Source organism: Aeoliella sp., assembly GCF_965227375.1.
GTDB lineage: Bacteria > Planctomycetota > Planctomycetia > Pirellulales > Lacipirellulaceae > Aeoliella.
Window position 1 is genome coordinate 4375682 of sequence record NZ_CBDDFX010000002.1, and the last position, 461373, is coordinate 4837054.

Sequence of the window (461373 nt, forward strand, 5' to 3'; positions counted from 1 at the left end):
ACCTGCTGGCCCTGGTGGACGCGTTGCTCTTGGCCAGCGCACCGAGCATCGTGCTCGACGAAATGGAGCAGGTGCTCCTTCGCCAGGCCGACCTCAACAACAGCGGCTCGACTGATCTCGCCGACCTGGCCCTGCTACATGCCAACTTGGGTGCTGGCGCCGGGCCGTTCGATTTGAACGTCGACGGAGTCACCGATCTGGCGGACGTCGAGACATTCATCGAACAGATGGTTCGCACCGTGGCCGCCGACATGAATCTCGACGGCGTGGTAAACATCGCCGATTACACCCTGTGGCGCAACTCGCGGGGTAGCACAACCGGCATTGGCGATGCGAACCTCGACGGCGTAGTCGACTCGGCTGACTACAGTTTGTGGCGAAGCCAGTTTGGCTTCATGCGTCAAAGCCTCGCTAGCACTCCGCCAGCCGCCGTTGCCGCAGTGCCCGAGGCGGGCAGTTTGGTAGTGATGCTGATGGGTTGCGCAGCGTTGGTATGGGGCAAACGTTTCAACGATTTCATTAACAGCTTGTGATATTCGCAGTTCTCGACGAGAGGAAAATGAGATGAAGTACACGCGACTATTGGGTTTGTTTGCAGCACTCGCCGCCTGCCAGGCTTACGCGCAACCGGTGATGGACGGCAGTATTGTGGGTGATGAGGCGTTCTATGGGGCGGCCCTTTCGACTCAGAATACACGCACTCATTTTGGTGACAACAACAGTGACGATCCGGTTGTTACTGCCAACGGTGGATCGGAGATCAACCAGGTGTTTGGCCGGGTGGATAACGGACGGTTGTACATCATGATTACGGGCAACCTCGAACCGAACTTCAACAAGCTTGAAGTCTTCATCGACTCGGTTGCAGGCGGAGTCAATCAGCTCGACGGCGCCAACCTGCCCGCCAGCGTCGATGGATGGTGCTGTGGGCAAACCAATCCCAACAACCCAATTACTGGTGGAGCGCTTCAGTCGATGAACGGACTCTCGTTCGACGATGGGTTCGAGGCCGATCGCTACTTCACTTTCAGCAATGGCACCGAAGACGTTAACAACGACGATCCGGACGAGGAAACGTTGACCTTCTGGGCGGTTAATGCTCACTACGCCGACCTCACCCAGGGTGCCGCTGGCGACAGCCAAGCACTCGGTGTTCAATATGCACCGCGCGGATTGCCTCAAGTCTTGCGGAACCCCATGGATTACAACCGAGATGGCACCGTCAACCTCGCCGACTACCCTGTGTGGCGGAACAGCCTGGGAGCAGCCGGCGATGGGCTAGCGGCCGACGGTAACGGCGATGGAGTCGTGGACGGCGGAGACTACGACCACTGGAAGGCAAACTTCGGCACAGATGCATCCCTCGCTGGTGCTTCCTTCGTGCCTTCTTTCGACTTCCAATCAACCGAGCAACAACTGGCGAAAAACAACCTGTTGCCTGGGCTATCGCAGGGCCAACTTGTCGACCGCACCTACGCCATGGGAAGTGGCGGATGCACCGACGATGATGGAAATGGCTGCGTTGCCGAGGAGTTGGAATTCGTTCTCGACGTCGCTAGCGATGAAACCGACAACGGAAGCGACCATCGCAACTTCCTTAACACGATCGGTCTCGAGTTAGGAATCGACAATAGCAATACCCAGGGTGTCTGGGGCGCAGGGGAACCATCCTTTGCGCTCGTGGAAGGCGAAGACAATCCCGAAGCGGCGACCACTGGCATCGAGTTCAGTGTTCCCCTGTCTGCTCTTGGCAACCCAACGGGCGACATCAAGCTCGCGGCTTTCGTTAACAATGGCAGCCACAACTTCGCCTCAAACCAGTTCGCTGGCGACGGACTAGAAACCGATATCGAGATGTTCGGCAATGCAGGAGACCTTGAAGGCGATGCTTCGAACCTCGGCGGAACTCTATTCGGCAATCCACCGATATTCGACCTTGCTTTCATCGGCGGCGATCAATTTGTTACCATCCCCAACGCCAGCATGGCAATCGGTGCAGCGAATGTACCCGAGCCATCGTCCGTGTTGCTGATCGCGTTTGGTGGTCTGATCGGCGCAGCTTGCTTGCGTCGTCGTTCGTAGGATTTTTAGGAGGAACCTTGGGGTATGGGTGGCATTGTGCGAAATAGTTGCAAACCACGACAGCAATCGACAGCTGCGGCGCGGACTGAGAGATGCGGTCTGCTCGTGGTGCTCATGATCTCGCTGGCTGGTGGTTGCAACGGGCAGCCGCGCAATGATTCACCCAGCCCCGGTTCCTCCGACGACAAAACGCAAATTGCCAGCCGCACTCCTTCGCCGGAACAGTTACCTTCCAACGAGAAGTCGGCCACCATGCCCGATTGGGCACGCGGCGCGGTCTTCTATCAACTGTTCCCCGAGCGTTTCCGTAACGGCGACCCGTCGAACGATCCGACACGCGAGTCGCTTGAATTCCCCGAAAACGTGACCGACAAATGGGAAATTTCTCCCTGGACGGGGGATTGGTACGCGCGGGCCGAATGGGAAAAAGAGCGGGGCGAGGATTTCTACGAACAGGGCGTGTTCGATCGCCGTTACGGTGGCGACCTGGCGGGTGTACTCGACAAGCTGGAGTATCTCAAGCAACTGGGCGTCGAAGTCATCTACTTCAACCCCGTGTTCTACGCCAAGTCGCTGCACAAGTACGACGGCAACACCTACCACCACATCGATCCGTACTTCGGTCCCGATCCCGAAGGCGACCTGAAGATCATGAACCAGGAGACGTCCGATCCCACCACCTGGCATTGGACCGCCGCCGACAAGTTGATGCTCAAGCTGATCGAGGAAGCCCACGCCTTGGACATGCGGATCGTGGTCGATGGGGTGTTCAACCACACCGGGCGGGACTTCTTTGCGTTTGCCGACCTACGCAAAAACCAGGCCGACTCGCCTTACCGCGATTGGTACATCGTGCAATCATTCGACGACCCGGCTACGCCGCAGAACGAGTTCTCCTACAAAGGTTGGTGGGGTGTCGACACGTTGCCGGAATTCGCCGACAACCAGGCACGCGACAACCTGCATCCTGGCCCCAAGAAGTACATCTTCGATGCAACCCGTCGATGGATGGACCCCAACGGCGATGGCGACCCGCGAGACGGCATCGATGGCTGGCGTCTTGATGTTGCGGTCGAAGTGCCCAACGGCTTCTGGCGCGAATGGCACAAGGTGGTTCGCGACATCAACCCCGAAGCCTACACGGTGGCCGAGCACTGGCAGGACGCAGCCGAGTATCTGGCCGACTGTGGATTCTCGTCCACCATGAACTACCATGGCTTCGCTTACCCCGTGAAGGGCTACCTGATCGACGGCACCCTCTCGCCGTCCGATTTCGCGTCGATGGTAACAGAGCGAGGTGCGTCGTTTGACCGCCCGACCCAGGAAGGTCTGCTCTCGCTGATCGACTCTCACGACACGGATCGCGTCGCTTCGATGATCGTCAACCGCCCAGACGGACGGCCCTACGTGAACCCCGATCGCTTCGACTACGACATCGGCGAACGCGCCTCGGCGCGTCACTGGGACCAGTACGACGTACGCAAGCCCAACGACGAAGAGCGTCGCATTCAACGCATGGTAGCCTTGATGCAGATCACTTATCCCGGCGCGCCGATGTTCTACTACGGCACCGAATGCGGCATGTGGGGCGGCGACGATCCCGACGACCGCATGCCAATGTACTGGCAAGACCTAGCGCCCTACGATCCGCAGGCGGCCGATCCGCTCGGCCGTGAGCGCACGCCGGACCCAGTGGAACTCGACGAGCAACTGTGGAAGTTCTACCAATCGACCATGTGGCTGCGTCACCAGCTCGAGGAGCTGAAGACTGGCTCGTTCGAGGTCGTTGAGACCGACGACCAGGCGCAAGCTTTGGTGTTCAAGCGAAGTGGCGATCGGCGCGACGTGTACGTCTTCTTCAACCGTGGCTCGGAACCCTACCAGTTCGAGCACAAGTTGGGCGTCGGGCAGGTGTTCGAGACGTTCACCGCCTCGGGCGAGCCCGACAAAGTGAAGGTCCGCCACGAAGATGGTGTGCTCAAGGTGGAAATGCCGGCACTCGAAGCGGTGGTGGTACTGCATCGCCGCGATTTGCAGTGAGGACGCCATGACCGCCCGCGGGTTGTTGCTACTGCTGGCCGTGCTGGGCTGCTGGGGGTGCGGACGTTCGGACAAGTCGGTCGTCACCCTGTGGCATCAAATGCGCCCCGAAGACCGCGCGGTGCTCGACTCACAGATCGAGGAATTCGAACTCGAGCACGATGTCGAAGTCCGTGCGGTCTACAAAGAAACCGAAGAACTGCGCAGCGGACTTGAGTCGGCCGTGTTGGTAGGCGAGGGACCCGACATCGTGTATGGGCCCAGCGATCCGTTGGGCGTGTATCAGGCGATCGGTGCGCTGCAGGACCTATCGGATACTTACTCCGATGACCAGCTCGACGAGTTCGATCCCCAAGCCCTGGTGCGACTACCAGCTGCTGATGGCTCCGGCGAGCAACTCGTGATGATTGGCGATCGCTTCGGCAATCACCTGGCGTTGGTCTACAACCGCAACCAGGTCCCCACCCCCCCGCGCACCACTGACGAGCTCGTGGCTGCGGCCGTGGCCAACACGGTGGACGAAAACGGCGACGGACGCCCCGATCGCTACGGGCTGGTGTGGAACTACACCGAGCCCTTCTTCGTGGTGCCATTTATCACGGGCTACGGCGGTTGGGTATTCGAGGAAAACTCCGACCCCACGGCCACGCCCGTACCCGCGCTCGACACTCCAGAGGTGGTCGCGGGACTCGACTTCGTTTCTTCGCTGCGATCCAAGTACAAAGTGCTACCCAAGTCGGCCGATTACAACGCCGCGGACGAACTGTTCAAGGCGGGCAAGGCGGCCATGATCATCAATGGCGACTGGAGCTGGAACGGCTACCTGGAAACCGAAGGCATCGATGCGGCCGTGGCCCCGCTTCCCATCGTCAGTAGCACCGGCAAGCCAATGGCCCCGATGGTCGCACCGAAAGGCTACAGCATCAGCGTCGCTGCACGTGACGAGCGTTTGCAACTCGCCAAACAGCTGGTGAAGTTTCTCACCAGTGAGCAAACCCAAGAGCGATTCCTTACCGAACAGAAGATTTTGCCCTCGAGACTCGCCCTCCGCGACTCGCCGGAGGTGCGCGACGACCCGACACTAGTTGCCTCGCTCCAGCAGGTGGAAAATGGCCGACCCATGCCCACCACCACCGCCATCAGGGCGGTTTGGGACGGAATGCGGCCGGCGTACCAAGAGCTGATGGCCGGCAACATCGATGCGGCGGACGCAGCGCGGAAGATGCAGCGCGACTCGGTAGCAAACATCGCCACGCTCACTCAGCGGGTCGAGCCCGACGCCACGGCACCGCTTGTGTCGATCGCAGGCGTGGCGATCCTGATTGGTCTGGCTGTCTGGCAGTGGAGAGGTCTCGTGGCGTTGGTGGGCGACTTCAAGCACAACCGCTTAGCTTACCTGCTCGTGCTGCCGTCAGTGGGGCTGATCTTTCTCACCGTGTTGTTCCCGCTGGCATACAACGTGGTTCTGTCGTTCAGCAACATGTCGCTGTCGAAGTTTCGCGACTGGCAAATCGTCGGCCTTCACAACTACACGTCGCTATTGGGCGGCGAGCAAGCAGCCAAATTCTGGGGGGTATTCTTCAAGACGCTGGTGTGGACCGTCGTGAACGTCGTATGCCACGTGGTAATTGGGGTATTCCTGGCCGTGGTACTCAACGGACCCGTGCGCGGCAAAGCCTTGTACCGCGTGGCGCTAATCATCCCCTGGGCGGTACCGGCCTACATCACAGCCCTCACTTGGCGCGGCATGTTCGATCCTGAGTTCGGCGCGGTAAACCACGTGTTGCGGTTGGCGTACATTCCGCCGGTTAACTGGCTTTCCGACGCCCACGCGGCGTTCGCCGCTTGCATCATCACCAACGTGTGGCTGGGCTTTCCATTCATGATGGTGGTCGCCTTGGGCGGCCTGCAGGGCATACCCAAAGACCTGTACGAGGCAGCCCAGGTCGATCGTGCCTCACGGTGGCAACAGTTCTGGCACATTACCGTGCCGATGCTCCGCCCCGTGATGCTACCGGCCATCACGCTCGGCACCGTCTGGACGTTCAACAACTTGAATGTCATCTGGCTGGTGTCCAACGGCGGCGAACCGGCCGACCAGACGCACATCCTGGTGTCGTACGTTTACAAGGCAGTATTCAACCTCTACCAGTATGGCTACGGCGCGGCGCTCTCGATGGTGATTTTCCTCATGCTGCTCGTGTTCAGCGTGCTATTCCTGCAGCGCACCAAAGCCGCGGAGGCAGTTGCATAAATGGCCAGCCCATCCGCCCAATCCGGACTACGCGAACCGCTGCCGCTGACCGCCGCGCGCCACGCGGTGCTGTTGTTCTTCGTGGCAATCTCGCTCTGGCCGGTGATGGACGTCGTGGCCATCTCGCTGCGCCCGGGCGATCGGCTCCGAACAACTGAGTTCGAACTGCTGCCGTCCAATCCCACACTCGATTCGTACTACGAACTGTTGTTCGAGCAACCATTCCTGCTGTGGATGAGAAACTCGCTGATCGTGTCAGCCGCGGTCACGCTCACCGGCGTCGCGGTGGCTTCGATTGGCGGGTACGCCTTCAGTCGCTTTCGATTTGTCGGTCGGCAAGGGCTTATGATCTCGATCCTCACCACGCAGATGTTTCCCGCGACGATGCTGCTGTTGCCGCTGTACTTGATGATCGCCAAGCTTGGGCTAATCAACACGTTCTTGGGGCTCACGGTGTTCTATGTTTCCACCGCGCTGCCGTTCTGCGTGTGGCAGATGAAGGGCTTCTACGACACGATCCCCGCGTCGCTCGAAGAAGCCGCCCGCATCGATGGTTGCTCTCGCTGGCAGGCGTTCACGCGCGTGGTGTTGCCGCTAGCCGTGCCGGGGCTGGTGATCACGGCGCTGTTCAGCTTCATGACCGCCTGGAGCGAGTACATCGTCGCTGCCCAGGTGCTACAGGACACCGACATGTTTACGCTGCCGCTGGGGCTCAAGAGCTTCCAGGCGAGCATGTCGACCCAATGGGGCCTGTATGCCGCGGCCGCCATTTTGGTTAGCGTACCGGTGGTGGTTGTGTTTATCCTGTTGAGCAACTACCTGGTCGGCGGCCTAACCGTTGGCGGCGTGAAGGAATAGAAACACCTAAATACCCAAACACCTACTCACCTACCAAAACTCTCGTGGCTAGCGTTACCCTCCAAAACGTCAACAAGATCTACCCCAGCGGGTTCCACGCGGTGCACGACGTGGATCTCGACGTCGCCGACGGCGAATTCGTTGTCCTGGTCGGGCCGAGTGGTTGTGGCAAAAGCACCACGCTCCGCATGATTGCCGGACTGGAGGAAGTCTCGTCGGGCGATATCCATATCGGCGAGCGGTGCGTCAATCAGGTGCAGCCGGGCGATCGCGACATTGCCATGGTGTTTCAGAGCTACGCCCTGTATCCGCACATGACCGTGCGACAGAACATGGCGTTCGGCCTCAAAATGCGGGGCACAGCCAAGGACGAGATCGAGCGCCGTGTGATCGAAGCCGCCAAGTTGCTCGGCATCGAACAAATGCTCGAACGCCGCCCCCGAGAACTTTCCGGCGGCCAGCGGCAACGCGTCGCCGTGGGCCGAGCCATCGTCCGCGATCCGGCGGTGTTTCTGTTCGATGAACCGCTCTCGAACCTCGACGCCAAGCTTCGTGGGCAGATGCGTACCGAGTTGGCTGGACTGCACGAGCGACTCAAGGCCACCATGATTTACGTGACGCACGACCAGGTCGAGGCCATGACCCTAGGCGACCGGCTGGTGTTGATGAAGGATGGCGTCGTGCAGCAAATCGGCGCCCCACTCGAAGTGTACCAGCATCCAGCGAATCAATTCGTAGCCACGTTCATCGGCAGCCCGCCCATGAACCTCTTGCAAGGCAACCTCGCCAGCGGGCAGTTCCACTCCGCCGACCAACAGGCGACCTGGAAGCTGAATGGTCAGCCCGATGGCCCACTGGTGCTTGGCGTTCGTCCCGAAGACTTGCTCCCAGCTAGCAGCGACGAACCCGTCCTGGCAACCATCACGCCCGAACTGGTGGAGAATCTTGGGCACGAGGCCTTGGTTCACTTTTCGCTCGCTGGCGAGTCGCTGGTCGCCCGCATTCCCATCAATCGCGCTGTTGGTCTCGGCCATCAACTGCCGCTCACGATCCGCCCTGGTGCGGTTCGTCTGTTCGCCGACGACGAAGCGGGCCAGGCGATCGACTACTCCTCTGATTGATCGACCATGAAAGCCCACCTGTTCCGCCTGCAGTTGCTCTTGCTGATCACGCCGAGTGCGCTGCTGGCCCAGGAACCGATCAACATCGGCTTCCGATGCCGCTGCTGGACGAACGCGACATTCGCATGCAGATCAAGCTGCATAAACTGGCGCACAAGCAAACCTTCGGGCCGAATGTTCCTTACTCGACGGGCATCTTCCCGACCGAAACCGCGTTCAGCACGCGGATCATCCCCGTCCTGGTGGCCGAAGAACTCGAGTGGGCCATCGTCGACAACATCCACTTCGACTCCGCTATCAACAACGCAGGCGACGCAGTCCCCGGAGTCACCGCATCGGACTTCCAGGTGTGGAAGAGTCAGTTCGAGGCGAGCCTTGCCCAAGCCGCCTCGACAAGCAACGATTCGGTGCCCGCACCAGCTACCTGGATGCTCTTCGTCTTGGCCGCTGCTTGCTACCATTGCCGCCAGTAGCCGCGAATTTCGGGGAGTGAGTCTTTGCGCCATGGCGAATGACTACTGCGCAAATCTCCAGAGGACCGTTGGACGCTCCAAGGGGAACCTTAGTTCCCAACGAGTGCAATAATCTTCGAAGCTTCTCGGAAAGCAGAGTAGATTGCATCATCACGTCGAACCCGAGGACCTCACTCGGCGTATGAACCGCGGTCGTTGGCCCGGGGGCACCTCTGGAATTCGTTGTGACGGGCCACCGCATCGTTTAGAATCGAATTGTAGCGGCGTCTACCGGGGCATGAAAATTCTGCCCGCCGGCAGGGCCAGAGGACGTTGAAGTTCCGTTTTTGAAAAACCAGAAAGAGGCAGTGCATGTCGACGGTTGCCTGCGAAACGCAGACAGAATCCTTGGACGACACCATCGCATTCATCGACGCGATTCGCAAGCGAGTGGGCCAAGTGGTGGTTGGGCAAGACGTGGTGGTCGAGCGATTACTGATCGCCTTGTTCACCAGCGGTCACATCCTGCTGCAAGGCGTGCCCGGTATTGCCAAGACACTGCTGGCATCGACGCTCTCGAAGGCCATTCATCTGCAGTTCAGCCGCATTCAGTTCACCATCGACCTGTTACCTTCCGACATCCTGGGCTCGGAGATCCTCGATCAACAGACCGGCACCTTCCGCACGCACCAAGGGCCGATCTTCACCAACCTGCTGTTGGCCGATGAAATCAACCGCGCCGCCCCCAAGGTGCAAAGCGCGATGCTCGAGGCCATGCAGGAACGCAAGGTAACGATCGGCAACACCGCCTATCCGCTGCCTACTCCGTTCCTGGTAATCGCCACACAGAACCCGGTGGAGCAATCTGGAACGTTCGAACTGCCTGAAGCGCAGCTCGACCGCTTCATGCTGCTGCATCGACTGAGTTATCCCGATCCGGAACACGAGCGTGAGATCCTGCGCCGCAACATGGCGCTCGGCATTCGCCGCGAAGGCGACGGAGCCGTGGCGCGGAGCGAGTTCGACGCCATTGGCGACGAGCCGGTCGGCGACGCCAACATGCTGGTCGACGCCATGCACGCGGTGCACGCGGTTCACGTGAGCGGCACGTTCCTCGAGCATGTGATCGAAATCGTCGATCGCACGCGGCACCATCCCGATCTGGAACTCGGCTGCAGCCCCCGCGCCGGCATCGCAATGGTCAAGGCCGCCAGAGCCAGGGCGCTCATACACGGTCGCACCTACGTAACGCCCGAAGATCTATACAACCTGGCTGAGGATGTCATCCTGCACCGCATCCGACCCAACTACGAAGCACTGGCCGAAGGCCGTACCGCTTCTACCGCGTTGGAAGAGATCCTCAGCGAAGTCTCCGCTTAGCACTTCATTCGGCTCCGACTACTAACGAATCATTCCACGGCAAGGAACCGCACTTGGAATCCACGCTGATAGATATCGAACCACTGGATTCACGGCAGTTCGTGATTGCAGTGAAGCGACTGGCCACGAGCCTAAGCTACGGCAACGACCGCTCGCCGTTTCTGGGTTCCGGGCTCGAATACGCCCAAAGTCGGCCTTATCAGTATGGCGATCCGATTCGCAGCATCGACTGGCGCGTCACCGCCCGGGCGGGAAAGGTGTTCGTCAAGGAGTACGAAGCGCCGAAGCGGCTGCCGTGCTACTTGATGGTCGACACGTCGGCCTCGATGACCGTCAGCAGCCACTCGCCGAGCAAGTATTGGATGGCCGTTCACATCGCCGGCGGAATCGCCTTCGCCTGCCTCGATCGGGCGAGCCCCGTGGGCGTGGTGGGTGTCGGCGGTCGCAAGCTTCGCATCGAACCAAGTCTATCGAAGACACAAGTCATGCAGTGGTTCCACCACCTGCGGCACTATCGCTATGACGAACCCACCACGTTGGGACTCCGCATCGCGCAGTTGGTTCCCAGACTCTCCGGAACGTCGCTCGTGATCGTCCTGAGCGACCTGCACGACCCATGGGCGGTGCCGGCGCTAAAGCAACTTTCCGAGAAACACGATGTCGCCGTCTTACAGCTACAAGACCCCGCAGAGCGCGGTGTCCGCCGCGCCGGGTTCGTGCGTGCAGGCGAAGCGGAGACCGGCAAGCAGTTCGCCACTCGCTCAGGCCGCCACTGGGTTTCGCACAACGACGCAGCCGAGCAACTCAAACGCAGCGGCATCGATCACCTGGTGCTGCCCACCGATCGCCCGTTCGTGCATCATCTGCGGAATTTTTTCCGCGCACGCGACCTGCTGGGAAGGGGTGCACGATGAACAAACTCTGTTACCCGTTGATGTTGGTGATGCTCGCAGCGCTGCCTTCGTACGCGGCCGAAGAGGAGCCGACGCCCGCAACGTCGGTCGGCATGCCGGCGACGATCGAAGAGCAAGTGCTGCCCGGCCCCGAACTCGAAGTCAAACCGCTGGAAGATCGCGACGCGCCGTTTGTGCTGCGAATTGTTGAGTTGTTCCCGCACGGCAGTTCGCACCGCTACACGTTCGAGTACTATGCCCTGGAGCCGGGCGAATACAACCTGACCGACTATCTGCAGCCGATCGGCGGAGCCGAGCCGGCGGAGCTGCCCGACTTTCTCGTCACAGTCAAACCAATCCTGCCGCCAGGGCAGGTTGAGCCCAACGCACTCGAGCCGGCCGGGCTACCACACTTGGGATGGTATTGGTTGTGGGTGGTGCTGGGCGCGATCCTGTGGCTGGCGGCCGGTTATGCCATCCTGTTCGTAGGGCGCAAGAAGCCTGTCGACGCCCAAGCGGCGGAACAGGCCCAGCCCAAGACGCTGGCCGACCGACTGCGACCAGCCATCGAGGCCGCGGTAGCCGGCAGACTCTCGGAACCCGAACTGGCCCAACTGGAACGTGGGCTGTTCGCGTTTTGGCGTGACCGCTTGGGCCTTAACGACCTGACCGCCGCCGAAGCAATGCGCAGAGTGCTCGACCACCCCGAGGGTGGGCAACTCGTCCGGCAACTCGAGGCCTGGCTGCACCAACCGGAATCCAACGGCGACGTGGACGTAGCCAGTCTGCTCGCCCCGTATCGCAATATGCCGGCCGACGCGATGACCGAGGAAATTGGCTCGCAGGAGGCCGTTGGCGCATGAGTTTCCGCCTCTACTGGCCGCTGATTGTGCTGTTGCTGGTGATTCCAGTCATTATTCTGGTGTGGCAGTGGCGCCGCCGTGGCCGCAATGTGGTGATGCCGTTCGACCATGGCCAGGAAGGCACCGGTTTTTGGCTGCGACTGCTGTTGAACTCGGCCGCCTCGCTACCGGCGTTGGTTCTGGCCGTGGTGATCCTGATCCTTTCCGGGCCGACACGACTGAAAGAGCCCGAGGTAAAACGCAAACTGACGAACATCGAGTTTTGCGTCGATGTCTCTGGCAGCATGACGGCCACCATGGGAGAAGGAGATCGCTACGACGCTTCCATGCAAGCAATCGACGAATTCCTCGAAGCGCGTCAGGGCGATGCGTTCGGACTCACGTTCTTCGGCAACTCGGTCATGCACTGGGTGCCGATCACCACCGACGCCTCGGCAATCCGCCAGTCTCCCCCGTTCATGCGTCCTGGGCGGCTTCCCAGCCAGTCATTCGGTGGCACCGAGATCGGACGGGCGCTGCTCGCCTGTCGGAAACGCTTGATAGATACCGAGAGCGGCGATCGGATGATCCTGCTGGTCTCCGATGGTATGAGCGCCGACCTGGGCGGGGGAAGGGACATCGAAGTTGCCAACAAACTCAAGGGCGATAACATCATCGTCTACGCAATACACATATCTACCGGCGAGGTGCCGGACGCCATCATCAACATTACATCGCTAACCGGCGGCGAAGCGTTTGCGGCCGGCGATGTGGAAGGACTGAAGTCCATCTTCGCCAGTATCGATGGAATGCAGCAGGCCGAAATGGAACGCACTGCCGCCGACGCAGTGGACTACTACCAGCCGTTTGCGATTGTTGGCCTGTCGTTAGTTGGATTGAGCCTCGTTTGTTCTTTGGGACTACGCTATACGCCATGGTAGCTGAGCTTGCAGCACTGATCGCCCTGATGGTCGCCCTGGCGGCCGAGGCGTTGCATTGGCAACGCACGCGGCGGATTGCGCGGTTGGCGTTCGGTCCTTACACGACTCCTCGCTTATGGGCGCGGTGGGTACCGCTGCTCGCCGCAATGTCGGTGGCTGCGGTGGTGTGGGGACTCACCACGCTGATGACCATCGAGCCCAAGACACACACTACGCACACCATCGCCGATGGCGAACTGAAGCACTTGGTGCTAGTGCTCGACGTCTCTCCGAGCATGCTGTTGGTCGATGCTGGCCCCGATGGCAAGCAAAGCCGCCGGCAGCGGGTCGACTCGCTGATGAAGTCGTTCTTCGAGCGGGTGCAACTTCCCAACTATCGAACGTCGGTCGTGGCGGTTTACAACGGCGCGAAACCAGTGGTGATCGACACCAAGGATCGTGAAGTGATCAGCAACATCCTGGAAGACCTGCCGCTGCACTTTGCGTTCAACATCGGAAAAACCGATTTGTTTTCGGGTCTCGGCGAAGCGGCCGAAATCGTCAAGAACTTCGAACCCAAGTCGACGACGCTAATGCTGCTGAGCGATGGCGACAGCGTGCCATCCACCGGCATGCCGGAGATGCCCGCCTCGGTGGAGCACGTGATCGTCGTCGGAGTGGGTGACCCGGTGAGCGGGAAGTTCATCGCAGGAAGTCAAAGCAGGCAAGATGCGTCCACCTTGCGGCAGATTGCCCTGCGACTGGGTGGTGTCTACCACGACGGCAACGAAAAACACCTGAGCACCGACCTGATTCGCACTATTGCTTCCAGCGACTCCGAAAGCGTCCTGAAAAAGCTGACTCGCCGCGAGTTTGCCCTGATTGCCTGCGGAGTGGGAGCCACGCTGTGTGCGGTGCTGCCGCTGTTGCTGCACTATTTCGGCACCGCGTGGCGGCCTGGTGTGCTGCAAACGACTGCTGCGAGCGCAAATTCGACTCCGCGGGTTCGTCGGAAAGTTCATCGACGCGCGCCGGCTACTCCCCTATAATCACGAAGTCTCGCCCGAACGCCCTCGAAAAGGAGATCACTCATGCGAATCGCAATGCTGCTTGCCTGGATCGCTGTGCCCGTGGCTTTCGCCTTCTACCACTTTGGGCCCGGGCAGGAAGCCGCGGAGAATGCTCAAGCTGGCGCCAACCTTCGCTTGGCATCCTTTCAATCAACTCAGGAAGACTGGGCGGCGGTCGACGCGCACTGTAGCGAAGCGCTTGCGTTGCTGAAGTCCGAGGATCCAACGGTTGAACAACGCATTCGTCTTGAGCGAGCCAAGGCACGCTTGTTGTCGAAACAACTCCCGGCCGCCTACAACGACTTGACAGCATTGCTCGAAGAACTGGAGTCCGACGACAAGGCCGATGCTCAGGTGTTGGAACAGACTCGCGCGGCAATGGCTTCGGCCGAGTACTACCTGACGTGGCTGCTGCGATTGGAAGGCGCGCCCCGCGATATGTGGGAACTTGAAATCGAGGCCGCGCGTCAAAAGTACCGCCTGCTCGCTGAGCAAGCCACCGAAGCGGGCGACCAAGAAGCTGCCGACCAGTACACCGAAGACCTGGAGGCGGCCATTCGCCTGGCTCGCATGGATCTGAGCGAACTGGAAGCGCTCGACCTGCCTTGCCAGTGCAAAGGATGCTGTGGTGGAAACTGCAACTGCAAGGGCAAGAAGCCAGGCAAAGGGAAAGGAAAGGGCAAGGGAAATGGCAAGAAGAAGCCGCAGGACGCCCGAGGCGCTAGCTCCGGCCCACCCGCCGATGGCATTGGCTCCTAATGGAGTCGAAGTGCGACAACCTACCTAGATGACACGCAACGCCAAGGTCGAGTTCGAGCAACCGCCCTTGGCGTTGCAATTACCCGTGTTTTGCATGGCCAAGAAGAGTAACCCGATGAATCAACGCGTCGCTGGTTTAACGATCGCCTTGACACTGCTCCTGACAGCCTCGCAGTGCGAGCTTGCATGGGGGCAACCGACTCCCGTCCTTGCGCCTCGGGCGCGCGTGATGCAAGTGCAAGTGAACGGTTCGCCGGCTGTAATTCAGGTGGTGGAAGAGGATCCTTTTGGCATGCCATCTGAACCCGCAGCGGTAGAGCCTGCTGCAGAAGGTTCGGAGGACGCTCAGAAGGCCGCCCAAGAGCAGCAGGAAAAACAGCAGCGACTGCAGAAGATTCAACAACTGCAATTCGATCGCCGGCCCTCCACTATGTTGATCGTGTGGAAGCAGTTCGAGTTGGAAAAACTCAAGCCGGCGGAAGAGGAAGAGACGGAGGAAGGGGCGACCGAAGCGGACGACGCCGAAGAATCTGAGGAAGACTCCAATCCAACCAAAGACAAGGAAGCGGAGCCCGCTAGCGAAGCCGAGAAAGCAACCAAGGCCGAGGAGGGGTCAGCCGGCGATAAGGAAGCTACTGCGGAGGCGGGGGAAGAGCCCACAGCCGCATCCACGGATGAGCAGATGACCAAGCAGACTGCGACCAAGGACAAAGATGGGGCGGCCGACGAGGCAGCGACCGAGGCGTCGGATAGCTCGACCGACGAATCAGGTGAAGCAGATCAAGAAGACAAGGCGGAAGAGAAAAACGCCGCAAAAGATGATGAGTCAGAGAAAGAGGCATCTGGCGAAGGCGAAACGGCAGACAACGAGGGAGAAAAAAAGTCGGAAGAAGGTAAAGAGGAAGAAGAGAAAAAGGAAGAGAAAGAAGACAAAGGCCCCGACTTCGACAAACAGCTCGCCGACTTGCGTCGGAACGTGACGCTGGGGCGTTGGCCGCAGGTCAATCAGTTCATCGAGAGCCTCTCAGAAGATGAAGCAAAGGCTGTCTTCAAGCAAATCGTCCGTTCGCTGGCCAGTCCGCCTAACCAACCTGCGATGGTCGTTTCTCCGGACGGCCAGAATATGGTGCCGGTACCTAATCAGCGGGGCGCACAACCCGAGCTGAACGTGATGACCTCCGACGACCTACTGGCCATCGCGCGGCTTGCGCCGGCGGAGCTGGAAGACGACGACATCAGCATGCTGGCGCAGTTGGTCAATGTATACAAGCAGAATGGCTACATGGTCGAAGCGCTGATCGAGCGACTCGCGGAAGAAGTGAAGCTGCCGGAGGAACAACGTGCGCTCAACAGCTCGCAGGTAGCCGGACTGCTCATCCAAACGGGCCTCACTTTGAAGGCCAAAGACTTTCTGCCATCGGTGGAGGAGGCGGTCGAGAATAAGCAGCACAAGGAACTAATCCAACTCTCCAAGTACTACTACGCGTTGTATCGCGAAGACCACCGCATCGAAGACCTGGAGAAGGCGTGGCAAACGGTGCAGGAAATCCTCTCCGCCGAGGAAGTGGAGGAGGCACAGCAGAACCAGGCGCTGATGCGGGCGGTGGACCTGGCCCCACAGGTTCGCGACACGCTGGGCCAACAGTGGCTCGCCGACGCGTTCAAAAACGCCAACGAGCGTGGTATCGAGATCCTCTCAACCATCGGCAACCAGGCCGCTACTGGATTGCAGGCCAGGGTGCACGACCCCACGAAGCGACTAGAGATACTCCGGCTGCAGTCCACGGCCGTCGAAGCCCTGGTTGAAGCATCGCCCGAGGTGGCCAAGAGTTGGCAGGACAAGCTAACCTTACTGGCAGCAGTCTGGTTGCGGGAAGCGCAGGTGTCCTACCAATACGACACCTCGGTGTCTCTCGGCCCTGCCCTGCAGCGCGACATGTACGGCAACTTCTTCTATTTCGATATGAACGGCATGTCGCGTCCACGCAACAACAACCAACCGAACCCGATTCCGGTTGGCGAGGTGCTGAAGGTCAAACCGAGCGACGTTTGGCTGGAGTACGTCGCCGAAGGCCTAAAGCCGCAAATGGAAAAGCAAGTCGCGCAGCTCTTGCTAAAAGTGAACGAAGAGGACGCGGCATTCCCGTACATCGAGCGCCTGGCAAACTCGCACCCCAAGGTGGCGGACAGTCTGGTCAGCGAGTTCCTTCGCATTTGGACCGATAACCACGACCCGAACTCCTCCCGCAATCGCACAAACAGCTACATGTTCATGTACGGCTACGAGCGTCGTGCGGAGAGCATCCCTCTCACTCGTTCGAAGCAAGAGCGGAATCTCGAAGAACTATCGGCACTGGTAAAGCGGCTAAACGACCTGCCGCTGGAAGACGTGGACGAACAGCAACTGGTGCGGGCGTTTACGACGTGCCATAGTTCGGCCGAGGTGTATCAACTGGACGCCATTGCCAAGGTATTCGGCCCGCTGGAGTCGTTGGAGCCAAAGACACTCGCGGCGCTCGGCCAGCAGATGCGGAGCAACCTGGTAGGTATGTGGCGGATGCCAACCACGCAGAAGGACGCCAAAACCAAGCGCAAGCAGAAAGACATCGCTGCGGAAGTGGAGCGAGGCTACCAAGTGGCCTTGGCCGTGGTGGACGGTGGCTTGGCGACCCACCCAGAGGATTGGTCGCTGGTGCTGGCCAAAGCGTCCATTCTGCACGACGCGAACGACTATCGCCGCACCATCGCGCCCGACTCGAAGTTCGTCGCCCGCCAGGAGAACGCTTTCGGCGGCTTCCAACGCGCGGCCGAATTGTACTCGGGCACCGTGGGCGACATTCGCGAAGACGAGGAAACCACTAGACCGTTCGAAGTGTGGTACTACGCCAGCATGGGGGCCTGCGATCCGCAGCGATTGGATCAGAACAAACCGAAGGACCCCAAGCAACTCGCGCTGATTCGCGAGGCCATCCTGGCATTACCGGGCGAGGCCGCCCAGCGGCACATGGACAGCTTCGCCAATTCGCTGTTCACCCGCATGAGTTCGATCAAACCCGCCCTGAAGTACCGTTACCTGGAAAGCGGGTTGTCGATTGTCGGCGACAACGAGCGAGCCGGTGAAGCCCGCAAGATATTCGACTACTATTCCGATCTGGTGACCGAGATTTCGCTCGAAACGAAGATCGATGGCGACGACGTGGTGGGTCACGAGAAGCCATTTGGCGTGTTTGTGAATCTCGTCCACACTCGCGAGATCGAGCGCGAGTCGGGTGGGTTCTCTCGATACTTGCAGAACCAGAATAACGGCAGTCGCTACTACTACAACTATGGCCGCCCGCTGGAGAACTACCGCGACAAGTTCGAAGAGCAAGTCGTATCGACAGTCGGCGACAACTTCGAGGTGCTCTCGGTAACGTTCCAGACCGAGGACGTCAATTCGAGGTCGCTACCGGAGTACGGGTGGCGTTACACGCCGTACGCGTACGTGCTGCTGAAAGCGAAGGGGCCGGAGGTCGACAAACTACCGGCGTTGCAGTTGGACCTCGACTTTCTCGACACGTCGGGCTACGTGGTGATACCGATCGCATCGTCGCCGCTACCCGTCGACGCCAGCGCCACGCAGCGTCAACCACGCCCGGCCGATCACATTGCGATCACGCAGACACTGGACGAGCGAGAAGCCGCCGACGGCAAGCTAATCCTCGAGGTGAAGGCCTCCTCGCAAGGCTTGGTGCCCGAACTGGACGAGTTGCTGGCCGTGGAGCCAGAGCAGTTCCACGTGGTGGAGGTGGAGGATGAAGGACTCTCCGTTTCGCGATTCGATCCCGACAGCCCCAAGAACCTTATCCTCTCGGAGCGAACGTGGTTGGTGTCGATGCAAGCGAAGGAAGGCCTGTCGGCGCCGCCCGAGAAGTTTGAATTTGCCGAACCGAAGGTGGAAGTTACCGAATCGCTATACCAGCGCTACGACGATGCGGACCTCTTGGCCGTCGAACCGGTGATCGACCTGGAAGCGACCTACGCGTCGGAGGGACCCTCGAAGTGGTGGTGGATCGGGGGCGTGGGCCTGCTAGTGCTATTGGCCATTGGTGCAATCGTTGCTCTAGCGCAAGGTCAGCCTGAGGTGGCAGCGAATAACGAGTTCGCTGTGCCCGACCGCATCACACCGTTTACGGTGCTCGGCCTGCTGGATCGCATCGAGTCGCGCAATGGCATCGACGACAAGAAGCGGCAGGAACTGCGGCAATCGAGGTCGCTGATCGAGCAATTCTACTTTGAGGAGGGCGACGCACCCGAGCCCAATTTGGAGGAGATCGCGCAAAGTTGGTCGCGCCAGGCCAAACCTCGCCTTGGCAACAACGGTCGCTAGCGGCTGCTCATCGAGCTGAGTAACGGATTTCGATGCGGCTGAGTTGCACCTCGTCGGGGCAAGAGATGCGAATACGTCGCGTCCCGGCAGGCATATCTGCAGCGGTGACCAGCACCGGCGTAAGGTAGCCGTAGTCGCCCGCTTCGGCACGACCACGCTGGATGTCCAACTTCAGCTCTGCACTCGAGCCCGATGCGTCCACCGCAACGATGTTGGGCGTTGCAGTGGGAACGGCCGAGAACAACAAGAGCCGAACCTGCTCAATGTCGCCCGACAGTTCATACTCGACAGTCGAGCCGGGCACCAAGCGGAGACGATGAATGTCTTCTTGCACCTTGCGAGCGTCGTTGCTACAGAAGGTGTGCTCGCCATCGATACGAGCGGCCTGCGATGCGTCGGCAAATTCGTCGACCAACGTCTTGCAGTTTACCGGCACGGGGCCGACGACATTCGAAGGGGGAGAAGTTCCACTCGCGTTGCGTGCGATCACTCGGTACCAATACGAGTTGCCCGGAATCGCCGAGGTGTCGTTGAACAGCGGTCGGTACTGCACCGCAGCGTCGCTGACGTTGTGGGCGATCGTCTGCCACTCACCGGAGGCTGACTCCGCGCGCTGAATGTCGTACCCGCTAGCTCCGGCCGCTCCTTGCCACGAAATGCGGGCTGCGTCGTCGATGGGCAACAACTGCGGGGCGTTGGGCGCAGCAATAGGTGGAGGTTCCTGGCCACGGATGCCGAACGCGGCGTTGCGGATCATCGGCAGCACCAAGTGCTCGCGATAGGGCTCGCCCGATGCAAAACCGGGCCAGTGGTAGGCTTTGAACAGGTCGCCGCCGCTGGGCTCATGATGCCAGTAGAAGCCGCCGTCGCGTCGGTGGAATCGCAAACTCCAATACAATGCACCCGACACGCTGTGTTCCGCCACTGCGTCGAGCATCCGTTGCGACTCTTCGACGCCGACAAAGCCAAACTCGCCCACGAAATACGCCTTCTTACCCGCCACTTCTCTAGTGGCGGCAATCACCGACGCTGCGTTGTTGTTACCCACGTTGGGATAGTGATGCGTGGTCACGACGTCGATGTTCGGATCGTCGAGCGATGCGTGAGGAATCCCATGCAGCGATCGCCCGTCGATCACCAGATGATTCGGGTCGAGGCTCTTGATTAGCGCAGCGGTCTTGGCGGTCCACTCGGGCGGTGCGTCGAGTTCGTTGCCGGTTTCCCAGCCGAGGATTGTGGGATCGTCCCGGTAGAGTACTCCAGTAACGGTGTTGCGGCGGTTGATAATGTAGCGGACCGTCTGACTGTAGTCGTCGAACAACTGCGGATCGGTCCAAAACTCCTTCGGCTGTTTGCCACGAAACGCCGCGTACTGTTCGATGCCACCCTGCCACCGCCAGTTGTCGACCAAGGGAATGATGAGCCGCACCTGCTTTTCGCGGGCGATAGCTAGCGCCAGATCGAGTGTGCGGAACGCCTCCTCGTTGAACTTGCCAGGCGCGAGCACGTGGACATGCTGACCCATGTCGCCATCGTCGCGACGGACCGTAATCACGTAGGGTCGAACCACCGTGCCGCCCATCTGCCGCACCGACTCCAACGCGTCGGTCAATTCGAACTTGTCGGGCCACCGCCACGGAGCGTCGCCCAGGAACTCGAAGGCGTCTTCAATCACCAGCAGATTGGGAATGTTCCACGAAACAAATCGAAACTCACCCTGGTGGTCGTAGAGCTTGCCACCTTCGTGCCTGATGAAGTCGAACGGTTCATCAGCGGCAGCAACAGGGGCCGTCGTCGCCACGAAGAGCGACAGGAACAAGCCGATGAGAATGCTTGGATGAACGAACATGTTTGCTAGCTTTCTCCGGCAGGAGACAGATTCACTTCGTCAGGATAGTCGACGATGCGATTGTACCAATTCTGCTTCAAGAATATCGAAGTCGCGATAACGACCACTACCGAATAGGTCAGCGCGGTGTATTGTTGAAGCACCAGAAAGATGCCGGTCACGGTGAGCGCAGTTTGCCAGGCAATGCCAACGACTACGTTCACCGCATCCCGGGCGAATGAGCGATTCGCGTTGAGATCGGGATACTCGCTCAGCAGCTGGTCATGAATCGGGCGCCACCAGCCCCAGGGACGTACTCGGAGGTAGAACTGCTTCAGCACCTGCTCTTCGTCTGGATCCGTGGTGAGGCTTCCCGCTACGCTGCCCACAAGTGAGATCAACAGGATCACCGGGAACAGGTAGATGGTGGGAACGCTCTCAATCCACCCCTGGTCGGCCATCCACGCAGCACCGCCCGGCACCAATGCCGAGGCAAGGATGCCGGTGATCATTCCCCAGAAGTAACCCCAACTGTTAAACCGCCACCAGTGCCACTTCAGCACGTTAGCAGCGATGTAACCACCATACAGAGCGCCGACGATCCACTGTACGATGTCGTTGAGATTCTGAACCAGGAAGCCAAACAGTGTGCCCAGCACCACGACGATCAACGAAACCACGTAGCTCAACCGGACATAGGTCTTCTCCGGCGCGTCGGCTTTGATGTAACGCTTGTAGACGTCGTTGACGATGTACGCCGGCGCCGCGTTTACCGTGGCGGCATAAGTCGACATAAAGGCCGCCAGCAGGGCCGAGAACAACAGGCCAAACAGCCCCACCGGAACACGCTCCATGGCCATGGGCAGGATCAGCTCAAAATCCACGTCGCTGCCCATTTCGCGAAGTTCGCCCATGAATAACGCCAGCGCCAGCACAGTGAGTCCTGTGATCAGCATATAGCGAGGCACAAGCAGCACGAGACTCACTAAGCCGCTCATCAGCGCGGCTTCGCGCGGGGTGCGCGCCGAGAGAACCCGCTGCATGTCGTAGTTGGGCGCGGGCCCCGCCATGCTGTTCAACACGCCCTTGAACAGCATCATCATGAAGAACGCCCCGAACATGGTCCAACCATCGGAGGCGATCTTCTCATTGGCCGCCAACATCCGCCCCGACCAGTCGAGGTCCAAGTTCCAGCCAAACCACAGGCTGTGCCACCCCTCCGGCACGGCTGCTGAAATTACATCGGGCGAGACTTGCTGCATCGCGATCACGCCCACCCAGATGCAGGCAATCGTCATGATCACGAACTGCAGCACTTCGGTGAACACGACGCTGAACATACCCCCCTTGACCACATAGATCGTGGTGAGCGCGGTGATTGCCAATCCGTACAGGTTCGCGTTCGTCGTGGGATCGGTGGCCAACTGCCAAGGCAGGAACGTGGCGGCGAACTTGCCAATGCCAATGAACCCGTAGGCCAAGAAACCGATGACGTTAATCAGCGCGAAGGCAACCACGACCAGATGCGCCAGTTGGGCTCCGCGACTATCGCCAAACCGAAAGCGAATCCACTCCGCCCCGGTCATCACTCCGGAACGGCGCAACCAGATCGACAGATAGACCATCATGAATATCTGGTTGAACACCGGCCACAACCAGGGAATCCAAGCGCTCTTCACGCCGTAGACGAACAGCAGATAAACCATCCACATGGTCCCGCTGATGTCGAACATGCCCGAAGCGTTGGACAGCCCCAGCATGTACCAGGGAATCTGGTTGCCACCCAAGAAGTAGTTGCCCATGCTCTTCGACGCGCGGCGGGAAATCCACACACCGATGGCCACCGTCGAGAGCAAGTAAACAACGAGAATCCCGAGATCGATGGGATGAAAGCCCATAACAATCCTCTAAAGATTCTCGTAGTCGAGGTTCGAGGCCGGTTGAATTCAGTCAGTTCTGGTAAGACGCGCGGGTACGCTTAGAAAACCGTCGAGTTTGCTTTCGTGTACTCTACCAGTTCCTTGATGTGTGCGTAGGCCACACACGTGCAAGTATCCGCGGCCCCGTAGTAGATGGCCAATTTACCAGACAACGGTTCGTGCAGCGCGGCGCAGGGGAAAACCACATTCGGCACGTGGCCGGTAGTCTCATAGGATGCCTCTGGCGTGAGCAGGTGCCGGTTCGTTCGGTAAAGCACTTTCCAAGGCTGCTCGAGGTCCAAAATGGCAGCACCCATGCTGTACACGAAGCCGTTGCAGGTATCGATCACGCCGTGGTAAATCATCAACCAGCCGTCGGGTGTTTCAATGGGGATAGGCCCCGCGCCGATCTTGGTGCGCTGCCACCACTGGCCCACCTCATCTCCACCTCGGCCCATCACCTTCTCATGCATTCCCCAATGCACCAAATCGGGACTCTGGCTGACATAGATGTCGCCAAAGGGGGTGTGCCCATCATCGCTGGGGCGGCTGAGCATGAAGAACTTGCCGCCGATCCTGCGGGGAAACAAGACTCCATTGCGATTGAACGGCAGGAACGCATTGGTCATGCGCTCAAACTGCCGAAAGTCTTTGGTGCGCGCCATGGAGATGGTCGGTCCATTATGCCCGCCGCACCATGACACGTAGTACCAGTCTTCGATGCGGACCACGCGAGGGTCGTAGGCGTAGTCGCTCGGATCGATTTCGGCGTTGGCGAACGTCAGCGGCGAGTTCTCGATTTGCCAATCGAGTCCATCTTCGCTCCATCCGACGTGCAATCGTGGAAACCGCGTGTAGTCTTCGGTGCGGAATACGCCCGCGTATCCGTCGCCAAAGGGAACCACGGCGCTGTTGTAAATGCCATGGATTTCCGGTAGCGGATTTCGATCGATGATAGGATTGCCGCGATGCCGCCACACAACCGACTTGTCACCGGCTGGTCGTTCCTGCCAAGGAAATGTCGCCTGGGAAACGCCCTGAGCCGCGCTCTTTTCGGCGGCTGTGGTCTGACGGCCATCGGTTCCCACCGAGGCTGCCTCGACTGGGTTCATCTAGATTTCTCCAAAACTCAGTTCAAACTCACCCTCACAATAACCTGCCGCCGCCCAAGCAAGGCGCCGCCAACGCAGGTGCGGGGATAGCCGCAACCTTCTAAGTTACCTTAAGCCGTCGCCCTGTTCAAGTATTTGACCATAGCGGATTGCCTTTAGTTTATGCGGTTCTAGGCTCCTCGCCTAGCATATCCACCATGGATCAGTCTATAAGAAAGGGATGGAAGAGCCACGAGTACCCCGATTGAAGGACGTCGCCGAAGCTGCCAATGTGTCGGTGAGTGCCGCATCGAAGATCCTCCGCGGCGATGTCAGCCGATTTGGAGAAGCCACCTGCCAGAGGGTGTTGGAGGCGGCCGAACGGCTTGGATGGCGGCGGAATCTGCTGGTTAGCAGCATTCAAACGGGGCGTACCCAAACCGTCGGCGTGATGATCCCGCCCTACGATTCCTTTTGGGTAAACGTGCTTTCCGGCATCCACAAGCGACTGGCCGAAGCCGACTACCTGCCCATTACCGTATGGCAGGGCGACCTGGAGCACATGCCTCATTTCGAGGCGGACGAGCAGGAAGGGCTCAAGCAAATCAATCGTCTGTTGGATCGACGCGTGGATGCCTTGATCATGTGGCCCACGTTTGCCGTGGCTTATCGGCAGCACATCGCGGAGTTGGCCGAGCGGAAAGTACCCGTCGTGGTGATCGACTACCAGCCCGACGAACCGTTCTGCGACACGGTGGGCACGAACGAGGCCTTGGCGGCCAAGACCATCGCCAAGCACCTGCTCGACTTGGGTCACCGCCGGATCGCTTGTATCTCCAGCCGCGAAAGTAAGTCCCAAACTTGGGCGTTGGAACGCCGACAGCAGTTTGAGCGCGCCGTGACGTTTCATCCGGAAGCGAAAGTAAAAAGCTGGCGATTGAATAGCGAAGGCAGCAATGGTGTGGAGGTTGCCACTGAGATTCTGACGTGCGACTTCCGCCCAACGGCCGTTTTTGCGGTCTCCGACCACGAAGCGCGCGATGTGTACGAGGCGGCGATTACCCTCGGCCTGTCCATTCCCTCCGACCTTTCGGTCGTGGGCTTTGCCGACCTCGACTTTGCGGCCCACCTGACCCCACCTCTCTCGACCCTTCGACAACGCCCGCGTGAAATTGGCGCCGAGGCGGCGTCGATTGTGCTCCGCCGCCTTGATAAGTCGCTCTCCGATTCGAACGTGGAGTCGAAGATCGAAGCCGACTTCATCCTCCGCGAATCGACCGGCCCCGCGCCCTGAGAAAGCGCTACGGCAACCCGGTTGATCGCTGGGGTTTGCGTACTTTCCAATCGCGACGAACACTCGCACTCTGCTACCAGGCTTGCTCGTTGCCGGGAGCATTCCGTCGATCATCCAGCAAAAGTCGCCCACGCGTAGATCGCGGTAAAGCTCACAAACATCACGCTCAGCAGGTGGTATCCCGCGCGGAGCCACCACTTCGTCAGGTGCGGCCGAACGTCCAGCACCGCTTGCAACGCGAGGCGGATCCCCCAGAATGCCGTGGCGTAACCGCAAACTGAACGGGCGAGCAAGTTGCCGCTCGCCAGTTGTTCGTGGCACACAATGCTGATCAGCCCCAGAGACACGATGCCCAACACCACGTAACCGCCGTACACCCAGTACATCTGGCGATGGAGTTTTGGCAGGCTGGCGAACTGGTTCTTCCAGTCAAGCTGCATCGGAACCAGTGCACTTGCCACCAGCACACAAAGCTGACCAACACCTGCCAGCAAGATAAAGCTCGAGAGAGTGGGCATACTAATGGGCTCCAAGTGCGGACATGAACGGGAGAACGATGTTGCGCACAAACGGCGGATGAAACAACAACCCCGCTGGCAGGGTCAGCACCAACGCGGTGACAAGCCAACCGGACCAGCCCCGAGCAAGTCCGATCGCTCGACCGGTTGGCGAGCGTTGCAGCAACATACCCAATGGCTGAATAACAAAGTACAGGGTCGGCCCACCGAATCCCCCGCCAGCCGGGAGTGAAATCACCGCGTCGTGCACCAGTCCGCTGAACAAGAAACCAGCCAACAATCCCCAACGAGGTCCCAGGGCGTGAGCAAATGGTAAGAACAGGAAACGGTGAGCCAGGTCGCGAAACGCTGTGTTCCAGCGGCGTCCCCAAAACTCGGTAAGTGATCTGCTGGCGATGGGCCAATCCATGAGCGGAGCAGCGGCAACGCCGCGTGAGCGCCAGAAGCAGGAGAGTAAATGGAATAACCCGAAGTGCAGCGCAAACACAACGCCGATCATACCGGTCCAACCCAACAGCAGGTCGTAACCGCTGGGAATAATCCGGTGAGCCAGGTAGAAGCAAACCAGGCCTGCCAACAACTTGCCGGCAGCAAACACCCACTCGCCCAGGGAAGGGCGGACGACTGCATCGCTAGTTTCAGCAAGAAACGCCCGGGCATCGAGGCCCGGCCACGCCAGCAAGTAGGCCATGTGGCGCGCGATGGAGGTTCCTGGAGATGGAGTGCGGCGCCAGGTGAGCCACTTCAGTCCCGCGTAGATCGACACCGCCAACAGCCACATCAAGGCCCACTGCGGGAGACCTCTGGCCGCAAGGCAGGTGAGCGGCGGCAGCACCAACACCGGCAACCAACCTTGCCAAACGGGCATCGATGTTGCCGTGCGGTGCACTATGCCTACGAGCGGTAAGAAACTGCGATGCGCTTCGCGAACCCGTTATCGCTTAGCTCTCCTGATCGCTATCGGTTTCGTCTGCTTCATCCGTGTCGGGGCGTTTCCAATCCAACTCGACATTGTCCAACAGAGCATCGAGAGCGGCCCGACGATTTCGCTCGACATTACCTCTGAAGAAGTAGCTTCGACCGGGCCAGAAGTTGGCGGTTTCCAGGAAGTCGCTACGCAACTGCTCGATCGACTCTTCCTGATCGGCCATGCGAACAATGTAGATGATCGACTTGTCGAAATTCGGTAGCGCGGTCACCTCACCTTCCTGGAGCTTGAATACGTCCTCCAGGAACTTGGGCCCCACATCTTTCAGTCCTTCTGGCTGCGACAGTCGGTAGTTAGGCATCGTGTCAGTAGGTGCGATGTCGCCGAGAGTCAGCCGAGCAAAGGCCGGCGTCATGGTAATTTTCACGTCGGGCTGATCCACATAGTACTCAGCCAATGTCAGACCGGATTCCTGAGCTTTCTTGGCATCTTCCTTGGCGCGCTCCAAGGCAATCTCGGCGGCTTTTTCGTGCTTCCATGCGGCAGCCACTCGATCCTTGATCTCCTCGAACTTCGGCTGACGCGTCTTTTCTTCGCCAGTCTTCATCACCAGATAACGGTCGCCAAAACGACCGACCTCCGCTGTGAGGATCGGCTCATACAAATCGGCCTCTCCGCGAGACATCAGCGCCACCACCATTCTGTCCTGCGGATTGATCGTCTGACCGACTTCCGTATCACGAAGCTGGAAGAGGTTCAGATCGCCCGTCTTCTCAAACTCCAGGTTGAACTCTTCGGCCAAGGGCGTCAAATCACGAAGTTCCACTGGCGGCTCGGGAGGATCCTTCTCCAGGGCTTCGGCGTCGAGTTTGTCGCTCAGGTACTTGCTGTATGCAGGATACAGCCTCGTTGCGATCTGCTGCATCGTAGAGTCGACTTCGTCGAAGAACTTCTCCCGAGCCAGCAACTGGCGAATATCGTCTGCCACCTCCTCCAGAGGTTGATATTTAACTTCTTCTTCGGTCTCTTCGACCGACTCGGTTGTTTCTTCACCGGATTCGGCTGCGCTCGATTCCGCTTCGGCCGATTCCTCGCTCGCTACACTTTCTTCAGCGGCGGACTCTTCGGCGCCCGACTCCGGCTGGTAGGAAGCCAGTCGGAACGGGCTGGTACGCAGCGCGGCCGATGGCTCTTCTGCAGCGCCAGGCTCTTCGCTGCTTGGTTCTTCGGTAGTCGGTTCGACGGGAGCTTCTTCCGACGACTCGGCGGCCTCCTCAGCAGGCTTGGTCGCTTCGGGAGACTCCTCAGCGGGCTGCTCCGTGCTCTCAGGTGCTGGTTCTTCCGAGGTGGCTTCTTCGGCAGCGGGTTCTTCGGCGGGCGATTCCTCGCTCATCGACTCTTCCGTTGTTTCTTCTACCGCTTCTTCGCCAGATGGCTGCTCTTCGGACGACTCCTCGCCCTCAGGTGCGGTTTCCTCTTCGGTCATGTCTTCGAAGTCGGCGGCCTCAACGAATAGCAGGCCCTTGTTCTCTTCGTAGAACTTGGCGATCTCTTCGTCGGAGATTTCCTTCTTGTACTTCTCGACGAACTCGTCATAGTTAGCGCGCAAGTACTGCAGCGAAACCTTGGGTGGCTCCATGAAACCGGGCGTCGGCGAGGGCAATTCGACATTCATCACCGAGCGAGGTACCGCGTAGTAGTCCTTGTGCTCTTCATAGTACTTGCGCAACTCATCGTCGGTGGGCTCTGGCACATCAAGCATTACGGACTTCGGATCGATGGCGGCCGCTTCCACCTTCGCCCGATCGTTGGTCTGCTTCCACTCCTCCCAGCGATTCACCGGCAACTCGGCCGAGAACATGCCAGCGCTGCCAGCGCCATAGCTTCTCAGCGCGGCCTCGGCTAGCAACTCTTGCCGCAGCGCGGAGTAGATCATCTGTTCGGGAACTGGAGAGCCGGCCGGGTTTATCGAGGCCAGCACCTCGTACATCTCATCGCTCCCCAGCAGGCCCATGCCGAGTTCGTTAATGTACTCGAGTATCGCATTGTCCGAGATCACGACGCCCATATCCCGCGCCCGATCGGCCAGGATGTGCCTTAGCACCACGTCGTTCTCCAGCATCTCCAAATTCCAGTTTTCGCCAATCAATCCGATCGGTTGCACACGCTGCCGGACGGGAACCTCCGAGGTTTGGGCTTTTATATAACCGTACTGGCTGACCCCGCGGACGAATGAGCTTACCAGTTGGCGATTTCTGACCAGCCTGTCGAGTTCGCCTTCGGTCAGTTTGCCGCCATCCCAAGTGACGGCCGTAGCGTTGGGGCTAGTTCGTCCGGAGGCGTTGCCCCTGCTCTGCATCCATTGCGACAAGGGATCGGCGACGGTGAAGACAAACATCAAGATAACGCCGCCCACCACAATTAAGGTCTTCTGGTAGCGACGGAAGAACCGAAACATTGCGAATATCCTGTATCTTAAGCTGGCTCCCTCGGCCGCGAGGGGCGAGAACCCTTGACAGTTTGGCAGGCCAGTCCTAATGGTTGGACAAGGCCATGCCGCAAAAAGCAAGCTATCGATTCTATGGCAGATTGACGTAAATGCAATCCCAGTCAGCAGTAGGGGTGACGAAGCGAGCGTTTGCCGGCGGATTCGATCGCCTGGCCAGCGACCAACTGGCGAATTGCCCCAAGGGCCGGAAATTGGCCATTCCCGGCTCGACCCCCAATCGCCGCACGACCCCTAATCGCCGCAAACTACTCGAACGACACCTCCCGCATACAGTGGCACCCGATCGAATGACGAACAAGCGACAATACCACCAATTGGCAGGCAGAATGCGGATAAGCGAAATAGCGTAGTGCTTTGTCGCATTTTCCATTAGCTTTGGCATTTCGACTTCGCACCATAGGCAATCCACCCCTGCGGGAGAGTGGTAGCCGGGAAGAAACGACGGACCAGAGAAGAATTCAATAGGCATCGAGCATCCTATGGGAAAAAAGAAGGCAGCCGGCAAGAACGCCCTGGTGATCGTCGAATCGCCGGCCAAGGCAAAGACCATTGGCAAGTACCTGGGGCCAGGCTTCACGGTCGAGGCCAGTATTGGACACGTCCGCGATTTGCCCCAGGGCGCGAAGCAGATTCCCGCCAAATTCAAAGGCGAGTCTTGGGCCAACTTGGGGGTGAACGTAGAAAAGGACTTCGAGCCCATCTACGTCGTCCCGCCCGGCAAGAGCAAGCACATCAAGATGCTGAAGGACAAGCTCAAGGACTCCACTGAGCTGTACCTGGCGACAGACGAAGACCGCGAAGGAGAGGCCATTAGCTGGCACCTGCTGGAGCTATTGAAGCCCAAGGTGCCGGTTCATCGGCTGGTATTCCACGAAATCACTAAAGACGCCATCCAAGCGGCCTTGGCGTCGCCCCGCGATGTGGACGACGGTTTGGTCCGCGCGCAGGAAACGCGGCGGATTCTCGACCGCCTGTACGGGTATGAAGTATCGCCCCTGTTGTGGCGCAAGGTCCGCCCCAAACTTTCCGCCGGGCGTGTGCAGAGCGTGGCGGTGCGGTTGATCGTCGAACGCGAGCGGGAACGAATGGCGTTCGTTTCCAGCAACTGGTGGGACTTGTTGGGCAAGTTCGCCAACGGCAAGCAGGAGACGCTCGAAGCCACTTTGGTAACGGTTGATGGCCAGAAGATTCCGGCGGGCAAGGATTTTGATCCGGCCACCGGCAAGCTCAAGAATGCCGAGCTAAAGCTGCTGAATGAAAAAGAGGCCAAAGATCTGGCCGACCGCATTCGCAGCGGCGAGTTCACCGTTACCAAGGTGGAAGACAAACCTTACACCACCAAGCCATACGCCCCGTTCACCACCAGTACGCTGCAGCAGGAAGCCAACCGCAAATTGGGCTTCACCGCTCGACGCACGATGGGCGCCGCACAGAGCCTGTACGAAAACGGTCACATCACCTACATGCGTACCGACAGCACCAATCTGGCGTCGGTTGCTGTGGAGGACGCTCGTAAACTGATTGTCGACGAGTACGGCAAAGACTACCTGCCCGACAGCCCGCGAACCTACGCCGGCAAAGTGAAAAACGCCCAAGAGGCACACGAAGCGATCCGCCCGGCTGGTCACCCGTTTGAGCTGCCTGGCAACATCAAGAGTCAATTGAACGCGGACGAGGCAAAAATATTTGACCTGATCTGGAAGCGAACCATCGCTAGCCAGATGGAAGACGCCCGCGGCCGACGCATTGCGATCACCATCGAGGGAGGTGGGTGCACGTTCCAGGTGAGCGGCAAGACGATCGACTTCCCCGGGTACCTGCGAGCTTACGTTGAAGGCTCCGACGACCCCAGCGCCGAACTGGCCGACCAGGAGAAGCTGCTGCCTTCGGTGGAAGTCGGCGAGAAGCTGAACTGCTTGGAACTATCGGCCAAGGAGCATAACACGCTGCCGCCCAGCCGGTTCAGCGAAGCGGCCCTGACCAAAGCGCTCGAAGAACGCGGCATCGGCCGCCCGAGTACGTACGCGTCGATCATCGAAACGATTCAGTACCGCAGTTACGTGTTCAAGAAGGGCAATGCGCTGGTGCCGACGTGGATTGCGTTCTCGGTGACCAAGTTGCTGGAGGATCACCTTTCGCGGCTAGTCGATTACCAGTTCACCGCCCAAATGGAAGACGACCTCGACGCAATCAGCCGCGGCGAGCGAAAGTACATTGAGTACCTGGATTCGTTCTATTTTGGCGACGGTACGCCTGGGCTTAAGAAGCAGCTCGAGCACAAGGTCGACGAGATCGACGCGCGGGGTATTAGTCGCATCCTGATCGGCAAGGCCGACGATGGCGAGGAAGTGTACGTCCGGGTGGGGCGTTACTCGCCGTTTGTCGAAAAGGGCGAGACCACCGCGTCGCTGCCCGAGGACCTGCCGCCGGACGAAGTGACGATGGAGAGGTCGCTCGAATTGCTCGCACAAGCCGAAAAGGCCGACGAGCCGCTCGGCACCTGCCCCGAGACCGGCAAGCCCGTGTATTTGAAGATCGGTCGGTTCGGCCCCTACATCATGCTGGGCCATCCCGATGACGAAGAGAAGCCAAAGAATGCCGGCCTACTGAAGGGCATGAACCCCGACGAAATCGACCTGGAAACCGCGCTCAAGCTCTTGTCGTTGCCTCGCGAGCTAGGCGAATACCACCCTCCCGCCCCAGCGGCGACCGAGAAGAAAGAAATCGACGAAAAGAAAGAAGGCGAGGAGAAGGACGCGAAGAAGGAAGCCAAGGGCGGCAAGGTCATGGCTTACAACGGTCGCTACGGGCCGTACATCAAATGCGGCAGCGAAACCCGCTCGCTGCCAGCGGACATCTCGCCGCTGGACGTCACGCTGGAGCAAGCTATCGAACTGCTGAAGACGCCCAAGACCCGCGGCCGAGGCGCAGCCAAGAAAGAACCGATCAAGGTCTTCGATGGCGAATCGCCCGTCACCGGCATGAAGGTGCAACTGTTGGACGGACGCTACGGTCCTTACGTGACCGATGGCGAGACGAATGCTTCGTTGCCCAAGGGCACGAGCCCCGAGGAACTCGATTTCAACGAAGCGTTGAACTTGCTCGCCGCCCGCGCCGCCGCTGGTGGATCGAAGAAAAAGAAGACCACCAAAAAGAAAGCGGCCAAGAAGAAGCCAACCAAGAAGAAAACGACCAAGGCTGCCAAGAAGGGCACTACGAAGCGGAAGACGAAAAAGACCTAGGTCTACCCGGTTGGATTCAGTTGTGGCAAGTCGTCGCTGGTTGGTTGAAGGTGGCTCGTAGAACGCGCTTGCTGGAGCGCTGCGGCCATTTCATGGCCATCCCAGGTCGACTTTGGGTCAGCTCCGTATAACCGCCAATGCAAGTCGGTGGCGGCACGCTGCAATCTGGCTGGAATTGGCTTCTCGCGCGGTCGCGTTAGTTCCCACTCCATCCACGCGGCTTCTGCCGCTGCCGCATCCCCCGCTCGGCAAGCCCTCAGCATCCTGTGGGCGATGCGTCGCTCGGGTGGATTGATTGAGTTCCAGACGGCTGCAAGAAAATCAACCAACCGCCGCCACTGCCAATAGCACAGCCCGCCGAGCACCAGGACCACCGCAGTCCACACCAGCCAGCGATAGGTGCGCTGCCCGATAGGCTCTGGCTTTTCCTGAGCAATGACTGCGGCAACTTCGAACGTTGCCGATGGCAAGGTTTTGGATCCGTACTGTTCGCGATCAGGATTCCACCACACGTACTGGATGGCCGGCAGGGTGACTTTGCCTGGCTGCTCCAGCACGTAGGTAATCCGATCGGTCCGGGTGCCGGTGAAGTCTCCTCGCTCTGTATTGTCGGTGATCACCGGGTCGTCGAAATGCACTCGCACCCCCTTGGGCACGGTCTCCGGTGGCGGAGCCAGCGCCATGCCGGTGATCTGGTCGGCCTGTTGGGTGATCGTGCGATGAAACACGGCCCCTTGCCTGGCCTTGCCTGGCTGCGGATCCCACTCTTCCTCGACGGTCAGCGAATCGGTCGTCACCAGATACGTCGAGGGACTGCTGCCTTCGGGCCGCTCGATTTGGAAATGGGTCGCGGGTGTCTGCTCGTCGTGGTCCTCCGCGGGACCAGTGAATCCATCACGGTTGGCAAAACGCACGTCGAACGCCGGCAGCTCCAAGTCGCCATCGGCTTGAGAAAACAAAGCGAACTCGTGCGTTTGCACAAACCACGTATCGTCCTCGATTTCCTCCGATGACACCACTGGATTGCCGATCTTGACGATCACCGTGCGCGGGATCTGCGGGAGCGAAAACGAAGCGGCTCCAACAAACGGGCCTTTGCCACGCAGCTTGACGAAGAACGAGGCTTTCTGCCCTACCCAGACTTTGTCCTGCGGAACGTCGATGGCAACAAGATCGACGTCGGCGCTCGCCGGGTGAACGATCGCTGCGAGAAGCAGCAAAGCTGCGACTGTACGTGGCGTGTGTGTCATGGCTCGCCACTCCCGGCATCCAGTGCATCCTGGTAGGCGAACTTGGCCTTCAGAAAGTCGGATGGCTTGGTCTGCACATTGCGAAGCCACATCGCTTGAATGGTAGAATCCGACGCCGCTTGCTCACCCGCAATCTCGGTATCCTGTCCACCCTTGGGCTTGTTCGGGTCGAACACCACTTCGTCGGCGCCCTCCTGCTGATCGCCAATATCTCCACCGTGAGTGTCGAGTCGCTTCGCTCGCAGTTCTGCGATCTCGCGATTCTCTTTGGCGTCCTTCCAACCGGGTCGAGCGTTCAACGCCTCGTCGTAGCGATCGACGGCTTGCTCGTACTTGCCAAGCATCACCCATGCATTGCCCTCGTTGAATCGAGCTTCAGGCGTATCGACACGGGCAAAGGCCTGCACGGCCTTCTCGAACTCGCCCGCCCGATACCAGGCCGCTCCCTGACGTAGCGGATCGTCGAACGTCTCCGCAGCTTCAGCGTACTCCTTTCGATCCACCAGGCGCTGAGCCTGTTGGTCCGGAGTGAACCACAGCCCCACCCAACTCACCGCGAGCAGCAAGTAGATTCCTCTCATGGCTGTCCCTCCTCGCTACTCAGTTTTTGCCGTCGGAAAGAGAGTGCAACGATCAATGCGAGTACCGGAGTCAGCCAGTATCCCGCTTCCTGCCAACGGCTGCTCTCACCTGCGATGCCACTCGACGCACGGCGTTCGGCGAAGTCGACTATCGCATTGATGTCGTCATCGTTCACCGCCAGCTGCTCCACCGAGGCATGCAGCGAGCGAGCCAACTTTTGGACGCTCGTGGTCTCGGGACTGCCCTCGTCGACTAGCGCGAGGAACTGGATCGGGAACGACTGATCCAGTTCATTCAACCGCGTAACGGTTTGACTATCCAGTTCCGCCGAGTCGGCAACCACCAGAATCGACCCGCCTTGCTGCTGGTCGGTCAGCAGCTTGGCGGCCTGCTCAATCGCCAGGTCCAGGCGGTCGCCTGGCTTTGGCATGATCTCGGGGGTAACCTCCGAGGCCATCTTCGCCACCACGTCGGTGTCGCGAGTGGGGGGCAGCACCAAGTGCGCCGAACCGGCGTAGGCAATCAGCCCCAGCGGCTGGCCTTTTCGCAGCTCGGCCAGGTCCGCAATCTTCAGGTGGGCGCGCTCCATCCGCGAGGGCTCCGGCGGCGCTAGCTCCATGCTTTGGTCGGCCTTCAGCAAGATCATCAGTGGCTGCGCGTCGGCCGCGAACGGATTCGGCTCCAGTCGCCACGCAGGACCAGCAATGGCAATCACTGCAATTATCCAACCCGCCAGCAACCAGTAGAGTCGCCAGTTCGCGCGAGCGTCGCGGCCCACGACCAGCGGCTCCAGCAGTTCAGGGGCAATCTGCCCACGCCAGCCCCGCAAGCCATCGGAATGACGTTGCCATAGCCACCAAACGGCGACCACCACCGGCAGCAGCGCCAGCCAAGCGGGGCGGAGGAAATGGAGATTGCTAAACAGCGCGTTCATGTGACCAACTCCAACTTGCCGGTGGCGGGGTTCACATGAATCGTATGGCCGTTGGGCCTGGCCGGCGTTATCCGTCGCTGCTGAAGCAGCAAGTACACGTGTTGCAACAAGGATAGCAGCAGCGCAGCCGCTATCGGCCAGTAGAACAGATCGTGACGGGGGCGATGGCTGACCGTTTTCACCTTGCGAGTTTCGATCTTGTCGAGTTCGTCGTAAATGCCCTCCAGGCTTTGCCGGTCGGCGGCAAAGAAGTACTTCCCATCTGCCGCGTTGGCGACGTCGCGTAGCGCCTGTTCGTCGAGCTTGTCTTCGCCCACCGTCGTGGCGTCGCCAATGGCCACGGTGTGAATATGAATACCCCGCTGCGCGGCTACTCGAGCCGCTTCGACCGGCGGCACCAAGCTCTTGGTGTCGTTGCCATCGGTGAGCGCGATGATCGTCTTGGCCGTGGCGTCGCTTTCGTCGAACAAGTTCACCCCCAGACCAATGGCATCGCCCAGCGCGGTGCGTGGCCCGGCCATCCCCACCTGGCACTCGTCGAGCAAGCGTCGCACCAGGTCCAAGTCGGTTGAGAACGGTGCTTGCAGATAAGGAGCGTCGCCAAACACCACTAGCCCTACACGATCTCCATCGCGCCGCTCGAGAAAGTCGCCCAGCACCTGCTTCACCGCCGCGAGTCGGTCGACTTTCTCACCCGCTTCGCTCTCAAAGTCCTCCTGCTGCATCGATGCCGATAGGTCCACTAGCAGCAACAAGTCGCGCGTTGGGCGTTCCTGCGTAACGGGTGGCTCAATCCACTGCGGTCGAGCGAGGGCGGCGAGCACCAGCAACCACAGCAAGCTGGGAACGACCAGTCGTTGAGGCTGGCGATCGGTGGAGTCGCCCGCTTGCTTCAAGGTTTGCGCCAATCGATCGCCGAACGGAACGCGAACCGAAACTCGCTGCGCGCGACTCGCCGGCAGGAGCGCACGCAGCCCCCATGGCAGCGGAAGCAGCAGGAAGATCCAAAGGTAGTTGAACGTCAACATCGCGAATCGCTCTCGGACAGTTGGTGACGTTGGATCCAAGTCTCGGCGTAGTCTCGCAGCGTGGTGATGTCCGCGCCCTCGCTTGCCGGGTCGTATATGGCGGCTGCCATTTGCTCCTTCACCTTGGGCGGCATGCTTTCGCGCACGGTGCCGGCCAACCACTCTGGCCACCTTTCTCCCGTGAGCGAAGCCACTTCCGATCGAGGTGCAACCGCAAGCGCGGTGCGTCGGAGCAGCTCGGAGATTTCCGCTGGCGTCTTGGCGGACTTAAGTTCACCAAGGGCCGCGCGCCGGTAGGCGTTGGCACGCCACTGCCGCCAGCGCCGGATCCCCCACCACGCGACTAGCACCGCGGCAATCGCCAGCAGACCATACCACCCCGGCGCCAGGGGCCACCAGCTCACGGGTGGAGGCTCCACGATGTCGTGCAGGCGATCGAGGCTGGCAGGGTCGTTGCTCATGCTTTCCGGGGTCGATGGCCAAACAGGGCTCTCACTTGTTCAGGCACAGGTCGCGCGGCTGAAATGGGGAGCAGGGGCACTCGCAACGCGTGAAAGATGTCCCGCCACTCGTCCAACCGCTGTTGGAAACTAGCCTGAAAGTCCTCTGAAAAGCTCGCGCTGTTCCCCATCTCCCACATCCGCCCCCGGTCGCTGGCCAACATCCCGGGCGAGCCAATGAGCGAAGCTCCCAGAGGATCGTAAACGGCGGCCACCAGCACATCGTTGTGCGAAGCCAGCCGCGCGGCGAGCCGCGCTGTGCTGTCGTCGGCGCCGTCCAGATCGCTAATCAGCACCACGAGATGATCGTGTTTGGCAATCTGCAAAGCACGTTCCAGCGTTTGGTTAAGCGTCACGCTGACGCTCGGCGGATGAGCCACCGTCAATTCTTGATTCAGCCGCACGACTTCATGCAAGAGTTGAAGCACACGCGTTTGGCTTCGGTGCGGCCGGACCTCGACGACTTCGTTATCGTTAAACACCAGCCCGCCCACGCGGTCGCCTGCATCCAGTGCCTTCCAAGCACCGAGCGCCGCAAGTTCGGCCGCGGCAACCGACTTCATGGTGAGCTGGCTTCCAAAGAACATCGTCTGGCGCTGGTCGACCACGAGTAGCACGGGACGTTCGCGCTCTTCTGCGTAGACGCGCACCTGCGGTGAGCGAAGTCGAGCGGTCGCCTTCCAGTCCATCGTGCGGATGTCGTCCCCCGGACGGTATTGCCGCAGTTCCTCGAACGAAAGACCTCGGCCGCGCAACCTGGAAGCGTGACGCCCAGCCAGTAGTGAGCCGACCGGTTGGCGAGGCAATAGCGAAAAACCGCGCGCATCGGCCTTTAGCATCATCAACTCTTCGAGCGATACGGCGACGCGAGCACCCACGGCTGCACCTCAGACGGGGACGACATTCTTCAGTAGTTCTTCGATCACTTCACTGCGCGTCACACCTGCGGCTTCGGCTTCGTACGTCAAATGCACACGGTGCGCCAGGCAAGCGGGGGCCACAGCCCGAATGTTGTCGGGCGAGACAAAGTACTGCCCCGCCAGCCAGGCGTGCGCCCGGGCGGCAGCATCCAGGGCCAAAGTACCGCGAGGGCTCGCGCCCAACCGGATCCATTTGGGAAGATTGCCTTCGTACTTCTCCGGCGCCCGGGTGGCGAGCACGAGGTCGACAATGTACTTCTCGGCGGCCTCGGCCACGTGAACCGCGTTGACTTGCTGACGAGCTGCGAACACCACTTGCTGATCGATCTTCGTTGGCGGTGCCGACGATTCGCCCGATTTCTCCCCGCGCACAAGTCGCAGGATTTCGGCTTCGTTCTCGCCAGCCGGATAGTCGACCCGCACGTAAAGCAGGAAGCGGTCCATCTGAGCTTCGGGAAGGGGATAGGTTCCTTCCTGCTCGATGGGATTCTGCGTGGCGAGCACCAGAAACAACTCGGGCAGCTTATGCGTCTGCCCCGACACAGTGACCTGTCGTTCTTCCATCGCTTCGAGCAACGCCGCCTGCACCTTGGCAGGCGCGCGATTGATCTCGTCGGCCAAGATCAGATTGCCAAAGATGGGCCCTTGCTGAAAATCGAACGTCGCGGACTGCTCGCGATAAATCTCCGATCCGGTCACATCCGACGGCAAGAGGTCCGGTGTGAACTGGATTCGACTGAACTCGCTATCGACCAGGTGCGAAAGCGTCTTCACGCTACGCGTCTTCGCGGTGCCCGGTAGCCCTTCCATCAGCACATGGCCGTTGGCCAGAAGGGCGACAAGCATCCGCTCGACCACGTCCTGCTGTCCAATCACAGCAGCGTTCATGGCCTTAGAAATATTGAGAATCGACTCGCGTGGTTCCATGTAAATCCTCGTCGTGTCGTTACTTCGTTGTCGTAAGAGAGCGAATCGAGTGGACGCCTGATGCTCTTAATTCATTGTCAAGCCAAACGTTACGTCTCGCTAGATTCGTGGGGGTACAGCGACTTGCTCGCATACAACTGAGAAACTCCACGAGTTCTCTTTTCTCCTGTCCACTTCGCTTGGCTAAAGCCTTTCCCACGTAGGAATTATGACTTATCCGGCTTAGCGACATAAGCCACACTTGTATTTGGCTCGCCGGCCTCGCTTTGTGGTGCGGCCGGCGGGCATTCGTATGGGATCTAGAACATTTCTGGAGCAAGCTCATGAGATCGACACTTGGTTTTGACCTGATTCCGATAGCGACAGATCGGGACATGTTGCCCTGTTCGGTGTCGTCGAGGCGTTCCCCGCTGGGTTTCCTGGCGATTGCAACAACGGCACAGTGAACCTTGTGGCGAAACAACCTGGGTGACGACGAAGAGGCCCTCAACGGCAACAGGTCGGGGAACGTGTTCGTGGGCTCTGAGCTGGGCGATCTTCGGCTTGCTCGCCCGTTGTCATGGGCATGTAGCTGGCTCGGTTTGAATGTATTCACAAGAGCCAATGCGCCGGGATACATCCCCTGCAACCGCTTGCGGGTTTCCGTCTGCAGCGGTTTTTTTTCATGAATCTGAAGATTCCTGGTATCAATTCTCGCCCCCACTGCCCGTTACTTCTGCTGGGGGAGATTGGCGCGCTGACGCACGTCTGCGCGCCGCCAGTAGATGTCCCTTTTCACTGACTCAGGTCGTTGTCTCGCCATTGCGAGGCCATAGGGGGATGGGCACAGCGATGGCTGTGCCTGGGTGCCTCTTCGCGACAACTCGATTCGACAACAGGAGTGCTACTGCTATGAGCCGGACCGTTCTCTTCCTTGGGATATTGGGTGTTCTTTGTTTCGCTTCTTCTAGCTCAGCAACCATCATTGCCTACGATGGATTCGACTACGATAGCGATGGCCTGGGGGTCGACATTGCCGGCCGCGCAGGCGGGGTAGGTTTCTCCGGGGAGTGGTCGGATGGCGATGGCGACTTTGACGCCGTGTTCGACTACACCAGCGGCAGCCTAATGTACCCCTCTGGGTCACCGGGCGCTGGTTCCGAGAAAGGTGGCCGACTCTCTGGCCTGTTGCCTGGTGAAGACGGTACCGCCACTTCCGGCAGCGGTGAGGTCATCCGCGATATCAACGAGTCTGACGACCAGGACATGATTGGCTGGAACCGTGATGCCGTGACCTACATGAGCGCACTGGTTCGGAAAACAGGCACCGCCTCTTCCGCTTCTGAACATATCACCGTCAGCATCGACAACGGCGGCAGTGGCGTTGGGGCTCGTTTCGGCCTCGGCAGCAACGAGAAGTTCTTTGTGGGCATCTCCACTGCAGCCACAGAATACGGCACCAGGGACGTCGTACCGGGCGAGACTTACTTGCTGGTCGCAAAGATGGAAGCCAGCAACTCGGTCGACGACGTATTGAGCCTGTGGGTGTACGGCGAAGGCGATGTCGTCCCTAACGCGGACCCGATCACTGGCTTTGATGTCTCTCAAACGGTCGGCTCTGGCCGCAGCCTGGAAAGAGTGCGTATTACTTTCGGCAACTTCAACATGGGCATGGATGTCGACGAAGTGCGAATTGCCACGACGTGGAGAGAAGTCGTCAACCCGGCCGTACCGGAACCGGCGACCGTGACCCTCTGCTTACTGGGCATTGCTGCAGCAGCAGGGTTTCGCATGCGACGCAAATAGGTTGCGTGATCCTGTACGCATCACCGATCAAGGGATGAGCGAAGGCGCCCAGTTTCCGGGGCGCACTTCAGGGGTCTTTCCCGATGGGGGGAAGGTCGTCTTGATTGCTTGATGGAGTGTGCCGGAGAGTTGCGCGACCGTATCGGAGTATTCAGGATCGCTCGCCAGGTTGTTCTGCTCCCTGGGATCCTGCTGATGGTCATAAAGTTCGCGACCCTCGTTGCCGTCGATCCACTCGGTGTAGCGCCAACGCTGCGTCCGGAGTGAGTAACCAAATCTTGTTTTACTTCCGTTAGGACGATTCACACACGTGAGCGCCCATCCCCGGCCTTCCGCGTTGGGGTCGCCCAGGATCGGGGCCAGATCCTGCCCCTGCAAATTGTCTGGCGTCGAGACGCCGCACAGTTGGGCCAAAGTGGGGTAGAGGTCTATTAGGCCTACGGGTGTGTTGGCGACCGAGCCGGCTTTCGCGATGCCGGGCGCGGAGATGATCAGTGGCACTCCGGCACTCTCTTCAAACAGACTCCGTTTCTGCCATAGCCGATGCTCGCCAAGATGATAACCATGGTCGCTGGTGAACACCACAATCGTATTCTCCGTCAATCCATGGCGGTCGAGTGAATCCAACACGTGCCCGACCTGTGCGTCCATGAACGACACGCTCGCGTAGTAGGCCCGTGTTGCTTCGCGCTTCAAATCATCGGACATCGCTAGCTCTTCCTTGTGGCGGCACTGCAGCGCAATAGGAGGGATGTCCGACTCATCCTCGTTGGGATCCTGTCGCAGTTCGACGGACGACAGCGGATACTGATCGAAATACGACTGCGGTGAGATGTACGGAGTGTGAGGACGAAAGAAACCTACCGCAAGGAAGAACGGGCGTTCCGGACGTTGGGCGCACCGCTCGAAGACCCAGTCGGCCTGGTCGGCAATCATTCCGTCGGTCAGGTGCTCGTCGCTGCGCGGGGATGCGTACCAGCTTAGCGTCGCCCCAAACTTGCCGGGTCGGAGCGAGAAGATCTCGTCGGGGTCGACCGTGCGGTCGTACCCGATCGGGTTGAGTTCCAGCTCCCACGAAGCCGGGTCGTCGTGACCATCGGTGCCAATCGAGTTGGGAACGTTGTAGTGGTAGAGTTTGCCGATCCGCCCCACGAAATAGCCCGACAATCGAAACGCCTGTGGCAAGCTATGGTGACGGGGAATGGTCTGGCGGAAGATCTGGCTGTTCTGCAATATCCCTGTGCTCGCCGGATAAAGCCCCGTTAGCATCGAATTGCGACTTGGGCCGCACAGCGGGTACTGACAATACGCGTGAGCGAAACGCACTCCACGCTCGGCAAGTTGATCCAGATTGGGCGTTTCGACCTCCGCATGCCCGTAACAACCAAGCGACGTGTTCAAGTCGTCAGAAATGATGAACAACACGTTGGGTCGATCCGCAGCCAGGCAGTGACATTCTGCCGCCAAGCCAACCAATATCACTACTAGCGCAACGCCCAGCAAGAAGTTTGCGCGACGTCGCAGTTCACTTCGACCTCGCCCCGCTGTTTGAGCACCTGCATCTCGCCAATTGACAGCCATGGCTACCTTTCCCAAGAGCAAGGACCAAGAGAGGACACCGACGCCCTAGCCAGATGTCGAGGACCTTGCAGAGTACCAATTCAGGCGGCATGGAGTCGGTGCCGCCTTTCGTCATTCTGATTCTAATGCAAGGGTTACCTGATTGCTACTTTGGTCCTTGACCGTAATGGTTAGACCACTCGTAGAGGTCCTGCTGTACTCTGGCGCAGCTTACAACCGCGGATCGACCGGTTCGCTTTCCAAAGCCAGCACTCCGAACACGCATTCGTGCACGCGACGGAGTGGCTCGCGACGCACGAATCGCTCTAACGCTTCGATGCCGAGGGCGAACTCGCGCAGCGCGAGCGAACGCTTCGCGCCCAGACCCCGCTTTCGCAATCGCGTGAGGTTCCTATCGCTCGTATAGTCGGGTCCATAGATGATGCGCAGGTACTCCCGCCCGCGGCACTTCACAGCGGGCTGCAATAGCCCCTTCTTCCCCTTCGCGATGAAGTCGAGCGGCTTGACGACCATCCCTTCCCCGCCCCGCTCCGTGAGTTCGATCCACCACTCCGTCGCCGCGGCGACTTGGTCCGGATCTGTCACATCGACCGAGCGATAAGGCGTCGCGAGCAGCACCTGCGCGTCCTGATCGCAGACCTTAGAGAGTGTCTGCATGTGCCATTCGTGGTTCTGCTGCACGTGCACGCGGCCTTCGGTGGCCAGCACGTGGAACGGTGCCAGCTTGAAATCGTCAATCGACTCGACCGACCAACAATACTGCCGGTAGGCGTCCACAAACTTCTGTGCCGCTCGCCCGCGTTGGGCAAAGTCTTCCTGGAGTCCCTCGACAAGGTCCGACTCCTCTCCACTCAGGCGCGCAGCGGCAGTACCAAGCGACTCGAGTACCGCCGGCAGAGCTCCGCGCGCCGCGGATCCAACCGCAGCATATTGCAACTTCAGCAATTCCTGGGCCTTGGCCGACCAGGGCATCAGTTCGCAGTCGAGAACCACCCACTCAGTGGCAAAGTCCTCCCAGAAGCCACTCGCAGTGAGCGCGTCGCGCACACGCCGGAGCATTGCGACTTCGAGCGCTGCTTGGTTGAAGAAGCGTCGCCCGGTGCGTGTGGTGATGACGCCCGCTTCACCATCCACACCAAAACGCTTTGCCGCGGCCTTCTCGTCGCGGCACACCACGACCACCGCCCGCGATCCCATGTGCTTCTCTTCGCACACCACGCCGGGCACGCCCTGGCTGCGGAAGTAAGCGAACGCTTCTTCCGGGTGTTCGAGAAACCCCTCTTTGGTGCTAGTTTCCGATGGCGACATCGTCGGCGGCAGGTACACCAACCACTTCGGATTCGCAGCGAAGCGGCTCATTACCTCCAGCGCCGCCGTGGCGTTCTCTTCGCGAATAGTCACGTTCTGCCGCAACCGCGTCGAAACGATGCGTTTACCGGTCACGTCGGCCAAGTCCAACAGGTCGTCGTGCTCGTGTTGCGTGGAGAGCGACGGCGACTTCTGATCCTCATCGAGGAACGGGCGTGCAGGCTCGCAGTAGGTTTGCTTCGCCTTGACCGAAACGGTTTCCAGTTCCGGATACCGCAATGCCGTGAGTGCGCCGCCGAACACACAGCCGGTGTCGATGTTGATCGTCTTGTTCAGCCAGTCGGGCTCGGGCACCGGCGTGTGGCCGTACACCACCATGGCGTCGCCGCGGTACTCGGCTGCCCACGGGTAACGGACCGGCAGGCCAAACTCGTCGGTCTCCCCGGTCGTTTCACCGTACAGCGCAAAGTCGCGAACCTTGCCCGACCCACGTCCCTGCATCGACTCCTTCATGCCGGCGTGGGCGACAACGATTTTGCCATCGTCGAGCACATAGTGACTCACGAGCCCGTCGAGAAAGTCAGCCAGCTGCTTCGTAAACGCTTCCCGATGCTTGTCCGGCACCGCGTCGATCTCGGCAAGCGTCTCGGCCAAGCCATGCGTGACTTGCACGTTGCGTCCGCGGAGTTTCCGAAGCAACTTCATGTCGTGGTTTCCAGGCACGCAGAGGGCCGATCCCTGCCACACCATGTTTCGCACAATGCTCACCGTGTCGAGAACTCGCGGCCCTCGATCCACCAGGTCACCAACAAACACCGCCTTGCGGCCCTCGAGGTGAGTGTAGCTCTTCTCGCCCCAGACGAACTGCCCAGCTGAGATGATGCTCTCTTGATAGCCGAGTTGGTCCAGCAACTCCTCCAACTCGTCGCAGCAGCCATGCACGTCGCCAATGAAGTCGAACGGGCCGTGCTCGTCGCGCTTGTCGTTCCACAGTGGAGTCCGCTCGATGGTTGCCGCGTCGACGTCTGCCGGCGAGTCGAGCACGAAAATGTGCCGGAATCCCTCACGCCGCAGCCCATTGATCGAGCGTCGCAGTTGCGATCGCTGACTGCGGATCACATGAGGCCCGAAGTCGCGGTCGGTCCGATCACGGTTTCGCTCCTGGCAGATGTCCTCGTGTAGGTTGAACACGATCGCCACCGGCAGCGTGTGGTACTTTTTGGCCAGCGACACCAACGGCGCCCGAGCCTCCCGCTGGACGTTGGTCGCATCGACCACGGTAAGCCGCCTTGCCGCCAACCGCTTCGCGGCAATGTAGTGCAGCACCTCGAATGCATCGTTGGTGGCCGCCTGGCTGTTTTCGTCGTCGCTCACCAGCCCCCGGCAATAGTCGCTCGACAGCACTTCGGTCGGCAAGAAATGCCGGCGCGCGAAAGTGCTCTTGCCGGAGCCGCTGGGGCCGATCAGGACGACGAGGGACAGGTTGGGGATCGACAGTTCAGGCAACTTGCTTCCCCTCCTCGATCAAACTGGCGACGAAATCGCTGTACTCATCCCGCATCGGCAGATCGAACACCGGCTTCAGCCGCCGGCGCGTGGTTGTGACGGGTTGCCCGGTCTTTTGGTTCACCGCTTCCTTCTCGTGTCTTTCCCAGACGACACCGATGCCTCGTTTTCGCCAGCTTGGCAAATCGTTGAAGTTGACGCCCCGCTGGAAGAGCAGCTCGTTCTTGTCGGCAACCGAGAGCTTCATCAACGCCTCGTTTGCGTGGTGCGCGTCCTGTCCTTCCTTGCGGAGCGCCCAATAGCAGTGGGCGTTTAGCGCGTTGCGGTGGGCATCTTCGCTACGCCAGCGGAAGTAGTCTACCACGTCACCCTTGGTGGGCAACTGAGAGAATCGGCAGTCGAAGCAAGCCACTCCGCCGAGCAACAGCGAGAACTTGGCGCTGGCCTCGCCGGCGAGCACGGAGTTCATCTTGCGCGTCTTCCGACCAAACGTGTTTTCGTTGCGGTCGAGCAGCAGCGAGATTTCGTCGCTCTGGGTGTAGCCATAGGTCACCCTGAACCCACAGTTCATCAAGTGCTCGACCGCTTGGACCATGGCGTTGCGAAACCGCTCGTCGAACGGGGATTCGAAATCGTGTACCTCTTTGGTCAATCGCGTGAAGCTCCTCCCATCAAGCCGGGCGACCATGTAGATACCTGGCAACACGCAATAGTCGTGGGCTGTCTCGAAGACGCGTATCTTGCTGTCGAGTTCGTCAAACTTCATTCGCCCACTCGCTTACTACAAACTCGCCGGTGTCGCCAATCGACACGTAGTACAACTCGTCGAACCCCTCTTCCCACTCTGGCAATTGGAGTCTTCCATAGGTTCCTAGCAGGCCTTTCAGAGGGATCACCTGCTGCGGGGAACGTTGACTATTCCGCGTCGTACAGTCTTCCAGCTTCGATGCAAAGTAGTAGCCGACCACGCGAAAACCAGCCGCCTTCGCCCCCTGGATGGTTCGGACACGATCTTCCCGTGTGGGGTTCGTGTTATCGACGACATAGGCCTGCTTCGCGTCGTGGCACGCGGCGATGAGCAGCATCTCGCGATGCCGAGTCCGCAACATGTCGAGGTTAATCCGGACATGCGTGTCGAACAGGCGCTGCCGGCAGAAGGTGGACTTTCCGGACGCTTGAAGGCCGATGAGGATGATGGCTTCCATGCGTCACTCTAACCCGCCGTTACTCGCAGCCGCACCAGCAGATCATTTAGCGCCGCCTTGCCAGTCGCCTGGTCCGGCAACGTCGACTTTTTCATCGCGGTTTCCAGCTCTTTGACCAGCCGCTGGTACTCCCGCTGGTGGAACTCAACGTCCGCTGCATCCAGCGTTCCCTTCTCGGGGCCCGCGAGCTTCCGCTCCACCAGTTCGTGAATGTACGGCAGTTTGACCGACTCGTTGAGCGTTAGCAAGTTTGCTTCTATCTCTCCGGTGCGCATCAGGTGGATGCCGGTCAGCAGGACGCGGTAGACGTACAACAGCGGCTTGACGCGTGGGGGACTGTCTTTGCCAAACAGCTTCCATTGGGTCGCCGCAAAGCCGAGGTAATGATGGGCGTGGTGCCGAGTGATGCACTTCGGCGCGATCGCCTTCAGTTCCTCATGCTCCGGCGTGGTATGCACGACCAGCGGCGAGAGCAACTGCTCCAGCACGTAGCCATTCTTCTTGAGCATCAGCGTGAAGAACTTTTTCGCGTCGTGCGTCACGAGGTCGATCTCCAACCCGTCGTGCACGCCCTCTCTTTCGACGGTCTCTTCACCAAGATCTAGTGCCACTACTTGCTTAAGCGGCAGCAGATGCACGCCTCGCAGGTCGAAGTCGGAGTCGGCCGACGGGAAACCATACAGGTGCGCACCGCTGATCGTGGCGAACAGCAACGGGTAGGCATGGGATCGAGTCTGTTCCATCAGCAATCCCATTGGGACATGACTTGAACTGCACTCGACAAAAGTCGTGTCAATTCCAATGCGGACCAGATCTTCCTCCGAGTATCGCTTTGACACTTCCTTGCCGCCTGCGCTCAAATAGTAGTTGTACTTTTGATCTTTGTAGTGCCAAACAATGTCACGGATTCGACCACGGTGAGGCGTTCGATTACGTTCATTGACGACCACCTCTACTGCTTCGCCGAACGCGAACGATGGCTTCGGTTTGTCATTCACGGCAATTCCTCCCCTACGGCCAGCCGCCGCGCCCGCACCAAGAACTCGTTCGCCCGCTCATAGTCCGGCCGCTCCGGCAGTTTCGATTCGTCGAGTGATCGATCGAACTGCTTGTGCAGCTCCTTTCGCCACGACTCGATCTCGTCCCAAGGCATCTCTTCGTTCTTGATCGCAAACAGTCGCTCGCGGTGCTCGCCCACGTCGACCGGCACGAAGCCTTCGCGCAGCACGTGGATGCCCGACAACAGCAGCCGGATCAAGTGCATCACGTGTTTGGGTTTGATACGGCCCTGATTGCGGAGGTCGGCTTGCATGCGTTTGAACTGGCTCATCACGTAGCCGTTGTACGTTTGGTACACCAGCCGCGAGAGGAACGCGTCGCGCATGGCGAGCAGCTCGTCGGCCAACGGCGTCGCGTACTCCACCAATGGCGTGTATAAGCACTCCAGGATGTTCGGGTTGCCCTTCAAGGCCATGACCAGAAACTTCTGCAACTCCCAATAGCACTCTTCGGAGCCTTCGTTCTCCAGTTGCTCCGGCACACCGTACAGCGACCAGTGCAACTCGGCAGGCGGCAGGTAAATGCCGCGGCGGTCGGTGTCGGACTCCTCGGTATCGAGCCCGAACGCCCGCGAACCCACCACACAGCGATAGATCACGCGGTCGAACAGCCCATACGTCGAGAGAGCGGGATTGGAATCGCCGCTAGAGCCCTGGCCTGCTGGCATCTCTTTCCATTGGGCAAGCAGCATCAACTGGTGATGATGCAATGGCGCCTCGAACCCGTCGGGAAAGCGAATCCGGTACGAGTGATTCCGATCCCGCGGCGAGCGCACCACCACCCCCACCGCGCCGGCCGGGTGCACGGCCTTCCCATCGGACGCCTGCACCGCCTTGAGGGCAACGACCTGGGTACCTACGGAGTAGATGAGGCTCGGGCTGTTGTGGGTGGATGTCATTCTCTATTCGGCAACGTGGCTTCGCCATCCACGCTTCTCCAACTTTCTGAAATCGGTTTTGTCCGCGAGTGACCGCAAGTACTTTAGCAATATCGACAACTCTTTGTCTTGGTCATTGCCCTCGAACGGTTGAATATAGACCGCGTTACCGTAGTTGCGCGCCAGCTTGGCAGGAGTGTCGTCGACGAACAGGACTCGATCGAGCGAGAATCCGAGCCGCTTCACTTTCTTGAGGTCCTTGATAAACACCGTCTCCATTGTCTCGTGATCCATCCGCGGAGTGCAGCGTCGGCAGGACCACACGAAGTTCCAGTCGATCCCAACCGGGCGGATCTCTGCCGCGATTCGCTCGACGTAGCCGCTCGAAGCCGAAGACCACACGGCTAGCTCAAACGAATCCGCAACACCAGCCAAAAACTCCGCCAGCCCTGGTCGTTGATAAACATGGTAAGGCCCAACTTGGAAATCCGGCTTCCGGTGCAAAACAGTCTCCGATCCGTGGATGAGGCACTCATCGAGATCGAGGATCAATAGCGCACGTTGTTCGGATTCACACATCTAGCTTTGAGTTGTCCACTGCGAGCAGCTGAGTTCCAGTATTCGAGTCTACTGCGATTTATCGTCACGGACCTCTGTGACAATGCCAAGGACGTCGTCAATTGGAGCCCACCCATTGATTTTGCCCAAGTTGTTTCCGATGAGCACTTGGCCTTCTGCGATGTCTTTGACGATGTGCACCAGGTAGTTTCCCTTCCATCGGAGAAACACGATGTCGTCAACTTGAACTATCCGTTCCCTCACTGGGGCTATCGTCACAAGTTGGCCACTCTCAATCCTGCCACGCATAGAGCCACCTTGCGGCCGCACGTCGGCGACGTCGCCCTTCTCCAATGCAGCTAGTGCGTCTCTTACCCAGCTCATTCTGCAACGTCCCGAATCACGTTTTCTGACAGTTCTCTTGCCTAGCACCAAGTAGTTGCGATCGATGGGCGGTTGTGACCAAAGATCACGTTTCACACGACCGTCCGAAGAAAGTGACGTTGTACGGTTCGAGCACGGCAATGGTGGCGTCATTCTCTGAAAAAGAGGCGAACGCCCAATCACCCGAGAAGGCCTCAAATGCTAGCTCGCTGACCTTCTCGCCGGTGGAAGTTCTCTGCACCAACAGCATCGCATCCTCAACACTGACCCTTAGCTCTTGGTCTAGGATGGTCGATTGCGTTCTGGGGTGGTTGTACTCCAAGCCAAAGATGTGATACCGACCAGCTGCAGGCCCTCCCTCAATTTCTACTACTCCGTTTGAATCCATCCAATCCTGCAAGGCAGCGAGCGGCGAATTGCCATCGGTCCCATCGTCTGTCCAAACTACATCGCCATGCTGGATGTCCCAAACACTGTAAATATTGTCGTCATACTCAGCGATGAGGCATTTGGCGCCGTCCTCAGACAATCCGGCGTGCCAGAAACGTTCACCGCATCGCCAATCGTCGCAATGTCCAATTCGCTGCCACATCGTCTCAGCGTCCCAATTCTCGCTCACCCATTCTGCAACTCAAACACCGCCATCTGCGACGGCGCTCCCACCTCCGCTTCCTCTGGCCCCACCGGCAGGTACCGCACACGATACCCAAACCGCTCGGCCACTCCGCCCGCCCATTCTTCGAACTCCGCTCGCGTCCACTCGAAGCGGTGGTCGCTGTGGCGCATTTCGCCGACGGGGAGTGATTCCCAAACCACGTTGTACTCGCGATTCGGAGTGGTGAGCACCACGGTCCGCGGCTTAGCGTGCTGGAACACCACACGCTCGAAGGCCGCCAGGCGGGGCGGGTCGAGGTGCTCAATGACTTCGACAACCGCGGCCGCGTCGAAGTTCGCCAGTCGCTCGTCGCGGTAGGTCAGCGCACCGTGCACCAGTCGGATTCGCTCCCGCTGCCGCTCAGGCAGACGGTCGAGTTTCAGCCGTCGATGGGCGATCTCGAGCGAGCGGACCGACACATCCATGCCGAGAATTTCAGTGAACTGACTATCAGCCAGCAATTCACGGAGCAGTTTGCCTTCGCCACAGCCGAGGTCGACCACGCGTTTCGCGCCCGAGGAGCGAATAGCGGCCATCACGGCCCCCAACCGCTGTTCGTGCAGGCTCAGTTCGCGTTCGGCCTGTGGAGTGGATGCCTCGTCTGTCGCCTGCTCGTCGTCCGGTGCGGTTGCTTCCTCCTCCACCAGTCGCGCGAGGGCTTGCCGGACCAGGCTCTGGCGTTTCGAGAGGTATCGTCGGGTGATGGTCGCGCGCTCGGGGTGGTCGCCAAGCCACGACTCCCCTTTGGAGAGCAATTTCTCCACTTCGTCCGCCCCGAAGTAGTAGTGCTTCTTACCGTCGAACACGGGAATCAACACATAGAGGTGCTGCAACAGCCGGGCGATGGTCGTCGACTGCTCTAACTCGACCGAGTAGTACGGACTCTCACCCCACTCGGGGAATTCTTCGTCCAGCGGATGACGCTTGGCGTTGATCGTGTAGCCGAGCGGGCCGAACATCCGCTCCAACATCTCCGTGGCCGACGAGTTGGGGCCACCGCGCACAGGTAGCACGTCGATGCGGGCGGTGAGCGGAATCTCGACATCAACCAGCTCCGCCCGGTCTTTCGACTTGCCCGAAAGCGCCGACCCAAACACCTGCGAGATGGCCACGCTCAACAGCGACGACGCCACGAACGGCCGGTCGTTGACGTACTGGTCGAGCAGCCCATCCTTCCAGTTGCCCTTGCCGCGCACCAGCCCAACGGGATCGACGTCGAGCAGCAAACAACAGGCGCACGCCTGTTCGTTCGCCTCCGGATAGAACACGTGAGCCTTGCCGAACGACAGGGGGAACGTCTGGCACCGGTCGGGGTGCTTATGCAGCAAGTACCCGAGGTCGGTCGCCGACTGGTGAGTCGTGGAGATGGTCAGGAGCATTGGGCTTACCACGATGTCGTACGAGAAAAGGCCCAACACCTGGCGTGGTGCGGGCCTCGCAAAGGTCTTTTGCTTGATGCTGAGAATACTGGCCTCAACGCACAAAAGACAGCACCCTGGGGGTGAGGTTCGCGGTTGGAACACCGGCAACAGGGAGCTGGAAATGGCGATAGGGAACTACAGGAAAACACCTGCGGATAATACTATCGGATCAGATTCTGGCCAATTGCGGCTCAATTCTGTTTTTTGTGGTATGACCGTGTACCGTGAGCATATTGAGCCGCCGCCTCACGAGTCGTTCCGTTTGCTGCGATGGCAGGGAAGCTTGAACGACGTGGAGGTCTGCTTGGCCGACGCCACGCATGTGCCGTTTGTTGGTTCTGGCAAGCATTGGCACGCCCATACCGTGGCCGAGTTGACGTTCATCGGCGAAGGCACCGGCTCTCGGTTCATTGGAGATCACATCGGCAATATTCGGGCGCCGGAATTGGTGTTGGTAGGGGCGAACGTGCCGCACTATTGGAGTGGCCTGGAAGAGTCGCGCGGCTACTCGGTGCAGGTCGATCTCGAGTCGCACGAAGCGCGGCGGGTGTTTCCGGAACTGCGGCAGTTGGATGAACTCTTGGCGGTCTCCACGCGCGGAATTCTATTCGATCCGGAATTGGCCATTCGGGTCGGCGAGCAGATGCAGCGGATGGAAAAGAGCACTGGTCTGGCACGGCTGACGATGTTGCTGGAGCTGTTTTGCGATCTCAACGCGCTCGATCCTTCGAGCTACCAACTACTGTGCGAGAAGCCATTCACGCTTCATAGCGAGACGCCTCATTCGCATGCGGTGTCCAAGGCCATCGGCCTGGTAATCGAGCACTTTCACGAAGACCTGACGATTGAGGACCTGTGCGAAGCGGTCAATATCAGCCGAGCAACGCTGTGCCGCCACTTCAAACAGTACACGGGCCACACGCCAGTCGGCTTTCTCAACGGAGTCCGCATCGACCACGCGCGGCGGATGCTGGTGGAGGAATCGTGGCCCATCAGCGAGATAGCGATACGCTGTGGCTTCAACAACCTATCGCACTTCAACCGGCTGTTCCTCCGGCAAACCGGGGCGACGCCTTCGCAGTATCGCAACGAGCACACCTAAGGACGCGTGCTGATATTGATCTGCGTCGATACGTCGAGGGCGTCCCTCGAAGTGTCTTCGCCAATGGCCGCACCGCTGCGGACGTCGGCGGGCAGTTTGCTGCTGGGATGCTCGACCTTCACCCGGTAAGCGCCGACGTAGACGCCTTTCAAATTTAAGCCTCTTTCCTTGACTTCGGCAGGCAAATCTTCAGGCGCTACGCTCATTTTCGCCATCCCCGACTTTCCGGTAGTGCCAGTAGCTGGTTTGACCCAATCGGTCATATAAACTTCGGGCTCAAAGGTAATCGTGGCATTCGGCAACGGCCGTCCATCGACGGTGAGTTTAACGTCAAGTCGCCGGAACGCGGCGTCGGCGTTCTCCCAAGCTGCAAAGCGGGCTTGGAGCTCATCCTCGCTCACAGCGCCGTCGCTGTCGGTGTCGTATAGCTGGACATTCTTCTTGATGGCCGGCACGGCATCCAGTTCGCTCCCGTCCAGTTTACCGTCGGAGTTGGCGTCGTAGGCTTCGAGTGCGTCGCTCGCCATTTGTGAAGGCGCCAAGTCGATCTGCAGCGAGGATGGACGCCCGGAGCAGCCGATGACCGCGAGCAACAGCATGGACGCGAAGAGTCTCTTCATCAACTAGTCACACAGAAAATAGGTCAAGCGAAACATTCGACACCGTCTAAAGTGTCAGAACAACGACGAGTGGCGGCAGGAGCCAAGGAGCGTCGACTGACAACCAATCAGGAGCCAGCCACGGGATACAGATCTTCATTCGTATCTCGATCGGAACCACCATCCCAACGGTGCCCGTTGCGACGGTGAACCTCTGGATCGACGTCGTAGCCGATGAGGGACACGGAGCCATCGACAAACGACATGATACAACCTCCCGCGTGAGGGCTGCCAAATCGATCTTCCACACCATCCAGGTTGGGCGTGTCTTGCAATGGGACACGGTCTTCGTTGTCTGGACGGTAGTGATAAGTGGAACGGGCTATATCGTTTTGGAAGCCGGTCCACATCGACCAGTCATTGCCATGTTCGAGTCCGTTCATATAGCTGTTGGCGTTGATATATCGTTCCCCCAGAGCGTACGTATTGGACAACCCGTCGGTGATCGACCGAAGTGGCACCGAGGTTCCCGTGGAGACAATACCGCTGGTCAAATTGAGCTTGGGGGGCCAGCCGGGAGTCGCCAGCACGTCTTCTGGCGTACCTTTGTAAGCGATAGGATCAATACCGCCTTCGAGAAAACGAACGTCACCCGCATTGGCTGCGTAGTCCGAGCGGGCGTGCAACGACGATCGCCGCGAGTTGATGGGTTTGTGGCCTGCGTCGTTCGGATAGGGTATCGCGGGGCGACGGGAGGGACAGTTCATCATATCGAGTGTGAGCGTGTCTCGCTCTTGGTATACGGGCCACTTTCCACGGTCGGTGAGGCCCGATCCCATGTCACGGATGGCCTGCTGCTCGATGTAGGGCAGGATGTTGTAGATCCACCCACCGGGTTGTTTGAGACCATACCCGGCGTCGGGATCGCCCAGCCAACTGCCCACCCATCCTCCGCTCGGCAAGTGGCCATGCGTGTCTTCATGGTTCAGCATTGCTAGCGTCAACTGTTTCAAGTTGTTCGTGCATTGAGTTCTCCGCGCGGCTTCGCGCGCGGCCTGCACCGCTGGTAGGAGTAGCGCTACGAGGATCCCAATAATGGCGATCACCACAAGTAGCTCAACGAGAGTGAAACCAGTTGAGATACGCCTGGACATCTAAACTAGATCCTTCGATGGTTTTGAAGAAGAGCGCGACCTAACGTGAACGACGCGAAAGCGAACAGCGACTGCATAGCATGGTGTGACAAGTTCGAGAGAACTCTCTCAACATACCAGACTACCACCCCCGCGTCGAAGTCTTTAGCTAACGATATTGGCTCAACGCAATGTACTTTTCGGCCAGGCGGGCCGCACAGTCTCGGCGGCGATACAATCCTGTCTCGCGACGATACAAACGTATCACCGCAAAACCGCTGAGAAAATAGGTGGCAAACGTCGTTATCGTGATTTAAAATAGCGTCCACGTGTATAAGCGTTAGGCGACGTCGCTACCTCTGTGAGGCATCCACCTATCACAGCGACCAGCAGCCGCCCTTTTCACAGTTTGCTCGCTTCGCGTACTGCTTGTGTATCTCCTGTTGTCTGCGATGAGGATGAAGTGGATGAATGCTACTGGTAGCAAGCACCTGGCTTGGATTTGCTTCAGCGTTGCGAGCTTTGTACTGGCCGCCCCATGTGCTGATGCCACGGTAACCTCGTCGTCGCTGCATGGCGCGAACGCCGTGGACTTTGATGGACTGCTGCTGGACGACGATGTGATTCAAGGCTTGTCCGAAGAACCACCATCGTTCGGAGAAGCGGGCGTCTACGTCAACGATCAGTTTCCAATATCGGGATGGCACCCCGCCAACAACCAAGACCCCTTGGATCAACTGCCAGCCTTGACGGATGGCACGGGTGTGCGACAAACGGGACTCACTGGCCTGCTGAACGACAACCTGCCGGGCGGGGAACCTATCTCCGGCGCGCCGGTCAAGATCGTCGAGTACGTGATGGCTGAGCCGACGGACATCGGTCGGATCAACATCCTGACCGGCAATAGAAACAACGCCGATGGACGCATCTTCCTGGCAACTTCCATTCTCTACTCGACCGATGGCGGAAACATCTTCCAGAGCCTTGGTTATTTTGAATCCGACCCTTCGGGCGTGTTCAACAACGAGGTGGCGCCCGAGGCACCGTTTGATCCGCCTCAGAAGTCTACCTACACCAGCATCTTCGACGACACTTCGACGACGCTGCTCTCCGGCGTAACCAACCTGGAGCTGTCGTTCTATTCTGTTTCGATATTCGGCGGCGCCGGAAGCGACGTCAGCGGCGTACGCGCCGACCCCTTCGACGGAGTCAATCCCTTCACTAATGTCGACGATGGACTCGGCCCCGCCTACATATCGCCGCTGGTGTGGGAAATCGACGTCGTTGAGCCATCAACCACCGCCGTAGGCGACTACAACAATGACGGCGCGGTGAACATCGCCGACTACACCGTCTGGCGAAACAACCTCGGCGCGACGGTCACTCCGGGCAGCGGCGCCGATGGTAGTGCCAACGGTGTGGTTGACGCAGACGACTACGCGGTATGGAGACTGTATTTTGGAGCAACAAACGGTTCGCTCGGCGCACTGTCGGGCGTTGCGGTTCCCGAGTGCTCCAGCCTGCTGCTACTCACCTTGGGTTCAGCAGGAGCAACCTTGTGGCGACGTAAGTAATACTTAGTTGATCTCTCATGCTTTGATTCTCTGCCTTTTCACCATCGAGGAGAAGTCCAATGAAGCGATTGCTGTTTGCAACTCTATTCCTAGCGTCGGCGTCTGTTGCCAATGCAACAATTACGTCCAGCACGACGCACGCACCAGGAGGAAATGATCTTAATGGCGAGATTGCAGTGGGTGATGCTATCTCCGGTTTGGTGGCGACGGAATTGGCCCCATCTAATGGATGGCATCCTGCAACCCCCGGTGAGCCGGAACGACTAGAAGCCTTTACCGACGACGCTGGCCCCATTTCAGGTTTGACTGGTCTGCTGAACGACTTCCCCCCCAATGTTGGCGACCCGACCAAGACACTGCAATACGACTTGGCGAGCCCGACAAAGATCGGCGAGATCCAGATCCTGGCAGGCAACTTCGGTACCGATGGTCGAGTATTCCTTAACACTCGGATTCTGTATTCCACCGACAACGGTGCGAATTTCTTGCCTTTGGGAGGATACGTTCCTGGTATCGGCTTCAACACCGAAGGATACTATCAGTCGGATGCATCAGGTGTTGTTAACAACGCCACCACCAACATGTGGCAAGCCACGCTGTTGGAGGTGTTTAACGACACCGGGGAGGCGTTAGCCTCCGATGTCACCAATCTGCAGATCGAAATCTATCCAGCCGACAACACCCAAGGTCAAAACCGAGATCCTTTCGACGGGATTAATCCCTACACCGGTGTTGACGACACTCTGACTGCCGCAGCAGTCTCGCCTTTGATTTGGGAAATCGACGTTATTGCCGTACCCGAACCTTCGAGCATCGCGCTGGTCGGCTTGGCGGTCGTGGGACTCGGCTTCGCGGCCCGCAGGCGGCGCTAAGCTCGGGTACCTCCACAGTATCTAAACAACACGCGGGCGGCGGGGTCTTCGATCCGCCGCCCGCTTTACTTAGGCACTCCCCATGTTACGGCCACACTGCAACTTCATACGAACTGGTGGACTCTCCCTCGTGGCTTTGTCCATCATTACTTCGGCAGCCATGGCCGATACGTTTCACGGCCTCAACGCTGGCGCGCCGGTGTGGAACGGCAGTGTGCTGCTGAGTCCCCAGGCGGCTAACGCGTTCGCCGCTACGGGAACCGAGTCGATTCGCGTGAACTTCCGACTCGACGCGGGTGCCACCTCATGGAACGCCAACCAACTGGCAATGTACGACCAGGTGGTGGCCAACGCGCGCAATGCGGGACTGGAAATCCTGGGGCTGTTCTCCAACGAAACGGTCGCCGGAGGCCAAGTGGCTTGGAACGACGACCTCGATGGCGACGGACTGAACAGCTACGTTGCCAACTTCGCCAGCACCGCGGAGCTTCTGGTCGATCGCTACCAGACGGACATACGCACCTTCGAAATCTGGAACGAACCCAACGCCTGGTCGAATCCCAACTACGCATCGGATCCTCAGAACGCCGGCGGCACCTACATCCTTCCGCGGGTGTACGCCAATGTGCTTTCGGAAACTTATCGAGCGCTGGCCGATAGCTCGCTGGTTGGACCAGGTGGAGTGCAGCTCGCCACGGGAGGACTGCTCGCCCACGACATCGGCGGCAGCTTCTCCACGGCCATGCCGTACATGCAGCAAGTCTACGATCAGTCTTCGGTCTGGAGCAGTTTTCAGAACGACTACGGCCGTGAGTACCCTTGGGACAAGTTCGGTTACCACTTCTACATCAGCCAGGGGACGCCGCTCGCCACATCACAGATCGACAGCTACTTCAACGCGGTACGCAGCGGTCAGGCGGCCAACAACGACTCGTCGGACGTGATTGTCACGGAGTTCAGCTGGCAAACCGTGAGTACGAATACACAGGAGTTCCAGCGAGACAACATGGCCATCGCCTACGACTACATGGAGGCGCAACCCTACATCACGCGAACTTACTGGTATGCGTGGACCGACGATGTGACCGGCGCGTGGGGACTGGTCGACGGGAATGGACAGCCCAAACTCTCCTACGACGAGTTCGTGGCCCGAAACGGGGGACAAGCACCTAGGCTGGTTGCCACGACCGAGCACGCCATGGACGATAGTGGGCTGAGCGTGGGCTATAGCACGACGGACTTGCTTGCCGGGCTCATTCCCACCGAACTTGCCGGTGATAACGGCTGGCACCCGGCGAACCCGGCGGCTGGCGATCCAGGTGACCCCAACGGGCTGGCTGCGTTCACCGACGGGGCGGGCGACCTTGGCTCGGGCCTTACGGGCCTACTCAACGACTTCCCACCGATCGGCGCACCGACGAAGACCGTGCTCTACGACCTCGAAGCGCCGCACGACATCGACGAGATTCGCATCTTCACCGGCAACAACGGCAAGGATGGGCGTATCTTCTCGGCCACCGCCATCTACACGTCCGCCGACGGGGAAACGTTCGACCTGTTGGGCTACTTCCAGTCGGATCCTTCGGGCACGGTCAATTCGGCCTCCACGCCCGGTGGACCACTTGGTTCGACGCTGGTGACCATCACGCAAAACGACCTGCAATCGATGGCCACCGGCGTGGAGTTCCTGCGGTTCGACATGTACGCAGCATCGGACGTCAATGGGCTGGCGCGTGATCCGTTCGACGGGGTAAATCCCTTTACGGGTATCGATGACGTGCTTACCGAAGCATACGTCTCGCCGCTGGTTCGCGAGATCGACGTCTTCGGCTCGCTCTCGACACTCCTGGCAGGCGACTTCAATGGCGACGGAGTGGTTAACCTCGGCGACTACACCGTGTGGCGCAACAATCTGGGCGCGGCGACCGACGAGGCGATCAACAACAGCGGCGACGGCAGCCCTGGCGTCACGGCCGGCGACTACCAAGTGTGGAAGGACCACTTTGGCCAGAGCAACGGCCAAGCACAGAGCTTCGCTGGCAGCCAGGTACCGGAACCTGCAACTCTCCTGTTGCTGGCCACCGCGGTGGCGATTTGCTTTCGCCGGGCGCGATAGCCACAGAGAGAGTCTACTCTCCCTCGGCAATCGCGTAGGCGATTGCATGCGATCTGGCGTGGGAGATACTGATGTGGATGCGGCGAATGCCCTGGGCTTCGGCCACTTCGCGCGCCCCCGCGTGCAGTTCGATCGTCGGTGCGCCGCTGGTGAGAGTGACTACCTCCACATCGCGCCAACCGATTCCCCGCCGCCAACCGGTGCCAAGTGCCTTGAGCACCGCTTCCTTGGCCGCCCACCGGCCTGCGTAATGCTGCGTGGCCGCTTTGCGGGTGCTGCAGTAGTTGATTTCACGCTCGGTATAAACCCGGCTGATAAACAACTCCCCATGCCGCTCGATCATGTTTGCAATACGCAAACACTCCGTGATGTCGGTTCCAATTCCGATGATCTGCATCGCAAGGCACAAGGGTTAAGAGCTTTGTTCGTGGGCAACGGTGATGCGCCATCGACTACTAAGTTCGACGATAACCACCGCCGCCAGGGCCAACAAGCAGGCGTCGAGCGCCCACAGCAGCATGGCCGAGGTGGTGGCCTCGGACTGCATGTACTCGAAGAAGCCTTGCTCGGTCCAACCGGGGCGGAACATCTCGACGGCTGGCTCTCGAGCCGCCGCATCCTGGCGGCGCGCCATGGCCAGGCGATAAAGCCAAACGTGCTGGGCTACCACCGCCACCGCGGCCGCCAATAGCGCAACTGGCCAGCGCGGGCGACTCGCACCAAACATCGCGGTGCCACCCACCAACAGCACGCTCAGCAAAGCCCCAGCAGCCAACGATTGCAGGCCAACCAGGAACATTCCACTCGACTGCGGAAGCGCCGCGATCACACCGGTACTCAACCCCGCGGCAATGGCCGCGGCGAAGTTCGTCCAATGGTGCATCGAGGGCGAAGGCTGATCGCTTTCCATCCCTCGATTGTGAGCCGGTTACACGGTGCTGTCGAGCGCCTGAGCCAGATCAGCGATCAGATCTTCCGCATCCTCGATGCCGCACGACATGCGAATCATGTTGTCGGGAATGCCGAATTGCTTCCGCTGTTCGGGGGCATAATTGAAGTAGCTCATCACCATCGGCTGCTCGATGAGCGACTCGACACCGCCCAGGCTGGGAGCGATGCGGGGGATGGTCACCGAGTCGATCACATCGGCTGTGGTACGCCAATCGGCGTCCTTCAGCAGGAAGGTAACCAAACCACCACAACCGCGCATCGTTCGCTTCGCCACCTCGTAGTCGCGGTGCGACTCGAGTCCAGGGTAGTAGACCTTCTCGACACGGGAATGTCCTTCGAGGAACTCGGCTACCTTCTGGCCGTTCTCGTTGTGCCGCGCCATGCGAAGTTCGAACGTCTTGAGCCCGCGGAGCAGGAGGTAAACGTTCTGCGGGCCATTGACCGCGCCCATGATGCCACGCAGGTTGCGGACCGGCTCCATCTTCTCCTTGCTGCCAGCCACCACGCCGGCCAATAAGTCGTTGTGCCCACCCAGGTACTTGGTGGCCGAGTGCAGCACGTAGTCGACACCCGTCTCGATAGGTCGCAGGTTGTAGGGCGTGGCGAGCGTGGCGTCGATCAACGTCTCCACTCCGCTGCGGTGACCCAGGTCGGCGAAGCGATCGAGGTCCACTACGCTCATGTGCGGGTTGGTGGGCGACTCGCTGATCAGCATCCGCGTGTTGGGCGTGATAGCCGCTTCCATCGCGTCGTAGTCGCATGCCGGAACCTGAACGGTCTTCACGCCGAACCGCGCCATGTGCTTCGAGCAGAACTCGCGACTGCGGTGGTAGCACTCATCGAAGAAGATCACCTCGTCGCCGGAGCTGAGTTTGGCCATCAGCAATCCTACGAGCGCCGCCATGCCGCTGGAGTACAACACCGCGTCCTCGGCCCCTTCCAGCGCAGCCAGCTTTCGCTCGGCGACTCGCTCGCCCGGGTTGCCGTAGCGACCGTACTCCTCGCGTGGCTGTTCTTGCTCGATGAAGTCGATTACCGACTGCGTATCGCGAAACGTGTAAGTCGACGCGCAGAAAATCGGATCGGTGATAGAGTCTCCCGGCTTCTGTCGCTGCTCGCCGGCGTGGACGGCGACCGTCGACATGCGACGGCCATCTTGCGACGGTTTGCGCGCGCTACCCTCCAGCGAGTTGGAACAGGGGTCGGAAGCAGATTCGGGGATTTCCAAGCTACTACTCATCACAGGCCTCGAGAACGGCTGGGCATGGCCTGCGAGTGGCGGCACTGCCGCGCACGAAAAAACCGCAGACCAATTTATCACTTGGTATCTGCGGCATAATGCTCGTCGTGTTGGCACGCGAACCGACATGGCGGGAAGCCAAGCTGTCGCGTGGGCACTTTAGCAGTTTCGGCTGCAAGCGGCCACAAATCCCAGTGTGTTACAAGGTTACCTCGTCCCATGTCGAAAATCAAGCACTTCGAACCGCGAAATTCGAGCCATGCGATAGCACTCCCGGTAAACCGTACCGGCAACGCCAAGGTTAACGGCCATGGCCAGCGCTGGAGTCGGTTTTTCGTCCTAGGCTTCCTACTTCTCGTCACTGCGTGTGGTTGCCAAAGTCCGCAGTACACCAACCGAGGGGCTGCTGCCGGTAGTCTCATCGGCAGGGGACGTTCGAAACCGGCACTACCGTTGCAACCTGCCCTCGGTGGAATTCAGCCAATTGAAATCCAGGGATCGGCTGGTGGTTTCCAATGTTCCGATAACCTAGGGTTACTTCAAAAGCCAGTCCTGCGCGCTCGCGCCAACCCAGCAAGAACATAAGCATCCACGAAGAGAATCCACATCATGCAGTTCGGAATGTACCTCTACCGAAACGGCATCGTCTCGGCCGAGCAGTTCGTCGAAGCCATAGCACTGCAGGACGAGTGCCGCATCCCTCTAGGCGTGCTGGCCATGGAGTCGGGTAAGCTGGCGGTGCGCGACGTACTCAGCATCCTCCGCGTGCAAAGCGACCTGCCGAACGATCGGTTTGGCGATATCGCTATTGATCTCGGCTTACTCACCAAGCAGGACGTAGCTGAACTATTGACGCTGCAATCCGATCGGCGCATGCCCATGGGCCTGTGCATGGTCGAATTGGGTTACATGACCGAAGAGCAAGCCGCCGAAGAGCTATCGAGCTACCGTCGCGAGCGCGAGCGAGGCGGAGCCTCGAAAAGCCAAGGCTGCCGACCAAGCACGGTGATACCGGCACCTTAGGCCGCTTCTTCCTCAACGGGGTTGGTGAGTTGACCAATCCCGTCGATCTCGATGGTTACCGTATCGCCGGGCTGTAAATAGACCGGCGGTTGGCGGGCAAACCCCACGCCGTGCGGCGTGCCGGTAAAGATCAACGTGCCGGGCAGTAGCCGTGTGCTGGAGCTGAGGAACTCGATCAGCGTCGGCACGTCGAAGATCATGTCGTCGGTGTTCCAATCCTGCATCACCTGATCGTTGAGCACCGTGCGAATCGCCAGGGCGTTGGGATTCGCGATCTCATCGGCGGTCACCAGCACCGGCCCCAACGGAGCGAACGTGTCGAACGTCTTACCGCGAACCCACTGCCCTCCACCACCATTGCGTTGCCAATCGCGAGCGCTCACGTCGTTTCCGCACGTGTATCCCAACACGTAATCGAGCGCTGAGTCGCGCGAGACGTTCTTGCACTCGCGACCGATCACCACAACGAGTTCGCACTCGTAGTCGACGCGATCGCTACGCAGCGTGCGAGGCAAGAGAATGGGATCGCCAGGATTCTGCACCGCGGCGGTCGACTTCATGAACACCACGGGATTGTCTGGAATACCCTTGCCACCTTCCTCGGCGTGCTTGGCGTAGTTGAGCCCGATGCAAAAGATGTCGCGCGGCACCAGCGGCGCCAGCCGCTTCGCCACGTCGGCCACTTCACGGGTGTCACGGAGCTCGCCAAGCAGTTGGCCATCCAACCGCGTCACCTTGCCATCGGAATGCTCGCACCCCAGCTGAACTTCGCCGGCGGGGTTGCTGTATCGCAGGATTCTCATCGTTGGTTGTCCTCTAGTGAAGCTCTATTGCCCTGTGCCATACACACTAGCAGCCCGATCCGGCGAGATCAGCCCCTCGGCGACTTCGGCTGCCAGGAGTTCTCGGTCGCGCTGTGCTGGGTCGCCCCAACCGCCGCCGCCTGGTGTTTCGATGCGGAGTCGTTCGCCGCGCTGGAGCGTGGTAACCACCTTGGTTGGCAACAGCTCGCGCGAGCCGTCCAAGCGGAGGATGTAGCACATCGCGCCAGCTGCGTGATGGTCGTTCTCGAGGCCCCAGGGCGTGAATCGGCGGCGGTCGGCGCCGATCGACACGGTGAGTCGCTCGGCGCAGCAACGCAGCTCGCGCACCAGCCCGCAGCCACCGCGATATCGGCCGGCCCCTTCGGTGTCGGGCAGCAGGGCGTACTCGGTTACGTCCAGCGGGTAAGTCTGCTCGATTACCTCGATCGGCGTGTTGAGCGTGTTCGTCAGGTGCGTGTGCACCGCGTCGCCGCCGTCGGCGTCGAACAGTGCGCCCTGCCCGCCAGCGAGCGTCTCGACGTAGTTGAAGTACTCGCCAGTGCGCAGGTCGATGCCGCCCAGGTTCACCAAGTTCATCTCGCCACTGCACGCCGCGCAAACTCGCTCGGGCGCGACTTGATAGAACGCGCCGAACAGCGCGTCGACCACGCGTTGGTCGGTCAGGATGTTGGCGTTGCCCACCGCCGCAGGGAACTTGGCCTGCAGGACCGAACCTTCGCGGACCTTCACCTTGAGCGGCCGATAAGCCCCCGCGGAGGTCGGCAGGTCGGGGTCGATCACCGCCTTGGCCGCGTAGTACAAGCAAGACGCGGCCGCCGACGCCCGGCAGTTGAGCGGTCCGCGAACCTGAGGACTGGATCGCGAGAAGTCGGCCACCAGTTCGTCGCCTTGAACCGTCAAGTCGACCGCAATGCGAACCGGCTCCTCGCTGAAGCCGTCGTCGTCAAGGAAGTCGTCGAACGAGTACACACCATCGGCCAGATGAGCGATGCCGTCGCGCATTACGCGTTCGGCGTGGTCGAGCACGTGCCGAGCGTACTGGAGGGCGACGTCGGTCGAGCTTAGCGCGCACAACTCGGCAACGCGCCGTTCGGCGGTTCGCCCGGCCGCGTACTGTGCTAACAGGTCGCCCCGCACTTCGTGCCGGGTGCGAGCGTTCTGGTCGATGATCCGCAAGATCACTTCGTCCGGCTGTCCGCTATGGAACACTGGCGTGGGCGGAATCTGCAGGCCTTCCTGGTAGATCTCTTCAACGCCCAGCGGCATACTGCCCGGCGCGTAGCCGCCCAGGTCGATGTGGTGCGCGGTGGTCGCCGCCACAGCCACGGGCCGACCATCGACGTAAACCGGCGACACCATCGAAACGTCGGGCAGGTGCCCTGGGCCTTCCGGGTAGGGCAGGTTCGTAATCACCGCGTCGCCTGGCTCGAGCGACTCCAGCGGGTACTCCGCCAGCACCGCGCGGATCACGGCCGGCAGGATGCCCAAGTGCAGCGGTGTGCCGACCTCGGCCTGGGCGACAATCTCGCCCGACGGCAAGGCCACCGCGGCCGAGCAGTCGCGGCGGTCCTTGATATTGGGTGAGTATGCGGTGCGGACCATCGCGGCGCACGCCTCTTCGGCAATGCTTCGCCAGCGATGACGCATCACTTCGAGTAGTACGGGATCATACATGCGAATGACCAGTTGGGATGAATCGTCGTCTCACGCTTGCGCCTTCACAGCGAGCACCATCTCGCCCGTCGGCAGTACCTCGCCCGACCAATTCGGCGGAACCACGGTCGTTGTATCGTCCTGCTCCACCACGGCAGGTCCTTCGACCGTGCTGCCGGCAAGCAAGTCTTCGCGGCTGTAGATCGCCGTGTCCATGGCCTTGCCGCCGAAGGCCACTTCGCGCGTTGCGCTGGGTTCAGGTAGCTGCATGCCCGTGGGCAGTTCGCCGCGCTCGATGTGCGGTGCACTGGCGCTGACGCTCAACCACAGACTGGCCAGCTGCACGGCGTGGCCGTCGCGGGCGAAGCCATAGAGCCGCTCGTGGGCAGCGGCAAAGCTCTGTGCGAGTTGCTCCTGGTTGTCGCTCTCCGGATCGAACTCCACGGTGATCTCTTCCGTTTGCCCCAGGTAGCGCAAGCCGAGCGACCAGGCGGCGCTGTGCTCGGTGTCGCAACCCAGGCTCGCGGCCGCGTCGCGCTGCATGTCGCGAAGCTGCGCGGCAACGTCGTTCAGGTCTGCTTCGGCCAGCAACTCGATCCTCGACTGCATGCGATCCTCGCGCAGGTCGCACGACAACAGTCCTCGGCCGAGAACACGCCAGGCGCGCGCGGCACCACCACGGTGCGGACTCCAAGCTCGTCGGCCAGCTCGGCCGCGTGCAGCGGACCGGCGCCGCCGTAGGCGCAGATGGCGTAGACGCGTGGGTCGATGCCCCGCTCGACGGTAATCTTGCGGATGGCGGCCGTCATCGACGCGTTCACCACACGCAGCACGCCGGCGGCCGCTTCGTCGATCGTCAAACCAAGTGGCTTAGCCAGGTGGGTTTCGAACGCGGTGCGCGACGCGGCCAAGTCGAGTTGCATTCCGCCCGCCAGGCGCGAGTCGCTCGTGAGCCTGCCAAGCACCAGGTTGGCGTCGGTCACCGTGGGAAGCTTGCCACCGCGACCATAACACGCGGGACCCGGCACCGCGCCGGCCGATTGCGGTCCGACGCGAAGCGCCCCTCCGGCGTCGACCCAAGCGATGCTGCCTCCGCCAGCGCCGATGGTCGCCAGATCGAGCATCGGCGTACGCAACGGATGGCCCGCGATCTCGGTGTCGCGCGCGTGGCTCTCCCGCCCGGCGGTCACCACGGCCACGTCGAAGCTGGTGCCACCCATGTCGGCGGCGATCAGGTTCTGGTGCGGCGTGCGGGTTGCCAAATCGACGCAGGCCATCACTCCGCCCGCCGGACCCGACAGCACGGTCTCCACGCACTTCTCGGCCACCGTCGCCGCCGGGCCGACGCCGCCAGAGGACTTCATCACCATCACGTCGGTGTGGACACCGCCGGCGTCGAGCCGCTGGGAGAGCCGCGTCAGGTACTCGTGCATCACCGGCTGCACGAAGGCGTTCACCACCGTGGTCGAAAGCCGCTCGAACTCACCTGGCACCGCTGCCATGGCGTGCGACATCGACACCCCGACGTTCGGCAGTCGCTCGGCGATGCGACGAGCGATCGCCAGTTCGTGCGCGGGATTCACGTGGCTGAACAACAAGCCCACCGCGACCGACTCGACACCGAGTTGCTCCAGTTGGTCGATCACCTGCTCGAGTTCTGCTACTTCGAGCGGAGTGCGGATCGCTCCCTCCGCATCGATTCGCTCGGTGACTTCCAGTCGCAGCTCCCGGGGGATGAGCGGCGTGGGCCGGCGGGCGCGGAGATCGTATAGTCGGGGGCGGTTCTGCCGGGCGATGGCCAAGAGGTCGCGAAAGCCGGCCGTGGTGACCAATGCGGTCCGCGCGCCGCGACGTTCCAATAGGGCATTGGTGGCCACGGTGGTGCCGTGTACCAGCCGCTCGACCGCCGTAACGCCGAGTTGCTCTAGCGCCTGCGCCACGCCGGTGGCGATGGCCTCTGAGGGATCCTCTCGCGTGCTGGGCACCTTCAGCCGCACCGACCGCCCCGTGGCGCAGTCGTCCGCCACCACGTCGGTGAACGTGCCTCCTGTGTCGACGCCAATGCGAACTGTCATAAGCTACCGAGATTCCCGCTGCCGTTGCGCTTTGCCTCACAACACGATACAATGCAGGGCCTTGATCCTCCAACCGCCCCTTGCCGCCGAGCCGATGATCGCCACCCCCGAAAGCTGCCAGGAACTGCTCGCCAAGATGGTGAGCTTCAACACTGTGGTGGCGTACCACTCGGGCATCGCGGAGGCGGAACGAGATCTATCCGACTACCTCACGGCTCTGGCGGCCGCCTGGGGCTATTCGACTCGCGAGCTTCCCATCGAGGGCGCCTGTGGCAACCTGCTCGTCGAGCACTTCGTCGACCCGAAGCTGCCCTGGCTGATGTTCGACGCCCACATGGACACCGTCGGGGTCGAGGGAATGACCATCGATCCCTTTGGCGGCGAGGTGCGAGATGGTCGGTTGTACGGCCGTGGTGCTTGCGACACCAAGGGCACCGGAGCCGCCATGCTATGGGCGCTGCGCGACTACGCGGCCGGCGGCGAGCAGCCCAACAACATTGCGATCTTGTTCTCGGTGGGCGAAGAGCACGTACAAACCGGCGCCAGGGCGTTTGTCGAGCAGCACTTGTCAATGCTCGAGTGGAAACCTGCAGGCGTGGTGGTGGGCGAGCCGACGCAGATGAACGTGCTGGGCGCGACCGGTGGCTTTGTCCGCTGGAAGATGTCCACGCACGGCCAGGCGTGCCACTCCAGCAAGCCCGACCGTGGTCACAACGCCATCTACGACATGGCCCGGCTGATCACCGTGCTCGAAGACCAGTACATCAGCGGTGTTCAGGCGACGCACCCGCTGGTTGGCAAGGCGTCGGCCGCGATTACCGTGATCACCGGTGGCAAGCAGGTGAACGTGGTGCCGGCCGAGGCGACCATCACGTTCGATCGCCGACTGGTGCCCGGCGAAGAAGGCCAGCGGGAACTCACCGCCGTGCAAACGCTTGCCGAGCAGGTGGCCAGCGCCCGGCCCGGCATGACCGTGACGCACCATCAGTTCGAGTCGGCCCCGCCCATGGATACCATCGACGACGGAGCACTGGCCGATCGTGCTCTGGCGGCGATTGCCAGCGTGGGCATCGAAAGCCACATCGCCGGCGAGCCGTTCACCACCAACGGAAATCACTTCGCAGGCGCCGGTCTGCCGACCATCGTGGTGGGCCCGGGCGACATCGCCCAGGCGCACACGCCCGACGAATGGATCGACCTCGAGCAACTAGCCCGCGGCGTCGAAGGCTACGCAGCCATCATGCGTAGCACTTGAGGGAACTACCTTCCTCAGTAGATCAAACGAATCTTTTCGCCTGGCGATCTCGATGCCATCCAGAAGTTCTGGTTGACCCTTGAGGATCGCCAGGCGAAAAGTTCGGCTTGACCAGATATGAGTACCGCCGAGAGGAGTCGAACCTCCACCCTCTTGCGAGGACATGGACCTGAACCATGCGCGTCTGCCAATTCCGCCACGGCGGTGTACTTCAAGCTCTACACCTTGCCAAATCGCCGGCGGATTGGCAAGGGGACCCAACTAGTACCGCGCCAACTCCGGGTCGATTTCCACGGCCCATTGGTCGATGCCGCCGGCCATGCTTTGGGTGCTGGTGAAACCCTGCCCACGGAGCCAGTTGGCCACTTGAGCGCTGCGGCCGCCGTGGTGGCAGTAGACCACCATGTGCTGCTGCTCGCGGCCTGTGAGTTCGCCGACGCGCGTTGTCAGTTCGCTCATCGGCAGCAGGGTCGCGCCGTCGATTCGCACCAGGTCCCACTCGTGTTGTTCGCGACAGTCCACCAACAGCGGAAGTTCGCCTGCGTCGAGCATCCGCTTAGTATCGGCCACCGAGATTTCGAGATTCATCGATTCCCCACTAACAAGAAAACCGCCGCAGCGCCTAGTGAGCGCTACGGCGGTGTGAACTACTTGATAATTGTTCCGTGAGAATCAGTTCTCAGGAATCACCTCACGACCAGCACGGGTCACTTGGTACAAGAGCGCATCGCCTTCGATGCCCTCTTCCACTGGAGTAGCATGGCCATCCAGATAACCACAGATCACCACACCCGAGTGGTTCGAGCTGGGGCCCCAATAGCGATACCCAGGCCCACCATGAGGGAACTTACCCGTGGGAATGTAATGTAGCGTTTGATCCGCGGCCTTATCGCTACCCCTATTCAGTGCGTGTGTTCCGCTGCCAGAACTGAGGGTCGAGACGTTATAGTACCACTTGCCGTTATTGGCGCCAGCAACATTGCTCCTGGTGGGGAGTAGATTATCTGGGTCAAACGGCCAGTCAGCCACAACGTAGCTGGCCACACCGCTGTACCACGCCGTGGCGTTTTGCTCGCGCGACTCGCAAATACCAATGGTGTTCGACAAACCATCGGAAACCGAGGCAAAGTTCAGGCCCTTCTTGGTCACATTGTTCGTGCCGATCGAACCGGGAAACACAAGCGAGCCGTTACCACAATACGCCTTGCTGTTGCAGTCGGTCGAGGTAACGCTGCCCGGAGCGCTAGTGGCCAGATGAACCGGACTGCTGGACGCTGGCTGCACTGCATAGTGCGTGGCCGCCATGGCGACGTAGTTACCGATTGCAGTATCCGAACCAATCAAATCAGAGGTCTCTTCGCCTGGGTAGCTGGGGCACATGGCCGTAGGAAGTGGGATCTTGTGGAAATTGGGAGCCGGGTTAACGGTTCCGCCTGGCGATTGCTGGCCCCCTCTAAACGCTGCCAACTGCAACTTGTTGGTAGCCTGGCCGAGCTGGTTGTAGATAGTGGTGCCTTCCATAAACGGCAAGCACTGCACCATCCAGCTGTAACCATCACCAGTCTGGCTTGGCAGCAACGTCCCGTTGACCTGAGTTGCACCTGCAGCACCGGCCAGTACCGAAGTCTGGTGAACCGGCGCGGTCGACGCCAGCGGCAGGTAGAGCTTGGTGTCGTGGTGGTTCTGCAGTGCCAGCAGAAGTTGCTTGTTGTTGTTCAAGCACGAGTTACGACGGGCCGCTTCGCGGGCGGCCTGCACAGCGGGTAGCAACAGGGCTACCAAGATGCCGATGATGGCAATCACCACCAGCAGCTCAACGAGCGTGAAACCACGCTCGCGTCGCACAACGAGTTGCGACTTCATAGTGAACCTCCTCATCTGAAATAAAAAAATAAATGAGAGATATAAGATCCAGCACCATCCGGGAGCTGGGTCCCTCACATGATTCGCACCCAGTGGGCACGATAATTCCGCCAAAATAAGGCTCGCCTGCCCGTTCCGGTCTTGCAGCGAGATTTCGATTCAGAAAAGAGGACGCCAATCAGAATCGAAACTGCTCCATGATAAGGACTTAGAGCCCATGCTGTCAATTAGTTGGATGCGCAAAGAATTGGCTGTTTTCCGTCATTTGCGGCAATTACACGCGTCGTACCGCATCGGCGAGCTCGGAGCTTGAACGACCGGATTGTTTGGTCGCTGGGTGACGAATTTTTGGTGGTTCACTCCGGTCGCTGACGCTCCCGGCTCGCCGGTTTTGGGCCAGTTTTGAGCATAAACGGACCATTGGCCCAAAACCCCAGCCGGATTGTCCCTCTTGGATTGCAGGAAAGCCTTGTTTTTACGAGTTGTTTTCAATTGCATTGGTCCAAAACCAACCACGTTGTTCCCCGCATGTTCAGCAGTTGGCCCAAAACTCACCCAGTCGGCCCAAAACCCAAGACTCCGATACAACCGCGCCGGCGAGCCGGAAGCGTCAGCGCCCGGAGCAAATCCGCGAAGGGCAAGCCAATGGATCACCTACTCACTTAACTCACCTACTCACCAAGGTTAGGGGCCCAACGTGACGCTGATTCACCGCCTCTCACCCCATATTTTCCCGCATCCGGTGTAAGATTCCTACCACCGCCGGCGCGAATATTGGAAACTTCGCACCTGCCGAGTGCATTGACTCGCAACACCTTACGGCGAGAATGGCGACAATCGGGCGATGGGTCGCCCGCGCCGCGAGTCGCCGCTTCGAGGCAAATGCATTGGACGCTCCCCAGCCTTCTCAATCGTTACTAACCGCCCTGGTTGGCCCGGCCGACTCAGGCAAGACGGCGCTCCTCGCCCAGCGGTTTGCCGAAGTCCTCAGCGAGTCGCGCCGCGACGGCGGAGTGCCGCGCGTGCTGTGGCTCTCGCCCCACCGCCTGGCGGCCGAGGCCACGCGCCGGCTGCTGGTCACCCACGGAGTCGACGCGGCGCTGGAGCCAGGCGTCCGCACGATGGGCCGCTTTGCCGAGTCGCTTGTTTCGCTCGACCACAAGTGTCCTGCCATCTTGCCTCCCACGGCAACGCGGTGGCTGCTCGAGCAGTCGCTTGCCCAACTGTCCGCCGACCGGAAGCTCTCCGTCATGGCGCAAGTGGCCGACCGGCCGGGCCTGGCCGACGCGATCGAGCAGATGATCGCGCAGCTCAAGACGCGCGGAATCACCTCCGAGCGATTTGCCACCTGGGCCACCCGACGCACCCAGCGCGACCGCGAGTTGGCGACGGTCTACACGCGGTACCAAGAGTTGCTCGACCAGCGCACGTCGGCCGACCACTTCGACGTCACCCGCTTGGCGGTCGAAAGCCTCACCCGCGACGCCAACTCGCACGGCTGGGACCTGGTGGTGGTCGATGGCTTTGCGAGCCTGGCGTACTACGAGCGGCAACTCGTGCTAGAGGTCACCCGTCGGTCGCGCGAAACGTGGTTTGCCCTGGCGACCGAAGATCCGTGCGGGCGCAGCGAACTCACCAGCGCTGCGCGACGAACCTTCGATTGGCTGCGGGCCGAGTGGGCCGAATTGAAGATCGAACACGTCCAGCCCCAACCACCCCAGCGGGCGGCGAGCATCACGCATCTGGCGAGCAAGGTTTTCACCCTGCCCGACGCGGAGAGCGCCGAGGAGGTCGACTCCGATGGCGTGGAGATCATCGCCGCGGCCGACGTGTACGACGAGACCGTGTCGCTCGCCCGGCGGGTGAAGTCGCTGCTGGTAGCCGGCGTGCCGGCCGCCGAAGTGGTGGTGGCCACCGCGTCGCTCGGCACGCATCGCCATCGCATCGAGGAGGTCTTCGCCACGTACGGCGTGCCCACATCGATCGCCTTGCCAACCCTGGTTGGCGACGAACCCGCCATGTGGACCCTGCTGAGCCTGCTGGAACTGGTGCACGAAGATTGGCCCTTCCGCGGAGTCGTGGCAACGCTCGGTACGCAAGGACTCACCGCACTCGAAGGCGAGCTGACCAGCGAGCGGTGGCGCACTTCGCGGGCGGCAACCGAGTGGCTGGTGCGCGAGCTGCAAGTCGCTGATGGCCGAGCAGATCTGCTGCGCGACGTCGAGCGGCTAGCAACCGCCGAACAGCAAGCCTTCGACCGCAACAAGGCAGCCCATTTGGCCCTGCCGATTCTTACCACGATTTCGGCCGCCACCGAAACGGTCCCCCGCCAGTCGTCGCCCAGCGGCTGGGTAGCCGCTTGCGAAACGATCGCCGAACAGCTTGGGCTGGAACTGGAGCCCCGAGACTCGGCCGCATGGCAGCAAATTCGCGAAGCGACCGCGTGGGTCGAGCGGACCGCCAAGCAATCTGACAAGGACAACACGCGGTGGTCGCTCGCCGAGTGGATCGCCCAACTGCGGCAGTGGATGGCTACGGTACCCAGCAGCACCGCGGTGCGCGACGAAGGCTGCGTGCGGGTGATGAGCGCCGCTGCGGTGCGTCACCTGGAGGTGCCGCATTTGTTCGTGATGGGCCTCGACGAAAGCTCGTTCTCGTCGGTATCGGGCTCCGGAGGACTTTACACCGAACAAGAATACGAAACCCTTGCAGCAGCCGACTCGCATGGCAACGCGGCCGAAGCCACGCCCACTTACGAACGGACGATGCAACTGTTCTACGACACGGTCCGCTCGGCCCGTCGTTCGTTGGTGTTCAGCTTCGCGGCGCTCGATGGTTCCGGCCAGTCGACGCCGCCCAGCCCGATGCTCACCGAAGCCTGCCGCCCGTTTGGTGCGACCATGCTGGCCAGGCTGGAGACCACTCCCACGATCACCGCGTTGCCGCCATCGGATCAGTTGCCCACGTCGCTGCGCGACTGGCGACTGCTGGGCGTGCACGAGGCCGCCGAGAAGAAGGCCGCCCTGCTGGGCAACTTCCTGCGGAGCCCGATGGCTGCCCCGGCGGGTGCGGCGCTGGCTGCGTCGCTGGCCGCGGCCCACCACCGAGCGCGGGGCGATTCGTTCGGCCCGATGGAAGGCATCCTCGCCAGCCCCCCCGCTCGCCGATGGCTGTCCGACCGCTTCGGCGACGACCACCAGTGGAGCACCAGCCAACTGGAAACCTACGCCACGTGCCCTTACAAATTCCTGCTGAATAACGTGCTGAAGGTCGCCCCTTTGGGCGACGTGGCGCTGGAGATCGACTACAGCCGCCGCGGCAGTTTATTGCATCAGGTGTTTGGCGAGTTGCACCAGCGGCTCGGCAAGCTGTCGGCCGAACGGCTTCCTTCGCAGCACGACGATGCGTCGTTCGAGACCGCTGTTAACGAGGCGGTGGAGGCAGCTCGATCGCAACTGGCCAGCTACGGCATCGATGGTGTGCTGGACGAGCTGTTGGCCACCGAGGTGGCCAAGTGGGCCACCAAGTACCACGACCAACATCGCAAGTACGATGAGCAGTCGCTACAGTTCGACGAGCCGCTCCGCCCAGCCCACTTCGAGCTTCGCTTTGGCAAGGCCAGCCGCCACGCGGACGACGAGGAGTCGCCCGACTCCACCGATCAGCCCTACGTGTTGGAGTTGGGCAACGGACTGGCCATCAAGCTTGGCGGGCGGATCGACCGCGTCGACACCGGGCTGGAGGCCGGCAAGCTGGTATTCCAGGTGATCGACTACAAGTCGGCCTCAAAGTTCACGATGCACGACGACGAGGTCCGCGACGGGCGCAAGCTGCAGCCGCCGCTCTACGCCCTGGCGGCCGCCCAACTGCTCAGCACCCCGGACCGCCCCGCCCTGCCGTTGCGGGTGGGCTACTGGGTGCTCCGCGCGGCTGGATTCTCCGACAACACCTCTCGCGAGCTGTACGAGATCGAAGCTGGCGACGTGCAGCCCACCGCCGACTGGAAGGAGCTGGAGCCGGTGCTCCGCGCTCGCGTGCGAGAGATCGTCGAGGGAGTCCGCCACGGCGACTTCCCCATGGTGAGCCCCGACGAGCATTGCACCAGCCACTGCGACTTCAGCCACGTCTGCCGCGTGCATCAGGCGAGGAGCTTGAACAAAGAGTGGCCACCGCCGGAAGAAGCCCAGGAAGCGGAACCGAGTCCTCCAGAAGAGCAAGAAAGTAGCTACCGTCGCCAGACGGTGGACGCGTAGTTAGCAACGTCACCAACATCCAATCGCCGGCGTAGTTCCTCCACGCTCTGGCGAGCGTAGCTACCTAGAATTCAACATGCCCACCGAGATCCAATACACCGACCAGCAACGCCCGGCGATTGAGGCACGGCAGACCTCCCTTGCGCTCGATGCCGGGGCTGGCTGTGGCAAGACGTTCGTGCTGACCGAGCGGTATCTCCAGGAACTGGAGGAGCACAATCCCGAGCGGCCCGAGGCGCGGCTCAGCGAGCTGGTCGCCATCACGTTCACCGACGCCGCGGCACGGGAACTTCGCACGCGGATTCGTCGATTGGTGTACGACCGCATCGCCCAGACGTCTGGCGACGACCGCCAGCGATGGCTCCAACTACAACGTGCGATCGACGGTTGTCGCATCAGCACCATTCACTCGCTGTGCGGCAACCTGCTGCGGAAGCACGCTTTCGACGTGGGCCTCGACCCGCTGTTCACCACGCTCGACGGCCCAGCGGCTGCGGTGCTCCAAACCGAGGCCATCGAAGACACGCTGCGTGGGCTGCTGACGCACCGCGACGACGACGCCATGGCCATCGGCCGCGCCTGGAACATCGACGGCGCGAAGGACCGCGTACGTCGCATGACGGCTTACTGCCGCAAGCCAGGATTCCGCGAGTGGCTGGAGCGTTCGCCCGATGAAATGATGGCGGCGTGGGAGTCGTACTTCAAAGACGTGGTTTGGCCCGCCGCGGTCGAGGAGCTGCAATCCTACGCCCAACCGCTGCTCGAGTTGCTTGGAGAGTTCAGCCCCCGGGATGGCTCCGCCGCCGATACCAAGGCCGAGTTGGTAGCCGCGCTGCAGTCGCTTGGCAAAGCGGCGCCCAGCCCTGCGCAGTTGGCGACCATCACGGACTTGGCACGCGTCGTGAAGGGAGCCCGCCCCGTCCCGTTTACCCGAAAGGCATGGCGCGATGACGTTCTATATGGGCACTTTCGCGATGCCGCCAAGGACATGCGGGACGCCATCCGAGAACTACCGACGCTCGATCAGGGCAACCCTGCGGTTCGTGAAGCGGCCGAGTTGGGCCTCTCGCTGGCGCGGGTGGCGGACAAAGCGGCCGAGTCGTACGAACAGCTCAAACGGGATCTCGGGGCGGTCGACTTCGACGACCTGATGGCGCTCACGCATCAGCTGCTCACCGACCCCAAGCACCGCGAGGTGCAACAACAGCTTCAAGATGGCATCTCGGTGCTGTTCGTCGACGAGTTCCAGGACACCGACCGCGTACAGGTCGACATGGTCCGCGCTCTGGTGGGCGACATCGCCGGCAGTGGCAAGCTGTTCTTCGTGGGCGACGACAAGCAGTCGATCTACCGTTTCCGCGGCGCAGAGCCCCAGGTGTTCCACGACCTGAAGGGCGAAATCGACAAGGGTTGGCGCCTACCGCTCTCGCAAAACTTCCGTAGCCAGCCGGCGATCCTCCACTTCGTAAACGCCCTGTTTTCCGGGATCTTCGCGGACTACCAGCCCCTGGAGCCGAGCCGGCAACAAACCACGCCGGAACCAGCGATCGAGTTTCTCTGGACCCACTACCCCAAACCAGAGTCGGGCAAGAAAGCCGGCTATGCGACCAACTCGCGAAAGGCCGAGGCGCGCACCGTGGCGGCGAAGCTGCGAACGCTGGTCGACTCGCAAGCTCCCATCATCGGCGACAAGGCTTCACCCGGCGGACGCCGCGCGGCCAAGTACGGCGACATGGCCATCCTGTTCCGCGCGCTGGGCGACATCGCGGCCTACGAGGAGGCTCTGCGGGCGGAGAACATCCCCTACTACCTGGTCGGCGGCCACGCGTTCTACACGCAGCAAGAAATCTACGACGTGCTGCACCTGCTGCGCGTGGTGCAGAGCGAGTGCGACGAGCTGAGCCTAGCGGGCGTGCTCCGCAGCCCGTTTTTCGCGCTGGCCGACGAAACGCTGTTCTGGCTGACGATTCAAAACAAGAGCCTCGAACGGGGACTGAATTCCAGCCTGCTGCCGGCGCAAATCGATAACGAGGATGGCGACAAGGTTCAACGCGCGGCCGAGACGATTACGTTCTTGCGATCCAAACGCGACGAATGGACCGTGCCGCAAATCCTGGCCGAAGCGATGGAGCGGACCGGGTACGACGCCGCGCTGTTGGCCGACTTCATGGGCGAGCGCAAGCTGGCGAACGTCAACAAATTGCTCGAACAAGCACGCACCGCCGTGGCGAGCGGAGTTGGTTCGCTCGCCGATTTCGTGACGCAACTGGCCGAATTCACCACGGCCACGCCCAAGGAAGCCCTGGCCACCACCAGCCCGGGCAACGCCAACGTGGTGCGGCTGATGTCCGTTCACAAGTCGAAGGGGCTCGAATTCCCGGTAGTCGTCGTGCCCGACGTCGATCGCAAGGCGCACAACGGCGGCGATCAGGTAGCGTTCCACGAGAAGCTCGGTCCGGTGGTGGGCCCGTCGGGGCAGTCGGACGAAGACAAAAAAGCCTCCACCGGCCTTAAGTTGTTCCAACACGTCGATCGCCGCGAGGACACGGCCGAGACCGATCGGCTGTTCTACGTCGCCTGCACCCGGGCGGCGGATTACCTGATCCTGTCCAGCTCAGTCGACGACATCACCACGCCGATTGGTCCCTGGCTCAAGCGGCTCAGCGAGGTGTTCGACCTTTCGACTGGCGAATTGCTCGATCCCGGCTTGGTCGACGAAACGAAGCGGCCGCAAGTGCTCGCTACGCTTGAGAAAGCCCCTGCGGCGCGGCCATTCGCTTCGGGCAGCTCGCCCGACTGGCTGAAGATCCTGGAGAAGGCCAAGCGGCAGAAACGCAACGCAACGATCGAGCAGTCCGCCCGCAAACTCCGCGTCGATCCGGCCGCCCGACGGCGATTCTCGGTCACGCGACTGTCGGGACAGATCATTCCCAGCGGCGGCGAGTGGTGGCGCGACGAAGACGACGAGGCGGACGACATCGCGGTAACCGATTACGATCCGCTCGGCTTCGGTACGCTAGCGCACGCGGTGCTCGAACGCTGCGACCTGGCCGACGATTCGACCATCGCCCGCTGGTGCAAACAGCTCGCTCCGCACCACGACGTCCTGCACGAAGAGACCGTCGCCACGATGGCCGACGACCTGGTGCGACGCTTCGCCGCCTCGCCCCGCGCCAGCGAGCTGCTCAAGGCACCGCAGGTGCATCACGAAGTGGAGTTCACGCTCACCTGGCCGCTAAGCTCGGAGGACCCCGACGCCCGGTATCTGCAGGGCTATCTCGACTGCATGTACCAGGCCGAAGACGGCTCCTGGCGGGTGATCGATTACAAGACGAACCAGGTTTCCGCCGACGGCGTAGCAGAATTGGTCGAGAAGTACGAACTGCAGATGCTTGTCTACGGGCTGGCGGTCGAGCAAACCTGGGGCACCGCGCCCGACGAGCTGGTGCTGCACTTCCTCCGTCCCGGCGTCGAGCACGTGTTCAAATGGGACGCGGCCGCCCGGCGTCGCGCGATCGACCTGGTGGAACTGGCCCTGGCGAAGCTAGAAGCTGCGGCCGCCCGAGGTCGAGTTTAACGGCCAGGCAAACTTGGCACGCTCGCCTGCCGCGCAGCGGATGTCACTCGCCCGATGAGATTCCTCGCGCGAACCTCCACAAGTGACCGCGCGTCGTAGGTAGGCAACACAGCGGGTTGTTTCCGCAGCAAGATTTTCGGCCGCTATTTCCGGGTGTTTTTCGCAAAACGGCAAACAGTTTTGGAAAAATGGTTGGGGGCCGTTGACAGACTGCAGTTGGTCCGTAAGATTGACCGATCTGTGGTGAGTTGGTTGTCGCAAGCACTGCGAGCGACAGTCGGCCGCCAAAGCGGTTCGCCCCCTGGGCGATTCGATAAAAAGCTCTTTGACAATTTGGTGAGTATTCCATTCCTTGTCAGTCTGAAGACTGTAAATACTTCAGATGGCTAAGATGGCGAGATGGCTTGTTGTGCCGGAAGCTTCGGCGACCGATGTAGCAAGTTGTCGTTAAGTCATCTTTAACTTTTAAGAAGCCATCAAACACTTCGAATGGCTCGTATCCTCTGGCAGCTTGCTGCTGGTGGTTATGCATACATTAAATTGAAGGGTTTGATCCTGGCTCAGAATGAACGTTGGCGGCATGGATTAGGCATGCAAGTCGAGCGAGAAGCTCTAGATTGAAACTTCGGTCGATTTCTAGAGTGGACAGCGGCGCAAGGGTGAGTAACGCGTAGTTACCTGCCCCAGGGTCCAGAATAGCCTCGGGAAACTGAGGGTAATGCTGGATAATATCTCCGGATCAAAGGTGAGATTCCGCCCTGGGAGGGGACTGCGTCCTACTAGCTTGTTGGTGGGGTAACGGCCTACCAAGGCTACGATGGGTAGCGGGCGTGAGAGCGTGGCCCGTCACACTGGGACTGAGACACTGCCCAGACACCTACGGGTGGCTGCAGTCGAGAATCTTCCTCAATGGGCGAAAGCCTGAAGGAGCAATGCCGCGTGCGGGATGAAGGCCCTCGGGTTGTAAACCGTGAAAGTAAGGAGGAAGGCTCTGTGAAGAGCAGAGTTTGACCAATTTACAGTAAGGACGGGCTAAGTTCGTGCCAGCAGCCGCGGTAAGACGAACCGTCCAAACGTTATTCGGAATTATTGGGCTTAAAGGGTGCGTAGGCGGCGCTATAAGTCAGGTGTGAAATCCCACGGCTCAACCGTGGAACTGCGCTTGATACTGTGGTGCTTGAGGGAGACAGAGGTAAGCGGAACTGATGGTGGAGCGGTGAAATGCGTTGATATCATCAGGAACACCAGTGGCGAAAGCGGCTTACTGGGTCTCTTCTGACGCTGAGGCACGAAAGCTAGGGTAGCGAACGGGATTAGATACCCCGGTAGTCCTAGCCGTAAACGTTGAGCACTTGATTGAGGACCCTCCCATAAGTTCTTGGTCGAAGCGAAAGTGATAAGTGCTCCGCCTGGGGAGTATGGTCGCAAGGCTGAAACTCAAAGGAATTGACGGGGGCTCACACAAGCGGTGGAGGATGTGGCTTAATTCGAGGCTACGCGAAGAACCTTATCCAGGGTTTGACATGCATGGATTAACTCTCTGAAAGGAGAGCCACAGTTTCGGCTGGAACATGCACAGGTGCTGCATGGCTGTCGTCAGCTCGTGTCGTGAGATGTCGGGTTAAGTCCCTTAACGAGCGAAACCCTTATCTTTAGTTGCCAGCGAGTAATGTCGGGGACTCTAGAGAGACTGCCGGTGTTAAACCGGAGGAAGGCGGGGATGACGTCAAGTCCTCATGGCCTTTATGCCCTGGGCTGCACACGTCCTACAATGCCGCGTACAGAGGGAAGCGAACTCGTGAGAGCAAGCAAATCCCAAAAAGCGCGGCCCAGTTCGGATTGCAGGCTGCAACTCGCCTGCATGAAGCCGGAATCGCTAGTAATCGTGGGTCAGCATACCACGGTGAATGTGTTCCTGAGCCTTGTACACACCGCCCGTCAAGCCACGAAAGTGGGGGGGGCTTAAAGTCGCTGAGCTAACCGTAAGGAGGCAGGCGCCTAGAGTCAACTCCGCGATTGGGACTAAGTCGTAACAAGGTAGCCGTAGGGGAACCTGCGGCTGGATCACCTCCTTTCTAAGGATTTCTTAGAACCTTACATCGGGTGACCGATGTTCGGAATAAAATGGGACGGTCTTTTGTTACTGACAAAGATTGGAGGCAGCTTCGGCTGCCGCTCACCAAATTGATATTGAGAAACCCGGCCTGGGGAATTAGCCATCCCCACGGCCGGGTTTTTTAATGCGCCTGCCGAACTTTCTGGTGTCTGAGCGGTCACTGATGAGGATCATACAACCAATGTGAACTCCAAAGCGGGGAGGACGATCTACGTGGTTGATAGCAAGCCCCCACCACGGCTGCATGTGATGTTGGCTCGCGATGCACCGATTGGGGTTGTGGTCCGCCGTGGGCCCTCGAGGATGGTTTGCTCCCTACGGTGGGATCTTCGGACTGACGAAATCCAAATGGGGCAATGGCTCAAAGGGCGCATCTACGAGCGTCGCGGCGACATCTCGCCTAACGGACAGTTCTGGCTCTACATGGCCATGAAAGCGGGCAAGGCCTACTCGGCAATTGCGGTTGTTCCTTTCCTGAAGGCCAAGGTCTTTTGTTCGCATGGCACTACCTATGAAGGAGGCGGAGTCTTCACGGACAACAGTTCTTACCTGCCCTGCGGGTGGTGCGATCCGATCGAAGAGTACAACTCGGGTTTCCAACGTAGTACCGAGTTACCCAAGAGCGGTGGCTCCCTCTGTGCCAGTAGCTGGACTGCAGATACCCTTCGACTCAGTCGGTCAGAGTGGACCGCGGCGGACGCAGCGCCAAACCGAGGCAAGTGTCTCCAGAAACCCTTGGTTAACGGCTGGACACTCCAGAAGTGGATTAGTGAGCACGAAGAATATCGCCTCGTTAGTGAACGTGGCACTGAACTTGACGGAACAACCTGGGAGTGGGCCGATTGGGACTCCTATGGGAATCGATTGGTGTGGGCGCAGGAAGGCAAACTCTACGGAGCTCGACTAAAGGCTGGAGGTTTGACTTCGCCCACTTTGATTTACGATTTTGCCCCGCTTCAATTCACATCTATTGAGGCACCCTACTAGATTTGCCGCCGTCCGTGTCGTCAGGTGCCACCGTTTGCAAGTTAGCTCGTCCTGGCATGATAATTCGATTATGCCCCGTCCCCTCGTCATCGCGCACCACCTCATCTGGACCGTCTATGGCACTTGGCTGCCCAACGATCCACGTGGCAGCGGTTCAAAAACGATTGAGTCGGACTTGCTGAGCGAGCTTGGCGAACTGCACTATGGGCGCAAGCAGATTCAGCCGCCATACCGCGAGGTTCGCGAGTTCTACCACAAAGCTACTCCACGACTTTCCCACCCCGTGATCCGCTTTTCAGCATCTGCCATCCATTCCGCCGCTTGCGGCTTAGCCGAAACGATCGCCGAGCACAAATACACTTGCTACGCTTGCGCGGTGATGCCCGACCATGTGCACATGGTAATTCGCAAACACAAGCACCAAGCGGAGGAGATGCTTGCCAATCTAAAAAGGCTAAGCCGCGAGCGGCTCGTTAGCGAGGGATACTTCGAAAACGATCATCCCGTGTGGACCGCCGGCGATGGTTGGAAAGTGTTCCTGGAGCATCCCGACGATATTCGCAGGACGATTTCGTACGTCCAGCGAAACCCGACCAAGAGCGGACTACCAATACAGCGATGGGACTTCACCACAGACTACGACGGCTGGCCGCTGCATCCAGGGCACAGCCCAAACTCACCCTATGCCAGAGCGTTACGTGGTGCTGGCAAATATCCAGGCTAACTAATCATGCTCCCCCTCTACCAACAAATCATCACCAACCAATACCAAGCCACGCTGCGGATGCTCTCCGACGCGGTGGTGCAGTGTCCCGATGAGTTGTGGAACGAGCCGATCGTCGAACTCAAATTCTGCCAGGTGGCATTTCATACGCTCTTCTTCACCGATCTCTATCTCGGCCGAGAGGAAGCCGGGTTTCGTGAGCAGGAGTTTCACCGCCAGCACGCCGAGACGTTTGCCGACTATGAAGAACTCGAGCCGGTGCCGCAGCAGCACACCTACGAGAAGTCGTTCGTCGAGCTCTATCTACAATTCTGTCGCGAAAAGGCCAATTGCGTAGCCGCCGCCGAGACCGAAGAGTCTCTCCAGCAAACACTCGGCTTCGACTGGCTCGAATTCTCCCGCGCTGAAGTGCACTTTTACAACATCCGCCACGTCCACCACCACGCCGCGCAGTTGAGCCTTTTTCTGCGGATGCGCGGCTACGACGGAGTCCGCTGGCGGGGTTCCGGCTGGCCAACCGACTGAGCGCGATCGACGCTTACCAGCGTTATCGAACTCCTCGTTTCCTTCTAATGCGAACACTGTGGACACGACCAAAGGGTTTGCACCACCCGGGTGTGGTTTCCTTTGCTTGCACGCTGGCCCGCGCACCCTTAGACTTGGGAAATTCCGCATTTGCCGCGCACCACAATCCAGGGGGTAGTCTAATGAAATCGATCCAGCGCCCGGCTTCTACTTCGCCACGGTCCAGGTTTTCTTTCGCTACCCTGCTGGCCCTGTTGGTTACCCCCACGCTCGCCTGGGGCTTGGACGTGCCGGTGTACGATCACCGCGTCGATGGCGTCGATCTCTACTTGGTTGCCGATACCGAAATCAGTCGCCCCGTTGTGCCGGTTGCGACCGAATTCGATGGAGTTAACAACGCCTCGATCAACAATCGCGGGCAAGTCTTGTTCTCAGGTTACTTTGGGTCCAGTTCGGGAGAGTTCCTCGCAGAGCGCGGAAAGCCGCTCAATAGGATTATCGCCGTTGGCGACGTGGTTCCTGGCACGCCTCAACCGGTTGACTGGGTTCCCGATCGGAGTATCGATGACTCGGGGAAAGTGCTCGCCACCTTTGCGCCGGACCCTGGATTTGATCCACCTGGTCCAGGTTACGAACAGGGAATCTGGCGTTTCGACGGCACGAGTTGGGGTACTCCCATAGCAACGGTACCGGGGCCGGCAGTCGGCGTGGGAACCGGTGGGACCTACATCGATTTTCTCGTCGCAACTCCTCATACAACGCAGTCGGGGCAAGTACTCATAAAGGGGTATGTCGACGCCGAGTACCTGGGATTCGGTTCCGAAGCGGGCATCTGGGTGGCAGATCCCAACGACAACATTCGTTTTGTGATTCGTGGCGGGATGGAGGTTCCCACCAACGCGGGACAGGCGGTCATCTACGGTGAGCCCTTTATTGGTTCGCGACTGGACAACAACGGGCGGGTGATGTTTATGTCCGAAATCGAGGGAGCCAACATTGACCAAAGCAATAACCATGGAGTGTGGACATCGCTTCCCAATGGCGAACTGCAGTTGATTTCGCAGCGCGGCCAAATGGCGCCCGGCACCGAGCCTAGCACGGTGTTCGACTTCTTCGAGATTGTCGAAATAGACAGTAATGGGAATACGCTGCTTTATGCTTCGCTGGATGGCCCTGATGTCGACTCCTCCAACAGAAATGGTTTGTGGATGCACCGCGAAGACGGCCAATTGGAGAAATTGCTTCGCAGTGGCGACGTATTCCCTGGTTCGACAGACTTGTATCTGAGGAGCGTCGGCCTTGGCTCGCTCAGCGAGTCGGGAACCGTGGTGACTCTCGCACGATTCGAAGACAACCTGGGTCAAGCGGCTGGGTTCTCGCTGCTCTCCATTGATCAAAATGGCAACACGATGCCGATTGTCGACTCCAGCATGGACGTACCCGGTGGCACAACCGGGGCAAGCTTCAGGAATATCGCTAACACCACAGTTAATCGATTTGATCAAGTTGCTTTTGAGGCCAGCCTGGCGGGTCCCGGCATTACCACTGCCAATGACGGAGGTGTCTGGGCGACGGATCGGCAAGGCAACCTGGTGCCCATCTTGAGGGAGGGGGACGAAGTCTGGTTCTCCGATACCGACGTGCGGACCATCCAGAGCATCGGCATCAACCTGGGCTTCGAAACCTCTCGCGCAAGTGGTTTCAATGATCGAGGGGAATTGGTTATGGAAGCCCGATTCACCGATGGTTCCCGCTCGATCCTCGTCTCCTACGCGGCCGTGCCAGAACCCTCTGCGTGCTTGATCGCCATGGTTGGAGTCGCTGCGGCGGGTATTGGCAGGTACCGCCGGAGAAGGGCATAGTCGCCTTTAAGTGGTAGGTGCATGCAAACTCCATTCCCGTTCGCAGGTTGCGACACCAGTTTTTACGGGATCCAGGCCGGAAAACCGCCAGACCGACTTTGCGCAATAAGAAGGAATTACTGCGTTTTCGAGCACAGAACTCCTTGTCGACTTTGGTTAGGTTGTGTGAAGTGACCTGCTATTGTCGCCTCGGCACCAATCTCTTCTCCCGAAGCGCGGTGACCGGGCCGTTATCCGTCGACTGTTGAACCGAGTTGTAGGCTTGTGTGGCCGGGTGTTCAAAGGAAATCAAATGATCAAACAACTAGTAGCATGTGTAGGTGTTCTGGCGTGCACACTCTCGATCGCTTCGGCACAAGGCACGCTGTACTGGGACATCAATGGGGCTGATCCCGGGGCGGGCAATGTCGGTGGGTTCACCGACGGCAACTGGGGGATCGATAGCTTTTGGAGCACGGATCCCAGCGGCGAGGTTGCCACCGGGGCGTGGGTAGTGGGCGACAACGCAGTCTTCTCAGCCGGCGACGACGCCGTGGATCACTTTATCAACATTGACGGAACGCAAATCGCGAATTCCGTCACCATCCAGGATGGGTTGGTAACGATTGCTACGGGGTCGATGGACGTCGGCACCGGCGATCTCATTATCGAAAATGGTGCAACTCTGAAGTTTGAGAATCGAGAGATTCTGGCCACCGGTGCCAGGGTCGTACTTCGAGACGGCACTGTCGAGCACGATTTTACTGGAAACTACTTCGGCATGTTTCGAAATGGCACCGAAATCACGATCGACGGAACGGGAACAATCAACCGCACCAACGCGCTGGTTACCTATTCCTCGGGAAGTGTAATCACGGGTGTCGGTGGCACGACGGAGAATGGCGGTGCCGGTACCCTCATCAAAGAAGGTCCGGGAGAATTCCGATACCAAGGTTCTGGCCTGCCATTGACTACTTATGCCAAGCTGGTGGTCAACGAAGGCCTATTCCGTCTAGGGTTTGCGAACGATACGCAAGACACCCGTGGCTTCGGAGCAGATCCGCTGGCGCTCGATACCGAGGGCATTACGCTTAACGGTGGAGCAATCGGAACAAGTTTGTTTCTCTCGCAGGCTCAAATCCACGAGAATCGTGGTATCACCATTGGACCGAATGGTGGAACATTCAATATGACTGCTGGTCATTTTGGCATTAACGGTCCGGTGACCGCAGCTCCTGGGACAACCCTTACGCTCATCGGTGGCGGTGGCGACGTTGAATTCAAGAGCACCATGAACTTGTCGACTTTCCAAGGCGACATCGTTCAGGACGGTGGCGACCTGCTGGTCGTCGAGTCGCTGGCTACGCCGAACCACAGCGGAACCGGCGGGCGGGTCGACATCTCCGAAGGCAAGGAGTTCACCGTTGGGTCGAGCAATACCGATCAAACTTACTCTGGCAGCCTCATCGGAATAGGGACCTTCGTGAAGGCCGGCACGGGTACGCAGACACTCTCGGGCGCCGCAACCACCTCCACGGCAACGCTGGAAGTAGAAGATGGAATCCTTAATCTGACGGATCTCATCCTTGCCGACACTGCCAACGTCTCCTTGCTCAACGGTGGAGGCACGCTGAATTTGGGTTTCGCTGGCACCAACATCATTAACGCGTTGTTCATCGACGACGTTAGCCAGGCCATTGGCACTTGGGGTGCAGTGGGGTCCGGAGCCGATAACGAATCGGGCCTGATCACCGGCACCGGATTGCTGCAAGTCAGCACGATGGTGTCCGACCTCCTCATCGGCGACTACAACGAGGACGGTACCGTGAATATCGCCGACTACACGCTGTGGCGCAATAACCTGGGTGCCGATGGATCCGTGCTGGCGAACCGCGACCCCGCCAACATGGGGGTGATCGCTACGGCCGACTTCGACTCCTGGAAAGCAAATTTCGGCGAGACGTCGACCGCAGCGGCGGTGGCTTCGCTAAGTAATGTCCCCGAACCAACGAGTTACCTGCTGCTTACCATCGGCCTGCTGGGCCTATGGAAAACCCGCAAGGCGATTGCTGCTGCGTGAAACGAATAGTTTGTTGCGCGGAGATTGCTATCCAATTCCTTCTACACCGATCAGTCTGACAAATGGTCGGGTAGGCCTTTTCACATCCTATGACCTGCTTAAACTCGGAGTAATGCTCATGAATGGCTCACCAACGATGCGTTATTCGCTATTTCTTCTCGCTTGCGCCGCGCTAATCCCTGTCGCGACCGCTAACGCCGCAACGATTCTTGTCGACGAAGACTTTGAAAGTTACGCCGACACCGCAGCGATGCAAGTCAACTGGGGAGCCACAGGCGCGGGATCCCTGGATACGACTACTGGCAATCCCGGCCAATCGGCACTGCACCCTGGAGGCACGGTCAATTCCTGGGTCGGAAGTGCGCTTTCCCTTATTCCCAGCGATACGGACAAGCTGGTACTTACCGCCGACATCTACGACGACGGAACCCCGTCGCGCAACACCGTTGGCCTACGTAATGGTGCCACACCTCTCTTCGAGATGGGACATTACAACAGCACGCTCGAACGCTATCACGTGCGAATTCTCAACATGTACGGTGGTGAAAACTGGATTCCAATCGAACCAGGTCTAGCAGCCGACGCCGGTGCTCCCGCTGGCTGGAATCGTTATCAAGCGACGTTCACCGGTACGAGCCTTGAGATCACCATCGACCTGGGGGCCGACGGAACCATAGACGGTTCCTACACGTCCGTCGGGGCTCCATCGGCAAGTCCTTTTGTCGACCTGCGATTTGGCGGACCTTCGAATCTCTCGTCGGCCGGTCCCATCCACGTCGACAACATTCGACTGGAGATCGTCCCCGAGCCCTCGACGTTCGCTCTGGCCGGACTGGCGCTCGTTGGACTAGTGGGCTTCGCCCGTCGTAAGTAGAATAACTTTGCCAAACTTGATTCTTGCAGCGGGGTTCAGCCTAGTTGAACCCCGCTGTTTTTGTGCGCAGACTTGGTTGAAGGACGGGATTCTCGGAGTTCATGATGCCAAACCGATTGCTGGATATCGCCACGGTTGCAGTTGCTCTGCTATTGGCAAGCAGTAGTGCAAGCGCCGTCGAGTTGCGGGTGCTCAGCTACAACATTCACCACGGGCGGGGCACCGATGGCGAGGTCGACCTCGCGCGGATCGCCAAGGTGATCCAGTCGGCCAAGCCCGATCTGGTGGCGCTTAACGAGGTGGACAAAGGGGTCAACCGCTCGGGCAAGATCGACGAGCCGGCGGAGTTGGCTCGGCTTACCGGAATGCACGCCGCGTTTGAGAAGAACATCGACCACGACGGCGGAGAGTACGGCAACGCCATCCTGTCGCGGTGGCCAATCGAGAAGATCGAAAACGTCCGCTTGCCTTCGTTGTACGATGGGGAACGACGAGGGATGCTGATGGTGCAAGTCGAGCCCAAGGAGGGCGAGACGTTTTGGTTTGCCGCGACGCATCTCGACTATCGCCCCAACGACGCCGAGCGGCTCGAGTCGGCCGAAGCGATCGAAAAGCTCATGGCAGGTCGCTTCGCCAAGCAACGTTTTGTACTAGCCGGCGACTTCAACGCCCTGCCGGAGAGTCGCGTGATCGAGCGGTTCGCCAAGACCTGGAAGATCGCGGAGTCGGGACACACGTTTCCCGCCGAGAAGCCGACCAAGCGGATCGACTACGTCATGATGCGGCCGAAACCCGCCTGGCGGGTACGCTCGGCCAAGGTTCTGAAGGCACCGGTCGAGTCCGACCACCGCCCCGTACTGGTCGTACTCGATGTGGTAGACTGAAAGCCTCCGGGCGCCAGGCGTGTGCTGCCCGTCGATTCAGTCTCCTCGAACCGGTGTTAGCATGCATCTAAAGACGCCCCTGTTGTTGATTGTCGCACTCATGTTCATTCTCCCCAGTGCGTCGTCGGGCGAGGAGCCGTCCAGCGCTGAGACGTGGCGACCCGACCCGGCGAAGGTCGAGCGGTACATGAAGAGCCGTCGTGGCGTGCAGGCGCGCGAAGAAGCCGTACCCGAATACACGCTCCCTGTGATTCTCTCTTCCGATGGCGACTGGCACACCCGCCGTGCCGAGTTGGTCGAGCTATTCGAAAAGCACGTCTACGGTCGAGCAATCCCCAAGCCAGAGTCGCTCAAGACTGAGACCGTGGAGAAAACGCAACTCAGCACCATCCCGCGCGGCGTCTGCCAACGGCAGCGAGTCACGGCAACCATGGAGAATGGTCCGTTCTCTTTTGAGTACCTTCTCTTCGCGGTCGAAGGCGAACAGTGGCCGGTGTTCGTGATGATCAACAATCGAGATCCCGAACTAGCCATGCCGGACGGAGAGAACTTCTCGGGCTTTGTGCCGGTGAAGCAGATTCTCGACGCTGGCTTCGCGCTGGCCGTGCTTCAGCACAACGATGTCGCGCCAGACAATCAGGAAAACTTCCGCGAAGGCATACTGGACGTCGTGCTACCGGCAGGTCCGCGCCAGCCAGACGCTCCCGGCACGATCGCCGCCTGGTCGTGGGGGGCGAGTCGCGTGCTCGATTCGCTAGAGGGGAACCAACTGGTCGATGCCAGCAAGGCGGCCATTATCGGTCACTCGCGAGGAGGCAAAACCGCACTGTGGACCGGCGCCCTGGACCCGCGGTTCTCGCTGGTGATCTCCAACAACTCGGGGTGCATGGGCGCGGCGATTTCTCGGCGACGATTCGGCGAAACGGTCGGCGTGATAGGCCAACGATTCGAACGCTGGTTCTGCCCCGAGTTTCAACAGTACGCCAATCGAGAGGACGAGTTGCCCGTTGAGCAGCACCAGTTGATCGCCCTCGCAGCGCCGCGGCACGTCTACGTGGCGAGCGCCGACGAGGACTTGTGGGCGGATCCGCGTGGCGAGTGGCTGGGGCTGGCCAACGCTCACCCCGTGTTCGAGTCACTCGGCGCCAAGTCGATCACGCCCACCATGACGATGCCGGCGCTCAATCAGCCCCGAAACGTCGGCGCCACAAGCTACCATATCCGCACCGGTGGCCACGATCTTACGGAGTGGGACTGGCAGCAGTACCTGGCGGTGGCCACAAGACTCTGGAACAGCAATTAGCGCCGGGTTGCCAGCGCGCTGTTGTCACTCACCTTTTGCTCTTCGCCACCAGGACGCGAGAGCACGAACCCGCGATGCGGATTCTTCTCCCCTGCCCCGGCGGCAGCCAAGGCTTGCAGTACGTCGGTCTTGGAGACCGTATCGCGTAGCACGATCACTTCGTCTGGTCGATCGGCCGGATAGATCGCCAGCAGGGGAATGCTTCGGCTTTCAAGTTGGGCGAGCGCCTCTTCGATGGCCGGGTCTTCATCGGTCCAGTCGGCTTTGAGCGCTTCGACCTTGTTGGCCTCCACCACATCTTTCACGGCGGCTACGTCAATTGCAGTCGCGAGATTCCATTGACACGTGAGGCACCAGTCGGCGGTAAAGTCGACAAGCACGGTCTTGCCTTTCTCCTTCGCAGCCACGAGCTGGGCGGGTGAGAAATCCTTCCAAGCGAGGGCCCCCTCGCGTTCGGGCGCAAAGCCAACCATGCCGACGCCAATTGCCGTGGTGAGGCCAAGCATCCAGGCCACGCTCCGACGCGCAAGTGGCGCGGTGATGGGTTGCCGACCCCCAAGCCAACAGGCGAACCACAAAGCAACCAGCAATGCGAGCGTCGCAATCACTTTCTCGGTATTGATGGTAGACAGCAGGTAGACCACGGTGCCAAGCAACACGAATGCCATGAGTTGCTTGAAGGTATCCATCCACGCACCTGGCTTGGGAATCCATCGAATCAGTTCAGGGAACGCGCCAATCAGCAAGTAGGGCAGCGACATCCCTAACCCTACGCAGAAGAATATCAAATACGTTGTGCTTGCCGGTTGGCTGATGGTGTACCCGAATACGGGTCCCAAGAACGGTCCGCTACAGGGCGTTGCCAGAATGGTAGTCAATACGCCCTTGAAGAACGCGCCGCCGTACCCTTCGCGCGAGGCAAGCTCCGCCGCGGCGCTGGATCCAGCGAAACCAGGGAGAGGGATCTCCCAGACGCCCAGGAAGCTTAGAGCCATGACAAACACCAGGGCGGTCAATGAGACCTTAAACCAAGTCTGAGTGTTCAGTTCGCCCCATTCGTAGGCATTGGTACCCAGGCCTAGCTGGGGCAGTGCGGCCAGCGTGGCCAGCAACATAAACACAGCCATCAAACCAGCAACGTAGGTCAAATTGAGGGTGAACACCCGGGCACGGCTTTCGCCACCTTGCTTGGCGAAAGCCATGATCTTCAGGCCGATCACTGGCAGTACACATGGCATAAGGTTCAGGATCAAACCGCCAACCAGCGCGGCGCCCAACATGCCGGCGAGTCCCAGATTGCTCTGCGCCTGGGAACTCGTGAATTCAATGATAGTCGGTCGCCCTGCACTAGGAGCAGCCTGCAGCTGATTGGCGATCTCCTTTGCCTGCGTGGTGACCAAGTTGTATTGTGCAGGAGTGAAAGTCACCGCAGCCGGCGGTCCACCAGCGGTTTCGCGGACGTTCAGCTTGACGTTGAACTCCGCGGCTCTGGATACCTCGCAGCTCCCCAGTCCATTCTCGTTGGCTTCGCAAGCCTGGTAACCGATGGCGCCACGCAGCTCGTAGGTTCCAGGTTCCAAGTCGGCATCCACGTCGATCGGCACACGCCACGCCACCTCATTCTCGTGGTAACGCAGATTGCCAAACTCCGGCAGTGGGGCTTCTTGTTCCGTCACTTCGCCGAACATCTCAGGCAAGTAGGCAACCAGATACTCCGATGGCTGCACGACAATAAGGGTTGGGCGATTCGGTCCGTCGCCAACCTGCTTCGCGTAGGTATTGAGGTGCCACGACTCGGGAAGTTCCGCACGCAGGTACAAATAGGTTCTCCCGCCAGGCTCGACGGTGCTCTGTTCCAGCCAGCCGTACCAGGTGACCACCGAATCGTCGGCGCGAAACACCCCCGCCTCCGAGGGTGGCTGGGGAACGATGGTCGAGTCATCGACGGCTGGTTCACCGGACTGGGTCGCTACGTTCCCTGACTCGCTCGTTTCAATTGGCCCGATCGGCACACCGGCGCCCCGCCTGGCCTCGAAGTCCAGGTTGTACAGTTCGCAGCCTTCACGGCAGGCTTGCAGATTGACGGTCCCGCCAATGGTCAGTGAGCCGACGTCGACACCCTCGTTTACCTCAATTGGCAAATACCAAGTCACCTCATCCGTGTGCTCTTCAATCGTCTGCCCTTTCCAAGCCTGTAGCTCTCGCTCCACGTGTGTGTGGGGTTCAGGGAAGGCTCGCCAATCGCCAATCGGCTTGTAGTCACTCGACTTGTTCAAGCGGATCGTCGTCGGCTTTGGACCTGGCATCTCCTGCGTAAGGGAGTAAATGTGATACCCCTTGTCGATGAATGCGGAGACCATGAGCACCGCGGGGCGATCATCAGTGGCGGGAGTGAACTGCGCCTCGATCTGCACGGGTTTGCCGGTCGATGGTCCACCGCTAAAGCCGCCCAGGTCGAAACCATCGAGATCAAACTCTTGCCCGCGCGCAACAGTCGCTGCCAGAAGCATGAGGCTCGTAGCCAGAAGCCATGCCAGCGATTGGACTTGGCACTTGAACGATTCCGGCCGACATAGCACGTGGCGCCTGATGCTCATAAGAATCCTGCTCGAGGACGAAGGGGGGAGGGAAGGGGAGGCGGGGTGAGCTTGTCAATTCTACCCAGCCGAACCGGTCAGGAAAACATCGTCTGCCGGGGGGTTTACGGGCTTTTGCGCCCGCGCAGCAAGTGGGTTAGCCGCAACGCGAAGTGCGACATTCGGTCGCACACCGCCTGTGGCGAGGCGAAACTACGTCGCTCGACGCCCAGCCACTCGAGCCAGTTGGCGAGCGACAGCACCGTACCGCTTGCGCTGAGGGCCCCTGTGGCCTGCAAATCCGCTTCTGAGAGCGTTTGGACGTCTGCGTAGGCAGCGACGCCGGCGGGCCACCACTCGGCGTTCTCGGCGGTCGTGCTGCCCAATAGGCGAGCCAGGTCGGCCATGGGAGTGTCCACCCGCACTGTGGCGAAATCCACCAGCCCGGTCACTTCATCGGCCACCAGCAGGAAGTTGTTGTGCCACGCGTCGCCCCACGTCCACTGCCCGTTGAGCCGCACTGCTTGCAGCGCTGCGAGTTGCCGAGTCGCCACCTCGGCTGCCTGACCAACCGCCACCGACCACGTCATGCCAGCAGGCGAGGGTACCGGCAACGCGCTCGGGTCGAGCCCTGCAAACCGGCCAGCGTCGATGCCGCTCTGCAATGCGGTGAGTGCCTGAAGGTGCCGCTGGACAGCTAGCGGCTCGTCGGGCGTCGTTAGGTCGGCCGTTTCCTCGTGCAACACAGCCAGTTGTCGGCACATCGCCTCGAGCCGCGCGAGCGTGGGGCGCTGTGCGAAGTCGGCCTCGCCTGGAAGCCAAGGAGCGAGTTCCCAATGCCAGTCGCCCTGAGGATGCAGGGCCGCGCCGCAGTGGGTCTCGATCGCCACCGGCAACTGCACGCGGCCGCCACTGGCTGCTTGAGCTGTGAACCGCAGAGCGGCTCGGGCGCGGTGAAGTTCCGACGTCGGCCAGCCGCGTAGCGCGTAGCGGTGTCCATTGGCTTCGATCCGCCACAACGGCCAATCACTGAGTCGCCCATCCACAATCCGTACGGCCGTGGATGCTGGCAGAACCAAGTGGGGCCAACCACTTCGGGCGATGTTCAAGGCTTGGGCAGATTCCACGTTCGGTATCTTCGCGGTGACGGTTATTTCGGATGCGAGCGATTCGCCAAGTGGCTGAAGTGGCAAATATAGCGATCTGAGCGGAATCCTTCGACAAAGGCCCAGCTGTGGGGTATATTCTGGGGGTTCTTCCGCGCCTCTCCATTTTACCCACCCGGTAAAGTCCCACCTTGCAGGGCGCACCCCTAACCAATTTACCGAAGGCCATAGTCGTGTCTCACCTGCGTTATTCGGCGTTCTTGCTCGCTTTGTCGCTATCGACAATTTGTTGTTGGACCTCTGCTGGCGCGGATGATGAGAAGCAGGAGCCAGAGGCCAGCGAGCCCAAGACGGAGGCCTCCACCAGCGAGGTCGCCGCCGAAAGCGAAGCGGGCAGCAAAGGGAATTCCAGCTCGGCGGCATCCAAGAGCGAGGCCGCTAAGCCGAAGTTCCCGCCTTACGACAAGGTACTCAAGGACACCACCTCGAAGAGTGGCCTGTTGAAGCTGCACCAAGGCGAGGAGAAGCTGTTTGTCGAGTTGAAGCCGGGCGACTTCGATCAGGACTTCTTCGTCCTGATTACCATCGCCAAGGGCATCGGACAGCGGCCGCTGCTGGGTGGCTTTAGCTGGGGCTTCGGCGACGACTGGGTATGGCAATTCCGCCGCGTGGGCGACCGCGTGCAAGTGGTGCGTCGTAACGTTCGCTTCACTGCCCAGGGTGGCAGCCCCGCCGAGCGTGCGGTGAAGCTGGCCTACACCGACAGCGTGCTGTTCAGTCTGCCCATCGCCACCACCGGCCCTGGCGGCACCGTGGTGCTCGACATGACCCCCGTGCTGATGAGCGACCTGCCACAGATCAGCCAAGTGCTGTCGGGCTTTGCGTTCTCGCCGTCCAAGAGCAACTGGGCCGGCATCGAGGCCTATCCCAAGAACGTCGAAGTCCAAGTGGCCGCTACGTACGCCTCGAACGGTTCGTCCGACATCGAGTCGGTGCCCGACACCCGCGGCGTGACGATCAACGTACATTACTCGATCAGCCGTTTGCCGAAGACCAGCTACAAGCCTCGTTTGGCCGACGACCGCATTGGTTACTTCCTGACCGTGGTGAAGGACTTCTCCAAAGCCGAGAACGAAGACCGCTTTGTGCGGTACATCAATCGCTGGCACCTGGAGAAGTCGGACCCCAAGGCCGACAAGTCGCCTCCCAAGGAGCCGATCGTGTTCTGGCTGGAGAAGACCATTCCGTTCAAGTACCGCAAGCCAATCCGCGACGGCATCGAGGAGTGGAACAAGGCGTTTGAGAAGGCTGGCTACTACAACGCGGTGGAAGTCCGCCAGCAGCCCGACGACGCGACCTGGGAGCCAGGCGACGTTCGCTACAACACTTTCCGCTGGATCACCTCGAGCGCCGGCTTCGCGATGGGACCGTCTCGCGTGAACCCGACCTCGGGACAGATTCTCGACGCCGACATCATCTTCGACGCCGACTTCCTGCAATTCTGGAAGCAGGAGTACGAGACCTTCACGCCTGAGAGCATTGCCGCCATGACCGGCGGGCCGCTCGACATCCAGTCGTACAAGCTCCAGCAGGCCATGCGGCCACGGCACCTGCACGACGGGCATCACGCGGGCTGCGCCTGCAACCTGCTGCACGGCATGTCGCGGCAGTTGGCCATGGGCGCCACGATCACGGCCACTCGCAAGCGTAGCACGGCCGACATGGATAAGATGATCATGCAAGGCCTCAAGGAGGTGACCATGCACGAAGTAGGCCACACGCTCGGCCTGCGGCATAACTTCAAGGCCAGCACGCTGTACTCGATGGACGAGATGAACGACGTCGAAAAGACCAGCAAGACCGGCCTCACCTCCTCGGTGATGGATTACGCTCCCGTGAACATCGTTCCCAGCGACATGAAGCAGGGCGATTACTACTCCACGACCATCGGCCCTTACGACTTCTGGGCCATCGAGTACGGCTACACACCGATCAAAAGCTCCAAGCCGGAAGACGAGCTGAAGGAACTTGGCAAGATCGCCGCACGTAGTGGCGAGCCAGAGTTGGCCTACGCCACCGACGAGGACACTCGCGGCATCGACCCCGATCCACATAGCAACCGCTTCGATTTCTCCAACGACCTGGTCGACTACGCCAAGCGCGAAGCGAAGTTGGTGTCCGAAACGCTGCCCACGATTGTCGACGCACTGGTCGAAGAAGGCGACGGCTACGAACGAGCCCGGCAGGGCTTTGGCGTGATGTTGTCCACGCATGGTAAGGCGATGTTCATGGCCTCGCGATACGTGGGCGGCATTCATGTGAGCCGCAGCCACAAGGGCGACGAAAACGCCGCCGAGCCATTCGAGGTGGTGCCCGCCGACAAGCAGCGCGAAGCTCTCGAGCTGTTGTGCGACGAAATGTTTTCGACCAAGCCGTTCAACTTCCCGCCCGAGCTGTACAGCAAGTTGGCGGCCTCGCACTGGAGCCACTGGGGCGTCGATGATACTTACCGTTACGACTACCCGGCTCACGAAGCGATCTTGATGTGGCAGGAGCGGGTGCTCTCGCAACTGCTCTCGACGCTCACGCTGACGCGGATCCACGATTCGGAGTTGAAAGAGTCTCCCGACGTCGACATGCTAACCGTCGCTGAGCTCATGACCACGCTGACCGACGCGATGTTCGCGGAGCTCGACGCGGAAGGCGATGCGGAGTACACGGTCCGCAAGCCGGCCATTTCGAGCATCCGTCGCAACATTCAGCGAACCTACCTCGACCGCTTGAGCCAACTGGCGCTGGGCACCTCGGCCCCCGAGGATTGCCAGTCGATGGCTTACAGCGAGCTGGGCCGCCTAAAGAAGGAAATCGACGGGTACCTGGAAGCCTCGGGCGACTCGCTCGACCGCTACACCCAGGCCCACCTGGAGGAGACGTCGGCCCGCATCGAGAAGGTCATGGACGCCCGCTTCACCGCCCGCCCGTAAGGGTGCCGGGCATGCGGCCCAAGCGGACTACGATAGCCCGCGACAATTCGTTATCATCCACAGTGTTGGAACCGCACCTGCGGTAGGCACCTGGCGGAGGATGAACGGATGAAACTCATTTGGGCGGTCATACAGCCCACCAAGCTGGCATCGGTCGAAAAGGCGTTGGCCAACGTCGGCGTTACGCGCATGACCGTGCTCGATGCGATGGGTTACGCGCGGCAACGCGGGCATATCGAAACGTATCGCGGGCACGAGTACGAGACGAACCTGTTGCGCAAGGTGCAACTCGAAGTGGCCGTGAACGACGACTTCGTCGACCGCACCATCGCCTGCCTGGAAGAGCACGCCCGCAGCAGCGTCGAGGGACACATCGGCGACGGCAAGGTGTTCGTGGTACCGCTGGAGCGATCGATTCAAATCAGCGACGGCCAGGAAGGCCCGGGAGCGGTCTAGGCAAATGTTGCTCGCCGTAACGAACGACTTGATGGCCACCGCGCCGATCGAACACGCCGCCCGACAGTTGGGCGCGTCGTGCCGCACCGCCTCGACCTCGCAGCTCACTGGGCTCCAACTGCCCGAAGCTCCGCAACTGGTGGTGCTGGACCTGAACGCCACGAGCGACATCCCAGGCACAGTAGCTGCCATTCGCCAAGCCGCCGGCGAGGCACCCATCGTCGCCTTCGGCCCGCACGTGCACGAGGCCACGCTGCAAGCAGCCGCTGAAGCAGGCTGCGCCCAAGTGCTCACCCGCGGGCAGTTCCACCGCGATATGGTCGCGGTGTTGGGCGAGTTCCTTCGCGCGAACTAACCGAACGATGGCCGCAGCAGCCCTTAAGCCGCGTCGGACTGATCGTCAAACTCCGGCACGCCAGTCGGCCCCTCGCGCAGTTGGGGAATGCCGCCGTCGTATTCGTTGGGGTCGATGAACACCTCGTCGGTGTGCACTCCGTCGACATCCTGCCGGCGTAGCAGGTAGATGCCGGTCGCCGAAGTCCAGATCAGGGCGGTGAGGTAGACGCCGATCAGTCCCAGCGCGATCGAATTCCACCCGGCGATGACGCTCTGAGCCCACTGGTTGTCGGGCGTTCCCGTGGCGAAGTCGCAAGCCGCCGCTGCTACGATGGCGAACGCGGAAGCCGCGCCGCTACAGCCCACCGCCATGGCCAACACGAGCGCCGCGTAGCCCAACAGCCGCAGCGGTTTCTGATAAGCATAGGCGAACATCCGGCTCACCGCGTCGAACGAGTCGCTCCCGTCAACGGCCGTAGCGGCCCACAACAGTGGCCAACCAATCGCAGCCGCGATGGCGTACAGCGCGACCAGCACCGCGACGACGATCACCACAGGCCAAATGACCGCCACGACGGCCGACAGCCAAGAGATTTCCATTGCCAAACGAACTACCACCAGCGGCAGCAGCATGAACGCCAGCCCCGCCAACAGTAGCAGCGGTCCTCCCAGGAACCCCGAACGTTGCCGCCAGGCGAACAGTACGGCCGCATCGACATCGGGACTTTCGTCACGCGTCAACGCCAGCGCCGTGATGCGCACGATGGCCCCACCCAACAGCGCCCACACCACCAATCGCACCGCACAGCGGAGCAAATTGACCAGGATCGGTTCACCTTGCGTCAGACCGATGAAGGGATCGGCGAGGCTCAGGAGGGTGAACTGTAACGTATGGAGTGTGGAGGCTGCAAAGCCAGCCAAACCAGTGGCTTCCGCCGATGGCTGTGAGGTGGTGGTTCCCAGCATTTGATCGCAAGCCCAAACCAACACGACCCCTGCGGCGGCCAACGCAACAACGCGTCCGCGCAAAGCGATGGCGGGAGTTTTGAGCAGTAGCAGCCACGACCATGCGGCCGTGGAACGTTTGACAGCATCAGGCGTATTGAGAGACATGCGGGTCCTTCGCGTACTCTTCGCTTCTAGCATCCATGCGGTAGAAAAGGCACCGCAAAGTATAGCCCGCCAGCACTGATACGCCTACGCCGATACGGCGTGCTAGCACTTGCCCCTCAGTGGCCATTCCATGGGCAATCCTGCGGCGATTTACACGAAACCGTTTGCCACGATGCGTCCGGATTCAATTAGGGTCTTGCGAGAACACGGCTATCCCCGGTCCTTCTTTCCACCCCTCCACCATTTCATCGCCCAAAGGTTCCACGGTGAGCAAGCCATCCTGAAACGTAGCCATGCAGAGCGTGTGTATGGCGCCACTTTGTTGCTGTCCTTCGGCTTCGATCAGCGACATTTCGAGCAGGCACATATCCGGCTGACCCTTGACCGGAGCCGCGTCCAGCCGGAAGACTTCGTTGCCGGTGTGTAGCAGCAACTGTCCGTGAGTGTCTTTCGAGATGTTCCAACTTGGCTGTTGTTCTTCGCCTTCGGTCAGCTCATCGCTCGGAATCCACTCACCCACCAACCACTGTGGCAAGGGCCCACGTTCGAGCTGCACCACATGGCTGGGCAGTGAAAAGAACAGCGGCGAGCATCCCGCGCACAGCGAGGCTACAATGGACGCAATGCACAACTGGTGCGAGGGCTTCATGGCAGAGTCCCTTCTGACCATTTAGTGGAGAACAAGAACGTCCTTTTAGCCCTTCCGTCGCGAACCGCCTACGCCGATACGAGTGCTAGCAGTGCGTGCCGATCGGGCATGCAGCTTATATGGCCGCCGAATCGCCAGATTCTCGGAGCCAGATCACGCTACGCCCACCTGGAGTGCCCGCTTAGAGTTTCTCGGGCACCTCGTCGTCTTCGGGGTCCGGCACCGAGGGCAATCCGTGTTCCTCGTCCAGCCAGCGGCCCAGGTCGATCGTCCGGCAGCGTTCCGAGCAGAACGGCAGTGCGTCGGAGCTGTCGCGGGCGAACACTTTCTTGCAGGTGGGACAGACCATGGGTCAGCCCTTCTTCTTCGACTTCGACTTGGTGGAGTTGGTGCTGCCGGACGACTTGGCGTCCGATTTCTTTTCCTTCTTTCCTTCGCCCGACTGCGACTTTTTGTCTTTCTCGGCGGCCTTCTTGTACGAGTCGCTGCGATAATCGGTCTCGTAGAAGCCCGAGCCCTTGAACATCACAGCCGCGCCGGTGCCAAACAGCCGGCGGAGCTTCAGCTTGCCGCACTCGGGGCACTTACGCTTCACCGGCTCGGAGATCTGCTGAAACAACTCGAACTCGTAATCACACGAATCGCACTGATAGTCGTATGTCGGCATCGTTTGGGTTATCTCACCAAGGATCGCTTAGTTGGTAATGGTACGTTGCTAGTTAAACGAACTATGCAGTCGGGTCACCCGGTCCGCGGGCGTCGGCGATGTTTCCGGCGCCTTCGGGTCCGGCAGAGACGATCACTTGCGCAGCTCGCACGACGCGGTCATGCAGTTGGTAGCCGGTTTGGGTGACCATCATCACCACGCCCGCGGGTACGTCGACCGATGGTTGCTGCAGGATCGCATGGTGCAGGTCGGGGTCGAACACTTCGCCTTCGGCGGCGATTTCATTGCAGCCATACTGGGCAAGCGTGGTGACAAGTTGTTGCCGCACCAGCTTGAAACCTTCCACCAGGCTGGCCGCGTCCGGCGCGTCGCCGGCGGCTTCGATCGCCCGATCGATGTTGTCCACGGCCGGTAGGATGTCGCGCATCAGATCGATGCTGGCGTACTGCCGGGCATCGGCCAGCTCGCGAGCCTGGCGGCCACGAAGGTTCTGAATCTCCGCTTGCAACCGCAGATTCTGGTCCGCCTTGGCGGCAAGTTCCTCTTCGAGGTGCACCACCGTCGGCTCTTCGGTTTCTTCGATCGCTTCTTCAATCGCATCGTCGATCAGGTCTTCTTCTTTGGCCATTTCTCAGTCCTCATCTGAATTGTCGTCGCTGGCCGTGAAGTAATCGGCCAGGTGCTTGAAGAACGATTTTCGCTTCGGCGCGACATTCTTATGTTCTAACTCCGCCAACTGACGAAGCAACTCTTCCTCTTCGTTCGACAGCTTGGTCGGCACTTCGATGGTCACTTGCACCAGCAGGTCGCCCAGCCCGTGCGTACGCGGGTCAGGCATGCCGCGGCCGCCGAGGCGGAAGACGTCGCCGCTCTGCGTGCCGGCCGGCACGGTCACTTCGCCACGGCCGCCGAGCGTGGGCACTTCCAGCGTGCAGCCCAGCGCCGCCTGGGCGTAGGTGATCGGCACACGACATACCAAGTGCTGCCCCTGCCGCTCGAACAGCGGGTGGCTGAGCACCGAGATGAAACAGTAGCAATCGCCCGGTGGTCCGCCGCTCGCGCTCGGCTCGCCTTCGCCAGGAATGCGAACACGCATCCCGTCGTCGACGCCGGCGGGGATTTTCACTTCGGTCACGACCTTGCGCAGCCGCTGTCCTTTGCCGCGACAACTGCGGCACGGGTCTTTCACCTTCGAGCCTTCGCCGCCGCACGCAGGGCAAGTGGTTTGCACGCGAACGATGCCCGCCGACTGAATCACGCGGCCGTGGCCGCCGCAGTAGGAGCAAACCTCGCGGGCACTGCCCGCCGCCGCGCCGGAGCCTTTGCAATCGCCGCACGGCTCGTGGCGTTGGAACTCGACCTCTTTGGTGCAACCATCGGCCGCTTCATGCAGCGTGAGTGTTGCATCGCAGCGGACGTCGCGGCCCTTGCGAACTCTCGATCCACCTCCGCCACCGAAGATGTCGCCGAAGATATCGCCGAACGCGCTGAAGATGTCGCCCACGTCGTGAAAGTGGGATCCGCCGCCCGGCCCGCCGTTCACGCCGGCGTGGCCGTACTGGTCGTATCGCGCGCGTTTGTCCTTGTCGTGCAGCACCTCAAAGGCTTCGCTGCACTCCTTGAAGCGAGCAATGGCCTCTTCGTCGCCTGGGTTCTTGTCCGGATGGTACTGAATCGCCAGCTTGCGATAAGCCGTAGCGATCTCGCCCTCGGACGCGGTGCGCTCGATGCCCAGGACTTCGTAATAGCAAGTTTGGGAGGTCATGCTGGCTTATCAGCCTCTCTCAAAACACCGGGCCACTCGCGCGTATTCACGAGTGGCCCGGCGGTAATTTGCGAACGACTCACTCGAACTAACGAATCGATCCGACAACGGCTTTCTTATCGTCGTCCTTTGAGTCGAAGTTCGTGACCAAAGCCTCGGTTGTGAGGATTAGGCCGGCAATGCTGGCGGCGTTCGACAGGGCAGTCTTCACCACCTTGGTGGGGTCGATCACACCAGCCTTCAACATGTCGACGTACTCGCCAGCGTTGGCGTCGTAGCCCTGGTTGAACGACTTCTGCGATACCTCGTCGGCCACCACACTGCCAGGCAGGCCGCCGTTGTCGGCGATCTGCTTCAGCGGGGCATCCAGCACGCCGAGCACGATGTCGACGCCGATCTTCTCGTCGCCCTTCGCACCGCTGCGAGCCGCTTCCACCGCCTCGCGGCAGCGAATCAAGGCCACGCCACCGCCGGGCAGGATGCCTTCTTCCACTGCAGCACGCGTGGCGTGCAGGGCGTCTTCGACGCGGGCCTTCTTCTGCTTCATGTCGGCTTCGCTGTTGGCGCCAACCGACACGATGGCTACGCCGCCGGTCAGCTTGGCAAGCCGCTCTTGCAGCTTTTCGCGATCGTAATCGCTGGTGCTGGCCTCGATGCTCTTGCGAATCTGATCGATCCGCTTCTGCACGTCGGCGTTCGAACCAGCGCCCTGCACCAAGGTCGTCGAGTCCTTGGTGATGGTGATCTTCTTGGCGCGGCCCAACTGCTCCAGCGTGATGCTCTCGAGCTTCTGACCCAGGTCCTCGGAAATCATGGTGCCGCCGGTCAGCGTGGCGATGTCGCCCAGCATGGCCTTGCGGCGATCGCCGAAGCCAGGAGCCTTCACGGCGGCCACATTCAGGATGCCACGCAGCTTGTTCACAACCAACGCGGCCAGGGCTTCGCCCTCGACGTCTTCGGCGATGATCACCAGCGGCTTGCCCTTCTGGCTGACCTGCTCGAGGATCGGCAAAAGCTCGCGCAAGTTGCTGATCTTCTTCTCATGGATCAGGATGTAGGCGTCTTCGATCGAAGCCGACATAGTGGCCGGCTCGTTGATGAAGTAAGGCGACAGGTAACCCTTGTCGAACTGCATGCCCTCGACGAACTCGAGTGTCGTCTCGGTGGTCTTGCCTTCTTCGACAGTGATCACGCCGTCTTTGCCGACCTTCTCCATCGCTTCGGAGAGCAAGTCGCCGATCTCGCGATCGTTGTTGGCGCTGATGGCGCCAACCTGGGCGATCTCTTCCTTGCTGGAGACCTTCTTGCTCTTGGAGTCGAGAAACTCGCAAGCGGCATTCACGGCACGCTCGATACCACGACGCACGGCCGTGGGGTTGCTGCCGGCCACGATGTTGCGAGCACCTTCCTTCAGGATGGCCCGCGCCAGCACGGTGGCGGTAGTGGTGCCGTCGCCGGCGAGCGAGGAAGTCTTGTCGGCCACTTCGTGAACGAGCTTCGCGCCCATGTTCTCGAAGGGGTCTTCCAGCTCGACTTCCTTACTGACGGTGACGCCGTCCTTGGTGACGGTCGGGCCGCCGAACGACTTGTTGATAATCACGTTGCGGCCGGTCGGGCCCATCGTCACGGCCACGGCGTCGGCCAGTTTGTCGACACCTTTGAGCATCTTGGCTCGTGCGGCGTCGTCGAACATGAGTTGTTTAGCCACGGGAATAGTCCTTTGCGGGTTTTGATTTCGTGAGATTGATTGCGAGCGTCGACCAGCGTTAGCCGGTCACTTTGGCGAGGATGTCGCTCTCCCGCAGAATCTTGTACTCTTCGCCGTTCACTTCGACGTCCGATCCGCCGTACTTGCCGTAGATCACTTCGTCGCCAACGGCCACGGACAGTTCGCCGCGGTTGCCGCTATCGAGCAGCTTGCCACCGCCGACAGCCACCACCTTGCCACGCTGAGGCTTCTCGCGTGCCGCATCCGGCAGCACGATACCGCCAGCGGTCATCTCCTCGGCCTCCAGCGGATGCACTACCACACGATCGTCCAAAGGACGCAGATTGATTTTTGCCATGATGATTTCCTTTTACTTGAATTGGTTTTGAATGTCGGTGCCGAGCGTTTGGCCGGCTATGGGCTATTAGCTGTATGCCGTTGGCCAGACCTTGTGATCTCAGAGCTTAAAGCCCACAGCCAACGACCTTTTCGATTACATCATTCCGGGCATGCCACCCATGCCGCCCATGCCTCCCATGCCAGGCATGCCGCCCATGCCGCCCATTCCTCCCATGCCACCCATGCCGTGGTCATGGTGATCGTGGCCGCCGGTCTCTTCTTCTTCGACGGGAATCTCGGTCACGAGCGAGTCGGTCGTGAGTAGCAGTGCCGCGACGCTCGCAGCGTTTTGCAGAGCGGTCTTCACCACGCGGGCTGGGTCGATTACGCCGGCCGCGACCAGATCGGTGTACTCGTCCTTGTCGGCGTTGTACCCCTCGGTCTTGCCTTTCATGCGGCGAACGCGGTTCACCACCACGGCGCCGTCGGTGCCGGCGTTCTCGGCGATGTAACGCAGCGGATACTCGAGCACGGCTTTCACGATCTCGACGCCGTGTTGCTCATCGCCTTCGAGCTTGAGTTTGTCGAGCGCCTTCTCGGCACGCAGCAGGGCCACGCCGCCGCCGGGCACGATGCCTTCCTGCAGCGCGGCGTGCGTTGCAGCGCGGGCGTCGTCGAACAGGGCCTTGCGCTCCTTCATTTCGCTCTCAGTCGCGGCACCACACTTGATCTCGGCCACTCCGCCGGCCAGCTTGGCTAGACGTTCTTGCAGCTTCTCGCGATCGTAATCGCTGTCGGTGGTTTCGATCTCGCGACGAATCTGATCGGCACGGCCTTCGATGGCGTCCTTCGTACCGCCGCCACTCACAATCGTGGTGTTGTCGCCATTGATGATGACCTTCTTGGCCTTGCCCAGATCAGTCAATTGCACCGCTTCGAGCTTGATGCCCAGGTCCTTGAAGATGGCGTTTGCACCGGTCAGCGTGGCGATGTCGCCCAGCATGGCCTTGCGGCGGTCGCCGTACCCGGGAGCCTTCACGGCACACACGTTTACGATGCCTCGCATCTTGTTGACCACCAAGGTGGCCAGGGCCTCGCCCTCGACGTCCTCGGCGATGATCAAGAGCGGCTTGTTGGCTTTGCTTACTGCTTCGAGCAGCGGCACCATGTTCTTGGCGTTGGAGATCTTCTCTTCGAATACCAGGATCTGGCAGTTGTCTAGCTCCGCCACCATCTCATCTTCGTTGGTCACGAAGTGCGGAGACAGGTATCCGCGATCGAACTGCATGCCTTCGACCACCTCGACGGTGGTCTCGTTGCCGCGGCCTTCGTCGACGGTGATCACGCCGTTCTTGCCCACCTTGGCGAACGCGTCGGCCAGCACCGAACCGATCGAAGGATCGTTATTGCCAGCGATCGTGGCGATCTGCTGCAGACGCTTCTTGTCTTTCACGTCCAGCGGCTCGGCCATCTTCACGACCGACTCGCTCACGGCCTCTACGGCCTTGGCGATGCCACGGCCCAGGGCCATGGCGTCGGCGCCAGCGGCAATCATTTTCAGGCCCTCGCGGAAGATGCCCTCGGCCAGCACGGTGGCCGTGGTGGTGCCGTCGCCGGCGACGTCGTTGGTCTTGCTGGCGGCTTCCTTCACCAGTTGGGCGCCAAGGTTCTCGTACGGGTCGTCCAGTTCGATGTCCTCGGCGACGGTCACGCCGTCCTTGGTCACTTTGGGCGAGCCCCAGCCCTTGTCGAGCACCGCGTTGCGGCCGCGGGGGCCAAGCGTGCTGCGTACTGCACGGGCCAGCTTCGAGACGCCAGCCGCCAGCGGCCGGCGGGCTTCGTCGTCAAAAACCATTTGCTTTGCCACTGTCGAAACTCCTTTGTTTGGTCAGTTGTCGGTGGACGGTTGTTAGTTGTTCGGTGTGTTGTTCGGAGTGCGCTCGGGGAGCAAAACAGCTTCCAAATCGCTCCGTTAATAGCCAATGAGCTACGTCTCGCCGGAATCTACCGGGATGGATTGGCAGACCGTAGGCGTCGGCCCCACCTTTATGCAAGCAGCGTGCCAACGCTGAAAAAGGCCGAAAAATGCAAGATTCGCGGCCATTTTAGAGTGTGGAGGACCGCGACGGATAGGGGCGGGTGCCAATTTGGCAGAGGGGCCCTGCAAGCCGAGCCAAGCGGGCCATGGCGGCTACCGAGCGGATTCTTCGGCGTACTCAGCCTCCCGCACCAGCGGCCAGGTGAAGCAGACCTTGGTGCCGCGTGACTGGGCTGGCTCGATCCACACCCTACCACCGGCCGTTTCCACAAGGCGTTTCACCAAAGTGAGCCCCATGCCGCTCCCCTCGACCTGATCTCTGGGTTGCAGGGTCTGGAACAAACCGAACACACGATCGAAGTACTCCGCGGGAATGCCGGGCCCATCGTCCTGGATGGCGAACACGACTTTGGACTCATCGTCGTTCGCAAGTTCCGCAGTGATCACCAGACGTCCTGCCTCCAGGTCGTGATGCTTGATCGAATTCCCGATCAGGTTGCGCAAGACAATCTCCAGCGGTGTTTTCGGACCCACGATGCTGGTTACGGCCAACCGCTTCTCCACTTCAAAACTCTCTGGCATCCCGCTCAAGGCAACGACATCGTCGACAAGGCCAGTGAGGTCGATCGACTCGGCACTCCCATCGGGCCTGCCGGCCCGCGAATAGGCCAGCAGGTCATTGAGCAGTTGCTGCATGCGGCCAGCTCGTTCCATTAACTGCCCGAGGTGCCTTGCTGACTCGTCGGACAGTTTGTCGGCCGCGTCCTCGTTCAGCCAAGAAGCCAATTGGCTGATGCTACGCAGCGGGCCCTTCAGGTCATGCGAGGCGATATAGGCGAACTCTTCCAAGTCGCGATTCGCGCGAGCCAGATCTTCGGCTTGCAGCCTAAGCTGTTGCTCGCTTCGTTCGCGTCGCGCGATCTCGGCTTCGAGCTTTGCATTGACTTCTGCTAACCCCGGCCACGCGAGCATCTTGGGAATCTCTGGTATCAAGATGATCAACGTGCCCCACGACGCTACGGCAGTGGCGATCTTCAGCAGTGCAGCGAAACGATACCATGGATACCAGAAGATAATGGCTTCGGACAAATGAACCAGCCCGCAAGTCAAGATGAACGCAGCGAACCAGTAGAAGATGGGTCGGAACGGCGTATCCTTGCGCTTCTTCGTAAAGTAAATGAGCAGCGCTGGGATAGTGAAGTAGGCGAGGAATATCAAAGCATCCGACACGATGTGAGTCCAACCGTGGGCATCGGACCACACTCCGCAATACCACCGTGCGGGGAAGTCGTCGGTATCGAATGTGCGTGTGAACAGCTCGTCCATCACGTTACTCCAGAGCAGATGATGAGGGGGCAGCATGCTCAAGGCCTGGTACCCTCGCGGGGCTCCAAGCTGGGGCAAAGTATAGCCCTTGTGCGGAGGCCGTTATAGCCGCGTTTCGAGTGCGTGAGGCTGCGAAAGAGTTCGCTACGAACGGCCAGATACCCAATTTCATCCGGGCCCAAAGGATGGTGACTCTCAGACGTGCGCGGGGTGCTGCTCCTTTTGGCCGGGGACGCAGCAATCAGCACCCACTGGGTGCCATTTTCTTCCATCTTTGCGATTTGTCGTGGAATTGCCCTTGCTGTTCGGCTAAAGCTCTCCTATCATATTGACGACATACATTTCGTGTATTAAAATTCGCGTAACGAGAGTCGCCTTACCGCCAATCCCGCCGTATTCGCGAGGCCTTCCGTGAAAAACTCCGTAAAAAGCAGTGGAGCGGGTACCGAACTCGCCGGGCAGCGGTGGACGTTCCTGACCAATCACGCCCACGTTCTGATCCAACTAACCGCCGAGCCCGACATGGTGCTCAGGAAAGTGGCTGAGCGGGTTGGAATTACCGAACGGGCGGTGCAGCGGATTGTGCACGAGTTGGAGGAAGAAGGGTTTTTGGAGCGGCAGCGTATCGGCAGGCGGAATCACTATCGGGTGCTGGAGGATCAGCATCTTCGTCACCCCATCGAGGCGCATTGCAGCATTGGCGATCTGTTGCGATTGGTGGTTGATAAGACCATCAAGCAGCGCGCACGAAAGTAGCTCTGTTGCCCGGCTGTACGTATCTGCGGAAGACGATTCATGCTCAAGCTAGCCGACTCACCACCTAAAACAACGCTTGCCGCTGTAGTGGTGCGCCTCTGCCGAGAGTGCGGAGTCGATGTCGAACTGCTGCGCGCCGAACAGGTGCTGGGCGAAGTACAGGAGGCATGGCCCGGCGACGATGAACAACTCTGGAAGAAGTGGCTCGTGGAGAGTTGTGAAAGCCTGCACCTCAGGGCGAGACAAGTCGAGCTTTCCTGGGAAGAAGTGGAGGAGCTTGCCAAAGATGGCGCCATACTAGCTGGAGGCTACGGTACGCCCGATGGTGTACAGGTCATTGTTGGCTGCAACTCTCGCGGCTTGCTCGCCGCGGAGGGTCCGTTCGACGCAACACGTTTGTTCGTGTCGCAACAACAAGCCACCGAGTCAGACGGATCGAAGTCAGACTGGGTGGTAGTCGAACACCCCGAACTTACGAACGTCGATAGTGTTCAAAACCTGCACGATCGTCCAGTTGAACGACTGCTCCGGATTGTGCGACCAGAGTGGTCTGATATCTGGATGATTCTGGTGTTTGCGCTGTTTGCGGGCGTGCTGAATCTTGCCACGCCGATTGCTGTGGAAGCCCTCGTGAACACCGTAGCTTTCGGGCAACTAATGCAACCTCTGGTTGTCCTTGCGCTATTGTTGTTCATCTGCTTGGCATTCGCAGCCTTGATGCGAGGATTCCAAACGTACGTTGCCGAAATCATCCAACGTCGGCTATTCGCGCGCGTCGCGGCCGACTTGGCGTACCGACTACCGCGTGTCCAGGCGAGTTCGCTCGCTGGCAGCTACGGCCCCGAACTAGTCAACCGCTTTCTTGACGTTGCGACGCTACAGAAGGTCGTTGCTAACTTGCTTCTCGACGGAGTGAGTATCCTTCTGGCGACGCTCATCGGAATGACCGTTCTGGCCTTCTATCACCCTTGGTTGCTTGGATTCGACTTGCTGCTGGTGCTGGTTGTCGGCGTGGGCCTTGTGGTGTTGGGCCGGGGAGCTATCGCAGCAGGGATCGACGAGTCGAAGTTTAAGTACAAGCTCACCGCGTGGTTTCAAGAAGTCATACGCTGTCAGCGAGGGTTCAAGGCAGATGGTGGTCCTGAATTCGCTTTCGACAGAGCAAACCAACTGTCCGCCAAGTACCTCAAATTGAGGCAATCGCATTTCCGAATTCTGTTCCGGCAGATCGCGTTCACACTAGGTCTGCAAGCGGTGGCTGGCACAGTGCTCCTAGGCGTGGGCGGCTGGCTGGTAATCCAAGGCCAGTTGTCGCTTGGCCAACTCGTCGCTGCCGAACTGATCGTCACGGTGATCTTGGCCTCGCTGGCGAAATTGGGAAAGCACCTCGAAGGCTTCTACGACCTCGTGGCTGCGGTCGATAAGCTTGGATACCTGTTCGATCTGGACGTGGAGCAACCTTCGGGCCTGACTGGCAGCCTCAAGACCCGTGAAGGTCTGCCGGTAAAGCTAACCGACTTGAAAGCGAATTCCGGCGACTGCCTGGTGCGGCATGGCTTTTCGGCTGCGATCGGTGCAGGCGAGCGCGTCGCGGTGATTGGAGCTGCCGGCAGCGGAAAGTCGACCCTAGCGCGTTTGATGTACGGTATGGAACAGCCTGCGGCCGGTCGCCTTGAAATCGGCGGCTACGATCCAAGCGATCTGCGAACCGATGTTCTGAGGTCGGTCGTAGCGGTCGTGGGCGAGACCGAGATCTTCGACGGCACTGTTACGGAAAACGTCCGTCTCGGACGCCCCTCGATTACCGGCAGCCATGTACGCAATACCCTGGAACAAACTGGCCTGCTGGACACGGTGCTGGAACTACCCGACGGGATGGACCAGAAGCTACTACCCACTGGTGCCCCGCTTTCCTCGAACCAGCAGCGACTGCTGATGATTGCCCGAGCGATCGCTGGCGAGCCGGAGCTGGTGGTGATCGATGGTGTGCTCGACTGCCTGCCCGACGAATTGGTCGATTTGGTGCTCGCCACTTTGTTGTCATCGGAACACAGCTGGACCTTGATCGTGCTGACCTCCAAGCGATCGATTGCCGATCGTCTGGACCGGCACTTCACGCTCCGCAAACGCCAAGCCGCATAATTCCTACACGATTCTGCCATGAGCAACCTCGCAAAAAATGTCTCGAATTCTCACGTTCTGGGCGATATGGCCTACAGTGAGGAGATGTTCCCGGCGCTGCGGCTCGCCCGCGCCGCTCGGTTCGTCCGCCGACTGGGGAGGGTTCTACTGGTGGTGTTGTTCGCCATCATCGCGGCCATGCTGTTTGCCCCTTGGCAACAGTCCATACGAGGTCGCGGAGACGTAATCGCCTTCGATCCATGGGAACGCCCGCAAGCAGTCCAAGCACCCGTGAAAGGACGTATTGCCGAACGCGGCCCCGGGGTGCAAGAAAATGCCTACGTCAAGAAAGGCCAACTACTGTTTAGGATCGAGGATCAAGATTCCCAGTATCTACCACGACTAGAGCAGCAGTTAGCCAATGCCGAAGCAGAACTCCGTGTGGCGAAAGAAAGGCTGGACCGCGCCCGCGACCTGAAGAACAACAATCTTCGCATCGTCGACGTCACCACAGAAGAACTCGATGCGATGCGATCGGCGCAGGATCAATTGGTCCAGGCGTACGACCGCTTCGTCAGTCAGGCAGAGAACAAAGTAGCGGCGGAGCAAAACAAGCTGATCGCCGCCAAGGCGAAGCTTGCCCAGGCCGAAGCCGACTTCCAGCGAAAGAACGCGCTGTTCAACGAAGGCATCGAGTCACAACTCAAACAACAGGAAGCCGAGCAGAAGTATCGCGACGCCGATGCCTATGTGAACGTCGCCGAGCAGGAAGTCGAGAATGCCACGAATGGAGTCGAAGGCAAAAAGAACGAGCGGGAAGCAATACGCCAGGAGTGGGGTGCCAAAGTCAACAAGGTGCTGTCCCAACTCGAGAAAGCGCGCGCCGAAGTGGCGAAAGCGGATATCGACATCAACAAGACCACCGAGGAGATCAATCAAAAGCAGTCGAAGCTGCTCGACCAGCAGCGGAAGGTTGCGGTACAAAGAACACAGGAGGTCGTCGCGCCCAGAGACGGCTACATCATGAACCTGGCGGTGTTCGATTCTTCGTCGATCGTCAAGCCAGGCGACCAGCTCTGTCGTATTGTCCCGAAGACCGAGCAGCCAGCCGTGCAAATCTGGGTGGCGGGGAACGATGCGCCGCTCATCACGCCGGGCCGAAAGGTTCGGCTGCAGTTCGAGGGCTGGCCGGCGGTGCAGTTCTCCGGTTGGCCTTCGGTGGCCGTCGGCACCTTTGGCGGGGAGGTCGCGCTGGTCGATCCCACCGACAACGGCATGGGTAAGTTCCGCGTGGTCGTGGTGCCCGATCCAGAGGACCAGCCTTGGCCCGAATACCCTTACCTGCGCCAGGGCGTGCAGGCCAACGGCTGGGTGCTGCTCGACCAGGTTCCGCTGGGTTACGAGATTTGGCGGCGGATGAACGGGTTCCCGCCCGCGCTGAAATCGAAAGAGGAAGCCGAGAAGCCCAAGGCTCCAAAGATCAAGATCTAGAACGATTTCAGCTCTCGAGCGCCGCGCCCATCCGCAGATTGTTAGAGTTTGCGGGTTATGACGCTCATCATGGCCCTCGCTGTAGGGTTATGCCGATAACGCAAGTCGTACGGCGTCCTGGGGGAGAACACCGCGTTCTGCGCGCGGTTTGGGGGTAAACACGTTGAGTCGCGTGGCAAAGCAACTTCTGCTGATGATAGCACTCGGCGTCGCAGCCGGCGGGTGTCGAAGTCCGCGCCAGCAGTTTGCCTGCAACCCTGCGCCGATTCACGCTGCTAGCAATCCACCGGTGGAAGAGACGGAAGAAGCAGAAGTGACGCAGGCGTCCTACGAGGACGAACCGGCCGCGGCGTCTGCTGGCGAGAAAGCTGGTCCCAAACTGCAGCAGCCGCGAGAGTTGTCCACCGAGATCATCGAGACACCGCCACCGGAGCCGCAAGCCAACAGCGACCCCTCGGTGCTGGCGATCATCACCTCGGTCCGCAACCACTTCCCCGCCGTGCGACAAGCCGAAGCAAGCCGGATCATCGCGTCGGGCGAGCAGCTCTCGGCCTGGGGGGCGTTCGATCGCAAGCTCGACGGCTACAGCAATGCTCAGCCGCTGGACTACTACGAAAACAACTGGCACAAGTACACCATCAAGCGCGACACGATGTGGGGCGGTCAGGTCGGCGCTGGCTACAAGATTGGGCGCGGATCGTTCGAACCGTGGTACAAGGAACGCGAAACCAACGACGGAGGCGAGTTTCAACTCTCGTTGTTCGCGCCGATCGGCCGCGATTGGGCCATCGACGCGAACCGCGCCGCGCTGTGGCGGGCGCAGCTCGAACAGAACCGCGTGGAACCGTTCATTCGCTCGCAACTCATCCTGTCGGTCCGCGATGGCCTCCAGGCCTACTGGATGTGGGTCGCTGCAGGAGAAAATCTGAAGATCGCCGAAGGCTTGCTAAAACTCGGCGTCGACCGCGCGACCTACCTCAAGCGGCAAGTCGAATTGGGCGAAAAGGCAGAGATCGACATCGTCGACAATCGCCGGATCATCGTGTCGCGGGAGGCCAAGTTAACGGCCGCCAAACAGAAGCTCACCCAGGCTGCCGCAAAACTGTCGCTCTACTTCCGCGACGATTCCGGCATGCCGCTGCTGGTAGACGATCGCTTGGAGAGCAGCTTCCCCGAGATCCGCGTTCCGGAGGAAGCCACCTTGGGGCAAGACTTGGAGTTGGCCATATCGAACCGCCCAGAGTTGGCCGAGTTGGAGATCGTCCGCCGCCAACTCGCGGTCGACTCTCGCCAGGCAGTGAACGAAACCCGCGCGGATGTCGACGCGGGCATCTTCGTCGCGCAAGACGTCGGCGCTCCCACCAAGGACGACGACAAGTCGGAGCTGGAACTGAACGCCATCGCCACCTTGTCCGTTCCGCTCGAACGTCGCAAAGCCCTTGGCAAGGTGCGGCAAGTCCGCGGCAAGCAGGCGCAGCTTCGCGCCAAGACTCAGTTTGCGGAAGACAAGATCGTGGTCGAAGTGCAGGTCGCCCGCGCCGCCGTGATCGCTGCCGCAGAGCGAGTCGAGCAGAACCGGGAGAGTGTCGAACTCGCCCAGCGCATGCAAGAGGCGGAGAATCGGCTGTACGAGGAAGGCCAAAGCACGCTGTTCCAACTCAACCTGCGCGAACAACAACGCGCCGAGGCGGCCGCCGACCTGGTGGCCGCGAAGCGCGACTTCTTCACGGCCCTGGCCGAGTACACAGCCGCCTTGGGCCTGGACGGAGGCGACCTGGTGAGCATCTACCAGGGCATCGCCGACCAGTTGTAGGGACCGCGAAGGTAGTCACCCGAGAACGGTTGCCTGACTAATCGCGTTCCGCAAAGTAGGCGTGCGCTTTCACGATCGCCGCGATATAGAACCCGATCAACACGGCGCGTATGAGGGCTGTGAAAGCCAATCCGCCGTAACCGCCCATCTGCTGAGCCGGATCCACGATTTGAGATACCAGGATCAGGCCTTGCCAAATACCAACGCCGATGTTGAGAACCACCATGACGACCATCAACTTGCAGAAGATGAGCGAGATCGGCTTCTTCATCAGCAGTAGGATGTTACCTATCAGTCCAAAGATTGCAAATCCAGCGTTGGAAGCCACCTCGAATGCCACGGTGGGGTAGAGCGGGTTATCTGGTTTGACGACCAAGGCTCCAAAGGCGGAGAGCGCTGTCATAATCACCCGCAGACTCGAGAAGACGAGCGCAACGATGGCCCAAGCTTTCACATAGCCAGGCAGCGCGGATGATTGCCGATCCTCAAAGTGATTGCCAACCGGAGACACCGAAGCTGCAAACGGATTCGACGCATCGATATGATCGTCCACCAGTACTCCCCTAGATAAGACAAGTCAATGCAACGCCTGTTACAAGGGTCTTCGCGCGGGTGCATGGCTTTGCTGTAGAGACTCTGCCACCCTCCCACGCTACACGCCCGGGTTGGATTGTAGCACGAATGGGATGCGGTGTGTCCCCTCTATTTGCCAACATCCACTTCCGAAAAAAGACGCATCGCTCCGCAATCGACCTGGTTGTATTACAATCCCAGGATGAAATTCTCCCTCCGCACGCTGCTGTTGGTCGTTCTAGCGATTGCGGTCGCGTGTGCGCTGCTAGGCAGTCGTACAGAGTTTGCCCGCGTGGTTGCAGCGTCGGTGTATAACTTGAGCCTGCTGGGCGCGGTGGTCGCGATGATCTACCGCCAGCGAGCTCAGCGGGCGTTTTGGATTGGCTACGCTGTGTTTGGCTGGGGAGCCAAGTGGCTCAAATTCTCCGCCATCAGCCGAGCCGGGTTTGTGATCCACGAGTTCTTGTTCGGTCCAGCTCCCACGAACACCATCGCCTTAGATCGCTACCACGAGCAGTCGGCGAACTTCTACAACATAATCGACGGACTCGAGGCCATCGTCGTTGCGCTGCTCGGTGGCTATCTGGCAAAGTTTCTCTACCAGCGGCGGGAACTCGAGCGCCGCGAGAAAGCTAAGAACAAGTCTGCAGGTGGTGCCAATTGATCCATCCGGGGCCGGGGACGACCCGGCCCGCGGATGGAGGAAACCGGTGACTGGAAGCTCAGCCTTCACCCAGCGTCATTTTCACGTTCTGCTCGGTGCCATCGCGGACGATGGTAAGCGTGACGGATTGGCCTGGGTTGTAGCCGTCCATGATGGCCAGGAAGTCGCTGGCGGTTTCGACCTTCTTTCCGTCGACGGCCACCAGCCAGTCGCCGCGCGCGGCGTCGGAGGTTCGCGAGCGGTACACGGCGTTGCCTTGGCGGAAGGTCTCGATCTGCACGATGGCTTTCAGGCCTGCCTTGTCGGCGGGACCGCCGGGGCGGATGGCTTCGATCTTCACGCCGCCGTCGGTGTACTCGCGGAGACCGATGATGCCGTGATCGGGGCGGACGATGCGGCCGTGCTCGATCAGCTCGGGCACGATCGTGGCGATGCGGTTTACGGGAATGGCGAAGCCGACGCCGGTGTTCTGTCCGGTGCGGCTGGCGATGGCTACGTTCATGCCGACCATCCGGGCGTGGGTGTCGAGCAGCGGTCCGCCGGAGTTCCCGGGGTTCATGGCCGCGTCGGTTTGCACCAGCGACTTCATCTCCCGCCCGGTGCGACCTTCGATCGAGCGATTCAAGCTGGAGATGATGCCCTTGGTGAGCGAGCCTTCGAGCCCGAAGGGATTGCCCAAGGCGTAGACTTGCTGTCCGACGCGCAGCCCGTCGCTGCGACCGAGTTCCAGCGGATGCAACTCATCGGCCGGAGCGTTGATCTTGAGTACCGCGACGTCATGCTCGCGATCCTGCCCCACCAGGTCCGCCGGGTAGGATTGCCCGCTGGCAAGCGTGACCTCAATCGCCCGGGCGTTCTCGATCACGTGGGCGTTGGTCAGGATGTGCCCTCGCTTGTCGATCACCGAACCCGAACCGGAACCGGCTCCCTGCAAACGGCGCATGAAGAAGGGATCGACCTGCTCGGTCTGCGTGTCGATGTTCACCACGCTGCGATTTGCGACTTCGTACACGCGAACGTTAGCCAGTTCCTCGGGCGTGAGGTCGACGGGGGCCTGGGATCGAGCAGGAAACGCGGCTTGCTTGGTGGTCGCCGCGGCCACGGCCTGCGCCTGGACTTCGGTTTCCAGCGCGTTGCGGTTCAGGTACGCGAGCGTGGCCATTGCGCCGGCCAGCATCCACACGGCGGGCAGCAAGTATCGTTTGGTCATCGTAATATCCGTATGTCTTGAGTGTTGGTACTAGCTATGCAGGCAGTTTATACAACCTGGCACTTTGGTAGTACGCCGCGACATGGCGAATCGTTCGTTGAACCCCGATATGGGGGGCGAGCGGGAAGTTGTCGCCCGAGAAGCACGGTGCCCCGAAAACCTTGCCCAAGTTGGTTATTCTTCGCCCTTGGGCGGAGCCGGCTCTGCAGGCTTCGGCGGCGCGTCGACCTCAAGCTGTTCGGCTTTGAGCTTCGCCTTGGGTATGAAGTCGAGCGACACGCTGTTGATACAGAATCGCTGGCCGGTCGGCTGACCGGGAGCATCGTCGAACACGTGACCGAGGTGGCCGCCACAGCGAGCGCAAGTGACTTCGACACGAACCATGCCAAACGAGTGGTCGGCAGTCTCTACAACTCGATCCCCCGCCTTGGCGGCATAGAACGCAGGCCAGCCACAGCGGCTGTCGAACTTGGTCTCCGACTCAAACAACACCAACCCACAACCGGCACAAGCATAGGCCCCATGCTCGAAATGCTTGTCGTACTCTCCGGTGTAGGCGCGCTCGGTGCCTTTCTCACGGAGTACGTGGTACTCGTGTTCCGAGAGATGCTTCTTCCACTCCTCCTCGGTCTTCTCGATCTTCTCAAACAGCTTCTTGGCGGAGGAATTCGACTCAGGCATGGCAGCTTCGGTGACAACGGGAGGAACGGCGGTGGGAACTTCGGCGATGGGAAGCGTGGCCTCGCAGCCGATCAGGGCAACCAGTGGCAGGCAGACGACGTAGTTTCTCATGGCTTGGCAAGCTTAACACTGGGAAAAACGGAGGGGCAGGTCCCTATGAACGCTACGCTCCGGCTCGTTGCGTGGCAACCCCAACGCGGAAACCGCCCCAGCAATGCCTCATTTTTCGGGATTTTCCGCCCCAGATGCGGCCGCTGCGCAGCAGCGGGGTGCCGTTTGTGGAATAATCGGGGACACTACAGGCGAACCGGCTGCCGAACTGGTCTCTTGCCAAAGGTCGTCTTACCCAGCCAAGGAGTGAGCTATGTCTCGCATTCGTGCTGCCGCCCAGGTGTTGTCGCTGTTGATCGTTACCGCGCTTTCGGTTTCCGCAGCGAACGCCCAACCCAACGCATTCATCCCCCGGCCCAACGACCCGAACGGAGCTGGCGGACTCTTCGGGCGACTGGGAGGGCAGCAGAACGGGCTCTTCAACGGCGCTGGGCAAGGACAGCAGAACCAGGGCAATGGCTTCCCCGGTGGAGCGGCCAATGCCGACTTCGATTCGCTGATCGACTTGATCATCTCCACGGTGGCCTCCGATTCGTGGGTCGAAAACGGCGGGCCCGAGGCAGAAATTCGTCCGTTCCCGGGCGGCGTGTGGGTCGATGCGGCCGGGTTGTTGCGCGAGTACGAGGAACGAGGCGAGGTGAAACTCACGTCGCTCGAAGTGCCCAACGTGCCGGACAAGGTCGAGTCGGCCAACCCCCGCGAGTCGGCCAAGCTGCGGTGCGTCTCGTTGCCGCGGCTGGAAGCGGCAATCTACTTTGCCCTGCGCGACGGGAAGCCACTCGACGAGTCGATGCTGGTGCTCGCCGGATTGAAGCGAGTGGAGTACGTCTTCATCTATCCCGAGATCGGCGACGTGGTGCTCGCCGGCCCAGCGGGCGACTGGCGACTCGACGCGGAGCACCGCTTGGTGTCGACCGACGATGGCACGCCCGTGGTGCGGCTCGACGATTTGCTCACCTTGCTGCGCCGCGAACGATCGGCCGACAACAAAGCGTTCGGGTGTTCGATCACTCCGCGCCAGGACAATTTGGCGGCGACGCAAGACTACCTGCAGCAATCGGCCGCCAAGCCACTGCCGCCGGGCCGACGGGCACGCGAGAAGTGGCTGGAAGAGATCCGCAAGACGATGGGCCGCCAGGACATCGAAGTGTTCGGGCTCGATCCCGGCACCCACGCCGCCCACGTGCTGGTGAAGGCCGATCATCACATGAAGCGAGTTGGCATCGGCCTGGAAGACGGTGTGCCTGGCGTGGATAGCTACCTCGACACGGTGGTTCGCGAGAAGCAAGGCGAGCAACCGCTGAGCGTGCTGCGCTGGTGGTTCTCGGCCAATTACAATGGCATCGCACGCAACTCCGAGGGCACCGGCTACGAGCTGGTCGGTCAGGGCGTGGAAGTGCTGAGCGAAAACGAGATGCTCACCAAGCGGGGCGAGCGCGTTCACACGGGCAAGGCCGACGAAGCGACGCAGCAGTTCGCTCACCAGTTCACCAGCGAGTTTGGCAAGCTGGCCCAGAAGTATCCCGTGTACGGCGAGCTTCGCAATCTGTTCGACCTGGCGATCGTCGCGGCGATGCTCGACGCCCAGGACCTGTATGCCACAGCGGGCTGGCAACCCGTGCTGTTTTTGAACGACGAGCATCTGCCGCTGCCCAATTACTTCGCGCCGCGCGAGGTCGATACCATCGCGAACCATCGCGTGGTAAAGAAAACCAAGATTCTCGCCGCGGTGAGCGGCGGCGTGTGGGTCGACAGCCACGGCGTGCTGGCCAAGCATACAACGCCTTCAGAAAAGCTGGACTATCATCGCAACCAGGCGCCGCCCGAACTGGCCGCCGGTGAGTGGTGGTGGGATTTGGAGTAACAACAACCGAATGAGGAAGCATGTTCGAGCACGAAACGCACCTGAACCAGTTCTTGATGGGGTACTTCGATCAGATCGTGGCCGACATTCCGGCTGATCGCATCGCCGAGCGGGGCCCCGGTGGTGGGCATCCGCCAGTGTGGATTCTCGGTCACTTGGCCATCGTCGGCGAGATGGGGCAGATGCTTTTGGGCGGGGCGCTCGAGCACCCCGAGTGGATGCCGATTTTCGGACCTGGCTCCAGCGACGAAGTGGCCGACGCCGGGCGGTTCGCCAAGGACGAGCTGGTCGAGATAATTCACACCGCCTATCCCAAGGTGTGCGAGCTGGCGGCCGCCACGCCAGCGGAGCGACTCGCGCAACCACATGGATTCGAACTCTTAAGCGATACGCCCATCAGCACCGTGGGCGACCTCACCTCGCACGGTCTGACTTCGCACTTTGCGTTCCACCTCGCGCAGCTCTCGTCATGGCGACGCGCGGATGGGAAAGGGCCGATCATCTAGCGGTCGACTCTTCGCCCAGGTTGAATGTCCGCAGGCGGACTTCGCCTCGTTCGGCCGGCAGCACCAATACCGCTTGGACTTCCGGGTGGGCCTCGCAGTACGCGGCCACTTGCTCCTCGCCCATCACGTAGAAGGCGGTGGAAAGCGCGTCGGCCAGCGCGGCGGTGGGCGCGGTCACGGTGGCCGAGTGCATCGCTTCGGCGGGCCAACCAGTGCGAGGATCGATCAAGTGGCCGTAACGCCGGCCGCCGAGCACAAACGACTGGGTCGCCGATCCCGAAGTTGAGAGCGCCTGATCGACCAGCACAAACTCGGCGACCACTTGCTGCGGTCGCAGCGGATGGCGCAAGCGGACAGTCCAGCCACGTTCGCCGGTTCGGTGGCCGCGCGCGATCAACGAACTCCGCCCGCCATGCATCGAGAAGTTCTCAACCTGGTCGTCCAGTAGCAACTCGGCGGCGCGATCGAGCGCGTAACCTTTGCCAATGCTGTTGAGGTTGATCTCGACGCCCGGCTTGTCGAACCGAATCGCGTGTCGCTCTGTGTCGAGCTTCACGTGCTGCCAACCCACCAGCGCGCGAGCCGCTTCGATCTCCTCCTCGCTTGGCAGTCGACCCTGCCGGCGATCGAATCCCCACACGCGGGAAAGCGGTCCGCCGGTGATATCCAGCGCCCCGTCGGTTTCCTGGAACAGCCGATCCGCCACCTGCAGCACTTCGAACAAACGTGGCTCCACTTCCACCCAGTCGCTGGCCGCCTGGTGGTTGATGTCGATGACCTCGCTCGACTCGCGGTAAACGGTCATCTGCGTTTCCAACTCGTCCACCAGGTCGAGCGCTCGCATGGCGGTTGCCGACTGGGTCGACTGGCTGGCGCGGTTGGCGTTCAGCCGGACTTCGAAGTCGCAGGCCATGGCCCGGCGCTTGAGCGTCACCACGTATGCAGCTGGCTGCGAGGCTTCGGTCGAGAGTTCCGCGGGCAAGAGGGCGTCGGCAAACTCGGCAATGTGGCCCGCCGCGCGGACCAGGGCGTCGCCCGCCACTTGGCCTGCGGAGCGTCCCGTGAGAAAATCACGTCGATGGCTGGAGCGTTTTTCACTCATTCCCCCATTATAGGCACCCACAAGCGGTTCGCGGCAACGCTCCTCCTTCTGCTTCGGTGTCCGAACTCGAACGAACAAGCGGTCGCATGTCTCAGCTCATCATCAGTGTTTCCGGACTCCGTGGCATCGTAGGCGAGACGCTTACGCCCGACGTGGCGGCCCGCTACCTGGCAGCGTTCGCCACGGGCCTGCCCCGCGGCCCGGTGATGCTGTCGTACGACGGCCGGTCAACCGGGCCGATGCTTATCGAGACGGCCCGTGCGGCCCTGGTGGCCACCGGGCACATGGTGATCGACGCCGGCCCGTGCGCCACGCCGACCACCGGCATACTGGTGCGTCACTACCACTGCGTGGGCGGCGTGCAGATCTCGGCCAGCCACAACCCGGCCGAGTACAACGGCATCAAGCTGTTCGGCCCCGACGGCCGCGTGATCCCCGCCGATGAAGGCGAGCACGTGCGGCGCCGATTCGAAACCAACGAGATTCGCTGGGCTCCCTATGATCAGATCGGCGAAACCGAAGACCTGGCCAACTCCACCAGCGCCCGAGCCCACTGGGATTTGATCGAGCCGCTGGTCGATGTAGAACGCATTCGCTCCCACCGCTTCCGGGTGCTGTTGGATTCCAACCACGGCGCTGGTGGTGTCGCCGGCAGTCACTTGCTGCAGAAACTCGGCTGCGAGACGATTCACCTCGGCGCCGAACCGACCGGCACGTTCATCCACACACCCGAGCCAACGGCCGGCAACCTGCAGCAGATCTGCGAGCGTGTCGCCAAAGAGAAAGTCGCTATCGGCTTCTGCCAGGACCCCGACGCGGATCGCCTGGCGATTATCGACGAAGCCGGACGGTACGTGGGCGAGGAGTACACCCTGGGCCTGGCCGTCGATCACGTGCTGCGCCACACGCCGGGTCCGGTGGTCACCAATTGCTCGACCAGCCGCATGACGCAAGACCTCGCAGAGAAGTACGGCGTCGCTTACCATCGCTCGGCCGTCGGCGAGGCGAACGTGGTCGACAAGATGCTGCACGAAGAAGCTGTGATCGGCGGCGAAGGCAACGGCGGCGTCATCCATCCCAAGGTCATTGGTGTTCGCGACAGCATGGTGGGCATGGCCCTGGTGCTCGACGCGATGGCCGAGCGGGAGCAACCGATCAGCAAGATGGTCGACGAGTTGCCTCACTATGCGATCCACAAATCCAAAGTCGCCATGCCCGCCGAGGCGGTGGCCACGGCCACGTTCAAGCTCGAAGCCCACTTCCACGCAGCCAAGCCCGACATGATGGACGGTTTGCGACTCGACTGGAACGACCGCTGGCTGCTGGTGCGAGCCAGCAACACCGAGCCGATCGTCCGCATCTTCGCCGAAGCCCCCACCGCCCACGAAGCCAAGCAACTTTGCGATGAAGCGGAAGACGTCATGAAGCAGGTACTATGAGTCGCCGATGCGATTTACGTTGAATTCACTACTAATCCTGACCTTCTTGGTTGCCGTGTTCATGGCCTTGGCAACCGGCACTTACTCGCGATGGCCTCGGGAGACGATTGCGGCTGGCTGTGGAATAGGGATCGCCCTGGCCATGCTGGTGGCGGCAGCCCTTGGATCACGGCCTTCCACCCACCCAGATCACTCAGTCGTCTTTCCAGCCATCACATTTATGATTCTGTTCATGCTCTGTGGCATGCTGGGAATATCGGACGATTGGTTGACTCTTGGATTGCTTGGTGCTGGCTTCGCCATCGTTTTGACAGCATCGCCTCTGCTATCGTTGGCAAAGTGGAGTGGCATCGAAGTAACTTGGTTTCGGAGGACTCCGCGCAAGTCGTCAAACCAACAGCTTGTAGATCAAGTAGCCGAGACCGCCCACCGAGATCAGAATTCCCAACAATCCCAATAGCCCGTCTCTCGCGGTAATCGCCAGGCCCAGGAACAAGATCGCGGCGGCCGGCACGGCGGCCAGACCTGGGAGCAGTTCGGCCACCGGCATAGTGAGCGCCAACAAAATGCACAGTCCTGCGACCACGTGCTCCATTGGCCCTTCAACCAGTACCTGCAACCGCTTGCCGATAAAACCATCGACCCACTTGGCCCATGGTCGACTCTTACTGGCAGCCTTGAGCACCTTGTCGCGATTGACGCTCCGCTCGCCGATGAACGCGGGCACCCACGGGTGGGTGCGGCCAGCGAGATACTGTCCCGCGATCAGGATGACAATCACCCCCATGGTCGTCGGGACACCAGGAATCATGCCCAAAGGTGGTGCGAGGGCGACCAGCGCGGGCAGGATCAACAAAGGACCAAACGTACGGCCTTCGAAAGCATCGAGCGCCTCGCGCACGGTGACCGTTTCGTCCTCGTCTTTGGCCTTCTCTTCAAACTGATCGACGACCTCGGCGAGGCCTTCTGGCGATCCGTCGGCTGCTGGCATGTTCGACCCCTTGGTGGATGTAACGCGTCATCACTTCAGGAGCAAGTGGCATGCCAAGCGGTTACTTGGCCGCCAGCCGCAGCGCCACCAGGTACGGCACTGGCTCGCTGCCCAAAGCGTTGAGCACGGTACCGCCGGCGGTGAACGTGTGGGTCACCCAGTCGGGCTGGCCGTACTTCTCGAGGGCCTTGCCGCCCTCGCCGCCGCCGACGTACACCTCGACGCCTGCTTCCTTCATCCGCCGCAGTTCGGGGATCCACTCCTTGGTGCCGGTCTCGAAGCGGGGATCTTCGAACACGCCGAACACGCCGTTGTGGAACGCCACGGCACCGGCGCCGTGCTTCTCGATGAAAGCTCCCACGGCATTGTGGAAGTGTTCAATCGACTTCGGCCCGATGTCGAGCGCCTGGTCGTTGGGCGCCAACGTGTCCTTGGCCTCTCCGTTCTCCGTGATCGAGTCGCACGGCACGGTGAACGTGATTCCCTTGCCGCGTCCGTCGGAGACGATCTCCCGAGCTTGGGCGATGCGGTCGTCGGGAATGAACCACGGTTCGCCGCTGTTGGCCGGATCTTCCGCCGCACCGAGCGAAACTGGTACGTCGTCCAATTGGCCAATCGCCTTGCGAATGGCCATCGCCAGGCTGCCCGAGGCAAAAATCTGCTTGATCGAACCGCGGGCGATCATCGCTTCCATGTCGTCCAGCTTGTCGATCTTGATACCGCTGAACACGGCCAGCGTCGCTTGCAGGCACTTCTGCATGGGGCCGTCGAACTCGCCGGCCGCGTACTTGCCGAGCGCCACGCGATCCATCGCGGCGGGCACGGCGACGCTCGAAGCGTCGAGCGAGCCGGCGCTGAATGCTTCGTGCACGTACACGCTGCCGATCTTCTCGGCGCACTCGTTGGCGAACTTCGCCAACTTGGGCGCCAGTCCGGGAACATCATCCTTTTTGGCTTTCCACAACACGCGCTCGATGCCGTACTTGCGAGTGTTCTCCAGCACGAGCACCCCGCCCGGCTCCATCGCCTCGATGGCCTGAGTTGCCTCGGGCTTAATCGAGAGCGTCTCTTCGTCCAGCCAGTCGCCCACCAGCGGCACTTCGCAACCCAGCAGCTCGCCGATGCGCTTCGCCACCTTGTCGAGGCTCTTCTCGGGGTCGCGGCCGATGTGCCCGAAGATCACCTGCTTCCAGCCCCGCTCCTGGCCGAACTTCAGCGTGTCGACCATCGAACGCAAGCGGATGTCGCCTTTGCCGATCGCATCGCCCGGCTTGGCGTCCACGTCGCCGCGCACCAGCACCACGGTGCCGCTGGGCACGTCGGACAGAGTGTCCATCCGCGGAACGGCCTTCAGGTAGTCTTGCAGCGTCAAGTCAGGGGCGGCCGCACGGCCTTCTACCACGGTTTCGCACCACGATTGCATATCGGCGGGGCTAATGGACATCGAGGGCTCCTTTGTTGTCTCGGGCAATGTATGAAGGGCGGGCAAACGGGTGCCCGCAGTGATGGCGCTCTTGGTAGCGCCGATTGTATCGCGCTAGAGCCAAATGCGCGAAGGTGCCCGAAAACGCGCTCGATTCCGCCGGTACATAGCACGAGCCGCGACCTCCGCCCGGAATGTCGCGGCTCGGCTCGATTGTCGAGTTGCAGCGAAGCCTAGCGTTGCTGCGCCGAGGCAGGTTGCACGGCCGTGTCGCGACGCGGCGCGGTACCCGCACGCTGCTGCTGCGGCGTGCCCTTGGGAGTCGGCGCTTGCGTGGTGCCCGCCAGGTAGTTGTCGATGCGGGCGTTGCGGTAGATCTCGTCATACCGAGTGCCCATCGCCACGCGGAGCTTCTTCTCCATGATGTCCTGCATCAGGATCTTGCGGACCGCTTCGGGCTCGATCTTCTCCGGTTGGGTTCGTTCTTCGAACTTGAGAACCACGAACTTGTCGCCGAGTTGCACAATGCGAGGCGGATCGTTCTCGGTGAGTTCGAATGCCACCTTTTCGAGCTGTGGCTGGCCGCCGTGCAGGCGGATAGGCGGCACCTCGCCACGCAGCGCTTTGCTGGTCGGCTCAATGGAGTACTCGGTCGCCAGGTCGCCGAAGTAGTCGAGCGACGGGTTGGCCCGAGCCTTCTCCCACACTTCCTGAGCGCGACGCATGTTGGCCAGCACGATTGCACGGCAACGAACCCGCACGCCATAGTTGGCTTCGTAGCTCTTCTGCATGTCTTCCTGTGTGACCTTCACCTGGCCGGCGGTCAGCTTCTTCAGCGCCGCGCTAGGCCAGACCGAGTCGCGGATATAGAGCTTGTAGCTGACGTTCTGCTCTTCGGTGGTTAGTTTGATCCACTTCTGAATGTCGGGCTGGCCTTGCTCGTCCACCACGCCAGCGAGCTTCGCCGCGTGGGCGACCTCGGCGTTCAGGTCCTGTTGAGTAACCGTCTTGCCGGCCCTCTTCAAAGCTTGCTCCAGCAGCTTATGCCCAATCTCCAGGTTGAGCACCTCCTGACCGTGACGCAGGAAGGCCTCTTTGCTTAGTTCGTCGAGCGTCACCTTGTCGCCGTTCACCAACGCTACAACGCCTGGCATCCGCTGACTAAGTTCGGCGTCATTGAATACGTTTTGCACCGTCGCGGCGTCTTGGAATTCCTTGAACTTCTCGCTGGCTGCATCGCGAAGCTTGCCATCGCGAATGCCTTCTTCCAGCTGGGTCCTTACCGAGGCAAAGCTTACAGGGCGTGCCTCATTCCGACCTTCGCACTTGAGGATCGCGAACTGGTCGCCGATGGGAATGATCTGCGAGATCTGACCCGCCGAGAGCGAAAACGCCGCCTGCTCGATGCCAGGGTCGCCGACGTGCCGGCGGATGGGCTGAATCAAGCCGCCGATCGGGGCGCTGTTCACGTCGATCGACTCACTCATCGCCACGGCGGCGAAGTCGTTGGGATTGGCCAGCAGTTGTTGATGCAGCTTTTGGGCCTTGGGACCGTTCTGCACCACGATGATTCGCACCCGCACGCTCTCGCCATACAGGCTTTCGTACTCCTTGCGTAGCTCCTCATCGGTCACCACCAGTTCCGCCGCGGCCAGCTTACGCAGGGCGATGGTCGGCCACAGGATGTCGCGTTTGTATTCCTGCTCTTTCACGCCACGCTCGTTCTGCAGCAACTCCAGGTAGTGCTGGCGGCTGAGCTTGAAGCGTTTGGCGATGCGGTCGAGCTCCTCATCAACGTCCTGCTCGGTGATCGTAATGCCCCGCTTCTTGCAGTGGTGCATGATCAATCGCTTGTTGACCATTGCCTCGAGCACGTCCTCGCCGAATCGCTCGGCACAAGCCTTCTCCAAGTCGGGGCGGCTGATGTCTTCGCCGTTGACGATGGCCATCACATCGTGCTTAGGTGGTTGGTACGGACGCGCCGTGGCCGAAGTCGGTTGGACGTTGGAATCGACCTGCGCGGTAGTTTGGGCTTCCGCTTCGCTCGCGCCCATGAACTGCCGGCACATCACGGCGATGCTCAGCACCACGCTGGCGCTGGCAATCATCCACATCCAACGGCGAGGGCTGTGGTAGGTCGGGGTTTTCTCTGCATTCCGGCGGGCCATGATGGTTTCTCCGTAAACCAATAGTAACGGCAGGCTGTGCGACGCAATTCGAGCGGTCCTTTGCTCGACGACTCGCGCGCACGTTGATTTCTGGGGGCGCGGAAAGTAGCAGCCCACCCAAGCACCAGCAAGAGGAGTTCTGCGCCAGTGCTAGCACATTCATTCATCTTCGATATAGGCACGCTCGACCAACTGGATCGAGTCATAGCTCATACTCGGGTCCATCTGCAGATCCTGCCGCTCGACGGCCCTGGATAAGTCGTAACAACTCGCAATGAGCGCTTCGATCTCGCCCTGACGCAGCTGCATCTCAACCGCTTTCTCCACCGAATCGCCCTCCCGGCGTTTCAGCTCTTCCAGTTCGGCCATCTTTTCCCGCAGTCCATCCATGGCTCTGGCACGGGTAACCCTCAAGGCATCTCGCACCTTCATTCGCTCAATTCGGTCCGATCTCACGCATACTTCCGAGTAGGCGTCGCAAACCGAATCGACGATCACGATGAGATCCGTTTCGAATTCTTGACGGCCCTCCAGCCGGACATCCAGTATGTCGCTGTCGCTGTCGAACTCGGCAGTTAGGTGATCGATTAACCACTGCTCCGGATCGTCGACGTTCTTCAAGAACGTCTTTGCGTTGCTGAGCTTGCCCAGCGCCGCGCGAATCACCATGGGGCTGATCACCATCACCCTGGCCGTCTCGCGTTTGGTGGTGATTTGGCGTTCGGTAAGCGGCGGGGCGTCGGGCGCGAGCAGGGACTCGATGTAGGTCCGTCCACTGGGAATCAAGAAGCTCGCCTTGGCAGTCACCATCTTGGGCTGCACCAACCACGCCAAAACCCCGGCCGCCAAAGCCATCAATACCAGCAGGCTGATGATCCGAAATCGAAAGAAACGCATGATCCCCCCCTTAGGCGAACGTCGTGTATCCAGCGTTACTCCTCAGACTCTATGTAGGCATCTTCAACAAGCATGACCCGCGGCTCGGCTTGCAAATCGAACTCACGCTCTTTGATTCCTTTGCTTAATTGGTCGAGCAATTCAAACTGGGTCTGCAACTGGTGCTCGCGCACTTCAGTTTCCACATAGTCCGAACTCCCTTCGCCACTATTTGTGCGGTACTTTTCAAGTTCAGCCAACTCGACCCTGATTTCTTTGAGTACTCGACCTCGTTCGGATTCCAACTTGTCGATGTCTTTGCTTAAGTGGATTCTCTCTGTTTCCTCCAGTCGGTCCGTGAATGCATCAGAGACGAGTCGCACCACGGTTTCCAACTGCTCCGCTTCAGACTCGTTGCCCTCCAGACGCAACACAAGAATATCTGAGTCGTTTTCGAACTCGGCCTCCAAGTGATCACACAACCATTCGTACGGATCGTCAACGGCCCTTAGGAACGCAACCTTTTGCATTTCGGGGTGATTTATGGCACTACGAATCACCTGGCCACCCGTCAGCCTTTCGACGAGTGTGGCGTGATAGCGACGGATCTGCAGTTCGTTCGGATAGTCCGAGTCGGTGTAGGCGTCCGCGCGAGAAAAAAGCGTTGGGCGCTTGTCGTAGACAAAGAACCTGGCTACCGCAGTAACCTTGGACGGCTGGACCGCCCAATAAACCGCGAAACCAATCACTACCAAAGCGATTGCCCCTGCGATACACAGAATCCACTTGAGCATCGAATCCCCCCTTTAAAAAATCAGTCCTCCATCACCTCCGACTCCTTGGCCTTTGCGGCGGCTTCCACTTCGCCTTCGTACTTCTTGGTGAGTTCCTGCACTTCTTCCTTCACCGAATCGCGAATGTCTTCGCCGATTTCTTTGTCTTTCGCGCCCTGGTCGAGCGCCTTGTTGGCGTCGCGGCGGACGTTGCGGATGGCGATCTTTGCATCTTCGGCCAGTTCCTTCGTGCGCGAGACCATCTTCTTCCGCACGTCGCCCGAGAGCGGGGGAATGTTCAGGCGGATCACCTTGCCGTCGTTCTGCGGAGCGAGGCCCAGGTCGCTGGCGATGATGCCCTTTTCGATGTCCTTCATTACCGAGGGATCGAACGGACGGATCACCAGTTGCTGCGGCTCCGGCGCGCTGACGCTCGCGATCTGCTTGAGCGGCGTGGGCGAACCATAGGCGTCGATCCGCAGCGAGTCGACCAAGCCGGGCGTCGCCCGACCGGTGCGAATGCCCGTCAGGTCGTTCTTCAACTTGGCCACGGCCTTTTCCATCCGCTCTTCGGCGTCCATGGTGACTTCGTCGACATCCATAACGGGCTCCTTGTGAGTATCGGGGCGTGGCGGACAGAATTCGACGCGGATGGTCGCGGATCAGTGCTGATCGACGCGGATCCGGAAAGCACTAACGCCAGACATCGTCTCATCTGGCTCTCGTACCGCCTAACCTCTTTTCAATGCTGAAGGTCAAAACTGAGTGGAAAAAGTGAACAATCCGCGAATATCCGCTTCCATCAGCGCAAATCCGCGACTGATTCATATAAGCCGCTATTAGCACCCAACGCGTGTACCCAAGGTTTCGCCGCGCACCGCACGTTCGATGTTGCCATCGGTGCGGTAGTTGAAAACCAGGATGGGCAAATTGTGTTCCATGCAATGGGCGATGGCCGTGGGGTCCATCACGCGGAGGCCCTGCTCTTGCACTTCGCTGTAGGTCAGCTCGTGATACAGCTCGGCGTCGGGGTCCTTCTCGGGGTCGGCCGTGTAGACACCATCGACGCGGGTGGCTTTCATCAGGATGTCGGCGTCCAGCTCCAAGGCCTTTTGCGCGGCGGCCGTGTCGGTCGTGACGAACGGTGCCCCCGTGCCGGCCGCGAGGATCACGATCCGCCCTTTCTCCAAGTGGCGCTTCGCGCGGCGGCGGATGAACGGCTCGGCCACGCCATCCATCTTGATGGCGCTCATCAACCGCGTCTCGCAGCCCAGCGACTCCAGCGCGTCTTGCAGCGCCAGGCCGTTGATCACGGTGGCCAACATGCCCATGTAGTGGGCGGTCGCTTCGTGGATGGTGTTGTTGCCAGCAGTGAACTGGGCGCCGCGGAGGATGTTGCCACCGCCGATCACGATGGCGATCTCCACGCCCTGCTCTTTGGCCTTGATCGTCTGTCGGGCGATGTGCACCACTTCGTTCATGCTGATGCCGCGCTCGCCAGAGGGAGCGAAGCTCTCGCCCGAGAGCTTGAGGATCAGCCGCTTGTATTTTGGTTCGGACATTGGCTCGTACTGCAAAGCGTTATGGTAATCTCACCCCCCATAAAAAAGCCCCCGCCGTTTCTTGGCGGGGGCTTCGTGTTGCTTGGCTTAGCTGGCGGCTGCCGGTTCGGCCTCGGCTGCTGAGGTCTCGCCCACTTTCCAGAGCGTGAAACTCTTGACCTTCATGCCGGCCGCTTTGGCCACCGCAGACACCGTTTGTTTGTCGTCCTTCACGAACGGTTGCTCTTCCAGCACGTGCTCGGCGTAGAAGTTGCGCATGCGGCCTTCGATCATCTTTTCGATGATGTTCTCCGGCTTGCCTTCGCTGCGGGCCCGTTCGATCTGGATCTGCTTCTCGGCATCGATCATTGCAGGATCGAGTTCGTCCTTTGTCGCCGCCTTCGGCTTCATCGCCGCGACGTGCATGCTGATGTCCTTGGCGATGTCGGCGTCGCCGCCTTCGACCTGCAGCAGTACACCGGTCTTGGCGTCGTGATGCACGTAGCCGCCACAAGGCGTGTCGATGCGCAGGATCCGCGGCAGGCGGAACACTTCGCGAATCTTGTTCACGATCTCGTCACGCACCTGCTTAAGCGACTGGCCTGGCTTGCTCGGTGAAGGTTGTTCCCACAGTTCGTCGGGCGTCGCGGCACCGGGGCCAGTTGCGAGTTGCTTGGCCAGGTCGTTCGCCAGGGCGATGACCTCTTCGTTGCCAGCCACAGGGGCCGACTCCACCTGCAACTCAATTATCGCGCAGGGGCCCTTCTCCACATCGGTGTAGATGGCGATGCGACCCTCTTCGGTGGTGCGGTCGCCGCGACCATCGATGAACTTCTCGCCCTCTTTACGCAGGGCATCCTTGGCAGCCTCCATGTCGCCGTTGGCGTCCTGCAGGGCCTTTTTGCACTTCATCATCGGAAGCTGCGTCTGCTCACGCAGTTCCTTTACCATGGCGGCAGTAATATCGGCCATTGGTCTGGTTGCCTCCTGGGTTAACTCGCACAAACGCGAGGTTTCTTGCTTCGGTGTAATAGCGGAGGCACACCTGCCTCCGTAAAATTCGATATCTCTAGGGACGCTCGCTGAATTAAGCGTCTGCAGCGGCCTTCTCGGCGGCTTCCTCTTCCGCGCTGGGCGATGCCGGAGCGTCGCTACCTTCGCGTTGCTGCTGCGAATCGATCGCGGCTTGAGCCTTACCAGCGGCCACGGCGTCGGCCAGCAGCTTGGTGATCAATTCGATCGAACGCATGCTGTCGTCGTTGCCGGGAATCGGCAGGTCGACCTTGTCGGGATCGCAGTCGGTGTCGATCAATGAAACCGTTGCAATGCCGAGAGCACCCGCTTCGCGAACTGCGTTCTTTTCCTTCTTCGGGTCGACCACCACCAGGCACTCCGGCAACCGGCTCATGGATCGCATGCCGTTCAGGTTGCGGTACATCTTGCGGTACTCGCGGTTCAGCGACGACTGCATCTTCTTCGAGTAAGCGTTGAACTCGTCGCTGTTCTTCAGCCCTTCGAGTTCTTCCAGACGCGTCATGCGATTGCGAATGGTGCGGAAGTTGGTGAGCGTGCCACCCAACCAGCGGTCGTTCACGTAAGGCATGCCGCAACGCGATGCTTCGCGCTCGATGGCCTCGGCCGCTTGCCGCTTGGTGCCGACGAACAGGATCAAACCGTTGCGGCTGGAAACCTGTTGCAGGTACTTCTTCGCCCGCAGCAGTCCGCGAATGGTCTCGCGAACATCGATAATGTGGATCAGGTTCTTGCGGGCGTAGATGTACGGCCGCATCTTGGGGTTCCAGCGGCTGGCACGGTGGCCGTAATGAACGCCGGCTTCCACCAATTCGGTAACGAGGGTCGACACGTGTTGTCTCCAAACAAAGGGCACACCGGCTAAGTCCCCGCGGCGTGACGCCCCCCACACAGAGGGGATTCGTGCTGCCAGCTGGGCGTCCGACGTTAGGTCGTTATTCGGCCAGGATTTACGTACACTCCCCACGCGGGCCGATCGTCGTGGCGAGCCCTGTAAGCTATCCGAGCGGGCGGCCAAGGTCAATTGGCGAACCACGCCTGGAGTTTTGGTCCAGTTTTGACCCACCTGGCCCAAAACCCATTGCTGTAACTCGTTACTTCCCAACACCTTGGAGTTTTGCCCCAACTGGGCGTGACGAGTTATCGAACCATTGGCCCAAAACCCTCGCCGTGCGGGATCGAGGCGAATTCGTAAGTCCTTACCAATTGGTTAGTTGCGACGGGGTGCGTTTCCAACGCTCAGGGGGTTTTGGGCCCCGGTTAACCGCAGGTGGGGCAAAACCCCTGAGGGGTTGGTGACGCGCCGGATGGCGACCCGTATTCGCCCTACTCCGCAACGCGCCCCTTCATCCCCATTAGACCAAATCCATGGGCGGTTTCTACGGCGATTTTTGGACACCGACTGCTAAACTGGCACCATGTTCTTCCAATGCATGCACCTCATCCTGCGCATCCTCGCAACCACCGTTCTACTAGCCTTCGGCGATGCCAGCCACGCCGCCGACGCCAAACCGAACGTCCTCTTTCTCATCTGCGACGACCTGAACTGCGACCTCGGCTGCTACGGCCATCGCTTGGTCCAGTCGCCGAATATCGACCGGCTGGCCAGCCGAGGTGTGCGGTTCGATCGGGCGTATTGCCAGTTCCCGCTCTGCGGGCCGAGTCGAGCGTCGTTCATGACGGGGCTCTACCCCGATCAGACGCTCGTGCGCGGCAACCGCATTCGCATTCGCGAGCATCTTCCCGACGTGGTCGCGATGCCGCAGCTGTTTCGCCGCAGCGGCTACTTCGCGACTCGCATTGGAAAAGTCTATCACTACAACGTGCCCACCCACATCGGCACCGCCGGGCATGACGATCCCGACTCGTGGGACTACACCATTAACCCACGCGGGTGCGACGTCGACGAGGGGCTTACCAGCGCGCTGGTGCGGCCGCAAGAATTGGGCGGCAAGGTAAGCTGGATTGTCTCTCAGGGATCGGCCGAAGAGCAAACCGACGGTATCGCGGCGACCGAAGCCATCGAGCAGATCAAACGCTACGCCAAGTCGAAACGTCCGTTCTTCCTGGCGGTCGGTCTGTTCCGCCCCCATACTCCCTACGCCGCGCCGGAAAGCTACTTCGACAAGTACGACGTGGAAGAAATCGAAGTGCCCGAGGTGCCCCAAGGATACCTCAAGACATTACCACGGGGTGCGCGGCGATCGGTATCGTTCACTCCCAAAAACCTTCCACCCACATCAGTCGCCCGCGAGGCAATTCGAGCTTATTACGCATCGGTGTCGCTGGCCGATACTCAAGTCGGCCGCATCCTCACCGCATTGAAGTCCAACGGCCTCGAAGAGAACACGATCGTCGTGTTCACTTCTGACCACGGTTACCACCTCGGCGAGCACGGGCACTACAAGAAGTCGACGCTGTTCGAGAATGCAGCGCGCGTGCCACTGATCATCGCCGGCCCCGGCATCTCGCCCACCGCGACCGCAGCGCCCGCCGAAATGGTCGACCTCTACCCAACGCTGGCCGAGCTGTGCGGCCTGGACCCACCCGACTTTCTGTCGGGCGTCAGCCTGCTGGCGGCCATCGACGACCCCCACGCTCGACCGCGGCAGGCTTGTCTTACCCAGAAAGGCAACGCCTACAGCATCCGCACAGCCCGCTACCGGTACACGGAGTGGGGAGGTGACCCAGCGAATGCCGAATTGTACGACCACCAGACCGATCCCGAAGAGATGATCAACCTCGCCAACCGGGACGACCACACGGAAACCGTCGCGAAGCTATCCGACTTGCTCCAAGAGCGAATCGACCTGGCCCGTACACCGCCGGTGGGGATAAAGCAGGTTCCTTAGCCAGCGAATGGGAAGTCTGCGGAAAACTCCAATACAACTTGCACCTGCAAGCAACTTCTATCGCGAAAAACAGGCCGACCGGTCGGTATACGAAGGGTAAGTATGCCAAGCTAAGTACACGCCGCGTCTCATTGAGCCCCCCGCGAAAGGTTGAATTGTCGATGTCCTCAACGACTCTATTCACGCCCGTCTTACTTGCGGCAGCCGTTTGCTGTGGGACGGCGCATGCCACGGAGAAGGCCGAGTCCAACGGCCAGCCGAGCGATGCGGTTGCGCGTTGGCTGAAGCCGCAGCACTGGATACGGGACACAACCGGGCCGATCCTCGGGCTGGGAGCCGAAGGGCAGTTCGACGACACGCATTTGCTCACCCCGTGCGTTGCGCTAGAGAACAACCGGTTCACCATGTGGTACACCGGTTCGCGGCAAGAGGGTGGGCGAATGTATCAACTGGGCATGGCGACCAGCCGCAAGGGCAAGGAATTTGAAAAGACCGGCACGAAGCCCATCTTCTCCTTCGGCGACAATCGCCACTCGATCCTCACGCCGACCTTGCTGCGCGATCCCAGTGGCAACGTGCTGCGGGAAGATGGCAAGCTGCGCATGTGGTACGCGGCGGCCGACTTCAAAGGGGCCGGGGTGCATCGGCTGCACACTTCCACCAGCACCGATGGTGTGAAGTGGTCGAAACCGTCCGCCCCGTTGGTCGAGAACCTCTACGCGCCCACCATCATCAAAGAGGGCGATGTCTACCGGATGTGGTTCATCGACGTCGGTAACTCCCCATGGGTCGTTCGCCACGCAACAAGTCCCGACGGGCTCGACTGGCAGATCGATGAGCAGGTGTGCCTCACGGTCGATCAAGACTGGGAACACAAGAACCTGTTCTACCCAACCGTTGTGAAGTGCGACGGCGTGTACTTGATGTGGTACGGCTCGTATTGGAAGAACTATGTGGAGAGCGAAACGGACACAACTGGCAAGACAAAGTGGCCGCCGAAGACGGCGCTTGGGTGCGCGGTGAGTGAAGATGGCCTAAGCTGGATCAAGAACCCTCACAACCCGGTGTTTCGGCCCGACGAGACGCGCCCGTGGGAATCGCACTACACCACCAGCCAATCGGTGATGCGACTACCCGATGGGACGTGGCGAATCTGGTACAGCAGCCGCAAGAAGCCGCCCCACGTGAACAAGTACTTCTCGATGGGCACCGCCCGCTGGGTAGGTCCGACAGTGAAGCCGGAATCCGAAGAGCGCGATGCGGCGGAAGAAACCTCCGACACGAAGCAAGCGCTCCGAGGCGAGATCACGCAGATGCTCGGCATCCCCGGACAGCGTGTGCCATTGGCGGCCAACAAGCGGGGCGAGTTGCAACACGACGGGCTGGTGATCGAAAAGTGGGTGTTCACCAGTGAACCCGGCTCGCGGATCCCCGCCCTGCTCTACCGCCCTGCGTCGCACGGGGCACCAATGCCTGCGGTCGTGCTGACCTACGGCCATGGCGGCAGCAAGTCGGCGCCGGCGTATCAGTACATCGCCCAACTTTACGCCAAGTGCGGCATGGCCGTGCTGGCCATGGACCCCCTGGGCGAGGAGGAACGCAACGCCCACGGCAAACTATACACCCGCGAGCACGACGGCGCCAAAGCGGACGCCGAAGCCTGGCGGCTGCAGCGGTCGGTGTTTGGCAAGCTGCTGTGGGACGCGATGCGCGGTGTCGACTTCCTGGAAGAGCGCACCGACATCGACAAGACCCGCATCGGCGTGGCGGGCAACTCACTTGGCGGAGCGCTCGCACTATGGATGGCAGCCTTGGAGCCGCGTCTCAGTGCATCGGTCGTGAGCGGCTGGGCCATTGACGACCGGATGATGGTATTTGGCAAGCGCTGCACCTGCGCACCCACACAGCGATTGCGGAAGATATGCACTTGGGAGGGTTTTATGGCACTGCCCGCGCCGCATTGTTCGGTGCTGATTCTCAACGGCGACGCCGACGTGATCATCGATCAGTCGAACGACGGCGGCACCTGGCGCGGCACTCGGCACTTTGCCGCGCGTTCGAATCTGGACTACCAATCGCTGGGCAGCGACCGCGGAGTATCGGTTTGGTTCGAGCCCAGCGGCGGGCATCGCCCCTACCCGGCCCACAAACACGCGCTCGCTTGGCTCGCAGAGAGCTGGCAACTTGATGGTATAGACGCAGAAAGCGTCGCCGCTCTGCCCGACGTAAATTTCGGCCACTGGGCCCACCAGTACGGATTCCGATTCGACCGGCTCTACGATACCGACCTGCACCTGCTCGGCGCCACCGTCGCCGGCATGGACATCCGCCCCTTCCAGCCGGAAGAACTGGCCTGTTTGCGCCCCGATGAGGTTGGGACTGCTGACTTTACGATCAGCGGTTGGCTCGAGCGGTGTAAGCAGAAAGCATCGACGCGGGAATCGAAGTGACTCTTGGCGCTAGAGGAGCCGCGTACTGCTTCGAAGTGTCACGCTTGGGCAAGCTATCTATCGCGCCCGCTGACGGGGGCATATATTGGAAAGCTTCTGAATACAGGCTGCTCAAGAGCGCGTTCCCGCGCAACAACAAGGACTGTCCACGGAGTTCACACACATGGAGTCACTAAACGACTTTGTGAGAGCTAACGAACGGTGGTTCGTGGGCCATCTGCCGGAGACGGACACGACTCTTGATGCTGCCGAGAACGAGTTAGGATTGAAGATACCGACATGTATTCGATGGATACTTCGCGATTACGGATACTGGCACGCAACCGGTATTGAGTCGCTGGAAGATTCCATCAAGAACACCATCGCGGGTCGAAAGCATGCAGACATGCCTCATCAATACCTAGTCTTGTACGATCATCAAGACGGTGGTGTCGTGGTGGTCGACTCGAACGTGGACGACCGGATCTTTGGACCTCCGGTATCTCACCTTGGGTGGGAGGACATACCGGAAGGGTTGGATGCCGAGCCCGAGTTTCCATCGTACCTCGCATACGTTAAAGACGTGCTTGAGGACCGGCGAGGCTTTATCGACGAATCTGACATCGATTACGACCCGACGCGATACGGCAGAGTGTAGTAACCACCAAAACGTGATGTGTAAAACCTGCGCCCCGCGACAAGCCACCGCGCGCGGCGCACTTCAATACTCCCCGATCACTTCTTCCCCGTTGCGACTCCCCAGAGCAGCAAGGGCTCGCTGGTCCATGTCGTCGATCAGGGCGTGGACCGATCCGTCGGCGTAGACGAATTGGGCGATGGCAGAGTGCCAGCTGCCGAAGGCGATCTCTATTTGCCAGCCGGAGTATTCCCGGTAGTACCAGCTATTCAGACTCACTCCGGTGCCCCCCACGAATTCCGACCACTCGTTGCCCCCGTCGATCTGTGGCGATCCGATCGACCAGTAATCCATCGTGTTGCCTTGGATGCTCAGGTCGGGGTCGGTGTGCCGTTCGCCCACCATGATGGTCTGCGACTGGCCGTCGGTAATCTGCCGGAACCGGGTATCGCTGTGGCCGTAGAAGATGCCATCGTGCTGGTAGCGGGCGTCGTCGAAACTGGGCGTGAAGGGTACCGCGGACCAGGTCGAGTCGGACGTTACTTCCGACGACGCGCAGGCACCGTAACTGGCTGGCACCCGACGAGCCACCGCTCTCGAACCGCTGCCGTCCTGCATCCACTCGGCCAGCGCCATCGATGGACAGCGAAACTGGCTGATCACCACTCCCAGCACCCGTTCGTTCGGACCGTCATCCGACCAGTTGATCGGGCCTCGGGGAGTATTGATCTGATCGTATTCGATCTCACGTTCCATAAACGGCAGGATCTCGGCCGACCACCCGAGCCCTTCATCGTTCCAACCGGCGGGAAGGTAACCTCGCGACTCATGATGCGAGTGCAAGGCGATGCCAATTTGCTTCAGGTTATTCTTGCACTGCGCGACACGGGCCGACTCGCGAGCTGCTTGAACCGCCGGTAGCAGCAGGGCGACGAGCACTCCGATGATGGCGATCACCACTAGCAACTCAACAAGCGTGAACGCGGTGCTGTGGCCGATGGTGGTTCGCTTCGATTGCATGGGAGGCGAAGTACAGATCACTCCAAGGTCGACCGAGCAGGCAACCGAACCGGGACAAATCGCCGGTTGGTAAAAGACGAGGGGCGCTAAAACCAATCTATCGATCGCGACCGACGCCCAGCAAGTCAAGTTGCGGAGTTTGCAACCATTGGCATGGGACGCTGCGTATTTAGACCTACACAATAGCCCAAGGGGCGAGGGAACCTCCGGAAGGTCCCACTCGCCCCATGGCGCCTCTTCGTATTGATGATAGTCCTCTCGCAAACTCTGCCCCCACCCTAACCCTCCCCCAAACGATTTCGCGGAGGAGCGGCTGGGTAGGCAAGTGGGCAGACGAGCGAAATCGCCCGGGGGAGGGGACTAGACTCCCGTTGCTTCCAACTCTTCGTGCGGGGCAACCACGGACGACTCGACGCCTTCCTTCATGCGGTAGCCGTGCGGGGCGTCGGGGTCGACGACGAACGTCTTGGGGTAGACGAACTGCTCTTTCTCCTTGCCGGCGAACTTGCCCGCCACGCGGAATGCCCGGGCGAGCGTCTGCTTGGTGTGGGCTGCGAATCCCTCGACGTCGATGCTCTTGCACGCGACGCCGAAGCGGGTTCGCATCAGATGGTTCGCCGTGTGAACGTTGATGCGTCGCTTGGCACGCGGGTTCTTGTGCTCGGTCGACAGCGACACGTTCAGTCCGTCCAAGTTACGCACGCGGTGAGGGGCGAGTTGCGGCCAGGTAATCAGTTGGCCGGGCTGGGCGTCGTACACCAACGCGTAGCGGTCGAAGCTTGGGTCGTACGGCACGTCTTCCGACCATTCGCCACTGCACACTTTCTCGAGCACCTCGCCCGACGCGAAACGCTTGTCGAAGTGCGGGTAGACCCACACGCGCTTAGTGCCGCGGATGTGCCACAGCATGTTCACCGGCATGTCGACGTGGTAAGGAACCCAAGCCGTGGGCGAGCTGATCAGCAGGTTGGCGGTCCGCTGCTGGGCCTGGAAGCCGGGCTTGCCCGCTTCGATCTCGTCGTACAGCTGGTTGAACACGCGGGCGTAATCGGGGTTGTTGTCCAGCATCTTGCGGCAATTGATCCACAGTTGGCCGTCGCGCACCAGTTGCACCAGTTCGCGCCCGCTGACGCCGTTGCGTTCGCCTTCGCGCCAGTCGAACACGTTGGGGTCGACGCCCATCGTGTTGATGCTCAGGTCCTCGGCCGGGTGCGTGTCGATGATGTCGGCCAAGGCGTCATCGGTGAACAGCCCGGTATCGACCAGGTTATGACGGGCGACGAGCACGCCCTCTTCCACGGTATCGAAGTCTTGTTGCGTCCAGTTGTCGAGTAGCGGCTGGGTCATCGTGGGTCCTAGCGAGTGGTACGAAGAGGGCGAAGAGGCACTTGCCGACGTGTCATTGCAACCGGCGGGCCAATGCCGCTCAGGCGGGCAAAAGGGGGCAAGAACCGCTGCAACCGGCAAGACTCGAACCCCGCACTGTGCGTTTGGGACGCACCATGTTGCGTCGCGGCAACATGCGGCCTCCGTGGTGCTGCTGGCCCGGGATCGCGAAATGGCGTGTCCGGAGGGCGGACGATCAGGCCGGGTGCCGCTGCTTTCGCTGCTGGGGGTCGTGGGTTATACTGCGGGATTCGCCCAGGCTGCATTTCGCCAAGTAGGGAGTCCCCGCCCTCCATGCCCCGCTCTGTTGATAGTCCGAACGGCCACATTCGCATTCGCGGGGCGCGAACGCACAACCTGGCCAACGTCGACGTCGACATCCCTCGCAACCAGTTGGTCGTCATCACCGGCGTGAGCGGCAGCGGCAAGAGTTCGCTGGCGTTCGATACATTGCTTGCCGAAGGACAGCGGCAGTATATCGACTCGCTGAGCGTCTACACGCGGCAGTTCTTCGATCAGATGGAGCGGCCCGACGTCGAGTCGATCGAAGGCCTGCAGCCGGCCGTGGCCGTCGACCAGAACACCGGCAGCCACAACGCCCGCAGCACCGTTGGCACCGTGACCGAAGTGTACGACCACTTGCGGGTGCTGTTCAGCCGCGCGGGCTCGCTCGCCTGTCCCGATTGCGACACGGTGATCGAGCAGCAAAGTCCCGCGGAGATCGAACAGGCGATTGCCGCGATGCCGCTCGAGTCGCGGGTGATGATCGTCTCGCCGCTGGTGCGCGGCCGGAAGGGCAAGCACACCGACATATTGGACTCGGCCCGCAAGGCGGGCTTCGCGCGGGTGCGGATCGACGGCGAAACCTATCCCATCGACGAAGTCCCCGAACTGGCCGCCCGCAAGACGCACGACATCTCGGCGGTGGTCGATCGCATCGTGATTCGCGACGGCATCGAGAAGCGCCTGGCCGAGTCGGTCCGCCTGGCGCTCAAGCATGGCGACGGCGTGATGGAGATTGTCTACCAGATTCGCGAGGATGGACAGAAGTCAGACGAGTGGCTCGAGCGGGTGTTCAGCACGCAATTCGCCTGCCCTCGTTGCGGTGCCAGCGTGGCGGAGGTCGAACCGCGCACGTTCAGCTTCAACAGCCCCTACGGCGCGTGCCCCGAGTGCAGCGGGTTGGGCATCAGCGAAGGGTTCGATCCCGAACTGGTGCTGCCCGACTTGTCGAAGTCGATCAGCGGCGGTGCGATCGCCCCCTGGCGCGGCGAGTCGAAGACCCGCGCGGAGAAGCATCGCAAGCTGTTGTCCGGCTTCGACAGCGAGACACCGCTGGAGACGTGGACCGAAAAGCGATTGCAGGAACTGCTGACCGGCGACGGCAAGAAGTTCCACGGCCTGTTGTTGGAACTCGAAATCGAATACGCCGGCGCGAAGCGGGAGAAACTCCGCGAGCAACTCGCCACGTTCCGCGGCGAAGTAACCTGCGCCGACTGTGGTGGATCGCGGCTCGGCCGCGCGGCGCGGACCAGCCGAGTCGGCGGAATGACGATCGACCAGGTGACCGCGCTCACGATCGCCGCCGCGCGGGAGTTCTTCTCCACCGCTGAGTTCGACGCCGAGCGGAAGCCGATCGCGGGGCCGCTGGTGCGCGAGATTCAGCATCGGCTCGCGTATTTGGAGAAAGCCGGCGTGGGATACCTGGCGCTCAACCGCCGGGCCGACACCTTGAGCGGCGGCGAGCTGCAACGAGTGCGGCTGGCCACGGCCATCGGCTCGGGCTTGGTGGGCGTGATGTACCTTCTGGACGAACCCTCCATCGGACTGCACCCGCGGGACAACGGCCGCTTGATCGAAACCTTGCGCGAGTTGCAACAGCAAGGCAACTCGGTGATTGTCGTGGAGCACGAAGAAGCGTTCATGCGCGCGGCCGACCATCTGATCGATTGCGGCCCCGGCGCGGGGCGGAACGGCGGGCACGTCGTCGCGACCGGCACGCCCGACGAAGTGGCCGCCTGCGAGCAATCCCTCACCGGGCGGTACCTGGCGAATCACGCGGGCAACGGATACCGCGAACCGCGCAAGCCGCGGAAGACCAAACGATTGGTGCTCGAAGGCGCCACGCTGCACAACCTGAAAGACGCCACGCTCGATATCCCGTTGGGGCTGCTCACCTGCGTGACCGGCGTGAGCGGCAGCGGCAAGAGTTCGCTGGTGATTGAGACCCTCGCCCGGCAACTCGCCCGGCAGTTGCACGGCGCCATCGCCAAGCCCGGCCCGTTCCGTTCGCTGCGTGGCACCGCGGCGCTCGATCGGGCGGTGCTGGTCGATCAATCGCCCATCGGCCGCACGCCGCGCAGCAACGCGGCGACGTACACCGGCATCTTCGACGACATCCGCAAGATTTTCGCAGGCACCAAACTTGCGCGGCAGCGCGGCTGGAAGATCGGCCGCTTTAGTTTCAATGTGAGCGGGGGGCGTTGCGAAGAATGCCAGGGGCAAGGGCTCAAGAAGATCGAGATGAACTTCCTGCCCGACCTGTTCATCGAGTGCCCAACCTGCCACAGCGCGCGGTTCAATCGCGAGACGCTCCGCGTCACGTATCGCGGCAAGTCGATCGCCGACGTACTCGACTTGTCGATCGCCGATGCGGTGGAGTTCTTCGAGAACTTTGCCAACGTCAAACGCCTGTTGCAAGCGCTGGTGGACGTGGGACTCGGCTACCTGCCGCTGGGGCAACCCAGCACCACGCTATCGGGCGGCGAGGCGCAGCGGATCAAGCTGGCCACCGAACTTGGCCGCCCGGCCAACGGGCATACGCTCTACATTCTGGACGAACCCACCACGGGGCTGCACCCACACAATGTCGAGCAGTTGCTCTCGGTGCTGCATCAACTGGTCGACGCGGGTAACACGGTGGTGGTGATCGAACACCAGACGTCGGTCATGCGATCGGCCGATTGGCTGGTCGACCTGGGCCCCGAAGGCGGGTCCGATGGCGGCCATGTGGTGTACGCCGGCCCGCCGGCCGGCATCGCCGATTGCCAGGATAGCCATACCGGTAGCTGGCTGCGCGAACACCTGTAACGCGCCGAAGTGAATTGGAAGCTGCAGCAGCGGCCTACTAGAATTCGAATCCGCCGCCTCGGTCGCCACCACGCCCACCACCGCGGCCTTCTCGACCACCGCCCGGGAAGAAGCCGCCGCCGGTACCTGGCTCGGTCTCCGCGAATACTGCGCGATGGATGGCAACTTCCATTTCGTCGTCCAATTCGTCACGCAGGTACATGCGGCCCGACGAGTCCATCATCAAGGCGTGGGTCGGTTCGGGCTTATCGCGTGTGAAGCCATCATTCGTTCGGCCTCCGGCCAGATCGAGAACCATCACCCCGGTGTCGATGGTAAAGTCGTCCACAGCTTCGATGAACCGGCCCTGTTCGACCAGCATTTCGACTTTGCCTTGGTAGTTCATCACCGAGCCGCGGGTCACGGTTTCCAGTTCCTTGTAAACCTGCATGGCGTTTTGCCGTTCGTCCAGCCCGAACGATTCGACCAGCATCGTGGCGGTCGGCTCGCTATAGGCGCCGCCCCGAGGCTGATTCGACTCGGCCACGCGGATGATACCGGCTTGCGGAACCACCACAGTGGGACTTGGCTCGCTCCAATCGCTCGTGACATCGGGTCGGCTGCGATCGCGGGCGATGACCTCCGCATCCAGTATGGTGGTCGGCTTCTTGTAGTTCGGATCCTGGAGAATCAGCTTCACGCGGTACTTGTAGCGTTTGCCAGGTTGGACCGTCAGGTCGAAGAAGCGAAGCATGAGGAACGGAACGTCGACGACCAAATTGCCGTTTTCGTCGACGCGAGTCGCTCCGCCGCCACCCATGCCGCCACGCATCCCACCTCGCATGCCGCCGCCAAACTCCCCTTCGCCACCTCGTCCCATCGGCGAGCGCGGACGCATGCCACCACGCATTCCGGGGCCCATGCCGCCACGACCGCCAGGACGTCGTCCACCGCGCCCGAATTCGCCATCCATCACGCCGCCGCCTCTACCGGGGCGACCTACCGCGTCGGTGAAGTCGAGGCCATCACCTGCTTCTTCTTCGGGCGGGGCGTCCGATCCTTCTTCCGTGAAACCCTCCTCTAGCATTTCTTCCATCTCCGACGCCAACGGCACTTCGGACATGTAGGCCATCTCATCCCAGTTGCGTCCCACCAGCGGCGCCAGCGGCACGGTGAGCGACGGGTCGTCGTAGCGGGGATCGTGAAGCTCTTCCATACCTTGCGGCCAGTTGTAGGTCATCTTATCGATGAACTCCAAACCGGGGGCATTGGTGATCGCGGGCAGCGTTCGTCGGTTGTCGCCTTCGACACGGTAGTGGCCATTCGGGAAGTTGAGCCGCTTCCAATCGAGCTTGTCGCTGCCTTCGGTCACAATCGCCCGTTCGACCATGTAGCCAAGGTACTGCGGGAAGTCCAAGCTTGGATCGTAGCCCTTGGCGCTCTCCAGGGCAGCCTTGTACTCCTGCAGTTGCTCGGGCAGCGGCACTTTGGCCATGACTACCGCACATGAGGCTCGGCGAATTCGCTCTTCACCAGACAATTCGACACCGGCACGCGGCAGCGACACGGCCACCGGTCGGCGGTTCTCGTTTTCACCCATGAGGCCACCATTTTCGAAACCCATGTCGAAGCCGCCACGACCGCGCCCGCGCCCACGAGCGCCGTCTTCGCCTTCGCGAGCTCGTCGTTCGGCTTCGCGCTCTTGCTCCAGTCGTCTCTCTTCATCTTCCCTGGCGTACTTCAGTGCAAGTTCCTTGACCCGTTCTGGGTCGATAAGGGCAATCAGCCCTGTCACCGCGTGGACTTCGAAGTCGGCGACCGGCAGCACCTTGGGGTCGGTCCGCAGCATGCTGGGCGGCACGACCGGCCGGTCCATAGCGCTCAATGTGTACGGATCGGAAGGCACCTCCAGCGAAGCCGACTTCACTGGCTTGAATTCGCGAATCGACTCCTTGGCGAGTTCTTCCTTCGCGGCGTCTTCCCACGTGTACTGCTGAAGGGCCTGATCGACGTTGTCGGCCGAAGACTTTAGCAGCCGAGGCTGATGCTTATCGGGGAGCGATTCATGGCTTATCGTGGCTTTCACAAGCCACACGGCTGCCAACACCACCAGCAGCATCACGAGCTTTTCGCCGTGCTTGAGAGCCAGGTCCTTGATGGCCGCCAGTCCCTTGCCTTTGCCTTTCATCGCGAATCTCCTCGGAGGTTTCCGATTGTTGGATGTTTGATCGGTTCTTGTTTTGTGCCTGAACGGCTGGTCGCTAGTAGGTGGGCAATCGCGTCACCTACTCATGTATTCACTTACTCAATTCAACGCGAGCGAGGGGTCTGCTGGTAGTTCGCCCTCGCCGCCATTCAGGATTGCGTCGTTGGGGGAATTGAAGATGAGCACCACGCCTTGGATGACGACATCCTTCATGTAAGGCTTGCGATTGAACACCTGGATCTCGGTGCTGTTCGCACCGCCGCCAAACCCGCCGCCGAACTCACCACCACGGCTACCGCCACTAAAACCGCCGCGGCCGCCCCCGTACTCACCGCCTCCGCCGGTCGACTCCGGGTCGACGCCCACGCGCACTTCGGTCACCTTGATCTGCAGATCGGCGTTGGCGAGTTCCGAGATCAACGTCGACAGCCACCGCTCGTCCATCTTCACCGCCAGTCGCACGGGCAGGCGTTTCATTTCCTGGCCAAAGGCAGCCGGGTCGAGTGGTAAGTCGTCCGGGGGTACTTGAATCGGCTGGCCTTGGTCGTCGATGTAGCGGCGCGATAGCCAGCGGGCCTTCTCTTCGGCGGGGTTCAATTGGACATCGTCGCCACCGTCGAGACCTCCCGAACGCCCCGACATATCCATGTCGCCCTCGAATGCATCCTCGCCGGCCGGACCACCTGCCGACTCGTCATACATTGCTTCGCCGCTCATTAACGAGCTGGCCCCTTGCAGGCGCTTGATGCGGCCCTTGGTGCGGCTCTCTTTCGCGGCGTCGCGGCCAACCTGCAGAGCATGGATCTCGCTCACCGCGGCGTTACTGTACCGCGTGGCGCCCCTCTTCTTGTTGGTCTCGGCGATGGCTCGCAGCATGGTTTCGTACACCCACAGGTCTTCCTGCGTAACCCAGATCCGCCAGTGCGACTGTCGCTTGGGCCAGTCGAGATCGGCCTGGATTCGCCCTTGATCGTCCTCAGACCAATAGACGGTGAAGTCGGGCTCGATCGGATTGCCATCTTCGTCGTATTCAATCGCGTCGCTCGAACCGCCCGCGAACCCGCGCGCGCCTCCGCCACGGCCGCCTTCGAATCCACCGCTAAACCCGCCACGGCCACCATACGCGCCGCCAGTGGCCGAATCTTCTTCAATTTCGTTAGCGTCGATTAGCTTCGGCAGGTCGGCGAACCGTCCGCGGATGTAGTCGCCGTACTGGTCGCGCTTGAGCGGTCCGACTTCGTCGCCGAACTGCTTGTCCTCAATCTCGCGCAAGAAAGCCGGTGGCAGTTGTGGGGGCCACTTGAGTACGTCCTGGCGTTGTCGATCGTACAACTCTTGCCAAATGGCCTTGGTCTCCTCGGTGAGCAAGACGATCTGCGATTGTTGATTGGTTATGACGTCTTCGCTTGGCATGGGTGCCGACCTGGCGAGTTGTTCCTGTTGACCAAACGCGTTCTTGATGGTCTCTAGGTTCTCGCCTTTGCGGTCCTTCAGGTCGCTGGCAGCCAGGTACCACACAGCAAAGCTTAGCAGCACCGCCAAGCCCGACAGCAACCAGAAGTGGTGCTTCGACATCCACGCCAGTACGGTTCGTAGTTGTTCCATAACGTTTATCTCTTCAACTCAGTTCTTGTAGTTCGCACGTGATCGACGTTGGGGATCTACACGCCGCCAGTGTCGTCGATTCCTTGGGGAGCTTGTTCGGGATCATCGCGGATCGTACGAGGCTTCGGTTGCCAGATGAACTGCACCTGGAACTCGTACCGCCGAAGGTTCCAGACTTCCGGCTTCGGCACCTCGGGACCATCAGCTGTTTGGCGGTTGGAAGCGCCTCCCCAGGCTGGACCTCCACCTTCGTCGGTCAGCGAATTACGGTACTCGCTCTGCCTTCGCGAGGCTTCCTCGGCCGTGGTGGCTTCGGGATCGAACGCCACTTCGACAGGACGGAAGTTGCTCACCATCACAGGCTTGGAGATGCCCAGTTCCTCCATGCTGTACTCTTTCAACGGATTGCCTGGTTCGCTGCTGGGAAGCATGATGGTTCCGTTCCTCAGGCTTTCGATCAGCGTGCGATAAACAAATCTGCCCGCTTCGTCTTCGCGATCGAAGTCGCCCGGATTGTTCCGGTCGCTGTTGTGATAGTGGTAACCGGTGATTTGAATGATCCAACCTTCGCCACTGGGAGGAACAGGTTCCGCTTCGCCCTCCAGGCCGGCAAACTCATCGAGCGCCTGATCGAACACCTCCTCGTCCACCACAGCATCTTCGGGCGCGGGTTCGGCGGCGGCCACCCCGTCGGCTGCTTCGGTGCCGTCGGCAGCCGCTTCGCCTTCTTCACCCTCTGCGGTAGCGTCGGCCGCTGGTTCTTCCGCCGCGACAACCACGCCCGCGGCTTCTTTGAGTGCTTGCTCCACTTCGGTGTACCAGATCGAAACGTCGGGGAAGAACTCGCAGTCGATCGACTCAATGTGCAGTTCCTCACGGTTCCGTACCGCATCCTCACTCAGTTCGCGTTCGGCGATCGGCGTGGGGTCTTGCGGCAGTGCGCTGTCGATGGCCTTGAGCAACTCGAGCCACATCAATCGGCCATCGTCGTTGCTCCGCAAGTTGGTGCGAATGGTTTGCAGCTGGTCGAACTGGGACACCAGCCCTTGCAGCCGGCCCACCTCGCCGTTGAAACTGGTGGCCTTGCTGCTGGCATTTTGCAAGGCAGTTGCCATCTCGCCATTTTCGACGTCCGCACTCTTGTAGGTGTTGGAGTGGCTGAAGTAATTCACCGTCAGCCCCAGCATCAACACGGCCGCAGCAGCCACGGTCCAAGGCTTCTTGCTCTGCACTAGCCGCTCGGTAACGATCTCCTGCGGCAGCAGGTTGGTTTCGAGTTGGCCCAGACCAAGCCCCTGCACACACAAACCGTATGCTTCGGCGAAGCTCAGGTGGTTCGCCTGGAACTGCGGGGCGGCAGTAACGCTGCCACCCACCAGACCAGGGAACTCCTCCAGCAGCACCACCTTTTGATCCAAGTTCTGCGACAGGTAGCGTTGCAAACCGGGCAGTCGCATTGGATTGCCCAGGGCGACGATGTCGCCGATTTCGGCCTTCTTGTTGTTGTTCATGAAGAAGCCGATCGACCGCTGAATTTCGGCCACCAGGTCGCTGAACACCGGCCGCATCGCCTGGAACAACGCCTTGGGATCCTCGGCCTTCGTGGCGTTCCGCTTCAAGTGCTCGGCCTTGGTGAAAGTGAGCTGCATCTCCTTGGTGAGCGCTCGCGTGAAGTGGCTACCACCAATGGGGATGTTGCGCTGCCACACGCGATAGCCGTTAGTGATTACCAGGTCGGTGGTCTCGGTGCCGAACGAAAGCACCAACAGGCTCTTGGCCGGATTGTCCGGATCGAACGGCGGGGCGTCCTCCAGGTTGTTCATCCGGTCGAAGCACGCGTAGTTGTAGATCGCCAGCGGTGCGAGCTGGATGTAGTCGACCTCCAAGCCTGCGTCGGTCAGCGGACGAATCGCGCGGTGCACCTGGTCGCGCTTCATGGCGAACAGACCCACTTCGGGGTCGATCGCGTAGCCTTCTTCCTGGTTGCCGCCGGCGAGTTGCTGGTAGTCCCAGACCACGTCTTCCAGGGCGAAGGGAATCTGCTGTTTCGCTTCGTACTTGACGATGTCGGGAATCTTCTTTGCTTCGACTGGCGGCAGCTTGATGAATCGCGACAAGCCACTCTGACCAGGAACCGACACCGCGACGCGGTCGCCCTTCAGCTCGTTGCGCGACACGAACGTGGCCACCGCTTCGGCGATGAGCGCTTCGCGGTCGGCTTCGGGCTGGGTGAGAATCTTGGAGTACTCGACGAAGTCGAACGCTTCGACAACGATGCGATTGGTGTCTTTCTCGTGACGACGACACTGCAGTGCTTTGAGCGCACAGTTGCCGATGTCGATACCCCAAACAGCGCCACTCTTGGCCATGTGATTAGTTCCTCTGTTCCGACGTTCCGTTCCCTAGCAGACCTGGCGAGCAACAATGCGTTGCCCCGGCAGTATCGCGGGGGCAACCACTTCGCCAACTCGACTTCTCCGGCTCGACGTTGCGTGGTCTGCGTGTGTACAACTGGGGGGAGGAGAGCCTGGGCGCACGACCCGCGTGCGACCAGCCGCTAGACCATCGGTCCGGCGGCTGCCCTCGGCTGTAACCTCCATTGTAATCGATCCTTACGAACTGTGTACCTAGTTTTCGAGGGCGATGCCCCGGGCGGCCCCGGCTTCGATTCGCCCGCCGTTCCGGATATACCGAGTTTTCCGCTTCCTTGGTCGTTTTGCCCGCTATGCACCTCAGTCAGACCACTCTGGCCCTGCCGGGCGACACGTTTGGCGATCTCTCGCCCAACTGGCATACGGCCCCAAGTGCCAATTTCCTGGCCCTCTGGACCTCGCTGTGGCATCCCTGGCTGCTGGTTTCCACAGGCCGCCTGCCCGACACCACGCCGGTGGACACTCTCTCGCACCAGGCGCTCGCGCCGGGCCAGCTGCTGCTGGTGCCCGAGATCGCCGAGTCGCACGTAGGCGAGCCGGTGCTGGCCGAGGAGGCGATGGCGCCTCGCGTCCAACAATTCGCTACGCGCCGGCAGGTTATTTCGCACCTCGCGGAGCTTCTGGAGCTGCCGCTGGAGCAGAATCCCGAGCTGACGGCTGACTTTTACGCCTTGGGGTTCGCTTTCCTGAAAGTCGAACTGCTCACGCGCAGCATGCGGTACGACCGCGAAGTCACCCAAGAGTCGTTCCGCGCCGCGGTGGTTGGTGCGGCCGAGGCCGCACTGGCCGGCGATACGGTATCGCTTGAGTCGCACGTAAGCGACGCCTACGACCAGTTGCTGCAGAGCCGCAATCACTACTACCCGATCGACTTCTACCTGATCGATCTATCGCTCACCGCCACCACGACCATCGGCCAGGCGTTCCGCCAGGAATGCCGCGCAGCTCAGCACCTGAACGTGTTGGTTGCGAGCGACGTGCTGGAGCACATGGCAACCCAGCAGCCCGAGTCGCTCGCAGCGCTGCGCGAAGCGGTGGAAGAGAACCGCGTCACCGTGTGCGGTGGCACTACTAGCGGCGCGGCGCTCAAGGACCTGGATGCCGAGTCGCTGCTGGCCGAGTTGAAAACCGCTCGGCAAGTGACCGAACAGCATTTGGGGCAGCCGCCGGGAGTGTTCGCCAACCACGCCGGGCCGCTCGCACCGCTGGTGCCGGGGGTGCTGTATCGATTGGGCTACCACGCGGCGGTGATGAGCAACTTCGCCGGGCTGGCTATGCCCAGCGGCCTGAGCTGTCGCACCACCTGGACTGGCCTCGATAACATGCCGGTCGAAGCCCTGGCCGCCGAACCGATCGACGTGGGCGACGCGGCGGCGATGCTCCGCCTGTCGCAACAGATGCAGCACACGATGAACTACGACCTGGCCGCTTCGCTGCTGCTGGTCGGCTGGCCCGGCCATCGCAGCGAGTGGCACGCCGACCTGATGCAGGTCACACGGCGCTCCGCTCTGCTGGGCCGCCCGATCACGCTCGACGACTACTTCGAGCAAACCACCTCGCACGACTACGCCGGCGTCACCCCCGCGAGCGACTACCCCAGCCCGCGGCAAGTGCACACCAGCGAGACTACCTCCTTGTGCAGCATGGCAACGCTCGCTCAACTCGCCGGCGCCAGCGGCGACAGTGCCGACTCGCTCGCCGAGTTACTCGGCGCCGGCGGCGAACCATCGGGCACGCTGTGGCTCAACGCCTCGTCGCTCGATCGTCCCTTGCCGGGCGGCTCGCTCCCGGCGTTCGGATGGCGGTGGCTGCCGAGCGCCACGTCGGAGGACAGCCCGCGGTGCGAACCCGGCGTGCTGCGTAACGAACAACTGGAAGTGGTGTTCGACCCTACGACCGGCGGCATCTCCGCCACGCGGTTTCACGACCGCCGCGGCAACTTCCTGTCGCAGCAGTTAGCCGTCGCCCCGCTCGGGCCGCAAGGCATTGCCGCCGGACTGCAACTCGCCCCCGACGGCTGGGAAGTCGCCGAGTCGAGCGACACCCGCGGCACGCTGCTCAGCCGCTACCGCGTGGTCGATCGCGACGGCAAAACCCTGGCCAACGTTCAGCAGCGGAGCACGTTAGTCGAGCACTCGCAGTCGATCGATTTGGAAGTCGAGTTCGATCCGCTCACCGATCGGGCGAAGCACTGCGCCATCGCCAGCCGCATTGCGGTGCGAGACGAGGACTTTGCCCTCACGCGCGGCGTACAGGGACTCGACCTGCCGACTCGGTCGCCCCGCGTGCGGTCGGCCTGGGTAGGGCTGGTGAGCGAAACCTCGCCGGTGGCCGTGCTCACCGACCAAGTGCGACAACACTATCGCCATTCGGGTCGGATGCTCGATACCACGCTCATCGAGGCGGCTGGCGAAAACAGGACCGCTGCGCTAAGCTACGTGCTCGATGGTCGCTATCCGGCTCAGGCGTATTCGGCTCGCCGGCGCTCCGATTCGCTGGTCGCGGTGCCTACGGGCCAGCCCCGCCAAGCGAGCGGTTGGTGGCTGCGAGTGGCGGCCGGCAATGTGATGGTCACCCACTTGGCCGTGGAAAGCGCTGGCGCGGATGGCCGACTGCTGCGAGTGCGACTGCTGGAAACGGCCGGCCGCCCGACGCGCACCACGCTTGCCACCTGGCAGACCATCGAAGAAGTCCAGCAAGTGAACTTCCTGGGCGAACCGGATCAACTGTTGAGCGTCGAGGATGGCCGGGTTCGACTGAGCCTGGCGGCGTACGAGTTCGTTGAGCTGCTGCTAGCCGTTCGATAAGACCCCAGCCCCGAAACCCGCCATGATCGTCACCATCGATGGACCCGCCGGTGCCGGCAAGAGCAGCGCGGCCCGCCAGCTGGCCAAACGGCTGGGATTTCATTTCCTCGACACCGGCGCCATGTACCGCGCAGTGGTTTACACCGCGATCGAGCGGGGCATCGACCTCACCGACGCCGACGCGCTGGAGCAAGTGGCCGCGAGTATCGACATCCAGTTGACCGACGACTCCGTGCTGGTCGACGGACAAGACGTCACCCGCGCCATCCGCACGCAGGCCATCACCACCGCGACGCGCTACGCGGCCGATCACCCGGGCATTCGCGCGCGGCTAGTGGAACTGCAACGGGCTGCGGCCGAGGGTCAGGACTTCGTGACCGAGGGCCGCGACCAAGGCTCGATCGTTTTTCCCAACGCCGAGTGCAAGGTGTTCCTCACCGCCAGCGAACGTGTGCGGGCCGAGCGGCGTTATCACGACCTGATCTCGCGCGGCGAGGACCTCACGTTCGACGACGTACTCGAGAAGCAGCAACAGCGCGACGAGCGCGACGCCACCCGCCCAGTGGGCGCGTTGATTCAAGCCGACGATGCGGTGGTACTCGTCACCGATGGCATGTCGGCCGAAGAAGTCGTCGACCGGCTGCACGACATCGTCATGCAACACCGGTGACGCAGTTCCACGACAGTCACTCCGGGCGCTGACGCTTCCGGCTCGCCTTATCGACATTCGCTCAATTACCTCGCATGTATCGTCGCTCGCTCCCCAAGCTCCTCTGGTATCGGCTCACGCAGTGGGTGGTGGGTGGCGTGTCGCGGGTGTACTTTCGCGTGAGGCGGCGCGGCATGAAACATATGCCTGCCGAAGGTCCAGTCGTCCTGCTGGCGAATCACCAGAGCCATCTCGATCCGCCGCTCATCGGATGTTTCATGCCTCGACCGCTCGGATATTTGGCTCGCGATACGCTGTTCTCGGGCTTCCTGGGTCCATTGATTCGCTCCTACGACGCGATACCCATCGACCGCGACGGCAGCGGGTTGGCGGGCATTCGGGCGACGCTCAAACGCATCAAACAGGGCGACGCAGTGCTGATGTTCCCCGAAGGAACGCGCTCGGAGGATGGCAAGCTCCAGCCGCTCAAGCCGGGTTTCATCGCCCTGGTGCGGCGGGGCAAGGCGAGCATCGTACCGCTGGGAATCGCCGGCACGTACGAGGCCTATCCCCGCGGGAAGACCTTGCCTGCCCCCCGGCCCGTAGCTTTGGTCTGCGGCAAGGCGATTCCGCCTGAGGAGCTGGCGAAACTCGACGACGAGGCCCTGCTCGACCTGGTGGCCGAGCGAATCGCCGACTGCTACGCCCAAGCTCGGCACGTGGCAGGCTACGGGCTCACCTAGCCCCCTTGCTTGCCGAGGCGGTTTGGTTGACACCCCCCTCAGGCGACATTAGTCTAGGTGACATAGGGAGTTAGCGTCGAAGACCGGGCCTTCTACGCAAACATCTCAAGCTCCCCATCAGGTGGCCACTCGATCGGGAGCAATACGCTTTCTCCCGGCTGACGAATGTCAGAAGGCGGGTGATATACTCAACTCGCTGCAGAATGCCCCTTACCTACTCGCACACTCGATCCCCATAAGCAATATCCATGGACCTGGGCCAGTATCTCGTTCAGCAGGGCCTCATCAGCCAAGAGCAGTGGGCGGAGGCCAAGCAGTTGGCCGCCGCGCAGCACATCAAACCCCAAGACGCCCTGGTGCAGTCGGGGTACGCGTCCAGCGAACAGATCATGCAGGCGCTGGCCGCCCGCGACGGGTTCGAGTACTACGACCTCCGCGACGTGGCCATCCCGCCCGCCGTGGTGGAACTCGTGCCCGAGTCGGTGGCCCGCGAAAACGCCGTGATTCCGCTGTCCGAAGAGGACGGCGTGTTGCGTGTGCTGGTGAGCGATCCGCAGGACTTCGACACGATCGACAAGCTGCAGTTCATCCTGAATCGCAAGATCGAAATCGCCCTGGCCACTCGTGAAAGCATCCTGGAGGCTATTAACCGCAACTACGGTCAGATTGGCGACGAATCGGCCGACTCGATGCTGCAGGAATTCACCGATACGGCCATCGACTTCACCGAAACCGAGGAGGGCGACGGAGCCGACGAGGACGACACCGTCGATGAAGCCAGCGCCCCGATCGTTCGGCTCGTGCAACTGATGATCAGCGAGGCGGTGCAGCTGCGGGCGAGCGATATTCACGTCGAGCCGTTCGAAGACCGCGTTCGCATCCGATACCGCATCGATGGCGTCCTGGTGGAGCGCGACAGCCCCCCGCGGCGTTTGCTGGGTGCCCTGCTCTCCCGCATCAAGATTCTGTCCCGCATGGACATTGCGGAACGCCGCAGGACGCAGGACGGCCGGATCAAGATCACCGCGGGCGGCAAGGAATTGGACCTACGGGTCAGCATGCTGCCGACCAACCACGGCCAGTCGTGCGTGATGCGGCTGCTGGACAAGGACAACATCAAAGTGGGCGTCCGGCAGCTGGGCCTGTCGGAGCGCGACTTCAAGATCTTCCGCAACCTGATCCGCCGCCCGAATGGAATCCTTTTGGTGACAGGTCCCACGGGGTCGGGAAAGACGACCACCTTGTACGCGGCGATGAACGAGCTAAACCGGCCAGACCGCAAAATCATCACCGCCGAGGACCCGGTGGAGTACTACCTGCCGGGCATCAATCAGGTGGAGGTGCGGCACTCCATCGGGCTCGACTTCGCCATGATCATCCGGTCGATGCTGCGTCAGGCACCCAATGTGATCCTGGTGGGCGAGATGCGAGACTACGAAACCGCTAGCATGGGAATACAAGCGAGTTTAACTGGACACTTGGTATTCAGTACTCTACACACGAACGATGCGCCCGGCGCCGTAACACGTATGGTCGATATGGGCGTGCCCTCATATCTGGTGGCTGGCAGCGTTATTGGAATTCTCGCACAACGTTTGGTGCGCGTGATTTGCAATAAATGTAAACAACCGTACACCCCAAGAGAGAGCGAATTACAGGCCGCTGGCATCTCGCCGGAGATGGTTGCTGAGGCCAATTTCATGAAGGGTCGCGGCTGTAGTCACTGCGGCAACAGCGGATATCGTGGCCGCTTAGGTGTATTCGAATTGATGACAATGAACTCCCGCATCCGCGAGCTGACCTTCCAAGGCGCATCGACCCAGGAGCTCCGCAAGGAAGCCGTAAACCTCGGCATGACAACGCTTTATGATGACGCGCTTCTGAAGGTCTGCAAAGGCATCACCACGCTCGACGAGGTGTTCCGAGTCGCAAAGAAGGTCCAGTAGTAAAACGCTCAACGTTAGACGTTCAGGCGGCGACCGATCACCGCAGCCAACAGGCGCTCCAACGCCAAATTGCCGATCCACTTATCCTCAGCTCAGACCGCCACGGCCAAACCAACCACCAGCTAATCGCCCAGCGTGGCGCTAACTAGAAGTAAAATCGAGACTTGAGTCGTCCCGCGCGGGGGCGAATAATCCTGTACCGGCCGCTCGTCACCTTACGCGATTGGCGGCTGCCAGCATGCTGAAGATTCACCTCCGGGCCAGGAAGCGAATTACGGCAACCAGCATGCCAGCAGACGTGGTTCGCCAGGTCGGAAACTTCGCTGCCAGGCTAGGTGCGCTACAGGGGCGCGACCGGCACATGTGGCGAGAGAGATCGGAACAGGGAATCTTCCTCGCGCAATCAATGCTCGACCGCTTGCCGGTCGCTGCACCGCTATAACCCGCGCGCTAGGAAGTGATCGTTATGGGCACTATTCTTATCGACAAACTGCTGTCCGCTGCCATCAAGCAGGGTGCCAGCGACTTGCACATCACCTGCGGCCAGCCGCCGGTGCTGCGGTTGCATGGCCGGATGCAGAAGCTCAAAACCAAGGTGCTCGAGCCCGAGGACACCATGGGCCTGATGAAGAGCATCACGCCCGACCGCTGCCAGCAGGAGTTCCAGGAGACCGGCAGCACTGACTTTGGTTTTGCCTTCGGCGAGCAGGCGCGATTCCGCGTGTCGGTGTTTCGCCAGCGGGGCAAGGTGGCCATGGTGCTGCGGCAGATTCCGGTCGAGCTGTGGACCATGGATCAACTGAACCTGCCGCAGGTGTTCAAGAAAATGATCCTGCGGCCACGCGGACTGGTGCTGGTCACCGGGCCGACGGGTTCGGGTAAGAGTACCTCGCTCGCGGCGATGGTCGACTACATTAACGAGAACGTCGACCATCACATCATCACGATCGAAGACCCGATCGAGTTCCAACACAACCACAAGAAGTCGACGATCAACCAGCGCGAAGTTGGCGTGGACGTCACCAGCTTCGCCGAGGCCATTCGCCGGGCGTTGCGTCAGGACCCCGACGTCATCCTGGTGGGTGAGCTTCGCGACCTGGAAACCATCGAGGCGGCGATCACCGCGGCCGAAACCGGCCACGTGGTGTTCGGCACGCTGCACACCTCCAGCGCGGCCGGCACGATCAACCGTATCATCGACGTGTTCCCCACCAATCAGCAGGACCAAATTCGCACGCAGTTGGCCTCCAGTATCATTGGCATCCTGTCGCAGCAGCTATTGAAGAAGGTTGGCGGCGGTCGCGTCGCAGCGCACGAGGTGCTGGTGGTGAACTCCGGCATCGCCAACCTGATTCGCGAGAACAAGATTTTCCGTATCACTTCGCAGATTCAAACCGGTTCGAAGTACGGCATGCAGCTCCTGGACGATCACATCCTGAAGCTGTGGCAGGAAGGCCTCGTCACCAAGGAAGACGCCTTGGCCAAGTGCAACACGCCGGACGACCTGGCCGCCCGCTTCGCCGCCGCCGAGCGTGGCATGTTCGACGACGAACCTGGCGAGGACGACGCGGCATAAACCGTTAGCAGCCAACCCAACGACCTAACAAATCACCAGACCACAACTAACGGAATGAACTCCGTTCAACGAACATGGCAATGCGTCGCATAGGACAGATTCTGGTCGACATGGGCTTCCTGTCGGACGAGCAGCTCGAGCTTTTGATCGACGAGCAAAAGCAGCAGCCTGGGCAGCTGTTTGGCCGTGTCGCCATGGACATGGGCCTGGTAAACGAAGACCAGGTGGCCCACGCGTTGGGCGAGCAGATGGGGCTGAAGGTGGTGACGGTCTCCGACCTTACCATCGAGAAGGACGTGCTGGCGATGGTCACCGAGCCGATGGCTCAGATGTACCGCATCATCCCCACGGAGTTCGACGGCAACACGCTCACCGTGGCAATGAGCGATCCGCAGAACTTGGCGGTACAGGACGAGCTGCGAACCTTCCTGGGCTACAACATCCGCGTGGCGGTCACCACCGCCAGCAGCATGAACGCGGCGCTCGAGCGTTACTACGGCGAGAACACCGAGAGCGTCGAGAGCCTGGTTGGCGATCTGGAAAACGATCAAGAACTGGCCAAGGCGGCTGCCGAGGTGTCGAGCGATGGACCGATCGACCTGACCAGTGTCGAAGCGTTGGCCGATAGCGCGCCGGTGCGGAAACTGCTGAACATGGTGCTGCTGCTGGCGATCAAGGACCACGCCAGCGACTTGCACTTCGAACCGTTCGAGGACGAGTTCCGCATCCGCATCAAGGCCGACGGCGTGCTGTACGAAATGGTGCCGCCGCCCCGCCACCTGGCGTTTGCCATTACCACGCGCATCAAAGTGATGGCCAACCTCGACATCGCCGAGCGAAGAATGCCGCAGGACGGGCGTATCGAACTCACCGTGGGTGGCCACCCGGTCGACTTGCGCGTGAGCGTGCTGCCCACCATGTTCGGCGAGAGCGTGGTGATGCGAGTGCTTGATCGCTCGGTCGTGTCGCTCGACTTGAACAACGTCGGCATGAACGACGAGACGATGACCGAATTCCGCAGTGCCATCAAGAGGCCCAACGGAATTGTGTTGGTGACCGGTCCCACGGGCTCGGGCAAGACCACCACGCTGTACTCGGCGCTCAACGAACTAAACAGCGTCGAAGACAAGCTGATCACCACCGAGGAACCAGTAGAGTACGACATGGACGGCATCGTTCAGGTGCCGATCGATCCTTCGATTGGCAACACGTTTGCCCAGTGCCTGCGCGCGATCCTGCGACAGGACCCCGACAAGATCCTGGTGGGCGAGATTCGCGACTTGGAGACGGCCGAGATCGCCGTGCAGGCGTCGCTGACCGGTCACTTGGTGTTCAGCACGCTGCATACCAACGACGCGCCGAGCACAATCACGCGCCTAAAGGACATGGGCGTGCCGACGTTTATGATCACCGCCACGGTCGAAGCGATTCTCGCCCAGCGATTGGTGCGGCGAGTGTGCAAGAACTGCCGCGAGGAGTACCACCCCACGCAGGAAGTACTCGACGACCTGGAGATCACGCCCGAGATGATGAAAGGTCACAAGTTTTACCGCGGCAGCGGCTGCGAGCTGTGTAACAACACCGGCTACAAAGGCCGCGTTGGTCTGTTCGAGTTGATGATTATGAACAACGACCTCCGCGACATGATCATGGAGAACTGCCAAACGGAAGAACTCCGCAGGGCGGCCGAGAAGCACGGAATGGTAACCCTTCGCACCGCCGGCATGAATGCCGCACTCGAAGGCATCACCACGCCCGAAGAAGTCATCCGCGAAACGATTTTGGAAGCGTAACGTAGAACGGAATTCATTCCGTTAGAAGAATGCAACGTGTCATCCTGAGGAAGCCTAAGCGACTGAAGGAACTACTTAGACCAGCAGAAGTGACAACGTCTCCGAGCAACGCAAACCAGATTCCTCAGTTGGCGAGCCTCCATTCGGAATGACACGGCAAGCCGAGTAGCAACAAATCACTACCACAACCCTTTTTGAACGAACGGAATGAATTCCGTTCCACGAAGCCATGCCTACTTTCCAGTTTGAAGCGATGGACGCCACCGGCGCCGAGATCAAAGACGTGATCGAGGCGACCACCGAGGAAGAAGCGCAAGCTACCATCCGCCAGATGGGCTACTTCGTGACGAAGATTTCCGTCAAGAAGAGCCGCAAGAAGGAAGAGACCGGCGCGGCGGCCAAGAAGAAGCGGGGCTTCGTGTTTGGCGGCGTCAAGAGTAAGGACCTCACCACCTTTACTCGCCAGCTCTCCATTTTGCAGGACGCGGGCTTGCCGATTCTGCGTTCGCTTCGCATTCTGGCCACCCAGGCCAAGCCGGGCCGACTGAAGTACTCGCTGGAAGACACCTGCGACGAGATCGAAGCTGGCGCCACGCTCAGCGAAGCGATGGCCAAGAGCCCCAAGTGCTTCAACCGCTTGTACGTCAACATGATCAAGGCGGGCGAAGCGGGTGGTGCGTTGGAACTGATTCTCCAACGTCTGGCCGACTTCCAGGAGCGGGCCGAATCGCTCAAGCGAAAAGTCAAAGGCGCGATGGTCTACCCGGTGTTCGTGGTGGGCATTGCGGTGATCATTCTGACGTTGATCATGATCTTCATCGTGCCGCAGTTTAATCAGATCTTCGACGAGTTCGACCTTCCGCTCCCGACCATGACGCAGGTTCTGGTCACCATGTCGGAGAAGACCGTGCAGTTCTGGTACCTCATCCCGCTCATCCCCACCAGCATCTGGCTGTTCATCAAGCTGGTGCGGAAATTCAAAGAGGGCCGCATGGGCTGGGACCAGTACATCATCAAGGTTCCGATCTTCGGCCAACTGTTCGAGAAGAACACCATGGCCCGCACCGCCCGAACCCTCGGCACGCTGGTGGCCAGTGGTGTGCCGATTCTCGAAGCGCTCACGATCACTCGCGACACCGCGGGCAACGCGGTGTTCGAGCGGATGTACAGCCGCATTTCCGAAGCGATTCGCGAGGGCGAATCGATTGCCAAACCGATGAAAGAAAACAGCGTACCCGGCTTCCACCCGGTGGCGTTGTTCTTTTGGATTACCTCGATACCGGTGATTGGCGGGCTGATCTATCTGCTGAAATACAACCAACGCGTGGTGGACGACATCGTGGTGAACATGGTGGACGTCGGCGAGGAGACCGGTGAGCTCGACACGATGCTCTACAAGGTGGCCGACGTGTACGACGAAGAAGTGGCCGTGTTGACCGACAGTTTGACAAAGCTGATGGAGCCCATCTTGATTATCGTGCTCGGCGGCATGGTCGGCTTTATCGTGGTCGCGCTGTTCATCCCGCTCGTGAAGCTGATCGAAGGCTTGAGCGGCTAAGTGCGAACGAACCCTAATCGAAATACAAACCAACTCAAACACAGCTCATCGAGGAGCGCTGAGATGAAACCTTCCCCAGTCCGCAATTCGCATTCCGCGTTCACGCTTGTCGAACTTCTCGTCGTGATCGGCATCATCGCGGCGCTAGCGTCGCTGCTCTTGGTCGCCGGCGGCGCGGCCATGCGGGCTTCACGCGAAGCGGCCATTAAGGTCGGGTGTACGCAGCTTGCCGATGGATTTCAGGCATACACCAACGACGTATCAGGTGGTGCGTATCCGCCGAATATGTGCATCCCGGCCGCTGCCAATCCCTTCGACCAGTTCAAACGCCACTTTAACAAGGCATTTCCCAAGCAACGCGAACCCGATGCACTGCTCGCAGCGATCGCCACGGGCGTATCGAACGGCAACTACCAGATGAACGGCACCACGGGCATTGGCTTGAGTCCCTACGAAGCGCCTGTCTTCTGGCTCGGTGGCTTTAGCGACGATCCGAAGTATCCCATCAGTGGACCGGGCGGGCCATCGTTCCGTACCACGGAGATCGAAGATCTTGGTGCTCGTACTGGGTTTGACTTCGCACAAGAGCAATTGGCGCCGAAGGCCGCCGACAACACCTTTGATACTTCATTGGGCCGCTACATCACGTACCCAGACCCGCGTGACAACACGGTAACACGCCGCATCAACCTGTGGTGGTACAGGCCAAGGAATCTAACCATTCCCTACGCCTACTTCGACACGTCGGCCAAGCCAAAAGGCATCGTGGCCTACGACGGCATTGGTCCCATCGTCGCACTCAAGACCGGCGGAGGGAACAACTACGTGGTGGGCAACCTGCGGTGGGCAAACGAGGGGCAATGCCAGATTCTCTCGGCGGGGCTGGACGACGCTTGGGGCGACTTTGCAAACGAGCAGATGATCGTCGACTGGACGGATCCCACGGCCACTTACTACGGCCTCATCTATCCCGACGGCCCCTGGACCGGCGACCTCGCCGACACGATTACCAACTTCTCGACGAACCGAACGCTTGAGGATTCGCAACCATGATGTTGAATTCGGAAGGCAGAATTCAGACCGCCGAGTCACGCGCCAGCGTACGCGGTGCGGTGCGCGCATTCACGCTCATCGAGTTGCTCGTGGCCATCGCCATCATCGCCATCCTGGCGGGCTTGCTGCTGGGCGTGGCGGCTCGTGCGGCAGAAAGCGGCCGCGAAGCCCGCACCAAGTCGATGATCACCCGCATCCACACGTTGGTGATGCAGCAGTACGACACATACAAGGACCGCAGGGCGCCGGTTCGCGATGCGTTGAAGGGCAATCGCAGCGTCCAACAGGCCGAGTTTCGGCTCAGCGCGATGCGCGAACTGATGCTGATGGAGATGCCCGACCGGTGGAGCGACGTGCTGCTCGCCTCGCCTGACAACGTCAGCAATGTTAGCGACCTGATTGGTGTCGAGCCGCGGTACCTTCAACCGCCAACAGCAGCGGCATCGTCCTTCTATCGCGGCGTCACCCCGCTCAATGAAGCCTACCGCCGGCAGTACTTTGCCATGCTCGACGCCGGTGTCTCCAAAGAAGCCATCAAAGCCAACCAAGGCGCGGAGTGCCTGTACATGGTCGTGATGTTGGCTACCGCGGACGGCGAAGCACGCTCGCTATTCAACGAAAGCAGCATCGGTGATACCGATGGCGACGGCGCTTATGAGTTTTTGGACGGCTGGGGCAACCCGATTAGCTGGATTCGTTGGCCGGCTGGCTACGAGTCGGACGTGCAACTCAACGCCCGCCAGTTGGGCGGCGATCCGACAACGCAAGCGTGGATCGAAGCGGCAGCTTCGGACCACGATCCGTTTGATCTCTTCCGAGTCGACAAGGCTGCGTTCCGCATGGTGCCACTAATCTTCTCCGCTGGTGGAGATGAGCGATTCGATCTGCACAGCGCTCGCGAGACCAACGTTTGGCAGCCAGTGGTGCCGCCGAACCCCTCGATAGTGCCATACGCACCCGTCACTTCAAGCGAAGGCACTTTCTTCCTCGGCTCGCCGATGACCGAAGACGGATCGGCCGTCGACCTCAACGGCGGCGCTGACAACATCACTAACCACAACATCGCAGCCGAATAACGTATGCAACGCACAAGGCAAAACGTGAGAGGCAACGCAGCGTACTCTGTCGCTCCGCGCGCGGCGATGACGCTGATCGAGCTGCTGATCGTGATTGTGATCCTGGCCACACTCACCGCGGCGGCGCTTCCGCTGCTCACGCCGACCACCGCCGAGCGGCGAATTCGCGAAACCTCGCGGAGCTTTAACACGTTTCTCACTCAGCAGCAGTCGAAGGCCATCGTCTCGAACCGCGCGACTGGCGTGGCACTCAAGCGGCTTTCGGCCGAAACCGGCAACGCAGCCGACCGCGGCGTCTGCCTGGAAGTGGTGCCGGTGGAAGTGCCAGTGCCTTACGCCGGTTTCGACGAGAACTCGCGGATGCGCGTGGCGCTGAACCCCAATATCCCCGGACAAGTACTGCTCGATTTTATCACCAGAAACGCATCCGGATCCGCCACCAGCGGTCTGCCGGCAGGCTGGCGTGCGGACCTGGTTCCTCAAGCGCTAATCCGTATCAACGATGTGGTCGAACTGAAGGGCACCCAGTATCGAATCCTCCTGGGCCCAGATACCTCGAACATGGCGATTGATCCCGTCAACGGTTACTTGGGAGGCAATGCGGGTAATCTCTCGCAGGTGGTTCGATTGAATGCCGTGCCTGTCAACAACACCGGCCAGGTGATTGAACCGGAGTACGCTGGCGATGGCAGCCGGCTGACATCAGCCGCGCTGCGAGCTGCGGTGGCCTCGAACAACACAGGTAACGGCCCATTCTGGACCGAGCCCGCACCGTACAAGATTCATCGCCAGCCGGTGCCGACTTCGGCCGATCCATTCCAACTGCCCGAAGGCGCGGCGATCGACCTCGAAGCCTCAGGCATCGTGGGCGCGGTGCCGTTTCACTACTCGGATGGAGACGATGTCTCTGCACCGGTGTTGTACGAGACGATCACCAATGCTCCCGTGTACATCCTGTTCAGCCCCGAAGGCAATGTCGAACGCGTGCAATACGAACGCGTGCAGGTCGTGGACAACAACGGCAGCCGGGCCTCCGTTCCGGTGATCGGCATCCCCTCGGCGAACGTCGCCCTGTTGGTGGGTCGCCGCGAGTTGATTCCGGCGGACACCAGTTTGGACCTCGTCAGCGGCACCGAGACCGAACGCGAAGCCGAAAAGGCCAAGCTCAACTGGCTGAACCTCGAGAGCCGCTGGGTCACCATTGGCACTCAAAGCGGCAGCATTGTGACCACCGAGAATGCGTTTGTCACACCGACGGTCCCCACTGTTGACTATGACCGCAACGGAACCGTTGATGCGGCTCCAGATAGCCTAGACACACGAATGGGGCAAATCCAAGCCGCCCAAGAGTTCGCCCGCGAGATGCGGCGGACCACGGGTGGATAGCCTACAGCGAACACTTTTCTCAGGGGCAAACTGAGAAACGAGCACGAACCATGTTACGAAAACCTTCCCCCACCCAACTTCTGTCTCCGCACATGCGTGGCGGCGTGACGCTCACCGAGGTGCTGATCTCCATCGGCATCCTGTCGGTTGGCCTGTTGGGCGCGGCGGCCATGTTCCCCGTTGGTGGTTACTTCATGCAAAAAGGTGAGATCGCCGACCGCGGAGCAGCCATCGCCCAAGCGGCCTTCGCCGATCTGGTCGCCCGCGGCGACCTCGACCCGTCGAACTGGGGAGTGTGGAACGGCGGCGCGTACAATCCTATGGACAAACACATGCGTGACTGGATGGGATCCTACACGGATGATTCAGTCGATTTCCAATCGAACATGAACAGCGCAGTGGGCTTCGTTTATGTCATCGACCCTCTGGGCACGGCGGCCGGCTTCCGTCAGGGCGTGAATCCAGCACGGCTGTCGCGGGCGCCCATCGACGCGGATCCAACCGACCCGACCGACGCCGCTGGGTTTACACCGTCGGTAATTCCCGGCAACGCCGCTCGCTGGAATTCGTTTTCACAATGGCCGGTTCGACGTCTCTGCACCAGGTCGATGGTGATGGGTAATTCAAGTCCCAGCGAGCCCATGGCTCGGAACCTCTATTCCAGTAGTGACGACCTGTCGATAGTAGTGGTGGACGACGACGAGTCGCAGCCTCGGCGGCAGCGGATGGTCGGCGTCGATACCAATAACGACAAGGTGGTCGACGTTCCCTTCCGACGCGAGTCGCAGGGCAACTTCTCCTGGATGGCGATGGTCACGCCCACGCAAAGCGAAGCACGCCAGGCGCTGGCGCTCGATCCGTCGGCCTTCTACTTTGATGTATCGGTGGTCGTGTTTTACAAGCGCCCCGTCAACAACATCGAAACCAGCGAGCGTTTAGTACACGGCACCGTCGTGTCGACCGGCACCGGTGGCGGTGAGATCTTGCTTACCAAGCTACAAAATGATCCAGGCGACCCCTTCGAGGAACTCAAGCAGGGACAATGGGTCATGGTCACTGGCCCGCACCCCTCGAGCACCCGCGCCCAACCGCTGTTCTTCGCCCAATGGTACCGCGTACTGGCCATCGACGAGCAGCTCCGCAGTCCCATCACCGATACCGACAAACAGCGCCTGGTTGGCTTGCGTGGCCCCGATTGGCCATGGAAGACCGCCGGCACGCAGGTGCGTGTGGGGCTGTTCCCCGGCGCAGTGGCGGTGCACACCAAGACCATGCGCCTGAACGCGTCCGGCGCGTACGAACTGTAAACCAATCCAGCGAGCCGGAACGATTGCCCCGATACTACTCCGGGCGCTGACGCTTTCGGCTCGCCAAAGACGGCAAGAAACAACTACTCTTCATCGCGCCGTCGCTGGCAAGTCGACGATTGCGAAAACCTACGGAACCGAGAGATGAGTCAGTCGAAACAACGCCTGCTACAAGTCCGTCGCGCGAACCTCCGCCGTCGCACTCGCCGCCGCGATCGTCGCGGGGTGCTGTTGATGGTAGTGCTCAGCATGCTCGCCCTGTTCCTGCTGCTGGGTACGGCCTTTCTGATGACCAGCCAGTTCTACCGGACCTCGTCGGAAGCAGCCGCCAAGGAGAACCGCACCGAGAACAACCCGTACGACCTGATGGAACGGGCGATGCTGCAGGTGCTGCGCGACACGAACAACCCCTCGAGCTCCATCCGCCACCACAGCCTGCTCCGCGACATGTACGGCGCGGATGGCTTCGTCGCGCGGGTCTACCCCGATGTGGCGACTTACTTTTGCGAGTACTCCGGAAACAACCAATTCGGCTCGGCGACCCCAGCAGCGCTGGGTCCGACCAACGGCCAGTTCATCGATCTGTACGTAGGGGACTTTCCTCTGACTATTCCACTGGCCGAGGCGGCAAATGTGGTCAAGCTCGATCGCAATCCTGATGGTACGCCGGTCGACCATGTGTTGCCGGCCGCGACGGGTTACTACAACGGCTGCCTGCTGACCATGCTCGAAGGCGCCGCGGCAGGACAATCGACGCGTATTCTCGACTACCGGTTGATGAGCTTCGATGGCAACGGCGTGCCGGTCTTCCGTCTGCGCGTCATGTCGTTTCCCCGCGCCGATGGGGCCTTGCTCAGCGCGACGGACCTGGCCGCACTGGCCGGCAATGCGTTCATGGTGAACGGCCGCCCCCACAATGGCACCGGAGCGGGCTTGAATCGCCTGGCCACGCGAGGCAAGCCGAAGCTCAGCGCTGTGGAGTTGATGCCGCTCGATGGGCAGTTCGTTGGCACCGAAATCGCCCTCACGCCCAACGGCCGTTACGTCGACTACACCCAGGCGGCTCACTATCTGGGCACCAACTTTACCCCGGGCGGCGATCCTTTCCGTGGGACGAACGGCGGTGGCTACCCGTTGACCGACTTTGTATCGCTGAACTCAAACAGAGACACCTTGCTGTACCCCACGGCCGATGGCCCCGGCGGCAGCGACGAGTCGTACGACGCGGTCGACTACCAGAACATGTTCCTGGCGCATATGCCTCTCTCGCCGCGGGCCACCGCTGGGCTGCTGGGAGTGGACGCGGGACTGGTCGACCTTGGCAACACAAGGGTGGCTAGGGGACTGCTCAACGACACCAACCAGGGGATACGGCTCGACTTGGAGAACACCATCGTTCCGTCGTACCACCGCCCCGCGCTGGTGAACTACTGGTTCCACCGACTGCACACGGCGCCCTGGCTGGTGAACGCCATTTCGGACGAGAACCAGCGGGCAGCAGCGATTATCTCGCCGTACGACGCCTACAAAGCGCCAGGCGACCCGGTTGCCGATGCGATCGTGGCGATTAAGCGTAAGATCTCGTTGCGGCCGATTCCCGAGGACCATCCCAACTTCGATGGCAGCAATCCAGCATCGCGGTATCGCGGAACAGCGTTGGTGCCCGATCCCAATAGTCGCAGCCTCCTGCTGGCAGCCAACGGGCAAATCCGCTTTCCGTTCTGGGAAGCCGTGGGTCCCTGGGACGTCGACAACGACAACGACGGCATCAACGACAGCGTGTGGCTCGACCTGGGCGATCCCGTGCAAGAACGCGAGGACGGCACGCTGTTCAAGGCCATGTACGCCTTCCTAGTGGTCGACCTCGACAACCGCCTGAACGTCAACGCAATCGGCTCGTCCGATCACTTTGCCAACACAAATTTCGATCCACTCCACGCCCTGACCAGTCGCGATGACATTGTTGGCAACGATCGCACGGAACGCGGCAACTTGGCTGGCGGCGACCAATGGTTCCGCGGCATGTCGAACGTGGTGTGGACCTCCAACCTGATGCCCGTCGGCATGGGCTGGGGACCGGGCGATGGTTCGTTGCGGTCGATCCTCTCTCCGCTCACGCAACCCTACAACGCGAACTACCTGAGCAACTTCAATCCCTACAACGGCGATCCCACGGCCGACGACTACGCGCGACTGCTGTACGGTCGCATGCCGGCCGATCCGAACTCCGATGCAATCTGGGGACGGTTGGGAAGCACCTACTTGCTGGCCGCTACTGGGGCACCCATTACTCCTGGCCGAGCGCTCAATCCCAGCGACCTGAACACCGTCGCCGCTACCCGGGAACCCCTCGTACCATTCGAGTTCTTTGATTACCCCATGGCCGATCGCATGCGGTCGGAGCGACTGGGCGTTCCCCTGCTGGCGCAGCCATCCGCCTTCGCCATCTCGCCCGACCTGCGTGGTCGGTATGCCACGGGAATCGACTACACCGGACAGCCTGTGTACGAGCCAACGTACGATGCTGGTGGTCCGGGTGGTAATCTTCTGGGAGTCCAGATAGCCGCCCTGCTCGACGACTCCCCCTACGAAACCGACCTAACCAGCGACGGCCGTCGCGGCCTGCCAGGTGCGGTTACTCCGCAGGACGATGCCCTGTTTGCAACCAGCGAGATGGAACGCATCTTGCGCGCTTACGATCCGGAAACCGGCACCGCGCCGAGTCGTTTGTGGGACATCGTCGACACGTTCGATCCCAGCAAGTACGTGCTGACGATCGCGTCGGACACGTCGAACATCACGCCGGAGGAGTGGGCCCTCGCCCAAACCGAAACGGCGATCAAGCGGCAAGAGGTCACCACCGAGAGCCTCGAAGCCCCCGTACCGGCCGACGTGGTGCCGAGCTACATCACCGAACTCGGCCCCGACGGCGCGCCGGGTAACGCCGGTGTGGACGATGATGGAATCGACTCGGACAACAATGGCAACAACGATGACGACCCTGTGCTATTCAACGTTCGAAGCGGACAGGGCGAAATCGGCTGGTACGCCGTACAAGACTCCAGTAATCCGTCGCTGGGGCTGTATCTACTTGGCTGGTCCGACGACTTCTCATCGCTCACCGGGAAGAGCGTGGCGGAAGCTCGGTTGGTCGACGTGTTGTGGTATCGCATCCAACGGCATCGCGCGAAGCTGTTCCTGACCGATGGACAGACGCGACCCTACAACTGGAACAACCCTCAGGCGGTCGCCATCCTGAGCAACATCTCCAACCAACTGCTGCCGCCAGAAGTTCTGGCGGGCTACAAGATGGACCTCAACCGGCCGTTTGGCAATGGTGCGGACGATAACGGCAACGGCATTGTCGACGAGCCGATTGAGGCGGGCGAGCCGTACGACTCGGCGAGTGGAAAGTTCATCGACCTCAATGGCAACCGAGTCTACGATCCTCCCACCGACCGACTGTGGTCCGTGCAACTAGGCGGCGCCGGTGTTCCCGTCGACGCGGTGATGAGCCAAGACGTGGCTCAAGCTCCGTTTACGGACTCGAATGGCAATGGACAACTCGACATAGCCGGGGGTGAATTACAAGTCGACGTAGATGCCGACGGCAACCCCGACGTAGCCCAACCTGTAACGGTTCGCAACGATGCCCATCTGGCGCGACAGCTCTACGCGCGACATCTTTACATGCTGATGCTCGTGCTGATGGACGAGGATTATGTGATGCCGTACGACCCGTCGGATCCTTCGGCGCGGGCGTATCTACGCGTCAAGGCGATTCAACTCAAGGCCTCGTCCGGCATGACCGACTACCAGGCGAAGCTCGAAGCCCAGCGGCGGTACACCTGCCGGCAAATTGCCCAGTGGGCGGTGAACTGTGTCGACTTCCGTGACTCGGATGTCTCGAACACTCCGTTTGAGTTCGATGAGAATCCCTGGGATGGCTGGGGCAACATCAACGACAACGGCACCAAGGACGACCCCACCGACGACATCTACTTCCCGCTCGATGGCGATCCCACTACCAACGAGAACTTCCAGCAAGTAATCGATTGGCAGAACATGGGTGCCAATGGAGTGAAGGTCATCACCAATCCGGTTCCCTCCTACGGACCGGGCAGCAATCAACAAAGCGACGAGCAAGCCACCCGCAGCATCGTATGGGGCGTGGAGAAGCCCGAGTTGTTGATTAGCGAAACGGCCGCCTTCCACGACTTGCGGCTCGAGGATCGAGCCAGCACCCGCAAGCCCGGCGATAACACCACCCAGGACGACGACCCCCAACTGAAGCAAGACAACGATCTCGACCAACGCTTGCGACCGCGGGGCTCGTTGTTTGTGGAGATCTACAATCCCAACTCGGGCGACAGCCCAAAGGCCGTGGAACTTTATCGCCACGGGTTTACCCAGCATCCACAAGAGGCCAATGGGGATTTCCTAGCGACCTTCGATCAAAACCAAGACGGCAATCTTGACGTCAACGACACCTACCACTGGTTCGATGCCGATGGCGATGGAACCTTGGACACCCGGCTGGACATCGACGGCGTCTTGCTGAATCGACTCTCGAACGTCGGGCGCTTTGACCCGGAGAGTGGCAAAGTGCAGCGCTCGCCAGTTTGGCGTTTGGTCGTGGTGGAAGAGCATCCCGGCTATCACAGTGCTACTGGAGCCGTTAGCGACGAGACCATTGACCCGAACATGTCGAGCGCCGATCCGCTGAACGGCACCAAGGCCGACAGCCCCAAGTCGGTGTATGACTACTCGCTGGCGCTGGATCGTGTTTTCAAGGAGCGTGAGCAGATTCCTTATCTGTCGCCCATGAACATGGACTGGGAAGAGATGTGGTTCATCCCGCCGCTGCTCACCGGCGGATTCACGCCGGGAGCAGCGCAACCGCGGTGGCCACTGTCCAGTTGGCAGCAAGCCCGCACCGACGACCGGGTGGTGACCAACGAAATGACGCCCGACAACATGCCGGGCAGGTACAACCGCCAGTTGTTCGCCAAGCCGTACCCGTACATCGAACGGGAGTTCTATTTCACGTCGAACAATTCGAAGTTCCACTGCAAGTACTTCGACGCAACTGGTAGCAACCCCAGGAGCTTCCGCGGCGCCACGGCCCGCGGCTACACCGATCTAGACACGACACAACGGGGAACCATCTACAACGATTTGAAGGTCCGGATTCCCGTCAACCCGATTCGGGTCGACCGAAACCTCGTTTCGTACCCGTTCCGGTTTGTGTCGACCGAGACGGACGATCCGCGTCCCGATGTACGAATCGCCCCCGTGATGCCAGGACGTTACGCGGTGATCGGCTCGGCCGGCACATTGTACGACGACAAGCAACGTGTCGATCCGGACGACGGCAATTCACCCTTGCGGTTCATCACGACACTCGGTCGCAACTTCCAGGGCGCGGGCACCGAGGCGGAAACCGATGACATGCAGCACACCAGCCAACTGCGCGGCACCCGGCGGTTCGAAATGCATCCCTCCGCCAACCCCTACCAGCAGCAATGGGTAGTGGGTTCGAACGGCGCCACTTTCCACGGCGGCACCGGTGCGGCCGTTCGCTCGAACGAGTTGATGTACGTCAATGATGCCGATCCTCCACTGAACATGACGGGCGACGGCGGGGCCGTCCTGCAAGGCGCTTCTCGTGTTGCTGCTCCCACGATCGTGGTGCCGGTGGACGACATGAACATCAGCGAACCAGTCTACGGCTACGGAGTGCGAGAGCGCGAACTTTACCAGTTGCAAGATGGCAAGGGCGACACGGGACAGCGTTGGAATCCACATACCGCCAATGGCGAAGGCTCGTACACCAACAATCAGGGCGACGCTCACTTCGATTCCCCGTTCGACGTTGCCGCGTTCAAATCAGCCCAGAATTCGCCTGTTTCGTTCAAGAAGTTCCGCGTAGTCCACTTGCAGCGACTAGCCGATCCCACGATGCCGTGGAACCCGGCTCCGGACTACAAGGTTCACTCCAAAGCGCTCGTGGTGAACTACGGTGTGCACGACCCCGCATTGCCGGTGAACCCGTACCTGACGGTCGACTCGGCTTCGGTCGACCTCACCGTGTTCAACGGCACCAGCAGTGTGAACGTGGGCATGGGCGCTAATTCGGCCAACAAGGGATTTGGCTCCACAGAGCGAATGTTCGAATCGCGCCGCACCGTGGAAGAACTGAATGGCACTTTTGCCGTTCAGCAGCGTGCGATGATGAACCAGGATTACTTCCTGGCCTCCGACAGGTTGCTGCCTCCGGAGGAAAACTCGATGCTGATCCCCGCCACCGGCGCCTTCCTGATGTCGCAAGCGGTTAAGGACGAGCACGAGATCGCTAAGAACCACTCCGACTACTTCTTCAAACACTCGCTCGGCCTGCCGAACGAGGCGATGGGCGACTTCTACGTCCGGCCCGAGTCCGGAGTAGGGGCTAGTTTGCCTGCGGCCGTCGATCCAACCGATCTGAATGGCGACGATGGCAATTTGCTGACCATGGGCAGCGCCCTCGGTGCACCGCGACCCGATGCGGCCGCGGGTGGCTCGACCTATCCATGGCTCAACTGGACCAACCGGCCGTTCGTGAGCGAAAGCGAACTGCTGCAAGTGCCTGCGTGGAGTTCGATGGAACTGTTGCGCAAGTTCACGACCATGAATCCCATTGAGCAGATCGATCCCTACGTGAACGAAGGGGCGAAGGATGCTTCGGGCAACGACATTTCGGCCGTGAGTATCGAGACCGGATCATTTGCCAATGTCGACGCGGAGCAGACCAACGTGGCCCGTTACAAGGCCCACGTGGCGGGCTTCGGCGCGCTGTTGAACATGATGCAGTCGTCGCGCTACCCAGCGCGGGTGCTGCAAGATACCGATGGGAACCCCGTGCCGGTCGGCGCGCCGAATTTCCATCGCATCCTCGACTACGTTCACACACCTAGCCGGTTTGTGGCGACCGACACGCTGCTAAACCCGGCGACGTTCAACTCCGCGAGTGTAAGCGACGCCAACGATCCTCGCGTAGGCCACCTGGCGCCGTTCAACCGAGTGGCCAACTACCGCGAGCCAGGCAAGGTGAACCTGAATACCGTGGCCAGCCAGCGCGAGGGGGGAAGCTCGGCTTACCTGCTCTGGTCCGATGTGTTCGACGGCCTGATGCACCGCACGCAAGACCTGGATCCCGCACAACGCGCGGCCGGGTTGCCGTTTGGCCACTTTGGTCCCGCATGGCGCGACGTGGTGCTCAGCCGCCGCGGCTTTGCTGATCCGTTGTTCTCCAACGGAGTCGCTCCGGGTGGCGTCGATCGTGTGGACCTCGTCATGGATGCCAGGGTGCCAACCTTCTTCTCTAATCCGTTCCGCAGCGGCGAAGCGGGCGACCTGGTGCCGCTGTCGGCTATGGTGCAGCATGGTACGGAAGCTACGATGCTCCGATCGCATCCGTTCCAGCCGGGCAGCGGTTTTGTTTGGGGAGGCCCCGGTTCGGACAACGGCTCGGCACTAGTGAACGACTCCCGCGAAGCGGGCATCGGGGCGGCTGATGGCAATCCGTTCAACAAGCAGTCCGATCAGGCGTCCGTGCCGCTGTTTAGCGAACTGTGCTCCGCGCCGGCGATCGATGCCACGCGGAACAGTGCCATGCACTATGGACCGCTGACGCGACTCGACAACATGACCACCACCCGCAGTGGTGTGTTCGCCATTTGGGTGACCGTCGGGTACTTCGAAGTGACCGCCGCGCCGGACTGGAATGAAAACGAGAATGGGGTGCGGGATAAGTTCAGGAACCAGATTGGCGACGCTTCTGGGAACAGCGATGCTCGTGCTCAAGCCTTGTACAACAAGGTCTACCCGGAGGGTTACCAGTTGGGCAAGGAACTGGGCAGCGACATTGGCAACGTCGAGCGCCATCGGGCGTTCTACATCATCGACCGCACCAAGCCAGTGGCCTTCAAGCCAGGCGAGGACGTGAACGTTGAGGACGCCATCCTGCTGCGGCGGAGGATCGAGTAGGCGAGGTCGGAGTAGCGGGCGGGCGGCGAGGCTGGTAGGTTGAGTGGCATCGCCACATCGGCCCCAGCGCCCGATACCTCGTTCCCAGCGGCCCCACTCATGTCCAAACCCACTTCGGTGCCCGGCAGTTTGTTCGTCGTAGCGATTGTCGTCGTGGCGGCAGTCGCATTCGCATTGCAGCGGCGTCATCAGCCGGCGAAGCCGCTGCCCGCGCCGCTGGCGCAAGTGAAAATCGCCGGGTGGACCAACACCCAGCAGCCCCCAACGGCCGAAGACCTCGCCGGCAAGTGGGTGGTGGTAGATTGCTGGGCCACTTGGTGTGGTCCGTGCATCATGTCGATGCCCGAACTGGCCGAGTTCCGCCGACAGTGGCCGGAAGACGAGGTAGTGGTGATCGGCCTGGCCGACGACGACGCGGCGGCGCTACCGCAGATCCAGCGCGTGATCGAGTCGGTACCCGGCTTCAACTGGCCCGTCGCCTACGGCGGCGGCTACGCCATGCAGCAACTTGGCATTAGCGGAATACCCACCCTGATTCTCTACAGCCCCGACGGCGAAGAAGTCGTCCGCGGCCACGATATCGAACGCATCGAAGCGTTTATTGTGGCGGGAAGCGAGTGAAAAGGCGGGCATTGTAATTTGCATTCTTCAATTTGCAATCCCACTCACTCCACTACTTCTCGAATGTACTTCACTTTCGGCTTGCCACTGTTGCCCACCGGCAGGGCGATCAGGTAGTCGGAGGCGTAGAATAGTTTCTCGCCACGGCGTTCCGGCACTTGGAAGTTGTCGCCTTTCTGCAGGATCGTGCGGGCGATCGGCATGCCGCCGAACGAGCGCGTGCCGGCCGACTCGATTGGGAACCACTGCCCTTCGCCTTCGGCGTCTTCCATGTAGAACTCGGCGTAGCAGTGCTGGTCGACCCACACCACCCGCGCCGGCACCTTGTTTGCCCTGCACAAGGCAATGAACAGCGCGCTGCGGCCGAAGCAGTCGGCCTTGCCATCGCGAAGTGTGTTCGCCGCGCTCTTGTCGGTGCCCTCGGAATACTGAATGTTGTCGAGCACGTAGTCGTACAGGTACTCGACCTTCTGCCAATCGTTCGGCGCGCCGTCCTCACTGGCTTCGGACTCCGCCTCGCGCCATAGTTCGCGGGCGAGGGAGCGAATCTTGCCATCGCGGCTTTCGATCATTGGGCTTGCGGACAAGTACTTGCTAACGCGCCGCTTGGGGCGGCTGGGGATCACCAGGTCGATGGTGTCTTCCTCCTCGGGTGGCTCAATCACGCTGGTGGTGACTTCGAAGGTGGCCACCGCGCGAGCGGTCTCGCCCGAAGTGAGCATGGGCACGGTAATCAGCATCTGCGTCGCCCCGCCATCGAGGTCGCGGTAGCGCACTTTGTCGACGTGGCGGCTGAACTCTTCGTCGATGCGGCGGACCTTCTGTTCGTCGCACGCAAACGGAATGGCCACCATCGCACGGATGTCGCGGCACGAGCCGCGAGCAGCGGTGATCTCGGCTCCCACGCGGAACGTAAACACCTCCTGCTTCGAAACGCGCGACGGATCGGTGTTGCCCGCCTGCTCGTCCAGAAGTTGCGCACCAGCGGCGGCGGTTAACGAGCAGGCAACGAGCAAAGTGAGTGCGCGAACAAACATGAGTTTCCCAATTGGTGCGGGGCGCAGTTCCATTGCAGAAATAACGTGCCATGCGGGGCCAGCCGCCCGTTTTCCATTGTACCTTGCTGCGGTTGCCGGGGCGCATAAAAGCAGCCACCCCGCTCGGCTTCAGACGTTCAGGATGGCGTCTGAAGGGCGGGGTGGCCTGAACGGCGAAACGTCGTACGGGGGGACGAACGTTCCGCGTGGGCCACCAGGGAGTGGGGGAGAAGGTGGCCCGGACTGTTTTGGGGAACGATCACTCCGGAGTGGGATCGGGTACCGCGTCGGTCGGCGTGCGAGCGCCTTGCCACTGGTCTCCGCTACCGTCGAACCCACCGAAGTGCTCGCCGGGGCCGACTTCGATGCCGAAGGGGGTGTTGCAGCCGCAATCACCGCCACAACTGCTACATCCCGAGTTGCAACAGCCGCCACCATAGCTCGTGCAGCAGTCGTTACACGGAGGACAGCATGGCTCGCACACCGTGGGGCACGGGCAGGGACAAGGACATGGCGCCGGGCAGCACGGCACGCACTGCGGCGCGACAACCTGCGGTCTGATCACTTGCGGACGGATGATGCGAGGCTGCACGTAGGTGGGCGCTTGCACCACGGGAGGGGCAGTCACGATGGGGGCCGGAGCAACGATCGGCGCGGGAGCCGGACGGACCGAGCCCACGATAGGAGCACGCGAACCGCAGTAGGCTCCAGGGCAAACTGCTCCTCGGATGCGACGACAACAGCCGCAACCGGTAAAGCTGGCGAGGATCAAGCCAAAAGCCAACAACAGGGCAATGCGTTTCATGATTCCGTTAGCTCCTTGCCTCGACCAATGGTTCCATGTAGTGCGGTGGAACTTGCCGGCGGTCGGCGGGGTGAGGCAGTAGGTGGGGGTCCGCCGAAGCGAACGTGGGGGAGGGTCTTGGGGCGGGCAGCAACTCGTGCGTGGGGCGCCGATGGGGCAGCGGACCACCGCGATGATGCGTCAGGGAAACGTACCTCACGCTGAGTGAGGTGCAAACGCAACCGATGATTTTTTTCAACACCCAAACCGCTGCCCCGCCGTACCGCGCCCGCAAGATCGCGACAATCGTCACAAGTGTTGCAGTCGGGTGGTGTGGCGGTGTTGCTAGCACATTGCGAAATGGCCGAAGTACCTGTTCCACCAGACCTTGCGGCAGTTGGGGTGGCGAGCGGGGTGCGGCAATTCCGATGGTTACTCCGTCTGCCCCGCCCACACCTGTCTCGCCCACCATGCGTGTCCCGTCTGTCCACCCACTGGTCGCACTGGCCAATGCCACGTGCCTCGCACTGGTTCTCTGTGCGCCAGCCGCCGCGCAGTGCGTCGGCATTCGCCCAACTGACGAGATCCTGGAACTCAACGTCCGCCCCGCCTGCTGCACCACCGACGAGGCGGTGCTCGCCGAGAAACTCATCGTTCGCGAGTACGCGGTGATCGACGAAGAGGGTAGCCGCCAGTGGACTGAGTCGGATCTTTCCCGTTTGATCACCGCTCCCGGTGAGGGCGTGGTGACCGTGTTTCATGTGCACGGCAACAAGGTCGATCCCGCTATGGCGCGCGACCGGGCGCTGCGAGTTTACCGCCGGCTGGTTAGACGCTCGACCGACGACCGGCCGATGCGATTCGTGATCTTCTCCTGGCCCGCCACCGAGATCGGCGGGCTGCTGAACGACTTCCGCGTGAAGGCTGGCAGAACGCGACCCGTGGGTTGGGAGTTGGCCTGGGTACTGAACCAGATGCCCACCGACGCGCCGATCAGCCTGATCGGCTACAGCTACGGCGCTCGCATCGTTGGCGGCGCGCTGCACGTTGTGGCGGGTGGCGACTTGAGCGGAGCATCGCTGCCGGATGCTGAGTTGGGCAAGCACGCTCCGATGCGGGTGGTGTTCATGGCCGCGGCGACACACTCCTGCTGGTTCGGCCCCAACGGCTATCATCGGTTGGCCGTGGAGCAGATCGAGCACATCGTGATGCTCAACAACCACCTCGATCCGGCGATGCGGTTCTACCCTTTGGTGCCGAAGAACTGTAATCCTCAGGCCATGGGGCTCTGCGGCCCTACGTCGCTCGCCCCCGAGCAGCGTGACAAATTCGAGTGCTACGACTGTGCGAATTGCGTGGGCCGCTCGCACGACCTCTTCAAGTACACGGCCACAGGGCGTACGATGAGCAGAGTGTGGCAACACTTGATGTACGCGGATTGATCGCTTCGAAGCGGCGAGCGGCCCAGGACGTTGCCTCTAGAACGCTGTCCTTGTAGCCGAACCCTCCGCGTCGATGTCCCAACGCACTGCGTACTTCTGTGGCCAATGGATCGAAGAACGGGAACTCGGCATTCCCGTTGGCGATCTCGGTTTCGCAATGGGGGTGACCATCACCGAGCGGTTGCGGACGTTCGCCGGCAGTGTGTTCCGCAAGGCCGAACACCTATCGCGCATGCGGCACTCGCTGGAGATCGTCGGGATGGACTCCGAGTCCATTATCGGCCAGATCGATCAAGCGATCGACGAATACATTGAGCGTCATCAGCCGATGTTCACGCCGGGCGACGACTGGGCGATCATCACCTTCGCCACCCCCGGCAGCGGCAGCGGCCCCACCGTGGCAGTGCATGGCATGCCGTTGGCGTTTGCAGAGTGGGCTTCGGAGTTTCGCACAGGCGTGACCTCCTACCTGAGCAGGCATCGCCAGGTGCCGCCCGACTGCTGGCCGCCGCAGCTCAAGTGCCGCAGCCGCATGCACTACTACCTGGCCGACACCGAAGCCCGCGCGCAAAACCCCGCCGCCCGCGCCGTGCTGCTCGACCAGGAAGGCTTTGTGGGCGAAGGCTCGACCGCCAACCTGGTGACCTATCATCAGGCCTCAGGGCTGGCAACGCCCAGAAGTTCCAAGGTGCTGCCTGGGGTGAGCGTGGCAGTGATAGCCGAATTGGCCCAAGAACTGGGTGTGCCGTTCGAAGAGCGAGATATTACGGTCGAAGAATTGCGCGCGGCCGACGAAGTGTGGTTCACGAGTACCTCGATTTGCATGTTGCCCGTGGTGTCGCTCGATGCGCAGCCCATTGGCCCAGGCCGCCCGGGCCAGAAGTATGACCAGTTCCTGGCCGCTTGGAATTCGCATGTCGGCCTGGACATCGCGCAGCAGGCTGAGCAATTCGCCGATCGCAGTTAGCATCGTCTCATGGCCATCCTTCGCACCACCAATCTGACGCGCCGCTACGGCTCACGCATTGGCGTCGACCAAGTGAACCTGCAGGTGGACGCCGGTCAGATATTCGGGTTCCTCGGTCCCAACGGCGCGGGCAAGACCACCACCATTCGGCTGCTCATGGGATTCTTGAAGCCCGACGCTGGCAAGGCGGAGATCGCGGGCCTCGACTGCTGGAGTCGGAGTGCCCAAGTGAAACGCGACATCGGCTACCTGCCGGGCGACTTGCGGCTTTACTCCTGGCTGACGCTGCGCAACGCGTTGCCCATCGTCTCTCGCGTCCGCGGCGAGGACATTTCGGCCCGCGCCGGCGAGCTGGCCGAGCGATTCGATTTGGAGCCGACGCTGCCGGTCCGCAAGATGTCGCGTGGCACGCGACAGAAACTGGGCTTGGTACTGGCCATGGCGCATCGCCCGAAGCTGCTGGTGCTCGACGAGCCGACCTCGGGACTCGATCCGCTGATGCAGTCGCGCCTCGCCGACCTGGTCCGCGAAGCCGCCGCAGCCGGCGCAGCCGTGTTCTTCTCCAGCCACACGCTCAGCGAAGTCGACAGCCTGTGCGACCGCGTGGCGATCGTCCGCCGCGGCAAAGTGATCGTGGACGAGACGCTTGACGTGCTCCGCCACCAAGCGCCGCGCGTGGTCGAGCTGCAATACGCGGACGAATCGCAGGCCACCTCCGCGGCGCTGCCGGAGTTCCTGCAACTCAACGAACGTCGCGGTGCTGTGATGCATTGCGAACTCGACGGAGCCACGCCTCCCTTGGTGGCGTGGGCGAGCGAGCAACCACTGGTTGACATTCGCATCAGTCGACCCGACCTCGAGGCGGTGTTTCATCGCTTGTACCACGAACCCGTCGAGGCCATCTGATGCGGGGACTGCTGCTCAAATCGTTTCGCGAGCTGTGGCTTCCCACGCTGCTGATTGGCGTCGGGCTGGTCGGTGCGAATATGCTGCTCACGTTTCTCATCCCCAAGGTGGAGGAGCAGATCGGCGATGTGTTTGAGCGGTTGCCGTTTGCAAAAACGATGATGAGCGCACTGCTCGGCACCGACGTGGGCCAACAGATGACTGCCCAAGCGGTTGCTTCGGTGCTGTGGGTCCACCCGATTGTGTTGTCGCTGGTCTGGGCGCAAGCGATCAGCCTTTCGACGCGCGTTCCCGCCGGGGAGGTCGACCGCGGCACGATCGACTTTCTCCTGGGTCTGCCAGTGTCGAGGCGGCTAGTTTACTGGAGTGAGGTGCTCGTGCTTATGGCCAGCGGCGTGTTGATCCTCGCCATGGGGTTCGCCGGTCATCGCGCCATGTCGCCCTGGATGCCCGTGGAGATGCGCCCCGACTTGCGCTCAGCACTGGTGATCATGGCGAACTTCTACTGCCTGTACTTGGCCGTGGGTGGCGTCGGCTTCTTGGTCTCGTCGCTCTCAAGTCACCGTGGCCGCGCAGTGGCGATTGTGCTAGCGGTGGTGTTGGCTTCGTTCTTGTTGAACTTCGCTGCGCAGCTGTGGCCGCCGGCCCAAAGCGTGGCATTGCTCGGCGTGCTGGAGTACTACCGCCCGGCGCTGGTGCTGATGTCGGGCGAGGTGCCGTGGAGCGACATCGTCGTGCTGCTGGCCATCGCCGCTGCGGCGCTGTTTGCTGGCGGCGAGATCACGGCCCGGCGGAGTTTGTGCACCACCTAGAGTTACAGCGACGCGAAGTAGTTTTCCACCGCTACGTCCACGCAGTCGGTGTTCACCTCTAGCGGCAGCCTGTGCACTTCGCAGAAGTTCTTGATCTGGCGCAGTAGATCTCGCGGTTGGCAGAAACGTAGCGGCCGCTGCGTCTTGCTAAAGTGCTCGGTGACGAGGTAGTCGATCGATGCCGCCGGGCAAGTGAATCCGGCCTTTTGCGCCAGCACGGCAAACAGCGTGCGAAACTCCTCCTCAGTCGGATCGGCTACTTCGATCTTGTAGGGAATCCGCCGCAAGAAGGCTTCGTCCACCAGTTCGCGCGGTTCCAGGTTAGTCGACAGCACGAACAGCATGTCGAACGGCACTTGAATCTGACGCCCGCTGGCGAGATTCAGAAAGTCGAAGTGTTTCTCCAGCGGAACAATCAGCCGGTTGAGGATGTCGGTGCTGCTCACGCGTTGGCGGCCAAAGTCGTCGATCACCAGCGCACCGCCGTTGGCCTTCATGTGCACGGGGGCTTCGCTGATTCCCGAAGCCGGGTTGAAACTGGTGTCGAGTTGCTCAAGCGTCAACTCACCGCCCACCACGACGGTCGGCCGACGGATCAGCACCCACCGGCGGTCGTAACCTTGCCCGTCGAGGTGCGAGATGTCCACCGGCTGGTGGCAACTGGGGTCGTACAGGCGAATCAAGTCGCACCCTACGTGCACCATCCTCGGAATCCACAGGTACTCGCCGAACGCATCGCAGATTCGCTCGGCGATGGTGGTCTTTCCGTTGCCGGGATTGCCGTAGAGGAACATGCCGCGGCCATCGTTGATCGCCTGAGCAATGCGGCTGAGAATCTTGGGCGACAGCTTCAGGTCGGCGAACGCGGCGGCCAGCTGCTCAAGGCAGAGCTTCGTGTTTTGGATCGACTGATGGCGAATTGCCGCTTGGTACGATGCCAATGGCACCGGCGCAGCGCCGACGTAGTTTGAGTGCTCGGCGTGCTGCTTGGCCCGGGCGAAGCCGGCCTCGCTCAATTGGAACAAATAGTCGCCCACACCGGCCGCCTGCTTAATGGCCACCAACAGTTCGTCCCGCAGGCGTTCGAGGGCCTCGTTCACCAGGTTGCGTGGCAAGCCAAGACTCGCGGCGGTTTGCCCTCCGGTGGAGTTGCCGTGATGCAACAGGTGCTTGAGCACCAAGGCTTCGAGTTCCGATTCGCTCAGCCCTGCTTCGGCCAACGATCGTGGCTCGCGCGGAGCCGGCGGAAGTTTCGGGGTCGGTGCAGCCGCTTGCGGAATCGGCGCAGCGACGTCGGGACTCGCAGCAGACAACATCGACGATGGCAGTGCACTCATGAGATTCGTTCCGCCTGACACAATTCGAGCCACAGGGCGCGCGCAATTGCCCAAGAAATAGATGCCTTGCGACGACCCATGTGTCCACCTTGGTGGTTGGCCGAAATCAGAAAAGAAGCCGATCGGTCTGCACGTCGATCGACCAGCGCACCTGGTGACGGTTGTGACTGCAAATCACCTGGCGCCGGTACACGCAGTTGTAGCGGTGCCGAATGAACCTTACGCAGTGGCTGTGAGCCGGAACTGCGTAATCTCGGGCGAGCACATGAAGCGTACTCGCTGCGTGTAGCCGATTCCTCGGTTCACGTAGAGTCGTCGCGCGCTGTCGATCTCGATCTCACCAGCTTCGTACTGTCGATTCTGAATCGGCAGGATCGGCGCGCCGAAGTAGGGAATTCGGCACTGGCCGCCGTGTGTGTGGCCAGCGAGTACCCAGCCCGAGAACCCATCCCAGCCGGGCATGTCGACCGTGTCGGGGTTGTGCGTGAGGGCAATGCCGGGCCGCGACGAATCGAACTCGGCGAACGCCTGGTAGGGATTGAACCTGCCGGCCATCCACTCATCGCATCCCACGATCTGCAGCCCTTCGTAGTCGGCCTGCTGATTGCGGAGTCCCTGGACGCCCACCTTGCCGAGTTCGGCGAACAACGTGTCGACCAGGTAGCTTTGCGAGACGTGAAGGCCATAGTCGTGGTTGCCCGGCGTGACAAAGATCGCCCGCTTGTCGGGCTCCAGGCGCTCGAGCAGCTGCACAACCGGCTCGATCAACTCTCCTCCGATGGCGGTCATCAGATCGCCAGTCACCACCACGACGTCGGGCTGCAACTCGACGGTTTGATCCACCGCCCGCTCCAGGTAGTCGTACTCGACCACGCGGCTCACATGCACGTCGGTCAGCTGCACCAGCCGCTTTCCTTCGAGCGAAGCGGGAAGATTTGCCAGCGGCATGTCCCGCTCGACCACGTCCACCCAGTGCGGCTCGACCCTCCAGGCGTAATAACCCGCAACACCTGCTGCCCCCACTGTCCAGCGAGCGGCCGATCGGAAAAAGCGTCTGCGGTTGACTTTCATACCGATGGGGGGCATTGTGGAGAGAGCCACCGCTAGGTGGGTAATGGGCGGAGTGAGATTATCGGTCGAAGTACCTACGAAGGCAACAACTTAGTGGCGAATCTTCACATCCTACGTGACCAAGAGCGTTCGGTTCGTCCGTCGGGCGGAAATAGTCCGTATTTGCTGACTCTTTTGGTGCTATGCGTTGCGACCACTGGCTGCTGGTCGGACATTCGCTTCGACCCCGCCGCCGAGGGGCAAGCGGAGACTGCTAGCGAGCAAAGTCCGCCCACCCCCAACGCGCCGCAGGATCCGCCGGAATTTGCGAGCTCCGAGGAGCCCTCGGCCTCAGCGCCCGAAGTCGATGCCGAGCCCGCGAACGTGACCTTGCCGCTGACGGGCGAGGAGCCAATCGACCTATTCGCCGATGTGGCCGACGACACCGACAGTGAGCCAGAGCCAGAGGTCGAGCAGCCGATGGCATCCGACACTCTTGGCCATGAATCGGCCGATACCGTCGCGGCTAGCGAGCCAGAGGACGACGACGAATCCTTGGAGGCCATCTTCTTCGGCACCAAAGAAGAGCGCGACGAACCTGAACCGGAGCCCGAACCAGTCGTGGCGGAGTCAGAGACCCCGTCAAGCTCGGAGCCGATTGCCGAAACAACCGAACCCAGCGACGCGGGAGTAACTGATTTGCCTTGGATGGTGAACCAGCCCGAAACGCCGCAGGCCATGGAAGAACCAGTAGAGGAAGAACCCGTTGTAGAAGAGCCCGCGGTGACCGTGGCGGACCCGATGCCCATCGAGTCGACTTCCGCCGAGCCGGATCCGATCGCGCCGACCGACCCGTTCGAGTTGCCGTGGCAAACGCCCGACACCACAGCCGAGTCGCCCGAGCCCGAACCGGTGGAGGTAGCACGTGCCGAGTCGCCCGAACCAGAAGTAACCGAAGTCGATCCACCGCAACCGCCCGACTCTCGGCAACTGACTTGGATGCTCGCCTCGCGGTTGAGCTACTTGCTGTTGGCGCCCGATGCGGACACCAGCGCCATCGAGCAGGAGCTGGCGCCTGTTGCCGCGGCGCTCGATATCGAGTTGCCGGCGATCACCGCCACCGAACCTGGCTCGGCCGACCAGCTCAAACAGTTGCTGTCGGTGGGTCGCGAACTCGGCAAAAGCGCGGCCGACAAATACGGCGTAGAGTACGCAGCGCTGGTGGAGATCGCCTTCAAGAGCAACCTGCTGTTGGCCGTGGCCGAAACGCGTCCACAGCTCAAGCATTCGATCAGTGGATCGGTAGCCGCGGCGGCCGTGCGGGCGGGGTTGCCCGAAAGCGTGTGGCAGCCGTTCCAGGATCAGTTGGCCGAAAGCAGCGAGCCTGATGCGCTGGCCGATGCGGTGGTCGAGTTGCACAGCCAGGTCGGCACCACGCTGAAGCAATCGCAACTGGCCGATCCCAACTCCGAACCGCCGGTGCTCCGCTAGCCACCTTCTCCCCCATCGAGGCGACAGGATGTCCACCTCCACCGAGCCAACCGAAAGCGCACCGAAAGCCCGCTGGCATCAGATTCCGCTGGCCATTGCCTCGCTCGGTTCGTTGCTACTGGTGCTGGCCCAGCCGCCGGCGAGTTGGAGCCTGTTGGCGTGGGTGGCCCCGTTGCCTTGGCTGTACCTCGCACGGCAGCCGCTAATTCGCAGCCGCCGGCCGTACTTGCAGATTTGGCTGGCGGGATTTCTTTACTGGCTGTTGGCCATTCACTGGATTCGCCTCGCCCACCCGGCAACCGGCATCGGGTTGTTGTTCCTGGCCGGTTACTTGGGCGTCTACCTGCCGCTGTTCGTAGCCGTGGTGCGTGTGGGCGTGCATCGCCTGCGTGTGCCGATATGGATCGTCGCTCCGATAGCGTGGGTGACCGTCGAATGGTTGCAGGCGCACCTGCTCGGCGGCTTTCTCATGGGCGCGCTGGGGCATACGCAAATCGAAAACACGCGCTTGGTGCAGATCGCCGATCTGGGTGGAGCCTACTTGGTGTCGGCCTTGGTCATGCTGGTGGCCGCGTGCGCCAGCGAAGGCATTTTCCCCGCTTCTCGACGCCTGGCTCGACCCGCGATCGCTTTGGCAGTCGCCGCTTCGGCGGTGGGCGCCGCGTGGTGGTACGGTGGCAAGCAGTTGGAACAGTTCACTTCGACGGCCGATGCACCGTCGAAGCGCATCGCCCTGATTCAGGGCAACGAGCGGGCGGTGTGGACTGCCGATCCCGATCGCGACCGCCGCGTGATGGATCACTACATGCAGCTGGCGCGCGATGCGAAGAGCATTGCCCAGCAAAGCGGCGAGCCGATGGACCTGATGGTGTGGCCCGAAGGGGCGTTTCGCACCCTCCTTTACTCCTACGATCCCAAACTGGCGAATGAGACCGATACCTCCGAGGCCGAGAAGTACGCAAGCTACGGTCCCGCCGATTTACGAAGGTCAGTCGACGAGTTTGAGGTTCCGCTTTTGGTGGGGATCGATCGATATCACGTAATCTCTCCTATCGAAGAGGGTAACAGTAGCATCTACAACGCTGCGGTCGCCGTTGATCGCGATGGCCAAATCATTGGCACTTACGACAAGAACCACTTGGTGATGTTCGGCGAGTACGTTCCGCTGGGCACCATCTGGCCGGGCATCTACCGGTTCTTCCCCATCGGCGGCGTCACACCGGGTAGCGAGCCGGTTGCTTTCGTGATCGACGACGTAACCTACATGCCGACCATCTGCTACGAAACGGTCATACCGCACGTGGTCCGCCGGCAGGTGGTGCAGCTTACCGAAGCGGGGCAGCGGCCCGATGTGTTGGTGAACCTGACGAACGATTCGTGGTTCTATGATTCCAGCGAACTGCGAATGCACCTTACCTGCAGTCGCCTGCGGGCGATCGAGTGCCGCACGCCGCTGGTGGCCGCGGCCAACGGCGGGCTGTCGGCCAATGTCGACGCTTGCGGCCGGCTGCTGGCGGTGAGCCTGCCGATGTCGCCCGAGGTGCTGATGGTGGACGTCGTGCCTGGCGGGCACGATACGCTGTACCTGCGCATGGGCGACACCTTCGCCATCGGGTGCCTGCTTGTTACGCTAGTAGCTGTGGCGGTCGGCCGATTCGTCGGCCGCAGCTGACCTCTCGCTACTGCATTTCACCGGCCCGCGAGCCGCTTGCCCAATACCGTGCCTGTCGTACTCACTCTGCAAGACGCCTACAAACGCTACGGCGAGCAGCAACTGCTCGACGGGGCGAGTTGCGCGCTGGCCGACGACCAAAAAGTCGGCCTCATCGGCCGCAACGGCGCCGGCAAGTCGACGTTGTGCCGCATTTTGCTCGGCGAGGAAGAACTCGACGCCGGCGAGGTGGTCTGCAGCAAGAAACTCCGCCTGGGATACCTCCGCCAGCACGATCCGTTCGAGCCGGGCGAGAGCGTGCTCGATTTTCTGATGCGCGACAGCCACCAGCCCGACTGGCGGTGCGGCCAAATCGCCTGGCAGTTCGCCATCAGCGACGCGATGCTAGGTCAACCGGTCCGTGAACTATCGGGCGGTTGGCAAACTCGCGTGAAACTCGCCGCGCTGTTGCTGCACGATCCTAACTTGTTGGTGCTCGACGAACCGACCAACTTTTTGGACCTTCGCACGCAGATGCTGTTGGAGCACTTCCTCCGCGAGTTTCGCGGCGGCTGTTTGATCGTGTCGCATGATCGCTCGTTCCTGATGAAGACCTGCTCGCACACGCTGGAAGTCTCTCGCGGGCAGCTCAATCTTTATCCAGGCAATGTCGAGTCGTACCTCGAGAACCTGGACGAACGCCGCGAGCACGACCGCCGAGTGAATGCGGCGACCTTGGCCAAGCGCAAGCAGCTCGAAACGTTCATCAACAAGAACCGCGCCAACGCCAACACCGCGAGCCAGGCGCGCAACAAAGCCAAACAACTCGAGCGACTGGAACTAGTGGAAGTCGCCGGCGAGGAAGCGAGTGTCTCGTTCAGCTTCCCCGCGATCGAGGCGCGCCGTGGTCCTGCGGTGCGGACTGAAGGCCTGGCGATCGGCTACCCCGATCGGCGGGTGGCCGAAGACATTCATATCGAAATCGAACATGGCTCCCGCGTTGGCATCGTCGGCGACAACGGTCAGGGTAAGACCACGTTCCTGCGGACTATCTGCGAGTCGCTTCAGCCGCTCGACGGCAATCTCAAGTGGGGCTTCGGATGCGACCTGGGCGTCTACGCTCAGCACGTCTATACGACGCTCGACGGCAAAAAGACCGTGATGGAGCACCTGGAATACGAGGCCGCGCCGGATGTGACCACGCAGCAGATCAAAGACGTCGCTGGCAGCTTTCTGTTTAGCGGCGAACTGATTAACAAGCGCGTCAAAGTGCTCAGCGGTGGAGAACGGGCGCGGTTGGTGTTGGCCAGTCTACTACTGCAGAACCACAATGTGCTGGTGCTCGACGAACCGGGCAACCACTTGGATGTCGAAACCGTCGAAGCATTGGCCGACGCGCTGGAGCGTTACCAAGGCACCGTAGTTTTCACCAGCCACGATCGCCACTTCATGCGCCGCGTGGCGACCGATGTGATCGAAGTCCGCGAAGGTCGCGTGGTGATCTATCCATCGAGCTACGACGACTACGTTTATCGCGTGCAAAAGGAGATCGACGCCGGCCTGCGCAGCGAAGCGGCCGCCCACGCTCCGCCCGACGAAGCGGCGGGCGACAAAAAGGCCAACGCCCGGGCCGACCGCGATGCGCAGAAGCGTCTGAAATCCGTGGAACGCAAGATCGCCAAGCTCGACGAAGAACAGAAGGAAACCAACGAGCGGCTGCTACAAGTGACCGACGCAGCCGAAGCGCAACAGTTGCACGAGCGCACCACACAGATTGCCGAAGAGCTGAAGTCGTTGGAAGAACAGTGGATGGACTTGTACGAAGCGATGGAATCTACCTAATCGCTACATTTCAGGTGAATTCACCGTAGTGCGTCACTGGCAATTCTGCTTGTGGGGACGCGAATTCCGTTTCCGCTGAATTATTTGCACCTTTGGCTCCTGATTGCTAACATATTGGCAGCGTTGAAGTTACCAACGTCCCGCCCAATACATGTGCCCTTCGGTTCGCCATCCTCTTTGCAGCGAGAAACGCGCGCATGCTGTCACGCACTCCCACGTCCGCCAATCTGGTTGGTTCGCGACGAGAGTTTCTAAGTCGTACCGGTGGCGGAATGGGTGCCATCGCCGCGGCGTGGCTGTTGCAGCAAGATGGCATGGTTGCCAAGGCCGCTGCCACCAGCACGGTGGCCAACCCCAACGCGGTGAAGCCTTCGCACTTTGCACCGCGGGCGCGGCGCGTGATCTACTTGTTCATGCATGGCGGCCCCAGCCACGTCGACTTGTTCGATCCCAAGCCCGAGCTGGATCGCTTGGGCGGCGAGACCCTGCCTGAGAGCTTCGGCGAGGTGATGACCCGTCGTCGCGTGAAAGCCAATCCCCTGTTGCCCCCGCTGCGGAAGTTTCGCCAGCGCGGCGCGAGCGGCTTGGAGGTCAGCGAGTTCCTGCCGCACATGGCCGAACTGGCTGACGACTTATGCGTGCTGCGCGGTTGCCATGGCGACAGCGTGAATCATCCGCAGTCGGTCTATCAGATGAACAGCGGTTCGATCTTGATGGGCAAACCGAGCGTCGGCAGTTGGGTAAGCTACGGGCTGGGCTCTGAGAATCAGGACATGCCAGCCTTCGTCGTTCTGCCTGATCCCGGCGGCGGAGTCAAAGGCGGCCCTCCCGCCTGGGGAAGCGGCTACCTGCCCGCCTCGTACCAAGGCACCACCATGCGGTCGGGCAAAGCGCCGCTGCTGAACCTCGCTCCGCCGGCCGCTGTAGGAACCGACGACCAACTGGCGATGCTTGCTCTGCTGGAGCAAGAGAACGCCAGGCACCGCCAGCGCCGCGACAACGACGATGAACTCGGCGCGCGGATGAACACCTACGAGTTGGCTTACCGCATGCAAACCGCGGCGCCGAAGCTCGTCGACATTGATCAGGAACCCGAATACATCCGCAAGCAGTATGGCATCGGTCAGGCGGAGACCGACGAGTTCGGCACGCGTTGCCTTCTCGCGCGACGACTGATCGAAAGCGGTGTCCGCTTCGTGCAACTCTACGCCGGCAACACGGTCGGTTGGGATGCCCACGAAAACGTCGAAAAGAATCACACCCAGATGTGCCGCCGCACCGACCAACCAGTGGCCGCCCTGTTGCGCGACCTCAAACAGCGCGGGCTGTGGGACGACACGCTGGTGATTTGGGGCGGTGAATTCGGTCGCATGCCGATGAGCGAACAAGGCAAAGGTCGCGACCATAACCCGTGGGGTTACTCCATCGTGCTGGCCGGCGGCGCGGTTCGTGGTGGCTTCTCTTACGGGGCGACCGATCCCGTGGGACTCCGCGCGGTGGAAGGCAAGGTGCACGTTCGCGACTTCCACGCCACGTTGTTGCACATCCTGGGCATGGACCACGAAGCTCTCACTTACTTCCACAACGGCCTCGACGAACGCCTGACCGGCACCATCGAGGCCAATGTGGTCCGCGACATCCTGGCCTAGGGGTCAGACACAGACGCCATGCAAATCTGCAAGAAACTACTATTCTCGTTCGCCACGCTCTCGCTCGTCGCAGCGTCATGGACTCGCTGCGCAGTAGCCGACGATGCGGAACAATTGGAACTCGCGCTCAGCGATGTCGACCGCTCGCACTGGGCGTTCACGCCGCTCGCCAGTCCCAAGCCACCGGCGACAGGAAACTCGGAGTGGCCGCGCAACGCGATCGATCAGTTCGTGCTCCGCCGGCTGGATGAGAACGACCTGCAGCCGGCCCCGGAAGCGGATCGCCGAACGCTGATCCGCCGAGTGACGTTCGACCTCACTGGCCTGCCGCCCACTGTCGAAGAAACGCAAAAGTTCCTGGCCGATGACCGGTCGGACGCCTATGAGCAACTGGTTGACCGGTTGCTCGCCTCCAAGGCTTACGGCGTGCGTTGGGCACAGCATTGGCTCGACCTGGCCCGTTATGCGGAGACCGAAGGTTTCGAACACGACAACCTCCGCCCCAACGCGTGGCGTTATCGCGATTGGGTCATCAAGGCCTTGAACGACGACATGCCGTACGGCGAGTTTGTCCGCCAACAGATCGCTGGCGACTTGCTCTACCCCGAGGACTACGACGCGGCCATCGCCACCGGCTTTGCTCTGTGTGGTCCCGACATGACCGACATCAACCTGGTGGCCGAACGCCGCCACATGGTGCTCAACGACATCACCAGCACCGTCGGCAGTGTGATGCTCGGCCTGCAAATGGGCTGCGCCGAATGTCACGACCACATGTACGATCCCGTGAGCCAGGCCGACTTCTACCGGCTGCGAGCGTTCTTCGAGCCCGCCTTGCACTTCCCCAAGAGCAGCTACGAGGATGAGAACGAAGCGATCACCAAGACGGCAAGCGTCGAGAAGCCGTTCGAAGGTCGCATCCTGTTCGAAGCCAAAGAGCCTCGCGCCATCGAAGCATTCTTCTACCACCGCGGCGACTTCCGCTCACAAGGCCCGAAGGTCGCGCCAGGATTTCCGCGAATTGCCGTCTTGCCTGGCGAGTCCTCCTATCCGAGCGAGCCAACTCGCGCAGCACTGGCCGAGTGGCTCACTCGCCCGGACAATTACCTGGCGTCGCGTGTGATCGTCAATCGGTTGTGGCAATTCCATATCGGTCACGGGCTGGTCCGCTCCAGCAGCGACTTCGGCACCATGGGCGAGGAACCCTCGCATCCAGAGTTGCTCGATTGGCTGGCTGGGCAACTACATCGCGAGCAGGGAAGCCTCAAGCAGATGCATCGCTTGATCGTCACGTCGGCCACCTACCGTCAGGCGAGTCACCTGGACGAAGCCGATCAAGCGCGGCTGGCCAACTGGGAGCAAGCGACCGAGCAAGACCCCGAGAACCGCCTGCTGTGGCGCGCCAATCGGCGACGCCTGGAAGGCGAAGCCATCCGCGACGCCATGCTGGCTGCGGCCGAGCGGTTGAGCGACCGCAGCGGAGGCGTGGGCGTCCGCCCGCCACTGCCGCGCGAACTGAGAGTGACGCTTCGACGCAAAAGTTGGAAGGTGGCTCCTAACGAGGAGGATCACCGACGTCGCAGCATCTATCTGTTCGTGCAACGAAATCTGCGATACCCGATGTTCGACGTGTTCGACCGCCCCGACACCAACGCCAGTTGCCCCCGCCGCGCGCAGTCGACCATTGCGCCTCAAGCACTGGTACTCTTGAACTCACAGTTCTCACTCGAACAAGCCACCGAACTAGCGAAGCTAGCCGCGAGCGAAGCCGAGGGCGACTTGCGCGAGTCGATCCGCATCATCCACGAGCGGACCCTCACCCGACCGCCGTCCACCGAGCAACTCGACCGAGCCCTGAAGTTCGTCGAGTCCCGCGCCGAATCGTCCGCATCAAGCGGCGGCTCGGCAGAATTCGAAAAGCCCGCGACCGGGCTCCACGGCGTCGACCAACACCAACTCGCCGCACTCACGTACTTCAGCCTGGCGACGTTCAACCTGAACGAGTTCGTCTACATCGATTGACGCAGCGCGTCGAACGATACGTCACAGAGAAAAGCGCCCCCGGCAGGATTCGAACCTGCGACACACGGTTTAGGAAACCGATGCTCTATCCCCTGAGCTACGGGGGCTCGCCTTAAGTGTTGTGCAGAGAAACACTGGCGTCAAGATAATCCCCCCGGTAACGATGGTCAGGGGGCCAGAGGTGGGCCGTCCGATCGTTAGACGAGTCTTCTTCGCGGTATAGCGAGGCGGCGAATTCTCCATCAGGTAGGCTATGCGAATGCCAACCGCGCGAATCAGGTTTCTGCTAACGGTTTCGGTCTTGATCGCGACCGCTGGGGTATCCCTATCCGAAGAGGAGTCTTCAGAGAGTCGCAAGGTTCGCGTGGCGGCGATTTCGTTCGTGCCCGTCGCTTTTGAGCTCGAGGGCAATGCGGATCGCCTGGAAGTGGCCCTTCGAAAGGCTGTCGAGCGGGGAGTCGACTTGGCCGTGGCGCCTGAAGGCGCGTTGGATGGATATGGAATTCATCAGGTGCTCGACGGGACTGTCTCGGCCGAGAGAATGCGCGACGTGGCCCTGGAAATGGATGATCCCATCATCAAGCGGTTCCAGACGCTCGCTCAAGAGCTCGACATGTGTCTCGTGTTTGGATTCGCGGAGTTGGTGGAGGATGACATCTTTAACTGCGCCGTGTTCATCGACAACCAGGGCAACATTCGCGGCAAGCAGCACAAGATGCAGTTTGCGGAAGGATACGACGAGTCGTGGTGGCACAACCGGCTGGGGAGTAAGTGCCGCGCGTTCGATACGCCGTTCGGGCGGTGCGGCATTCTGATCTGCAACGATCGCTGGAACCCAGAGTTGGCGCGAATCGCAGCCTTGGATGGCGCGCAATTCCTGTGCATTCCAGCGAATGGTTCCACGAGCCCCAAGCAGGACGAAACGGTTCTGCGGCGCAGTTTGGAGAACAACATTCCCGTGGTGGAAGCCAACGTCGGCGTCACGCTGGTCGTGGACCGAGGAAAGATCCGTTCGGTGGATCGCGAGCGTGAAGCCGTAACCGTCGACACGATCACCATCTCTCCCGCATCGTCGCGGAGTACCGAGCTTCGCGATCGAACAGAGCAAGCGTTCCTGCGTTGGCGCCAAGCGGAGATGCCAAAGCGATTGGCTGCTCGGCGACGGCCAGCGGCGCTTGAGGAGGAGTGAGCTAAGGCAAAGTTCAGGCTTCGCCGGGTGCGGTCGGCAGGTTCTCGATTTCAAGCACCGGGCGGATCTCCACCGTGCCTTTCTTGGCGGGCGGGATCCGGGCGGCGAAGGCGATCGCTTCGTCCAGGTTCGGCATGTCGATCAAGTAGAAGCCGCCGAGTTGCTCGGTGGTTTCGGCGAACGGCCCATCGGTTACCTGCCGCTGGCCGTCGCGGACGCGGACGCTGGTGGCGGTTGCCACCGGGTGCAGTGGCGACGACAGCAGGTACTGTCCCTTTGTGCTCAGCTCGTGGCACAGCTCGGCCGACTCTTTCATGCACGCGGCCCGTTCTTGATCGGTGTAAGAGTCTTCGGCGCCGTAGATCAACAATAGGTATTTCATCGGGAACTCGGATACGTGTTAAAGTGGGATGGACCTAGCTGGAAGGCGGCTGATTCTATGCTTCGTTGAACGCGGCCTCCAACGCGGCGATGTCGATCTTCTTCGCGGCCAACAGCGTGTTCATAACGCGATCGCATTGCGAGGCCGTGCCGCTGCTGAGCAGGTGGTCGATCACGCGGGGAACCACTTGCCAGGAGACGCCGAACTTGTCTTTCAACCAGCCACATTGTTGGGCATTGGGGTCGGCGTCAGCCGATAAACAACCCCAGTAGTGGTCGACCTCCTCTTGAGTGTCGCAGTAGACCTGCAGCGAGATCGCTTCGGTGAACTTGAACTGTGGCCCTCCATTCAATGCGGTGAACGAATGGCCGTCGAGCACGAACGACACTGTCATCACGGCACCGGGCTCCTGGCGATGGAACTCTCGGCCCGCGTTGGTGTAGCGACAGATCGAGCCGATCTTCGAGTTGGGGAAGATCGACGTGTAAAACGCCGCTGCTTGCTCCGCCTGACCGTCGAACCAAAGGCAGGGCGCGATGCGGTTAGTAGACTTCAACATGCGAACTCCGTCGTTGTAGCTAGTGGCCACGGCCATACGGTTCATTCCGAGCCGGCCAGTTTCTCGACTTCCTGGCGGAGACGCTCGTCCTGATCTTTCAGTTCGGGCGTCATGTTCTCGCCGAAGTCTTCCGCTTCGTAGATTGGGCGAATCTCGATCTCAGAATCCTCGGGCATTGGGTTGGGGCATTTCTTAACCCACTCAATGGCCTGCTCGATCGAGTCGACTTGCCACAACCAATAGCCGGCGACCAGTTCCTTTGTCTCGGTGAAGGGGCCATCGACCACCGTGCGGTTGTCTCCCGAAAACTGCACGCGGCACCCCCTAGAGCTGGGCTGAAGCCCATTGCCAGCGAGCATGATTCCGGCTTTTACGAGTTGCTCGTTGTATGCGAACATGTCGGCGATCAGTTGCGTGCTCGGAAGTTCACCCGCTTCACTGCTGGATGTCGCTTTGACCATAACCATTACCTGCATCGATCCGTTCCTTTCATTCTCGTGTTCAACGGGGGACTATTGCTACATCAATTGCTTGGCAAACTCAGCATTGCGCTCGGCCACCATGGCGTTAATCGCCTCGTCGGCCGGGCGGATTTCCCAGTGGCCGAACTGGATGCCCGGGTGCTTGGACATTAGTGCGATCGCGTGGTTCAGATCGCGGGCCTCCAGCAGCAAAATGCCACCGAGTTGCTCTTTGGTTTCGGCGAAAGGTCCGTCGGTCACGGAGACTTGGCCATTCACCAACTCCAAGGCGACGCTATCGCGGACGCTCTGCAACGCCTCGCCACCGAGGAAGTGCCCCCCGCGGCGCAGCTCATCGTCGTAGGCAAAGCAGTCTTGCATCATCTGCTGCACCTTCTCCTGCGAAAAATCATCGAAGTTCTTCTCGTCGACATATCCCAAGCAAACGAATTTCATGCGTCGGCCTCCTGTTTGAAGATTCAATTCTATCGAGCAATCCGAGTCCGATGGCAAGCCTGTGGTTGTCGCGTCAGGCGCCTTGTGCAGCATCGGCCTGTTCGAATGCCTCGATCATCGCTTGTTGCATCTCTTCGGGCGAGAGGTCGCGTTGGTGGGTGGCAAACGACCAATTGTGGCCGAAGGGATCGGTGACGATTCCGTAGCGATCGCCCCAGAACATATCGCACATTGGCATCATGGGCGTAGCCCCTGCTTCGACGGCGCGATTGTAGGCCGCGTCGCAGTCCTTGACGTACTGATGCACCGTGACCGGAGTTCCGCCTAAGGCCTTGGGGTTTCGCTCGGAGCCGCCACAGCATTCGGGGAAGTCGTCGGCCAAGTAGATGACTTTGCCGTCGATCAGAATCTCGGCATGCATCACGCGTTGGCCGTCGGGCGCCATCAGACACCCGGCCGACTCGGCGCCGAACGCCTTCTGGTAAAACTCAATCGCCTCGCTGCAGGGACTGCAGACCAAATGGGGAATCAAGCCTTCGCGGCCGGTGGGAATAGGAGAAGCCATAGTGAGAATTCCTTCGTGAACCGTGCTGAGTGGCGGGCGCCGATCACCCGTTCTATGAGCTTGTCGAAGTCCGATGCCAACGCTCGACAGCCAACTGGAAAGATTCTGGAGAAATTTCGCTCGAAAGGAATCCGCGACTAATTCTGTCCTTGCAAAACACCTTCCCACCTGTCGAACGATCGATCTAGCCAAGTTCTTCTAGCCGCTTTTCCAGAAATCGCCGCTCGGGTTCCTGGCTGGCTAGCTCCAGTGCAGCTCGGTACGACTCCCGCGCCTCGTCGATTCGCTCCAAACGGCGGCAAAGGTCCGCCCGGGCGGCGTGGGCCAGGTGGTAGTCGACCAATTGGCCGGCGGAGAGGATTTCGTCGACCTCGGCCAATCCCACTTCCGGTCCGTCGCGCATGGCGATCGCCACCGCTCGGTTGAGCCGCACCACCGGTGAGGGGGCCGCCTGCTGCAGGATGTCGTAGTAAGAGACGATCAGAGGCCAGTCGGTAGCTGCGAAGATCGCAGCCGCTGCGTGCACTGCAGAGATGGAGGCTTGCAACGTGTACATGCCGATCCGCCCGGTAGCCATCGCGCGGGCGACCAGTCCTCGTCCCTCGGCAATCAGTTGCTGATCCCACAACCGGCGATCTTGATCCTCCAGCAACACCAGGTCGCCGGCTGCGTCGGTTCGGGCGGTGCGTCGCGATTCGTGTAGCAACATCAACGCGAGCAGCCCCAATACCTCGGCGTCGGGCAGCAGCTCGGACAGCAATCGGCCGAGCCGAATCGCTTCGGCCGACAGGTCAGTTCGCGTGGCGGACTCGCCCGACGAAGCGGAGTAGCCTTCGTTGAACACCAGGTACACCACCGAAAGAACCGAATCGAGCCGCGGTGGCAGTTCTTCGAGCGACGGAACTTCGAACGGAATGTTCGCTTCGCGAATCTTGGCTTTGCCGCGCACGATCCGCTGTGCCATGGTGGATGGTTTTGTCAGAAAGGCCGCAGCCACTTCTTCGGTCTTCAGCCCGCACACCTCACGTAGCGTGAGCGCCACTTGAGCGTCCGGTGCGAGGGCGGGGTGGCAGCAGGTGAAGATCAGCCGCAGTTGATCGTCCTGGAGTTGCTTCTGGTCGAGAAGACTCGCATCGCTCGGGGAATCTTCTTCAATCCGGCGAGCCAGGCGCTCGAGGTTGGCATCGAAGCGAGTCCGCCGGCGTATGGTGTCGATGGCCTTGAAGCGGCCGGTCGAAACCAGCCACGCCCGCGGATTGTCCGGGATTCCATCCGTGGGCCATTGCTTTACGGCCAGGGCAAATGCTTCGTGCAGGGCGTCTTCGGCGAGGTCGAAATCGCCAACCAGTCGGACCAGCGTAGCAAAGATGCGACGCGACTCGCGCTGGTAGATCGCGGCGATGAGCTGTTCGATGTCATGTTCGTCAGCAGAACTTCCCATTCGCTCGCTTCGCTATTTTCCCAGCAAACCCCGTAAACCAACCACGCAGATCGACGTTTTGGTTGCGGGAGTCAGCAATTCGCCGGTGAACCGCAATTTTTGACTCCAAAGTGGCCGGTTCAGTATATTGCTTATGGAGCAGAAGTGGCTACGTGCTGCGCTCCGCCATCCTTCCTTGCCCACCTGCCACTCTCGGCCGCATTGCCTATCGTGTTTCGATCCGCTCTCCCCGATCGCTGCCGCTGTATTGCCGCCTTGGCGGTTGCGTCGCTGGTTTGCGGCCACTCGGCGGCGGACGAGAAAATCAGCTACTCGCGGCAGATTCAGCCGCTGTTGGCCGCGCGATGCTTCGCCTGCCATGGTCCGGACGATGCAGAGAGCGGCCTCGCCCTGCATGAGGAGAAACTTGCCCACGCCGAACCCGACTCGGGCACGATGGCCATTGTGCCGGGAAGGCCGGACGAGAGCGAGTTGCTGCGGCGCGTCGCGACCGACGACGAGTGGGAGCGGATGCCGCCCGAGGGAGAACCGCTGAAGCCAGCCGAGATCGAACTCTTGCGGAAGTGGATTGCCCAAGGCGGCGAGTACGAGAAGCACTGGGCGTTTGAGCGACCGCAGCGGGCCGATCCGCCCGAAGTTCAGAATACGGATTGGGTAGCCAATCCAATCGACGCGTTCGTGCTCGCGAAGCTCGAAGCGGCGGGACTCGAGCCGGCCCCGCCCGCGGACCGACGCGTGCTCGCGCGCCGGGTGTACTACGACCTGACCGGTCTACCGCCCACGCTGGCGGAACTAGAGGAGTTCCTCAACGACGATCGCCCTGACGCCTACGAGCAATTGGTCGACAAGTTGCTGGCCTCGCCACGCTATGGCGAGAAGTGGGCGCGGCATTGGTTGGATTTGGTTCGCTACGCGGAGAGCAACAGCTTCGAGCGCGACTCGCCGAAGCCGTACGTGTGGAAGTATCGCGACTACGTGATTCGTTCGCTGAACGAGGACAAACCTTACGATCAGTTTGTCCGCGAGCAGTTGGCCGGCGACGAGCTGGAGGAAGTCACCACCGAGACAATGACCGCTACCGGCTACTATCGACTCGGCACGTGGGACGACGAGCCGGCCGATCCGCTGCAGGCGCGGTACGACGATTTGGACAACATTGTCTCGACCACTGGGCAGGCGTTTCTCGGACTGACGGTCGGTTGCGCGCGGTGCCACGATCACAAGATCGATCCGATGCCGCAAACCGACTACTACAGCCTGCTTTCTTTCTTTGCGGACGTCACGCCGTATGGTGAGCCGCGCGGGCGTGACCCGAGGTTCAACAGCTTGCGCGATTGTTCGCCGCCGGAGACTGCGAAGCGGCGTCAGGAGATCGAAGCGCGATCGGTAGCGGTGCGGGAGCGGATGACGGAAATCGAAGAGGCGGCCATCGATCGTATGTCGTCCGCCGATCAGCATCGCAGCGAGACCAACGAGCGGCGAGCGCTCTTGCGAGAGAAGCTCGACGAGTACCAAACCGACGCCGAGCGTGAAGAATACACGGTGCTCCGGGGCGAACGACGCGATCTGCGAGCCGCCCAACGCAAGTTGCCGCCGGCCGAGTTAGTGCTGTCGCTCGCGCGATGCGATGCTCGACCCGAGCCCACAACCGTCATGATGCGGGGCAATCCCCACGTGCCAGGCGAAGTGGTCGCGCCGGCGTTTCCTGAGTTGTTCGACGACCAGTGTCCCGACATCCCTGAAGCGGCGGCCGACGCCCACTCCGCGGGAAGGCGGCGCGTGCTCGCCGATTGGATTGCGAGCCCCGACAACATGCTTACCGGTCGCGTGATCGCCAATCGCGTGTGGCAGCACCATTTCGGGCGGGGCATCGTTCGCAGCTCGAGCAACTTCGGCCTGCTGGGCACTCCGCCCACGCACAAGGAACTGCTCGATTGGTTGTCGTTCTATCTGATCGATCACGAGTGGCGGCTCAAGTCGCTGCATCGGTTGATCCTCACCTCCAACACGTACCAGATGTCGAGCACCGCACGACCCGAGGCACTCGCAGCCGATCCCGCGAACGACCTGTTTTGGCGATTCGACATGCGGCGGCTCACGGCCGAAGAGTTGCGCGACACCGTGTTGTACGTATCGGGCCAGTTGAACGAAAAGCAATTCGGCCCCAGCATCTATCCCAAGCTGTCGGCCGAGGTGCTCGCCACGCAGAGCCAACCGGGTAAGGATTGGAACACGTCGAACGCGCGCGAGGCTTCGCGGCGGAGCATTTACATCCACGTGAAACGTAGCTTGATCGTGCCGGAGCTGGCCGTGTTCGACTTCCCCGAAACCGACACCAGTTGCGAAGCCCGCTTCAACACCACGCAAGCCGCGCAGGCGCTAAATCTGCTGCATGGCGAATTCATGCAAGCGCAGGCCCGCCAGTTGGCGAGCCGCGTCGAGCGGGATGCGGGTGGCGATGTTGAGGGGCAAATCCGCCATGCGTTGCATCTGGCGCTAGGCCGCGAAGCGGACGACCAGACCGTGGCCGACAGCCTGACGCTGTACGACAACTATCGCAGCAAGCACGGGCTGGGCGAGCAGCAGGCCTTCGAGCAGGTGTGCTTGATGGTGCTGAATTTGAACGAGCTGGTGTTTGTTGATTAGCCATAAGCTTGTGAGGCGTTTTCGATGACCATGCGAAACTTCTGCAACCGGACGCGTCGCCAGTTCCTCTGGGAAACCGGCGCAGGCTTTGGCGCCACCGCGCTGGCAGGCATGCTGGCGGGCGACGGCTTTTTTGGCAGCTCGGCTGCGGCGGCCGAAGTGAATCCGCTCGCGCCCCGATCGCCAGCGGGCGCGGCCAAGGCCAAGAGTGTAATCTTCCTGTTCATGTACGGCGGGCCGAGCCACATCGACACGTTCGACTACAAGCCGAATCTGGTGGGCATGGACAACAAGACCGTGGCAGTGAAAACGTTCGGCCGCGGCGGCAAGAAGAACGAAGGCCGCATCGTCGAGCCGCGATGGAACTTCAAACAGTATGGGCAGAGCGGCAAGTGGGTGAGTAGCCTGTTCCCCAACCTTGCCGAGTGCGTGGACGACATCGCCTTCCTCCACTCGATGACCGCCGACTCGCCGATTCATGGCTCGGCCATGTTGATGATGAACTCCGGCAAGCTCATCTCCGGCAGTCCCGCGATGGGCTCGTGGGTGAACTACGGGCTGGGCACGGTGAATCAAAACCTGCCGGGCTTTGTGGTGATGCTCGATCCGAGTGGCGGGCCGATCTCCGGCGCAAAGAACTGGTCGAGCGGCTACATGCCCGCCACGTTCCAGGGCGCGACGTTCAAACACGAAGGCGCGCCGGTGCTGAATCTCTCGCGGCCGCACGGAACCACTCGCGAGCAGCAGCGCGACATGCTCGACACGCTCGGCGCGATCAATCGCCGTCACCTGGAACCCCGCGCCGACAACACCGATCTGGCCGCCCGGATCGCTAGCTACGAACTGGCGTACAAGATGCAGGTTTCCGCGCCCGAGGCGGTCGACTTCGCGCAGGAATCGCCCACGACACTCGACATGTACGGCGTGGGCCGCGAGCCGACGCACCACTTTGGTTCGCAGTGCCTGCTCGCGCGGCGGCTGGTGGAACGTGGTGTGCGGTTCATTCAGGTGTACTCCGGCGGCAACCATATTGACCACAACTGGGACGCCCACGGCGACCTGGAGTTCAACCACAACAAGCACGCAGGCGAGACCGATCAGCCAATCGCGGCTTTGCTCCGCGATTTGAAGCAGCGCGGCATGCTTGAGGAGACGCTAGTGGTGTGGGGTGGCGAGTTCGGCCGCCAGCCCACCGCCGAGTACGCCAAGGGCACCGGCCGCGACCACAACAGTTACGGCTTCACGATGTGGATGGCTGGCGGCGGCATCAAAGGCGGCGTGAGCGTCGGCCAGACTGACGAACTCGGCAGCCGCGCAGTCGAACGCCCCATTGCGGTGAAGGAGCTGCACGCCACGGTGCTGCAGCAACTGGGCCTGGATCCCAATCACCTGAGTTACTTCTATAATGGTCTCGACCAGAAACTGGTCGGCGTGGAGCCGGTCAAGCCGATCCATGAGATCATTGCCTGAGGCTACCTGTTGATCGCTTCGTGTCGATGGTAGCTTAGTACTTCAGCGCTAGGTCGCCACGAAGGGTAGTAAGAATAGCCACAAAAAGGAAGAAGAGTCACGAAAAGGTGAACTGAGTTCATCACGAGCGGTCCCTCTTCTTTTTGTGCATTTTCGCGCCTCTTTGTGGCAATCTTCATCCGTAACTCGTCGCCTCACCGCGAACTTCGCCTTGACCTCCATTTCTTTAAACAGAACTTGATATGCCCCTGACTATCAACAACCGCGTCGCCTTGATCACTGGAAGTACTCGTGGCCTTGGCAAGGAGATGGCCCTGGCCCTGGCGTCCAGTGGTGCTCGCGTGGCGATGAACTACTACGGCAACCAGGAAGTCGCCGAGCAGGCGTTTGCCGAACTCCAAGCCGTTGGCGGCGAGCACTGCCTGGTGCGGGGCGACGTGACCGACGAGGCGGGCGTGAAGCAGATTGTTGCCGATGTAAAGAAGCAAATCGGCCCGGTCGACATCCTGGTGCCGAACGCCACCTGCGAGCAGCCGCTCAAGCCGATCGAAGAATACGAGTGGGCCTTCTTCCAGCGGATGGTCGACTTCTTCCAGAAGAGTCCGTTCCTGCTGACGCAAGCATGCCTGCCGCACATGCGCGAGCAAGGTTGGGGGCGGATCGTGCACCTCACGAGCGAAGTCTACCCCGGCTCGTGGCCCGAGTTCTGTCCTTACTGCTCGGCCAAAGGTGGCCAGACCGGCCTCGCTCGCAGCAACGCCCGCGAGTTCGCCCCGTACGGCGTGACGGTCAACATCATCTCGCCCGGCTGGATCCCCGTGGAACGGCACAGCGACGCCACCGACGAGGAAAAGGCCGAGTATCTCGCGACCGCGCCGATGGGCAAATTTGGCGACCCGAAAGACGTGGCCAACGCCCTATTGTACCTGGTGAGCGAGGAAGCCAGCTTCGTGACCGGGGCCACCCTGGACGTCAACGGCGGCCGGACGATCTACTAGGGGTAGCAAAGGATGCACGAAACGGCGACGTCCGCGGGATCTTAGCCCCGTCGTTTACGGCGGGGTTGATTGGAACGCAAACGTCCCGCGGTCGAGGAGCAGTTCTTCCATCAGCCGGAGTTCGACCGAGACCGCAACCAGCCCGCGGCGTAGTTCCCACTGCACGTCATCCACTCGACCCCTCGCACCCACATTCCTGTAGCCAATCCACGCCATGAAACAGTGGTTCGCCAATCCGGCCGACGACAATCCGCTCGAGCAATCGCATCGCGGTTGGTCCGGCAAGCTGGGCGTGTGGCTGTTGTTGGGCGCGGTGATCACCGCGTTTGTGGTGGTCACCGTGATCGTGCTCACCGCTCCGCTCACGCGTAATGAGCTAGGCGTGCTCGGAGGGCTCAAGATCGGAGCCAACGCCGACACAATGCTATTCGTCGGCGACCGCCACATCGGAACCGGCACCGTGGAAGTTCCCTGGAACGACCTGCTGGGCGCAGCCGGCCGCCCGCCGCTCGCGGTTCCCGAAAGCGACGGAGTGAATCTGGCAGGCGAAGGTGCCGAACTCATCTGGTCGCAAGACGGCCCCAACGGCGCCCATCGCGGCGCGCAGAACGTTAACTACAAGTTCCGGCAAGAGTTGTACCGCCGTGCCGACGGCGAGCTCGATCACCTATTCGTCATCACGTGCGAGTTCCCCGACACCGACAGCAAGTGGAGCAGTCTTCGAATCCCCATCCGCGCCCGGAAGCAGGCCGACGCAGGCTACTTCCCCCAGCCCAGCCTCCAAGGCGGCGGCAACATCAACCGCGGCATGATCCCCAGCCGCCGCGACGAAGCCACGTTCCAATTGAACCTGCACGTCCGCGACGGGGTGTGGCCCAAGGTGGTGGAAGAGGGCGAGCGCGGCAACGGGCTCTGGCAGCCGGAGTGATTGGAGAAATAGCTAGAGTAGGAATTAATTAAGCCGCATGATGAGATTGCTGAAAAGGGTGCTAGGCTATTTTCTACGGAAGATGGCGGAAAACAAAGACAATAGGTTCCTTCATGGGTTCTTCGGTGCCTTGGGGGGTGTTTTTCCTTTCGCATTACTTGCCGGTATCATCGCCTCAGTGCTTTGCGTTGAGTATGTTCTGACGTATGCAGTACCATCATTGAGCGACTTCAGGGACGAAGTCTTAGCTTCGATGCTCAACTACGCGATATTCTTTGGACTACTCTCCAGTTGTGTCATCGTAGTGTTTGTAGTGGTGGAGATAGCGATATACTTGTGCTCCAAGAAAGCCAACAGCGAATAGATTTGCGGGCAAAATTCAAAGGGGCCACCCATCTAACTTGAATGGACCAGATTGTAATGCCGTAGGGTGACACTACCAGGCAAATTCGCCGCCAACGAGCGCACCGTGGTAGAACACGTCGCCCGACGACTGCATGTCATTCGGATCGAGCGTCTGTAGCGTCAGGTTTGCCTGGTCGCTCGCCAGGGCCACTTTGCTAACCCACAGCATTTGATAGCCGCCGCGAAGCGAGAAGTGCCGCGTGAGCTGGTAGGCGGCGTTGACACCAATTTCGCCGACGAAGGCCACGGTGCTGTCGGAGCCATTCCCCTGGACGATGGGGGTGCCCACGATGTCGTAAGCGAAATGGTTGTCCGCGCTGTTGCCGAAGATGCCCGCCTTGAACAGACCGTTTACTGCCAGCGGGCCGCCCAGTCGCCACAATTTTAAATCGGCGCCCATCTGCGCACCATACAGATCATTATTCGTCCGCCAGTTCACGCCGGACAGGTTCGGCACGACGAAATCGACGTCGTAGTTCAGCGATTCGTCGAGGCGTAGATAACGGAAACCGGCCAACAATGTCACACGATCGGAATGCCGATGCCGCCAGTTGATCTCGAAGTTGTCGAGCTTCGAGTGGTAGTCGCTGGTCACGTCAAACGCGAGTGGAAAGTCGATGGGGCCAATTCGAACGTCTCCCGTGTTGCCATAGTCGTACGACGAAGTCCAATCGAGCCCGCCAAAGTAGCGGACTTCAATGCTGTTGCAGCCGCAGTCTAGCCAGCGCTCGAGCGAAACATCGGGACCAGCGGCGACGCCGAAGTTGAAGTCCTCGCCGCCGGATACTTGAATCAATCCACCGATCGGACGGGCCAGGACCAGGGCGTCGGGCGTGGAGCGTTGGAGTAGTACTGCCCCGGCGCGGACCGTCCACTGAGGCTGGCAACAAGTCTGGCACAGTCGACAGTTCTCGGTGTAAGCGGTGGCCGTCACGTCTGCGTCGAGCAGGCTGTCAAACGAGGCGATCGGGTCGGCAATGGAAGCAGAGGCTTGCCCTTCCGTGGGTGGTTGCACGTCCGCCGCGACGACGCCGGCCAGGCAGCAGAGCCCCAGAACACCCACTAACCGCCAAAAACTACTCATCGCAACCGCCTCCCTGCTTGGACTAATGCAGCACGCCTCGGGTTTCCCTGCCCGTAGCCAAGTGCCCGCAACCTGAATGAGAGACTCGGCATGCGGGCGATCCGCACCGCGGTATTTCGGACGTTTGCGTTGCGACCCCTGCAATTGGACTCGTTCGAAAAGCCAGCGCCCTTTGCCACGTCGTCAAGGTTTATCACTCGGCCGGATTATCGGAGACCTCGGCTTCGTGCTCCAACAACACTTCCGAGTGCCGCACGGCAAGTCGCGGCTTGTTGCGGTCTCGGTCACGCTCCGGCTGGAGAGAGCATCTGCTGCTCGACCGCTGAGGTGACTGGCTCATAAACCCGTCGTAAACGTCGGGCCTAATTCTGCCAGGGTAGCGTCCATTCCCGACGAGTGGCGTGGATCAGCGTGCAGACCCTCTGTGCCCTCTGCGGCCTCCTGTTCCAAGGTGGCACGGGTTGGGTTGGGTACTGAGGGGCTCACTCACCAGCCTGACTTTTCGCTTCCTTCAAGATTGACGCGATCTCGTCGAGCCCGTTTTCTTCGGCAAGTTGCAAGGCGCTTTTACCCCCGTTCACCGTCAGCGCTGGGTCCGCCCCAAGCTGCAGCAGTCGTTCAACGGCCGCAGGTCGCTGCAGGACCTCTGTCGCATAGCCGATAGGCGTGTAATTCTGATACTCCGAGTTGTACATCTGCTGATTGACGTCATAACCACTACGGGCAAAGTACTCAATGACATCGAGTCGCTGGTAGAAAAGTGCAACGTCGAACGGATTCCCGAATGGTGATAGGCTCCTATCGAACAGTGTAGGATCCGACTCGTTCAGGCTGCGCACTTGTTCCAACGTGCCCGACTCAATGGCGTGATGGAGGCGCCCGTCTGTTGACACGAAACCGCGTTCAACATTCACGGTGATCCAGAAGGGTCGAGACGCCCAGAAGATCAAAAAGACCATCACGGCTATCACACCCATCGCTATCAGCTTGCGGTTGCCTGTCATCACAATGGTCCTATTAATCGTTCACAAACTGCACGACCACGTTTCGGGGGGATGCGTGCTGCGGCTGCACGCCGCTACGGTTAAACTACCAGGACCGGGATTGGGGCACAACTTCCGAGCATACCCTTGGGTAGCGTCCGAGCTCGTGGTGCTCGGCAAGTCGCGGCTTGTTACGGCCTCGGTCACGCTCCGGCTAGACGTGCTCCTCGACCGCTGAGGTGACTGACTCATTAACCCGACGTAAACGTCGGGCCTACTTTTCCCAGGGTAGCGTCCATGCACGACGATTGGCGTGGATCAGCGGGCAGGCCTATTGCACGACGCTTGTAACCTCTGTGGCCTCCCGTTCAAACCGTACTGAAGGTGGCTCGGGCGGTGTCGGGAGGTGTCAAAAAATGGCTGTTGAAATCGCGCGGGGGTGTGGTCCAATAGAAGGGCCGCGGGGTATGCCGGCGGTGGTTCTTTGGCAATTTGGTCGAGGTGAGTAGGTGAGTAGGTGAAAGCCGCTAGCCGACAACCTACGCGTTGTCGGAATCCAGGTAAGTCTTTTGCAAGTTGAGCTCGTCTCCGAAAAAAGCGTCGTGGAAGTGCCTGCGATCGTTCGGCGGAGCGAACGGCGACTATCGTTTTGTCCCCATGGGAAACATGCGGGGAACAACGCGGGGACTTCTGTCCCCATGGCTTTCAAAATACCGCTGGATAACAAGGGGTTTTTGAGAGCAGGAGGGAACAGTGCGTGGGGAGTTTTGGGCCAATGGATGCAAATCGGGGGGATTGGGCCCAAAACGCGTTGGCCCAAAACGGTTCCTGGGTCCCAACCAAGCCTGGGCGGAACTATGGAAGGACGTGGATTCCTCGGTTGCTTCCATGGCTTGCTGGGTGCTAGCACGAACCGCTGGTTGGTAAACCGCTATTGCCACCATTGGTGATTCGGAAGAAGATGTCTGCCGCTTGGCACCGCCCCTCGCTGGTGGTGCCAGTCCCCGTATATTCACCCAGCCGACGTCGCCCCCCGCGGCCGTGCGTTGGCGACCCACTCTGTCTTGTGTGCAAATGGAGGTGCACCCCGATGAAACGCGATATCGATCTGTGTCGTCAACTGTTGTTCGATCTGGAAGCCCACGGCCCTGAGTGCGCGATCAACGTGCTGCGTAGCGGCCTGGCCAACGAGGCGGACGATCGCCTGCGGTACCACTTGCGTCTGCTGGTCGACGCGGGCTTGGTGAAGGAACTCGAGCGGACCACCAACGGTGCGACCTGCGTGCGACTGACGAACGCCGGGCTCGAGCTGATTGAGCTGTGCCGCAGCGATGCTCGTTGGCGCGACGCGAAGGCCGTTGTGCTGGAGCGGACGGGTGGGCTGTCGCTCACGGTGATCCGTACCGTGCTGACAAAGTGGGCCGTCGAGTCGGCCACGGTGGGCTACGCCCGCGTGCCACGCCGCGCTTACCGCCCGCTGTACCGCCGCGACGAAGCGTTGCGTCGAGTGAATGGCTATCGCTACGATCGCGACCTGGTGGAAGTGGAAGACGACCTGCAGTTGGTCCGCACCGCGCCGGACTACCGTGAGCGCGTCGACTGGCGTGAGCGGCTGTATGATACCGACTACTTGCAGGACGTCGAGACCGAGAGCTTGGAACCGAACGTCGGCGTTCAGTTGCCGATCTACTTGGTCTAGTTGCCTTCGACATTCAGAACTCCGAAACGAGGAATCGCTCCCTCCGGGGGGCGGTTCCTCGTTCGTTTTGGCCGAGTTGAACATCGCGGCCGGATGGGGGAAGATAGGGGCATTGTTTGCTGCCCCCTGCCCTTCCGCTTCCGACCATGCAAGTTGTCTTCGTCCACTATCACCTGAACGCCGGCGGCGTAACGCAGGTGATTGTCAACCAGATCCGCGCTCTGGCGCAGCTTGACGTCGAGCAGCGTCCCGAGCGCGTCGGCGTGTTGTACGGCGGTCGCCACGAAGGATGGCCGCCGCAGATGTGGGACGACATCGAGTCGGGCACGCTGGCGCCGTTCGACGAGGTACTGATGCCGCTGGCGTCGCTCGACTACGCCCAGCTGCCGACGCTTCGCGAAGAGGAGCTGGCCGCTGAGGTGACCGCGACGCTCACTGCCAACGGCTTCGCGCCGGGCGATACGCTGCTGCACATCCATAACCACACGCTGGGCAAGAACATGTCGTGGCCCGGCGCGGTGAAGCTGCTGGCGGAGCGCGGCTATCGGCTGCTGCTGGAGATTCACGACTTCGCCGAGGACTTCCGCCCCGCTAACTACCGCCACCTGGCGGTGGCCTGGGGAACCGACGATCCGCAGCAGATCGCCGCCCGGCAGTACCCGACCGGCGTGGGCATCCACTACGCAACGCTCACCAGCCGCGACCGGGAGTTACTCAGCACGGCCGGCATCACGTCGGAGCGGCTGCACACGCTGCCGAATCCGGTTGCCGAGTTCCCCGACTTGCGGCCGCGCGACGAAGTCGGCGCGTCGGTCCGAGCGGAGCTTGGCATCCCCGCCGATTCGCGTTTGGTGGTCTATCCGGTGCGAGGCATCCGCCGGAAGAACCTGGGCGAGCTGCTGCTGCACGCGGCCATCAGTCCCGACGATACATGGCACGCGCTGACGCTCGCGCCGGAGAACCCGGTGGAGCTGCCGTCGTACGAGCGATGGCGGGACCTCTCCGAGTCGCTGGAGCTTCGCTGCTTGTGGAACACCTGCGGCGGCGGCACTTCGCAGTTCTTGAACGTGCTGGCGGCCTCCGACGTGATGATCACCACCAGCGTGGCCGAAGGCTTCGGCATGGTGTTCCTCGAAGCGCCGCTGGCCGGCAAACCGCTAGTGGGCCGCGACTTGCCGGGCATCACGCGCGACTTCAAGTCCGAGGGCGTCGTGTTTCCTGGGCTGTACGAGTCGCTGCAGATACCGCTGGAGCTGGTCGAGCAGCGCGACGACCTGCCCGAAGTGATGCGGATCGCTTACCAGTGGGCGTGCGAAGCGTACGCGGTGCCTCAAGATGAGGAGTCGAAGGTCGCGAGCACGATCGACAACCTGATGGGCGACGGCGCGATCGACTTTGCGCTGCTACCCAGCCGCTTCCAGGAGCAGCTGATTCGCGCCGCGACGAAGGACCCCAGCGGCTTCCGTGAGAAGTTGTTCGCCGCGAACCCGCAACTCGAGTCGCAGCTCTCGGCCGCCTCGCAGACCGAGGAGGTCATTGGAGCGAACGCTGCGGTGGTTCGCGAGCGGTACTCACTCGAGTCAATCGGCGAGCTGCTGGGTGAGACCTACAACACGGTGATGTCCAACCCGCAGCCCAGCGACGTCGAGCCAGCACCGAGCGGGGCGAAGATCCTCGAGCAGTGTTTGCACATCGATCGCGTGCACGCCATCCGGTTCGAGGAGTAGCCGCGTGACGCCCGTCGACATCATTCGCACCAACAGCCAGCCGCTCGCGCCGCAGGCGACCGACGCCGCGGCCGAGACGCCGGCCTTCGAGGGCATCCGAGCGGTGCTGTTCGACGTGTACGGCACGTTGTTCATCAGCGCCAGCGGCGACATTAGCCTTGCTAGCCTATCGAACCGCGGCGACGCGGTAGTTGCCGCGCTGGAATCGGTTGGACTACAACCCGGCAACTGCACAGGCGATGACTTGGTGGCCGCGCTGCACGCCGAGATCAAACAGGCTCACCAGGCGTCCGAGCACGAGTTTCCCGAGGTCGACATCCACAAAGTGTGGCGAGCGGTGCTAAAGGCGGAGCTTGACGCCGAAGTCGTCGACGACGCGTCGCTCGCCCGGCTAGCCGTTGAATACGAAACGCAAGTGAACCCCGTGTGGCCGATGCCGGGCCTGGTGGAGTGCCTTGCGGAGATTCACAAAGCCGGCTTGGCGCTGGGCATCGTCAGCAACGCTCAGGCGTTTACCCGTGAGTTGTTCCCGGCGCTGGCGAATGGGTCGCTCAGGGAGTTGGGTTTCGAGGAAGACCTCTGTGTGTGGAGCTACGAGCACTTGCAGGCCAAACCGGGGCGGTGGCTCTACGAGCGGGCGGTCGAGGCGCTTGCCACGCGTGGCATCGCGCCGAGCGAGGCTCTGTACGTTGGCAACGACATGCGGAACGACGTAGCGCCGGCCGCTGCGGTGGGATTCCGCACCGTGCTGTTTGCTGGCGATGCCCGCAGTCTGCGGCTTCGCGAGGGCGACGCGATAGTGGCCGGGGTGTCGCCTGACGCGGTAGTAACGGATTTACGGCAGATTTTGCATATTTTACGCCTTGCTCCTGAAGCGGGGTAGCTTACATTTTAGCGATCGGCGCTCGCTCGCGTCGTGAGCGTCGCCCCGTCGATCGTTGACTTCCATGCGATGGCATGGATTGGGCCGGGTCCCAAAGTCAGCGTCTCAGGCAGTTCCGGGTGCGGCGTCGGCCCTGCTGGGTCGGTTTAGCAGCGCCGCGAGAGTTTCCCTTCACTGCCACCCATACACTGCTAGAGTTATGTCCCAAGTAGGCCACAACATAGGCTTCGTTGGCACCCGCTTCGCGGGCACCGACGGCGTATCGCTCGAGGCAGCCAAGTGGGCGAAGCTGCTATGGGACCATCGCCACGTGAGCTACTGGTACGGCGGCAAACTCGACACCAGCCCCGACATCAGCATGCTGGTGCCGCACGCTTACTTCGGGCATTCGGACATCCAGTGGATCAACCAACGGTGCTTCGGCCAGAACTCGCGCGAACCGGAAGTCAGCCGCCGGATCCTGGCGTTGGCCGATCACTTGAAGCGCAAGCTTTACGACTTCACGCGGAAGTTCGAGATCGAGATCATCATCGTGCAGAACGCGATGACCATCCCGATGAACATCCCGCTGGGTGTGGCGATCGCCATGTTCGTCGCCGAGACCAACTTCCCGACCATCGCTCACCACCACGACTTCTACTGGGAGCGCGACCGGTTCAGCGTCAACGCGTGTGGCGACTTCCTCCGCATGGCGTTCCCCTGCACGCTGCCATCGGTTCAGCATGTGACGATCAACTCCGAGGCCCAGCGGGCGCTGTCGCACCGCCGTGGCGTGTCGTCGGTGCTAGTGCCGAACGTGTTGGACTTCGACACTCCGCCGCCAGGCCTGGACGACTTCAACGCCGACTTCCGCGAATCGATTGGCATCGCCCCGGACGACATCCTGTTCCTGCAGCCGACGCGCGTCGTACCGCGCAAAGGTATCGAGCACGCCATCGCGTTGATTGGTGCCTTGAAGAATCCGCGGTGCAAGCTGGTCATCTCCCACGAGTCGGGCGACGAGGGCGACGAGTACTTGCACGCCCTGCAGGAGATGGCCGAGCATCAAGGCGTTCAGTTGATGTACATTCCCGATCGCATTGGCGAAGAACGGGGCTATAACGAGAACGGACAGAAGGTCTACTTGCTGTCCGATGCGTACCTGCACGCGGACATTATCACCTACCCGAGCTTGTACGAAGGTTTCGGCAACGCGTTGATCGAAGCTTTCTATTACCGGAAGCCGGCGTTGGTTAACCGGTATTCGATATTCGTCAGCGACATCGAACCCCGCGGTTTCGACGTGATCACGATGAACGGCTACCTCACGCGGGAGGTGATCACGAAGGTCCGGCGCTTGATCGAGGACGCCGAATACCGTGAGAATATGGTGGAGACCAACTTCACCCTCGGCAAGCGGTTCTACAGCTACGCCGTGCTGCGAAGGAAACTGCGGACGCTGATCACCAACCATACTGGTATGGACGACCTGTAGATGTCTCGTCAAGCCGGACTTTTCGGACAGCGATCGCAAGACGCTCCTGATGATTCAAGCTTTTGGCGAGATCACTACCCGAAAAGATCCGTTTGACACTGCTTTCGTGGAGTTGGTGAAGCAATAGCGGATCTGATCCGCACCGATCGAAAGGAATGCGATGGACAGCCAAGGCTCTCAACCTACCTTGCTCGACCGATTGAGAGTTCTGTACGGCGATCGGGCCGCGGAGATCGAGCCTCGACTCGTCGCCTTGATCGACGAGTATCGCTCCTCCGAGCAGAGCAACAGCGAGCCCTGGAGTGAACGGGACGTGGTGCTGATCACCTACGCCGACTTGTTGCGCAGCGCCGATGCGACACCGCTGTCGACACTGCGAGAGTGGCTCACCGACTCGGGCCTCGACCGCTTGCTTTCGGTGGTGCATTTGCTGCCGTTCTGTCCTTACTCGTCGGACGATGGATTCTCGGTGATCGACTACCTCGAGGTCGATCCGCGGGCGGGCACGTGGGACGACATCGCTGAGTTGGGCAAGGTGGTCGACTTGATGTTCGATCTGGTGCTCAATCACATCTCGCAGCACAGCGAGTGGTTCCAGAAGTACCTGGCCGGCGAGGAGCCGTACGACCGGTTCTTCGTGGAGGTCGATCCGTCGCTCGATCTGTCGCAAGTCGTGCGGCCGCGAAGTTTGCCGCTGCTCACGGAGTTCCAAACCTCGCGGGGACCGCGTTGGGTGTGGACCACGTTCTCCGACGATCAGATCGACTTGAACTACGCCGAGCCCGAAGTGCTGCTGCGGATGCTCCGCATCCTATTGGAGTACGCCAAGCGGGGCGCGCGAATCGTGCGCCTCGACGCGATTGCATTCCTGTGGAAGGTGATCGGCGCCAACTGCCTGCACCTGCCGGAGACGCACGAAGCAGTGAAGCTGATGCGCGACGTCACCACCGCGGCGTTCCCCGAAATGCTGGTGCTCACCGAAACGAACGTGCCGCACAAGGAGAACGTCAGCTACTTCGGCGACGGCGACGAAGCCCACATGGTGTATCAGTTCAGCCTGCCGCCGCTGCTGCTCGATGCCTTGGTCAACGGCGATGCGGTCTACCTGCGGCGATGGCTCGAGACGCTCGATCCGCCACCCGCGGGTTGCACGTTCTTTAACTTCACCGCCAGTCACGACGGAGTCGGCGTGCGGCCGCTCGAAGGACTGGTGCCCGACGAGCGTTTCGACTCGGTGGTCGAAGCAGTGCGTGCGCGGGGGGGGCTGATCAATACGCGCCGCCGCCCCGACGGGACCGACTCGCCGTACGAGTTGAACATCACGTACGTCGACGCCACGTCGCCCACCGAACGGGGCGAGTCGCCGAACGTCGAGCTGCACGCCCAGCGGTTCCTGGCCACGCAAGCGGTGATGCTCGCACTGCCCGGCATGCCGGCGGTTTACTTTCATAGTTTGGTTGGCTCGCAAAACGACTACGCGGGCGTCGAAGCGAGCGGCATCAACCGCCGCATCAATCGGCACAAGTACGAGCTGGGGGAACTCCAAGCGCACCTGTCGGACGCCGATTCGCTCGCCGCGCGGATTCACGCCGGGTATCGCCAGCTACTGTCGGTACGCACCAACCACCCGGCATTCCATCCAGATGCCCCGCTGCGGCTGTTGGACGCCGGCAGCGACGCGGTGCTGGCCTTCGAACGCGTGAGCATCGACGGCGGCGAACGGGTCATCGTGGTGGCCAACTTCGGCGAGGCATTGGAGCTCGATCTCTCCAGCTTCGTCACGGACTACGATTCGCTCCGCCCGCTGCTTTCCGACACCGATATCCCGATTCCGGCAGGCCCGGTCGCGCTGCCCGGTGGCTCTTGCACTTGGCTTTTGGCCGAATAGCCAACCGCGGCCCCTCTCGGGTATAATCGATCGCGCTGTTTCTCCGCGCGTTCACCATGTCTGGCGAAAGGATCCCAGCGTGCCCGATTTTGCTCAGTACGGTCCCATCACCACGATCCATGAGTTAGGAACCGTGGACCGCGCGGCGCTCGAGGAGAAGCTCACCCGCTCGGTGCGCGAGTCGCCCATTGGCCTGTTGCTTCCGATCACCGCCTCCGACATGCGGGCCGAGCCGTTTGCGAACATCATCGAGAAGCTGGTCGAGGCCAAGTTCATTGACACGATTGTGATCGTGCTCAACCGGGCCGACTCGGTGGACGACTATCGCGCTACCTACGAGATTACGCAGCAGCTCGGCGATCGGGCGCGCATTCTGTGGACGGATGGGCCGCGGGGCAAGCAGCTCTTCAACGAACTGACCGAGGCCGGCTTCGACGTTTCGCGGGCTGGCAAGGGACGGGCCGTCTGGACAGGTTTTGGCTACCTGCTGGCCGATAGCAAGCTCAACGCGTTCGTGTTGCAGGACTGCGACATCGTCAACTACGACAACGATATGCTGATGCGGCTCTGCCTGCCGATGGCCCATCCGAGTCTCGACTTCGACTTCTGCAAGGCCTACTACGCTCGCTGCACCGACCGCATGCACGGCCGCGTCGCGCGGCTGTTGATGACACCCATCACGCGGGCGATGATCTCCGTGCTCGGCAGCGATAAGTTCCTGGTGTTCGTGCGGAGCTTCCGTTATCCGCTCGCCGGCGAGTTCGCCGTGTCCGCGACGCTCGCCCGCTCGAATCGCATTCCGTGCGACTGGGGCCTGGAGGTCGGCACGCTGGCCGAAGTGTTCCGCAACACCTCGCCCAAGCGAGTCTGCCAGGTCGACCTGGGCCGCGCCTATGAACACAAGCACCAACCGCTGTCGCTGGACGATCGCAGTCGCGGGCTGATGGGCATGGCGGGCGACATTCTCACCAGCATCCTTCGCACACTGTTGAGCCAGGGCATGGTCGTCACGCGGGGGCACTTGCTGTCGATTCGCAACAGCTACCTGCGGCTGGCTCAAGACGCCATTCGCCAGTACCACGCCGACGCGCTGATGAACAACCTGGAGTACGATCGCCACGGCGAAGAGCAAGCCATCGAGGCGTTCGCCGAGCAGATCACCGCGGCCGGCGAGATGGTGTTCAGCGATCCCTCGGGCGCGTCGGCGCTGCCCACGTGGACCCGCGTCGTAGCCGCGATGCCGGAGTTCTCCGCGCGGCTCCGACAGTGCGCCGACGACGACCTGGCGGAATACACCTGACGCACGGCGCGCGAACCTGCCACCAAGGCCGATTCTCATTGCAAGAGCGGCTGTAGCCCTATTGCACCGCAACTCACGGCCCATCGACCGAACCACACGGAAGCATGATGTCCGAAGAAAACTCCTCACCCACAATCAAGCAACCGCCGGTGCTGTTCCGCGAGACGCAGGCGCTGTTGGAGCGAGTCGAGTCGCTGCTGGGCGGCAAGATGGTGACCTACTGGAACAACCCTCGCGGCTCGGTCTGCCACAACGACGTCGTAGCATTGTGGGAGCTGCTGGAGAAGGTCGGCGAGCACGACACGATCTACCTGTTCATCAAGTCCGATGGCGGCAACGGTCAGGCGTCGCTGCGGATGATGAATCTGCTGCGCAAGCACGCCAAACGCGTGGTCGCGCTGCTGCCGCTCGAAGCTGCGTCGGCCGCTACGATGCTGGCGCTCGGGGCCGATGAGATCCAAATGGGCCCGATGGCGTTCCTCACCGCCGTCGACACGTCGCTGGTGCACGATCTGTCGCCCATCGACCGCGACAACGACCGCGTCAGCGTGAGTCTCGACGAACTGAATCGCGTGGTGCGGCTCTGGAAGCAGGAGCACGCCGAGGACGAGATTAACCCCTACCAGGCGTTGTTCGACCACGTTCATCCGCTGGTGATCGGAGCTGTGGATCGGGCCGAGTCGCTGTCGATCATGATCTGCAAGGAGCTGCTGAGCTACCACATCCCTTCCGAGGAACAGGCGCTCGAGATCGCTGAGACCTTGAACTCGAAATACCCCAGCCACAGCTATCCCATTCTGCTGGACGAAGCCCGCAAGATTGGCCTGTCGGCGACCGAGATGGATCCGACGGTCAACTCGCTGCTGTTGGAACTCAACGAGTTGTACAGCGAAATGGGCCAGAAAGCGACCACCGACTTCGACGAAACCCGCGCCCACGGCAACGAAATCATCAACATCCACGAGGCGATGGGCCTGCAGGTCTTCTTTCAACAAGACAAAGACTGGTTTTACCGCGCCGAGGAACGCCGTTGGATTACAATGAACGACTCCAGCGGCTGGCGAAAAGCCGAACTAGTCGACGGAGAATTCCGCCAGTCGATGCTGCATATTGCGTAGAAAACACTTCACCCTCCCGCTTGCGGGAGGGTCGGACGCCATTTGACCTAACAAACGGGACGGCCGGGGAGGGTGCCCAATGGCAACCTCCTCCTTCCGTGCAGTTGCGAGCGACCATTCAACTTTGAGGAACCAGGTGATGCATACAACGTTTCGATACTCCATCGCGGCCCTGTTGTTCGTACTCGTGGCCTCCGGCGCTCAAGCCGAGGAGAAGTGGCGGAAGCTGTTCAACGGCAAGGACCTCGAAGGCTGGACGCCGAAGATTCGCCATCACGAGTCGGGCGAGAACTTCAAGAACACCTTTCGCGTCGAAGACGGTGTCCTGAAGGTCGGTTACGACGAGTACGAGAAGTTCGACGCTCGCTTTGGCCACCTGTTCTTTGACGAGGAGTTCTCCAACTACAAACTCCGCGTCGAGTACCGCATCGTCGGCGAGCAGCTCGAAGGCGGCGCCGGCTGGGCCACCAAAAACAGCGGCATCATGATCCACGGCCAAAAGCCGGAGACCATGGCCAAGGATCAGCAGTTTCCCGTCTCGATCGAAGTGCAACTGCTCAGCGGCCTGGGCCGCGGCCCTCGCCCCACCGCCAACCTCTGCACGCCGGGAACGCACGTGGAGATGAACGGCAAACTGCACACCGACCACTGCACCAGTTCGAAGTCGCCCACGTTCGACGACGAGTGGGTGAAGGTAGAACTGGAAGTCCGCGGCAGCGACACCATCAAGCACTACGTGAACGGCAAGCTGGTGCTCGAATACTCCAAACCGCAGTACGACCCCAAAGACGCCACCGCCAAGCAGTTCGTCGAAGAGCGCAAGGGCAACTTCCTGATCGACAAGGGCACCATCTCGATTCAATCGGAAAGCCACCCGGTGGAGTTTCGGAAGATTGAGATTTTGGAGTTGGATGAAGAGTGAATGGGTCCGTAGCATCAGGGACTGGCCCTGTGGTCGAATATTCCATCACGACGCACGACGACAACCCACCCAAGGAGTGCGAAGTGGTAGATATTGGGATCGGCCAAGCCAATTCCGCAGCGGCGCCGCTTCATGAAGTCCAACCTATCTGCTGTTTTGCGAGAACCGAATCAGGCACCATCCTCGGTGGGGCCGTGGGACGTTGGTGGGGTACGTGCTGCGAATTGCAGCAGTTATGGGTCGCGCCTGAGGTTCGTCGGGAGGGAATCGGTCGAGAATTGCTCACCTCGTTCGAGCGCCATGCAATAGCACATGGTTGTGTTCTCCTGTTTTTGGACACCTTTAGCTTTCAAGCACCCGCGTTTTATGAAGCGCACGGCTACCATGTGGAATTCGAACGTCTGGGCTACCCAGATGGAATAGCAAGGTATCACTTGGCGAAGCAACTCGAATCGGCTGGAGCAGAAGGTTGAATGTTACTTCAGCCGCCCTTCACGCCGAGCCTCCGCCATTAGCACCGCCAGCGCGCAGGACATCAGCCGCGCTCGCTTTGTATCGGAGCGGCTCGTGAGCACGATCGGCACGCGGGCGCCGAGCACCAGTCCGGCGGCGGCTGCGTGGCCCAGGAACGTAAGCTGCTTGGCGACCATGTTGCCCGAGTTCACGTCGGGCGCGACCAGGATGTCGGCGTCGCCCGCCACGCTGGATGTGATGTTCTTCTGTTGCACGGCCTCCTGACTGATCGCCAGATCGAGGGCCAGCGGGCCATCGATATACGCGTGCTTGATTTGGTGTCGGTCGGCCATCTTGCACAAGCACGCTGCGTCGACGGTCGCCTGCATGCTCGAACGCACCTTTTCGGTCGCGGCCAGAATCGCCACCTTGGGACGGATGTCCTCGCCGGCCATCACGCGCCACAGGTCGATGGCGTTGCGGCAGATATCGGCCTTCTCACCCAGCGTTGGTACGATGTTCACCGCGGCGTCCGTGATCAAGAGCAGCTTGTGATAACTGGCCACGTCGACCACATAGGTATGGCTGATTCCGTGCTCGGTGCGCAAGCCGGCCGACGACGGCGCCAAGGCCGACAGCAACTCGTCCATCGACAAGCCGCCTTTCATCATGGCCGAAACGGTTCCGTTGGCAGCCATCTCCACCGCCAGCTTTGCGGCCGCATGGCTGTGCTCGGTCGGAGCGATCTCGAAGTCGCTGATGTCCAAATGAATGGAATCGGCCGCCTTGCGGATGCGCTCCTCGGGCCCAATAAAGATCGGAGAGATCAGGTGCTCCTTGAGGGCTTCTTCCACTGCTCGCATGGCCGCCATGGTCACTGGGTGGACGATCGCCATCTTCACTCGCGGCAACTTCTCGCAACGATCGATCAAGTCGCGGAAGCGGTCGTGGAAGTGGAACTGCACGTCCCGCAACACTGGCCGCCGGCGGCGGATCTTCTCGCTCGGGGCGATCACCGTGGAGGTTCCGATCGCCACGGTTTCGCCCAGCGAATTGGTGCAGCAGCTTTCGAACACGACGATGTGCTTCTCTTCGTGCTTCTCCTTCACGGAGACTTCGACGCGAATCGTCTCCCCAGGCCGCACCGGCTTCTTGAACGCGAGTTGTTCGTTCAGGTAGATCGTCCCCGGGCCAGGTAGCGCGGTGCCGAGCAATGCAGAGATCAGTGAGCCGGTCCACATACCGTGCCCCACCACGCCGCGGAAGATGCTGTCCTCGGCGAACGACTCATCCAGATGAGCCGGGTTCACGTCGCCGGAGAGGATGGCGAAGAGTTGAATGTCCTGTCGCGTGAGCGTTCGCGACAAGCTGGCCGTCTGTCCGATCTTTAGTTCGTCGTACGTGACATTGACGAGTTCTTTGTCGCCGTCCATTTTGTCTCTCCCGACAGCTTGCACGGCATAAGCTGCTCGTGTTGTGGGAGTCTATTCCGTCCCTGCCAACGTGCGATTCCGCACGCACTCCCGCCATCGCGAGCCCGCCGGCTCGGGTTATTTGGCCCATAACAGGTTCGGGGAGATTAGAGGGCAAGTCCTGTACCACAAGAGTCCATCTCCACATAAGTTGCCGCTAGAGCTAGCTCAAGAGAATAGGGGAGATGGATAACTAACCAGGTACCGAATTGATATACCCCGACTTGGGATTTCTGCTAGAGTACCACCTCCGATGCAGAGTGCCACGTCCCGCAAGCGCGGCTATCCGGCGTTAGCGTCTCCTGCGTCCAACCAGCTAGTGGAGTCGACATGCGTAGCTTTCGGATTGGAGAACTCACGATTCTTGCTCGCGCCCTGGTGTTTGTCGCGTCTGCGGGCGTCGCTGGTCCAACCTTGCTAGCGGCGAACATTCAAACTCTCCACTACTTTGCAGAAAACCCTTACGGTGACATGGGGGTGATGATCACGGCCGACGGGCAGCGCGTGGTCGGAGATGATGGAACCTATGGCGAGATCGGCTTTGTGTGGACCGATGCAGACGGAATAATCTCGCACCTCGTTAATGACGACGGCGGCTTCGGCGTGCTAGGCATGTCCGGAGATGGAAGCACACTCGTTGGTGCAATCACCGGGCGCGATCCATCGCGGCCGGTGGTGTCGACCATTGGTCGACGACAACATATTTTCAACAGCTTCTACATTGGGTACGTGAAAGGTGCGTCCTACGATGGCAGCGTCGCCGTAGGAGCAAGTCGCAGCAGGAATGCGAACAGCGTTGGTTTTCAGGCGTTCCGTTGGAGTGAATCGACAGGCGTCGAGTCGATCGTCGACTACCTACCGGAAGACGCCAGGCCCCTTCTCACGAGAAGCTGGGCGAACGCCATATCGGACGATGGGATGGTGGCCGTGGGCGCGTTCGCGATGGATTTGAAGCCTTATCGGATTGGCACCCATGGATACGTTTGGCAGGCAAACTCCCTGCAACTGGTTGATCCACTGGTGGAAGGGGGTACCATCAACCTGAACGACGTGTCTGCGGATGGCCAATTTGTGGTTGGCTCAGGGAGTGATGTGGGAAGTGCCAGACGAGCGCTGTGGTGGTCGGAAGAACAGGGGCTTCAACGACTCGACCAGCTTTCGCCTACCGACTTAACGAGTTCTGCCAATGCCATTTCGGCGGACGGATCCACCATCGTCGGCCGCTCGGGCGTCGCCGTGCTGTGGGACGACGCCGGAGTGCACGACATTCGGACCATGCTTATCGAGTCCGGAGTCGAGAATCTCGATTCCATTACTCTGGACTTCGCCACCGACGTTTCCAGCGATGGGCGGTTTGTGGTAGGTGTAGGCCACGATCAACAAAAGAATTACTTCGCCTGGCGGGCCGACTTGTACGTCGTACCCGAACCGCCAGCCTTGCCACTGATCGCAGTCGCTGCGACGGGACTGTTGGTTTTCCGACTCCGCGGCCGGTGCGTTGCTGCCTAAGACGGATCGATTGCTCAGATCTGATTCTGCTGTGGTTACGAAAAAACCTCCGCCGCAACCATCGGTCGCGGCGGAGGTTTGAGTTACTTGGTTGTTTCCTCCCCGCAGCAAATGCAGCTGCGACCCTCCCGGAGGGAGGGTACAGGGTTGCCCCTCAAAGGGGAGGGGAACTAGTGGCTCAGTTGCCGTTCAGGGCAGCCTGGGCGGCGGCCAGGCGGGCGATGGGCACGCGGAACGGGCTGCAGCTTACGTAGTCGAGTCCCACCTTGTGGCAGAACGCGATGCTCGATGGGTCGCCGCCGTGCTCGCCGCAGATACCCAGCTTCAACTTGCCGTTTGTCTGGCGACCCTTCTCGACGCCCATGGCCACCAACTGCCCCACGCCCGAGGTGTCGAGCGACTGGAACGGGTCCTTCTCCAAGACTTCCTCGTTGAGGTAGTCGGGCAGGAAGCTGTTGATGTCGTCGCGGCTGTAGCCGAACGTCATCTGCGTCAGGTCGTTGGTGCCGAAGCTGAAGAAGTCGGCCTCTGTGGCGACCTCGTCGGCGGTGAGCGCGGCACGCGGGATCTCGATCATCGTGCCGATCAGGATCGGCAGCTTGCCGGTGTACTTCTTCTTGGCCTTCACGTCTTCGATGGTCTGCTCGGCAATCTCTCGCAACATGGAGAGTTCCTGCACGGTGCCGACCAGCGGGATCATGATCTCCGGCTTGGCATCGATCTTCTTCTTCAGGCAATTGATCGTCGCCTCGGTGATGGCGGTGACCTGCATCACGAGGATCTCGGGATAGGTCACGCTCAAGCGGCAACCGCGGTGGCCAAGCATCGGATTGTGCTCGTGCAGTTGCGAGACGCGGCTCTTGATCTGCTTGGTCGAAACACCCGTCGCGTCGCTCACTTCCTTCTGGCTCTTCGCGTCGTGCGGCAGGAATTCGTGCAGCGGTGGATCCAGCAGGCGGATCGTCACGGGCAGGCCCTTCATCGCCTTGAAGATGCCCTCGAAGTCCTTCCGCTGGAACGGCAGCAACTTCTTGAGGGCCGCTTCGCGGTCGTCCTTGTTCTCCGCGAGGATCATCTCACGCATGTGGATGATCCGCTCGGGCTCGAAGAACATGTGCTCGGTCCGGCACAGGCCGATGCCCTCGGCGCCGAACTGGCGGGCACGCTTGCTGTCGGTGGGCGAGTCGGCGTTGGTGCGGATGCCGAGCTTGCGATACTTGTCCGACCACTTCATCACGGTTTCAAAGTCGCCCGAGAGCTTCGGTTCGACAGTGGCTAGTTCGCCAGCGTAGACTTCGCCGGTGGAGCCATCGATCGAGATGACGTCCTTGTGGGTGAAGGTCTTGCCGCCGACCTTGATCTTGCGCCCCTTCTCGTCGATCTCGATCTCGCCAGCGCCGGCCACGCAGCACTTACCCCAACCACGTGCCACCACGGCCGCGTGACTGGTCATACCGCCGGTGCTGGTCAGAATGCCAGCGGCGGAGTGCATGCCATCGACGTCTTCGGGCGAGGTTTCCTTACGAACCAGCAAGACCTTCTCGCCGTTGTGGGAGCGCTCCACCGCTTCGTCGGCGGTGAAGGCGAGCTTGCCAAAAGCCGCGCCGGGCGAAGCGGGCAGACCCATCGTCAAGGCCTTTTCCTTCTTCTTGGCGGCCGGATCGAACGACGGCAGCAACAACTGCGTCAGGTCGTTCGGCGGGATCCGCAAGACGCCGGTCTTCTCGTTGATCAGCTTTTCCTTCACCATCTCGCAGGCGATGCGAACCGCGGCAGCGCCGGTTCGCTTACCGGTGCGGGTTTGCAGCATGTAGAGCTTGCCACGCTCGATGGTGAACTCGATGTCCTGCACGTCCTTGTAGTGCTTCTCGAGCTTGGTTTTGATCTTCATCAACTCGGCGTGCACCTTCTTGCCGATCGTCTTGTCGGCGTCGCACTTCCACTTGGGCATTTCGGCCACGGGCTGCGGGGTGCGGATACCGGCTACCACGTCTTCGCCCTGGGCGTTGACTAGGAACTCGCCGTAGAACTTGTTCTCGCCGGTCGAAGGGTTGCGAGTGAACGCGACGCCGGTGCCGGAGTCGTCGCCCATGTTGCCGAACACCATGCTCTGCACATTTACACCGGTGCCCTTCAGGCCGGTGATGCCTTCGATGCGGCGGTAGCTGATCGCCTTATCGACGTTCCAGCTCTTGAACACTGCCTCGATGGCCAGTTCCAGCTGACCCATCGGGTCCTGCGGGAAGTCTTGCTTGGTGTGCTTCTTGTAGACCTTCTTGTAGGCTTCCACCAGTTCGATGAGGCCTTCAGTCGGCACATCGTTGTCTTGCTTGGCGCCGTACTTGTGCTTGATCTTGCTGAAGGCGTCCTCGAAGTGCTCGTGGTGCACTTCCATCACCACGTCGCCGTACATATTGATCAAGCGGCGGTAGGCGTCGTAGGCAAACCGCTCGTTGCCCGTGGCATTGGCCAAACCGACGACCGACTTGTCGTTCAGGCCAAGGTTCAGAATGGTGTTCATCATGCCGGGCATGGAGAGCGCGGCACCCGAGCGAACACTCACCAGCAGCGGGTTGTCGATGTCGCCGAACTTCTTGCCGGTTTCCTTCTCGAGCGTCTTAACGGCCGCTTCGACTTCCTTCATCAGCCCCTTGGGCATCTTTTGCTTCTGTTGGTAGTACTGGTCGCAGCACTCGGTGGTGATGGTGAAGCCGGGAGGCACTGGCAGGCCGATGGAGGTCATTTCGGCCAGGTTGGCCCCTTTGCCGCCGATCAGCTGCTTCATCGAGCCGTCGCCGTCGGTGCGGGTCTTGCCGAAGTAGTACACCATCTTCGAACTGGAAGCTTTCTTCTTGGCCATGCCTGGATAGTCCTTGGTCTTGTGCCGGTAAACTTGGTATAGGGAAGTATGGGCCTCGCGGTGAGGCTCTGGGCAACGTTGGCGGTTGGCGTACTGCCCCCCGCGTGCCCCAAACGGTTGTGCCGAATCGGTCAATGTAGCGGGGCGTTTGGCCCTTCGTCAAGCGGCTGAAATCACCCAAAGTGCCCCATCTGCCAGCCATGTCCACGGTTAGCCAACCTGATAGCCAAAAGTCCTCCTTCCTGGGGCTGGCGATTGGCTTTGAGCTTGCTCTGGCAGTGGCTGGTTGGCTGGTCGCTTGGCTGGGCGGAGTGCCGCTAGCCAGTCTGATGAGGCCCCGTGAGCACCTGGCGGCCGCACTCGGTTGGGGGGTGGTCGCAACACTTCCGCTGGTGGCCATGCTGGTGGCCACGCTGCTGTGCCAGTGGCGACCCATCTCCTGGCTGCGACGACTGGTCGGGCGGTTCGTACGACTGGTGTTCGGCCAGGCGCGGTGGTGGCAGTTTGCCGCCGTGTCGGTGGCCGCCGGAGTGGGCGAGGAGGTGCTGTTTCGCGGGGCCATCCAGCCAGTGGCCATTGCCTACACGAGTCCCGTCGTGGGACTGCTGATCGCCAGCTTGCTGTTTGGATTGGTACACGCAGCCAGTTGGAGCTACTTCTGGCTGGCCACACTGGTCGGGCTGTACTTCGGCGCGCTAAGTATGTGGCGCGAGGAAATTCTGAGCGCCATGATCGCCCACGCAGCGTACGACTTCCTGGCACTCACCGCGATCTCACGCGGGTGGTTCGCGCGGCATCGACCGCTGTTCTCGCTCCCAGGGTGTTCCGCCTGAGACGTGGGTTGCGTCCAAGCGAGTGCCACGAGTTTGGACTACCCTGGGTGTGCGAGGGTAATTCGCTTCCGCGGAATCGCTGCCAAACTCCAACTCAGTACTCCCAACTGATCATGCCGTAGACGCCGGATTGCACTTCGGTGGCGGTGCCCACCCGTGCCAGTGACTCCAGGTGCTTGTCGTCCAGCAGGTTTTGTCCCACCACGGAGAACTCGATGTGGTCCCGCGGGCGATAGGCGAGGCGCACGTCGGCCACCAGGTAGCTGCCGATGCCGCCTTGCACTCCGTCGCTGTAGCGAAGCGTGCCATCGAGAAACACGTTGTAAGCCAGATCGTGGCTTGAGGTCAGGTAGGCGAGGTTGCGCGGGAATGCGGAGGGGGTGAGAATCTCTGGTGGAAACCCTTCGGTCTGGGCGATGTCGTGCCGAAGAAAGGCGTACCAGCCACGAAGGCTCCAAGTGGGAGTCATGTCGATCGTGCCCCACAACTCGCCGCCGTAGCTCGGTCCGCCAGGTCCGTTGATGGGCTGAAACGTGGCGAGCGACGGAGTGATGCTAATCGGCAGGCTCTGAATAATGTCCTCGTATCTAGAGTAGAACACGGCCAGGTCCCAGTAGAAGTAGTCGGTCGGCTGGCGACGGATGCCCAGTTCGTAGGTCATCGCCTGCTCGGCTTCGAGGTTGGGATTGCCCAGGATGTTTACCGTCGGCAGCGGCGCCGGCGGGACGGTCGTGAAGTCCAGGTCGAGATCCACCCGCGACGGATTGCGCACCGCTCTGCTGACCGACCCCCACACTGAAGTCCGTTCGTTGGGCGTGAGGGCAATTTTGGCGGTCGGTTGATAGACGAAGCCCACGAAGTCGTTGTGCTCCAGCTTGCAGCCGAGCGTTACGAAGCACAGGTCGTCGACGACGGTCCAGGTATCCTGAATGAAGTAGCTAATGTTGTCGTACTGGGCAAAGTCGGGATCGAACAGGTCGGCGCCCGCGAACGGGGCGGCTCCCGCAATGTTCTTGCGGTAGCCAAACCCACAGACCACGTCGTGGCAAGCGTGTGGCTTGAACTGCAACGTGCTATCAAAGTCGAACACTTCGTGGGCGCGGACCTGCCGATCGCCCACCGACGAATCGAAGTACCCGCGCTCCAGGTTGTTGTAGTAGACCTGCATGGTCCAGTTCGTGTCGTCGTCCACCCGATGGTTCCAGCGGCCCATGAGGTTGGAACTCTCGACTTCGATGGTAGGCGCACGATAGAGCGATGTGCCAGAGAGGTAGTCGCCGGTGAGCGTGAAGGTATCGCACTCGGTGGGCGACCAGTCGGTGCGAAACCCAGCCTGGCCGTTGTTGCGGCCATCGGGCGGGATCGCTCCTTCGAGGTAGCCCGTTTCGTCGTCGATGTGCTGTCCGTAAATGCGGTAGGTGACGTCGCCGCGGCCGCCTCCAGCACGGGCGTAGCTGAAACTACGGTGTTCGTTGCCCCCGCCGGCTTCGATGTACATGCCTTGGGTGTCGCAGGACGACTTGGTAACAATGTTGATCACCCCATTCACCGCATTCGCGCCCCAAACGCTGGCGCCGGGACCTCGGATCACTTCGATACGATCGATCGTCTCGATAGGCGGGAACTCGTGGTCCCAGTAGGTTCCGGAAAAACCGGCGTTGTACGTTGCACGTCCATCGACTTGCACCAACAACTTATTGGCGAACTGATGGGTGAAGCCACGAATAGAGATTGCCCAGGCCGCCGAGTTGATCCGCGCGACATGCACACCAGGCGCAATTCGCAATGCCTCGGGAATGTTGCGTGCCCCGCTCCGCCGGATCATCTGGTCGGTAATCACAAACACGGCCGATGCGGTGCGCGAGATAGGCTGATCGGTGCGAGCGGCGATGGACACTTCGGTGTTCATCTCGCCGGCCACCACCACGTCGGCCCGGCTCAACTGGTCGAGGTCCATATTGAGGACATCGTCGCCATCGGCGGGAGCATCGGTGGCAGGATCGGGGCCGACGCTCGTCGGTTGCGCTTGTAGCGGCGCAGCAACAAGCAGCAGCGCAAACAAACAGATTGCTTGGAATGGCAAGCGCATTACAGGCGGGCCCCGTCGATCCTTCGAATGCACCCAAACGGCCAGTTAACGAATGGGTGTTATTGACTATTCCGGGGCGACTTACGTGCGCGCAATCCTTGACGCGAGGTCTTTGAAGCAGCCCCATCGGACTCATCGGCTGCGGAGTGCCGACGAAGGGATAGAGAAGTGATCAGCTTGCGGTGCAAACGACCGTGGGCCGAACTCAGAATCGCTACAACTGGGAGTAAAGCACTTGTGAACCACTCCAATTAGCGCGAAACCACTTTGGCTAATTGCTATGTCCGAGGTGCATTTCGTTGCGACTGCCGCCACGTCACTCGGAGTCTTCGGTGCGTTGATACACGCGAACGTAGTCGACTTCGAAGCGGCCCGGCATCTCGAGTTCCGAAGGGTCGCCGCCGTTGGTTCCTCCCACAGCCAGGTTCAGCAGCATGTAGTGCGGTTGGCGGAAAGGGTTGTTGCGAGTGCCCATGGTCTGATCGACCTCCGCCAGGTCGATCGTGTTGAGCTTGCGGTCGTCGACCGAGAGCACAATCCGCTCGTCGTCCCAATCCATTCGCCAAACGTGGAGGTCCTTCGACCAATCGTCGTCGAACTCCTTGAGCGGCACGATCTTGGTGTCCCACTTCTGCTCCCAACGACGGCGTCCCTGCCAGCAAGCGTTGGCCAGGATCGAGTGATCATAGTATTCCATGATGTCGATCTCGCCCCCACCCGGCCAACCTCCACGACGACCCAGCATCCAAATGGCGGGCCACAGTCCTTCGCGGGCGTCGATGCGGGCGCGGATCTCAAACACGCCATACTGCCACTCATGATGGCCTCGCGTCTGGATGCTGGAGGAGGTGAATTCCGAGGCGCGGCGGCTGCGTTTCCAATCGCGACTGTCGGCCTCGAATCGGGGATTCGATACCTCCTCGCGCCGGGCCTCGATCACCAGCAGGCCGTCCTTGCACGTTGCGTTATCGGGTTGGTACCACTGCAACTCTCTGTTGCGAACGAACCCTTGCTCGTGCCGCCAACTCTCTTTGTTGGGCGGACCGTCTTCGTCGAACTCCTCGGCCCACACCAGACGGTAGCCCTCCGGTGCATCGGCCAGGACAGCGGCGGCACTGAGAATCGAGAAAACACAAACACAGGCGGCGACGCGAAGTTGCATGACAATACCAGGTGGGATGGTTGGGGGCGGGGCGGGGTCGACAAAGGCGGCGAAATGCAGGGTGGACGCGACCCACTCAGAAATCAACCCCGACCGCCTCGCAAAGGAACTGCATATATTTGCGAGTTACCCGAAAATAATCGGCCGTGAGCTTCACCAGCGACTTGTCGAACAGCACATCGTGGTCCAAATTTGCCACCGCGATGTGGTCCTTGCGCTTCAGGTCGTCCAAAAGCGGATGGTCGATGCCATAGCCACGCGGCGGACGCTTCAGGCTATCGCCCGCCAGTTCGAACCGCTCGCGGAACGCCTTGGCGTCGCGGGCCCGCTTCCAATCGGTGGGATACTCGTCCATCGTATCACGGATCGCCTTCAAGCTCTCCGAATCGGGATGCCAAACCCCTGCGGCCACGAACACACCCTCGGTGTCGACGTGAAAGTAGAAGCCCGGGGCGTGGACGTCTTTACCCGCTTCGTGGCGGAATTGGATACCGACGTTGGTTTTGTAAGGCTGCTTGTTGTTGCTGAAGCGCACGTCGCGGTGAATCCGCATGAGCGATCCGCCCATCTTCTTGGGCACCGCGGTGAAGTGCGGCGAGATCTTCTGAATCGGCCGCTCCATGGCGGCGATGTAGGCTAACGCCGGCTCGCGCAGCTCGCGTTCGTACCGATCGCGATTCGCCTCGAACCACTTGCGGTTGTTGTTGCGTGACAGCTCTTCGAGAAAGTGCAGCAGCCCCAGCGAGAACCCGGCAAATTCATCAGGCATACGAGCGTTCCTTGGGTCGTGGAGCACAGCAGCGGTTGCCGCTATTGTTGCTCAACTCACCAGGATTGCAAGCTCTACGGGATTATGATCACGCCGTTGATGATCAGGCCATTGAGGCCATTGCCGCCTACGTTGTTGTTGGTCTGGGCACCGCCCAGGGTTCCCAGCACCTCGATGCCGTTGCCCAGGTTGTCGAACGCAGAGTTGTCGATCAGGCTGCCGTTGATGTCGAGGTTGAAGGTCAGGCCGTTGCCTTCGTTCTCGTTACCCGAGTTGCTGATGACCGAACCCGTGACCGTGCCGCCGACAAACAAACCATCGCCGTCGCCCACGGCCCCGTCTTCGTTCAAGTTGACGGAGTTGCTGGTGACGTTGCCGTCCACTCCGCCAGCGATCCAGATGCCGCGTCCACCAGCGGCGGAGAGGCCGTTTTCGGTGGCCGTATTGCCGAAGACCGCTCCGGTGACGTCGCCACCGACGAACAGGCCATCGGTGCCGTTAGTCGATGTGGTGTTATTACCCACGGAAGTAAATGACGAAGTGGGGCCTGTGACGTTGCCCTGAATCTCGATGCCACGCGTGCCGTTGCCGCTGGCAGCGTTGAAGTTCAGGGTACCATCGATGGAGCCTTCGACCACCAAACCAATACCCTCGTTGCTGTCGGTGGTGTTGTTGTTCACGCTGGTGGCGATCGGCGAAAGTGCGTCCGCGGGATCGACGTCGCCGGCGATCCGGATACCATCGCCATCGAACGTCGCGCCGGCCCGGCTGCTGGTGGCGGTGTTGTTATTCAAGTTGCCGTTGATGTTACCGTTGATAAACAAGCCGATACCGCCGCTGGCCTCTTGGCCGTTGTTGGTAGTCTGGTTGTTGGTGATCAGGGCTTCGACGTTGCCATCCACATGCACGCCGTGCACGCCGTTGTTGTTGGCAGTGTTGTTGTTCATGGCAGTGACTTCCGGCAGCGGGTCAACCGCCGAGAGGCTGCTGACCGAGATGCCTGTACCGGTGTTGCCGTTGGCCGTGTTGTTCGAAATGCCCACGTTGGTGGCGAAGTTCGAACCGATCACGTTCTGCAGGTTCATACCGTCGCCGGCGTTCGAGTTGGCAACGTTGCCAACCAGGTTGCCGTTCAAGTCGCCGTCGACAAACAGACCATGGCGTCCGTTGTTCGAAGTGGTGTTGAAGGTGATGTTGCCCGTGTGCGTGGTGGCCAGATGGATGCCATCACCGTCGCTGGTGCCGCCAGCCACGTTGCCCGTGGCCGTGTTGTTCGAGATATCGCCGGTGACCGCTCCGCCGATCGCCAGACCGTTGCCACCCTCGCCGCCGGCCGATTGACCGTTGGTGTTGGCGGTATTGCCCGTAACAGCGCCACCGACGGTGGTGTCGACCAGCAGGCCATCGAAGCCGTTGTTGTTGGTGACGTTGTCGGTAACCGCGCCGCCGACGCTGGTGAGGTGAACACCGAACTCGCCGTTGTCCGAAGAGGTGTTGGAGTCGAGGTTGCCAGTGAGCGTGGTGCCCTCGATGCCGTTGCCACCGTTGTCCGAGGTGGTGTTGTTCGAAATGTTGCCACCGACATTCCCAGCCAGGGCGATGCCGTCGCCGTCGTCGGTGGTGCCATCGAAGTTCCCCGTGGCGGTGTTGCCCGACACGTTGCCAGCGACGGTGCCGCCGAAGATCATGCCGCTACCGCCCTCGCCGCCGGGCGATTGGCCGTTGTCGGTCGAGTTGTTGCCGCTCACGTTGCCGCCGACGTTGCCTGTGACGGTAAGACCGGCGAAGTGGTTTTCGTTCAGGATGTTGTTAGTCACGTCGTCGACGGTGCCGTTAACCGCGATGCCGATGCCCACGTTCTGTTCGGCCGTGTTGCTGGACAGGTCGCCCGTGATGTTGTTGGTCTGGATACCGCCAGTACCGTTGCCGTTGGTGGTGTTGCCCGAGACATTGCCGCCGACCGTGGCGCCGTCGACCAGCAGACCGAAGGCGTCGTTGTTGCTCGAAGTGTTGCCCGACATGTTGCCACCCACGGTGCCCACCACGTGCAAGCCATCACCGTCCGACACCGCACCGACGTTGTTGTTGCTGGTGGTGTTGCCCGTAATGTCGCCACCGACGTTGCCGCCGATCAGTACGCCGTCGCCGCCTTCGCCGCCCGCCGAAAGGCCGTTGTTGTTGGCGATGTTGCCAGAAATGTCGTCGCCCACGATGCCGGTGACAAACAGGCCATCGAAGCCGTTGTTGCTGGCGGTGTTGGACGACAGATCGCCGTTGAGCGACAGCGCCGTGATACCAAATTCAGCGTTGCTGCTGGTCGTGTTGTTCGACACATTGCCTGTGACCGCACCGGCAAGCACCACACCGCTGGCATCGTTGCTGCCGGCGGTGTTGTTGGTCACGTTGCCGGCTACGGTGCCGCCGATCAAAATGCCTTCACCATCGAGTGTGGCGCCAGCCTGGTTGGAGTTGGCCGTATTGCCGCTCACCGAACCGCCTACGTTGCCGGCGACTTGCAAGCCGTTGCCTCCATCGGCACCCTGGCCGTTGGTGCTGACGTTGTTGCTGCTCACATTGCCGGTGGCGCTCACGAGCGAGATACCCGAGCCATCGTTGCCGGTGGCCGTGTTGAAGGTCGCGTCGCCGGTCAGTGCGGCGGTGGCCTCGATGCCCACGCCAGCGCTGGTGGCGCCAGCACCGTTGCCGGTGGCCGTGTTGCCCGACAACGATCCGTTCATGGTTCCGTCGACCAAGATACCACCACCGCCCGCTGCGCTGGTGCCATTGTCGTTGGTCGTGTTGCCTGTCACGTTGCCCACCACCGCAGCGCCACCGCTGCCGAGGATCATACCGAATTCACCATTCGTCGAGGCCGTGTTGGTGGTAGCACTGCCGTTGAGCGTGCCAGCGACCACGATGCCCGAGGTGGTGTTACCCGACGCGGTGTTGTTCGAGATGTTGCCCGTGAAGTCGCCGCCCACATTGAGGCCGGCCTGGGTGTTGCCGGAGACCGAGTTGGTGCTGAAGTTGCCCACGTAATTGCCCGCAACGCTCACACCGTCGCCGGTGTTGCCATCGATCGTGTTGCCCGTGGTGTCGCCCGTCACGTCGGCCGTGGCAACGATACCGCCGCCGGCGTTGCCGGTCACGGTGTTGCCGGTGGTTGTGCCCTGGTAGTTACCAGTCAGCGAGATGCCCGGGCCAGCGGTGGTGCCGGTGATGGTGTTGTCTTCGATGGTGTTGGCGCCGGTCATGGCGTTGAACGCGATGCCTGCATTCGTGGCGGCGGTGATCGTGTTGTCGTGCACGTACAGTCCGGTTTGGCCGGTGGCGAACACGCCATTGTTGCCGGCATTCACGATGTTGAAGCCAGCGAGTTCCACGTTATCGGCCGCCAGGGTGAACGCGTTGCCCGGCGAATTCTGCACCACGGGGATCGGGCCGCCGTTGACCGTGGGCAGCACGACATTGCCAACCTGCTGCGTGAACACGGTGTGGGTGATGCCTTCGCCCAGCACCCGCTGGCCGTCGGTGCTGGTGGTGAACGACTCGGCGTTGAACACGCCGCCGCCGTGCACGAAGACGATGTCCTCGGGTTGGTTGGATGCTTCGGCCAAGGTGCCGAACGGCGTCTCGAAGGAGCCATCGCCGCCCGCCGCGCCCTGCTCGACGTGAACGAACGTAATCGGGTTGCTATCAGCGCCGGTGGCTACCACGGTGGTGTCGCTGCTGGCTTCGGCCAGCACGATTTGCTGAATCCGCTCCACGGGATCGCCCAGTCGGGCGGCTACGCTTTCCGACGAGTTGTAACAGCGGCCGCGGCCAGTGCCGAACCGCCAAAGGAACGTCACGCCAGCGGTGGTGTCGAACTGATCGTCGTGCTGCACGTAGCCCGACGCCCAAAACTCGTCGCCGCCGCGGAACTCGAGACGCACGCGCGGGCCAGTGGCGGATATGTCCAGATCTTTGTCGTTGAACCAGTACGCTCCCACGGCGCCACGAATCTGTGCATTTTCTCCGCCGTACAGCACGCGCGCGGCTTCGCCGTGCACGCCGGTCATGGCGTTCTGTGTCAGCAGGTTCGACAGCACCAGGTTCTGCCCGACAAACTCCGCATCGACGCTACTGGAGAACAGCAGCGTGGTGGGGTTGTTGCCAATGGGCACGTGGCCGTTAAAGCGAAAGTCCCAGATGCTGCCCAGCGTTTCGGCGCCGTAGGTGATCTGTTGGTAGTCGGCCAGGCCGGTATCGCGTGTGTCGTAGTAAGCGTAGCCACCCCACACGCGGTTGTTGTACGAGTCGTACCAGCGACCGCCCAAGCCGAGGTTCAAGCCAACCGCGTCGGAATGGTCGTTGTACAACAGAACGCGCAAATCGCTGAACAAGATGCTGTTGTCCGTTGGCTGCGTGAGCGGCAGCCAGGTTTCCAGCCGGGTGAAGCCGTCGTCCAGGCCTACGGAGTCTCCGGTGTTGTATCCCAGGCCAAGCTGGTAATCGATGCCTTGGCCCCACGCGACGCCCGCCGACGCTACGAGGATACACGCCAAGAAATTGATGCTTAGAATTTTTGCGGTAGGTTGCAGCTTCACAGCTAGCTCTCCGACGCTAGATATGCCAACGGACCGGTAGACCGGTAGGGGTTCTCTAGCTACTTCGGATCGCTACAACCGTCAAAGTTAACCAAATCGATGTAATCGGAACATTTGGTAAGCTGGGCGGACCGCGAGGCCAGTCGTTGCCAGCACTGATGGCTGAATTCGATGGCCGAATGGTAGCTATCCGCGGACTATCCTAGGTATCCGCCGCGCGGTCAATCTCACTGAGCGCTGCGCCAATCGATTCCGCTATCACTGCATCCGCCATGTCGTCCAGCGGCGTCGGATCGCGATTCACGATCACCAGGCGGCTACCGCTTCGCTTGGCGATCACCGGCAGGTCAGCCGCTGGCGTGACGACCAACGAAGAGCCGATCGCCAGAAACAGGTCGGCCTCCTGGCTCCACTCGACCGCTTGCTCCAGCACGTCAGTCGGCAGCGACTGGCCGAACGACACCGTGGCGTGCTTCAATCGTCCCTTTTCGCACTGCTGGCACTGCGGCACCTGATCGGTCTGGAGAAACTCGGCCACCAGCGACTCGGCGTCGTACCGCGCGCCGCAATCCTGGCACTGGATTTCCCGAGCGGTGCCGTGCAATTCGAGCACCTGCTTGCTGCCGGCCAATTGATGCAGCCCATCGATATTCTGCGTCACCACACCCCGCACGCGGCCCTCCGACTCCCATTTGGCGATCGCCAGGTGCCCGGCGTTGGGCTGTGCGTCGGCAAAATCCCGATGTCCCTGCGACTTTTGATGCCAGTACTCATGCCGCGCATCGGCGCTGGCCATGAACTCGTCGTAGTACACCGTGCGAAACTTCGTCCAGATCCCACCCGGCGAGCGAAAGTCGGGGATGCCACTCTCGGTACTGATCCCCGCCCCCGTAAACACCACCGCCCGCTCCGCGTCGCGGAGCCATTGGGCGATCTGTTGGTAATCGATGGAGTTCATGACGCGTTCCTTGAATCAAATCGCGGAGTGCTAGTTCCTCCGTTGTACAACAGAACTGGATGAGAAGGGAACACGTTCGGTGGTCGAAGAATTCGACGCGGATGCACGCAGATTTGGGCGGATCTACGCGGATCCATACGCGAACCATTTCGTTCTGATCCGCGCGAATCTGCTTCAATCCGTGCGCATCCGCGACTGATTCAGTTCCAGCTAACCCTAGAATCCCACGCCCGTGCTCAACTTCACCGGCACCTCGACCGTGTCGACGTCTTTAAAGTAGTGGAGCCGCATGCCGAGGGTGTCGAGTTCCTGGGAGAACGCGTAGTTGATCTGGGTGCCGAAGCCGCCGCCGGACATGCTTCCTCGTTCGGCATGTTCCAACACGTTGCCGTCGGCGTCCAGGAACTCAACCTTTTGCAAGACGTCGATGCTGTCTTCGGTCTTGAGCACGACAACCAGTTTGTCCTCGTCGAAGAAGCTATCCTTCTCCAATCGCTCGACCGCGAACTTGATTGGCCCCAGCTGGTACTCGGCTCCTTGGGCAAGTTTCACCGCTGGTGCTTCGACCTGTTCGGTCTTGCCACCGAAACGAGCGACCAGCACGGCGTCGAGCATGATCTGCTTGGCGCCCTTGGCTGGCGGATTGGGACCGCTGATCTGGACATCGCAGCGATGACGATGCTCCGCCACGTCCGCCTGCACGGGATTCGATTGCATGCCCATCGAGAAGCCGGGCATCGAGAAGCCGCCGCCGGGGTTCGTGTCCTTTAGCAGGTCGGTCCCCAGGTCATCGGTCAGCTTGGTCACTTTGCTCGCTTGGTCGTCGATGCCCAGGAACGAACGCTCGGCGTCGTACAACCACAGGTGCACCGCGGTGCCCTCGAAACCCATCCTCACCATCATCTCGCCCTGCTCTTCGGGGATCTCCGGCGTGGCTTTGCCAAACTCCAGGCCCACGACCTCCACTCGCACGCCGGAGTCGCCACCCAACACGGCCTCTTCGGCTGAACTCCCTGCCGTCGAACCGCCGCCGGTTTGCTGTTCGATGTACTGCTGGTCTGCGGCCGACAATTTGGCGATCGGCACCGAGACGGTCTTTCCGTCCGCCTTGCGAAGCGTCACGTTACCATCCTTGGCCCCCACGTACTCGGCCTCGATCGAAGCACCGCCGCTCGCGGCCGTCCAGGTGCGACTTTCGGCGAAGCAACTTGGAACGAAGAGCGGCAAAACGAGCAGCAGGATCGTGATTCGTAGCGTCATGGTGGTCCTCAAGAATTCGGGATGAATCGGTCGCTACTTATTCGCCGGCGCGTGGCGAATCTTGGACTGGTGTTCATTCTAATCTAGCTCGTCTGGTGTGCCACTGCTGGTTTATCGCCGGTTGCCCTCGAATGCAACTCTGCGACAGGTTACGACCGATTACCTCCCGCCACGTTGCTTAGAGCCAGCAGTGTACGCAGCACTTCAACCCATTAGTGCTGAATCCGAACTCTTGCGAATCCGTTGGCGGGTGGCGTCGAATCCTGCGAAAACGCGAGCTGTAAGAAAATCGCTATTGAATCGCCATCGGCAACTGGTCCAATGGTAGTGCGGCGTGTTGTGCATGAGTGTTGAGAAAGCACAAACGGGTCACTCGTGGCTTGGTCGCGGGCGGTCCATGAATGGGGTTTTGTCGCAGCTAACGCGAACCGCGCGCAACAACTACTGCGACAAAACTCGAGGCCGATGTTGCAAGTACCATCAACCACAGGACTTACGAAATGTCGCAGGTGCGCCGCGCGAGGGGGTTTTGTCGCAGGGAATCGTTTTGCCGCGCGGTGCGACAAAACGGCGACCTTTCAGCCCGCTAGCCGCATCGCCATGTCGACGAGCGTCACCAGGTCGACCGCGTTGTGGTACAGCACTTGTTCCATTTCGGCGGTTTGGCCGGTTTGGACGTAGTGGTCGTACGCGCCGGGGATCATGTGGCCGGCGATGTCGCAGGTGCGGCTGCGGCGGCAGATCATCCGTTCGATGGTTTGCAACTTGCAGTCGGGCAGCGTGTCGCGCCAGCGGCGACGGGCGTGGTGCAGGACGTCGTAGTGCGCGAGGTCGGGAAGCGGCGCCTCGCGGTCGAGCAGGTACCGCCGCCAACGATCGGAGACCATCGGCCAATCGAAACTTTTACCATTGAACGTCACGAGCGTCTCGGCGCCGGCCAGCCGCTCGCTCAAGGAACACAACACAGATGCTTCTTCGGCATAGTTGCGAGCGAAGAGCAATTCGACCAGGAGCCGGTCGTCGTGAAATCGAGCAACACCCACCAGGAACAACGCCGAACCGCTTAGCCCGCACGTTTCGAGGTCGAGCCCGACGAACCGCGAAGGAAACGCTTGTATGAAACTCTGCCGAATGTCGTCCGACTCGAAGTCGATGGACTGCAAAAGCTGCTCGTGCCGCGCCTGCAGAAAGCTATCGCCATCGGGCCAGAGTTCACTGGCCGGGAGCGAGACCATCAGATGCGTACCGCGCGGGTTACTGACAACCTCGCCCCGCTCCAACAGCGCGTGGTGCTTCTGTTTGGTGTGGGGTGGATCGATGCGTCGCGACTTAGGAACCTGCGGCGCCACGGCAGTTGGGCGAGGCCGGACCGCCGGCGCGGAGATTCGCTCGCGATTGAGCGCTTCGAGTCGCTGGCGGAGGGATTCGTCGAGCATAGAGAGGATTCTAACGAATTGGCCCACCCAAGCGGAACCGCTATCAACCGCAAACGCGATTCTGTTACAGTAAACCCCAATCCATCGGAGCCGCCAGGCTGCTAGCAATGAGTACCGATAATCCCTACGCATCGCCATCGCCGCAGGAAGTCGCCCACCGCGAAGTTCCGCAACTCGAACCGCCGCAATCGGTGAGCTTTCATCTTACCGAAGAGGAGGTGCTCAACATGTTGGATCATGTCCAGAAGGGCAGTGGGACCTTGCAACAACATATCAGCAGAAGGAAACGCGTGTTTCTTGCGGTTGCGGCTTGCATGGCAATTCTCAGCGGATTGGTGGTCTGGGTCGATTCGATTTGGAGTCCTTTCTTTGCAATCTTCGTAGTAATGTCGATGTTGTTTTGTCTGGATGCCATTCGGCTACCAAAGCGCCATCAGAAGACAGAACAAAAACTCGCCCGCGAGATGTTGAGGCGCGAAGAGCAAGCCTTGCTCGACCGTAAGTTCACTACGTCGCTCCTGGCGGAGGGGTATCAATCTGCAGATCAGGATGGACACACTTTCCGAAAGTGGAAGGCCATTGCGAAAGTGGAACGAGCAGCAGGGTTACTTCTCGTCTATCAAACTCCGCTTTCGGCACATCCAATCCCAGGTCGCGCCTTTTTCGACGAAGCCGCATTCGAAGCCTACTGCCAACTCGCCGAGCGACTTTGGCAGCAAGCTCACGCAGACGAGGCTAGCGCCGATTGAACGCGTCCGCTTCCTCGTCGCTACGGCGGCGGGCATCGAGCCAGTCCTCCACGCGTCCGATAGTCGGCATGCCCATGACAATCGCCGCGATGAGCACCGCCGCCACGGCCAACGAGAACGACTGACCTTCAATCATGTAAGCAACGAGATTGAGAAACGCAGCACCTTCGAAAATCGCCAGGCCGATGATCAGCGTGGTTTGATACGCGCCAGCGGTGGCCGGCTGCGACGCCGCAATCAGCCGCGGAACAATGACGCCGGCGACCAACGCCGCCAATCCCGCCGCCACGCCGATATAGGCAATCGTCGGCGGGCCTTCGGTCGGATCGGGCTGGATGACCGTCAACAAGATCACCGCAAATACCACACATCCCATGGCCATGCTAAACACAATGATCTGCATCGTGCGCACCGCCACTGCCAATTGTTCGCGATCTTCGTTCGACACGCTCCCTCCCTTTGCGTTACGTTGTACCGACAGCGTCTTGCGAGGTGGCGGTTGCCGAAGCCTCGCGGTCCAAGAGCAACTCGAGCAACCGTTGGGTCGCTCGCTTGTTCGGAATCGGATGTCCCCGCGTCAGATCGGGGTCGCTGTGAATTGCAGGGCGCAGGTTGGGCAGACCGACGCAACTGGGGCAACCGTCTTCGCATGGGCAGTCGGAGACCATCTCCAGGCAGATGGTGAGCAACTGCTGGATGTGCTCGAACCCTTTCTGGCAGTAGCCCAGTCCCCCGGGATAACGGTCGTACAGGATCATTGTCGAGCGGCCCAAGTTCTTGGCGTCGACCACCCCGCCAACGTCGCGACTGTCGCACATCGCCACGAACGGCAGCGCCACCACGGCCAGGTTACGCATCCCGCAGATGCCCTCGCTGGTCCGCAGTCCTTCGGCCTTGAGCGCGGCGCGGACTTCGTCGCGCGGGGCGACCCACGTGCCGGTAGTCGCCAGGTTCTGCGCCGGGATGTCGACCGGGCCGAGGCCAATGTTCTCGCGGGTGTCGAACTTGATCTTCTTGAACGCTACGGTTTGCCAGGACACGTCCAGCTCGCCGTAGCCGACCTCGGCCGACGGAATCACCGCGTTCTCGTCGCGCGGCTTGGTCACCAGTACGTTACTTTCGAGCACCGCCTGCGTGTAGTAGTCGGTTTCGCGCCGCTCGACGTAGGCTACCTTGCCGTTGAGATCGAGTTCGCGAACCAGATAGGTCTCGCCGGCGTGCAGGTAGACCGCTTCGGGATAGACCAACTCCGGCGCGCTGATCGAGTCGACGTTGGCGATCACTTCGTGCGAGTCGTCCACCAGCGGCGGCGAGCCGGAAGTGTACAGGTCGCGCGAGATGCGGGTGTGCTTCAACAGCACGATACTGAAGGTGTTGTCGCTCATGTGTCGCAGGCTCACGCCCACCGCTGGGTTCTGGCCGCCGGGACAGAAATACTCCTCGCCAACTTGAGTCAGCTGCCGCTCTTCGGAGAGCACGCCGGCGATGGGCTCGGCGAGCGGCCCGAACTGCTCGAGGTCGTCGGCGTTGAGTGGCAACTCAAACGCGGCCGCCTTCAAGTGCTTCGCCAGCACGTACGGATTATCGGGGTCGACCACCGCGTGCTCGGGCGATTGGGCGAAGAAGTACTCGGGGTGACGCAGCAGGTACTGATCGACCGGTTCGTTGCCGGCCAGCAGCACCGCCAGGCTGTCGTCGGTACGGCGACCGCTACGCCCTGCCTGCTGCCAGCAACTGGCGATCGTGCCGGGGTAGCCGACCAGGATGGCGACGTCGAGCGAACCGATGTCGATGCCAAGCTCCAGTGCGTTGGTCGTAGCGACACCGCGCAGCCGGCCGGCGAAGAGGTCTTGCTCCATTTGACGCCGCTCGTTGGGCAAGTAGCCACCGCGATACGCCCGCACGCTATCGACCAACGGCGAGTGACGCTCGGCGAGTCGCTGGCGGCAGTAGCGATGCACCAATTCGGCCGCTTGCCGGGTGCGTGTGAACGCGAGCGCCTGCCCGCCGGCTTCCATGGCTTCGGAAAGCCAAGTGACCGCGTCGTCGTTCGCACTGCGTCGCGCCAGGGCGTCGGTGCCAAGCGGAGTGGGGTTCCACAACGCGAAGACCTTCCGCCCGCGGGGCGAACCGTCGTTGTCGATCACTTCGACTTCGCGCCCCAGCAGACTGCTGACCAACTCACCCGGGTTGGCGATCGTCGCGCTGGCGGCCAGGTAGACCGGATTCGATCCGTAGTGGCGACAAACGCGATCGAGCCGGCGGAGCACCGCGGCCACGTGTGCGCCGAGGATGCCGCGGTAGGTGTGCACTTCGTCGACCACAATGTAACGCAGCTCGGCAAACAACGTGGACCACTTGGGATGGTAAGGCAGGATGCCCGCGTGCAGCATGTCGGGGTTGGTGAGCACGAGGTTCGCTTCGTTGCGGATCCGACGCCGCTGAGCGGTAGGCGTATCGCCGTCGTACACACCGGGCCGGACGCGCGCGGCCATCTCGGCGTCGCCTTCGACCAACGACAACAAGCCTTTGAGTTGATCCTGCGCGAGCGCTTTGGTGGGAAAGAGATAGAGCGCTCGGGCGTCGGGCTGGGTGACGACGCTTTCGAGGATCGGCAAGTTGTAACACAGCGTCTTGCCGCTCGCCGTGCCGGTGACCACTACCGCATCGCGAGCGTCGCGGGCGGCCGACAGGGCTTCGACCTGATGGGAGTACAGCGACTCGACCCCTTGCGATGCTAGCAGTCGCGTGACCGATTCGGGCAGCGGTGTCTCGGGCGACGCGTACTGGGCGGGCCGCTCGGGAAGCTCCTCCAGGTGCTCGAGCTGCCCAGCGTATTCAGGCAACGAGGTAATGCGAGAGAGCAACTGGGCAACATCCATGGCGTCGGCTCCGAAGAACACATTCGTCGATTTACTGCACAGGCGTTTACGATACCCCGAGCGGCCCCCTGCTGGCAAGATCGCTCGGCACGGGCACAGAACCGTATTGCGACAGCTGCCCGAGAAAGCTACAAGCGGGCGAACGGATACCTATTTAACCACCAAAGTTCAGGCACGATACCCGATGAGCTCGCTTCAACTCTCGCCCGAGATGCACCAGTTGGTCAACGACATCCTGGTGTGGATTGGCTTTGGCACCGTGGTGGGGCTGGTGGCGCGAGGTTTGATGCCGGGCCGCGATCCTGCGGGCGCGATCACCACCTTGGTGCTGGGCGTCGCCGGTTCGGTGCTGGGCTGTGGCTGCGTGGGATTCTTCACCGATACCGAGCGACTCACGCCCACCAGCCCGCTGGGAATGATCGTAGCCGTGGCGGGCGCGTTCGCCCTGTTGGGATTCTACCGATTGTACGGCGACCTGTTGCCCTGGAAGCTGCCCGACCCGCACGCTCCCTCCGCCGCTTCTTCCGCTTCACAGCGAGCGTACGACCCGTATCGGCGGAAATACAGCTCGGCGGACTACGAAGATTGACCTGCACTATTGCTTTGTCAAACGAGTCTTTTCGGCTTGACGAGATACTGGTGTCGGTGTCGCGCGGAAAATGCCTCGCTTGGGGGGCACCGCGGAATCTGCTGCACAATCGTTGTAATCAGCAGCGAATGGCCAATTCATCGACTTTCGCTGGGTGTGCGCAGTTTGCCGCACGCTGGGGATCTGCATAGAATGAAGTCTGACGGTTGCAGACTCCGGACCCAACTCAATAGGTCACCCGTTCGATGTACGCAAAGATCACACTCGCCGCCTTGCTCGCCGCCCTCTGCCTGCCTGTGCATTCGTTCGCGCAGGTGTTCGACTACGGTGGGCAAAGCGAAGCCACGCGTCAGCTCAATCGCTTCAAGGCGCAAGGGGATGTATCTACTTACACCTCAAGATTGGTCAACCGCGATCGCACCGTGAACAGCGGTTTTGGAGCTAAACGAGTATCGGACCCAGGATACGATCCAGGGCCTAGGACCTTTGAGCCTCCGCGCTCGCAATCTGCCAACTTCGGCGTGGGCACTGCCGGGGCGAGCGGCAGCAAACCGTTCGCAAACGTTACTCCTGCGCCCACGATTAGTCCGTACCTGAACTTGTTCAACGATTCGTTTGCCGGTGACAACGATCTGAACTACCAAACGATCGTCCGCCCTCAGTTGCGCCAACAGCGGTTCAACGATCAGGTGCGGCGGCGAGAGTCGGAAATCAACCAGCAACTGACCGCGCTATCGGCGCGGAACGCCTACAACACGACCGGCAACCAGGGCGTGATGCCAACGGGGCATTCCGCTACGTTCCAGAACTACTCGCGATTCTATCCCGCCAAGTCGCGACGCAGGTAAGCCGCGCGGCATCCGCACGAGAGTTTAGCGCGGACTTCTATTGCCGCGGCGCTGGGCGTGCCGGGCCGACCTGAAGCAGTTCGATCTCGAAGATCAGCGTTTCGTTGGGACCAATCGGACCTTGGCCTCCCTCGCCGTACGCCAAGTTCGATGGCACGAACAGCTGCCACTTGTCGCCCACTTTCATCATCTTCAGTGCTTCGGTCCACCCAGCAATCACTCCCTTCACAGGAAACTGAGCGGGCTGGCCTCCCTGCGTGCTGTCGAATACCTGGCCATTGACGAACGTACCGCGATAGTGGCACACCACTGCGCTGTCGTCGGTAGGCGAAGCACCGTTGCCCTGCTTGACGACCTTGTACTGCAGTCCGCTCGGAGTGACCTTCACGCCGGGCTGCTGGGCGTTCTTGGCCAGGAACTCCTGGCCGGCCTTCTTGTTGTTGGCCGCCACGGTCTGCTGGATCTTCATCGCGAACAGTTGCATCGCTTGATTCATCTCCCGCTCGCTCCATTGCGGGGGACGGTCCTGCTGCACTTCGCTAATGCCCGTTTGCATCGCCCGAACGTCAAGCGTCACGCCACCCATCTTGCAGTCCTCGGCGATCGATCGCCCCAAGGCGTAGCTCACCATCCGATTGAACTCCTCGGGACTCATCTGCGGCGCCTGCTCGGCGGCAGGCTGGCCAGCGGGCAGGGTGTCCTGAGCCACGGCGGCCAAGGGAGCCGAGCACACAAGCGCGGCAAACAACATCGAGCGAGAGAACATGGGAACTCCTTTGGGCGGGGCATTGAGCCGGGGGGCGGGAAATCATACAACAGGCCATGGCGGGCGAGTGCTCGCGTCGCCATGGCCCACTGCGAGAGTTGTGTCGATCCTTCCAACGTTGGGAATAGCTTCGATACTTACGCGCTACTGCCGTAGGTCGAGCTGAAGAACTCCTTGCTTCCTTCGGGATCGGCCTTCATGCTCTTGCTGCCGGCCTTCCAGTTAGCGGGGCAGACTTCGCCGTGTTCTTCGTGGAACTGCAACGCGTCGACCACGCGGATCGCTTCGTCCACGTTACGGCCCAGCGGCAGGTCGTTGATCAACTCGTGGCGGACGATGCCGTCCTTGTCGATCAGGAACAAGCCACGCAGCGCCACGCCACCTGGCAGCAGTACGCCAAACGAATCGGCAATCTTCTTGTCCAGGTCGGCCACCAGCGGATACTTGATCGCGCCGATGCCGCCAGCATCGCGGGGAGTGTTCCGCCAAGCGAAGTGCGAGTAGTGGCTGTCGATGCTGCAACCCAGCACCTGCACGTTCCGCTTCTCGAACTCGCCGATCGCTTCGCTAAACGCGATGATCTCGGTGGGGCAGACAAACGTGAAGTCCAGCGGGTAGAAGAACATCACCACGTATTTGCCGCGGTAGTCGGACAGCTTGACTTCCTTGAAGCTGCCGTCCGGCATCACGGCCTGGGCGGCAAAGTCGGGGGCTTCGGTCTGTACAAGGTGGGCCATAGGATTCTCGCTTATATTGGGAAAGTTGGGTGAGAGAGTCTCGGGTGGGGTCTCTTATTCTAGGGCTCTAAATCCCAGGCCTCAAGGCAGCGGAAGTCCTCTGCCAGCTGCCAGTGTGCGGGCTTTCCGCACGTGAAAAGCTTGACGGACCGTTTTTTAAGTAGGAGAATCACCGAAGCTGCCCCCGAAGGTGATTTGCCGACGAAAGCTGGCGGCCTTCCGTGGGGACATTCTCTTTTCTGGGGAGGTTACCCGCTTATGAACTCTAGAATTGGCTGCTTTGTCGCCCTGCTGGGATTGAGCTTCTCTTCTCCCGCCTTCGCAGAACTCTGGCAATGGGATGACATTCTGCTGGACGGTTCCCAAGAGAACCCTCCGGTGGCAACTCCGGGAACTGGGCTGGCCACTGCCATGCTCGATACCGATACGGGTATCATGAGCATCGAGGGCACGTTTAGTGATTTGATCGGCACCACCACCCTCGCGCACCTGCACGGCATTGCGTTGCCCGATCAGAACGCCGGAGTCATTTTTGGGCTCAACATTGACGTAGGCGTGACCTCGGGCAGCTTCAGCGGCACTAGCGGAGTGCTAAACCAGGCGACTATGGACGGGATCATCGCCGGCAACTCCTACATCAATATTCACACGAGCTTCAGGCAAGGCGGCGAAATTCGCGGACAGGTCACCAACGGTGTCCAAGTGCCGGAGCCTTCGTCCATCGCCCTCACGCTGCTGGCGACTGGAGCGTTGCTCGGGTATCGCTGGCGACGGAAATAGACTTGCCCCATAGGGCCTAGAACTCAGAAACGGCTTGGTGCTTCGCGCCAAGTCGTTTCGCATTTGGGTTGGACTGATTGCTATGGCCGACAAGTTCACACTCGACGATTTCCGCGAGCAGTTAGCGTCAATCGCCAAACCTGGCTTGATGCAAAAGATGCTTAGCATGCTGCCGGGTACGGGAGCGATGCGCGCCGCGGTGGACGATTTCGATATTTCGGAACTAAAGGGCATGTTTGGAATCATCGACGCGATGACACCGGCCGAGCGTGCTGATAGCAAGCGGATCGACCGTTCTAGAAGAAGTCGGATTGCCGCGGGGGCCGGCTGCACGCCTCGTGAGCTCAGGCTACTCCTCGATATGTACGAGCCAATGGCACAGTTGATGGGCAGAATTGCCACCAAACGCAGTATCAATCGGCGCAGAGATGCCACTGAGGAGATCGAACGCCATGGGCTTAGGTGGCCACTCTTCCCGTCGGACGATGAAGGCGACGATCCGCCGCCTGACGATCCGTGGCCTCCAATAACAGCCTAGCCCCAAGACAGCGGTTTGTTCGACGAATACGCCCCAGCCGACGAGCTACGCCTCGTCGGACATTTCACGACGAGGCGTAATGTCGGCTATCTGCTGCGGTTTTTGCCACGGTAGCCGCCTCGCCCCAGTGCCGCTGGTCCGCTAAAATACGGGTTTTGGCATTTCTCGGCCCTCGATCCCGCCCCTAACCCCTCAATCCATCCATGTTCGAATCGCTCCAGGACGGACTTTCCAGCGCCCTCAAATCGCTCAGCGGCCAGGGCAAGCTGACCGAGGCGAACATGCGCGAGGGGCTGAAGCTCGTCGAGCGTTCTCTGCTGGAGGCCGACGTCAGCTTCGATGTGGCTCGCCACTTCATGGCGAACATCACCGAAAAGTCCCTCGGCGAGAAGGTGCTCAAGTCCCTGAAGCCGCAGCAGCAGGTCGTCGGTATCGTCTATCAGGAACTGTGCGACCTGATGGGCCCGGTGGATCACTCGCTGCACCTCAAAGGCAAAGACGACGTCACCGTGCTGATGCTCTGCGGCCTGCAGGGCGCCGGCAAGACGACCACCGTCGGCAAGCTCGGCAAGATGCTCAAGGAAGGGCAACGCAACCCGCTGCTCGTCGCGGCCGACTTGCAGCGCCCCGCGGCCATCGACCAGTTGCACGTGCTCGGCGAGCAACTTGGCTTGCCGGTGTACAGCGACCGCGAAGAGAAGGACCCCGTGAAGGTCTGCAACGCGGCCGTGAAGCAGGCCAAGAAGCAAGGCGCGGACGTCGTGATCCTCGACACGGCCGGCCGGTTGCACATCGACGAAGAGTTGATGGGCCAGCTCGAGCGGATCGACAAGCAGTGCAGCCCCGAGCAGATTTACCTGGTGGTCGACGCGATGACCGGCCAGGACGCAGTGAACAGCGCCAAGGCGTTTAACGAAGCCCTGGAAATCGACGGCGTCATCATGACCAAACTCGACGGCGACGCCCGTGGCGGTGCGGCGCTGTCGGTGAAGCACGTGACCGGCGTGCCGATCAAGTTCATGGGCACCGGCGAGAAGCTCGAAGCCCTCGAAGCGTTTCACCCCGATCGCATGGCCGAGCGCATCCTGGGCCAGGGCGACATTCGCTCGCTGTTCGAGATCGCCCAAAAGGAATTCGATCTCGAAGAACAGAAGGCGATGGAGGAAAAGCTCTCCAAGGGCCAGTTCACGCTCGACGACTTCCGCAAGCAGATGGCGATGATCGCCAAGCCCGGCTTGATGCAGAAGATGATGAGCATGATGCCGGGCATGGGTCAGATGCGCGAGGCGATGAACGAGTTCGACGAGTCGGAGATGAAAGGCCTGTTCGGCATCATCGACTCGATGACCCCCGCGGAAAAGGCCAACACCAAGCTAATCGACCAAAGCCGCCGCCGCCGCATCGCCGCCGGAGCAGGCTGCGAACCACATCAGGTGAACGAGCTGATCAAGATGTACGAGCCGATGGCTCAGATGATGACCAGCATGGCAGGCAAAAGCGCCCGCGAACGCATGAAAATGCTAAGCGAAGTGCAAGGCGGCCTGGCCCAAGGGGGCACGCTCGCCAGACAGAAACAGGGCACCGGCAAACGCTTGTCCAACGCACAAAAGAAAGACGCCCGCAAAGCGCGCCAGGCGGCACTCAAGAAGCGGCGGAAGAAGCGGTAAGAGTCGCGACCCATCCAGCCGTTCGTGGCGTGCCCTGCTGTGCTAGCGCCTCGTCCGGCAGTGGCCCGCTGCACACAGGGAAGTTCCTCACAGCACAAAGTCGCGGCCGGATCAGGTCAAAGCTCTAACTGCCCCCATCAACACCAGAACATCGGCACTACCCAGGGATCGTAGTCTTCGGGCTGTTTGTTTCGATGGACCGCCTTGTCGCCGGTGTTGTCGGTTGTGGTGTTCTTCTTGGTCTTCTCAAGCTCTTCTCGCTCGAACAGCCATACGCAGCAGAGGCCGATCGCGTAGGGGATCGAGGCCAGGGCGGTGGTCATGCGGTGGCGGAGGCCGTGCTTCGCCGTAGGGGAAGCTTGCATCATGTGGTTTGGGAAGGCATGTCCGGAGAGGGCCAGGAGGCTGGGGTTCGAGGAGGTAGTGCTAGTGTTGGTCATAATCAGGTCTCCAGTTTGGGTTGAGTTCACCACTTTGCTCGGCCGCAAACTGCGTTGATTGGGGCCGACTTGCCTCGCGAGTGGCGTTGTTCATAGGAGGTAAGCGGAAGGCGGGTGGCAGGGGGGCAACGAATTTGAGATTTTTTCCGCCTGCGCGTAATTCTGCCATTTTTGCTATGATTTAGGGGCATTCCGAGCCTTGGCGACCAAGCCGTTCCCTCAAGAAAGGTCCCGCATGCTCAAAAAACTCCGCATCAGCCTGCGAACCTGGTTCGTGCTATTCACGCTCGTGGCGATCGGATGCTACTGGTACCTCGGCGGGGCCATCCGGCAAAAGAAGGCGGTGCAGCGAGTGCATGCACTGGCTGGCCAGGGACTCGATCCTGACGAGTGGGCCAGATTCAGCTCGCCGGCGATCGAATTCAAATCGTTCAACGCGGAAAATCCTCCGCAGACGCTCGGCGAGTGGTTTCAACACCAGCTTTGCCAGCAAATCGGCTACGAGTACTTTGGCACCATCGAATCGGTAAACCTCTCCGACTCGCCGCTCGAGCCTGGCGACTTGGCGATGCTCCGGCACCTCCGCGGGGTGGAATCGCTGAACCTGACCGGCTGCGAGATTACCGACGATGCGCTGGTGCATGTCGCGCAGTGTGAGTCGCTGACGAAGTTATTCGTTGGTTACACCCCCATCACGGATGAAGGCATCAAGCATCTTCGTTCCCTTCCGAATCTCCAAGAACTCAGCGTGACCGGGACTGCCGTTACCGACAAGTCCATATCGCACTTGCAGGACATGCCCAGCCTGCGGACTGTAGATACTGGCTCGACCGGTGTCTCCTACGCCGGAAGGCGAGCGTTAAATAACGCCGTGCCGCCTATCCTGGTTAAGAGGATCTACGGGCGGTGACGGTTCTGCTTCTCACACTACTGGCGCGCACCCATAGCCCAGCGATCGCGGTGAACGCGATCGCCCATGTCGCAGGTTCAGGTACCACTGCACCCCCGGTGAGGCCGGTGAGGATCCCTTCGAACTCGGATGGCAAGGTAAAGGTGTTGAGAATCTCGCCTGAATTGCGATCGACCTCCACAATCTGGTTGGCCGATGCAACCGCGTTGCGGATGCCGACGAACATTCGACCGTCGTCGAAAGCCAATCCACGCAGCGTTGCCCCTGCTAGTTCCGGCAACAGAAGACGATCGATCTCCGCGCCGAACGGATCAACGCGTATCAGCGCAGGGTTGCCGAGAACGCTTGGCGTCAGGCCGCCCGACACCCAGATCTCCCCGGTCGCGGGATCGACGTCCATGCCCAGGGCAACAAAATCGATTGGCAGCTCGACTGGCGCCGCTGACCAGTGCAACATGCCTGGAGCCAGCGATAAATCGTAGTCAAAAAAAGTGGAGGTTGGAATCTCTTGTGGCGACCGCGATACGGCAAGCAGGTGGCGTAGACCGTCGCCGTCGGTGTAAACGCCCATGCCATCGAGCCGAGCAATCGTTCCGCCGTGGACGGTGATCGGATCCAACTCGAGCGACGGCAACCAATCCTTTTCGACTGGATCGAAAGGCCAAACTCGCGCCAGGCCGTCTGGCGTGGATCGGCCCACGTACACCAAGTCGCCATCGTAAGCCACGCCCGCGGGGGAGGAGGTGAAGTCGGGGTCAGGCGGAGACGAGTAGTGCCTGAGAACGTCGCCCGTATTGGTGTCGATGCGAAGCAGCATTCCGTCACGCGCAAGCGTGGCGAACAGATCCGCGTTGCAAGGCGATGCGCAGCAAACCACCCAGAAGCCCAATAGGCCGTGTACAAAGTACCGCATTAGCGTCCCTCCCCTGATGTATAGCGAATTAGACAGGTGGACTAATGCTCATCGGGGAATCGCCGCATGTCAATGAAAAATCGCGGCAGTCGGAGCGTTTTTCGGGAATGCTCCCTCGGTTTTCATGGAAACCTGCCATGTTGGTCAGCAGCAGCGCAGTAAGAGAGCCGCGAGCCGCTCTCGGAGCAGCCCGCGGCGAGGGGCAAAGGTTGTCGGCTGTGCTAGAGCGCTCTGATGCTTGTAGCGTGAGTTTGTGCGAGATCGGTTAGGAACTCGCCGATACAGACGCTACCTGCGGGTGCGGCACGCTCTAGTCGCGAGGATTCACGTCGACGTCCACGCCGCCGCGGCCAACTTCGACATTCACTCCGCGACGGTCTCGCTTCACGCCGTAACGCTTGTCGAGGTCTTGGGCGAATTCGGGATCGGCGAAGTTCGGCCAGTTATCCTGATCGAAACCCTCGGCGCCTTCGAGTTGTTCCTGCGTGACGTTCAGCGTGACAATGTAGTCGTCCGAGTTCTCAGGATCGACGCGGCAGCTAAACGCTTCCCACGGCACAGCGAAAAGTTTGTCGCCGATACCGATAAATCCACCGTAGGTCACGGCGGCGTAGCGAATCTTGCCAGTTGCTGGATCGAGCACCAGATCGCTGATCTCGCCAACGTTCTTGTCCTGCCCATTCACGATGTTATGGCCGAGAATATTGCTGGCTCGAACAACGTGACCTTGCTTGTGGTGCGAGTCGCTGCGCGAGCGTTCCGATAGATTCGGCCGACGTGACTCGTACTGCTGTGGTTGTTGTTTGGTTGCTTCTCGGGTGGCGTTCTGGGCAGTCGAAGTGCTCATCATGCCGACACAGGTCGCCATCAGGATTGCAACTGCACCTACCGCTAGATTGTAGTTCTTCATCGCTCTGCTCCTTGGAAAATAGAAAATCGCGAGAAGCCTCGGCGAATTCGCCGAGGCTGCCTGCTGGTGATTGGTCGCTTAGCAAGAACAGCAGGACTCGAACTCGCAGACCTGCTTCTCGGCTTCCTCTTTGGCAAGGCCGTACTTCTCTTGGATCTTGCCCTTGAGTTCTTCTCGTTTGCCATTGATCACGTCGAGGTCGTCGTCGGTCAGCTTGCCCCATTTCTGTTGCACCTGACCTTTGGTTTGCGACCATTTACCTTCAATTTGATCCCAGTTCATAGCTTCCTCCTTACGGGCTAGTGCGAACGCGCAGTGCCGCTGCAACTTTACAGAGGCGTAGGATTGCGCTGCGTGTTTGCCAAGGCGGGCCACATGCGTGTGCCGCCATTGATACAACCGCTAATGCAGCGCGCATGCCAAACCGCGGGTTGAGAACCTGCAGGCGTGAGAATGCTATTGGAAACCGCTCCAAATTGCCAAGTTTGCCTCGGCGCTGACCATCGAGTTACCACTCTGCGTGAGAGGCGCTCAGTCTTGTAGCGAGCGCGCAAATGCAGCTGAGTTACCAAAGACCATTGACATGGTTAGCTGGCAACCAGAATAAGCGAAGGTAGAACGACGGTGCCTTACGCCCCAATCGCACGCAACGCTTCGAGCGCGGCTTGATGAACTTGGCCGTTGGTGGCCAGGACGCCACGGTTTTCTAGGAGCGATGTGCCGTGTGAGAAGTCGAGCGGCTTGCCATCCAGGTCGGTCACCCGCCCGCCGGCCTCTTCCACCACAATGGAGCCGGCCGCTTGATCCCAGATCTTCTCGCGGTAGTCGGGACGGTTGGCGCTCAGCAGGCGGACCAGCATTTCGCCGCCGCCAGCGGCCAGCACGGCGTACTTGGCCTGGCTGTCCATGGGAATGGGCTGGGCCTCGACGCCCATCGCGCCGGCCAGTTGACCGAGCTGCCCAGTGTTGGTGTGAGCGGTTTCGACGGAGCGGAAGATGCGAGTGTCTTTCACCTCTTCACACGGCGAGACCTTGAGCGGCTTCCACTCGGCGTCGCCGGTGACGCTGGCGACGAATGCGCCCTCGCCCCGCTTGGCGATCAGCAGTGCGCCCGATCCACCCAGCTCCGGGGAGAGTTGGTCGTTGAGTTCGGGACAGCCCAGAACGCCAAGCGACACCTGACCGTCTTCGATCAGCGCCAGCGCGACCGCGTACTGGTCGCCTCGCAGGAAGCCCTTGGTGCCGTCGACCGGGTCGAGCGTCCAGAACTTGCCCTCAGGCTTGGCGTTGCCGTGGTCGATCAGTTGGCAAACTTCGTCGGCCGAGACGCCTGGGATGTTCGCTTCCAGAAAGTGCTGAATCTGCGCCAGGGTCGCCCGGCCCTCGTCGGTGGCGTTCAGGTCGGCCGCGTCCTCTTCGCCCACCAGTCGGGCGTCGGGCAGTGCCTCGGCCATCCGTTTGGCCACGATGGCCTGGGCCGAGAAGTCCGCCACGGTCACCGGCGACTTGTCGCCCTTGGTCAGCGCCTCGGTGCACATCTCCTGCTGCACCCGACGGGTGAGTTGGGCAGCTTCGCGAACGGCGGCAATGGCAAACTGGGCTTCGGGGCAGTCTAAAAGCGAAGGGGCAGACATGGCTCTAAGGGGCTGGGGACTCGGGACTCGGGGTTGGAGTGGTCGTCCGGAGTCAGCATCAGCCCCCAGTCTCGAGCCCCAAGTCCCCTCCTAGAAAGCTACCCCGCCAGGACTTGAACCTGGAATGAGGGAATCAAAATCCCTAGTGTTACCGATTACACCACGGGGTATCGTAGCGATATGGCCCATTTTAGCAGAGCGGCACAGTCTATCGAAAGTGGCCCCAGGGACTAAGGCCAATTCGCATCCGGAGTCGCCTAAAGTAGTGGACTCACGGCTGGCTGCTGCGGTTCGCCACCGAAAAACAGAGCTGCTCCAGTTCGGTCGCCAGGTCGACTCCGACATGGCTCACATGATCGGGAAGATTCAGCGTAACGGGCGCGAAATTCAGGATTCCCGCCACTCCAGCGGCCACCAGCCGGTCGGCCGCCTGCTGGGCCGTGGTCGCTGGCACGGCCACCAGCCCGAGTTCGATCTGCTTGTCACGCACCACTTCCGCCAGTTCATCGAGCGAAAAAACGGGGACGCCCCCCACTTCGCGGTTCGTCTTGCCCTGATCGACGTCGAACGCGGCGACGATCGTAAAGCCCTGCGAAGCAAAGCCGCGGTAGCCCAACAGCGCCTGACCCAGGTTACCCACGCCCACCATAGCGACCCGCCACTCGCGGTCGGTGCCCAAGATGCTGCGGATGGCGCCAATCAGCTCGTCGCAGCGATAGCCCACGCCGGGCTGGCCGAAGTGGCCGAAATAGGCCAGATCGCGACGGACCTGGGCGTCGCTGAACCCGAGTTGCTGCCCCAGCCGACCGGAACTGGTCGTCGCGTGACCAGCTGCAATCAAGTGGTGCAGCTCGCGCAGGTACAGGCTTAGCCTGCTTACCACAGCTTTCGGCACGTCTTTGGGATCGACGGATTCAGACTTTCGGCGACCGCTGCTCATGCTTTCTGCCCGGGGGGCGGGGATTGGCGGCGCTCGATGTTCGCCGGACTACTGCAAGAGTGCCCCACAAGGGGACAAATCGTCAAGCCGACCTCACACGCATCGCCACATTTCCCATCCTATGTCTGGCATTCTCGGCGCTGTCGAATCAGGCGCTTCGTCGCTCAACTTCGGCACGTTGTGATTCACCGTTACAACCGACAGGCGGTAAGAGGACTTTCGGAAGGCTGGGCAAGTTGTAAGTTCAGTCTGGCTAGAGATTTGCGCCTGCAAAGACAGCGAACGATGGGGCAAATAAGGAAAATGCAATGCATGCAAAAAATAGGTGGTTCAGCTAAGGGATACGGGCTGGGGTTCCCGAATCTATTAGGGACGGAAGTTATCCGTTTTGACCAACCCGTTTATTTCCCCACGAACTGTTGCTGAGGAGGCGAAAAACCATGAAACGCGCATTGGGTGCGTCGCTTGTGGCGATGCTGATGCTGACGGCGGCTACACAAGCTGACGCTGGCAATTCCGGTACTGTGAGCTACGACGGGTGCGACCCCTGTTGTCAGCCGCACTACCACACCGTTTACCGAACCCGGTACAAGACGGTGTATGACAAAGTTGAAGAGACTCGTTATCGCACGTGTTACGAGCGCGTGCCCTACGAGAAGACGGTGAACTACACCAAGTACGTGACCGAGCAGCGTCAAAAGCAGGTCAATTACACGGTGATGGTGCCCACCTACGAGACGAAGACTCGTAACTACACGGTGATGAAGCCCGTTTGGGAAACTCGCCAGAAAGAGATCAACTACACGGTTTGCAAGCCGGTCTGGGAAACCAAGACCCGCACCTACACGGTGCACAAGCCAGTGTGGGAGACTCGCCAGAAGCAGGTGAACTACACGGTGATGGTTCCGACCTACGAGACCAAGACCCGCACTTACACGGTGTGCAAGCCGGTTTGGGAAACCAAGACCCGCACCTACACCGTGCACAAGCCGGTTTGGGAAACTCGCCAGAAGGAAGTGAACTACACGGTATGTGTTCCCGTCTGGGAAACCAAGACCCGTTCCTACACCGTGCACAAGCCGGTTTGGGAAGATCGCACCCGTGAGGTGACCTACTACGTCCGCAAGGCCGTTCCATATACGAAGACCGTTACCTACAAGACCGGTCACTGGGAAACTCAGCAGTACACGGTTCCGGGCCCGACCCGTACCAAGTACGTCCGCACTCCTGGCAAGTGGGTTTACAATCCGTGCACCTGCTGCTGCTGCTACTGCCCTGGCAAGTGCCAGAAGGTATGCGTGCAGTGCCCGCCGAAGACCTGCTGCAAGAAGGTCTGGGTGCCTGAGTGCAAGACCAAGGAAATCTGCTGCACCAAGTACGTGTGCGAACCTCGCACCAAGACTTGCTGCTACAAGGTTTGCAAGATGGTTCCCGAATGCAAGACCTGCACCTACAAGGTCTGCAAGATGGTACCTGAGTGCCGCACCAAGACTTGCTGCTACAAGGTCTGCAAGATGGTTCCTGAGTGCAAGACCTGCTGCTACAAGGTCTGCAAGATGGTTCCTGAGTGCAAGACCTGCACCTACAAGGTCTGCAAGATGGTACCTGAGTGCCGCACCAAGACTTGCTGCTACAAGGTCTGCAAGATGGTTCCTGAGTGCAAGACTTGCTGCTACAAGGTCTGCAAGATGGTGCCCGAGTGCCGCACGCGGACTTGCTGCTACAAGGTTTGCAAGATGGTTCCCGAATGCAAGACCTGCACCTACAAGGTCTGCAAGATGGTTCCTGAGTGCCGCACCAAGACCTGCTGCTACAGCGTCTGCGTTCCGCAGTGCTGCAGCAAGACGGTCACCTGCTACAAGACCGAATGCCGCAAGGTGCCTTACACGGTTACCAAGTGCGTGCCCCGCAAGGTCTGCGAGCAGGTTCCCTGCAAGGTTCTGTGCACCAACCCGGCTTGTGCCGGCCAGGAGCACGCCGCTCCTTGCGACGGCTGCGGCAGCACCGGTGGCTGTGGCTGCGGCTGTGGCAACTGAGCCCTGTAGTGACTCGCTAGCAAACACCTCGCTTCTGTTGTAGGGAAGAGGGGTTGGTCAAAGCAAACGACAGCGGCCCGAACCCAAGTGGTTCGGGCCGCTTTTTTTGTGGGTTCGCAAGAGTTGCTGTATTGCTTTTCCAGCTTTTCCCGTCCGCCTCGGCCAATATCCCTGCATCGACCGCGAATGGCAACAGGAGTGAGCTACCACCCCCACAGTGAAAGGGTTAGACTGGTGGCACCTTACGAGGACCTCGTTCAAGCTCCCTAACGCAGGAGAACTACTCATGACTACCGACACCTACGAAACCGAACCCAAGAAAAAGGGATCTGGTTGTCTAAAGGGTTGCTTGATCGCGCTGGTCATCTTCGTGATTGTCGTAGCGCTGGGAGTGTGGTGGGTTTCACGCAATATGCGCAGCTGGATAGGCACCGGTGCAGCAGAAGCCATCAATCAAATGATTGACGAATCGGATCTACCTGCTGCAGAGAAGGAAGAACTCAAGGCCGAGAGTAAGCGGGTCACCGATGGCATTGCCGATGGCAGCATCTCCTGGGAACAGTTTGGAGAACTCCTCACCGGCATCGTGGAATCTCCGTTGATGCCGATGTTCATCGTCAAGGGCGTCGAGGCGCAGTATCTGGATAAGTCGGGCTTGTCGGATGAAGAAAAGACCGAGGCCAAAGTCACGCTTGAACGCTACGCGCGAGGTCTCGTCGATGGGCAGATTCCGCAAGCGTCCACCGACAACGTGCTCGTCCATATCGCAGATAAAGACGAGGAAGGACAGTGGCAAATGCGGCCGGAGGTGAGCGACGACGAACTGCGCCAGTTCCTGGCCGCTGCCAAGCAGGAAGCCGACGACGCAGGAGTGCCCGAAGAGGTTGAACCAATCGATCCTTCCGAAGAGTTGAAAAAGGTCATCGACGGGGTGCTAGGCCCCGCTCCGGCGGCACCCAACTGATCTGTCGGAGAGCTTACAATTCTGCCCAACTAGCACCGCTGTCGTGATCAGCGCAACATGCGGCGATGCGTACTTCGAATTTTCGGCTGGGCAGCGAAAACTCCGCAACCGATAAAGATTCGCACCTTCCTGCCAATCGCTTGCCAAAGGGTGGCAAATAGAGGTACCATTGGAGGCAGCTCTGGGGAAATACGAGCCAATGGGGATCCTCTTTTTCGAACAAGGAGTATCTAGTCGCTCTAGGAGTCTCCGGACAGTATGGAACACACAACAGGCAGGAGCACCTGATGAAGCGATTCGAGTCTTGTGTCCGCTTTGCGCTGGGCGTCATCGCTTGTGGCCTTCTTCAAACAAGCAGCCAGGCGGAGATTATCAATATCGACTTTACGACCGACGACAGTGGTCGAACACTAATCCACGGGCAGGTGATCAGCACTCTGCCTGACGTGCAGGCGGGCGACTCGTTGTTCGAGTTTGGCTCGCTCCTTTCGGTCCGTACCACCCAAGGTGCGAGCGGCCATTTGGGGGCCGTTGTATTCGATTCGACACCCGGAGGACCCGGCGAGACCACCGGCGATCCCGACGACGACTTGCTCGTCGACTTGGGAAACATCCTCACGCTCCAAGACCCCACCCGCCCAGCAACGATCGACACTGGCGCCGGCGCCAACGGCTTGGTATTCAGGGGACCTGATGACGTCCGCCTGCCTGGCGCGGGTAGCATCTTCTTCGAGTTCAACGAACCGGTCGCACCCAAGTCGCTAGACATCATCGATGCAGACACGGGAGTCACTGGAGAGGTTGTACTCACCGACATGTTCGGCAACACGCGCACCTACACCATCTACCCGAACTGGACCTTTGACATTTCCGATGAAGGCCCCATGGGATACGCCACGTTGCTGCTCGACGAGTTGGCAGCACAAGATGCCGAGGGCAATGGCGAAGACGGAGTCCCTGGCAACGCAGACGACTTCACTTCCGTCCTCGATCAGGGACTCGACCCAGACAAGGTGATGAGCATCGAAGTTCGTTTCCTCGGCGACGAACCCAGTGGCTGGAGTTCCTTTGCGATCGACAACCTGCGAGTCGGCCGTGTGCCCGAGCCTGGCTCGTTGGCACTCGCACTGTTAGCCGGCGCATTGGCGATTGCCGCCAAGGGGCGACGACGCAGCTAGTGCGCCCCGCGCCGTGTTCAACCTTTGAAGACGAGCTTGGGCCCCCAAGCGCCGTGCCGGGGGACTAGTAGCGCCGCGAGATTCCCCTCGCCGTCCAGCGCGGCGACTTGTTCGCCGTCGAGCTCAGGCCGCTGAATGCTGCGTCCATGGCCAATGGCCTCGATCTCGTTGGGCGTGAGCACCACGGTGGTGAGACCCGCGACCGCGCGCGTGGCCGGCTCGAGAAACTGCTCCACTCCTTGCTCCAATACTTGCTCGGGAGTGCACGAACTCTCGATGGCGAACTTGCCAATCGCCGTGCGGACCAAACCGCTCATCACCGCTCCGGAGCCAAGCGACTCGGCCAGATCGCGCCCCAGCGAGCGGATGTAGGTGCCGCTGCCGCAGCGAATGTCGAGCACCAGTTCAGGGTACTCGTACCGCACAATCTCGATCGAGTAGATCGTCACCGGCCGCGCGGCAAGCTCTACTTCCTCGCCCCGCCGGGCCAGGTCGTACGCCCTCTGGCCCTGCAGTTTCGCGGCCGAGTAGGCAGGCGGGCGTTGCTGGATCTCGCCAACGAAGTTCGGCACCGCCTGTTGCAGTGCTTCGAGCGGCGGCACCTTCGCACCTGTGACCGGCGTTGTCTCCAACTCGGTGTCGTCGCTGGGACTGGTAACACCCAGTTGGAACGTTCCCACGTACCGCTTGGGCATTCGTTGTACGTACTCAATAAGCCGCGTCGCCTGCCCCACACACACCACCAGTACGCCGGTGGCCAGCGGATCGAGCGTACCAGCGTGGCCCACCTTGGCGGGGCGCACCAGGCGTTGCACCCGGTTCACCACGTCGCGCGAGGTCCATCCGGCGGGTTTGTTGATATTCAGGATGCCAAGCATGGTTGCAAGTGGGAGGGAGTTGGGGCCGTTGTCACCGGTGGCCGAACATGGGAAATTGACGCTTATGAACCAACCCACCGACGAGCCCGACGACTTTGAAACTCTTGCCGAAGCCGTGGCGTGGGCCGGGCTGGAGGTTTCCAGTTCGCAACTAGAGCAACTGGACGCCTATCGTCAATTGTTGTGGCAATGGAACGAGAACATCAACCTAACGAGGCACACCACGCTGCGAAAGTTCGCAGGACGTGATCTTTTAGACACCTTTCGGCTTGCCGAACACCTCGATCGGGGCGATCGCGTGCTCGACGTCGGCTCCGGCGGCGGGGTGCCGGGACTGCCTCTAGCAATCGTGCGGCCCGACTTGACCGTATCGGTGTGCGATTCGGTTGGCAAGAAGGCACGCGTCTTGGAGGAGATGGTCGGTTCGCTTGGCCTGCCAATTACCGTGTACCCAGCACGGGCCGAACAGGTGCTGGAGATCACCACCCAAGGCACGCTGGTCGCACGGGGCGTTGCCTCGCTGAAAAAACTTCTCACGTGGCTCAAGCCGCATTGGGACGCCTTCGACCAACTGCTGCTGATAAAAGGGAAGGCCTGGGTAGAAGAGCGGGGCGAAGCGCGTCACCATGGCCTGCTGAAGGACCTCGACTTGCGGCGGATTGCATCTTACGAAAGCCCCCTGGTAGGCGAAAGCGTCTTGCTACGAATTGCACCGCGCCAAGCTAGCTAGCTGGTTGTTTTCGGCGACTAGCGAATTCCAGCTGCGTCCATTACATTTACGGAATAGCGCAAACACACAGGCGACCGCCCCCTCGTCGACGGTTGCCCCAAGGGGAACATACTTTCCATTCACTTTGGAGACCACAAACCATGGCCGACCAGCCCGCACCAGAAGAAACCAAACCCGCTGAGGGCGCCGAAGGACAGGCCCAACAAGCGCAGCAACGTGCTCGCGTGGAAGTGAGCGACAAGAACGCCATCTGCACGTACGCAAACTTCTGCCGCGTAACCGGCACCCCTGAAGAGTTGATCCTCGACTTCGGCCTCAACTCGCAACCATACGGTGTGCCCACCGAACCCGTGGAAGTGAAGCAGCGCATCGTCACCAACTACTACACCGCCAAGCGCATGCTGCAGGCGTTGCACTTGTCGGTGCAGCGGCACGAGCAAGCGTTCGGCGTGCTGGAGACCGACGTTCAAAAGCGCGTCGTGACCAAGGCACAAGGCTAAGCAATTTGCCTTCCGCAGCTACCATTCATCACGAGCCCGGTCGCTTTCCGTGCAGGAGCGGCCGGGCTTGTTTTTATTGACGTTGCGACTGCAAGATGCGGCTTTTCTCCATGGCTTCTTCAGCCATAGGAATGAACTTCATGTCGCCCGTACCGGCGTAGGCACGCTGGTAGATGACGCTCATCGCCGCAAAACTAAACGGGTCGTCGGGCTCGAGTTCACACGTCTTCTCAGCGTGAGCGATGGCTTCCTCGTGTTTGCCCATTTTCTGCAGGGTGACCGCCAACGAGGAGTGCGCCAGCGAGTAGCTGGGATCGATCTGCAAAGCTTCCTCGAGCTTAGCAACCACTTCTTCCAGCTTGTTCTCCGCTTTCAGTTTTTCCGCTTCGTCATACAGTTCGTTAGGAGTGGACATGGCAGCTTTGTGGGACGGAGGATTACAGAGTGTGAGGAAGACTTCCATGCTAGCACTCTTGTCGTTCTTCAACTAGCCAGGCGGCAGGTCTTTCCTGCACTAACTGCTCGAATAGGCAAAATCGATACCTTCGGTTAAGGGGGTACGATCGGCGAAACCGATAACCAACGCATGACGAGGCACCATCGCCGGATGCCCTCGGCGAGCGCCGGACAGTCCCGCAACTGCCAGCACTCGCAACAGCAACTTCCACCAGGCCAACCGCGCAACCGCTGCGCGTCCACGGCCGCACCATCGAGGGGGCCCACCTGTGTTGATCCACCCGCTTGCCGAAGTCAGCCCGAGTGCCAAACTGGGAGCCGACATTACGATCGGACCATTCGCTGTGGTGGAAGACGATGTGGAAATCGGTAACGGCTGCCAGATTCTCGCCCGCAGTAGCATCAAGAACGGCACCACGCTGGGCGAAGGCAACATCGTTGGCGAAGGAGCTGTAGTTGGCGGCTTGCCCCAGCATCTCAGCCAGCCCGAGCAACCTGGTCGGGTGGTGATTGGCGATCGCAATGTCATTCGTGAGAATGTGACCATTCACCGCGCGTTTGTATCCGAGGCGGCGACCACGATTGGCAGTGAATGCCTGCTGATGGTTGGTTCGCACGTGGCGCACGACTGCATCATCGGCAACAACGTCGTCCTCACCAACAACGCCCTGTTGGGCGGACACGTAATCGTGGGCGATAGGGCCTACCTGGGAGGCGGCGCCGCGGTGCATCAGCACTGCCACATTGGGCGCGTGGCAATGGTAGGTGGACTCGCGCGACTCGACCAGGATGTGCCGCCTTTCGTGATGGTCGATGGCGAGACCAATCGCATCGTGGGACTCAACCGCGTAGGACTGCGTCGCGCCGGAGTGACTCCGCAAGAGCGCAGCGAGATCAAAGACGCCTACCAGTTGATCTTTCGCACGGGTTTGAAGTTCGCCGACTTGCTCGACACACTCGACGAGCAATACCAAGAAGGACCGGCGGCTGAGTTCGCCCCGTTCCTGCGAGCAGCGACACGTGGCTACATTCGCGAGCGCCGCGATCCGCCCAAGTCGTTCCGCCTGGTGCGAGAAGATCCCGCTACGGCCGACGCGGTGGTGGTCGAGCCCATCAAGCAAGCGGGCTGAGCAGTTACGGAGTCTCGGCGGGCTCCGCCTCCGTGGATTCCTCCTCGGTCGGCGGTTGCTTGTCGGCTTCCGGATCGTCCTCGGCTGCTTCCTCCGCTGGCTCGTCCTGCGGAGCGTTCAGCTTGGCAAGTTCCTTGGCAGCCAGGTCTTCGCGATTGAGCAGGGCGTTGATCGCCTCGGTAAGTTCGGCCTTGATGTCCTTCGGTAGCCCGACGTGCACCACGTGCACGCGGCCATCGAGACCGATGATCACAGTCTGCGGAATGCCCGAGACGTCGTACTTCTCGGCTGCTGATCCCTGGGCGTCGCGAAGCACGTTGATCTCGATCTCCTGTTCTTTGAGAAATTCGGAGATTGCTTCGGGCTCTTCCTTCAAGTTCACCGCGTACACGACCACCGGTTTGTCCTTAAAGTCCGCCGCCACCTCGGCCACCTTCGGTAGCCCCACGACGCACGGCCCGCACCACGTGGCCCAGAAGTCGAGCACCACCACCTGCTTACCAATGGCGTCCTTTAAGTCGAACTGCTCGCCATCGAGCTTCGAGAGCGCAAAGGTCGGCGCGGGTTGACCGATGAGCGGATTCACCGCGACCACCGGCGGCTCGACCGGCGGCGGCACCAGGGCGGTGAACTCTTCCACCAATTCCGCACTCGCGGGCGGAGTGAAGATAAACGTCGCATCGGTCAGTTCCGGGTCGAACTTCCAATTCGTGACGTCATACGAGATCTGGATTGAGTAGCCGATCTCCTTTTCCTCCTCGCCCAACTGCTTCGACAGATCGGGAGCGATGCGGCGGATGGTGGGCTGGTCGCCGGTAGTCACCCAAATGTCGTAGTCCCACTCCTCGGCCATGAACTTCAGGTGATGACACTCGACGCCCTCAAGCGTATCGACGCCAAGGTACTCGCTGGAGGTAACCTGCCCGGTGAGTCGCTCCATCGGGTCGTCGGAGAGCATGGCCATCATGATCCCTCCCATGCCGCCATCGAGCGTTCCGCTGCCAAACTCGTCGAGCGACTTGGGCGCTTCGACCACGGTGTATTGCCGGAGTTCCGACCGGTACTCCACAAGGGTCTCGCCATCGCTCGCTACGGTGCCACCCAAATCGCCATCGGTACGAAGAAGCAAGAACCGGTTGGGGCGCTGGACGGCTACTTTGTACTTGGCGGACTTGCCATGCTCGAAGCCTGAGATACCGACTTTCACTTCCACCTGCATGTCGGCCGAGAGTGATTTCGCCGCTTGGAGCCGATCGGCCGCAGCCCGCAGGATCGCCTTGGGATCGGTGGCTTCGTCCGCGGCAAATGCCACGCTCGAACAAACGACCACGGCCACCGCGCCCACGAAGTGTGCTTTCGACTGCATCTGCCTCTCCTGGGTGAACTGAAACTCTTGCGACTAGCACAGCGGACTACAGGTCGTCGCCGAAGCGAATGCCCTGCGCCAGCGGCAGTTCCGAACCGTAGTTGATGGTGCAAGTCGCTCGTCGCATGTACTGCTTCCAACTGTCCGAGCCGCTCTCGCGTCCGCCGCCGGTGTCCTTTTCGCCGCCGAACGCGCCGCCGATCTCGGCACCGCTGGTGCCGATATTCACACCCACCAGGCCACAGTCGGAACCGGCTGGGCCGATGAACTGGTGGGCCTGGCGGACATCGTTGGTGAAGATGGCCGAAGACAAACCTTGGGGCACCGCGTTGTGCATTTCAATCGCATCGTCGAAGTTTTCGTACTCGACGACGTAGGTGAGCGGAGCGAATGTCTCCTCGTGCATCACCGGCGTTTGCACCGGCAGGCGGACCAGCGCCGGTTCGACGTACACTCCACCTTCGGGGACGCCTTCGGTCACGCGGTCGCCACCGCACAGCAGCGTGGCGCCCTGGTCGTGCGCGGCCGCCAAGCTGGCTTGCATCGTATCGAACGCTCGTTCGTTGACCAACGGACCGACGAGCGTCGAGGGCTCGCGCGGATCGCCGATCGGCAGCGAAGAGTAGATGGTCTTGAGTCGCTGGATTAGCTCCGTGGAAATGTCCTTGTGCAAGAACAAACGCCGCAAACTGGTGCACCGCTGACCGCAGGTGCCAACGGCGGCGAACGTGATCGCCCGCACTGCGATATCGAGGTCGGCCGATGGCGTGACGATCATGCCGTTGTTGCCGCCGAGTTCCAGTAAGCTGCGTCCGAGTCGCGCCGCTACGACTTGCGCCACCGAGCGACCCATCGGCACCGAACCCGTGGCCGACACCAAGGGAACGCGCGGGTCGGCCGCGAGCGCCGAACCAACGTCGGCCTGGCCGATGACGAGCGTCGAGAGTCCTGCAGGAGCATCGCCCCCAAACCGCGCGGTGGCTAGCGCAACGATCTGATTGCAGGCGAGTGCCGTGAGCGGTGTTTGCTCGGAAGGTTTCCAAATGATGGGATCGCCGCACACTAGGCCGATCATCGCATTCCACGCCCACACGGCCGCGGGGAAGTTAAACGCGGAGATCACGCCCACTGGCCCCAGAGGATGCCAGTTCTCCACCAGGCAATGTTCCGGTCGTTCGGTGGCAATGGTGAGACCGTGCAGTTGTCGCGAGAGGCCCACGGCGAACTCACACACGTCGATCCATTCCTGGATCTCGCCTTCGGCCTCGGCCCGAATCTTGCCGGCCTCGAGCGTGATGAGTTCGGCAAGTTGCTTCTTGTTCTGGCGCACGAGTTCGCCGATCTCGCGGACAAACTCACCTCGCCGAGGTGGCGGCACCACGCGCCACTGGCGAAATGCATGCTCGGCGGCAAGCACCGCTTCGGCCACCTGAGAAGGACTCGCTCCGCGAATCTTGCAGGTTGGTTTACCATCGATGGGCGAACGAGGTTCGAGCGACTCGCCGCTAGCGCCAAGGGGAAGTGGCTCCAGGCCCCAAAACCCTGAAAAGTGATCGCCTTCGGTCGGTGGTAGGATATGGTCGGGCAGCTTCATGGTCGGTCCTTCGATGGCACGGCTAGGTGGCTAACGCGCTGTGACGAATGCATACGGCTAGATCGATGGGATGTACGAATATCCATTAGAACATTGGCCCGCCATTTCCACAGCAGGATTTTCGTGTTTTTTGCGAGCGAACCCTACGGCTGCAGTTCCGGCCGCGTGTCGCTGGCGATGGGCGCCCGCACATGCGTGGCCTTGGCGTAGGGCTCTCCGAAGCGATTGGCAAGGAAGTCGGACAGCTTCACGTCTTCCTGGCGCACGAAGCCACGCTCGGGCAGTTTGCCTTCGCGCCACAGGTCGACTACCGCGCACAAGCTCGTGGCCGTGGTAATCTGAATGCTACTGGCGGACAGACCGTGAATATCTGCGTGGTAGATCTTGCGGGCGTCGGCCACCTGTTGGTACTCGCCATCGACCCAACCAGTCACGGTGCTGAACACCAGCACCACGTCCTGGTTGGTGCAGGGCACCGCCTGTTCGAGCAGTTTCTTCAACAGCGGTCGCTGGTCGTGGAACCGCAGCCCCTGCAGCAAGAAGCTCATCAAGTAGCGGTGGCCAACGTACCGCACGGTCTTGTAGTCCAAGTCGTTCACGCGGCCTTCGAGCGTTTCGCACAACGTCCCTAATCCACCCGAAGTGTTGAATGCTTCGTAGTCGACTCCGTCCAGGGCGAACTGCTCGAGGCCTTCCAGCGGCTGCAGCGAAACGCGATTGCCCTCGCGGATGGCCTCGCAGGGATTGCAATACTCGTTGATCAGCCCGTCGGTCGACCAGGTGAGGTTGTATTTCAGCATGTTGTCGGGGTAGAGCGGCAGCGCACCGACACGCATCTTCACGCGATCGAGTTGCTCGAAGTGCTTGCAGAGATCGAACGCCAGGATGCCAATGAACCCAGGCGCTAGTCCGCATTGCGGCATGAAGATTTGGCCTTCTTTGGCCTCCTCGCCGATCGCTCGCACGGCGGCGGTCGTGGCGACGTCTTCGGTCAGGTCGAAGTAGCTGATGCCTGCAGCGTGCGCTGCGCGGGCGATGCCTTCGTTGACGTCGAACGAGCAGGCGGAGACGACCCCGTCGAGGCCATCGAGAAACTTGGACACTTCGTCGGTGCTCGCCACGTCGAGCACCTGCGTATCGACTGGCGTCTGCCCGACGAGAATGTTCAGCGCCTCATCCGACACGTCGCCGACGCGAACCTGGTAGTCGCCCGCATGCTGCAAAATCCGGGCAATCGCCCGGCCAATCTTGCCGGCGCCGAGAATCCCAATATTGGTTGGGCTGGCCATAAAAAACTTCCTTGCGGTTGGTTAGCCAAACAAAATAGGTCAATTAATGAATGCGGTTACTGCTTCTTCGTGTCGGTCGACTCGAAGATCTTGTCGGCACTCGCAGCGACAAAGCCCGGGAACAGGTTGCCGTCCTTGTCGGGATACCGCTTGGCGAACTCGTAATAACAAGTGGGCACTTCGTGCTTCTGGTTGTCGGCAAAGTCGACCTCCATCTTGTCAGCCATCGTCGAGCCCTGCTCGAGCAGCTGCTCGGGCGAGCCCTTCACGCGTCCGCCGGAATCGTTCACCGCGTACCCGAGCGACTCGACCACTTGCAGCACCTGCTCGATCTCGGTGGTTTTTTGCAGGTGGTTCACGCTGATCGTGAAATGGTTGGGTCGCAGGCCAAGCGTCGCCACCCAGGCGGCGTACTCGCTCTCGGCTACCAACGTCTCGTAGTCTTCCCAACTAATCGGATCCCACAGTCGACCGCTCCACAACACATCGGGCTCGGCGAGTTCCGACGAATCGACCCAAGCGGCGCACTCCTTGAGGATGGCGGCCGACTTGCTCGACAGCTCGTCGACCTTCAATTCCGAGAGAAAGATCCGCGGCGCGTTAGGCTCGTCGCTCACGTAGCCATAGGCCCGCAGCTTCTTGGCGGGGAACTCGTACGGCTCGAGTTGCTTGTAACCAAGGGCCAGCACATGCGGCTCGAGTCGCTCGATGCCGATCGGCTCAAGGCCCAAGGTTCGGAAAGCCACGTGGTCGTTGATCACTTGCTCGCCGCGCGACTCGAATTCCTGGCGGATTCGCTCGGCCTGAGGCGCCATGGCCACATAGTCTTTCCAAAGTGCTTCAAAAAATTCGGCGGGAGACATGTTTGGAGGGGGGATGGAGAAAGGGGGACTGGGAACACTCACGCATCTATTAACAATACGTCCAGCGACCGAGGTCCCTGGGCGCCGATGACTAGCGATTGCTCGATGTCGGCCGTTTTGCTTGGCCCGGCGACGAACGTACCAAACGCAGGGCGGTCGTCCGTGCCCCAGCCGGCGATCCGCTCGTAGGCCTGCGGCATGTTGTGCAGCACCTGGCTCGTGGGTAGCACCAGCACTAAGTGCTCGCACAGGAAGTATACCGCGCGGTAACGAATCTGGTGATCGGTAATCCAGATGGCGCCGTTCTCGGCCACGCCGAACTCGCCTGGCAACACGGCCCAGTCGAGCCCCGACAACTCGTGTGGCGTGGCAAGCTGGTCAAGCTGGAGCGTCGACCTGCCGACCCCTTCGACCAGCGAGATGGCCGATGCCGACTTGGCGTATTCGCTACGATCGTTCAGCCAGGCGTCGGCCGCAGCAGCGTTGGGCATCACTTCGCTCGACGCGCCGATGCCGGTAAGCATCTGGCGAAAATGGTCCAGCGGGTCGTCGAACGTCTGCCAATCCTGATCGAGCGATGGCAAGTCGATTGCCGTGGCTCGATTGGCACGCACGTTGTTCAAGATGTCTTCGCGAGCGGACATTAAAGGTGTTCTTAATTCAACGGTTCTTGATCGGATTGCGTTTTCGTCGACCGTTTCTTGTATGCTTGGCGGAACGACTCGCCGGGGGCGTCGGGCAATTCACGCTGACGGCCCCAGCCGTTCAGTGGATTGTAAACGAGGAACCTGGGCAGCCACCTTAGCGAAACACGCCCCAACCATCCCATGGTGCGATACAGCCACGGCCGTTTGAGCACCGCGCCGGCCACTTTCATCGGCACGCGTTTGGCAATCGGCAACAGCTTTCGCTTGCCCAACTCGTGGCGCATGGCGAGCAACTGGTGATGCAGTGGGATCTTCACCGGGCAGACCTCGGTGCACGAGCCGCACAGGCTGCACGCGAATGGCAGGCTTTCGAATTTCTCAGGATCGCGGGCTGGGTTGATCACCGAACCAATCGGCCCCGCCACCGTGGCGTGGTAGCTGTGCCCACCGCTGCGGCGATAGACCGGGCATGTGTTGAGGCACGCCCCGCAGCGGATGCAGTTCAGTGCGCGGTTGAATTCGCTTTGCCCCATCATGCCGCTGCGGCCGTTGTCAACCAGCACGATGTGCATCTCCTGCCCCTCACGCGGCGTGTGAAAATGCGACGAGTAGGCGGTGATCGGCTGGCCGGTCGCCGAGCGAGCCAGGAGCCGCAGGAAAACGCCCAAGTGCTCCAGCCGGGGTATCAGCTTCTCGAGGCCCATCGACGCAATGTGCAGCGGCGGCAGCGCGGTGCCCAGGTCGGCGTTGCCTTCGTTGGTGCAAACGATAACGCCTCCGGTCTCGGCGATGCCGAAGTTCGCCCCGGTGAGCCCCGCCCCGGCCACAAGCAGCTTCGCCCGCAGGTGATTTCGCGCCGCTTCGGTCAGGTAATTGGGATCGCTGGCGCCAGCGTCGGTGCCAAGCTGCTGGTGAAACAACTCACCCACCTCTTCCTTTTTGATGTGCAGCGCCGGCAGCACGATATGGCTGGGGTGCTCGTTCCGCATCTGCACGATGCGTTCGCCCAAATCGGTGTCAACCACCTCGATGCCGCCGGCTTCGAGAAACGGATTCAGCCCGCACTCCTCGGTGAGCATCGACTTGCTCTTGACCATGAGCTTGACGTCACGCTGCTGGAGCAAGTCGAGCACGATCTCGTTGTGCTCCTGGCCGTTGCGAGCCCAGTGAACTTTGACGCCGTGTCGGGTGGCGTTGGCCTCGAACTGCTCGAGGTACTCGTCGAGCCGCGAGAGCGTGTGGCGTTTGATCTTCGAGGCCGTCTCGCGCAGCAGTTCCCACTCGGGCACACTGGCCGCCGCCAGATCGCGCTTCTTGCGAACAAAGAAGATCGTCTCGTCATGCCACCGCGTACGATCGGCGTCGGCGACGAACTTCGCGGCGGCTGTGGCGTGGGACATGGTGTACGAGGGGGCAGGATTTAGGGGACGAGGGTCAGGGTTTGGCAGACTCGGCAATGATTTCCGCAACATGCAATAGTTTCAGTGGCAGCTTGTTACGGCGAGCGAGGCCGCCCAGGTGCATCAGGCACGACATGTCGGCCGAGGCAATCACTTCCGCGCCGGCCGAATGGTGATCGGCCAGTCGGTCGAGCCCCATCCGACAGCTCACCGCTTCCTCGGCCACGGCAAAGGTGCCGCCAAAGCCGCAGCACTCGTCGACGCGCTCGAGTTGTACCAGCTCGATGCCTTCCAGCCCGGCGAGCAGCTTCTCCACTTTGTTGAACGGGGTGGTCATCTGCTCGCTCGGCTTGCCGAGGCGAAGTTCCCGCAAACCGTGGCAAGCGTTGTGCAAGCCGACGCGATGTGGAAACTGCCCTTCAATATGCTCGACCCCCACCACGTCGGTGAGGAACTCACACAACTCGAACGTACGGCTGCCAACCTTCTCCACACGCGGATCGTTGGGCAGCAGGTCGTGAAAGTGGTGACGCACCATCGCCACGCAGCTACCGCTGGGGGCAACCACGTACTCGTACGACTCGAACACGTCGAGGAACAATTTAGCGACCGGACGGGCGTCCTCGGTGCAGCCGGTGTTGGCCATGGGCTGGCCGCAACAGGTTTGCCCAGTGGGATAGTCGACCGACGCGCCGTAACGCTCCAGCACCTCGACAGTCGCCATGCCGACGTGGGGGAAGAACTGGTCGATGTAGCAAGGAATGAAGAGTCCGACGTTCAAGCTGCTTCCACGATGTGCAGATGGTAGCGGGCGGGCGGGGGCGAGTCACCTGGCGACTTCACTCCACGGCAGATCGAGCAAATGCGTTCGCTCGGCTGGCTCCGTGGGCCGCTGGGGGCCCGTCAATTCGTAGGTTGCAATATACACTCTTACCCGGTCCGATTGCGAGTCGCCCAGGTACCCCGCCGTTTGCCAAATCGGAACAAACGACCGCACCAGCCCAACTAACTCCTCCCGTTTACCCTCGTTCTTGTCTACTTCGTTGCTGACGAACTCTTTGAGCAGCGGCACGTAGCGCGATTCGGTGAAATGATTGCGCAACGCGTCATCATCCAGGGTCACCACCGCACCGTCCGGCATCACCGCGTCGAACTCAGGCCATTTGATCGTCGAGGTGCTCATGGTGTCGAACAGCGGGTAGCAGGACACTGGCCAAGCATCCCGGATGCGTCCCACGCCTAACACGATTTGGGAGGAGAGAATCGTCACGGCGACCACCACCAGCGGCACCGCAGACCAGCGGATTACCGCCGAAGGCGCGTCGCTCTTGATCGGTACGCTGCACGCGCGGGTGTCGGCTACGTGGCGGTAGATCCGCCGACCCATCGCGGCTACGGGGGGTAAGTAGACCAACAGCAGCGTGGGCCACAACAACGGCACCCGCCAGGCGATGCGTTGGTAGGCGTCGTAGCCCTTGGTGGTGCGCCACTGGCGGTCGGCAGTGCGCTCTCCGGCATGCATGTCGCGCATCAACGCGTCGTCTTCCAGGTGGCCAAGTCCCATGGCGGTGAATCGCTCGCGGTCGAACGCGTTGACCGGCCGCAACTGATGCAACCAGTCGAGCACCAGCATCACGCTCATCGTTCGGCGGCACAGTTCGCAGTTGCCATCGTACAGCACTGTGATTGGCTCGCCGAACATCTTACGGCCCAACCAGGTAAACAGCCGCTGCCAGTCGACGAACATCACGTACATCGCCTGCATGGTGTAGAAGCTGATATTCATCAGCAGTCGTGTCATGTTGTGGAAGAACAGTCCCAGGCAAGCCCATACCACGCGGGTCGGTTTCCAGAGCACCGCCAGCGGCCAACCAAGTTCCATAAACACGGCCGTCAACGCTCCCATGGCAGTAAAGCCAGGAATGTCGTAAACCGATATCGCCGGTTCGAACGTTTCGATCTCGAACCACTTCTGCAGCAGTTGATTGTGCAGATTGTCGCTGAAGATCCACGTGAGCCCGTTGCTGGCGACCTTCCAGAAGCCTGGGAAGAAGTAAGTGATGGCCAGCACCAGCATCGAAAAGCGAATCGGCATGCCGTAACGAACCGAGCGGGCGATGCGCTCCACGCGCCCGCGGTCGGCGCGACGAATGGCTTGCCATAGTGAGTCGATCGAAAGCGCGTCCCCTGCCCTGCCGCACGCGACCAATATGCCGATGAGCACCACATGGTGCAGCGTGTGATTCACCTTGCCCGAGCACTGCGGAATGCCCAGCAAGTAAATGGCCAACAACACGCTGATCCAAGCCGAAGTACGCGTAAACAGTCCCAAGATCGCCAGCACCGTGGCCACGATGGCAATCGGCATCAGCACGCTGACGGTTTCAACGTTGATCGGCAGGTGCTCCAGCACCAGACCCGCGACGTTAGGCCACTTGTAGTTCTCGCGCTCCCATTTGGCGAACTCCAAAATTGGTTCATTCAACAGGCAGAGCAACATCATCGAGAACACCACCACGCGCAGCACTGCCAAATTGAGCGGTGCTACCGGAGCGAACAGGAACCTCCAGAACTGACGCCGCAACGCCGCCATGCCGACGAAGGCCGCGGTGGTGCCCAACAGCAACGTGGCCAGCGCGGCAGCCTTCCAGGAATAGCTGGCGGCCCATGCTTCGTAATACGCCCGACTGCGATTTTCGCCGAGAGCTTCGCCGTAGCTGCGGTGCGAGTCGATGCGATTGTTGACGAATTCTACCGAGGTGCCATCGAAGCCGTCGAGAACAAGCTTTGGCACCGCGACGAAGCTCACGACGATCGCGCCCAGCCAGCAGATGGCCAACGCAGCGAGCGTCCATTTGCGCCAATTGCTGTTGGGGGAGGACGGCATACGCAGGAGGGAGTGGGCGGGAGGGACGCGGCGCTAGTGCGGGCCGCACGGGCGGCGTAGCGTCCGTGGCAGCGCGTTTCCAGAGGATTTCGCACCAAATCTCGCTACGAGTAGCCGTAGTGCGACCTAGTACGATTGTAGTTCACCCAATCCCCTAGTCCAGGACGCATCATGCCCGACTTCCAGCAAGGACTGAAAAGCCACACTCAATAATGCGGCGGCTTCTCGTGAGGCAAGTCCTCGCCCGACCGCTCAACGAACTCCGCGAGCAACTTGAGCTGCTTTTCCAGCCGCGTTACCGATGCAGTAAGCCGGTCGATCTCTTTGCGTTGTTCGACTGCCTCGGTGTTCAGCGTATCGATCAAGTGCTGCTGATGAGCCAGCAGTTCTTCGAGGCGAGTTTGGCGGTCAGCGGGCATATGCTTACATGTACCTTGCGAGAGCGCTCACGCGTCTCAATATTCCTCGCCAATGGAAAACCCATCTGAATCTACACGGTCTGCTGCGGCAAATTCAGGCCTGGAGCGCTCATAGTGGTCGAGCCCATCAGGAATTCGTCGATGGCCCGGGCGGCACCGCGGCCTTCGTTGATGGCCCACACCACCAGGCTTTGCCCGCGGCGGCAGTCGCCGGCGACGAACACGCCTTCGGTGCTAGTGGCAAACTGGCCATGTTCGGCGCGGATCGTTAGCCAGCCGCGGCGTGGTTCTTGCGATTCGAGTCCGAGCATTTCACTCAGTTCCAACTCGGGGCCCACAAAGCCAGTGGCCAATAGCACCAGATCGGCCGGCCAGACCTTCTCGCTGTCGACCACTTCGCTGAACGGCGCCATCTCTGTTGGCTTCGACCAGTCGACCTCGACGGTCTTCACGCCGGTAATCTGGCCGCCTTCGCCGACGAACTCCTTGGTCAGCACTTGATACACGCGTGGGTCGCTACCGGTGCGGGCTTCTACCTCGGCGTGCGAGTAGTCGACGCGGTAGATGCGGGGCCACTCGGGCCAGGGGTTTTTGGGTCCGCGTGTCAGTGGTGGCTTCTCCAGCAGTTCAAAGTTCACGATGCTCGTCGCGCCGTGACGCAGCGAAGTGCCGATACAGTCGGCGCCGGTGTCGCCACCGCCGATCACGATTACGTTCTTGCCCTTGGCCGACAGGAATGCGCCATCCTTGAGTTCCGAGTCCAGCAGGCTCTTGGTGTTTCGCGTCAGGAAGTCCATAGCGAAGTGAATGCCATCGAGGTCGCGACCAGGGCAGCGGCCCGTGGGATCGAAGGGCTTGGTGGCGCCGGTGGCCAACAACAGGGCGTCGTACTCTTCCATTAGCTCTTTCGGGTCGATCACGGTGATCTCGAGTCCGCGCTCCTTCATGATGCCGGTCATGTGGCCCGACTCGAAATCGGTGCGATTGCCAACGTGCACGCAGGTGCGGAACTCGATCCCCTCCTCGCGGAGCTGGTTGATGCGTCGTTCGACGACGTCTTTACCGAGCTTCATGAAAGGGATGCCGTACATCAACAGGCCGCCGATACGGTCGGCTCGTTCGAACACGGTCACCGCGTGGCCGCGGCGACGCAGTTGCTGCGCGGCGGCCAGCCCGGCGGGGCCCGAGCCGACGATGGCTACTCGCTTGCCGGTTTCCTGCTCCGGCGGTTGCGGCACGACCCAGCCTTCTTCAAAGCCGCGATCGATAATGGCGTTCTCGATGTTCTTGATCGTCACGGCCGGTTCGTTAATACCCAAGACGCACGCCCCCTCGCACGGCGCAGGACACGCTCGGCCGGTGAACTCAGGGAAGTTATTCGTCTTGTGCAACCGATGCAGCGCGTCGCGCCAGCGGCCCTGGTACACCAAGTCGTTCCACTCGGGAATCAGGTTGTCGATCGGACAGCCGCTGTTCGACTGACAAAACGGCACACCACAATCCATGCACCGCGCACCTTGCGTGCGGAGTTGCTCCTCAGGCGCTTGCGTGAAGATCTCCAAATAATCGTTCGCCCGCTCCATCGGATCCCGATAAGGCACCGCCTGGCGCTCGTACTCTTTAAAACCGGTTGGCTTTCCCATGAAACTTATACCTATCTACGTCTTCGTCTTGTCTTGTTTGGGAGTGACTGATGTTTCGCCTGATCACTCGTCGTTGCTGTTTCTTATGCGGTCGCAGTGGCCGTCGCGCCTTGCGCCTTGCGTTCCTGCAGAACGCGTTTGTAGTCGGTGGGCATGACCTTGACGAACTCGCTGAGTACGTCGTCCCAGCGGTTGAGCGCGTCGGCGGCCAGGGTTGAGCCGGTGTGGTTGGCGTGGGCTTCGATCAGGCCTCGCAGTTCGGCGATGTCCTCTTCGTCCACTACGTCTTCCAGTTCCACCATGCCCAAGTTGCACTGCACACGGAATGCGTCGCGGTCGGGCGCCCACACATAGGCGACACCGCCGCTCATGCCGGCTGCGAAGTTCCGACCGGTTGGACCAAGGATCACCACACGGCCGCCAGTCATGTACTCGCAGCCATGGTCGCCGACGCCTTCGATCACGGTACGAGCGCCCGAGTTGCGGACGCAGAACCGTTCGGCGGCTCGGCCGCGGAAGAACGCTTCGCCGCTGGTCGCGCCATACAGACAGACATTGCCGACGATGATGTTCTCCTCGGGCGTAAACTTCGAATTCTCCGGCGGGTACACGATCACGCGGCCACCAGACAGGCCCTTACCGATGTAATCGTTGCCATCGCCCACCAGTTCGAGTGTCACACCTTTGGCAAGGAACGCACCGAAGCTCTGACCGGCCGATCCGGTGAACTTGAACCGAATGGTGTCGTCCGGCAGCAGGTCCTGGCCCCACTTTTTGGCGATTTCGTTCGACAGGATCGTGCCGACGGTGCGGTCGGTGTTGATGATCTCCAGTTCCTCACGCACCTGCTTGCCATCCTCGATGGCAGGCTTCGCGAGATCGAGCAGCTTGCGAATGTCGAGCGACAGTTCCAGGCCGTGGTCCTGCGCCATCGTGCAGTAGGTGCCGGTGTCGGGGCGTGGGCCTTTGGCCGGCTGCAGCAGCTTGGTGAGGTCGAGTCCGTCGGCCTTCCAGTGCTCGATCGCGTCGTCGGTGTTGAGGCAATCGACGCGGCCAACCATCTCTTCGATGGTGCGGAAGCCCAACTCGGCCATTAATTGGCGAGTGTGCTCGGCCACCATGAACAGGTAATTCACCACGTGCTCGGGCTTGCCGGCGAACTTCTTACGCAGATCGGGATCTTGCGTTGCGATGCCCACGGGGCAAGTGTTGAGGTGGCACTTCCGCATCATGATGCAACCCAGCGTGATGAGCGGCGCCGTGGAGAAGCCAAACTCTTCGGCTCCCAACAGCGCGGCGATTACCACGTCGCGACCGGTCTTCAATCCGCCGTCGGTTTGCAGCACCACGCGGCTGCGCAGGTCGTTCATCACCAGCGTCTGATGCGTTTCGGCGATGCCCAGCTCCCACGGCAATCCAGCGTGCTTGATGCTGGTGAGCGGCGATGCACCGGTGCCACCTCCATCGCCGGAAATCAGAATATGGTCGGCGTAGCCCTTGGCCACACCAGCGGCAATCGTGCCAACGCCCACTTCGGAGACCAGCTTCACGCTCACCCGCGCGGCGCGGTTGGCGTTCTTCAGGTCGTGGATCAGTTGCTTCAGATCCTCGATGGAGTAGATGTCGTGATGCGGTGGCGGCGAGATCAATCCCACGCCCGGCGTCGAGTACCGGATGCGGGCGATGTTCTCGTCCACTTTGCGGCCCGGCAGCTCGCCACCTTCGCCCGGCTTGGCGCCTTGAGAGATCTTGATCTGCAGCTCGTCGGCGTTCGTCAGGTAGTTGATCGTCACGCCAAAACGGCCGGAGGCTACTTGCTTGATGGCGCTGCGGCGGCTGTCGCCATTGTCGTCGGGCGTCCACCGCGCGGGATCCTCACCACCTTCGCCAGTGTTGCTCTTGCCGCCCAAACGGTTCATGGCAATCGCGAGCGACTCGTGTGCCTCGGCCGAAATCGACCCAAACGACATTGCACCGGTGCAGAACCGCTTGACGATATCCTTGGCCGACTCGACCTCTTCGATCGGAATCGGTCCGCCATTGACGTCGGATTTGAGCTTCAAAAGCCCACGCAGTTGGCAACGAGTGCGAGTATCGGCGTCGATGTGCTTGGCGAACCGCTCGTACGCTCCGGGGTCGCCACTGCGGGCGGCGACTTGGATGTCGGCGATCGCCTGCGGATCCCACATGTGCCGCTCACCTTCGGCCCGCCAATGGAACTCGCCCGGGTTGGGCAACACGGGCAGCTTGGGCGTTCCGACCGCCGGATAGCCGAGGGCGTGCCGCCGTATGGCTTCTTCGGCCAATACTTCGAACCCAACACCCTGAATGCGGCTGGCGGTGCCAACGAACGAACGCTGAATCACCTCGTCTTTCAGGCCGAGCGCTTCGAATATCTGCGCGCCCTTGTAGCTTTGCAGCGTGGAGATGCCCATCTTGGCCATCACCTTGAGCATGCCCTTGGCGACGCCCTTGCGGTACTTGGCCACCAGGTCGTGATCTTCGCGGCTGAGCGGATTGACCATCTCGGTATCGTCGGTCACGGCGGGGTGGTTCTCGCCTTCGCCCGCTTCCTCATCCGGAATCTGCTGGTCGCCACTGTCCAACAGGCCGTCGCGACGCGCCTGCCACAGTGCTTCGAACGCCAGGTAGGGATTAATGGCGTCGGCTCCGTAGCCGATCAGCAAGCAGTGATGGTGCACCTCGCGGGCTTCGCCCGTCTCGACCACAATGCCAATTCGGGTTCTCTTGGCGGCCTGCACCAGGTGATGGTGCACGGCTCCGGTAGCAAGGAGCGAGCTGAGCGGCACTCGGTCGGCACTGACCGCGCGGTCGGAGAGCACAATGATCGTGTAACCATCGTCGATTGCCATCTCGGCTTCGGCACAGATGCGATCGAGCGCCTGCGCCATGCCCTGCTGCCCGGCGCTGCGCGACCAGGTAATGTCGATGGTCCGCGTTTTCCAACCTTGGGCGGCCTCGCCGGCGTCCTCCATGTGCTGCAGAGCGGCAAGTTGTTCGTTGGAAAGGATCGGGTGCGGCACGCGCAACCGGTGGGCGTGCTGCTCACTGGTCTCCAGCAAGTTCTGCTCCGGACCGATGTAGCACTCCAGCGACATGATCACTTCTTCGCGAATCGAATCGATCGCCGGATTGGTGACCTGGGCGAACAGTTGCTTGAAGTAGTCGTACAGCATCCGCGGCTTGTCGGACAAACATGCCAGGCACGAGTCGTTGCCCATCGAACCGATGGGATCCTTCTCCACCTTGATCAGAGGCAGCAGCATGAAGTGCATCGTCTCGAGCGTGTAGCCAAACGCCTGCATCCGCTCGAGCAGCGAATCGGGATCGAATCCGTGCGGCTCTTCATTCGGCCGCAGGTCGTTTAGGTCGATGCGCTGGTACTTCAGCCACTGGCCGTAGGGACGGCGGTCGGCGATCTCCTGCTTCAGTTCCTCGTCGGGAATCAGGCGGCCTTGCTCGAAGTCGACCAGGAACATGCGCCCTGGTTGCAGGCGTCCTTTAATCTTGATGTTGTCCGGCTCGATCCCCGGCAGCACACCCGCTTCGCTGGCCATGATCACGCGGTCGTCGTGCGTCACGTAATAGCGGCTGGGCCTGAGGCCGTTGCGGTCGAGCGTGGCGCCGATGTACTTGCCATCGGTAAACGCCACCGACGCAGGACCGTCCCATGGCTCCATTAACGCAGAGTGGAACTCGTAGAACGCCCGCTTGTTCTCCGGCATCGTGGCGTGGTTCTGCCATGCCTCGGGAATCATCATCATCACCGCTTCCTGCAGCGTCCGGCCGTTCATCAGCAGGAACTCCAGGGCGTTGTCGAACGTGCCCGAGTCGCTACAGTCGGGTTCGACGATGGGGAACAGCTTGGGCAGCCGCTCGCCGAACAGCTCGCTCTCCACCACGCCCTGACGGGCGAACATCCAGTTGGCGTTGCCGCGGACGGTGTTGATCTCGCCGTTGTGGCTCATGAACCGCAGCGGTTGGGCGCGGTCCCACGAGGGGAATGTGTTGGTGGCGAACCGCGAGTGGACCATCGCCAGGTGGCTGGTGAACGACTCGTCGGCCAGGTCGGGGTAGTACTTGAAAAGTTGCTCGGTGGTGAGCATGCCTTTGTAGATGATCACCTTGGTCGACAGCGAGCAGATGTAGAACATCTTGCCCTCGGCCAGCGACTTATCGGACCGCAATTGGTTGCTCGCCTGCTTGCGGATCAAGTATACCCGCCGCTCAAACGAATCGCCGGTGAAACCATCGGCAGCGGCAATTACCAGTTGCTCGATGTGCGGCTCGGCCGAGCGAGCGGTGGGGCCCAGGTCGGCGCCTTCGGTATCGGTCGGCACGTCGCGCCAACCTACCAGGATCTGCCCCTGCTCCTCGATCAGCTTGTTCACCACGTTCTTGCAGTGCTCGCGCTCTTTGGCGTCGCGTGGCAGGAACACGTTGCCTGCGGCAAACAAGCCCGGCGCGGGCAGGTCGACGCCCAGGTCGGATTTTACGACCTTGGCCAAGAACTCGTGCGGCAAGGCGGTGAGAATGCCGGCCCCGTCGCCGGTGTTCGGTTCGCAGCCGCACGCGCCGCGGTGATCCATGTTGCGGAGCACGATCTCGGCGTCGAGCAGAATCTGGTGACTCCGCTCGCCCTTGATGTGCGCCACGAAGCCCACGCCGCACGCATCGTGCTCGTTCGCTGGATCGTACAGGCCACGCTCTTCGGGCAAGTGGATTAGTTGGTGTCGGGTGTCCATGGATTCGGTCCTTCTGCGGGATCGTGAGGTCCACCGGCGAGAGGGCTGCCGCAGCGTGCGACTTTGCAAGTCGCACTCTTGCGAGAGACCGCCGCTGGTGGGCGACCTCTTACGCTACGACAGTTTTTGTATGGGTACTCGATGAGGCCGACGTGGCTAAGGCCAAGTCGTCGTCGGCGTGGGATTTCAGGTATTCGAGAAAACGCCGCGTGGCGCCACTCAATTCGCGATTGCGGCGATATACAAATCCGAGCGGCCGGCACAGTTGTTGTCCACCGAGCGCGACGGCCACCAATGTGCCGAGCGCCACTTCGCGAGCAACCGTCGGCAGGGGCAGGATGCTTACACTCGAACCGACTTCGACTGCCCGTTTAATCGTCTCGATGTTGTCAAACTCGAACTCCGGTACAACTTCGATGCCTCGTAAGGCAAACTCCTGATCGATCTCTTCACGAATCCGCAAACCTTGCTGGAAAGCCACGAAGGATTGGCCGCGAACCGCCTCCAAGGGCGCTCGCCCGCGGGCGGCCAGCGGATGCGTGGGCGGGGCGACGATCACCATCGGTTCGTCGCGCCAAGCCACGGCCGTCAGCAATCGTGACTCCTCGGGATAGCTGGTGATGCCGAAGTCGGCCTGTTCGTTTTCTACGACCTCACGTACGCGGTCGGGATGCAGGTATTCCAAGCGGATGTTGCAGCTTGGGTTCTGAGCGGAGAAGTCGCGGAGGTACTGACTCATGTGCGCCAGGCCCACCGAGTAGATGGACGCCACATTCACCCGAGCTTCTTCGGCTTCGTGAAGCGTACGGATGTCCTGCTCCAGCACGTCGTACTTCTGCAACAGGTCGAGGCAGCCTTCGTAGTACCTCTCTCCCTCCGGAGTGAGCACGAAGGGCCTGCGCGATCGATCCAGAAGTTGCACGCCCAGGTGTTCCTCCAGGTGCAACACCACTTGGCTGGCGTTCGATTGCGATACACCGTTGGCGTCCGCAGCCTTGGAAAAGCTGCGGTGCTTGACGACGTCGCAGAAGATCTTGAGGGACTTGATGTGCATGGCAGTTTGTTTTCGACCTGATTGTGCGCTCGTTTAGCGCTGTGGGTCCACCTCGAAGTGGGCCACGGGCCGATCGGTTGTCGGAACTCTAGCGGCAGAAAAGCCGAATCCTGGGTGCCGCTCTGCGTAGACAATCAAGGATGCAAATAACGGACGCCAGTAGAATTCCGAAAACGAATAGTAACGGCCGGTTTGCCCGTTTGTCAATCAGGCGTCGCTAGCAATGCCAACCACTGCGGCTAGCCGAATTTTTCAGCGAATCGGCCAGCCATTCCGTGTTTGTTAAGAGTTCGAGAAGAAATCTGGCAAGCTGTACGGCTTCTAACGGATCTGCTGGCCGAACCTCGGCAATTACCGCTACAGCCGGTTCTTTCGATACGTCAGGCACTACCGGAGCAACCGATTCAGAAGGTGTGCCCGCTACCACCGGGCAATCGGTCGAACCCCTATCTTCGTCAGGATGCGTCCCCTCGCCGGGAAGTCCGGAGGTTCGTTCAACACCTACTGACCAGGATTCAGACGGTATTTGCCATGACTACAGTCTTACGAGTGAACCTGCCGGCATTGGCGGCGGCCATGGTGGCCGTTTGCCTGGCGGGCACGGACGCAGGCGCGGAGGGTGTGTTCGAAGAAACCACCAGCTCTTATGGGATAGAGCAGATCGCTTTCAACTCGAGCAACGATTACTACTGGCTTGCAGAGAAGCCCGACGAGGCTCCCGCGCCGTTCTCGGCGGCTCTGGAAGAAGCCGCGCAAGTCGAACTCGATGGGGACGGCGATAAAGATGAAGAGTCGCTGGCCGAGCGACTGAGCGCCTTGGAAGAAAAGTTCGGCGAGATGGACGAAGCCCAGGACGATTTGAAGTCGAGCCTCAAGGGCTACGCCAAGAGCGGCACAGGTTTGTCGACCATGAAGGTCAGCGGTCGTGTGCACTACGACATGTGGGGCTATCCCGCTAGTTCGCCCGGCGTGAACGGCTTCGAGACCGGCGACAACGCGATCTCCCCTGCCGCTCGACAAGGTTTCCGCCGTATGCGTTTCGGTGTGGGCGGCGACATCTGGAAGAACATGGTCTACCGCATCGAGATGGAATTCGCTGGCGGCAACAAGTCGGAATTCCGCGATGCCTACCTGGGCTTCAACGAACTGCCTTACCTGCAAACGGTGCTACTGGGCAACCAGAAGCGGCCCTACGGCTTGGACCACCTGAATAGTAGTCGCTACAACGTGTTCATCGAGCGGCCCTTCGCTATCGAAGCCTTCAACCAGGACGCACGTCGCATTGGTGCCTGTGCCTACGGCGTATCGCAGGATGAGGCTTACAACTGGCGATATGGTGTGTACAACCAGCGACTGATTCAGGACGAAGGCAACTACATCAGCAACCACTGGCAGATGCAGGTTGCTGGCCGATTGGCCAACACCATCTGGTACGATGAGTGCTCCGACGGTCGTGGCTACGCTCACGTGGCGATCGCCGGAACCTGGGCCGACACCGACGGCACCCAGAATACCGAGAACTACGCCGATTCGGGCATCAACGAAGCTCGGTTCCGCACTCGCCCCGAAGCGCGTACCGTGTCTCGCTGGCTCGACACTGGTGTGATCGCCAACGCAGACGATTACTCACTAATCGGCTTTGAAAACGTGATCAACGTCGGCGCGTTCCAATTCTGTGGCGAGTACCAGAACGTGTGGCTCGATCGCGACATCGGCAGCGACCTGCGATTCCACGGTGGCTACTTCTACGTTTCGTACTTCCTGACGGGCGAGCACATCCCCTGGAACCGTCGCACTGGCACCTTGGGTCGTGTGAAGCCGTTCGAGAACTTCTTCCTGGTCGACACCTGCTGCGATGGAGTTCGTGGTGGCTGGGGTGCTTGGGAAGTCGCTGTCCGCTTTTCGCGGCTCGATCTGTCGGACAACGATATCCAAGGCGGCATCGGCGAAAGCGTCACCTTCGGTATGAACTGGTATTGGAACCCCAACGCCCGCATGCAGTTCAACTACATCTACGGCAACATTTGGGACAACGCCGACAACGCCGTGGGTGGTATCGACTACGGCGACTACCAAATCCTGGGGGCCCGGTTCATGGTCGACTTCTAAGCCGACCGCGTGAGTAACCAGCCTCCACAATCCCAGTTTCGCAATCACCTCCCCAGGGAGTACTCAAAAATGTCCGTTTCCAAGTTCCTGCTGTCGAGTTGCGTGGTGCTGGCCTTGGTCGCCACCACGATTGTGCGGGCCGAGCAGCCCGTGGTCGATTCCAATGTGGTTCCCACCAGTTGCGGCGGTTGCTGCGAACCCGCTTGCGGCGCGCCACAATGCTGCGGTGCCCCTTGCTGTCCATCGGAGTGCTGCGGCCCCGACTGCTGCGATGAGAAATACCACTCGGAGTGCTGTGGCGAAGGCTGCCCGATGTGCAACATGCGATGCCGCGAATGCTGTGGCAAGGTCTGCATGTCAACAGTCGAAGAGGTCACCGAAGAGAGGTCGTGCTGGAAGATCGAGTGCGAAGAGATCTGCGTGCCTCGCGTGGTTTGTCCATGGGCCGAAGGTGGCTCGGGTTTGACAATGTTCAACTTCTTGAAGAAGAAGAAACGTCACGCCGGGTGTGGCGACTGCTGCGACACTTGCTGCGATTCGTGCTGCAACGACTGCTGCAGCAGCGGTTGCTGTATGAAGCCTCGTTGTGGCGACGTGCGTTGCGTACGAGTGCTGTCCAGCGAAGATTACGAGTGCACAAAGTGCCAGTGCAAGTGGGACATCAAAGATGGCTGCTTCCGCTACGGGCCGGGCTGCTGCGGACGCAGTTGCTGCGATAGCGCCTGTTGCGGTTCGGCAGTGGGTTGCAGCGAAGGCTGCGACTGTGCTCCCGTCGAGTTGCCGCCCGCACCGGCGCCAGAAGTGCCGCCCGCTCCCACGTCGGCGTCGCATTCGTCGAACGGGAAGTACCGCGTGACCATCGCTCAAGCATTCGGCATCAAGCGGATTTCGTGCGAAGAGCCCGTCGCGGGCGTGCCCCAGCCGATTGCCACTGAGGCGAACGCCGAGCAACCGCCGACGAAGAAGTCGTGGAAGCTGTGGAAGTAACGGCGCGAGTTTCCGTGCGTTCTACAATCGAACTGCAAAGACCAGGGCCGCCGATGCCGTGATCATCGGCGGCCCTATTGTCTATGGCAGAAGGGGCGAATCCCCACCGCCGGGTTGATCTCTATCGTTGGGTCACATTCTGTCTAACGACCTCGCGAACCTGATCCATATCGAACAGGAACTCGCGTCCCAACCGTCCTAGTCGCTCGTCGGGCGATATCTCAGGTGGCAGTCCAAGTTGCAGCATAACGGTCTCCGCCGGCACGCCGGATAGTTGCTCGACCTCCGCCAGTGTCATCGAACCGCGAATGCCCAAGTCGTCGTGCGAAGCAACTTGTTGCTGGCGGTGGGGAGCATCGTCTGCGGCAGTTGAAGTCGACTGCGGGGTGGCGAAGAACGGAGCGGCCGCCGCGGCCACCAGCACGGCTAATCCCAAGCTGGCAACGACCAAGCGGTGTCGAGCCATCGAGGCCACTTTGCCGCGGACCATGGCGACGATCCACTGCCAATGCAGCACCAGGTGAAGGCCGATGGTCGTCAGAAAACCGATCGCCATCCAGAAGTGCAAGTCGCCCCACCCGTGGCGATCCATGCCCCACAAGGTCTTGAATTGCCCCGATCCTGGCGGCAAGGTGTAGTGAATCAGCAGCCCGGTCGAAAGCAGCAATGCAAATAGCGCGAAGGCAACCAGGTCGACAGAGAAGTTGACGGTTCCCTTTTTGATTTTCATCGTTCGAACCCTCGATATCACGATTTGCGCCACACGGAACAAGGTGCAAATCGTATTCCCGCCGATTGGACGGTAGAGGACTCGAAGATTGCCGCGTAGATTCTGCGCGATTCATCGCACAGCGACCCACGTCCGCTCAAACGGCGTGCGAACACGCACGTAACTACGGCCGAGGCGGCCGGAGTCATCTTGTGTCATTCCGAAAGGAGGCTCGCCGACTGAGGAATCTGCGTAGCCGCGCCACGGCACCTGGTCACAGGTTAGGAGCCTGGAACTCAGAGCCCCTCTAGTGCGGAGCCTGCGCGTGCTTCAAGCTAGATTTCTCGGTCGTGGTACTCCCTTCGAAATGACACCCTGGACCATGGCATGCGTCTACTTCAGCGCGCGAGCCGGAAGTGCAGCTCGTGCGACTGGTTGCCCGGCAGGGTGTACTGGCGGTGCGTTTTTGCGCCCCACGAGTTGTCGCCGCCCACGCCGTGTAGGTGCGAGTCGATGAACACCGTGTTGAATTCCCGCCGCGGCAAATCGTGCGGGTGCTTGGCACGCATCAGGTCGTCCAAGGTGTAAGGCAGCACGCTGAAGCTCACAGGCTCCTTCCCCGCTTCGAACTTCAATCCCTTGCCCGACTTGTCGGCGATGGTAAACCAACGCACGTCGGTCCGGTTGCCGGTGTCCTGGCTGCGCACATAGTCGTAAGGCATCGCATCGGCGGTGCTTTGATAGATAGCGATCTCGCCACCCGTCTTGCGGTCCCAGTAAGTCTCCTGCGGCCCACGGCCGTACCACTCAATCTGGTCCATGCTCTGCGGCACGGCCAGCATCATGCCGAAACGCGGCAGCAGCGGGTACTCGTCGCGCTGCTTGGGTTCCAGATGGAGCGTTACGTCAACGTCCCCGGTCCCCGCAAATGTGTAGAGAGCGGTGAGCTGGGAATTGCTCGCGGTCGGAAGTGTCCAAGTGCTGGTAACCGTGGGAGCGAGTCCCATGTTGCCCACCTTCACGCTTTCGAGCTCGGCATGCTCCGCGGCGTTCCGCCAACCACGGAAGTCTCGGCGATAGATATCCTGCGCCCGCTGGTTGTCGTTTGGCACCTTGAGGAAGTTGGGCGCCAATGGAGCGGCGAGCAATTCTTGGTCGTTCGACTTGAGCGACGTAAGTGCTCCTGTTGTCTTATCAATGGTCGCCGTGGAGTCATCCCATTGCACGACAACCTTGTTGTCCGTCTCATCCACGTCGATATTACTGGCCACCTTCTCGATTCGGCGCCGCCCTTCCTTCGCGGCATCCGTGCTAACTTCGAGTTGATCCCACGCCACAATGTGCCCCGCGTCGGCCCAAGCTGTGTCTTCGGGCAAGTGGAACGAGATCGTGAGCATCACTTCGCCGTCAGTGGCCTTGGCCGAACCCAAGAACTCCTTGAGCGGCGACGCGAGCTTCACCTCTTTGCTCTCGCCCGGGCCGACTGCAATGCTGCCGAGAGAATCACTTGCCTTCTCCTTGCCGTCGACGCGCAGCGTCCACTTCACTTCATACTCATCGAGGTTCGCGAACGAGTGCTTGTTCGTCACCCGCACGATGCCCTTGGCCAGATCCACCGGTTCGACCTTGATGTTCTGGTAAACCTTTTTCACTTCCCACGCGTGCGGGTTCAGTGTGCGGTCGGCGCGGATCACTCCGTTGCAGCAGAAGTTGCCATCGTTGGGCTTGTCGCCGAAGTCGCCCCCGTAGGCCAAGAATCGCTCAATGCCGCGGTCGTTGTCCGGGGCGTCCTTCCACAACGCCTGATCGACCCAGTCCCAGATGCAGCCGCCTTGAAGATAGGGCGAGGCTTCGATCGTGTCCCAGTAGTCCTGGAAGTTGCCAACGCTGTTGCCCATCGCGTGGGCGTACTCGCACTGGATCAGCGGCCGCGTTTGCGGGTGGCTGCCGTAGCGTTTCAGTCGACCAATGCCTGCGTACATGGGGCAGAGGATGTCGCTATTCGAGTCGCGCCCTTCGTACGCTTGTTCGTACTGCACGGGCCGGGTGCCATCGATTTGTTTGAAGTAGGCGTAGGTCTGCTCGAAGTTCGAGCCGTTCCCCGCCTCGTTGCCGAGCGACCAGATGATCACCGAAGGATGATTCTTGTCGCGGCCGTAAAGGTTCTTCGCGCGGTCCAAGTGTGCGGGGCCCCAGCTCGGAAACTTGGCCAGCGAACGATCGTCGTACCCCATGCCGTGCGATTCGGTGTTCACTTCGTCGATCACGTACAAGCCATACTCGTCACACAATTCGTACCAATACGGATCGTCCGGGTAGTGGCACGTCCGCACGGTGTTGATGTTCAGCTGCTTCATCAGCTTGATGTCTTCGAGCATCGACTCGCGGGAAACGTAGTGCCCGGTTTCGGGATCGTGTTCGTGGCGATTCACGCCTTTGACCATGATCGGCTTGCCATTGACCTTGAGCTGACCGTCGTCGATCTCGACCGTGCGGAAGCCGACGCGATAGCTGTTCGTCTCAAGCGTCTCGCCCTGCATGCCCACCAGCTTGGTCACCAACGTGTAGAGGTTGGGTGTTTCGGCGGTCCATTTCTTGGGATTGTCGACGGGGATCGTCTCGGTGCGAACCACAAACGGATCGCGTCCCACCGCCAGGTGCTTCTTGACGGTCTTGCCGATGACCTGTCCCTGATCGTCGAGCAATTCGACATGCAGGTCGACGTGCCAAGTATCCGGGGCGTAGTTCACCAGTTCGACGTCGGCGGCCAGTTGGCCGTGGTGGTACTCCTTGTCGAGCGTCGGGTGCAGCGCGACGTCGCGCATGTGTGTTTGGCCGGTGGTGTAGAGCCATACGTTGCGGAAGATACCACTCAGGCGGAACATGTCCTGGTCTTCCAGGTAGCTGCCGTCGCAGTAGCGGTAGACTTCCACCGCCAGGCGGTTCTCTCCGTCGCGCAGGTACTTGCTGATATCGAACAACGCCGGCGTGCGGCTGTCCTGGCTGTAGCCAACCTTCTGGCCATTCACCCACACGTAGAACGCCGAGTCGACACCATCGAACTGCAAGAACACTGGCCGACCGTCCCAGTCGGCGGGCAGTTCAAATGTTCGAACGTAGGAACCCACGGGGTTGCGGTGCTTGTAGTTGGTGTAGTCGCGCGGCGGCTCGCCCATCACGCGGGGCGGGTCGACTTTGAAGGGATAGGTCACGTTCGTGTACAGTGGCACTCCGTGCCCTTGCGTCTGCCAGTTGCCGGGCACCTTGATCTCGCCCCAGTCCGAAGCGTCGAACTCCTCCTGGTAGAAATCCGCCGGACGGCTGTCGGGGTCGGGCGACCAGTGGAACTTCCACGCGCCGTTGAGCGTCTGTACCCAGGGGTTGCTGGCCGCGTCCCTGCTCAACGCTTCGGCCACCGTTGGGGCGGCGAAACCGGTCGCGCGGGGCTGCTCCTTGTTGATACGGAACACCCGCTCGTTTTCCCAGTCGGGTTCCGCCCAAGCTGGAGCCGAAAGCAATAGAGAAGCGATACACAATGAGAAAATCATCGGGCGTTGCACGAGAGTAATCCTTGCATGGGGTAGGTCGTGTCGAAGCAGATCTCCCAGTATACCAAGAAATCAGCGTTGCTGCCGATCGGCATCCGACCTGCGGCGAGCCACGTTCTGCAACAGAACGGTCGGCATTGATAGCATCCCCCCAACCTTGATGATTGACGCTTCTCGGCGGTGGAGGTCTAATCTTGGACCACGGGCAATCTTCTCATTCTACAAGAGGAGTGGACTAATGCTTCCAAGATGCGCGTTTGTCAGCGTAGCGGCCGGTCTCACAGCACTCTTTTGTTCATCCGCCTTCGCCCAAGTTGCGACTTTCTCGACTGAGGCCAACTCGTCCACCATATCACCCTGCCCTAGTTTCTGCGGGGGCTCAGGCAGTATGAGTGAGTTTGATTTAAATGGCGGCGAAGGACACTTGATGAGCCAGTCGTCCATTAACAACGCGGACGGTATTACGAATTCTCTCGCGAGCCTATCTGGCCCAACTGAATTGCCGGTCCTGCGAGCCGAGTCCTACTCCTTCTCCAATTCGCGAGCCTCTGCCGAAGCTTTTGGTATGCAGGGCTTTTATGTTACCGAGCCGGAGTACACCCTCGACGTGGCATTGGCTGGTATCGCGCTGGATGTCCCTGAACCGACGATTGACACATTCAACGAAGATGGCAGTGCCGTGGCGCACGTGATGATCTTTCGCAACAACGATCCAAGTTCCGACTTCTACTACACTAGCCACTATCCGACCATGCGGGGAGAAGCTATTCCAGGCAATCCTAACCTGGAGTTGCTTGCCGAGTCGGTGGACGGTTCCGGCCTGCAGGAACTAGTGATCACGCCGGACAACCAGGTACACATTGTGGGCACGACGCTTACCGCCACTGGCCTGCAACCCAACGACCTGATTTACGTGTGGGCGAGTCTCGTCACGAGTGGAACACGCGGTGGTTTTGGCGATGCGTTTAATACGCTCACCATGGAATTTGAGGATCCGGTCGGGTTGTCTCACTCCCCGCACAACCTGGTTCCCGAGCCAACGTCGCTGGTGCTCGCAGGTTGCTTGGTTTCACTAGTTGCCTTCCGGCGACTCAGATTGTGTAGCCGTTAAGGCCAAATCGCCCTTTGCATGCATGGCGCAAAGGGCCACGCCGAATTGCCAGGAATGTCGACCAGATTTCAGTGGAATTCGCACCGCGGAATCGGGTATCCTGACAGATAGCGACACAATCTCGGAACACAAGGAAGATGCCATGCGTTTACAGGTTGCCATCGTCCTCAGCTTGCTTCTTGCCATTGGGAGCCTGGCTGTTGCCGACGCGCCGACCGACCCGGACAAAATGGCCGCCCGCGTCGACGCGCTGCTTGCCGACGAGTGGTCGCACGCTGGAGTAGAGCCAGCACACGACTCCTCAGATAGCGAATTTGTTCGCCGAGTGTATCTCGATCTGGTGGGCGTGGTGCCGCGAGTGTCGCAGGTGCGCGAGTTCCTGACCGATGAGAGCCCCACCAAACGCACCGAACTGGTCGAGCGACTTCTTCGCTCGCCGCGCTACGCAACGCACATGGCCACCACCTGGCGGAACCGCATCGTGCCGGCCGAAGTGGAGCAAGCGAACATGCGCGAGTCGGTGGCGCTCGAGAAGTGGTTGCGCGAGCGATTCGAGTCGAACCTGCGTTACGACAATATCGTGGGCGGACTACTGGCCACCGGCGGCGACGAACTGGGCCCGGCGCTGTACTTCCGCGCCAACGAGTTCGCGCCCGAGAAGCTGGCGGCCAGCACATCGGAGTTGTTCCTCGGCGTGAAACTGGAATGCGCGCAGTGCCACGATCATCCGTTTGCCGATTGGAAGCAGCGCGACTTCTGGGGCCTGGCCGCGTTCTTTGCGCGGATCGATGGTTCGGACGCCATGCAGATGCGGGCCAACCTGCAGGTGCGCGACAACGACAGCGGCGAAGTGATGCTGCCCGACACCGACGAAGTGATTCCGCCCAAGTTCCTAGGCGGCCCTGAGGTGGAAGATAGCGAACGCCGTTCGCGGCGCGTGCAGCTGACCATCTGGATGACCCAGCGCGACAACCGCTTGTTCAGCCGCGCGGCGGTCAACTGGTCGTGGACGCACTTGTTCGGCCAGCCGCTGGTGACCGATATCGACCTGCCCCGCGAGCAACAATCGTCCATCCACGCCGACCTGCTCGACGAACTGGCCGACTACTTCGTGGCCACGCAGTTCGACCTGGCCAACCTGTGGCGAGTACTCGCGACGACCAAAGCGTATCAGCTCGCGAGCGATCATCCCGCCTCGCCCGAGCCTGAGTTCTTCGCGGTGATGCAGCCCAAGCCGCTCACGCCCGAGCAGTTTTACGACAGCGTGGTGTTGCTCTCGCCCACCATGCAGAGTTCGCCCATTTCGCCGACCGGCGATCAACTGACCGAAGACCCCGTGCGGGCCGAGTTCGTCCGCCGGATGCGAAGCCCCTCGGAAGACCCACTGGAGTACCACGCCGGCACGCTACAAGCCTTGCTGCTAATGAACGGCCCCACCACTACCGGCCTGACCGACCACCAGCAGGGACGACTGCTCACCGCGCTGACCGCCCCTTACATGCGGTCGGGCGACCAGGTGACCACGCTGTTCCTGGCAACCCTGGCCCGCGAGCCGGATTCGCTGGAACGCGAGTCGTGCGAGACCATGCTGCAAGAAACCGAGGGCGAAGAAGAGCGGATGCGAGCGCTTAGCGACCTGCTTTGGGCGCTGGTGAATAGCACCGAGTTCGCCTTCCGAAGATAGAGATGAGCTGCGAGTCCCATGGAGCCAACCATGCAACCCTTCAATCGACGGCAAATGCTGCAGGCCATGGGCCTCGGCGCACTCGGCACCACTTGCGCGAGTTGGTTCGCTCCGCTAGCAACCGCGGCTGCGCACCATCCGGCGCGTCGGCGGCACTGCATTCTGCTGTGGATGAACGGCGGGCCAAGCCAGACCGACACGTTCGACATGAAGCCGGGCCACGCGAACGGCGGGCCGATCAAGGAGATCCCCACCAGCGTGCCGGGCCTGAGGTTCAGCGAGCACTTCGCTCGCCTGGCCGAGCAAGCCGATCAACTGGCGGTGATTCGCTCGCTCACCACCAAGGAGGGCGATCACTCCCGCGGCGCGTACGTGGTCCGCACCGGCTACACGCAGCAGGGCGATGTCGCCTACCCGGCGATGGGTTGCTCGCTCTCCAAACAGCTCAACCACGGCGACACGATCCTGCCCCCGTATGTCAGCATCGCGCCGCAGTCGCAACTCAACCCGGCCGCGTTCGGACCCGGTTTCCTCGGCCCGCAGTACGCTCCGGCCATCGTCGGCGGCCAGCCTACCGGTGGCGGAGCGATGGCCGACCTTAGGCTGGAGAACGTCGAATGGGCCCGCGGCGTCGACCAGCGGCAGGCCGCGCGGCGGATGGAGATGTGGCAGGCGCTGGAAAGCAAGTTCCTGGCATCGCGCCGGCAAAACGCGCTGGCCGCCCACCACGCCCTCTATCGCCAGGCGGCTGAGATGATGCGCCCTGAGGTCCGCCAGGCGTTTGATCTGAAGGAAGAACCGGCCGCGGTTCGCCAGCGCTACGGCCGCGGGCTGTTCGGCCAGGGATGTCTCTTGGCGCGACGGCTCGTGGAACGCGGCGTCCCATTTGTCGAAGTCGCGCTGGGGCAAGGCCTAGCGTGGGACACGCACCAGGACAACTTCCAGCAGGTCGGGCGGCTGTCAGAGGAACTCGACGCTGGCTGGTCGAGCCTGATGATCGAACTCTCGGATCGCGGGCTGCTCGAAAGCACCACCATCGTGTGGATGGGCGAGTTCGGCCGCACGCCGATCATCAACAACAACGCCGGCCGCGACCACTTCCCCAACGCGTGGAGCTGCGTACTGGCCGGCGGCGGTATCGCCGGCGGACAGTCCTACGGCCGCACCACGCCCGACGGGATGAAGATCGAAGAAAACCCCGTACAAATCGGCGACGTGCTGGCCACGCTCTGCCAGGCGGTGGGCGTCGAACCCGAATGCGAAAACGTCACCCCATCGGACCGCCCGGTGAAAATCGCCGAAGGCTCACCAATCGACGAACTCCTGGCGTGAATGAGCGATGGCCCGCGAATCATTGCCAATAGATTCGAGCGGTGGGTGAAACTTCGGCGGGAAACCTGTTCGATACTTCCATACACCCCGAGCCGACGGAACCACCCACCCTACGCTCTTGTCCAATGCCTTTTTGTCGCTGCCAAACCCGCCACCTGCTCGCCGTAGTCACGATCCTGGTGACGGCCATCTTCGGTTGCAAGCGCGCGGAGCAAACTCAAACCTCGGCGCCCAAGATCGCGCAGGCAAAGCCGGAATTGGAAGAAGCACCAACTCCCGAGCCAAAACCGGAACCCGCGCCCGCCGACCCGCCGGCGCCCGTTGAGCCCGAAGAATCCGAGCCCGCTGAGCTCGAACCATCGGAACCCGAGCCGCCGCCCGAGCCTGAGGTCGTATGGCCCGATGAGAAACTGCGGGAGCGGGTGGTGATCCTCACGCCGGGTGGGCCACTGGTGGCCGATCTGTGGATCACGATCGACGGTCGCCCTCACAACGAAGGCGTCGAGGAGCTGATTGAAGAAGCCTACAACGCTGGCGACACCAATGGCGACAAGCGGCGCACTTGGCGCGAGTGGCGGGGGAATACCGAGTACTTTGCCACCGCCGTGCCTGGCCCGCCGCCCACGCGAAAGCAGTTGGACGACTGGGAGAAGCAGTACGATCGCAATGGCGACCATCGCATCCAGCGGGGCGAAATGGCCTCGTGGCTGGGTCGCGACGCGGGGCGAAGCGTTGCGCCGCTTACGGTGCGGAGCACTCAAACTCGCGGCGCGAGCGAATCGCGGTTGTGGGAACTCTTGGACGCCGATGCCAGCGGCGGGCTCTCGCCCGACGAGATGGCAAGCGTGGCCGAGCGACTGTGGGCATTTGATGCGGATGACGATCGGACGCTGGTGGATGCGGAACTCGCACCGCTGGAGAAGCAGCTTTCGGCCCAGCCTAATCGACGCGTACTGAACCGCGTGGTAAAGCGACATGCGGCGCTACACTTGGGGGGCTCGTTCGACATGGGTCGTTTGGGTTACCTGCTGGCCGACATGTACGCCCAGCAGCAGTCGCTCGCCGACCAATGCTTCCGCGAAATGCCCGGGCTGTTCGCCGAACTCGACGACGGCGACGGAAGTCTGGGCGATGCGGATCTTGCGCGGCTGGCTTCGATCGAGCCTCACGTGCGGGTGATCGTCAAGTTCGCCGGAGGCAAACCGGCGGTGATCGAACAACTTGAAGTCACTGATCGAGTCGAGTCGTTGCGTTTGGCCGCGCGGCCATCCGACTCACGAGCCGTGGTGGAGCTGGGCGACTGCCGGTTGGTACTGTCGGTGCACGACCTGGCTGGCCCGGCGAATCCCAACAATAACGTGCAGAGCATTCAAACACAGATGATGGTGCACGACGAGTGCGATGTGCTGTACCAGTCGCTCGACACCAACTCCGACGGCCGGCTCGGCGAGCGAGAAGTCACCATCGCAAGCGAGCGACTCGCTGCGTGCGACTTGGATGGCGACGGACTCCTGTCGGCCGCCGAACTGCCGCAAGCACGGATCGTGGCCCTGTTGCGCGGCGAGAATCCCTCGAACCGCAACTTCTACGTCCCCGAGTCACCGGCCACCAGCGGCAGCAAGGTCGACGCTCCGCGGTGGTTCATCGCGGCCGACTTCAACAACGACGGCGACCTCAGCCGCCGCGAATTCCTCGGCCCACCCGAGGCGTTCGAACAGTTGGATTTGAATGGGGATGGGTTTATGGATGCGGAAGAGGCGCGGAAGGTGGAATGAACCAAATTGCTTTGGGTGCCACATAGCACGTAGGGTGGGTGGTTCTGTCGGCGATTGAACCTACAGCGTGTGGGTTGTTGCGACCGCCGACAGGTTCACCCACCATCTACGCTTCGGTGGGTGAACCTGCCGGTGGATAGCCTGTTGGCACGGCGAACGACCAATCCGGCAGAACCACCCACCCTACGTTCTTGCGGTGCGACTTGAGTCTACTTCTCTGAAATCCGCGACTCATCGGTCAACCGCCGCACCACTTCCACCAGGTCGCCGGTTTCTTCGTAGATCGCCAGTTGCTTGGCGGAGAAGCTGTGGCCGCGGGCTAGTTGTTCGCACTTAGCGAGCCAGTGGTCGCATTGCAGGCGGCGGGCGATGGGCATCAGGACGTTGGTCATTTGCTTCACGGCCGTCGACACGGGGCGGGGCAGGTAGGTGTACGAGTCGACCAACTCGGCTTCGATGCCGTAGCGCGCGGCGCGCCATTTGTTTTGGCGGACCATCATGGGGTGGCAGTCGTGCTGGTAGGTGCCGTGGTCGATTTCGTCGGAGAGCGATTGCACCAAGCTTTGCGTCATCGCGGCTAGCGCCAGGGCGTGCTCCAGGTTGCCCGGCATGTCGCATACGCGCACTTCCACCGTGCCGAAGTTGTGATGCGGGCGGACGTCCCACCAGATTTCGCGGATGGTGTGAATGAAGCCGGTGTCGACCATGTGATTCACCAGCCAGACGTACTCGCTCCAGTTACGCATCAGCGTCGGCAAGCCCGCAGTCGGCAAGCCTTCCATCACCTTCGAGCGATACGATTGCAGCCCGGTCTTGCGCCCTTCCCAGAAGGGACTGCTAGTGCTCATCGCCAGCAAGGTCGGCAGGTGACGCATCAGGCGGTCGCAGATCATCACGGCTTTGTCGCCCGAGTCGACGCCCACGTGCACGTGCATGCCGAACGTGATGAGCCGCCGGGCCATTTCCTGCAGCAACTCGACGAGCCCCTGGTACCGATCGTTCTTGGTCACCTGCTGGTCCAAGCAGAGCGAGAACGGATGGCTCGCGCCCCACCACAGCCGCACGCCAGATGCGTCGCACGCGGCCTCCACGGCGCGGATCTTCCGCTCCAAGTCGGCCTTGGCGACGTCGATTGTCTCGCAGACGCCGGTGTTGATCTCCAGCACGCACTGCATCAGTTCGTGCTTCACGCCGCCGACCGAATCGTCGAGCGCGGCCGACACCCGGTCGTACGCACTGGTGAGCGCCATCGTCTCGGCGTCGACCAGGCCCAGCTCGATTTCGATGCCGACCGTGGGATGATCGTTGGACGTGAATTCAATTTTTCCCATGCGAAGAAGTTCCCGTCAGTGGGTGCGGGTCAACTATCGAGACAAGTTTCCACCACGGCGGTGGCCAGTATCTTAGCACCAATCGCCAGGCAACGCTCGTCGATGTCGAACAGCGGTGTGTGCAGGCCGCTGGCGGGCGTGTTGTCGCGCGACGAGCCCAGGCGGAACATCACGCCGGGAATCTTCTCCTGGAAGAACGCAAAGTCCTCGCCTCCCATGCTGGGGCGGTCCATCCAGTTGACGCGGTCGGTGCCCAATAAGCTGCCGGCGATGTTGGCCACCAGGTTGGTGAGTCGCTGGTCGTTCTCAACGCCAGGAATGTGCACGCCAAAGTCGACGTGGATCTTGGTGCCGGTGAGCTGCCCGACCGACTCGGCCACGTGGGCGACGTGTCCCACGACGTGGTTGCGCACATCGCGCCCCAGCGCGCGGATCATGCCCGACATGGTCACCCGGTCGGGAATCACGTTGGAGGTGGTGCCCCCTTCGATTTGCGTGATCGCCACCACGGCAGAGTCCTGCCCATCGATGCCGCGCGGCACCAGTTGATATAGCGCGGTGATGAATTGGGCCGTTGCCGCGATGGTGTCTTTGGCCAGATGGGGCCGCGCTGCGTGACTCGCGAGGCCTTCAACCACGATTCGCATCGCATCGCAATGCGCGGTGAAGGTTCCGCTCCGCACGCCCACGGTGCCCACTGCACGGGTGGGGTCGACGTGCAGCGAGAAGATGCTATCGACCTGGTCAATCACGCCAGCGGAGACCATCTCGCTTGCGCCGGTGGCGGTCTCTTCGGCCGGTTGGAATAGCGCCCGCCAGGTTACCGGGCAAGGCAACTCTCCGGCCTTGGCCAACTCGGCCAAAGCGATGATCGCTCCGTACACGCAGGTGGCGTGAGCATCGTGGCCGCAGCCGTGCATTACGCCTTCGTTACGGCTGCGATAGTCGACCTGTTTTTGGTCCTTGAGCACCAGCGCATCGATGTCGCCCCGCACACCGATGCGGCGCGGCGCGGATTGGTCCTCGCTATCGGCAATCACACCCCGCCGATGCCGTGGCACGACTGAAGTGATCCCGTGCTCGGCTAGTCGCATCTGCAGGAACTCGCTCGTGGCGTATTCCTCGTTACTCGGCTCGGGATACTGATGCAAGTGACGGCGCACCTCCACCAACTCGTCGGCACGACGATCCACGGCATCCCAGAGGTTTTGTTGCCAGTCGGACATGAAGCTAGTGACAGGTGTCGAGTGGCCGCACGCGAATGGTTACTTGCCACTCGCCACTTGGCCACTACCTATAGCCTACCACGTTATTTGCGCTAGGTGCTACAGGCGATACGTCGCTCATCGACGGAGCGAATCGGCCAGGTACACCGCGATGGGGCAGAAGATGATCAGAGGTAGCCACGCGGCCAGTGTCGGGCGGATCCAGCCCGAGTTGCCGAGCGACTGGCAGCCAATCGTTACGGCAAAGTAGGCCGCTACCACCAGCGCCGCCAAACCGACCGCGAGGTAGAGATTGCGGTTGCCGCGCGTGACCACCAATGGCAGCCCGAGGAACAACAGCGTGCAATCTAACATCGGCTTCACCAGTCGTGAGTGCACTTCGACGCGCAAGTCGTTACCCAGATCGACGCTCGGGCTTTGCAGTTCGTCGATTAGTTCCAACGTGGAAGCGTGTTGTCGCCACGCGGTGCCGGCCAGCAGTCGTTCGAAGTCGACGTTGCTCACCAGGAACACCTCATCTTCCTTCAGCCAGCCTGCGTCGCAGGGCATGACCAGCACTGGCTGATCGTCCTGCAGCAGCGAAGGGCGCTGGCTAAGGTGCTTGGGCGTCACGACGCCTTTGAGCAGGTAGCCGCTGGGTTTGGCTCCGTCGGCCGGTTGGTACGTAGCCTCGCTGGCGTACACCAGCTTGCCGTACTTCGAAAGCTTGGAGGGCAGAATCAAGCTCACGCCAGAGAGTGTTTGCGTAGCCGACACTGCTTCTTCGGCGTCGATGCGAATGCCGGTCTGCGTGTCCTGTCGCGACGCAACCTCCTGGGCGCGGTTACTGCCCAAGTTCTTGGCGTCTGAGGCCAATTTCTCACGAATCTGTGGCAGCACGACTTCGCGATTCGCCGCGGCCATCAAGCAGACGATCACCGCCGCAACGATCACCGGCCGCAGCACGCGCAACCGCGACACGCCGGCCGCCATCAGGGCGGTCATTTCGTTGTAGCGTTCAATCCAGGTGATGGTGAACATGGCCGCCACCAACGGCAGCACACCGCTAATGATCTCGAAGAAGTAGATCGACTTGTACCCGTAATACTCGAGCATTACGTGGGCGTACGACTGGTTCATCTCCTTGGCGACCCGGCTGAAGTCGTCGAGGTTCTGAAACGCATCGATCACCACGAACAGCCCCGTGAGGCTGATGTAACAGATCAAAAAGATCTGCACGAACTGCCACAACAAGTATCGATCGACGATTCGCAGCATGGCTCACACGGCTCACAGGCGGGGGGCAAAGACGCCGGACAGTAGTGGATGCATGCACGCCGAGTCAAGATTGGGTGCAAAAACTCCTGCACCCAAGGCGCAAGTGGAACTACAATGCTAGCACCTCGCAAACTGGCCTCCATGGTATGACTCGATCGCCTTTTTCCCTGCCCCGTTTTGCCGCGACGTGTCGTGCGCGGTTGTTGGAGCTGTTGTTCCCGCCAGCGTGCGTAGTGTGTGGGGAGGCGATCCCGGAAGCGACCTGTGCGGCGTTTTGCTGGACCTGCCTGGAAGAGTTTCAAGAGTTCTTTCCGCCCTACTGCCCGGGCTGCGGCGCGGCGGTACCTCATCCGATCGAAGAGGGTAAGACATGCGGCCATTGCGGAGGTGAGAAGACGCGCTACGACCGGGCGGTGACGCTCGCGCCGTACGATGGTTTGCTTCGCGAGCAGTTGCTCCGCGCCAAGAAGCCGACCGGCGAGCAAGTGGCTGTGGCGCTGGCGCATCGCTTGCTCGAGCGGCACGGCGAAGCGCTGCGCGCGGCGGAGTTGGATGTCGTCTGCCCGGTGCCGATGCACTGGCGGCGGCGGCTTCGTCGGATGACCAACTCGCCTTCGACCATGGCCAGTGTGATCGCCCAGCAGTTGGGCGTTCCGCTCGCCAGCGGGCTGTTGGTGCGACGCCGGTATACGGTGCCGCAATTCCAACTGTCCCCTACCGACCGGCAGGCGAATGTTCGCGGGGCGTTCCGCGTCGCGGCGGGACACAAGTTACAATCGGCGCACGTGCTTTTAGTGGACGACATCCTCACAACCGGCGCCACTGTTACGCAGGCGACCCGTGCGCTCCGCATAGCGGGCGCCGCCAAGGTGACTGTGGTGGCCGTGGCGCGCAGTTATTCGGATCGTTAGCGCCGCACCGACGTCCGCGCTTGCCAACGCCCGATTTGTCGGGAGAATAGTGCTGCGGCGGGGCGTGGGTTGGACGATCTGGTAAGAAGCCTCCCCCGCGCACCCGTCCTGAAGCCTTCCCCTCCCTTGCGTGGTGACCATGGCCGCTCCGATGCAATCCAGCCTGCAACCGCCGAAACGGCCACTCGATCCGTTTCGCCGTGCGGTGCTGCGCGGGCTGGCGGTGCTTCTACCACCGCTGTTGACGATCGTGATCTTCGTGTGGGTATTCAACACGGTCATCACGTACATGCTCGAGCCGATGGAGGAGACCGCTCGCTCGGCGCTGATGTCCTACGCCACGGACATCCAGCCCCCTTCGGCCGACGCTACGCCCATCGACGATGGCAAGGTCGACTACTACCTGATCGACACCAAGCCTTACCAGCAGACTCGAGACGGCTTGTATATCCCTCTTGATGTATATCAGGTGGTACGCAGGTCAGACGGCCGTTTAATCGACCGCCTCGATGCCGACGAGATCTACGAGAGGTACATCGACCAGGAGTACCTCAATCGCTGGTTCGTCGTCCCGGTGTTCGTGTGCGTGTTGATCCTGGTGTTGTACCTGCTTGGCAAGTTCCTCGCTGCCGGCGTGGGCAGGTTCATGTGGGGGCAGCTGGAGCGCCTCATCACGCGGCTGCCGCTGGTGAGTAAGGTTTACTCGTCGGTCAAGCAGGTGACCGACTTCATGTTCTCCGACACCACGATCAAAGCCACCCGCGTGGTGGCCATCGAGTATCCCCGCCGCGGCATCTGGACGCTGGCCATGGTGACCGGCGAGAGCATGCTCGACATTCGCGCGGCTGCCAACGAGCCGGTGCTCAGCGTGCTGGTGCCCACCTCGCCGATGCCGTTCACCGGGTTTACCATGACGGTTCGTAAGAGCGAGACCATCGACTTGAACATTACCATGGATCAAGCGATCCAGTTCATCGTCAGTTGCGGCGTGGTGGTACCGCCAGGGCAAGTAGCGACCGACGTCGAAGAGCGCGACCGACTGATCCTGCCCGACTCGGCGCATCCGCCGGCCGGCCCGAACACCCCCCAGCACACGGAGTGAGGAACACGTGGCAGAGCGAGTGCTGCGACTAGGCACCCGAGGCAGCAAGCTGGCCCGCTGGCAAGCCGACTGGACCGCCGCGCGGCTCACGCAACTCGGCCACCAAGTCGAGATCGTCGAGATTACCACTACCGGCGACGCCAACCAGTCGCACGACCTGGGCGCGATCGGCACGGTCGGCCTGTTCACCAAGGAGATCCAACGCGCGCTACTTGCTGACCAAGTCGATCTCGCGGTGCACAGCTTGAAAGACCTGCCGACCACGCCGGTCGAGAAACTCACGCTGGCCGCCGTGCCCGAGCGCGAAGTGGTGGCCGATGCACTGGTGTCCGGCATCGCCCGTTCGATCGACGAATTGCCTCAGGGCGCACGAGTGGGAACTGGCAGCCTACGGCGGCGCTCGCAGCTGTTGCGAATCCGTCCCGACTTGCAACTGCTCGACGTCCGCGGCAACGTCGACACGCGGCTGCGAAAACTCGACGCCGGCGACTACGACGCCCTGGTCCTGGCCGCCGCTGGTCTGACGCGGTTGGGCCTCCAAGAGCGGATCGCCCAGCAGATCCCGTTCGACCAAATGCTCCCCGCGCCCGGCCAAGGCGCTCTGGGCATCGAATGCCGCGCCGACGACACCGAAACACTCGCGCGTCTTGCTCCACTAAACGACCCCACCGCCCGCGCCGCGGTAATCGCCGAGCGAACGATGCTCGCCTACGTCGAAGGCGGCTGCCTGGCCGCGATCGGCGCGCACGCGACGGTTGAGAAAGGTGAGTTGAGTTTGGTCGCGCGCATCCTTAGCTCGGACGGCACGGAGTGCCTCGCGGCTGAGCAGTCGGGAGCGGTGGACGATGCGGTAGCCATCGGAAAACGGGTGGGGGAAGAGCTATTGTCTCTTGGCGCACGGCGATTGGTACAGGAGCGTCGGTAGCAGGGTGTCTGGCCACAATTTCTGCTGCGGGTCGAACCGATACTGCACTCACCCCCCGCGTGGGGACGGCTGGCGTCGAAGAGAATCTGCAGAAAAAACCAAGAATTGCCGTTCATCTGTGGCGGCTGATTACCGGCTTCTTTGATTTCCTTCTCATAGGAATTCCCCACCAGCAGCCGAGCCCCTTCTCGCTGCCGGCACTATGTGGCTCGAACGGCACCGATTGGAGGCAACGATCATGCTGCGAACTGGTTGTGTTGTACTTTTTCTCGCCCTCGGCACACTGCCGCTACGATGTGCGGCGAACGACTGGGTAGGCGGAAACGACCCTTGGGACGCGGACCCCTTCAATTGGAGCCCGGCCGACGAGCCAGATCCGACCGACTCCGCCGTGTTCAACACGAACAACCATGTGGAAATGGCGATGGACAACGAGATTCTGTCGCTCGACTTGTCCGGCAGCATCGAACTGGATACCGAAACCTACTTCCTCGACGTCAATGGCGACATCGCACTCGCAGGCTCGGGGACTATCCTACGCGTTGGCGAAAGCAACCTGGTCGGTCTACCCCCGACATCGCTTTCCGCCTACAACATCACGGTGGACAGCGGGAGCACGTTCGCCAATGCTGGCTTCACGTCGTTCATCGATCCCAGCACCGTGGGTGCATTCGAAATCGGAGTGGGCGGCACCCTCGCGGGCCAAAACTTGATTCGCAACGGCGACGGGATCGCGTCGCCAACGGCCGTCTTTGTGAACGACGGCGTGATTCGCCCCGGCTCGGTATTCGATGGATTCATACTTGGCAACGTCGCGCCCACAGCGCGAACCCTTACCTTGGCGGCCATCGACACCGACGCACGCATCGATCTCGACGGCGTTGGCGGTAACGGCGCTGTGAATGTCACACGCAATCAAACGCTCGACATCGACATCCAGCTCGAAGACTCTTTCGATGGCGTGATCGAACTTGCACAAAGCGCGACGCTCGACATCGAAGACGCCTGGACTTTCTCTGGTACCATGACCGTCGACAACGGTTTTATCGCGGGGAGTCCTCCTCTGATACCAGATGTTCCTGCCGGCGTGGCATACCTGCAAGGCGGGGCGATCACGATGAACAACACCGTGGGGCCGACAGTGCTGGAGATTGTCGACTCGGATGGCACCTTGCAGATCGATACCACCTTCACCGCCAACGGCGGGACAATCGCCAACAATGGGCACATCATTTTCAACCAGGACGCCACGATCAACCCGGGCGTCGACTTCCAGATGATCGGCACCGAGGCAAGCCTGACCGTCGGGCCCGGGGCAACCGTGGTGATCAATGACGAAGACATGGACTTCGACGGTGGCGGGGCCAACACCAACGTCATCACGGTCGAGGCCGGAGGCGAGCTGCACCTGAACCTCGACAGCTTTGAGGGCAATGACCGGGCAGATGGTTTCCTGACACTCAACAGTGGTGAGCTGGACCTGACGGTTGCGGATGGCTCGTGGACCATGGAGCGCCGCTTGACGCTCAACAACACTGGCGGCGGCACCCCCGCACTCACTGGCAGCGCCATGGTGGTTGGCGACGATGCCATCATTTCGCAATCGAACGACGCCGATATCCGCGTCGAGGGCAGCGGCACCTCGCAAATCAACGTGCCAGTGACATGGAACTCCGACGCCGAGCTGGACGTTGCCGCGGGGGCGACGCTCGCGGTGCTCGGTTTTTCGACTTTCAACTCGGTCGACGGCGCTGAGAATGCCCAGTTCGACGGCCCCGGCGACGTCTTCTTCTCCGGCGGCCAGGTGAACGAACCGACAACGCTCAACTTCAGCGGCGGCACCGTGGGTCTCGACAGCGGCGGTGCTACGGTGATCCTGCTCAGTGCACCCGACTTCACGATCGACGCTCCGCTGACAATCAACGCGGCGGCGATCGACGAATACGGTCGGTCGGTGATCATCCCCAACCCTGACAGAAGCTATCTGACGATCAACTCGGTTCTCGGCGCCGATCTCAGCGTCAACCTTGATGATCCGAACGACTCGTGGACGATCAACGACCGGGGTGTGATGAACGTCAACGGCGGTGCTTCGTTCACCACGTTCCTCTCCGGAGCCGACCTGAACATGGATGGCGAGATGAACGTCGATGGCCTCAGCCGCACCGACGCCAGGCTGGTAATCGGCACGACTGGCAACATCAACTTCGTCGACGGCGCGGCCAACCTCCGCTTGCGGGGTGGCGACCTGGTGAGCGTGAACCGACTCGAGGGTGGCTCCATCAACGGCGTGGGTGAACTCTCCGCGCCCAATGAGAAAGCACTGCACGGTTTCGGGACGATCGACGCCGACATCGACTTCGATGGCGCCGATTCCGAGCTGCGGGCCGACGACGGAACATTGACCCTGGGCGGTGCGATTCTCGACGTTGGAACGATCGGCACCGCCGACAGCGACGGCGTGTTGAACGTAGCCAACGCCTGGACGCTCGCCGCCGACTCCATGGCCGAGCTGCTGGGCGGCGAGTTGACCGGCGCTACGCTCACCAACGATGGCCTCGTCAGCGGCCAAGGGCTCGTCTCCGCTCGCGTGGTTAACGACTCCATCCTCAGAAGCTCCGGCGGCGGCACGCTGGTCGTCGATACGGCCGCGAACAACAACAACTGGCACGGCGTCGCCGGCACCGGATCACTCCGTGCGGTAGGCGGCAGCACGCTCGAACTCCGCGACAACGCCAACTTCAACTACGACGGCGAGGTGCTCGCCAACAACGCGACGGTCGAAACGGTCGGCTTCGCACTCCACTTCGGCTCCACCTCGACGGTCATGCTCACCAGTGGCGTCTACCGCTCCGCCGAGGCGACCGACTTCGGTGGCGCCGTAACAGTTGCCGGGGGCGGTACCTCGACCCTGGAAGTCAACGGCGCTCGCTTCGAGTCGACCAGCATCATCACGCTCAATGGCGACCTGATGCTCGATGGCAATACCCAGGTCGAATCCGGCGCCGCGTTCTCGGGCGGCGGTGCACTGGTCAACACGGCCGGTCGCACGCTCACGCTGCTCGACGGCGCGGACGTCGACGTGCTCGTGCAGAACGATGGCCGGCTCGAGCTCGGATCCTCGCCCGGCCAAACCTCCGGGCAAGACTTTCAACAAACGGCCAGCGGCGTGTTGGAGATCGAGCTACAGGGAACGGGGCTCAACCTGTTCGACCGCATGGCGCTCACCGGCATCGCACAACTCGGCGGCGAGTTGGAAGTGTCGCTAATCGGCGGATTCACTCCCGGCCTGGGCGACGCGTTTACGATCTTCACCGCCGCAAGCATCGTGAGTGAATTTGACACCGCAGACTTCGGCACGGCCGCGCTCGATCCTGGCTTGGGTTGGGACGTCGTTTACAACCCGACCAACGTCCAACTCACCGTAGTCGAGATTTCTCAAACTATCCTTGGGGACTACAACAACGACGGCACCGTGAACTTGGCCGACTACACCGTGTGGCGAAACAGCCTTGGAGCCCCCGAGTCGATCTTGCCACCCGGCAGCACCGACGACAACTCGGGCTTCGTCGACGAGGGAGACTACCTGGTGTGGAAAGCCAACTTCGGTGCCACCAACGCACCGCTGGCCGCCTTTAGCCAGGTGCCTGAACCGGCCGCCGGCGTACTGCTGCTGCTGGGCGGACTGCTACTAGGCGGCCAACGGCTGTCGAAACGATTGGGCTCGGCCAATCATGAGTGTTGAGTGCGGGCCGAGTACAAGGGTTTGCGTCAATCTACAGTCCGTCAGAGTCTTCACCCGAGTTGGCTTCGCAGCATTCGCAACTCGAAAGCCGCAGCGCCAAACTCTCCACTGGCCGCGTACGCCAGGGCGTTGCGGAGTCGGCGAGAGGCGAGGTCGAACTCGCTTGTCGGCAGCGGTAGCGACTCCAATACGGCTAGCGCCCTCTCGTAGACATCGGGCCACAGTTCGCCAACCTTGGCCTTTTGAATCAAGAGGTCGACCGTGCGCTCCATCAGTAGCTCCCGCTGCAGGAGCTCGTCTCGCGCCGCAGTTTCAGCCTCGGAAACCCCGTTAGAACCTACCCGCGCAAATTGTCCGTTCTGTCCCGACATAGCATGTCCCCTAAGAAATGGCCGCGTAGCAGAGCCGACGACCGCCGCCGGCAACTTTGGGTGGAACTGACCACCCAAGATGCATAGCGGGGGGAGGGGCGGAGAGGGGACAGAGGAGTGGAAATGTGCCCCAAATACCCGTGGGGTGTCAAGTTGAACCTTTCGAAGTGCGGCAATGCACAAATCGCAATTGCCTCCTTCCGTTGGCGTCGGTTCCTGGGACCTAATTCTTACTAGGTTGCCTCCCGTCGATGCTTCCATCACCTGCCTCGTTCCGCGTAGCTGCTTCCTGATGCAACAACGCGGTGCGCGACTTTGCCAACAAGATCTGTGTGGCGATCTTGAGAGCAAGGGTATCCATGTCTACGGTGCTCTGGCTCTCGATGGCTCTAGCAAGTTTCTCGAAACAGCGGACCGCCTCCACAAACTCCCCTTTCCCATGAAGGCGAATCCCGAAGTTGCGAAGAGCTTCCACTGTGTCCGCGTGAGTTAGCCCCAGTCGTGCTTCGAGTTGCTCACAGACCTGGCGTTCCATTTCGAGTCCCTCTTCATCGAGCCCAGTTGCATAGAGAGTCTCTGCTAGCGAGGCCATGCTGCCCAGAGTTACCGGATGATCGGCGCCCAATTCGACTTGATGGACTCTCACAACTCTGCGGTCAATTGCCAGAGCTTCCTGAAGACGGCCAAGCTTGGCGAGGCAGCCGGCCTGTATCTGCAATGCGTTTATGGTGGCTGGATGAGTCGCGCCACGGCTCACCTCGAGAGATTCGAAAGCCTGCTCCGCAAGCTCCAGTCCTCGACTGTAGTTCTCCGCCGCATACTCGTTGGCTGCCAAGAGCCGCATACTGTGGATAGTCCGCGCGTCTTCGCGTCCAAGAACACTTAGATGCAATTCAAACGCCGACTTGGCGAATCGTAGCGACTCGGCGTGCCGTCTGCCCTGGCCGAGTAGCGCTGCTAGATTTCGCATAGCTTCCAGCGTATCTGGGTGCCTTTCTCCGAGCTGCGCTAGCCTTGAGCGATACACGCTTCTCATCTGCTCGATTGCTACCTTTCGGTTGCCAATAGCCTCATTCGACATCGCTAGATTGTGCAGGGCTTTTAATGTCTCAAGATCGTTAGATCCGAGCGTTCGCTCAAGCATACCAAAAGTTTCAGTATCGATTGCATGGGCTTCCTCCACATGCCCAAGTGAATAAAGAGCATTGGCGTACACAAGTTGCATGTCTTTTGCTAAGAGTGGATCGTCAGCAAAACTAGGCAACTTCTTGGAGGCCTGAGCGAACAGAACACCAAGTTGACTACGCAGTTGTTTATCGCTTTGCCCGAGCGGCTCTATTGTGACTCGATCGAAGACGACCCCTAAGAGCTCGACATTTCTTCGCACATACTCCAACCGCCGCTCCGCTTTGCCTCTTTCGTCGTTCGAGATCTTGGTTTGATCCGTCGCAATTTGAGTTGCAAATTCGGCGTCTGCCCTCAATCGCGATTGCTCCAGTGCTACCACCGGCCCACCCACCGCCAATGCAACAAGTAGTACAATCAACGAAGCCACTGCCGGCTTGCGCCTGGCAAACTTCACCACCTTGGTTGCCATGCCGACGGGGCGAGTTCTGATCGGTTCGCCACGCAAGTACCGCTCCAGTTCGTCGGCCAACTCGGCGGCCGTTTGGAAGCGTTGAACTTGCTCCTTGCGCAAGCACTTTTCGGTGATCGTGTCGAGGTCGCGCGGCACCCGGTCGTTCAGGCTGCGGGCGGAGGGGGGATCGGTTTCGAGTGTTTGCGAGTAGACTCGCGAGCGAGTGCCGCGGAATACTGGCTCGCCGGTGAGCATCTGAAACAACGTGGCACCCAGGGAGTAAATGTCGCTGCGGCGGTCGATCTTCGCGAGTTCGCCCTCCACTTGCTCCGGCGGCATGAACACGGGTGTGCCCAACGGATTGCCGGCCAAGGTTAGTGAAAGCTCTTCCTCGGTCCACTTCGCCAGGCCGAAGTCAAGCACGTGAGGCTCGCCGGCTCCGTCGATCAAGATGTTGCCGGGCTTTAAGTCGCGATGAACGATGCCTTCTTCGTGGGCGTAGTGCACCGCTCGCGCGATCTTGTCCATGATCTGTGCGGCCTCGCGGCTGTCGCACGGCTGGGCGTTCAGCCATTCACTGAGCGGCTTTCCATCGATGAACTCGCTGACGATGTACACCGAGTCCTCAAAGCGGCCGATCTCGAGCACTCGCACGATATTGGGGTGCCTCAACTGCGCGGCAGAGCGGGCCTCGCGAAGGAATAACTCGATCTCGGTGTCGGACATCTGCCCTCGCTTGGGCAGCTTAATTGCCACGTCGCGTCGCAAATTCAGATCGCGGGCTTTCCAGACACTTCCGAATCCGCCGACGCCCAAGCGGCTAATCAGTTCGAACTGCCCGATGTTGAAGAGTGCGGGGCCGTCGCCTTCGCGCGGCTTGAGGCTGAAAGTGCTGCCGCAGCCGTCGCAAACCACCTCGTCCACGCGGGTATCGACCGCCACCTGAGTCGTTGTATTGCAGTGAGGGCAGCGGATGGGCAGCGCGTTCTTGGGCGTGTAGTGAAAGGCCTCGGTCTTGCCGGAGTCGACCAACTCACGGAGGTGGAGCTTCGCGTCCATCTGCTCTAGCGCAGCAATTTTGTCGCGAACCTCGCTGAGCAGTTCCGGAGACTCCCGGCAGAGTTCTTCGGGCGAGAGGTGCTCACCGCGGCCGCGGGCGTCTTCCCAGCGGTCGAGCAGATCGTCGACTTGCGTTTCACTGGACATCAGGTAGCTCCAGAGGATGCAGGTTGTCAGCCAGTCAGAGGACTCTCTCCAAGAATCTGGTGCAGGGCAAGGCGCGCCGCACGCCACCGACGTTTCACGGTTCGTACATTGACGCCAACTGCCTCGGCCGCCTCTTCTTGCGTCAGGCCATCGTACCAAAGTAGATCGACGATCTCCCGCTCTGCATCGGGCAGCCTCTCGATGGCCTCATGGAATTCACTCCAATCGCCCAGGCGCCCGGGCTCATGGGTGAGATCGGCTGGCTGCGGCGCAACGTCGCCAGTCGATGCGCCGACGTCGGGACGATGCGACGCGTGATTCGCGTCGATGCCTCCCTGGCCGCCAAACCGTCGCGCCAGATCGAGTAGCTGCCAACGAATCTTCTGGGCGGCAAGCCGAAAGAAGTGGCGAGCGTCGTGCACTTCGACCACCTCCAGCGACTTGTGTAGCCTAACTAGTGCTTCCTGCAGCACGTCGTCGGCCGACTCCCAGCGCTCGACGCGGGGAAAACTCTTAATCATCTGATGCGCAAGTCGCAGCAGACGGTCGTTGGCGAGCCCAATCAACTCATCGCGCGCAGGCTGCTCGCCAAGCCGAAGTCGAACCAGACAGCTCTCAACGCGAGCGGTAGTGGATGAACACATGGCGGTGCAGTTTGGTTTGGCGATGATAGCACGCAATGGGATCGTAGATGACGTGACTGGGAATATCAATCATTCCTCGCCTACGCCTCTCGACCTAACTTGGCAAAGAATCGCGGTAGTAATCGTACACCCGTCTGATCTAATGGACGTGCCGGCCGGTGCGCCGGCGGTTCTTTGGCAATTTGGGTGGCTCTAAATGAGTGGCGACTTGGCGATCCGATTGATCGTGCTCACGGGGTTTTGTCGCACCTGCGGGCAACCGGGAGCAACAACTCGGGTGGCTTCCGTCAGATGGATTTCTGCGATCCGCGGCCGCTAGGTTGGTGCTTCAGGGGGGTTTTGTCGCAGGGGTTGCATTTTCTGGTGGTGCGACAATTCCAAGTGCTTGTGGTGAAACAAGTTACGTGCAATCGTTTTGTCGCAGTAGTGCGACAAAACTCATTGGGGGCTTTCGGGAAGATTTTGCACCGTGCTAGCAGTTCGGAGGGAATCGCTCTTTAGCGGGTGTGGGGAATTTGCTACTACCCGCTGCAGCAACTCGCGCGGCGATGGACCGTCTGCGCGGAATCCGTGTATTCCAACTGACCCAACGGAATTGGGAACTTCAGCCATGTCGAAACCGAAGTCGCGACGTCGTGTACTGCTTCCAGCACTCCTGGCAACTAGCCTGATGACCGGAGCCGGCGTGGGAGGATTCCTGTGGTTCAGCGGCAACGGCAGCACGCTGAGCCAGGAAACGCAGAACGACTTATCCGAAGGGTTCGAGTCGGCACAACAAGAAGAAGGCAACGACACGCTCAGCGATCTGGCCAGCGCGTTTAAGCGCGACCAAGGCACGGTCGCACAGGCGGACGCCGAACAACCGATCGCCGACGACGCAGCAACGAGTTTGCCCGTCGCGCCGACGCCGGACTTCGACGCCTTGCCGGAAGTTCCGACGGGTGATCGCTATGCGATGAACGACAAACCGGCAGAAGTGGCTCCGATGCCTCCGCTGCCAGCGATGGATGAAATGGCGGACGAACCGTCGACCGAGATGTCGGAAGAACCGCACGGCGCTGGCGAGCTCGTCGCGCGTGGCCAATCGCCGATGGGGAGTTTGCCGGTCGCGGAGCCGCTGGCCGAGGGCAACCCGCTTCGCGGCAGTGCCGACAGCAGCAGTCCGTTTGGCAGCGGTGCACCAGTGGGCGATGCCGAAGCACTGCCGGCGAACAACGCGGCGGCCCAGAGCGCGTTCTCGGCTCCGCCGGCGATGCCGGTTGCAGAGTCGCAAGGTGGCTATCGCGAGATGCCGGCTCCCGCAGAAGCACCAGTGGCCGGGGAGAACCCGCTCCGCGCAGCCGCAGCACCGCCTGAACCGGCGGAGTTCAACAACACACAACCGATGGCCGCGCAGCCCCTCGCTGCAGCGCCGATGAACGATCGCTACGCACCGGCACCAATGGAAGCAGCACCGATGGAAGCCGCGCCGTTGGAAGCGGCCCCCATTCAGTCGGCGCCCGTCGAGCCGATCATCGCCGCGGAGCCCGACTACCGTGATGGTGGTGGATTCTCGGAACCGGCTGCTGGCAATGCGTTCAACGCACCCGAGCCGACCCCGGCGCCGATGGACGCGTACAACGCCTCACCGAGTCAAGAACCGAGTTATGAATCGCAGCCCTCGTTCACCTCGCAGCCGGCCACTATGCCGGGCGGCGCAGCGATCGACGAAGGAACCGGCCGACCGGGCGAACGCGCCTTGGAAGGTGCGCAGCGTCCTTCGCTGGTGCTGCAGAAATTTGCTCCTGAAGAGATTCAGGTTGGCAAGGAGTGCAAGTTTGTGATCAAAGTCCGCAACATCGGGCAGCGTCCGGCCGACAACGTGGTGGTGGAAGACGAAGTGCCGCAGGGCACGCGGCTCGTCGACGCCCAACCGCAAGCCGAAGCGAGCGGTTCGACCCTCGCCTGGCAGCTCGGCACGCTTTCGCCCGGCGAAGAGCGAACGATGGAAGTCGAACTGATGCCCACCGCCGAAGGCGAGATTGGCAGCGTTGCGAAGGTAACGTTTGCTTCGCACGCATCGGCCAAGGCCCGCTGTACGCGACCGCAACTCGCGCTGCGTATGAGTGCACCCAACCAGGTGCTGATCGGTCGTCAGCAACGGATCACCATCGAACTGCACAACCCGGGCACCGGCGACGCCACGAACGTGATGCTGCTGGAGAACGTGCCGGAGAACGTCCGTCACCAAGCTGGCCCCGCGTTGGAACTGGAAGTCGGCACACTCCGCGCCGGCGAGACTCGCCGCATGGAACTGGTGCTGACCGCCGAGAAGCCGGGCGCGGTGACCAACGTGCTCACCGCCCGCGCCGATGGGAACTTGCAGGTACAACAAGAGGTGGAGTTCGAAGTGATCTCGCCGGCGTTGGCCGTGTCGGTCGATGGCCCGTCGCGACGTTACCTCGAACGGCAAGCCACTTACACCGTGAGTGTCGACAACCCCGGCACTGCACCGGCGAAGGACATCCAGCTCGTCACGAAGCTGCCCAAGGGCATGCAGTTTGTGCGGGCGAACAACCTGGGAGAGTACGACTCGGCCACGCACAGCGTGTACTGGTCGCTGGCCGAACTGCCGGAAGGTCAGCAGGGCAGCGTGGAACTCGTTGCCATGCCGATTCAGTCGGGTGATCACTCGATTGAAGTGGAAGGCCGCGCTCGCGAAGGCTTGGAAGATCGCACCACGCAGCCCGTGCGGATCGAAGGCTTGGCAGCCATCATGTTCGAAGTGCACGACGCCCAAGACCCGATCGAGGTCGGCGGCTCGACGAGCTACGAGATTCGCGTAGTAAACCAGGGTTCGAAGGCGGCCGCCAACGTGCAGGTGACCGCTCTGATCCCCGCGGGCATGACCGTCACTGGTGCTCAAGGCGAGACACGTCATCACGTGGAAGCCGAGGGCGTAGTGTTCGAGCCGTTGGCGCGACTCGCGCCGAAGGCCGACACGGTGTACCGCGTGGACGTGCAGGGCAAGAAGCCCGGCGATCAACGCGTGCTGGTCGAAGTTCGCACCGACGACATCGCCCAGCCGATTCGCAAGGAAGAGAGCACCCGCGTGTTTGGCGACGAGTAAGGCTTACGAGGTCCGAAGAATTGCTTCGGCTGACTTTGTCGGCCCCTCTCCTTACCTCTCCCTGCAAAGTGGGAGAGGGATGAGTGGACGAAGCAATTCTTCAGCAGCATTTTAGTCTGCCTCGCGCTCACGCAGCGCAGCCAGGTGAAAGCCCACGCTCTCGGACAACATCTCCGGGTTGTATCCCCCTTCCAGCAAACTGACGATGCGTCCGTCGGCATGCGCCGCGGCGACGTCTTGCACGGCGAAGGTGAGCGACTCGAAGTCTTCGCTTTCCAATCCGAGTGAACCGACGGGATCGAGCCGATGGGCATCGAAGCCCGCGCTCACCAGCACGAGTTGCGGCTTGTGTCGATCGGCAAAGTCGCTCAGCTCGTGCGCGAACTCCGCCAGGTAGCGATCGCGTGACGTGCCAAATGCCATAGGCAAGTTGAGCGTCGCGCCGAGACCGTCGCAGGTGCCCGTTTCGTCCGCCGCCCCGGTGCCCGGGTAGAACGGCGAGCGGTGGATCGAGAAGAACGCCACGCGTGGGTCGTCGTAGAACAGGTCCTGGGTACCGTTGCCGTGGTGCACGTCCCAGTCGACGATCAGCACGCGATCAAGCTCATGCTGCTTGATGGCCGCGCGAGCGGCCACGGCCACGTTGTTCACCAGGCAGAAGCCCATCGCGCGGTTGCGCACTGCATGGTGGCCTGGCGGTCGGGTGAGGCACAGCGCCTGCTTCGCCTGGCCACTTACGACGCGCTCGACCGCATCGACGGCCGCCCCGGCAGCGAGCATCGCCACCTGGTAGGAGTCGGGCGAGACGATCGTATCGGGGTCGGGAGAACCGCCCCCGCGGGCGGCCAGTTGCGCGATGCCCTGGAGGTACGTGGCGTCGTGCACCCGGGCGACTAGTTGCAACTCAGCGGGCTGCCAGGCGTCGACTCGGTCGCCCCGCCAGAGGTCGTGCGCATCGAGGTACTCGGACACCGCCCGCAGCCGGCCGGCGTTCTCCGGGTGGGTGCCGGTGTCGTGCTCGAGAACCTGAGGGTTGTAGTAGATGAGTGTCATGAGAGCGATAGAGTCCGCAATAATACGAGGTGGGTCCAGCGATTTGCTGTTAGAACCGGCTTTTTCGTACCCCCCGGCGTCGCGTGGCGAGGGATACGTCCAGGCTCAATTCTTGATTTTAGGCGGTTCGGTTGCTAGTCTGGAAGGAGTGGCAACCGGCGCAAGTGGTTGCCATTTTTCACTTTATCGTGCCTGCCCCCATGGCGACAACGCCTCGGCAGGCGCTCCTGTTCAAGGAACTGCCGTGCTACCTGCTCGCCACTTTATCGCTCGCGCTATGCCTGGTCGGTTGTTTTTCTCGCTCGCACTCGTGGCCACCGTAGTCGCCGCGCCGCACGCAGTGGCGCAGTTCGATGCCCTGAAGGTCGGCAATCCGGCGATGAGCTTGACCCGCGCGCGGAGCTACGCCAAGAGACCAACCGGCGATGCCGAACAAAAGGCCAACTTCGAGAAGTTCATCAAGGCCTACTACCTGCCTCTGATGACGCAGAATGATGCAGCATCCTTGAGCAACCTCGCCAAGTTGCGAAGCGACTTCGTTCGCAGCTTCCTGCGTTCCGCCGATGCAACGGTGGCTGCCGATGTGACCAACTGGACCATGGCGGGCATGCCGCAAATTGTCAAAGGCTCGTATCATCCTGCGGTGCGCTACAACGCGATGCTGCTGATCGGCGACCTCGACGCCCAGTACGGGAGTCGAACCGCCGACGCAAAGCCACTTCCCCAAGCGAACGAGTATCTGGCGAAGTACGTTTCCGGTGGCATCAACACCCCCAAGGCGCCGGCTCCGCTAATCGTCGGGGCGTTGGTTGGCTTGGAGCGTCACGCGGGTTCGCTGGCAGGTTTGCCAGCGGCCAATCAGACGGCCACTGCTACGGCGCTGCTGGCGGTGCTCGAGAAGGAAGACTTTCCGCACGACATTCAACCCAGCGTTGCCCAGTGGTTGAACGTGATGGCGGCTCGTGGTTTGGGCAAGATTGGTGCGCTGGGCGACGGCAACAAGGTCCACCTAGCGATGATGAAAGCCATCGGCAATGAAGAGGCGCGACTCAACACGCGGGTCCGAATTGCCGAACAACTCGAAGGCTTCAAACCCGCCTACGAGTCGGCCACCGGCATCGACGAGAAGCAAACCGTCGAGACATTGCTGCAACTGGCCACCGACATCGCCGCGAATGAGAAGGAGCGGGCGGTGGAGTACGAAGAGGAAATCGTGGGGCCCGGTGGCGGCATCTCCGGGGGCTACCGCGGCGACTTCGGGGGAGGATATGGCGGTGCTGGTGATACGGAACTGCCGAGCGAATACCAGGTACGGCGGATTCTGCTGCGACTCAGCGGCCTGAAGAAAGGCATCGACGCCGTGAAGCCGGCACTAAAAGACGCCCGCTACGTCGGCATGCTCGACGCCGTGGTGGAAGCGGCAGATCCAGTGATCGACGAAGCGTCCGATCGCAATACAGGCGAGCTGCAACTGACGGAGCACGTCAAGCAGATGGCCAGCAAGATCGCGGAGACCACCGCGGCACTTGGCGTGGAAGCCGTGGAGGCACCACCGGAAAGCGATGAAGAAGCGGCCGAAGAACTAATGGAAGGCAACGCCCCGCCGGCCGAGACTGCTGCTGCGGCGGCTCCGTAGGACTCAGCTCGCGAAACTCTCAGCGCGATGGTAGCTGGATTCGCAAGAATTCAGACCACTCGGCAATTGCTTCCGAATTCTCGCCAGTCCGGCTACGTCACAAAGTTGCTACCGAATCTAAACAGCGGTCGGCGACTCAGGTTGTCGTACAGCGCTCGTGACTAGCGCGTAAGCGCCGAACAGCAGCGTCATGTAGAACAGGTCGCCGAGCACCATGCTGCGGAAGAAGGGAATCGCTGCGGCGTAGCATTCCGCCAAGCCCGACAGATCTTGCGAGTACATCAAGCTGCCACCGGCTACCGGTCCCACCGCCCACACAGCGAAGTTGGTCGTGAGGAAGAAGAAGGCGGCCGGGGCCAACGCGCCCACCGTGCCACGCAGGAACGCCTCGAACCGCGACTTGCTACCACGCAGCCAGGGACCCAACGCGGCCGGCAGTAACATCGCTGCCCACACGGTGGCCATCACCCAACGGCTGTTGTGCAGCGGCTCGGCAAAGTCGCTAATCGCCAGCGCGGCCAGTGGCACCATCGCGGCAACCAACCGGTTGCGAAAGTAGAACCCAGCGAACAGAGCGGTCGCGGCGACCGGAGTGAAGTTCCAGTCGGGGCGGCCCATGCGACCTACCACGGCAATCGTGACCAACAGAACAAATACCAAGTGATCGCTATTCAGGTACCGTCGCACGGCAGAATCCTCTACTAAACTAGGTTCAAAAAGCTGTCGGCCAGCTTTCCCTATTATTCGTATGTCACGAATTTCCACAAGATACGGTCGCCCGGCCGCACCGGTTGGACGCCCAGGCTCATCTGCGCCAGCTCGCCGTTGACTTCATATAGCCAGTTTCGACCTTCACCCCCCTCGTTCTCCAATCCGGCTAAGCGGATCAACAAAGCAGAGTCGCCCTCGCCCTGGTACGTGAAACTCCAGCGCTCGTTGGCCTGCTCGGCTGCCACCAATGCATCGAGCACCACCATCCCATCGCTGTAGACAACCGTGACCGTTGGCAGGTTGGGCTCGCCCTCGGTGAGCAGCGTCACTCCGTCGGCAGGGTCGATAACCGGCCCGGCGGGCTGCGTGGCGTGGTCGGTCTGCACGTCGGTTACCGACTGCTGCATGAAGTGATTCACCACCAGCACCACGGCCAGCACGCCCACGAGTATCGCAGCGAACAACCAGCTCTGCTTGTTAGATGGGGCGGTTTCGGCAGCTTGGGGCGACTCACTCATGCCACTTAGTTGGCCACAGTCTCTCGTGAGTGTCAATCTGCCGCTTGGCAATCACTCCGCATCGCGAATCAAACCCCGCAGAAATCGGACGCCTCCTAGTCCCCGCCATCGTTGTAGGTTACCTTAGGCGACAAGCGGCGAGCGTGGAGGACCGGCTCGCCAGAACCTCTGTCGAACCAAGCGCCATGACGGCTTTCCGACACACCAAGCTCGACTTCCCGCTGACCGGCATCGCGCGATTGGCGCTCGACCACGGCGATCACAGTCTGAACGTGCTCTCGCGCGAGGTACTCGAAGAAGTCGACGCCCACCTCGACGCGCTCGGCGAACGAACCGATATCGTCGGCCTGGTGATCACCAGCGCCAAACCCGGCAGCTTCGTCGCTGGCGCCGATCTCAAGGAGTTCGCCGCGTCGCTCGACGAACCGGCCGACGTGATTATTGGTGTCGCCGACGAAGGAAAGAAGCTGTTCCGTCGGCTGTCGACTTGCAGCTACGTGACCGTCGCCTGCATCGACGGCATTTGCGTCGGCGGCGGCTTGGAACTGGCCGTGTGGTGCGATCGGCGGATCGTGACCGACAACCCCAAGACACAGCTCGGTTTCCCCGAAGTGAAGCTCGGCTTGTTCCCCGGCTGGGGTGGCACGGTGCGCACGCCGCGGATGATTGGCCTGGCCAACGCGGTGGAGATGATCACCAGCACCGCCAACTCCAGCGGCGAAGAAGCATTCAAAATGGGCCTGGCCGACGACATCGTGCCGGGCGGAGAGCACGCGGCCGACAACCTGCTCGAAGCGGCCGCACGCATGATCCACGCCGACCGAGCGTCGGGCGCGTACCTGGCGGACCGCGAGAAGTGGCGGCAACCGATCTCCATGTCGGAGACGGAACTGGCTTTCCTCGGCGCGACCGCGGTGGCGATGATTCAAAAGGAGACCAGCGGCCATTACCCGGCGCCCGTCGTGGCGTTGGAACTGCTGCTCGAAGCCTCGATGGTCGACGAAGAGTCGGCTTCGAAGATGGAGTCGGAGCAGTTCGCCCCGCTGTTCGGTTCGCCGATCAACCGCTCGCTGCTCAACGTGTTCTTCCTGCAAGATCGCAGCAAGAGCGGAGCGGGTGCGGACCTCAAGACCAAGGAACAAAGCCTGGGAGTGATTGGCGCCGGCACCATGGGTCAGGGCATTGCCGCGGTTAGTTTGCGGCGCGGCGTCGACGTGGTGCTGTCGGACAACCGCCCTGATGCCCTGGCTGCCGGTGAACAAGCGGTGCTGAAAGAGGCCACCTTCGACCGCACGATCAAAGGCCCCGATCTCGACAAGGTGCTCGAGCTGACTCCGCACCTCGACATCACGACCGACTCGCCCGAGCTGGGAGCCTGCGACGTGGTGGTCGAAGCGATCATCGAAGACACTGGCATCAAGCAAAAGCTGTTCGCGGCGATTGAACCCACGGCCAAAGACAACACGATCCTCTGCTCGAACACGTCCACGATTCCCATCACCACCCTGGCATCGGGGCTTAAACACCCCGAGCGGTTCTGCGGACTGCACTTCTTCAACCCCGTGCGGAAGATGCCGCTGGTGGAAGTGATCCGCGGCGAGAAGTCGAGTGATGCGACCATCGACCGCGCGGCGGCGTTCGCCCGCCAACTGGGCAAGTTCCCGGTCGTGGTGAACGACGGCCCTGGCTTCCTGGTCAACCGGCTGTTGATGCCGTACATGAACGAAGCGGCCGTGCTGCTGGGCGAAGGCGTCTCGATCAAGGCGATCGACTCCACCGCCAAAGGCTTCGGCATGCCGATGGGCCCCGTCGAACTGCACGACGTGGTCGGCCTGGACGTCTGCCTGCACGCAGGCAAGGTGCTGCACGATGCGTTCAGCGACCGCGTGGTGGCCACGCCCGTGGTCGACAAGCTGCTGTCGGCCGGGCGGATGGGTCAGAAGAACGGCAAAGGCTTCTTCGACTGGAACAAAGACAAACGCGGCCGCTGGAAGAAACAGCCAAGCCCCGAAGCCGACGCGATCATCGCCGAATTCGCCGAACCTACCGGCCAGGAGCAGGACCTCACGGATCGACTACTGATGCCGATGCTGGTCGAAGCCACCCGCGCGGTGGAAGAAGGCATCGTCGAGGACGTTCGCGATGTCGACTTGGCGCTGATCATGGGCATTGGCTTCCCGCCGTTTTTGGGTGGATTGTTCTTCTGGGCCGACCAGATCGGCGCCGCGGCGATTGTCGAGAAGCTCGACCAACTAAAGTCGCTCGGCAAGCGCTACGAACCCACCAAGATGCTGCTCGAGCACGCCAAGGGAAACAAGAAGTTCTACGAAGCTTAAGGCTCTCGAAACCCTGACCCCCGAATCCTGACCACTTCCCCAATGCCTACTCCCGTCGTCATTGATGCTTGTCGAACCGCGATTGGTCGATCGCATGCCGAGCTAGGTATGTTTCGCGATGTGCGCAGCGACGACCTGGCGGCGGCCGTGGTGCGGGCGCTGGTGGAGCGAACCGGCATCGAACCGGCGGCCGTCGAAGACGTGCTGATCGGCAACACGCAGCAGCAGGGCGAGCAGGGACTCAACATGGGACGCATGGTCGCCCTGATGGCCGACCTGCCGGTGGAGACCGGCGGCGCAACCATCAATCGGCTCTGCGGCAGCAGCCTGCAGGCGCTCAACCAGGCGGCGCATTCGATCATTGCCGAGGCCGAAGACGTGCACATCATCGGCGGCACCGAGCACATGCACCACATTCCGATGGACGCCAGCGTCGACCTCAACCCGCGGCTGTTCAAGAACACCAGCAAAGGCACCTTGCTGATGGGAGTCACTGCCGAGTTCCTCGCGCAGTCGGGCGGCATCTCGCGCGAGGAGCAAGACGAGTTCGCCCTGGCCAGCCACCAAAAAGCGACTGCGGCGTTCGACGCCGGCGCGTTCGACGCGGAGATCGTTCCAGTGTGGGGCCGCGACGAAGAGGGCCATCGCGTGCTCTGCAAGCGCGACCAATGCGTGCGTGCCGACGCCAGCCTCGAAGCACTCGCCGCGCTCAAACCAGCGTTCATGCCCGGCATGGGCACCGTGACCGCGGGCAACAGTTCGCCGCTGAACGACGGGGCGGCCGCGGTGATGATCATGAGCGATAAGCGTGCGAGCGAACTGGGACTCAAGCCAATGGCCAAAGTCCTGGCGACGGCCGTCGCCGGAGTGGATCCCGCCGTGATGGGAACCGGACCGGTGCCCGCCACGCAAAAAGCACTAAAGCGGGCCGGGCTGACACTCGACGATATCGACCTAGTGGAATTAAACGAGGCGTTCGCCGCGCAGTCGATCGCCTGCATTCGCGGATTGGGACTCGACGAGTCGAAGATCAACGTCAACGGCGGCGCCATCGCCATTGGCCATCCACTCGGCGCCAGCGGCGCTCGCATCACCACTACGCTGCTGCATGCCATGCAAAGCCGCGACGCAACACTCGGTTTGGCGACCATGTGCATCGGCGTTGGCCAGGGCATTGCCACGATCTTCGAGCGCCTGTAACGCCGGCGGCAGTGCTGTCACTGGGAAAAAATACTCTTTCTTTTTCAAACTGGTGTTGACCGGTTTCCCACGTACAGGTAAATACGCCCCCGCTTGTCTTGGTGCATTGACAGGTGGCCGCCATTGGTCGGCTGCTGGCACTGCACGATTAGCTTTTCGAATACCCCTTTTCCAAACCTTGGTGTGATCGTGGTTGCGTGAGTAGTAGCATTCGCTCGACGGATGCTACCAGTCAATTGCTCCTCGGTCCGCCACCCAAAGGACCAAACGCAAAACGTCTTCCGGAACTTTTCGGAATCGACTACCGTTCCCGAGCCACGGATGGCCGCGGAGATCGGTATGCTGCCGATGTGATCCATCGCAACAAGGAGAGTCGAGTTGAACGCGACACGGATGTCTAGAATCGTAATGCTCTTGGGCCTCGGTCTGGTAGTCGGCACCGCCGGCCCAACTGCCGCTCAATCCACCACCACCCCAGCAGCCGCCCTGTCCAGGCAGGATGTCGACGCGCTGCTCGCCGAGGCGAAACAAGCTATCGGAGCGGGCGAACTCGCCCAGGCCGATCAGCTGGTTTCGCGAGCCGAGCAAGCCAACGTTCGCTATCCCCTGTTCCACTTCGGCGACACGCCTAGTTCGGTGCGTCGCCAACTGACGCAGGCGCAAAACGCCGACGCGTCGCAAGTGGATCCCTTCCCGAACGCGGCGCCGAACACCGCACCGCCCACGCGGATGATCGATCCAAGTGTGCGACCGGCAACGGCCGAGGGCCCTTACGGCAGCTACCGCGAGGAAGCGCCTGGTTCGCTGCCGCAACTGCGTCCGTCCAACCCGGTGCCGCCCTCGAACGACGCCATTCAACTGGTGCCGTCCGGTTACCCCACGGCCGCGCCTGCGGAGTCCAGCGTGTCGGCAATGGACATCGCGCCGGAGCGAAATCGCTACGCTAGCCCAACCGGCATGATGCAGACCGGTCCCAGTTTCATGGAGTCCGCGCAGGATCAGCCCGGTGTGCCCGATCTGCGGATGGCTCAGCTACCCGAGCCCATCAGCAGCACGACTCCTGGCACTCCAGTTGCCGAGGCGCTTCCCAACAATGGCGCCCAGTCGCTGCTGGACGCGGGCGAGTCGGCACTGCGAAACAAGGATCGCGAGCGGGCGCTTGAGTTGTTCCGACAGGCCAACACCAATCGCAACGACTTGGACGAAGTCTCTCGTGGCCGCCTCGACAGCCACTTGCGAATGCTGACCGCTGCTCCCGAACCGCTCACCCCGGCTCCGAATGCTTCGCCGGTCGAGCCGATTGCCACACCTATCGCGCAGGAGAACAACTTCGACAAGCTCGAAGGCGAGCAACTTGTGCTCGCACGACAGCTTAACGCCGACGTCAGTCGAGTGCAGGGCGAAGCTCGCAAGATCTTGGAGAAAGATCCTAAGCTGGCCAAGAAGTTGCTCGACGACATCGAAGCCGAGGTCGGCAAGAGTGCTCTGAAAGAAGAGACCAAGCGTCAACTGCTTGGTCGTATCAAGCTCACGCGCAGAGACGTCGATCAGTACTTCCTCGCGCATCGCGCCGATCTGGAACTCGACGAGCAGAATCAAGCGATTCTGGCCGAGATCGATCGCCGCAACGAGCTGGAACTCGAGATGCAACAAGAGATCGCCGAGTTGGTGAACAAGTACAACCAGCTTCGCGACGATCAGCGGTTCCACGAAATGGAAAAGGTCGCACAGCGGCTCCGCGAGATGGCTCCCGACGAGCCGGTCGTGGTGCAGATCTGGAACAACGCCAAGTTCATCCGCCGCCACTACATCAATGGCGATGTCAGAGAGCGGAAGGAAAACAGCTACTGGCGAGCCCTCGAGGAGGTCGACGAGTCTTCCGTCGCCACGACTTCCGATGGCCGCGAGATGGTCTTTCCCAAGAACTGGGATGAAGTTGCCGGAAATCGCAGAGGTCCTGGCGATGCCAATCGTCGGCGTAGTCAGCGAGAAATCGAAATCGAGGCCAGTCTCCGCAAGCAGGTGATGGTCCGCTACCAGAACGAACCGCTCGCCACGGTGATCGACGACCTGTCGAAGGCCACCGGCGTGAACATGGTGCTCGATCCGCGTGGTTTGCATCAGGAAGGTGTCTCCAGCGATACGCCGGTGACGCTGAACGTGAACGGCGAGATCTCGCTGAAGAGTGCGTTGAACCTGATTCTCGAGCAGCTGCATCTCAGCTACATCATCAAAGACGAAGTGCTGAAGATTACCAGCGAGCACCTGAAGGAAGGCGAAATCTCCCCCAGGGTGTACGACGTCGCCGACCTGGTGATTCCGATTCCTAACTTCGTGCCCGACAACAACATTGGTTTGCAAGGTTTGATCAACAACGCCCACGCAGCCATGGGTTACGGGGCCGGAGCGTTCGGTCATGGACCGATGTCGTTTGTGAACGCCGACGCGACCGACGGCAAAGTACCCGCCACCGCGCTGGCCCAGCCCAGCTTGCCTGGCGGCGGCGCGGGGCTCGGTGCTCCGACCAACCTGCCAATCGGCGGTGGTCCTGGCGGTCTCGGTGGTGCGGCCAACGCCGACTTCGATTCGCTGATCGATCTGATCATTTCCACGGTCGCCAGCGACACGTGGGTGGAAAACGGTGGTCCCGAGGCGGAAATCCGTCCCTTCCCCACCAACTTGAGCCTGGTCATCAGCCAGACGCAGGACGTCCACGAGCAGATCGCCGATCTGCTGGAGCAGCTCCGTCGTCTGCAGGACTTGCAGGTGACGATCGAGGTCCGCTTCATTCGTCTGAACGATACGTTCTTCGAGCGAATCGGCATCGACTTCGACGTGAACATCGAGAACAACCAACCGCCCGCCGGCGAAATCCAACCCGGTCAGGCGTTCGAAGGGGAATTCCCCAGCTCGGTGGTTGGTCTCGTGGAAGGCGACTTCCCTCAGTTCACGAACGACCTCGACATTCCGTTCCGACAGAACAGTTTCGGCCTGGCGGTGCCGACGTTTGGTACGCCGATGGACGTGAGTACCTTCGGCTTTGCGATCCTCAGCGACATCGAGGCCTACTTCCTCATCAATGCGTCGCAGGGCGATCGTCGTAGCAACGTGCTCAACGCTCCGAAGGTTACGCTGTTCAACGGACAGCAAGCCTTTGTGGCCGACACGTCGCAAACGCCATTCGTGATCAGCGTGGTGCCGGTGGTGGGCGAGTTCGCCGCCGCCCAGCAGCCGGTGATCGTGGTGCTGAGCGAAGGGACGCTGATGACCATTCAAGCGGTGGTGTCCGAGGACCGACGCTACGTGCGACTGACGGTGGTGCCGTTCTTTAGCGAGATCGGCGACGTGCAGGAGTTCACCTTCGAGGGAACCACCTCCACGAGCACCTCCAGCAGCACGACCGACGATGCCGAAGGCAACACGCTGCAGGACGACAACGCTCAGGACGTCATCCGCAGCGGCACGACCGTGCAGTTGCCGACCTTCCAGTTTGTGAGTGTGACCACCACAGTCAGCGTGCCCGACGGCGGTACGGTGCTACTGGGCGGTATCAAACGACTGAACGAAGGTCGCAACGAGTTTGGTGTACCGCTGTTGTCGAAGGTGCCGTACATCAACCGCTTGTTCCGCAACGTTGGTATCGGTCGCGAAACCGACAGCCTGATGATGATGGTCACACCACGAATCATCATCCAGGAAGAGGAAGAAGCCAAGCTACTCGGCACGGCTATTCCGTAGTCACTCTGAGAAAACGAAGATACTCAACTCGCGCCGTCGTCGGGTCTCTGGGCCCGGCGGCGGCGTCTCCGTTTGATGGGGTGCCGCTACGCTCTTGTGGGCTTTCGGTGCCACTGCTGGTTTATCGACTGTTGCCCTTGTGGTACATGCTGGAAGGAATCGGTACCGGGTTCTTCGCCGCCCGATGGAATTGGGCCAGCAGTGCTGCTCGGTTGGCTGGATCGTGTTCAGGCACACTGCTGGCTCTCCGCAACGTGGCGGCCATTCTTTCCAACGTTGTTTGCCGAGATAATGTATTCACACGGCACACGGCGATAAACCAGCAGTGGCACCCAGAATGGGGTGTGTTGTTCTCTTCTCTGTTTCCTCTGTTGCCTTCTGTTCCTTAGTGCCGGGTAGCGTTGGCAATCGTAGGGGGCTCTCAATGTAGCTACCGTCGCCAGACAGTGGAAGCGTTGCCACGAACGTTTGCAGCCCGAATTGTCATGTACTCTTGGTGGGGCAGTCCACGCTCTGGCGAGCGTAGCTACGCGCGCCGGGTGCCACTGCTGGTTTATCGCATGTTGCCCTTGCGGTGCGTGTTGAGACCAGGCGCTTCAGGTTCTTCTCCGCGCGATGGAGTTGAGCCAGCAGTGCTTTGCGGACGTCTGCGTTGCGTGAAAGGCACTGCTGGCTCGTTGCAACGTGGCGGTGGGTCCCGCGTCCGTGCCCTGGTGCTATGATGCCTTGGCTCGGCAAACGGCGATAAACCAGCAGTGGCACCCAAGTCGGCGGCTGTGCTTTTTCTTCTCTGCTCACTCTGGTGCCTCCTGTTCAAACGCCCGTGCTGGGGGCTCGCGGAGCTCGTCCCCAGGCACCCTTCGTGGCCCTTGGCAACACAGGATCGGAGCGTAGAGCGAATGGCCACTTTCTCTTTCGCGCTTGGTGGTTTTCTTACACCCGTTTGCTACAACTTAGGTAAGAGCAAGTGTACACATATATATCTACCTAAGGAGCCCGAAGATGGCGAGACCACGAGTTTTAGACGATGTGAAGAAAGGTGAAATTGCCGCCCTGATTTCGACGGGGATGAGCATGTCGAATGCGGCTCGGTACGTGGGGTGCGATCGAAAGACCATTCGGCGGGAACGTGAAGTCGACGAGGCGTTTGACGAGCGGATTCGCCGGGCGCAGATGGGGGCCGAATTGAAACCTCTCCAGGCGATTCGCGAGGCGGCTTCCAAGCACTGGAGGGCGGCGGCCTGGCTCATCGAGCGGCAGGATAAGCAGCGGGCCGCGCGGCGGAAGGCCAAACAAGCCGACAAGGTGACCGTGTCTCGCAAACAGCTTGCCAAGGTCGCGGTGAAGGTCAAGCAGGCAGCGTTATCCATGGTCGCGTTCCCTGAATTCGAAGCAGAGGTGGCGCAGAAGATCGATGAGGCGCTGGTCGAACTCGCGCCGGTGCTGTCGGCGCCACGACCTGAGGTACCTGAGCCAGTGGAAGTCGAAACAGAAACGCAAATTGCTCCCGAAGCTGCAAAGCCGAACGGCGCGCCGACTTCGCCAAAGTCTTTGCCGACCAATCCGACGTGGCAGCAGTCGGCCGCGTTTCTCGAGCAGCTTCACCCGGAGCGGTATGGTCCACCGGCCGAGCGGCCGGCCGAGCCACCGACGGAAAAGGAATCGAAGTTCACCGCGGCGCTGCAGGACTTTCGGGATGACTTGTTCGGGGTACTCAGGAAGGAACATGCTGAGCGAACGGGTGGGACATGCGGGGAACAACTTGGTGGGGCAAAACCGGCCGCGGTGCGAAAAGAGTCGGAGAAAACCGAGGAATGCGAAGAGTCGTAGCGCGACGAGATCAGGGGTTTTGGGCCAATGGATGGAATGTTGGGGCAAAACCACCTGGGGCAAAACCGAACACTACGTAGCGCTTCGCGGACCGCGTGGCGGTCCGGCTAGTGGAACTCTAAATAGCCGGATCGCCACGCGCGTGCGTGAATCGTGATGGTCCAGTGAGTCCACCGTCTGGCGACGGAAGCTACGCTTCTACTTGTTTTACGACTGCCATCCGTGCGACCAGTGCTCGTTCGATCAATTCGCAGCACGCGATCAGGTCGAAGCGCGAGGTGTCGATCGTCAGGTCGTAGTCGTGGCTATTGTTCACATCCTTATGAAAGTACTCCTTCACAAAAATCGCGCGGTCGTGGTCGACCTGCTTCACGTGTTTGATCGCCTCGTTTCGGTTGGCGAACTGCTCGGCGACGCGATCGACGCGATGCTCGTGCGGCGCGATCAGCCGCACGCGAAGCGTGTGATCGGCCGGCAGAATCTGCGCGGCGCCACGCCCCAGCACGATGCAGTTGCCACGCATGTAGAGCGCCGCGACCAACTTGTGGAGCAGCGCTGCATACCCGGCCGCGGTCATCTGCCGCTCGGTGCCGAGCGACTTGATGATCTCGGAAAACCAAGTCGGTCGGGATTCGTCGAGTTCGCTCAACAGATCTTGTTGAATGCCGGATTTCTCGGAGATGTGCTCCATCAGTTCGCGATCGTAAAGCGGCCAATCCAATCGCTGCGACAACATCCTCGCAACGCTGCCGCCCCCGGCGCCTCGCTCGCGACTGACCGCGATGGTCATCCGCGGGGCCGCTTCGTGATGATCCTCGGAAGTCTCGAGTACACCCCGTTCCCGCCAGTGACGGTAGGCCCGGTCGAGACTTTCCCCGAGCCGATTTGCGCGCGTGGTCATGGGAATGTCTCCTTTCTGAAGAAAGACGACGGACACACTTTAATTATGAATGCAATCCTCATGCCGGGACAGCCATTTGACGGCGGACACCAAGTAATCTCGACGTTTCCGTGGCGCGGGCACGCGGGACACTCACCGCCGCGGCGTCGAGTGTGCAGTTCCGCCCACGTTGCCACATGCCGCAAACGGCACGAAGCCGCGAGTTCAGGCCGCGTAGCACGGCTCGTAGGGTTTCACGATCTGGTGTGCCACTGCTGGTTTATCGCAACCGGCCACCCAACGCAGATTGGACGTGGACTACAGATGGACAACTGGCCGCCACGTTGCCGAGAGCCAGCAGTGCCCCCTCGCGCGATCTCGAGTCAGGGCTGCGCTACACTGCTGGCTCGCTTCCATCTCGCGGTGGCAACGTCAACACTGTTTGTCTGCGAAAGTGAATACCACGAGGCAACGCTCGATAAACCAGCAGTGGCACCAAAGTACGGCACCTTCGATGAGTAGGCCCAAATCCCGCCAATCGACGCGACATATCCAGTAGCACCGAAAAAACCGGCAAAAACTGCCGGGCTGCCCCCATTGCCTGGACTAACAATGCTAAACTAGATGAAGTTTGACGGCGAAACCACCCGAAGGAGGAGGCTCAAAATGAAGAATACACTCCAGCTTACTGCAGCGCTCGTTGCCTTGGCTTTGATCGCTTCGACAAGCGGACACACGATGGCCCAAGAGCCCACTCCTGCAACCGAGGAGTCGCTGGTTGCCCCGCCGAGCGATGGCGAAGCGCCGGTCGTTGAGCAAGCTCCCGTGATCATCGAAGAGCAAGCCATGCCCGCTCCGGCGGTGACCTGCTGCCCGATTGAGGTGGTGCGAGACCACGCGAGCCGATCGGCGAAGCGGATGTATCGCTGCCACGGGCCTGGCGTGCCGCAGACGCTGTGCGTCGACAACCCGGCCGATTGCACCTGCACTCTGTACGCAGTGAACGTCTGCGTGCCAGCTTGCTGCGTTGGCGAACCCGTCTGCTGTGGCACCCGCACTGGCCTGTTGGGCCGCGGCTACGTGACCTATCAATGGCCGTGCGGTTTCGAAGTCGAGGTTGCCTTCCGCGTCCACGGCGGCGTGATCTTGAAGTACCGGTAGGAACATCTCTGACCGAAGTCGTCCTCCAAGCAACCAAACCCAACGCCGATGGATACGTCGTGGGAAACTCGCGAGGACGGCGACGAGCTGACGATCATTCACGACAACCGCTGGTTGGCGATCGTCGGCGTACCGCTTGCCATGTTTGGCCTGGCCGTGGCCATTGGACCATGGCTGCTTGAAGAGGTTCGAAAACCAGATAACTACCTGATTCTAGGTGGCGGAAGCGTCGTTGGGGCAGGACTGCTCACAGCAGGCTTGTCGCTGTGCTTCCTCTACATGCAGGTCGTTGCCAATCGTCGTACGGGCCAGTGCACCCGGCACGTAGGCATCCCTCCATTCAGGCGGACGACCAACTGGTCGCTAGACCAATTCGACAAGGTGATTTGCGTCAACGAAACACTGAGAAGTCTCAGCGCGACCAGCTCGACCCACTTTCGCGTGCGACTGGTTGGGCCAAGCGACTCGGTGCTGATCGCGTCGTCGCTCGAGAGCGAGCCCATTCGCATGGAAGCCGAACGCTGGTCCGACTTCCTGAGGATTCCGCTAGAAGCGTGAAGTACTGCTAGCGACTCTCGACCGCGGTCGGCACACCACCAGGTGGTGCGGTTGGCGGTGCCGGCGTCGGTGCGGTCGGCGGCGCGGCGGGTGGCGGTGCTTGCTCGATGTAACCACTGGGCGGCGGCGCTTCTTCCCGAACGGGAGTGGGATGCACGCCTACGTCGTACATCAAGTGATGCAGCGTTGCTTCGACCTGCTCGAACTTCGCCTGCAATCCGCTTTGGCCGATTTGCCGTTGATGGTGTCGCGACCAGCCATGCACGTCGCCTTCCACATGGTGGAATAACGCGTCCATGCCACCCAACCGGCTACGGACCGCCTGGCGGTCGTTCCGATGCTCGGCCGCGAGGATGAACTTGGCGGTCTGGAACAACTCGTACGCCTCGGAGTAGGTCTCGTGGAAACCAGGGTTGTGCTGGTAGTTGTAGTGCAAGTCGAGGCACAGGTTGTTCATTTGTGTTTCGAGTTCCAGGGTCAATTCGTCGACGTGCGAATAGCCACCGAAAGCGATCACCACGGGTTGCGGCTCGACATGACGGTGGTGCGAGTGATCGACCCACGGCACGTAGTAGTACTTATCGCCACGACAGTAATACGAACCATGATGATGCCCCTTGGACGTGCCGCTGCGAATCACAAACGTGGCGTCGCGGCCACCGATGTTCGGCGTGATCTGCACCTTAGAGTTCCCACCGCCGGGACGGATGACCCAGTTCTCCTGCCCGCCGCGACGATGCCCATCGTCCTTGTGCTCGTCGTCACCGCGCCAACGATGATCGCCAACCTTGTTGCGTCCACCATCATCCGGCTTCAGCTCAATGCGGGGCTTGAAGTCGTCGCCCAGCTTAATGCGAATCTGGGCAGCAGCCGGCGTGACAATCGATGCTGCCAAGGCGGCGACGAGCGCGAAGGGAATGGTGCAGCGGGTCAGCATGGGAGGACTCCAAGAGTTTCGGACGAGCGATGCACTAATCTTACTTCACTCTCCCTGCTACTTCGACCAACAAGCGGCGGCAAAACGAAAACTCTCACAAAAGTGGGGATTTTGAGGAATTGTCGGGCTGGGTTTGGCGAGTCTCCGCCATGTGCGCCCATGCGGCACGCGCAGCTGCGCGGGCGGAACCGCTGGAAAGGCCCTCGTCATCAGGTAGAATCCATAGCGCTACGCTTCCCCAACTTCTTATCTCTAGCGGGAGGATGTTCTCATGTTAGCGCTGGTTCGATGCGGCTTGTTACTCATCTTGGTTGCGACCTGCGGAATGGCTTCTGCCATCGAGCGGGAGATGAAGGAGTCCGGCGAGAAGGGTGGTACCGAGGACATCAACATTGGCATTGGCGAACTCCAAGAATGCACGCTGACCGGCGTAGAGGACATCGGCTTGGTCAGTTCGTACCAATTCGAGATCGCTTACGACTCGTCGGTGCTCGCCTTCGACAGCGTGGAAGACTTGCTGTTCGGCGCCGGCATGCTGACTCCCACGTTCACACCGACCGGCGTGCAATTCTCCGCCACCGGCTCCGCGCCTGCCGAGAGTGTTGGCGACTTCTTCGAGATTCGCTTCACCGGACGAGAGATTGGTTCCAGCGACCTGCTCGTGATGACCGAGCACGTGTTCGACACGCAAGCACCGCCGCAAGAGTATCCACCCGCAGGCGCGAACACGCTTACGATTCATGTAGTGCCCGAACCGAGCTCGGTATTGCTGCTCGCGCTGGGGCTGGGTGGCTTGGCCTACGTCAGAAGAAGCCAGACGCTGGGCGTGCGTCAGATTCGATGACTGTCCCAGAGAAATAGTATATCTGGCTAACCGAATGGTAGGTCGCAACTCCATCCACATCGATTCTCAACAATGGCAGTTCGTTGGGTACCTCAATCACTTCTACCACTCGGAATTCTGGGTTTCGATCCCCGCTTCGAAGATGAACATAATCTCCTGGCGCGAAGCTGTGGCTGCAGCTAGAACACTTCTGGGGTACCACCGACCCTATTGGAAGAGTCGGAAAGTATTTGCGGTACCATTCCTCTTCTGATAGAGCGGGAGTTGCATCTGATAGAGCAGGAGTTGCATCCATGGCATCTCCACAGATTGGGCAAACTACCATGGGCATTGCAATTGCTCCGAGCGCTGGCGCTTCCGGCTCGCCGGGGTGCGAGGTGCACGTAGGTCTACACCGGCGCCACCGCGTCGAGCGCTTCGATGATCTTGCCGACGTTCTCCTCGCGGGCGCCGTGGCCCATCAGGCCGATGCGCCAGCACTTGCCGGCCAAGTCGCCCAGGCCGCCGCCGATTTCGATGTGATGTTCCTCGAGCAGCGCGCGACGCACGGCCGCTTCGTCCTTCACTCGCTCGGGAACCTTCACCAGATTGAGCTGCGGCAACGAGTGCAGCGGGTCGGAGGCGTACTCGAAGCCGCGCTCTTCGAGTTGGACCTTGAGCAGCTCGTGTGCTGCGCGATGCCGCTCGAAGCGGTGCACCGAGCCCTCTTCCAGAACCAGTCGCAACGCCTCGTGCAGGCCGTAGTTCATGTTCACCGGCGCGGTGTGGTGGTACGCGCGGCTGCCGCTCCAGTAGTTGCCCACCAGCGACAGGTCGAGGTACCACGAATTGCAGGGCGACTTGCGGTTGTTCACCTTCTGCATCGCCCGCTCCGACAGCGTAACTGGCGCGAGGCCCGGCGGGCAGGAGAGACACTTTTGCGTGCCGCTGTACGCGCCGTCGATGCCCCACTCGTCGATCATCACCGGCACGCCGCCCAGCGAGGTAACACAGTCGACCAGCAACAGTCCGCCATGCTTGTGCACCGCCTCGCCCAGTTGATCGATCGGCTGATGCACGCCGGTAGACGTCTCGGCGTGGACGATCATCATGATCTGCGGTTTGAGTTCGCCCACCAGGTCGACGAGCGCTTCCTGGTCGAATGCTTCACCCCAATTGGCGTTGAGCGTCTGGACCTCGCCGCCCGCGCGGCGACACTTCTCGGCGAAGCGACCGCCGAACACGCCGTTGATGCACACCACGCACTTGTCGCCCGGCTCCACCAGATTGTCGGCCAGCATCTCCGCCCCGGCCGAACCGGTGCCGCTGCACGCCAGCGTCATCTCGTTCTCGGTTTGAAACACGGCTTGCAACATTTCGCGGACCTCGTTCATCACGCGCATGAACTCGGGATCCATGTGACCGATGCAAGGCTTCGCCAGCGCCTCGAGCACCGAAGGTGCGACGGGCGAAGGCCCCGGGCCGTGGAGCAAACGAGTAGGCAGATCGAGTGGTGGGAAAGGTGTCTTCACGGGGATGTGTTCCTTCTTGCTAACGATGATTGTCTATGGGGTGGCTGGGGTCGAGTGCAACGAGCCCCCAGTAGTCCGCTGGCCGGGGGCTCGCGGAGCTCGACCCCAGGCACCGGAATCGTTCGTAGTAAACTGCTCTCAACCACCTCGTCCATTGTAGATGTGCCCGCCGGTGGTCGCGTAGTCGCGCAGCACCTGGGCGGCCTCCGCGCGGCGAACACCTTCGATCACCTCAATGCCGCGCGAGTGAAGTGCTTCGATCCAATTCTCAGGTTTGGGGCCTTCGTCGAATCCGATCGCCCGCGCGTCGGCCTCGGTTGCACCACAAACCAGCCGCTTCACACCCGACCAGGGCGTCGCGCCAAAGCACATGGAGCACGGTTCGCAACTGGTGACGATTTCGTAGCGACGATGCTGCTCGCCGCCCAAGTCGTGCGAACCAACAAGTTGCTGCGCCATGGCGAACGCGACCATCTCGGCGTGCCCGCCCGACCACTTCGTCGAGACCACCACATTCACGCCCGGCGCCAGCAATGTCTGGCTGTCGAGGTCAAACACCGCCGCGCCGAACGGCCCTCCGGTCCCTTGCTCGATGTTCTTCCGCGCGAGGTTAATCGCCAAATCCATGCGCTCTTCGTCGCTGCGGTACAGGTGATCCACCGGCGGCAGGAACGACTCGACCCACGCTGGCAGCGTCACTTCCAACTTGGGAAATCGCGGGTTGGCAAGGTCGGACTGGTTCGGTACTTCGGACATGCGAGTCTTGAATGGGGCGCAGGCGTCACATCTGGCAACTTGCAGGATACCCGCCCTACGCTCCGCCGAAAAGCTCGACAGCAGCGTCAATCGTCCCGACGCCAGTCGGCCAGGTGCATTTCGACGCTCACCCGGCCGCGGAAACGGTTGAGTACCGGATGGAATGCGATGGAGATCGGCGCATTCCGCGCGGCTTGGAAGTCGTCCATCCAGTCGCCACCGCCAAACGCAACCGCGCGTAACCGAACGCCATGCTGCTCGAGTTCCAGCGACACATGCCGCCCGGCCGCGCCGATCAGTCGCGGCTCGCCGGCGATGCGGACATCGCTGGCACACATCACCGGGCGACGGTTGCCACAGCCGAACGGGGCGAGCTTGTCGATATCTTCGATCGTCTGGCGAGTGAGCGCGGCAAACGGCGCTTCGGCATCGATGTCCATCTGCCCGTCTCGCGCCGCATCGGCCAAGCGACGAGCGGCCGCAGCGCAGAACGCCTGGCGAAACGCATCGATCGACTTGTCTGCGATCTTCAGCCCAGCGGCCGCCGCGTGTCCGCCATGGCTCAGCAGGTGCTCACTGCACTCGGCAAACGCCGCATGCAAATCGAAACCCGGAATGCTCCGCCCCGAGCCCATGGCCGGCTTGATGCCAAGTTTGTCTTGCGAGATCAACACCACCGGACGGTTGTACTGCTCGACCAGCTTGCCCGCCACGATGCCAATCACGCCGGCGTGCCAACCAAAGTCGGCCAACACGAACGCTGGATCCTGCTCAGGATGGAACTGCCGCTTGGCTTGCTTGCGAGCTGCCAGCAGAACGCTCCGTTCGATGTGCTGCCGCTCGCTGTTGAGCTCTTCGATAAAGCGCGCCAGCTCCGCCGCGCGCTTCGGGTCCTCTGTCGACAAGAGTTCAACCGCCAGGTCCGCCTGCCCCAACCGCCCAGCAGCATTCAGACGCGGAGCGATGGAGAACCCCACGTCGTCGCCGGCGAGGAACGGTTTCTTGTCGAGTTCGGTGATCTGCTTGAGCGCCGCGATACCGACCGAAGGACTCGCCGACAGGCTCCTCAAACCGTTGCAAACGATCGCGCGGTTTTCATCCACCAGCGGCACCACATCGGCAATCGTACCGATGGCCGCCAGCCCGGTCGCCTCGAGCAGAAACGCACGCATCGCCGGCTGCACACGGTTGCCACCGGAGGCCAACTGGCAAATGCCCCACGCCAACTTGAACGCCACGGCCGCGCCGCACAGCCCATGAAACGGATAGTCGAAGTCGGGCAGCGCCGGATGCACAATGGCTGCTGCTTCTGGCAGCCGGTGCGCCATCTGATGATGGTCGGTCACTACCAACTCGATGCCCAGCTGGCGTGCGTGGTCGGCCTGTTCGAGACTAGCGATCCCATTGTCGACAGTCACCACAACTTCGGCACCGCGGCTGGCCAGCTCGTCGAGCGACTCGTTGCTCAACCCGTAACCTTCTTCCAGCCGGTGCGGCACGTAGTACTCCACCTTGGCGTGCAGCAGCCGAAAGCACCGCAGCAGGATAGCGGTGGCCGTCATGCCATCCGCATCGTAGTCGCCATAGATGACGATTCGCTTGCCAGCCTTGGCAGCCGTGTGAAGCAACTCGGCCGCGTGCGTCAGCCCGGGCAGTTCGCTGGGATCGCGCAAGTCGGTGAGCTTCGCCTGCAAGAATCGACGCGCGGCGTCGGGACAGTCGATGCCCCGCCCCACGAGCAGACGGGCGACCAGCTCAGACACTTCGGCCGCTTGCGCAAGCCGCTCGACGACCGCCGTATCGTACGTCGCGATGCGCCATTGCTTGGGCATTGGAAGGAGAGAAGAGTGCAGCGAATAGCGCGGACGAAACCAATACGCAACGGGCGACCCACCGGGGCTCGGCTAGGGCACCGGTGCTGGCTACTTCTTCTTCTCGGTGTGCATCGTGTGGCGCTGCAGGCGCGGGCAGAACTTCTTGAGCTTCAGCTTCTCGCCGCCCATCTTCCGCCGCACGGTATAGTTGTAGTCGCCGGTTTCCTCGCAGACGAGGAACACCACTTCGACCTTTTTCTTGCGTTTTCCGCCGCTTTTCTTTGCCATGATACCGAACCTCGCGTACCGCACCGAATCTTAAATAGTGGCCAGCCCAGCAATATACTACCGTCGCAACCACCCCGCCAGGGGTGTTCAGCCGCGGGAGACCGAAAATCCGGCCCTCAGCCGGTATTGAAAGCAACTGATTCGAGGCTATACTTAAAAATTCAACCCACCCTGCTGCACCCAGCAGGGCGGCCCCATTCCCCTGTAGCTCAGTTGGTAGAGCAGGCGGCTGTTAACCGCCTTGTCGCAAGTTCGAGTCTTGCCGGGGGAGCTCCTCTCCGCACCGCGGAAAGCACCGACAATCTGGTTCACACCCCACACCCAGGCGAGATCCGCCTGGGTGTTTTGCTTTGGGGGTGTGTTATTGGCGATGTTTGCGGGCCACGCGGTACGCGACGTTACCGACGAGACCCTTCGCATCTGGATTGAGATGGAATTATGACCACAGATTACCAACTCATAGCTCAGCGAATCCGCGAACTGATGACGGATGTCGACAAGGAGGATTTGAGCGTACAAGATACGCTCGCCAAAATGGAGGCAGCTATTCGAGAGAACTGCAGTTTTCGCGACGTAACGGCCCCTTGGCAAACCAAGGTGATGGGCCATCGTGTGGTAAGGTTGTACTACCCCGAATATAGCGAGTTCTTTCCGATTGAAGACTGGGGTCCTGCGGGAGAGGGAGAGCTGGACAGGGCAGTGGCAGTTAACGGAATGCTCTGCAATATCTTGTTGACTGTCAAACATTTTGACCAAAACAAGGTCTACTCCGAAACAGCCATCAGACTGTTGGAGGCGTACCCTAGCTTAACTCGAAAGGCCGGAGGTGTTGTTTTCGACGACAACTTCCCACATATGCTCGAGGGCGATACGTCCCATTGGGTTACTTTTAGAGCGACGTAAGGAGTCGGCAGAACGTTGAATGAGAAACCTCCAAATCTGCAACCCACACGGCGCACCCCGAATTTCACGTCGTTGAGGCCGTTAGGACGACGTTCGAATCGTCCACCGAGGGACGCCCGCAACCCACCCGTGTACTGGCCCAGCGATCTTTAGTTCACCTCTTTGTGCATCGAAAACCGATGGTTCAACTGTGCCGCAACCTGATTGGCCCAGGCGACCACCTCCTCCCGCGGCGCCCATTCCAGGGCGAGCACCAACACAAGTCCGCGACCTACACGAGGATTGAAGCTGCAACGAGACCGTCGCTACGCGAGATTTCGATGATAACGCTACATGAGCGCGCATCGGTTGGACAGTTAACGAACGACAACGCCTAGTTAAGCGGCTTGCTTCAACGAAACAGGCCGGCGAACATCTTCCCTAGATGTTGGCAAAGCGTCCGCGTCAGGCCAGGCAGTCGTGACAATCCGTGCCGAAGACCACTTCCTCGGCAAGTACAACTCTGCTGCCAGCAACCGGGTCCGCCGGTGAAGGAAGTGGCTTTTGAAGCCACGCTGGAACACCTTGCTATCGTCGTGCGAGATATGGTCCTCGTGCAGAGATGGACTGGAGCCCGGCCATGCTTACTGGCACCTCGCCAAATAACAGTCGGGACCAGCAGCCCTTGAGCAAGCTCGGCTTTAGGCTGACCAAGCAGCCGCGGTCAGTATTGATGCGGCTTATGGCAATGGTGCACTAATTCGCTTTCAGTTCAAATGGCCGACCGTACCATATATATAGGCATATTTGCAGCAGAAATGCTTTACCTCACTTCGATATCCGGTTAGACTGATTGCGGTTTGCCGAGGGGTGGAAGTTGGGGTGGAGCTGCGCTCTCTCGTTGGCCAAGACAACACCACAATTGTCTCTCCTAATCCCAATCACAGCTGGCTGTGTGTCGCGCTTGATCCGTCGCTTGAAAGCTGATCGGCGGTTCGGTTGTAGCGGAGTGCCTTGCTTGCTTTGGTTGTGACACACCTTCGGGGGAATCGATGCGAATGTCATCGAAGCGTCGCCGCACTCAAGAGCAAACAGTCTCTAACGGGGAGCTCAAGGGTAGAAGGCTCCGAGTGGAGCATCTCGAAGACCGACGCGTTCTGGCAAGTGTCGTGGTCACAACCGCGGACGACATCGTCGATGGCAATACCTCTTCCATCGCTGCGCTCGGCGCCAGCCCGGGCGCCGATCGCGCCATTTCGCTGCGCGAAGCAATCTTGGCCGCCAACAACCAGGCGGGCGAAGACACCGTAACGTTTCATTCGTCGCTGGATGGAACGACGATCGAATTGACACGAATCGACCCTCGGGATGATGTGGGGCTCTTGGGCGACCTCGACATCACGGACGACATCGTGATCATCGGCAACGGTGCGGGCAACATTACCGGTGGTGGTGTAGCCGTTACGCGAATCACCGCGGGCGGCGACACCGGCATTGGCGACCGCATCTTCCACGTGCACCCGGGCGTGATGGCCGAGTTCAACGACATGCGGCTCGACGGAGGGCGAATCGACTCCACCACCGCCTACGGCGGCGCGATGCTCATTCATGACGCCGAAGTACAACTCAATCGCGTGGTGATCGCCGACAGCGAAGCGTTGTTCGGAGGCGCCGTGGCTCTCGTGAGCCAGAGCACGCCCGCGGCGCTAGACATCGTCGAGAGTGGAGTTTTCGACAACCTGGCAGAAACCTACGGCGGCGCAATTACGTCGCTGGCCGAAGGGGCGAGTTCCCGCACCGTCGTGCAGATCACCGATAGTTTTGTGGCGGACAACGAGACGCTCTCCTCGGGAACATCGGGCGGAGGCGGAGTGTTTCAATTCGCTGGCGACGGCGCACTTAGCAACTTGCTGGTCGACAACAGCACCTTCTGGAGAAATTCAACCAACGATGCCGGAGGTGCGATTGGCACCTACGTAGAAACTGGCGCGACGGCGATCACCCGTATTTCCAATAGCACGCTCTCGGACAACGATGCAGCCACAGGTGGAGCGGTAAGCAACGTGGGCCTCAAAGCCGGCGATGTAGCCCTGCTGAGCATGTACAACGTAACGGTCGTCGGTAATACCGCGACCGGCGACCGCGGTGGCGGAATCGAGAACTACGCCTTCGGCACAATCCAGGACCTGCACAACACCATTCTGGCAGCAAATTCATCCGGAACGACCGGCGCTGACCTGTACGACGAGAACGGATCCCCCACTAGCGCGACGCACAACTGGATCGACGATCGTTTTGGCCACACCATTACAAGCGGAGTAGATGGCAACATCGTGACGCCTAGCGGTCAGGGACTATCGCTTGGGCTAGGTTCCCTAGCTCTGAATGGCGGCCTAACGCCTACGCATGCGTTGTCCAATACTAGTGACGCCATCGACCGCGGTGACACCGCCATGGCAGTCGCGACGTCCGGCGCGCCGCTCGCTTTTGACCAACGCGGCTCCGATGGCGTAAAGAACATCTTCCATCGAGTGATCGGTGCGGCCGTCGACATCGGTGCCTACGAACAGCAAGATCCCAACGCGCCGCCAGTTGCCGATGCGGGTGGGCCATACTCGGCGTTTGAAGGTTTAGCGTTCCGCTTTAATGGAACGGGGAGCACTGATCCCGATGAGCCTTCCGCATCGCTCACATATGAATGGGACTTTGACTACGACGGGTCGACGTTCGATGTCCAGGCAACTGGATGGCAACCGTTCTTTACCTTCCCTGATGAGTTCGCGCCTCGACAAATCGGGTTGCGAGTGACCGACAGTGGCGGGCTGTCGGACATCGATACAACGACGCTCGAAGCGATTAACTATGTGCCCAACCTGGCGCTAGAGGGCGAGCCGACGATCTACCCCACGGTCGACGAGTACGGAGTCGTGTCGCTCAGTGGATTCTTCACCGACTACGGCAGCGACACCCACACGGTCGAGATCGACTGGGGTGACGGCGAGTCCACGGAGATCCAGCTTGCCGGACCGACGTCATTCAACACCCAGCACACCTACCCAATCAACAACACCGCATCGCCGATTGGCTACACGCTATCCGTCACGGTGGAGGACGAGGACGGGGCGTCCGACACCGAGTCCGTACCGGTTTCCATCGACCCAATCCCCATCGACTACGGCGACGCGCCCGATACCGGTATCGGTGCTGGCACCGGCAACTACCAGACGTTGTCGACGGACGATGGAGCTGCGCATGTGGTTCACCCGGAATTGTACATTGGATTCCTGGTGGACTCGGAAACCGAGGCCAACCCCACGGTACTCGCCGATGGTGACGATGTAACAGGGATTCTTGACGACGAAGGTGGCATCACACTGCCGGATATCAGCCTATCGCTCACCGAGGGCGACACGCCTAGGCTCGACGTGTTGGTTAACAACTTCACGGGACAATCGGCGACGCTCGCAGGGTGGATCGACTACAACGGCGACGGCGTCTTTGACAACGAGACGGAACGCGCTGTCACAACGATTCCGCAACCGGTCGAAAACACGTACTACCAACTGGAGTTCCCCACAGTTCCAGTCGGCGCGGCCACCAACACGTACGCCAGATTCCGCTTGAGCACGGATACCGCGTGGGCGAATCCGGCATCGTCGGCGGAGTTTAATGGGGCACCTCCCTCTGGGGTATGGACCTACGAGGGCGACCTTACCATCGGAGACTACGTATCCGACAACGGCGATGGCACCTTCAACCTCGCCGACGACGTAGCCTCAGCTGCTTTTGATGCCCGAGGCTACTTTCGTCGCGAACTCGTGTGGCCTGCGGGACAACGCGGCGCGGAGTGGCGTTCCCGTACCAACAGCTCCAGCGGCGACAACCACGCTGTGATGGTCGATCTGGTCGACTCCGCCCACCAAGTCTCTGTGAGCTTGGGCGTCAGCCAGGTTAACTTCTTCAATGGTCAAGACGGAACAACGATCGGCGGTTCCCATGCGATCACTGCTGGCTTTCACGACTACCGACTGGAAGTCGACGACAGCCCAACCGGCGACGCTCGGTTGTACGTGGACGGTCAACTTGTGCTGACCGAATCACTGTCGTCATTCCCCACCGGCGGAAGCGATCAGCTGCAGTTCGGCGCCGGGTCGGAAGTGGGCGTCTCCAGTTCCGACTGGGACTACGTCCGCCCGATTTCTGAAGGAGTTTTCGGGCCTAGCGCCACGGGCTTGGCCCTCGATGGCGAGGTGGAAGATTACGCGGTGACGATTGCTGCGCCCACGCTCGGTTCCATTGCCGGCGTGAAGTGGCACGACCTCGATGGCGACGGTGTTGAAGATCCCGGAGAGCCGAGGCTGTCTGGCATTCCGATCTTGCTGGAGCAGACGATCGACTTCGAGAACTTTGGTCTCGCCGAAGGCGAACAACTCGGCACCCAGATTCCAGGAATTACGTTTCGAGGTGAGTACTACACCCTGTCGAACGTATCCGACATTGCCATCGACGAGTCGGGCAATGCCTACATAGTTGACGCTAACCGCATTTATAGTCTGGATCTCGAATCGGGAGCGCTGCGGCTGGAGCACCTCGACTCGGTTGGCGGACCCAGTGGCGAGACTCCGCAAACCGCTGGCGCGGCGTTCTCTCCGCTCGCGCCGGGCCAACTTATCACCTTCGATGTCAATGCTGGTGAAGACATTTACTCCTACGACATCGACTCTGGCTTTGCGCGAACGCTGTTGTATGAGGACGTGCCACCCGCTCTGAATTCCGGCCGCGGCGACTTGGCCGTTGCACCCGACGGTAGCATCTACGGTTTGCAATCGCTTGCCGCTTCGCCCTCGGACGCGCCGACGCATCTGGTGCAGTTCGATCCCACCGGCGGCTCCTACACCGACTTGGGGCCGATCACGCGAGATAGCAACGATATCGATGCCGACGCCCTAGCGGTTGGCCCGAACGGATGGCTGTATGCGTTTGAGCGTACGGGGACGTCTTGGCGTCCGCTTCGAATCGATCCGGCGACTTTAGAAGCGACGGCCATTGGTGTGCCGATGCACAATCGCGAGTTGCGCGGCGCCGCGTTCGACGACCAGGGCCGTTGGTGGGTGATCGACTCCTCCAACCACGAGTTGTTGAGGCTCGACACCACCCGCGGCAGCCTCGTCGGCCAGCCGATTCGATTGACGCTCGGTGGGGCGATCGTCGCCGAGTCGGGCGATCCTGCCCAGGCCTTCACCACCAGCGGCGCGGCCGATACAGTTGCCGGCGACGCTTTCGGTCAGGTGTTTGTAACCGGCGACGCAAGCGCACTTAATCGGTTTGAGATTGAGTTCGACCAACCGGTTGAGTCTATCAGCTTGGATCTTGCAGACATCGATCCCGGTGAGACGATCTTCCTTTCCGTGTTCGACGGTCCGCTCGACGGGGAAGCGCTCAGCAACTACTCCTACACTAGCGGTGGCGACGGACAAGTGACCATCGTCAACCTGCCCGAGTCGAACGTGTGGGGGCTGCGATTCAGCGTCAGCTCGGGAGCAGACTTTGGACTCGACAACCTAACCTTCACTCGAAGAATCCTCACGAGTACTGATGACGGGGACACCAACGGCGTCGACGAGACAGGCGAGTATCGTTTCACAGGATTGCCGGCTGGCGACTACGTCGTGAGCGAAGAAGTCCCCGCTGGCTACGATCAGGTGTACCCATTCGCCGGCGGAACGACGCACCAAGTAACCTTGTCGCCCGGAGAGGACGCTTCAGGCTTCGACTTTGGCAACCTTGCCAAGGTAATTCGGCTGAATGAAGTTATCGGGCCAAGCGGCACCGATGCAGACTCGCTCGATGCACCGGGTGAAGCGGTCAACTTCGTCGGTACAGCGTCGAACACTGGTTCGACAACACTCGCCGCCGGCGGTGGCACGCTGCCAACGTTCAACTTCAACAATTACGAGGGTGTGGACCGCACCAGCGGCTTCACTCGCGCCGACTTGCTGATGGTCAAGTCGGACCAGAAGCACGATGGGAGCCTGCTTATTCTGGATCTGGATAACGATGGCTCGTTCACCGACGAGTCACCGGGAACCGGATTCGGCATGCACTCCAATCGATTCGTGACATTCGATCTGGCGAAGATTCGCTCGGATCGTGGCCTTTCCGCCACTCAGTTTTTCAATCTTACCGGCATTGCTGGCGTAGCCAATACTAATCCGAGCGTGGCTTCGTTGATGGTCTTGCTGGATGGTGTGCCGCTGGTAGTACACGACACAACGACCACTCAATCGGTCGAGTTTGCAGAGTCGATACCTGGCACAGGCCGCTATTTAACGTTCGCTGCACTGGATGGCCCTGACTTGGATCCATTCTTTGCCCACGGAGGTTTTGTCGACGTTGAACTATCGGTCTCCACCATCGGACCGACCGAAGCCGAGCCCGTTCGCCAAGCATTGAACGCCGGGCTGACCGATCTGGGCGCCGCGCTACCCGACTGGGCAGCAGCACTCGACCTGTCCGGCATCGACTTGCCGGTGCTGCAGGAGCAGCTCGGCACGCTGTTGTCGCTCGGCGGTGGCGGAGGCGTGTTCGACCAGATCGCCGCCGCCGATTTGGTGACCGTCAACAATCCAGTGGTCACGCTGCCACAGCTTGCCGCGCAGATTAACGATCTGCCAGGTTACCAGGTGCTGGGGGTCGCTGGGGATCCAGGGCTCGACCCAACCGATCAGCTATTGATCGAGTTCACAAAGACAATCCAGGGGATCACCGGCTCGGCCGAGTTCGACGACTCGACCAGCCCCCTCTTGGCCGGGCTTGCCGATGTCGCGGACCTCTCGGGCGCGCTGGATTACACGGCCGACCTGACACTCAACTTGTTCCTTGGCGTTGACGACCAAGGATTCTACCTGCGTGGCGACAGTGGTGTCACGCTCGACTTGACGGTCGCCGGCGAAGTCGCGACCTCGTTCGATTTGTCCGTCGCCGGCTTGTCACTAGATACGACAGCTGGCGGGGCAACCACCGCAGGCGCCAGCATGATTGTCGCGGCGGCCGGCGCCGGAATGGCGACACGCATTCGAACGACCGACTTGTCCAATCCAACTAGTTTTCTCTCCGCAACGGCCACTGGCACCGCCAATGTCGGCTTGCTATTCAACCTGCTGGTCAACGCCAGTCAGAGCGACCTTTCCTTCACGGCCGATTGGACCATTCCAATCACAGACAATTCGGTAGGCACCATCATTTCCGACATTGCCTATCCGGAACTAAGCGAAATCGTCCACGCGATCACACCCATCGTAACCAGCGCGTTACCGGACGTGTTTTCCGGCGATTGGTCCAATCTGCTCGATCAGACCCCACTTCCGCTGGTTGGCGCAGTGTCACCACTTGGGTCGGCGCCAGCGACCGACGGTTGGTGGTCCGACTTCATCGCGTCGACCACCGACTTTGTCACCAATATCGACCTCGACACGGCCCGCCGTGGCCTGGACTTGCTGGACGACTTTTTCAGCATCGAGGGTACTTTGCCGTTGGAGCAGATTCCCGATCTGTTCTCCAACGACTTGCCCGCGGGCGCCGAGCTGGTTCGGCTGGCGTTCTTGGCGGATGAAAACAACACGCCGCTCTATTCGAGATCGTTCAACTTCGGTTTCGACGCCGGCGAGCTGGGGGCGTTGGGCTCCGCGGGAATGAGCGGCGAGGTGGCGTTCGAACTGCAGCCAACAGCCAACGTGCTATTTGGCTTCGACACCGGTGGCTTCTTTCTCGACCGCACCAGCACGATCGGTGGTTCGCTGACTGGCAAACCAGAAGCGACTGGCGAGCTGAGCGATTTTGGCGTCAGTGTAGGCGGAGAGTTCACCATCACCCCGTCTGTCACCTTTGCGACGGGCGCCGATCCCAAGTTGCGCGTCACCGACTTGCCTAGCGCGCTATCGGGCGAATTGGACCTGCAACTCGGCTCCGTCGCAGGCACAGTCACCGCCGACCTGGTGATCGACTTGTTTGACTACGTCGACGTCGACGGTGATCCGACTAACAACACCGAGCACGGTGGCGACGCGTTTATCCTGCGCGGCGTGACGCCGGTGACCGCGGATCTCGGCACCTTTGATCCCTCGGACCTCGGTTCCTTTGAGTACGACTTCGACATATCCATTGCCAATCCGGATATCGACGACGATGGTACCGAAGACTTCACATTTGGAGTCATGGGCGACAATGCACTCGCCTTGGCCAAGGCGGTGGTCCGAGGCGAAAGAACGTTGTTCCAGCAGGACTTGTCCGGTGCGTTCGACGCGTTGTTGACGCCGCTCACCGACAACCCACTCGGCGAGGCGCTCGGCCTCCGAGAGACGCTTGCCGGTCTGATCGAAATCGAAGACCCCGACGCCGACACCGAAGGCCTGTTCAACGTCCTCTACACGCCTGACGACTTTGGGCAATTCGAGACTCTGCTCAACGACCCGTTCCCGGGCAATCCGCTCGACCTCGCACGGTTCCGCGTCAACCTCGACCAGGTCCCGCTCGACTTTGTCGACGACAAGCTCAACTTCCAACTGCAAACGTTCCTGCCCGATAGCTTCGACCTCGACGGCAAGGCGGGTATTCGCAACGCGTCGCTAAGTGGCGATCTGGTGTTCGGGCTCGACACCGGACTCAACCCCCTGTACCTGGTAACGACTGCAAGCGAACCGACCGAAGCAACCACACTTGGCATTGAGTTCGAGGTATACATCAACGCCAGTGGCGCGCCGCTCGGCGGATTGTTGACGCTCGACGACGCGGAACTATCGATGACTCCCGCAGCCACGGCCGACTTCGCCGGCGTGGGTGTCGAAAAGCTACGAATCGGGCCCGATTTGGTGGCGCTGCAGAACGTCGACGTCACGCTCAGCGGCTTCGACACACTCGCATTTTCAGGCAGCTCAGCGAGCATCGCGCCAGGACCGCTCACACTTACCGCCAGCGACGACGACACCGATCCGCAAACGCCCGGTATCGAAGGAACGATCAACGTCACGACCGGTGCAGTAAATGCATCGATCCGAAAAGTAAACGGCACACTCGGGGACATCATTTCGCTGGAAGCCGACCCGTCGACACCCGATGCGGCCGTGGACATCACGTTCGATCCTGCGGCCAGTCCGCAAGACCCGTTACTGGTAGTGCGCGACACGGTGCTGTCACTCGACGGTCTCCTGCCCAGCGGCACACCACCAACAGCTACCGTTCCGTCGTTCACCGTCACTCACAACGGCGAAGTTCAGCTGCCACGTGTCGAGATCGATTTCGAGGACCTCTTTGGCCTCGGTGGCATCCTTCCCGTGGATGTCGACAAGGTCACGGTCGACTTTCCCAATCCGAGTAACCTGACGGAATTCGTGCTGGGCGTAGATGGTGCGTTCGACTTTTCGCTTCTCACCAGCCCTGTGAATCCAGGCCAGCCGCTGTTCAACGCCCAAGTATTCATCGATGGCCAAGAGCTTATCGGACCGTTTCACGCAGATATCGTTGTCGGCGGGGATGGTATCGTCTACCCGGTGAATTATGGGCCGGTCGTGATTCAGGTCACCAACTTCGTCGTCCCCTCTCCCGTTGGCAACGTCACGCTCGAAGGCCAAATGCAGATTGGAAGGTTCGGCGTCGATGGATTGCCGCAACAACTTTTGGGTCGGCCGGACCAATTCTTTGGTCAACTGACTGTCGCGGTTGGCAACTCGGCATTCCCCGTTGGTACCGAGGTCGAGGTAGGCGGCTCGATCGATCTACTGCCAGACGGCTCAATCGTGCTCGATGCCGAAGGCACGGCCGCGCTCGACCTCGAGACTCTTGGTACGGCTGGCGCGCGGTTCACCATGGATGTCACCGCCACGCGTCTCTCCGGCCCACCGTACTACGATTTTGCAGTCGATGCCGCTTTGCAAGAAGTCAGCCTGACGGACTTCGAATGGGAATTGCCCTTCGCGATCGTTCGCGCCGATCAAGTGAGCTACTACCCTGCAGTTGGCTCTGGTGGAGAGGCTGCGGACTTGCTGGGATTGGAGATCGAACTGCTTCCCGATCTGGCCGACGGACCGTTTGCCACCTTCGTTGTTGAACAGGCGATCGGCTACGACACCGATGGCGACCCGCTCACCATCGAAGAGTTCCGCATCGAAAGTGCCTCGGCGTACGTCGGCCAGGCGGGGCTCGGCGACGAAGAGGGTACGCTCGCCTCGCTCGAGGGACTCAGCGTTACGATCCCGTTGTTGTCAAACGTCGGTGGCAGTTTGTCGGGAAGCGTGCTGGTTAACGCCAGTGAGATCGCCCTGCTACCGGATGCGAGCGGCGACTCTTTTGGCGCCAGCGGGCAAGGCATCACCGGATCGTTCGACATTTCGACTGGGCAACTGACGCTCGACGCCGCGACCACTGAACTCCATGTCGGCGATTCGCTCCGGGTCACTACATCCGACCTCAGCGTGCAGTGGCCGCTCGAAGAGCCGGCCATGGAAGACGACCCCATCGTGTTAGCCACGGTCGGCACGGCGACTATCGACTTCCCGGCCTACCCCGACTTGCCAGTTACGCAAAGTACCGGGGTGAACATCTACACCGACGGGTTCTCTATCGACACGTTTACGGTCGGCGCAGCCGGCCAGAGGATCGGCATCGATTCCTTGCTCGATTTTGATGGGCTCGTTGTCACTGGAACTGATGTGGAGGTTCGCGCAACGCCAACGGGCACTTTCCGCATTGGCGGCTCGCTCGATCTGCACGCCGACGGACTTGCACTGCTGCCTGACGAGTCGACATCAGCACTCGACGGGCTGGCGACCATCACCGACATCAACGGCAATCTGGACTTGCAGACCGGTGAATTGAACCTGACCGCCAGCAATGCAACAGCCGGCGTGGATGGCCTCTTCACACTCGACGCGCACGAGGTGCCGCCGCCCAATAGTGCACCGGCATTCTCGCTCACTATCGACCCGGCGGACACCAATCCAGATGCTGTTATCGCGACGCTCAACAACCTGACTCTCCAACTCGATGCGCTGCCAGGTTTGCCACCAGAGCTTCTACGAGTCGACTCATTAGCCATCCGACGCAACGGGTTCGACCTCGACACTAATGCCGGTGGACCTGGCGTCGACGCGACGATCGGCGGTTTGCTTACCGCAACGGATGTGTCGGTCTTCGCCGACGTCAGCGTGACCTTCACACCGGGCAGTCAGTCGGCGCCACCGACCGTCGAGCCCGAGGGCATCATCGAGGTCGGCGCCACGTCGGCCGTCTTGATCGCCGGAGGCCTGGGTCTGGCGGTTGTCGATGACGATCTCACTGACAATGAGCCTGGGTTGTTCGGTCGCCTGGACCTCGATACCGAGTTGCTCACACTCACAGCCGATCGACTGGTAGGCGACATCGCTGGCGTCTTTAGCCTGGACGTTGATGATGGTCGCCTGATGTTAGGGCCGAACTTCGGCCCGACCGACTTGCTATTTGAAGCAAACGAGGCGACCGTCGCTGTGGACTTAGTTGGCGGAGACGAGGTATCACTCACCGCGACCGATCTGCGAGTGCTGCAAAATGGTGAGATCACGATAGCTGGTGCCGAGGGTCTGGCATCTGGCGGATTGGCGGCGTCGCTCGGCTTGGCCGGCATCTTGCCGATGGACCTGACGCGAGTGGCGATCGATCCAATCGCGCCGGCAACAGAGATTTCGCTTACGAGCTTTGACTTCAACACCGACATCACCGTCGATGGTTTCTTCGACTTCGCGCCATTCGAGGCGGCTGGCTTCTCGCCCACCGTCTCCATTGGCTCCGTACCTCAGGAGCCCGGTTTTGAGAACACGTTTAGCAACGTCGTTTTTCGACTTCAGAACGGTCAGTTGCAGCCCTGGGACACCGGTGCGATCACGATTGGCTTCGACGCCGACGAAGCGCTATTTCCCGGATTCAGTTTATCGGGCGAACTCAATCTCGGCGGGTACGTGGCGGGAAGTTGGATACCCGACTTAACGGGCAGCCTCGACGCCAACATGACCGTGAGCGGCACCGCGCATGCAGACATGTCGGTCACCATCAACCCGGGCAGCTCGCTCGACCTAGGCACTGGGACACTGAACCTGTTGGGCACCATCGCGCTCGACGCGGGGGTGCAGGGTAGTTTTGCCGGTGTGCAGCTCGACGGCGGTATGGTGGACTTCGCGCTGTCGATCGACGTCGATCGCACCCAGACCGCACCGTTCTTCGAGGTTACCGTTTCCCCGCCACTCTTTGGCGACATCAGCGTCGACGAGGTAGTGGTCGACCTCAATGGACTGATGACCCTCACTGCCAGCGACTTACTGCTTAAAAACCCTGTTGGTCCGAGCGGTCTACTTGCGGAGGTCGGCCGCGTGGAGATCGACGTGGCAGCTCTGTTGGGCATGGATCAAACATCGTTCGTAGCGACGGATGCTCTGCTGTACGACGACCGACTGGAGCTGAACGATGTAACCCTCGCTCTTGGTGGAACGGTGACCATTGGTGGGACCGATCTGCTGGCCGTGGATGAGCTATTCGTAACATTTACTGACGTGGTGATCGACTTTGGCGGTGCGGATCCGTTTTCGGGAACACAGGGTAGCCCGATCAATATCACCGACGTATCGGCCGCGATTGGTGGCATTTCCTTCGGCGCCGATGCAGCCGTACTACTTCCAGATATGCCCGCAGAGGATATCGACTTCCAGGCGATCTGCGACGGTGACCTGGTCGGCGGATTGTCGGCTGTTTGCGGACTGACCGGCAGCTACACACCCGGCGGTTTGCTTGAAATCACCGTCGACAGCGTCGCGGCCGAGACCGAGTTGTTCAAGGCCGGAGCCGAAGGCGGCAAGATCTCGCTAGGCCCCGGGCTTACGTCCGGCGACGACCTGTTCTCCGTTGCCACCGGTTCGCTCACGCTGCCGCTGCTCGACGACAAGGCAATCACACTCACTGCCACCGACTTGCTCCTCACCCAAGGCGGAGTTCTTTCGGTTACCGGCGCGAGCATCGAAGCCGAGCAGCCCCCCACTGGTCCACCGGTCGGTATCGGCGAAAGCTTCGGCCTGGCGGGCGTGTTGCCGCTGGACATCTCGCGCGTGGCGATCGATGCCAGCGGCCAACCGATTGCGCTGAACTTGGCGAATCCATCCTCCGGCGTGAGCATTGGCGACATCGACGTGGAGGTCGAGGGCTTCTTCGACTTCTCGATGTTCGATGGCCTGCCGTTTGACCCGGTCTTGCAGATTGGCGCGCAGCCAGTGGCCACGCCAGATGCGCAAAGCTTCTTCGATGTGAGCTTCAGCGTCATGGGCCTGGGAACCGGCACACCCACCATTGCCATCCAGGATACGGGCCCCATTACGTTGGGCATCGAGAACTTCGAACTTGGCCCCTTCACACTCGATACGGCCGTGCTCACGCTGGGCGGTTACGTGAACGGCCAGTTTGAGAAAAACTTCGACGCCACGCTCGCCATGAGCTGGGACGGCGATGTGAACATGGGGCTGACGACCAACGTGTCGGGCGAACTGTACTTCCCGAACGACCTGTCCAACCCAACGCCAGGCGCTGTGACGCTAGACGTGGATGTCGACATCGCGACGTCATTGGCGCTGGGTAGTATCGCCAACCCGGAGGGGAGTGACACGTGGGGATTCGGCTTCGAGAACCTTGGGATGCAGTTCGGCCTGTTGATCTCGGTCGACGAGAACTTGCAGCTTGTGCTGGACGACCCTCTCTCGATCATCCGGCTGGACGGTTTGAGCGTCGGCAGTGTCGCGGCCGAGCTTGGCGGATTGGTAACCTTCAGCGCAACCGAGGCTGCGCTAGATTTCGACGCCTTGGCGACTGGCGATGGGCCGTTCCTGACGTTCGGATCCATCGGCCTGGAGTTCGGCGACACGGAGTCGCCGTCCAACCCGCTCGCCGGGCTGGGCGGCTCGGCCGGCAACTTTGGCATCGCGTGGAACCCGCCGCCGGACGGCCAGCTTGGGTTGCCGCTCGAACTGGTGCAGTTGCCGGACATGTTCGTCTCCGTTTCGATACCCGATGACTTCTCGTTCGGCCTGCCCGACTGGCTGCCGGTGACGGTGACCGAGATCGGCCTGCGGTTCCCGGAGACCTTCGGCGACCTGCTCCCTGATGGGCTGGGCGAAGGTGACGACGACGCGGGCCAGCTTGCCAGCTTCGCGCTAGATGCATTGACGAACTTCTCGCTGATCTTCTCCGGCGGTTTGCAGAGTTCCGAGGGGGGCTGGCCGATCCGCGGCATCGTGGAAGACATCGAGATCGACATCGCCGCGCTCAAGGCGTGCGCCGAGTACATCTACGACAACCGCGAAGACTATAGTTCCGCGATCCAGGACGTCATCAACAACCCAGGTCTTGGTCCGCTGTCGGCGATCGGCGCGATCGGGCTGGAACTGTTCCAGAGCGGCGAGTGCGAGTTCCCCATCAAGAATCTCGACGCCATCGACATCGGCATCGAGCCGTTCGAACTCGGACCGATTACCATCGGGGGCGGGCTCGGCTTCGGACTGTTGGACATCGATCCGCATAACACGCCGATGGACCCAACCGACGACTCGACCGTGCTGTTCGGCCGTGTCGAAGGTCAGATCGCTTACAGCGATATCGGTGTAGGCGTCGAGCTGATTATTACCGAGCACGGCCCGATCCTAGCGAGGCTGTTTGCCGGCGTGCCGGTACCGATTGGCACCATCGTCGGCGCGATCGTCGGCTCGGTGGTGCCGGGTCTTGGCTCGGCGGCAGGCGCTTCACTAGGAACCCAATCCGGTTTCATTATCACCGGCTTCCAAGGCGGGCTAGTGTTCGACGGCGAGCCGCTGCCGGTCATCACCGACCCGCTACAGATTCTCGAAGATCCCGACATTCGCTTCCCGCTGGACGTCAGCCTGGAAGACATTCGCGAAAGCACCGAGCAGCTCTACATCGACCCAGACACCGGCGCGGTGCTGGCGACGCCGCGTGCAACGTGGACTCGAGGGTTCACGTTCGCAGCATCGGGAACGCTAACCAACATCCACGTCTACGGGCTAGTCGGCGCCGAAGTGACGCTCGGCGCCAACATTGGGTTCGATCTGGACGACGGGCTCAGCTACTTCGACGGCACTCCGGTCACCGCTGAGAATTTGCCGGACGACTTGCCGTCGAGCGTTGGCGACGATGCGATGAACGACGACAGCAACCCCTTCCCGTTCGGTTTCCAACTGTTCGGATTCGGCACGATCAAAGCGATCGGGCAGGGTATCGTCGACGCAGGCGTGATGCTCGACTTCTCGAATCCCATCGCGCCAGCGTTGAGCCTGGCGGGCAGATTGCCGCAGGCGGGTAGCTTGCTCGCAATGATTTTGCCAGTCGAGGGAAGAGTAGGTTTGCAGCTCCGCACCGATGGCATCATCGAGGGCGCGGTCGTGGCCATGCACACCTTCGTGCACGAGGTAATTGCCGGAACGTCGGATCTGTTCGACGCGCTGCTAACCGACGTCGCGCTGTCCTACAACTCGAATCGCGAACGGCTGTTTACGCAGATATTGCTGGATGGCTACAACCCGGAGCGAGAGATCGACCTCGCCTTCCTCAAGGCGCGGCTGCAGGAGATCTTCTCGTTCGACGTAAGCTCGACGCCGGGTGGGCTGGCGTTCATCAACGCGGCCGTCGCAGCCAGCGAGCTGACCCAGGCGATCCTTGCTTCCCCCAGCGTCGAGGTGATTGCGGTTCGCGACATCCTGAATCGCGCCGAGGGCGGCGATCAGGCTGCTGCCGATGCGATCAACGCTGTAGCGGCTGTGCTCGATGGCGACACCGACAGCACGCTGGCCAAGCTGCTGCGGAATATCGACCCCACGCCCCAGCTGATTGGTGACCTGCTGCTGCAAGGCCTAACGCCCGTCGAACAGCAACTCGCCATCGACGGCGCATTTGTGATCAGCCGCTTCAACCAGATTGCGCAAGGCTTTGATGCGGGGCTGACGAGTGTCGTTGCCGAGGAGTTGTTCGAGAGGCTCGAAGCGGAAGACCCCAGCATCATCCCAGCGTTCGCAGTGAACGGTCCCGCGATCGACGACGTGATCCAAGACTTGATCGACATCGCCGTGGCCCAGATCGGTGCACTGTCGGGACTGCCGTCGTTCGACCCGGACAACTTCGACCCTGATCCGTTCAACGAGGCAGCGCTGTTCGAGCTACGCAAGACGCTCGATGTCGCCCAGTCGCAGCTCAACCGCCAGGCCGCCCTCGCCAGCGCAGTGGGGGAGATTCTCTTCGATGCCGGCGAGGCGGCCTCGCAAGTGTTCTTCGATACGATCGACCCCTCGCTCTTTGTCACCGGGAGCATCCAACCGGTCATCATGGGCATCCCCATCGGCGATCTGCCCGGATTGCCGATCGACCTGCCAAGCGACAACATCGAGGTGTTCCTCGATAAGAGTCAGTTCCACGTGGCCGGCGACTTTGGCGTGTTGTCGAAGCTGGCTGTCGTCTCGGGATTGCCGCTCCCGGTGAATGATCGGCTGCAGATCAGTCTGGACATTCCGTTCGAGAACCTGTTCCGCGACGTCGTGGCAGGGCAGTTCCCCGTCGTCGATCCGAATCAGGATTGGAGCGGGTCGTTCATCGGCGACGTGGGAGTGTTTGGTTTCAACTTGGCGGAGATTGCAGGCATTATCTTCTCCGAGATCGACCCGAACGTACCGATCGATCCCGCAGACGACACCAATCAAAACGGCATACCCGACAATCATCCTCTGGACGTATTTGTCGAGATCTACGACCCGCAGGTCGATCCGGTAAAAGACATCGTGGTCGATAGCCAGGCAACGCTGGACGACTTGGCGTCGTCGGGCGGCATTCTGCTGGACGGGCGGTTGTCGCTGCCGCGGTTTGTGACCGATCCGTTGGGTTGGGCGGCCGACTTGGGCGACATCATCGACGACCTGCCGGACGAGGACTGCGACAACCTGCTGGAGTGCCTGATCGCCGACCCGATCGGCTTCTTCCAAGTGCTCTCGCAACTGCCGGCGGTTGTTAGCGAGCAAGAGTTGGTCGCGCGACTGCAGATGTTCATGCCGAATTTCGGTGACGAATTGGCCGATCTGTTCGCGCCCGACGCTGGAGCGGTCGACCCCACGACCGGCCGCGAACTGACACCGCTCAATCAGTTCCATCAGCAACTTAGTCTGCTGCTGGAGAGCCTGGCCACCACCGGAACGATCCCGCCGGACCTTGGGTTCAATCAGGCCGAAGTCCAGGCGCTCCTGGATGAGTTCATCAACAAGGCCTACCTGATTGGTGAATTCGGCGTCATCCCGGGCGTGACTAGCGATCAAGTCGCGGACACATTGTTTGGGCTGAACCTGGGCGGCGCGCTGATCGAGTACGACGATGGTATCTTCCAGCTTCAGACGCAATTCCCCGGCGGCCCGGACATTACGTTCGAGATCGACAGTACGGGCGACTACCCGACCGTCGGCGGCGAGGTGTTCTTCGGCACGTTGGCCAATGAGAGCCCTTCGCTTGGTTCGCAGCTTAACCCACTACTGGCTCATCTCAACTTACCGGTGGATGTGGATCAGTGGCTGACCGGCGGGCCGATCGGCGGCACATTCGGCGGCGGAGTGCGGATGTTCTCGCCCGGCTACGACCCTTCGGCAGTGAATGACCCCGTGCAGCGGTACGGCGGCATCCAGGTGCTGGGAGACATTGAGATCGACAATCTCATCGGCAGCTTCGATGGCGACTTCGACTTCCAACTCACGCCGGCAGGAATTGGCGGCGAGTTCTCTGCGCACGGCTCGATCACCATGGGCGGCTTGGTGAACATCCCGCTCGGCACGCCCTCCAACCCGCTACTCAATGGCATCGTGACCGAAGAAGGCCTGATGGTGCTCGACGCGGGGATTGAGTTGCCATCCAATTTGCTGGGTCCGGGGATGGGCTTCGCCGCTGGTGCGCAGACCGTGGTGTTGGTCAACCTGTCCGACCAAACGCTGACCTACGATGCGCCGGACCTCGCTGCAGGCGACGATCCGGTCATCGCGCCATTTGGATCCGCGATGCTAGTCGAGGGCGAACTTCAGTTGGGCGACCTCGCTATCGCTGGAACTTTCCAGATCCAAACCGATGGATCCGGCTTCACGTTGCTGGCCCATGGCCTGGTCGACACGGGCCCGCTGGACCTTCTAATCGGTGTCTCGCAGATCGAGGCAACTGTAGCCGGCGGGTTCCAAGTGGTTCCCTCCCAGGGCGTGTACGGCGCTTTGTTGGTCGACGCCAGCGAATCGCTCACGCCCGGCGACGTGCCATTCTTCTCGTCGGCGGTGCAGTTCACCGTGGGGCTGAATACGACCTCATCGACGCGGACGATCGACCCCGACGACTTTGCTCTGGCCGGGTTCTCCATGGTCGACGTACCTGGTGACCTTGCCAGTTTGCTCTCCATCCCTGGCGACACGTTCCGCTTCGTTGCCGAAGGCGAATACCAGGTGGCAGGCGTCGGGATCGAGGATGCCACCTTCGTGATGCAGGCTTCGCCGGGCGAAGTGTTCGTTCGCATGTCTGGCGATTTGAACCTCGGCTTCCTCGGCACCCTCGCTTCCTCCAATGCATTCGTCGTCACGCCGTCCGGCGTCGCCGGCAGCTTGTCGGTCGACGCACAGATCGACATTCAAGACCCGCTGTTCAACTTCGATCTGCTGAACATCGATGGCGACGCTTCGTTTGTGTTCAATACGGCTACCTCCGCGCCGCCAAGCGAGTCTGGTTTCGCCGACCTGTCCGACGTACCTTCCGGACCGACAGCACGGCTTAGCATCGGCGAGGACGACGACCCTGCAACGATCACGCTGCTGGACGCCGTGGAGTTGGAAGGTCACCTCGACGCCCAGCTCGATCAGGACCGCATCCACATCGACGCGGCGCTCGCTTTTGGCGTCGACATCCCTCAGGACTGGCAGTACTTGCTCGGCCAGCGGGTCGACGTCGCCAGTGCCGATGTTCTTCTCGACATCACGCCAGCCGGACTCCAAACCGCCGACTTCGAGTTCAATTGGCTCAATCTGGGTCTGCTGGACGTGCACCTTTATCGCGACGGTTGTCTCGTGTTCGATGTACCGGGACTTCTCCCATCGCTTGACCCAGCGTTTAACGTGCGAACGGGCCAACTCACGTGCGATGCGTCGCTCTATATCGACAACACCACTGCGACAGAATCGGACTCGAACAAGACGATTTACGTCCCCTTGGTCCTGGGCCCGCCCGCGCTGACCAACACGACGGTGAAAGTGGATTTCGTCAACGGATCGGCCGTGGAAGGCGTGGACTTCGAACAGATTAGCGACAACCTGCTGATTCCGGCCGGTCAGAGCCTGGCGTATCTACCAGTTCGATTGCTGCCGACAAGTGGCGATACGGGTACTCGTTCGTTCACCGTGCAGATCATCGACGTCATTGAATCGAACAAAGGCGCACCGGTCGTAGTTCGCGACTCGTCCGCCATCGTCACCATCTCCGACGACGACGTTCCACCAGTCGGACCACCCGTGAACGTCACCGTTTCGACGGCCGGCAATCTGGCGATCGACAATTCGACCGTTGGACGGATCGAGACCTCCATTCTCGAGAACCAAGGCCCAGCACGCTTGCTCTTCCAGGCGCCCGATCTTCTGGGTGGCGACACCGTACGAGTGCGCTACGAAGTCGTCCCCACCGGCACTCCATCGATCGAGACGGCTACAGCGGGGCAAGACTTCTTTCTACCCGGAGGCTCGCTCACAAGTGGTATTGTCACGATCCACGGCGGCTCCACGGCCGAGGTACCGATCAGTATCTACAACGACAGCTTGCTCGAACTGCACGAGTCGTTTGAGCTCGAGCTCACCGTACTCGACGCTGCGCAGTTCGCTCCCAGCACCACGCTCGTGACCTCCAACGTAGAAATCGCGATACGCAACAACGACTCGGAGCGGCCATTCGGTTCGCTGGCGTTCTACAACTTCGATGGCTTCTATTTTGGCTTTGGCGGGTCGGGCAACTACTTCGGCACCATCAATCCTGCGTACGAAGCCAACTTCGTCGACGGTTCGGCGGCGACGCACTCCGCCGGGCCAGGGCCACTGGGCGATGGGCTGCCCAAGCTGCAACCCGGTGCTCCTCAGGACGACGCCACGCCGGCATTGAGTCGCGACGAATGGGACACCAGCGGTTACTCCGGCAACCTGCTTACCAACGGTAGCGGCGAGGCCGGACGCAGCGGATGGTCCTCTTCCGGTTCCATTTGGCGCAACAGGACTTCCTTTATGCCCTCGCCTGTGGAAGGCTCTAGTTTCTTTGCCGGCGGTTACGCGACGGGCATTCCGACCAGGCTGACGCAAACCGTGGATGTGTCGGACTACGCATCGACCATCGACGCAGGGCTCCACGACTTTAGCTTGTCGGCCATGTTGCGAGTCAAGAACCAGTCTCAGCCGGATTCCGGTCGGATTGAGATGACTTTCTTGAGTGCTTCTGGTGCAACGCTGGACATCCATTCTTCAACAAATGTCTCACCCACTTCGAACTGGCAAAATGTCAGCCTCACCGCCACCGCGCCGGCGGGCACGCGGAGCGTACGAACGCGGCTGATTGGTACAAACAACCCGATTGGATCACCAGGTTGGGTGGAAGCCTACTTCGACAATGTTCAGTTGCGTTCGGTATTGCCAGAGTACTACTCCTTCTCTCTCACGCTGGACGACGATCCCAACCGCCCGCTCGAGACGCTGCTCGACTACGTTCAGGCCAAGGCGCTGAACGTGTCGGGCATCGACTTCTGGCACACGAGCACCACAGATGGTCCTACACACTGGGAACTTCGGAGCAGCCAAGATGGCTTCGTGGAAGCGCTGGCGAGTGGCACCATGGCCTTCGATGAATTCCGCCATGTGACGCGTGCTGAATTCGACGAACCGCTCGTCGGACTACGACCGATCGACGAACCGCTCGAGCTCCGGCTCTATGCTTTTGGTGGCACAAACGCCGCTTGGACAGTCGACAACCTGGCGGTGCTCGGTTCGGTGGGCTCGCTCACCGCCCTCCCTGCGCCGCCGATAGCGAACAACGACTTCATCACGGTGATCAATCCAGAGAGCTTAGCGCAGATTGGGGTGGGTGTCACCGGCGTGCTATCCAACGACTTCGACCCTAACGCTTCGCCATTGGAAGTGATCAGCTACACACAGCCAGCGCACGGCACGATCAGCAACAGCGGGGGTAGTAACTTCTTCTACGAGATCGATCCTGGTTACGCGGGGCCGGATAGCTTCCAGTACACGGTCCGCGACATCCACAATCACGAGACCGCTACGGCGACCGTCACGCTGAATGTCTTGGCGCCGATCACCACCACCGACGATTCGTACCCGGTAGTGATCGACACGCCCCGCACGATTAGCGCAGTCGACGGATTGCTCGCGAACGACAACCTGAGCGCCTACGACCCGGACAACATTTCAATCCAAGTCACCACTGCCGGCGCGCCGTCCAACGCGGGCACTTTCACGGTCAGTGACGATGGTTCCTTTACCTACTCACCCAACGCTGGTGCGGGTAGCTATCAGTATCGCTACACAATTACTGCAACCGACCCCAATTTACCGACTAGCATCGTCGAAGGCTTTGTCACAATCACCATCGTCACTAGCGCGGATCGGCAGGCGAACAACGATCCCAACTATGCAGTGGACGAGGACCAGACGCTGGTGATTGGCTCGCAAAGCGACCCCATTGCCGGCGTGCTGCTGAATGACCTGCCGGGATTCGATCCAACGCCGCTGCAGGCGGTGCTGTTCCTGGGCACATCGCATGGCGATCTGACCCTCCACCCGAACGGAGCATTCGAGTACTCCCCCGACCCCAACTACAACGGCGACGATTACTTCCTGTACCGCATAGGGACGGGCTTGCACGAGCCGCTCGCCCGCGCCGATATTCGTGTGGACCCGGTAAACGACGTTCCCACGGCTGTGAGCTTCACGGTCAATGTGCCAGTTGGATCTACCCAGGACGTGGTGATCGACGTCATCCAGAAGAACCTCGACGCACTCGCTCCAGGCGGGTACATCGACCTGGAGACTCCTGCTTACGATCTGCATATCAGCGTCACGGATCAGCCAGACGACACGCAGCCAGTATTCTACGATACGCTGAACGACCGCATCGTATTCTACCCCTACTACCCCACTGGTTTCCAAGAGACCGATTCGTTCTCCTACCGTTTCTACGATCGTGGCGACCCCAACGGTTCGAACTTCGGGAACCGCTACAGCAATATCGCCACGGTCACGCTCGTGCCATACGAACCAGCATCGGCTGTCGTCGTCGTGGTGGTTGCATTCGCCTACAACGGCTATCTGGACGATGCCTCGGTGCTGCTGGACGTAAACGGCAATGGAATTGCGGACAGTGTCTTGATCACCGACCCAGACACTGGCATTCCAGTGCTGCTGCCCGAACCGACCACGACCACTGATGCGGACGGAAGCTACACGCTCGAGATTGATCCGCTGTTCGATATCGACCAGGACGGTCAGATCTCGGCAAGCGAAGGGACGCTCGTCGTTGAAGGTGGATTTGTCACCAACACGGGACTACCGCGAACACTCAGGCTCCGCGCACCGGGAGCAGGAGGAGTGGTGAACCCGCTCACCACCTTGTTGTGGTCGATGGTCAACGAGTTCGGAGCTACCTACCCAGCCGCACAAAAATCGCTGCGCAGTTCGATGGGGCTGCCTTCGGTGGACCTGCTCAACTTCCACGCCCTCGATGAGACGTCCCGCGGCAACGTGAACGGACCGCCGGTCTATCGTGCGACAGTCGGCCTGGAGAGCACGGTAGTGCAAGCGGCCGGTTTCCTCTCCGCAACCGGCGCCGCTACCGCCCAGGCGGCAGCCGACGCAGTACTCCGCGAGATAGGGCAGGTTGCGCTGGTCGGCGGACAGGTCCGCTTCGACAGCCAGTCGCTTTGGCAGGGTGTGTTGCGAAGAGCGGCCACTCGGTTGGGAGTCTCGCTGGCTACCGATCGCATCGACGCCGCAGCGACGATCATTTCATCCGTGGGCGCAGTGCTGCAGCAACTCAACCCCGCAGCCACGACCGAATCGCTTGAGGATCTGGCTCGTGTGGAAGGCGCCGCGCAAGGCGACGTTGCCGCGCAACTCGCCGCGCTAGCCACTGGAGACCTTTCGCCCGCCGAGGCGATCGCCCAGAACACGGGTGCAGCCATCGAGCAAAAAATCGAAGCTACGAGTATCGGCAATGTGCGTCCGGTACGCATTTTCGCTTTCGACCAGGAGATTGAGTTCGGCAGCGGTGCCGATCACGTTGAGTTCGTTATCCAGCTCAACGAGCCTAGCACTCGACCGGTGTCCGTTGTTTACGAGACTCGCGACGACTCGGCCACAGCCGGCGTCGACTACGACTACACAACCGGCATTGCGCAGTTCGATCCGGGTGAGACGACCTTCCTCGTGAGTGTTCCAATCACGTTCGACGCTGGAAATACGACCCAGCGCGAGTTTGGACTGTGGTTGGAGGATCCCTCGGGCGCGGTCGTCTTCGATCAGATCGCCAGCGCCGTGCTAGTGGGCGGCGGCGACGCAGACAACGTTCCTTCGACGGTCGAGTCCAACGCGCCGAACAACGGCGACGGCAACAACGACGGACAACCCGACGCCCTCCAGTCCCACGTGGCCTCGCTGCCGTCTGGGGACGGTTCGACGTTCTTCACACTTGTGGCCGATCCCATCGCCACGTTTAGTGGCGTGGACACCACCACGGCCAACACGGCGCTTAGCACGCTGCCCACAGACGCCACTGCGCCTCACGGCGAACTGCTCTTTAAAGTGCCGACGCCAAGCGGCACCTCCACCGTCACCATCTACTTCGATACGCCGCTGGAGCTCAACGCCTGGCGGAGCTTCTTGCCGGCAACTGGCGGCGGTCCCGCCTGGGTCGACTTTGCCTACGATCTGCAGACTGGCGCCGAGTTAGTGGACAGCGATGGCGATGGTCTGGTCGAGCACGCCGTGCTTCACCTGAAAGATGGCGGACGTGGCGACTCTGACGGTTTGGCAGATGGAGTCGTCACCGTTCGATCATTGCCATTGGTAGACCCACCCTGGGCGCGAGTGAATGGAGTCACGATTCAGGATGGCATGGACCAGCGCTCGTACGTGGACCGACTGTGGGTAGACTTTGATGCGGAGCTGAACCTGGACGAGCTGATCACGAGCGGCCTGATCACCCAAGCGGTGACGCTCGTGAACCTGGGCGTCGACGTGGGCTCGCAACCTGCTGTTCCCATCCCGTTGACTGCAGCACAGTTCCGTTATGACTCGGACCCGGGTAGCGGTCTATCGCGGCTCACTTGGTCGCTGGATGAATACGCCGGGACGAACGCAACGCTTCCCAACGGCTACTTCCGCCTCACGATCGATGGCGACTTCGTCGAAGACAACCAAGGCAATCCACTGGATGGCGCGGGCAACGCCGCGCCCGGCAGCGACTTCGAGTTCCAATTCCACCACCTCGTTGGCGATGTCGATGGCGATCTGATTGTATTCCAATCCGACTTGGCACTGGTAGACGTGGCGCTCGGTGCCACTCCTCTCGATCCACATTGGAATCCGGACGCCGATCTAGACCGCGATGGTGTGGTGACGTCGAACGATCGGTTGATCGTCGAACTCGCCTACGGCGCGGAAGTCATTCCGCCTGCCGCCAGCTCTCAGTTTGCTGTGCCTGAGGTGCTGCCCGGCGACTTCAACCTGGATGGCGTAGTCGGCATCGCCGATTACACAATCTGGCGTAACCACCTCGGCGCAACAGACGCCTTGGTTACGCAGGGGGATGCCAACGGCGATGGTGCGGTCACCTCTGCCGACTACAACCTCTGGAAGCAGAGCTTCGGTCTGGTGCTTGAAGACCGCGTAACGGCTCCCCTGCCAGGCGACTTTAACCGGGACGGTTCGGTTGGCATCGCAGACTACACCATTTGGAGGAACAACCTCGGTAGTACGGAGGCTCTCGCGACCCAAGGCGATGCCAACGGGGACGGCAATGTCGACGAGCAGGACTACGCCATTTGGAAGCAGAACTTCGGTGGCCAGCAAATTCCAACCGCTGCCCCGGCACTCCAGAGTAGTTCAGCTATCGAAGCGGACACAGCCGCCGATTTAAGTAGTTTGGTCTCCGCGATCTCCGGTGGCTCGGATTCCACGAGCTCCGATGTTGCACATGGATCCACGGAAGTGACTGTAGGAGGTGCAGTACATACGGCTGAGTTAACTAGCACACCCCGCGGTGAAAGTTCCGCCAACCAACCAACTCCAGCGGGCGGCACAGCTTTGGCAATCCGATCGGCCGACCGGCCGAATGGAGTGCCAACGCTTCCAAGCACGGCCATGTTCTTCTCGAATGAAACGAACGAGCGGAGAGACGATGCTCGACGCTTACCCGCTCGTCAAGCCACTGGTGATCGCAACGCGGTGCATCAGCGGGCAATCGACGCTGTACACTCCTTGCAACTAGCTCGCACCAGACCGAGCCTCACGCGAGATGCCGGCGAAAGTTGGACGGAATCAGACTTACGGGACGGCTCGCAGAATAGTCAACACGAGGTCGAGCTCGACGAGGTGTTTGGGCGTTTCGAGGAAGGTCTACTCGAGTAGCTCCTTACGGAGGATGTGGTGGACTTTTATCGCAGTTTTACATTGGCGTTGTTTAATGACGATCTTGAGGGATTAGAGAGGCTGTTGACGGACGGCATGGACCCAAATGAAAGGTCGTCAACTGGAGACACGCCACTGATTGCAGCATCGAGGTTGGCGAAAAGAGATTGCTTCTTATTGAAACTCCTTGAGCATGGCGGAGACCTGGAGACAAAACATGCGGCCAACGGGCAAACACCTTTGATAGTCGTCAGCCAGAATGGTATTCTCAAGCGCGTAAGACTTCTCTTAAAGCTGGGGGCAAACCCGAACGCAGTCGACGACTTTGGGCAGACTCCCCTGTACGTCGCATTGGTTCTTAGCCAGAAGAAATACGTGGGTGTGGTGCGCGAGCTTCTTGCGCATGGAGCGAATCCAAATATCGATGGCCCCAGAAATCCACTCATGCTCGCCGCAGAGAATGCGCACAGCGGCTGTGTCGAAGCCTTGATCGAAGCTGGCGCGAACGTAAACACGGTCCAAGATTCCGGTACTCCGCTCATTAAGGCCATCCTTGGACGCAGGCACGACAATTTGCAGCTGCTGCTGAATGCCGGTGCAGATCCAAATCTGTCGGTGCCGGTCGAATGCGATGATCCTCAGATCGCTGGCAGGAATGCGTTCGAAGTAGCTCAACTACTAGGCGACTCGAAAGCACTAGAGCTACTTGAAGCGGCACAGCGCTAGAAGCTCCCAATCAGTCACCGACACCCACCAGTCGGTCACGGTCTACAACTTCCGCGTCAGCGATTATCATACGTACTTCGTCGCCCCGTCGGACCTGGCGTTCGATGTTTGGGTGCATAATGGAGGCCATTTGGCTGCCTACTTCGCCGACGTTGGCGCACGTCTACGAGCACTTGATGCAGTTGCACCAAGGCTCACAAACTCGCAGCTTTTGGATGAGGTCGGATGGATTGAGCATATGATTCGAACTGATCTTCGAAATGGGAAAATACGACTTCAAAACGGAGGATGGTAGCGTGGAGTTTGAGATTTTGACGTTTGATCCGAGCTACACAATTACGCAGTATCTTGACTGGCTCAATATGGAAGACTGTCAGTTTGAATTCTACGACGAGAGTCCGTGGCCAGTTCGAGGTAGTTTCTCGGTCTTGCTCTCACTAGAAGAATCTCGGCAGAATCTTTTGTCGGATTTCTTCTCTTGCGGATTTCTAACGATCGTTTCGGAACGGTTCCGCCAAGTTGTCGAGGAATCCCGTTCGAACGTCGAGTTCATCCCGGTGACGATACTCTGTGGTGAAACAGGCGAGTTTCGCTTTTACGGCCTTCACATCATGTCGATTTGCGATGTTCTAGACAGGGACGCCAGTTCGTTCGCCGGATTAAAATACGGAATGGTGGCAGGCATCACCTCGCTAAAACTTAAGTCAGCACCTACTGAGGATATCGTTTTGCTGAAAGACACCTTCACACCGATTATGATTGTCAGCGATGGGCTCCAAAACGCCATAAGAAAACAAAATCTAAGAGGTATGGACTTCGTACCCCTTGAGAAATACCGGGAGGACACGTCGGGCGTCGTGTAGAGATCAGGTCACCTCCCACTAGAGCTTCGTCACGCCACAATCAAGTCCCGACAAGTTGTTCGTGGATGGTCGCGCTAAGTGCTTTGCGGCGTCGTGATTTCGTCACGTCGCAAGCCGTATCGCTGGCGTGTAAAAAAATCGCTGTTGAAATCACACAGCAGTGTGATCCAATAGAAGTGCAGAGTGGCGTGGTCGCTGTAGATCTTTGGCAATTGGTGACAGGCTGTAGGCTCTAGGCTGTGTGCTGTAGGAGTCGTGGTTGCGCTGCGCGCCCAACGCGATTGGCCGGCGGTAGATTCGCGCGCTTGGAGCGCGGGGGCGAACGGCCGCTATCGGGTTTTGGTCCACCTGCGGTTAACCCTGGCCCAAAACTCTTGGACGTTGGATTCGATCCGAAGCCGCAACTGACTCATATCACACGACTTACAGCAACGCGTGAGAGTTGCCTCGGCGGAGTTTTGGGCCAATGGATCGTGCGGCAGTTTTGGGCCATTGGGGCAAAACCGTAACGGCAAGTGGCGCAATGAGTTACGCGAAAGGTGTTGGTGGGGTTTTGGTCCAGGGTTGGACCAAAACTCCAAGGAGACTTGTGTCGGTGCGCTCGCGCGCGTTTTCTCGAAGAGCGTTCCGTACCGGGCGGCGTGGAGAGGATGTGACTTTCGGACAGGGTTCTTGCGGTACAGGCTTCCTGTAGCAGGACCTCTGCTGGTCTAGCGTGCTGGACCGCATCACTGTCGGTTGACCGCACGTCTTGCAGACAAGCGCAAGACTGGAACTTGTAGAATCTGTACAACCGTTAGCGAAGGTGGAGAGCTGCCGGATTGGCAAAACATTCCTACTAGTCAGGGTGAGTAGAGTGACTAGCATGCAAAGTAGACGCTGTTTGTCGGACGGGAGGCTCGGCAAGCCCTCCGACGCCCCTACTTATCTGAGAACCTCTCTGGAGAACACCACATGAAGTCTTATGTCGTTGCAGCCCTCGCCGTGGCAGTGCTCGGTGTCGGTTTGCTCTCCGTCAACGTCGCCCCAGCTCCGTCTTCATCGCACACGGTGGCAGGCAATTACTATCTGAACAACCGAACTCAGAACTTCTACAAGAAGAAGCCACAACGCGTTCGGTACAAGTCCTACCGCACGAGCCATCATCGGTTCTGGCGCGGCTAGGACCGACACGGAGATAGCTGACGCACATCGCTAAACTGAAGACTCCGTTGGCTTGCTCTTGGTCCTCGCGAACCAAGAGCAAGTCCAGCGGAGTTTTTCATTGCGGCAATCAGGCACCAGCAAGCTTCTTGACGGTTGCGATCAGCATGTTGGCCTTGAACGGCTTGACAATCCATCCGCTCGCGCCGGCCGCCTTGGCTTTGGCGATCAGCTCTCGGGCGCCTTCGGTTGTGAGCATGATGATTGGTAAAGCAGAGAACCGGGCGTCTTGCTTGATTTCGGCAACCATCTCGATGCCGTTCTTGTTCGGCATGTTCACGTCGCTTACGACCACGTCGATGCCTCCGGCGCTGATCTTCGCCGCGCCGTCGGCACCGTCCACGGCTTCAATCACCCTCATCCCAACCTGGGTTAACGCGGCGCTGACCTGCTGACGAACGGTGGCCGAATCGTCGACGACCAAAACAGTAGTGCTCATGATCTCAACCTCCTCGTTGAATTTTCGTGCTTCAAAACAGACAAAGGGACCCTTCGTCGGCGGATGCCTGGTCTGGGTCGTGCTCCCATTCGAGGTTTGGTTCGGTGCGGACATGCCACAGTGAGACCAGCGGCCCGGCGTCGGTGTCGATGTGCAGTGCCATGGCCTCGGCGAGGTTCTCGCTGTATCCGATGTCGGCGCCATGCACCGATACCGGAAGGCTCATGTGGCACGCGACGCCGTACTCGGAGACCATGTTCTTCACTCGTCCAATCAGTTGGTTGACGAGTTCGCCCGCCCAGTCCAGCGGGTGACGTACCTGCTCCGGGCAGAGTCGCACCAAGGTGCTGGTGTGGGCAAGTATGTTGAGCGACGCACGGAACCCCTCGCCACTTAATCCAATGGACGAGCTAATCATCGTTCGGGAGGTGCCGTCTGGCGATTCGCTGCTCAAAGGGTGGTCGAGTTCTTGTAGTGCTAGTACACGACAACGGGGCGGCGCGTTGAGGTAGTACTCTACTAGGTTGTCGATTGCATTTGTCAGCCCTTGATCAAGGGCCTCTTTGGCGGGGATTCCCATCGTGTTGCTCCCGTGTGGTGGCTGGAGGCGATGAACTCTGAGTGAAACGGACCCAAGTCGACCGGCGACTACACCGCCAGTGAATCCGCGGGTGCGGCTGGAGACTTTGCCCGACAGTCGACGAGCAATGATTGGATCTCACTGATCTCATGCAGCAGCAGCATCTCTGTGGCCTCTGGCGCCATGGCTTCAACCGGAAACTCATAGACATCTCGATTCTACCCATCTCAGGCTTGCCCAACTCGAGCCGATCCTGGGGCGACTCCAATCCGTGATCGATGGCGTTGCGGACCACGTGGACGAACGACGACCAGAACTCGGCCCAGCAGGTGGTTTCGATCCGCAGGCTTTCGTCGCGGATATTGACCCTGACGTCGCCTTTGCCGAGTCGAGTTCCCAGGGCTCGTGCTTGTTCGGCAACCCGTCCGAGGCGGCGGGCTGTTGGCTCGAGTTTCCACGAGGCGAGCCTGACCGCCAGGTCGTTGCGCGGCTTTTCGTTGACAACGTCCTCCAGGATCTCTGCGTACTCCGCTTCGGACAGCTCGATCCCCTGAGTCTTCTCGCCAATGATCCGTTGCACGTTTTCGCGCTCCGACTGCCAGGCCTCGAACAGCTTGTCCCATTCGGGTTCCGGCGGCAGTTCGTTGTTTTCGCTGATGTAATCCTCCATGTGGTGGCAGATCTCAGCAATGCGTTCCAGCCCGAAGATGCTCGTGTTGCCCTTGAGCGTGTGGACGCGCCGTTTGACCAAGGAGGTGTCGTCGCGCGGTTCATCTCGCAACGAGGCGACCAGTTCGTCGGCTTCCTGGAAGAACTCAAGGAAGCCGGGCTTGTCGTCGGCAATCCGGGTAACCATGGCGAGCATCTCGCGCTGTACCGCTTCGAGTTTTTCGTTCTCGACCGCCGCCGTGATGTCGCTAACCACCACTGCCAGGCAATGCAGTTGATCTTCGACATAAACTGGGGTGTAGTGGATCGAGAAAGTTCTGTCGCCGTGGAGAAACCGCGACGGCAGTTGGTCGATGGTGACTTCCACCGGCATAATCTGGTCGAACACTTCCTCCAGACCGAATTCGATCCATCCGGCGACCTTCGGGTCGAACTGAGCGACGAATTCTGGAAGCGTCATTCCCTGCTTCGGTGCGCCGAACGTGCGATCGACCGCGCCGGACCGCTCCTCGCTCATCACGCCTTCGGCGTCAACGGTGAAGAACCCTTGTTCCACTGCGTCGAGAAGCATACGGGTGTCGCGATTGCGGATCGCCAACGCATCCATCGTTTCGGCCGAAGCGTGGATGGCCGTATTGAGAGCCGCGGCGATTCGACCGAACTCATCTTTCGTGTCCATGTCCAGTCGCGATGTCAGATCGCCTTCGGCCACCTTCTCCAGCACATCGAGAGTGCTCCGAACCTGGCCGGAGATGATGGCTCCGATGTAGAACGTTACCGCGATGCTCAGCCCCACCGTCAAGGCTCCCATCGCCAGGAGTACGTGGCGGAAGTCGTTGAAGAAGCCGAATACCGATTCGAAGGGAACCAGTACTATCGCCTCCAGGCCGGCGTTGCTTTCGGGCAACACCGATACCGCCGCGGCGATGGTCTCTTCGTTGCCGATAACAGGACGGGGCAACGCTTTCACGTCCGCCGCCGTGGCGATGGTGTCGGGCGCTACGACAGGAATGTCTGCAGTGTCGAGTTGAGCCAGTTCGTCGCTCGCTGGCGACTCCTCCGTCGACGTGCCCAGGCTGCTGGAGATCACTTGGCCATCTAGCGTCAGCACGACATCCCGCAACAGCAACGAACGCAGTAGCGTGGCATCACCATCAACGTTCAGGCCTGCCATGACGACGCCTTCGACTTCCCCATCGAGAGTAACCGGAAAGGCAATCGACAGCAGTTGGGTGTCGTCCAGGTTCCAGAAGCCCTTGCCGACTTCTCCCTTCAGCGCCTGGTCAATCATCGGAATGCCGGCCACGATCGACTCGGTGTCAAACGGGTCATCGGTACGGGCGAGGGTCTTGCCCTTGGGGTCGCAGTAGATGATCGCGTCGGCACCCAGCACATGCTGCAGGTCGATGATCGACATCAACTGCGTATCGTGGTCGATGCCTTCCGAGGTGAGCACGGCACGAATCTCAGGCGTATCGACCAGAGAACCCAAACCGGCGTCGAGTTGGCGAAAGCGACTTTCAATGTACTCGGTAGCCACTTGCGTAGAGCGCTCAATCTCGCCCTTCATCGTGGCTACCAAGTGCTGGTTGGCCATCGTGCCCAACACCGCCACAGTCGATGCGAACAGTGCCGCAACGGCACATACGATCGCCAGCAACTTCATACGTATCGTGAGGTTTCGCAACATGGACATATTCGCTTAGGTTGGTGGTCCGAGGTTGCCGTCGTTGCGACAGGCAACCAGAGCAGTTTCAAAGTGCGCCAAGACAGCGCGAGCTATGGTCCGAAGGCCTCGCCATCAGGAGCTTCAATCTGGGGCAGTTCCCCAGTGAGCGCCTTGAGGAACGCTACAAGATCCGCCTTGTGCGATTCTGTGAGATTCAATGGCTGGATGAGCTTCGACCGATTGTCGTCCCGCTCGCCGCCCTTGTCGTAGAACTCCACAACTTCCTCGAGAGTCGCCAGAGACCCATCATGCATGTAGGGTGCGCTCTGTTCGATATTGCGCAGCCCAGGAGTCTTGAAGCTGTTGCGATCTTCATCGGCGTTGGTGATCGCCTGGCGGCCGATGTCTTCGCTTAAGGGCCCTTCTTGACGGACCCCAATCATATGAAACTTGTTGTCGGTGAAGTTGGGACCGCTGTGGCAAGCGGTGCAAGACGCCGTGGTGGTGAACAAGATCAAACCACGCTTTTCGCTCTCGTTCAATGCATCCTTGTCGCCTTGAACGTAGCGGTCGAACTTTGAAGGCCCCGTAATCACGGTACGTTCGAAAGCCGCAATGGCCCTGCCAACATCGTCCCAGTTTGGCTTGCTGCCGTAGGCTTTCTCGAAGGCGCCGGCGTACTCGGGCGCTTGCATGATCACTTCCATCGCTGCCTCGGGGCTAGCCATGTTCATCTCGCCGTCAGCGAGAATCGGACCCAACGCCTGCTGTTCCAGCGTGGCTGCACGCCCATCCCAGAATTGCACTGTGTTGTAGGCGGTGTTGATCACCGTCGGAGAGTGTCGGCCTAACTCCTTGTGCCCAAAACCAATCGCACGCTTGAGGCCATCTCCCCATCCCTTCGAGGGATCGTGGCACGTGGCGCAGCTCATGGACGTGTCGCCCGACAGTCGCTTGTCGAAGTACAGCTTCCACCCCAGCTCAATGCGTTCTGGTGTGGGCAGGTTGTCCTCGGGATAGGGGGGCGTCGCGGGAAGTGCAACCAGGTTGCCTGGCAGCGTGCTCAACGCGTCCAACTCTTCGATCGACATCGGCAGCGCGTCGAACCCGAAGCTTTCCTCTCCTTCTTCCGACTCCGCAGCCAATGCTCGCAATCGCATCTCGATGAGCATTTGCTCTTCGTCGTCGATCTCGACATCGGCGGCAGTCTCGGGGGTGGCCGCCGTAGCGTTGGATCCGGCCGGCTGTTGAATTGCGCAGACGGAAACCAGAATGGCGGCAGCGCCGACTGCGGCGCAACTTCGAATCGTTCGGGATCGGTAAGTCATGTTGTGTCTCTCCCCCTTACGGTGTGGACGAACGGTGGTCTTATTCTTCAAACGCAAAGTCGAGAGTCGTCTCGCCATCCTGTGCGACCGTCACCTCTTGAACCAACTTCTTGTGCGCGGAGTTCCAAGCGTGCACCTTGTAGCTTCCCGCAGGTACATCTTCGATCGTGTAAGTCTTCCCGATCTCGGCCTGAGCCGCGTGTTCGCTTGGCGTTACCACAATCACGGCGTGCATATGGCGATGGATCGAACAAAACAGATCGATCACCCCCGGCTTCTCGAAGGTCACCTCACGCGATTCGCCCTTCGGATAGATGCCGAGTTTGAATCGCTTGGTCTTCGACATCGAAAACACGTTGTGGGCGACGTCGTCGTTGTTGGGAAAGTCGACGGTCTGCCCCGCAACTACCGCTAGTACGCGTGGAGCAAACTGGATACCCGACTGAGACATCACGGGCTTGTCGCTCGCATTCACGCCTGGTGACAAACCCTCGATCCACACCACCGCCGCCCGCTGCGACTCTTTCAGATCTTTCGAACTATGGAGGTTGCCGGATACTGATCCCGCCATCGCCGGACCAGTTGAGAGAATTAATACGACCAAGGTGAGGTGGAACAATGTCTTCATCGTGCTTCGTGGGAGTTGGGGGACTAAAACGGAATGGAATAACGTGTGGGGAGGGTACAGTCAGGACTGCTTTAGTAGGTAAACGAGTGGTCCTGTCGACTATTTGGGGCGATGCTGTCGGTGGCACTGGATGCAGTTGGCAGCCTTTTTCAAGCTCTTATAGCTCTCTTTTCCCTGGCTGATTTCTGTGGAATACTTCACCAGTTGGTCGCACTGCTCCTGCCAGTTCTCAGCGTCGCCGATTGGAGGTTCTAGCTCTGCAAGTGCCTGGAACAGGCGAACTAGCTCCGCTTGTTCCTCCTTGGTTGCTTTCTTCTTGATGACTCTTTGGCACAGGCCTTTGGTCATGGTCAATCGCATGATCTCTTTGATGTCCAGTTGCTCCGTAGACGTGCCTTCGTCCGGAGCATCCCGTTGGTCGTCGGTGGCAGCCCTTCCGTTCGGTGCGGACACGGCGAAGAGAGTGACCGCGAGGACCAGACAGCGGAGCAACTTCAGGTAAATACACATGTGACGTATGGCAATACTTTGGATTGAGATCGAACAACGAAACGTATCTCTCACCGTTCGCCAAACCACTGTGTACTTCCGAAGAAGTTTTCTTTCCGCGCCCGCTTCCAACGGAACATGATGCGCGATCCTTACCAGCACATCCTTAGCGGTGAACCGCCGCGGGTAACAGCAACTGTTTTCATACATCCGCAAAAGTTCGACTTCCGATAGAGCACGTTGCATGAATGCCATAGCGACGCAACTAAACGTCGCCAAGGGACAATACAGTTTCAGCAATAGCTCAAACGGATGGAGCGTTAGTTCGTATGGACACAAAAAGCAAGTTCATTGGTGGGAATTCAACCGGGCGGCGTGCCGCAGTGTTAATCCTGTGTGCACTTCCCATCGCGCTTCTAAACTCCGCATCGCGCGGCGAGCCATACGATTTCGAGTGTGGCGCTGAGGTCGACCATTGCGATTGCGGAAGTAGCGTTTGGCAGGAGTACGAAGGACCTTTCAGCGCCGTTAGAAATGCCGTTGACGTCGATGTTCTCTATACGACCGACTCGTTTCTGAACACTCGTGGTGGTGTCCGAACTGGTGGCACCAGCCAAGGTTTGCTGGACGTGGTGCTTAGGACAGATCTGGCGGCCTTGGGATTCGAGACCATCGGTGGCTCCGTGGTGCTACATGGGCAGAACAATCACGGGCCCTTTTTTCAGCCCTATGTTGGTCGCACGCAAAGCTCCAACATCGACGCCGAGCCGTTCACGGCCATGGCCGAGTTTTTCTGGGAGCGGGGGCTGTTCGACGACGACGTGATTGTGCGGATTGGACGACAGGTCGGAGCCATTCAGTTCTCGGTGATGGATCTGGCGGCCGACTTCACTTACGGCGGATTCCAACTGTCTGCCAACAACCCACTACCCTGGTACCCCAATCCCACGATCGCCGCCACGGCCGACATCCGACTCACCGACTCGCTGCGAGTGAACCTGGGCACCTTCAATGGACGAGTCGACCTAAGTCCATGGGGATGGGCACGAGATGGCAAGGTATATAACGTTGTAGAGTTCAACTACAGCTACCAACTTGGAGACCTGCAGGGCGATATCAAGCAAGGTTCCTGGTATCAGAGCGGTAGCCACACCACCCCGGATGCCGCTTCCACGCGTTCTGGCAACTACGGTTTCTATGTCGGGTGGCAACAACTGCTTTGTGCCGAGGAGTGCGACCCCACGCAAGGACTCGGCGCCTTCGCCGTGTACAGCTACGCCGACCCGGATCGCAGCGCAGTGGAACACTTCTGGGCAACGGGAATGACCTATCGCGGCTTACTGCCATCACGCGACGCCGACGTAACAGGAATCGGCGCCACGTTCGCCGACTTCAGCTCGTTGCTTGGTAGCCGTAACGTCGAAACCAACCTCGAGCTGTTCTACAAGATCGCCGTTTGCGAATCAGCCGCGCTGCAACCTTCGCTGCAGTACGTGAGTTCTCCCAGCGGCATCTATTCCGACTCCGTAGTGGTCGGCCTGCGGTGTGTGGTAGGGCTCTAGTCGTGCCTCACTACGCTTAGCTGGTTCACAGCCCACACCCAGGCGATAGGTCGCCTGGGTGTTTTTTTGGTTACGTTAGCAGTGCTGGTTGCTCGAGAACTCGCTGAAGAGTTTTGGGACAGGCCTGGGAGACACATCGGGTACTCAAAATGGCATTTGCTTTACCTGCCCCAAAAACCTGATAGACTATTACGTCGGCAAGGAGCCCCGTAGATTCGAAATACCTCGTCACAAGACTTCAATTGGATGTCGGAGATTCGGTGAATGGCCGCCGGTTACGATTATCGACCTTGGGTTGGGCGTGCGAGTCAGACTTTCATCTCCGGTGTGATGGGAATCCTGCAATTCCGTTTTCGATGAGCCAACCGAGCAAATAGACCAGCAGGGTTACAACAAGACCCAGAAGATAGGCTGTTACCTCACAGGCGGTAACCGACAGCGTCCAAGGGAAAAAGAACCAAAAACCGGTTGACAGGCAGTGTTCTCATAGATGAAAGAAAATCGCTGTTGAAATCGCACACCCGTGTGATCCAATAGAGGTGCAGCGTGGTGTGGTTGCTGCGGATCTTTGGCAATTTGTGAAAGGCTGTAGGCTCTAGGCTGTATGCATTAGGAGTCGTGGTTGCGCTGTGCGACCAACGTAAATTGGCCGGCGGTAAGTTCGCGCGCTTGGTGCGCAGGGTGAACGGCCACTATCGGGTTTTGGTCCACCTGCGGTTAACCCTGGCCCAAAACTCTTGGACGTTGGATTCGATCAGAAGCCGCAACTGACCCGTATCAAAGCACTTACTGCGACGCGCGGGAGTTGCCTCGGCGGAGTTTTGGGCCAATGGATCGCGCGCTAGTTTTGGGCCGTTGGGACAAAACCGTAACTACAAGTGGTGTAACGAGTTACGCGAGAGGGGTATGGAACGTTTTGGTCCAGGGTTGGACCAAAACCCCAAGTGCTTGTGGAGCAAGGACTTGCGCGACAGGGCTGTTGTGGATAGGTGTTTTTCTGTAGCCGTGAGATGGATCGAGGTTCGTAAGCTTCCTCGTGTCACGGACCGCGTGGCGGTCCGGCTAGGGCGAACGGGGCGTAGCTCTGAATCCCGGAGTAGGCCCGGCCATCTATCGGCGGCGAGTCAGGAAGGCAGCTGCCAAGCAGATCAGCGCCGGTGCCAGCGCGGTCGATGGTTCGGGCACTGCGTGGGCGGAGATGAAAGCCGCGCTTGCCGCGGTGGCTCCGAGGTTGTTGCGCCAGATGGTGTAGTCGGCGAGGTTAACGGTGCCGTCGCGATTTCCGTCGGCGCCGAGCAGGGAGTTGGATCCGAAAGTACTCTTCCAGAGTTGATAGTCCAACCCGTCGACGACGCCATCGTAGTTGTAGTCGCCAGCGACGAAGGTATATGGCTCCGCATCGTACAGGACGCTTGCTTGCTCGGTGCCACCACCAAACACGTGGTACTCGAACATCAGGTCTCGAGTACCGGCGGTGTCGAACACGATGCCCAGGTCGATAGCTTCGCCCTCGGACAACAGCGTCGTGCCGCCGGACAGTCGGAGTTCGCCAAGGTGGGTCGCAGCAGCAGGCGAACTCGTCCAGTTGGCGTCGCCAGTGGCTAGGGTACTCCATCCTGCGGTGTTGACCGATCCCGAAGCGGAAGTAAGAAAGTACCCGTCCATCACGACGTCTTCGGACGATTGGTTCTGCAGGTACGTGTGACCGTCGGTACCCACCAGCAGAACCACCTCGCTGGAAGGACCGACGTAAGCGACCTGCGTGGAAATCGTGTCGCCGCCAGCGTCCCGATATTCGAAGACCAAGTCGCCTGTGGTTTGACCAGCGAGGCTGCTCGTGTCGAACGCCAATCCGAGCGAGACTCGCGAGTCGGCCGCGATGGAGTTCGTGCCGGTTAGGTTTAGCTCGCCCAGGTGGCTATTCGTCGGATTCGACTCCGTCAGCCCAGCGAAGCTTTGTCCAGCCATGCTCGTCCACCCCTCAGGCACCAAGTTTGCGTTGGGAGACGAGACGAGGTAACCATCGATGTCTATGGAATCGGTTGTCGAGGGATTGATCAGTTGCAATTCGCCCGTGCGTCGATTGGCAGTGAGCAGGAGCCCTTGCTCGATCGACGCTTGCAGAAGCGTTCCGTTTCCACCGGCAGTTTGGTTCACTTGCAGCAGATGTCCTGCTCCGAGCGACGCGTTGGTGGACACACTGGTGAAGCCGCCGGCAATGGTGGCCGCGTCGACAATCGTCCATGAACTACCCAACGTAGGCGTTACGCCGGAGAAGTCGAGTTCGAGCTGCCCGCCCACGTCGGCGTTGCCGGTGGTGCTGAGGGCAGAACTTCCATCGGCCGTGACGACCGTGTTCAATGTGCCAGAGAGTGCGAAGCTGCCCGCGGTGAGATTGGCGTTGGGGCCCAGAATTCGGGTTTGCCCTGCCAGGTTGGCCGCGCTGGCGATGTCCAAACTTGCCGCGCCGAGGCCAGTCAATCCGCCGATCTGCAGTTCGCCGCCCGCTTGCTGGTTCAACTCGCCCGCAGCGCCGAAGTCGGTTCCGGTCGCCAGTGATCCGCCTCGATCGATCTGCAGCGTGCCATCGGTCAAGGTAATGCCGGCATTGGAGCTTGCAGCGGCTGCCGAGAGCACCGCGGTGCCGCCGTTGTCGATTAGTGCGACGTCCTGGAAGGTCGCGGTTAGTTCAGGGACGACGTTGAAATCCCAGTTGGCGTCGACATTGTAGTCGTCGGTGCCGGTGGGGAGCCACGCATTGTCGTCCGCGGTGGCCATGGCGGAAACTGCCCATGTGCACACAACGAGTAGGACAAGCTGGCTGGGGCGTTGAAACGGAGTTCGCATGATAGGTGCCCGATCGCGGAGAGCGTAGGTGTGTGTTCAAACGTCTTCAAGACAGCGGAGAGAGCTAGCGGCGCGACACTCGTCGTCGCATCGCCAACAATCCGCAACCGGCAGCAGCAACCAGCGCGAGTGTGCTCGGCTCGGGAACACCAATCGCCGCGGCCACGATCGCAGGGTACATGGCTTTGAAGGTGCCGAAGTCGTCCAGGTCGACATCGCCGTCGACGTCGATGTCGCCACCAGCGTGCCCAACGAAGTTGCCTTCGAGGTGGGTTCCCAGGTTGCCGCTGAGGATGAAGAAGTCGTCGATGGTGACCCCACCCACGCCATCGAAGTCGCCATACTCGGTGAAGGGCTCGATCACGAAACCGTTGAGTATCGCAAGTTCATTACTGAAGCCGACGGTACCCCCGTCGCCGGTGATGCGGAGCACTACGTCGGATCCAGTGGCGGTGAATGGGATGGATGCGTGACCGAACGGTGCAGGGTTCGATCCCGTCGAGACCAACACGTCCTGCACATCGATGCCAAAGGTCGATCCACCATCGGTACTCAGCTCCAGGTCTTCCGAAACGTGATCGACTGAGGCATCGTGGCTGTAAACGGTAAGCAGGTAGTCTCCCGCATTGAGATTGGCGATCGTGACATCCATGGTTCCCCGATCAGGTAGGTTCTGTTGCGTAAATATCAAGTCTCGTAGCAACGCTGACATGGGGTGAGAACTGCTGACCGACGAAGTACCACGATTGCGATCGTCCAAATTGCTGCTGGGCGGCACGTTGGTCAGGCTGATATCGATCGTGCCGATGTCGGTAGCGATGCCAGTCAAACCTTCCTGGGTCACGGCCGTGAAGCTCGCTTGGGTGTTGGGCTCGGTGTTGGACGTGCGATCATTGATATCGACTCGCAAGTCCGCCAGCGCGGTCCCCGCAAGCAAGTAAGCAGTAGCGGCGAACAACACAAATCGACTCATAGTCGTGTTCTCACTGTTAGAGTTAATAGGAATCCGACAACGTGATTGACTGCGGAGTGGAATCCGCTTGCCCAAAGTAACTTATGATCATCACGGATCGAGCAATCTTAAGCTGCCATCGATTGCTCGATCCGTGAGATGTGGTGTGCGATTTTCACCTACGCCAGCGTGCCACGAAGGCGGCACTAGCCAGCAGGGCGAGGGCCAGCGTGCCGGGCTCTGGCACTTGGGTAATCTCGAAGCCAGAAATCAGCGCTGTGTCCTGATCGCGGAATGTTCCCGAAAGAAAGAAGAAGCCTTCCTGGCCTGTCAGCTTTACGACGACAGGATCAACGCCATTGGACGTGAAATAGAAGGAGGCCGTTCCAATGACAGGTGGGTCGGTGTCGAACGAGTAGAGGCCGTTGTCGACGACTTGGGCGAACGTGCCGCCGCCGTCGGTGCTCACCGCGACGTCGCCGGACACGTGATCCACCGATCGATCGTGGAAGTAGCCTTTGAACTCGTAGTCACCCGCATCCAGGCCTTCAATCGTAATGTCCATTACCCCATCGGCAGGAATGGGCGCATTCAAGTCTTCTGAGATGAAAGCGAAGTCCCGCAGCAAATCGCTCAATGGTTGCGTGGCGGCCAGCGCCCCACGATCGCGATCGTCGAGCACCGATCCCACCACTCCGGTGAAGCTGATGTCCAGTACACCTAAATCGGTAACGAGTCCCATTGCCCCGTCCTGTGTAATACCCACGTAGCCCGCCTGAGTAGGCGAAGGAGCAGTAGTCCCACGGTCGTTAACATCCACAAGCAGCGACGCCGCTTGGGTACTTGAAGTTAGGATGAGAGCAAGACAGCACGCAGCGGAGATTCGGCAATTCATAGGAGACCTTTCTCAGTAGCTTAAGACCTTGGGGTTTGTTTGCGACAATTACACGAAAAGCAGAGTTAGAGGAGCCTGTATGGAATCGATAGCGTGACGGTTACCGGCTGACGAATACGCGGGCGAATAGTGCTGTGGCCGCCAGCAGCATTCCGGACGGTTCCGGAATGGCGGTTGTCGCCAGCGACTCGCTGGGCGTCGACATGTGATTTCGCCACACGGTATAGTCCGCGAGGTTCACCACACCATCCTTGTTGCCGTCGGCCAGCAGATCGCTCGTGGAGCCGAAAGTCGACTTCCAATATTCAAAGTCTTCGATGCCGACCGAGCCGTTGCGGTCGTAGTCGCCGGCGACGGTAAGTCGGAGCAGCAAGGTGTCGTTGTGGCCCAGGGAGGTCGACTCGTACTCATCTTGCATCTGCAGCGACTCAACGAGCGAGCCGTTCAACAACACGTCGACCTCCTTGCCTTGCATGTCGGAGGTGTCGAGCGATAGCTTGGTGTCGATTCCACGGTTGCTGGAGACGATCTGCAGTGCAAAGCTCTTCTCTTCCGGTGTGAGCGAGTACTGTAAGTTGCCTGCTGCATTCGCCCCGTCGCCCAGCCACAGTTCGAACTTCTTGGTCGTGACAAAACCTGCCACGAATAGTTCATCGGAGGCGTTGAGCACCGGCTCGGGAATGGAGCCGTCCAGCAGTCGATCGAGGTACCAGGATTCGGCAGCCTGTTGCTGGTCCGCGGTCGGAAAGCCATGCGGCCACCATTGTTGTTCATTGGGCTCGTTGATCCCGTTGTTGTTGAAATCCTCGTAAGTGCCGCTGGCCGCGGGGATGTGCAAGTGGATGTTGTCGAACTCACCCGCCGAAACTGCCGCAGCTACCGCGTTGTCACGGTAACTCGTGACATTGATCGGCGGGCAGGTTGGTTCGTTGGCGTTTACGAACAGATGGATTTCGCTATAAGGATTGTTCCGTGAAGCAAGGTTCGATGCCCGGGCGTGGTAGCGGTCTTCGACGAGATCCGATCCGATCGTGGGATCGCCTATGTCGTTGCGAAGTCGCGACTGATGGCCCGACGAAGCACCATCGAAGTACCAACCGTTGGACTGATCGTAACCGTAGTCCGATATACCAAAGTACGACGAACCAAGGCGAAAGTAGTCGGGAAACTTGGTAAGAGCAGACATGGCATTGCCACCTCCGCCCGAGTAGCCCGTGATGTGCACGTTGGACTCGTCCACCAAGTCGGGGTAGCTGGCTTTCACGGCCTCGACCGCGTCGTAGATGTCGTAGATCTCCAAACCGCCAGAATCTCGATCTCCGTCCGACCCGTCCCGCCCCCGCATGGCCACCGAAATGGCGAAGAATCCAGCATCCCGCAACCGCTGCGCGTTCGCTCTGACGTTGGAGAAGTTTCCATTGGTCGGCGAGTAGCCGTGCATCACCACGGCGATCGGAGCGTTTGACCTGGACGAGTCGTAATTCAACTCGGCAGTTAGGTCGAGCGGCCCATCACCATCTTCTGATACAGTCGATTGGTACGAGAACGAATTGCTGACCGACTCAGCGGGGGTGCGAGTCGAGGTAAGCGGCAGCAAGAGTAAAGCTGCCATGCACTTAACGGCACTGGCGCGAAGCCTCTCCCTTGTCAGATTGCGGAACGGATCCAGCATTCGGCGCTAACTCCAGATGCAGACTCTTCTTGGTATGGCGGACTACGCAGCCCCGAAACTAGGAATTGCCGCTTGGGGGCAAAACCTAAACCGGATTTTTAGAGATAGAAGGAAATTTGGAGAAACGGACCACAATATCACTTTTTGAATCAGGATCGGATTGCACCGGCGATATACTGTTGCTGCTTTCGTTGCTGCTCGCACGTCAGGACGTGCGAATTTCCGCAAGGTCGCCGTGCAGAGAACGAGGCAGCGACAGAACCGTTCGTGGTAAATGCGTGTAGGTGGTTCGCGCGAGTTCGCAGAGTGCCCTCCAATTTCCAGCGCAGATGTCCGATCCAGATCGCTCGCTCACCGAAAGTGCAGAGTCGTCGCTGTCGAGCGACGATGCGCGCTTCATCGATTTACTTCAACAGCATCGCACCCAGCTGTTGGGCTACCTGTTTTGCATTGTCCAGAACATGGACGACGCGGAGGACTTGTTTCAGCAGGTGTCGATCACCTTGTGGGACAAATTTGACACGTTCGAGCAAGGCAGTAGTTTCTCCGCATGGGCGATCACCGTGGCTCGAAACAAAGCGATGACGTTTTTGAGATCGAAACGCCGGGAGACCGCGCGATTCTCCCGACGCCTGATCGAAGAGTTGTCGCTGCGCGACCTGTGGACGCCGCTGGAGGCCGACAGCCGCCTGGCAGCGCTGCAGTCTTGCCAGAAGAAGCTGCCCAAGGAGGATCAGGTGTTGCTATCGCAGTGTTACAGCACCAGCGAAAAGACGGCCGACGTGGCCCGGCGGTTGGGGCGCTCGGTCGATAGCGTCTACACAAGCCTATCACGTATTCGCCGAGCCCTGTTCGCTTGCATTAAACGTTCACTTGCGCGTGAAGAGCGTGTTTGATGACCAATAAATCTCCCAGACAATTCGAAGAACTGGCCGACCGGCTGATGGCAGGCGAGCTTGGGACTAGGCAACTGCGAGAACTCGAACGCACGCTTGTCGGGAACCCACAGTTCCAACAGCGATTGCTCGAGTACTGCCAGTTCCAAGCCATGCTGTCCATCGACCAGCGGGCGGAGAAGTTGGTGGACGAACTGCGCACCCAGCGCGCGGTACAGGTTTCGACCAAGCAAGAAGATGTAACCCGTCAGCCCGTTGAGACCTCGCCTGCTGTGCTGAAAGCAAGTTTTCCTTCCGGGCAAGCACTTGTGCGGAGTGCACTGTTTGCAGGAAGCATCGCCGCCACGATTGCTATCGTCGTACTAGGTACACTGACGTTGCTGCAGCCGGCGGTCGACATGGGCCCCATCGCCAGTAGCTCGACTCGAGACGCATCGCTGCTTCCGAAGGTCACGACCGTCAAGACGGGTGACGGAACCACGCAATTGGCGCTCTCGAAGATTGGTCTCGTAACGCTGCAGGGCCCCTCCGATTTTGAGCTATTGGGACCGCGACGAGCCAGATTGACCAAGGGGCGGATAAAGTTTCGTGTGACTGATGTTGGCGGTCGGGGATTTGTCGTCGAGACTCCTGACGGCGAGATCACCGATATCGGCACCGAGTTTGGCGTGGACGTCGGCTCGCGTGATGGTACCGGGCTGGTGGTGTTCGAGGGCGAAGTCGATCTGCGCGTGCCCACGGATTCGAATCCCCAACCTGCGTCCACGGATCAGCAGCATCGACTGGTGGAGGGCGAAGGCGTCGTCTTTAGCCGTGGCGGGCGAGTTGATCGCATTATGAGCATATTCACGAAGGACGAATTTACGTTCAGTCGTGGCTACGAACCCAGCAAAGGGAATCTGCCGGTCATTATCGACGCTCGCGACAATCTTCGCACGTCCGATACGCTGCAGTTTTATGAAATCGTACCCGGCGGAATGCGTGAAGACGCTAGAGCGTATGTTGACCGCCCGGCGCATCAGTGGAATGGAGTGGACGAGTGCGGAATGCCACCCTATCTGCTCGGCGCGGACTACGTGAAGCCATTCAACAACGACAAGTTTCGCAAAAACTTCGAGCTTCAGATCACACTATCAGTCCCGTCGCAAGTGTACGTCTTCTTCGACGACCGCCTCGACCCACCAGAGTGGCTGCGTCAGGAGTTCGAGGATACCGGCGACGACATGGGCATCGATATGGGGCCGTGGCGTTCAAGAGGCAGGCTCTACAATCCGCAGTCGGGGCGTGGGCCCGGCGTGAGTATCGAGAACGCGCTTTCCATCTGGCGACGCAAGGATGTAGTCCAGGGCAAGGTTATTCTGGGGCCCAACAAAGGTGGCGTGCACAGCGCCATGTATGGCATCTGTGCAGTAGCAGTAGGCAGTGACGAAACGTATTGAATCGCCATAGACGACGCGAACCCATTCGATGGGTATCTGACGAGTCAGTGTTCAGGCGGACGATAGGGAGTTATGAGCGTGCGCAACAATGATCGAATGCCGAGCTTGCACCTTCGTGGGTTTACGTTGGTGGAATTGCTCGTTGTGATTGCCATCATCGGCATCCTGGTAGCGCTGCTGTTGCCGGCTGTGCAAGCGGCCCGCGAGGCAGCGCGCCGGGCTGAGTGTCTGAACAACATCAAACAGTGGGCACTGGCGTTCCACAACTACCACGACACCTATGGGCAGCTTCCGCCAGGTTCGGATTGCGATCACAACAGCGCTGCCTATATTCAACATTGCCATTCCTACGCCGAGTTTGTTCTCCCATTCATGGAGCAGTCGGCGGTGTACGACCAGATCGATTTCGCCGTCGATAACGACCTGGGCGTCAATCCCGACGTGCTGAACGAACTTGTCATTGGCGGTTGGACTTGTCCTTCGGATCCCGATGCGGGATTGATGGACAACGGTCGTGAACCCAACTACCTGCCCGGCGGCGCCGGCACTCGTTCGCTGGCGCAGTCTTACGCTCCATGCGGCGGTCCGTTGGAATTCAATCTTTGCCCCTATCCCGAGATTCGCCCAGCAGGCCGGGGGGCCGAAGTGATCAACTGTCTGAGCCAGCGCGGCGGCGCGTTGTTGGGAAATGGCCCCAATCGGGGACGCAGCTTGGGTGCGCCAGGCCTGTTTGTCGGCGGGCCCGTAGCCTATTCGTTCAAGACATGCACCGATGGCCTATCGAACACGCTGATGGTGGGGGAATGCCTGCCGGCGTACACCTCTCACAAGATGTATTTCAACTCGGTGTTCAATGCAGCTACCACCAATCCTCCCATCAACTGGTTTAAGGACGCGGACATCGCTGAACTCTGTCCGAAGACTTACGACAAGCGGGTTGGAGATTGCCACGCGTACATGGGTGGGTACGCCAGCGAGCACCCTGGCGGCATCAATGTTGGTTTCGGTGACGGTAGTCTTCGGTTCCTGAATGAAGACATCGACTACCTGGTCTATCAATACATGGGAAACAAAGCGGATGAAACTGTGTGGGAACACCCATAAGCGGTCGCCCAACCAAAGGCGTAACTTGCATCGCAGCTCGAGCCGAAAACTCCTTTTGGCCGGAGTACTGCTGTGCATGGGCCTTCCCGGTTGTGGCAAGCAGGATCGAGGACTCACCTACGTCGAAGGGCGCGTGACGTACAACGGATCGCCAGTCACTGGCGCCACCGTACGGTTTACGCCCGAGAGCGTTTCCATCGGCACAGGGCAACGGCCAGCCACTTCGATCACGGACTCCGACGGTTGCTATCGAGTGAAAGCGTACCGCGATCAGGCCGGCATGCCCCCCGGCGACTATCTGGTCTCCGTGATGTGGTACGAAGGCTCCATGGCCGATCCCGAGAGCGTTCGGCATCTGATTCCGGAGAAGTACAACGACGCCCGCACGAGTGGGCTCACCGCGTCGGTGCCCAAAGAGATTCGCGGCGCCGTGAAGTTGAACTTTGACCTGAAGTGAGAAAGTCCAACAGCCAAGCCGCGCGCATCTGAACTCTACATCCTTAGATTCTGCCGACCTCACACATCATCGAGCGTCGCTTTGGTAGCGCCGGTGCTGATGCCGCCGTCGACGAGCAGGGTCTGCCCGGTGATGTACTCGCTGGCGTCGGAGGCCAGGAACACCACGGCCCCCTCCAAGTCGCCCGGCTGGCCGGGGCGACGCAATGGGATGCGATCTTTCAGGTAGGCCACCCACTGCTCGTTCTCGTACAGCACTTTGTTCTGTTCGGTACAGAACCAGCCAGGCGCCAGGCAATTGACGGTCACCCCGTGCGGCCCCCAGTCGTCGGCCAGGCTCATGGTGAGTTGCTTCACACCGCCGCGGCTCGCGCAGTACGGCGCGAGTCCCGCGTAGCCCATCACCGAAGTGACCGAGCCGATGTTGATGATCCGCCCATACTGCCGCTGGACCATGTGCCGGCCGATGGCCTGGGCGACGAAGAACGTGCCGCGGAGATTGGTGTCGAGCACCAGGTTCCAATCGTCCCAGGTCACATCGAGCGCCGGCTTGCGGACGTTGCAGCCCGCGTTGTTCACCAGGACGTCGACTTTGCCGTAGGCCTCGATGGCAGCGGGTGCGAATCGTTCGATGCTCGCTTGATCGCGCAAATCGAGCGCGAGCGGCTTGGCCCGGCGCCCCATCGACTCGATCTCGCCAACAAACTCCGCGAGGTCTGCAGAGTTGCGGCTCGTTACCACCAAATCCGCTCCCGCGGCAGCTAGCGCACGGCCGAACTGTTGTCCCAATCCTCGGCTGGCGCCGGTGACGATCGCTACTTTGCCGGTGAGATCAAAAGCGTTGTGCGGCATACTTCGAGGTTGCTAAGGGTTGAGGACAATCTTCATCAAGCCAGGCTCGCGAGCGTACAGCCGCTCGAACCACTGCGGCCCATCATCCAGCGGCGCTTGGGCGGTGAGCAGCGGCGCCACGTCGATCTCGCCCGACGCCATCAGTTCGATGCAGCGCGGATAATCGCCCTGCGATGCACACGAACCATAGAGCGTTAGCTCCCGCGTAACGACCGATTGCAGCGAGAGATCGACCTGCGGGCTGACGTTTCCAATCAACGTGACCGAACCACCCTTGGCAACGCAGTTGATCGCGGTGGCCAGCGGCTCGGTGGCGCCAACGACTTCGAACGAAGCCGCAGCCCCTCGACCGGAGGTCATTTCGCGGACTTCTTCCACGGGGTCGTTCAGCTTCGAGTTGACAGTCGTGCTCGCTCCCAATTGCTCGGCCAGCGCCAGGCGAGTGTCGTCCAGGTCGATGGCCACCACTCGATCGACGCCCGCGGCGCGCAAGGCTTGCACGGTCAGCAGGCCGATCATGCCCGCGCCGACCACCACGGCCACGCCGCCGGGCGACGCTTCCGAACGATGCACCGCGTGCACGGCGACCGACACCGCTTCGATCAGCGCGGCGTGCTCCATGGCGAGCGAGTCGGGCAATCGGTAGACAATGTGCGCCGGCACGGCGACGTACTCGGCGAACGCTCCGTTCCGGCGATAGTCATCGCAGGAAACGCCGAGCACTTGCCGGTTGTCGCAGAGGTTCACTTTGCCGGCACAGCAGAAGTCGCACACGCCGCAGTAGACCGTTGAATCGAAGGTCACGCGCTCGCCCGTCCGAAAGCCGCGAACGCCCGCGCCAATCTGTTCGATCACGCCGGCCGCTTCGTGCCCCATGACGATCGGTGGAATCCGTCGCCCGGTGCTACCGTCGTAGCCATGGACGTCGCTACCACAAATGCCACAGGCGGCCACGCGGACCAATACCTCATCGTCTCCCAGTTCCGGTTCGGGCAGGTCGGTCAGCTGTAGCTTCTTCTTGTCCGTTAGCAGCAAAGCTCTCATAGGTGTGGTTCGTCATGGGTTGCTTGGCTAGTGACTTCAGACATCGCTCATTCTACCGAGATTCTCCAAAAAATAGTGACCCCTTTCTGCCGTCTCGTGGCGCAAGGCTCTGGGGTGTCAAAATGTGTAGAATGGGGCGAAAAGTGGGAACTTTCAGCCGCTCGCCGGCGACTAACTCCTATCTCGGCCTCCAAAGGCTACACTTGGGGGAAGTTGCCCTGGAGGCGCCAACTGTCGACGCCATCGGCCGCTGCCGCAGCACGTTTGAATCTAAGAGATCACTCTCATGAAACGCTCATCCTCGCTTCTTCTCCTCACCGCCCTGGCTTGCCTTACTCCCACCGCTCCCGCACCCGCCGACGATGAAATCGAGTACGTCGAAACGTTCGCGTTGGCGAAGGACAGGACGGAGGTTCTCGGGCAGTTGATCCCGGGCACGGAGGAGTACTACTTCTACCATGCGCTGCACTATCAGAACACCGGCCAGACCAAGCAACTTGCCTCGCTGCTCGACAAGTGGCGAAAGAGAGTGAAGTCGTCGGAACTCCGGAACCTGATCGATCGTCGCGAGCGGCTGCTAGCTTACGATAGCGATCCCAAGGCCACGCTCGAGTGGCTGCGCAACGAACTCGGTGTCCATTTCTCCCATCAGCGAAGCCCCGAGCCCGGCCAGAAGCCGAACCTGCCCACCGCACTCGATCCGGAGTTAATCAGCCGCAAGGCGTACCTCCAGCGGGCGACCGCTCGCCAAGACAACCTGAATGGCTTGCAGGATTCGGCGCTCGATTGGCTGCTCCGCGACGGCGGCGTCGAGCTTACTTCCGGCCGCCGCCGAGCACTGTTGTCGCGGCTGGACCGTCCCGACTACGACAACCTCGTCGAGTTGGTGGTCGCCGACCTCCGCACCAAGGAGAGCCGCGGCTTTGGCGAATTCAACATCCATCGCAACTTGCTGCAGTCGCAGTTGGACGCATTGGTCGATCTCAAGCCCGATCTCCGCACCAACAGCAACTTCATCTACGCCTACCTGACAAAGCTCGCACCGAGCGCCGACGCCGATCCCAATAACCCGGAAGTCCGCCAGCAGTACTTGGAGCGGATGTGGGCGTATGTCAAAGATCTGCCGCCGGCCCACAATTCGCTGAAGGCCAACATTCTTTACGCGCTGCTCGACCATCAGCGAAAAGCCGGCGAGTACGATCGCGCGCTGTTCGAAACGTACGTCAAGCTGCCGCGGCCGATGCCGTACATGCAGCCCAGGTACCTGCAGAGCGATCCGGTGCGCCGATTCCACGTGAACCTGGGCCAGGATTTCTCCGCAGCCACGCGTTGCCGCCCGGTGGGCGACGACACCGCGCTGGTCCGCGAGTACCTGCTGCACTTCCTGGTCGACCAGGACGATGTCGCACCTTGGACCGAGTGGATTCGCAACACCTACGTCAAGCCGATCATGGCCGAAGCCAAGATCGTATCCGGCGCGGCGGATCCCGAGCGATGGGCGTCGATGCTCTCGCCCTCGGCCTACCAGCAGTTGAAGGATCGCGTCGATATCGACCTGGCGGTGACCAACCCGCGGCAGTTCGACGTCGACGATGAGGTGACCTTGGCGGTCGACATCAAGAACGTCGACAAGTTGCTGGTGAAGGTCTACGAAGTGAACGCCTTTAATGTCTATCTCGCCACGCAGCGGGAAGTCAGCACGGGACTCCCCCTGGACGGGCTGGTGGCGGGGTCGCAGCAGCAGTACGAGTACAACGAAACACCTTTCCTCCGTGTGCGTCGCGAGTTCACTTTCCCCGAACTCACCGACAAGCGCGGCGTGTGGATGATCGAGCTCATAGGCGGCGGCCGCAGCAGTCGCGCGCTAGTGCGCAAAGGCGGTCTGCACTTCCTTTCGCGTCAGGGCGTGGCCGGCACGGTGCTGTCGATTCTCGACGAAAACGACGAGCCCGTGCCCGACGCCACGGCCTGGCTTGCCGGCCGCGAGTACAAAGCCGACGAAAACGGCGGCATCACCATTCCCTACTCCACGCAGCCCGGGCGGCGGCCGATCATCCTTCGCACGCCCGATGGCTTCGCCTCGCTCGCTCATTTCCAACATCCTGCGGAGGTCTACTCGCTGGATGTCGGGTTCTTTGTCGATCGCGAAGCGCTGCGCGTGGGGGGCGAAGCAACGCTATTGATCCGCCCCGACTTTCGCGTGAACGGAGTCGCGGCGCCGCTGAAGTTACTCGAGCAGGTGAAGCTCACCATCACGTCCACGAATCTCGACGGGGTCAGCACCACGGCCGAGGTGCCGGACTTCGAACTCCAAGCCGACAAGGAAAGCGAGTACCGGTTCGCCGTGCCGCCGCGGCTGGCATCGCTCACGTTCCGGCTGGATGCGCAGGTCGAACAGGTGAGCACCGGCAACAAGATCACGCTGTCGAGCAATGCCACGCGTAGCGTCAATGGCATCGACAAGGCCGACCCGACTTTCGAACTGCACCTCAGTCGCATGGACGGGCACGCGGTCGTGGAAGTGCTCGGCAAGAATGGCGAGCGACTTTCGGACCGCGCAGTGCGATTCGTGTTCCATCATCGCGATTTCAACGGCGCGCATGGCCTGTCGCTCAAGTCGGACGAAGCAGGCCGCATCGACCTGGGAATGCTGCCTGGCATCGTGCGCGTGACGGCCTCGGCCGATGGCACCAACGAGATATCATGGGACATCGCTGCTGGCGAAGATGCCCATAGCCGCCCCGCGGTGCTGCAAGCGGTAGAAGGCGAAACGCTGCACGTGCCACACATCGGCGCGCCCGAACTCTCTCGCGACCAATATTCGCTCCTCGCAGTGCGCGGTGGCACCTTCACCACCGACCAATTCGATAAGCTGTCGCTCGCTGGCGGCTTCCTGCTGATCAAAGACCTCGCGGCAGGCGACTACAGCTTGAAGATCAAGCACGAGAATCGCGTGATTCCGATTCGCATCGCGGCCGGCAAGATGGTCGGACGCTTCGCCGCTGGCAAACGCCGCATCCTCGAGACCGCCCACCAGCTTCCGCTGCAAATCACCGCGGTGGCCGACGACAACGGCGATCTCCTGGTCAAGCTGGCCAACGCCGAAGATGGCACACGGGTTCACGTGCTCGTGGCGCGGTTCAAACCGGCCTTCCCGCTGCACGGGGCACTCGGCCCTGCCTATGATCCGCCCATCGTCGCGATCACCCGGCCGACGTTCCGCAACATCTACCTCAGTGGCCGCGACATTGGCGATGAGTATCGGTACATCCTCGACCGCCGCGATCAACCAACGTTCCCCGGGAACATGCTCGAGCGGCCGGGGCTACTGTTGAATCCATGGGAGCTTCGCGACACCGATACGGGCAAGCAACAGGCTGCCACGGGTGGCGAGTACGACGACGAATCGGGCGGAGCACCGGCTGCGGAAGAGATGGCCGAGGCCCAACAACAAGCGGCGCAACACCAGCTCGATGATCCGTCGAACCTCGACTTCCTGAAGAACGCTGGCGTGGTGCTCGCGAACCTCACGCCGGACGACGACGGCAACATTCGCATCCCCAAGGAGCAACTGAGCGACCGCCAGGATGTACACATCGTGGCGGTTGGGCCCTTGGACATGGTGTTCCGCCACGTTTCGCTGGCCGACGCCGGCGCCAAATTCCGCGACCTCCGTCTGGCCAAGACGCTGGATTTGGCGAAGCACTTCACCGAGCAGAAGGAAGTTTCGCTGCTCAACACCGGCGAGCAGCTCAACATTGCCGATGTTCGCGCCGCCGAAATGCAGGAGTACGACACCCTGGCGTCGGTTTACAGCTTGTACATGACCCGCTCGAGCAACTCGCCCCTGGCCGAATTCGCCTTCGTGCTCGACTGGGATTCGCTGGACGACGACGCCCAGCATGCTAAGTACTCGAAGTACGCGTCGCACGAACTGAGCTTCTACCTGAGTCGCAAGGACCCCGAGTTCTTTGCTGCAGTGATCTTGCCTTACCTGAAGAACAAGAAGGACAAAACATTCCTCGATCACTACTTGCTGGACGACGACGTGAGCGGCTACTTGGATCCGTGGCGGTACAGTCGCTTGAACATGGCCGAGCGCGTGCTGCTGGCCGACCGCCTGGGCGGCGAAGAGCTTGCCTCCACGAAGCGTCACCTGGCCGACCTGTTCGCCCAGCTTCCGCCCGACCCAGCGGCCGTCGAGAACGAGTTTCTTACGTCGCTGCGTGGCCGGTCGCTCTCACTCGACAAGAAGTCTGGACTGCTCAATCACAAATTGGCGACACTCAGTGACGAACGGTCCGACTTCTTCGCCGACGGTGCGGTCAGTCGCTTCGAGTCGGGCAACGCCCGGGGCGCAGTTGCCGGTAGACCGTCTGTCCCGGCGTCAAGATCGGCACCCCCGCCGGTTGCCAAGAGGCCGATGTCTCGCGACAAGTTGGCCGAGTTAGAGGCCGAGGGCGAAGAGTCCTATCGGCGTCTGGCGAGGGAGAAATCGAAGGAACTGAAAGCGGTACGAAGGTCCTATATGGACTACGGCTACTTTGGCGGTGGTGGTGCCGGGTTCGGTCGAATAGCGGGCGAAGCGCGTGATCTCGAGCGTCGCCAGAACGTGCGTGGCTTCTATCGCAAGATGCCAGCCGTGAAGGAATGGGCCGAGAACAACTACTACCACATTCCCATCGAGCAGCAACTGGCGGACCGCATCGCGATCAACGCCTTTTGGCGCGACTACGCCGCGCACCTGGCCGACAACCCGGATGGTCCGTTCCTCTCGAAGAACGTGGCCGCACCGACCTCGAACTTCAGCGAGATGATGCTCGCCCTGGCGGTGCTCGACCTTCCCATCAAGGCCGACGAGCCGGAGATCACCACGGATGCCGCCGCGCTGACGTTGAAGGCCGCCTCGCCGACCATTGTGTTCCACAAGCAGATCCAAGAAGCACCAATCAGCGACGACAAGACGCCCGTGCTGGTGGGCCAGAATTTCTTCCGCCACGGCGATCGTTACGAACAAGTCGATGGCGAAAAACGCGACAAGTACGTGACCGAAGAATTCCTGCCCGGCGTCGTGTACGGGTGCCAGGTGGTGGTCACGAACCCCACTTCGGCGACGCAGAAGCTCGACATCCTGGTGCAGATTCCAGAGAAGGCCATGCCGGTGCTGGGCAGCAAGCCAACCCAGAGCATGGCGGTGCAGCTTGGCCCTTACGCCACGCAGAAGCTGGAGTACTACTTCTACTTCCCCCGCACCGGCGACTACGCTCACTACCCGGTGCAAGTCGCACGCGACGAAGCTCTGGCCGCCTGGGCCGAGCCGTTCACGTTCCATGTGGTCAAGCAGCTCAGCCGCATCGATACGGCCTCGTGGGAGTACCTCTCGCAATGGGGCACGCCCGCCGAGGTGACTAACTTCCTCGAGCAGAACAACATCGAGCGCATCGATCTCAGCCGCATCGCATGGCGGATGCGCGACGTCGACTTCTTCACCAACACGCTCAACCTGCTCTCCAAGCGGCACGTTTACAATCCCGTGCTGTGGAGCTACTCGGTCTACCACAACAAACTCGATCGCATTCAGCAGTACTTGCGGACAAACGACGATTTCCTGCACCGCTTTGGCGACCTGATCGACTGCACGTTGGTCACGGTCGACCCCGTGGAGCGGCATTGGATTCAGCACCTGGAGTACAGTCCGCTGGTCAACGCCCGCGCTCACCGCCTGGGGCGTGATCGCCGGATCGTCAACACCGCGTTCCGCAACCAGTATCACCGGTTGATGAACGTACTGCGTTACAAGGCCGAGCTGACCGAGGAAGACAAGCTCGACGTGGTGTACTACCTGTTCCTGCAGGATCGGATTGCCGAGGGCCTGAGTTGGTTCGACAGTGTCGATGCCGAAAAACTGCCCACGGCCCTGCAGATGGACTACTTGCGTTGTTACGTCGCGTTCTATCGCGAGCAGCCCGACCAGGCGGAGGAGATTGCCAAACGCTACGCCGACTATCCCGTCGACAAGTGGCAAGAACGCTTCGCCGGCGTGCTCTCGCAGGTCGACGAAATCCGCGGCGGCCAGGTCGCTGAGAGCGGACGCGACGAAGACCAACGCGAAACCGCGCAAGACGAACTGGCCTCCACCGAGCCCGCGCTCGCAACGAAGGTCGAAAGCGGCAAGGTCAGGATCACGTACCAAAACCTCGAACAGGTGACGATCAACTACTACGAAATGGATGTCGAGTTCTTGTTCAGCTCGAACCCGTTCGTCGAGAGCGAGGCGGATCGTTTTGGTGTGATCAAGCCCAACCGCAGCGATGTCGTGGAGTTGCCCAAGGGCAGCGAGACGCACTCAGTGGACATCCCCGAAGAATTCTCCGGCAGAAACGTGCTGGTCGAAGTGCTCGGCTCCGGCCGCCGCACCGCCCAGGCGTACTACGCCAACAACCTGAAGGTGCAACTGGTTGAGCAGTACGGACGACTTCAAGTTCGCGATGCCAAGTTGAACAAGCCGCTATCGAAGGTCTATGTGAAGGTCTACGCCCGCACGCCTGAGGGCACGCGTTTCTTCAAGGATGGCTATACCGACCTGCGTGGTAAGTTCGACTACACGAGCCTCAACACCGACGACATCGGAAACGTGAGCGAGTTCGCCGTGCTGGTGATGAGTCCCGACCATGGAGCCGTGGTAAAAACAGCGAAGCCACCACAACGATGATCGCCATTCGAGTCAGGGCTCCGATTCAGGACCATGCGCGCAGTCGCAGCGTCACATTTCGCTCAGATCACGCGTTTTTTAGGGTGTGCGCCTACTTTTCCCTTTTCGCTGGCACTTTCGCGATGACACGGTAAACTTGAGGAACGTTGCCCGCCCGCGCAATCGCTTTCGCCGGGTCGCGACTCTTTGTGCTGTCTTACCGGAACAACGACTCCTAAATTCACTGGAGTGAGAACATGGCGCGCAGATTATCGTTGGGGTGGACTATGGCCATACGTCCGCGCTACTGCCTCCAGTCGCTGGTGATCTACTTACTGGTAGCGCCTGCGGTCGCGCAGGATAAGCAGGAATCTCCCGACGCTACTGCAGCCATCAATCAATCGGCGAAGAGGTTTACCACGGCCTTCAAGAAAGAGAACGCCAAGGCGATTGCCAAGCTGTGGACGCCCAGCGGTGTTTACGTCGACGAAACGGGCGCGGTGCACGAAGGTCGCGAGGCCATTCAAGCGGTGCACCAGCAGTTCTTCGACAGCCACGACGGCGCGGAGATCGAGATCACGATCGATTCGGTTCGCCAAGTAGCCCCCAACGTGGCCGTGGAAGTGGGCGCCGCTAAGATCACGCCGCCACCGTTGGGCGCTCCGGCGTCGAGCAAGTATGTGGCGGTGCACGTCAAGCAAGACAATGGCAAGTGGCTGCTGGATAGCGTCCGCGACACGCGTGTCGACATTCCATCGAACTACGACCGCCTGGTTCACCTGGAACTGTTGGTGGGAGAGTGGGCAGCCGAGCACAACGGCGCCCGGATCGAATTGACCGGCCAGTGGAATCCCAACAAGACCTACTTGGAACGTCGGTTTGTGGTTACACGGAACGGTACGGAGACTGCCTCGACGGAAATCATTGGCTGGGATACGTCCACCGGACAGGTTACGTCCTGGACGTTCTCCGGCGATGGTGCTCGCAACGTGGGACGATGGAAGGCCCTGGACGACGGGTGGATCGTACGCAACCAAGGCGTGACCGCCGAGGGCATCCCCACGACTTCGGTGGACTTCTGGGCCCCACTGCTCGACGACGCCCTGGGCTGGCGATCGACGCAGCGTTCGGCTGGCGGCACCGCACTCGCCGCGCCCGATGAGGTCGTGCTGAAGAAGACCGACGCTGCTGCTTCCAATAACTGATCGGGACAGACACCGTTCTCACACGCAAGGGACATCCCAATGCGCCAAATACTGACTTGTGCTTCTGCTTTGTCTCTCACGACTGCGCTCGTGTTGTGTTCACCTTCCGCCGATGGGCGCGGACTTGGAGGCCACGGCGGAGGAGGCTTCGGCGGCGGTGGCCGCATGGGTGGACTTGGAGGTGGAGGACTGGGAGGTGGTGGGCTTGGAGGTGCGGGCTTAGGTGGCGGAGGACTAGGTGGCGCTGGCTTGGGCGGCGCTGGTCTCGGTGGCGGCGGACTGGGCGGTCTGGAAGGCCGAGGCCTTGGTCCCGGAGTTGGTGGTGGACCACTGGGTGGCGGTGGCTTGGGTGGCGGCCAGTTGGCCGACCGAGCTGCAGCCGCAGGCGGTGGTCGACTCGGCAATCTTGATCCATCCGGCGCCGGGCCGGGGGGTCGCGGATCCGACATCGCTTCGGAGCTACGTGCCGCTGGACTCGGCGGTGGGGGCGGTGCAGGCGCGGCACTCGCCAATCGCGCAGCCGCGGGTGGTGGGCTGGGCCCTGACGGCGCACCGACCAGGAGCCAAGTGGCCAACTTCCTTGGTCTACCGTCCGATAACGGAATGCACAACCTGTCGGGCGAGACCCAGTCGCGACTCAGCCAGGCCTACGCCAACGCCCGATCGGGGGATGGGCCACGCAACAAGAACCTATCGGGCGAGACGCAAAGTCGACTCAGCCAACTGTACGACGACGTGAAAGCGGGTGATGGACCGCGGGGCAACAATATCTCTGGCGAAACACAAAGCAAGCTGAGTCAGCTGTACGACGAAGCCCGCCAGGGCGATGGCCCCTTCAAGAACTTCATCCCCGGCGAGACGCAAAGCAAGTTAAGCCAGTTGTACGACAACGTGAAAGCTGGCGATGGTCCCTTTAAGAACTTCATACCGGGCGAAACGCAAAAGCCTCTGAGCCGCCTGTACGACTCGATTCGCGCCGGCGACCATCCATTCCAACCGTGGTCGCCCTGGGTCATCCACAATAATGCGGTGGTGATTCGACGCAACTTCAACAACTACTACATCTTCACGCCGGGCTGGTATCGCCGCTATCCCGGCGCCTGGTACCCGCCGGTGTGGGCGTACGGCAATCCCTGGATCTACTGCCCGTGGCCAACACTCGGCGTGTGGCTCGGTTACCCCAGCCAGCCGGTGTACTACAACTACGGCGACAACGTCGTCTATCAAAACAACTCCATCTACGTCAACGGGCAGGACGTCGGCACTTCGGCGCAGTACTACCAACAAGCACAACAAATCGCCGACAGCGGCGCCGGCGACGCCAGCAACGAACAGTGGATGCCGCTCGGCGTGTTCGCGCTAACCAGTACCGGACAGAAGTCGGCCAATCTCATCCTGCAGCTTGCGGTCGACAAGCAAGGCGTCCTGCGCGGCAACATGTCCAACCTGAAGGAGAACTCCAACGAGGTCGTTCATGGTGCGGTTGACAAGAAGACCCAGCGGGCAGCTTGGACCGTTGGCGACGACTCCAAGACCGTCTTCGAAACCGGCATCTACAATCTCACCAAGGACGAGACTCCAGTGCTGGTGCACCTGGGCGACGACCAAACCGAGCAGCTACTGCTGGTGCGGCTGGAGCAGAAGGACAAAGGCAGCGCCAACGCACCGTCAACGCCCGAGTAAACTCGGCGTCGACGCTACGTGCTCTGCATTTTGTACTCCGCGTCGCGCACGATTCCCGGCTGCGGCACAGGGTACCTTCCTTCGGCGTTGGGCAGCACCGGCGCCGGACCATCCGCGGTGAAGCTCGCCACGTCGGGCGCCAGTTCGATCTTGCTATTGAGCATCTGGTCGTAAGTCACTTCCTGCCCCGTGTGGGCGGACATGCGGCCCATGCTGGTCACGACGCTCGCCGTGACGCCGCGCGGCACTTCGTTGTAGGAGGTGTCGTCGACGATGGCGTCCACCAAGTCGTCCCATTCCAGTTGATACGGATTGGCTTCCGGCTGGGGGTACTTCCAAATCAAGCTCTTGCGGTCCTGGTTCTGCGAGCTGAATGTGCGCACCTTGCCCGGCGAGTGGCCCGAATTGCTGACAATGGCCGAACCCTTGCTGCCTTGGGCAATGCTCGACATATCGTTCTTGCATCCCAGCATGATTCGCGTATCAAAGTACAGCTTGGCTCCATCGTCAAACGTGTACTCGACCGTATAAGTATCGAAGTTCTGATCGATGTAGTCTCCACGGTAGTGGCGCCCACCGATTCCCATAGCCTTCACCGGCCAGGCGTTCTTCATCCAGCACAACTCGTCGATCTGATGGATGTTGAAGTCGCTGAACAACCCGCCGCTCGACCAGATGAAGCTGTGGAATCGCTCGATCTGCCACATCAGCTCCGAGCGTTCCCCTGGATTGCGAGTCGAGAAGCAGGTAACCACCGGGCCATGCATTCGATAGCCACGCATGAGGATCAGGTCGCCGATTTCGCCGTCGGCGATGCGCTTGTGAAGTTCCTGCCGGCCTCGGCAATGACGGACCATCAGGCCGACACCGCACTTCAGGTTCTTCTCGTCCGCCTGCTTGGCCAACTCGAGCATCTTCTTCGAAGTGGGTCCGTCGGCCGTTAATGGTTTCTCCATGAACACGTTCAAGCCGCGATCGATGGCGTATTGAAAGTGCGGCACGCGAAACGCCAGCGGGGTGGCCAGAATCACGATGTCGCCCGGCCGCAGTTGGTCCATCGCCTGGCGATAGGCGTCGAAGCCGATAAACTTGCGGTCTTCGGGCACGTCCATTTTCTCCGGCGTTTCGGCCAGAAACTGGGTGAGCGTGTCGTGGCTGGTTTTCATGCGATCGGAAAACACGTCGGCCATGGCCACCAGCTTCATCGGCACGCGCGCGACGTTCATCGCATCGAACGCGGCGCCTGTGCCTCGCCCACCGCAACCCACCAGGGCCACGCGAATGCCAGCCTCGGTGCCGGCTTGAGCGAACACACCGCGAGGCGCTGCCGCCAGCAACGATGCCGCGCTCGCCGCTTGCAAGAATCCCCGCCGTGTGGTGTTGTGCGAAGTATCGTTCTTCATTTCATCCTCGCCTGATGGTTGGAATAACGTATCGATCGTATTCGAAGGTCGTTTAACGAATCAGTCCACTGGCGCTGTTCCAGAAGGCATCCATCTCCTCCACGGTTGGAACTTTCTTGGGTCGAACAATCCGAAAACCCAACGCCAGCGCGTCGGTGTGGTACCAGATGCTCTTGGGTAGCTGTGGATCCTGCATCTTCCACGACGAATCCGAGCCGCGGCGGTACGCCGAGCGCAGTTGCTCCGCGTCGTCCTCCCATCCACCCCCGCGCACGCTGCGGGGGTAGAGCTTCGTGGGACGCAGGAAGGGATCGACCGGGTTGTCGCGTATCTGCTCAAAGTAGTCTTCCACATATTGGTCGGCGGTCCACTCCATCACGTTGCCGTGCATGTTGTGCAGCCCCCAAGCGTTGGGCTTCTTGGTGCCGACCTTCTCGTACTGATCGCTGTTGTCGAAGAACCACGCATGATCCTCCAGCTGCGACGCATCGTCGCCATACGAGTAGGCCGTGGAACTGCCCGCTCGGCAGGCGTATTCCCATTCCGCTTCGGTGGGCAACCGATAAAAGTGCCCCGTCTGCGCGCTGAGCCACTGGCAATACTTGCTGGCCGCGTGCTGCGTCATGCTAATCGCCGGGTAGCCCGACTGGCCCATGCCGAAGCTCATCTCCATGTAGGGCGGAGTCGGCGCGCTGACCGCGTCGACCATCGTGTGCTTCGCCGGATCGTAGTCCTTGCGCGCGCCGTTCTTCTTACGTTCTACGTGCGACACCATAAACGGTTCGTACTCGTCCCATGTCACCTCGCACTTGCCCATCCAGAACGGAGAGACTTTCACCTCCACCGCGGGGCCTTCGTTCTCCTGGCGGTCGGCCTCACCCTCGGGGCTACCCATGGTGAACGTGCCACCCGGGATGGCCTTCATCGTGTACTCCACGCCGGTCTGTGGTATCGCCGCGGTGTAGTCGCCCGACTCCTTGTTCTCTTCGGCCGTCTTCACGATCTTCGCGTGGATCCGCTGCAGCAACTGCAAGTTGTCGGGCGAGTCGGTCTTCGCAGCGGGCTCCTTAGCACAGACGGGTGCACCGATAGGTGCGCAGACAAAACACGCTGCAAGGATAGCGAACCACCGAAGAGAGCCGACGCTCTTCAGGACGTTCTGAAGTCGTGTTGGAGTTCGCCTATTCATTCGTGTCTGCGTGAAAGACTCCCACAAAGGATAAATACCAAAATCTGCCGAGACGTTACGTCGAACACTCCGATTTGCAATTATTGGGCCACCTTTTCGGTAATCGGGCTGCTCGAAGAATACGACGCCAACTCATCCGCTGAGGTCGAATCTGCCAGCCCTTCGCTGGCCGAAGTGAGCTGCAGGTCGTCGTCCACCGCGAGCCTCGGCTGAATGCCTTGTTTCTGCAACTCGCTGTGGTAACTACGCACCGCTTCGCTGGCCGATGTCTCGGCGTCGGCCACCCATCGCAGGTGCTGAATAAACAGCAGTTGGTCCTCAGCGCGATTGATCTTCCGGCCGAACAGCGCGGCTCGCACACCGCTCTTCCTGGCTTCGGCCAACAGGTGAAATGCGTCGTGCGTGGTGCCCGACGATCCTCCCATGATGCCCACCACCATCGTGTTGTCGAACTCGCACAAAGCGGATGTCAGTCGGCGCCCCAAGTACGGGATCTTCAAGAACTGCGGCCGCTCCGATTCGGTCACTCCCGCCAGCAACCGAACGATGCTGTCGGCGATGAACGGGGCGTACTCTTTCTGTTTCAGGTCGTGCGGTGCATTCGGCGGGAACACCTCGAGGAAGTGTCGGAACCCAGCCCGCTCGGCTTCGTGACGAAACTCCCGATAGGCGAGCAGACTGGCGCGATCGCGGGCCACGTCGTGGTTCAGTGTCATCGAGTACAAACCCAGGTCGACGCACTTCGCCGAGTCTTCCGCTGGCGCAATCGTTCCGTACAAAGCGTGGGTGATACTCGCGGTAGCAAACGGCAGCGATGGCTCCGACGCGTAACTGTAGTCCTTGCCGGCCAGCCAGATGTCGGTCGTATCGTTGCTGCGAATCGCCGGCGTGACCGCTGTGCCGTCGAACAACCGCTCGACGCGAGCCAACCGATCGGCCGTCCGGGCGCTCACGAGCATGATGTCGACCAGTCCCTGCTCGACGATCCCGCGAATGATCGCTTCGTACTCCTGCAGACTGCGATAGGCCGACTCGCCCGGCTGCTGAGGCCAACGCTCGCCGCAAGCACTCAGGCCGAACGCCATGTCGGCGTCTTTGGCATCTGCCAGAATGAAGCAGTCGCTGGAGTTGTCGCTTTGCAGCGTTTCTAGTTTCGTATCAAGCGACTTGGGTGGCATTGCAATGACTCTTTTGCTTCGTGCTCACTGGTTGGCCGAGCAAGTGCGAGATGACCAGTTGATCGAGCGACTCGTAGTCTCGCGACTTGATCAGCTCGCTCGCCTGCTCCTCGGGGAAGGAGCGAGCCTTCTCAACCAGCATCTCAAACGTAGCCTTGCTGTTGGCCAGGTGACGATAAGCCATGGGACCGCGCTCGGTTCGCATGGCTTTCACATCCAGTCCAATATAACAACCTGTCTCACTGTATTGGGCCGATTCGAGCACGCGAACCTGATTGAACGCTCCACGCAGGTCGACACTGCCGAAACTCTTATCCTGATCGTATTTCAAGCCGTTCTGGTCGTTGAGGTGCACGCTCCACAGCTTGCCCGCCCCGAGCGCGAACGCCATTTCGTCCGACGCATCCAGGCCAGCGAGTTGAGCGTGGGCCGTTTCGATCAACCCGCCCACGCGATGCGGAGCCGAAGTCCGCTCGGCGATTGCCAAGGCGTGGCCAATGGTCGGCACGTAGGCCTGGTCCATTGGTTCGTTCGGCTTCGGTTCAATCGCGATTCGGACCCACGGATTGTAGTCCAGCATCTCGTTGATCGCGTCGATGATGTAATTGTACGCCTGCGCGGCACACTTCGACTCTCGCAGATAGGTTCCCTCGCGAGCGAGCCACAGCACGATCAGGTCGGTGCCCATCAGATGGGCAATGTCGATTGCCTTCTTCGAGCGCTCGATGGCCCATTGCCGACAACCGGCGTCGTTCGCAGTATAGCCGCCATCGACGCCACGCTCGTCTTCCCACAAACGGGGGGCGACGAACTCCGCCACTAGACCCGCCGAGTCGAGCGCCGCGCGCAGCTCTTTGGCTTCCTGTTGCACCGTGTTCCAGGTCTTGTTGTCGAGCCCCGTCACGGCGTCGTCGTCGTGCAACTGCACGGCGTCGAAGCCAAGCTGCTTGTACACATCGAGCTTGCGGCGAAACTCCACCGTGGGGCGGACCGGCGGGCCGAAGGGATCGGCGCCTTCGTGAATGTTCCAGGGACCAAACGAAAAGCGGTAATCGGATGCTGTGCTCATATTCAATTGCTAACGTGGTTTCAAGCGTTTAAGTAGTTCGTGTTGTGTGGACATGGTTGGCGGGAGTAATTTGCTAATGAGCCACAAGCGGCTCGACGCCTGCCATGCGACAAGTCTCGTCCAAGTCGAACAGTCCGCCCTGTGCTCCATAACACGTCACACACCCTGCGCCGGCCGCGGCTGCCAGCCTGCCGGCATCTTCGCATTCCATTCCGCGGAGCAATCCCGTCAGGAAAGCCCCCAAAAAACAATCGCCTGCGCCGGTCGTGTCGACAACCTTGCCGGGCGGCGTCACCGGCTCGATCCACGCCGACTTTCCAGGCTCTTTGCTCACCATCGCTCCATCGGCTCCGAGCTTCACGCCTAGCACACCTTGGCAACCAAAGTCGCGATAGGCCGAGAGAATCCGTTCGGGTTCGCTCTCCCCTGTTTCTTGTATGGCTTCTTGATGGCTGGGGAAGTAGCAATCCACCAACGGAAGACACGCCTTCACGACTTCCGGGTCGCTCCCGCTGCCAGCCGCTTCCACAACAGTCATGCAACCACGATCCCGCGCGAGCTGCAACACCTCAGGCAGTCGCGGCTGAAGCTCCGGTAGCAGCGACAGGTAACCGACCAGCAACATCCGCGACTGCGTTAGCAATCGCTCATGCCGCAGGAACAGGTCGGCGTCGAGTTTCTCCAGCGCTCCCACATGGTGACCAAACGACCGCTGCCCAGCCGTATCGACCAACACCGCCGATGTGCTCGTCGCCTGCTCGCCACGTTCGACCGCGTTGGTATTGATGTCCAAGCGGCGCAGACGCTCGAGAAGCAAATCCCCGAATTCATCACTTCCCACGAGCGTCATTGCCGCCACGCGCATCCCGTAGCGGCTCATGGCCGCTCCGGTGTTAGCCACAATGCCGCCTGGGTGCACGGTAAGTGGTTTGGTTGGAAACAATCGATCGGGGCCAATGGGCGCGTCCAAGTCGACTGGTTGAACGACCACGTCCACAACCGCCGTGCCACAGATCGTGACGTCAAATTCTCGGTCCACGGCGATCAAACTGTCTCTTCCAGCAAGAGGAGCGCGCTACCGCGCGAAAAGCTACTCCAGAAGCATCGCCGAGATCACGCCCGCGTGCTACCAACATCTGCTCAGGCACTAATGCTATTGTGCGTGCACGACGGCTCTCCGAACGGTCCAGATGAGTAATCTGTATCAAATCGCACCCATTGGTACGTGGTGCTCGTTTTGTCCCAGGCGGGGCAAAACCCAATTCCGTAAAGCCTTACGCAAAAGCCACTTACGAGTTTTGCCCCAGGCCCGATTGGAATAACACGATCCATGGGCCCAAAACCCCAGTTAAGCCGAAGCCCGGCAAGTCCGTAAATCGTTTCTCAAAAACAAGTTACAAGGATCTCTACTCCGATAGCCTCCCGAGTTTTGGGCCCCGGTTTCCCGCAGGTGGGACAAAACTCCCAAGGGTGAACGAGAGATAGGTCAACGCCACCCGCATAGTCCATGCAGTTCGCCTGGCCGACCCAGTCACCGCCCCGCGGAATATGAACATACTTCCACTCACCTATTAAATCGACTTTTTGTGCGTTTTCAACAGGCGTTGCATCTACTGAGAACACACACGCGTGCGTTCAACCAGCGTTCACTCCCCATTCCCAACGTAGTTGGCCCTGGCCATGGCGCGCGGGTATATTCGGGTGAAATCAACCGATCGTCACGGGAGGGCAAATCATGCGAATGGTTGAAGCGTACTTCTCATCTTCTTGGCTGCTTGCCGGGCAGTTCTTGCCAGCGACCTGTTCGTCGCTACCCAAACGAATGGAGGGCTTAGCAATGCGAAGCATTCTGATTGCCGCGATTCTGACAACGATGGCCGCGTCGAACTCCGCAATGGCGGGTGAGTTGTTCCTGGTGCCGGTCGGCGAGGGCGAGATGAAACTCCTGATCCGCGAACCGGGTCGAACCATGGGCTCCTGCCACTGGTCGCCCGATGGCAAGAAGATCACCTTCGACACCTGGGGACCCAAAGAGGATCTGCACGACTCCAAGGTGGGCGTCTACGACCTGGAGACCGGCAAATGGACGACGGTCGGCGAGGGAGCGATGCCGAAGTTCTCACCCGACAGTAAACAAATCGTCTGCCACACCTATTCGCCAAACCAAATCGTCGTGCTCGACGTCGATGGCACCGGTCGCGAAGCGGTGTTCGACCAATGGGGCGCTCCCTGGTTCGATCCCGAAGGAACCGGCATCTTCACTTGCAGCACACAAGGCATCCGTCGATTTGACCTTCGCACTGGCAAACAAGACATCGTTGCGGCGCGTGGCGAGAGCTTTCACTGGGGATACAGTGTTTCGCCCACCGGCAACGGGTTCTGCTTTGCTGCACGTAGTGGACCCGGCGTGGGAGTCGCCATGAAGGACGAAGCGGGCAGGTACCGCACCAGATGGAAATGGCCCGACTTGGTGAGCAAGTGGTCGACCTGGTCGCCCGATGGCAAACGCATTGTGGCCGAGCAACGCGTGGGGAGTGAGAAGAAACCGAAAGCCCTGGTCTACCTCGATCCGTTTGAGGACAAGGAGCCCGAACTTCTGCCGGGTAGTGGCACCAAGTGGAAAGGCCACTGCCCTGCTTGGTCGCCCGATGGAAAGTGGATTGTGTGCAGCGGCACCAGCAACCTACCGGATCCATGACCGACACGAGCGTCGACACGCAGACGCAGGACACGCGGCCACAGCGCTCTCGCCGCTGGCGGTTCTTGCCGCGGTTCGGCATCAAGTGGCTGCTAGTATTCACCACACTGGCGTGCGTCTTCCTGGCCGCCTGGAGTGTGTACATCGATCCCTATCGCCAGCAGCAAGCGGCCGTTGCACGGATTCGGAAACTCGAAGGCCAGGTGAGCGAGCGGAACGCGGTAGGTCCCGCCTGGCAACAGTGGATGGTCGAGACATTCCTGGGCGACGGGAGCTTTGTGTTGGCCGAACAGGTCGAACTGCACCAATCGGAGATTCCCGACGACCTGCGAGAACACCTGGGACGCTTGCCCTTCGTCGAAGTGCTGAAACTGGACGGCGCTGGGATCGACGATCGGACTGTAGCCGCACTCATGCCCGGCGAGAGTGTGCGGAAACTATCCCTGCGTTACACACGCGTGACCGACGCCTCGATGCACGCGGCTGCACAGTTCCCACACCTGCACACGCTATTGCTCACCGGCGCCGACGTAGGCGACGAGGGCCTGGAAGCCTTGGCCGCCAACCAGTCGCTCGAAAAACTGTTCATCCGTTGGACCAACGTCACCGAAGAAGGCGTCGCCGCCTTCCGCCAGAAGCGTCCTGATTGTGAAGTGATCTACAGCGCGCGGTAAGCCGTGGCGACGTAGACCCTTCGGTCGCTTAGGCTCCCTCAGAATGACAATGCCCCAACACTAGGTCGGTTCTACTCGTCGTCGGAGCTCGCTCCGCCGATTCGCTCTTTGCCCACCCACTTCTGTAGCACTTCGGGCACCAGGATCGAGCCGTCGGGCTGTTGGCAGTTTTCGAGAATCGCGATTAACGCGCGGCTCACCGCGATGGCGGTGCCGTTGAGGGTGTGGACGAAGTGGGTGCCCTTCTCGCCCTTCTTCTTGTAGCGAACATCCAGCCGGCGGGCCTGGTAGTCGGTGCAGTTCGAGGTGCTGGTGACTTCGCCATACTCGCCGCCGTTGCCGCGGCCGGGCATCCACGCTTCGAGGTCGAACTTGCGATACGCCGGTCCGCCCAGGTCGCCAGTGGCGATGTCGATCACCTTGTAAGGGATGCCGAGTTCGTCGAATAGGTTGCACTCCAGGTCGAGGAAGTAGTTGTGCATGTCTTCACTCTGCTCGGGCGTGGTGAAGGCAAACATCTCGATCTTGGTGAACTGATGCACGCGATACAGCCCGCGCGACGCGCGACCCGCCGCGCCGGCTTCGGTGCGATAACAGTGGCTGATGCCGCACAGCTTGATGGGCAGCTCTTCCTCGTCGATCACCTGCCCGGCGTACAAGCCGCCCAATGTGATCTCGGCGGTGGCCACCAGGTTGAGGTCGAAGTTCTCGATGCTGTAGATCTGCGTCTCCGGCCCGCGCGGCACAAAGCCCACGCCCTGCACGATGTCGCCCCGCGCCAGGTCGGGCGTGATCATCGGCTTGAAGCCTTCCTTGTACAAATACTCCACGGCGAACTGCTGCAGTGCGAGCTCCAACAGCACCGCTTCGTTCTCGAGGAAGTAAAACCCATGCCCGGCAATTCGCGCTCCGCCCTCCAGATCGATCAGCTTGTGCTGTTCGCCCAGTTCCACATGATCCTGAATGGGAAACCGCATGGGCCGAACTTCCACCGCACCGCGGCGCAGTTCGCGACTGTCTTCCTCACCGCCACGTGGCGACTCGGGGTGCGTGAGATTTGGGATGTGGCTGTAGATCGCGCCGGCCTCGGCGACGACGCGCTCGATCTCTGTTTGCTTGGCATCTTTTTGTTGCCGAAGCGAGCGTCCCTGTTCTTTGAGCGCTTCTCGCTCTGCCTCGTCCTTTGCTTTGCCGATCTTCGGGCTTACCTGGTTCGCCTGGCGCGAGAGTTCCTCGACCTCCTGTTGCAGGGCGCGACGCTCGGTTTCGAGCTTCGCGTACCGGGCGACATCGGCCTTTACGCCGCGAATGTCGCAGTTCTCCTGGACTAATTCCACGTTTTCGAGAATGAACCGAGGGTCGAGCATGGCTGCTTGCTGATAGCGATTAGGGCGGAACACAAGCGGCGGCGGATGGTCGCACACCGAGCGACATAATATACTCGGGGAATACGTATTTCACCACCGCGGGTCAAATACCGCAGCGGCTTCCCCCAGTCAGGACCCAGCATGGACGACATCCCCTTCGAAGACACCGAGCAGCCCGACGACGGCGACACGTCCACCGTCGTGGCCCCGAAGAAGGAGCGGAAAGCCCATCGGACCGAGCGGGAGGTGCCTAAATATCATGTAGTGCTGTGGGATTCCGACGACCACACCTTCGACTACGTGGAAAAGATGCTGCGGGAGCTGTTCGGCCACACCAAGAAGGACTGCGAGCAGATCGCCAAAGGAGTCGACGAAGAAGGCCGCGCCATCGTGCTCACCACCACCAAGGAGCACGCCGAACTGAAACGCGACCAGATCCACGCCTACGGCAAGGACAACCTCGAAGGCAGCAAGGGAAGCATGTGGGCCACCATCGAGTCGGCTGACTGACCCCGTAGAACGGAATTCATTCCGTTGGCCGATTTCGATGTAGCTGGATTCGCAAGAGTTCAGAAGCGTGGCAAACACGTCCGAATTCTTGCGAATCCGGCTACAATTAGTGAGTATCGCCTCCACTAGCAGTTTTCACAAACGGAATCGCTTCCGTTCTACGGTATGAAGCTCAAAACCCACACACTTGGTTGCAAGGTCAATCAGTACGAGACGGAGTACCTGCGCGAAGGGCTGCAGTCGATTGGGTATGCAGATGCGGTGGGTGGCGAGGCGGCCGATCTTTGTATCGTCAACACCTGCACGGTGACCGGCGAAGGGGACTCGAAGAGCCGGCAGGTCATTCGGCGGATGGCGCGGGAGAACCCGGCGGCGAAGATCGTGGTGATGGGCTGTTACGCCACTCGCGCGCCCGACGAGATCAAAGCCCTGCCCGGCGTTACCGAAGTGCTGACCGATAAGCGCGAGCTGCCCGACCTGTTGGGACGCTTTGGCGTGACCGACGTGCCGACCGGCATCAGCGGTTTTGGCTCACGGCACCGCGCGTACGTCAAGGTGCAGGACGGCTGTTTGCTGCGGTGTAGCTTCTGCATCATTCCCCACGTCCGCCCGCAACTCACCAGCCGGCCGATGGAGCACATCGTCGACGAAGTCCGGCGACTGGTCGACGGCGGTTACCGCGAAGTCGTACTCACCGGCATTCACCTCGGGCACTACGGTGTCGACTTCAATCGCCTGAAGCCGAAGAGCGAGTGGACACGGCTCGCGCACCTGCTGGTCGAGTTGGCGGAACTGCCCGGCGACTTCCGCGTGCGGCTCTCGAGCATCGAGGCCACCGAAGTGACCCGCGAACTGCTCGACGTGATGGCCAGCTACCCGCAGCGGATCTGCCCTCACCTGCACATCAGCATGCAGTCGGGCAGCGACAGCGTGCTCCGCCGGATGCGTCGGCGTTGGGGCAGCCAAAGGTTCGTGGATCGCTGCGGGATGTTCAAGGAGCGACTCGACCGCCCGGCGATTACCACCGACATCATTGTGGGCTTCCCGGGCGAGACGGAGCAGGAGTTCCGAGAGACGATCGAGGTGTCGCGCGAGGTGGGCTTCTCGAAGATCCACATCTTCCCCTTCAGCGCCCGCCGCGGCACGCCCGCCGCCACACTGCCGGATCAGTTGCCCAAGCCACTGAAGCAAGAGCGCGTGCACCGCTTGGCGGAAGTGGAAGCGGAACTGCGCGACGAGTACTTCGCTTCGCTCGCAGGGATGCAACTCAAAGTGCTGGTAGAAAGCCGCATGGAAGGAGATGCGTCGTTCGTGGGGACTTCTTGTCGATACGCCCCGGTAGAACTGCAGACGATACCGGACAACGAAGGCCAGTTCGTCGATGTCACTGCAGGCGATGTGGCCGAAGGTCGAATTCTCGCTCGTGAAGCAGTGATGCATGCCAGCAGCGCTTGCTCGCCTATCTAGAGGCGAAAGCACGTGTTTCCAGGAGTTGGGTGGTACACCCGCGTAGCTCCGCGTATAACGTAGGCGCTTTCGTCGAAGCCGACGAACTTTCAGGGAACACCGGGAGGAGGCTAGGCCATGTATCGCGCACGGAGTATCTCTACACTCACACTGAGCATTCTTCTCTCTGCATCCGCTACACTGAATGCCGAGACACTGTGGACCGAGGGCGCCGAGAACGGGCTGGCTTACGTCATCGATGGCACGTCGAGCACCTACGACCTCATCCACTCCAACTACGTGGCCAAAGGCGATTACGCTTTTCACTTGGCCAATGCTTCGTTCAATGACAACTGGTTTGTCATTGATCAGGACATCACTCCCCAGGCCGATACGAAGCTCTTCTTCCAAAGCCGCATGAGTTGGACTACACCGGGACAAGTTGCCAAAGTGCAACTCTCTACCAATGGAGGCTCGAGTTGGTCGACCGACCTCTATACGCAATATGGCTCTAATAATGCTGGCGAAGGGACGTTCAACCTCCGCACCGTCGATCTCAGCGCCTACGCCAACCAATCGGTGAGGTTTCGATTCTATCTCGACTTCACTGGTGGCTCCGTGTTCGTACCACAAGAGGAATATGACATTGGCTGGAACATCGACGACATTCAGATTGGTTCGCAGCTCGAGAAACAGCAATACAGCATCGGCGATCCCACGGCGCACGAACAACAATACCTGGAGTACATCAACCGCGCGCGGGCGGATGCAATCGTCGAAGCCAACCGGCTGGCCAACGAAACCGATCCCGATGTGACCAGTGCGTACAATTTCTTTCGCATCAACACGCAGGATATCGTCGACCAATTCGAGTGGTCGGTTGCTAATGGATTGTTCGAGCAGGTGGCACAGCCGCTCTCGTTCAATGAGCAGATGATCGAAGCGGCGCGCCTCCACTCGCAAGACATGTACAACAACCAGTTTCAAGGCCACTACTCCTCGGCGAACCCTCCGTCACCGCTAATGTTCAACGACGGCCCCGGCGATCGGCTCGATGCGGTGGGATACGACTGGGCAAGCTATGGCGAGAACGTGTTTGCGTATGCCGATTCGGTCACCAGCGGCCACGCTGGGTTTGATGTCGACTGGGGCAACGTCTCCAATCCTGGTGACCCCAATTACAACCCCGCGTTTGCTGGCGAGGGCATGCAAAACCCGGCGGGGCACCGGCTGTCGATTCATAACGACCTGTTTAAGGAGATTGGCGTCGGCGTGGTGAACGGCACCAATGGCTCGGTGGGCCCGCAGATTGTCACGCAGGACTTCGGCTACCCCGGCGAGGCGACGTTCATTACCGGCGTGGTATTCGAGGATCTAAACGGCAACAACTTCTACGACATTGGCGAAGGCCGCAGCGGCGTCCGTGTCGACATCGCCGAAAGTGCCTACTACGCGATCAGTAGCACGTCCGGGGCGTATACCATACCCGTCGATGGCGATGGTTCGTACCTGGTGGAATTCACCGGCGGCGACTTCGCCGACTACTCGATGCTGGCCGAGGTGTCGGGCGGCAAGAACGTAAAAGTCGACTACCTGGCCACCAGCCAAGTCTACCTGGCCGCCGACTACAATCAGAACGGAATCGTCGACATGCCCGACTACGAGCTGTGGAAGCAAACGCTCGGCTCCACCGAAGACCTCCGTGCCGACGGCAACGGCGACCTGCTCGTCAACCTTGCCGATTACACGGTGTGGCGAAACTGGCTCGGCGCCACCACCATCGAGCCCGGGGCCACCACGGCAATCCCCGAACCAACCGGCATGATGCTCACCCTGCTGGCTGTGGGCGGAGTGGTTTCACTGCGACGGCGCTCCGCATAGTTCCGCCGTACTCCAAACGGTTCACACGGAGCGTGCAAGAACTATTACAATAGGTGCATGGACGACACCACGCCTAACAAAGATAATCCTTCAGCCGCGCCGGTCGAAGAGGCGAAACCGCCTGGCTGGCGCAAGAGCAGCTATACCTCGCTGTTTCGCGTGTGGTGGTTCATCGTCTGGGGACTCGTCTTTCCCGTCGTGTTCCTCTGCATGGCGGGCACCTGGGGTGGTTTCGAGATGTACCAGTCAGGCCGCTTCGGCACCTACTGCGTGCTGGTGTTTGAGTGGCAGGCGATGATCTGGCTGTACCCCCTCTTGGCGTTCAGCGCGTGCGGTCTTCTTTATCAGCTCTTGCGTCGGCCGACCGACAAGGCGCCAGCCTGGCAGTTGGGGGCGGTACTCACGGGATTGCTGTTGTGGTTGGAGTTGTTCGTCGCCTGGTGTGGTGCGGTGGAACACGAAATGGACGTTGCTGCGAGCTTGTTCCTCACGATCATTGTCGCCCCCATTGCGGGCGTCCTGGCCGTTCAACCACCGATTGTCATCACCATGCTGGTGAAGGGACTTGAGCTCAAGGCCAAACACGAGATCGTGGCGGTTGTGATTGGCACAGTCATCATTACCATCGCTTCGTTGAGCGTTTACGCCGGTGGGTGGCTCGTTGGTGCGATGGTCGCAACACCGCTGGCCGTGGTGACGTACGGTCGGGCGAGTTGGGAGCTGCTGGCGCCACTGCGGAAGAGCTGGCGGATTTCGATCTCCGCGTTGCTGGCGGTGTTTATTTGGTTGTCGGTGAACTTCGCCGCCTGGCGGCGGGCCATTCTGGTGGCCATCGACGAATACAACCACCTGCCCACCGAACCGCCAGAAACTTGCTTTGTGATCACCGCCGCCGCGCAGGGCCACCGCTGGCTGGTTGGCTCGCGCGACGTCGGGCAGGCGTTCCGCGTCACTCGCCAACTGCAGTTGCTCAAAGCGCTGGAAGTCTTGCTGCACGCAACCGTGCCCCAACTTCATCGGCCGCTGCGCCGGCTCTATAACCGTGTAGGCCCGCAGGTGGCGCGACGGATTCGATTCGCCTGGCTGGCGGACGTCGTGTACCTGGCGATGAAGCCAGCCGAGTGGATCGCGTGGCTGGTGGTGCGCGTCGTGGCCGGCGTGCCGCGGAGTTCGGTGCGGCGAGTGTATGAGCAACAACTACGGACGCCGCCACTTCCAGAACGGAACGAACACCACGCCAGCGATCAATAGCCACGGCACGCACGCCACGATGGCCAGCAAAGCGTTCTTACCCAGTGAGAGGATGGCCGAGGCGGAGTTGGTCCAAGTCGAGGCAATCTGTGTTCCAAAACCGGGTGCTTGCGGCGGTTGGTAGTTATGCTCCTCGCGAACGGTGAGTGTCACGGTGGTCAATTCGGTGCGGTCGGCCAGGTACCGCAACCGGCCTTCCATCTGCTCGATCTCGGTCCGCACGCGCGACAGTTCGCGCTCCACTTCGATCACGTCCTTGATCTCGCCCTTGTTGTCAGCCAGCAACTTGAGGATGCGCTCTTCCAGTCTCTTCTTGCTGCGGATGCGAGCTTCGAGGTCGACGTACTCTTCGGTCACGTCTAGCCCGTTCTGCTCGCGCCGTTCCGGCACACCCAGATCGCCGGTGGCGTCGAGGAACGACTCGAACGAGGCCACCGGAATGCGCACCGTCCACGTGCCGGAGCGTTCGCTCCCCTGATTGAGCGCTAGATTCGCGCTGGCGATGAATCCGCCGTACTGCTTCACCAGCGATGTGATCGATTGCTCCACGCCAGAGAAGTCGTCGACCACAATCGAGAGCGAAGCGGTGTAGATGATCTTGCGGTTATCGGCTGCCGGTGATTCCAAATCGGCCTCACTTACTTCAGCCACCGCCAAGCCGAGTTGCCGCGGTGGTTGGGACGCTGTAGAGCTGGGCGGCCTTGCCACCTTGGCGGATTCTAGGGCACTATCTGAGTAACCGCAGCCGATACAGACGGCCGAACAGAGAAGAACGGCGGATAAGCGATACATGGCGAACTCCCAAGGCTTGTAGGACGGCCGAAGCATTCAACGTGCTCAAGCTTTGACGTCCGGCTGGAACGAAAAGTTCCGCCCTACCCTCGCGGATATTGCCGGCAGTATTCGTACATCGCCATCACGGTGGCCGTGGCCACGTTGTAGCTGTACGGCATGCCCCACACGGGGATTTCGACCACCGCGTCGAGTTCGGCCAGGATGTCCTCGGTGAGCCCCTGCCGCTCGTTGCCGATCACCAACACCGTGCGGCGCTCGAACTCGTAGTAGTGCAAGTCGGTCGAGTTGGTGGTCTGCTCGAGTCCCACCAGCGTGTAGCCTTCGGCTTTGAGCTTCTTGAGCGCTGGCGCCAGCGAGTTGTGCGACTCGAGCTTCAAGGTCTGCGCCGCGTCGCGGGCGATTTTTGGGTCGAGCTTGACGCGGCCGGCGCACACGATCCGTGTCACCCCACAGCAACCCGCCGCCCTTGCGATCCGCGACAGGTTCACGTTCGAGCGCATCGGTGCACAGGCCACGACCAACTCGCGCGGCTGCGTAAGCTTGCTTGGCTCCTTGTGACGAAGATGCTCGAATCGCGGCATTGGGCTTACTGACTTTCGGTAGTCATTCCCTCGACATTCCAGTTGGAATTGGTGGCAATACTGCGTAAGCTATCAGTTTGCCCTGCCCTCCGCCATTCACCCTTTCCCGGTGTCGATGAAACTCCGCAAGAACCTGCCCGCCATTGTTGTGGCGACCCTACTCGTAGGCGGAGTGGTATGGTCGCTCACGGCAAGTCGACTGCCCCCGGCGGATTTCACTTTCAACAACGCGACCGAAATTAAGACGGTCGACCCCGCGTTGATTGGTGGCATCCCCGAAGGCCGAGTGGTAAGCGCGCTGTTCGAAGGATTGGTGCGCGTCTCGCCCGACGATCACACGCCGGTAACCGGCGGGCCGGAGAAGTGGCCCGGCGTGGCCGAGTCGTGGGACATCTCCGACGACAAGCGAACTTACACGTTCCACCTGCGCAAGGACGCCCGCTGGTCGAACGGCGATCCGGTCACCGCCGAGGACTACCACTACTCGATGCGGCGGTTTCTCAATCCGCTCACCGCAGCCGAGTACGCCAAGCAGGGTTGGTACCTGGTAAACGGCAAGAAGTTCAACTCCGGCGGCACCTACCTCGAGCCGGGCGATCCGGTGGAGATCGAGTTGAACCTGAAGCCCGGCGAGCACAACACCAAGCTCGGCGAGTTGGTCAAAGGGACACTGATCCGCAAGGACCCCAAGACCATGCCCGAGGACACCAAGGAGCGGGACAAAATCACGCAGAAGTTCTACGTCGAGGTCGACGGCCAGGAGCGTTGCTACGTGGTAGCCGACCCCGATCGGGGCGACGAAGTGCCCGAAGGCTGTGTGGGCTGCCGGATCCTGACGTTCGACTTCGATGAGGTTGGCATTCGTGTGATCGACTCGCACACGCTGGAAACGGAGCTGGAGAATCCAACACCGTTTTGGCTCGAGCTAATGGGCTTCTATCCGCTGTTTCCCGTGCACCGCGGCTGCCTGGAAAAGTACGGCGCCCCCGACTGGACCCGCCCCGAAAACATCGTAACCAACGGGCCGTACCGCATTGGCTTCCGTCGCCCCCGTGACCGCATCCGGCTGGTGAAGAACGAGCACTACTGGAATCGCGACAACGTTGCTCTTGAAGTGATCGACTCGATGGCCGTGGAAAAGGACACCACGGCACTCAACATGTATCTGCTCGGCGAGATCGACTGGATCGACCGGATGCCCAACAATTTGATTCGCGAGTTTCTCGAGAGCGATCCGCCGCGCGACGACTTCAACCCCGCTCCACAATTGGGCGTTTACACGTACAAGCTGAACGTCGAACGCGAAGCTCTGTCCGACAAGCGAGTGCGTCAGGCCTTGGCCTTGGCGCTCGATCGCGAAGAGATCATCCGCACCGCAGTCCGCGGCCCGCAGCAACCGGCGCTCAACATGGTGCCGCCCCAGGTGACCGGTTACACGCCAGCCTACATGCCCACGCCCGACCCCGATCGAGCGAGGCAACTGCTCGCCGAAGCGGGCTTTCCAGGCGGCAACGGATTTCCCAAGTTCGAGATCTTCTACAACAACAACGAAGGGCACAAAGCGATTGCCGAGCTACTTCGCAAGCAGTGGCAGCGCGAGTTGGGCATTAGCGTGGGGCTACGAAACATGGCGTGGCCCGCGTTTACCGACGCCATGCGGCAGACCCAGTACGACATCGGGCGGCAGGGATGGATCGCCGACTACAACGACGCCAACACGTTCCTCGACCTGTACGTGAGCGACAACGAGAACAATCAAACTAACTGGGGAAGCGACGAGTACGACCAGTTGATCAAAGACGCTGAAGCGGAGGCCGACCCCGAGAAGCGCAACGCGATCTTGCACCAGGCGGAAACCATCCTGATGGACGAGCTTCCGGTGATCCCGATCTACTTCTACTACTCGCGGAACATGGTGAAACCTCACGTTCGCGGGTTCTACAACAACGCGTTGGACTCGCACCCGCTGCACGCGTTGTGGATCGATCGCGACACGACCCAACCCAACGAGTTCATGAGGCCGGTGGAGTGATTGGGTACTTCGTAAAACGTGGTCTGTGGCTATTGCTCACCGTGTGGGTAGTGTTCACCCTCACGTGGTTACTCGCGAACGCCTCGCCCGGCTCGCCGTTCAGCAGCGAGCGGAGCCTGCCGGCGGAGATCGAAGCCAACCTGCGCCGGCACTACAACTTGGACAAGCCCGCGCACGTGCGTTACCTGCTCGACCTGGGCAACTTGCTGCGAGGCGACTTGGGCGTGTCGAGCAAGCAGGTCGACTTCACGGTGAACGAACTGGTGTCGCTTTGTTGGCCCGTCTCCGCAGCGTTGGGCCTAGCGGCGCTGGCGTGGGCGGCCGTGGTGGGGCTGGTGGCAGGCGTCGTGTCGGCCGCCCGACGTGGGTCGCTAGCCGACTACAGCTTGATGTCTATTGCTACCGTGGGGATCGCGCTGCCGAACTTCGTGATCGCCGGGTTTGCGATCCTGCTGTTTTCGTTCTTGATACCGCTGTTGCCGCCCGCCGGGTGGGGCAGCCCTCGGTATCTGCTGATGCCGGCGTTTTGCCTGGGAGCCCCCTACGCGGCGTACATCGCCCGCATTTCCCGCACCGGCATGCTCGACGTGCTGTCGCAAGATTACATTCGCACCGCACGGGCCAAAGGTCTTTCCCGCCGCGCGGTGATCCTGAAACACGCCCTACCCACCGCGGTGATCCCCGTGGTGTCGTTCCTCGGCCCCGCCGTGGCGGGCATCATCACCGGCTCGCTGGTAATCGAGAAGCTGTTCGCCATTCCCGGCATCGGTTACTCGTTCGTGCAAAGCGCCATCGACAACGACACCCCAATGGCGATGGGCATCGTCGTGCTGTACACGATCCTGCTATTCACCATGAACACGCTGGTCGACGCCGCCTACACGTGGCTCGATCCGCGAGTGAGTTGGGAGGATGTATGACGAACAAGACGAATTGTATTTGAGCACATGGCCAAGATGCAGAACACTAGCCCCAAACCCAAATCGCCGCGCGTAGGCAAGTCGCTGTGGAGCGACGCCTGGGGCAAGTTGCTGCGCAATCGAATGGCCGTAGTCTGTATGGCAGTGCTGGTGTTGGTGGCCTCGGGGGCGTTCTTCACACCTTTGTTGCCGCTGCAGCCGTCGGACAAGACCGATACCAGTCGCGACTTCGATCCGCCGACGTTCACGCACCACCCGAGCGACAATTTGACGATCCGACAGGAAGGCGACGTCGAGCCAGTGCCGCTCACGCTCGAGCATATCGCAGCATCCAATAAGAAGATCGCGACGCTGAAGAAGCGAATCGCCGACCTGCCTCCTGACAGCGAGGAGAGAGAACAACTGGTCAATTCGATCGAGGACATTCGGCAAGGTCCCTACACCGATGCCGGGTTCACGAACATGGGCCCTGTGAGTCGCTGGATGACACGCATGCGGCTTCGCATTTTTGGCAATTGGTCGATCCCTTCGATTTGCGGCCGCGACAATCTGGGGCGGGATGTGCTGTCGCGGATCTTCTGGGGCGCGCGGGTGTCGATCATCGTGAGCATCGTGGCCACTTTGGTGTCGCTGGTAATCGGTGTTAGCTACGGCTCGATTGCCGGCTACTTTGGCGGTGTGACCGACGCGGTGATGATGCGGATTGTCGACGTGCTGTATTCGGTGCCGTTCATCTTTGTGGTGATCTTCTTGCTCACGATCCTGGGCGAGGAGCAAACCAAGAAACAGCTGGCCGAGTTCGGTATTGATCGCATCACGATTTTTTACGTCGTGGTCGGCGCGATCTACTGGCTCACCATGGCCCGCGTGGTGCGAGGGCAGGTGCTGTCGCTCAAGAAGGAACTGTACGTCGAAGCGGCCCGCGCCCAGGGAGCCGGCCAACTGGAGATCATCGCCCGGCATATCGTGCCGAACGTGATGAGCGTGGTGATCGTGTACCTGACGCTCACCATTCCCCGCGTGATGCTGTTCGAGGCGTTCCTGTCGTTCCTCGGCCTGGGCGTCGAATCGCCCGACGTCTCCTGGGGCACACTCGCCAGCGAGGGGCTCGACGTGATCAACCCGGTTCGCACCTATTGGTGGCTGGTCGTGTTCCCCAGCATCGCCATCGGCACCACGCTGTTCGCCCTGAATTTCTTCGGCGACGCGTTGCGCGACGCCCTGGACCCCAAACTCCGCGAAGGGCGGTAGACGACTTGCCTGACGCTCGTCGGCGAGTGACAATCAAGGCAGGGCCAACTCATCCTTTTGCGTTGTGGAGGATTCCATGCGTCATTATCCGTTGTTATTGGTGCTCGCTGTCGTAGCCGCTGTGGGCTGCGCCACGAAAGAAGACAAAGCCTCGTACGCCGACCTGGTGATGATCTACAACGCGGAGGCCGAGGCGCTCGACCGCCTGGAGCGAAAGCGGGCCGATCGCATCGCCGAGTACGAGGCCACACTCAGGCCCAGCGGCGATGCCGCGATCGAGGCACTCGGCGGCATGCTCGAAAGCATGAAAGACACCCCACCGCCCGATCTCAATGCAGCGGACCCCAACGAACTGTTGGACAACGCAATTGCTAATGCCGAGAACCTGGACGCCCAGGCGGGCGACCTGCTGGAAGCGGCCGCCGCCGCTGCCGGCAAGCCACCGAGCCGCGAGGCGATCGTGGGCCTCTACAGCGAAGAGTTCAAAGCCGAACTTGCAGCGCTGGATGCTGAGATCGAGGAACAGCGCGCACGCGTCGATAAGGCCAAGGCCAACCGCGATGCTGCGGAGCCCAAGTAGGCGTTACTCGTCACTCGACGGTGCCAGCAACTCCAAGGCGATCGCGCCCATGGTGTTCATGCCGGTTTCGAGCGTCGCGTCGGGATCGGGATAGAATCGAGGCGAGTGAAGCGACGGAGGTGGAGTGCCGCCACGCTTGAATTCGTCGAGCCGCTCCTGGCTCACGGCGCCGAGCTTGTACATGCAGATCGGAATGCCCGCGATGCCGTAGCGGCTGAAGTCCTCGCCGCCCATGGTGGGCTCGCTCCGCGATACGTTGTCGCTGCCAATCACTCGGCCGGCAATCTCAGCAACTTGCTCGGCAAGTTGTGGGTCGTTGAACAGCGAAGGTGTGCCTTCGGAGATCAGCACTTCGGGCTCCGGAGCTCCGGCGCTCATGGCGGCCGCTTTGGCTTTGCGTTTGATCGCCTCGGCTAGTTGCTCGCGCACCTGCGGCGAGTAGCTCCGCACGGTGAGCTGCAGTTTGCACTCGTCGCTGATCACGTTGTGCTTGGTGCCCCCTTCGATCGCACCGACGGTAATCACGGCTGGTTCAATCGGTTTTATTTCACGACTGATGATCGTTTGCAGGTCGAGCACCAGCTTGGCGGCGATGGGAATCGGGTCGATGGTCGTCTCGGGATACGCCCCGTGCCCGCCCCGCCCTTTGATGGTGATGTCGACGCTATCGACGTTCGCACACGCGTAACCCGGGCAGTAGCCAATAGTGCCGCACGGGCTGTCGGCCGAAACGTGAAGCGCCACGGCGAAATCGGGCCGGGGAAACATGGTCAGCAACCCGTCGTCGAGCATCGCCTTGGACCCCGCACCGCGTTCTTCGGCCGGTTGCATCAGAAAGATGACTGTTCCCTGCCAGGCGTCCTTGTTCTCGGCCAGCATCCGAGCGACGCCCACCAGGTTCGACATGTGAATGTCATGCCCGCAAGCGTGCATCACGCCGACGGTCTGCCCGCGTTCGTTAGTCGCGCGAACCTTCGAAGCATACGGCACGCCAGTCTCTTCGACCACCGGCAGAGCGTCCATGTCGGCCCGCAGCAGCAGCGTCTTGCCTTCGCCGTTCTTAAGGACACCAATCAGGCCATGCCCGCCAATATCAGTCCGCACGTCGCAGCCAATCTCCCGTAGCTGCTCGGCCAAACGGGCGGCGGTTTTCTCCTCCGCGAACGAAAGCTCCGGCGCCTGGTGAAGCTGTTTGTACACCGCCACCACCTCGGGCAGATGCTCGGCCGTCCACGCTTTGGCAACCGTGGCGGACTTCGGAGGCGAATCCTTGGCAACCGCCAAGCCAGCGAACAACAGTGGGATCAAACAGCAGAGACGCAGCGTCATGATGATTCTCGGGGGAGAAGCTCGGGGGGGAACGGACCACACGTTCTAAGATTGTAGCGCACAACGCGCCGCACTGCGAGCGACAATAGCCGCCACGCGACCTTTTGTGTCATTTCGAAGGGAGTCCAGCGACCGAGAAATCTGGCTTGCAGCTCACTCACACTGAACACTTCGGGAGCTTCGAACTCCAAACTCCAACACTTGGCAACGTCCCCTGGCCCGGGCCACGTAGATTCCTCAGTCGGCGAGCCTCCTGTCGGAATGACACGGGCGCTACGGCCGAGGCGGCCATAGTACGACGGGCTTAGCCGGAAACCAGCGTTATCACCTGAGGCACGATCGCTCGCATCGCCCGCGAGCGGTGACTCAGGGCACGCTTCACCGCGGGGCCCAGCTCGCCGAAGGTGCGGTGGTATTCGCGGACCTCGAACAGCGGATCGTAGCCAAAACCGTGGGAGCCGACTGGCTCGCGGCGGATCACCCCGCGACACGTCGAGTGACTCTCGGCCCGCACCTCGCCGGCTGGATCGGCCAGCGTGACGTGACAGTAATACCGCGCCCCGCGCTTGACTGGCGGCAGATCGCCGAGCTTGTCGAGCAGCAAGCGGTTGTTGTCCTGGTCGGTGGCCTGTTCACCCGCAAACCGAGCGGAGTAGATGCCCGGCGCACCATCCAAGGCGTCGATCTCGATGCCGCTGTCGTCGGCCAAAACCCACTCGCCCAGGTGGACCGCTTGCTGGGTGGCCTTCAATCGGGCATTCGCCGCAAACGAATCGCCATCCTCCACCACTTCGATGGCGGAGGGAAAGTCGTCGAGCGTCGCCACCTCCAGACCAAACGGCGCGAGCATCTCGGCTAGTTCGATGCCCTTTTTCTTGTTGTGCGTCCCGATAACTACTCGCTTGCTCATGCGAGAAGTGTAATGGGCAATGGACCAATGTCCAATTCCCCAATGACCAACTTATTGATTGGTCATTGTGAATTCGCCATTGGTCATTCTTGAACTATCTTCCCCAGGCGTAGACGCTGGTAACCGACTTCTTGGGGGCTTCGATCACTTCGGGGTTGATGTCGAGCGGGACGAACTTGTTCTTGTCGTACTCGATGTACTTCGGTTCCAGACCGTTGGCGACCTGGCCGTGCTGGTTGGAGAACAGGTTGTTGAACTTGCGCTTAACCTCCTCGGCCCGCATGCGGTCTTGCAGCGGGACGTTCTCGCCAACCGACAGCGCGGTGGGCGTTTGGTAGGCGGCCCCGAACGTCTTGAGGATGATATCCACGTCGCGTGTCGGGCGAAGCTGACCGTCGGCCAGGCGATTGGCCACTTTGTCGAACGAACCAATCGTCACATAGCTCTCGGTGCGATCGTGGAACTCGTAGGCTTCCCAACCTCTGGCTCGCAAGAAGACCGTAATGCGATGGGCGTTCTCAGCCGCTTCGACGAGCGGGTCGACGTCATTTTCGCGAGTGCGGTGGCGGCTTTGGCTGGCGCTGCTGAACGCACCTTGCAACACAGCTTTGCCCTGGAACGTGGCGATCTTTACCGTGTACCGCTCGGGGCAATCGAGCAGCGAATGCTCGACACCAGCGTTCATCTTGGTCACAAACGGATCGACGCCCCTGGGCTTGAAGTACTCCTCGGGCATCAGCGGATTGCGCGTCAGAAAGGCCTTCGCCATGGGCGGACCATCGTGTCCACCAGTCAAACGAGTAAGGTACTCTCGCTCGGCGGCCAGATTCTGCGAAGTGTCGTTGTAGCCGCGCTCGAGCGCCTTGGGACGAAGCTTCTTGATCTTTTCCAAGAGGTCTTGAGCGCTGGGATCGTTGATCGTGGGGAAGTTGCCCACCATCACCGCGTGCTCGTGGCTTTGCTCCCCATTCTGGTACCGCCGGCGGATGGGTGCGCCGTAGCGATCGAGTCCACGACCCAAGCGTTCGTCGGTGGAATGATCGAAGGTCATCGAGTGGTGGTACGCTTCGAGGTTGAAGTCTTTGCGCAGCTCCAACACCAACTCGCGAGCCTGCTCTTCAGCGCCGATGCCGCTGAACGTGGCGGCCATTACCATCCAGGGACCACGGCTCTCGCCGAGGGTGTAGTCGGCGTCGACGCGCGATTCGACGCGGTCGGTAGGCATGAACATCCGCCACACAGGGTCGGCGAGGGCCGAGCTGGCAGCAATCAACGACATCGTCAGCAGTGCAATCGTACCGCGATAACGCATGGTATTTCCTCAAATCCAGGAGCAGCTAATCGCCAGCATCCGGCCCAGCCGCGGAGTGCGGCGTTGGGCGGGCGGCAGACAAGGAGCGGAAAAGTACCAAAGCTGCGACCGCCCAGCCAGAGAGAAAATCACCCCGAAACTAGCGTTTTGGGCCGATTTGCCGGTTCGGGATGGCGAAATCCCTGGCAAACCTGAAACCAACAAGCAAGAATTGCGGTAATGTAGGCAAATTGTTCCGCCCGGAGGCCCGCCTCCAAGCATCGCATCCGGGCGTCGAACTGACTTGAAGAAACCAGCTCCAAGCTCCGGAACAACCGCAACCGACAGGGAAAACCATGTCCATCGCCAAGGCCCCGCGTGCCGCCCGATTGCTCGCCGTACTGCTCACCACCATGGTAGCCTATGCCGCCAATCCAACCTGGGCCGACACGGCCACGACTGAAAAGCCCGCCGCATCTGAAGAATCGAAGGACAAGGCGAAGGCTAAGAAAGAACCCAAGAGCGCCTCGGAAGAGAAAGCCACCAAGGGCAAGAAGCTGGACAAGGCGAGGCTGGCGCAGTTGGTGCTCTCCAGCAGCCTGCCCGAAGGTCCCGGTGGAACGGGTTTGTTTGCCGACATTCAAGTCGATCTGCGGAGCATGCTTCAACGGATCGAGCGGGCGGCCGAGGACGACGACATCCACGGCCTGGTACTCAATATCGAAAACCCTTCGCTCGGCCGGGGCACCATCAACGAGCTGCGTGAAGCGATCAAGAAGTTCCGCAAGACTGGCAAGAAGGTCTACGCCCAACTCACCATGGCCATGCCGACCGACTACCTCGTGGCCTGCGCCTGCGACGAAATCGTCATGCCCGAGTCGGGCACACTGGTGCTGCCGGGCGTTCGGGTGGAGGGCATGTTCTACAAGGGGCTGCTCGACAAGATAGGTGTCGAGGCCGACATCATCCACATGGGCGAAGCCAAAGGGGCCGCTGAGCCGCTCACACGCGAGAGCTTCAGCGAAGGCGTCCGTGCGAACCTGACCTCAATGACCGACGATGTGTACGAGCAGATGGTCGCCATCGTGGCGTTCGATCGCCCGATCACCCGCAAGCAAGCCACCGAGGCCATCGACAAAGGCCTGTTGACCGCCGCGCAGGCCAAGAAGTTGGGGCTGATTGATCGCATGGCCTACCCTTCCGATTTGAAAGAGAGCCTGCAGAAATCGCTGAACGCCGACAAGTTGGTCTACGTTCAGAACTACGGCAAGAAGAAGATCGACACCGACTTCTCCGGTCCCACCGGATTCTTGAAGCTTATCAAGCTGATGTCGAGCGGTTCGAGCAGCAGCAAATCGAGCGGCAAAAAGATCGCCATCGTTTATGCGGTGGGCGCCATCACCACGGGCAAGAGCGAGTCGGATCTGTTTGGCAATTCCAGCACCATGGGCTCGAGCACCATCGTCGAAGCCTTGCGCGAAGCCGCCGATGACGAAGACGTGGCCGCCATCGTGCTGCGGATCAACAGCCCGGGCGGATCGGCGATCGCCAGCGACCTGATGTGGAGCAAGATCCAGAGCATCGATAAGCCGATCGTCGCCAGCATGGGCGACGTGGCCGCCAGCGGTGGCTACTACATCGCCATGGGCACCGACAAGATCTATGCGGAACCCTCCACGATCACCGGCTCCATTGGTGTAGTGGGCGGCAAGCTCGCCCTGAAGGGCCTGTACGACAAGATCGGTATTTCGATCGACACCATCAGCCGCGGCAGCAACAGCGGTGTGTTCTCCAGCACCAACAAGTTCACCAAGGGTGAACGCGAAGCCATTATGAACATGATGGAAGACACCTACGAGCAATTCACCTCCAAAGCCGCGGCTGGCCGCGACATGCCCGTGGAGCAGCTCGTGAAGCTGGCTGGCGGCAAGGTCTACACCGGGCGGCAAGCCAAGGCGAACGGCCTGGTCGACGAGCTCGGCACCCTGGACGACGCCCTCGCCGCCGCCAAGCAGCTGGCGGGCATCGAGGAGGACAAAGAGGTCAAAATCATGACCCTGCCGAAGTCGCCCGACCTGTTCGAGTCGCTGCTGGGCGGCAACGAGGCGGAAAAAGAGGTGGAGGTGAAAGTCGACCTCGGCCTGGGCGACTTGCACCCCGAGATGAAGAAGCTGATCGGCCACGCCAAGACCATCCAGCGGGTGTTCCACGAGCCGGTCGTGCTGATGCTGCCGTTCTCGCTGGAGATCAAGTAGCCCCACGCAGCCGGCAGCTTGACCGCCCCCACCCCGGGGACCTAGAATCCTGGGTTTGTGCGGTTTTCTTTGCGTGAATGAGGGCGAGCAGCGTGCCGGGTACTTGTGTTATTGGCCTGCAGTGGGGCGATGAGGCGAAAGGTAAAATCGTCGACCTGCTCACTTCGGGTCGCCGCTACGTCGTTCGCTACCAAGGTGGCGCCAACGCCGGCCACACGGTGGTGGTGGGCGAGGAAGTCTACAAACTCTCGCTCTTGCCCAGTGGAGTGCTCACGCCGGGCGTGACCTGCATGATCACCGGCGGCGTGGTGCTGAACCCCGCCAAGGTGCTCGAAGAGATCGACGAGTTGGTAAGCCGCGACATCCGGCTCGACGGCGAGAGCCTGAAGATCAGCAATCGCACCCACGTGATCCTTCCCTGGCACTTCGCCGAAGATCGCGTACTCGACACCAGCACCGGCGGCGAGAGCATCGGCACCACCCAGCGCGGCATCGGCCCCTGCTACCGCGACAAGGTGGCCCGCAGCCACGCAGTGCGCCTGGGCGACATGTACCGCGGCGACTTCAAGGAGCGGATCGAGCACATCACCAAAGAGAAGAACCGCGTGCTGGCGGCCATGGTGGCCGACGGTGAGTTCGAACCGCTGGTGGCCGACGACATTTACAAGCAATACTCCGACTTTGCCGATCGGCTGAAGCCGTACGTAGCCGACACCACCGAGTTGTTGCTCTCCTCCCTGGAACAGGGTGAGCATGTGCTGTTCGAAGGCGCGCAAGGCTCGCTGCTGGACGTCGACCATGGCACCTACCCCTACGTCACCAGTAGCAATAGCTCGGGTGTGGGTATCTCGAATGGTTCGGGCGTGCCGGGCAAGTACATGGATTGCGTGCTTGGCGTAGTGAAGGCCTACTCCACGCGCGTCGGCGGCGGTCCATTCCCCACCGAACTCGACGACGACACCGGGCAGTACCTCCGCGACCGCGGCAACGAGTACGGCACCGTCACTCGCCGGCCTCGTCGCTGTGGCTGGCTCGACGCGGTGGCCATTCGCTACACCGCGCGGTTGGGCGGGGTGGACGGATTGTGTGTGATGCTGATGGACGTGCTCAGCGGTCTGGACGAAATCAACATCTGCACCGCCTATGAAATCGATGGCGAGCGCACCAACGTGTTCCCCAGCCACGTCGACGACCTGCGGCGCGTAAAGCCAGTGTACGAGAGCGTGCCGGGCTGGGAGGAAGAAATCGACGGCGCGCAATCGTACGACGACCTGCCCGCCGCCGCGCATGCCTACCTCGACCGCATCGCCGAGTTGGTCGGCTGCCCGGTCGACGTGGTGTCGGTTGGCCCCGGACGTGCCCAGACCATCGTGCTCAACGAGTCGCTCACCCGGACGAATTAGCAGCGAATCGACATGTCGCAAGCCGATGCCGCCGGACCGCTCTCCGATGTTCCCCCCGAACGTCGCCCTGCTCACATAGCGATCATCATGGACGGCAACGGCCGCTGGGCGCAGCGGCAAGGCCTGCCCCGCGTGGAAGGTCATCAGCGTGGCGCCGCGGTAGTTCGCGAGATCACCGAACTCTGCTCCGATCTGGGCATCGGCCAACTCACGCTCTATTGCCTGAGCAGCGAAAACTGGAAGCGGCCGGCCGAGGAAATCTCGTTCTTGATGCTCTTGCTCAAGCAGTACATCATCGACGAGCGCGAGCCGATCATGCGAAATAACCTGCGGGTGAGGATGCTCGGCCGCAGGGAAGCGATTCCCGACCACGTCTTGCGGGAACTCGACAAGACCATCGAGATGAGCCGTGGCAACACCGGCATGTGGCTCAACCTGGCGATTAACTACGGCGGGCGGGGCGAAATTGTCGACGCGGTGCGGGCGATCGCCCGTCGGGTGAATGAAGGATCGCTCCAGCCCGAGGACATTACCGAAGACACCGTGGCGGGCAACCTCTATACGGCCGGACTGGCCGATCCCGACTTGTTGGTGCGCACCGCCGGCGAAATGCGCGTTAGCAATTTTTTGCTGTGGCAGATAAGCTATGCTGAGATCTGGGTAACCGACCGCTGTTGGCCCGAGTTCGACGAAGCCGCACTGCACGAAGCGATTCGCGCTTACGCGGCCCGCGATCGTCGCTTTGGTGGTTTACCGGATCTGGCCTGAGCAATATTTCCAGCCATGATTTGAGACGAGAAACTTCTCCGCTTCTAACCTCCACCAATCGTCCTGCATCGATGCTCCACTGGCGAATCATTCTGGCTGTTGTTGCCATTACGGTGGTCCTGGGCGTGGCATGGCTCGATCAATTCGGCCCCCGGCCGGGCATCATCATGCTGCCGCTCGCCCTGGTATGCGCGTGGATGTGTGCGGGCGAGCTAATGGGGCTGTGCGAAAAGGCGGCCGCCAACCGAATGGGCGGAAGCGTAAAAGAAGCCAAGCAAGACCGCACCAAGAGCATTCCCTGGCGTCCGCTGGTCTATGTGGCCACGATGTTTACCGTGCTGTGCAGCACCGCCCCGATGACACTCTACTATCCCGACGGCGGAGTGAGCGGCCGCACCGGCTGGATCGCGTGGGGTTTGATCGGCGGGTTGCTTCTGGCCCTGGTGTACGAGATGGTCACCTACGACGGCCCCGATCAACCTCCCGGCACCATCCACACGCGACTGGCCCGCACCATGTTTGCGATCAGCTACGCGGGCGGGTTAATGGGCTTCGTGGTGCAGTTGAGAATCATCTCGGGCGGCGTTTGGGCGCAGCCCGACGGCACGGACGATTGTCGCTGGGGCATGTTGGCTCTGCTGACGACCATTGCCACGGTGAAGATGAACGACAGCGGCGCGTACTTCGCCGGCCATGCGTTTGGACGTCACAAGATGACTCCCAAGCTCAGCCCCGGCAAGACCTGGGAAGGAACCATCGGCGGCTTCATCGGTTCGATCGCCGGCGCAATGTTCTTCCTTGGTCCCGTCGCGCATTGGCTGGGCTGTGAGTACAACCAATCGCGCAACGAATGGCTTGTTGGTGTCATCATCTACGCGCTGGTGGTCGGCCTAGCAGGCGTGTTGGGCGATTTGGCGATCAGCCTGCTGAAACGGGATGCCGGCGTGAAGGATTCCAGCACCTGGATGCCCGGCTTCGGTGGCTTCCTCGATCTGCTGGATTCGATTCTACTGGCCGCACCAGTAAGCTACGCACTCTGGATGGGCCACGTCGTAGGCCCGTGAGCCGCCTACCACGGCTTCAGCCGCCACCCCAACACAAATCCCAGCCCGAAACACCACATCGCAGCCACCTTTGGTTTCTGCCGAGCGTAATCTCGCACATAGTCGATCAAGTCAGGTACGGGCTGCATCGACCCATCGTATGGCCGATCTTCGTAGCGATCGCTTACGGCGCCGGTAGTTCGATTCGTTTCATTCGTGGTGGTTGTAGACATCGTGAAGACCTTTCTCTGCTAGGGATGTTTATTTAGCGTTACGCGGAGTGCTGCCATCATCTTTGGAAGCGAGAGTACTCTTAAGCCAAGCCAAGTTTTGTTGGAGTTCGCTTCGCGAACGCTCTAGCGACTTTGCACCCTGGCAGCCCAGGCGGTAAGCCACCACCCCCAGGATGCTTGCTACCAACGCAGCAGCTGCGCCCGTGCAGGATAAACCTGCGGCCAGCGATAGTTCCGTACTCTGAGTAATCCAATGCGCAATGCCGGCTAGTATGACCGGAACAGAAGCGAGGACCAGGCAGGCGGCAAAAACGCCGATCACCAGGCTCGACAAGACGTTACGTGTAGCCTCTCGTGCATCGGACTTAAGCAGTTCGAGTTGCAACTCCGCGAGTTCCACCACGTCAGCGAACAGCTGCCGGGTAGGGCCACGCTGCGTTCTTGAATCCATGAGCGGACGCTTCAGCTCTTTCGTTTCCATAACCATCCGAGTAAGCCTCCCAAGACCAGACCCGAGCAAACGATGAATCGCGGATGTTCTCCGGCCCAATCGCTCACTCGATCACCGAAGCGGGAGACCAACAAGCTTCTTGGATTCGATTCGCTATTCAAGAACGGGAAGGTTCTTTGTTCCGATTGTTGGGTATTGTTCATGGCTGCGTTTTGTGTGCAATTACTGGACGGAGCCAACGTCGGATTCGCCGGTCGGAACGATCTCGCCCAACCGCTTTCCAAAGTAAGCCATCATGGCACGAGCAGCGACGGTTCCAAGCCCTAACATCGCTTGCTGCGCGAGGCTTGGTTTTTGCGAGGCCCCTTCGGTGGCTTCGATGCGAAGTCGGCCCGACTTGACCAACTTCTCAACCATTTCGGGAGACGTTACGACTTTGGGTTCCTTTTGCCGCGGTACCAAGCTGTAGCCCAGCGCCGCCGCTACTGCCAGGCACGCGAAGGGATATCGCCTGACGTACGTCTTCCATTGCGTGGCTTCGTGCACTTGATGCGTTATCTCTTCTACGTCACGACTCAAGTCGCTGCGCACACGCTGCATAGCATTTGCAATATCCTCCGCCTGTTCTCCATTCACAGAAGACACAGGCGGGGACATACTACTTAAACGATTGATTGGACGATGCGACATGGGCTCCTACCTGCTGAATGCCTTGGCAAAACCTTCGGGAATGAGTCGGTCTGCCAGGCTCGACATCTGCCCACCCAGCTTCGACATTTCGCGACTCAGCTGGTCCGTCACTCCGCCGTGCGATCGCGCCGTCTGGTCCATCCGCGTGGTGAGCGCAATTCCAACAGCCACACCGACAATCGCGCCCGTGACGAAGGCCGCGATGATCGATTCTTCAGGATGCTCCTGAACAACTTCGCGAGCGCGGTCCGACGTATCGTGGCAGTATTCCGTTATTGAATTCGACATAACCCGCTTCTCTCTTATGTTTAGGGTCTCTCGAGTCTGCAAACCTATCGCGAACGACTGCTGAGTACACCGACGACCAAACCGGTCACCAGTCCTGCTCCCAGTGCGATGGCAACCGACTCAAAGGGGCGGCGGCGCACCACGGCTTCCGCCTGTGCTCGTCGCTCGGCCACTTGTTGGCGAACTCGCTCGGCTGCCTCGGATGTCGAGTCGATGGTCTGGTTGTAGTACTGTCGAGCTGCCCGACTGAACTGTTCGAGCATGGGACGAAAGCGTGCGTCGAGTTCCGCCAGGCGAAGTTCGATCTGTTCCTGCGCTTCGCCAGTCGAACGTTGGATGAATCCGACCAGTTGCTCCAGGTCGCCTTCGAACTGACGAAGCTCGTCGTCGTTCAGGTCGCCCCAAACTTCTTTGACTTTGCCCTTGAGTTCGGTCCAGCCACCTTCGATATGTGCTTGGGTTAACATGCTTAACTCCTTTGCATTTGCTTGGCGAGGGATATTTCGTTCGGGGCTGCCTCAGCATCAGGCCCACAGGTAGGTAATGCAACTGGCGCGCCAGGAACTGTGTTTCCACAAAACGCGGCGTTTACGGCAGTTGCGATCCAGCTATTTGGTGGGAAATTGAGAGTCCGTCGCTCACCCTGGTCCGTAAGAAACCACATTCTGTTTGTCATGGCGTCGGCGCGGTTGGAAAAACGTACCGTAGGCGGTGGGGCACGCAATTCGCTCTCCCAGTGATCATTCAGCCTTTCCAACTTCTCCCACCAGCCGGTTTGACTAAAACATGTCCCTTCCCAGTTCTCCTACTAGCGACGAGCCGGCCCCTGCACCTTCCGTCCAACACGTCCGCATCGACGTACTCCCAAGGCGAGCAGAAAGCTCTGAGGAGGTGTCCATAGAAGCCTCCGCCGCAGAGGATGCAGATCCGGCACGGCGGATAACCGAAAAGACCTGCCTGATCGTGCTAACGGTCTTGGCGGTGTTCTACACTCTGTACTTCGCACGCGCGATTCTGTTGCCCACGACCATGGCGATCGTGCTCAGCCTCGTGCTCAAACCCCTGACCAAACGTATTGGCAAGTTCGGCCTACCGGATGTCGTGAGCACCATCCTCGTGATGACCGCTTTCTCCATCTTGTTAGCCTTGGGCGCCCGCGCGTTGTGGAAGCCGGCCAACCAGTGGATCGAACAATTCCCCAAGAGCATCAAACAGATTCGCGAGGAAGTGAGTTCGTCAGCGGGCCCTCTGGCAAACTTGATGAAGGCCAAGTCGGAAGTCGAAAAGCTTACCTCCGTCCCAGAGCAGGAGGCGGAGGCGTCGGATTCGCTGCTACCTCTTCCCAAACTGCAGGTAGAGGTAGAGCAACCACCGCTCACCAACCGCATGCTTAGCAGCACAGGCAGCTTCGCCACTGCGTGCATTGTGACGCTTTCGCTCTTGTTCTTCTTGCTCGCCGCGGGCGATCGGTTTTTGGAGAAGGCAATACAAGTCCGGCGAACCTGGCGGGAGAAGCGAGATCTAGTGATGCTGATCAAAGAGGTAGAGCGTAAGATGTCCGCCTATCTCGGGGCCATTACCTTTATCAACATCGGGCTGGGCATCGTGATCGGGATCGGGATGTGGCTGATCGGACTGCCGAATCCGCTGCTGTGGGGCGTGGTGGCCGCCATGCTGAATTACATCCCGTTTGCCGGCTTGATCATCGGCACCCTCACGGTGTTCGTCGTGGCGATAGGCGAGTTCGAAAACCTGGGCCACGCCCTCTTGGCACCCGCCATTTATTTGGGCGTTAACGGCATCGAAGCAAATCTCATCACCCCCGTCGTACTGGGCCGATCGATCAGCCTAAACCCGGTCGTCATTCTGCTGGCAGTCTTTCTGGCAGGCTGGATTTGGGGAATTGGGGGGATTTTCCTGTCGGTGCCGCTCTTATTAATGGCCAAGATCGCCTGTGATGCGCATGAGTCGCTTGAACCGATCAGCGTGTTCCTCGCAAAATAGAAGGCCGTGTAAATCGCCGTTCCGCTTGCAGGGCCTCGCATGTTTGCCTTCATCCGCTCGACCGCTGTCGACTTCAGCCGGCACCACTGTCCACAAATGGCGGCCGCCATTGCCTATGGCATGATCTTCTCGCTGCCGGGACTGCTGCTGATCTCAACCACCTTGGTGGCCTACGTAGCAAGCACCGGCGCGCTAGGAGGGAGCGAGGAAGTCGAGCAGCGGATGATGGAAGAGATCGAAGCAGCTGTTGGACCGATTAGCGCCAAGCAAATCTCCGAAGTGCTCGAACACTCGAGAAAGATGCCGAAGTCGAAGGCGGGCTTGATCATCGGCGTTGCCGTCCTGTTGGTGAGTGCATCGGGTGTGGTGGCTCAGGTGCAGGTGTCGCTGAACACCATTTGGAGCGACGTGGACGATTCGCCCCGCGAGCGAAACCGCAACTTCCTGGTGAAACGCCTGCTTTCCATTGCGTCGGTCATCATCGTTGCGCTGCTATTGGTCGCGTCGCTGGTGATGAGCACCCTGTTTGCCGCCTTCGGCGACGCGCTGAAACCGTTGCTACCGCCAGCCATGGCAAGCACCGCCGCGTGGCTGACCGGTACGGTGACGAATCTGCTCGTGAGTTGGGGCGTGTTCACAGCCATCTACAAGTGGCTGCCCGACGTGCGCGTGGGCTGGAAAGACGCATGGCGCGGGGGGCTGCTGACCGCTGGAATGTTCTGGGTGGGCAGGTCGGTGCTGTCGATCTTGATCGCCCATCTGGGCATCGGTTCGGCTTACGGCGCGGCCGGCTCGCTCGCCGTGCTGCTCTCCTGGTTGTATTACAGCGCGCTGGTGTTCCTGTTGGGCGCCGAGTTGACGCGCCACGTCGAGAATCGGGCGATCCAGAAGCGCGAGGCGAAAAAAGAACGCGCTGGATAGTCTCACACGGCACTGGGGCTAGCCGAATTTCCAGCAAATCGCTGGATTTCGTGTCAGATCGGGCGATCCCCGCCCATATAGATGGCAGCGTTCTAGCCGCAGGTATGTATGCCTCACTACTCAGCGATGTCCCAGGCGGACGGCGTAGAACGTGAGCTAGGGACATCAGTTCGAGAGGCACGCGAACAGAGAAGCGCGTTGATGGAAGTCTATGTTCAAGCTGTCTCGAATCAGATCTCTCCTCCCGTACATTGGCAAATCCTCTCGCGATAACCTCAAAAGCCGGCCAGCGTTGTCTGTAGAGCGCCAGGAGCAACGAACCGTGCTCTCGGCCAATTTCTATATCACGGAATTTCTCGCTTCGAATAGCGGTGGGTTGCAAGACGGCGACGGAGACACACCCGACTGGATTGAACTCTTCAACGCCGGCGCCAGTACTGCAGACCTTAGCGGCTATCACTTGACCGACGACAGGGCGGACCTTACCAAGTGGGCGTTCCCAGCAGGAGATGGCCATCGACCTTGCCTTAATGACGGACGCCGCCGATAGCCAGGTCCCCCGCGGCGAAAGTCGATCAGGCAGGCGATCTTCCCTTGCGGTGGACCAGGTTACCACCGGGGAGCGAGAACAGTGCGCCGCTTCGGAAGCAGCGTTCTCCGAGATCATACCTTCGCCGCAGTGATCTTACTTCTTGCTCTTCCGAGCGTCGCGAAGGTCACGCACACGATCGTGCACTGCTTTTACGTTGGCGTACTGCTGCTGAAGCAGATCCGTAGCAGCGCTTCCGGCCACTTCCTTCAATACGTCTTCATACTTCTCTTTGATGGCGTCTTCGCCACGTTCTGCCTCTGCCAGTGCGGCGTAGGCGTCGCCGCCGGAGACCACGCTGCGGAACTTCAGCCACGCTTGGTGCACGGCCGCCGACCAGCTTCGATCATCAGACGCCTGGCCATCGTTCACCTCGACCAAGGCATTCAGTTCGTCCGCCTGGCGGGTGCGATCCACCGCCCAGACGCGGAAGTCGGAAGCCAGCGACTTATCGTTGATCGCCTCAGCTGCTTCCTGAAAGCCAGAAGCGCTGTCGCGGTTGATCTGTACCAGTTGCGCCAGCTTGTTGACAGTTTCGTTTGGCAAAGTGGCTTTCGTCTCTTGCGTCGAGATACTCATATTCTTCCTAACTCCGTTGAGGTGTGATTTGCGTTAAGGGTCGCGGCAAGACCAGGGACAAGAAGGGGGCGGGGGAGAACTTGTCCCCGGTCTGCGCCGTCCAATCGACAAGGCATATGAAAGCACTACTTGCGTGCTACACCGTCGAACGCACTCGTGGGAAAATCAAACTCACGATGAACAGCACCAGGAACACAAAGAAGCAAATCTTTGCAGCACCATAGGCCATTCCTCCCACCAGTCCGAAACCGAACAAGCCGGCAATCAATGCAATAACCAGAAACGTGATAGCCCAACCTAACATAGTGTGCCTTCCTTTCTCGAAGGGATGTGTCGCCACACAAATGCAGGTGCGGTCGACTCGGTTGCGTTTACGATTGACTACCAATGCAATCGCAATGCCAAAAGTACAAACTACGAAAATGCTCGATAAAACGGCCGAAGAAGAACTGAGAACTGGTAGAGGTTGCACCGCGCTGGACGACACAAGCGCAGATCGCGCGGTCACACTCTATTCAGCTTCTGATTGCAGAACGAGCCGATGTAACAGCGCGAGGGCTGCCAACAACGCGGGCGCGCATCGCCGCGTGTAGGAAGTCGCGCAAGAAGTGCCACGCTAGATCATCTTCGAGCGGTACGGACAAGAGTTGCGCTGGCAAGTTAATGCGACCGCTGGTCCGTAGAAGAGATTGGCGAACAAGCTAGAGATATGTCAGCCAAGGTCGCAAAAGAGACGAAGCGGACCAACAGAGGTCCGCTTCGTCTGCGCATTGTGAAAGGGCGACTATTCGTCCTTCGATACATCCACTTCTACATCGTCGGTTAGTTTGTCTCGGTTCACTTCGACATCGCCAGCCGGAGTCTCGATGTCCAAAACCTCCTCTTTTGTGTCGCAGCCGGTGGTGGCCACAAAACAAAGTGCAAGTCCACCAATCGCAACGACTGCCAGAGTGTGCCGAAGTACGGATACAGCTAGTTTCATGATTATTCTCCTGGAATTGGTTCCTGACGAAGCAAAACGTGCGAGGTAGCTATCGCACGTAGCGTGCCCAACGGTGGAGCCAGGGCCAATTTGGCCCAATAATGGGTTCTCTCACACCGTGGCTGGTCATCAGCCAGTCAGACTGGTTGTCGAAAGACCGATTTTCGACGCCTGGACGCCTACCAGCTACGCCAATAGGTCCTTAGTATTGAAGAATGCTGCTTTGCGTCATAAGTGGCCCCAGTTTTGCTTAATGTCACCGCCATGAAAAAAATCCTACTTATTGACGACGATCGCTCGATCCACGTGCTGGTGAGTCGAGCGTTAGAGAATTCCGGCTTCGAGGTCCATGCGGCAACCAGCAAACAAGCTGGGCTCGAAGCCATGGAAACCATGAAGCCGGATGTGGTGCTGCTGGATATTATTCTGCCTGACTGCTCGGGACTCGAAGCGTTCCAACAGATTCGCCAACTCGACGGGCATCTTCCGGTGATATTCATTACCGGCAGTGGCACCAGCGATACCGCCATCGAAGCGATGAAACTCGGAGGCTTCGACTATATCCATAAGCCGGTCGATCTGAACCAGCTCGAGACGCTCGTCGAGCGGGCAGCAGCCTCGCGCCGCATGGCGGCGGTGCCGGTGGGCATGCGAGAGATCCTCGAGCCCGACGAAAAAGGAGACGCTTTTGTAGGCCGCTGTTCTGCCATGCAGGAAGTGTTCAAAGCGATTGGACGGGTAGCGCCGCAGAATATTCCCGTGTTGATACGGGGTGAAAGTGGCACCGGGAAGGAACTGGTCGCGCGTGCGGTGTTTCAACATGGATCCCGAGCCGATGGTCCATTCCTGGCCGTGAATTGTGCGGCGCTCTCCGAGACGCTGCTGGAAAGCGAACTGTTCGGGCACGAGAAAGGCTCATTCACCGGAGCGCATGAGCGTCGAATTGGAAAGTTCGAACAGTGCTCTGGGGGAACTATTTTCCTCGACGAAGTTGGCGACATGACACCGTTGGTGCAAAGCAAAGTGTTGCGACTATTGCAAGAACAGAAGTTCGAAAGGGTCGGCGGCAACGAAACGATCAGCACCGATGTCCGCATCATCTCCGCAACCAATCGCAATCTGGAAGAGATGTGCGAGGAGGGCGAGTTCCGCTCCGACCTGTTCTACCGCCTCAACGGTTTCACGATCAATCTACCTCCGCTTCGGGAGCGGGGCGACGACCGCGTGATGCTGTTTCAACACTTCCTTGCACTTTTGAACCGCGAACTCACTCGCGAGGTCGAAGGAATCGCGCCCGACGCACTGCACATGCTGATGGAGTACGATTGGCCCGGCAATGTGCGCGAGTTACAAAGTGTGCTCAAGCAAGCGATGCTACAAGCTTCCGGTGCGGTGCTGATGGCCGTCCATCTACCGGAGTACATCTCCGATGCGCTGAGTAATTATGAGTCTGGAACCGGCGCCGGCCCCCAAAGCGATCGCGATGGTTGGTCGATCCGCAGCATGATCGACCAGCACTTGGCGAAGAACCCTGACGACCTGTATGCCGATATGCTGTCGTGGCTGGAAACCAATCTACTCAGCCAGGTATTGCAACACACCAAGGGCAATCAGTCCGAGGCAGCTCGACTGCTGGGAATTACGCGGGGCAGCTTACGAAACAAGATTCGAGCGCACAACATTTCGATCTCGCAAGTCGTTAGCCTGAAAGACGACATGGATTCGGGAGAACTCGCCGAGCAGGAAGATACGGAGCCCGATCCGGACGAAGTTGCGGCCACCTGATGGTCGCTGCCGTTAAGTCGCCGAATCGCCTGCATACGGACGCAGCAAGTCCGCGAGTTGGTTACACGCGGAGGTCAAAACAGGCAGCTTCTGCAAGCTTGCTTGCTGATGACCATCGGCTAGCAGCTCTTCCATCTCGGTTGCAAGTCTTGAACTCTGCTCAGCATTGAAGGTCATCGCCAGATTCTTTAGGCTGTGAGCATTCCGCCGTGCTTCTGCTGTATCGCCGGCGTTTGCTCCGTCCTCCACCGCCTGAAGCAGTCCCTGGTAGTCCTCCAAGTAGCAGGCGGCCAGATCGGCCAGCAGTCCACGGTCGCCACGAAGCCGCTTGAGCACACCGCTGAGATCGATACTCTCAGCAACCTCCGACGAGGTCGGCGTCGATGGGTTATTGTCGTGCTGGGGAGTCAAGTTGATACCTGGTTGCGACGGGGTACCGGCCAGCAATCCATGCTTCTCGACCACTTGGGCAAGTTCCAGTATATCCAATGGCTTGGCAATGTAATCCGACATTCCCGCCGCCAAACAGCGGTCGCGGTCTCCTTGCATGGCGTGGGCGGTGATCGCGATGATCGGCGTCGGCAGCAACTGGGCCCTGGATTCCCACTCCCGAATCGCGGCGGTGGCCTGAAATCCATCCATCACAGGCATCTGCACGTCCATCAGGATCACGTCGAAAGAACGCTCGCGAGCATACTCGATCGCCTCCCGCCCATTGCCAGCCAAGGTACATTGGTGCCCTCGTCGCTCCAGTACTCGCTGCACAACTCGTTGATTCGCCTTGGTGTCCTCCACCACCAACACCGACAGCGAGCGTTGGGGCGTCGCCAATCCTCCTAGGCCGACTGGCTTTGCCTCGACCGTTTCGCCCTCGGTCAACACACTGGCGACCGTATTGAACAAACTCGATTGGCTGATGGGCTTCTCCAAAAACGCGTCGGCTGGAACGCTGTCGCACTGATCGCGAAGCATCGTGCGATCGCTGGGAGAGATCATCAGGATACTGGCGGGAGGTCCGTTATCCAACTCGACGATCTCTTCGATCAATTCGAAACCGTTCTTCCGGGGCATCAACGCGTCGACAATCGCCAGTTGGTAGGGGCGATCCTGTTCGAGTCCTTCCTGCAGTTCCTGCAGCGCCTCCTCGCCGGTTTCGACTCCTCGCGCCTGAATTCCCCAGTTGCTTAGCAGCTCTTGCACGATAGCGCGGTTCGCTTCGTGATCGTCGACTACCAGTGCCGAAACGTCCTGCATATGTTGTCGGGTAACTGCAGGAGTCTCCAACCGAGGCTCATCGCCATTGCGGCGGAAGTACCCCACAAAGCTGAAAATACTCCCCTTGCCCAGTTCGCTTTCGACAGTCAACTCGCCCCCCAAGCAAGCGACCAGGTGCGAGGCAATCGAAAGCCCCAGGCCGGATCCTCCAAATTGCCGAGTCGAAGAGGCGTCGGCCTGGGCGAAAGGTGCGAATATCTTCTCACGGTCTTCCCGCGAGATGCCAATCCCTGTGTCGCTCACGCGGAACGCAATCTGGCAGTCCGAGTCGTTGGCTTCGACCAGACTAACCTCCACGAGCACCTCGCCTCTTTCCGTGAATTTGACCGCGTTGTTAACCAGGTTGTTGAGTACCTGCTGGAGCCGAAGCGAATCGCTGATGAGGGCGTCGGGCACCTCGGAATCGATCTGGCAAGCAATCTCAATTCCCTTCTGATAAGCCCGCAGGCTCGCCAGTCGCATGGTCTCGTCCAGCGCCGACCTCAAGCTGAACGGACCGTCCTCCAGTTTGAAACTGCCTGCATCGAGTTTTGATACATCCAGCAAGTCGTCTACCAGTTGATTGAGCTGCCGGACTGCTTCCTGAGCCACTTGAAGATTGTCGCGGACCTCCGTCGTCAAGTCTTCGTCCAAGGCCAGCGAAAGCATCCCCACAATCGCATTCATTGGCGAACGAAGCTCATGGCTAACGTTGGCCAGAAACCGACCCTTCGTACGGTTGGCTGTTTCGGCATCTTCCAGGGCGCGCTTCAGGGCTTCCGCAGCACGCACCCGATCGGATATGTCGTGCGCAATGGTCGAACAACCGATAACCTCGCCATCCCGATTGCGGATGGGTGATGCGGATACTGCCACCGCTACTTCCTTTCCATCCTTGGTGACTCGCGTGGTATCCGTCGACTCGATCGAGTGACCACGTTTGACGGTGTTGAGCAGGGTGTCGAATTCGTCTAATCGTTCGCCCGAGTGAATGATCCTGCCCGATTGTCCGATTGCTTCTGCTTCCTCGTACCCATAGATCCGCTGTGCTGCGTGGTTCCAGCTTTGTATCGTCCCGTCGATGTCCATGCTGATGATGGCGTCGGCGGAAGATGAAATGATGGCCGAGAACTCCGCAGCCGTGCGATGCGAAACCGTATCGAAGCTATCTTGGAATTCCAAGAAGCTCTGCACAGATTCGACAATGGCCTCATCAATCAGCTCAGCGATCGCCGACTGCACCTCGGGCGTGACATCGAGACTTTTCTGATCGAGGAGATAGTCAATCAGCACGGGGCGCAGCGTCTGATAGTCGCGAACCACATCGTCGAGTCGCCACCCCAATTGCCACCGTTGCCGGCCATGACTTTCAGCAGCGGCTTCACTTCTCTTCCCCAGAGTGGAACGACCATTTTCGAGGTGCCGTCCGACATGCTCCAACAGACTGGGGAGGTGATCGCGAAGCTGTTGACGATGCGCGAAGGGAATCTCCGGAGATTGCTGCGCACGATCGATCCAGAGCGAAACGATGTCGTTGGCGTGCTGGCGTATCGCCTTGCCAGCCTCCACCAGCGGCTTGTCGGTGTCTCCGGCGGAATCAGCCATGCGGTAAACCCAAACATTGATTGGAAGAAGTCGCGTTCCTGCGAAGTTCGTTATCACCATCTCAGTCGGCAGCCAAACTCCATAGCGCGGACTGAGATGACATGGCGGAGCACACCAGGAAATCCAGTTTGCAATCTACGTACCATATACTGACTCAACTAGCTGAGCTAAGCAAAACGGGGCTGTGCTCACGATTCGTCGCCAATCGTGCACTCGGCATGATGGGTCCACCAAGCGCCGAGTGGACGCCCAACGACCGAGCTGGAAGCTTGTCGAGCAACGACCGCGGTGCTGGAAGCACCAGCCGTCTCGTCGGCCTTCGATCATTCCGCCAGTTCGGCATGGGTATTGCAAGTACACACGCCTAGAATCTGTCATCCGTGTTCTTGGCCGTCGACCTCATTTCCCCCGTCCATCACAAGGAAAATGCACTCTCAGCGACTGATCACTTCGCTTGTCCGCTCGGCTTATCGACGCCATGGCTACCGCCAGCTCGAGGTGGTCGATTGCCGAATCGAAAGGGGGACGGTCATTCTGGAGGGTGAACTTCCAACGGAACACTTGAAACAGGTTGCCGAGACGATTGCTGCGAGCGTCCCGCAAGTAGGCCGAATCGTCAACCAGATCGAGGTCGGCCACCGCGAATCGCCCTGCAACTGCGAGTCGTAGAACCGGGGGGCTATCTAACTCTCCACCTGAGGCACAGCCGGCGCATTCGTCATAATCCGAATGCCTGCAAGGACTTGCGCCAGATGGGGAGCACGCGGCTAGCTGTTTCGTCGCCACATTAGGTATAGTTGTTGGTCGGGCGCAGCACCGTGCACGCCCTGCGATTTCCCACACTTTACGCAGTGGCCGAGAGCTGCGGCGATGGTTGATGATCGAAGCATCGATTCCGGTAGGTAGCCCCGAGCAACTCATCCTCCTCTTCGGAACGTCGGACCAGCACCTCCGCCGTATTCGTGAGTCGACCGAGGCGAAGATCTCTACGCGCAGTGGCAAAATCCACCTCAGCGGCCCTGAGAGCGCCGTACTACAGGCGACGGCCATTTTCGAGCAGATGCGTTCTACCATCGGCAGCGAGGGAGCGCTCATGCCCCACCAAGTGGACGAGATCATCAACAACGTAGTTGGCAACTCGCCCAAGAGCAGCGCCAAACCGGTGGACGTCAAGCGCGCGGGCCGCACCGTTCGCGCTCGCACGCCTGGTCAGGAAGCGTACATCGAGGCCATCCGCAATCACGACTTGGTATTCTGCATCGGCCCAGCCGGTACAGGAAAAACCTACCTGGCGGTGGCCACCGCCATCGAAGCGCTAAAGGCGCAGCAGATTCGCAAGATCGTCCTGGTGCGACCCGCGGTCGAAGCCGGCGAGAGCCTGGGCTATCTGCCGGGCGATTTGCTGTCGAAGATCAATCCCTACTTGCGACCGTTGCTGGATGCCCTAGGTGAAATGATCGACTACGATCAGGTGAAGCGTTACATGGCTGACGACGTGATCGAAGTGGTGCCGCTGGCCTACATGCGTGGTCGCACGCTGAACAATGCGTTCATCATCATGGACGAGGCGCAGAACACCACTGTGTCGCAGATGAAGATGTTCCTCACGCGCATGGGATCCAACAGCAAAGTGGTTGTCTCGGGCGACACTTCGCAGGTCGACTTGCCCTCCCATACGCGTAGCGGCCTGACCGATGCCATCGCCCGATTGAAACGCATCCCTGGTTGCGCCCAAGTCATCCTGTCGCGAGACGATATCGTTCGCCACCGCCTAGTGGAATCCATTGTGCGAGCTTACGAGGAAGGAACTGGGTAAACCACCGCCGAGTTGATCGAACCAACTGCTCGACAATCGCCGCTGGCGGTTCATCGTTCTCATCCCACCACCCCATACCGTGTCCACCGCCACTCCCAAGAAAACACGAAGCGAGCGTGTCGCCGCAGTGGAACTGCCGCCGGGCCGGTGGACCGCCCTTGCGCATAATCTGCGCCGCGGTCCCGTGCTGCTACGACTCGCCATTTGCGCAATCGCGGCGGTGCTGATGTGGGCCATCACCGGTGGTTGGGCGCCGCCGCTGGAATACCACCTGGGAGAAATCCCTCACCGCGATGTCGTCGCCCGTGTGGACTTTAAGGTCAAGGATGAAGAAGCCACGAACAAAGCTATCGAGTTGGCGATGGACACGGCTACGGCCGTCTACACGCAGAATCCGCAACTCATTGACGAGTTGAAAAATCGCGTACAAAACGAGCTGGCGCAACTGGCGGGCGCCAAATCGCTGGACGAGGCGGACGCGGCAATTTGGGCACAATACCAGCCCGACTTGGCCGAGGGCACGCCTGAACCAACCGAACAGGAGCGAGCCGATCAGTTCCTGGCGTTCAACAAGCAACTCACGGAAGACACCGAGAATAAGATTGTTACAGCGTTGGGTACGGTGCTGAAACCGCTGGAGCAAGTGGGCATCCTGAAGGAACTGCCCAACGAAGACCTTGCCACTAGCACCGAGATCGAGATCCGGCACACCGATGGCGAGGATGGGGCCGTTGTCAAGCAACTCAACGACGTGCTGCTGGTCAATGTGCGCGATCAGGTGCAACGTCGGCTGCAGCAAGAGTTGCCGTCGCTCGAATTGGCGAACCGCCTCTTCGCCCGCCTGTACGATGACCTACCTGCAACACTAACCCTCGACGACGACGCCACGCGCAAAGCGCGGGAGACCGCAGCCGAAAACGTCGCCCCGGTCATGAAGGAGTACGTCAAAGGCAAATCGGTACTGGCCTTCGCCGACACTCCCATCAATGCGGCGCAGTTTGCCGAACTGGAGGCCGGCCACGCACAACGGCTCAAGAACCTCACTTGGCAGCAAACTTTGGCCTACAGTGGGGCGACTTTCGGCATGTACATCGCCCTGTACACGCTGTGTGGGTTCTACATCTACAAAATGGAGCCGCGCATTCTCCGCGACCTCGGTCGGTTCATCGGTGTTCTGGCCGCGGTGGTGTTGGCCGTGGCGCTCATGTGGCTCACCTTCCGCTACCACCGCCAGGCGGAGGTCATTCCGCTGCTACTGTTCGGCATGACCATGGCCGTGGCCTATTCGCAGCCGCTGGCGCTGCTACTTTCCACGGCAGTTACGCTGGTCGGCGTCACCTCCATCGGCGCCAACCTGCACGAAGCGGTGGTGCTGATGGCCACCACAGCGGGCGCGATTATCGTGCTCGACTCAGTACGCACGCGTAGCAAGCTGCTAAGTGTCGGCTTCACCGCCGCAGGCGTGGCGTTCTTTACTAATTTGGGTGTCGGCACCCTCGAGGGCGATCCCTTCCAGCCCACCATGCAAGTCGCCCTGTGGCTCGCGCTGTGGGCCGTGATCGCGGGATCGCTGATGACCTGTATCCTGCCGCTGGTCGAGAAACTGTACGGCGTACAAACCGACCTGAGTTTGCTCGAGCTAGGCGACCCCGCTCACCCGCTGCTGCAAGAACTGGTCCGCCGCGCACCGGGCACCTATAACCATTCGATCAACGTGGCGTCGCTCTCCGAAGCGGCTGCCGAAGCGATTGGCGCGCGTGGACTACTCGTCCGAGTGGGCGCTTACTTCCACGACATCGGCAAGATGCTCAAGCCGGGCTACTTTGTCGAAAACCAAAGTGCCGGCGGCAACCGCCACGATGCGCTCGTGCCGGCCATGAGCACGCTGGTGATCATTGCCCACGTGAAAGATGGTGCCGACCTTGCGCGGCAAAACAAGCTGCCCGAGCCCATTATCGACTTCATTCAGCAACACCACGGCACCACGCTGGTAGAGTACTTCTACCGCCAGGCAACCGACCGTCGCGAGAACGATCCCGACGCTAGCGAAGTGGACGAAAGCTCGTTCCGCTATCCCGGCCCCAAGCCGCAAACCAAGGAAGCCGGTGTATTGATGCTGGCAGACGCAGTGGAAAGCGCCAGCCGCGTGCTGGTGGAGCCCACACCCTCGCGAATTGAGAATTTGGTCGAAGAATTGACCCAAAAACGCTTGTTGGACGGACAATTCGACGAGTGTGGACTCACGCTGGAAGAAGTGCGTAAAATAGGCGACAGCTTGGTGAAATCCCTCACGGCCGTGTATCATGGACGGGTGAAGTACCCGGAGGAAAAGAAAGCCAAGACAGGCTGACATACGGAAGCAGGCGGCAGAAACAGGCTCGCGGCGGAAGACTAGCCGCGGGCTCGCAACAAACACGGAACGATGATCGACATCGCGATCACCAGTCGCCAAGACCTCTTATCTATCGACGCCGATCTGTTGGCAGAAGCCTGCCGACGCATTGTGGCTGGCGCAGGGCACACTCAGGCGGCTATCAGCGTCACATTGGTCGACGATACCCAGATGCACGAACTGAATCGCAAGCATCTGGACCACGACTATCCAACCGACGTGCTGAGCTTTCCGCTGTCGGAGCCTGATGGGCCGCTCGAAGGCGAGATTATCGCCAGCGCCGGAACCGCGATGTCCAATGCCCAAGATTACGGCCACCGTGCCGAAGAAGAGCTATTGCTGTACGTCGTGCATGGAGCCTTGCACCTGGTGGGGCTAGACGACAAGACGCCTGCTGCTGCGACAAAAATGCGGGAGGCCGAGAGTTACTGGCTAACCGACTTGGGTATCCCACACGACCGCGCCAGGTCGCTGGTATATCCCACCGAGCCAACTACTTGTGAAGGAGACCCCACGCGGTGACGCTCGATCCGCTGCTCTGGGTGGCGATCGTCAGCGCCGCCCTGGTTTGTTTCTTTTCTGTTGGCACGCGCGTGCTGCGAGGTTTCTCGCGCCACGACCTCCGCGAACTATGCGAAAAGCGTGACGACGTCGAACTGTTCGGCGAGGTGATCCGCTCGCACGATCGCGTGGCGCTCGGACTCGACGTGCTGACCGTGCTGGCGATCACCACGTTCATCGTCAGCTCCGTCGCGTGGCTGTGGAGCGAAGCCAACCACGTATTGCCCATCGGCTGGACGACCACCGTACTACACGGCTTGCTGCTCGGACTGGTGCTGACGCTCATCCGCGTTGCGGTGCCTTGGACGACTTCGCGCTTATTCTCGGCGCACGTGCTCTATTACTGCTGGCCAATGTTCGGGATGCTGGCAGTGCTGGCGAGTCCCATTGTTGGTTTCGCCCAATTGATGGATACCGTATTGCACCGCGTGTTCGGCCGCACGGCGCCCCATTTGGACGAAGAATCGCTGGAAGAAGAAATCCGCACCATCGTTACCGAAGGGCATCGCGAAGGCCTGCTGGAGGGCGAGGCGCGGGAGATGATCGAAGGCGTGATCGAACTGGGCGACGCCGACGTCGCCGAGATCATGACTCCCCGCACCGATATGCACATGGTGCAGCTTGAGCTGGCGTGGGAGGAGCTGTTGCTCGACGTGATCCAAACCGGTCACACTCGCATTCCCGTTTACGATACGAATCGCGACGACATCATCGGCGTGCTGTACAGCAAAGACCTGCTGCCGGAGCTGGCGCGCGACCCCAGCGAGCCCCGCACCCCGGTTCGCGAACTGGTCCGCAAGCCGCTGTTCGTGCCGGAGACCAAAGCGGTCGACGATCTGCTGAAGATGTTCCAGCAGGAGCGAACGCACATCGCCATCGTGCTCGACGAGTACGGCGGCGTCGCCGGTTTGGTGACGATTGAGGACGTGCTGGAAGAAATCGTCGGCGAGATTGTCGACGAGTACGACGAAGACGTCGAAGAGGTCATCCAAAAGAAAGACGAAGACATCTTCGAAGCCGCAGGCCGAGCCCATGTGGACGAAGTGAACACAGCCATGAGCGTCGAACTGCCCGACGATGGCGACTTCGACACCATTGGCGGTTTTGTGTTCAGCGAGTTTGGCCGTGTACCATCCGTGGGCGAATCGTTGCTGTGGAACGACCTATTGAAGATCACGGTACTCGAAGCCACCCGTCGCCGCATCGACCGCGTGCGACTTGAACGACTACAAACGGGTACTCGCGAGATTGCCTAGCGCACGTTAGGCGCGTTCGGAATATGTACTGGCTCTATCTGCTGTATTACCTGCTGCTGATGCTGATCGCCTTGGCGGGATTGGCAATCAGCGCGGTGGGGCTACCTGGTCTGTGGTTGATGGTGGCCGCCTCAGTGGGTTTCTCGCTCGCCACGGGCGGCACCGTGCTGGGCTGGCAAGCGGTGGTGGTGGTTGCAGCGCTAGCACTGGGGTCGGAGATCGCCGAGTTCCTGGCCGGAGCGGCTGGTAGCAAGAACGCTGGCGGAACTTGGCGGGGCGTGGTCGGGGCCGTAGTGGGCGGCGTCGCGGGCGGCATTATTGGCGTGCCGGTGCCAGTCGTCGGGCCTGTGCTGGGGGCCATTCTTGGAGCTGCCATCGGGGCGGGGCTATTGGAGCTCTCCAACGGACAGACCAGCGTTCAGCAGGCGGGCAGTGTAGCCGTGGGCGCCGCCAAGGGGCGCTTTTGGGGGACGATCAGCAAGCTGGCGTTCGGCAGTGTGATGTTTGTGGTGCTAGCAATCTACGCGTTTCCTCTGCCCAGTGATCTGCCCGAGAGCGAAGAGCCCGCCGCGCCGGACGTTCCCGCTCCCGCCGCGGTTGAAAGCGATTCCGCTCGCTAGCTTCCGCTAGGTTTGCACTTGACGCCGCTGCGCCAGGTGAACTACCTTCCGCCGCCTTGTCTTGCGGCCGCGATTGCGTCCGTGCTTCGGTCCTTCCACCGATGGTTTGCAGAATTCATGACTCGTCTCAAGCAATTATTCACTACCGCTTTGGCCATTGCACTCGTTGCGACGTGCGGCTGCAGCTCGTTGCCAACTCGCATGCCCAGCATGCCGACGTTCGGCGCGGCCGCTAAGCCGGGAACCAAAGAGTGGTGGAAGAAAAACAAGAACAAAGCCGAGTACGTCGTCGGCAGTGGCTATCAGGTGGAAGGTGCGCCGGGCTTCTACGACAGTCACGGGCAGCCGATGGACGCCCCGATGTCAGAGGAAGCGCTCGTGTTCTCGCCAGAAGACAAAGCGAGTCAGGGACTGCTGCCGGGACTCGATCCAAAGGCGCAGTACAACAAGGCCAAACAGGTGGTAGGTCTCGGACCGAATCAGCGGAAAGCCACCGAAGCCTACAAGGAAGGGGAGGAGCTATACGCTCAAGAGAAGTACCGTCGTGCGGCCAAGCGATTCGCCGAAGCCGCCGACCGTTGGCCCAGTTCGACGATCGAACAACAGGCCATGTACCAGGAGGCCAACTGCTACTTCTACGACGACGAGTACATCAAGGCTCGCGAGAAGTACGTCGAGTTGTTAGACAAGTATCCCAACTCGGCGCAGGTCGACAACGTGATCGAACGGATGTGGTCGATCGCCCAGTACTGGGAGCAGCACCACCAGCACGAACCACATTGGACCCTCACGCCTAACTTCGTCGACGAGACCCGTCCCTGGTTCGATACCCTGGGCCACTCGGTGAAGACTTACGAAGATATTCAACTGTACGATCCGACCGGTCCCCGGGCGGACGACTCGATCATGGCCATCGCGGGCATCTACTTCCGTACTGGCAAGTACAGCGACGCCGACCACTACTACGAATTGTTGCGGCAGCAGTATCCGCGTAGCGACTACCAGTTCGAAGCGCACCTGCTGGGGCTGCAAACCAAACTGAAGAAGTACCAGGGACCGGAGTACGATGGAGCACCGCTCGATGAAGCCAAGTTGCTCGCCAAACAGTTGAGTAACCAGTTCGCCCGTCGGTTGAACACCGAAGAACGCGAACGGCTGCGTGAAACGCAGGGCCAGGTGGCGCGAGCAATCGTGGAACGCCACATGTCGATGGCCAAGCACTACGAAAACACCGGACACTACGGTGCGGCCAAGGTGTACTACGCCGAAGTAGTCCGCCAACACCCGCAGTCGCAGTTGGCCGCCGACGCGCGTACGCGGCTGGCGCAGATCGCTGACGAACCAAACGTTCCAGACGTTCCGCTGAAGACGGTGATCGATTTGTTCCCCGAGAATCCCGAGCGAACCCGCGTCGCCCGCGTGCCGGAACTTCGCGATTCGCGCGGCGGCGACACCGAGGCGCCAGAGCAAGACAACGACGATAGCACCTTGCTGCGCTAGTCGACAGTTCCGCTCGACGCGATGCTTTGACCAACGCCAACTGCAGTTCTCCATGCGACGCAATTCTACCCTGCTGCTGATTACCGCCTGCGGCCTGGCATCGCTGGGCTGCGCCGCGTATCGCATGGGATCCGAATCGCTGTACGCCCCCGACGTGAGGACGATCTACGTGCCGATGATCGAATCGGACAGCTACCGCCGCGACTTGGGCGAGCGACTGACCGAGGCGATCGTGAATGAGATCGAACTGAACACGCCCTACAAGGTGGTAGGCACACCGGCCGCGGACGCGGTACTCACGGTCCATCTGCAAAACGACATTCGCCGTACCACGGTCGAGGATGCCTTCGACCAGGTGCGTGCCGCGGAGAACCAGTTGCGGGCGGAGGTCACTTTCGTCAACCACCGCCGCAACGGGTACGCAGCAGCGCCGCAGGTGTACCCGCTGTCGGCGGAGATCGTTGGCCAGACATCGCTGCTGGTTCCGGCAGTCGGCCAAACCGTCTCGTCCAGCCAGCAAGTCGCCATCGAACGACTCGCCCAGCAAATCGTGGGCTCGATGGAACAGGCATGGTAGCCAGGGCGATCCGTTGGCCCTCGCTTGGCCGTCGGTCAAGAGTGGACTACGCTGGAACGTATGTCCGACCCCTTCTCGCCCACCTCGTTTCCCATCCGCCCGATTTCGCCGCGCGCTAGTGTATGGCGACTGCGGACGCGCACGCTCAAACTACCTCCGCTTCCACTGTGGATGGGCATCGTGAACGTGACACCCGATAGTTTCTCCGATGGCGGAAAGTTCCTCGACGCCGCGGCTGCGGTGGAACACGCCCTCCGTCTGGTGGAGCAAGGGGCCGACATCCTGGACATTGGCGGCGAAAGCACTCGCCCTTACTCCGATCCGGTGCCGGTGGAGGAAGAGATCCGCCGGGTGGTGCCGGTCATCGAACGCTTGGCGCGCAAGACCAGGACGCCCATTTCGATCGACACCAGCAAAGCGGCTGTGGCTCGGGCGGCTATCGAAGCCGGTGCGGAGATCATCAACGACGTCACCGGCCTGGAAGGCGACGACGAGATGCTGCCGCTGGCCGTGGAGACGGGAGTGGGGGTCTGCGCGATGCACATGCAGGGCACGCCGCAAACCATGCAGGACGATCCGCAGTACGACGACATCGTCGGCGAGATTCACACCTACTTGGCCCAGCGGCGGAACTTGCTGCTGGCCGCAGGTATCGATCGCGAGCGAGTCTGCCTCGACCCAGGCGTCGGGTTTGGCAAGACGCACGAGCACAATCTCGCGCTGATGGCCGCCTGCGACCGATTCCACGAATTGGGCTGCCCGCTGCTGGTGGGGCATTCTCGCAAGGCGTTTTTGGGTAAAATCGTAGGAGACAAACAGGCCGACCGTACGGCCGCCACCGCAGGCGCGGCGCTGACGCTCGCCCGACAGGGAGTGCAGGTGATCCGTGTCCACGACGTTCGCCAGGTGCGCGACACGATGCTAGCATTCGCTGCCACCGGTGGATTGTCCTAGGCAAGGGGACGAATACCCCGCAACCAGCGTTGACCCAACAGGCGAAACCAACGATACTCCTCCGCCCCTACAAATACAGTTAAAACCGGCATGTCGACCACAGCGCAAATCGATCTGGAAACCTACACCCGCACTGTCGCCCAACAAGCGCGCGAAGCGTCGAGGGCGATGGCGTCGCTTACCGGCGCGACGAAGATCGCCTGGCTGAACGCAGCGGCCCAATTGCTCCGCGACGAGACCGACGCAATCCTGGCGGCCAACGCCCAAGACATCGAAGCCGCGCCGGGCTACGGTTTGACCGACGCCATGGTCGATCGACTTCGGCTTTCGGAAGAGCGTATCGCTGGCATCGCCACGGCCCTGGAAGAAGTGGCCTCGCTGCGTGACCCGATTGGCAGCGTGATCGATTCGACGGTTCGCCCCAACGGACTCAAGATCGACAAAGTCCGCTGCCCGCTGGGAGTGGTGTTCTTCATCTACGAGTCGCGTCCCAACGTCACCGCCGACGCAGCAGCCATCTGCGCGAAGGCGGGCAACGCGGTGATCCTCCGCGGCGGCAAGGAGGCAATGCACTCCAGCCGCGCGATCGTCGATCTGCTGGCCAAAGCCGCCAAACAACATGGGGTGCCGGAGCACGCAGTGCAGTTGGTGAGCACCACCGACCGCGCGGCTGTGGGACACTTCCTGAAGATGAACGACCTGATCGACGTCGCGATTCCGCGCGGCGGCGAAGGACTGATCCGCCGCGTGGTGTCGGAAGCGACGATGCCGGTGATCAAGCACTTCGACGGCAACTGTCACGTGTACGTTGACGCCGATGCCGATTTGGACATGGCCGAAGCGATCGTGGTGAATAGCAAGTGCCAGCGAATGGGCGTGTGCAACGCCTGCGAGTCGCTGCTGGTGCACGCCGACGTGGCAGGTGAGTTCATGCCGCGCATTGGCAAAGCGCTCGCCGCCCAGGGCGTCGAGGTACGCGGCTGTCCGCGCACTTGCGAATGGGTCGACGCCGCCCACCCCGTGACCGACGACGACTACGGTGCCGAGTTCCTGGGCCCGGTGATCTCGGCCAAGGTGGTCGCGTCCATCGACGAAGCGATCGCCCACATCAACCGCTACGGATCGGGTCACACGGACGCCATTGTCACCCGCAACCTGCCGGTATCGCAGAAATTTGCCGACCAGGTCGATAGCGCGGCCGTGATGATCAACGCCAGCACGCGATTCAACGACGGTGGCGAGTTCGGCTTGGGCGCGGAGATCGGCATCAGCACCGACAAGTTTCACGCCCGCGGACCTTGCGGCATCGAAGAGCTGACGACCTACAAATACGTGGTGCAAGGATCGGGCCAAGTGCGAGGCTGATCGCCGCGAGACAACCCTTCATCCCCCTGCTAACGGATTAGCAACATGGGCGACATACTGAGCCAAGAAGAAGTCGAAAGCCTGCTGAGTGAAGCCAAGGGCACTCAAGCCGGCGCCGCGACTCCTCCCAAACCCGCCGCGCCCGCTTCTCCGCCACCTGCAACTCCAGCCGCCCAGCCGGCAGCCAGTTCCTCCCCGATGCGGCCCAAGGAGAAGATCACTCCTTACGACTTCAAACGCCCAGAGCGCGTCGGCAAGGAGCAGATGCGGGCGCTGCAAACGATGCACGAGGGATTCGGCCGCAACTTCGGCGCGGGACTCTCGGCGCTGTTGCGTTCGATCGTCGAGGTGAAGCTCACCAGTGTCGATCAATTGACCTACAGCGAGTTTGTGTTCAGCCTCGAGAACCCCACCTGTTTCAATCTGATCACGGCCAAACCGCTCGAAGGCCAGTTGATCCTCGATATCAACCCTTCTCTGTTGTTCCCCATCATCGACCGCCTGCTGGGTGGCGGCAGCACCCCTACGCCGCCGGCTCGCCGCCCTCTAACCGAAATCGAGCTCCGCCTGGTGGGCCGCATCACCGACCTGTTCCTGGGTGAGATGCGTCGGGCGTGGGAGAATGTGCTAGAGCTGGATCTCAGCGTCGACCGCGTGGAAAGCAATCCGCAGCTGGTGCAGATCGTGCCGCCGAACGAAGTGGTGGTGCTCATCAGTTTCGAGCTCACGCTAGGCAACGTGCGGGGCATGATGAACCTGTGCATCCCGTTCAACTCCATTGAACGCATCGGCAACAAGCTGAGCGCCAATAGCTGGGTCGCCATCAGCAAACGCCCCGCCACACGCGAATCGATTCAGCGGCTCTCCGATCAGATTGGCGGAGCGGTGGTCGAACTGGTGGTGGACCTCGCCGACACCCACATCTCCACGGCCGACTTGATCGGCCTGCGAGTGGGCGACATTGTGACCACTGAGAAAGACATCCGCAAACCGCTCGTCCTGCGTGTGGAGGGCCAGCCCAAGTTCCACACCACGGTCGGCTCGTTCAAGGGCCGTAAAGCCATCCGAGTGGTGGATGAGATCGAAGAGCAGCACGTCGATATTGGTGAAGTGCCGGAAGGCGAGGCGGGAGCGTAGAACCGCTCACTTTCCGGCCAGCGATCCTAGCGGTGGCAGGCTTGGCTCCAGCACTCCGGCGGCGCGGCGCCAGGTGAGCAGCCCTTCGACGATCATCCACGCTTCGAGTGCCAGGATGCCGATGCCGAAGCTCATCAGCAGTGCGTTGCCCTGCCAATCGTGCGTCAGGTTGTAAATCATCGCCCAGGCGGGCATCAACAGCATGAGCATCATCGGGGCGACCACGAACCAAGTGGCGATGCTGCGGCGACGCAGGTGAAACGCCAGCACCAAGAACGCCAGCCCGGCCAGCAACTGGTTGGTGGCCCCGAATAGCGGCCACAGAATCAAGCCGCCCTTGCCGATGTCGCCATCGGAGTTCGGCATCATGGCGATCGCCCCGCCGGTCACAACGGCCACGGTCGTGGCGATGTACTTGTTGCTGAGCGGCGCTACGTGCAGAGAACTTCCCAGTTCCTGGATTACGTATCGTTGCAATCGAGTGGCCGTGTCGAGCGTCGTAGCCGCGAAGCAGGCCACGAGCACCGCGATGATCGCCGTGGCGAGCGGCAGACTGATGCCCAAAGTGGCGACGAAATTCGCACCGCCATCCACAAAGGCGCCGACTTTCTGTCCCAGGCCCATGCTGGTCCAGCCTTTAGTCACCTCAGAGATGGTTCCGTCGGCGGCAACCACTTGTTCGGTTTGAATGGCGTAGCGACTTTGCCAGGCGGCGCGGCCCGTGAGTTCCTCGCCAGCGGTGCCTCCCTCTACCCCCATGCCGACGCCAGCGCAGCAGGCGAGGATCACGATCACTGCCAGGGCGCCTTCGAGCAACATGCTTCCGTAGCCGACGTACTGGGCGTCGGTCTCGCAGTTGAGTTGCTTGCTGGTGGTGCCGCTCGACACCAAGCAGTGAAACCCACTGCACGCGCCGCACGCAATCGTGATGAACAAGAAGGGCAACATCGGTGGTGCATCATCGGGAATCTGCTGGGCCACTGCCGGCGCACTCTGCAATTGAGCGTCGCCTTGGGCCGCTGCCAGGACCAGCCCCGCTACGAGTAGCGCGAGCGCCACCAACAACTGGTGACTGTTGACGTAGTCCCTTGGCTGGAGCAACAACCACACCGGCAGCACCGACGCGGCGAAGCAGTAGATCAACAGCAGCACGGTCCACTGCACGACAGGCGTGCCATAAGTTCCGATCGTGGGTAGCGTGATTTGGCAGCCCTCGACGTACACACCGGCGTAAACCGCGCCGTACAGGATCGCCAGCGCGGCGAGCGATGGCCACAGCAGTCCCACCCGCGCGCGGTACACCAAAAGTCCCACGGCAATTGCCACTGGCACCGCCACCACCACGCTGAGTACCGATGCAGGGTAGAGGGCAAAGATGTTTGCGATCACCAAACCAAAGATGGCGATGACGATCGACAAGGCAAAGAACAGGATGAACAAGAACAGCAGCTTCGCCCGCGGCGAGATCACCCGTCCGGCGATCTCGCCCACAGTTTGGCCACGATTGCGGAGACTCACCACCAGGGCGCCCAGATCGTGCACCGCGCCGATGAAGATCGACCCCAGCACCACCCACAGCAACGCCGGCAACCACCCCCAGAAAACCGCAATCGCCGGGCCCACGATCGGCCCCGTGCCCGCGATGCTGGTGAAGTGGTGACCAAACACCACGGAGCGTTTGGTGGGCACGTAGTCGACGTCGTCTCGCATCTCGTGGCTGGGCACGGTTCGACCGTCGTCCAGAGCGAATATCTTGCGGCTCAACCAGCGGCCGTACGTGTTGTACGCCACAATGAAGGCAAAGAACGATCCGATCGCGACCGCAATGGTAAGCATCGACACCAGCCTGAAACGGGCCTGAAGTTGGAATAAGGACTCGACCCGTCATAATAACGAGCCGCCCCACAGCGGAACAAGCGAAGATCGTGCGCGAGCAACGAACCCCAAAAGTCTATCTTCCAATTCCGCAAACCGGTCGCCTCCCCCTGCCAGCCCCGGCGGCTTGTTTACCCAGTGTGCCGCGGCACCTATAATGCGGGCTTCGCTACCCCCACCCCCCGCAGCAGAGGATATTGTTGTGCCCGAGAAAGTTGTGATCGTCGGCAGCGGCCCCGCCGGCTGGGCCGCAGCCATCTACACCGCCCGTGCAAACTTGGAACCGTTGGTGTTCGAAGGAGCCGTAACCGAAGAGAACCGTCAGGACGGCACGCTGCCGCTTGGACAGCTAAACTTGACGACCGAAGTTGAGAACTATCCGGGCTTTCCTGCGGGCGATCTTAGTCACTACTTGCGAGACTCGCTGGACGAAGAAAACGCGTGGCTGGCCGACATGCACCAGAAGGAAGGGTGCAGCGGGCCGGAACTGATGAATCTGATGCGGAAGCAGGCCAAGAACTTTGGCACTCGGGTCGTTACCGACGACATCGTCGAGGTCGACTTCACCGACCGGCCCTTCAAGCTCAAGAGTCTCGGCGGCGAAGAGGTCGAGGCCCAAGCGGTAATCATCGCCACCGGGGCGCGAGCGAATTACCTGGGGCTCGAGTCGGAAGACAAGTACAAGAACAACGGCGTCAGCGCCTGTGCGGTGTGCGACGGCGCACTGCCCCGCTTCCGCAACAAGCCTCTGGTTGTGGTGGGAGGTGGCGACTCGGCCGTCGAGGAAGCCGACTACCTGTCGAAGTTCGCCAGCCAGGTCTACATGATCCATCGCCGCGACGAACTGCGGGCGTCGAAGATCATGGCCGAACGGGCGATGAAGAACGAGAAGATCGAGATCCTCTGGAACACGCAAGTCGGCGAAGTGCTCGGCAACGACACCGACGGAGTGACCGGCGTGCGGCTCACTTCCTCCGTGGGCGAATCGGACCGCGAGGTCGAAGCGGGCGGCATGTTCGTCGCCATCGGCCACACGCCGAACACCGCCTTCCTGGAAGGCAAGGTCGACATGACGGACAAAAAGTACCTGAAGTGGACGGTGCCGTTCCGCACCAACACCAGCGTCGAAGGCGTGTTCGCCGCCGGCGACGTGGCGGACGACTACTACCGTCAGGCGATCACCGCCGCTGGCACTGGCTGCATGTCGGCCCTCGATGCCGAACGATGGCTCGCCGCTCAGGGATTACACTAGGCGGGCGCCACTGCAACCGCATGTGTCGTTTGTAGGTACAAGGATTCGCTGGTTTGACTCGACTATCTGAACTGAAGATATGAAATTCGCAATCTGCAACGAAACTTTTCACGAAGCCGAGTGGTTGCAGCATCGCATCTTTCAGTTCGCTGCCGAGTGCGGCTACGACGGGGTAGAGATCGCTCCGTTCACACTCAATACCGACGTTACCAAGATTTCGCCGTTTACACGTAGCGAGTTGCGCCGTGCAGCCGAAGCAGCCGGCATCGAGATTTGCGGGCTACATTGGATCCTGTCGAAGACCGAAGGATTACACCTCACCACGCCTGACGCGGATGTGCGCCGGCGGACGTCGGTGTACCTCGGCGAGTTAGCCAGATTATGCCGCGATCTGGGCGGCGACGTGATGATCTTTGGCTCTCCGCTGCAGCGCAACCGCCCCGACTCGATCAGCCTTTGCCAAGCGTACTCAAACGCCCAGGAGGTAATCTCCGAAGCAATTCCAGTGCTGGAGGAGACTGGCGTGACACTCGCAATGGAGCCACTGTCGGCGGCCGAAACCAACTTCCTGTTCGATATCGCCAGCACGAAACGCCTGGTCGACATGGTGGGCTCTCCGCAAGTGGAGATGATGATTGACTGCAAAGCGATGTGGGCAACGGAGCCACAACCAATTGCCGAGGTGATAAGAATCCATGAAGGATCGTATTGTCACTTCCACGCGAATGATCCCAACTTGCAGGGCCCAGGTTTTGGAGAGTTGGACTTCGTGCCAATCGTGAAGGCGCTGCAAGAGGTAAACTTCGATCGCTGGGTATCGGTAGAGGTGTTCGACTACTCCCCTGGGCCGGAGAGACTGGCAAAAGAGAGTATCGATTACATGAAAACCTGCCTTGCGCAGGCAGAATAACAACCAAGAGGCCCGCCCTCTGAACTAAGGCGCGGTGCTTCGTCGTGAAGGACTTGTCATGGCGGAAGAGAACCAGCCGATTACCGGCGTCGAGCGAGATCGAGAACTCCTGGCGAAGGCTCAGGCGTCCGGACCACTTGCCACGATAGGCGCGTTCATCCGCTTATCAGGCCCCGGCTGGCTGCAAAGCGCCATTACGTTGGGTGGCGGCTCGCTGGCCGGCGCGCTGTTCTTGGGCATCCTCGGTGGCACCAGCATGCTCTGGCTGCAGTTGGTGGCCATTGTGTTGGGCGTCGTTATGCTTTCGGCCATAAGCTATGTGACGCTCACCACCGGCCAACGCCCCTTCGCCATGATTAACGAACACATCAACCCAGTCCTCGGTTGGGGCTGGTTGGTCGCTACGGCTATGGCAAACATCATCTGGTGCATGCCACAGTTCGGTCTGTGTTTCGAAGCATTGGAAAACAACCTTGGTCCAGCGGTGATGGGAACCGAAGTCCAGTCTGGCGAAGGTTGGTCGGATAGAGCCAAGTACGGAGTTTCGTTCGTACTGCTGGCGCTCGCATTGGGCGTATTGCTCCTCAGCATGCGAGGTGGAGTCGCCGCAAAAGCCTTCGATTGGTTTCTCAAGGCCCTGATCGCAACGATCGTGCTCTGCTTCTTCGGAGTTGTTATCACGCTCTCGGTTCAGGGAGAGCTCAACTGGTCGCAGATTTTCGCTGGCTTCCTGCCCGACTTGGGACAAGCAGGCCACGCTACCGGCAAGCTGGAAGCACTCATCGAGAAGTTATCGCCAGATGCGCAGCAGTTCTGGGAAGCCCGCCTGGTACGCGAACAGCGCGACGTCATGATCGGCGCCGCTGCCACCGCTGTAGGAATCAACATGACCTTTCTCATGCCCTACTCACTGCTGCAAAGGGGCTGGGACAAGACGTTTCGCGGCCTCGCTCGATTCGACTTGTCGACGGGCATGGCGATTCCGTACGTACTTGTAACAAGCTGTGTCGTGATTGCCGCGGCGCAAGCCTTTCATGGCCAAGCGGATGAAAACCTGTTGAGCAATGATCCTGCTGCGTTTCAAGAAAGCCCTCTATATGGCGGCACGAAGAACAACCTGCTCGCGCGCGTTGCCCCGGAGATTACACCAGCGGATTTCGACAAGCTCGATGGTACAGAAAAGACGGCCATCGTAACCAAGATGGCAGAGTTGCCAAGCGAGGAAAAGCAAATCGCCGCTTCACTCGTGCGGCGCAATGCCTTCAGCCTTTCCAAAGCTCTCGCTCCGCTCTTGGGAAAGCAGAAAGCGAATCTGGTCTTTGGCTTGGGTGTGTTTGGCATGGGGTTTTCCACCATGATCGTGCTGATGATGATCAACGGGTTCGCCTTCCGTGAGGCCTTTGGTAAGCCCAACAATCAAGCGGTATTTCTGTTCGGTTGCCTGGTCGCCGGCGTGTGTGGCGCCCTATGGCCCCTGATCTGGAAGGACGATGCGCAGATGTGGCTCGCCATTTTCGCTTCGAGCTTCGGCATCATCTTTTTGCCGATCGCGTATCTGACCTTCTTCATGCTGATGAATAGCAAGCAGGCTCTGGGCGCCGATCGACCCGAAGGGCTTCCTCGCATGGTGTGGAACATGCTGATGGTTGTTGCTGTGTTGGGAGCTATCGCCGCCGCGTCGACTTCGATATACAACAAGATCTCCAACCCGAACCCCGATGCGGCGTTCGTCGGAAAAGTGGCTCTTGGGCTGTCGATTGCCTACCTGGTCGCCGTCGCCGCGGGATTCTTTGTGAAACCCAAAACACTGTCAGATGTCTCCAACTGAGGATGCATAACGATGGATCGACTCTCAGTAGCTCTCGCTCGGCAGCCCGAATCGATCGGCCGGCAGATCCGACTGTCGGGTTGGGTGCGTACGCGCCGCGACTCGAAGGGCGGGTTCAGCTTCATCGAGATCAACGATGGTTCCTCGCTGGGCAACATCCAGGTGATCGCCGATGGGGAGCTTCCGAACTACGAGTCGGAGATCAAGCACCTCTCACCTGGCTCGAGCGTTACGGTCGAAGGCGAAGTCAAAGAGTCGGGCGGCAAAGGTCAAGCCACGGAGATCCACGCGGCCAGTGTGGTGATGCACGGCTTGGCCGATCCCGAAACCTATCCGCTGCAAAAGAAGCGACATAGTTTCGAGAAGCTTCGCGAGTGGGCCCACCTCCGGCCGCGAACCAACACATTCGGCGCGGTGATGCGGGTGCGGAATCGCATCTGCCGTGCGATCCACGAGTTCTTCCAGGAAGAGGACTTTCTGTGGATCCACACGCCGATCATCACCGCCAGCGACTGCGAAGGTGCCGGCGAGATGTTCCGCGTGTCGACGCTCGACCCGGCCAACCCGCCCCGCAACGACAAGCGCGAAGTCGACTACGCCCACGACTTCTTCGGACGGGCGGCGTACCTCACCGTCTCCGGGCAGCTCGAAGGCGAGATCTACGCTACGGCGCTGGGCAAAATCTACACCTTCGGGCCGACGTTCCGCGCGGAGAACAGCAACACCTCTCGGCATCTGGCCGAGTTTTGGATGGTCGAGCCGGAGGTGGCGTTCTACGAACTGACCGACAACATGGCGCTGGCCGAACGGTTTCTCAAGCGGATTGTGGGCGACGTGCTGCGAGACTGTGGCGAGGACATGGACTTTTTCCAGCAACGGATCGACGACACCACGCTCGCTCGGCTGAAAAAGGTCACTGGTGGTGCTTTTCAACGAGTCACCTACACCGACGCCGTCGAAATTTTGGAAAAGTCGGGCCAGAAATTCGAGTTCCCCGTCGCCTGGGGGCTCGATCTGCAGGCCGAGCATGAGAGGTTCCTCACCGAGCAGCACTTCGAATCGCCGGTGATCCTGTACGACTACCCGGCCACGATCAAGCCGTTTTACATGAAGGTGAACGATGACGCGGCCCCCGATCGTCCCACGGTGCGGGCGATGGACGTGTTGACTCCCGGCGTCGGTGAGATTATTGGTGGAAGTCAGCGGGAGGACCGACTCGACGTGCTCGACGCCCGCATGCGCGAGCAGGAGCTCGATCTCGAAGAATACTGGTGGTACCGTGAGCTCCGTGAGTTCGGCACGGTGCCACACTCCGGTTTCGGACTGGGGCTCGAGCGGATGGTGCAGTTCGTCACCGGGATGGCAAATATCCGTGATGTGATTCCGTTTCCGCGGACTCCCGGAAATGCAGAATTTTGACCGTTTTTTGCGGCACTTCTAGTGGTTGTTGGATGTCTAATAGCAACGGCGTAGCGCGCCGCGGACATCATGCACTTACTTGAGATCTGTAACATGCCAAATCGACTGCTGTTGATCGCCTGTCTCCTGCTCTCCGCACCCGTGTTTGCGGACGGGCTCCCTCCGGCATTTAACGGCAAAGACTTTGCTGGCTGGAAGGTACCCAAGGAAAACCTGTGGTGGACCGTGCAAGACGGGGTGATGCAAGTCCGTAGCGATCCCGAACAACAGGGCTCCACGCTGTTTACCAAGCGGGAGTACGGTGATTTTATTATGCAGCTCGAGTTTAAGATGGGCGAAGGCACCGTTGATAGCGGTGTGTTCATTCGCGGCAAGCACGACCAGATTCAGATCGGCGAGTCGGGCTCGCTGAAACGCGACATGACCGCCTCGCCCTACATTCCCGGCAAGGGATATCCCAAAGAAGCCGAGGGCGTTGCCGACCTGCTCAAGCAACACGAGTGGAATGCCATGACCATCGTGGCGGTCGGCGACTACTACACCGTTTGGCTCAACGGCAAGCTGGTGATGAACTACCAGTCGGAAACCGCCAGCGAGCGGGGCCCCATCGGAATCCAACTCCATCCCAGTCGCGACATGGCCATCGACTTTCGCAACATCCGCATTGCTGAGCTGGATTAGATTTTGATCAAGCCGAACCTTTCGGATATCGTTCACAAGACGTCACCGATACTTCAGGCGCTTATCGAGATCACTACCCGAAGAGATTCGTTTGACAAGGCACGTCCAGCTGACTTGCAGCCGGGCTTGCCTTGCGGGAAAATGGCTGGCATGACTACTTCATCTGCCAGCACCGAACGTCGAGAGCTCCATTTCGCCAACCTGGACGCTCTGTCCACCGAACTCGACCGCATCGACGCAGCGGCCAAGTCCGATCAACTTTCCGCAATCGGCAACTGGACGCCTGGACAAATCCTCGGACACCTGGCCGCCTGGATTCACTACGGCTGGGATGGCTACCCGATGGATCCTCCGCCGTGGTTCGTTCGGTGGTTCCTCCGCTGGCGGCTGCCCAAGATGCTCAAAGGCAAGATGCCGAGCGGCGTTCGCATCCCGGGCGTCGAAGGAGGTACGACCGGCATCGAGCCCGTGGAGTTTGCTCAAGGGATGAGCGAAATGCGGAGCGGCATCGAGCGACTTCAAGGCGACGAGCCGGCCAAGTTCCATAGCCCTGCTTTCGGCGAAATGTCGATGGAAGATCGCGTGGAGCTCAACCTCCGCCATGCAGAATTGCACCTCAGTTTCTTGCGCTACCCGGGCGACGATGCCTAGTGTGCCGCAGTTTGTGAGATTTCTGCCAATACGGGTCACCTACGAACGAACGTAACTTGTATGACCGCAGAGCACGAAACAGCAGCCAAGCCCGGTGTCCGCATCAGCCTGAAGTGGATGCTAGTGGCGTTGGTGCTGCTGGGAGCGGGATTGGGCCTGTTGGGGCGGATGTTCTTTCGCCACCACGAGATATTCCAGGTCTCGCTCAACATCCTCTCCACGATCGTTCCATTCTTACTCGCGATAGGCACGCTGATTGTTTGCGCCCGCCGCTTGCGGAGCCGGGGACTCATCCTGTGGGCACTGGCGATCCTGTGCATGCCGCTTGTCGGGTTTGGAACGTTGCTGCTGAGCCAGATGTTCATGCGCCCCGGCCCTGGCGGACTAGGCATGATGACGACTAAGCAAATCATTGCTACCGAGTTGCCCAAACAATACGAAGAACCGTGGGTCTGGAATGAGCTCAACCGGCGACTGCAGGACGGTAAGTTATCGGCCGCCGAAGCGGATGCCGCGGTGATGGAAGTCGCCAAGCAAATGAAAGCGGCAAAACCCGGCGGTTGGGACAAACCGATGAATTGGCAGAATGAATTCATGGAGGCCACCACAGCCGCCGGCATGTTGTCCGACGAGACCATCATCGCGTTCAGCGACGCGTTCTACGGCCCCGAGCCCACCGTAGAGCCGTTCCAGCGGCTGCGCGAAGGGTTGTCGAGAAACACAAGGATGCATATCAAGTACGGGTCGACGTGGGCCGACCACTCAGGCGTGCCGGTCCAACTGCTGTGGACCATTAACAAGGCTACCGTCGATGGCGATCCAATCAAGTTCAACCATAACAACCACAACGCCCGTTCGTCGGATTTCCACGGTTACTTCAATCATGAATTCGAAGCCGGCGACCACAGGCTCGAAATCGAACTCGACTGCGCCTACATCGACGCCGACAAGATGTTCGGACTCAACACCAACGATCTACCGGCGGACCGCTGGCCGGTTGCTCGCAAGCGGTGGACCAAGAAGATCAAGGTGCCATTCAAGGTCTACACAGGCGCCCAGCAGATCGTGAAGCTCGACACCGATCCGAAACTCGATCCAGCGTCGGTGCGTAGCATTCGTGTCGATCGCTTCGTGGTTCAGCAATCGAACGAAGGTTACTCCGTCGCGGCCAAGTTGCTCTTTGACGACTCGCTACCCATCTCGTTGAGTATGGACGTGGTGGCGGTGATCGACGATCAGGAGGTGGAACTTGGTGGTTCTTACATCCTGCTCCAGGACCAAGGACGGATGTTTAGCGGCAGCGAGAATCGTGGCAACCTGGACAGCATCGATCCCGAGACCAGGTTCGGCGATATTCTGCTGGTACCTAACGCCGCCCACATCGAACGGAATCCCGAAGCCAAGGCGGTATGGGGCAAACCGATTCGGTTCCGCAACGTCCCGCTCGAGCGACTCGACCTGCAGAATTCGGAGCCCGAGCCGGAGTAGATTCTTGCCCGCTCATAGAGCGGTAGGGTCGAACGTCCACGGGAGCAGCTTCGTAGTAGCGTTCGCCGGAATCCAGCTTTTGCATCTTCCCCATCAGCGATGCGGCGCATAGGATGCAACGTCCCCGCTCCACTCGCTCGCGCCCAGGCGCTGACTGCCTTCCTCTGTTTTCGTGCACAAGAACCGTTCATCCCGACTCCGCTTTCGTCAATTTCGTCAGGCCTATCGCGAAGGGCGGCTGAAGGAATTGGCCGAGCAGCGCCGCGGCAACCGTAAGCGACCGCCCGAAGCCGACCGCCGCCGCTATCTGTGGGACTACATCGCCTGGCTGGCGCCGTATCGTGGGATGGCCTTCGGACTGCTGCTGCTGGCGCTGTTCGTGGCCGCGCTCGACATGGCCCAACCGCTCTTCATGCGGTACATCATCGACGATGTGCTACTGGTCGAGGGACTCGACAGCTCCAGTCGGATGCGATTGCTGAACATCACTGGGTTCTGCTTCCTGGGAGTGATTCTCCTTGCGCGGCTGCTCGATTCGACGAAGAACTACTGTCAGCGGATTCTCAACGTGCGGGTGCTCATGTCGCTCCGCAAAGCGTTGTTCGAGCGGATGCTCGGCCTGCCGCTGAACGACCTGACCGACATGAAGACCGGCGGCATCATCAGCCGGCTTAGTGGCGACATCGATCTGACCACGGGCCTAATGCAACTGGCCATCATTTCACCGGGCGTCTCGTTAGTGCGGCTGTTGATTGCGATCGGAATCTTGATCGCCATCAACTGGAAGCTGGCCCTGCTGGCCATGATGATCCTGCCGCCGGCGCTGGGGCTCAGCTTGTTTGTCGCCAAGCGGGTGCGGCCAATCTATCGGGCGATGCGGGAAGAAAACTCGGCGAGTGACGCCCGCGTGAGCGAAACGTTCGGCGGCATTCGCGTGGTCCGCTCGTTCCAGCGCGAGAAAAACGAGCAAGTCGAGTACGTCAGCAATCGCCACACGATTGTTCGCGAGCAGCTCTTTGCCCACTGGCGCGAGATCCTGCTCTGGAGTTTCTGGGGCTTCCTGCTCGCATCGGCCAACGTGGTAATTGTGTGGATGGGCGGCGCCATGCAGATCGGTGGCAAGACCACCATCGGCGACATCATGGCCTTTCAATGGTACACGTTAATGCTGCTCGACCCCGTGTGGCAGATCGTTAATACGTTCTCCGAAATGCAACGCTCGCTGGCCGGCATGGAACGTGTGTTCGAAGTGCTTGACTCGCCGGTCGACAAGCCCGATCGCCCCGACGCCCTGGAAGCACCGGACCACGTCGACGAAGTTCGTTTCGAGGACGTGCTGTTCGAGTACCACGAAGGGCAGCCCGTAGTGAGTGACTTCACGGTGGACGTACCGGGTGGCAGCACCGTGGCGCTGGTGGGTCGCAGCGGTGCGGGCAAGACGACCATCACCGACTTGATCGCCCGCTTCCAGGATCCCACGTCCGGACGCATCCTCTTGAACAACGTCGACCTGCGCGACTACCGCCTGGCGTCGTATCGGCAGTTGCTGGGCGTGGTGCAGCAGGAGGTCTTTCTGTTCGATGGCAGCGTGCGGGAGAACATCGCCTACGGCAATCCCAAGGCCAGCGACGAGCAGGTGGTTGGCGCCGCCCGCCGCGCCAACGCCCATCAGTTCATCGCCGAGCTGTCCGACGGTTACGACACGATGATCGGCGAACGCGGCGTGCGACTCTCAGGCGGGCAGGCACAGCGACTGTCCATCGCCCGGGCGATTCTGGCCGATCCGCGAATCCTGATTCTCGACGAAGCAACGAGTAACCTCGACACCGAGAGCGAGCAGTTGATCCAGGAGTCGCTCGACAAGTTGATGCACTCGCGTACCACCTTTGTGATCGCTCACCGGCTGTCGACCGTGGCTGGCGCCGATGTGATCCTGGTGATGGAGGGCGGACAAATCATCGAGCGTGGCACGCACGTCGACCTGATGCAGCAACGCGGCGTCTACTACGAGATGGTCACTCGCCAGCGCGATGCTATGGAGAGCGAAGGGGCGTTGCTCTAGCCTCACTTGCTGCTCATCAAGTTCGACATCGCTCGCATGAAGGCTTTCAGCCTGCCATCCTGGGCCATCTTCTCTAGCTGCTTCTCTTCGCCAAAGATCGCATCCAGTTCGTTGTCATCCACCCACACTCCCAGGCACTCGTTGCATCGGTCGATGCGCACGCGATTGCCGTAGGTGTAGGTGAACTCCTGCAGGCGACCATCGGTGCAGCGTGGGCAGCGCATGTACCCGTTCACTTTGCCGGCGGCCACATCAGGGTTGCCGTACTTCTGCTCCAGACGTTCTTCCACATCGGTGAAGTCGAGATTGCGCACGCGATCGAGCTCGCCCTGGTCAAACCACAGGCCGTCGCAGTGGTGACACTTGTCGAGTTCGACTCCGTCGATGCGAACCGTAGCCAACTCAGCGCCATCGCGGGGACATTTCATGGCGGACCTCCTTTTCGAAACGGTGGTCGTATTGTGGAAACGGTCGAGTGGGTCGCTTACAATCGGTATCGATCGTGTGCCCCACTACTTGTCAGAATATCGTATGACTCGCCCTATGACAAACACACCCGCTTTTCGTCGTCTACTGCTGCTCGTGTTTGGTGCATGCTCCGTGTTCGGCAGTATGTCGGCTGCAGAGGAAACGGAGCAGCCCAACATTGTGCTGATTATCTCCGACGATCAGGGGTGGAACGACATTGGATATCACGATCCGGATATCAAGTCGCCCACGCTCGACCGTTTGGCGGCCGAAGGAGTACGTCTCGACTGGCAATACGTGATGCCCCAGTGCACGCCGACGCGTGTGTGTCTGATGACGGGACGATATCCCAGCCGTTTTGGGAATCACTGCTGTCGGGCGTCGAACGAGCACGCGTTTTCGTTTGACACGCCGACACTGGCGTCGGTGCTCAAGGCGGCCGGGTACCGGACCGCCTTGTGCGGCAAGTGGCACCTTGGCTCCAAGCCGGAGTGGGGTCCCAATCATCACGGCTTCGATCACTCATACGGCTCGCTGGCCGGGGCGATAGGCATGTACGATCATCGCTATCGCTTGAGCTCGCCGTTCGTCGTCACTTGGCACCGCAACCACGAATTCATCGAGGAGCAGGGCCACGCAACCGACCTGGTGACCGCCGAAGCGGTGAAGCTGCTCGAAGACGCGCGAGACCAACCATTGTTTTTGTACGTGCCATTCCAGTCGGTGCACAATCCAATCGTGGAAGAGGACAAGTGGATCGAGCAGAACTCGCACATCGAATCGCCCGATCGCCGGTTGTACGCCGCCGCGGTAACGCACATGGACGACTGCGTGCGCCAGATTGTTGAAGCTAGCCAGAATGCTCCTAACGGCCGCGAGTCGCTGGTGGTGTTCATCTCCGACAACGGTGCGGTGGTCAACAGCAGCGGCAACGTCTATCCGCCGCCCGACCCCAAGCTCAGCAACTTCAGCAGCAACAAGCCTCTGCGGAGTTCCAAGACGCACGTCTACGAAGGTGGCATCCGCGTGCCAGCCCTCGCCTGGTGGCCAGGCCGATTGGAGCCTTCGGTTTGCAAAGCACCGCTACACGCAGTCGACTGGTTCGCCACGCTCGTCGAAGTGGGCGGAGCGGAGCTACCCGCCGACATCGCCTTCGATGGCCAAAACATCTGGCCGCAACTCACCGGCGAGCCCGCCGACCAGCGCGAGTTGTACTGGGTGTGGGGTGGTAACCGCGATCGAGTTGCATTGCGTGCCGGAGACTGGAAGGTGCTGCGCGACGGGCGCAAGAAGCAGTGGGAACTGTACAACCTGAAGGACGATCCCTACGAGAAAAACAACCTCGCCAGCACCAACCCCGAGCGACTCGAAGAGATGCTCGACAAAGTGCGCGAGCAAAAACTCGGCGACGCCTCGTAGGCCCGGCCACTACTCTTCGTTCAGCTTCTTCACGGCTTCAATCACCTTGGCCGGCTCGGCTCGCTTCTTGTAGTCGGCCTTCAGGAACGCGTAGCGAATCACCCCTTCGCGATCGATCACGTACGTCGCCGCCATCGGCAGTTCGAGTTTGTCGTAACCGTTGACTTTGCCGAGTTGCAGACGGTCGCGGTAGATGGGAACGATCGACTCGGGCAGCTTGAACACAATTCCATACTTGTGCGCCAGCTTGTTCTCCTTGTCGTGGAGCACCAGAAAGCTCAACTTGTTCTTCTCGGCCGTTTCCTTGGCGTTCTTCGGTAGTTCAGGCGTGAGCGCAACCAACCGGGCGCCGGCGCCTTCGAGTTCGTCCAGTTGCTTTTCCATCGCACGCAGTTGCAGATTGCAGTAAGGGCACCAACCGCCGCGATACCAGGTGAGGACTACGGGTTGCTCCTTCCACAGATCGCTTAGCGTGGTTTCCTTCTCATCCCACGACACCAACGTCCCATCGGGGGCCTCATCACCGACTTGCTTCGCGGACTTCTCGATACCCGTTTCGCGCACTTTGACTATCGCATCCTCAAACGTCTTCAACATAGGAGCCGGCATGCGCTGCTTGGCTCCCTCGGTCATCTCCTTGAGCTGCTTGGACAAGGGTTGGTCCACTTCTTCGGCCACGGCGGGCATGGCAAAGACGAGCAACGCAAGCGTGGTAAGTCGTACGCAATGGGACATCTTGAACTCCTCTGTCCGGGGAATGCGGGGGACGTTTAGTCGCTTTGGGGAGATAATGGACGTCCGGTGCGGCCGCCAGTTATCATGTGGAGGTGGGTTCATGCCAATCGTGACACAGGAATCTCCAATGTATCGCATCTTCCTTGCTGCGGCTATCATCGCAAACTGCTACACAGCGACCGCCGAACAGGCGGAAAGCTATCGCATGCCGACCTACAACGACAAAACCAGCCCGCCACCGCCGCGGGCCATGGCCGATGTCGATACGCTGCTCGCCGGCGAGGACACCACACCGACGAGCGACAAGCCGCTCAAGATCCTGCTCGTGGCCGGGCCGAAGGATCACGGGACTGGCGAACACGACTATCCTGCCTGGCTCGACGTATGGAGTCGACTGCTCGCCAAAGCGCCCAACACCGAAGTGAAGACCGCCTGGATGTTCCCCACGCCGGAAGAAGCCGAGGCAGCCGACGTGATGGTCTTCTACCAGAAGGGCTTGTGGAACGACAAACGTGCGGAACTCATCGACAAGCATCTCGCTCGCGGCGGGGGTCTCGTGTATATTCACTGGGCCGTGAACGGCGAAGACCATCCGCACGAGTTCGCCGAGCGCATCGGACTGGCGTCGAAAGCCGGCGCGATCGGGTATCGCCACGGCCCGCTCGACATCGACTTCTCCAAGGCCGGCGACCACCCCGTGGCGCGGAACTTCGAGAAGATCGACCTCTACGACGAAACCTACTGGCGGCTCCGCGGCGACGCAGACAAAATCTCGCTGCTCGGCACCAGTCGCGAGGAGGGCGACGACACTCCGCAGTTCTGGACTTACAACAAAGGCGAAGGACGCGTGTTCGTCTCCATTCCGGGACACTACATGTGGAGTTTCGACGACCCTGCCTTTCGACTGCTCTTGATGCGCGGCATCGCCTGGACCGGCGATCGCAATGTCGACCGCTTTAACGACTTGGTGCTGCTAGATGCGCGAGTGGAGACTCCCTAGCCACAGCAACGCACGGCCACCGCTGCGGGTCCGACTACCATAAAAGACCTAGGCGCCGGCGACGCCCCCTAACCCTGCAAGACCGCTTGCAGGGTGTCGCCGACACCAGGTCTCAGAGTCCGTCAAATGCTTGCAAAGACCCGCTAATTCGCTCACCTTCGGCCAATGTAACCTGGCGCGGTCAGGTTGGCGGTAAACAAGCAAGTTCAGATAGGCCTGACAAATGAGGTAAATCTCCCCCAGTCTAATCAGACCCCGCTAACCTGGATACGCACGCAATACGCACGTTGACCCCATCCGGCTCACACACTAGGCTTAGGGCTGCATTTTCAACAGGCGAACACCTGTCAGTAGCACTTGGGGGATACTGGAATGCCATGGCAAGAAAAGCCACTACAAAAGTCGTATGCCTGTAACGGCGGGCTCGTGTCCTTCCTGCGACAAAAGCGGGGCTGGACGCAGCGGGAGTTTGCCAAGCAATCGGGATACAGCGAAAGGCTCGTGTCCAAGGCCGAAGCCTCGCAACCCATCTCCGCCAGCACCGTGGCCGATTTGGCCGATACGCTCTCCACCGGCGACGACCCGGTTCACCCTGAGGACCTCGTCAGCGACCCAGTGGCCATGGCCAAGGCCTACATTGCCGCCGAATACGAATACCCCGGCAGCAACGTCGACCGAATCCGCCATTTCCTCGACGAAAATATGGTCATGCGGATGAACGGCGATCCCCAGGTTATCCCCTTCGCCGGCGAACACCACGGCATCGACGGACTCCAGCGCGCCTACGCCATCTTCTTCTCCATTATCGAAGTTCCCCCCAACCACGACTGGCGGCCCTGGTACAAATTTGCCAGCCAGGGCAACGAGGTGATCGTCTGGGGACAAAACTGGATGGGCCCCATCGGCCACCCGCTCACCAAGCCGATGCAACTAGTGCATCGCTTCGTGTTTCGCCGCGGCAAACTGGTCATCAAGGAGGTGTTGTTCGACGCCGCCGAAGGCGCCGAGTACCTCCGCCAGGCCGGTATGCTCGACGAAGCCGGCAAGATCCTCAGTGCGTCGGGTTCCTGATTCGCCGCGGTCCAAGACTGTCCCGCAAGCACGCTGGAGTTTTGTCGCACTACTGCGACAAAACGATTGGCCCTAACTCGTTGCACGACAAGCACTTGGAATTGTCGCACTCTCAACAAACGCATTCACTGCGACAAAACTCCGGTGGTGCGACAAAACCCTGCGCGGCGAGTCGATGAGTCGCTGCTCACTAAAACCGCCCAAGTTGCCAAAGAGCCATCGGCGCAATCGCCGGCACCTCCATTAGATCAGACGGAGGTGCAATATCTACGGCGATTTTTTGACACCGGCGCGATTTCACCATTCCAAGTCACTTACTTCGCCAAGCGACTTAGATACACGTAGACGATTAGACTCGCCAAGAAGATTACCCACTCGCCAATCGCCAGTCGGAGTGTGAATCCGTGGGCGGCGTCGTAGAGGGCAAAGCTGATCGAGCGGAACAACACCAGGCCGCCGTGAATTGCCAGGCACGCTACCACACCAGCCAAAGTCGTGCTGCTACTCGCTGCCAGGATCAGCAGTGCCAGTCCGATGCCGACCTCGAGTCCGCCGTACACGGTGAAGAACTCCGAGTTGCCCGCCTCGCCGATGCGACTGAGGCCCACCTTCTCCGACGTGCTAGCCGGAGCCACTGCGCACCAGATGCCCAGGGCCACGTAGAGCAGTGCGACAACGGTCAGGAAAACTCGGGCGATAAGCATAGTGAGTGAAGTGCCCCTAGAACTGGAAGCGCACTAGGTGTGGACCAACCCGGAGGCCGGTTTGGTTGTGGTGGTCGTTGTGGGTTGCGGTTCGAACAAGTAGTGCCCGACGAACCATCGCTTGCCGTTTTCGTAGCGGAAGAGTTCGGCACAAGCCATGAAGAACATGCGCCATCGCTGTAGGGCGAGGCGTGCCTCTTGAATGGAGAGCTCTTCGGTGAGCAGATTCACGAGGCGGTCCCAGTTGCTGTCGAGATTCTCCAGCCAGTGTTCGCACGTCCGCCAGTAGTGCAGCCCATCGACCTGCCACTGCTGTGCAATCCGCAGATGGCCGTCGAACTGTCCGAACAGGTCTTCTGATGGCATGGTTCCGCCGGTAAAGAAATGGCGTCCCATCCAGTCATCGCGGCCGCTGGTCTCGAACAGATACGGCTCGTCGCGATGGCAGAAGACGTGAGCGAACAGTTTACCGTCGTCCGAGAGCCAGCTGGCGATCCGCTGAAACAGCAGTTCATAGTTTCGCAGGTGCTCGAACATCTCGACCGACACCACGCGATCAAAGCGACTAGCCGGTGCGAAGTCGACAATGTTGGCCGTCTCGATGGTGAGATTCTCGAGCCCCAGCGCGGCCGCTTTCCTTTGAATGTACTCTCGCTGGCGATGTGAGTTCGAGATTGCGGTAATCTCGGCCGACGGATACTGTTGGGCCATCCACAGCGAAAGCGATCCCCAACCGCAGCCAAGTTCGAGAATGCGCTGCCCGTCCGCCAGCTCCGCCCGCTCGCAGGAGAGTTTGAGCATCGCATGCTCGGCCTCCGCCAAGGTACTTTCGGGCGTGGGGTACAAGCAGCAACTGTACTTGAGGCGTGGACCGAGCACGTGTTCGAAAAACCGTGGAGACTCCTCGTAGTGCTGGCGATTCGCAGCCTCGGTGTGGACGGCCAGCGGCGACTTACGGAGCATCTCCGCGAATGCGGTCACGCTCTGCTTGTCGGCTTCCTGGCGTGCTCGCTTGCGCAGGAGACGTCGAATGCCGAAGCGAATCACACTGTCAGGCAACCATCGTCGTTCGGCGGCATCAATCAAGTTCATCGAAACGTGCTTTCCGTCTAGCGGTTGCGATCTAGAATGCCAGTGTTCGCACCGGAGAATAGGTTAATGTCGTCGCTGCTACTTTGGAATCTACTGACCGTCGCTTTCCTGCATACAGCGGTATGGCTGGTCAGTCTGCTGAAACGCGACGTGAGCATTGTCGATTTGTTCTGGGCGGTCGGCTTTGCGGTGATCACTTGCCGCACGGCTCTGTTGGTTCAGTGGACACCCTTGTCCGGTTTGCTAGTCGCCATGGTGTTGATTTGGGCGCTGCGGCTCAGTGGATACCTCACTTGGCGAAATTGGGGCGAGCCCGAAGACCACCGGTACGGAAAAATGCGGGAGTATTGGGGCCGCCGTTTTCCGCTAGTGAGCTTGTTTACCGTGTTTCTACTCCAGGCTCTCCTCACATGGATCGTAGCGCTGCCGGTGCAAACGAGTATCCTCCAAGGCGGAAACTTAGGCGTTTTCGCGACAATTGGTGTCCTGCTGTGGACTATCGGGCTGGTGTTTGAGGCAGTCGGCGACTGGCAATTAGCCCGTTTCAAGGCCGATCAGGCCAACGCGGGCAAGGTGATGGACCACGGCCTCTGGCGTTATACCCGGCACCCCAACTACTTCGGCGAATTCCTGGTGTGGTGGGGCATTTACGTGGCGACCCTCGAAGCCGGCTTCGTGTGGTGGACGCTCATTGGCCCTGTGCTGATGAGTATCCTGCTGCTGAAGGTCTCAGGAGTAACGCTGCTGGAGAAATCACTCCAAGCCCGCAAGCAGGGCTACGACGACTACGCCCGCAGGACCAGCGCCTTCTTTCCTTGGTTGCCCAAGTCGTAGGGTCGCTGTGAGGAAGGCCGCAAGCGAGGTTTCTCGGACGTGGACTGGTCATCTCTCTCAGCAGTCCTACAGTCTCTCACTTGCGATCCCACTCAATCGGAGTCACTATGCACGCTACTCTTGACCAACAGCATCTGCGGGAGGCCTTGTAGATGCGGATCGCAGTTATCGGACTCGGCGTGAGCGGTTGTGTCGCTGCTCGTCTCCTCGCTACTCGGCATGACGTCGTACTCTACGACAGCAACCCCAACCCCGGCGGTCACGCGTTGACCGTCGACGTGGATCGTCACGGCCAGCGCGTGGCCGTGGACGTCGGTTTCATGGTGTTCAACACCAGGACCTATCCAAACTTCTGCCGAATGCTCGACATGCTGGGCGTCGCATCCCGCGCGAGCGACATGAGCTTCAGCGTTCGCGATCCGCAGCGCGACTTCGAGTACCAAGGCAGCGGCTTGCGTGGTTTGTTCGCGAAGCGCGCCAATGCGTTGAGTCCGTCGTTCTGGCGCATGATTGGCGACATCCTGCGTTTCAACCAAGGTGGTTGCAATGCGGTGCGGCTGGGACTCCCCGCCAATCAGTCGGTGGGCGAGTTTTTGCAGGCGGGTCGTTTCTCGCCTGGCTTTGTGCACGACTACCTGGTGCCGATGGCGGCCGCCATTTGGTCGACCCGGCCAAGCGATGTATTCGACTATCCGGCCAAGTTCCTGATTGGATTCTTCGCCAACCATGGTCTGTTGCAGCTTCGCAATCGACCGCAGTGGCGGACCATCGTTGGTGGGTCGAGGCGATACGTCGAGCCGCTGCTCGCTGACCTGCGTGACCGGCTGCACCTTGCCGATCCCGTGGCACGAGTGCGTCGCGGTCCTGCAGGATTTAAAGTTGAAACGCTATGCGGAGACGTCGGTGAGTTCGACGAAGTCGTCTTCGCCTGCCACGCCGACCAGACGTTGCGGATCTTTCCCGATGCGACGGACGACGAGGCCGATACACTCACCGCATTTCCCTACCAGCCGAACCAGGCGGTACTGCACACCGACCAGAGTCGATTGCCGGCGCGGCGCGACGCCTGGGCGAGTTGGAATTACTGCCTGAGCGCCGATCGAACTACTCCGGCCACGGTGACCTACGACCTCGGCCGCTTGCAAGGTGTCGTGGAGCCGGGCGAGCTGCTGCTTTCGCTGAACGAAACCGAGCAAATCGACCGGCAAAAGGTCCTGAAAACGTTCGAGTTTTCGCATCCAGCCTATACAATGCAGTCGATCGCCGCTCAGAGTCGCTGGGCGACGATCAGCGGTCGAGCGGGTGCACACTTCTGCGGCGCGTATTGGGGTTATGGATTTCACGAAGATGGCGTGAACAGCGCCCTGCGCGTCGCCAAGCAATTCGGTATTGGACTTGAAGCATGCACAGCTGCCTGTACGAAGGAGCCGTCGCCCACCACCGTCGCGATCCGGTAGCACACCGTTTTCGCTACAGTCTGGTGATGGCGTATCTCGATCTCGACGAGCTGCCGCAGCTCGTCGGGCGTGGGAAGCTACTTAGCGATCGCCGCTGGAGCCTGGCCTCCTTCTGCCACAGCGATCGGCTGTTCGACGAATCCCGCTCCCTGGATAATCAAGTTCGCGAGCTTTGCGCCGAGCGTTCTGGTCACAGACCCTCGGGTCCGATTCGAGTACTCACCCAGCTGCGATGGTATGGCTACTATTTCAGCCCCCTGAACCTGTACTATGCATTCGACCCGACCGGGCAGCGAGTCGAGCAGGTGCTGGCCGAAGTATCCAATACGCCGTGGGGCGAGCGGCACGTGTACGTGTTGTGCGACCACAATCGCACGGCCAGCGGCGGACTACGCTACGAGCATGCAAAGGACTTTCACGTCTCGCCTTTCATGAGCATGGAAGGCAACTACCGCTGGCGTCTCACGACGCCCGGCGACGCCCTTACGGTCTGCTTGTCGCGGCGCGTGCCGGGCGAGCGGTCGTTCGACGCCAATCTAACACTGCGGCGCAAAGAGATGTCGGCTGCCAACCTGCGGACGGCATTGATTCGCTACCCGGCGATGACCGCTCAGGTCACCGCAGCGATCTACTATCAAGCCTTGAAACTCTGGTGGAAGCGATGTCCCTATCACCCCCATCCAAACCGTACACAAAAGAACTTCTCCTCCAAGCAACAGCCAGCGGCCTAGAACAGAACGCAGCGCGCTCTCAACAGTCGCGACGCACCGCACCCATCTTTCGCCGACTGGTTCACCACCGCTTGCAGCAGGTCGCGCAGGGACGACTCACGCTCACCGATTGCACTGGCACGGCAAGCTTCGGCCAGCACAACGCCAGCCTCGAAGGACACCTGCGCGTTTCGGACCAACGCTTCTATCGCGCGATCGCTCTGCAAGGAGGATTGGGCCTCGGCGAGTCGTTTGTCCACGGCCATTGGGACTCGCCCGACTTAACGGCTGCCCTGCGGGTGCTGGCGGCGAATCTCGATCGACTGCAGGGTGTGGAGAAGGGGCTGCCGAAGTTACTCTCGCCGGTGCGGAAGTTCGGCCACTGGCTGCGGCGGAACTCTCGCTTGGGAAGCCGCCGGAACATCTCGCAGCACTACGACCTGAGCAACGAATTCTTCGAGTTGATGCTCGACCCCACGATGACCTACTCCAGTGGCTATTTTGCCGAGGAGAACGCAACGCTGAAGGACGCTTCCACCGAAAAGTACGACCGCATCTGCCGCAAGCTGAGGCTCGGTCCCAATGATCATGTGCTTGAGATCGGCACGGGGTGGGGTGGCTTCGCGATTCATGCGGCCACGAAATACGGTTGCCGCGTCACGACCACCACCATCTCGGCCGCTCAGCATGACTACGCTGCGGAGCGTTTCCTCCGCCACCGGTTGCAGTCGCAGATCGACCTGCGGCTGACCGACTACCGCGACTTGCGAGGCAAATTTGACAAGCTGGTGTCGATCGAGATGATCGAGGCGGTGGGAGAACGGTACCTGCCGAGGTACTTCGCGAAGTGCTCGCAGTTGCTCAAGCCGTCCGGCGCCATGCTGCTGCAGGCGATTACGATCCCCGACTACCGCTACGATGCCTACCGCCGCGGCGTCGATTTCATTCAGCGCCATGTCTTCCCGGGCGGCTTTTTGCCAAGCCCCAGCGCAATCACAGATTGCCTCCGCACGCGGACGGACTTCCGACTGCAGGCGGTGGAAGACTTCGCGCCACATTACGCCCGGACGCTACGCGCGTGGCGGGACAAACTGTGGGCGCAACTCGACGCGGTGCGCGAACTTGGTTTCGACGAGCGATTCCTGCGTCTCTGGAAGTACTACCTCTGTTACTGCGAAGCGGGGTTCCTGGAGCGCCAAATCGGCGTATCGCAGTGGATGCTCGCCAAACCCGCGTGGCGGTGACTGTGGTTGTGCACCGTGCCAAACAGCAGCGCCGGCAGAGCTTACGCCCTTACGCGGCTTGCTTGTTGGCTTAGTTCGTCCACGGCGTACTCGAGTTGAGCACGCATCGTGGCGCGGTCGCGGCACAGGGCCTCGACACGGCCAGCGTACAAGCTCAAGTCGCCGAAGCCGTAGCTGCCAGCAGAACTCTTGAGCTGATGAGCGGCGCGACACAGTCCTTCGCGGTCGCCGGCAGACATCAACTGCTCGATCACCGACATCCTTAACGGCAGTTCGCCGACAAACAGGTCTACCAATTCGGCGAATTCGGCACGACGGAGTGTCGAATACACAGGTTCCTGAATCATCGCAGGGATCCTCTTCTTCCTCGGATTCGCGGTTGGGAAGGGGCGGGCAGTTTAGGCGGGGGTGGATCCAATCCACACTGGTGCGACCGAATACTGCCCCTGAGTAACTCGATCGTGCCAAGCAGAGTAGAAAATTCACCCCCAGTGGGGAAGTTCAATTTCTTCCCCGTTTTTTCCTGGGTGAATACTTTAAATATGGAGTCCCATGCCCCTAAGTTCATGAGGTTTTGCGCACTGCACGGCAATCCGCGGCGGTTTCGAGCACCTCCCGAGGGGTGTGACGGTTGGGAGGATCGCCGGATTGGGGAACACACCACACCCTCGTCGCATCGCCAAGCTGCCCCAGTGCCAGCAGAACCCTCACGACCGTCATGGCCGGTGGGAAAACATGGGCAAATTGCGGAAACCGTACGGACCAGCGAGAGGCGGTGGGTAGGGTTGACGATAACGCTGATGGACTAAGTGGCAAGCCTTGCCTTGTTGGACTGAGAGTTCCAGCGACCAAAGGGTCGGCACCTTATGCAATGCGGTGCGTCCCGGTTCGTTTCTCACCCCCCTGAGCAGGCGCCGCGTAAAGAAAGATTTTGTGTTTCCCTCTCCCCCATGTTTTTTGAGGAGCGTTTGAAATGAAGAGTCGTGCCGTTTTGGCGTCGCTGTTCTTTGGCGCCGCCCTCGTGCTCTCCAGCGCCCAAAACGCCGACGCCTGCTTCGGGCTGTTCGGTCGTGGTTGTTGTGAGCCGAGCTGTTGTGAACCGTCGTGTGGCTGTGAGCCGAGCTGCTGTGTTGAGCCGTCTTGCGGCTGCGAAATGGACTGCTGTGCACCACGTCGTGGTTGCTGCCTGAGCCGTCTGTTTGGTAAGTTCCGCAACCGTGGTTGCGGTTGCTGCGAAGTGAGCTGCTGCGAGCCCAGCTGCTGTGCAGAGCCTTCTTGCGGATGCGAGATGGACTGCTGTGATCCTTGCTGCCGTCCCAAGTGCTGCATCCTCGGCAAGCTCCGTGGTTTGTTCCACCGTCACCGCGGATGCGGTTGCTGTGAGCCGACCTGCGGTTGCGAGCCC

The 461373-nt window shown here is 60.6% G+C and carries 341 protein-coding genes, 4 tRNA genes and 1 rRNA gene (1 of these 346 running past the window's edge); 178 read left to right on the plus strand and 168 right to left on the minus strand.

Annotation, left to right across the window (positions count from 1 at the left end; genetic code table 11):
* The 14 genes from ACQK2L_RS30075 to ACQK2L_RS30140 form a co-directional block, all read left to right on the plus strand.
* Positions 1-533: the final stretch of an alpha-amylase family glycosyl hydrolase gene (locus ACQK2L_RS30075; protein WP_425400754.1), read on the plus strand. 2848 nt of this gene lie to the left of the window's left edge; 533 of the gene's 3381 nt are visible here — the last part of the coding sequence; the start codon falls outside the window, past its left edge; it ends in the stop codon at positions 531-533.
* Between the two features lie 31 nt (positions 534-564).
* On the plus strand, positions 565-2082 hold the full coding sequence (locus ACQK2L_RS30080; protein ID WP_425400755.1) for a PEP-CTERM sorting domain-containing protein: 1518 nt from the start codon (positions 565-567) through the stop codon (positions 2080-2082).
* Between the two features lie 114 nt (positions 2083-2196).
* The gene (locus tag ACQK2L_RS30085) at positions 2197-4122 is read left to right on the plus strand and encodes a glycoside hydrolase family 13 protein (protein ID WP_425400756.1); all 1926 of its coding nucleotides are present in this window, start codon (positions 2197-2199) and stop codon (positions 4120-4122) included.
* A gap of 7 nt (positions 4123-4129) precedes the next feature.
* Entirely contained in the window at positions 4130-6376 is a 2247-nt protein-coding gene (locus ACQK2L_RS30090; protein WP_425400757.1) for an extracellular solute-binding protein, read from the plus strand.
* Positions 6377-7234, plus strand: a complete 858-nt coding sequence (locus ACQK2L_RS30095; protein WP_425400758.1) for a sugar ABC transporter permease — start codon at positions 6377-6379, stop codon at positions 7232-7234.
* A 44-nt stretch (positions 7235-7278) separates the two neighbouring features.
* Positions 7279-8355, plus strand: a complete 1077-nt coding sequence (locus tag ACQK2L_RS30100; protein ID WP_425400759.1) for an ABC transporter ATP-binding protein — start codon at positions 7279-7281, stop codon at positions 8353-8355.
* 95 nt (positions 8356-8450) lie between these two features.
* Entirely contained in the window at positions 8451-8828 is a 378-nt protein-coding gene (locus ACQK2L_RS30105; RefSeq protein ID WP_425400760.1) for a hypothetical protein, read from the plus strand.
* Between the two features lie 351 nt (positions 8829-9179).
* Complete coding sequence (locus ACQK2L_RS30110; RefSeq protein ID WP_425400761.1) at positions 9180-10187, plus strand: AAA family ATPase; 1008 nt, start codon at positions 9180-9182, stop codon at positions 10185-10187.
* A gap of 53 nt (positions 10188-10240) precedes the next feature.
* Positions 10241-11101, plus strand: coding sequence for a DUF58 domain-containing protein (locus ACQK2L_RS30115; protein ID WP_425400762.1), 861 nt, complete (start codon positions 10241-10243; stop codon positions 11099-11101).
* Positions 11098-11943, plus strand: a complete 846-nt coding sequence (locus ACQK2L_RS30120; protein ID WP_425400763.1) for a hypothetical protein — start codon at positions 11098-11100, stop codon at positions 11941-11943. Before ACQK2L_RS30115 ends, ACQK2L_RS30120 begins: the two co-directional genes overlap by 4 nt.
* Positions 11940-12863, plus strand: a complete 924-nt coding sequence (locus ACQK2L_RS30125; RefSeq protein ID WP_425400764.1) for a vWA domain-containing protein — start codon at positions 11940-11942, stop codon at positions 12861-12863. Before ACQK2L_RS30120 ends, ACQK2L_RS30125 begins: the two co-directional genes overlap by 4 nt.
* The gene (locus tag ACQK2L_RS30130; protein ID WP_425400765.1) at positions 12857-13891 is read left to right on the plus strand and encodes a vWA domain-containing protein; all 1035 of its coding nucleotides are present in this window, start codon (positions 12857-12859) and stop codon (positions 13889-13891) included. Before ACQK2L_RS30125 ends, ACQK2L_RS30130 begins: the two co-directional genes overlap by 7 nt.
* Positions 13892-13933: 42 nt before the next feature.
* The gene (locus ACQK2L_RS30135; RefSeq protein WP_425400766.1) at positions 13934-14671 is read left to right on the plus strand and encodes a hypothetical protein; all 738 of its coding nucleotides are present in this window, start codon (positions 13934-13936) and stop codon (positions 14669-14671) included.
* Positions 14672-14699: 28 nt separating this feature from the next.
* Positions 14700-19040, plus strand: coding sequence for a hypothetical protein (locus tag ACQK2L_RS30140; protein WP_425400767.1), 4341 nt, complete (start codon positions 14700-14702; stop codon positions 19038-19040).
* A 7-nt stretch (positions 19041-19047) separates the two neighbouring features.
* On the opposite strand, the gene ACQK2L_RS30145 is transcribed toward ACQK2L_RS30140, so the two are convergent.
* From ACQK2L_RS30145 to ACQK2L_RS30155, 3 genes are all read right to left on the minus strand, one after another.
* Complete coding sequence (locus tag ACQK2L_RS30145) at positions 19048-20889, minus strand: hypothetical protein (RefSeq protein ID WP_425400768.1); 1842 nt, start codon at positions 20887-20889, stop codon at positions 19048-19050.
* A gap of 5 nt (positions 20890-20894) precedes the next feature.
* The gene (locus tag ACQK2L_RS30150) at positions 20895-22766 is read right to left on the minus strand and encodes a sodium:solute symporter family protein (protein ID WP_425400769.1); all 1872 of its coding nucleotides are present in this window, start codon (positions 22764-22766) and stop codon (positions 20895-20897) included.
* Between the two features lie 80 nt (positions 22767-22846).
* Positions 22847-23899: a glycoside hydrolase family 130 protein gene (locus ACQK2L_RS30155; RefSeq protein ID WP_425400770.1), complete on the minus strand. Its 1053-nt coding sequence runs from the start codon at positions 23897-23899 to the stop codon at positions 22847-22849.
* Between the two features lie 244 nt (positions 23900-24143).
* On the opposite strand from ACQK2L_RS30155, the gene ACQK2L_RS30160 reads away from it, so the two are divergent.
* Entirely contained in the window at positions 24144-25172 is a 1029-nt protein-coding gene (locus tag ACQK2L_RS30160) for a LacI family DNA-binding transcriptional regulator (RefSeq protein ID WP_425400771.1), read from the plus strand.
* A 110-nt stretch (positions 25173-25282) separates the two neighbouring features.
* Here ACQK2L_RS30160 and ACQK2L_RS30165 read toward each other — a convergent pair whose 3' ends face one another.
* The 3 genes from ACQK2L_RS30165 to ACQK2L_RS30175 all read right to left on the minus strand — a co-directional run bounded on the left by ACQK2L_RS30165 (position 25283) and on the right by ACQK2L_RS30175 (position 29076).
* The gene (locus tag ACQK2L_RS30165; RefSeq protein ID WP_425400772.1) at positions 25283-25690 is read right to left on the minus strand and encodes a hypothetical protein; all 408 of its coding nucleotides are present in this window, start codon (positions 25688-25690) and stop codon (positions 25283-25285) included.
* A 1-nt stretch (position 25691) separates the two neighbouring features.
* Positions 25692-26558: an MBOAT family protein gene (locus ACQK2L_RS30170; RefSeq protein WP_425400773.1), complete on the minus strand. Its 867-nt coding sequence runs from the start codon at positions 26556-26558 to the stop codon at positions 25692-25694.
* 73 nt (positions 26559-26631) lie between these two features.
* Complete coding sequence (locus tag ACQK2L_RS30175; protein ID WP_425400774.1) at positions 26632-29076, minus strand: hypothetical protein; 2445 nt, start codon at positions 29074-29076, stop codon at positions 26632-26634.
* A 530-nt stretch (positions 29077-29606) separates the two neighbouring features.
* Here ACQK2L_RS30175 and topA point away from each other — a divergent pair.
* A complete protein-coding gene (topA, locus tag ACQK2L_RS30180; RefSeq protein WP_425400775.1) occupies positions 29607-32369 on the plus strand; it encodes a type I DNA topoisomerase in 2763 nt (920 codons plus the stop codon).
* Between the two features lie 2 nt (positions 32370-32371).
* On the opposite strand, the gene ACQK2L_RS30185 is transcribed toward topA, so the two are convergent.
* The 7 genes from ACQK2L_RS30185 to ACQK2L_RS30215 are packed head-to-tail and all read right to left on the minus strand — an operon-like array spanning position 32372 to position 38510.
* Positions 32372-33619 carry a hypothetical protein gene (locus tag ACQK2L_RS30185; RefSeq protein WP_425400776.1) on the minus strand — a complete coding sequence of 416 codons (1248 nt, stop codon included), beginning with the start codon at positions 33617-33619 and terminating at the stop codon, positions 32372-32374.
* Positions 33616-34200, minus strand: coding sequence for a tetratricopeptide repeat protein (locus tag ACQK2L_RS30190; protein WP_425400777.1), 585 nt, complete (start codon positions 34198-34200; stop codon positions 33616-33618). The genes ACQK2L_RS30185 and ACQK2L_RS30190 overlap by 4 nt, the downstream gene beginning before the upstream one ends.
* The gene (locus tag ACQK2L_RS30195; protein WP_425400778.1) at positions 34197-35135 is read right to left on the minus strand and encodes a vWA domain-containing protein; all 939 of its coding nucleotides are present in this window, start codon (positions 35133-35135) and stop codon (positions 34197-34199) included. The genes ACQK2L_RS30190 and ACQK2L_RS30195 overlap by 4 nt, the downstream gene beginning before the upstream one ends.
* Positions 35132-36163, minus strand: a complete 1032-nt coding sequence (locus ACQK2L_RS30200) for a VWA domain-containing protein (protein WP_425400779.1) — start codon at positions 36161-36163, stop codon at positions 35132-35134. The genes ACQK2L_RS30195 and ACQK2L_RS30200 overlap by 4 nt, the downstream gene beginning before the upstream one ends.
* Positions 36157-36624 carry a DUF4381 domain-containing protein gene (locus ACQK2L_RS30205; RefSeq protein WP_425400780.1) on the minus strand — a complete coding sequence of 156 codons (468 nt, stop codon included), beginning with the start codon at positions 36622-36624 and terminating at the stop codon, positions 36157-36159. The genes ACQK2L_RS30200 and ACQK2L_RS30205 overlap by 7 nt, the downstream gene beginning before the upstream one ends.
* Positions 36621-37541, minus strand: a complete 921-nt coding sequence (locus ACQK2L_RS30210) for a DUF58 domain-containing protein (RefSeq protein WP_425400781.1) — start codon at positions 37539-37541, stop codon at positions 36621-36623. The genes ACQK2L_RS30205 and ACQK2L_RS30210 overlap by 4 nt, the downstream gene beginning before the upstream one ends.
* 9 nt (positions 37542-37550) lie before the next feature.
* Positions 37551-38510 (minus strand): AAA family ATPase, encoded by a 960-nt coding sequence (locus tag ACQK2L_RS30215; RefSeq protein ID WP_425400782.1) that lies wholly within the window; start codon positions 38508-38510, stop codon positions 37551-37553.
* Between the two features lie 891 nt (positions 38511-39401).
* Between ACQK2L_RS30215 and ACQK2L_RS30220 the strand changes: the two genes are divergently transcribed.
* Positions 39402-40295 carry a PEP-CTERM sorting domain-containing protein gene (locus tag ACQK2L_RS30220; RefSeq protein ID WP_425400783.1) on the plus strand — a complete coding sequence of 298 codons (894 nt, stop codon included), beginning with the start codon at positions 39402-39404 and terminating at the stop codon, positions 40293-40295.
* A 27-nt stretch (positions 40296-40322) separates the two neighbouring features.
* Here ACQK2L_RS30220 and ACQK2L_RS30225 read toward each other — a convergent pair whose 3' ends face one another.
* The 10 genes from ACQK2L_RS30225 to ACQK2L_RS30270 form a co-directional block, all read right to left on the minus strand.
* Positions 40323-41876: a sulfatase gene (locus tag ACQK2L_RS30225; protein ID WP_425400784.1), complete on the minus strand. Its 1554-nt coding sequence runs from the start codon at positions 41874-41876 to the stop codon at positions 40323-40325.
* A gap of 210 nt (positions 41877-42086) precedes the next feature.
* The gene (locus ACQK2L_RS30230; RefSeq protein ID WP_425400785.1) at positions 42087-44690 is read right to left on the minus strand and encodes a polynucleotide kinase-phosphatase; all 2604 of its coding nucleotides are present in this window, start codon (positions 44688-44690) and stop codon (positions 42087-42089) included.
* Positions 44683-45456, minus strand: coding sequence for a tRNA(His) guanylyltransferase Thg1 family protein (locus tag ACQK2L_RS30235; RefSeq protein WP_425400786.1), 774 nt, complete (start codon positions 45454-45456; stop codon positions 44683-44685). The genes ACQK2L_RS30230 and ACQK2L_RS30235 overlap by 8 nt, the downstream gene beginning before the upstream one ends.
* A complete protein-coding gene (locus ACQK2L_RS30240; protein ID WP_425400787.1) occupies positions 45446-45895 on the minus strand; it encodes an AAA family ATPase in 450 nt (149 codons plus the stop codon). Before ACQK2L_RS30240 ends, ACQK2L_RS30235 begins: the two co-directional genes overlap by 11 nt.
* An 8-nt stretch (positions 45896-45903) precedes the next feature.
* The gene (locus ACQK2L_RS30245; protein WP_425401136.1) at positions 45904-46650 is read right to left on the minus strand and encodes a nucleotidyltransferase domain-containing protein; all 747 of its coding nucleotides are present in this window, start codon (positions 46648-46650) and stop codon (positions 45904-45906) included.
* A 239-nt stretch (positions 46651-46889) separates the two neighbouring features.
* Complete coding sequence (locus ACQK2L_RS30250) at positions 46890-47852, minus strand: nucleotidyltransferase domain-containing protein (RefSeq protein WP_425400788.1); 963 nt, start codon at positions 47850-47852, stop codon at positions 46890-46892.
* A 3-nt stretch (positions 47853-47855) separates the two neighbouring features.
* Entirely contained in the window at positions 47856-48410 is a 555-nt protein-coding gene (locus tag ACQK2L_RS30255; protein ID WP_425400789.1) for an NIF family HAD-type phosphatase, read from the minus strand.
* A gap of 48 nt (positions 48411-48458) precedes the next feature.
* Positions 48459-48773, minus strand: coding sequence for a hypothetical protein (locus tag ACQK2L_RS30260; protein WP_425400790.1), 315 nt, complete (start codon positions 48771-48773; stop codon positions 48459-48461).
* A gap of 85 nt (positions 48774-48858) precedes the next feature.
* Complete coding sequence (locus tag ACQK2L_RS30265) at positions 48859-49365, minus strand: hypothetical protein (RefSeq protein WP_425400791.1); 507 nt, start codon at positions 49363-49365, stop codon at positions 48859-48861.
* A gap of 23 nt (positions 49366-49388) precedes the next feature.
* Positions 49389-50807 carry a 3' terminal RNA ribose 2'-O-methyltransferase Hen1 gene (locus ACQK2L_RS30270; RefSeq protein WP_425400792.1) on the minus strand — a complete coding sequence of 473 codons (1419 nt, stop codon included), beginning with the start codon at positions 50805-50807 and terminating at the stop codon, positions 49389-49391.
* Between the two features lie 253 nt (positions 50808-51060).
* On the opposite strand from ACQK2L_RS30270, the gene ACQK2L_RS30275 reads away from it, so the two are divergent.
* Positions 51061-51951 carry a helix-turn-helix domain-containing protein gene (locus ACQK2L_RS30275; protein ID WP_425400793.1) on the plus strand — a complete coding sequence of 297 codons (891 nt, stop codon included), beginning with the start codon at positions 51061-51063 and terminating at the stop codon, positions 51949-51951.
* On the opposite strand, the gene ACQK2L_RS30280 is transcribed toward ACQK2L_RS30275, so the two are convergent.
* Together ACQK2L_RS30280 and ACQK2L_RS30285 are read right to left on the minus strand one after the other, a co-directional pair.
* Complete coding sequence (locus ACQK2L_RS30280; protein WP_425400794.1) at positions 51948-52571, minus strand: hypothetical protein; 624 nt, start codon at positions 52569-52571, stop codon at positions 51948-51950. The genes ACQK2L_RS30275 and ACQK2L_RS30280 overlap by 4 nt on opposite strands.
* A gap of 107 nt (positions 52572-52678) precedes the next feature.
* Positions 52679-53704: a DUF1559 domain-containing protein gene (locus ACQK2L_RS30285; RefSeq protein ID WP_425400795.1), complete on the minus strand. Its 1026-nt coding sequence runs from the start codon at positions 53702-53704 to the stop codon at positions 52679-52681.
* 446 nt (positions 53705-54150) lie between these two features.
* Between ACQK2L_RS30285 and ACQK2L_RS30290 the strand changes: the two genes are divergently transcribed.
* The 3 genes from ACQK2L_RS30290 to ACQK2L_RS30300 all read left to right on the plus strand — a co-directional run bounded on the left by ACQK2L_RS30290 (position 54151) and on the right by ACQK2L_RS30300 (position 58245).
* On the plus strand, positions 54151-55257 hold the full coding sequence (locus tag ACQK2L_RS30290) for a dockerin type I domain-containing protein (protein ID WP_425400796.1): 1107 nt from the start codon (positions 54151-54153) through the stop codon (positions 55255-55257).
* A gap of 59 nt (positions 55258-55316) precedes the next feature.
* A complete protein-coding gene (locus tag ACQK2L_RS30295) occupies positions 55317-56129 on the plus strand; it encodes a PEP-CTERM sorting domain-containing protein (RefSeq protein WP_425400797.1) in 813 nt (270 codons plus the stop codon).
* 82 nt (positions 56130-56211) lie between these two features.
* Entirely contained in the window at positions 56212-58245 is a 2034-nt protein-coding gene (locus tag ACQK2L_RS30300; RefSeq protein ID WP_425400798.1) for a glycosyl hydrolase, read from the plus strand.
* A 13-nt stretch (positions 58246-58258) separates the two neighbouring features.
* Here ACQK2L_RS30300 and acpS read toward each other — a convergent pair whose 3' ends face one another.
* From acpS to ACQK2L_RS30315, 3 genes are read right to left on the minus strand one after another with little or no spacing between them, the layout of a single operon-like run.
* Positions 58259-58642, minus strand: a complete 384-nt coding sequence (gene acpS / locus ACQK2L_RS30305) for a holo-ACP synthase (protein ID WP_425400799.1) — start codon at positions 58640-58642, stop codon at positions 58259-58261.
* Between the two features lie 15 nt (positions 58643-58657).
* On the minus strand, positions 58658-59128 hold the full coding sequence (locus ACQK2L_RS30310) for a hypothetical protein (protein ID WP_425400800.1): 471 nt from the start codon (positions 59126-59128) through the stop codon (positions 58658-58660).
* 45 nt (positions 59129-59173) lie between these two features.
* Positions 59174-60436 carry a trans-sulfuration enzyme family protein gene (locus ACQK2L_RS30315; protein WP_425400801.1) on the minus strand — a complete coding sequence of 421 codons (1263 nt, stop codon included), beginning with the start codon at positions 60434-60436 and terminating at the stop codon, positions 59174-59176.
* 609 nt (positions 60437-61045) lie between these two features.
* Here ACQK2L_RS30315 and ACQK2L_RS30320 point away from each other — a divergent pair.
* On the plus strand, positions 61046-61459 hold the full coding sequence (locus ACQK2L_RS30320; protein WP_425400802.1) for a hypothetical protein: 414 nt from the start codon (positions 61046-61048) through the stop codon (positions 61457-61459).
* Here ACQK2L_RS30320 and ACQK2L_RS30325 read toward each other — a convergent pair.
* Genes ACQK2L_RS30325 through ACQK2L_RS30340 form a run of 4 tightly spaced genes read right to left on the minus strand, consistent with a single transcriptional unit; the run spans position 61456 to position 66011 of the window.
* Positions 61456-62262 (minus strand): fumarylacetoacetate hydrolase family protein, encoded by an 807-nt coding sequence (locus ACQK2L_RS30325; protein WP_425400803.1) that lies wholly within the window; start codon positions 62260-62262, stop codon positions 61456-61458. The genes ACQK2L_RS30320 and ACQK2L_RS30325 overlap by 4 nt on opposite strands.
* A 24-nt stretch (positions 62263-62286) precedes the next feature.
* The gene (locus ACQK2L_RS30330; protein WP_425400804.1) at positions 62287-63957 is read right to left on the minus strand and encodes a hydantoinase B/oxoprolinase family protein; all 1671 of its coding nucleotides are present in this window, start codon (positions 63955-63957) and stop codon (positions 62287-62289) included.
* Positions 63958-63987: 30 nt separating this feature from the next.
* The gene (locus ACQK2L_RS30335) at positions 63988-64545 is read right to left on the minus strand and encodes a hypothetical protein (RefSeq protein ID WP_425400805.1); all 558 of its coding nucleotides are present in this window, start codon (positions 64543-64545) and stop codon (positions 63988-63990) included.
* On the minus strand, positions 64506-66011 hold the full coding sequence (locus tag ACQK2L_RS30340; RefSeq protein WP_425400806.1) for a hydantoinase/oxoprolinase family protein: 1506 nt from the start codon (positions 66009-66011) through the stop codon (positions 64506-64508). The genes ACQK2L_RS30335 and ACQK2L_RS30340 overlap by 40 nt, the downstream gene beginning before the upstream one ends.
* 61 nt (positions 66012-66072) lie before the next feature.
* Between ACQK2L_RS30340 and ACQK2L_RS30345 the strand changes: the two genes are divergently transcribed.
* Positions 66073-67266 (plus strand): M20 family metallopeptidase, encoded by a 1194-nt coding sequence (locus ACQK2L_RS30345; protein WP_425400807.1) that lies wholly within the window; start codon positions 66073-66075, stop codon positions 67264-67266.
* Between the two features lie 122 nt (positions 67267-67388).
* Here ACQK2L_RS30345 and ACQK2L_RS30350 read toward each other — a convergent pair.
* The 3 genes from ACQK2L_RS30350 to ACQK2L_RS30360 form a co-directional block, all read right to left on the minus strand.
* Positions 67389-67472 (minus strand) — tRNA-Leu (locus tag ACQK2L_RS30350).
* Positions 67473-67527: 55 nt separating this feature from the next.
* Positions 67528-67854, minus strand: coding sequence for a rhodanese-like domain-containing protein (locus ACQK2L_RS30355; protein WP_425400808.1), 327 nt, complete (start codon positions 67852-67854; stop codon positions 67528-67530).
* An 84-nt stretch (positions 67855-67938) separates the two neighbouring features.
* A complete protein-coding gene (locus ACQK2L_RS30360) occupies positions 67939-69129 on the minus strand; it encodes a DUF1559 domain-containing protein (RefSeq protein ID WP_425400809.1) in 1191 nt (396 codons plus the stop codon).
* Positions 69130-69956: 827 nt separating this feature from the next.
* Between ACQK2L_RS30360 and ACQK2L_RS30365 the strand changes: the two genes are divergently transcribed.
* The 11 genes from ACQK2L_RS30365 to ACQK2L_RS30415 all read left to right on the plus strand — a co-directional run bounded on the left by ACQK2L_RS30365 (position 69957) and on the right by ACQK2L_RS30415 (position 88293).
* Positions 69957-73382, plus strand: coding sequence for a PD-(D/E)XK nuclease family protein (locus ACQK2L_RS30365; RefSeq protein ID WP_425400810.1), 3426 nt, complete (start codon positions 69957-69959; stop codon positions 73380-73382).
* Positions 73383-73458: 76 nt separating this feature from the next.
* Positions 73459-76959, plus strand: a complete 3501-nt coding sequence (locus tag ACQK2L_RS30370) for a UvrD-helicase domain-containing protein (protein WP_425400811.1) — start codon at positions 73459-73461, stop codon at positions 76957-76959.
* Between the two features lie 537 nt (positions 76960-77496).
* Positions 77497-79034 (plus strand): 16S ribosomal RNA (locus ACQK2L_RS30375).
* Positions 79035-79423: 389 nt separating this feature from the next.
* Positions 79424-80062, plus strand: coding sequence for a hypothetical protein (locus ACQK2L_RS30380; RefSeq protein ID WP_425400812.1), 639 nt, complete (start codon positions 79424-79426; stop codon positions 80060-80062).
* Between the two features lie 70 nt (positions 80063-80132).
* Positions 80133-80786, plus strand: coding sequence for a hypothetical protein (locus tag ACQK2L_RS30385; RefSeq protein ID WP_425400813.1), 654 nt, complete (start codon positions 80133-80135; stop codon positions 80784-80786).
* Between the two features lie 6 nt (positions 80787-80792).
* Entirely contained in the window at positions 80793-81311 is a 519-nt protein-coding gene (locus tag ACQK2L_RS30390) for a hypothetical protein (protein WP_425400814.1), read from the plus strand.
* A 182-nt stretch (positions 81312-81493) separates the two neighbouring features.
* Positions 81494-83173 (plus strand): DUF7453 family protein, encoded by a 1680-nt coding sequence (locus ACQK2L_RS30395; RefSeq protein ID WP_425400815.1) that lies wholly within the window; start codon positions 81494-81496, stop codon positions 83171-83173.
* A gap of 292 nt (positions 83174-83465) precedes the next feature.
* Positions 83466-85232 carry a PEP-CTERM sorting domain-containing protein gene (locus ACQK2L_RS30400; protein ID WP_425400816.1) on the plus strand — a complete coding sequence of 589 codons (1767 nt, stop codon included), beginning with the start codon at positions 83466-83468 and terminating at the stop codon, positions 85230-85232.
* A gap of 118 nt (positions 85233-85350) precedes the next feature.
* Entirely contained in the window at positions 85351-86106 is a 756-nt protein-coding gene (locus tag ACQK2L_RS30405; protein WP_425400817.1) for a PEP-CTERM sorting domain-containing protein, read from the plus strand.
* A gap of 101 nt (positions 86107-86207) precedes the next feature.
* Positions 86208-86990, plus strand: a complete 783-nt coding sequence (locus ACQK2L_RS30410) for an endonuclease/exonuclease/phosphatase family protein (protein WP_425400818.1) — start codon at positions 86208-86210, stop codon at positions 86988-86990.
* Positions 86991-87051: 61 nt separating this feature from the next.
* Entirely contained in the window at positions 87052-88293 is a 1242-nt protein-coding gene (locus tag ACQK2L_RS30415) for a hypothetical protein (protein WP_425400819.1), read from the plus strand.
* Here ACQK2L_RS30415 and ACQK2L_RS30420 read toward each other — a convergent pair.
* A complete protein-coding gene (locus ACQK2L_RS30420) occupies positions 88290-90803 on the minus strand; it encodes a protein-disulfide reductase DsbD family protein (RefSeq protein WP_425400820.1) in 2514 nt (837 codons plus the stop codon). The genes ACQK2L_RS30415 and ACQK2L_RS30420 overlap by 4 nt on opposite strands.
* A 191-nt stretch (positions 90804-90994) precedes the next feature.
* Positions 90995-91996 carry a phosphotransferase enzyme family protein gene (locus ACQK2L_RS30425; RefSeq protein WP_425400821.1) on the minus strand — a complete coding sequence of 334 codons (1002 nt, stop codon included), beginning with the start codon at positions 91994-91996 and terminating at the stop codon, positions 90995-90997.
* Positions 91997-92208: 212 nt separating this feature from the next.
* Between ACQK2L_RS30425 and ACQK2L_RS30430 the strand changes: the two genes are divergently transcribed.
* From ACQK2L_RS30430 to ACQK2L_RS30440, 3 genes are all read left to right on the plus strand, one after another.
* Complete coding sequence (locus ACQK2L_RS30430; protein ID WP_425400822.1) at positions 92209-94959, plus strand: zinc-dependent metalloprotease; 2751 nt, start codon at positions 92209-92211, stop codon at positions 94957-94959.
* A gap of 108 nt (positions 94960-95067) precedes the next feature.
* On the plus strand, positions 95068-95415 hold the full coding sequence (locus ACQK2L_RS30435; protein WP_425400823.1) for a P-II family nitrogen regulator: 348 nt from the start codon (positions 95068-95070) through the stop codon (positions 95413-95415).
* Between the two features lie 4 nt (positions 95416-95419).
* On the plus strand, positions 95420-95770 hold the full coding sequence (locus ACQK2L_RS30440) for a hypothetical protein (RefSeq protein WP_425400824.1): 351 nt from the start codon (positions 95420-95422) through the stop codon (positions 95768-95770).
* A 23-nt stretch (positions 95771-95793) separates the two neighbouring features.
* On the opposite strand, the gene ACQK2L_RS30445 is transcribed toward ACQK2L_RS30440, so the two are convergent.
* The 10 genes from ACQK2L_RS30445 to ACQK2L_RS30490 form a co-directional block, all read right to left on the minus strand.
* Entirely contained in the window at positions 95794-96864 is a 1071-nt protein-coding gene (locus ACQK2L_RS30445) for a hypothetical protein (protein WP_425400825.1), read from the minus strand.
* A gap of 184 nt (positions 96865-97048) precedes the next feature.
* Positions 97049-97513 (minus strand): hypothetical protein, encoded by a 465-nt coding sequence (locus tag ACQK2L_RS30450; protein WP_425400826.1) that lies wholly within the window; start codon positions 97511-97513, stop codon positions 97049-97051.
* A gap of 181 nt (positions 97514-97694) precedes the next feature.
* The gene (locus ACQK2L_RS30455) at positions 97695-97862 is read right to left on the minus strand and encodes a DNA gyrase inhibitor YacG (protein ID WP_425400827.1); all 168 of its coding nucleotides are present in this window, start codon (positions 97860-97862) and stop codon (positions 97695-97697) included.
* Positions 97863-97865: 3 nt separating this feature from the next.
* Positions 97866-98180: an FmdB family zinc ribbon protein gene (locus ACQK2L_RS30460; RefSeq protein ID WP_425400828.1), complete on the minus strand. Its 315-nt coding sequence runs from the start codon at positions 98178-98180 to the stop codon at positions 97866-97868.
* Between the two features lie 61 nt (positions 98181-98241).
* Positions 98242-98808 (minus strand): nucleotide exchange factor GrpE, encoded by a 567-nt coding sequence (gene grpE, locus ACQK2L_RS30465; protein WP_425400829.1) that lies wholly within the window; start codon positions 98806-98808, stop codon positions 98242-98244.
* Between the two features lie 3 nt (positions 98809-98811).
* A complete protein-coding gene (gene dnaJ, locus ACQK2L_RS30470; protein WP_425400830.1) occupies positions 98812-99945 on the minus strand; it encodes a molecular chaperone DnaJ in 1134 nt (377 codons plus the stop codon).
* An 88-nt stretch (positions 99946-100033) separates the two neighbouring features.
* Positions 100034-101653, minus strand: a complete 1620-nt coding sequence (groL, locus tag ACQK2L_RS30475; RefSeq protein WP_425400831.1) for a chaperonin GroEL — start codon at positions 101651-101653, stop codon at positions 100034-100036.
* 58 nt (positions 101654-101711) lie between these two features.
* Positions 101712-102011 carry a co-chaperone GroES gene (gene groES, locus ACQK2L_RS30480; RefSeq protein WP_425400832.1) on the minus strand — a complete coding sequence of 100 codons (300 nt, stop codon included), beginning with the start codon at positions 102009-102011 and terminating at the stop codon, positions 101712-101714.
* 135 nt (positions 102012-102146) lie between these two features.
* Positions 102147-103847 carry a chaperonin GroEL gene (groL, locus tag ACQK2L_RS30485; RefSeq protein WP_425401137.1) on the minus strand — a complete coding sequence of 567 codons (1701 nt, stop codon included), beginning with the start codon at positions 103845-103847 and terminating at the stop codon, positions 102147-102149.
* 336 nt (positions 103848-104183) lie between these two features.
* Positions 104184-105392, minus strand: a complete 1209-nt coding sequence (locus tag ACQK2L_RS30490; protein WP_425401138.1) for a sensor histidine kinase — start codon at positions 105390-105392, stop codon at positions 104184-104186.
* 375 nt (positions 105393-105767) lie between these two features.
* Between ACQK2L_RS30490 and ACQK2L_RS30495 the strand changes: the two genes are divergently transcribed.
* The 4 genes from ACQK2L_RS30495 (at position 105768) to ACQK2L_RS30510 (ending at position 111537) form a co-directional block, all read left to right on the plus strand.
* Positions 105768-106112, plus strand: a complete 345-nt coding sequence (locus ACQK2L_RS30495; RefSeq protein ID WP_425400833.1) for a helix-turn-helix transcriptional regulator — start codon at positions 105768-105770, stop codon at positions 106110-106112.
* Between the two features lie 39 nt (positions 106113-106151).
* Positions 106152-108254: a peptidase domain-containing ABC transporter gene (locus tag ACQK2L_RS30500; protein WP_425400834.1), complete on the plus strand. Its 2103-nt coding sequence runs from the start codon at positions 106152-106154 to the stop codon at positions 108252-108254.
* Positions 108255-108272: 18 nt separating this feature from the next.
* On the plus strand, positions 108273-109724 hold the full coding sequence (locus tag ACQK2L_RS30505; RefSeq protein ID WP_425400835.1) for an HlyD family secretion protein: 1452 nt from the start codon (positions 108273-108275) through the stop codon (positions 109722-109724).
* Between the two features lie 172 nt (positions 109725-109896).
* The gene (locus ACQK2L_RS30510) at positions 109897-111537 is read left to right on the plus strand and encodes a TolC family protein (RefSeq protein WP_425400836.1); all 1641 of its coding nucleotides are present in this window, start codon (positions 109897-109899) and stop codon (positions 111535-111537) included.
* Positions 111538-111574: 37 nt separating this feature from the next.
* On the opposite strand, the gene ACQK2L_RS30515 is transcribed toward ACQK2L_RS30510, so the two are convergent.
* Complete coding sequence (locus ACQK2L_RS30515; RefSeq protein ID WP_425400837.1) at positions 111575-112090, minus strand: hypothetical protein; 516 nt, start codon at positions 112088-112090, stop codon at positions 111575-111577.
* Between the two features lie 222 nt (positions 112091-112312).
* On the opposite strand from ACQK2L_RS30515, the gene ACQK2L_RS30520 reads away from it, so the two are divergent.
* Complete coding sequence (locus ACQK2L_RS30520) at positions 112313-112774, plus strand: hypothetical protein (protein WP_425400838.1); 462 nt, start codon at positions 112313-112315, stop codon at positions 112772-112774.
* Between the two features lie 58 nt (positions 112775-112832).
* Here ACQK2L_RS30520 and ACQK2L_RS30525 read toward each other — a convergent pair whose 3' ends face one another.
* Together ACQK2L_RS30525 and msrB are read right to left on the minus strand one after the other, a co-directional pair.
* Positions 112833-113984, minus strand: a complete 1152-nt coding sequence (locus ACQK2L_RS30525) for a S1C family serine protease (protein ID WP_425400839.1) — start codon at positions 113982-113984, stop codon at positions 112833-112835.
* A gap of 174 nt (positions 113985-114158) precedes the next feature.
* Complete coding sequence (gene msrB, locus ACQK2L_RS30530; RefSeq protein ID WP_425400840.1) at positions 114159-114776, minus strand: peptide-methionine (R)-S-oxide reductase MsrB; 618 nt, start codon at positions 114774-114776, stop codon at positions 114159-114161.
* A gap of 253 nt (positions 114777-115029) precedes the next feature.
* Here msrB and ACQK2L_RS30535 point away from each other — a divergent pair, with 253 nt between their 5' ends.
* Together ACQK2L_RS30535 and ACQK2L_RS30540 are read left to right on the plus strand one after the other, a co-directional pair.
* Positions 115030-116640 (plus strand): DUF1598 domain-containing protein, encoded by a 1611-nt coding sequence (locus ACQK2L_RS30535; RefSeq protein WP_425400841.1) that lies wholly within the window; start codon positions 115030-115032, stop codon positions 116638-116640.
* Positions 116641-116660: 20 nt separating this feature from the next.
* Positions 116661-117146 carry a DinB family protein gene (locus ACQK2L_RS30540; protein WP_425400842.1) on the plus strand — a complete coding sequence of 162 codons (486 nt, stop codon included), beginning with the start codon at positions 116661-116663 and terminating at the stop codon, positions 117144-117146.
* On the opposite strand, the gene ACQK2L_RS30545 is transcribed toward ACQK2L_RS30540, so the two are convergent.
* Entirely contained in the window at positions 117139-118248 is a 1110-nt protein-coding gene (locus ACQK2L_RS30545) for an FAD:protein FMN transferase (protein ID WP_425400843.1), read from the minus strand. The genes ACQK2L_RS30540 and ACQK2L_RS30545 overlap by 8 nt on opposite strands.
* An 86-nt stretch (positions 118249-118334) precedes the next feature.
* Here ACQK2L_RS30545 and glmM point away from each other — a divergent pair, with 86 nt between their 5' ends.
* Positions 118335-119687, plus strand: a complete 1353-nt coding sequence (gene glmM / locus ACQK2L_RS30550; protein WP_425400844.1) for a phosphoglucosamine mutase — start codon at positions 118335-118337, stop codon at positions 119685-119687.
* A 388-nt stretch (positions 119688-120075) separates the two neighbouring features.
* On the opposite strand, the gene ACQK2L_RS30555 is transcribed toward glmM, so the two are convergent.
* From ACQK2L_RS30555 to rpsB, 9 genes are all read right to left on the minus strand, one after another.
* Positions 120076-120678 (minus strand): exopolysaccharide biosynthesis protein, encoded by a 603-nt coding sequence (locus ACQK2L_RS30555; RefSeq protein ID WP_425400845.1) that lies wholly within the window; start codon positions 120676-120678, stop codon positions 120076-120078.
* A 61-nt stretch (positions 120679-120739) separates the two neighbouring features.
* Positions 120740-122122, minus strand: a complete 1383-nt coding sequence (gene pgk / locus ACQK2L_RS30560) for a phosphoglycerate kinase (RefSeq protein ID WP_425400846.1) — start codon at positions 122120-122122, stop codon at positions 120740-120742.
* 212 nt (positions 122123-122334) lie between these two features.
* A complete protein-coding gene (locus ACQK2L_RS30565; RefSeq protein ID WP_425400847.1) occupies positions 122335-124269 on the minus strand; it encodes a peptidylprolyl isomerase in 1935 nt (644 codons plus the stop codon).
* A 159-nt stretch (positions 124270-124428) separates the two neighbouring features.
* Entirely contained in the window at positions 124429-125166 is a 738-nt protein-coding gene (locus ACQK2L_RS30570; protein ID WP_425400848.1) for a hypothetical protein, read from the minus strand.
* Between the two features lie 35 nt (positions 125167-125201).
* A complete protein-coding gene (locus tag ACQK2L_RS30575; protein WP_425400849.1) occupies positions 125202-125939 on the minus strand; it encodes a hypothetical protein in 738 nt (245 codons plus the stop codon).
* 20 nt (positions 125940-125959) lie between these two features.
* On the minus strand, positions 125960-126520 hold the full coding sequence (frr, locus tag ACQK2L_RS30580; protein ID WP_425400850.1) for a ribosome recycling factor: 561 nt from the start codon (positions 126518-126520) through the stop codon (positions 125960-125962).
* Positions 126521-126757: 237 nt separating this feature from the next.
* Positions 126758-127480 carry a UMP kinase gene (pyrH, locus tag ACQK2L_RS30585; protein ID WP_425400851.1) on the minus strand — a complete coding sequence of 241 codons (723 nt, stop codon included), beginning with the start codon at positions 127478-127480 and terminating at the stop codon, positions 126758-126760.
* Positions 127481-127567: 87 nt separating this feature from the next.
* Complete coding sequence (gene tsf / locus ACQK2L_RS30590; RefSeq protein WP_425400852.1) at positions 127568-128431, minus strand: translation elongation factor Ts; 864 nt, start codon at positions 128429-128431, stop codon at positions 127568-127570.
* A gap of 115 nt (positions 128432-128546) precedes the next feature.
* Positions 128547-129323 carry a 30S ribosomal protein S2 gene (rpsB, locus tag ACQK2L_RS30595; RefSeq protein ID WP_425400853.1) on the minus strand — a complete coding sequence of 259 codons (777 nt, stop codon included), beginning with the start codon at positions 129321-129323 and terminating at the stop codon, positions 128547-128549.
* Between the two features lie 586 nt (positions 129324-129909).
* On the opposite strand from rpsB, the gene ACQK2L_RS30600 reads away from it, so the two are divergent.
* The 3 genes from ACQK2L_RS30600 (at position 129910) to ACQK2L_RS30610 (ending at position 134430) form a co-directional block, all read left to right on the plus strand.
* Entirely contained in the window at positions 129910-131343 is a 1434-nt protein-coding gene (locus ACQK2L_RS30600) for a sulfatase (protein ID WP_425400854.1), read from the plus strand.
* Positions 131344-131504: 161 nt separating this feature from the next.
* Positions 131505-133793 carry an acetylxylan esterase gene (locus ACQK2L_RS30605; protein ID WP_425400855.1) on the plus strand — a complete coding sequence of 763 codons (2289 nt, stop codon included), beginning with the start codon at positions 131505-131507 and terminating at the stop codon, positions 133791-133793.
* A 163-nt stretch (positions 133794-133956) separates the two neighbouring features.
* Positions 133957-134430 carry a hypothetical protein gene (locus ACQK2L_RS30610; protein ID WP_425400856.1) on the plus strand — a complete coding sequence of 158 codons (474 nt, stop codon included), beginning with the start codon at positions 133957-133959 and terminating at the stop codon, positions 134428-134430.
* 63 nt (positions 134431-134493) lie between these two features.
* On the opposite strand, the gene ACQK2L_RS30615 is transcribed toward ACQK2L_RS30610, so the two are convergent.
* Complete coding sequence (locus ACQK2L_RS30615) at positions 134494-135429, minus strand: DUF1559 domain-containing protein (RefSeq protein ID WP_425400857.1); 936 nt, start codon at positions 135427-135429, stop codon at positions 134494-134496.
* 360 nt (positions 135430-135789) lie between these two features.
* On the minus strand, positions 135790-136776 hold the full coding sequence (locus ACQK2L_RS30620) for a cupin-like domain-containing protein (protein ID WP_425400858.1): 987 nt from the start codon (positions 136774-136776) through the stop codon (positions 135790-135792).
* 333 nt (positions 136777-137109) lie between these two features.
* On the opposite strand from ACQK2L_RS30620, the gene uvrA reads away from it, so the two are divergent.
* Positions 137110-139905: an excinuclease ABC subunit UvrA gene (uvrA, locus tag ACQK2L_RS30625; protein WP_425400859.1), complete on the plus strand. Its 2796-nt coding sequence runs from the start codon at positions 137110-137112 to the stop codon at positions 139903-139905.
* Between the two features lie 37 nt (positions 139906-139942).
* Here the strand turns inward: uvrA and ACQK2L_RS30630 are convergent, their stop codons facing one another.
* The 3 genes from ACQK2L_RS30630 to pilM all read right to left on the minus strand — a co-directional run bounded on the left by ACQK2L_RS30630 (position 139943) and on the right by pilM (position 146064).
* Positions 139943-142072, minus strand: a complete 2130-nt coding sequence (locus tag ACQK2L_RS30630; protein WP_425400860.1) for a hypothetical protein — start codon at positions 142070-142072, stop codon at positions 139943-139945.
* A 117-nt stretch (positions 142073-142189) separates the two neighbouring features.
* On the minus strand, positions 142190-143695 hold the full coding sequence (locus ACQK2L_RS30635; protein ID WP_425400861.1) for a hypothetical protein: 1506 nt from the start codon (positions 143693-143695) through the stop codon (positions 142190-142192).
* Positions 143696-143751: 56 nt separating this feature from the next.
* Positions 143752-146064: a type IV pilus assembly protein PilM gene (gene pilM, locus ACQK2L_RS30640; RefSeq protein ID WP_425400862.1), complete on the minus strand. Its 2313-nt coding sequence runs from the start codon at positions 146062-146064 to the stop codon at positions 143752-143754.
* A 356-nt stretch (positions 146065-146420) separates the two neighbouring features.
* Between pilM and ACQK2L_RS30645 the strand changes: the two genes are divergently transcribed.
* The 13 genes from ACQK2L_RS30645 (at position 146421) to ACQK2L_RS30705 (ending at position 170670) form a co-directional block, all read left to right on the plus strand.
* Positions 146421-148934, plus strand: coding sequence for a hypothetical protein (locus ACQK2L_RS30645; RefSeq protein ID WP_425400863.1), 2514 nt, complete (start codon positions 146421-146423; stop codon positions 148932-148934).
* A gap of 22 nt (positions 148935-148956) precedes the next feature.
* The gene (gene cmk, locus ACQK2L_RS30650; protein ID WP_425400864.1) at positions 148957-149604 is read left to right on the plus strand and encodes a (d)CMP kinase; all 648 of its coding nucleotides are present in this window, start codon (positions 148957-148959) and stop codon (positions 149602-149604) included.
* Between the two features lie 74 nt (positions 149605-149678).
* The gene (locus ACQK2L_RS30655; protein WP_425400865.1) at positions 149679-150326 is read left to right on the plus strand and encodes a lysophospholipid acyltransferase family protein; all 648 of its coding nucleotides are present in this window, start codon (positions 149679-149681) and stop codon (positions 150324-150326) included.
* A gap of 248 nt (positions 150327-150574) precedes the next feature.
* On the plus strand, positions 150575-152272 hold the full coding sequence (locus tag ACQK2L_RS30660; protein WP_425400866.1) for a GspE/PulE family protein: 1698 nt from the start codon (positions 150575-150577) through the stop codon (positions 152270-152272).
* 466 nt (positions 152273-152738) lie between these two features.
* Positions 152739-153848, plus strand: coding sequence for a type IV pilus twitching motility protein PilT (locus ACQK2L_RS30665; RefSeq protein ID WP_425400867.1), 1110 nt, complete (start codon positions 152739-152741; stop codon positions 153846-153848).
* Positions 153849-153922: 74 nt separating this feature from the next.
* On the plus strand, positions 153923-155641 hold the full coding sequence (locus tag ACQK2L_RS30670) for a GspE/PulE family protein (protein WP_425400868.1): 1719 nt from the start codon (positions 153923-153925) through the stop codon (positions 155639-155641).
* Between the two features lie 229 nt (positions 155642-155870).
* The gene (locus ACQK2L_RS30675; RefSeq protein ID WP_425400869.1) at positions 155871-157199 is read left to right on the plus strand and encodes a type II secretion system F family protein; all 1329 of its coding nucleotides are present in this window, start codon (positions 155871-155873) and stop codon (positions 157197-157199) included.
* A gap of 63 nt (positions 157200-157262) precedes the next feature.
* Positions 157263-158252 (plus strand): type II secretion system protein, encoded by a 990-nt coding sequence (locus tag ACQK2L_RS30680; RefSeq protein ID WP_425400870.1) that lies wholly within the window; start codon positions 157263-157265, stop codon positions 158250-158252.
* Complete coding sequence (locus tag ACQK2L_RS30685; RefSeq protein ID WP_425400871.1) at positions 158249-159328, plus strand: prepilin-type N-terminal cleavage/methylation domain-containing protein; 1080 nt, start codon at positions 158249-158251, stop codon at positions 159326-159328. Before ACQK2L_RS30680 ends, ACQK2L_RS30685 begins: the two co-directional genes overlap by 4 nt.
* Positions 159329-159331: 3 nt before the next feature.
* A complete protein-coding gene (locus ACQK2L_RS30690) occupies positions 159332-160714 on the plus strand; it encodes a pilus assembly FimT family protein (RefSeq protein WP_425400872.1) in 1383 nt (460 codons plus the stop codon).
* A gap of 50 nt (positions 160715-160764) precedes the next feature.
* Positions 160765-162021 carry a type IV pilus modification PilV family protein gene (locus ACQK2L_RS30695; RefSeq protein WP_425400873.1) on the plus strand — a complete coding sequence of 419 codons (1257 nt, stop codon included), beginning with the start codon at positions 160765-160767 and terminating at the stop codon, positions 162019-162021.
* A gap of 144 nt (positions 162022-162165) precedes the next feature.
* A complete protein-coding gene (locus ACQK2L_RS30700; protein WP_425400874.1) occupies positions 162166-170049 on the plus strand; it encodes a hypothetical protein in 7884 nt (2627 codons plus the stop codon).
* Positions 170050-170148: 99 nt separating this feature from the next.
* Entirely contained in the window at positions 170149-170670 is a 522-nt protein-coding gene (locus ACQK2L_RS30705) for a TlpA family protein disulfide reductase (protein ID WP_425400875.1), read from the plus strand.
* Between the two features lie 44 nt (positions 170671-170714).
* On the opposite strand, the gene ACQK2L_RS30710 is transcribed toward ACQK2L_RS30705, so the two are convergent.
* Together ACQK2L_RS30710 and ACQK2L_RS30715 are read right to left on the minus strand one after the other, a co-directional pair.
* On the minus strand, positions 170715-171707 hold the full coding sequence (locus ACQK2L_RS30710) for a transglutaminase-like domain-containing protein (protein WP_425400876.1): 993 nt from the start codon (positions 171705-171707) through the stop codon (positions 170715-170717).
* Between the two features lie 259 nt (positions 171708-171966).
* Entirely contained in the window at positions 171967-172512 is a 546-nt protein-coding gene (locus tag ACQK2L_RS30715; RefSeq protein ID WP_425400877.1) for a hypothetical protein, read from the minus strand.
* 449 nt (positions 172513-172961) lie between these two features.
* Here ACQK2L_RS30715 and ACQK2L_RS30720 point away from each other — a divergent pair, with 449 nt between their 5' ends.
* The 4 genes from ACQK2L_RS30720 (at position 172962) to ACQK2L_RS30735 (ending at position 176618) form a co-directional block, all read left to right on the plus strand.
* Positions 172962-173933 (plus strand): hypothetical protein, encoded by a 972-nt coding sequence (locus tag ACQK2L_RS30720; protein WP_425400878.1) that lies wholly within the window; start codon positions 172962-172964, stop codon positions 173931-173933.
* A 73-nt stretch (positions 173934-174006) separates the two neighbouring features.
* The gene (locus ACQK2L_RS30725) at positions 174007-174900 is read left to right on the plus strand and encodes an aminotransferase class IV (RefSeq protein ID WP_425400879.1); all 894 of its coding nucleotides are present in this window, start codon (positions 174007-174009) and stop codon (positions 174898-174900) included.
* A 9-nt stretch (positions 174901-174909) separates the two neighbouring features.
* Positions 174910-175806: an ABC transporter ATP-binding protein gene (locus ACQK2L_RS30730; RefSeq protein WP_425400880.1), complete on the plus strand. Its 897-nt coding sequence runs from the start codon at positions 174910-174912 to the stop codon at positions 175804-175806.
* The gene (locus ACQK2L_RS30735; protein ID WP_425400881.1) at positions 175806-176618 is read left to right on the plus strand and encodes an ABC transporter permease subunit; all 813 of its coding nucleotides are present in this window, start codon (positions 175806-175808) and stop codon (positions 176616-176618) included. The genes ACQK2L_RS30730 and ACQK2L_RS30735 overlap by 1 nt, the downstream gene beginning before the upstream one ends.
* Before the next feature lie 2 nt (positions 176619-176620).
* Here the strand turns inward: ACQK2L_RS30735 and ACQK2L_RS30740 are convergent, their stop codons facing one another.
* Together ACQK2L_RS30740 and ACQK2L_RS30745 are read right to left on the minus strand one after the other, a co-directional pair.
* Complete coding sequence (locus ACQK2L_RS30740) at positions 176621-177955, minus strand: AAA family ATPase (protein WP_425400882.1); 1335 nt, start codon at positions 177953-177955, stop codon at positions 176621-176623.
* 219 nt (positions 177956-178174) lie between these two features.
* Positions 178175-179026: a metallophosphoesterase gene (locus ACQK2L_RS30745; protein ID WP_425400883.1), complete on the minus strand. Its 852-nt coding sequence runs from the start codon at positions 179024-179026 to the stop codon at positions 178175-178177.
* A 93-nt stretch (positions 179027-179119) separates the two neighbouring features.
* Here ACQK2L_RS30745 and ACQK2L_RS30750 point away from each other — a divergent pair, with 93 nt between their 5' ends.
* From ACQK2L_RS30750 to ACQK2L_RS30770, 5 genes are all read left to right on the plus strand, one after another.
* Entirely contained in the window at positions 179120-180496 is a 1377-nt protein-coding gene (locus tag ACQK2L_RS30750; protein WP_425400884.1) for a hypothetical protein, read from the plus strand.
* A gap of 28 nt (positions 180497-180524) precedes the next feature.
* Complete coding sequence (gene lnt / locus ACQK2L_RS30755) at positions 180525-182168, plus strand: apolipoprotein N-acyltransferase (protein ID WP_425400885.1); 1644 nt, start codon at positions 180525-180527, stop codon at positions 182166-182168.
* 48 nt (positions 182169-182216) lie between these two features.
* Entirely contained in the window at positions 182217-183989 is a 1773-nt protein-coding gene (locus ACQK2L_RS30760) for an ABC-F family ATP-binding cassette domain-containing protein (protein WP_425400886.1), read from the plus strand.
* A gap of 197 nt (positions 183990-184186) precedes the next feature.
* On the plus strand, positions 184187-185638 hold the full coding sequence (locus ACQK2L_RS30765) for a DUF1501 domain-containing protein (RefSeq protein ID WP_425400887.1): 1452 nt from the start codon (positions 184187-184189) through the stop codon (positions 185636-185638).
* Between the two features lie 18 nt (positions 185639-185656).
* The gene (locus ACQK2L_RS30770) at positions 185657-187660 is read left to right on the plus strand and encodes a DUF1549 and DUF1553 domain-containing protein (protein WP_425400888.1); all 2004 of its coding nucleotides are present in this window, start codon (positions 185657-185659) and stop codon (positions 187658-187660) included.
* Between the two features lie 34 nt (positions 187661-187694).
* Here the strand turns inward: ACQK2L_RS30770 and ACQK2L_RS30775 are convergent.
* Positions 187695-187767: transfer RNA gene (locus ACQK2L_RS30775), tRNA-Arg, on the minus strand.
* A 146-nt stretch (positions 187768-187913) separates the two neighbouring features.
* Here ACQK2L_RS30775 and ACQK2L_RS30780 point away from each other — a divergent pair.
* Positions 187914-188849, plus strand: coding sequence for a carbon-nitrogen hydrolase family protein (locus ACQK2L_RS30780; protein WP_425400889.1), 936 nt, complete (start codon positions 187914-187916; stop codon positions 188847-188849).
* A gap of 13 nt (positions 188850-188862) precedes the next feature.
* On the opposite strand, the gene ACQK2L_RS30785 is transcribed toward ACQK2L_RS30780, so the two are convergent.
* From ACQK2L_RS30785 to ACQK2L_RS30810, 6 genes are all read right to left on the minus strand, one after another.
* On the minus strand, positions 188863-189231 hold the full coding sequence (locus tag ACQK2L_RS30785) for a YciI family protein (protein ID WP_425400890.1): 369 nt from the start codon (positions 189229-189231) through the stop codon (positions 188863-188865).
* A 55-nt stretch (positions 189232-189286) separates the two neighbouring features.
* Positions 189287-189790, minus strand: a complete 504-nt coding sequence (locus ACQK2L_RS30790; RefSeq protein WP_425400891.1) for a VOC family protein — start codon at positions 189788-189790, stop codon at positions 189287-189289.
* Between the two features lie 41 nt (positions 189791-189831).
* Positions 189832-190266, minus strand: coding sequence for a YciI family protein (locus tag ACQK2L_RS30795; protein WP_425400892.1), 435 nt, complete (start codon positions 190264-190266; stop codon positions 189832-189834).
* A 42-nt stretch (positions 190267-190308) separates the two neighbouring features.
* On the minus strand, positions 190309-190707 hold the full coding sequence (locus tag ACQK2L_RS30800) for a YciI family protein (RefSeq protein WP_425400893.1): 399 nt from the start codon (positions 190705-190707) through the stop codon (positions 190309-190311).
* A 73-nt stretch (positions 190708-190780) separates the two neighbouring features.
* Positions 190781-191272: a VOC family protein gene (locus ACQK2L_RS30805; protein WP_425400894.1), complete on the minus strand. Its 492-nt coding sequence runs from the start codon at positions 191270-191272 to the stop codon at positions 190781-190783.
* 184 nt (positions 191273-191456) lie between these two features.
* Positions 191457-192713 carry an RNA polymerase sigma factor gene (locus ACQK2L_RS30810; RefSeq protein ID WP_425400895.1) on the minus strand — a complete coding sequence of 419 codons (1257 nt, stop codon included), beginning with the start codon at positions 192711-192713 and terminating at the stop codon, positions 191457-191459.
* Between the two features lie 210 nt (positions 192714-192923).
* On the opposite strand from ACQK2L_RS30810, the gene ACQK2L_RS30815 reads away from it, so the two are divergent.
* From ACQK2L_RS30815 to ACQK2L_RS30835, 5 genes are all read left to right on the plus strand, one after another.
* A complete protein-coding gene (locus tag ACQK2L_RS30815; RefSeq protein WP_425400896.1) occupies positions 192924-195359 on the plus strand; it encodes a PSD1 and planctomycete cytochrome C domain-containing protein in 2436 nt (811 codons plus the stop codon).
* 24 nt (positions 195360-195383) lie between these two features.
* The gene (locus tag ACQK2L_RS30820; RefSeq protein WP_425400897.1) at positions 195384-196829 is read left to right on the plus strand and encodes a DUF1501 domain-containing protein; all 1446 of its coding nucleotides are present in this window, start codon (positions 195384-195386) and stop codon (positions 196827-196829) included.
* Positions 196830-197071: 242 nt separating this feature from the next.
* Positions 197072-197827: an SDR family NAD(P)-dependent oxidoreductase gene (locus tag ACQK2L_RS30825; RefSeq protein WP_425400898.1), complete on the plus strand. Its 756-nt coding sequence runs from the start codon at positions 197072-197074 to the stop codon at positions 197825-197827.
* Positions 197828-198041: 214 nt separating this feature from the next.
* Positions 198042-198755, plus strand: a complete 714-nt coding sequence (locus ACQK2L_RS30830; protein ID WP_425400899.1) for a hypothetical protein — start codon at positions 198042-198044, stop codon at positions 198753-198755.
* Positions 198756-198792: 37 nt separating this feature from the next.
* Positions 198793-199119, plus strand: a complete 327-nt coding sequence (locus ACQK2L_RS30835; protein WP_425400900.1) for a hypothetical protein — start codon at positions 198793-198795, stop codon at positions 199117-199119.
* A gap of 72 nt (positions 199120-199191) precedes the next feature.
* On the opposite strand, the gene ACQK2L_RS30840 is transcribed toward ACQK2L_RS30835, so the two are convergent.
* Both ACQK2L_RS30840 and ACQK2L_RS30845 read right to left on the minus strand, forming a co-directional pair.
* Positions 199192-200244, minus strand: coding sequence for a BBP7 family outer membrane beta-barrel protein (locus ACQK2L_RS30840; protein WP_425400901.1), 1053 nt, complete (start codon positions 200242-200244; stop codon positions 199192-199194).
* 482 nt (positions 200245-200726) lie between these two features.
* The gene (locus tag ACQK2L_RS30845; protein WP_425400902.1) at positions 200727-201248 is read right to left on the minus strand and encodes an ankyrin repeat domain-containing protein; all 522 of its coding nucleotides are present in this window, start codon (positions 201246-201248) and stop codon (positions 200727-200729) included.
* A 1069-nt stretch (positions 201249-202317) separates the two neighbouring features.
* On the opposite strand from ACQK2L_RS30845, the gene ACQK2L_RS30850 reads away from it, so the two are divergent.
* From ACQK2L_RS30850 to ACQK2L_RS30890, 9 genes are all read left to right on the plus strand, one after another.
* Complete coding sequence (locus tag ACQK2L_RS30850) at positions 202318-202926, plus strand: DUF2513 domain-containing protein (protein WP_425400903.1); 609 nt, start codon at positions 202318-202320, stop codon at positions 202924-202926.
* A 146-nt stretch (positions 202927-203072) separates the two neighbouring features.
* Positions 203073-204653, plus strand: coding sequence for a glycosyltransferase (locus ACQK2L_RS30855; RefSeq protein WP_425400904.1), 1581 nt, complete (start codon positions 203073-203075; stop codon positions 204651-204653).
* A gap of 4 nt (positions 204654-204657) precedes the next feature.
* Positions 204658-205536: an HAD family hydrolase gene (locus ACQK2L_RS30860; RefSeq protein ID WP_425400905.1), complete on the plus strand. Its 879-nt coding sequence runs from the start codon at positions 204658-204660 to the stop codon at positions 205534-205536.
* A gap of 199 nt (positions 205537-205735) precedes the next feature.
* Entirely contained in the window at positions 205736-207010 is a 1275-nt protein-coding gene (locus ACQK2L_RS30865; protein ID WP_425400906.1) for a glycosyltransferase, read from the plus strand.
* A gap of 160 nt (positions 207011-207170) precedes the next feature.
* Positions 207171-208898 (plus strand): alpha-amylase family glycosyl hydrolase, encoded by a 1728-nt coding sequence (locus ACQK2L_RS30870; RefSeq protein WP_425400907.1) that lies wholly within the window; start codon positions 207171-207173, stop codon positions 208896-208898.
* Between the two features lie 79 nt (positions 208899-208977).
* Positions 208978-210198 carry a glycosyl transferase gene (locus ACQK2L_RS30875; protein ID WP_425400908.1) on the plus strand — a complete coding sequence of 407 codons (1221 nt, stop codon included), beginning with the start codon at positions 208978-208980 and terminating at the stop codon, positions 210196-210198.
* Between the two features lie 104 nt (positions 210199-210302).
* A complete protein-coding gene (locus tag ACQK2L_RS30880) occupies positions 210303-211316 on the plus strand; it encodes an SDH family Clp fold serine proteinase (protein ID WP_425400909.1) in 1014 nt (337 codons plus the stop codon).
* 139 nt (positions 211317-211455) lie between these two features.
* A complete protein-coding gene (locus ACQK2L_RS30885; protein ID WP_425400910.1) occupies positions 211456-212238 on the plus strand; it encodes a 3-keto-disaccharide hydrolase in 783 nt (260 codons plus the stop codon).
* Positions 212239-212321: 83 nt separating this feature from the next.
* A complete protein-coding gene (locus ACQK2L_RS30890) occupies positions 212322-212711 on the plus strand; it encodes a GNAT family N-acetyltransferase (RefSeq protein ID WP_425401139.1) in 390 nt (129 codons plus the stop codon).
* Between the two features lie 3 nt (positions 212712-212714).
* Here the strand turns inward: ACQK2L_RS30890 and ACQK2L_RS30895 are convergent, their stop codons facing one another.
* Positions 212715-214124 (minus strand): bifunctional enoyl-CoA hydratase/phosphate acetyltransferase, encoded by a 1410-nt coding sequence (locus ACQK2L_RS30895; RefSeq protein ID WP_425400911.1) that lies wholly within the window; start codon positions 214122-214124, stop codon positions 212715-212717.
* A gap of 369 nt (positions 214125-214493) precedes the next feature.
* Here ACQK2L_RS30895 and ACQK2L_RS30900 point away from each other — a divergent pair, with 369 nt between their 5' ends.
* Positions 214494-215672, plus strand: a complete 1179-nt coding sequence (locus ACQK2L_RS30900; RefSeq protein ID WP_425400912.1) for a hypothetical protein — start codon at positions 214494-214496, stop codon at positions 215670-215672.
* A gap of 178 nt (positions 215673-215850) precedes the next feature.
* Here the strand turns inward: ACQK2L_RS30900 and ppdK are convergent, their stop codons facing one another.
* Complete coding sequence (ppdK, locus tag ACQK2L_RS30905; protein ID WP_425400913.1) at positions 215851-218532, minus strand: pyruvate, phosphate dikinase; 2682 nt, start codon at positions 218530-218532, stop codon at positions 215851-215853.
* A gap of 200 nt (positions 218533-218732) precedes the next feature.
* Between ppdK and ACQK2L_RS30910 the strand changes: the two genes are divergently transcribed.
* Complete coding sequence (locus ACQK2L_RS30910; protein ID WP_425400914.1) at positions 218733-219365, plus strand: CPBP family intramembrane glutamic endopeptidase; 633 nt, start codon at positions 218733-218735, stop codon at positions 219363-219365.
* A gap of 94 nt (positions 219366-219459) precedes the next feature.
* Here ACQK2L_RS30910 and ACQK2L_RS30915 read toward each other — a convergent pair whose 3' ends face one another.
* From ACQK2L_RS30915 to ACQK2L_RS30945, 7 genes are all read right to left on the minus strand, one after another.
* Entirely contained in the window at positions 219460-221454 is a 1995-nt protein-coding gene (locus ACQK2L_RS30915) for a TonB-dependent receptor plug domain-containing protein (protein ID WP_425400915.1), read from the minus strand.
* Positions 221455-221770: 316 nt separating this feature from the next.
* Complete coding sequence (locus ACQK2L_RS30920) at positions 221771-222616, minus strand: glycoside hydrolase family 16 protein (RefSeq protein WP_425400916.1); 846 nt, start codon at positions 222614-222616, stop codon at positions 221771-221773.
* 76 nt (positions 222617-222692) lie between these two features.
* Positions 222693-223385, minus strand: a complete 693-nt coding sequence (locus ACQK2L_RS30925) for a DUF2461 domain-containing protein (protein ID WP_425400917.1) — start codon at positions 223383-223385, stop codon at positions 222693-222695.
* A gap of 74 nt (positions 223386-223459) precedes the next feature.
* Entirely contained in the window at positions 223460-227974 is a 4515-nt protein-coding gene (locus tag ACQK2L_RS30930) for a beta strand repeat-containing protein (RefSeq protein ID WP_425400918.1), read from the minus strand.
* Between the two features lie 202 nt (positions 227975-228176).
* On the minus strand, positions 228177-228932 hold the full coding sequence (locus tag ACQK2L_RS30935) for an SIR2 family NAD-dependent protein deacylase (protein ID WP_425400919.1): 756 nt from the start codon (positions 228930-228932) through the stop codon (positions 228177-228179).
* Between the two features lie 216 nt (positions 228933-229148).
* Positions 229149-230192 carry an SHD1 domain-containing protein gene (locus ACQK2L_RS30940; protein ID WP_425400920.1) on the minus strand — a complete coding sequence of 348 codons (1044 nt, stop codon included), beginning with the start codon at positions 230190-230192 and terminating at the stop codon, positions 229149-229151.
* Between the two features lie 578 nt (positions 230193-230770).
* Positions 230771-231628 carry a ribonuclease H-like domain-containing protein gene (locus ACQK2L_RS30945; RefSeq protein ID WP_425400921.1) on the minus strand — a complete coding sequence of 286 codons (858 nt, stop codon included), beginning with the start codon at positions 231626-231628 and terminating at the stop codon, positions 230771-230773.
* Positions 231629-231855: 227 nt separating this feature from the next.
* On the opposite strand from ACQK2L_RS30945, the gene ACQK2L_RS30950 reads away from it, so the two are divergent.
* Positions 231856-232377: a YcxB family protein gene (locus ACQK2L_RS30950; RefSeq protein WP_425400922.1), complete on the plus strand. Its 522-nt coding sequence runs from the start codon at positions 231856-231858 to the stop codon at positions 232375-232377.
* On the opposite strand, the gene ACQK2L_RS30955 is transcribed toward ACQK2L_RS30950, so the two are convergent.
* On the minus strand, positions 232364-232825 hold the full coding sequence (locus ACQK2L_RS30955) for a hypothetical protein (RefSeq protein WP_425400923.1): 462 nt from the start codon (positions 232823-232825) through the stop codon (positions 232364-232366). The genes ACQK2L_RS30950 and ACQK2L_RS30955 overlap by 14 nt on opposite strands.
* 16 nt (positions 232826-232841) lie before the next feature.
* The gene (locus ACQK2L_RS30960) at positions 232842-235259 is read right to left on the minus strand and encodes a DEAD/DEAH box helicase (RefSeq protein WP_425400924.1); all 2418 of its coding nucleotides are present in this window, start codon (positions 235257-235259) and stop codon (positions 232842-232844) included.
* 184 nt (positions 235260-235443) lie between these two features.
* Here ACQK2L_RS30960 and ACQK2L_RS30965 point away from each other — a divergent pair, with 184 nt between their 5' ends.
* Together ACQK2L_RS30965 and ACQK2L_RS30970 are read left to right on the plus strand one after the other, a co-directional pair.
* Positions 235444-235848 carry a GlsB/YeaQ/YmgE family stress response membrane protein gene (locus tag ACQK2L_RS30965; RefSeq protein WP_425400925.1) on the plus strand — a complete coding sequence of 135 codons (405 nt, stop codon included), beginning with the start codon at positions 235444-235446 and terminating at the stop codon, positions 235846-235848.
* A 245-nt stretch (positions 235849-236093) separates the two neighbouring features.
* Positions 236094-236696, plus strand: a complete 603-nt coding sequence (locus ACQK2L_RS30970; RefSeq protein ID WP_425400926.1) for a hypothetical protein — start codon at positions 236094-236096, stop codon at positions 236694-236696.
* Between the two features lie 37 nt (positions 236697-236733).
* On the opposite strand, the gene ACQK2L_RS30975 is transcribed toward ACQK2L_RS30970, so the two are convergent.
* Both ACQK2L_RS30975 and ACQK2L_RS30980 read right to left on the minus strand, forming a co-directional pair.
* Positions 236734-237462 (minus strand): FKBP-type peptidyl-prolyl cis-trans isomerase, encoded by a 729-nt coding sequence (locus ACQK2L_RS30975; RefSeq protein WP_425400927.1) that lies wholly within the window; start codon positions 237460-237462, stop codon positions 236734-236736.
* A 137-nt stretch (positions 237463-237599) separates the two neighbouring features.
* Positions 237600-238199, minus strand: a complete 600-nt coding sequence (locus ACQK2L_RS30980; protein WP_425400928.1) for a peroxiredoxin — start codon at positions 238197-238199, stop codon at positions 237600-237602.
* A gap of 258 nt (positions 238200-238457) precedes the next feature.
* On the opposite strand from ACQK2L_RS30980, the gene ACQK2L_RS30985 reads away from it, so the two are divergent.
* The 3 genes from ACQK2L_RS30985 to ffh all read left to right on the plus strand — a co-directional run bounded on the left by ACQK2L_RS30985 (position 238458) and on the right by ffh (position 241184).
* The gene (locus tag ACQK2L_RS30985; protein ID WP_425400929.1) at positions 238458-238979 is read left to right on the plus strand and encodes a CHRD domain-containing protein; all 522 of its coding nucleotides are present in this window, start codon (positions 238458-238460) and stop codon (positions 238977-238979) included.
* A gap of 82 nt (positions 238980-239061) precedes the next feature.
* A complete protein-coding gene (locus ACQK2L_RS30990; RefSeq protein WP_425400930.1) occupies positions 239062-239517 on the plus strand; it encodes a hypothetical protein in 456 nt (151 codons plus the stop codon).
* Between the two features lie 203 nt (positions 239518-239720).
* Entirely contained in the window at positions 239721-241184 is a 1464-nt protein-coding gene (gene ffh, locus ACQK2L_RS30995; protein ID WP_425400931.1) for a signal recognition particle protein, read from the plus strand.
* A 137-nt stretch (positions 241185-241321) separates the two neighbouring features.
* Here the strand turns inward: ffh and ACQK2L_RS31000 are convergent, their stop codons facing one another.
* On the minus strand, positions 241322-241624 hold the full coding sequence (locus tag ACQK2L_RS31000) for a hypothetical protein (RefSeq protein WP_425400932.1): 303 nt from the start codon (positions 241622-241624) through the stop codon (positions 241322-241324).
* Between the two features lie 235 nt (positions 241625-241859).
* Between ACQK2L_RS31000 and ACQK2L_RS31005 the strand changes: the two genes are divergently transcribed.
* Complete coding sequence (locus ACQK2L_RS31005; RefSeq protein WP_425400933.1) at positions 241860-242534, plus strand: hypothetical protein; 675 nt, start codon at positions 241860-241862, stop codon at positions 242532-242534.
* Here the strand turns inward: ACQK2L_RS31005 and ACQK2L_RS31010 are convergent.
* The 6 genes from ACQK2L_RS31010 to ACQK2L_RS31035 form a co-directional block, all read right to left on the minus strand.
* Positions 242512-243447, minus strand: a complete 936-nt coding sequence (locus ACQK2L_RS31010) for a hypothetical protein (RefSeq protein ID WP_425400934.1) — start codon at positions 243445-243447, stop codon at positions 242512-242514. The genes ACQK2L_RS31005 and ACQK2L_RS31010 overlap by 23 nt on opposite strands.
* Positions 243448-243757: 310 nt before the next feature.
* A complete protein-coding gene (locus tag ACQK2L_RS31015) occupies positions 243758-244357 on the minus strand; it encodes a PRC-barrel domain-containing protein (RefSeq protein WP_425400935.1) in 600 nt (199 codons plus the stop codon).
* Between the two features lie 78 nt (positions 244358-244435).
* Positions 244436-244639, minus strand: a complete 204-nt coding sequence (locus tag ACQK2L_RS31020) for a CsbD family protein (protein WP_425400936.1) — start codon at positions 244637-244639, stop codon at positions 244436-244438.
* 347 nt (positions 244640-244986) lie between these two features.
* Complete coding sequence (locus tag ACQK2L_RS31025) at positions 244987-245991, minus strand: 3'(2'),5'-bisphosphate nucleotidase (RefSeq protein WP_425400937.1); 1005 nt, start codon at positions 245989-245991, stop codon at positions 244987-244989.
* 98 nt (positions 245992-246089) lie between these two features.
* Positions 246090-246161: transfer RNA gene (locus tag ACQK2L_RS31030), tRNA-Gln, on the minus strand.
* Positions 246162-246262: 101 nt separating this feature from the next.
* Positions 246263-246931: a redox-sensing transcriptional repressor Rex gene (locus ACQK2L_RS31035; RefSeq protein WP_425400938.1), complete on the minus strand. Its 669-nt coding sequence runs from the start codon at positions 246929-246931 to the stop codon at positions 246263-246265.
* A 440-nt stretch (positions 246932-247371) separates the two neighbouring features.
* Between ACQK2L_RS31035 and ACQK2L_RS31040 the strand changes: the two genes are divergently transcribed.
* The 3 genes from ACQK2L_RS31040 to ACQK2L_RS31050 all read left to right on the plus strand — a co-directional run bounded on the left by ACQK2L_RS31040 (position 247372) and on the right by ACQK2L_RS31050 (position 251109).
* The gene (locus ACQK2L_RS31040) at positions 247372-248967 is read left to right on the plus strand and encodes a hypothetical protein (protein WP_425400939.1); all 1596 of its coding nucleotides are present in this window, start codon (positions 247372-247374) and stop codon (positions 248965-248967) included.
* 286 nt (positions 248968-249253) lie between these two features.
* A complete protein-coding gene (locus tag ACQK2L_RS31045) occupies positions 249254-249931 on the plus strand; it encodes a hypothetical protein (protein WP_425400940.1) in 678 nt (225 codons plus the stop codon).
* Between the two features lie 287 nt (positions 249932-250218).
* Entirely contained in the window at positions 250219-251109 is an 891-nt protein-coding gene (locus tag ACQK2L_RS31050) for a hypothetical protein (RefSeq protein ID WP_425400941.1), read from the plus strand.
* Between the two features lie 17 nt (positions 251110-251126).
* Here the strand turns inward: ACQK2L_RS31050 and truB are convergent, their stop codons facing one another.
* Positions 251127-251987 (minus strand): tRNA pseudouridine(55) synthase TruB, encoded by an 861-nt coding sequence (truB, locus tag ACQK2L_RS31055; protein ID WP_425400942.1) that lies wholly within the window; start codon positions 251985-251987, stop codon positions 251127-251129.
* Between the two features lie 64 nt (positions 251988-252051).
* Here truB and rsmG point away from each other — a divergent pair, with 64 nt between their 5' ends.
* Both rsmG and ACQK2L_RS31065 read left to right on the plus strand, forming a co-directional pair.
* Positions 252052-252717: a 16S rRNA (guanine(527)-N(7))-methyltransferase RsmG gene (rsmG, locus tag ACQK2L_RS31060; protein WP_425400943.1), complete on the plus strand. Its 666-nt coding sequence runs from the start codon at positions 252052-252054 to the stop codon at positions 252715-252717.
* A gap of 140 nt (positions 252718-252857) precedes the next feature.
* Positions 252858-253217, plus strand: a complete 360-nt coding sequence (locus ACQK2L_RS31065) for a DUF3467 domain-containing protein (protein ID WP_425400944.1) — start codon at positions 252858-252860, stop codon at positions 253215-253217.
* 73 nt (positions 253218-253290) lie between these two features.
* On the opposite strand, the gene ACQK2L_RS31070 is transcribed toward ACQK2L_RS31065, so the two are convergent.
* Positions 253291-253632: a tetratricopeptide repeat protein gene (locus tag ACQK2L_RS31070; RefSeq protein ID WP_425400945.1), complete on the minus strand. Its 342-nt coding sequence runs from the start codon at positions 253630-253632 to the stop codon at positions 253291-253293.
* 310 nt (positions 253633-253942) lie between these two features.
* Here ACQK2L_RS31070 and lpxA point away from each other — a divergent pair, with 310 nt between their 5' ends.
* Positions 253943-254803: an acyl-ACP--UDP-N-acetylglucosamine O-acyltransferase gene (lpxA, locus tag ACQK2L_RS31075; protein WP_425400946.1), complete on the plus strand. Its 861-nt coding sequence runs from the start codon at positions 253943-253945 to the stop codon at positions 254801-254803.
* Between the two features lie 4 nt (positions 254804-254807).
* On the opposite strand, the gene ACQK2L_RS31080 is transcribed toward lpxA, so the two are convergent.
* The 12 genes from ACQK2L_RS31080 to ACQK2L_RS31135 form a co-directional block, all read right to left on the minus strand.
* Complete coding sequence (locus ACQK2L_RS31080) at positions 254808-256169, minus strand: DUF2092 domain-containing protein (RefSeq protein ID WP_425400947.1); 1362 nt, start codon at positions 256167-256169, stop codon at positions 254808-254810.
* Between the two features lie 46 nt (positions 256170-256215).
* A complete protein-coding gene (gene amaB / locus ACQK2L_RS31085; protein ID WP_425400948.1) occupies positions 256216-257763 on the minus strand; it encodes an L-piperidine-6-carboxylate dehydrogenase in 1548 nt (515 codons plus the stop codon).
* Positions 257764-257906: 143 nt separating this feature from the next.
* Positions 257907-259052, minus strand: a complete 1146-nt coding sequence (locus tag ACQK2L_RS31090) for a saccharopine dehydrogenase C-terminal domain-containing protein (protein ID WP_425400949.1) — start codon at positions 259050-259052, stop codon at positions 257907-257909.
* A 56-nt stretch (positions 259053-259108) separates the two neighbouring features.
* Positions 259109-259915, minus strand: coding sequence for a DUF1338 domain-containing protein (locus ACQK2L_RS31095; RefSeq protein WP_425400950.1), 807 nt, complete (start codon positions 259913-259915; stop codon positions 259109-259111).
* Positions 259916-259953: 38 nt separating this feature from the next.
* Positions 259954-260559, minus strand: coding sequence for a LutC/YkgG family protein (locus ACQK2L_RS31100; protein WP_425400951.1), 606 nt, complete (start codon positions 260557-260559; stop codon positions 259954-259956).
* A gap of 11 nt (positions 260560-260570) precedes the next feature.
* The gene (locus ACQK2L_RS31105) at positions 260571-261962 is read right to left on the minus strand and encodes a lactate utilization protein B (RefSeq protein WP_425400952.1); all 1392 of its coding nucleotides are present in this window, start codon (positions 261960-261962) and stop codon (positions 260571-260573) included.
* Between the two features lie 34 nt (positions 261963-261996).
* Positions 261997-262743 carry a (Fe-S)-binding protein gene (locus ACQK2L_RS31110; protein ID WP_425400953.1) on the minus strand — a complete coding sequence of 249 codons (747 nt, stop codon included), beginning with the start codon at positions 262741-262743 and terminating at the stop codon, positions 261997-261999.
* Between the two features lie 45 nt (positions 262744-262788).
* On the minus strand, positions 262789-264849 hold the full coding sequence (locus ACQK2L_RS31115) for a DCC1-like thiol-disulfide oxidoreductase family protein (protein ID WP_425400954.1): 2061 nt from the start codon (positions 264847-264849) through the stop codon (positions 262789-262791).
* A gap of 206 nt (positions 264850-265055) precedes the next feature.
* Positions 265056-265268, minus strand: a complete 213-nt coding sequence (locus ACQK2L_RS31120) for a SlyX family protein (protein WP_425400955.1) — start codon at positions 265266-265268, stop codon at positions 265056-265058.
* Between the two features lie 71 nt (positions 265269-265339).
* Positions 265340-266911: a glutamate synthase subunit beta gene (locus tag ACQK2L_RS31125; RefSeq protein ID WP_425400956.1), complete on the minus strand. Its 1572-nt coding sequence runs from the start codon at positions 266909-266911 to the stop codon at positions 265340-265342.
* A gap of 83 nt (positions 266912-266994) precedes the next feature.
* Complete coding sequence (locus ACQK2L_RS31130) at positions 266995-271677, minus strand: glutamate synthase-related protein (protein ID WP_425400957.1); 4683 nt, start codon at positions 271675-271677, stop codon at positions 266995-266997.
* Between the two features lie 109 nt (positions 271678-271786).
* Positions 271787-272731: a LysR family transcriptional regulator gene (locus ACQK2L_RS31135; protein WP_425400958.1), complete on the minus strand. Its 945-nt coding sequence runs from the start codon at positions 272729-272731 to the stop codon at positions 271787-271789.
* A gap of 531 nt (positions 272732-273262) precedes the next feature.
* Here ACQK2L_RS31135 and ACQK2L_RS31140 point away from each other — a divergent pair.
* Together ACQK2L_RS31140 and ACQK2L_RS31145 are read left to right on the plus strand one after the other, a co-directional pair.
* On the plus strand, positions 273263-274840 hold the full coding sequence (locus tag ACQK2L_RS31140; RefSeq protein WP_425400959.1) for an OprO/OprP family phosphate-selective porin: 1578 nt from the start codon (positions 273263-273265) through the stop codon (positions 274838-274840).
* Positions 274841-274909: 69 nt separating this feature from the next.
* Positions 274910-275827, plus strand: coding sequence for a hypothetical protein (locus ACQK2L_RS31145; protein ID WP_425400960.1), 918 nt, complete (start codon positions 274910-274912; stop codon positions 275825-275827).
* Positions 275828-275948: 121 nt separating this feature from the next.
* Here ACQK2L_RS31145 and ACQK2L_RS31150 read toward each other — a convergent pair whose 3' ends face one another.
* Both ACQK2L_RS31150 and ACQK2L_RS31155 read right to left on the minus strand, forming a co-directional pair.
* Complete coding sequence (locus ACQK2L_RS31150) at positions 275949-276557, minus strand: DUF4405 domain-containing protein (protein WP_425400961.1); 609 nt, start codon at positions 276555-276557, stop codon at positions 275949-275951.
* A 377-nt stretch (positions 276558-276934) separates the two neighbouring features.
* A complete protein-coding gene (locus ACQK2L_RS31155) occupies positions 276935-280096 on the minus strand; it encodes a glycoside hydrolase family 2 TIM barrel-domain containing protein (protein ID WP_425400962.1) in 3162 nt (1053 codons plus the stop codon).
* A 376-nt stretch (positions 280097-280472) separates the two neighbouring features.
* Here ACQK2L_RS31155 and ACQK2L_RS31160 point away from each other — a divergent pair, with 376 nt between their 5' ends.
* From ACQK2L_RS31160 to ACQK2L_RS31175, 4 genes are all read left to right on the plus strand, one after another.
* Complete coding sequence (locus ACQK2L_RS31160; RefSeq protein ID WP_425400963.1) at positions 280473-281195, plus strand: hypothetical protein; 723 nt, start codon at positions 280473-280475, stop codon at positions 281193-281195.
* Positions 281196-281337: 142 nt separating this feature from the next.
* The gene (locus ACQK2L_RS31165) at positions 281338-282879 is read left to right on the plus strand and encodes a DUF1549 domain-containing protein (RefSeq protein ID WP_425400964.1); all 1542 of its coding nucleotides are present in this window, start codon (positions 281338-281340) and stop codon (positions 282877-282879) included.
* Between the two features lie 30 nt (positions 282880-282909).
* Positions 282910-284211, plus strand: a complete 1302-nt coding sequence (locus tag ACQK2L_RS31170; RefSeq protein ID WP_425400965.1) for a DUF1501 domain-containing protein — start codon at positions 282910-282912, stop codon at positions 284209-284211.
* Positions 284212-284336: 125 nt separating this feature from the next.
* A complete protein-coding gene (locus ACQK2L_RS31175; protein ID WP_425400966.1) occupies positions 284337-285986 on the plus strand; it encodes a hypothetical protein in 1650 nt (549 codons plus the stop codon).
* A gap of 209 nt (positions 285987-286195) precedes the next feature.
* Here the strand turns inward: ACQK2L_RS31175 and ACQK2L_RS31180 are convergent, their stop codons facing one another.
* The 3 genes from ACQK2L_RS31180 to ACQK2L_RS31190 all read right to left on the minus strand — a co-directional run bounded on the left by ACQK2L_RS31180 (position 286196) and on the right by ACQK2L_RS31190 (position 289800).
* A complete protein-coding gene (locus tag ACQK2L_RS31180) occupies positions 286196-287317 on the minus strand; it encodes a carboxylate-amine ligase (protein ID WP_425400967.1) in 1122 nt (373 codons plus the stop codon).
* A 29-nt stretch (positions 287318-287346) separates the two neighbouring features.
* A complete protein-coding gene (locus ACQK2L_RS31185) occupies positions 287347-288543 on the minus strand; it encodes a M20 metallopeptidase family protein (RefSeq protein ID WP_425400968.1) in 1197 nt (398 codons plus the stop codon).
* Between the two features lie 117 nt (positions 288544-288660).
* On the minus strand, positions 288661-289800 hold the full coding sequence (locus ACQK2L_RS31190; protein WP_425400969.1) for an LptF/LptG family permease: 1140 nt from the start codon (positions 289798-289800) through the stop codon (positions 288661-288663).
* 146 nt (positions 289801-289946) lie between these two features.
* On the opposite strand from ACQK2L_RS31190, the gene ACQK2L_RS31195 reads away from it, so the two are divergent.
* The 4 genes from ACQK2L_RS31195 (at position 289947) to ACQK2L_RS31210 (ending at position 296483) form a co-directional block, all read left to right on the plus strand.
* Positions 289947-290711: a ComF family protein gene (locus tag ACQK2L_RS31195; protein ID WP_425400970.1), complete on the plus strand. Its 765-nt coding sequence runs from the start codon at positions 289947-289949 to the stop codon at positions 290709-290711.
* A 139-nt stretch (positions 290712-290850) separates the two neighbouring features.
* Positions 290851-291813: a DUF502 domain-containing protein gene (locus ACQK2L_RS31200; RefSeq protein WP_425400971.1), complete on the plus strand. Its 963-nt coding sequence runs from the start codon at positions 290851-290853 to the stop codon at positions 291811-291813.
* A 7-nt stretch (positions 291814-291820) separates the two neighbouring features.
* On the plus strand, positions 291821-292738 hold the full coding sequence (hemC, locus tag ACQK2L_RS31205) for a hydroxymethylbilane synthase (RefSeq protein ID WP_425400972.1): 918 nt from the start codon (positions 291821-291823) through the stop codon (positions 292736-292738).
* Between the two features lie 238 nt (positions 292739-292976).
* A complete protein-coding gene (locus ACQK2L_RS31210; protein ID WP_425400973.1) occupies positions 292977-296483 on the plus strand; it encodes a beta strand repeat-containing protein in 3507 nt (1168 codons plus the stop codon).
* A gap of 50 nt (positions 296484-296533) precedes the next feature.
* Here the strand turns inward: ACQK2L_RS31210 and ACQK2L_RS31215 are convergent, their stop codons facing one another.
* From ACQK2L_RS31215 to ACQK2L_RS31225, 3 genes are all read right to left on the minus strand, one after another.
* A complete protein-coding gene (locus tag ACQK2L_RS31215) occupies positions 296534-296755 on the minus strand; it encodes a hypothetical protein (protein ID WP_425400974.1) in 222 nt (73 codons plus the stop codon).
* 322 nt (positions 296756-297077) lie between these two features.
* Positions 297078-299639: a protein kinase domain-containing protein gene (locus ACQK2L_RS31220; RefSeq protein WP_425400975.1), complete on the minus strand. Its 2562-nt coding sequence runs from the start codon at positions 299637-299639 to the stop codon at positions 297078-297080.
* A gap of 26 nt (positions 299640-299665) precedes the next feature.
* The gene (locus ACQK2L_RS31225) at positions 299666-300283 is read right to left on the minus strand and encodes an RNA polymerase sigma factor (RefSeq protein WP_425400976.1); all 618 of its coding nucleotides are present in this window, start codon (positions 300281-300283) and stop codon (positions 299666-299668) included.
* A 610-nt stretch (positions 300284-300893) separates the two neighbouring features.
* Here ACQK2L_RS31225 and ACQK2L_RS31230 point away from each other — a divergent pair.
* Positions 300894-303392: a hypothetical protein gene (locus ACQK2L_RS31230; RefSeq protein WP_425400977.1), complete on the plus strand. Its 2499-nt coding sequence runs from the start codon at positions 300894-300896 to the stop codon at positions 303390-303392.
* Positions 303393-303503: 111 nt separating this feature from the next.
* Here the strand turns inward: ACQK2L_RS31230 and ACQK2L_RS31235 are convergent, their stop codons facing one another.
* Entirely contained in the window at positions 303504-304445 is a 942-nt protein-coding gene (locus ACQK2L_RS31235) for a histone deacetylase family protein (RefSeq protein WP_425400978.1), read from the minus strand.
* A 244-nt stretch (positions 304446-304689) separates the two neighbouring features.
* Here ACQK2L_RS31235 and ACQK2L_RS31240 point away from each other — a divergent pair, with 244 nt between their 5' ends.
* Positions 304690-306081 carry a hypothetical protein gene (locus tag ACQK2L_RS31240; RefSeq protein ID WP_425400979.1) on the plus strand — a complete coding sequence of 464 codons (1392 nt, stop codon included), beginning with the start codon at positions 304690-304692 and terminating at the stop codon, positions 306079-306081.
* A gap of 117 nt (positions 306082-306198) precedes the next feature.
* Here ACQK2L_RS31240 and ACQK2L_RS31245 read toward each other — a convergent pair whose 3' ends face one another.
* On the minus strand, positions 306199-306768 hold the full coding sequence (locus ACQK2L_RS31245; RefSeq protein WP_425400980.1) for a DUF6580 family putative transport protein: 570 nt from the start codon (positions 306766-306768) through the stop codon (positions 306199-306201).
* A gap of 53 nt (positions 306769-306821) precedes the next feature.
* Positions 306822-307310: a DUF4430 domain-containing protein gene (locus tag ACQK2L_RS31250; protein WP_425400981.1), complete on the minus strand. Its 489-nt coding sequence runs from the start codon at positions 307308-307310 to the stop codon at positions 306822-306824.
* A gap of 185 nt (positions 307311-307495) precedes the next feature.
* Here ACQK2L_RS31250 and ACQK2L_RS31255 point away from each other — a divergent pair, with 185 nt between their 5' ends.
* From ACQK2L_RS31255 to ACQK2L_RS31270, 4 genes are all read left to right on the plus strand, one after another.
* Entirely contained in the window at positions 307496-309646 is a 2151-nt protein-coding gene (locus ACQK2L_RS31255; RefSeq protein ID WP_425400982.1) for a 3-hydroxyacyl-CoA dehydrogenase NAD-binding domain-containing protein, read from the plus strand.
* Between the two features lie 42 nt (positions 309647-309688).
* Positions 309689-310846, plus strand: a complete 1158-nt coding sequence (gene fadA, locus ACQK2L_RS31260) for an acetyl-CoA C-acyltransferase FadA (RefSeq protein WP_425400983.1) — start codon at positions 309689-309691, stop codon at positions 310844-310846.
* A gap of 393 nt (positions 310847-311239) precedes the next feature.
* The gene (locus ACQK2L_RS31265) at positions 311240-314584 is read left to right on the plus strand and encodes a hypothetical protein (protein WP_425400984.1); all 3345 of its coding nucleotides are present in this window, start codon (positions 311240-311242) and stop codon (positions 314582-314584) included.
* A gap of 1002 nt (positions 314585-315586) precedes the next feature.
* The gene (locus ACQK2L_RS31270) at positions 315587-316414 is read left to right on the plus strand and encodes a hypothetical protein (protein WP_425400985.1); all 828 of its coding nucleotides are present in this window, start codon (positions 315587-315589) and stop codon (positions 316412-316414) included.
* Between the two features lie 190 nt (positions 316415-316604).
* Here ACQK2L_RS31270 and ACQK2L_RS31275 read toward each other — a convergent pair whose 3' ends face one another.
* Positions 316605-317315: an AAA family ATPase gene (locus ACQK2L_RS31275; protein WP_425400986.1), complete on the minus strand. Its 711-nt coding sequence runs from the start codon at positions 317313-317315 to the stop codon at positions 316605-316607.
* 645 nt (positions 317316-317960) lie between these two features.
* On the opposite strand from ACQK2L_RS31275, the gene ACQK2L_RS31280 reads away from it, so the two are divergent.
* Positions 317961-318455, plus strand: a complete 495-nt coding sequence (locus ACQK2L_RS31280; protein ID WP_425400987.1) for a hypothetical protein — start codon at positions 317961-317963, stop codon at positions 318453-318455.
* Between the two features lie 48 nt (positions 318456-318503).
* Entirely contained in the window at positions 318504-319013 is a 510-nt protein-coding gene (locus ACQK2L_RS31285; RefSeq protein WP_425400988.1) for a hypothetical protein, read from the plus strand.
* Positions 319014-319020: 7 nt separating this feature from the next.
* On the opposite strand, the gene ACQK2L_RS31290 is transcribed toward ACQK2L_RS31285, so the two are convergent.
* Positions 319021-319950: a hypothetical protein gene (locus tag ACQK2L_RS31290; RefSeq protein ID WP_425400989.1), complete on the minus strand. Its 930-nt coding sequence runs from the start codon at positions 319948-319950 to the stop codon at positions 319021-319023.
* Positions 319951-320275: 325 nt separating this feature from the next.
* Between ACQK2L_RS31290 and ACQK2L_RS31295 the strand changes: the two genes are divergently transcribed.
* Positions 320276-320794, plus strand: a complete 519-nt coding sequence (locus ACQK2L_RS31295; protein ID WP_425400990.1) for a cohesin domain-containing protein — start codon at positions 320276-320278, stop codon at positions 320792-320794.
* A gap of 389 nt (positions 320795-321183) precedes the next feature.
* On the opposite strand, the gene ACQK2L_RS31300 is transcribed toward ACQK2L_RS31295, so the two are convergent.
* The 4 genes from ACQK2L_RS31300 to rpmG all read right to left on the minus strand — a co-directional run bounded on the left by ACQK2L_RS31300 (position 321184) and on the right by rpmG (position 325163).
* Complete coding sequence (locus ACQK2L_RS31300; RefSeq protein ID WP_425400991.1) at positions 321184-322305, minus strand: pyridoxal-phosphate-dependent aminotransferase family protein; 1122 nt, start codon at positions 322303-322305, stop codon at positions 321184-321186.
* 138 nt (positions 322306-322443) lie between these two features.
* Positions 322444-323061 carry a nucleoside deaminase gene (locus ACQK2L_RS31305; RefSeq protein ID WP_425400992.1) on the minus strand — a complete coding sequence of 206 codons (618 nt, stop codon included), beginning with the start codon at positions 323059-323061 and terminating at the stop codon, positions 322444-322446.
* Positions 323062-323147: 86 nt separating this feature from the next.
* Positions 323148-324893: a single-stranded-DNA-specific exonuclease RecJ gene (recJ, locus tag ACQK2L_RS31310; RefSeq protein WP_425400993.1), complete on the minus strand. Its 1746-nt coding sequence runs from the start codon at positions 324891-324893 to the stop codon at positions 323148-323150.
* A gap of 90 nt (positions 324894-324983) precedes the next feature.
* The gene (rpmG, locus tag ACQK2L_RS31315) at positions 324984-325163 is read right to left on the minus strand and encodes a 50S ribosomal protein L33 (protein ID WP_425400994.1); all 180 of its coding nucleotides are present in this window, start codon (positions 325161-325163) and stop codon (positions 324984-324986) included.
* A 198-nt stretch (positions 325164-325361) separates the two neighbouring features.
* On the opposite strand from rpmG, the gene ACQK2L_RS31320 reads away from it, so the two are divergent.
* From ACQK2L_RS31320 to ACQK2L_RS31345, 6 genes are all read left to right on the plus strand, one after another.
* Positions 325362-325434: transfer RNA gene (locus ACQK2L_RS31320), tRNA-Asn, on the plus strand.
* 167 nt (positions 325435-325601) lie between these two features.
* Positions 325602-326066 (plus strand): hypothetical protein, encoded by a 465-nt coding sequence (locus tag ACQK2L_RS31325; protein ID WP_425400995.1) that lies wholly within the window; start codon positions 325602-325604, stop codon positions 326064-326066.
* A gap of 1109 nt (positions 326067-327175) precedes the next feature.
* The gene (locus ACQK2L_RS31330; RefSeq protein WP_425400996.1) at positions 327176-351793 is read left to right on the plus strand and encodes a Calx-beta domain-containing protein; all 24618 of its coding nucleotides are present in this window, start codon (positions 327176-327178) and stop codon (positions 351791-351793) included.
* Positions 351794-351811: 18 nt separating this feature from the next.
* Positions 351812-352519: an ankyrin repeat domain-containing protein gene (locus tag ACQK2L_RS31335; RefSeq protein ID WP_425400997.1), complete on the plus strand. Its 708-nt coding sequence runs from the start codon at positions 351812-351814 to the stop codon at positions 352517-352519.
* 260 nt (positions 352520-352779) lie between these two features.
* Positions 352780-353382 (plus strand): imm11 family protein, encoded by a 603-nt coding sequence (locus ACQK2L_RS31340; protein WP_425400998.1) that lies wholly within the window; start codon positions 352780-352782, stop codon positions 353380-353382.
* Positions 353383-354336: 954 nt separating this feature from the next.
* Positions 354337-354546: a hypothetical protein gene (locus ACQK2L_RS31345; protein WP_425400999.1), complete on the plus strand. Its 210-nt coding sequence runs from the start codon at positions 354337-354339 to the stop codon at positions 354544-354546.
* A 109-nt stretch (positions 354547-354655) separates the two neighbouring features.
* Here the strand turns inward: ACQK2L_RS31345 and ACQK2L_RS31350 are convergent, their stop codons facing one another.
* The 6 genes from ACQK2L_RS31350 to ACQK2L_RS31375 form a co-directional block, all read right to left on the minus strand.
* Positions 354656-355024 (minus strand): response regulator, encoded by a 369-nt coding sequence (locus ACQK2L_RS31350; RefSeq protein ID WP_425401000.1) that lies wholly within the window; start codon positions 355022-355024, stop codon positions 354656-354658.
* A 31-nt stretch (positions 355025-355055) separates the two neighbouring features.
* Positions 355056-355604, minus strand: coding sequence for a hypothetical protein (locus ACQK2L_RS31355; RefSeq protein WP_425401001.1), 549 nt, complete (start codon positions 355602-355604; stop codon positions 355056-355058).
* Positions 355576-357963 (minus strand): Hpt domain-containing protein, encoded by a 2388-nt coding sequence (locus ACQK2L_RS31360; protein ID WP_425401002.1) that lies wholly within the window; start codon positions 357961-357963, stop codon positions 355576-355578. The genes ACQK2L_RS31355 and ACQK2L_RS31360 overlap by 29 nt, the downstream gene beginning before the upstream one ends.
* An 89-nt stretch (positions 357964-358052) precedes the next feature.
* Complete coding sequence (locus ACQK2L_RS31365; RefSeq protein ID WP_425401003.1) at positions 358053-359270, minus strand: cytochrome-c peroxidase; 1218 nt, start codon at positions 359268-359270, stop codon at positions 358053-358055.
* Between the two features lie 40 nt (positions 359271-359310).
* Positions 359311-359898 carry a cupredoxin domain-containing protein gene (locus ACQK2L_RS31370; RefSeq protein WP_425401004.1) on the minus strand — a complete coding sequence of 196 codons (588 nt, stop codon included), beginning with the start codon at positions 359896-359898 and terminating at the stop codon, positions 359311-359313.
* Between the two features lie 99 nt (positions 359899-359997).
* Positions 359998-360408 carry a hypothetical protein gene (locus tag ACQK2L_RS31375; protein WP_425401005.1) on the minus strand — a complete coding sequence of 137 codons (411 nt, stop codon included), beginning with the start codon at positions 360406-360408 and terminating at the stop codon, positions 359998-360000.
* Between the two features lie 308 nt (positions 360409-360716).
* Here ACQK2L_RS31375 and ACQK2L_RS31380 point away from each other — a divergent pair, with 308 nt between their 5' ends.
* Positions 360717-361949 carry a carbohydrate porin gene (locus ACQK2L_RS31380; protein WP_425401006.1) on the plus strand — a complete coding sequence of 411 codons (1233 nt, stop codon included), beginning with the start codon at positions 360717-360719 and terminating at the stop codon, positions 361947-361949.
* A 1110-nt stretch (positions 361950-363059) separates the two neighbouring features.
* Here ACQK2L_RS31380 and ACQK2L_RS31385 read toward each other — a convergent pair.
* The 4 genes from ACQK2L_RS31385 to ACQK2L_RS31400 all read right to left on the minus strand — a co-directional run bounded on the left by ACQK2L_RS31385 (position 363060) and on the right by ACQK2L_RS31400 (position 368255).
* Positions 363060-364727: a dockerin type I domain-containing protein gene (locus ACQK2L_RS31385; RefSeq protein WP_425401007.1), complete on the minus strand. Its 1668-nt coding sequence runs from the start codon at positions 364725-364727 to the stop codon at positions 363060-363062.
* 133 nt (positions 364728-364860) lie between these two features.
* Entirely contained in the window at positions 364861-365769 is a 909-nt protein-coding gene (locus tag ACQK2L_RS31390) for a PEP-CTERM sorting domain-containing protein (protein ID WP_425401008.1), read from the minus strand.
* Positions 365770-365923: 154 nt separating this feature from the next.
* Positions 365924-366490, minus strand: coding sequence for a PEP-CTERM sorting domain-containing protein (locus tag ACQK2L_RS31395; RefSeq protein ID WP_425401009.1), 567 nt, complete (start codon positions 366488-366490; stop codon positions 365924-365926).
* Between the two features lie 253 nt (positions 366491-366743).
* Positions 366744-368255 carry an alpha/beta hydrolase family protein gene (locus ACQK2L_RS31400; protein ID WP_425401010.1) on the minus strand — a complete coding sequence of 504 codons (1512 nt, stop codon included), beginning with the start codon at positions 368253-368255 and terminating at the stop codon, positions 366744-366746.
* A 389-nt stretch (positions 368256-368644) separates the two neighbouring features.
* Between ACQK2L_RS31400 and ACQK2L_RS31405 the strand changes: the two genes are divergently transcribed.
* The 4 genes from ACQK2L_RS31405 to ACQK2L_RS31420 all read left to right on the plus strand — a co-directional run bounded on the left by ACQK2L_RS31405 (position 368645) and on the right by ACQK2L_RS31420 (position 372211).
* Complete coding sequence (locus tag ACQK2L_RS31405; protein WP_425401011.1) at positions 368645-369211, plus strand: sigma-70 family RNA polymerase sigma factor; 567 nt, start codon at positions 368645-368647, stop codon at positions 369209-369211.
* A complete protein-coding gene (locus ACQK2L_RS31410; RefSeq protein ID WP_425401012.1) occupies positions 369211-370650 on the plus strand; it encodes a FecR domain-containing protein in 1440 nt (479 codons plus the stop codon). The genes ACQK2L_RS31405 and ACQK2L_RS31410 overlap by 1 nt, the downstream gene beginning before the upstream one ends.
* Before the next feature lie 96 nt (positions 370651-370746).
* A complete protein-coding gene (locus ACQK2L_RS31415; RefSeq protein ID WP_425401013.1) occupies positions 370747-371754 on the plus strand; it encodes a DUF1559 domain-containing protein in 1008 nt (335 codons plus the stop codon).
* A 76-nt stretch (positions 371755-371830) separates the two neighbouring features.
* Positions 371831-372211: a carboxypeptidase-like regulatory domain-containing protein gene (locus ACQK2L_RS31420; protein ID WP_425401014.1), complete on the plus strand. Its 381-nt coding sequence runs from the start codon at positions 371831-371833 to the stop codon at positions 372209-372211.
* 59 nt (positions 372212-372270) lie between these two features.
* Here ACQK2L_RS31420 and ACQK2L_RS31425 read toward each other — a convergent pair whose 3' ends face one another.
* Together ACQK2L_RS31425 and ACQK2L_RS31430 are read right to left on the minus strand one after the other, a co-directional pair.
* Positions 372271-373062, minus strand: a complete 792-nt coding sequence (locus tag ACQK2L_RS31425) for an SDR family NAD(P)-dependent oxidoreductase (protein WP_425401015.1) — start codon at positions 373060-373062, stop codon at positions 372271-372273.
* A 12-nt stretch (positions 373063-373074) separates the two neighbouring features.
* A complete protein-coding gene (locus ACQK2L_RS31430) occupies positions 373075-374106 on the minus strand; it encodes a galactitol-1-phosphate 5-dehydrogenase (protein WP_425401016.1) in 1032 nt (343 codons plus the stop codon).
* A 286-nt stretch (positions 374107-374392) separates the two neighbouring features.
* Between ACQK2L_RS31430 and ACQK2L_RS31435 the strand changes: the two genes are divergently transcribed.
* The 3 genes from ACQK2L_RS31435 (at position 374393) to ACQK2L_RS31445 (ending at position 383685) form a co-directional block, all read left to right on the plus strand.
* Positions 374393-380818, plus strand: a complete 6426-nt coding sequence (locus ACQK2L_RS31435) for a hypothetical protein (protein ID WP_425401017.1) — start codon at positions 374393-374395, stop codon at positions 380816-380818.
* 266 nt (positions 380819-381084) lie between these two features.
* The gene (locus ACQK2L_RS31440; RefSeq protein ID WP_425401018.1) at positions 381085-382002 is read left to right on the plus strand and encodes a YybH family protein; all 918 of its coding nucleotides are present in this window, start codon (positions 381085-381087) and stop codon (positions 382000-382002) included.
* Positions 382003-382092: 90 nt separating this feature from the next.
* On the plus strand, positions 382093-383685 hold the full coding sequence (locus tag ACQK2L_RS31445; RefSeq protein ID WP_425401019.1) for a protocadherin: 1593 nt from the start codon (positions 382093-382095) through the stop codon (positions 383683-383685).
* A gap of 14 nt (positions 383686-383699) precedes the next feature.
* On the opposite strand, the gene ACQK2L_RS31450 is transcribed toward ACQK2L_RS31445, so the two are convergent.
* From ACQK2L_RS31450 to ACQK2L_RS31475, 6 genes are all read right to left on the minus strand, one after another.
* Positions 383700-385088 (minus strand): Gfo/Idh/MocA family protein, encoded by a 1389-nt coding sequence (locus ACQK2L_RS31450; RefSeq protein WP_425401020.1) that lies wholly within the window; start codon positions 385086-385088, stop codon positions 383700-383702.
* Between the two features lie 52 nt (positions 385089-385140).
* Entirely contained in the window at positions 385141-386277 is a 1137-nt protein-coding gene (locus ACQK2L_RS31455; RefSeq protein ID WP_425401021.1) for a formylglycine-generating enzyme family protein, read from the minus strand.
* Positions 386278-386357: 80 nt separating this feature from the next.
* Positions 386358-387455 (minus strand): hypothetical protein, encoded by a 1098-nt coding sequence (locus ACQK2L_RS31460; protein ID WP_425401022.1) that lies wholly within the window; start codon positions 387453-387455, stop codon positions 386358-386360.
* Positions 387436-388524 (minus strand): TIM barrel protein, encoded by a 1089-nt coding sequence (locus ACQK2L_RS31465; RefSeq protein ID WP_425401023.1) that lies wholly within the window; start codon positions 388522-388524, stop codon positions 387436-387438. The genes ACQK2L_RS31460 and ACQK2L_RS31465 overlap by 20 nt, the downstream gene beginning before the upstream one ends.
* Positions 388525-388597: 73 nt before the next feature.
* Positions 388598-389563 carry a carbohydrate kinase family protein gene (locus ACQK2L_RS31470; RefSeq protein WP_425401024.1) on the minus strand — a complete coding sequence of 322 codons (966 nt, stop codon included), beginning with the start codon at positions 389561-389563 and terminating at the stop codon, positions 388598-388600.
* Positions 389564-390231: 668 nt separating this feature from the next.
* The gene (locus tag ACQK2L_RS31475) at positions 390232-390372 is read right to left on the minus strand and encodes a hypothetical protein (protein ID WP_425401025.1); all 141 of its coding nucleotides are present in this window, start codon (positions 390370-390372) and stop codon (positions 390232-390234) included.
* On the opposite strand from ACQK2L_RS31475, the gene ACQK2L_RS31480 reads away from it, so the two are divergent.
* Together ACQK2L_RS31480 and ACQK2L_RS31485 are read left to right on the plus strand one after the other, a co-directional pair.
* Positions 390362-391222 carry a TolB family protein gene (locus ACQK2L_RS31480; RefSeq protein ID WP_425401026.1) on the plus strand — a complete coding sequence of 287 codons (861 nt, stop codon included), beginning with the start codon at positions 390362-390364 and terminating at the stop codon, positions 391220-391222. The two genes, ACQK2L_RS31475 and ACQK2L_RS31480, sit on opposite strands and share 11 nt — an antisense overlap.
* Complete coding sequence (locus ACQK2L_RS31485; RefSeq protein WP_425401027.1) at positions 391219-391896, plus strand: hypothetical protein; 678 nt, start codon at positions 391219-391221, stop codon at positions 391894-391896. Before ACQK2L_RS31480 ends, ACQK2L_RS31485 begins: the two co-directional genes overlap by 4 nt.
* Positions 391897-391967: 71 nt before the next feature.
* Here the strand turns inward: ACQK2L_RS31485 and serS are convergent, their stop codons facing one another.
* Positions 391968-393263 (minus strand): serine--tRNA ligase, encoded by a 1296-nt coding sequence (serS, locus tag ACQK2L_RS31490; RefSeq protein WP_425401028.1) that lies wholly within the window; start codon positions 393261-393263, stop codon positions 391968-391970.
* Positions 393264-393404: 141 nt separating this feature from the next.
* Here serS and ACQK2L_RS31495 point away from each other — a divergent pair, with 141 nt between their 5' ends.
* The 4 genes from ACQK2L_RS31495 to ACQK2L_RS31510 all read left to right on the plus strand — a co-directional run bounded on the left by ACQK2L_RS31495 (position 393405) and on the right by ACQK2L_RS31510 (position 398351).
* The gene (locus tag ACQK2L_RS31495; RefSeq protein ID WP_425401029.1) at positions 393405-393773 is read left to right on the plus strand and encodes an ATP-dependent Clp protease adaptor ClpS; all 369 of its coding nucleotides are present in this window, start codon (positions 393405-393407) and stop codon (positions 393771-393773) included.
* A 165-nt stretch (positions 393774-393938) separates the two neighbouring features.
* Complete coding sequence (gene mtaB, locus ACQK2L_RS31500) at positions 393939-395240, plus strand: tRNA (N(6)-L-threonylcarbamoyladenosine(37)-C(2))-methylthiotransferase MtaB (RefSeq protein WP_425401030.1); 1302 nt, start codon at positions 393939-393941, stop codon at positions 395238-395240.
* Positions 395241-395357: 117 nt separating this feature from the next.
* Positions 395358-397100, plus strand: a complete 1743-nt coding sequence (locus ACQK2L_RS31505; RefSeq protein ID WP_425401031.1) for a CAP domain-containing protein — start codon at positions 395358-395360, stop codon at positions 397098-397100.
* Positions 397101-397157: 57 nt separating this feature from the next.
* A complete protein-coding gene (locus tag ACQK2L_RS31510) occupies positions 397158-398351 on the plus strand; it encodes a DUF6688 family protein (RefSeq protein ID WP_425401032.1) in 1194 nt (397 codons plus the stop codon).
* Here the strand turns inward: ACQK2L_RS31510 and ACQK2L_RS31515 are convergent.
* Both ACQK2L_RS31515 and ACQK2L_RS31520 read right to left on the minus strand, forming a co-directional pair.
* Positions 398298-399143: a DUF4349 domain-containing protein gene (locus ACQK2L_RS31515; RefSeq protein WP_425401033.1), complete on the minus strand. Its 846-nt coding sequence runs from the start codon at positions 399141-399143 to the stop codon at positions 398298-398300. The genes ACQK2L_RS31510 and ACQK2L_RS31515 overlap by 54 nt on opposite strands.
* Before the next feature lie 83 nt (positions 399144-399226).
* On the minus strand, positions 399227-399727 hold the full coding sequence (locus tag ACQK2L_RS31520) for a TrmH family RNA methyltransferase (protein ID WP_425401034.1): 501 nt from the start codon (positions 399725-399727) through the stop codon (positions 399227-399229).
* Positions 399728-399842: 115 nt separating this feature from the next.
* Here ACQK2L_RS31520 and ACQK2L_RS31525 point away from each other — a divergent pair, with 115 nt between their 5' ends.
* The 4 genes from ACQK2L_RS31525 to ACQK2L_RS31540 all read left to right on the plus strand — a co-directional run bounded on the left by ACQK2L_RS31525 (position 399843) and on the right by ACQK2L_RS31540 (position 404510).
* The gene (locus ACQK2L_RS31525; protein WP_425401035.1) at positions 399843-401759 is read left to right on the plus strand and encodes a peptide ABC transporter substrate-binding protein; all 1917 of its coding nucleotides are present in this window, start codon (positions 399843-399845) and stop codon (positions 401757-401759) included.
* Positions 401756-402679, plus strand: coding sequence for an ABC transporter permease (locus tag ACQK2L_RS31530; protein ID WP_425401036.1), 924 nt, complete (start codon positions 401756-401758; stop codon positions 402677-402679). The genes ACQK2L_RS31525 and ACQK2L_RS31530 overlap by 4 nt, the downstream gene beginning before the upstream one ends.
* 27 nt (positions 402680-402706) lie before the next feature.
* Positions 402707-403930, plus strand: coding sequence for an ABC transporter permease (locus ACQK2L_RS31535; RefSeq protein ID WP_425401037.1), 1224 nt, complete (start codon positions 402707-402709; stop codon positions 403928-403930).
* Positions 403931-404006: 76 nt separating this feature from the next.
* Complete coding sequence (locus ACQK2L_RS31540; protein ID WP_425401038.1) at positions 404007-404510, plus strand: hypothetical protein; 504 nt, start codon at positions 404007-404009, stop codon at positions 404508-404510.
* A 3-nt stretch (positions 404511-404513) separates the two neighbouring features.
* Here ACQK2L_RS31540 and ACQK2L_RS31545 read toward each other — a convergent pair whose 3' ends face one another.
* The 3 genes from ACQK2L_RS31545 to ACQK2L_RS31555 all read right to left on the minus strand — a co-directional run bounded on the left by ACQK2L_RS31545 (position 404514) and on the right by ACQK2L_RS31555 (position 408061).
* Complete coding sequence (locus ACQK2L_RS31545) at positions 404514-405839, minus strand: M20 metallopeptidase family protein (RefSeq protein ID WP_425401039.1); 1326 nt, start codon at positions 405837-405839, stop codon at positions 404514-404516.
* A 304-nt stretch (positions 405840-406143) separates the two neighbouring features.
* Positions 406144-406749 (minus strand): non-canonical purine NTP pyrophosphatase, encoded by a 606-nt coding sequence (locus ACQK2L_RS31550; protein ID WP_425401040.1) that lies wholly within the window; start codon positions 406747-406749, stop codon positions 406144-406146.
* 94 nt (positions 406750-406843) lie between these two features.
* Entirely contained in the window at positions 406844-408061 is a 1218-nt protein-coding gene (locus ACQK2L_RS31555; RefSeq protein WP_425401041.1) for a hypothetical protein, read from the minus strand.
* A 335-nt stretch (positions 408062-408396) separates the two neighbouring features.
* On the opposite strand from ACQK2L_RS31555, the gene sppA reads away from it, so the two are divergent.
* The 4 genes from sppA (at position 408397) to ACQK2L_RS31575 (ending at position 413530) form a co-directional block, all read left to right on the plus strand.
* Positions 408397-410295, plus strand: coding sequence for a signal peptide peptidase SppA (gene sppA / locus ACQK2L_RS31560; protein ID WP_425401042.1), 1899 nt, complete (start codon positions 408397-408399; stop codon positions 410293-410295).
* A 92-nt stretch (positions 410296-410387) separates the two neighbouring features.
* A complete protein-coding gene (locus tag ACQK2L_RS31565; RefSeq protein WP_425401043.1) occupies positions 410388-411698 on the plus strand; it encodes an adenylosuccinate synthase in 1311 nt (436 codons plus the stop codon).
* A gap of 12 nt (positions 411699-411710) precedes the next feature.
* Positions 411711-412466, plus strand: a complete 756-nt coding sequence (locus tag ACQK2L_RS31570) for an isoprenyl transferase (protein ID WP_425401044.1) — start codon at positions 411711-411713, stop codon at positions 412464-412466.
* Positions 412467-412537: 71 nt separating this feature from the next.
* Complete coding sequence (locus ACQK2L_RS31575; protein ID WP_425401045.1) at positions 412538-413530, plus strand: phosphatidate cytidylyltransferase; 993 nt, start codon at positions 412538-412540, stop codon at positions 413528-413530.
* 5 nt (positions 413531-413535) lie between these two features.
* Here ACQK2L_RS31575 and ACQK2L_RS31580 read toward each other — a convergent pair whose 3' ends face one another.
* The 5 genes from ACQK2L_RS31580 to ACQK2L_RS31600 form a co-directional block, all read right to left on the minus strand.
* Entirely contained in the window at positions 413536-413742 is a 207-nt protein-coding gene (locus ACQK2L_RS31580) for a hypothetical protein (RefSeq protein ID WP_425401046.1), read from the minus strand.
* A gap of 28 nt (positions 413743-413770) precedes the next feature.
* Positions 413771-414229 (minus strand): phage holin family protein, encoded by a 459-nt coding sequence (locus tag ACQK2L_RS31585; RefSeq protein WP_425401047.1) that lies wholly within the window; start codon positions 414227-414229, stop codon positions 413771-413773.
* 186 nt (positions 414230-414415) lie between these two features.
* Complete coding sequence (locus ACQK2L_RS31590; RefSeq protein WP_425401048.1) at positions 414416-414793, minus strand: hypothetical protein; 378 nt, start codon at positions 414791-414793, stop codon at positions 414416-414418.
* A gap of 96 nt (positions 414794-414889) precedes the next feature.
* Entirely contained in the window at positions 414890-415171 is a 282-nt protein-coding gene (locus tag ACQK2L_RS31595; protein WP_425401049.1) for a hypothetical protein, read from the minus strand.
* Positions 415172-415215: 44 nt separating this feature from the next.
* Positions 415216-415638, minus strand: coding sequence for a CsbD family protein (locus ACQK2L_RS31600; RefSeq protein WP_425401050.1), 423 nt, complete (start codon positions 415636-415638; stop codon positions 415216-415218).
* A gap of 319 nt (positions 415639-415957) precedes the next feature.
* Between ACQK2L_RS31600 and ACQK2L_RS31605 the strand changes: the two genes are divergently transcribed.
* The 3 genes from ACQK2L_RS31605 (at position 415958) to ACQK2L_RS31615 (ending at position 418646) form a co-directional block, all read left to right on the plus strand.
* Entirely contained in the window at positions 415958-417175 is a 1218-nt protein-coding gene (locus ACQK2L_RS31605) for an AI-2E family transporter (RefSeq protein ID WP_425401051.1), read from the plus strand.
* 39 nt (positions 417176-417214) lie between these two features.
* Positions 417215-418096 carry a YihY/virulence factor BrkB family protein gene (locus ACQK2L_RS31610; RefSeq protein ID WP_425401052.1) on the plus strand — a complete coding sequence of 294 codons (882 nt, stop codon included), beginning with the start codon at positions 417215-417217 and terminating at the stop codon, positions 418094-418096.
* Between the two features lie 322 nt (positions 418097-418418).
* The gene (locus ACQK2L_RS31615; RefSeq protein WP_425401053.1) at positions 418419-418646 is read left to right on the plus strand and encodes a hypothetical protein; all 228 of its coding nucleotides are present in this window, start codon (positions 418419-418421) and stop codon (positions 418644-418646) included.
* Positions 418647-418781: 135 nt separating this feature from the next.
* On the opposite strand, the gene ACQK2L_RS31620 is transcribed toward ACQK2L_RS31615, so the two are convergent.
* The 3 genes from ACQK2L_RS31620 to ACQK2L_RS31630 all read right to left on the minus strand — a co-directional run bounded on the left by ACQK2L_RS31620 (position 418782) and on the right by ACQK2L_RS31630 (position 420246).
* On the minus strand, positions 418782-419264 hold the full coding sequence (locus ACQK2L_RS31620) for a PA2169 family four-helix-bundle protein (RefSeq protein WP_425401054.1): 483 nt from the start codon (positions 419262-419264) through the stop codon (positions 418782-418784).
* Between the two features lie 136 nt (positions 419265-419400).
* The gene (locus tag ACQK2L_RS31625; protein WP_425401055.1) at positions 419401-419568 is read right to left on the minus strand and encodes a DUF1328 domain-containing protein; all 168 of its coding nucleotides are present in this window, start codon (positions 419566-419568) and stop codon (positions 419401-419403) included.
* A 480-nt stretch (positions 419569-420048) separates the two neighbouring features.
* The gene (locus ACQK2L_RS31630) at positions 420049-420246 is read right to left on the minus strand and encodes a hypothetical protein (RefSeq protein ID WP_425401056.1); all 198 of its coding nucleotides are present in this window, start codon (positions 420244-420246) and stop codon (positions 420049-420051) included.
* A gap of 264 nt (positions 420247-420510) precedes the next feature.
* Here ACQK2L_RS31630 and ACQK2L_RS31635 point away from each other — a divergent pair, with 264 nt between their 5' ends.
* Entirely contained in the window at positions 420511-422031 is a 1521-nt protein-coding gene (locus tag ACQK2L_RS31635) for a sigma-54-dependent transcriptional regulator (RefSeq protein WP_425401057.1), read from the plus strand.
* 12 nt (positions 422032-422043) lie between these two features.
* Here the strand turns inward: ACQK2L_RS31635 and ACQK2L_RS31640 are convergent, their stop codons facing one another.
* The gene (locus tag ACQK2L_RS31640; RefSeq protein ID WP_425401058.1) at positions 422044-424890 is read right to left on the minus strand and encodes a response regulator; all 2847 of its coding nucleotides are present in this window, start codon (positions 424888-424890) and stop codon (positions 422044-422046) included.
* Between the two features lie 426 nt (positions 424891-425316).
* Between ACQK2L_RS31640 and ACQK2L_RS31645 the strand changes: the two genes are divergently transcribed.
* The 11 genes from ACQK2L_RS31645 (at position 425317) to fliM (ending at position 437068) form a co-directional block, all read left to right on the plus strand.
* Complete coding sequence (locus ACQK2L_RS31645) at positions 425317-425559, plus strand: BON domain-containing protein (RefSeq protein ID WP_425401059.1); 243 nt, start codon at positions 425317-425319, stop codon at positions 425557-425559.
* Positions 425560-425767: 208 nt separating this feature from the next.
* Positions 425768-426706, plus strand: a complete 939-nt coding sequence (locus ACQK2L_RS31650) for a PhoH family protein (protein WP_425401060.1) — start codon at positions 425768-425770, stop codon at positions 426704-426706.
* Between the two features lie 79 nt (positions 426707-426785).
* Positions 426786-429056: an HD family phosphohydrolase gene (locus ACQK2L_RS31655; protein WP_425401061.1), complete on the plus strand. Its 2271-nt coding sequence runs from the start codon at positions 426786-426788 to the stop codon at positions 429054-429056.
* A gap of 72 nt (positions 429057-429128) precedes the next feature.
* Entirely contained in the window at positions 429129-429620 is a 492-nt protein-coding gene (gene ybeY / locus ACQK2L_RS31660; protein WP_425401062.1) for an rRNA maturation RNase YbeY, read from the plus strand.
* The gene (locus ACQK2L_RS31665; protein WP_425401063.1) at positions 429617-430915 is read left to right on the plus strand and encodes a hemolysin family protein; all 1299 of its coding nucleotides are present in this window, start codon (positions 429617-429619) and stop codon (positions 430913-430915) included. The genes ybeY and ACQK2L_RS31665 overlap by 4 nt, the downstream gene beginning before the upstream one ends.
* Before the next feature lie 23 nt (positions 430916-430938).
* Positions 430939-431535 carry a DUF456 family protein gene (locus tag ACQK2L_RS31670; RefSeq protein ID WP_425401064.1) on the plus strand — a complete coding sequence of 199 codons (597 nt, stop codon included), beginning with the start codon at positions 430939-430941 and terminating at the stop codon, positions 431533-431535.
* A gap of 117 nt (positions 431536-431652) precedes the next feature.
* Positions 431653-433035: an outer membrane protein assembly factor BamD gene (gene bamD / locus ACQK2L_RS31675; protein WP_425401065.1), complete on the plus strand. Its 1383-nt coding sequence runs from the start codon at positions 431653-431655 to the stop codon at positions 433033-433035.
* A gap of 52 nt (positions 433036-433087) precedes the next feature.
* On the plus strand, positions 433088-433612 hold the full coding sequence (lptE, locus tag ACQK2L_RS31680; protein WP_425401066.1) for an LPS assembly lipoprotein LptE: 525 nt from the start codon (positions 433088-433090) through the stop codon (positions 433610-433612).
* A gap of 60 nt (positions 433613-433672) precedes the next feature.
* Positions 433673-434566, plus strand: a complete 894-nt coding sequence (gene folP, locus ACQK2L_RS31685; RefSeq protein WP_425401067.1) for a dihydropteroate synthase — start codon at positions 433673-433675, stop codon at positions 434564-434566.
* Between the two features lie 90 nt (positions 434567-434656).
* On the plus strand, positions 434657-435931 hold the full coding sequence (locus tag ACQK2L_RS31690) for a glutamate-5-semialdehyde dehydrogenase (RefSeq protein WP_425401068.1): 1275 nt from the start codon (positions 434657-434659) through the stop codon (positions 435929-435931).
* A 45-nt stretch (positions 435932-435976) separates the two neighbouring features.
* Entirely contained in the window at positions 435977-437068 is a 1092-nt protein-coding gene (gene fliM, locus ACQK2L_RS31695; RefSeq protein ID WP_425401069.1) for a flagellar motor switch protein FliM, read from the plus strand.
* A 6-nt stretch (positions 437069-437074) separates the two neighbouring features.
* Here the strand turns inward: fliM and ACQK2L_RS31700 are convergent, their stop codons facing one another.
* A complete protein-coding gene (locus tag ACQK2L_RS31700; protein WP_425401070.1) occupies positions 437075-438904 on the minus strand; it encodes a carbon starvation CstA family protein in 1830 nt (609 codons plus the stop codon).
* A 196-nt stretch (positions 438905-439100) separates the two neighbouring features.
* On the opposite strand from ACQK2L_RS31700, the gene ACQK2L_RS31705 reads away from it, so the two are divergent.
* The 8 genes from ACQK2L_RS31705 to ACQK2L_RS31740 all read left to right on the plus strand — a co-directional run bounded on the left by ACQK2L_RS31705 (position 439101) and on the right by ACQK2L_RS31740 (position 449234).
* On the plus strand, positions 439101-440195 hold the full coding sequence (locus tag ACQK2L_RS31705) for an NAD(P)/FAD-dependent oxidoreductase (RefSeq protein ID WP_425401071.1): 1095 nt from the start codon (positions 439101-439103) through the stop codon (positions 440193-440195).
* Positions 440196-440274: 79 nt separating this feature from the next.
* A complete protein-coding gene (locus tag ACQK2L_RS31710; RefSeq protein ID WP_425401072.1) occupies positions 440275-441105 on the plus strand; it encodes a sugar phosphate isomerase/epimerase family protein in 831 nt (276 codons plus the stop codon).
* Positions 441106-441163: 58 nt separating this feature from the next.
* Positions 441164-442933 (plus strand): divalent metal cation transporter, encoded by a 1770-nt coding sequence (locus tag ACQK2L_RS31715; protein ID WP_425401073.1) that lies wholly within the window; start codon positions 441164-441166, stop codon positions 442931-442933.
* A gap of 12 nt (positions 442934-442945) precedes the next feature.
* Positions 442946-444352: an asparagine--tRNA ligase gene (gene asnS / locus ACQK2L_RS31720; protein WP_425401074.1), complete on the plus strand. Its 1407-nt coding sequence runs from the start codon at positions 442946-442948 to the stop codon at positions 444350-444352.
* 93 nt (positions 444353-444445) lie between these two features.
* Positions 444446-445033: a 3-keto-disaccharide hydrolase gene (locus ACQK2L_RS31725; protein ID WP_425401075.1), complete on the plus strand. Its 588-nt coding sequence runs from the start codon at positions 444446-444448 to the stop codon at positions 445031-445033.
* 150 nt (positions 445034-445183) lie between these two features.
* Entirely contained in the window at positions 445184-445684 is a 501-nt protein-coding gene (locus ACQK2L_RS31730; RefSeq protein ID WP_425401076.1) for a DUF1569 domain-containing protein, read from the plus strand.
* Positions 445685-445744: 60 nt separating this feature from the next.
* Complete coding sequence (locus ACQK2L_RS31735) at positions 445745-447172, plus strand: hypothetical protein (protein WP_425401077.1); 1428 nt, start codon at positions 445745-445747, stop codon at positions 447170-447172.
* A gap of 172 nt (positions 447173-447344) precedes the next feature.
* Positions 447345-449234, plus strand: a complete 1890-nt coding sequence (locus tag ACQK2L_RS31740) for an ABC transporter ATP-binding protein (protein ID WP_425401078.1) — start codon at positions 447345-447347, stop codon at positions 449232-449234.
* Between the two features lie 2 nt (positions 449235-449236).
* On the opposite strand, the gene ACQK2L_RS31745 is transcribed toward ACQK2L_RS31740, so the two are convergent.
* Positions 449237-449662 (minus strand): zf-TFIIB domain-containing protein, encoded by a 426-nt coding sequence (locus tag ACQK2L_RS31745; RefSeq protein WP_425401079.1) that lies wholly within the window; start codon positions 449660-449662, stop codon positions 449237-449239.
* 115 nt (positions 449663-449777) lie between these two features.
* Here ACQK2L_RS31745 and ACQK2L_RS31750 point away from each other — a divergent pair, with 115 nt between their 5' ends.
* Positions 449778-451121 carry a sulfatase-like hydrolase/transferase gene (locus ACQK2L_RS31750; RefSeq protein WP_425401080.1) on the plus strand — a complete coding sequence of 448 codons (1344 nt, stop codon included), beginning with the start codon at positions 449778-449780 and terminating at the stop codon, positions 451119-451121.
* 9 nt (positions 451122-451130) lie between these two features.
* Here the strand turns inward: ACQK2L_RS31750 and ACQK2L_RS31755 are convergent, their stop codons facing one another.
* Entirely contained in the window at positions 451131-451856 is a 726-nt protein-coding gene (locus tag ACQK2L_RS31755) for a peroxiredoxin-like family protein (RefSeq protein WP_425401081.1), read from the minus strand.
* A gap of 127 nt (positions 451857-451983) precedes the next feature.
* Here ACQK2L_RS31755 and ACQK2L_RS31760 point away from each other — a divergent pair, with 127 nt between their 5' ends.
* Positions 451984-452856 (plus strand): ThuA domain-containing protein, encoded by an 873-nt coding sequence (locus ACQK2L_RS31760; protein WP_425401082.1) that lies wholly within the window; start codon positions 451984-451986, stop codon positions 452854-452856.
* A gap of 372 nt (positions 452857-453228) precedes the next feature.
* Complete coding sequence (locus ACQK2L_RS31765) at positions 453229-453927, plus strand: helix-turn-helix domain-containing protein (protein WP_425401083.1); 699 nt, start codon at positions 453229-453231, stop codon at positions 453925-453927.
* Positions 453928-454241: 314 nt separating this feature from the next.
* Here ACQK2L_RS31765 and ACQK2L_RS31770 read toward each other — a convergent pair whose 3' ends face one another.
* Positions 454242-454631 (minus strand): DUF4345 family protein, encoded by a 390-nt coding sequence (locus ACQK2L_RS31770; RefSeq protein ID WP_425401084.1) that lies wholly within the window; start codon positions 454629-454631, stop codon positions 454242-454244.
* Positions 454632-454664: 33 nt separating this feature from the next.
* On the minus strand, positions 454665-455723 hold the full coding sequence (locus tag ACQK2L_RS31775; RefSeq protein WP_425401085.1) for an SAM-dependent methyltransferase: 1059 nt from the start codon (positions 455721-455723) through the stop codon (positions 454665-454667).
* Positions 455724-455789: 66 nt separating this feature from the next.
* On the opposite strand from ACQK2L_RS31775, the gene ACQK2L_RS31780 reads away from it, so the two are divergent.
* The 4 genes from ACQK2L_RS31780 (at position 455790) to ACQK2L_RS31795 (ending at position 459968) form a co-directional block, all read left to right on the plus strand.
* A complete protein-coding gene (locus ACQK2L_RS31780; RefSeq protein ID WP_425401086.1) occupies positions 455790-456557 on the plus strand; it encodes a DUF1295 domain-containing protein in 768 nt (255 codons plus the stop codon).
* A gap of 152 nt (positions 456558-456709) precedes the next feature.
* Positions 456710-458014, plus strand: coding sequence for an NAD(P)/FAD-dependent oxidoreductase (locus ACQK2L_RS31785; RefSeq protein ID WP_425401087.1), 1305 nt, complete (start codon positions 456710-456712; stop codon positions 458012-458014).
* Positions 457960-458745, plus strand: a complete 786-nt coding sequence (locus tag ACQK2L_RS31790) for a DUF1365 domain-containing protein (RefSeq protein WP_425401088.1) — start codon at positions 457960-457962, stop codon at positions 458743-458745. Before ACQK2L_RS31785 ends, ACQK2L_RS31790 begins: the two co-directional genes overlap by 55 nt.
* Positions 458746-458816: 71 nt before the next feature.
* Positions 458817-459968 (plus strand): class I SAM-dependent methyltransferase, encoded by a 1152-nt coding sequence (locus ACQK2L_RS31795; RefSeq protein ID WP_425401089.1) that lies wholly within the window; start codon positions 458817-458819, stop codon positions 459966-459968.
* A 41-nt stretch (positions 459969-460009) separates the two neighbouring features.
* On the opposite strand, the gene ACQK2L_RS31800 is transcribed toward ACQK2L_RS31795, so the two are convergent.
* The gene (locus ACQK2L_RS31800; protein ID WP_425401090.1) at positions 460010-460315 is read right to left on the minus strand and encodes an Hpt domain-containing protein; all 306 of its coding nucleotides are present in this window, start codon (positions 460313-460315) and stop codon (positions 460010-460012) included.
* Positions 460316-461373 lie beyond the last annotated feature (1058 nt).

Bases quoted from the DNA above. Each gene is read 5' to 3' on its own strand.
- ACQK2L_RS31435 (WP_425401017.1), top strand. From the start codon at position 374,393: ATGAAACGCTCATCCTCGCTTCTTCTCCTCACCGCCCTGGCTTGCCTT.
- ACQK2L_RS30450 (WP_425400826.1), bottom strand. From the start codon at position 97,513: ATGAAGCCCTCGCACCAGTTGTGCATTGCGTCCATTGTAGCCTCGCTG.
- ACQK2L_RS30710 (WP_425400876.1), bottom strand. From the start codon at position 171,707: ATGTTTGTTCGCGCACTCACTTTGCTCGTTGCCTGCTCGTTAACCGCC.
- fadA (WP_425400983.1), top strand. From the start codon at position 309,689: ATGCCTACTCCCGTCGTCATTGATGCTTGTCGAACCGCGATTGGTCGA.
- serS (WP_425401028.1), bottom strand. From the start codon at position 393,263: ATGCTCGACCCTCGGTTCATTCTCGAAAACGTGGAATTAGTCCAGGAG.
- ACQK2L_RS31425 (WP_425401015.1), bottom strand. From the start codon at position 373,062: ATGCCGCACAACGCTTTTGATCTCACCGGCAAAGTAGCGATCGTCACC.
- ACQK2L_RS31475 (WP_425401025.1), bottom strand. From the start codon at position 390,372: ATGCTTCGCATTGCTAAGCCCTCCATTCGTTTGGGTAGCGACGAACAG.
- ACQK2L_RS30420 (WP_425400820.1), bottom strand. From the start codon at position 90,803: ATGCTTCTGGCAGCGACTGTTGCGCGCGGGCAAGAGTTTGATCTCGAT.
- ACQK2L_RS31040 (WP_425400939.1), top strand. From the start codon at position 247,372: ATGAAACGCGCATTGGGTGCGTCGCTTGTGGCGATGCTGATGCTGACG.
- ACQK2L_RS31465 (WP_425401023.1), bottom strand. From the start codon at position 388,524: ATGAGCACAGCATCCGATTACCGCTTTTCGTTTGGTCCCTGGAACATT.
- ACQK2L_RS31760 (WP_425401082.1), top strand. From the start codon at position 451,984: ATGTATCGCATCTTCCTTGCTGCGGCTATCATCGCAAACTGCTACACA.
- ACQK2L_RS31600 (WP_425401050.1), bottom strand. From the start codon at position 415,638: ATGTTAACCCAAGCACATATCGAAGGTGGCTGGACCGAACTCAAGGGC.
- frr (WP_425400850.1), bottom strand. From the start codon at position 126,520: ATGGATGTCGACGAAGTCACCATGGACGCCGAAGAGCGGATGGAAAAG.
- ACQK2L_RS31345 (WP_425400999.1), top strand. From the start codon at position 354,337: ATGAAGTCTTATGTCGTTGCAGCCCTCGCCGTGGCAGTGCTCGGTGTC.
- ACQK2L_RS30980 (WP_425400928.1), bottom strand. From the start codon at position 238,199: ATGGCCCACCTTGTACAGACCGAAGCCCCCGACTTTGCCGCCCAGGCC.
- ACQK2L_RS31235 (WP_425400978.1), bottom strand. From the start codon at position 304,445: ATGACACTCATCTACTACAACCCTCAGGTTCTCGAGCACGACACCGGC.
- ACQK2L_RS30785 (WP_425400890.1), bottom strand. From the start codon at position 189,231: ATGAAATACCTATTGTTGATCTACGGCGCCGAAGACTCTTACACCGAT.
- ACQK2L_RS30285 (WP_425400795.1), bottom strand. From the start codon at position 53,704: ATGTCCAGGCGTATCTCAACTGGTTTCACTCTCGTTGAGCTACTTGTG.
- ACQK2L_RS31525 (WP_425401035.1), top strand. From the start codon at position 399,843: ATGAAACTCCGCAAGAACCTGCCCGCCATTGTTGTGGCGACCCTACTC.
- ACQK2L_RS31550 (WP_425401040.1), bottom strand. From the start codon at position 406,749: ATGAGCAAGCGAGTAGTTATCGGGACGCACAACAAGAAAAAGGGCATC.
- ACQK2L_RS31480 (WP_425401026.1), top strand. From the start codon at position 390,362: ATGCGAAGCATTCTGATTGCCGCGATTCTGACAACGATGGCCGCGTCG.
- ACQK2L_RS30840 (WP_425400901.1), bottom strand. From the start codon at position 200,244: ATGAGTAGTTTTTGGCGGTTAGTGGGTGTTCTGGGGCTCTGCTGCCTG.
- ACQK2L_RS30380 (WP_425400812.1), top strand. From the start codon at position 79,424: ATGGGGCAATGGCTCAAAGGGCGCATCTACGAGCGTCGCGGCGACATC.
- ACQK2L_RS30765 (WP_425400887.1), top strand. From the start codon at position 184,187: ATGCTGTCACGCACTCCCACGTCCGCCAATCTGGTTGGTTCGCGACGA.
- ACQK2L_RS30235 (WP_425400786.1), bottom strand. From the start codon at position 45,456: ATGAAGTTTGACGAACTCGACAGCAAGATACGCGTCTTCGAGACAGCC.
- ACQK2L_RS31645 (WP_425401059.1), top strand. From the start codon at position 425,317: ATGCACTCTCAGCGACTGATCACTTCGCTTGTCCGCTCGGCTTATCGA.
- ACQK2L_RS30900 (WP_425400912.1), top strand. From the start codon at position 214,494: ATGCGTAGCTTTCGGATTGGAGAACTCACGATTCTTGCTCGCGCCCTG.
- ACQK2L_RS30245 (WP_425401136.1), bottom strand. From the start codon at position 46,650: ATGGGATTGCTGATGGAACAGACTCGATCCCATGCCTACCCGTTGCTG.
- ACQK2L_RS30635 (WP_425400861.1), bottom strand. From the start codon at position 143,695: ATGGAACAACTACGAACCGTACTGGCGTGGATGTCGAAGCACCACTTC.
- ACQK2L_RS30255 (WP_425400789.1), bottom strand. From the start codon at position 48,410: ATGTGTGAATCCGAACAACGTGCGCTATTGATCCTCGATCTCGATGAG.
- ACQK2L_RS30105 (WP_425400760.1), top strand. From the start codon at position 8,451: ATGCCGCTGCTGGACGAACGCGACATTCGCATGCAGATCAAGCTGCAT.
- ACQK2L_RS30645 (WP_425400863.1), top strand. From the start codon at position 146,421: ATGCACCTCAGTCAGACCACTCTGGCCCTGCCGGGCGACACGTTTGGC.
- ACQK2L_RS30915 (WP_425400915.1), bottom strand. From the start codon at position 221,454: ATGCGCTTGCCATTCCAAGCAATCTGTTTGTTTGCGCTGCTGCTTGTT.
- ACQK2L_RS30920 (WP_425400916.1), bottom strand. From the start codon at position 222,616: ATGCAACTTCGCGTCGCCGCCTGTGTTTGTGTTTTCTCGATTCTCAGT.
- ACQK2L_RS30665 (WP_425400867.1), top strand. From the start codon at position 152,739: ATGGGCACTATTCTTATCGACAAACTGCTGTCCGCTGCCATCAAGCAG.
- ACQK2L_RS30265 (WP_425400791.1), bottom strand. From the start codon at position 49,365: ATGTGGCAGCGAATTGGACATTGCGACGATTGGCGATGCGGTGAACGT.
- ACQK2L_RS31045 (WP_425400940.1), top strand. From the start codon at position 249,254: ATGACTACCGACACCTACGAAACCGAACCCAAGAAAAAGGGATCTGGT.
- ACQK2L_RS31105 (WP_425400952.1), bottom strand. From the start codon at position 261,962: ATGTCCCACGCCACAGCCGCCGCGAAGTTCGTCGCCGACGCCGATCGT.
- ACQK2L_RS30240 (WP_425400787.1), bottom strand. From the start codon at position 45,895: ATGGAAGCCATCATCCTCATCGGCCTTCAAGCGTCCGGAAAGTCCACC.
- ACQK2L_RS30165 (WP_425400772.1), bottom strand. From the start codon at position 25,690: ATGCCCACTCTCTCGAGCTTTATCTTGCTGGCAGGTGTTGGTCAGCTT.
- ACQK2L_RS31515 (WP_425401033.1), bottom strand. From the start codon at position 399,143: ATGTATCGCTTATCCGCCGTTCTTCTCTGTTCGGCCGTCTGTATCGGC.
- ACQK2L_RS31785 (WP_425401087.1), top strand. From the start codon at position 456,710: ATGCGGATCGCAGTTATCGGACTCGGCGTGAGCGGTTGTGTCGCTGCT.
- recJ (WP_425400993.1), bottom strand. From the start codon at position 324,893: ATGCCCAAGCAATGGCGCATCGCGACGTACGATACGGCGGTCGTCGAG.
- ACQK2L_RS31170 (WP_425400965.1), top strand. From the start codon at position 282,910: ATGCAACCCTTCAATCGACGGCAAATGCTGCAGGCCATGGGCCTCGGC.
- ACQK2L_RS30190 (WP_425400777.1), bottom strand. From the start codon at position 34,200: ATGAGAGGAATCTACTTGCTGCTCGCGGTGAGTTGGGTGGGGCTGTGG.
- ACQK2L_RS31250 (WP_425400981.1), bottom strand. From the start codon at position 307,310: ATGAGTGAGTCGCCCCAAGCTGCCGAAACCGCCCCATCTAACAAGCAG.
- ACQK2L_RS31125 (WP_425400956.1), bottom strand. From the start codon at position 266,911: ATGGGAAAGCCAACCGGTTTTAAAGAGTACGAGCGCCAGGCGGTGCCT.
- ACQK2L_RS30130 (WP_425400765.1), top strand. From the start codon at position 12,857: ATGGTAGCTGAGCTTGCAGCACTGATCGCCCTGATGGTCGCCCTGGCG.
- groL (WP_425401137.1), bottom strand. From the start codon at position 103,847: ATGGTTTTTGACGACGAAGCCCGCCGGCCGCTGGCGGCTGGCGTCTCG.
- ACQK2L_RS30505 (WP_425400835.1), top strand. From the start codon at position 108,273: ATGAGCAACCTCGCAAAAAATGTCTCGAATTCTCACGTTCTGGGCGAT.
- ACQK2L_RS30990 (WP_425400930.1), top strand. From the start codon at position 239,062: ATGGCCGACAAGTTCACACTCGACGATTTCCGCGAGCAGTTAGCGTCA.
- ACQK2L_RS30725 (WP_425400879.1), top strand. From the start codon at position 174,007: ATGTCCCAACGCACTGCGTACTTCTGTGGCCAATGGATCGAAGAACGG.
- ACQK2L_RS31485 (WP_425401027.1), top strand. From the start codon at position 391,219: ATGACCGACACGAGCGTCGACACGCAGACGCAGGACACGCGGCCACAG.
- ACQK2L_RS30795 (WP_425400892.1), bottom strand. From the start codon at position 190,266: ATGCAGGTAATGGTTATGGTCAAAGCGACATCCAGCAGTGAAGCGGGT.
- ACQK2L_RS31280 (WP_425400987.1), top strand. From the start codon at position 317,961: ATGAAGAATACACTCCAGCTTACTGCAGCGCTCGTTGCCTTGGCTTTG.
- ACQK2L_RS31575 (WP_425401045.1), top strand. From the start codon at position 412,538: ATGCTCCACTGGCGAATCATTCTGGCTGTTGTTGCCATTACGGTGGTC.
- ACQK2L_RS30315 (WP_425400801.1), bottom strand. From the start codon at position 60,436: ATGAGTAGTAGCTTGGAAATCCCCGAATCTGCTTCCGACCCCTGTTCC.
- ACQK2L_RS31365 (WP_425401003.1), bottom strand. From the start codon at position 359,270: ATGACTTACCGATCCCGAACGATTCGAAGTTGCGCCGCAGTCGGCGCT.
- ACQK2L_RS30780 (WP_425400889.1), top strand. From the start codon at position 187,914: ATGCGAATGCCAACCGCGCGAATCAGGTTTCTGCTAACGGTTTCGGTC.
- ACQK2L_RS30225 (WP_425400784.1), bottom strand. From the start codon at position 41,876: ATGGCTGTCAATTGGCGAGATGCAGGTGCTCAAACAGCGGGGCGAGGT.
- ACQK2L_RS30125 (WP_425400764.1), top strand. From the start codon at position 11,940: ATGAGTTTCCGCCTCTACTGGCCGCTGATTGTGCTGTTGCTGGTGATT.
- ACQK2L_RS30440 (WP_425400824.1), top strand. From the start codon at position 95,420: ATGTTGCTCGCCGTAACGAACGACTTGATGGCCACCGCGCCGATCGAA.
- rsmG (WP_425400943.1), top strand. From the start codon at position 252,052: ATGAACCAACCCACCGACGAGCCCGACGACTTTGAAACTCTTGCCGAA.
- ACQK2L_RS30320 (WP_425400802.1), top strand. From the start codon at position 61,046: ATGCAGTTCGGAATGTACCTCTACCGAAACGGCATCGTCTCGGCCGAG.
- ACQK2L_RS30570 (WP_425400848.1), bottom strand. From the start codon at position 125,166: ATGCGTTTCTTTCGATTTCGGATCATCAGCCTGCTGGTATTGATGGCT.
- ACQK2L_RS31735 (WP_425401077.1), top strand. From the start codon at position 445,745: ATGACCGCAGAGCACGAAACAGCAGCCAAGCCCGGTGTCCGCATCAGC.
- ACQK2L_RS30140 (WP_425400767.1), top strand. From the start codon at position 14,700: ATGACACGCAACGCCAAGGTCGAGTTCGAGCAACCGCCCTTGGCGTTG.
- ACQK2L_RS31210 (WP_425400973.1), top strand. From the start codon at position 292,977: ATGCTGCGAACTGGTTGTGTTGTACTTTTTCTCGCCCTCGGCACACTG.
- ACQK2L_RS31385 (WP_425401007.1), bottom strand. From the start codon at position 364,727: ATGGCCACCGCGGACGACAATGCGTGGCTCCCCACCGGCACCGACGAC.
- ACQK2L_RS30850 (WP_425400903.1), top strand. From the start codon at position 202,318: ATGAAACGCGATATCGATCTGTGTCGTCAACTGTTGTTCGATCTGGAA.
- lptE (WP_425401066.1), top strand. From the start codon at position 433,088: ATGCGACGCAATTCTACCCTGCTGCTGATTACCGCCTGCGGCCTGGCA.
- ACQK2L_RS30175 (WP_425400774.1), bottom strand. From the start codon at position 29,076: ATGTTTCGGTTCTTCCGTCGCTACCAGAAGACCTTAATTGTGGTGGGC.
- ACQK2L_RS30925 (WP_425400917.1), bottom strand. From the start codon at position 223,385: ATGCCTGATGAATTTGCCGGGTTCTCGCTGGGGCTGCTGCACTTTCTC.
- lnt (WP_425400885.1), top strand. From the start codon at position 180,525: ATGTCCACCTCCACCGAGCCAACCGAAAGCGCACCGAAAGCCCGCTGG.
- ACQK2L_RS31325 (WP_425400995.1), top strand. From the start codon at position 325,602: ATGACCACAGATTACCAACTCATAGCTCAGCGAATCCGCGAACTGATG.
- ACQK2L_RS30720 (WP_425400878.1), top strand. From the start codon at position 172,962: ATGCGTGTCCCGTCTGTCCACCCACTGGTCGCACTGGCCAATGCCACG.
- ACQK2L_RS31780 (WP_425401086.1), top strand. From the start codon at position 455,790: ATGTCGTCGCTGCTACTTTGGAATCTACTGACCGTCGCTTTCCTGCAT.
- ACQK2L_RS30670 (WP_425400868.1), top strand. From the start codon at position 153,923: ATGGCAATGCGTCGCATAGGACAGATTCTGGTCGACATGGGCTTCCTG.
- ACQK2L_RS30330 (WP_425400804.1), bottom strand. From the start codon at position 63,957: ATGTATGATCCCGTACTACTCGAAGTGATGCGTCATCGCTGGCGAAGC.
- ACQK2L_RS31510 (WP_425401032.1), top strand. From the start codon at position 397,158: ATGGACGACACCACGCCTAACAAAGATAATCCTTCAGCCGCGCCGGTC.
- ACQK2L_RS30445 (WP_425400825.1), bottom strand. From the start codon at position 96,864: ATGTCTCTCAATACGCCTGATGCTGTCAAACGTTCCACGGCCGCATGG.
- ACQK2L_RS30085 (WP_425400756.1), top strand. From the start codon at position 2,197: ATGATCTCGCTGGCTGGTGGTTGCAACGGGCAGCCGCGCAATGATTCA.
- ACQK2L_RS31190 (WP_425400969.1), bottom strand. From the start codon at position 289,800: ATGCTGCGAATCGTCGATCGATACTTGTTGTGGCAGTTCGTGCAGATC.
- ACQK2L_RS30460 (WP_425400828.1), bottom strand. From the start codon at position 98,180: ATGCCGACATACGACTATCAGTGCGATTCGTGTGATTACGAGTTCGAG.
- ACQK2L_RS31115 (WP_425400954.1), bottom strand. From the start codon at position 264,849: ATGCCGTCCTCCCCCAACAGCAATTGGCGCAAATGGACGCTCGCTGCG.
- ACQK2L_RS30170 (WP_425400773.1), bottom strand. From the start codon at position 26,558: ATGCCCGTTTGGCAAGGTTGGTTGCCGGTGTTGGTGCTGCCGCCGCTC.
- ACQK2L_RS31710 (WP_425401072.1), top strand. From the start codon at position 440,275: ATGAAATTCGCAATCTGCAACGAAACTTTTCACGAAGCCGAGTGGTTG.
- ACQK2L_RS31000 (WP_425400932.1), bottom strand. From the start codon at position 241,624: ATGACCAACACTAGCACTACCTCCTCGAACCCCAGCCTCCTGGCCCTC.
- ACQK2L_RS30385 (WP_425400813.1), top strand. From the start codon at position 80,133: ATGCCCCGTCCCCTCGTCATCGCGCACCACCTCATCTGGACCGTCTAT.
- ACQK2L_RS31015 (WP_425400935.1), bottom strand. From the start codon at position 244,357: ATGAAGAACTACAATCTAGCGGTAGGTGCAGTTGCAATCCTGATGGCG.
- ACQK2L_RS31775 (WP_425401085.1), bottom strand. From the start codon at position 455,723: ATGAACTTGATTGATGCCGCCGAACGACGATGGTTGCCTGACAGTGTG.
- ACQK2L_RS31640 (WP_425401058.1), bottom strand. From the start codon at position 424,890: ATGGCTGATTCCGCCGGAGACACCGACAAGCCGCTGGTGGAGGCTGGC.
- ACQK2L_RS30810 (WP_425400895.1), bottom strand. From the start codon at position 192,713: ATGGGAAGTTCTGCTGACGAACATGACATCGAACAGCTCATCGCCGCG.
- ACQK2L_RS31195 (WP_425400970.1), top strand. From the start codon at position 289,947: ATGACTCGATCGCCTTTTTCCCTGCCCCGTTTTGCCGCGACGTGTCGT.
- ACQK2L_RS30355 (WP_425400808.1), bottom strand. From the start codon at position 67,854: ATGAATCTCGAAATCTCGGTGGCCGATACTAAGCGGATGCTCGACGCA.
- ACQK2L_RS30600 (WP_425400854.1), top strand. From the start codon at position 129,910: ATGTTCTTCCAATGCATGCACCTCATCCTGCGCATCCTCGCAACCACC.
- ACQK2L_RS31450 (WP_425401020.1), bottom strand. From the start codon at position 385,088: ATGAAGAACGATACTTCGCACAACACCACACGGCGGGGATTCTTGCAA.
- ACQK2L_RS30700 (WP_425400874.1), top strand. From the start codon at position 162,166: ATGAGTCAGTCGAAACAACGCCTGCTACAAGTCCGTCGCGCGAACCTC.
- ACQK2L_RS31370 (WP_425401004.1), bottom strand. From the start codon at position 359,898: ATGAAGACATTGTTCCACCTCACCTTGGTCGTATTAATTCTCTCAACT.
- ACQK2L_RS31185 (WP_425400968.1), bottom strand. From the start codon at position 288,543: ATGTCCGACTGGCAACAAAACCTCTGGGATGCCGTGGATCGTCGTGCC.
- ACQK2L_RS31120 (WP_425400955.1), bottom strand. From the start codon at position 265,268: ATGCCCGCTGACCGCCAAACTCGCCTCGAAGAACTGCTGGCTCATCAG.
- ACQK2L_RS30800 (WP_425400893.1), bottom strand. From the start codon at position 190,707: ATGAAATTCGTTTGCTTGGGATATGTCGACGAGAAGAACTTCGATGAT.
- ACQK2L_RS31380 (WP_425401006.1), top strand. From the start codon at position 360,717: ATGGACACAAAAAGCAAGTTCATTGGTGGGAATTCAACCGGGCGGCGT.
- ACQK2L_RS30985 (WP_425400929.1), top strand. From the start codon at position 238,458: ATGAACTCTAGAATTGGCTGCTTTGTCGCCCTGCTGGGATTGAGCTTC.
- ACQK2L_RS30290 (WP_425400796.1), top strand. From the start codon at position 54,151: ATGAATGCTACTGGTAGCAAGCACCTGGCTTGGATTTGCTTCAGCGTT.
- ACQK2L_RS30205 (WP_425400780.1), bottom strand. From the start codon at position 36,624: ATGAGCAACGACCCTGCCAGCCTCGATCGCCTGCACGACATCGTGGAG.
- ACQK2L_RS31225 (WP_425400976.1), bottom strand. From the start codon at position 300,283: ATGTGTTCATCCACTACCGCTCGCGTTGAGAGCTGTCTGGTTCGACTT.
- groES (WP_425400832.1), bottom strand. From the start codon at position 102,011: ATGGCAAAAATCAATCTGCGTCCTTTGGACGATCGTGTGGTAGTGCAT.
- ACQK2L_RS30965 (WP_425400925.1), top strand. From the start codon at position 235,444: ATGAGCTCGCTTCAACTCTCGCCCGAGATGCACCAGTTGGTCAACGAC.
- ACQK2L_RS31605 (WP_425401051.1), top strand. From the start codon at position 415,958: ATGTCCCTTCCCAGTTCTCCTACTAGCGACGAGCCGGCCCCTGCACCT.
- ACQK2L_RS30940 (WP_425400920.1), bottom strand. From the start codon at position 230,192: ATGACGCTACGAATCACGATCCTGCTGCTCGTTTTGCCGCTCTTCGTT.
- ACQK2L_RS30870 (WP_425400907.1), top strand. From the start codon at position 207,171: ATGGACAGCCAAGGCTCTCAACCTACCTTGCTCGACCGATTGAGAGTT.
- ACQK2L_RS30270 (WP_425400792.1), bottom strand. From the start codon at position 50,807: ATGCTCCTGACCATCTCCACGACTCACCAGTCGGCGACCGACCTCGGG.
- ACQK2L_RS30690 (WP_425400872.1), top strand. From the start codon at position 159,332: ATGCAACGCACAAGGCAAAACGTGAGAGGCAACGCAGCGTACTCTGTC.
- ACQK2L_RS31635 (WP_425401057.1), top strand. From the start codon at position 420,511: ATGAAAAAAATCCTACTTATTGACGACGATCGCTCGATCCACGTGCTG.
- ACQK2L_RS30095 (WP_425400758.1), top strand. From the start codon at position 6,377: ATGGCCAGCCCATCCGCCCAATCCGGACTACGCGAACCGCTGCCGCTG.
- ACQK2L_RS30950 (WP_425400922.1), top strand. From the start codon at position 231,856: ATGTTGGATCATGTCCAGAAGGGCAGTGGGACCTTGCAACAACATATC.
- ACQK2L_RS30435 (WP_425400823.1), top strand. From the start codon at position 95,068: ATGAAACTCATTTGGGCGGTCATACAGCCCACCAAGCTGGCATCGGTC.
- ACQK2L_RS30605 (WP_425400855.1), top strand. From the start codon at position 131,505: ATGTCCTCAACGACTCTATTCACGCCCGTCTTACTTGCGGCAGCCGTT.
- ffh (WP_425400931.1), top strand. From the start codon at position 239,721: ATGTTCGAATCGCTCCAGGACGGACTTTCCAGCGCCCTCAAATCGCTC.
- mtaB (WP_425401030.1), top strand. From the start codon at position 393,939: ATGAAGCTCAAAACCCACACACTTGGTTGCAAGGTCAATCAGTACGAG.
- ACQK2L_RS31520 (WP_425401034.1), bottom strand. From the start codon at position 399,727: ATGCCGCGATTCGAGCATCTTCGTCACAAGGAGCCAAGCAAGCTTACG.
- ACQK2L_RS31290 (WP_425400989.1), bottom strand. From the start codon at position 319,950: ATGCTGACCCGCTGCACCATTCCCTTCGCGCTCGTCGCCGCCTTGGCA.
- ACQK2L_RS30325 (WP_425400803.1), bottom strand. From the start codon at position 62,262: ATGAGAATCCTGCGATACAGCAACCCCGCCGGCGAAGTTCAGCTGGGG.
- ACQK2L_RS30685 (WP_425400871.1), top strand. From the start codon at position 158,249: ATGATGTTGAATTCGGAAGGCAGAATTCAGACCGCCGAGTCACGCGCC.
- ACQK2L_RS31725 (WP_425401075.1), top strand. From the start codon at position 444,446: ATGCCAAATCGACTGCTGTTGATCGCCTGTCTCCTGCTCTCCGCACCC.
- ACQK2L_RS31750 (WP_425401080.1), top strand. From the start codon at position 449,778: ATGACAAACACACCCGCTTTTCGTCGTCTACTGCTGCTCGTGTTTGGT.
- ACQK2L_RS31715 (WP_425401073.1), top strand. From the start codon at position 441,164: ATGGCGGAAGAGAACCAGCCGATTACCGGCGTCGAGCGAGATCGAGAA.
- ACQK2L_RS31420 (WP_425401014.1), top strand. From the start codon at position 371,831: ATGGGCCTTCCCGGTTGTGGCAAGCAGGATCGAGGACTCACCTACGTC.
- ACQK2L_RS30885 (WP_425400910.1), top strand. From the start codon at position 211,456: ATGCATACAACGTTTCGATACTCCATCGCGGCCCTGTTGTTCGTACTC.
- asnS (WP_425401074.1), top strand. From the start codon at position 442,946: ATGGATCGACTCTCAGTAGCTCTCGCTCGGCAGCCCGAATCGATCGGC.
- ACQK2L_RS30280 (WP_425400794.1), bottom strand. From the start codon at position 52,571: ATGAAGAGACTCTTCGCGTCCATGCTGTTGCTCGCGGTCATCGGCTGC.
- grpE (WP_425400829.1), bottom strand. From the start codon at position 98,808: ATGGCCAAAGAAGAAGACCTGATCGACGATGCGATTGAAGAAGCGATC.
- ACQK2L_RS31590 (WP_425401048.1), bottom strand. From the start codon at position 414,793: ATGCAGCGTGTGCGCAGCGACTTGAGTCGTGACGTAGAAGAGATAACG.
- ACQK2L_RS31495 (WP_425401029.1), top strand. From the start codon at position 393,405: ATGGACGACATCCCCTTCGAAGACACCGAGCAGCCCGACGACGGCGAC.
- ACQK2L_RS30260 (WP_425400790.1), bottom strand. From the start codon at position 48,773: ATGAGCTGGGTAAGAGACGCACTAGCTGCATTGGAGAAGGGCGACGTC.
- ACQK2L_RS31065 (WP_425400944.1), top strand. From the start codon at position 252,858: ATGGCCGACCAGCCCGCACCAGAAGAAACCAAACCCGCTGAGGGCGCC.
- ACQK2L_RS30150 (WP_425400769.1), bottom strand. From the start codon at position 22,766: ATGGGCTTTCATCCCATCGATCTCGGGATTCTCGTTGTTTACTTGCTC.
- ACQK2L_RS30395 (WP_425400815.1), top strand. From the start codon at position 81,494: ATGAAATCGATCCAGCGCCCGGCTTCTACTTCGCCACGGTCCAGGTTT.
- ACQK2L_RS30300 (WP_425400798.1), top strand. From the start codon at position 56,212: ATGTTACGGCCACACTGCAACTTCATACGAACTGGTGGACTCTCCCTC.
- ACQK2L_RS31540 (WP_425401038.1), top strand. From the start codon at position 404,007: ATGCGTCATTATCCGTTGTTATTGGTGCTCGCTGTCGTAGCCGCTGTG.
- ACQK2L_RS30970 (WP_425400926.1), top strand. From the start codon at position 236,094: ATGTACGCAAAGATCACACTCGCCGCCTTGCTCGCCGCCCTCTGCCTG.
- ACQK2L_RS31745 (WP_425401079.1), bottom strand. From the start codon at position 449,662: ATGAAATGTCCCCGCGATGGCGCTGAGTTGGCTACGGTTCGCATCGAC.
- ACQK2L_RS30220 (WP_425400783.1), top strand. From the start codon at position 39,402: ATGAGCCGGACCGTTCTCTTCCTTGGGATATTGGGTGTTCTTTGTTTC.
- ACQK2L_RS31535 (WP_425401037.1), top strand. From the start codon at position 402,707: ATGGCCAAGATGCAGAACACTAGCCCCAAACCCAAATCGCCGCGCGTA.
- ACQK2L_RS31070 (WP_425400945.1), bottom strand. From the start codon at position 253,632: ATGTCCACTCCTAACGAACTGTATGACGAAGCGGAAAAACTGAAAGCG.
- ACQK2L_RS31285 (WP_425400988.1), top strand. From the start codon at position 318,504: ATGGATACGTCGTGGGAAACTCGCGAGGACGGCGACGAGCTGACGATC.
- fliM (WP_425401069.1), top strand. From the start codon at position 435,977: ATGGGCGACATACTGAGCCAAGAAGAAGTCGAAAGCCTGCTGAGTGAA.
- ACQK2L_RS30735 (WP_425400881.1), top strand. From the start codon at position 175,806: ATGCGGGGACTGCTGCTCAAATCGTTTCGCGAGCTGTGGCTTCCCACG.
- ACQK2L_RS30830 (WP_425400899.1), top strand. From the start codon at position 198,042: ATGAAACAGTGGTTCGCCAATCCGGCCGACGACAATCCGCTCGAGCAA.
- ACQK2L_RS30975 (WP_425400927.1), bottom strand. From the start codon at position 237,462: ATGTTCTCTCGCTCGATGTTGTTTGCCGCGCTTGTGTGCTCGGCTCCC.
- ACQK2L_RS31080 (WP_425400947.1), bottom strand. From the start codon at position 256,169: ATGCAGTCGAAAGCACACTTCGTGGGCGCGGTGGCCGTGGTCGTTTGT.
- ACQK2L_RS31090 (WP_425400949.1), bottom strand. From the start codon at position 259,052: ATGGCCAGCCCAACCAATATTGGGATTCTCGGCGCCGGCAAGATTGGC.
- folP (WP_425401067.1), top strand. From the start codon at position 433,673: ATGTCCGACCCCTTCTCGCCCACCTCGTTTCCCATCCGCCCGATTTCG.
- ACQK2L_RS30335 (WP_425400805.1), bottom strand. From the start codon at position 64,545: ATGCAGTCGAGGATCGAGTTGCTGGCCGAAGCAGACCTGAACGACGTT.
- amaB (WP_425400948.1), bottom strand. From the start codon at position 257,763: ATGAAGCTGCCCGACCATATCCTACCACCGACCGAAGGCGATCACTTT.
- ACQK2L_RS30340 (WP_425400806.1), bottom strand. From the start codon at position 66,011: ATGACAGTTCGCATTGGCGTCGACACAGGAGGCACGTTCACCGACGTG.
- ACQK2L_RS31705 (WP_425401071.1), top strand. From the start codon at position 439,101: ATGCGGGCTTCGCTACCCCCACCCCCCGCAGCAGAGGATATTGTTGTG.
- ACQK2L_RS30410 (WP_425400818.1), top strand. From the start codon at position 86,208: ATGATGCCAAACCGATTGCTGGATATCGCCACGGTTGCAGTTGCTCTG.
- ACQK2L_RS30145 (WP_425400768.1), bottom strand. From the start codon at position 20,889: ATGTTCGTTCATCCAAGCATTCTCATCGGCTTGTTCCTGTCGCTCTTC.
- truB (WP_425400942.1), bottom strand. From the start codon at position 251,987: ATGCTTGGCATCCTGAATATCAACAAACCCGCCGGATGGACCTCGCGC.
- ACQK2L_RS31305 (WP_425400992.1), bottom strand. From the start codon at position 323,061: ATGTCCGAAGTACCGAACCAGTCCGACCTTGCCAACCCGCGATTTCCC.
- ACQK2L_RS31220 (WP_425400975.1), bottom strand. From the start codon at position 299,639: ATGTCCAGTGAAACGCAAGTCGACGATCTGCTCGACCGCTGGGAAGAC.
- ACQK2L_RS30835 (WP_425400900.1), top strand. From the start codon at position 198,793: ATGATGAGATTGCTGAAAAGGGTGCTAGGCTATTTTCTACGGAAGATG.
- ACQK2L_RS31610 (WP_425401052.1), top strand. From the start codon at position 417,215: ATGTTTGCCTTCATCCGCTCGACCGCTGTCGACTTCAGCCGGCACCAC.
- ACQK2L_RS30405 (WP_425400817.1), top strand. From the start codon at position 85,351: ATGAATGGCTCACCAACGATGCGTTATTCGCTATTTCTTCTCGCTTGC.
- ACQK2L_RS31025 (WP_425400937.1), bottom strand. From the start codon at position 245,991: ATGTCTGCCCCTTCGCTTTTAGACTGCCCCGAAGCCCAGTTTGCCATT.
- ACQK2L_RS31415 (WP_425401013.1), top strand. From the start codon at position 370,747: ATGCCGAGCTTGCACCTTCGTGGGTTTACGTTGGTGGAATTGCTCGTT.
- ACQK2L_RS30310 (WP_425400800.1), bottom strand. From the start codon at position 59,128: ATGCACCATTGGACGAACTTCGCCGCGGCCATTGCCGCGGGGTTGAGT.
- ACQK2L_RS30935 (WP_425400919.1), bottom strand. From the start codon at position 228,932: ATGAACTCCATCGATTACCAACAGATCGCCCAATGGCTCCGCGACGCG.
- ACQK2L_RS31730 (WP_425401076.1), top strand. From the start codon at position 445,184: ATGACTACTTCATCTGCCAGCACCGAACGTCGAGAGCTCCATTTCGCC.
- ACQK2L_RS31295 (WP_425400990.1), top strand. From the start codon at position 320,276: ATGGCTTCTGCCATCGAGCGGGAGATGAAGGAGTCCGGCGAGAAGGGT.
- ACQK2L_RS31630 (WP_425401056.1), bottom strand. From the start codon at position 420,246: ATGAAACTAGCTGTATCCGTACTTCGGCACACTCTGGCAGTCGTTGCG.
- ACQK2L_RS30080 (WP_425400755.1), top strand. From the start codon at position 565: ATGAAGTACACGCGACTATTGGGTTTGTTTGCAGCACTCGCCGCCTGC.
- ACQK2L_RS31790 (WP_425401088.1), top strand. From the start codon at position 457,960: ATGCACAGCTGCCTGTACGAAGGAGCCGTCGCCCACCACCGTCGCGAT.
- pgk (WP_425400846.1), bottom strand. From the start codon at position 122,122: ATGTCCATTAGCCCCGCCGATATGCAATCGTGGTGCGAAACCGTGGTA.
- ACQK2L_RS31455 (WP_425401021.1), bottom strand. From the start codon at position 386,277: ATGAATAGGCGAACTCCAACACGACTTCAGAACGTCCTGAAGAGCGTC.
- ACQK2L_RS31460 (WP_425401022.1), bottom strand. From the start codon at position 387,455: ATGCCACCCAAGTCGCTTGATACGAAACTAGAAACGCTGCAAAGCGAC.
- pyrH (WP_425400851.1), bottom strand. From the start codon at position 127,480: ATGTCCGAACCAAAATACAAGCGGCTGATCCTCAAGCTCTCGGGCGAG.
- msrB (WP_425400840.1), bottom strand. From the start codon at position 114,776: ATGAGAAACTACGTCGTCTGCCTGCCACTGGTTGCCCTGATCGGCTGC.
- ACQK2L_RS31765 (WP_425401083.1), top strand. From the start codon at position 453,229: ATGCCATGGCAAGAAAAGCCACTACAAAAGTCGTATGCCTGTAACGGC.
- ACQK2L_RS30845 (WP_425400902.1), bottom strand. From the start codon at position 201,248: ATGACAGGCAACCGCAAGCTGATAGCGATGGGTGTGATAGCCGTGATG.
- ppdK (WP_425400913.1), bottom strand. From the start codon at position 218,532: ATGGCCAAGAAGAAAGCTTCCAGTTCGAAGATGGTGTACTACTTCGGC.
- ACQK2L_RS31400 (WP_425401010.1), bottom strand. From the start codon at position 368,255: ATGGCAGCTTTACTCTTGCTGCCGCTTACCTCGACTCGCACCCCCGCT.
- ACQK2L_RS30390 (WP_425400814.1), top strand. From the start codon at position 80,793: ATGCTCCCCCTCTACCAACAAATCATCACCAACCAATACCAAGCCACG.
- uvrA (WP_425400859.1), top strand. From the start codon at position 137,110: ATGCCCCGCTCTGTTGATAGTCCGAACGGCCACATTCGCATTCGCGGG.
- ACQK2L_RS31140 (WP_425400959.1), top strand. From the start codon at position 273,263: ATGACTACAGTCTTACGAGTGAACCTGCCGGCATTGGCGGCGGCCATG.
- ACQK2L_RS30865 (WP_425400906.1), top strand. From the start codon at position 205,736: ATGTCCCAAGTAGGCCACAACATAGGCTTCGTTGGCACCCGCTTCGCG.
- ACQK2L_RS31800 (WP_425401090.1), bottom strand. From the start codon at position 460,315: ATGATTCAGGAACCTGTGTATTCGACACTCCGTCGTGCCGAATTCGCC.
- ACQK2L_RS31275 (WP_425400986.1), bottom strand. From the start codon at position 317,315: ATGACCACGCGCGCAAATCGGCTCGGGGAAAGTCTCGACCGGGCCTAC.
- ACQK2L_RS30500 (WP_425400834.1), top strand. From the start codon at position 106,152: ATGCTCAAGCTAGCCGACTCACCACCTAAAACAACGCTTGCCGCTGTA.
- ACQK2L_RS30525 (WP_425400839.1), bottom strand. From the start codon at position 113,984: ATGACCAAACGATACTTGCTGCCCGCCGTGTGGATGCTGGCCGGCGCA.
- ACQK2L_RS30195 (WP_425400778.1), bottom strand. From the start codon at position 35,135: ATGAACGCGCTGTTTAGCAATCTCCATTTCCTCCGCCCCGCTTGGCTG.
- ACQK2L_RS30945 (WP_425400921.1), bottom strand. From the start codon at position 231,628: ATGCTCGACGAATCCCTCCGCCAGCGACTCGAAGCGCTCAATCGCGAG.
- ACQK2L_RS30825 (WP_425400898.1), top strand. From the start codon at position 197,072: ATGCCCCTGACTATCAACAACCGCGTCGCCTTGATCACTGGAAGTACT.
- ACQK2L_RS31050 (WP_425400941.1), top strand. From the start codon at position 250,219: ATGAAGCGATTCGAGTCTTGTGTCCGCTTTGCGCTGGGCGTCATCGCT.
- ACQK2L_RS31355 (WP_425401001.1), bottom strand. From the start codon at position 355,604: ATGGGAATCCCCGCCAAAGAGGCCCTTGATCAAGGGCTGACAAATGCA.
- pilM (WP_425400862.1), bottom strand. From the start codon at position 146,064: ATGGCCAAGAGTGGCGCTGTTTGGGGTATCGACATCGGCAACTGTGCG.
- ACQK2L_RS31130 (WP_425400957.1), bottom strand. From the start codon at position 271,677: ATGGACACCCGACACCAACTAATCCACTTGCCCGAAGAGCGTGGCCTG.
- glmM (WP_425400844.1), top strand. From the start codon at position 118,335: ATGTCTCAGCTCATCATCAGTGTTTCCGGACTCCGTGGCATCGTAGGC.
- ybeY (WP_425401062.1), top strand. From the start codon at position 429,129: ATGATCGACATCGCGATCACCAGTCGCCAAGACCTCTTATCTATCGAC.
- ACQK2L_RS30545 (WP_425400843.1), bottom strand. From the start codon at position 118,248: ATGAGTGAAAAACGCTCCAGCCATCGACGTGATTTTCTCACGGGACGC.
- ACQK2L_RS31340 (WP_425400998.1), top strand. From the start codon at position 352,780: ATGGGAAAATACGACTTCAAAACGGAGGATGGTAGCGTGGAGTTTGAG.
- ACQK2L_RS31035 (WP_425400938.1), bottom strand. From the start codon at position 246,931: ATGAGCAGCGGTCGCCGAAAGTCTGAATCCGTCGATCCCAAAGACGTG.
- ACQK2L_RS30400 (WP_425400816.1), top strand. From the start codon at position 83,466: ATGATCAAACAACTAGTAGCATGTGTAGGTGTTCTGGCGTGCACACTC.
- ACQK2L_RS31405 (WP_425401011.1), top strand. From the start codon at position 368,645: ATGTCCGATCCAGATCGCTCGCTCACCGAAAGTGCAGAGTCGTCGCTG.
- ACQK2L_RS31430 (WP_425401016.1), bottom strand. From the start codon at position 374,106: ATGAGAGCTTTGCTGCTAACGGACAAGAAGAAGCTACAGCTGACCGAC.
- ACQK2L_RS31555 (WP_425401041.1), bottom strand. From the start codon at position 408,061: ATGCGTTATCGCGGTACGATTGCACTGCTGACGATGTCGTTGATTGCT.
- ACQK2L_RS30370 (WP_425400811.1), top strand. From the start codon at position 73,459: ATGCCCACCGAGATCCAATACACCGACCAGCAACGCCCGGCGATTGAG.
- ACQK2L_RS31255 (WP_425400982.1), top strand. From the start codon at position 307,496: ATGACGGCTTTCCGACACACCAAGCTCGACTTCCCGCTGACCGGCATC.
- ACQK2L_RS30415 (WP_425400819.1), top strand. From the start codon at position 87,052: ATGCATCTAAAGACGCCCCTGTTGTTGATTGTCGCACTCATGTTCATT.
- ACQK2L_RS31440 (WP_425401018.1), top strand. From the start codon at position 381,085: ATGGCCATACGTCCGCGCTACTGCCTCCAGTCGCTGGTGATCTACTTA.
- ACQK2L_RS31360 (WP_425401002.1), bottom strand. From the start codon at position 357,963: ATGTTGCGAAACCTCACGATACGTATGAAGTTGCTGGCGATCGTATGT.
- ACQK2L_RS30200 (WP_425400779.1), bottom strand. From the start codon at position 36,163: ATGTTGACGTTCAACTACCTTTGGATCTTCCTGCTGCTTCCGCTGCCA.
- topA (WP_425400775.1), top strand. From the start codon at position 29,607: ATGGGAAAAAAGAAGGCAGCCGGCAAGAACGCCCTGGTGATCGTCGAA.
- ACQK2L_RS31410 (WP_425401012.1), top strand. From the start codon at position 369,211: ATGACCAATAAATCTCCCAGACAATTCGAAGAACTGGCCGACCGGCTG.
- ACQK2L_RS30855 (WP_425400904.1), top strand. From the start codon at position 203,073: ATGCAAGTTGTCTTCGTCCACTATCACCTGAACGCCGGCGGCGTAACG.
- ACQK2L_RS31505 (WP_425401031.1), top strand. From the start codon at position 395,358: ATGTATCGCGCACGGAGTATCTCTACACTCACACTGAGCATTCTTCTC.
- ACQK2L_RS30215 (WP_425400782.1), bottom strand. From the start codon at position 38,510: ATGGAACCACGCGAGTCGATTCTCAATATTTCTAAGGCCATGAACGCT.
- ACQK2L_RS31545 (WP_425401039.1), bottom strand. From the start codon at position 405,839: ATGACGCTGCGTCTCTGCTGTTTGATCCCACTGTTGTTCGCTGGCTTG.
- ACQK2L_RS31770 (WP_425401084.1), bottom strand. From the start codon at position 454,631: ATGCTTATCGCCCGAGTTTTCCTGACCGTTGTCGCACTGCTCTACGTG.
- ACQK2L_RS30365 (WP_425400810.1), top strand. From the start codon at position 69,957: ATGGCGACAATCGGGCGATGGGTCGCCCGCGCCGCGAGTCGCCGCTTC.
- ACQK2L_RS30705 (WP_425400875.1), top strand. From the start codon at position 170,149: ATGTCCAAACCCACTTCGGTGCCCGGCAGTTTGTTCGTCGTAGCGATT.
- ACQK2L_RS31570 (WP_425401044.1), top strand. From the start codon at position 411,711: ATGTCGCAAGCCGATGCCGCCGGACCGCTCTCCGATGTTCCCCCCGAA.
- ACQK2L_RS30120 (WP_425400763.1), top strand. From the start codon at position 11,098: ATGAACAAACTCTGTTACCCGTTGATGTTGGTGATGCTCGCAGCGCTG.
- ACQK2L_RS30615 (WP_425400857.1), bottom strand. From the start codon at position 135,429: ATGCAATCGAAGCGAACCACCATCGGCCACAGCACCGCGTTCACGCTT.
- ACQK2L_RS30155 (WP_425400770.1), bottom strand. From the start codon at position 23,899: ATGAACCCAGTCGAGGCAGCCTCGGTGGGAACCGATGGCCGTCAGACC.
- ACQK2L_RS30540 (WP_425400842.1), top strand. From the start codon at position 116,661: ATGTTCGAGCACGAAACGCACCTGAACCAGTTCTTGATGGGGTACTTC.
- ACQK2L_RS30360 (WP_425400809.1), bottom strand. From the start codon at position 69,129: ATGAAGTCGCAACTCGTTGTGCGACGCGAGCGTGGTTTCACGCTCGTT.
- ACQK2L_RS30110 (WP_425400761.1), top strand. From the start codon at position 9,180: ATGTCGACGGTTGCCTGCGAAACGCAGACAGAATCCTTGGACGACACC.
- ACQK2L_RS30250 (WP_425400788.1), bottom strand. From the start codon at position 47,852: ATGACATCCACCCACAACAGCCCGAGCCTCATCTACTCCGTAGGTACC.
- ACQK2L_RS31625 (WP_425401055.1), bottom strand. From the start codon at position 419,568: ATGTTAGGTTGGGCTATCACGTTTCTGGTTATTGCATTGATTGCCGGC.
- ACQK2L_RS30715 (WP_425400877.1), bottom strand. From the start codon at position 172,512: ATGAAACGCATTGCCCTGTTGTTGGCTTTTGGCTTGATCCTCGCCAGC.
- ACQK2L_RS31375 (WP_425401005.1), bottom strand. From the start codon at position 360,408: ATGTGTATTTACCTGAAGTTGCTCCGCTGTCTGGTCCTCGCGGTCACT.
- ACQK2L_RS30740 (WP_425400882.1), bottom strand. From the start codon at position 177,955: ATGAGTGCACTGCCATCGTCGATGTTGTCTGCTGCGAGTCCCGACGTC.
- ACQK2L_RS30805 (WP_425400894.1), bottom strand. From the start codon at position 191,272: ATGGCTTCTCCTATTCCCACCGGCCGCGAAGGCTTGATTCCCCATTTG.
- ACQK2L_RS30565 (WP_425400847.1), bottom strand. From the start codon at position 124,269: ATGGCCCGCCGGAATGCAGAGAAAACCCCGACCTACCACAGCCCTCGC.
- ACQK2L_RS31160 (WP_425400963.1), top strand. From the start codon at position 280,473: ATGAGTGAGTTTGATTTAAATGGCGGCGAAGGACACTTGATGAGCCAG.
- ACQK2L_RS30680 (WP_425400870.1), top strand. From the start codon at position 157,263: ATGAAACCTTCCCCAGTCCGCAATTCGCATTCCGCGTTCACGCTTGTC.
- sppA (WP_425401042.1), top strand. From the start codon at position 408,397: ATGTCCATCGCCAAGGCCCCGCGTGCCGCCCGATTGCTCGCCGTACTG.
- ACQK2L_RS31270 (WP_425400985.1), top strand. From the start codon at position 315,587: ATGGCGAGACCACGAGTTTTAGACGATGTGAAGAAAGGTGAAATTGCC.
- ACQK2L_RS31020 (WP_425400936.1), bottom strand. From the start codon at position 244,639: ATGAACTGGGATCAAATTGAAGGTAAATGGTCGCAAACCAAAGGTCAG.
- ACQK2L_RS31135 (WP_425400958.1), bottom strand. From the start codon at position 272,731: ATGCACATCAAGTCCCTCAAGATCTTCTGCGACGTCGTCAAGCACCGC.
- ACQK2L_RS30960 (WP_425400924.1), bottom strand. From the start codon at position 235,259: ATGGATGTTGCCCAGTTGCTCTCTCGCATTACCTCGTTGCCTGAATAC.
- ACQK2L_RS31005 (WP_425400933.1), top strand. From the start codon at position 241,860: ATGCTCAAAAAACTCCGCATCAGCCTGCGAACCTGGTTCGTGCTATTC.
- ACQK2L_RS30910 (WP_425400914.1), top strand. From the start codon at position 218,733: ATGTCCACGGTTAGCCAACCTGATAGCCAAAAGTCCTCCTTCCTGGGG.
- ACQK2L_RS31095 (WP_425400950.1), bottom strand. From the start codon at position 259,915: ATGTCTCCCGCCGAATTTTTTGAAGCACTTTGGAAAGACTATGTGGCC.
- ACQK2L_RS30535 (WP_425400841.1), top strand. From the start codon at position 115,030: ATGTCTCGCATTCGTGCTGCCGCCCAGGTGTTGTCGCTGTTGATCGTT.
- ACQK2L_RS31265 (WP_425400984.1), top strand. From the start codon at position 311,240: ATGTCTAGAATCGTAATGCTCTTGGGCCTCGGTCTGGTAGTCGGCACC.
- ACQK2L_RS30675 (WP_425400869.1), top strand. From the start codon at position 155,871: ATGCCTACTTTCCAGTTTGAAGCGATGGACGCCACCGGCGCCGAGATC.
- ACQK2L_RS31165 (WP_425400964.1), top strand. From the start codon at position 281,338: ATGCGTTTACAGGTTGCCATCGTCCTCAGCTTGCTTCTTGCCATTGGG.
- ACQK2L_RS30660 (WP_425400866.1), top strand. From the start codon at position 150,575: ATGGACCTGGGCCAGTATCTCGTTCAGCAGGGCCTCATCAGCCAAGAG.
- ACQK2L_RS31755 (WP_425401081.1), bottom strand. From the start codon at position 451,856: ATGTCCCATTGCGTACGACTTACCACGCTTGCGTTGCTCGTCTTTGCC.
- ACQK2L_RS30880 (WP_425400909.1), top strand. From the start codon at position 210,303: ATGATGTCCGAAGAAAACTCCTCACCCACAATCAAGCAACCGCCGGTG.
- ACQK2L_RS31100 (WP_425400951.1), bottom strand. From the start codon at position 260,559: ATGTCCGCTCGCGAAGACATCTTGAACAACGTGCGTGCCAATCGAGCC.
- dnaJ (WP_425400830.1), bottom strand. From the start codon at position 99,945: ATGACCTCCCAAACTTGCTATTACGAAGTCCTGGGCATCGAGCGCACC.
- ACQK2L_RS31585 (WP_425401047.1), bottom strand. From the start codon at position 414,229: ATGGTTATGGAAACGAAAGAGCTGAAGCGTCCGCTCATGGATTCAAGA.
- ACQK2L_RS30610 (WP_425400856.1), top strand. From the start codon at position 133,957: ATGGAGTCACTAAACGACTTTGTGAGAGCTAACGAACGGTGGTTCGTG.
- ACQK2L_RS30135 (WP_425400766.1), top strand. From the start codon at position 13,934: ATGCGAATCGCAATGCTGCTTGCCTGGATCGCTGTGCCCGTGGCTTTC.
- ACQK2L_RS30295 (WP_425400797.1), top strand. From the start codon at position 55,317: ATGAAGCGATTGCTGTTTGCAACTCTATTCCTAGCGTCGGCGTCTGTT.
- tsf (WP_425400852.1), bottom strand. From the start codon at position 128,431: ATGGCCGATATTACTGCCGCCATGGTAAAGGAACTGCGTGAGCAGACG.
- ACQK2L_RS30620 (WP_425400858.1), bottom strand. From the start codon at position 136,776: ATGACCCAGCCGCTACTCGACAACTGGACGCAACAAGACTTCGATACC.
- ACQK2L_RS30770 (WP_425400888.1), top strand. From the start codon at position 185,657: ATGCAAATCTGCAAGAAACTACTATTCTCGTTCGCCACGCTCTCGCTC.
- ACQK2L_RS30275 (WP_425400793.1), top strand. From the start codon at position 51,061: ATGACCGTGTACCGTGAGCATATTGAGCCGCCGCCTCACGAGTCGTTC.
- ACQK2L_RS31010 (WP_425400934.1), bottom strand. From the start codon at position 243,447: ATGCGGTACTTTGTACACGGCCTATTGGGCTTCTGGGTGGTTTGCTGC.
- ACQK2L_RS30455 (WP_425400827.1), bottom strand. From the start codon at position 97,862: ATGGTCTGTCCCACCTGCAAGAAAGTGTTCGCCCGCGACAGCTCCGAC.
- rpmG (WP_425400994.1), bottom strand. From the start codon at position 325,163: ATGGCAAAGAAAAGCGGCGGAAAACGCAAGAAAAAGGTCGAAGTGGTG.
- ACQK2L_RS30555 (WP_425400845.1), bottom strand. From the start codon at position 120,678: ATGCCAGCAGCCGACGGATCGCCAGAAGGCCTCGCCGAGGTCGTCGAT.
- ACQK2L_RS30185 (WP_425400776.1), bottom strand. From the start codon at position 33,619: ATGACACACACGCCACGTACAGTCGCAGCTTTGCTGCTTCTCGCAGCG.
- ACQK2L_RS31150 (WP_425400961.1), bottom strand. From the start codon at position 276,557: ATGAAAATCAAAAAGGGAACCGTCAACTTCTCTGTCGACCTGGTTGCC.
- ACQK2L_RS30820 (WP_425400897.1), top strand. From the start codon at position 195,384: ATGACCATGCGAAACTTCTGCAACCGGACGCGTCGCCAGTTCCTCTGG.
- ACQK2L_RS31215 (WP_425400974.1), bottom strand. From the start codon at position 296,755: ATGGAGCGCACGGTCGACCTCTTGATTCAAAAGGCCAAGGTTGGCGAA.
- ACQK2L_RS30895 (WP_425400911.1), bottom strand. From the start codon at position 214,124: ATGGACGGCGACAAAGAACTCGTCAATGTCACGTACGACGAACTAAAG.
- bamD (WP_425401065.1), top strand. From the start codon at position 431,653: ATGACTCGTCTCAAGCAATTATTCACTACCGCTTTGGCCATTGCACTC.
- ACQK2L_RS31700 (WP_425401070.1), bottom strand. From the start codon at position 438,904: ATGCTTACCATTGCGGTCGCGATCGGATCGTTCTTTGCCTTCATTGTG.
- ACQK2L_RS30655 (WP_425400865.1), top strand. From the start codon at position 149,679: ATGTATCGTCGCTCGCTCCCCAAGCTCCTCTGGTATCGGCTCACGCAG.
- acpS (WP_425400799.1), bottom strand. From the start codon at position 58,642: ATGCAGATCATCGGAATTGGAACCGACATCACGGAGTGTTTGCGTATT.
- ACQK2L_RS30790 (WP_425400891.1), bottom strand. From the start codon at position 189,790: ATGTTGAAGTCTACTAACCGCATCGCGCCCTGCCTTTGGTTCGACGGT.
- ACQK2L_RS30575 (WP_425400849.1), bottom strand. From the start codon at position 125,939: ATGCTCAAGTGGATTCTGTGTATCGCAGGGGCAATCGCTTTGGTAGTG.
- ACQK2L_RS31350 (WP_425401000.1), bottom strand. From the start codon at position 355,024: ATGAGCACTACTGTTTTGGTCGTCGACGATTCGGCCACCGTTCGTCAG.
- ACQK2L_RS31200 (WP_425400971.1), top strand. From the start codon at position 290,851: ATGGCCGCTCCGATGCAATCCAGCCTGCAACCGCCGAAACGGCCACTC.
- ACQK2L_RS30090 (WP_425400757.1), top strand. From the start codon at position 4,130: ATGACCGCCCGCGGGTTGTTGCTACTGCTGGCCGTGCTGGGCTGCTGG.
- cmk (WP_425400864.1), top strand. From the start codon at position 148,957: ATGATCGTCACCATCGATGGACCCGCCGGTGCCGGCAAGAGCAGCGCG.
- ACQK2L_RS31180 (WP_425400967.1), bottom strand. From the start codon at position 287,317: ATGGGAAAAATTGAATTCACGTCCAACGATCATCCCACGGTCGGCATC.
- ACQK2L_RS31390 (WP_425401008.1), bottom strand. From the start codon at position 365,769: ATGAGTCGATTTGTGTTGTTCGCCGCTACTGCTTACTTGCTTGCGGGG.
- ACQK2L_RS31580 (WP_425401046.1), bottom strand. From the start codon at position 413,742: ATGTCTACAACCACCACGAATGAAACGAATCGAACTACCGGCGCCGTA.
- ACQK2L_RS31690 (WP_425401068.1), top strand. From the start codon at position 434,657: ATGTCGACCACAGCGCAAATCGATCTGGAAACCTACACCCGCACTGTC.
- ACQK2L_RS30745 (WP_425400883.1), bottom strand. From the start codon at position 179,026: ATGAAAGTCAACCGCAGACGCTTTTTCCGATCGGCCGCTCGCTGGACA.
- ACQK2L_RS30520 (WP_425400838.1), top strand. From the start codon at position 112,313: ATGAAATTCTCCCTCCGCACGCTGCTGTTGGTCGTTCTAGCGATTGCG.
- ACQK2L_RS30490 (WP_425401138.1), bottom strand. From the start codon at position 105,392: ATGCTGCCCCCTCATCATCTGCTCTGGAGTAACGTGATGGACGAGCTG.
- ACQK2L_RS31650 (WP_425401060.1), top strand. From the start codon at position 425,768: ATGATCGAAGCATCGATTCCGGTAGGTAGCCCCGAGCAACTCATCCTC.
- ACQK2L_RS30630 (WP_425400860.1), bottom strand. From the start codon at position 142,072: ATGAAAGGCAAAGGCAAGGGACTGGCGGCCATCAAGGACCTGGCTCTC.
- ACQK2L_RS31175 (WP_425400966.1), top strand. From the start codon at position 284,337: ATGCCTTTTTGTCGCTGCCAAACCCGCCACCTGCTCGCCGTAGTCACG.
- ACQK2L_RS31230 (WP_425400977.1), top strand. From the start codon at position 300,894: ATGTCGAAACCGAAGTCGCGACGTCGTGTACTGCTTCCAGCACTCCTG.
- ACQK2L_RS31595 (WP_425401049.1), bottom strand. From the start codon at position 415,171: ATGTCGAATTCAATAACGGAATACTGCCACGATACGTCGGACCGCGCT.
- ACQK2L_RS30730 (WP_425400880.1), top strand. From the start codon at position 174,910: ATGGCCATCCTTCGCACCACCAATCTGACGCGCCGCTACGGCTCACGC.
- ACQK2L_RS31620 (WP_425401054.1), bottom strand. From the start codon at position 419,264: ATGAGTATCTCGACGCAAGAGACGAAAGCCACTTTGCCAAACGAAACT.
- ACQK2L_RS31145 (WP_425400960.1), top strand. From the start codon at position 274,910: ATGTCCGTTTCCAAGTTCCTGCTGTCGAGTTGCGTGGTGCTGGCCTTG.
- ACQK2L_RS30695 (WP_425400873.1), top strand. From the start codon at position 160,765: ATGTTACGAAAACCTTCCCCCACCCAACTTCTGTCTCCGCACATGCGT.
- ACQK2L_RS31395 (WP_425401009.1), bottom strand. From the start codon at position 366,490: ATGGGACTCGTTACCGATTTAGGTGTACTGGACATCAGCTTCACCGGA.
- ACQK2L_RS31670 (WP_425401064.1), top strand. From the start codon at position 430,939: ATGTACTGGCTCTATCTGCTGTATTACCTGCTGCTGATGCTGATCGCC.